General features: G+C 61.6%; 314 protein-coding genes, 1 tRNA gene and 6 pseudogenes. 147 read left to right on the top strand and 174 right to left on the bottom strand.

The features are described from left to right. Window positions 1–207, top strand: a pseudogene (locus tag B9Z01_RS22460) (TRAP transporter substrate-binding protein); the annotation flags it as partial. A gap of 149 nt (window positions 208–356) precedes the next feature. Here the strand turns inward: B9Z01_RS22460 and B9Z01_RS22455 are convergent. The 3 genes from B9Z01_RS22455 to B9Z01_RS22445 all read right to left on the bottom strand — a co-directional run bounded on the left by B9Z01_RS22455 (window position 357) and on the right by B9Z01_RS22445 (window position 4774). After that, window positions 357–1445, bottom strand: coding sequence for an acyltransferase family protein (locus B9Z01_RS22455; RefSeq protein ID WP_085487095.1), 1089 nt, complete (start codon window positions 1443–1445; stop codon window positions 357–359). Window positions 1446–1830: 385 nt separating this feature from the next. Further along, entirely contained in the window at window positions 1831–3693 is a 1863-nt protein-coding gene (ilvD, locus tag B9Z01_RS22450; RefSeq protein WP_085487093.1) for a dihydroxy-acid dehydratase, read from the bottom strand. Window positions 3694–3952: 259 nt separating this feature from the next. After that, a complete protein-coding gene (locus tag B9Z01_RS22445) occupies window positions 3953–4774 on the bottom strand; it encodes an alpha/beta hydrolase (RefSeq protein WP_085487091.1) in 822 nt (273 codons plus the stop codon). Window positions 4775–5333: 559 nt separating this feature from the next. Between B9Z01_RS22445 and B9Z01_RS22440 the strand changes: the two genes are divergently transcribed. Continuing rightward, window positions 5334–6725 carry a TIGR00366 family protein gene (locus B9Z01_RS22440; RefSeq protein WP_085487089.1) on the top strand — a complete coding sequence of 464 codons (1392 nt, stop codon included), beginning with the start codon at window positions 5334–5336 and terminating at the stop codon, window positions 6723–6725. 127 nt (window positions 6726–6852) lie between these two features. Here B9Z01_RS22440 and B9Z01_RS22435 read toward each other — a convergent pair whose 3' ends face one another. From B9Z01_RS22435 to B9Z01_RS22405, 7 genes are all read right to left on the bottom strand, one after another. Next, entirely contained in the window at window positions 6853–7998 is a 1146-nt protein-coding gene (locus tag B9Z01_RS22435; RefSeq protein WP_085487087.1) for a branched-chain amino acid ABC transporter substrate-binding protein, read from the bottom strand. Between the two features lie 223 nt (window positions 7999–8221). Beyond that, on the bottom strand, window positions 8222–8986 hold the full coding sequence (locus B9Z01_RS22430) for an amino acid ABC transporter ATP-binding protein (protein WP_085487163.1): 765 nt from the start codon (window positions 8984–8986) through the stop codon (window positions 8222–8224). A gap of 50 nt (window positions 8987–9036) precedes the next feature. Continuing rightward, window positions 9037–10005: an amino acid ABC transporter permease gene (locus B9Z01_RS22425; protein WP_085487085.1), complete on the bottom strand. Its 969-nt coding sequence runs from the start codon at window positions 10003–10005 to the stop codon at window positions 9037–9039. A 40-nt stretch (window positions 10006–10045) separates the two neighbouring features. After that, window positions 10046–11356, bottom strand: a complete 1311-nt coding sequence (locus B9Z01_RS22420; protein WP_338047401.1) for an NAD(P)/FAD-dependent oxidoreductase — start codon at window positions 11354–11356, stop codon at window positions 10046–10048. After that, window positions 11353–12192 carry a transporter substrate-binding domain-containing protein gene (locus tag B9Z01_RS22415; protein WP_085487081.1) on the bottom strand — a complete coding sequence of 280 codons (840 nt, stop codon included), beginning with the start codon at window positions 12190–12192 and terminating at the stop codon, window positions 11353–11355. The genes B9Z01_RS22420 and B9Z01_RS22415 overlap by 4 nt, the downstream gene beginning before the upstream one ends. Before the next feature lie 389 nt (window positions 12193–12581). Beyond that, a complete protein-coding gene (locus B9Z01_RS22410) occupies window positions 12582–13562 on the bottom strand; it encodes a substrate-binding domain-containing protein (RefSeq protein ID WP_085487079.1) in 981 nt (326 codons plus the stop codon). Between the two features lie 94 nt (window positions 13563–13656). Further along, window positions 13657–15033, bottom strand: a complete 1377-nt coding sequence (locus B9Z01_RS22405) for a leucine-rich repeat-containing protein kinase family protein (RefSeq protein WP_085487077.1) — start codon at window positions 15031–15033, stop codon at window positions 13657–13659. Between the two features lie 282 nt (window positions 15034–15315). Between B9Z01_RS22405 and B9Z01_RS22400 the strand changes: the two genes are divergently transcribed. Next, entirely contained in the window at window positions 15316–15948 is a 633-nt protein-coding gene (locus B9Z01_RS22400) for a methylated-DNA--[protein]-cysteine S-methyltransferase (RefSeq protein WP_085487075.1), read from the top strand. A gap of 112 nt (window positions 15949–16060) precedes the next feature. Here B9Z01_RS22400 and B9Z01_RS22395 read toward each other — a convergent pair whose 3' ends face one another. From B9Z01_RS22395 to B9Z01_RS22375, 5 genes are all read right to left on the bottom strand, one after another. Further along, complete coding sequence (locus B9Z01_RS22395) at window positions 16061–17335, bottom strand: NAD(P)/FAD-dependent oxidoreductase (RefSeq protein WP_244196123.1); 1275 nt, start codon at window positions 17333–17335, stop codon at window positions 16061–16063. A gap of 29 nt (window positions 17336–17364) precedes the next feature. Then, window positions 17365–18660 (bottom strand): NAD(P)/FAD-dependent oxidoreductase, encoded by a 1296-nt coding sequence (locus tag B9Z01_RS22390; protein ID WP_085487073.1) that lies wholly within the window; start codon window positions 18658–18660, stop codon window positions 17365–17367. Continuing rightward, window positions 18657–19400 carry an amino acid ABC transporter ATP-binding protein gene (locus B9Z01_RS22385; protein WP_085487071.1) on the bottom strand — a complete coding sequence of 248 codons (744 nt, stop codon included), beginning with the start codon at window positions 19398–19400 and terminating at the stop codon, window positions 18657–18659. The genes B9Z01_RS22390 and B9Z01_RS22385 overlap by 4 nt, the downstream gene beginning before the upstream one ends. Beyond that, window positions 19397–20008 (bottom strand): amino acid ABC transporter permease, encoded by a 612-nt coding sequence (locus B9Z01_RS22380; RefSeq protein ID WP_244196122.1) that lies wholly within the window; start codon window positions 20006–20008, stop codon window positions 19397–19399. Before B9Z01_RS22380 ends, B9Z01_RS22385 begins: the two co-directional genes overlap by 4 nt. 83 nt (window positions 20009–20091) lie before the next feature. Beyond that, window positions 20092–20850 (bottom strand): substrate-binding periplasmic protein, encoded by a 759-nt coding sequence (locus B9Z01_RS22375; protein ID WP_085487067.1) that lies wholly within the window; start codon window positions 20848–20850, stop codon window positions 20092–20094. Window positions 20851–21148: 298 nt separating this feature from the next. On the opposite strand from B9Z01_RS22375, the gene B9Z01_RS22370 reads away from it, so the two are divergent. Continuing rightward, window positions 21149–22000, top strand: coding sequence for an IclR family transcriptional regulator (locus tag B9Z01_RS22370; RefSeq protein ID WP_085487065.1), 852 nt, complete (start codon window positions 21149–21151; stop codon window positions 21998–22000). Window positions 22001–22132: 132 nt separating this feature from the next. On the opposite strand, the gene B9Z01_RS22365 is transcribed toward B9Z01_RS22370, so the two are convergent. From B9Z01_RS22365 to B9Z01_RS22350, 4 genes are all read right to left on the bottom strand, one after another. After that, window positions 22133–23386, bottom strand: coding sequence for a Zn-dependent hydrolase (locus B9Z01_RS22365; RefSeq protein ID WP_085487159.1), 1254 nt, complete (start codon window positions 23384–23386; stop codon window positions 22133–22135). Window positions 23387–23417: 31 nt separating this feature from the next. After that, on the bottom strand, window positions 23418–24125 hold the full coding sequence (locus B9Z01_RS22360) for a dienelactone hydrolase family protein (protein WP_085487063.1): 708 nt from the start codon (window positions 24123–24125) through the stop codon (window positions 23418–23420). Between the two features lie 151 nt (window positions 24126–24276). Further along, window positions 24277–25110: an IclR family transcriptional regulator gene (locus B9Z01_RS22355; RefSeq protein ID WP_085487061.1), complete on the bottom strand. Its 834-nt coding sequence runs from the start codon at window positions 25108–25110 to the stop codon at window positions 24277–24279. A 35-nt stretch (window positions 25111–25145) separates the two neighbouring features. Further along, window positions 25146–26489, bottom strand: a complete 1344-nt coding sequence (locus B9Z01_RS22350) for an MFS transporter (RefSeq protein WP_085487157.1) — start codon at window positions 26487–26489, stop codon at window positions 25146–25148. A 300-nt stretch (window positions 26490–26789) separates the two neighbouring features. Between B9Z01_RS22350 and B9Z01_RS22345 the strand changes: the two genes are divergently transcribed. Next, a complete protein-coding gene (locus B9Z01_RS22345; protein WP_143809029.1) occupies window positions 26790–27866 on the top strand; it encodes a porin in 1077 nt (358 codons plus the stop codon). Window positions 27867–28107: 241 nt separating this feature from the next. Here B9Z01_RS22345 and B9Z01_RS22340 read toward each other — a convergent pair whose 3' ends face one another. Together B9Z01_RS22340 and B9Z01_RS22335 are read right to left on the bottom strand one after the other, a co-directional pair. After that, complete coding sequence (locus B9Z01_RS22340; protein ID WP_420814711.1) at window positions 28108–29118, bottom strand: porin; 1011 nt, start codon at window positions 29116–29118, stop codon at window positions 28108–28110. A 318-nt stretch (window positions 29119–29436) separates the two neighbouring features. Continuing rightward, window positions 29437–29814, bottom strand: a complete 378-nt coding sequence (locus tag B9Z01_RS22335) for a DUF1493 family protein (RefSeq protein WP_085487057.1) — start codon at window positions 29812–29814, stop codon at window positions 29437–29439. Window positions 29815–30305: 491 nt separating this feature from the next. Between B9Z01_RS22335 and B9Z01_RS22330 the strand changes: the two genes are divergently transcribed. Next, window positions 30306–31814, top strand: a complete 1509-nt coding sequence (locus B9Z01_RS22330) for an MFS transporter (protein ID WP_085487152.1) — start codon at window positions 30306–30308, stop codon at window positions 31812–31814. Between the two features lie 89 nt (window positions 31815–31903). Here B9Z01_RS22330 and gudD read toward each other — a convergent pair whose 3' ends face one another. Together gudD and B9Z01_RS22320 are read right to left on the bottom strand one after the other, a co-directional pair. After that, window positions 31904–33253 (bottom strand): glucarate dehydratase, encoded by a 1350-nt coding sequence (gudD, locus tag B9Z01_RS22325; RefSeq protein WP_085487055.1) that lies wholly within the window; start codon window positions 33251–33253, stop codon window positions 31904–31906. A gap of 136 nt (window positions 33254–33389) precedes the next feature. Further along, the gene (locus tag B9Z01_RS22320) at window positions 33390–34721 is read right to left on the bottom strand and encodes an MFS transporter (RefSeq protein ID WP_085487053.1); all 1332 of its coding nucleotides are present in this window, start codon (window positions 34719–34721) and stop codon (window positions 33390–33392) included. 388 nt (window positions 34722–35109) lie between these two features. Between B9Z01_RS22320 and B9Z01_RS22315 the strand changes: the two genes are divergently transcribed. Beyond that, a complete protein-coding gene (locus tag B9Z01_RS22315; RefSeq protein WP_085487051.1) occupies window positions 35110–35820 on the top strand; it encodes a FadR/GntR family transcriptional regulator in 711 nt (236 codons plus the stop codon). 24 nt (window positions 35821–35844) lie between these two features. Here the strand turns inward: B9Z01_RS22315 and B9Z01_RS22310 are convergent, their stop codons facing one another. The 3 genes from B9Z01_RS22310 to B9Z01_RS22300 are packed head-to-tail and all read right to left on the bottom strand — an operon-like array spanning window position 35845 to window position 38840. After that, window positions 35845–36150, bottom strand: a complete 306-nt coding sequence (locus B9Z01_RS22310; RefSeq protein ID WP_085487049.1) for an AtuA-related protein — start codon at window positions 36148–36150, stop codon at window positions 35845–35847. Between the two features lies 1 nt (window position 36151). After that, complete coding sequence (locus B9Z01_RS22305) at window positions 36152–37510, bottom strand: acyclic terpene utilization AtuA family protein (protein ID WP_085487047.1); 1359 nt, start codon at window positions 37508–37510, stop codon at window positions 36152–36154. A 25-nt stretch (window positions 37511–37535) separates the two neighbouring features. Next, the gene (locus B9Z01_RS22300; RefSeq protein WP_085487045.1) at window positions 37536–38840 is read right to left on the bottom strand and encodes a CitMHS family transporter; all 1305 of its coding nucleotides are present in this window, start codon (window positions 38838–38840) and stop codon (window positions 37536–37538) included. Between the two features lie 98 nt (window positions 38841–38938). Here B9Z01_RS22300 and B9Z01_RS22295 point away from each other — a divergent pair, with 98 nt between their 5' ends. Genes B9Z01_RS22295 through B9Z01_RS22285 form a run of 3 tightly spaced genes read left to right on the top strand, consistent with a single transcriptional unit; the run spans window position 38939 to window position 42251 of the window. Next, the gene (locus tag B9Z01_RS22295; protein ID WP_085487043.1) at window positions 38939–39862 is read left to right on the top strand and encodes a LysR family transcriptional regulator; all 924 of its coding nucleotides are present in this window, start codon (window positions 38939–38941) and stop codon (window positions 39860–39862) included. A 42-nt stretch (window positions 39863–39904) separates the two neighbouring features. Then, window positions 39905–41416 carry a DASS family sodium-coupled anion symporter gene (locus tag B9Z01_RS22290; protein ID WP_085487041.1) on the top strand — a complete coding sequence of 504 codons (1512 nt, stop codon included), beginning with the start codon at window positions 39905–39907 and terminating at the stop codon, window positions 41414–41416. Window positions 41417–41432: 16 nt separating this feature from the next. Beyond that, window positions 41433–42251, top strand: a complete 819-nt coding sequence (locus tag B9Z01_RS22285; protein ID WP_085487039.1) for an alpha/beta fold hydrolase — start codon at window positions 41433–41435, stop codon at window positions 42249–42251. Window positions 42252–42286: 35 nt separating this feature from the next. Here the strand turns inward: B9Z01_RS22285 and B9Z01_RS22280 are convergent, their stop codons facing one another. Then, window positions 42287–43882, bottom strand: a complete 1596-nt coding sequence (locus tag B9Z01_RS22280; RefSeq protein ID WP_420814710.1) for an MFS transporter — start codon at window positions 43880–43882, stop codon at window positions 42287–42289. A 150-nt stretch (window positions 43883–44032) separates the two neighbouring features. Here B9Z01_RS22280 and B9Z01_RS22275 point away from each other — a divergent pair, with 150 nt between their 5' ends. Further along, window positions 44033–44923 carry a LysR family transcriptional regulator gene (locus tag B9Z01_RS22275; protein WP_085487035.1) on the top strand — a complete coding sequence of 297 codons (891 nt, stop codon included), beginning with the start codon at window positions 44033–44035 and terminating at the stop codon, window positions 44921–44923. A gap of 25 nt (window positions 44924–44948) precedes the next feature. Here B9Z01_RS22275 and B9Z01_RS22270 read toward each other — a convergent pair whose 3' ends face one another. After that, a complete protein-coding gene (locus B9Z01_RS22270) occupies window positions 44949–45710 on the bottom strand; it encodes an SDR family oxidoreductase (protein ID WP_085487033.1) in 762 nt (253 codons plus the stop codon). A 95-nt stretch (window positions 45711–45805) separates the two neighbouring features. Then, on the bottom strand, window positions 45806–46648 hold the full coding sequence (locus B9Z01_RS22265; protein WP_085487031.1) for a DMT family transporter: 843 nt from the start codon (window positions 46646–46648) through the stop codon (window positions 45806–45808). 123 nt (window positions 46649–46771) lie between these two features. Here B9Z01_RS22265 and B9Z01_RS22260 point away from each other — a divergent pair, with 123 nt between their 5' ends. After that, complete coding sequence (locus tag B9Z01_RS22260; RefSeq protein WP_085487029.1) at window positions 46772–47662, top strand: LysR substrate-binding domain-containing protein; 891 nt, start codon at window positions 46772–46774, stop codon at window positions 47660–47662. Window positions 47663–47758: 96 nt separating this feature from the next. On the opposite strand, the gene B9Z01_RS22255 is transcribed toward B9Z01_RS22260, so the two are convergent. Continuing rightward, window positions 47759–48232 (bottom strand): hypothetical protein, encoded by a 474-nt coding sequence (locus B9Z01_RS22255; RefSeq protein WP_085487027.1) that lies wholly within the window; start codon window positions 48230–48232, stop codon window positions 47759–47761. A gap of 274 nt (window positions 48233–48506) precedes the next feature. Here B9Z01_RS22255 and B9Z01_RS22250 point away from each other — a divergent pair, with 274 nt between their 5' ends. Then, window positions 48507–49634, top strand: a complete 1128-nt coding sequence (locus B9Z01_RS22250) for an aminotransferase class V-fold PLP-dependent enzyme (protein WP_085487025.1) — start codon at window positions 48507–48509, stop codon at window positions 49632–49634. A 119-nt stretch (window positions 49635–49753) separates the two neighbouring features. On the opposite strand, the gene B9Z01_RS22245 is transcribed toward B9Z01_RS22250, so the two are convergent. The 8 genes from B9Z01_RS22245 to B9Z01_RS22210 all read right to left on the bottom strand — a co-directional run bounded on the left by B9Z01_RS22245 (window position 49754) and on the right by B9Z01_RS22210 (window position 57446). Continuing rightward, window positions 49754–50665, bottom strand: coding sequence for a LysR family transcriptional regulator (locus B9Z01_RS22245; RefSeq protein WP_085487023.1), 912 nt, complete (start codon window positions 50663–50665; stop codon window positions 49754–49756). A 34-nt stretch (window positions 50666–50699) separates the two neighbouring features. Further along, entirely contained in the window at window positions 50700–51476 is a 777-nt protein-coding gene (locus B9Z01_RS22240; protein WP_085487150.1) for an amino acid ABC transporter ATP-binding protein, read from the bottom strand. Window positions 51477–51538: 62 nt separating this feature from the next. Beyond that, complete coding sequence (locus B9Z01_RS22235) at window positions 51539–52264, bottom strand: aspartate/glutamate racemase family protein (RefSeq protein WP_208626132.1); 726 nt, start codon at window positions 52262–52264, stop codon at window positions 51539–51541. Between the two features lie 19 nt (window positions 52265–52283). Then, entirely contained in the window at window positions 52284–53186 is a 903-nt protein-coding gene (gene dapA / locus B9Z01_RS22230) for a 4-hydroxy-tetrahydrodipicolinate synthase (RefSeq protein ID WP_085487021.1), read from the bottom strand. Between the two features lie 100 nt (window positions 53187–53286). After that, window positions 53287–54657, bottom strand: coding sequence for an aldehyde dehydrogenase family protein (locus B9Z01_RS22225; protein ID WP_085487019.1), 1371 nt, complete (start codon window positions 54655–54657; stop codon window positions 53287–53289). Window positions 54658–54669: 12 nt separating this feature from the next. Beyond that, window positions 54670–55971, bottom strand: a complete 1302-nt coding sequence (locus tag B9Z01_RS22220) for an FAD-dependent oxidoreductase (protein ID WP_167387551.1) — start codon at window positions 55969–55971, stop codon at window positions 54670–54672. 9 nt (window positions 55972–55980) lie between these two features. After that, window positions 55981–56223 carry a 2Fe-2S iron-sulfur cluster-binding protein gene (locus B9Z01_RS36935; protein ID WP_085487015.1) on the bottom strand — a complete coding sequence of 81 codons (243 nt, stop codon included), beginning with the start codon at window positions 56221–56223 and terminating at the stop codon, window positions 55981–55983. After that, entirely contained in the window at window positions 56223–57446 is a 1224-nt protein-coding gene (locus B9Z01_RS22210) for an NAD(P)/FAD-dependent oxidoreductase (RefSeq protein ID WP_085487013.1), read from the bottom strand. The genes B9Z01_RS36935 and B9Z01_RS22210 overlap by 1 nt, the downstream gene beginning before the upstream one ends. Window positions 57447–57528: 82 nt before the next feature. Between B9Z01_RS22210 and dapB the strand changes: the two genes are divergently transcribed. Next, entirely contained in the window at window positions 57529–58413 is an 885-nt protein-coding gene (gene dapB, locus B9Z01_RS22205; protein ID WP_085487011.1) for a 4-hydroxy-tetrahydrodipicolinate reductase, read from the top strand. A 42-nt stretch (window positions 58414–58455) separates the two neighbouring features. Here dapB and B9Z01_RS22200 read toward each other — a convergent pair. The 3 genes and pseudogenes from B9Z01_RS22200 to B9Z01_RS22190 all read right to left on the bottom strand — a co-directional run bounded on the left by B9Z01_RS22200 (window position 58456) and on the right by B9Z01_RS22190 (window position 61172). Beyond that, a pseudogene (locus B9Z01_RS22200) lies at window positions 58456–59544 on the bottom strand (porin). 109 nt (window positions 59545–59653) lie between these two features. Beyond that, a complete protein-coding gene (locus B9Z01_RS22195; RefSeq protein WP_085487007.1) occupies window positions 59654–60316 on the bottom strand; it encodes an amino acid ABC transporter permease in 663 nt (220 codons plus the stop codon). 16 nt (window positions 60317–60332) lie between these two features. Further along, window positions 60333–61172, bottom strand: a complete 840-nt coding sequence (locus B9Z01_RS22190; protein WP_085487005.1) for a transporter substrate-binding domain-containing protein — start codon at window positions 61170–61172, stop codon at window positions 60333–60335. A 375-nt stretch (window positions 61173–61547) separates the two neighbouring features. Between B9Z01_RS22190 and B9Z01_RS22185 the strand changes: the two genes are divergently transcribed. Then, window positions 61548–62252 (top strand): SDR family oxidoreductase, encoded by a 705-nt coding sequence (locus B9Z01_RS22185; RefSeq protein ID WP_085487003.1) that lies wholly within the window; start codon window positions 61548–61550, stop codon window positions 62250–62252. A gap of 147 nt (window positions 62253–62399) precedes the next feature. On the opposite strand, the gene B9Z01_RS22180 is transcribed toward B9Z01_RS22185, so the two are convergent. The 6 genes from B9Z01_RS22180 to B9Z01_RS22155 form a co-directional block, all read right to left on the bottom strand. Then, entirely contained in the window at window positions 62400–63740 is a 1341-nt protein-coding gene (locus tag B9Z01_RS22180; RefSeq protein WP_167387547.1) for a c-type cytochrome, read from the bottom strand. 10 nt (window positions 63741–63750) lie between these two features. Further along, window positions 63751–65352, bottom strand: a complete 1602-nt coding sequence (locus tag B9Z01_RS22175) for a GMC family oxidoreductase (RefSeq protein WP_085487001.1) — start codon at window positions 65350–65352, stop codon at window positions 63751–63753. A 13-nt stretch (window positions 65353–65365) separates the two neighbouring features. Then, window positions 65366–65914, bottom strand: coding sequence for a sugar dehydrogenase complex small subunit (locus tag B9Z01_RS22170; protein WP_085486999.1), 549 nt, complete (start codon window positions 65912–65914; stop codon window positions 65366–65368). Window positions 65915–66220: 306 nt separating this feature from the next. Then, on the bottom strand, window positions 66221–67405 hold the full coding sequence (locus tag B9Z01_RS22165; protein ID WP_085486997.1) for a porin: 1185 nt from the start codon (window positions 67403–67405) through the stop codon (window positions 66221–66223). A 142-nt stretch (window positions 67406–67547) separates the two neighbouring features. After that, a complete protein-coding gene (locus B9Z01_RS22160; protein WP_085486995.1) occupies window positions 67548–68336 on the bottom strand; it encodes an ABC transporter substrate-binding protein in 789 nt (262 codons plus the stop codon). 52 nt (window positions 68337–68388) lie between these two features. Beyond that, a complete protein-coding gene (locus B9Z01_RS22155; RefSeq protein ID WP_420814709.1) occupies window positions 68389–69558 on the bottom strand; it encodes a M20 aminoacylase family protein in 1170 nt (389 codons plus the stop codon). A gap of 162 nt (window positions 69559–69720) precedes the next feature. On the opposite strand from B9Z01_RS22155, the gene B9Z01_RS22150 reads away from it, so the two are divergent. Then, window positions 69721–70674, top strand: coding sequence for a LysR substrate-binding domain-containing protein (locus tag B9Z01_RS22150; protein ID WP_085486991.1), 954 nt, complete (start codon window positions 69721–69723; stop codon window positions 70672–70674). 124 nt (window positions 70675–70798) lie between these two features. Here the strand turns inward: B9Z01_RS22150 and B9Z01_RS22145 are convergent, their stop codons facing one another. Further along, complete coding sequence (locus B9Z01_RS22145; protein ID WP_085487144.1) at window positions 70799–71713, bottom strand: LysR family transcriptional regulator; 915 nt, start codon at window positions 71711–71713, stop codon at window positions 70799–70801. A 160-nt stretch (window positions 71714–71873) separates the two neighbouring features. Here B9Z01_RS22145 and B9Z01_RS22140 point away from each other — a divergent pair, with 160 nt between their 5' ends. From B9Z01_RS22140 to B9Z01_RS22130, 3 genes are all read left to right on the top strand, one after another. Continuing rightward, window positions 71874–72215, top strand: a complete 342-nt coding sequence (locus B9Z01_RS22140) for a DUF4148 domain-containing protein (RefSeq protein ID WP_085486989.1) — start codon at window positions 71874–71876, stop codon at window positions 72213–72215. A gap of 40 nt (window positions 72216–72255) precedes the next feature. After that, window positions 72256–73122, top strand: a complete 867-nt coding sequence (locus tag B9Z01_RS22135) for an NmrA family NAD(P)-binding protein (RefSeq protein ID WP_085486987.1) — start codon at window positions 72256–72258, stop codon at window positions 73120–73122. 193 nt (window positions 73123–73315) lie between these two features. Continuing rightward, complete coding sequence (locus tag B9Z01_RS22130) at window positions 73316–75025, top strand: FAD-dependent oxidoreductase (RefSeq protein ID WP_085486985.1); 1710 nt, start codon at window positions 73316–73318, stop codon at window positions 75023–75025. 242 nt (window positions 75026–75267) lie between these two features. On the opposite strand, the gene B9Z01_RS22125 is transcribed toward B9Z01_RS22130, so the two are convergent. After that, window positions 75268–75846, bottom strand: coding sequence for a TetR/AcrR family transcriptional regulator (locus B9Z01_RS22125; protein WP_085486983.1), 579 nt, complete (start codon window positions 75844–75846; stop codon window positions 75268–75270). Window positions 75847–75974: 128 nt separating this feature from the next. Here B9Z01_RS22125 and B9Z01_RS22120 point away from each other — a divergent pair, with 128 nt between their 5' ends. The 3 genes from B9Z01_RS22120 to B9Z01_RS22110 all read left to right on the top strand — a co-directional run bounded on the left by B9Z01_RS22120 (window position 75975) and on the right by B9Z01_RS22110 (window position 77872). Next, complete coding sequence (locus B9Z01_RS22120) at window positions 75975–76709, top strand: SDR family NAD(P)-dependent oxidoreductase (RefSeq protein WP_085486981.1); 735 nt, start codon at window positions 75975–75977, stop codon at window positions 76707–76709. Window positions 76710–76812: 103 nt separating this feature from the next. Further along, window positions 76813–77412, top strand: coding sequence for an NADPH-dependent F420 reductase (locus tag B9Z01_RS22115; protein ID WP_085486980.1), 600 nt, complete (start codon window positions 76813–76815; stop codon window positions 77410–77412). 259 nt (window positions 77413–77671) lie between these two features. Continuing rightward, a complete protein-coding gene (locus B9Z01_RS22110; RefSeq protein ID WP_085486979.1) occupies window positions 77672–77872 on the top strand; it encodes a hypothetical protein in 201 nt (66 codons plus the stop codon). Between the two features lie 353 nt (window positions 77873–78225). Here the strand turns inward: B9Z01_RS22110 and B9Z01_RS22105 are convergent, their stop codons facing one another. Next, complete coding sequence (locus tag B9Z01_RS22105) at window positions 78226–79404, bottom strand: TIGR03118 family protein (RefSeq protein WP_085486977.1); 1179 nt, start codon at window positions 79402–79404, stop codon at window positions 78226–78228. 942 nt (window positions 79405–80346) lie between these two features. Here B9Z01_RS22105 and B9Z01_RS22100 point away from each other — a divergent pair. The 3 genes from B9Z01_RS22100 (at window position 80347) to B9Z01_RS22090 (ending at window position 82210) form a co-directional block, all read left to right on the top strand. After that, window positions 80347–80760 (top strand): hypothetical protein, encoded by a 414-nt coding sequence (locus B9Z01_RS22100; protein WP_143809025.1) that lies wholly within the window; start codon window positions 80347–80349, stop codon window positions 80758–80760. A 324-nt stretch (window positions 80761–81084) separates the two neighbouring features. Next, window positions 81085–81624, top strand: a complete 540-nt coding sequence (locus B9Z01_RS22095; RefSeq protein WP_085487142.1) for a hypothetical protein — start codon at window positions 81085–81087, stop codon at window positions 81622–81624. Window positions 81625–81982: 358 nt separating this feature from the next. Beyond that, a complete protein-coding gene (locus tag B9Z01_RS22090) occupies window positions 81983–82210 on the top strand; it encodes a hypothetical protein (protein ID WP_085486974.1) in 228 nt (75 codons plus the stop codon). A gap of 209 nt (window positions 82211–82419) precedes the next feature. Here B9Z01_RS22090 and B9Z01_RS22085 read toward each other — a convergent pair whose 3' ends face one another. The 5 genes from B9Z01_RS22085 to B9Z01_RS22065 all read right to left on the bottom strand — a co-directional run bounded on the left by B9Z01_RS22085 (window position 82420) and on the right by B9Z01_RS22065 (window position 89897). Next, window positions 82420–84648 (bottom strand): NADP-dependent isocitrate dehydrogenase, encoded by a 2229-nt coding sequence (locus B9Z01_RS22085; protein WP_085486972.1) that lies wholly within the window; start codon window positions 84646–84648, stop codon window positions 82420–82422. Window positions 84649–85087: 439 nt separating this feature from the next. Next, window positions 85088–86284: a porin gene (locus B9Z01_RS22080; protein WP_244196120.1), complete on the bottom strand. Its 1197-nt coding sequence runs from the start codon at window positions 86282–86284 to the stop codon at window positions 85088–85090. A 203-nt stretch (window positions 86285–86487) separates the two neighbouring features. Further along, the gene (locus tag B9Z01_RS22075; RefSeq protein ID WP_085486968.1) at window positions 86488–87798 is read right to left on the bottom strand and encodes an MFS transporter; all 1311 of its coding nucleotides are present in this window, start codon (window positions 87796–87798) and stop codon (window positions 86488–86490) included. 34 nt (window positions 87799–87832) lie between these two features. Next, window positions 87833–88990, bottom strand: coding sequence for an alginate lyase family protein (locus B9Z01_RS22070; protein WP_085486966.1), 1158 nt, complete (start codon window positions 88988–88990; stop codon window positions 87833–87835). A 154-nt stretch (window positions 88991–89144) separates the two neighbouring features. Beyond that, the gene (locus tag B9Z01_RS22065; RefSeq protein WP_167387546.1) at window positions 89145–89897 is read right to left on the bottom strand and encodes an SDR family NAD(P)-dependent oxidoreductase; all 753 of its coding nucleotides are present in this window, start codon (window positions 89895–89897) and stop codon (window positions 89145–89147) included. A gap of 291 nt (window positions 89898–90188) precedes the next feature. Here B9Z01_RS22065 and B9Z01_RS22060 point away from each other — a divergent pair, with 291 nt between their 5' ends. The 3 genes from B9Z01_RS22060 (at window position 90189) to B9Z01_RS22050 (ending at window position 93606) form a co-directional block, all read left to right on the top strand. After that, a complete protein-coding gene (locus B9Z01_RS22060; RefSeq protein ID WP_085486962.1) occupies window positions 90189–91460 on the top strand; it encodes a glucarate dehydratase family protein in 1272 nt (423 codons plus the stop codon). Window positions 91461–91498: 38 nt separating this feature from the next. Further along, window positions 91499–92419, top strand: a complete 921-nt coding sequence (locus tag B9Z01_RS22055; protein ID WP_085486961.1) for an aldose epimerase family protein — start codon at window positions 91499–91501, stop codon at window positions 92417–92419. 140 nt (window positions 92420–92559) lie between these two features. After that, a complete protein-coding gene (locus tag B9Z01_RS22050) occupies window positions 92560–93606 on the top strand; it encodes a LacI family DNA-binding transcriptional regulator (RefSeq protein WP_085486959.1) in 1047 nt (348 codons plus the stop codon). Between the two features lie 138 nt (window positions 93607–93744). On the opposite strand, the gene B9Z01_RS22045 is transcribed toward B9Z01_RS22050, so the two are convergent. The 6 genes from B9Z01_RS22045 to B9Z01_RS22020 all read right to left on the bottom strand — a co-directional run bounded on the left by B9Z01_RS22045 (window position 93745) and on the right by B9Z01_RS22020 (window position 100558). Next, a complete protein-coding gene (locus B9Z01_RS22045; RefSeq protein ID WP_085486957.1) occupies window positions 93745–94872 on the bottom strand; it encodes a porin in 1128 nt (375 codons plus the stop codon). 200 nt (window positions 94873–95072) lie between these two features. Next, complete coding sequence (locus tag B9Z01_RS22040) at window positions 95073–95768, bottom strand: response regulator transcription factor (protein WP_085486955.1); 696 nt, start codon at window positions 95766–95768, stop codon at window positions 95073–95075. A 34-nt stretch (window positions 95769–95802) separates the two neighbouring features. Continuing rightward, window positions 95803–97185, bottom strand: coding sequence for a sensor histidine kinase (locus B9Z01_RS22035; protein ID WP_085486953.1), 1383 nt, complete (start codon window positions 97183–97185; stop codon window positions 95803–95805). Between the two features lie 92 nt (window positions 97186–97277). Further along, on the bottom strand, window positions 97278–98318 hold the full coding sequence (locus tag B9Z01_RS22030; RefSeq protein WP_085486951.1) for an ABC transporter substrate-binding protein: 1041 nt from the start codon (window positions 98316–98318) through the stop codon (window positions 97278–97280). Window positions 98319–98498: 180 nt separating this feature from the next. Continuing rightward, the gene (locus B9Z01_RS22025; protein ID WP_085486949.1) at window positions 98499–99878 is read right to left on the bottom strand and encodes a sensor histidine kinase; all 1380 of its coding nucleotides are present in this window, start codon (window positions 99876–99878) and stop codon (window positions 98499–98501) included. A gap of 2 nt (window positions 99879–99880) precedes the next feature. Further along, entirely contained in the window at window positions 99881–100558 is a 678-nt protein-coding gene (locus tag B9Z01_RS22020) for a response regulator (protein WP_085486947.1), read from the bottom strand. Between the two features lie 310 nt (window positions 100559–100868). Between B9Z01_RS22020 and B9Z01_RS22015 the strand changes: the two genes are divergently transcribed. The 6 genes from B9Z01_RS22015 (at window position 100869) to B9Z01_RS21990 (ending at window position 107649) form a co-directional block, all read left to right on the top strand. After that, complete coding sequence (locus B9Z01_RS22015) at window positions 100869–101888, top strand: ABC transporter substrate-binding protein (RefSeq protein ID WP_085486945.1); 1020 nt, start codon at window positions 100869–100871, stop codon at window positions 101886–101888. Between the two features lie 39 nt (window positions 101889–101927). Continuing rightward, the gene (locus tag B9Z01_RS22010; protein WP_085486943.1) at window positions 101928–102722 is read left to right on the top strand and encodes an ABC transporter ATP-binding protein; all 795 of its coding nucleotides are present in this window, start codon (window positions 101928–101930) and stop codon (window positions 102720–102722) included. A 16-nt stretch (window positions 102723–102738) separates the two neighbouring features. After that, window positions 102739–103602 (top strand): ABC transporter permease, encoded by an 864-nt coding sequence (locus tag B9Z01_RS22005; protein ID WP_085486941.1) that lies wholly within the window; start codon window positions 102739–102741, stop codon window positions 103600–103602. Between the two features lie 349 nt (window positions 103603–103951). Next, window positions 103952–105424 carry a tetratricopeptide repeat protein gene (locus B9Z01_RS22000; protein WP_085486940.1) on the top strand — a complete coding sequence of 491 codons (1473 nt, stop codon included), beginning with the start codon at window positions 103952–103954 and terminating at the stop codon, window positions 105422–105424. Between the two features lie 135 nt (window positions 105425–105559). Beyond that, the gene (locus B9Z01_RS21995) at window positions 105560–107107 is read left to right on the top strand and encodes an alkaline phosphatase family protein (RefSeq protein WP_085487140.1); all 1548 of its coding nucleotides are present in this window, start codon (window positions 105560–105562) and stop codon (window positions 107105–107107) included. Window positions 107108–107331: 224 nt separating this feature from the next. Continuing rightward, the gene (locus B9Z01_RS21990) at window positions 107332–107649 is read left to right on the top strand and encodes a DUF4148 domain-containing protein (protein WP_085486938.1); all 318 of its coding nucleotides are present in this window, start codon (window positions 107332–107334) and stop codon (window positions 107647–107649) included. A 316-nt stretch (window positions 107650–107965) separates the two neighbouring features. Here B9Z01_RS21990 and B9Z01_RS21985 read toward each other — a convergent pair whose 3' ends face one another. The 5 genes from B9Z01_RS21985 to B9Z01_RS21965 form a co-directional block, all read right to left on the bottom strand. After that, a complete protein-coding gene (locus B9Z01_RS21985; protein WP_085486936.1) occupies window positions 107966–108214 on the bottom strand; it encodes a hypothetical protein in 249 nt (82 codons plus the stop codon). Between the two features lie 126 nt (window positions 108215–108340). Beyond that, window positions 108341–109387, bottom strand: coding sequence for a phytoene/squalene synthase family protein (locus tag B9Z01_RS21980; RefSeq protein WP_085486934.1), 1047 nt, complete (start codon window positions 109385–109387; stop codon window positions 108341–108343). Between the two features lie 210 nt (window positions 109388–109597). Then, window positions 109598–110092 carry a DUF3828 domain-containing protein gene (locus B9Z01_RS21975; RefSeq protein WP_085486932.1) on the bottom strand — a complete coding sequence of 165 codons (495 nt, stop codon included), beginning with the start codon at window positions 110090–110092 and terminating at the stop codon, window positions 109598–109600. A 2-nt stretch (window positions 110093–110094) separates the two neighbouring features. Further along, entirely contained in the window at window positions 110095–110457 is a 363-nt protein-coding gene (locus B9Z01_RS21970; RefSeq protein ID WP_085486930.1) for a CHAP domain-containing protein, read from the bottom strand. A gap of 284 nt (window positions 110458–110741) precedes the next feature. Continuing rightward, entirely contained in the window at window positions 110742–111233 is a 492-nt protein-coding gene (locus B9Z01_RS21965; RefSeq protein ID WP_085486928.1) for a DUF4126 family protein, read from the bottom strand. Window positions 111234–111823: 590 nt separating this feature from the next. Here B9Z01_RS21965 and B9Z01_RS21960 point away from each other — a divergent pair. After that, window positions 111824–112702, top strand: coding sequence for a LysR family transcriptional regulator (locus tag B9Z01_RS21960; RefSeq protein WP_085486926.1), 879 nt, complete (start codon window positions 111824–111826; stop codon window positions 112700–112702). Here the strand turns inward: B9Z01_RS21960 and B9Z01_RS21955 are convergent. Together B9Z01_RS21955 and B9Z01_RS21950 are read right to left on the bottom strand one after the other, a co-directional pair. Next, a complete protein-coding gene (locus B9Z01_RS21955; protein ID WP_085486925.1) occupies window positions 112699–112950 on the bottom strand; it encodes a hypothetical protein in 252 nt (83 codons plus the stop codon). The genes B9Z01_RS21960 and B9Z01_RS21955 overlap by 4 nt on opposite strands. A gap of 54 nt (window positions 112951–113004) precedes the next feature. Next, window positions 113005–113562 carry a lecithin retinol acyltransferase family protein gene (locus tag B9Z01_RS21950; RefSeq protein WP_085486923.1) on the bottom strand — a complete coding sequence of 186 codons (558 nt, stop codon included), beginning with the start codon at window positions 113560–113562 and terminating at the stop codon, window positions 113005–113007. A gap of 459 nt (window positions 113563–114021) precedes the next feature. Between B9Z01_RS21950 and B9Z01_RS21945 the strand changes: the two genes are divergently transcribed. Beyond that, complete coding sequence (locus B9Z01_RS21945; protein WP_085486921.1) at window positions 114022–114309, top strand: hypothetical protein; 288 nt, start codon at window positions 114022–114024, stop codon at window positions 114307–114309. 5 nt (window positions 114310–114314) lie between these two features. Next, window positions 114315–115085, top strand: a complete 771-nt coding sequence (locus B9Z01_RS21940; protein ID WP_085486919.1) for a PP2C family protein-serine/threonine phosphatase — start codon at window positions 114315–114317, stop codon at window positions 115083–115085. A gap of 61 nt (window positions 115086–115146) precedes the next feature. On the opposite strand, the gene B9Z01_RS21935 is transcribed toward B9Z01_RS21940, so the two are convergent. The 9 genes from B9Z01_RS21935 to B9Z01_RS21895 form a co-directional block, all read right to left on the bottom strand. Then, on the bottom strand, window positions 115147–116505 hold the full coding sequence (locus tag B9Z01_RS21935; protein ID WP_085486917.1) for a sigma-54 interaction domain-containing protein: 1359 nt from the start codon (window positions 116503–116505) through the stop codon (window positions 115147–115149). Next, window positions 116502–119561: a peptidase domain-containing ABC transporter gene (locus B9Z01_RS21930; protein WP_085486915.1), complete on the bottom strand. Its 3060-nt coding sequence runs from the start codon at window positions 119559–119561 to the stop codon at window positions 116502–116504. The genes B9Z01_RS21935 and B9Z01_RS21930 overlap by 4 nt, the downstream gene beginning before the upstream one ends. 23 nt (window positions 119562–119584) lie before the next feature. Next, a complete protein-coding gene (locus tag B9Z01_RS21925; protein WP_085486913.1) occupies window positions 119585–120337 on the bottom strand; it encodes a peptidylprolyl isomerase in 753 nt (250 codons plus the stop codon). Window positions 120338–120374: 37 nt separating this feature from the next. After that, window positions 120375–121748 (bottom strand): beta-barrel domain-containing protein, encoded by a 1374-nt coding sequence (locus B9Z01_RS21920; RefSeq protein WP_085486911.1) that lies wholly within the window; start codon window positions 121746–121748, stop codon window positions 120375–120377. After that, window positions 121726–124320 carry an FHA domain-containing protein gene (locus tag B9Z01_RS21915; protein WP_085486909.1) on the bottom strand — a complete coding sequence of 865 codons (2595 nt, stop codon included), beginning with the start codon at window positions 124318–124320 and terminating at the stop codon, window positions 121726–121728. The genes B9Z01_RS21920 and B9Z01_RS21915 overlap by 23 nt, the downstream gene beginning before the upstream one ends. Window positions 124321–124570: 250 nt before the next feature. Beyond that, window positions 124571–125983 (bottom strand): efflux transporter outer membrane subunit, encoded by a 1413-nt coding sequence (locus tag B9Z01_RS21910; RefSeq protein WP_085487138.1) that lies wholly within the window; start codon window positions 125981–125983, stop codon window positions 124571–124573. A 333-nt stretch (window positions 125984–126316) separates the two neighbouring features. Then, a complete protein-coding gene (locus tag B9Z01_RS21905) occupies window positions 126317–126601 on the bottom strand; it encodes a hypothetical protein (RefSeq protein ID WP_085486907.1) in 285 nt (94 codons plus the stop codon). Between the two features lie 292 nt (window positions 126602–126893). After that, window positions 126894–127337, bottom strand: a complete 444-nt coding sequence (locus tag B9Z01_RS21900) for a DUF4399 domain-containing protein (protein ID WP_085486906.1) — start codon at window positions 127335–127337, stop codon at window positions 126894–126896. A 45-nt stretch (window positions 127338–127382) separates the two neighbouring features. After that, complete coding sequence (locus B9Z01_RS21895) at window positions 127383–127883, bottom strand: DUF4399 domain-containing protein (RefSeq protein WP_085486904.1); 501 nt, start codon at window positions 127881–127883, stop codon at window positions 127383–127385. 365 nt (window positions 127884–128248) lie between these two features. On the opposite strand from B9Z01_RS21895, the gene B9Z01_RS21890 reads away from it, so the two are divergent. Beyond that, window positions 128249–130351 (top strand): SUMF1/EgtB/PvdO family nonheme iron enzyme, encoded by a 2103-nt coding sequence (locus B9Z01_RS21890; protein ID WP_085487136.1) that lies wholly within the window; start codon window positions 128249–128251, stop codon window positions 130349–130351. 90 nt (window positions 130352–130441) lie between these two features. On the opposite strand, the gene B9Z01_RS21885 is transcribed toward B9Z01_RS21890, so the two are convergent. After that, window positions 130442–132601, bottom strand: a complete 2160-nt coding sequence (locus B9Z01_RS21885) for a serine/threonine protein kinase (RefSeq protein WP_085486902.1) — start codon at window positions 132599–132601, stop codon at window positions 130442–130444. Between the two features lie 424 nt (window positions 132602–133025). On the opposite strand from B9Z01_RS21885, the gene B9Z01_RS21880 reads away from it, so the two are divergent. The 5 genes from B9Z01_RS21880 (at window position 133026) to B9Z01_RS21860 (ending at window position 135193) form a co-directional block, all read left to right on the top strand. Then, complete coding sequence (locus B9Z01_RS21880; protein ID WP_085486900.1) at window positions 133026–133295, top strand: hypothetical protein; 270 nt, start codon at window positions 133026–133028, stop codon at window positions 133293–133295. An 88-nt stretch (window positions 133296–133383) separates the two neighbouring features. Then, window positions 133384–133665, top strand: a complete 282-nt coding sequence (locus tag B9Z01_RS21875; RefSeq protein ID WP_085486898.1) for a hypothetical protein — start codon at window positions 133384–133386, stop codon at window positions 133663–133665. A 261-nt stretch (window positions 133666–133926) separates the two neighbouring features. After that, a complete protein-coding gene (locus tag B9Z01_RS21870; RefSeq protein ID WP_085486896.1) occupies window positions 133927–134145 on the top strand; it encodes a hypothetical protein in 219 nt (72 codons plus the stop codon). A gap of 346 nt (window positions 134146–134491) precedes the next feature. Beyond that, the gene (locus tag B9Z01_RS21865; RefSeq protein WP_085486894.1) at window positions 134492–134698 is read left to right on the top strand and encodes a hypothetical protein; all 207 of its coding nucleotides are present in this window, start codon (window positions 134492–134494) and stop codon (window positions 134696–134698) included. Window positions 134699–134899: 201 nt separating this feature from the next. After that, a complete protein-coding gene (locus tag B9Z01_RS21860) occupies window positions 134900–135193 on the top strand; it encodes a DUF3303 domain-containing protein (protein WP_085486892.1) in 294 nt (97 codons plus the stop codon). Window positions 135194–135229: 36 nt separating this feature from the next. Here the strand turns inward: B9Z01_RS21860 and B9Z01_RS21855 are convergent, their stop codons facing one another. The 5 genes from B9Z01_RS21855 to B9Z01_RS21835 form a co-directional block, all read right to left on the bottom strand. Continuing rightward, a complete protein-coding gene (locus B9Z01_RS21855) occupies window positions 135230–136711 on the bottom strand; it encodes a four-carbon acid sugar kinase family protein (RefSeq protein ID WP_244196119.1) in 1482 nt (493 codons plus the stop codon). 5 nt (window positions 136712–136716) lie between these two features. Further along, window positions 136717–138015: a ribulose-bisphosphate carboxylase large subunit family protein gene (locus B9Z01_RS21850; RefSeq protein WP_085486890.1), complete on the bottom strand. Its 1299-nt coding sequence runs from the start codon at window positions 138013–138015 to the stop codon at window positions 136717–136719. After that, window positions 138012–138551 carry a VOC family protein gene (locus B9Z01_RS21845; RefSeq protein WP_085486888.1) on the bottom strand — a complete coding sequence of 180 codons (540 nt, stop codon included), beginning with the start codon at window positions 138549–138551 and terminating at the stop codon, window positions 138012–138014. The genes B9Z01_RS21850 and B9Z01_RS21845 overlap by 4 nt, the downstream gene beginning before the upstream one ends. Before the next feature lie 92 nt (window positions 138552–138643). Then, window positions 138644–140530 (bottom strand): TRAP transporter large permease, encoded by a 1887-nt coding sequence (locus B9Z01_RS21840; RefSeq protein WP_085486886.1) that lies wholly within the window; start codon window positions 140528–140530, stop codon window positions 138644–138646. Window positions 140531–140592: 62 nt separating this feature from the next. Then, window positions 140593–141618 carry a TRAP transporter substrate-binding protein gene (locus B9Z01_RS21835; RefSeq protein WP_085486884.1) on the bottom strand — a complete coding sequence of 342 codons (1026 nt, stop codon included), beginning with the start codon at window positions 141616–141618 and terminating at the stop codon, window positions 140593–140595. Window positions 141619–141868: 250 nt separating this feature from the next. Between B9Z01_RS21835 and B9Z01_RS21830 the strand changes: the two genes are divergently transcribed. Together B9Z01_RS21830 and B9Z01_RS21825 are read left to right on the top strand one after the other, a co-directional pair. Continuing rightward, window positions 141869–142936 (top strand): LacI family DNA-binding transcriptional regulator, encoded by a 1068-nt coding sequence (locus B9Z01_RS21830; protein WP_085486882.1) that lies wholly within the window; start codon window positions 141869–141871, stop codon window positions 142934–142936. 392 nt (window positions 142937–143328) lie between these two features. Next, entirely contained in the window at window positions 143329–143802 is a 474-nt protein-coding gene (locus tag B9Z01_RS21825; protein ID WP_085486880.1) for an Lrp/AsnC family transcriptional regulator, read from the top strand. 117 nt (window positions 143803–143919) lie between these two features. Here the strand turns inward: B9Z01_RS21825 and B9Z01_RS21820 are convergent, their stop codons facing one another. Together B9Z01_RS21820 and B9Z01_RS21815 are read right to left on the bottom strand one after the other, a co-directional pair. Further along, the gene (locus tag B9Z01_RS21820) at window positions 143920–144261 is read right to left on the bottom strand and encodes a DUF4148 domain-containing protein (RefSeq protein WP_085486878.1); all 342 of its coding nucleotides are present in this window, start codon (window positions 144259–144261) and stop codon (window positions 143920–143922) included. A gap of 341 nt (window positions 144262–144602) precedes the next feature. Beyond that, window positions 144603–145646 (bottom strand): alpha/beta fold hydrolase, encoded by a 1044-nt coding sequence (locus B9Z01_RS21815; protein ID WP_085486876.1) that lies wholly within the window; start codon window positions 145644–145646, stop codon window positions 144603–144605. Between the two features lie 631 nt (window positions 145647–146277). Here B9Z01_RS21815 and B9Z01_RS21810 point away from each other — a divergent pair. The 6 genes and pseudogenes from B9Z01_RS21810 to B9Z01_RS21785 all read left to right on the top strand — a co-directional run. Next, window positions 146278–146433 (top strand): annotated as a pseudogene (locus B9Z01_RS21810) (type VI secretion system tube protein Hcp); the annotation flags it as partial. Window positions 146434–146447: 14 nt separating this feature from the next. Continuing rightward, entirely contained in the window at window positions 146448–146879 is a 432-nt protein-coding gene (locus B9Z01_RS21805; RefSeq protein WP_085486872.1) for an STM2901 family protein, read from the top strand. Next, the gene (locus tag B9Z01_RS21800; RefSeq protein WP_085486870.1) at window positions 146879–147238 is read left to right on the top strand and encodes a DUF1493 family protein; all 360 of its coding nucleotides are present in this window, start codon (window positions 146879–146881) and stop codon (window positions 147236–147238) included. The genes B9Z01_RS21805 and B9Z01_RS21800 overlap by 1 nt, the downstream gene beginning before the upstream one ends. Before the next feature lie 650 nt (window positions 147239–147888). After that, a complete protein-coding gene (locus tag B9Z01_RS21795) occupies window positions 147889–148860 on the top strand; it encodes a LysR family transcriptional regulator (protein ID WP_085486868.1) in 972 nt (323 codons plus the stop codon). Between the two features lie 198 nt (window positions 148861–149058). Next, on the top strand, window positions 149059–149775 hold the full coding sequence (locus tag B9Z01_RS21790; protein ID WP_085486866.1) for a cytochrome c biogenesis CcdA family protein: 717 nt from the start codon (window positions 149059–149061) through the stop codon (window positions 149773–149775). Window position 149776: 1 nt separating this feature from the next. Further along, window positions 149777–150328 carry a thioredoxin family protein gene (locus tag B9Z01_RS21785; protein ID WP_085486864.1) on the top strand — a complete coding sequence of 184 codons (552 nt, stop codon included), beginning with the start codon at window positions 149777–149779 and terminating at the stop codon, window positions 150326–150328. 140 nt (window positions 150329–150468) lie between these two features. On the opposite strand, the gene B9Z01_RS21780 is transcribed toward B9Z01_RS21785, so the two are convergent. Continuing rightward, the gene (locus B9Z01_RS21780; protein ID WP_143809023.1) at window positions 150469–151539 is read right to left on the bottom strand and encodes a MipA/OmpV family protein; all 1071 of its coding nucleotides are present in this window, start codon (window positions 151537–151539) and stop codon (window positions 150469–150471) included. Between the two features lie 569 nt (window positions 151540–152108). Between B9Z01_RS21780 and B9Z01_RS21775 the strand changes: the two genes are divergently transcribed. Next, window positions 152109–153431, top strand: a complete 1323-nt coding sequence (locus tag B9Z01_RS21775; protein WP_085487132.1) for a metal-dependent hydrolase family protein — start codon at window positions 152109–152111, stop codon at window positions 153429–153431. Window positions 153432–153606: 175 nt separating this feature from the next. Here the strand turns inward: B9Z01_RS21775 and B9Z01_RS21770 are convergent, their stop codons facing one another. Both B9Z01_RS21770 and B9Z01_RS21765 read right to left on the bottom strand, forming a co-directional pair. Then, complete coding sequence (locus tag B9Z01_RS21770) at window positions 153607–155823, bottom strand: beta-glucosidase (RefSeq protein WP_085486860.1); 2217 nt, start codon at window positions 155821–155823, stop codon at window positions 153607–153609. Between the two features lie 388 nt (window positions 155824–156211). Next, a complete protein-coding gene (locus tag B9Z01_RS21765; protein WP_143809022.1) occupies window positions 156212–156478 on the bottom strand; it encodes a hypothetical protein in 267 nt (88 codons plus the stop codon). Window positions 156479–156514: 36 nt separating this feature from the next. Between B9Z01_RS21765 and B9Z01_RS21760 the strand changes: the two genes are divergently transcribed. The 5 genes from B9Z01_RS21760 (at window position 156515) to B9Z01_RS21740 (ending at window position 160177) form a co-directional block, all read left to right on the top strand. Beyond that, window positions 156515–157102: a helix-turn-helix domain-containing protein gene (locus tag B9Z01_RS21760; RefSeq protein WP_085486856.1), complete on the top strand. Its 588-nt coding sequence runs from the start codon at window positions 156515–156517 to the stop codon at window positions 157100–157102. Then, a complete protein-coding gene (locus B9Z01_RS21755) occupies window positions 157099–157626 on the top strand; it encodes a GNAT family N-acetyltransferase (protein WP_085486854.1) in 528 nt (175 codons plus the stop codon). Before B9Z01_RS21760 ends, B9Z01_RS21755 begins: the two co-directional genes overlap by 4 nt. Window positions 157627–157754: 128 nt before the next feature. After that, window positions 157755–158204, top strand: coding sequence for a MarR family winged helix-turn-helix transcriptional regulator (locus tag B9Z01_RS21750; RefSeq protein WP_085486852.1), 450 nt, complete (start codon window positions 157755–157757; stop codon window positions 158202–158204). Window positions 158205–158267: 63 nt separating this feature from the next. Further along, on the top strand, window positions 158268–159536 hold the full coding sequence (locus B9Z01_RS21745) for a M20 family metallopeptidase (protein WP_085486850.1): 1269 nt from the start codon (window positions 158268–158270) through the stop codon (window positions 159534–159536). Next, entirely contained in the window at window positions 159533–160177 is a 645-nt protein-coding gene (locus B9Z01_RS21740) for a trimeric intracellular cation channel family protein (RefSeq protein ID WP_085486848.1), read from the top strand. The genes B9Z01_RS21745 and B9Z01_RS21740 overlap by 4 nt, the downstream gene beginning before the upstream one ends. Before the next feature lie 23 nt (window positions 160178–160200). Here B9Z01_RS21740 and B9Z01_RS21735 read toward each other — a convergent pair whose 3' ends face one another. Continuing rightward, complete coding sequence (locus B9Z01_RS21735; protein WP_085486846.1) at window positions 160201–161436, bottom strand: YbfB/YjiJ family MFS transporter; 1236 nt, start codon at window positions 161434–161436, stop codon at window positions 160201–160203. A 198-nt stretch (window positions 161437–161634) separates the two neighbouring features. Between B9Z01_RS21735 and B9Z01_RS35655 the strand changes: the two genes are divergently transcribed. Next, the gene (locus B9Z01_RS35655) at window positions 161635–161802 is read left to right on the top strand and encodes a hypothetical protein (protein WP_167387545.1); all 168 of its coding nucleotides are present in this window, start codon (window positions 161635–161637) and stop codon (window positions 161800–161802) included. Next, complete coding sequence (locus B9Z01_RS21730; protein ID WP_085486844.1) at window positions 161799–162278, top strand: hypothetical protein; 480 nt, start codon at window positions 161799–161801, stop codon at window positions 162276–162278. Before B9Z01_RS35655 ends, B9Z01_RS21730 begins: the two co-directional genes overlap by 4 nt. A gap of 61 nt (window positions 162279–162339) precedes the next feature. Here B9Z01_RS21730 and B9Z01_RS21725 read toward each other — a convergent pair whose 3' ends face one another. The 3 genes from B9Z01_RS21725 to B9Z01_RS21715 all read right to left on the bottom strand — a co-directional run bounded on the left by B9Z01_RS21725 (window position 162340) and on the right by B9Z01_RS21715 (window position 165406). Then, the gene (locus B9Z01_RS21725) at window positions 162340–162540 is read right to left on the bottom strand and encodes a DUF2783 domain-containing protein (protein WP_085486842.1); all 201 of its coding nucleotides are present in this window, start codon (window positions 162538–162540) and stop codon (window positions 162340–162342) included. Between the two features lie 21 nt (window positions 162541–162561). Then, window positions 162562–164361 (bottom strand): FAD-dependent oxidoreductase, encoded by a 1800-nt coding sequence (locus B9Z01_RS21720; RefSeq protein ID WP_085486840.1) that lies wholly within the window; start codon window positions 164359–164361, stop codon window positions 162562–162564. A gap of 85 nt (window positions 164362–164446) precedes the next feature. After that, the gene (locus B9Z01_RS21715) at window positions 164447–165406 is read right to left on the bottom strand and encodes an MBL fold metallo-hydrolase (RefSeq protein WP_085486838.1); all 960 of its coding nucleotides are present in this window, start codon (window positions 165404–165406) and stop codon (window positions 164447–164449) included. A gap of 300 nt (window positions 165407–165706) precedes the next feature. On the opposite strand from B9Z01_RS21715, the gene B9Z01_RS21710 reads away from it, so the two are divergent. Together B9Z01_RS21710 and B9Z01_RS21705 are read left to right on the top strand one after the other, a co-directional pair. Further along, window positions 165707–166606, top strand: a complete 900-nt coding sequence (locus B9Z01_RS21710; protein ID WP_085487130.1) for an IclR family transcriptional regulator — start codon at window positions 165707–165709, stop codon at window positions 166604–166606. Between the two features lie 12 nt (window positions 166607–166618). Continuing rightward, on the top strand, window positions 166619–167461 hold the full coding sequence (locus tag B9Z01_RS21705; RefSeq protein WP_085486836.1) for an IclR family transcriptional regulator: 843 nt from the start codon (window positions 166619–166621) through the stop codon (window positions 167459–167461). A 98-nt stretch (window positions 167462–167559) separates the two neighbouring features. Here the strand turns inward: B9Z01_RS21705 and B9Z01_RS21700 are convergent, their stop codons facing one another. The 3 genes from B9Z01_RS21700 to B9Z01_RS21690 form a co-directional block, all read right to left on the bottom strand. Further along, a complete protein-coding gene (locus B9Z01_RS21700) occupies window positions 167560–168423 on the bottom strand; it encodes a MurR/RpiR family transcriptional regulator (RefSeq protein WP_085486834.1) in 864 nt (287 codons plus the stop codon). A gap of 116 nt (window positions 168424–168539) precedes the next feature. Beyond that, window positions 168540–169628, bottom strand: coding sequence for an ABC transporter ATP-binding protein (locus tag B9Z01_RS21695; RefSeq protein ID WP_085486832.1), 1089 nt, complete (start codon window positions 169626–169628; stop codon window positions 168540–168542). A gap of 54 nt (window positions 169629–169682) precedes the next feature. Next, entirely contained in the window at window positions 169683–170456 is a 774-nt protein-coding gene (locus B9Z01_RS21690) for an SDR family oxidoreductase (protein ID WP_085486830.1), read from the bottom strand. A gap of 381 nt (window positions 170457–170837) precedes the next feature. Between B9Z01_RS21690 and B9Z01_RS21685 the strand changes: the two genes are divergently transcribed. The 3 genes from B9Z01_RS21685 to B9Z01_RS21675 all read left to right on the top strand — a co-directional run bounded on the left by B9Z01_RS21685 (window position 170838) and on the right by B9Z01_RS21675 (window position 174017). Beyond that, entirely contained in the window at window positions 170838–172070 is a 1233-nt protein-coding gene (locus B9Z01_RS21685) for an ABC transporter substrate-binding protein (RefSeq protein WP_085486828.1), read from the top strand. 208 nt (window positions 172071–172278) lie between these two features. After that, on the top strand, window positions 172279–173169 hold the full coding sequence (locus B9Z01_RS21680; RefSeq protein ID WP_085486826.1) for a carbohydrate ABC transporter permease: 891 nt from the start codon (window positions 172279–172281) through the stop codon (window positions 173167–173169). Then, window positions 173166–174017, top strand: coding sequence for a carbohydrate ABC transporter permease (locus B9Z01_RS21675; protein ID WP_085486824.1), 852 nt, complete (start codon window positions 173166–173168; stop codon window positions 174015–174017). Before B9Z01_RS21680 ends, B9Z01_RS21675 begins: the two co-directional genes overlap by 4 nt. A 118-nt stretch (window positions 174018–174135) precedes the next feature. Here B9Z01_RS21675 and B9Z01_RS21670 read toward each other — a convergent pair whose 3' ends face one another. Then, entirely contained in the window at window positions 174136–174429 is a 294-nt protein-coding gene (locus B9Z01_RS21670; protein ID WP_085486822.1) for a DUF1330 domain-containing protein, read from the bottom strand. Between the two features lie 173 nt (window positions 174430–174602). On the opposite strand from B9Z01_RS21670, the gene B9Z01_RS21665 reads away from it, so the two are divergent. Then, window positions 174603–175751, top strand: a complete 1149-nt coding sequence (locus B9Z01_RS21665) for a peptidyl-alpha-hydroxyglycine alpha-amidating lyase family protein (RefSeq protein ID WP_085486820.1) — start codon at window positions 174603–174605, stop codon at window positions 175749–175751. A gap of 97 nt (window positions 175752–175848) precedes the next feature. Here the strand turns inward: B9Z01_RS21665 and B9Z01_RS21660 are convergent, their stop codons facing one another. From B9Z01_RS21660 to B9Z01_RS21620, 10 genes are all read right to left on the bottom strand, one after another. Further along, complete coding sequence (locus B9Z01_RS21660; protein ID WP_085486818.1) at window positions 175849–176289, bottom strand: hypothetical protein; 441 nt, start codon at window positions 176287–176289, stop codon at window positions 175849–175851. Between the two features lie 154 nt (window positions 176290–176443). After that, window positions 176444–178150, bottom strand: coding sequence for a purple acid phosphatase family protein (locus tag B9Z01_RS21655; protein ID WP_085486816.1), 1707 nt, complete (start codon window positions 178148–178150; stop codon window positions 176444–176446). After that, window positions 178110–178361 (bottom strand): hypothetical protein, encoded by a 252-nt coding sequence (locus B9Z01_RS35040; protein ID WP_143809021.1) that lies wholly within the window; start codon window positions 178359–178361, stop codon window positions 178110–178112. Before B9Z01_RS35040 ends, B9Z01_RS21655 begins: the two co-directional genes overlap by 41 nt. A gap of 157 nt (window positions 178362–178518) precedes the next feature. Next, complete coding sequence (locus B9Z01_RS21650) at window positions 178519–178743, bottom strand: hypothetical protein (protein ID WP_085486814.1); 225 nt, start codon at window positions 178741–178743, stop codon at window positions 178519–178521. A gap of 111 nt (window positions 178744–178854) precedes the next feature. Beyond that, window positions 178855–179274 (bottom strand): hypothetical protein, encoded by a 420-nt coding sequence (locus tag B9Z01_RS21645; protein WP_085486812.1) that lies wholly within the window; start codon window positions 179272–179274, stop codon window positions 178855–178857. A gap of 21 nt (window positions 179275–179295) precedes the next feature. Further along, the gene (locus B9Z01_RS21640) at window positions 179296–181257 is read right to left on the bottom strand and encodes a putative bifunctional diguanylate cyclase/phosphodiesterase (protein ID WP_085486810.1); all 1962 of its coding nucleotides are present in this window, start codon (window positions 181255–181257) and stop codon (window positions 179296–179298) included. A gap of 320 nt (window positions 181258–181577) precedes the next feature. Further along, window positions 181578–182519, bottom strand: a complete 942-nt coding sequence (locus tag B9Z01_RS21635; RefSeq protein ID WP_085486808.1) for an ABC transporter substrate-binding protein — start codon at window positions 182517–182519, stop codon at window positions 181578–181580. A gap of 178 nt (window positions 182520–182697) precedes the next feature. Further along, complete coding sequence (locus tag B9Z01_RS21630; RefSeq protein ID WP_085486806.1) at window positions 182698–183726, bottom strand: ABC transporter permease; 1029 nt, start codon at window positions 183724–183726, stop codon at window positions 182698–182700. 13 nt (window positions 183727–183739) lie between these two features. After that, window positions 183740–185257 carry a sugar ABC transporter ATP-binding protein gene (locus tag B9Z01_RS21625; protein ID WP_085486804.1) on the bottom strand — a complete coding sequence of 506 codons (1518 nt, stop codon included), beginning with the start codon at window positions 185255–185257 and terminating at the stop codon, window positions 183740–183742. 91 nt (window positions 185258–185348) lie between these two features. Continuing rightward, window positions 185349–186110 carry a GntR family transcriptional regulator gene (locus B9Z01_RS21620; protein WP_085486802.1) on the bottom strand — a complete coding sequence of 254 codons (762 nt, stop codon included), beginning with the start codon at window positions 186108–186110 and terminating at the stop codon, window positions 185349–185351. A gap of 192 nt (window positions 186111–186302) precedes the next feature. Here B9Z01_RS21620 and B9Z01_RS21615 point away from each other — a divergent pair, with 192 nt between their 5' ends. After that, window positions 186303–187598 (top strand): L-fuconate dehydratase, encoded by a 1296-nt coding sequence (locus B9Z01_RS21615; protein WP_085486800.1) that lies wholly within the window; start codon window positions 186303–186305, stop codon window positions 187596–187598. 530 nt (window positions 187599–188128) lie between these two features. Here B9Z01_RS21615 and B9Z01_RS21610 read toward each other — a convergent pair. From B9Z01_RS21610 to B9Z01_RS21590, 4 genes are all read right to left on the bottom strand, one after another. Continuing rightward, a complete protein-coding gene (locus B9Z01_RS21610) occupies window positions 188129–189409 on the bottom strand; it encodes an MFS transporter (RefSeq protein WP_085486798.1) in 1281 nt (426 codons plus the stop codon). Between the two features lie 871 nt (window positions 189410–190280). Further along, window positions 190281–191327 (bottom strand): FAS1-like dehydratase domain-containing protein, encoded by a 1047-nt coding sequence (locus B9Z01_RS21600; RefSeq protein WP_085486796.1) that lies wholly within the window; start codon window positions 191325–191327, stop codon window positions 190281–190283. A gap of 43 nt (window positions 191328–191370) precedes the next feature. Beyond that, the gene (locus B9Z01_RS21595; protein WP_085486794.1) at window positions 191371–193491 is read right to left on the bottom strand and encodes an acetate--CoA ligase family protein; all 2121 of its coding nucleotides are present in this window, start codon (window positions 193489–193491) and stop codon (window positions 191371–191373) included. A 58-nt stretch (window positions 193492–193549) separates the two neighbouring features. After that, window positions 193550–194605 carry a porin gene (locus B9Z01_RS21590; protein WP_085486792.1) on the bottom strand — a complete coding sequence of 352 codons (1056 nt, stop codon included), beginning with the start codon at window positions 194603–194605 and terminating at the stop codon, window positions 193550–193552. Window positions 194606–194821: 216 nt separating this feature from the next. Between B9Z01_RS21590 and B9Z01_RS21585 the strand changes: the two genes are divergently transcribed. Next, the gene (locus tag B9Z01_RS21585) at window positions 194822–195766 is read left to right on the top strand and encodes a LysR substrate-binding domain-containing protein (RefSeq protein ID WP_244196117.1); all 945 of its coding nucleotides are present in this window, start codon (window positions 194822–194824) and stop codon (window positions 195764–195766) included. A 1361-nt stretch (window positions 195767–197127) separates the two neighbouring features. Here the strand turns inward: B9Z01_RS21585 and B9Z01_RS21580 are convergent. Continuing rightward, a tRNA-Leu gene (locus B9Z01_RS21580) sits at window positions 197128–197212 on the bottom strand. Window positions 197213–197406: 194 nt separating this feature from the next. On the opposite strand from B9Z01_RS21580, the gene yfcF reads away from it, so the two are divergent. The 3 genes from yfcF (at window position 197407) to B9Z01_RS21565 (ending at window position 199753) form a co-directional block, all read left to right on the top strand. Further along, window positions 197407–198039 carry a glutathione transferase gene (gene yfcF / locus B9Z01_RS21575; protein ID WP_085486790.1) on the top strand — a complete coding sequence of 211 codons (633 nt, stop codon included), beginning with the start codon at window positions 197407–197409 and terminating at the stop codon, window positions 198037–198039. Between the two features lie 479 nt (window positions 198040–198518). Next, entirely contained in the window at window positions 198519–199244 is a 726-nt protein-coding gene (locus tag B9Z01_RS21570) for a cytochrome c oxidase assembly protein (protein ID WP_208626129.1), read from the top strand. Beyond that, window positions 199241–199753: a CopD family protein gene (locus tag B9Z01_RS21565; protein ID WP_085486788.1), complete on the top strand. Its 513-nt coding sequence runs from the start codon at window positions 199241–199243 to the stop codon at window positions 199751–199753. Before B9Z01_RS21570 ends, B9Z01_RS21565 begins: the two co-directional genes overlap by 4 nt. Here the strand turns inward: B9Z01_RS21565 and B9Z01_RS21560 are convergent. Further along, window positions 199717–200229: a DUF2231 domain-containing protein gene (locus B9Z01_RS21560; RefSeq protein WP_085486786.1), complete on the bottom strand. Its 513-nt coding sequence runs from the start codon at window positions 200227–200229 to the stop codon at window positions 199717–199719. The genes B9Z01_RS21565 and B9Z01_RS21560 overlap by 37 nt on opposite strands. Window positions 200230–200280: 51 nt before the next feature. Between B9Z01_RS21560 and coxB the strand changes: the two genes are divergently transcribed. The 13 genes from coxB (at window position 200281) to B9Z01_RS21495 (ending at window position 217127) form a co-directional block, all read left to right on the top strand. Continuing rightward, the gene (coxB, locus tag B9Z01_RS21555) at window positions 200281–200967 is read left to right on the top strand and encodes a cytochrome c oxidase subunit II (protein WP_085486784.1); all 687 of its coding nucleotides are present in this window, start codon (window positions 200281–200283) and stop codon (window positions 200965–200967) included. Next, entirely contained in the window at window positions 200964–203501 is a 2538-nt protein-coding gene (ctaD, locus tag B9Z01_RS21550) for a cytochrome c oxidase subunit I (protein WP_085486782.1), read from the top strand. The genes coxB and ctaD overlap by 4 nt, the downstream gene beginning before the upstream one ends. Then, window positions 203498–203836: a hypothetical protein gene (locus tag B9Z01_RS21545; RefSeq protein WP_085486780.1), complete on the top strand. Its 339-nt coding sequence runs from the start codon at window positions 203498–203500 to the stop codon at window positions 203834–203836. The genes ctaD and B9Z01_RS21545 overlap by 4 nt, the downstream gene beginning before the upstream one ends. Window positions 203837–203898: 62 nt before the next feature. Then, on the top strand, window positions 203899–205224 hold the full coding sequence (locus B9Z01_RS21540) for a ferredoxin reductase family protein (protein ID WP_085486778.1): 1326 nt from the start codon (window positions 203899–203901) through the stop codon (window positions 205222–205224). 223 nt (window positions 205225–205447) lie between these two features. Further along, on the top strand, window positions 205448–206218 hold the full coding sequence (locus B9Z01_RS21535) for a tetratricopeptide repeat protein (protein ID WP_085486776.1): 771 nt from the start codon (window positions 205448–205450) through the stop codon (window positions 206216–206218). A gap of 56 nt (window positions 206219–206274) precedes the next feature. Beyond that, a complete protein-coding gene (locus B9Z01_RS21530) occupies window positions 206275–206934 on the top strand; it encodes a hypothetical protein (RefSeq protein WP_244196116.1) in 660 nt (219 codons plus the stop codon). Window positions 206935–207464: 530 nt separating this feature from the next. After that, window positions 207465–209501, top strand: coding sequence for an arabinofuranosidase catalytic domain-containing protein (locus tag B9Z01_RS21525; RefSeq protein ID WP_085486772.1), 2037 nt, complete (start codon window positions 207465–207467; stop codon window positions 209499–209501). 247 nt (window positions 209502–209748) lie between these two features. Next, on the top strand, window positions 209749–210111 hold the full coding sequence (locus B9Z01_RS21520) for a hypothetical protein (protein ID WP_085486770.1): 363 nt from the start codon (window positions 209749–209751) through the stop codon (window positions 210109–210111). A gap of 92 nt (window positions 210112–210203) precedes the next feature. After that, the gene (locus B9Z01_RS21515; protein WP_085486768.1) at window positions 210204–211499 is read left to right on the top strand and encodes a TolC family protein; all 1296 of its coding nucleotides are present in this window, start codon (window positions 210204–210206) and stop codon (window positions 211497–211499) included. Window positions 211500–211510: 11 nt separating this feature from the next. Next, window positions 211511–213037, top strand: coding sequence for an efflux RND transporter periplasmic adaptor subunit (locus B9Z01_RS21510; RefSeq protein WP_085486766.1), 1527 nt, complete (start codon window positions 211511–211513; stop codon window positions 213035–213037). Continuing rightward, on the top strand, window positions 213034–216240 hold the full coding sequence (locus tag B9Z01_RS21505; RefSeq protein ID WP_085486764.1) for an efflux RND transporter permease subunit: 3207 nt from the start codon (window positions 213034–213036) through the stop codon (window positions 216238–216240). The genes B9Z01_RS21510 and B9Z01_RS21505 overlap by 4 nt, the downstream gene beginning before the upstream one ends. After that, window positions 216237–216587 carry a copper-binding protein gene (locus B9Z01_RS21500; protein ID WP_085486762.1) on the top strand — a complete coding sequence of 117 codons (351 nt, stop codon included), beginning with the start codon at window positions 216237–216239 and terminating at the stop codon, window positions 216585–216587. Before B9Z01_RS21505 ends, B9Z01_RS21500 begins: the two co-directional genes overlap by 4 nt. 156 nt (window positions 216588–216743) lie before the next feature. After that, window positions 216744–217127 (top strand): YunG family protein, encoded by a 384-nt coding sequence (locus B9Z01_RS21495; protein WP_085486760.1) that lies wholly within the window; start codon window positions 216744–216746, stop codon window positions 217125–217127. 14 nt (window positions 217128–217141) lie between these two features. On the opposite strand, the gene B9Z01_RS21490 is transcribed toward B9Z01_RS21495, so the two are convergent. The 6 genes from B9Z01_RS21490 to B9Z01_RS21465 all read right to left on the bottom strand — a co-directional run bounded on the left by B9Z01_RS21490 (window position 217142) and on the right by B9Z01_RS21465 (window position 228101). Then, on the bottom strand, window positions 217142–217687 hold the full coding sequence (locus B9Z01_RS21490; RefSeq protein ID WP_085486758.1) for a chromate transporter: 546 nt from the start codon (window positions 217685–217687) through the stop codon (window positions 217142–217144). A 49-nt stretch (window positions 217688–217736) separates the two neighbouring features. Then, a complete protein-coding gene (locus B9Z01_RS21485) occupies window positions 217737–218294 on the bottom strand; it encodes a chromate transporter (protein WP_143809031.1) in 558 nt (185 codons plus the stop codon). Between the two features lie 257 nt (window positions 218295–218551). Next, on the bottom strand, window positions 218552–220135 hold the full coding sequence (locus tag B9Z01_RS21480) for an efflux transporter outer membrane subunit (protein WP_244196125.1): 1584 nt from the start codon (window positions 220133–220135) through the stop codon (window positions 218552–218554). A gap of 194 nt (window positions 220136–220329) precedes the next feature. After that, window positions 220330–223641, bottom strand: a complete 3312-nt coding sequence (locus B9Z01_RS21475) for an efflux RND transporter permease subunit (RefSeq protein WP_085486754.1) — start codon at window positions 223639–223641, stop codon at window positions 220330–220332. Beyond that, window positions 223638–226781, bottom strand: a complete 3144-nt coding sequence (locus tag B9Z01_RS21470) for an efflux RND transporter permease subunit (protein ID WP_085486752.1) — start codon at window positions 226779–226781, stop codon at window positions 223638–223640. The genes B9Z01_RS21475 and B9Z01_RS21470 overlap by 4 nt, the downstream gene beginning before the upstream one ends. A 15-nt stretch (window positions 226782–226796) precedes the next feature. Further along, window positions 226797–228101 (bottom strand): efflux RND transporter periplasmic adaptor subunit, encoded by a 1305-nt coding sequence (locus tag B9Z01_RS21465; protein WP_085486750.1) that lies wholly within the window; start codon window positions 228099–228101, stop codon window positions 226797–226799. 548 nt (window positions 228102–228649) lie between these two features. Between B9Z01_RS21465 and B9Z01_RS21460 the strand changes: the two genes are divergently transcribed. Then, window positions 228650–229540 (top strand): 2OG-Fe(II) oxygenase, encoded by an 891-nt coding sequence (locus tag B9Z01_RS21460; RefSeq protein ID WP_085486748.1) that lies wholly within the window; start codon window positions 228650–228652, stop codon window positions 229538–229540. 20 nt (window positions 229541–229560) lie between these two features. Here the strand turns inward: B9Z01_RS21460 and B9Z01_RS21455 are convergent, their stop codons facing one another. The 3 genes from B9Z01_RS21455 to B9Z01_RS21445 form a co-directional block, all read right to left on the bottom strand. Further along, window positions 229561–230232, bottom strand: coding sequence for a hypothetical protein (locus B9Z01_RS21455; RefSeq protein ID WP_085486746.1), 672 nt, complete (start codon window positions 230230–230232; stop codon window positions 229561–229563). A 37-nt stretch (window positions 230233–230269) separates the two neighbouring features. Continuing rightward, on the bottom strand, window positions 230270–231760 hold the full coding sequence (locus tag B9Z01_RS21450) for a cytochrome-c peroxidase (protein ID WP_085486744.1): 1491 nt from the start codon (window positions 231758–231760) through the stop codon (window positions 230270–230272). Between the two features lie 247 nt (window positions 231761–232007). Further along, a complete protein-coding gene (locus B9Z01_RS21445) occupies window positions 232008–234203 on the bottom strand; it encodes an alkaline phosphatase family protein (protein WP_244196115.1) in 2196 nt (731 codons plus the stop codon). Between B9Z01_RS21445 and B9Z01_RS36350 the strand changes: the two genes are divergently transcribed. Beyond that, entirely contained in the window at window positions 234172–234471 is a 300-nt protein-coding gene (locus B9Z01_RS36350) for a hypothetical protein (protein WP_244196114.1), read from the top strand. The two genes, B9Z01_RS21445 and B9Z01_RS36350, sit on opposite strands and share 32 nt — an antisense overlap. Window positions 234472–234906: 435 nt before the next feature. Here the strand turns inward: B9Z01_RS36350 and B9Z01_RS21440 are convergent, their stop codons facing one another. Beyond that, complete coding sequence (locus tag B9Z01_RS21440) at window positions 234907–235935, bottom strand: DMT family transporter (RefSeq protein WP_085487120.1); 1029 nt, start codon at window positions 235933–235935, stop codon at window positions 234907–234909. Between the two features lie 590 nt (window positions 235936–236525). Between B9Z01_RS21440 and B9Z01_RS21435 the strand changes: the two genes are divergently transcribed. Then, complete coding sequence (locus B9Z01_RS21435) at window positions 236526–236852, top strand: hypothetical protein (protein ID WP_244196113.1); 327 nt, start codon at window positions 236526–236528, stop codon at window positions 236850–236852. A gap of 262 nt (window positions 236853–237114) precedes the next feature. On the opposite strand, the gene B9Z01_RS21430 is transcribed toward B9Z01_RS21435, so the two are convergent. From B9Z01_RS21430 to B9Z01_RS21420, 3 genes are all read right to left on the bottom strand, one after another. After that, window positions 237115–237435, bottom strand: a complete 321-nt coding sequence (locus B9Z01_RS21430) for a helix-turn-helix domain-containing protein (RefSeq protein WP_085486738.1) — start codon at window positions 237433–237435, stop codon at window positions 237115–237117. Between the two features lie 156 nt (window positions 237436–237591). After that, complete coding sequence (locus B9Z01_RS35035; protein ID WP_143809020.1) at window positions 237592–238053, bottom strand: hypothetical protein; 462 nt, start codon at window positions 238051–238053, stop codon at window positions 237592–237594. A gap of 10 nt (window positions 238054–238063) precedes the next feature. Next, window positions 238064–238768 carry a M35 family metalloendopeptidase gene (locus B9Z01_RS21420; protein ID WP_085486734.1) on the bottom strand — a complete coding sequence of 235 codons (705 nt, stop codon included), beginning with the start codon at window positions 238766–238768 and terminating at the stop codon, window positions 238064–238066. Window positions 238769–239793: 1025 nt separating this feature from the next. Between B9Z01_RS21420 and B9Z01_RS21410 the strand changes: the two genes are divergently transcribed. The 11 genes from B9Z01_RS21410 to B9Z01_RS21360 all read left to right on the top strand — a co-directional run bounded on the left by B9Z01_RS21410 (window position 239794) and on the right by B9Z01_RS21360 (window position 252438). Next, entirely contained in the window at window positions 239794–242166 is a 2373-nt protein-coding gene (locus tag B9Z01_RS21410) for a bifunctional salicylyl-CoA 5-hydroxylase/oxidoreductase (RefSeq protein WP_085486730.1), read from the top strand. Then, entirely contained in the window at window positions 242163–242936 is a 774-nt protein-coding gene (locus tag B9Z01_RS21405) for an SDR family NAD(P)-dependent oxidoreductase (RefSeq protein ID WP_085486729.1), read from the top strand. Before B9Z01_RS21410 ends, B9Z01_RS21405 begins: the two co-directional genes overlap by 4 nt. Next, window positions 242933–243505 carry a MarR family winged helix-turn-helix transcriptional regulator gene (locus B9Z01_RS21400; protein WP_085486727.1) on the top strand — a complete coding sequence of 191 codons (573 nt, stop codon included), beginning with the start codon at window positions 242933–242935 and terminating at the stop codon, window positions 243503–243505. The genes B9Z01_RS21405 and B9Z01_RS21400 overlap by 4 nt, the downstream gene beginning before the upstream one ends. 82 nt (window positions 243506–243587) lie before the next feature. Then, window positions 243588–244439 carry an enoyl-CoA hydratase family protein gene (locus tag B9Z01_RS21395; protein WP_085486725.1) on the top strand — a complete coding sequence of 284 codons (852 nt, stop codon included), beginning with the start codon at window positions 243588–243590 and terminating at the stop codon, window positions 244437–244439. A gap of 1 nt (window position 244440) precedes the next feature. Continuing rightward, window positions 244441–245652 carry an acyl-CoA dehydrogenase family protein gene (locus B9Z01_RS21390; protein ID WP_085486723.1) on the top strand — a complete coding sequence of 404 codons (1212 nt, stop codon included), beginning with the start codon at window positions 244441–244443 and terminating at the stop codon, window positions 245650–245652. Next, window positions 245649–246092, top strand: a complete 444-nt coding sequence (locus B9Z01_RS21385; RefSeq protein ID WP_085486721.1) for an acyl-CoA thioesterase — start codon at window positions 245649–245651, stop codon at window positions 246090–246092. The genes B9Z01_RS21390 and B9Z01_RS21385 overlap by 4 nt, the downstream gene beginning before the upstream one ends. Next, entirely contained in the window at window positions 246089–246487 is a 399-nt protein-coding gene (locus B9Z01_RS21380) for a RidA family protein (RefSeq protein ID WP_085486719.1), read from the top strand. Before B9Z01_RS21385 ends, B9Z01_RS21380 begins: the two co-directional genes overlap by 4 nt. 104 nt (window positions 246488–246591) lie before the next feature. Beyond that, on the top strand, window positions 246592–248232 hold the full coding sequence (locus B9Z01_RS21375) for an AMP-binding protein (protein WP_085487118.1): 1641 nt from the start codon (window positions 246592–246594) through the stop codon (window positions 248230–248232). A gap of 127 nt (window positions 248233–248359) precedes the next feature. Continuing rightward, window positions 248360–249583: a dienelactone hydrolase family protein gene (locus tag B9Z01_RS21370; RefSeq protein ID WP_085486717.1), complete on the top strand. Its 1224-nt coding sequence runs from the start codon at window positions 248360–248362 to the stop codon at window positions 249581–249583. Window positions 249584–249966: 383 nt separating this feature from the next. Continuing rightward, the gene (locus B9Z01_RS21365) at window positions 249967–251490 is read left to right on the top strand and encodes a DHA2 family efflux MFS transporter permease subunit (protein WP_085486715.1); all 1524 of its coding nucleotides are present in this window, start codon (window positions 249967–249969) and stop codon (window positions 251488–251490) included. 114 nt (window positions 251491–251604) lie between these two features. Continuing rightward, complete coding sequence (locus B9Z01_RS21360) at window positions 251605–252438, top strand: AraC family transcriptional regulator (RefSeq protein WP_085487116.1); 834 nt, start codon at window positions 251605–251607, stop codon at window positions 252436–252438. Between the two features lie 46 nt (window positions 252439–252484). On the opposite strand, the gene B9Z01_RS21355 is transcribed toward B9Z01_RS21360, so the two are convergent. Together B9Z01_RS21355 and B9Z01_RS21350 are read right to left on the bottom strand one after the other, a co-directional pair. Beyond that, entirely contained in the window at window positions 252485–253318 is an 834-nt protein-coding gene (locus B9Z01_RS21355) for a class II glutamine amidotransferase (RefSeq protein WP_085486713.1), read from the bottom strand. A gap of 85 nt (window positions 253319–253403) precedes the next feature. Then, window positions 253404–254102: a GntR family transcriptional regulator gene (locus tag B9Z01_RS21350; RefSeq protein WP_085486711.1), complete on the bottom strand. Its 699-nt coding sequence runs from the start codon at window positions 254100–254102 to the stop codon at window positions 253404–253406. Between the two features lie 228 nt (window positions 254103–254330). On the opposite strand from B9Z01_RS21350, the gene B9Z01_RS21345 reads away from it, so the two are divergent. The 4 genes from B9Z01_RS21345 to B9Z01_RS21330 are packed head-to-tail and all read left to right on the top strand — an operon-like array spanning window position 254331 to window position 258585. Then, on the top strand, window positions 254331–255626 hold the full coding sequence (locus tag B9Z01_RS21345) for an MFS transporter (protein WP_143809030.1): 1296 nt from the start codon (window positions 254331–254333) through the stop codon (window positions 255624–255626). A gap of 43 nt (window positions 255627–255669) precedes the next feature. Then, on the top strand, window positions 255670–256398 hold the full coding sequence (locus tag B9Z01_RS21340) for a maleate cis-trans isomerase family protein (protein ID WP_085486707.1): 729 nt from the start codon (window positions 255670–255672) through the stop codon (window positions 256396–256398). Window positions 256399–256408: 10 nt separating this feature from the next. Then, complete coding sequence (gene hydA / locus B9Z01_RS21335) at window positions 256409–257824, top strand: dihydropyrimidinase (RefSeq protein ID WP_085486705.1); 1416 nt, start codon at window positions 256409–256411, stop codon at window positions 257822–257824. A 14-nt stretch (window positions 257825–257838) separates the two neighbouring features. Further along, the gene (locus B9Z01_RS21330) at window positions 257839–258585 is read left to right on the top strand and encodes an aspartate/glutamate racemase family protein (RefSeq protein WP_085486703.1); all 747 of its coding nucleotides are present in this window, start codon (window positions 257839–257841) and stop codon (window positions 258583–258585) included. 138 nt (window positions 258586–258723) lie between these two features. Here the strand turns inward: B9Z01_RS21330 and B9Z01_RS21325 are convergent, their stop codons facing one another. Beyond that, the gene (locus tag B9Z01_RS21325; RefSeq protein ID WP_208626126.1) at window positions 258724–259704 is read right to left on the bottom strand and encodes an NAD-dependent epimerase/dehydratase family protein; all 981 of its coding nucleotides are present in this window, start codon (window positions 259702–259704) and stop codon (window positions 258724–258726) included. A 25-nt stretch (window positions 259705–259729) separates the two neighbouring features. Next, window positions 259730–260146: a cupin domain-containing protein gene (locus B9Z01_RS21320; RefSeq protein ID WP_085486701.1), complete on the bottom strand. Its 417-nt coding sequence runs from the start codon at window positions 260144–260146 to the stop codon at window positions 259730–259732. A 78-nt stretch (window positions 260147–260224) separates the two neighbouring features. Between B9Z01_RS21320 and pdxR (B9Z01_RS21315) the strand changes: the two genes are divergently transcribed. Then, entirely contained in the window at window positions 260225–261646 is a 1422-nt protein-coding gene (pdxR, locus tag B9Z01_RS21315; protein ID WP_338047397.1) for a MocR-like pyridoxine biosynthesis transcription factor PdxR, read from the top strand. Window positions 261647–261730: 84 nt separating this feature from the next. On the opposite strand, the gene B9Z01_RS21310 is transcribed toward pdxR (B9Z01_RS21315), so the two are convergent. The 3 genes from B9Z01_RS21310 to B9Z01_RS21300 form a co-directional block, all read right to left on the bottom strand. Beyond that, entirely contained in the window at window positions 261731–262882 is a 1152-nt protein-coding gene (locus tag B9Z01_RS21310; RefSeq protein WP_085486699.1) for a branched-chain amino acid ABC transporter substrate-binding protein, read from the bottom strand. Window positions 262883–263026: 144 nt separating this feature from the next. After that, entirely contained in the window at window positions 263027–264256 is a 1230-nt protein-coding gene (locus tag B9Z01_RS21305) for an NAD(P)/FAD-dependent oxidoreductase (RefSeq protein ID WP_085486697.1), read from the bottom strand. After that, window positions 264256–265701 carry an amino acid permease gene (locus B9Z01_RS21300; protein WP_085486695.1) on the bottom strand — a complete coding sequence of 482 codons (1446 nt, stop codon included), beginning with the start codon at window positions 265699–265701 and terminating at the stop codon, window positions 264256–264258. The genes B9Z01_RS21305 and B9Z01_RS21300 overlap by 1 nt, the downstream gene beginning before the upstream one ends. A gap of 293 nt (window positions 265702–265994) precedes the next feature. Between B9Z01_RS21300 and B9Z01_RS21295 the strand changes: the two genes are divergently transcribed. The 3 genes from B9Z01_RS21295 (at window position 265995) to B9Z01_RS21285 (ending at window position 269437) form a co-directional block, all read left to right on the top strand. Continuing rightward, window positions 265995–267398 carry an aminotransferase-like domain-containing protein gene (locus tag B9Z01_RS21295; RefSeq protein ID WP_085486693.1) on the top strand — a complete coding sequence of 468 codons (1404 nt, stop codon included), beginning with the start codon at window positions 265995–265997 and terminating at the stop codon, window positions 267396–267398. A gap of 415 nt (window positions 267399–267813) precedes the next feature. Next, entirely contained in the window at window positions 267814–268506 is a 693-nt protein-coding gene (locus B9Z01_RS21290) for a phosphatase PAP2 family protein (protein ID WP_085486691.1), read from the top strand. A 226-nt stretch (window positions 268507–268732) separates the two neighbouring features. After that, on the top strand, window positions 268733–269437 hold the full coding sequence (locus B9Z01_RS21285) for an SDR family NAD(P)-dependent oxidoreductase (RefSeq protein WP_085486689.1): 705 nt from the start codon (window positions 268733–268735) through the stop codon (window positions 269435–269437). Window positions 269438–269444: 7 nt separating this feature from the next. On the opposite strand, the gene B9Z01_RS21280 is transcribed toward B9Z01_RS21285, so the two are convergent. Further along, window positions 269445–270266: an META and DUF4377 domain-containing protein gene (locus B9Z01_RS21280; protein WP_085486687.1), complete on the bottom strand. Its 822-nt coding sequence runs from the start codon at window positions 270264–270266 to the stop codon at window positions 269445–269447. Window positions 270267–270750: 484 nt separating this feature from the next. Between B9Z01_RS21280 and B9Z01_RS21275 the strand changes: the two genes are divergently transcribed. The 4 genes from B9Z01_RS21275 to B9Z01_RS21260 all read left to right on the top strand — a co-directional run bounded on the left by B9Z01_RS21275 (window position 270751) and on the right by B9Z01_RS21260 (window position 273489). Then, entirely contained in the window at window positions 270751–271788 is a 1038-nt protein-coding gene (locus B9Z01_RS21275) for a hypothetical protein (protein WP_085486685.1), read from the top strand. After that, window positions 271763–272353: a hypothetical protein gene (locus B9Z01_RS21270; RefSeq protein WP_244196112.1), complete on the top strand. Its 591-nt coding sequence runs from the start codon at window positions 271763–271765 to the stop codon at window positions 272351–272353. Before B9Z01_RS21275 ends, B9Z01_RS21270 begins: the two co-directional genes overlap by 26 nt. 105 nt (window positions 272354–272458) lie before the next feature. Then, the gene (locus tag B9Z01_RS21265; RefSeq protein ID WP_085486681.1) at window positions 272459–272833 is read left to right on the top strand and encodes a hypothetical protein; all 375 of its coding nucleotides are present in this window, start codon (window positions 272459–272461) and stop codon (window positions 272831–272833) included. Window positions 272834–272886: 53 nt separating this feature from the next. Then, a complete protein-coding gene (locus B9Z01_RS21260) occupies window positions 272887–273489 on the top strand; it encodes a hypothetical protein (RefSeq protein ID WP_244196111.1) in 603 nt (200 codons plus the stop codon). A 93-nt stretch (window positions 273490–273582) separates the two neighbouring features. Here the strand turns inward: B9Z01_RS21260 and B9Z01_RS21255 are convergent, their stop codons facing one another. Next, window positions 273583–274455: an AraC family transcriptional regulator gene (locus B9Z01_RS21255; protein ID WP_085486679.1), complete on the bottom strand. Its 873-nt coding sequence runs from the start codon at window positions 274453–274455 to the stop codon at window positions 273583–273585. Between the two features lie 149 nt (window positions 274456–274604). Here B9Z01_RS21255 and B9Z01_RS21250 point away from each other — a divergent pair, with 149 nt between their 5' ends. Beyond that, entirely contained in the window at window positions 274605–274988 is a 384-nt protein-coding gene (locus B9Z01_RS21250) for a hypothetical protein (RefSeq protein WP_085486677.1), read from the top strand. Window positions 274989–275204: 216 nt separating this feature from the next. On the opposite strand, the gene B9Z01_RS21245 is transcribed toward B9Z01_RS21250, so the two are convergent. Then, window positions 275205–275762: a sugar O-acetyltransferase gene (locus tag B9Z01_RS21245; RefSeq protein WP_085486675.1), complete on the bottom strand. Its 558-nt coding sequence runs from the start codon at window positions 275760–275762 to the stop codon at window positions 275205–275207. Between the two features lie 211 nt (window positions 275763–275973). On the opposite strand from B9Z01_RS21245, the gene B9Z01_RS21240 reads away from it, so the two are divergent. The 3 genes from B9Z01_RS21240 (at window position 275974) to B9Z01_RS21230 (ending at window position 277772) form a co-directional block, all read left to right on the top strand. Next, window positions 275974–276471: a hypothetical protein gene (locus B9Z01_RS21240; protein ID WP_244196110.1), complete on the top strand. Its 498-nt coding sequence runs from the start codon at window positions 275974–275976 to the stop codon at window positions 276469–276471. Window positions 276472–276509: 38 nt separating this feature from the next. Continuing rightward, entirely contained in the window at window positions 276510–277082 is a 573-nt protein-coding gene (locus tag B9Z01_RS21235; protein WP_244196109.1) for an OmpA family protein, read from the top strand. Window positions 277083–277259: 177 nt separating this feature from the next. Next, the gene (locus B9Z01_RS21230) at window positions 277260–277772 is read left to right on the top strand and encodes a GNAT family N-acetyltransferase (protein WP_085486671.1); all 513 of its coding nucleotides are present in this window, start codon (window positions 277260–277262) and stop codon (window positions 277770–277772) included. 163 nt (window positions 277773–277935) lie between these two features. On the opposite strand, the gene B9Z01_RS21225 is transcribed toward B9Z01_RS21230, so the two are convergent. The 3 genes from B9Z01_RS21225 to pdxR (B9Z01_RS21215) form a co-directional block, all read right to left on the bottom strand. Further along, window positions 277936–278520 carry a flavin reductase family protein gene (locus tag B9Z01_RS21225; RefSeq protein ID WP_085486669.1) on the bottom strand — a complete coding sequence of 195 codons (585 nt, stop codon included), beginning with the start codon at window positions 278518–278520 and terminating at the stop codon, window positions 277936–277938. 127 nt (window positions 278521–278647) lie between these two features. After that, window positions 278648–278980, bottom strand: coding sequence for a hypothetical protein (locus B9Z01_RS21220; RefSeq protein ID WP_085487107.1), 333 nt, complete (start codon window positions 278978–278980; stop codon window positions 278648–278650). Window positions 278981–279209: 229 nt separating this feature from the next. Continuing rightward, complete coding sequence (gene pdxR, locus B9Z01_RS21215; RefSeq protein WP_085486667.1) at window positions 279210–280895, bottom strand: MocR-like pyridoxine biosynthesis transcription factor PdxR; 1686 nt, start codon at window positions 280893–280895, stop codon at window positions 279210–279212. Between the two features lie 110 nt (window positions 280896–281005). On the opposite strand from pdxR (B9Z01_RS21215), the gene B9Z01_RS21210 reads away from it, so the two are divergent. Then, window positions 281006–281743 (top strand): GNAT family N-acetyltransferase, encoded by a 738-nt coding sequence (locus tag B9Z01_RS21210; protein ID WP_085486665.1) that lies wholly within the window; start codon window positions 281006–281008, stop codon window positions 281741–281743. A gap of 15 nt (window positions 281744–281758) precedes the next feature. Here B9Z01_RS21210 and B9Z01_RS21205 read toward each other — a convergent pair whose 3' ends face one another. Beyond that, window positions 281759–282625, bottom strand: coding sequence for a LysR family transcriptional regulator (locus B9Z01_RS21205; RefSeq protein WP_085486663.1), 867 nt, complete (start codon window positions 282623–282625; stop codon window positions 281759–281761). 163 nt (window positions 282626–282788) lie between these two features. Between B9Z01_RS21205 and B9Z01_RS21200 the strand changes: the two genes are divergently transcribed. Both B9Z01_RS21200 and B9Z01_RS21195 read left to right on the top strand, forming a co-directional pair. Then, window positions 282789–283733, top strand: coding sequence for an AEC family transporter (locus tag B9Z01_RS21200; protein ID WP_085486661.1), 945 nt, complete (start codon window positions 282789–282791; stop codon window positions 283731–283733). 333 nt (window positions 283734–284066) lie between these two features. Then, on the top strand, window positions 284067–284750 hold the full coding sequence (locus tag B9Z01_RS21195; RefSeq protein ID WP_244196108.1) for an AraC family transcriptional regulator: 684 nt from the start codon (window positions 284067–284069) through the stop codon (window positions 284748–284750). A 10-nt stretch (window positions 284751–284760) separates the two neighbouring features. Here B9Z01_RS21195 and B9Z01_RS21190 read toward each other — a convergent pair whose 3' ends face one another. From B9Z01_RS21190 to B9Z01_RS35030, 3 genes are all read right to left on the bottom strand, one after another. After that, the gene (locus B9Z01_RS21190) at window positions 284761–285594 is read right to left on the bottom strand and encodes an AraC family transcriptional regulator (RefSeq protein WP_085486660.1); all 834 of its coding nucleotides are present in this window, start codon (window positions 285592–285594) and stop codon (window positions 284761–284763) included. Window positions 285595–285704: 110 nt separating this feature from the next. Further along, window positions 285705–286157, bottom strand: coding sequence for a DUF2000 domain-containing protein (locus tag B9Z01_RS21185; RefSeq protein WP_085486658.1), 453 nt, complete (start codon window positions 286155–286157; stop codon window positions 285705–285707). A 192-nt stretch (window positions 286158–286349) separates the two neighbouring features. After that, window positions 286350–286583, bottom strand: a complete 234-nt coding sequence (locus tag B9Z01_RS35030; RefSeq protein ID WP_143809019.1) for a hypothetical protein — start codon at window positions 286581–286583, stop codon at window positions 286350–286352. Between the two features lie 317 nt (window positions 286584–286900). Here B9Z01_RS35030 and B9Z01_RS21180 point away from each other — a divergent pair, with 317 nt between their 5' ends. The 5 genes from B9Z01_RS21180 to B9Z01_RS21160 all read left to right on the top strand — a co-directional run bounded on the left by B9Z01_RS21180 (window position 286901) and on the right by B9Z01_RS21160 (window position 294144). Then, window positions 286901–288739: a S10 family serine carboxypeptidase-like protein gene (locus B9Z01_RS21180; RefSeq protein WP_085486656.1), complete on the top strand. Its 1839-nt coding sequence runs from the start codon at window positions 286901–286903 to the stop codon at window positions 288737–288739. A gap of 57 nt (window positions 288740–288796) precedes the next feature. Continuing rightward, window positions 288797–289192: a 2-oxoglutarate dehydrogenase gene (locus tag B9Z01_RS21175; RefSeq protein ID WP_085486654.1), complete on the top strand. Its 396-nt coding sequence runs from the start codon at window positions 288797–288799 to the stop codon at window positions 289190–289192. A 495-nt stretch (window positions 289193–289687) separates the two neighbouring features. Beyond that, window positions 289688–292828: a hypothetical protein gene (locus tag B9Z01_RS21170; protein WP_143809018.1), complete on the top strand. Its 3141-nt coding sequence runs from the start codon at window positions 289688–289690 to the stop codon at window positions 292826–292828. Then, window positions 292806–293750 (top strand): hypothetical protein, encoded by a 945-nt coding sequence (locus tag B9Z01_RS21165; RefSeq protein WP_143809017.1) that lies wholly within the window; start codon window positions 292806–292808, stop codon window positions 293748–293750. Before B9Z01_RS21170 ends, B9Z01_RS21165 begins: the two co-directional genes overlap by 23 nt. After that, the gene (locus B9Z01_RS21160; RefSeq protein WP_085486648.1) at window positions 293716–294144 is read left to right on the top strand and encodes a hypothetical protein; all 429 of its coding nucleotides are present in this window, start codon (window positions 293716–293718) and stop codon (window positions 294142–294144) included. Before B9Z01_RS21165 ends, B9Z01_RS21160 begins: the two co-directional genes overlap by 35 nt. A gap of 56 nt (window positions 294145–294200) precedes the next feature. Here B9Z01_RS21160 and B9Z01_RS21155 read toward each other — a convergent pair whose 3' ends face one another. The 4 genes from B9Z01_RS21155 to B9Z01_RS21140 are packed head-to-tail and all read right to left on the bottom strand — an operon-like array spanning window position 294201 to window position 298677. Beyond that, window positions 294201–295352, bottom strand: a complete 1152-nt coding sequence (locus B9Z01_RS21155) for an ABC transporter ATP-binding protein (RefSeq protein WP_085486646.1) — start codon at window positions 295350–295352, stop codon at window positions 294201–294203. An 8-nt stretch (window positions 295353–295360) separates the two neighbouring features. Beyond that, window positions 295361–296677, bottom strand: a complete 1317-nt coding sequence (locus B9Z01_RS21150) for an ABC transporter substrate-binding protein (RefSeq protein ID WP_244196107.1) — start codon at window positions 296675–296677, stop codon at window positions 295361–295363. A gap of 54 nt (window positions 296678–296731) precedes the next feature. Then, window positions 296732–297652, bottom strand: a complete 921-nt coding sequence (locus tag B9Z01_RS21145; protein ID WP_085486642.1) for a carbohydrate ABC transporter permease — start codon at window positions 297650–297652, stop codon at window positions 296732–296734. A gap of 41 nt (window positions 297653–297693) precedes the next feature. After that, on the bottom strand, window positions 297694–298677 hold the full coding sequence (locus B9Z01_RS21140; RefSeq protein WP_085486640.1) for a carbohydrate ABC transporter permease: 984 nt from the start codon (window positions 298675–298677) through the stop codon (window positions 297694–297696). Window positions 298678–298930: 253 nt separating this feature from the next. Between B9Z01_RS21140 and melA the strand changes: the two genes are divergently transcribed. The 10 genes and pseudogenes from melA (at window position 298931) to B9Z01_RS21090 (ending at window position 312500) form a co-directional block, all read left to right on the top strand. Continuing rightward, a complete protein-coding gene (melA, locus tag B9Z01_RS21135) occupies window positions 298931–300346 on the top strand; it encodes an alpha-glucosidase/alpha-galactosidase (protein ID WP_085486638.1) in 1416 nt (471 codons plus the stop codon). Between the two features lie 10 nt (window positions 300347–300356). Then, the gene (locus B9Z01_RS21130; RefSeq protein ID WP_167387543.1) at window positions 300357–301433 is read left to right on the top strand and encodes a LacI family DNA-binding transcriptional regulator; all 1077 of its coding nucleotides are present in this window, start codon (window positions 300357–300359) and stop codon (window positions 301431–301433) included. Window positions 301434–301666: 233 nt separating this feature from the next. Then, window positions 301667–303214, top strand: a complete 1548-nt coding sequence (locus B9Z01_RS21125) for an efflux transporter outer membrane subunit (protein WP_085486634.1) — start codon at window positions 301667–301669, stop codon at window positions 303212–303214. 109 nt (window positions 303215–303323) lie between these two features. Then, entirely contained in the window at window positions 303324–304487 is a 1164-nt protein-coding gene (locus B9Z01_RS21120) for an efflux RND transporter periplasmic adaptor subunit (RefSeq protein ID WP_085486632.1), read from the top strand. A 16-nt stretch (window positions 304488–304503) separates the two neighbouring features. Beyond that, window positions 304504–307572 carry an efflux RND transporter permease subunit gene (locus B9Z01_RS21115; RefSeq protein ID WP_275937512.1) on the top strand — a complete coding sequence of 1023 codons (3069 nt, stop codon included), beginning with the start codon at window positions 304504–304506 and terminating at the stop codon, window positions 307570–307572. A 240-nt stretch (window positions 307573–307812) separates the two neighbouring features. After that, window positions 307813–308781 (top strand): quinone oxidoreductase family protein, encoded by a 969-nt coding sequence (locus B9Z01_RS21110; RefSeq protein ID WP_085486628.1) that lies wholly within the window; start codon window positions 307813–307815, stop codon window positions 308779–308781. A gap of 37 nt (window positions 308782–308818) precedes the next feature. Next, on the top strand, window positions 308819–308995 hold the full coding sequence (locus B9Z01_RS21105; protein WP_085486626.1) for a DUF1427 family protein: 177 nt from the start codon (window positions 308819–308821) through the stop codon (window positions 308993–308995). Window positions 308996–309143: 148 nt separating this feature from the next. After that, entirely contained in the window at window positions 309144–309761 is a 618-nt protein-coding gene (locus B9Z01_RS21100) for a LysE family translocator (protein ID WP_085486624.1), read from the top strand. 159 nt (window positions 309762–309920) lie between these two features. Continuing rightward, entirely contained in the window at window positions 309921–311288 is a 1368-nt protein-coding gene (locus B9Z01_RS21095) for an MFS transporter (RefSeq protein ID WP_085486622.1), read from the top strand. Window positions 311289–311343: 55 nt separating this feature from the next. Then, window positions 311344–312500 (top strand): annotated as a pseudogene (locus B9Z01_RS21090) (metal-dependent hydrolase family protein). 52 nt (window positions 312501–312552) lie between these two features. Here the strand turns inward: B9Z01_RS21090 and B9Z01_RS21085 are convergent. From B9Z01_RS21085 to B9Z01_RS21070, 4 genes are all read right to left on the bottom strand, one after another. After that, window positions 312553–313827 (bottom strand): RNA polymerase sigma factor, encoded by a 1275-nt coding sequence (locus B9Z01_RS21085; protein ID WP_085486620.1) that lies wholly within the window; start codon window positions 313825–313827, stop codon window positions 312553–312555. 4 nt (window positions 313828–313831) lie between these two features. Beyond that, the gene (locus B9Z01_RS21080) at window positions 313832–314251 is read right to left on the bottom strand and encodes a VOC family protein (RefSeq protein ID WP_085486618.1); all 420 of its coding nucleotides are present in this window, start codon (window positions 314249–314251) and stop codon (window positions 313832–313834) included. A gap of 33 nt (window positions 314252–314284) precedes the next feature. Beyond that, window positions 314285–314698 carry a YciI family protein gene (locus B9Z01_RS21075; protein WP_085486616.1) on the bottom strand — a complete coding sequence of 138 codons (414 nt, stop codon included), beginning with the start codon at window positions 314696–314698 and terminating at the stop codon, window positions 314285–314287. A gap of 208 nt (window positions 314699–314906) precedes the next feature. Then, window positions 314907–315260, bottom strand: a complete 354-nt coding sequence (locus tag B9Z01_RS21070) for a YciI family protein (RefSeq protein WP_085487105.1) — start codon at window positions 315258–315260, stop codon at window positions 314907–314909. 737 nt (window positions 315261–315997) lie between these two features. On the opposite strand from B9Z01_RS21070, the gene B9Z01_RS21065 reads away from it, so the two are divergent. Next, window positions 315998–316483: a GNAT family N-acetyltransferase gene (locus tag B9Z01_RS21065; protein WP_085486614.1), complete on the top strand. Its 486-nt coding sequence runs from the start codon at window positions 315998–316000 to the stop codon at window positions 316481–316483. A 34-nt stretch (window positions 316484–316517) separates the two neighbouring features. Continuing rightward, the gene (locus B9Z01_RS21060; RefSeq protein ID WP_085486612.1) at window positions 316518–316880 is read left to right on the top strand and encodes a DOPA 4,5-dioxygenase family protein; all 363 of its coding nucleotides are present in this window, start codon (window positions 316518–316520) and stop codon (window positions 316878–316880) included. 47 nt (window positions 316881–316927) lie between these two features. Here the strand turns inward: B9Z01_RS21060 and B9Z01_RS21055 are convergent, their stop codons facing one another. The 5 genes from B9Z01_RS21055 to B9Z01_RS21035 all read right to left on the bottom strand — a co-directional run bounded on the left by B9Z01_RS21055 (window position 316928) and on the right by B9Z01_RS21035 (window position 322705). Beyond that, window positions 316928–317245 carry a high-potential iron-sulfur protein gene (locus tag B9Z01_RS21055; protein ID WP_085487103.1) on the bottom strand — a complete coding sequence of 106 codons (318 nt, stop codon included), beginning with the start codon at window positions 317243–317245 and terminating at the stop codon, window positions 316928–316930. A gap of 267 nt (window positions 317246–317512) precedes the next feature. Beyond that, on the bottom strand, window positions 317513–318280 hold the full coding sequence (locus tag B9Z01_RS21050) for an SDR family NAD(P)-dependent oxidoreductase (RefSeq protein ID WP_085486610.1): 768 nt from the start codon (window positions 318278–318280) through the stop codon (window positions 317513–317515). A 150-nt stretch (window positions 318281–318430) separates the two neighbouring features. Beyond that, window positions 318431–319708 carry an FAD-dependent oxidoreductase gene (locus tag B9Z01_RS21045; RefSeq protein WP_085486608.1) on the bottom strand — a complete coding sequence of 426 codons (1278 nt, stop codon included), beginning with the start codon at window positions 319706–319708 and terminating at the stop codon, window positions 318431–318433. Window positions 319709–319775: 67 nt separating this feature from the next. Next, window positions 319776–321227: an N-acyl-D-amino-acid deacylase family protein gene (locus B9Z01_RS21040; protein WP_085486606.1), complete on the bottom strand. Its 1452-nt coding sequence runs from the start codon at window positions 321225–321227 to the stop codon at window positions 319776–319778. Between the two features lie 32 nt (window positions 321228–321259). Beyond that, complete coding sequence (locus tag B9Z01_RS21035) at window positions 321260–322705, bottom strand: MFS transporter (protein ID WP_085486604.1); 1446 nt, start codon at window positions 322703–322705, stop codon at window positions 321260–321262. Window positions 322706–322722: 17 nt separating this feature from the next. Here B9Z01_RS21035 and B9Z01_RS21030 point away from each other — a divergent pair, with 17 nt between their 5' ends. Then, window positions 322723–323631 carry a LysR substrate-binding domain-containing protein gene (locus B9Z01_RS21030; RefSeq protein ID WP_085486602.1) on the top strand — a complete coding sequence of 303 codons (909 nt, stop codon included), beginning with the start codon at window positions 322723–322725 and terminating at the stop codon, window positions 323629–323631. 239 nt (window positions 323632–323870) lie between these two features. Here the strand turns inward: B9Z01_RS21030 and B9Z01_RS36800 are convergent, their stop codons facing one another. The 3 genes and pseudogenes from B9Z01_RS36800 to B9Z01_RS21015 form a co-directional block, all read right to left on the bottom strand. Next, a complete protein-coding gene (locus tag B9Z01_RS36800) occupies window positions 323871–326156 on the bottom strand; it encodes an autotransporter outer membrane beta-barrel domain-containing protein (RefSeq protein WP_338047396.1) in 2286 nt (761 codons plus the stop codon). Between the two features lie 552 nt (window positions 326157–326708). Continuing rightward, window positions 326709–326976 (bottom strand): annotated as a pseudogene (locus B9Z01_RS21020) (IS3 family transposase); the annotation flags it as partial. Between the two features lie 110 nt (window positions 326977–327086). Continuing rightward, the gene (locus tag B9Z01_RS21015) at window positions 327087–327845 is read right to left on the bottom strand and encodes a carbonic anhydrase family protein (protein ID WP_085486600.1); all 759 of its coding nucleotides are present in this window, start codon (window positions 327843–327845) and stop codon (window positions 327087–327089) included. 195 nt (window positions 327846–328040) lie between these two features. Here B9Z01_RS21015 and B9Z01_RS37065 point away from each other — a divergent pair. Further along, a pseudogene (locus B9Z01_RS37065) lies at window positions 328041–328151 on the top strand (VF_A0006 family four-cysteine protein); the annotation flags it as partial. 77 nt (window positions 328152–328228) lie between these two features. Here the strand turns inward: B9Z01_RS37065 and B9Z01_RS21010 are convergent. Further along, window positions 328229–329155 carry a LysR family transcriptional regulator gene (locus tag B9Z01_RS21010; RefSeq protein WP_085486598.1) on the bottom strand — a complete coding sequence of 309 codons (927 nt, stop codon included), beginning with the start codon at window positions 329153–329155 and terminating at the stop codon, window positions 328229–328231. Between the two features lie 131 nt (window positions 329156–329286). Between B9Z01_RS21010 and B9Z01_RS21005 the strand changes: the two genes are divergently transcribed. Then, window positions 329287–330681: an MFS transporter gene (locus B9Z01_RS21005; protein WP_085486596.1), complete on the top strand. Its 1395-nt coding sequence runs from the start codon at window positions 329287–329289 to the stop codon at window positions 330679–330681. Between the two features lie 192 nt (window positions 330682–330873). Here the strand turns inward: B9Z01_RS21005 and B9Z01_RS21000 are convergent, their stop codons facing one another. Continuing rightward, window positions 330874–331443 (bottom strand): CGNR zinc finger domain-containing protein, encoded by a 570-nt coding sequence (locus B9Z01_RS21000; RefSeq protein WP_085486594.1) that lies wholly within the window; start codon window positions 331441–331443, stop codon window positions 330874–330876. Window positions 331444–331515: 72 nt separating this feature from the next. Between B9Z01_RS21000 and B9Z01_RS20995 the strand changes: the two genes are divergently transcribed. Then, the gene (locus tag B9Z01_RS20995; RefSeq protein WP_085486592.1) at window positions 331516–332703 is read left to right on the top strand and encodes an MFS transporter; all 1188 of its coding nucleotides are present in this window, start codon (window positions 331516–331518) and stop codon (window positions 332701–332703) included. Window positions 332704–332907: 204 nt separating this feature from the next. Here B9Z01_RS20995 and B9Z01_RS20990 read toward each other — a convergent pair whose 3' ends face one another. After that, entirely contained in the window at window positions 332908–333363 is a 456-nt protein-coding gene (locus B9Z01_RS20990; protein ID WP_085486590.1) for an RrF2 family transcriptional regulator, read from the bottom strand. 102 nt (window positions 333364–333465) lie between these two features. Here B9Z01_RS20990 and B9Z01_RS20985 point away from each other — a divergent pair, with 102 nt between their 5' ends. The 4 genes from B9Z01_RS20985 (at window position 333466) to hpnJ (ending at window position 338056) form a co-directional block, all read left to right on the top strand. Then, the gene (locus B9Z01_RS20985) at window positions 333466–334371 is read left to right on the top strand and encodes an NAD(P)/FAD-dependent oxidoreductase (protein ID WP_085486588.1); all 906 of its coding nucleotides are present in this window, start codon (window positions 333466–333468) and stop codon (window positions 334369–334371) included. Between the two features lie 313 nt (window positions 334372–334684). Further along, window positions 334685–335413, top strand: coding sequence for a class I SAM-dependent methyltransferase (locus B9Z01_RS20980; RefSeq protein ID WP_085486586.1), 729 nt, complete (start codon window positions 334685–334687; stop codon window positions 335411–335413). 393 nt (window positions 335414–335806) lie between these two features. Then, entirely contained in the window at window positions 335807–336004 is a 198-nt protein-coding gene (locus B9Z01_RS35645; RefSeq protein ID WP_167387542.1) for a hypothetical protein, read from the top strand. Between the two features lie 630 nt (window positions 336005–336634). After that, complete coding sequence (gene hpnJ / locus B9Z01_RS20970) at window positions 336635–338056, top strand: hopanoid biosynthesis associated radical SAM protein HpnJ (protein ID WP_085487099.1); 1422 nt, start codon at window positions 336635–336637, stop codon at window positions 338054–338056. 136 nt (window positions 338057–338192) lie between these two features. Here the strand turns inward: hpnJ and B9Z01_RS20965 are convergent, their stop codons facing one another. From B9Z01_RS20965 to B9Z01_RS20950, 4 genes are all read right to left on the bottom strand, one after another. Then, window positions 338193–338807: an APH(3') family aminoglycoside O-phosphotransferase gene (locus B9Z01_RS20965; protein ID WP_085486582.1), complete on the bottom strand. Its 615-nt coding sequence runs from the start codon at window positions 338805–338807 to the stop codon at window positions 338193–338195. A gap of 157 nt (window positions 338808–338964) precedes the next feature. Next, window positions 338965–339984: a serine hydrolase domain-containing protein gene (locus tag B9Z01_RS20960; protein ID WP_085486580.1), complete on the bottom strand. Its 1020-nt coding sequence runs from the start codon at window positions 339982–339984 to the stop codon at window positions 338965–338967. Between the two features lie 229 nt (window positions 339985–340213). Then, window positions 340214–340783, bottom strand: a complete 570-nt coding sequence (locus B9Z01_RS20955) for a YdeI/OmpD-associated family protein (protein WP_085486578.1) — start codon at window positions 340781–340783, stop codon at window positions 340214–340216. Between the two features lie 146 nt (window positions 340784–340929). Further along, window positions 340930–341703 carry an SDR family oxidoreductase gene (locus tag B9Z01_RS20950; RefSeq protein WP_085486576.1) on the bottom strand — a complete coding sequence of 258 codons (774 nt, stop codon included), beginning with the start codon at window positions 341701–341703 and terminating at the stop codon, window positions 340930–340932. Window positions 341704–341952: 249 nt separating this feature from the next. Here B9Z01_RS20950 and B9Z01_RS20945 point away from each other — a divergent pair, with 249 nt between their 5' ends. Continuing rightward, window positions 341953–342873: a LysR family transcriptional regulator gene (locus B9Z01_RS20945; RefSeq protein WP_085487097.1), complete on the top strand. Its 921-nt coding sequence runs from the start codon at window positions 341953–341955 to the stop codon at window positions 342871–342873. A 319-nt stretch (window positions 342874–343192) separates the two neighbouring features. Here the strand turns inward: B9Z01_RS20945 and B9Z01_RS20940 are convergent, their stop codons facing one another. The 3 genes from B9Z01_RS20940 to B9Z01_RS20930 form a co-directional block, all read right to left on the bottom strand. Next, a complete protein-coding gene (locus B9Z01_RS20940) occupies window positions 343193–345856 on the bottom strand; it encodes a GH92 family glycosyl hydrolase (protein WP_085486574.1) in 2664 nt (887 codons plus the stop codon). A 1052-nt stretch (window positions 345857–346908) separates the two neighbouring features. Further along, a complete protein-coding gene (locus B9Z01_RS20935; RefSeq protein ID WP_085486573.1) occupies window positions 346909–347694 on the bottom strand; it encodes a 1,6-dihydroxycyclohexa-2,4-diene-1-carboxylate dehydrogenase in 786 nt (261 codons plus the stop codon). A gap of 19 nt (window positions 347695–347713) precedes the next feature. Further along, the gene (locus B9Z01_RS20930) at window positions 347714–349051 is read right to left on the bottom strand and encodes an MFS transporter (RefSeq protein ID WP_085486571.1); all 1338 of its coding nucleotides are present in this window, start codon (window positions 349049–349051) and stop codon (window positions 347714–347716) included. 256 nt (window positions 349052–349307) lie between these two features. Here B9Z01_RS20930 and B9Z01_RS20925 point away from each other — a divergent pair, with 256 nt between their 5' ends. The 5 genes from B9Z01_RS20925 to B9Z01_RS35640 all read left to right on the top strand — a co-directional run bounded on the left by B9Z01_RS20925 (window position 349308) and on the right by B9Z01_RS35640 (window position 352655). After that, a complete protein-coding gene (locus B9Z01_RS20925; RefSeq protein WP_085486569.1) occupies window positions 349308–350150 on the top strand; it encodes a helix-turn-helix domain-containing protein in 843 nt (280 codons plus the stop codon). An 82-nt stretch (window positions 350151–350232) separates the two neighbouring features. Further along, complete coding sequence (locus B9Z01_RS20920) at window positions 350233–350610, top strand: cupin domain-containing protein (protein ID WP_085486567.1); 378 nt, start codon at window positions 350233–350235, stop codon at window positions 350608–350610. 286 nt (window positions 350611–350896) lie between these two features. Further along, a complete protein-coding gene (locus B9Z01_RS20915) occupies window positions 350897–351670 on the top strand; it encodes a helix-turn-helix transcriptional regulator (protein ID WP_275937514.1) in 774 nt (257 codons plus the stop codon). Window positions 351671–351783: 113 nt separating this feature from the next. After that, the gene (locus tag B9Z01_RS20910) at window positions 351784–352509 is read left to right on the top strand and encodes an alanyl-tRNA editing protein (RefSeq protein ID WP_085486563.1); all 726 of its coding nucleotides are present in this window, start codon (window positions 351784–351786) and stop codon (window positions 352507–352509) included. Between the two features lie 8 nt (window positions 352510–352517). Beyond that, the gene (locus B9Z01_RS35640; RefSeq protein WP_167387539.1) at window positions 352518–352655 is read left to right on the top strand and encodes a hypothetical protein; all 138 of its coding nucleotides are present in this window, start codon (window positions 352518–352520) and stop codon (window positions 352653–352655) included. Window positions 352656–353014: 359 nt separating this feature from the next. Here the strand turns inward: B9Z01_RS35640 and B9Z01_RS20905 are convergent, their stop codons facing one another. From B9Z01_RS20905 to B9Z01_RS20885, 6 genes are all read right to left on the bottom strand, one after another. Beyond that, window positions 353015–353932: a LysR family transcriptional regulator gene (locus B9Z01_RS20905; RefSeq protein ID WP_085486561.1), complete on the bottom strand. Its 918-nt coding sequence runs from the start codon at window positions 353930–353932 to the stop codon at window positions 353015–353017. A gap of 213 nt (window positions 353933–354145) precedes the next feature. After that, the gene (locus B9Z01_RS20900; protein ID WP_085486559.1) at window positions 354146–355051 is read right to left on the bottom strand and encodes a hypothetical protein; all 906 of its coding nucleotides are present in this window, start codon (window positions 355049–355051) and stop codon (window positions 354146–354148) included. Window positions 355052–355212: 161 nt separating this feature from the next. Next, window positions 355213–355419 (bottom strand): hypothetical protein, encoded by a 207-nt coding sequence (locus tag B9Z01_RS36795; RefSeq protein ID WP_338047402.1) that lies wholly within the window; start codon window positions 355417–355419, stop codon window positions 355213–355215. A 199-nt stretch (window positions 355420–355618) separates the two neighbouring features. Further along, window positions 355619–356446: a hypothetical protein gene (locus tag B9Z01_RS20895; protein WP_085486557.1), complete on the bottom strand. Its 828-nt coding sequence runs from the start codon at window positions 356444–356446 to the stop codon at window positions 355619–355621. Between the two features lie 28 nt (window positions 356447–356474). Then, window positions 356475–357707 (bottom strand): hypothetical protein, encoded by a 1233-nt coding sequence (locus B9Z01_RS20890; protein WP_085486555.1) that lies wholly within the window; start codon window positions 357705–357707, stop codon window positions 356475–356477. Continuing rightward, window positions 357704–358309 (bottom strand): DUF2345 domain-containing protein (locus B9Z01_RS20885; RefSeq protein WP_143809012.1); only part of this gene is annotated, 606 nt, incomplete at its 5' end. The genes B9Z01_RS20890 and B9Z01_RS20885, both read right to left, overlap by 4 nt.

The following is a 358309-nucleotide window of genomic DNA, read 5'->3' as shown; positions in this document are numbered from 1 at the left end:
GCCGACTCGGTGCCGTACTACCAGAAGCTGTGGACCGCGCGTGAAGCCGAGGCGCAGAAGACGGTCACGAAGGGCGGCGCGACGATCGTCACGGCGTCGCAGATCGACCGTCCCGCTTTCGTGAAGGCAATGCAGCCGGTGTGGGCCAAGTACGAAAAGACCCCGCAAATGAAGCAGATCGCCGACGAGATCCAGGCGGTCAAATAAGTTCGGACGTCACGCGGCGGCAAAAGACCTGGCGGAACATCTGCAGGCTTTTACCGTCGCGGGATTCGAGACTGTTCGGCTTGCTCATTCAGCCTGCTCATTCAGCCTGCTCATTCAGCCTGCTCATTCAGTCTGCTCATTCAGTCTGCTCATTCAGTCTGATAAGCAGCCGCAACCGCGCGTCCAGCCGCCTTGCCGCGAGCGCGACCCGACATGATCATGCGTTTTTCGAGCAGGACCCAACTGAGACTCGAATACGCGAGCGTCAGTGCAAGCGCGAACCCTATCGCAAGGAACCGGTTCATCGGCAGATTCAGCATGACACTGAGTGCTGTCGTGTGAATCAGATAGAACGAATAGCTGATGGTGCCGATATAGACCAGCACCGGATGGCGCAGCACCTTCTGAACGATCCCCTGGCTTTGCATCGCGAGAATCACGATGGAAGCGCTCACGACGAGTGTGCCGCTATAGAGCAACGCGTTGCCCCACGGCAGATTGAGCCAGCGGAAGCGCGGAATCGCGAGGTTCACATAGCCGAGCACGCCAAGCGCGACAACGATGCCGACGATCGCCGGCACGGCAAGGCGCTTGATGACAGCCGGGTCACGCCGCACCAGCACCGCCAGCAATGCACCGGCGCACAACGTGTCCATGCGAAACGGCGTCAGCATATAAATGGGCTCGAAGCTGCCGAACCAGGGCGTCGCGATGAAACGCAGCAAGGGCGCGACGAAAAGCGCCGCACCGGCAATCCACATGAGCGCACGTTCGCTGGCAAGCAGCACGACGAACGGCCACAGCAGATAGAACTGCTCTTCGACGGAGAGCGACCACAGAATGCTGAGGCTCTCATGCCCCATCTGCCCGAACGTCGCGCCGATATTCACGGCGAAAAATGCATACCACGGCCAGTGCGCGATCCAGCCCACGCCAAACAGTAGCGACGACACCACGAGCAACAGCACGAAAGGCGGCAGAATACGCCGCACCCTGCGCGCATAGAAATACGTGAAGTACGACTGCCCGCGCGCTTTACGCTCGAGCAGGATGCCGGTAATCAGAAAGCCGCTGATGACGAAGAAAAGATCGACGCCCCAAAAGAACGGCGCATGCAGCGAGTGATGCAGAAAAACCATCAGCACGGCAACGGCGCGCAGCCCGTCGAGCGCCACGATTCTCGTCGGACGGTCGGTATGCAGGGCCGGGTTCCCCGTATGGCTGGCGGCGTGAGTCATTGCGGTTATCACGTTGGACTTGTGCCCAGAGTCTGCCAGCCCTTGCCCGATCGTTATGTACGGCAGAGCACCATTCCCGAAGTGCGCAAGGAGCGAAAAATCGACGCAGTGAAATGGCTGGTGCGCATGTCGCGCGTGACGTGAGGCCCGATTACATCGCAATGCAAATTATCTTTCTGTCGATGTATTGCGCGTTGCCTGCCGGTGGCTCGGTTTGAGCTATTGAGTGCAGCGTTTCGCTGCGAAGCTGAAGAACGACAACCGGTACGCGACGCTCGCATACCGGTTGGTCATCGGCGCCAACGCGGCCCCGACCGCGCCACCGCGCCGGAGCCGTTGCGCTTCGTTAGTGCCTGTTAGTGCCTGTTAGTGCCTGACTAGCGTCTTACTTGCGCTTCAGTTGCGAGATATCGCGCACCGCGCCGCGATCCGCCGAAGTCGCGAGCGCCGCATACGCCTGCAGCGCCTGCGACACGACGCGTTCGCGGTTCGCCGGCATCCACGCCTTGTCGCCGCGTGCTTCCATCGCTGCGCGACGGCGCGCGAGTTCCTCGTCCGACACCGCGAGATGCATCTTGCGCTGCGGGATGTCGATCTCGATCGTGTCGCCGTCTTCGACCAGACCGATCGTGCCGCCTTCGGCTGCTTCCGGCGAAGCGTGGCCGATCACGAGGCCCGACGAACCACCCGAGAAACGGCCATCGGTAAACAGCGCGCAGGTCTTGCCGAGACCCTTCGACTTCAGATACGACGTCGGGTACAGCATTTCCTGCATGCCGGGGCCGCCCTTCGGACCTTCGTAGCGAATCACAACCACGTCGCCTGCGACAACCTGGTCGCCGAGAATCGCGTCGACCGCGTCGTCCTGGCTTTCGAATACGCGCGCGCGTCCGGAGAAGACCCACTGCGATTCGTCGACACCCGCAGTCTTGACGATGCAGCCGTTCTGCGCGAGGTTGCCGTACAGCACGGCGAGGCCGCCGTCCTTCGAATACGCGTCCGCCTTGCTGCGGATACAGCCCGACTTGCGGTCCGTATCGAGCGACGCGAAGGTGGCTTCCTGGCTGAACGCAACGGTGGTCGGAATGCCGCCCGGCGCCGCGCGGAAGAACTTCTGCGCTTCCTCGCCCGCGCCGCCGTTCACGTCCCACTTCGCAATCGCGTTGCCGAGCGTGCCGCTATGCACGTTGCCGCACGACAGATCGAGCAGATCCGCGCGCGCAAGCTCGCCGAGAATACCGATGATGCCGCCCGCGCGATGCACGTCTTCGATATGGTATTTGTCGGTCGCGGGCGCAGCCTTGCACAGGCACGGCACCTTGCGCGAGATGCGGTCGATGTCGGACATCGTGAAGTCGACGCCGGCTTCCTGCGCCGCGGCCAGCAAATGCAGCACGGTATTGGTCGAGCCGCCCATCGCCACGTCGAGCGCCATGGCGTTCTCGAACGCTTTCTTCGTCGCGATGCTGCGCGGCAGAACCGAGGCGTCGTCTTCCTGATAGTAGCGGCGGCACAGATCGACGACCAGGCGGCCGGCCTGCTCGAACAGCCCCTTGCGCCATGCGTGCGTCGCGACGATCGTGCCGTTGCCCGGCAAGGCGAGGCCGATCGCCTCGGTCAGACAGTTCATCGAGTTCGCGGTGAACATGCCCGAGCACGAGCCGCAGGTCGGGCACGCGCTGCGCTCGACTTCGGCGACTTCGGCGTCGCTGATCTTCGGGTCGGCGGCTTTGATCATCGCGTCGATCAGGTCGATCTTCGCGATCACCTGGCCATCCGCCGGCGACTTGACCTTGCCCGCTTCCATCGGACCGCCCGAGACGAACACGACCGGAATGTTGAGGCGCATCGCGGCCATCAGCATGCCCGGGGTGATCTTGTCGCAGTTGGAGATGCAAACCATCGCGTCGGCACAATGCGCGTTGACCATGTACTCGACCGAGTCCGCGATCAGTTCGCGCGACGGCAACGAATACAGCATGCCGCCGTGGCCCATCGCGATGCCGTCGTCGACGGCGATCGTGTTGAATTCCTTCGCCACGCCGCCAGCCGCTTCGATCTGCTTCGCGACCAGCGCGCCGAGGTCGCGCAGATGCACATGGCCCGGCACGAACTGGGTGAACGAGTTCACCACCGCGATAATGGGCTTGCCGAAATCGTCGTCTTTCATTCCGGTGGCGCGCCACAAAGCGCGGGCGCCGGCCATGTTGCGGCCATGCGTCGAGGTGCGTGAGCGATAGTGGGGCATCTGTGTCCTCTGGTATTGCTGTTATCAGGTTGGAATCGCGCGCGTGCCAGCCAGCGTGCCGTAGCGGGCGGCGCTGGCATGCCGATGACGCGCGGGCGGTGGGGGTCGCCGGGGGGTGCTGCTTGCGTTGGGAACGAATAGTGCAGGAGCGCCGGTAAGACGTCCAATATATTTTTTCGGCGCTATTAGGTTGAAAAAAATATTAATGGATGGCGAGCGAAGCTGGGCTCCGCGCGCCGATGCGCCGATGCACTGATGCTTAAACGAGCCGTTCGAGCGCACTCAGCAGAATCCCGTCCGGTCGAGCGAGATCGTCGAGCGTCGAGAAATGGGTACACCCCGGCAGATGAACGCGCGCGACTTTCTCGCCGGCGGCCTCGCACGCCGCCGCGTACTCGTCGGACTGGCGCACGAGTTCGGGCAATTCCGCGGCGCCCACCGCGACGACGGTCGGCACGCCCTTGCCGATGTGATGCAGCGGGCTGTATGCGGCGATTTCGTCCTTGCTCAATTGCAGTTTGTCGTTGAGCCATGACAGGCTGATCGGCTCGAGGTCGACCAGCGCGCTGATCGGCAACGCACTCGTGACGAGCGGATGCGCGCGATACATCACCGTCAGATGACCGCCGGCCGAGTGGCCGCTCAAACATACAGGCTGGCCTGCTGTGCCGAGCCCGTCAGGATCCGCTTTCAGATGGTCGAGCAGCCGGCCGATTTCGCCGACGATCTGCGTCATCGAGGCTTCCGGCGCGAGCGTATATTCGGCCAGCACGACATTGAAGCCTTTGGCGAGCGGGCCATCGGTGATGAATGCGAAGTCCTCCTTCACGCAGTTCTGCCAGTAGCCGCCGTGAATGAAGATAAACGTGGGCGCACCGGCTTTGCCGCAGGAGAGCCAGTCGAAACGCTCCCGAGCGCGCTCGCCGTAACGCAGATCGCGCCGGCCCGGCACCCGTTCATACAGTTTCGCGCTACGCGCCTGAAAATCCGCGAGCACTTCAGGAAAGTTCGGGATGGCCTCGGTGTTCTTGTAGGCGGCATCGAGTGTCGGCCGATCCATGCCGCGATAAACAGTTGCCATAGTCTGGGGCCTCGTCCGGTGAAATTCAGTGGGAAAGGCGCGCGTATTGCGAGAAGCTCGGCGGCGAGATGCTTATCGCCTTCGGCGGGCTCACACCCACGCTTACATTCACGCCGCAGTGTGTCACAGGATGATGGATCGAAGCCGTGAAGCCGGGCGTATATTCGATCATGCGCATACGGATTTGACCGTTTCGACTCCTGCAATCGCAACCGGATGCTCGATCGCGGCGAATCGCAAACCTGATAGTCTGAGATTGGAACGCTCGCCTCGAATGCCTCTTTTCTTGACAGTGCGAACGCATCGGCAGAATAATGGCTTGTTCGTTTATCGAAACATCGTTCATTGTAAGAACATTGAAAAGGAAACAGAGGTCTTCCACGCGCCTCAGCGCGTTTGAGACCCGCCGCGCCGAATCCCTGGTTCATGCCCGGGAAATCCCCGCCAATCCTTCTCACCCAACCCAGGTAAGGCAAAGCTTGCCATCGGCACGCGCCCCCCACCCGGCACGCCGCGCACCGCTCCTGTCCGCTGCCGGGCATTATCCAGAGTCACACACATGACGCGAGACACCTCCCCTCACGCTGCCGCCCAGCCTGCCGCTTCACGCGGCGTCGTCGGAGGCCTGGTTTATGTTTTCGAGCAGGTCATGCCCGACCCGTTCGTGCTGTCGATCTGCCTGACGTTCTTCGTCGCCGCGCTCGCGCTGCTGATCGCGCCGACCGGCACGCTGCCGACGCTGCTCGACTCCTGGTACACCGGCACGTTCGGCATTCTGGGCTTCGCGCTGCAGATGATCCTGATCCTCGCGACTGGCTACGCGATTGCGGAAGCGCCCGTCGTGCAGCGCGGACTGCGCGCGCTCGCGGCCCATGCGCACACGCCGACGCGCGCCGCGCTGCTCGTGTTTCCGGTCGTCGCGGTTGCGGCGTGGCTCAACTGGGGGCTGGGTCTGATCGTCGGTGCGCTGCTGTCGCGGGAAATCGCGCGGCGCGTCGATGTCGATTTCGCGTGGCTCGTCGCGGGCAGCTATTCGGCCTGGTCGATCTGCAACAGCGGGTTGTCGAGTTCGATCGCGCTTTCGCAGGCGTCGCACGGCAACGCGTTGAATCTCGTCGAGAAAGCGACCGGCCATGTGGTGCCTCTCAGTGAGACCATCTTCGCGCCGTTCGTGTTCGTTCCGACTGTGCTCGTCGTGGTCGTGATGACCGCGATCTTCATCAGGATGCATCCGAAAGCGGAGAACGTCGTCGCGTTTCGTCAGAGCGGCGAGGCAGCCGCCGACGCCCCGAGCGACGATCCGCATGCCCGCGCGAGCGGTGCATCATCGCTCGCGGCGCGCCTCGAACAATCGATGCTCGGCACGCTGCTGCTGCTCGTGCTCGGCATCGGCTATCTCGCGATGACGTGGCACAAGGAAGGCTTCGATCTCGACATCAACAACACGATCCTGATCTTCCTGATGATCGGACTCGCGCTGCAGCGCACGCCGATCGCCTACGCGAATTCGATCCGCCGCGCCGCGCGTCAGACCGGCTCGATGCTGCTGCAATATCCGATGTACGGCGGGATCATGGGCATCATGAAGGGAACGGGTCTCGCGTCGATGATCGCGAAGGCGTTCGTGACGATTGCCTCGCCGGTCACGCTGCCGCTGTGGAGCTATCTGAGCTCGCTCATCATCACGCTGCTCGTGCCGAGCGCCGGCGGCCACTGGGCGGTGCAGGGTCCGTTCGTGCTGCCCGCGGCAATCAGCCTGCACGCGTCGGTGCCGCGCACGGCGATGGGCGTGGCGATGGCCGAAAACGTGTCGAACATGCTGCAGCCGTTCTGGGCCGTGCCGATCGTCGCGATTGCGGGCATCCGCATTCAACGCGTGATGGGCTACACGGCGGTGACTTTCGCGGTGTCGCTCGTGATTTACGCCGTGGCGCTGTGGCTCGTGCCGTAAGTGGCACAAGTGGCGCAGGCGCTGTAAGCGCAATGGCCTGGGTTGATCCACACCAGTTCCGTTGAAGAAAAAGGCCGATGAAGCAGTGCTTCATCGGCCTTTCGTGCTTTTACCGCCTTTATCGCTCTTACATCTTCACGACGTCGAGCAGCGTCTTCTTGCCGTCCTTGTAGTCGTACAGCGAGATGACGCCGTGCTGCAGGTCACCCTTCGCATCGAACTTCGTTTCGCCGGTCACACCCTTGTAGTCGGTGCCCGCAACCTTCGCGAGAACCTTTGCCGGATCGGTCGAGTTCGCGCGCTTCATTGCGTCGACGACGATATACACCGCATCGTACGTGAACGGTGCGTCGAATTCGATCGGATGGCCGAAGCGCTTCGCGTACTTCGCCGCGAATTCCGCGCCGCCGTTCATGCGCTCGACCGCCATGCCTGCCTGCGAGCACACCACGTTGCCCGCGGCCGGGCCTGCGAGGTCGGCGAGGCTTTCGGTGCAAACGCCGTCGCCCGACAGCATCTTCGCGCGCAGACCCAGTTGACGCGCCTGCTTGGCGAACGGACCGCCGGTGGCATCCATGCCGCCGTACATGATCGCGTCGGGATTCTCGCCCTTGATCTTCGTCAGAATCGCGCGGAAGTCGACCGCCTTGTCGTTGGTCGCGTCGTGCGAAACGACCTTCAGGCCGAGCGCCTTCGCGGTCTTTTCGAATTCGTTCGCGAGACCCTGGCCGTATGCGGTCGAATCGTCGACCACCGCAACGGTCTTCACATTCAGGCTCTTCGCGGCGTATGTCGCGAGTGCCGGGCCTTGCTGCGCGTCGGTCGCAACGACGCGGTAGGTCGTCTTGAAGCCCTGCTGCGTATACGCCGGGTTCGTCGACGAGGGCGAAATCTGCACGATGCCCGCATCGCTATAGATCTTCGATGCCGGAATCGACGCGCCCGAATTCAGATGGCCGACCACCGCAACGACCTTGTCGTCGACGAGTTTCTGCGCAACCTGGGTCGCCTGGCGCGGATCGCCGGCGTCGTCCTGCGCGTCGAGCACGAGTGTGACCTTCTGACCGCCGATCACGAGGCCCTTCGCATTGATTTCCTCGATCGCGAGGCGCGCGCCGTTTTCGTTGTCCTTGCCGAGGTGGGCGGAGCCGCCCGTCAGCGGGCCGACGTGACCGATCTTGACGGTCTGATCCGCATTCGCGACGCCAACCATACCTGCGAATGCAACAACCGCGGCACTAACCGGCAACAGCTTGTGAAACATGAACGACATACAACACATCTCCTCTTTGCTGACCAACCGACTGGCTGGGGTTCCTGATTCATGATTTTCCGTGCAGCACAATAACGCAAAACTGACAGAAGTGACAGACTGCCCATGCAATCGGCTTTCATCCGATACGATCACGGCAGCCTCAGGGGGCCCTTTTCAGCTCGGCTTGCCGAATCATCACGATCGGCAAATCGTCACGAACGGTCGCGAACAGAGCGGCAACTCAATCCGCCCTCACGACCTGACAGAGGAACTGCTTCAAGCGTGCGCTGCGCGGCTGATCGAATACTTCCTTCGGCGTACCGGTCTCGATGATCTCTCCGCGATCCATAAACACCACGCGGTCGGCGACCTGCCTCGCAAAGCCCATTTCGTGGGTCACGCAAATCATCGTCATGCCGGAGTCGGCGAGACCGATCATCGTTTCGAGTACTTCCTTGATCATCTCGGGATCGAGCGCTGAAGTCGGCTCGTCGAACAGCATGATCTCGGGCTCCATGCACAGCGCGCGGGCGATCGCCACGCGCTGCTGCTGGCCGCCCGACAGTTGAGTCGGATATTTATGGGCCTGTTCGGGAATGCGCACGCGCTCGATGTAGTGCATCGCGAGCGCCTGCGCATCGGCCTTGCTGATGCGCCGCACGTGCGTCGACGCGAGCATGCAGTTCTCGAGCACGGTCAGGTGAGGAAACAGATTGAACGACTGAAACACCATGCCTACTTTCCGGCGGATCGCATGCAGCGTGCGCACGTCGTCCGTGACTTCGACGTTATCGACGAGAATGCGCCCCTGCTGATGACGCTCGAGCCGATTGATGCAGCGAATCAGCGTCGACTTACCCGAACCCGATGGCCCGAGAATGACGACTCGCTCGCCTGGTGCGACGTTCATGCTGACGTCGCGCAGCACCTGGATCGAGCCGTACCATTTGTTCACGCGCTCCAGCGCGACAGCCGGCCGACTCGCGGCAAGCACCGGCTTCTCCATGCTCACGGTGGCTTCCATCGTGCTATTTCCGTAGGTGTCGGCGAATGAAGTCATCGCGTGGATTTCCTGAAGCGGCGCTCGATCCGCGACTGGATCACTTCGAGCACCATGGACAGCAGCCAGTAAATCACCGACGCGCTAATCAGCATTTCCATGTGGCGGAATTCGCGCTGCCCTTCCGTGGTCGCGACGTAGGTCAACTCCCACACGCCGACGACCGAGACCAGCGAGCTATCTTTCAGCATCGCAATGAACTGGTTGCCGGTGGGCGGAATGATGACCCGCAATGCCTGCGGCAGAATCACGAGCCGCATCATCATGCTGTGACTGAGACCGAGCGCGCGAGCCGCATCCCACTGTCCTTTAGGAATGCTTTGAATGCCGGCGCGAAAAATTTCCGTCATATACGCGCCATAGCAGAGCGAGAGCGCTGCCACGCCCGCCGGAATCGGATTGACGATATAGCCGAGCTGCGGCAGGCCGAGATACAGAATGAAGATCTGCATCAGAAGCGGCAGGCCGCGAAACAGCGACGTATAGAACGTCGCAATGCCGATTGCGATGCCGTTCGACGAGAGCTTCGCCAAGGCGCCGATCAATGCGAGCACGAACGCAAGCGCTATCGAAATCGCCGAGATGTACAGCGTCGTGGTCGCGCCCTGCAGAATCAGGTAGCCGATCTTGCGCTCGATGAATTCGAAGCTCAGATTGAACGTTGAGAAAAAGAGCACGACGAGCAGCGCGAGTTCGCACCACACGACGGTAATCTGCAAACGCAACGACAACCGCAGCAGCAGATAGCAATTGGCAACCAGTGCCGCGATCACCACCGCGCCGCCCAGCAGCTTTTGCAGCAACGTCGAATCGATACCAAGTGCAGGCACACCCTGCGTGACGCCGGCGACCCATTGCGGCGCGTACTGCACCGCGAAGTATCCGCCGATCAGCAACGCGCCCAGCAATACGAGAATCGGGCCCGGGTTGCGTTTTTCGACGCCGTCAGCATCTTCTGCAAACATGTGTTCCTCCGTAGTTCCACCGCACGCGCGATGCGCGGTTTCATGCTGCGCGTTCGCGCATGAAATCCATTAGCTGGTAGTACCAGTAGGTCAGTTGAACGGCCGCCGTGCCCGCGGGCCCGCCATTCCATTCGAGCCCGAATGGCGCGAACAGACGATAGCGGTCGGTCTCGTTCGTGATGCCCTGCGCGATCAGGCGGCCGCCAACCGCGGTCGTGTTCATGCCGTGACCGCCGAAGCCCATGCAGTACCACACGCCCGTGTGCAACCGGCCGATCAGCGGCATCAGATGCCGTGCATACGACATGCGTCCCGACCATGCGAGCGCCACCTTCAGCTCGCTCAATTGCGGATAGGTATCGACCATGCGCTGGCGCAGCAATTCGGCGAGCCGGTCCGGCTCGGACTTGCGCGTCGTTATCATGCCGCCCCACAGAATGCGCTCGCCGCCGTCGACGAGGCGGTAATAGTCGCTCGCGCGCCGGCTGTCGCCCACCGATGCGCGCGTGCGAATCGCGGTTGCGATCAGACCGGGAGCCGGTTCGGTGACGAGCATGTAGGTGGAAATCGGCAGATAGCTGCGCGCGAGCTGCGGCACCACGCTGCCGGTGTAGCCGCCGCAGGTGAACACCACGTCGCGCGCGCTGACGCTGCCGCGCGCGGTCTTCAGCCGCTTGACGGCGGACGAGCAATCGAGCGACAACACTTCGGAGTCCTCGAATACCTGCCCGCCCAGACGCTCGATTTCCGCGACCAGTGCCCGTGCGTAATTCAACGGATGGAAATGGAAAGCGCTTTCGTTATAGAGCGCATGACGGTACTTGTCCGACACGAGCCACTCGCGAATCTCCTCGTGCGTCCTGAAGCTGACGTCGTATTGAAACTCGTTGGCGAGCCACGCCTGTTGCGCCTGCATTTCAGCGGTGTTCTCATGACGCGACACACGCAGCACGCCGCGCACGGGCTGCGCTTCCTCGATGTCGAGCTCGCGGATATTGTCGGCGACGATATCGACGCCTTCTATCGACATCCGGTAGATCGACTTCGCGTCGTCGACGCCCACGCGTTGCGCAATGCGCTCGAAGCTCGTCGAATAGCCGGGGCTGACCACGCCGCCGTTGCGGCCCGACGCGCCCCACGAGACGCGCTGCGCTTCGAGAAGAACCACCGAGCGGCCGCGGCGCAGCAATTCGAGCGCCGTCGTGATGCCGGCCATGCCGGCGCCGACCACGCAGACGTCGGCTTGCACGGCGCCGTTTAGCGCCGCTCTCGGCTCGACCGTGCGCAGCGTTCGGGTGTAATACGTATCGAGGTAGGAAGCCATCTCGTGACGGGTGCCGGTGTGCGTCACTTCGTATAGTCGTTGCCGAACCACTTCATGCTGAGTTTGGTCAGCGTGCCGTCCTGCTTCATCTGCTGCACGATGCCGCCGACTTTCTTGTCCCATTCCGGGTCGCCTTTGTCGGCGACGATCGCGAGCGGCTCGCGGAACGCGTAATCGCCCGGAATGATCTTCACCGGGTAGCCGTTCTTGATCGCGTTGAGCGCGGTTTGCACCGGCGTGACGATGCCGTCGAGACGCTTGCCGTCGCCGAGGCGCAGATCGTCATAGGGGAGCATCGAGTCCGCGTAGGTCTTGATTTCCTTCGGCGGCTGCGTCATGTACTGGAACGGCGGCACGTCCGGGCCCGCGATATTGAGGCGGTCACGTACATAGTCTTCCGACGTGGTGCCCGCCTCGACGCCGATCACCTTGCCGTTCAGATCGGCACGCGTCTTCGCCTTCGAGTCCTTGTTCACGACGAACACATACGGGCTGTAGTAATAGATCGCCGGAAAATCGAGCAATTCAGCGCGCGGTTTGGTCGGCGTCACGGACAGCACGGACAGATCCCAGCGTCCGTGCCAGTGCCCGCCGGTCATCAGGCTGAATTGCGGTGTATCGAATGTGACCTTCACACCGAGGCGGCGCGCGATTTCCTTGGCGACGTCGATATCGAAGCCGTCGAATTCATGCTTGTCGTTCAGAAACGCCTGCGGCGGCCATTTGCCGCTCGTCGCGACCATCATGGTGCCGTTCTTCATGACGCGGTCGAGCGTGGCGCCTGCGTGCGCGCTGAAGGCGGTCAGCGCAATGCCTGCACCCAGCGTGAAGCCGAGCAGGCGGTTCAGAATGGACTTGGCCATATCGCGTGTCTCCTAATGTTTGTTTTTGCGTGCGAACCGCGACGAAAGCCCGTCACGGCCTGTCCACGTTGGCGCGATATTAAGTCACCACAGAAACGCGTGCCATTGACAATTCGGCACCAGGTCATTCCGAAAGCGCATCAAGTAGGCGGGGCCAAGGGGCGCCGCGAGGAGAGGCCGGTTTGCCGCCTGGGAACGCCGTGTGCCGACGCTTTTCCATGTATGCAAGCGTCTTTCCGGCGAACCGTTGCGCAGGGGCTGGGCGTGCGTCGCACGCTCGTCGAAGAACCGGCTCAAGAGGATCTGAACGGCAGGATCGGCGGCACCCACGACGCGATCATCGCGCCGGATCACGGCCCTTTAGCGAAACGAAGTGCCGCGTGCCACGCCTAACGTTTTGTCGCGGTCACCAGTTGCAGCGGTGTCTCGATCAGCTTCGACAAGTCCCGCTGCTTGCGCCGCTCGGTCACCGCCTTCAGCGCAAAGTCGATGCCGAATACGGCCTGCCGGTCAGCGAACTGGTTCATCGTCGCGAGCACACGGCCGTCGGCGAGCAACGGCTTGATCGCATCGATCGCGTTGTAGCCGGTCACGTAGACGCCGCCGCTTCTGCCCGCGTCGCGAATCGCGTCGACCGCGCCCATCGCCATGTTGTCGTTGCCGCATAATAGCGCGCGAATCTGCGGATAGTCGTTGAGCATTTTCGCGGCCACGTCCCGGCCCTTGCCGTAATCCCAGTCGCCGGGCTCCACCGCGACGACCTTCACGCTCGCCGCCTCCATCGCGTCACGGCTGCCGGCGGTGCGCTGCTGCGAGTTGCTGCTGACCGCAATGCCTTCGATGATCCCAACCTCGTCACCGGGCTTCAGGCGCGCGGCGAGATATTCACCGACCTGCTTCGCGCCGTTGCGATTGTTCGGCCCGACGAACGGCACGGAGATGCCGGCGGCCGCCTGCGCCGCATCGTCGAGCGGATTGTCGATCGTAATCACGATGATGCCGGCCTTGATGCCGCGCGCGACGACCGCGGTCAGCGCCTTCGAGTCGGTCGGCGCGAGCACGATCGCGTTCATCTTCGCCTTGATCATCTCCTCGACCATGCGGATCTGCGCGGCGGTGTCGGTCTCCTTGACAGTGCCGCGAATGGTCAGGCTGAATTGCGACGCGAAGTGCTGCTGGTAATTGCGCGCGGCGTTGACCATCGCGACCGTGAACGGGTCCGACATCGCCTTCAGCACGAGCGCGATCTTCTGCTTCGTGCCGGGCAGCGTTTCGGCGCGCGCCTTGTCCGCAAAGATGGAAACAGCGGGAAGCCCCGCCACGGCCAGCGCGCCGGCGAGCAGCACACGGCGGCGCATGTTCTGCGTCATCAGTTATCTCCTTCGCAGCCGCACCGGCGGATCGCCGCGCCGCGTATCGATATGAACCGCCCGGGCCGTCGGCCTCGCCGGTATCGTTGCGTGCTCATGACTCGTCCTTCAGTGCCGCGAGGTGTGCGGCGATTTCATCGAACAGCGGCCGGCTGTCGATCTCTTCACTCAGGCAACGCGCCTTCAACGTGGCGAGTTGCGCAGCGACTTGTCCAGCGAGTTGTCCAGCAAAGCGCGGCTGCGCATCGAGCGCATCGCATCGTTCGAGCAGTTCTTCGAGCAGGCAGCCATAGGCGCGCACTTCGAGCCGCTGCAAAGCAATGCCGAGGCCGCGATCGCCGGCTGCATGGAACGACGCCGCGCCGAAGTCGCCGAGCAGCGCGCGCCCCGCGCCGCCATGCAGGATATTGTGCGCGTATAGATCGCCATGCATGACGCCACGCCGGTGCAGATGACTCGCGACATCCGCGATGCCGCTCGCGATTCCCAGCACGGCAGCGAGGTGGAAACGCGTGCCGTCGCGATAGACGTCACGCGTACAGGACGTCAAACTCGGCGGTCCCGCAAGATTGACGAAGCGCGGGTCGATCAGTTCCATGACAAGACCATGCGCGCCCGCCGGATGACCGGCCACCTTGCCGAGCACCGGGATCAGGTTCGCATGGTCGCCGCCGTGCAGGCAAGCGGCCATCTCGCAGTCGGGCAAACCGTCGCTCGTCACCGCGCCCTTGAACAGCTTGACGGCGACCGCGCGCGGCTCGCGCTCTTGCGCACCGTGCCGATCCGCGCGCAGCGTCGCGCGATAGATCACGCCCGATGCGCCCTCGCCCAATTGCTGTTCGAGCCTCAACGCGTCCCAGCGGATCTCGCGGATCGGCGCAGCGCTGAATGCCGCATCTTCGAGCGCCGCGCTGAACGGATTGCCCGCATACGCGAGCCACGCGAGTCGCGGCAGACGCAGCAGCCAGCGCGGCAGTTCATCGAAGCGGTTCGCCGCGAGCCGCAGCAGTTCGAGCCGCGAGCATGCGATCAGTTCCTCGGGCAACGCGCGCAGCCGGTTGCCGGCCAGCATCAGCTTCTGCAATTGCGTGCAGCGGCCAAGCTCCGCGGGCAGGCATTCGATCTCGTTGTCGGTCAGGATCAGCCAGCGCAACTGCGGCGGCAGCGCGCGGCCCGGCACTTCGCGGATGCGATTCGCCTTGAAGCCGATCATGCTCAATTGCGCGCATTCGCCGAGCACTTCGGGCAGCCTCGTGAACGGATTGTTGGACGCGAAGAGGATACGCAGGTTGCGCAGGCGCGGCAAATCGGCGGGCAACGCCGAAAGCGCGTTGCCCGAGAGGTCGAGCACTTCGAGCGTATCTGCGAGATCGAAAATCTCGCGCGGAAATTCGCTCAGGCCGCACGCCAGTTTGAGCTGACGCGCGCCCGCCAGTTGCCCGGCTCGCAGTTGTTCTAAAGTCGTGGTCACAGTCGTGGGGAAGAGATACGGGTAGCGCCGCGCGTCGTGCCGAAGGTGTCAATTCTACTGAGTCGCGGGCCGTCTGCGGTACAGTGACATGATCGCCGTGTTCCGCGCGGCCATCATGAACGCGAATCAGATAGCAATATCTGGAGCGTCTTCGGAGAACGCGAAGGGCACACTGCCTGATAGCAGCGCAGTTTTCTGTGCTGATTCGCGAAGCCGGCTTGCCAATTCACGCAGCCCCGCCTCGCGGCCCGAATACCTCCAACCCGTCAGGAGCCAGGCAAAATGACGTACGCATACAAGTTGATCGATTCGCCCGTCGGCCAATTGAAGCTCGTAGCCAAGGGCGAATGTCTCGCCGCGATTCTGTGGGAGAACGACAAGCCGAACCGGGTGCGCCTCGGCGAGATGAGCGAAGCGGGCGAGCATCCGGTGCTCGTCGAAACTGAGCGGCAATTGCGCGAGTATTTCGCGGGCACGCGCGACACCTTCGATCTGCCGCTCGACTTTCAGGGCACCGAGTTCCAGAAGAAAGTCTGGCACGCGCTGCTAACGATCCCGTTCGGCCAGACGCGCAGCTACACGGAAATCGCGCAGCAAATCGGCAACGTCAACGCGGTGCGCGCGGTGGGCGCGGCCAACGGCAAGAATCCGATTTCGATTATCGCGCCGTGTCATCGGGTGATCGGTGCATCGGGCGAGTTGACCGGATTCGCCGGCGGACTCGCGAACAAGATGCTGCTGCTCTCGCTCGAAGCGGGGCAAACTTCACTGGAAGCGGCGGCGGATACGGCCGCCGGTACACAAGTGCAAACGCCCGTGCAGGAGTCGGCGCAAGCAGCCAAAGACAGCGCGCACGCGAAACCTGCACGTCATGCGCCGAGCCGTGGAACGCAGGCGTCGCTGTTTGGAAACTGAGCGTACCTATGGGGAGCGGGCGGCCGGTCGTCTCCGGGTTTGCGAAGGGTTGCTGCCGGAGCCGCCCAACCTGAGCCGCCCGCGCCGACCGATACGCCGCGCCGCCTGAAACTCAGGCGAACCGGGATAAGCTGAACGCGGCCAGATCGACCGGCGAGCGGCCGCCACGCAGAAGCGCGGCCACGCATTCACCGACCGCCGGACCGATTCCGAATCCGTGACCGGAAAATCCCGAAGCGAGGAACAGTCCGGGATTATCAGGAAGCGCAGCGATGACGGGCATCGCATCGGGCGTCACGTCGATATAGCCGCCCCACGACTGAGCGATGCGCGCTCCCTTGAACACCGGAAAACTCTCCTGCAAACGCGTCCACGCCTGATCGATACCCTTCGCATAAGGAAGCGGATCCAGTACGCGGCAGCGTTCGAACGGCGATTCGCTGTGCGTGGCGAATCGTGTTGGAATCTTCCATTCGTCGATGAAGCGATCGCTGAGTCGAACCCGCACGATCGAACGATTTGCTATCCAGGGCCGGATGAATTTCCGCATCAGCCGGAAACTGTCCGGAACGAGTTCGGCTACCGAAGCGGAAAATTGCGAGACCGTGTATCCGCCGTCCGCGCGCTTGCGGCAAGTGAAGTCCTTGCCATTGATCGAAAGCGACAGGTTCGCGTCGAAGGGTTCGGTGCGCAGCACCGAGCCTCGCACCTTGAGTTGCGGAAACTCGATTCCATGGTTTCCGCAAAACAGTCTCGACCACGCGCCGGCAGCCACCAGCACATTCTGCGCGCGCACGAGCCCGCGCTCGGTGACGACACCGCTGACGTGGCCCGCGCTGCGCTCGATGCCACGCACCGCGCAATGCTCCAGCAGCGTGGCGCCCGCGTCTCGCGCAAGCGCGGCGATGCCCACCGTCGCCAGTTGCGGCTCGGCAACGCCGTCACTTGCGCTATACATCGCGCCGGTCCATGCCCGGCCCGATTCGGGAAGGCGTTGCCGCACCTCGCGCTGACTCAGGAATTCGGCACGCGCGCCGTATGACTTCGCGTTTTCGAGCCATCGCGTGTGCTCGAGCGCGTCCCGATCGTTTTCCTGCAGATAGAGCAAACCGTTCTGGCGATAGCCCACATCGACTTGCTGTTGAATCTCCTGCCAGCGGCGATTGGCGAGAAGCGCGAGCGGGACTTCGGGCAAGTCGCGCGAAAGCGTGCGCACCCATCCCCAGTTGCGCGACGACTGTTCACAGGCGAGCGTCCCTTTCTCGAACAGCGCGGTGCGCACGCCCGCCCTAGCCAGCCAGTAAGCCGTGCTCACGCCGATGATGCCGCCGCCCACGATGGCGACATCGACTGAATCAGGCGCACCCGCCATGGTTCTCATGATCATGTTTGTCTTGTAGCGATATCCGCCGAGGTTCAGGCGGGATGACCCAACGCGTCGCGCAGCCTATACCAGTTGATTGCCAGCGCCGCACCCACCTGACGCGCCGGAAAGAAAGGGATGCGCCGCAGCGGGGTGACCGGGAAGTCGAGGCTTTGGGCGGGCACGCCATTGACTGCGTCGGCCAGCACGCGGCCGAGCGCGGTCGCCATCGCCACGCCTCGGCCGCAGTAGCCGTAGGCGGTCCAGATGCCCGGCGCGAGTTCGTGAACACGCGGCAAATCGTCGATCGTCATGCCGACGCGACACGCCCAGCGATGCTCCCAGCGAACGCCCTCCAGTTGCGGAAAGCGTGCGAGGGCAGCCGTGCGTAACTGCTGCTCCGTCGCGGGATCGATGTGATCGGCGGCGCGGCCTCGTCCTCCGATCACGAAACGGCCGTCCGGATCGAGCCGGCAGTAGTAGGTGATCTTCCTCGTTTCCGAAATGCCGGCCCGGCGCGACATCAACGATTGCTGCAGCGACTCGGGCAGCGGTTCGGTGGCGATCTGCGCGCTCGCGACAGTCACATACGACTGAGCAACCGATGGCCAAAGCTGTCCCGTGTAGGCGTCGGTCGCCACGATCACGCGCGCGGCGCGCACGACATGATTGCCGACGCGCAGAATCGTTGCGCCGCGCTCTTCACTGATGCCGCTCACCGGCGAGTGCTCGTAGAACGCCACGCCGCGCCCGGCTGCCGCGTGCGCCAGTCCGCGCGTGAACGCGAGCGGATGAACGGCGCCCGCGCGGCGCTCCAGCAAGCCCGCCTGCCAGAACCGCGAGCCCGTGGCGGCAAACATGGCTTCGCCCGACAGATACTCGACATCGCCGCCATGCGCATTGATCTCGCGCGCCCTGTGTTCGAGGTACGTCACCGAAGCGGGCGAGAACGCGCCCTGAATCCAGCCTTGCCGCGTCGCCGCGCAGTCGATCCGAAGCTCCGAGACGAGATCGAACAGATAATCCGCGTTGCCGTAGCCGAAGCGGATCATGCGCCGGCCAACCTCATCGCCGAAGCGCTGGATCAATTTCGTAGGCGTCGGCTTGAACCCCGGCACGACCTGTCCGCCGTTGCGTCCGGACGCGCGGTGGCCGACTTCGAATGCCTCGAACAACGCCACCTGCCGGCCCGATTGAGCGAGATGGAGCGCCGACGACAAACCCGTGAAGCCGCCGCCGATGACGGCCACCTCGACGTCGATGGATTCATTGAGTGTCTGCGCGGGACTGCGCGCCACGGTCGTGCTGGACCACAAGGTCCCTGCCGGATCGAATGAATCGCGTTTCATGATGAAAGGGACTCGGTGTGAGTCACACGTTTGAGAAAGTCCCGCACGCGGTCGTTGCTCGGCTGTGTCAGCACGATGCGCGATGGACCTTGTTCCGCGATGCGCCCGCCGTCGAGGAACAGCACGCGATCCGATACGCTGCGCGCAAAGTCCATCTCATGTGTGACGACAACCATCGTCATGCCCTTGTCGGCAAGCGTGCGCATGACGGAGAGCACTTCGCCGACCAGTTCGGGGTCGAGCGCCGAAGTCGGCTCATCGAACAGGATGGCCTCCGGCTCCATGGCGAGCGCGCGCGCGATCGCCACGCGTTGCTGCTGGCCGCCCGACAGTTGCCTCGGGTAATGCTGCGTCTTCTCGGCGAGACCAACCGATGCAAGCAACTCCTTCGCGCGCGCCGATGCGCTCCGAACGTCGACACCCTTGACGTGCACCGGCCCCTCCATCACGTTTTCGAGCGCGGTGCGGTGTGGAAAGAGATTGAATCGCTGGAAAACCATCGAAACGCGTTGGCGTATCGTGTTGATCTGGCGGCTTCGCGCGTCGACGGGCACGCCGTCGATCGTGATGCGGCCGCCATCGTACTGCTCCAATCCGTTGATGCAGCGCAGGAGCGTCGATTTGCCGGAGCCGGACGGTCCGATGAGGCACACGACTTCGCCCTTGTTAATCTCCGCGTTGATGTCACGCAGCACGCAATGCTCGCCGAACGACTTGCTGAGATTTTCGATCTTGATCATTTTCCCTTCCCGAGACGTCGTTCCAATCTTCCGATGCCGTACATCATGGGCAAGCTCATCGCCAGGTAGATCAGCGCCACCAGGGTGAAGATCGTCGCGCTCTTGAATGTCGCCGCCGCGATCAGCTTGCTCTGCATGGACAGCTCGACCACGGTAATCACGGCCGTCTGGGACGAGTCCTTCAGCATCATGACGACGTTGTTGCCGTAGGGCGGCAACGCGATGCGGAGAGCTTGCGGCAACACCACGCGGCGCATCAGCTTCAGACGCGACATGCCCAGCGACTGCGCGGCCTCGTATTGCCCGCTATCCACGGCCTCGATGCCCGCGCGAAATACCTCGGCCATATACGAGGAATACGCGATCCCCAAGCCCAGTGCGCCCGCCTGAAACGCCGTCAGGCTCACACCGAACTCCGGCATGACGAAGTACATGTAGAACAGGATGACGATGATCGGCACGCCGCGCAGCAGATTGGTCAGCAGACGGCTGGCGTGCGCGCAGGCCGCGACGCCGCTGACTCGCAACAGCGCCCAGAACAGGCCGAGCAACGTGGCGATCACGAGCGCGGCGGCGGTAATGGCGATGGTGGTCAGCACGCCCTGCATGAGCACGGGCGCGAATTCGATTGCATCGCTTGTGAATGATTCGAACATCGGTATATCCCGCTTCGGAAGTCAGAGGATGTCGGTCAGTGCGTCACGTTCCACTTTTTCAGAATCGAATCGATCGTGCCGTCGGCCTTGAGCTTCGTGATCGCACTATCGAGCTGCGCGCGGCGGGCGTCATCGCCCTTGCGCACCGCAAGCGCGATATTGGTCGGCAAGGACGACTTGTAGCTGTCGACGTAGCGCACACCGCTCGCACCCGACGAATGCACCTGATAAGCGATGACCGGACCGTCTCCAATGGCTGCGTCGAGGCGATGCAGCGATACGTCGCGCACGAGATCGGCCATGGTGTCGTACATCTTCACGTCCTTGATGCCGGGCACGGCCTTCAGCGGATCGACATACAGCGTGCCGATCTGCACGCCTACCGTCTTGCCCTTCAGGTCGGACAGGCTTTTGTAGTCGGTCTTGTCGTCCGACGGCACGATCAGGGCTTCGCCGTATTCGATGACGATCTGCGTGAAGTCCACGACCTGCGCGCGTTGCGGCGTCTTCGCGAACGCAGACGAGATCAGATCGATCTTGTTGGTCTGAAGGGAGGGCACGAGCGACGCGAAGGGAATGGGCGTGACGTCCGTCTTGTAGCCGGCCTCCTTGCCGACGGCCTCGGCCACGTCGATCATCGCGCCGCGCAAGGTGTTGGTTTTCGGATCGAGGAAATTGAAGGGAACAGCCGTGGGCGTCGCGCCGACCCGCAAGGGTGCCGGCTCCGCGTGCGCGATCGAGAACGAAGTGGCGCACAGGATGCCCACCATCAACACATTCAGCCTTTTCAACATGGAAATCCCCTTTTTGGATATCGGCAAAGCGGCTTGAAGAACTCGGCAGCGGGTACGAAGCGAAGTGCTTATCGCTCCAAGTTGTATCGTATAGCGATACTATCGTATCGGCGAGTAATTGTTATAACTGGCTATTTTTTTGACGTCAATCTGATATTGACACCAAGTTACGCGGAGTTATAGGGGTTTACCCGCTAATTTTCGCTCAAGACGTTCCCGTTGCAGATGAAATCATCGCGCTAATTGTCGTATTGTGATTCAATAGCCAAATATCGAATTCAAATACGCTCTCACGATCATGAACACGAGCCGAGGCCAGCAATCGGCGAATACGCCGCCGGAAGACTCTTCGCTTTATGTGCAGTCCCTCGCGACCGGTATCTCGGTGCTTAGCGTGTTCGGTCCGGAAAATCGCGCGCTGAATCTTCCGGAGATCGCCGCGCTCGCGGGCATCTCCAAAAGCGCGACGCAACGCTTTGCATTCACGCTGGAAGCACTCGGACTGCTCGAGAAAGATCCGCTGACGAAGCGCTATTCGTTGTCGTCGCGCACGCTGGAAGTCGGCTGTCGCTATCTGGAGTCGCACCCATTGTTGAGCCGTGCGAATCCATTCCTGCTGGAGCTGAATCGCCATTCAGGGGAGACGGTCAACCTCGCTGAGCCCGCGGGCGCGGACATGATCTACATCGGGCGCTTTCCCAGTCCGATGCGTTTATTGGCGCACATGCCCGTCGGGCGGCGCATTCCTATGTACTGTTCGTCGGCGGGCCGCGCTTACCTGTCCGCACTCGGCGAGGAGGAGGCGCGCGATTACCTGCTCGCTTGCGATCGCGTCAAATACACGCCGACCACCATCACGGACATCGACGCGTTGATGGACGACATACGCCTGTCGCGTGAGCGGGGCTACGCGCACTGCAACGAAGAATACTTTCGTGGCGATCTCGCCCTTGCCGTTCCGATCTTCGATTCGAGTAATAAGGTCGTCGCCGCTTTGCAGATGTCCGTGCTCGTTGGCAAGTGGACGTTCAAGCGCGCGGTTACCCGTCTCATTCCGATGATGCAGGAGACCGCGCGCCTGATATCGACTGCCGCGCCGACGCCTCAGGCGCTCGCGCCGTTCACGAATATTCCGAAACAGAAGGGATAGACCGTTTCACCGGGGCTTCGGCGCTGAGCGATGGCCCGTGCTCTCGCACGTCGAATGACGGGTGAACGGCGGCGCGCGATTCATCTTGCGGCGTTGGCGGCGAATCCATCGCGCCGTCAACGCCGCGCGCCATCACGAACGCTTCGCCGACGCCTCCAGCAGCATCGAAGCCGCGGCCGTCGCCGCGACCTGGCAGCCGAGCACGATATGCTCCTCGGCCGTGTCTTCGATAAAGTCGTGGCTCACGCCGCCGATGCTCGGCACGAACATCATGCAGGCCGGCATGCAACGCGCGATCACCTGCGCGTCGTGCGCGGCGCCGCTCGGCATGCGCAGCCATTGCCCCGGCGCGAGCGCCTCGGCGGCTCGCGCAATATGTTCGGCGAGCGTGGCGTCCATGCTGACCGGTTCGATCGGCTCGTCGATCGTCTGCAATTCGACACTCACCGCGTTTTGCGCCGCGTTTTGCACATTGAAGTCGCGCACCAGTTCAGCCAGCCGCTGGTCCATCGCCTGCAGACGCGCGGTGTTCGCGTCGCGGAATTGCAGATACATGTCGGCTGCGCCCGGCACGACGCTCATCGAGCCCGGGTCGAGATTGATGCGGCCGACCGTCCAGACCGTGTCGGCGTCCGCAAGCTGTTTGAATGCATCGTTCATCCGCGCGATGAACGCGACGAGCGCCGCGCCCGCGTCGCGGCGAATCGCCATCGGCGTCGTGCCTGCATGATTGCGCTGGCCCGTGAAGCGCAGACGCGCTTCACGCAGCCCGACGATCGTCGTCACGACGCCGATCGATTTGCCGATCGCTTCGAGCCGGCCGCCCTGTTCGATATGCGGCTCGAGATAGGCGACCTGCCGCCCCGCTTCGAAACGTGCGCGTGGCCGGCCCGCGAGTCCGGCGGCTTTGAGCACGTCTTCGAGGCGCTCACCCTGGCGGTTCGTCGCGCCGCGAATCGATTCATCGACCGCATCGCCGACGAAGCTGCGGCTGCCGAGCAAGCCGGAGAAGGTGCCCTCTTCGTCGATCCACGACGCGACGTCCACCGCCAGGTGACGCGTGGCGTCGTTCTCCGCGAGTGCACGGGCGATCTCGAGCCCGTACATCACGCCCATCGCGCCGTCGAGCCAGCCGCCGGTCGGCTGGGTATCGGTATGCGAGCCGATCAGCAGCGCGGGGCCGCTGTTGCGCGAGCGCCCGAACACGGTCCCCACGCCGTCGATGCGCGCGTCGAGCCCCGCTTCGGTCATCCGCGCGGCCAGCCATTCGCGCGCCGCCAGATCCACCGGCGACAGCGAAAGCCGCACCACGCCAGGACCGGTCGCGCCGAAACTGCGCAGCCGTTTGAGGTCGCCCATCAGACGGTTCGGGTCGATCTTCACCACGTTGTTGTCTCCCGCAATCAATTTAGACAGCTTATTTCCAAAGCGTACGGCCGAAGAAGGTCAGCGTGCGATCCCACGCCTGCTGCGCCCACACCGGATCGTATTGCGTCTTCGCGATGCGGCCCGGCCCGACCGCCGTTTCGTTCGCGAACGAATGATGCGCGAGATAGCGATGGAACTCGACGTCGACCTTCGCATCGCCAAGCTTCTTCTCCAGCGCGTCGACCGTTTCGGCCGCGAAGAATTCGTCCTGCAAACCCCAGTGGCCCAGCACCGGCACCTTGATCTTCGATGCGTCGATATAGTCGAGCGGCGGGAAGCCATACCAGACGGCACCGGCTGCCAGTTCGGGCACATTGCACAACGCGAGCAGCGTGAGCGCGCCGCCCATGCAAAAGCCGGTCACGGCTACTTTCGCCGCGTGCTGCTTCAGATACTGGACCGCACCGCGCACGTCCTGCGTGGCGGCGTCGCCGAAATCGAGGCCGCTCATCAGATGGTGAGCTTCTTCCTCTTCCACCGTCGACTTGCCTCGATAAAGATCGGGCACGAGCGCGAGATAACCGGCCTGCGCAAGACGGTCGGCGACACCGCGAATCTGGTCGTTCAAGCCCCACCATTCCTGGATCACGACGATGGCGGGCGCGCCCTCCAGTTTCCGCGGCCTGGCAAGATAACCCTGGAGCTGCTGGCCGTCAGGGCGGCTGAAAGTAATCATCGAACCTGCTGGCTGTTTCATCGGTTGCTCCTCGAGTAGACGAAACCGCTAGCATAGCGCTGCCGTGAATTCTGTTCTATCGAGCACGCGCGGCGCTCACGCAACACGTTTCAGCAACACGCTTCAAGCTGGATTCATCAGGCGAATGCGCAATAACCGTGTTAATGAGGCGTCAACGTTTATCCCTGGCGCCGTCTTCTTCGCCGTAGTAGCACAGGCGCTCCGAGAGATCTCTCGCCGCCGCCTTCACACGTCCTACGAGGTCCTGGTCGACCATGGTCTTTTCGAGGAACGGACGCGCCACGGTCAGTGTGACGGCGGCCACGATCTGGCCGCCGCTGTCGCGCACCGGCGCGCTGATCACCGAAATACCCTGCTCGAACGACGACTCGCTGATCGCGCAGCCCTCGGCCGCATACGTCTGTGCGCGCTCGTAGATTTCCTTCGCGTTGCGCGGCGTATGCGGCGTATAGGTCGGCAGCATGGGCTCGGGAAAAAGCTCCGCGATATGCTGCTCGTCCAGATCGCCGAGCAGCACGTGGCCGTGTACCGACGCGTGCGCCGGAATACGCGTGCCCACATTCACCTTGATCGTGCTGAGTGTGTTGTCGTGCGTCCACGCCTTCGCGACGAAAACCACTTCTCTCCCATCGCGCACCACGAGATGGCTCGCGAAGCCCGTTTCGTCACGCAGACGCTCGATCACCGGCGTACCGACGTCGGTGATCGCGAGAGAGTTCAGGTATTCGAAGCCGAGCTTCATCACGCGCGGGCCGAGCCGGAAATCGCGGTCGCGATTTGCGCGTTCCAGGTAGCCGAGGGACTGCAGCGTCTGCACGAGGCGAATTGCCGTCGTACGTGGCAGGTTCAGACGCTGCGCGATGACATTGGGCGTGAGTACCGGGTCCTGATGGCAGAACAGTTCGAGAATACGCAGCCCTCGTTCAAGCGCGGGCACGAGATAGGTCTCGTCTGCGTCGGTGGCGGTCTCGTGGAGATCGGACATAAACCTGTCTAGTAGGAAGGCGGCGAATATGCGGCTCAGTCCTGTGTGGACCGCGCATCCTCGCGGCTGTGTGCGTCAAGCGCGGGCGATCGTACGGCGCGAGCCGATGCGTCGAGCGGCTCATCGTCGATTTCGATGCGCTTCACCTCGCCGAGCAGGAACGTATAAGCGAGCGCGCCGAGCACCGCAAACAGGCTGATAAGCCCAAGCGCCCAGCCGAACGAACCCGTTTCGCGCAGGATGAAGCCGATCGCAATCGGCGTAACGATACCAGAGAGGTTACCCGCGAAGTTCACCGCGCCACCCGTGATGCCGATCATGCTCTTCGGTGCGATGTCGCCGATCAGGGACCATGATGCCGATGCCACGCCCTGCGCAAAGAACGCGAACGACATGATGGCGATGACAACCGTATTGCTGTCGGTCAGAAGCGAAAGCGTCATGGTCGGCACGAGCAGCAAGCCCGTGATGATCGGCGTCTTGCGTGCGGCGCCGACGCTCGCGCCGCGGCGCAGCAGCCAGTCGGACAGCAAGCCGCCCGCCACCACGCCGATCGACGCCGCGACGAACGGGACCGCCGTCACGCCGCCCGCCTTGAGCACCGTCATGTGACGCTCGCTGATCAGGTAGCTGGGAAACCAGGTCAGGAAAAAATAAAGCGACGAAAGCGATGCGAACTTGCCCATGCAGATCGCGATGATCTGCCGGTTCGAGAACACCGTCGCAAGCTTGCGCCACGGAAATTTCTGCTTCTGCGCGCCGCTCGCCACCCGATGGGAACCGACGAGCGCGCCGCCTTCGCGAATGTACGCGAGTTCCGCCTCGCTCACCCATGAGCAAGCCTCGGGATCGCGGTAGAGCAAATACCACACACCAGACCAGATGATGCCGATTACGCCCGTCGCCCAGAAGATCGCGCGCCATCCGAAACTGTGCGCGATCCAGAACAACATCGGCGTGAACGCTGCCATGCCGATGTACTGCCCGACCAGATAAACGCTCGTCGCTGTGCCGCGCTCGCGCTGTGTGAACCAGATCGAGACGACGCGGTTGTTGACCGGAAAGGTCGGTGCCTCCGCTACGCCAACGCCCAGCCGCAGCCCGAAGATCGTCGCAAAGCGGCCGGCAAAGCCCTGAGCGACCGTGAATCCCGACCAGATCAGCACGGCGAGCGCGTACATCACGCGCGAGCCAAAGCGATCGACGACCCAGCCGCCAGGAATATTCGCGATCACGTACGTCCACGCGTAAGCGGAAAACAGCACGCCGATTTCCACAGGTCCGAGCCCGAATTCGTGCTTCAGCAAGGGGGCGGCCACGGAAAGATTCGCTCGGTCCACGTAGTTAATGACGGTTCCGACAAACACGAGGAACAGCATCAGGAATCGCACGCGGGTGGTTCGGACTGCGGGCACGGTGTCTCCTCCATGCAGGGAGTATCGAAAATTTGGTGATGTTTTGACCATATATGGTCACTAATTCCATGTGCGGCGATGCTAGAACGACAAACCGCTGTCGTCAAGCCACAACAGACAAATGTCTTTCTTGATTTGAAGTAAATGCCACCATTATTATTAACCCAATGTCGTCCACTGGACAACAAAAAAACCATATATGGTCAATTTCACTGGCTCGATAGCATGATGCGGCCTTTTTGTTCACGCCTCCACAATCAAAACATGAAGAGACAACTTCTTATCGCCGCTTGCGGCTTGCTGAGCATATCGCTGGCGCACGCGCAGAGTTCCGTCACGCTCTGGGGACAGGTCGATTCCGGCCTCACCTACATCAACAACAAGAAGGGAGGTTCATCCTTCGGCACCGCGTCGGGCATCGGCTCGCCCACGCGCTGGGGCTTCACGGGCAAGGAGAATCTCGGCAACGGCTACGCAGCCATCTTCACGCTCGAGAGCGGCTTCAACATCAACACCGGCAATCTCATCAAATCGAACACGCTATTCGACCGTAACGCCTACGTGGGTGTGGAAAGCCCGTACGGCACTCTCACGCTGGGGCGTCAGGCGGATTTGATGGACGATGTGGCGATCCGCTATTCGAACGCGTTCTGGAATCGCAACCTTTACGCGTTCCACGCAGGGAATCTCGACAGCCTCACCAACGGCTATCAGATTGAAAACGCCGTGAAATACCGAAGCCCGGACTTTTATGGCTTTCACGTGGGGGGCATGTACGGCTTCGCGGGCTCCGACGCAACCGGCCATACGGCGGGAGGCTACGCGACCTACGACAATGGTCCGCTTTCGGCCGGCGTTACATACATGACGACCAAGGGACGTGTGCTCGACATGTACACGTACTTCGGCTTCACGAGTTTCCTCGGCCAATCGCTTTCCTCGACGAAGACGTTCCAGTCGAACGAGGTGAACAACCTGGGCATCGGCGCGACGTGGAAGTTCAGCGACGCGCTGCTGGGCAACGCGCTTTATACGCGCACCGAGATCAAAGGCGCGAGCGCATCGACGTATATGCAGAACCAGGACGTTGGCCTGCTTTATCGTTTTACCGCCGCCGAGGCGGTCACGCTCAACTACACGTATTCAAAGATGGGCGGCGATCACTGGAACATGGTCGAAGTCGGCAATCTGTATTCGCTGTCGAAGCGCACGCAGGTTCAGGTGACGCTTACGTACCAGAAAGCGTCAGGCGAAGACGCGACGGCGACAACCTACCCGAACGGCAATTCGTCGACGCAAACGCAGGTGCTGGCCCATGTGGGGATCACTCACTCGTTCTGAGCGTGCCATATGCCTTATCCGCGCACAGAGTTCTGGGCAGCCAGGCGCGCAATCAGGCACTAGCTCGGCACCCGATTCATGCGTGTCGTGGTTACATTATTTGCCTATGAGGATTGCAACGCGTCCGGCTGACGTTGATGTGGCGATGGTCTTGTTACGTCGAAGCGCTAGCGTCATGCCGGAAGCGGGAAAGACATGGGCGAGGGTTGTGGTGATTCCGACCGTGTTACCAATAAGCGTGTCAGAACCGTTCGAGCACGCCGAATTGCACGCCCGCAACCGGCGCACCCGGATAGGCGACCGGCAGTCCAGTCACGTTGACGCCGCGCAGCGTGAAGCTCGCGTCGTCGTGGTTCGCGAGATAGGCGGCGCTGAAGTAAAGCAGCAGCGTACGCGACATGTTGTATTCGAACGCGGCGCTGAACTGGTCCGCGCTCGCGCCAGCGGTCGTGTAGTCGCGCACGTGCGCATAGCCGAGTGAAGCGCGCGCGTCGGCGGAAAAACTGTATTGAGCGGAGAGCGACCCACCCGCGCCGTGATAGACCGGCGTACCGCCGTCGCCATTGAAAAACGCGAGCCACACGCGCAGCTTGCCGAAGCCGTAGCTCGCGCCGCCGAGATTCGCGCGTAACGCGCCGGCGCCGTGTGTCTGCTGATGCGCGTACAGCAGATGCAGTTGGTCGAGCCGATAGGACGCCGTGACGTAGTAGCCGTCGATGCCGTTGCCGTCATCCTCGGACGGATCGCGCGTCGCCATCATGACGGTCGCGCTGAGGCCGGCGATTTGCGGCGACAGATACGTGAGCGCATTGTTCGCGTACGGCGTGATCTTCGACAGATTGTTGAGCCCCGATGCGATCGTACCGGCGCCGAATGCATCGAGATCGCCCTTGAACGGAATGTAGATCGGCGAGTACTGGCGGCCCATTCTTACTTCGCCCCACGCGCCGCTCGCGCCGATCCACGCCTGCCGGTTGAACATCGAGCCGGGCACCTGCAACGAGCCGTCGGTCGAGCCGAAGCCGTTTTCGAGCGTGAACACGATGGCGGTGCCGTCGCCGATCGGCTCCGCGCCATGCAAGCCCACGCGCGAGCCGCGATACGCGCCCGAATCCATGCGCGGCGTCCAGCCGGAGCCCGGGTCGGTGATTTCGATGCTGGTGTCGAAGACGCCGTATAGCGAGACGAAGCCCGCGTTCATGTCGGCGGCGGCCGCGTTGTGTGCGCATAGCAGCAGCGCGGTGGTGCTCATGAGCGCGATCGTGCTCATGCTCGCGATCGCGCGGCAAAGCCCCGCGGCCTCCCGTTGGCGCGACGGGATTGCAGAAGTCTTACGGGCTTTCTTGAGCAATGAAGCCGGAACGTGGTGCAGGATGAGGTCCTCCGCGGACACATCGATCGGGTGTACCGCGAGCGAACTTACCACGTTCGATCCGGCTCGGCAGCACGTGCATGCCCTGTGCTTCGTGAGCAGCCGCCGCGTGCGAGATTGCGGAGTGACCCGTTTGCGAGGCCTCGGCGCGATGTGGCTGGGTTCGTTGAAGCACGCGTTACCGGTGGGTTTTTCCAGTCACTCCTTGTTACGTTGATTTTCCCGGTCTCGTAAGCGTTGGCTATCCCATACACCGAGGTCTATTGCATGTTGAAGCATGGCGATGGTCAGCGATTCTCGCGCACACTCCTCTTTAACTCTGCGAAATACAATCCGAACTATCGCGGAAAAAGGATCAAATACTCCTTCCCCCTCAAAATATCTATCGCAATCAAAATCCCCTGGCATCACATTAAATTTCTCAAAAAATGCGATCATAAAAACTAGGGAGTCGTCACCTGCCACGCCAAGATCATCCTCAACGCGAGTGTTCAGACTTATCGGAAGCCTGGCAGGATACAAGAATTTCTTTCTGATAAATTCCACAAGTTCTGCAGAAATCTCTGGATCATCCATATTTAACTCGCTTGCGCATTAAACTTGAAAATATGATTTCTCACCTGATGATTCCCTCCGCAGTGCCTTCAACTCTAACCATATCCCCACAGCCATTCCAAAGAATCGCGAACAGTATTGATATCGGAGAACTCCGAAAGAACGATCACTCCGGGAAAGGTGGGACGCCAATATGACGTGATGTGAGCAGGCGATTCCAGGGTCGTGACACCGCGCCTGAAGGTACTGATCCGATGCCCCGCCCCAAAGCCAAGCCTTACCGTGCACGGCTTTTTTGCAGCTTCCGTGTCTCTTTTTCGCGCAACGAATAGTTTCGAATAAGGGCAAACCCGTATAATCGCCGAAGACGTCAGACAACTTGCGTTGCGCGAAGCCGCGAAAAAACCGCCCCGCGATCCGCCGCGCAGCGCCCACCCGAACCGCCTTCTGCCCGATCCGTGAATTCCACCGCCGCTGCTTCCGCCCTGCCGTTTCGCAACGCCCTCCTCGCGATGCTCGGCATCGGCCTCGTCAATATGCTGGTCGCGCTCGACCAGACCGTCGTCAGCACCGCACTGCCCTCCATCGTCGCCGAGCTGCATGGCTTCGAATATTTCGCGTGGATCGCAAGCGCGTACCTGCTCGCGTCGGTGGTGACGGTGCCGGTGTTCGGACGGCTCGGCGACTACTTCGGCCGCAAGCGCTTCGTGATCGCCGCGGTCATCACGTTCACGATCGCCTCGGTGCTCTGCGGGCTCGCCAACGACATGCTGTTTCTCGTCATCGCGCGCGGGCTGCAAGGCATCGGCGGCGGGATGATGGTCGGCACCGCGTTCGCGTCGATCCCCGATCTGTTCCCCGATCCGCGCACCCGCGTTCGCTGGCAGGTCGTGCTGGCCGCCGCGTACGGCATCGGCACGGCAGCGGGGCCATCGCTCGGCGGCTGGATGAGCGAACACCTCGGCTGGCGCTCCACGTTTCTCGTCAACCTGCCGGTCGGCGCGGCGGCGCTCTATTTCATCTGGGCGCATCTGCCTAGCTTCCGGCGTGCGCAGCAGGACGAAGTGAAAATCGACTGGCTCGGCGCGGCGCTCGTCGCGGGTGTGCTCGGCGGCTTGCAGGCCTTCATCGAAGCGGTGCCGAAGAGCGGTCTGAGCGCGGGAAATCTGGTGCTCGGCGCCTGCGTGATCGCCGGCGCCATTGCGCTGCTGATCTGCGAGAAACGCGCGACGCATCCGATCATTCCGCTCGATCTGTTCAAGGACGCGCAGCTCGTCACACTGTTCACGCTCGGCATGCTGTCCGGCTTCGTGATGTTCTCGCTGATCTTCTTCGCGCCGCTGCTGCTGCAAGGCGGCTTCGGGCTGTCGCCGCAACAGGCCGGCCTGCTCGCGACGCCGATCGCCGCGTGCATCGCGCTCGGCAGTCTGCTGAACACGCGCATCGTGATTCACATGAAGAAGCCCACGCGAATTCTCTCGATCGGTTTCGCACTGCTGATGTTCGCGTCGATCGCGCTGGCGTTCGCGAATCCCGATACGCCGCACGTGCGGATCGTCCTGCCGATGGCGGCGGTCGGCATCGGGCTCGGTTTCATCCTCAACAATCTGAACGTGTTCGCCCAGGAGATTGCCGGGCGCGAACGCTTCGGCATCACGACGGCGCTGCTGCAATCGACGCGCATGGTCGGCGGCATGCTCGGCACGAGCATCGTCGCGACCGTGGTCTCGCATCACTACCGCAACGTCGTCACGCGCACGATGAGCGTGCTCGGCGAACCAGCCGCATCGCAATGGCGGCCGCGCTTCGTCGATCTGCGCATTCTGATCGACGAGGCATCGCGCACCCGGTTGATCGCGGATATGAAATCGTCGGGGCTCGACACGCTTGCGCTGATCGACACGGCGCGCGATGCGCTCGTGCAGTCGATTCATCTCGGCGTGTGGCTGACGGCGGTGGCCTCGCTCGCGGCCGCGCTGCTCGTTCAGCGGATTTCGCACGTGGTGTTCCGGCGCGGTTGAGTGCGGAAAGTGCGAGCGGCTGCGCGGTTTCCCGCGCAGCCGCTCTTTTTACATCTTCAAACTCTGCGTCGAGTTCGGCTCGACCCAACTCAGCGCACGAGGCACGGGCGCTTGTTATCGAACTTCCAGTTCGGAATCAGATACTGCATCGCCACGCCGTCGTCGCGCGCGCCGAGGCCGTGCTGCTGGTACAGCGCATGCGCCTTGTCGAGTTCATCCATGTCCAGCTCGACGCCGAGGCCGGGCTTTTGCGGCACCTTGACCTTGCCGCCGACGATCTGCAACGGCTCGCGCGTCAGGTACTGACCGTCCTGCCAGATCCAGTGCGTGTCGATCGCGGTGATCTTGCCGGGCGCCGCTGCCGCGACGTGCGTGAACATCGCGAGCGAAATGTCGAAGTGGTTGTTCGAATGCGAGCCCCACGTGAGGCCCCAGTCGTTGCACATCTGCGCGACGCGCACTGAGCCCTGCATGGTCCAGAAATGCGGATCGGCAAGCGGAATGTCGACCGACTGCAACTGGATCGCGTGACCCATCTGGCGCCAGTCGGTCGCGATCATGTTGGTCGCCGTCGGCAGGCCGGTCGCGCGGCGGAATTCGGCCATCACTTCGCGGCCCGAGTAGCCGTTTTCCGCGCCGCACGGATCTTCCGCGTAGGCAAGCACATCATGCTTGTCGCGGCACAGGCGCACCGCTTCCGCGAGCGACCACGCGCCGTTCGGATCGAGCGTCACGCGCGCCGCGGGGAAGCGCTCGGCAAGCGCGGTCACCGCTTCGATTTCGGCATCGCCTTGCAGCACGCCGCCCTTCAGCTTGAAGTCGTTGAAGCCGTAGCGCGCGTGCGCGGCCTCGGCGAGACGCACGACCGCTTCCGGCGTCATCGCCTCTTCGGTGCGCAGGCGCTCCCAGTCGTCACGGCCATCGGCGCCGCTCGCGTACGGCAAGTCCGTCCTGTTGCGATCGCCGATATAGAACAGGTAGCCGAGCATTTCCACTTCGTCGCGCTGCTGGCCTTCGCCGAGCAGCGCCGCAACCGGCACGCCGAGATGCTGGCCGAGCAGATCGAGCAGCGCCGCTTCGAGCGCGGTCACCGCGTGAATCGTGGTGCGCAGATCGAAGGTCTGCAGACCGCGCCCGCCCGCGTCGCGATCGGCGAACTGCGTGCGCACCTTGTTCAGAATCGCCTGCAGATTGCCGATCGACTGACCGACGACGAACGGCCGCGCGTCGTCGATGGTCTTGCGGATGTTCTCGCCGCCCGGCACTTCGCCGACGCCGGTATGCCCCGAGCTGTCGCGCAGAATCACGACGTTGCGCGTGAAGAACGGACCATGCGCGCCGCTCAGATTCATCAGCATGCTGTCGCGGCCGGCGACGGGCACGACGCGCAGCTCGGTGACGACCGGCGTGGCGTTCGATTCAGAAGGTTTCGTGGACATGGGAAAAGCACCTGTTTGATGAAATGAGCCGGCCCGTGGAGGGCATCGCGAACTGCGCGTGCGTTCGAGCGGGCCGGATGAAAATGGATTGAATGCGTGGCCAGGCGCGCGACGGCCGGCATGCGCGTCAGTGTAGTCACTGTACGTCACGGTGCAACGGCTCCGGCAACGGCTCGCGGCTGCCGGGCTTGTTGCGCGTGAAGAAACCCGCCGCCGCCGCGAGCAGCGACGCGACGCCGAGACCATAGAGGCCGCCCGTGATCGACCCGGTATGCTGCTGCAGATAACCGAACGTGGCCGGCGCGAAGAAGCCGCCGAGATTGCCGATCGAGTTGATCAAGGCAAGCACGCCAGCGGCGACGCGCGCGTCGAGGTAGCCCTGCGGAATCGGCCAGAACAGCGACGACGCGGCCTTGAAGCCGATCGCCGAAAAGCAGATCGCAACGAACGAGAACACCGCATTGCCCGAGGTCGACGCAAACAACCCCGCCGCCGCGATTACCAGCGCGACCGCGAGCCAGCCCTGCTGGAAGCGCCATTTCGCCGACACCACCGCGAAGCCGTACATCGCGACCATCGAGATCAGCCACGGAATCGCGTTGAACATGCCGACCTCGAAATCGGAGAGGCCGCCCATCTTGCGGATGATGGTCGGCAGCCAGAACGTGGCCGCGTAGATCGTCAACTGGATCGCGAAGTAGAGGAAGCAGAACAGCACGATCTGCGGATCCTTCAGCAGCTTCATGGCCGGCAGATGCGCGCCGCCCTGCGCTTCGCGCTCGGCCTGCTCCGCCGCGATCGACTTTGCGAGCACGCTCTGCTCTTCAGCGGTGAGCCAGTGCGCGTCGCGAATGTGCGACTTCAGCATCATCCAGCTCACGCCGCACAGCACGATCGAAAACGCGCCTTCGATGAGGAACATCCACTGCCAGCCTTGCAGGCCAAAGCCACGAATCGACAGCAGCGAACCGGTGATCGGACCGGACAGCACCGACGCGAGCGCCGAGCCGGACAAAAAGATCGCCACTGCCTTGCCGCGCTCTTTCTGCGGCAGCCATTGCGTGAAGTAATAGACGACGCCGGGGAAGAAGCCCGCTTCGGCGACGCCGAGCAGGAAACGCAGCACGTAGAACGACGTGTCGTTCCACACGAACGCCATCGCGCCCGCGACGAGCCCCCACGTGCCCATGATGCGCGTGAGCCATGCGCGCGCGCCGTACTTCTGCATCAGCACGTTCGACGGCACTTCGAAGAGCGCATAGCCGATGAAGAACAGACCGCTGCCGAGCCCGTAAGCCGCGGCGCCGATGCCGAGATCCGTCTTCATGTGCGCGTTGACGAAGCCGATGTTCACGCGGTCGATATAGTTCGCGATGAACATGATCAGAAAGAGCGGCAGCACGTTCCGCTTGACTTTCGAAACCGCCGATTCCAGCGGATCAAGCGCAGTGGTGAGAGCAGATGCCAAAATTGTCTCCAGGGCCGGCCGAGGTGGCCTGATCGAACGCAACGCGGCGTATCGAGGCGGGGTGCATGGCCTCACGGCGCACGCGGTATGTTGTACGACGACAGTCTACTCTTGTATTTTTGAGAAATCCAATCGGGTGTTTACCCTGAATTATCCCGCAGAATATAGACCTCACTGACACGCAGCAGAGATCAAAAGAGCCAATTTCATTTGAACTAGGACGTCTGATGACTATAATTCTTCGTGGATGAAGCGAGCAAATGACCGGCACGGCAGCAGCCCATTCCATAACCAGAAGCAGTCCAGCGCACCGGCGCCAACGAACGCACGAGAATCGAGTAAAGTCCTGTGCAATACTTTGCTGAAAATCAGTCGACAAGCCACAAAAATGAGCAGCCTAACTGAGAAGGTGGTGGCCACCCTTTCCGATGAAATCCGTCGCGGCGCCCTGAGGCCCGGCGATCGCATTCCCACCGAAGTCGCGATGATGAAGCAGCTCTCCGTCAGCCGCTCCGTGGTTCGCGAAGCGATTTCGCGTCTGCAGGCGGCCAGGGTCGTCGAGACGCGGCACGGTATCGGCACGTTCGTGCTCGCGCAGGCCGCCGAAAAGCCGATGCAGTTGCCCGCCGCCGACCTCTCCAGCATGCTGGACGTGATGGCGATCATCGAATTCCGTATCGACGTGGAAGCCGCCGCGGCCGCGCTCGCCGCGTCGCGACGCACCGAGCAGCATCTCAAGCAGATTCGCACCGCGCTCGGCCGCTTCGAGTCCGAACTCGAACGCGGCAGTACCGACACGCTCGCGCACGACATCGAGTTCCATCTGCAGATCGCGCGCGCGAGCGGCAACCGCTATTTCTTCGACGTGCTGAGCCAGCTCGGCCGCTCGGTCAGTCCGCGCACGCGGCTCGGTTCCGCCGAGATCGCGGAGCTCGACCATATCGAGGTGTTGCGTAACGTGCTCAGCGAGCACCTGATGATCTATCGCGCGATCGAGCGTCAGGATGCCGACGACGCGCGCGCCGCGATGCGCATGCATCTGAGCAATAGCCGCGAGCGGCTGCGCCGCGCGCATGAGCTGACGAAGGCGGGAGCCTGACGAGGTTCGCGGCGGATCGTTCGCTCACTCCCCCACATCCAGGTCCATCAACGCCGAACTCAGCGATTTGCCGTGCGCGTCGAGCGCGAGCGAACGCGTGACGCCGCCGCCGAGCGCATCGCCGAGCACGAAGTTGAACGCGGCAAGGCCGGGCAACTCATGGCGCACGACGTCGCCGCGCACCACGTCGCGCAGATGCGCCTTGACCCGCTCGGGCGTCAGCACATCACGCAGCCGCTCGTAATGCCGCGCGTCATGGCAAATCACCGAGATATTGAGCGTGTTGCCCTTGTCACCGGTGCGCGAATGAGCCAGTTCACGTAGTTTCATCTCATACCTCCACGAGCGAAAAAGCCGGCGTCGCATGCTCGCGCGGCAACAGCACCGACTGCACCGCGACCACCTCGCGCGCCGACTTCGTCACGCCGCCGCCGCCCGCCGGTCCATTCGTGTACAGCGTCTCGACCTCGTTGCCGATGCGCACCGCCTCCGCCAGCGATGCCGTACGCCCCGCCACGCGTGCGCGCACTTCGTACGGTTCGCCGTAAGCGGCCGCCACCGTGTCGCCATGCAGCGCATTGACGCCGATCAGATCGAAGCGCAGCTCGCGCGTTTGCACGCCGGTCAGCGCGAGCCGTTCGCGCACGATGTCGAGCGCGAGCCGCGCACGCGCAAGCGCGCCGGGTCCGCCGTACGAAATCTGCCCTTCGCCGATAAAGCCGTCGAAATACGCAACCGATACCTTCAGCGTCCCCGTGCGCTCGGCGCCGCTGCCGCCCGTGATGCGCACGCGATCGGGCGCCTGCTGCTCGACGCGCACCTGCGAGAAATCGGCGACCACGTCCGGCTGCAGATAGCGCCGCGGATCGTGAATCTCGTACAGCAACTGCTCCTTGCAGGTCGCCTCGGTCACGAGCCCGCCGCTTTGCGTGAGCTTCGTGATGACCACCGTGCCGTCCTGCCCGACCTCGGCGATCGGAAAGCCGAGCCGCGCGAGATTCGGCACGTCCTTGAAGCCGGGGTCCGCGAAATAGCCGCCGGTGATCTGCCCCGCGCATTCGAGCAGATGGCCGATCACCGTCGCCTGGCCGAGCATCGGCCAGTCGTCCATGCGCCAGCCGAATTCGTGCACGAGCGGCGCGACGAACAGCGACGGATCGGCGACGCGCCCGGTCAGCACGATCTGCGCGCCAGCCGCGAGCGCATCGACGATGCCGCTCGCGCCGAGATAGGCGTTCGCCGAGATCAGCCGGTCCTTGTAGACGGAAACCGCCTCGCCCGATTCGACGAAGTGGAAATCGCCCGCGCGCACGACATCGAGCACATCGTCGCCGGTCACCGCGGCGATCTTCAGGTTGCCGAGGCCCAGCTCGCGCGCGATCTGCGCGGTCCTGCGCGCCGCCGCGAGCGGATTGGCCGCGCCCATGTTCGACACGATGCGCACGCCGTTGCGCGCCGCTGCCGGCAACACCGCGCGCATGCGCGCTTCGAGCAGCGGGTCGTAGCCGAGCTCCGGGTCCTTGCTGCGCGCCTGCTGCGCGATCGCGATCGTGCGCTCGGCGAGGCATTCGAACACGAGGTAGTCGAGTTTGCCGCGCTCCGCGAGTTCGAGCGCCGGTTCGATGCGGTCGCCCGAATAGCCCGCGCCCGCGCCGATGCGCACGACACGTTGTGGTTCAGTGGCTGTCATGCTGGTCAGATCCGTTCAGTGAGGCTCAGAGAGGAAAGATCCCGAGTGCGACGCAGGCGATCGTCATCACGATCGACGCGCCGAACAGCAAGGGGAACGTGAATTTCTGATGATCGGCGAGATCGATCCCGCACAGGCCGACCACGAGGAACGTCGCGGGCGTGAGCGGGCTGACCGGAAAGCCCGTGGTCATCTGCCCAAGTAATGCAGCCTGGCCGACGTGCACCGCGGGCACGCCGAGTTGCCCCGCCACTTCGGCGATCACCGGCAGCACGCCGAAATAGAACGAGTCGGGATCGAACAGCATGCTGAGCGGCATCGACAGCACGCCGAGCACGACCGGAATATGGCTCGCCATCGCGGGCGGCACGAAACCGACCGCGGCCTGCGCCATCGCCTTCAGCATGCCGCTGCCCTGCATCACGCCCGTGAATACGCCGGCCGCGAGCAGGATGCCGGCCATCATCAGCGCGGCGCGCGCATGCGCATCGATCCGTTTGCGCTGCATGTCGACGTTCGGATAGTTGACCATCAACGCGATGCACAGACCCACCATGAACATGATCGCGGGCGGAATCTTCTCGCCCATCACGACCATCGTGCCGAGCACGACGAGCGTGAGCACGATGTTGAACCAGAAGTTCTGCGGGCGGCGCAGCGCCTGTTCCTCGGGTGTCAGTTCGCGTTGCGGCATCGGCACGGAACCGCCCGCTGCGGTGAGGCCGAGACGTTTTTCCTCACGCCGTCCGAGCCAGTACGCCATCGAGAACACGAACACGAGGCCGATCGCCTGCACTGGAATCAGCGGATTGAACAGCGCCGAAATCGGTAGATGCAGCGACGCGGACGCGCGGATCATCGGCCCCGTCCACGGCAGGAAGTTGATGCCGGCCGCCATCGACACCGCCGCCGCAAGCACACGCCGGTCCATTTTCAGACGATCGTAGAGCGGTAGCATCGCCGGAATCGTGACGAGAAAGCAGACCGCGCCGGAGCCATCGAGGTGAATCAGCAAAGCGAGCAGCGTGGTGCCCATGACGATGCGCGTGGGCCGCGTGCCGACCGCGCGCAGGATGCGCTCGATGATCGGATCGAGCGTGCCCGCATCGGTGATCGTGCCGAAGTACAGAATCGCGAACACAAACATGCAGACGACGGGCGCGAGACTCTTGAGCCCGTCGACGACGAACTTGCTCGTCTGCAAGCCGAAGCCGCCGATGAGCGACGCCGCGAGCGGCACGATGATGAGCGCCACGAGCGGCGACATCCGTTTCGACAGGATCGCGCCCAGCAGCACGACGATGGTAGCCAGCCCCAGCAATGGCAGCATGTGCTTGTCTCCAGGTTGTTTTTTAGTGTGATCGAGCGTAAGTTCGGTGCAGCAATAAAGCAATTGAAATGAATTGATTGCAGCAATCACAAATCATCATGGATCTGAATCTGCGGGACATCCGCGCGTTTATCGCGGTCGCGCAAACGGGCAGCTTCACGCGCGCGGCGGCGCGGCTGCATCTGTCGCAACCGGCGTTGACGGTGCAGATTCGCCGGCTCGAGGAAACGGTCGGCCTGCGCCTGTTCGACCGCAATAGCCGCAACGTCGCGCTCACGCCGACCGGCCGCGAGCTGCTGCCCGTCTTGCAGAAATCGCTGTACGACATGGAGCACGTGCTGCTCGATGCGCGCGCGCTCGGCGAAGGCGCGAGCGGCACGGTGCGCATCGCGTGTCTGCCGACGTTCGCGGCGAGCGTGTTGCCCGAACTCGTGCAGAAGCTGAAGAAGGCGGTGCCGCGCGTCGGCTTCGAGGTGCGCGACGTCGTCGCGAGCATGGTCAATACGCTCGTGCGCAATGAGGAGGCCGATATCGGGCTCACGGGCGGCGAGCTGAACGACAGCGGGCTCGAGGTGCTGCATGCGGGCCTCGACAGGCTCGTCGTAGTGCTGCCGAAGCAGCATGCGCTCGCGCGGCGGCGCCGGCGCATCACGCTCGCCGATCTCGCCGCCGAGCCGCTCGTGCTGACCGCGCAGGGCACGAGCGTGCGCGCGGTCGTCGACAGCGCCTTCGCCAACGTGCAATGCGTGCCGCAGGTCGCCTGCGAGCCGACCTACATGATGAGCGCCGTCGCGATGGTGCGCGCCGGGCTCGGCGTGACGATCCTTCCAGAGTCGGCGCGCGAGGTGCGCGCGGAGCCCGAGCTGGTCGCGCGGCCGATCGACGACCCCGCGTTCACGCGGCCGATCGCGCTCATCAGAAAGCGCGGCAGGACCTTGCCGCCGGTCACGGAAACGTTCGTCGCGATGCTGCTCGAGCGGCTCGGCGCCGATGCCGCCTTCGAACGGAAACCGATGGCGTGATACAACAGCGGTTGCGACATTCCCTGGCAAGGAGCGACAAGCATGAGCGTATCGAAACCCGAAGCTCAACCCAGCCCCGGCTCCACGGGCTCCGCGCCCGTCAGGCACGGTGTGCCGATCGGCCTGATCGCGAGCGTCGTCGCGCTGATCGTGGTTCTGCTGCTGCCGCTGCCCGCCACGTTGCCGCCCGCCGGGCATCGCATGCTCGCGATTCTCGCGTTCGCGGTGGTGGTCTGGCTGACCGAGGGCGTGTCGTACGAAGCGAGCGCGATCATCATCACGTCGCTGATTGCGTTTCTGATCGGCACCGCGCCGACCATCAAGGACCCGAGCGTCACGTACGGCACCTCGGCCGCGATCAGCATGGGGCTCGCCGGGTTCTCGAATTCGGCGCTCGCGCTCGTCGCGGGCGCGCTGTTCATCTCCGCGGCAATGACGATCACCGGCCTCGACAAACGCATCGCGCTCGTCACGCTGTCGCTGATCGGCACGACCACGCGGCGCATCCTGATCGGCTCGATTGCGGTGACGATCGTGCTGTCGCTCGTCGTGCCGAGCGCGACCGCGCGCAGCGCCTGCGTCGTGCCGATCATGATCGGCGTGATCTCGGCGTTCGGCGTCGACAAACGCTCGAATATCGCGGCCGGCATCATGATCGTGGTCGCGCAGGCGACCAGCATCTGGAACGTCGGCATTCTCACCGCCGCCGCGCAGAATCTGCTGACGGTCGGCTTCATGGACAAGATGCTCGGCGCGCGCATCACGTGGCTCGATTGGCTGATCGCGGGCGCGCCGTGGGCGATCGCGATGTCGGCGGCGCTGCTCTTCATCGTGCTGAAGATGCTGCCGCCCGAAACCGACCAGATCGCCGGCGGCAAGGAAGCCGTGGCGCGCTCGCTGCGCGAACTCGGGCCGATGACCGGTCCGCAGAAGCGCCTGCTCGGCGTCGCCATCGGCCTGCTGTTCTTCTGGGCGACCGAAGGCAAGCTGCATCCGTTCGATACCACGTCGGTCACCTACATTGGCCTCGTGATCCTGATGCTGCCGCGCATCGGCGTGATGGACTGGAAGACCGTGCAAAGCCGCATTCCGTGGGGCACGGTGATCGTGTTCGGCGTCGGCATCAGCCTCGGCACCGCGCTGCTCACGACGACAGCCGGCCAGTGGCTCGGCGACCTCGTCGCGCATCACACCGGGCTCGATCGCGCGAGCGCGTTCACCGCGTTCGCGATCCTGTCCGCGTTCCTGATCGTGATTCACCTCGGTTTCGCGAGCGCGACAGCGCTGACCTCGGCCATGCTGCCGATCCTGATCGCGGTGCTGCAATCGATGCAGGGCGACTTCAGCCGGCTCGGCATGACGATGCTGCTCGGCTACGTCGTGAGCTTCGGCTTCGTGCTGCCGATCAACGCGCCGCAAAACATGGTGTGCCTCGCCACGGATACCTTCAACGCGCGCCAGTTCGCGCGCGTCGGCATCGTGCTGACGATCGTCGGGTATGGGCTGCTTCTGCTGTTTGCGGCGACGTGGTGGCACTGGCTCGGCTGGCTATGAAATTTCGGAGACCACGATGAACCCCACTCCCCAGCAGCACGACGACACCCTCGAACACTTCGCCTCGCACGGCGCCGCGCCGCTTCCGGCTGCGAACGAAAGCGGCCACGTCGAGCATGACGGCGCGCGCATCTGGTATGCGTCGTATGGCTCGGGCGCGCCCGTGATCCTGCTGCACGGTGGTTTGGGGCATAGCGGCAACTGGGGTTATCAGGTGCCCGCGCTGACTGGCGCCGGACATCGCGTCGTCGTGATCGATAGCCGCGGCCACGGCCGCAGCACACGCAATGCGCGACCCTATCGCTACGAGCTGATGGCGTCGGACGTGCTCGCCGTGATGGACGCGCTGCGGCTCGACAAAGCGGCGCTGGTTGGCTGGAGCGACGGCGCGTGCGTCTCGCTCGTGCTGGCGTCGCTCGCACCCGAGCGCGTGGCAGGCGTGTTTTTCTTCGGCTGCAACATGGACCCGAGCGGCACGAAGCCGTTTGTGCCGACGCCGGTGATCGACCGCTGCTTCGGCCGCCATTCGAAGGACTACGCGAGCCTCTCGGCGACGCCGAGCGACTTCGACGCGTTCGTCGCCGCGGTCAGCGAGATGATGCGCACGCAGCCCAACTATTCGGCGGCGGATCTTGCCCGCATCCGCGTGCCGGTCGAGGTCGTGCAGAGCGAGCACGACGAGTTCATCAAGCCCGAACACGCCGACTATCTCGCGCGCAGCATTCCCGGCGCGCAACTGGTGATGCTGCCGGGTGTCAGCCATTTCGCGCCGCTGCAACGGCCGGCGCAGTTCAATCGCGTGGTGCTCGAGTTTCTGCGGCGGATCGCTGGTTGAAGTGCTGGCGAACTAGCTACAGAACCAGCAGATTATCAACGCCTATCAACAAGCCCGTCGACACAAACTGTTGATAAAGAGCGGGCCGCGTGCGCGTCATCCGACTTCGCGACGACGGGTTCGTCTTGCGCGCGGACCCGGCTCAGGAACGCGAACGCCGCGAGCGCAGCAAGCAAGGTGATGACCGTGAGCCCGTCGATCAGCCGGCCGAACGCCGCATGATAGGAGGCCTGGAGAGTCGCTTGCGCAACCTCCGGCAGCCTCGCGGCGGCGTGCGCGAGGTCTCCTGTTGCGAGCCGCGCGGCCGCCTCGGCGAGAGCAGCTGGCGCCGCGGCTGGCGCCGCCGCGTGCAGGTTGCCCTGCGCGAGAGCGGCGAGCAGCGCGCTCACGACCGCAAGCGCGACGCCTTCGCCCGCGACTCGCGTGGTGCTGAAGATACCCGTTGCCATTCCGGCACGCGACTTCGGCACGACGCTTACCGATAGTCCGTCCATTAGCCCCCACGGCAGCCCCGCGCCGACGCCGATTACGAGCATCGGCACGATCGCGCTCGACCCAGTGCCGATGCGCAGCGCGCTGCCGAGCGCGTGCAGCCCCGCGGCCGCGATGACAAGCCCGAGCCCCGAGATCGCGCCCGCCGACATCCAGCGGGTCAGCGTGGCTGCGACGAACGGCACAACCAGCATCGGCGACGACAACGCAAGCATCAGCCAGCCGGCATGAATCTCGTCGAATCCGTCAATCCCGATGAAGCGCAGCGGCAGCAGGACGAGCAGCACGATGTAGCAGTAGCAGGTTGCGATCGGCAATACCTGCACGCCGATGAAGCGCGGGTAACGGAATAGCGAGAGGTCCAGCATGGGTCTCTCGGTGTGCGTCTCGATGACGACGAACGCAATCGCGAACGCGACGCAAGCAGTTAGCAGCGCGACGACAGGCAGCGACGTCCAGTTACGCGATGGTGCTTCGATCACCCCCCACGTGAAGCACGCGAGCGCGGCGGTGAACGTGGCCGCGCCCGCCCAGTCGAGTCGACGTGCATTCGGGTCGCGTGACTCGCGCATCTGCGGCACGCCGAATATGAATGACAGCACACCCGCAAGCGCGCCTGTCGCGAAGATCGCGCGCCAGCCGAACTGCGCGATCAGCCAACCGGCAAGCACCGGTCCGAATGCAAGACCGATCCCAAACGTCGTACCCAGCACGCTGAATGCGCGGGTCCGCGCATGGCCGTCGAATTCCTGCGCGAGCGCTGCCGTGCCCCCCGCGAGCGCCGCGGCGGCCGCGACGCCCTGCGCCGCGCGTAGCAGATCGACGACGACTATCGACGGCGCAAAACCAAGCGCGAGAGAACTCAGTGCAAAGGCCGCGACGCCATACATGAAAAGCCGTTTGCGGCCGAACCGGTCCGCGAGCGTGCCCGCCGCCATCAGCAGACTGCCGAACGCGAGCATGAACGCGTTTGTGATCCAGCTCATCGCCGCAGGACCGCCACCGAGATCGCGACCGATCGCCGGCGTCGCGACCGCCCCAGCAGAGAACGAAAGCGGCAGCGCGAGCGCGGCCACGCAGACGGCGGCGAGCACGGCGAGCCGCCGGGTCGAGCCGGAAGAATTCGTAGTGTCCATCATTGCTCCTGGAATACCGGCGCGCCGTGACGAAGCGCGCCAGATAGAGCGACAGACGATAATCTGGATTCAATCTACGAAAAAGTCCTTATCATTCCGCAAATAACGGATTTACATTCCGCAATAGATCGGATCAGCGAGGATGGAAACGGCATGGATAACCTGAACGGCATCGTGGCATTCGTGCGCACCGCGGAGGCACTCAGCTTCGTCGCAGCCGGACGCAAGCTCGGCGTCTCCGCATCGGCGGTTGGCAAGACGATCGCAAAGCTCGAGCACTCCCTCGGCGTACGGCTGTTTCACAGAACCACACGTCGCGTGACGCTGACGGAAGAAGGGCGGCACTTCCACGAGCGCTGCCAGCGAATCCTCGAAGAACTGCAAGACGCGGAGATGATGTTGTCGAAGGCTGCTCAAACTCCGCGTGGCCGGCTGCGCGTGAGCCTGCCCGTGATCGGCTATCGTTTCCTGCTGCCGGTGCTGCCGGCATTCGGCGCGCGCTATCCGGACGTCGAGCTCGACCTCGATTTCAACGATCGTCTCGTCGATGTCGTTGAGGGCAGTTTCGACGCGGTGATCCGCAGTGGCACGCTCACCGATTCGAGTCTGATGTCGCGTCGGCTTGGTCCGTTCCGGTTCGTGCTGTGCGCGTCGCCCGACTATGTGGCGCGCGCCGGCCTGCCGCGCACGATCGCCGAGTTGGCCGCACACGGTTGCGTGCGCTACCGGTTCCCGACCACCGGCAAGCTGCAGCCGTGGACGCTCGCGGACGACGGCAGCGAGCCGCCGAACCTGCGCACTGCGATGACCTGCAATAACATGGAAGCGCTGCGTGGTGTAGTCATCGCAGGGTTCGGGATTGGTTTCATGCCGGACTTCCTCGCGCGTGACGCGCTTGCAAGCGGTACGCTCGTCACCGTGCTCGAGAATCACACCATCCCGCCCGGCCAGTTCTCGATCCTGTGGCCGTCGAGCCGCCAACTGTCGCCCAGGTTGCGCGTTTTCGTCGACTTCATGTGCGAGCACCTGTTTTCGGAACCATGACGCAAGACGCCGCAAAAAAAACCGCTCACTTGCCGCCCGTGACATCGAGGAACGTGCCGGTAATGAACGAAGCCTCGGCGCTTGCCAGCCATAGGATCGCCCGCGCAACCTCTTCAGGCTGACCGCCTCTTCCCATGGGAATCGAGTCCTTGACGCGATCCACCCGTCCAGGCTCTCCGCCGCTCGCATGCATGTCAGTGTAGATGTGCCCAGGGCGAACGCAGTTGACGCGTATGCCATCCCGCGCGACTTCTTTTGCAAAGCCGGTAGTGAATGTTTCAACGGCGCCTTTCGATGCGGCGTAGTCGACATATTCGTTTGGACTGCCGAGCCGGGCCGACGCCGATGAGATGTTGATCACGGCGCCGCCCCGCCCATTGTGACGCCAGGACATCCGCTTCACCGCTTGCTGTGCACAGAGGATAGGGCCTATCGAGTTGACCGCGAAGATACGTTGCATCCGCTCGAATTCGAGATCCTCCAGCCGGGACTGCTGCGCAATTATCGCGGCGTTATTCACCAGCACATCGATCCGGCCGAACTCCCGGTCGATCGCGGCGAATAGCTGAGCGACCTGCCCTGGATCCGCGCTATCCGCGCGCACGGGTAACGCCCGGCGCCCCATCGCCTCTACATCGGCTGCCACCGCAAGGGCGGCTGATTCGTTGGAGACGAAGCTCATCGCTACGTCGTAGCCTTGTGCGGCAGCAAGACGCGCAGTCGCCGCGCCTACACCACGACCTCCACCCGTTATCAGAATTAGCGGAGCCTGCGGGACGGTATTCATTTAGCGAACCTTCATGTGGTGACGGGACAATAATTTAGGGCTGCGATCGATTGAACGATGACGCACGAGAAACGAATGATGCGCTTCAGGGCATGTCAAAGCCCCAGACAAACCGCTCCGGCCGCGACGACCACGCAGGCGAGCCAGCGCGCTCCACTCACCGCTTCGCGCAGAAACACCCGTCCGATCACTACCGCGCACACCACGCTGGTCTCGCGCAACGCCGATACCGCACCCATCGCGCCCGACTGCAGCGCCCAGATCACAATGCCATACGCCGCGATCGACACTAGCCCGCCGGCCAGCGACGAGGCGATCGACAGCGGCTCGGCGCGTACCGGCGTCCATAGCGGCGCGAGCCCACGCAGCGCGACGAATAGCACCGGCATCAGCCAATAGAACAGGAACATCCATGCGGTGTAGCTAAGCGGCTGGCCGTCGGACAACCGCACGCCTATGCCGTCGATCACGGTATAGAGCGCGATCGTTGCACCGGTCGTCAGCGCAGCCAACGCACCCGCGCGCGACACATGACGACCCTGCAGCGCGATCGCGATGATCCCGCCCGATACCATCACGATCCCGAGAGCGTGCAGAACGCCGATCGCTTCATGCGCGAAGAGCGCCGCGCCGAGCGTGACAAGCAGCGGCGATGAGCCTCGCGCGATCGGGTACGCCAGCGCCAGGTCATTGCGGCGATACGACCGCACGAGGCTCACGTTGTAGAAGATATGCACGAGCCCCGACGCGACGATGTAAGGCCACGCGGCGCTAGCCGGCAAGGGAGTGGACAGGACAACGAACGTGGCAACCACCGCGATGGCGATGCTCATCCACGTCATGGACAAAAACCGGTCGCGGTTGCCGTGCAGCATCGCGTTCCAGCTCGCGTGGAGCAGCGCGGCGAAGAGCACGGTACCGCCGGTATGACTGAGCATGGGGATTGCGGGCCGGAAAGGGAGCGGGAGATTTCATTGATGACGCAGCAGGAAGAATATCTATCTTGAGACTCGCCGACAAACCAGATAAATTGAGAGATCACGTTAGAAAAACTCTTTCCAATGAAACGGCTATTGCCCCCGCTCAATGCCTTGCGAGCCTTCGAGGCTGCCGGTCGGCTCGGCAGCTTCAAGGAAGCCGCCGCGGAGCTGCACGTGACTCCAGGTGCGGTGAGCCAGCACGTGCGCCTGCTGGAGGAATGGCTCGGCGCAGCGTTGTTTGAACGGCAAAACCGGCGCGTGAAGCCGACGCCGGCGGCGAAGGCCTATCTGGAGGAAATCGGCCCCTTGTTCGAACGGCTTTCGCAGGCAACCGCGAGATACGGTGTGCCCGAAACGGTCGCCCGGACACTGTCCGTGAACGCGCCCGCGACCTTCACGTTGCGCTGGCTGGTGCCGAGGCTGGCGAAATTCCGCGCTGAGCATCCCGACGTGGAGGTCAAGGTGGAGACGTCGAACGGGCCGTTGGAGAGCCTGAAAGAAAACTACGACATCATCATCCGGGGTGGTCCGGACACGTTCTACGGCTACTCGATGCGGCCTTTCCTCTCCGAGGAAAGGCTTCCGGTCTGTAGCCCGGCGCTTCTGCAGCGCTTGCCGCTTCGATCGCCGGGCGATATGCGACAACACACGTTGCTGCATACCTCGAGCCTTCCGCGGCTGTGGCCCGACTGGCTGGCGAGCGCGCAGATTCCTGCCCTGAGGCCGGCTGCGGCGTTGACCTTCGACCACTTCTACCTGACCTTGCAGGCTGCCATCGACGGAATCGGCATCGCAATGGGGCCGACTGCGCTGGTATCCGACGATCTCGCCGCTGGCCGGCTTGTCGCACCGTTCGCCGGTCCTCGTCTGCCATCGCGCAGCTATTGCACCTACGTTCCGGATGAAAAGTTTGGCGATGAACTGGTCGTGCTGTTCGGTTCATGGCTCGAACGCGAGGGCACGTGTTCATGAATGGAATAACGCGACTGCGCACGGTCGCGCTTTCGTCAGATTCTGTCTTCGCATTCCGTCAGGCACCGGGTTTTCAGCCGGCGCATTCGGCCACCGCTAGTCGATAATCACTTCGATGGCGTTGAAGCCTAAGGTGGTGCCTTTCTTGTACCAGACGATTATTTGTCCGTCTTTTGAGTTTTTCGCATTAGCCGCGGAATATTTCGGGTCGGCCCTCTGTGTGACGACCCCCGTGGCCGACACATCGAGGTTCCAGTTCGTGACGGCCGCGTAGTGCGTGTCGGTGTCGTCGGTAACGTCAGTCCTCGACCCATCCGCACCGACGAGGTCGACCTTCAGCTGTGCCGTACCACCGGGCAGCAGGTGAATGGAGTTCTGCCTGAGAAACTCCATTGCCGCAGCCGAATCGGGGGAGCCAGTCGCTTCATATTCCGCCTGGCCTTTGTAGACAGTCCCGTTCACGCTTACCTCCAGGACAGCATTCGGCGTGTCCTGAGCAATGGCATCTGCGCTTGTCAGCGCAGCGAAAAGGGCGAGGGCAACCAGCGCGATGTGCTTTCCAGAGTTCATGGCTCACCTCTCAACAGGAAGATTGTGTGACTGGCGGTAGCCCACGCACTGGGACCGCAGGTTGTCGCGCAGATATTGGACCACTTCGGAGGCGACGGTTCATAATCGTGCCGATCGTTGCCACTGGAGCATTCACAACCGGTGTGACTCGACGGCCGGTCCATGCCGAAGCTTGCTGGATGGGTAACGGCGGCGTCTCGGCCGAAGCCGTTGCAGGTGGCTTTCGTTAGAATCTGTTTTCGATTCTCTTATTCGTCTATTACAGGAGGCGAGCGTGCCAGGTTTACTTCCCAATGTCGACCGCGAGGGGCTCCTCGAATATTCAGTCGTTTACACCGACCGATCAATCAATCATATGTCGCAGCTCTTTCAAGGAGTCGTACGCGATATTTCCGACGCCCTGAAAAAAGTCTACAACGCGAAGGCGGCCGTGATCGTCCCGGGCAGCGGGACTTTCGGCATGGAAGCCGTCGCCCGGCAGTTCGCGACGAACAGGAAGTGTCTGGTCATCCGCAATGGCTGGTTCAGTTTCCGCTGGTCGCAGATTTTCGACATGGGCAGCATTCCGTCCGAATCGATCGTGTTGAAGGCGCGCCCGGTCGAACCAGGAAGGCAGGCGGCCTATGCACCGCCACCTATCGAAGACGTGGTGGCTGCGATCAAGGAAAACAAGCCGGATCTGGTCTTTGCGCCGCATGTCGAAACCGCATCCGGGATGATGCTGCCGGACGCTTATTTGCGCGCGGTGGCCGACGCTGTGCATGCCGTCGGCGGTATGTTTGTACTGGATTGCATTGCCTCCGGCACGGTCTGGGTCGACATGCAGGCGAGCGGCGTCGACGTCCTGATCAGCGCACCGCAAAAGGGATGGAGCGCGTCACCCTGCTGCGCACTGGTCATGCTCAGCCCTCTCGCCCGCGAAAGAATCGACGCAACAACCAGCACCAGTTTCGCTTGCGATCTTCGCAAATGGCTGCAGATCATGGAAGCCTACGAGAACGGCGGGTTCGCGTACCACGCCACGATGCCCACGGACAGTCTCGCGACGCTGCGTGATGTCATGAAGGAAACCGAGGCATACGGCTTCGACAAAGTGAGAGCGGAGCAGCTTGAACTCGGCAAGCGCATTCGCTCACTCCTGAGTAGCAAAGGTTTCAGAAGCGTGGCGGCTGAAGGTTTTCAGGCGCCGGGCGTCGTGGTCTGCTACACGGACGATGACGGCATACGATCCGGCCAGAAATTCGCCGATGCCGGCTTGCAGATTGCGCCCGGCGTTCCCCTTCAATGCGACGAGCCTGAAGATTTCAGGACCTTCCGCATAGGATTGTTCGGCCTGGACAAACTGCATGACGTCGAAGGCGCGGTCGCCAGATTCGCCAAGGCGTTGGACAGTATTCTTTAGAGCGTTTTCTTTCGAAGCATGTGCGCATGGCTCGCCTTTGCAACCGCCTTGGCAAGAGGACTCCGGAACCTGCCGGAGAAGCTATGCGCACGATTCGGCACTGCCGCTTACATTCAGCATCACGAGGGCGATCCCGTCAACTCCGCAATCCGCCCGAGAATCGCTTCAGCGCACAATTTGTGTAGTGACCGCACGTACGGATTCGTCCTGAGGAAGAGCGCCTCCCCAAAGTAGATCGGTACCTTCGGCGCTGATGGCAAACGGAACATCCTGACTAGGCTATTTCCTTCGGAAAAACACCAGCTCGGAATTATCGAGAACCCGATTCCCTCCTCGACGCAGCGCATGACACTCGAGCTGCCTGAGGTTGATATCGTGACTTCCGGCGGACCTTCGTCAGTCGTGAGGATGTCGGTAGCGATGTTCCGTAGCAGTTGCCCAGGTTCATGAGTAACGAAGGGACGTTTGCTGGACCATCCAGACACACTGTCTTCATCGGACGGCCCGTCCCAGTCAGCCGGATAAACCAGAGCGGGTTCGTAGCTACAGATCACATGCTGTGGCACAACCTGATCGCCGAAGTATCGCTCTGACACGCACGCGTCCAGCTTGCCTTGCTTGATCAGATCAACGAGAGCAGTGTCCCGTTCATAACAAATCACCTCGACAGTCGGATGAAGCGCATTGAACGCTTTGAGAACCGAGGGCATCAAGTAATAGAAAATCGCCTGCGGCATACCCACTCGCAGCACCGGCCGCTCTTTGTCGATCAAACTGCCGAGGCGAGCCAGAACAACTTCAAACTCCGGCTCAAGAAGCTGATAGAGACTATTGCCACGCGCAGTCAGTTGGATCGTCTTCACCCCTCGCTGAGCGATAACCAGCCGCTCACCGACCATCTGTTCGAGTCGGCGAACATGATTGGCCACGGACTGATACGAGATGTTCAGCAGCCGCGCTGCAGCGGAATAGGTACCTTCACGGGCAACCAGAAAAAATGTCTGGGTTAAGCTGAGGCTGACTTCTCGCATACCGGACCTGCCACTATTGCTGAAATTCGTATGACTATGCCATAACAGGTTGGCCAGACTTCACAAATCGCGACAGAAATGCGCGAGTAGCTTCTTCCGCTGGATTGTCGATCACGGCCGACGGTTTGCCCGTCTCAACGACCACACCATCGCGCATGAATGTGATGGTATCGGACACCTCGCGGGCAAATCCGATTTCGTGAGTCACCAGAACCATTGTCATACCGGTTTCGGCCAATGTTCGAATAACGGTCAGGACTTCTCCAACGAGCTCTGGATCGAGCGCGGATGTGGCCTCGTCCAGAAGAAGCACTTCAGGCTTCATGGCTAGTGCCCGGGCGATGGCAACACGCTGTTTCTGCCCGCCGGAAAGACTGCCCGGATATTGATTGGCCTGGCTGGACAGCCCCACCCTCTCGAGCAATTCCATCGCTCTCACGCTTGCCACCGCCTTGGACTCTTTCCGGACAGTAACGAGCCCCTCCATGACGTTCTGCGCTGCCGTCATATGCGGGAACAGGTTGAAATGCTGGAATACCATGCCGGTACACGAGCGAAAATTCGCGGTCTCCTTCGCTCGAATCCGTTTCGACCTGTCGAAATCCACCGCCCGTCCGTTGATTGCGATCGAACCACCGTCCGGCGTTTCAAGGAGGTTCATGCAACGCAAGAGCGTCGACTTACCCGAACCCGATGGACCAAGCAGCGTAGTCACGCTGCCCTTTTCGATGGTAAGCGATACATCGCGAAGAACATTGTGTTGACCAAAAGACTTGCGCAGATTGGAAACCTGGATCATCGGTTGTGACATTTGAAGCTCCTTGATCTCTATTTCACCGTCGACAGACATGGATGCCGGCCGATTCGGGTGAACTAGTCCTGTTGCTGTATTGCCGAAACGAACCAGCGGATCATGCCCACGACGTCAAACACGGGAAGCCCTGTCGCTTCGCGAATAACCTTCGCGAATGGCGGCATGTTGGTGCATTCACAGAGGATTGCTCCAACGTCCGGATTCTCGCTGAGGAGTCGACGCGCGGCATCTGCCATCTCAGCTTCAAGCATGCCGAAATCCGCCTCCGACGGAAGTGCCTTGTCGGAGAACACTCTGCGAAAGAGGCTGCGCTCGCTCATTCCGACGATGGGAAGATCCGAACTCACTCCAACCGCGCGAAGATGTCGTTCCGTCAGCGCTTCCTTGTTGAAGGTCAGAATGCCGACCCGCTTGCCCTGAGGAAGCATCGTCTGGATTGACGGGATCTGCAGCAATGCGCTTGTTGCAACCGGGACCGGCAGCGCCTGCGCCATCTCACGCTGAAACAGCGCGAGAAAGCCACAACTGGTGGTGATTCCCCGCACGCCCAGGTCGATGAGTTCATGTGCTGCCTCGAGAAAAGGTTCGAGCAGACCCTTCCCCTCGTCGTCGACCACCCGCGTGGGTGTGGCACCGCGAACAATCTTGAACTGGAGCGGCACAGGCCACGTCATACCGTTCCCGATTTCACCCGGGAAGCGGGGGAATCTGGTGTCGAGCATCAGAACCCCTAGCGTCAGGTCGTTGACCACTGGACGGAGCAGCGGCTGCTTTAAAGTATTCATCCTGGCCGCATCCGTCTCGTTAGCCGACGATCTCAGCGTGGAGTTTCAGACAACGCGTCAGGGCGAGTTCGGATTCGTGGCGCAACTTCGCCAACGGCCGACGGACGTCGGGTTGCATGTGACCCGCACTAGCGAGAGCCGCTTTGACCGGCACAGGGTTGCTTTCGATGAAGAGGTGTTTGACCAGATCGAAGACGTTGTTGTGAAGTTCCAGTGCACGCGAGTAGTCGCCTTGTCGCCACGCACCGTACATCTCCAGCAACTCGTGGGGAATGAGGTTCGATGCCACGCTCGTCAGCCCGTCGGCCCCCAACGCGTAGAACGGGAGCGCGAGGCCGTCGTCACCACAATGGATCACGAAATCATCTCCGCATGCAAGGCGTAGCTCCGTGACGCGTTCAGCCTTGCCGCCGGCTTCCTTGATACCAACGATATTCTTGTAATCACGGGCAAGACGCGCTGCTGTGTCGGCCGCAAGCTCCACACCAGTACGGCCAGGAACGCTGTACAACATAATCGGAAGCTTCACCTCGCCCGCGATCGCAGCGAAATGGTCGAACAAGCCCGCCTGAGTAGGCTTGTTGTAGTACGGCGTGACGACGAGAAGGCCATCAACGCCTTGCTCCGCAGCCTGCCTCGCTTTCTGGATCGCAACAGCCGTGTCGTTCGCCCCTGCACCGGCAAGCACAAATGCACGACCGCGTGCGCGTTCCACAGTCACACGAATCACGTCCGCTGTCTCGGAAGCATTCAATGTCGCGGCCTCACCCGTGGTTCCCACCGGCACGAGACCGTGCACGCCCAGATCGAGCTGACGCTCGACATGACGTTCCAACGCTGCCAGATCTACCTTTCCGTCCTTGAATGGCGTTACGAGAGCGGTGAAAACGCCAGCGAGTTTGTCCTTCCACTTTTGTTCCATTTTGCAATCCTTATCTATCGAAGCTTATCTGGCTATCAGAAGCCAACCTGGTTACGGGAGTTCGGGGCAGCCGATCGGGAAATCGAACGGAATTCTCGGGTCAGTCGATTACGACTTTGGTTTCGCTCATTTCGCGAAGCGTGACATGGACTCCCTCACGGCCAAGCCCGCTGGATTTGATACCTCCGAAGGGAACGTTCTCCGCACGGAAATCTGGACCTTCGTTGATCATCACGCCACCAACGCGAAGCTCCCGGGAAAAACGCTTGATGAGGCCGTGATCATTGGTGAACACGCCAGCTTGCAGGCCGTATTCACTTTCGTTTACCTCATCGATCACCATATCGATCGCCTCGAAAGGACGGATGGCGATGACAGGCCCGAAGGTCTCAGACTTCACCAGGTCCGTGTTCGGCGGGACGCAATCAAGCAACGTTGGCTGGAACAGAGCAGCCTGTCGCTCGCCACCCGAGATCAGACGGGCGCCGTCGTGAATGGCCAGCTTCACACGTCGCTCGACCTCCTGCGCTGCCACTTCATCGATCACGGTACCCATATCAGTCTCCATTTGGGTGGGGTATCCGGTCCTGATATTTGCCACGCGAGCTTCCAGCAAAGCGAGCATTTCTTCACGGATTTCTCGATGCAGATATAACTTCTTTACCGCTGCGCAGCTTTGGCCTGCGATCTCGAAGCGATGGCCGATCACGACATCGGCAGCCTTGCCCAGATCGGCGTCAGGCATCACGACCATTGGATCGTTGCCGCCCAGTTCCATCAGGCAACGAACCAAACCCGCCGCGTTCTTCAGCGCCAGCCCCGCAGCCGGGCCGCCGGTAAAGCTAAGCAGCGAAATCGGACTGTGTGCGAGAGCCATCGCAACATCCGCGCCACCGTGAACCATCTGGAACAGCCCCGGCGGGAATCCCGCTTCGCGCGCCAGGCGACAGAGCATGTCCGCTGTCAGAGGCGCCTTGGGAGAGGGCTTGGCCACCACTGCGTTGCCGGCTGCAATGGCTGGACCCAATTTGTGACAGAGGAGATTGACCGGGTAATTGAACGGCGTGATCGCACCCAGAACACCTGTTGGTTCATACGTGATGGTCGCCTGCTTGTCAGGCGAGCCTTCTGCAACCGCACAGGGCAATACCTCGCCGTGGAGGACCATACCGGCATCCGCGGAGAGCTTCAGCGTATTTTGCGCGCGACGAATCTCATTCGTAGCTTCACGCAACGTCTTGCCCATTTCCAGACTCACAGTGCGAGCCATCGCATCGGCATTTTTTCGAATCTGCTCCGCGAGCGCATAGAGAAGCGTTTTGCGCTCGAATGGTGTGGAGTAACGAAACTCCTTCCATGCCTCGAAAGCGTTCGCAACGGCCTTTTGAACATCCTCCCCGGTGGACACAACCAGATTTCCAACTACGGATTTGTTAAAGGGATTGCGAATCTCGAGATATTTTTTGCTCATCACTGTACCTTCCTAAATTTGACTCGCCTTCGCTAAGGCTGCTACCGACACCGGCCGGATCGGCCATCTACTACCGGACTCGTCCATCTCGTTCCTGGCGACCAGATGCGCTTCTTCAAGGGCAATCGCTGCTGCGGCTTTCTCACAGAAGCGCCCCTGACAGGCACCCATGCCCACTCGATTGATGAGTTTCAACTCTCGTGCCGAGCACAACGAAGCAGGCTGGATATCTCTCCTGCGTACCCCTTCGCATCGGCACACTACTGCGTCTCCCTGAATTGGCTGCGTTGGCCGTTCGAATAGCAATGACATGCTTCGCTGAAATACCTTCGCTTTCAGCAACTGCAGGCTGATCCGTTTTTCCGGAGTCGAGAACAGTCGATCCAGAATCAACTTCCCAACCCGTCGTCCATCGACTATGGCTGCATCAGCGCCCAACACTTCACTGCAATCTCCAGCGCGCTCGACAATCAGCGCACCTATATCGGACTTCGGCAAGCCACTACTGTTGGAAGCCAATCCGTCGTGAAGAATAACCAGATCTGCTTCATAGACTTTTGCCTGACCCGACTCATTCGCGACTACGCGCAAACCGTCTCTGTCCTTCGAAATCTCCTCGACGGTTGCGCCAACCTTGTAGCGGGTTCGAGCGGATAGCAGAGTTGCCGCGTAGCGAAATCCTTCAGCAAGTTGCGCGCTTCCTGCAAGCAATCCCAGGCTTGCGGACGGGTGGCAGATCAATTTTCTGATCGGATCAGCCGGCTCGAGAATCGCAACCGGAGCATTGCCGAGCTTTGCCAGTTGGGCGCTCAGCGCCAACGGCAGTGGCCCACTTCCGGCAACCAGGATTCGGCCAACCGGTGCAATGCCTGTTTCCTTAATTTGCACCTGCAAACCGCCGGCAGTCACAACGCCCGGCAGATTCCAGCCTTCGGCGTGAAACAGCTGTTCGCTTGCTCCGACTGCGAAAAGAACCGCTTTGGGGCGAACGAGCTTGACCTCTTGAGCACGGCGGTGATCGATCACACAGTAGCCATCACCGTCGATCCCAAGAAACACCGCCTCAGTCATCAAACGAATCTGCGAGGACAGCGCATTCATGCGTTCTTTGAGGCGAGTCCAGTTTCGCTTGTGACGAGCGGGCATGAACACCGGGCTCAATGTTCCGTCGTATCGGCTTCGGTGAATGGCGCCTCCGATTGTCGAACGTTGTTCAACAAGCAATACCATGGCGCCGCCGGCTGCCATTTCGATCGCAGCGCTTACACCCGCTGGTCCAGCACCGACTACGAGCACGTCAAAAGTGATATGCACCACTACTCCTCAAAATGCCCCGGGCGTTACCTGCGAGTTCTGCAACGCGGGAGTCAGGCATGACTCGACGGGTGCGCCGCCGTTGATCGACACCACACAGCCCTGACACTGGCCAATACCGCAAAAGTAGCGACCCATTTCACCACTCGCTGACCGGCCGAGATTCCGGATTGAGTATCTCGCCAGTGCCGAAGCGACGGTTTCGCCATCAAAGAACTCGACAATCGTTCCTTTCCAGAAAAATATATTCATCACGCACCGGTCGTTGCCGCGTTGATGGTCTCATCTGCCGCGGCGGTAGGTTGAGGTTCATCTGTGCCTTCGCGGCTCACAAACCGGGACGGAGAAAGGGAAGCAATATCCAGATCCACCTGCTTGCCCGTCATGAGACTCGCCGAGGTTTTGCCAATCAAAGGTCCAAGGCAAATTCCATCTCCTTCGAAGCCTGTTGCCACGAAGACATTGGTTATTGCTGGATGAAATCCGACGACAGGCAAGCCGTCGACGGTCGCCGTGCGCACACCCGAGAAAGTCCGGATGACGCGTCTGCGACCCATTGCCGGGTAGATGTCCATAGCCTGCCGAAGAATTTCAGAAACGTAATGAGCGGTCGTTGTCCTGCTATCAACCCCTTCCTCCCGCGTTCCGCCGATAAGGAACTGTCCGGTGCGCAACGGATCGATCACAAGACTGATCGGATTCTTTCTGGATGCCTCGAAGTTGCGCTTTGCCGCCAGATAAGCAGCAGACATGAGGGGGCCTTCGAGCGCCGGCTCGTTGTCTTTTTCCCGGTCAGTGATGATGATTTGCCCCTTGCGTGGGCAGATAAAGTTGCCCAGACCCACCAGGTCGGCAGAGCCGAGCCCAGCTGCGACCAGAACTGCATCACCGCAAAAAAAGCCGGAGTCGGTTTCCACACCAACAGCTTTGCCGTTTTCAACCCGCACGCGTTTCGCGCGGGCGTGACGAACAACGGTCACATCCGACAACTTCAGCAGATGGGCAACAATCTGATATCCAAGAGCATGACCGTCGCCCGGCACTGCCAGAACAGAGACGACGTTCCGGCTGACTCCCGGAATGCGCCGAGCGAACTCGGAGACAGTAAGCTCGTCGACCTGTACGTCCGCTTTTGCAAGATCGGCACCATGTGCTGCGAGAACGTTGGCCTCAAGCTCGTTGCGCGCGAACATGAACGTAGGGCGCCGATGAAACAGATCTCGCAGCAATCCGTCGGCCTCAAGCTGTACGTAAAAATCGCGCGCTGCTTTCGCCAGTACCATCATGACGCCCGGCTTTTTGCTGGCGACGGATACCGCTCCGTCCGAGGCACCGGTCGCTCCTGCCATCGGTGTATCCGCGTCCAGAACCGTAACGCTATGACCTGCCGATCGGAGGAAATACGCGGCCGCCATTCCGACGATGCCGGCGCCAATGACGATGACGTTCGCGCCTCTCTTTTCCGATCTCTTCATTTCGATCACGCCAGTGCGTTCCGGATGAGTTACTTAATCAATGACCGAAGCTTATCCAGACACAAACACGACGCCGACATAAATGATTCGCGCTGACTTACAAGACATCTTATGTTTCGACGCGAAACCTTTGATGCTAGCCTCATGTCCGTCTTCGCGCGTGCGAGACGCAACTACCAACTTTCAACAGGACACGACAGGGATGGGTTCACGCATAGCCGTCGCAGGGGCGACAGGCCAGATGGGTAAGATGGTCATCAAGGTTCTTCGCGAAAGTGAGGATTTGCGGCTATCTGGGGCTCTTGTAAGGCACGGTTCACCATTTGTTGGACAGTCGGCAACCGACTTTCTTGGATGGGAAACGGAGGTGCTTTTCGAAGATGACGTAGATCGCGTTTTGAGCGATGCCGACTGTCTGATTGAATTGTCTTCACCGGGTGCGGTAGGAGGTCACGTCAGTGCGTGCATGCGACATGGAGTCCCGGTTGTAATCGGAACCACTGGCCTGAGTCAGCAATTGCAGGCGGTGATCGAAGACGCGGCAACGCGCATCGCCATAGTGCAGTCGGCCAATCTGAGCCCAGCGATGACAGCCGTAAATGAATTTCTCGCAAAAGCCGCAGCGCTATTTCCAGAATATGACGTGCACATTGCCGAGGCGCATCACAGGCACAAGAAAGATGCGCCATCAGGAACGGCATTGTGGATGGCCGAATCAGTAAAGCGGGCTCGTCTCGAAAGCGGTTGTGGTGCAGATAGTCACATTAGTTTTACGTCAATCCGTGGTGGAAACATTGTCAGCGAGCACACAGCGATGCTCTTCGGCGACGTCGAGCAGCTTGAGATCAAGCACGTATGTACTGACCGTGAGGTTTATGCGAGCGGCAGTCTTCACGCGGCCCGCTTCGCCATTGGCCAGACTCCCGGGCTTTACAGCATGAAAGAAGTCGTAGCCGCTCGGCGCTAGCCACCAGAAAGAAAATCGCCGCGTTGATCACGGCGACTGAGGTCAGAATTTCTTGCGAATAGCGAAATGGATGTTCGCCTGATGGTTATTCGATGAGGCGAATGCATAGCCGATCTGCGCAACGGCACCAGGACCGATAGCACGCTGATACGAAGCCCACATGTAGACATCCGTGAGTTTGGAAAGGAAATAGTCGGCGACAAGGTTGATCTGCCGGTAGTCGCGTGGTGCACCTGTCGCTTCGACATTACCCTGATCGACCTGTCCCATGACCGTCATGCGAAACGTCGGAGTGAACCAGTAATCGCCTTGAAGCTGGTACAGGTTGAATCGAACGTTCTGACCGAGATACGAGTTTTCGAGTACGTTGTGAGTCATGCCGGCCCGGACAGCAAACGGGCCGGACGTATAAGAAGCGCCACCACCAAGAATCGTCAGTTTCTTCGCGTTGGGCAGATACGCACCGTATGCTGCGATCGACGACGCTCCTGTGTTGTCGTACCACGCCTCATACGGATTGTTGACCGCGGTATACGCAACACCAAAGCGCAGCGGACCATATTCATATCCGGCTCCGGCGCTTACGACGCTGTCGCGACTGAACTGGCCTACCACACCGCCAAATCCATACATTGCACCAACCTGAAAGCCTTGTGTTTTTTTCGAAATGATCTTTATCGAGTTGTTGGTGCGGAAGTCGTTTCCGGTGTTATCGAGATCGTACAAGGGAAGATTTCCTCGTCCGTTGGAAAAAATCGGCCCGAGAAAGTCTACGATGGGATCGTACTGACGGCCCACCGTCACCGTAGCAAGCGGCCCCTCAATACCTACATACGCCTGGCGTCCGAAAAGTCTGCCGTTCTGTCCCAACGTGCCATTCAGGATGCTGAAGCCGTTTTCCAGACGAAAAATGGTTTTGTAGCCCCCGCCGAGGTCTTCCACCCCCAGAAGCCCAAAGCGTGAGCCATCTCAAACGCCGCTTCGAAGAAGAAATGTCGAGCTACCGTTTACGTTGCTCAGATAGGAGATACCGACATCCGCCACACCATATAACGTAACGCTGCTTTGTGCATGCGCCAGACCAGCGCCAAAAAACAGGCCACCCAGTATCAATACTCTGGTTTTTTTCATTTGCATTCCTTATTGTTATCAATAAAATGATTTTTATAGTCGTGGTTTAGCCTCCCGAGTGACCGGGTAGGCTAACGCTTGCGAAAGTGAAGACGAGGGGGTTTTTTGTTCAGTTAGCGAAAGCGGCACCGCGTTCGAGCTTTCTCGACATGAACGTCGCGGGTAACAGAATGATCAGATAGATAAGCGCTATGACCGTATAGCACTCAAGGGGTCGGTAGGTCTCGTGCGCGATAGATTGCCCCTGATAGACCAGATCTGGGACCGCCAGAACCGACAGCAACGAAGTGTTCTTCAATTGCATTATCGACTGGTTCATCAACGGCGCAACCATGCGTCGCATAGCCTGCGGCAGCACGATACGACGCATGATCTGGCCGGCTCGCATGCCGAGAGCCTGCCCTGCCTCTGTTTGCCCGCGGTCTATCGAGGTAATACCGCCGCGGATGATTTCGGAGTAAAAGGCTCCTCCATAGAGCGACAAGGCGAGTACGGAAGCAAGTTCAGGAGAAATATTGACGCCGAGGAGCACTGGCAGCGCGTAGTAGAACCAGATCAACTGAACCAGTACTGGGGTGCAACGAAACGCTTCGACGTAGGCGTTTGCCAGGCCCGATAAAACCCGGCGTCCCGTGAGACGTGAAAGGGCTGCAACCATACCAACGGCAAGCCCCAATGCGACGCATAGGATCGTGTATTTGATAGTGAACCACGCTCCGGATATCAGGAGGTTCTTCTGTGAAAGCAGGAAATCAAAGTTCCATTGATACACCTGAGACCTCCGCCAGTTAAAAAGTGACGATCGACGGGATATCAGATGGCTTTACACCCATCAGACGATCGAGATTCGAAAGGACGATTTGCCGCGTGACGTCACTCTTATGCAAGTTCGCGAGCCAGCCGTTCAGATAGTTCAGCCATTCCTTATCTGCCTCCTTGCGCACGCCAGCGCACGAGGATGTCTGCTTGAATGGCTCGGGAACGACGAGTTTGCCGACCGAGGGGTTTTTCTTGATAATGCCGGCCGCGAGTGTAATCACAAGCGGTTGAACATCAGCACGCTTTGTTTGCACGGCAAGCGTCGCGGCGTTGGACGTTTCAAAACGCTGAATCCTTGCGTTCGGACAAATATGGGTAATGAGATTGTCGTATGACGAGCCAACGTCGACAGCGATGGTGACATCCGGTTTATTCAGATCGTCCCACGTCTTTCCGCGGAAATTCTCGGTCGTGATCAGGCTGAACACGTTGTTGTACAGCGGCGTTGTGAAATCGATCACGGCCTGCCGCTGCGGCGTCGGATTCAAGCCGAGGAACAGGTCGATCTTGTTCGACTGCAGGTCCATGATGGCGTTACCCCACGTCGTCTCACTCAAAGCCAACTTCGCGTTCAACGAACCAGCGAGATCGTCGGCAAAGTCGATGAGAATTCCGCTCCACTGGCCTGTCGCCGAATCCTTATGGTAGTTGGGTTCCCCGCCTGCGACGACGCCAAGCTTAAGGGTTTTCGTCTGGCGAATCCGACTCAACGTCGAATCTCCCTGCGCATTCCCCGATATAGGCATCAAACCAGCGGCCGCCAAGGCCGCTGACGCACCGATGAACTCACGTCTCGTCAAATTCTTCATGTCCAGATCCTTTCTGAAAAGTCCAGGTCAGCATGCCCAATCGCGCCATTGCTGTGACTGGGGCAATTGGAACCGGACGAAATATCAAAGAACATGCAAGATGAGGCCGCTCTATTGTTTAAATTTTTATATGTATCGAACGGATGACGCTGTCCGGCGTCGGTAAGCGCCATGTGTTCAGATGATCTGGGCCCGCTCCCAGCGGACTTCCGACGCGATATCTACCGCCCTCGCTAGCAGCTGGCGCCGAATAAGAAGTGCCCCTTTCCCGCAACGACGAGAATTACCGGCCAGTTGCCAGGGAAATACGTCGTCAACGAGAATTGCCGCGTTGAATCCTGTTCATACTGCATCTACTTAATAGGAGGAGCCGGGATGAGCGCATTGAGAGTGGCGGCGATAATTGGCGGAGGGTCCGGAATGGGTGCAGCTAGCGCCCGACGGTTGCGCGCAGCGGGTTTTGAGATCGCCATTCTTTCGTCTTCCGGTAAAGGGGTGGATCTGGCGATAGAGCTTGGGGGTTGGGGTGTTCAAGGGAGCAACCAGTCCGATCAGGATCTGCATTCACTCGTCGATGGGTGTGTCAGCCGCTGGGGGCGTTTAGATGCGCTCGTCAACAGCGCTGGCCACGGGCCTAAAGGTGATCTGCTCGCGCTGACGGACGAGGATTGGATATCCGGTTTCCAGATGTACTGCCTGAACGTTGTCAGAAGTGTTCGTGCGGTTACCCAGCAGATGGCTTCACAAGGCGGCGGAGCCATCGTCAACATTTCATCATTTTCAGCGGTTGAGCCGGACGGCCTCTTTCCGACTTCGAGCGTCGCCCGCGCGGGTCTCGCAGCGTTCACCAAGCTGTACGCAGATACCTACGCAAAAGCCGGAATACGCATGAACAATGTGCTACCCGGCTTCATCGATAGTCTTCTCGAGAAACCGGAGCGAGTTCAGCGCATTCCGATGAATCGCTATGGCAAGGCGGCGGAAGTGGCTGAATTGGTCGCCTACCTTGCCTCGGATAAGTCGGCGTATGTGACCGGGCAGAATATCCGTATTGACGGCGCTCTTACCCGATCAGTTTGAAAATTTCCGCAGACCAGTCTACGGACGTCATCTGGCCGGGAGTACGCACTGCGCGATGCCACCTCAAAGCTGCCGTTGGCGGCGGGAATGTCTTCGAGCGGCAGCTTACGGTGACACGTGCCGAGCGGGTACAGTCGGCCAATAAAACTACCGCATTTTCCCAACCTTGTCCGCAGTGATCGTCGCTGACGGATTGCCGAACTGCGTGGTGACGAAATTCACGAGCGTTGCGATTTCACTGTCGCTCAACTCGCCCGCGAAGGCGGGCATCGCCATATGACCGGTGTTAGTCTGACGACTCACGCCGTGCAGCACCACCATGGTGAGGTTGTCGGCGTTCGATGCGCCCACGCTCGTGTTATGCAGCAGCGAAGGATACGCGCCCGAGTCTTTCCCGCCCACGCCCGTGCCTTGCCAGCCGTGGCAACTCGCACAATTGGCGTTGAAGAGCGTGCGGCCGTCGGCGACTCCGCCCGCGCCCAGCACGGTCAGCGGTTGATTGCGCAGCGCCGTGACGCTCTGGATCGGTGAGCCCCACGCATAGCGCGGCCGGTTCGCGCCGTTCGCCCCGATGCTCTGCGCGGGCACCGTGCGCAGATACGTCGCCATCGCCTCCAGATCCCGATCCGAGAGAAAGCGCGTACTGTTCTCGACGACTTCGGCCATCGGGCCCGCCGCGTTCGCCTTACCCGGCGCCACGCCGTCGCGCAGATACGCGATCAGTTCGGCGTCGCTCCAGCCGCCGATGCCGGCAATCCGATCCGGCGTGATGTTATACGCCGTCCAGTTGCCGAGCTGCGCGCCCGCTAGCGACTTGTCCGACAGACCCTGCATGAAGTTGCGCGGCGTGTGGCATTCCTGGCAGTGCGCGAGCGCGCCCACGAGATACGCCCCGCGATTCCATTCGGCGCTCTTCGCGGGATCGGGCTCGAAGCGGCCCGAGTCGAAGTTGAAGAGATTCCAGAACACCATTGCCCAGCGCTGGTTGAACGGAAAGCCGAGCGTATTCGCGGGCGCCGCCTTCGCGACCGGCGCGATCGTGCGCAGATAGGCGCGAATCGCAAGGATGTCGTCGTCGGTGAGCTGCGTGTACGACGTGTAAGGCATCGCCGGATAAAGGCGCTTGCCGTCTTTCGACTTGCCCTCGCGCACTGCGCTGATGAAGTCCGCGTCGCTCAGGTTGCCAATGCCATAGGTTTTGTCCGGCGTGATATTCGTCGAATAGATCGTGCCGAAGGGCAGATCGAACGGCACACCGCCCGCATAAGGCTGCGCCTTGTTCGACGTATGGCAGGCGATGCAATCCGCCGCGCGCGCGAGATATTCGCCGCGCTTGACGAGCGCGGCATCGGCGCTGTCACCGGCTGCGTAGGCGAGCGTGCCGGCGAACAGGCCGCTCAAGGCGAGCGCGCTCGCGGGCAGCCATTTACGCAGCGCGCCGAAGCGTTGACGTTGGCGTTGGCGTGTCGTGGTGTTGTTCGTTTTCATCGCGAGCGCCTCACGCATGCTTCATTTCGTCGATCAGCCTGTCGGCGAGGCGCATCGACAACGCACAGAGCGTAAGTGTGCAGTTGACCGTGCCCGCGCTCGCCATCGTTCCGCTCGACGCGATGAAGAGGTTCTCGTGATCGTGCGACCGCAGATCTTTATCGACGACCGAATTGCGCGGATCGTCGCCCATGATGAGCGTGCCCATGATGTGGTTGTTGTTGAAGTACGAGTCGTCGAAACGCACTTCGGTGCCGCCAAACAGATTGGCGATGTTGGCGTAGTGGCCGCGCGCGACCTTCGCCGCCCTGTTGATGTAGTCGTCGATGCGGTAGTGCACTTCAGGACGCGCAATGCCCATCTTGTCCTTGAACTCGGTACTCGCCGTGATGCGGTTTTCCGGGTCCGGCAGGATGTCGAAAAAGCTGTTCACGACGACCCAGCGCGAAGCGTATTCACGAATTTTCTCATCGAGTTCCGTGCCGTACACCCCCTTCGAAATCAGGTAGTCGGTGACGGCGCGCATTGGCGAATAATTGCCGACGTTGAGTTTCATCGCCGAATATTCGGAGCGGAATGCACCGTCGCGCAGATTGTTGATGCACGAGAGGCGCATCGGGCCGCGGCCCGGCCACATCGGCTCGGCGGACAGAAACGTGACGGTCGTGCCCGGGTGATCCATCAGGTTGCGGCCCACCTGGTCCGAGCTGTTGCCGATACCGCTCTGGAACTTGTCGCTCTTCGAGATCAGCATGAGCTTGGGCGTCTCGATCGCGTTCGAGGCCAGCACGAAGATCTTGCCGGTCACACGCTGCGAGTTGCCGTTCGGGTCCTTGTAGTGGACCGCGACGATGCGCGCGTGCTCGTCGTGCTCGATGCGATAGACCACGGCGTTGGGCAACAGACGCGCCTTCGCAGCCTCAGCCTTGCGAATCGCGGTTTCGCCCGTGTATTGCGCCTCGATCGGGCAGATCGGCATGCAGTTGCTGTTGCCGCAGCACGCGGGACGGCCGTCGAATGGCGCGGTGTTGCGCGCGGCCGGTTCGGTCACATGCTTGTAGCCTGCCTTCTCCACGACGTCCTTGAACTTCTGGTCGAAGTCCGAAAGCGGCAGCGGCGGATGCGGATAAGGCTTCGAGCGCGGCGAGCCGAGATCTTCGGGGCCACCCACGCCCATTTCGACTTCGGCTTCGTAGTAATACGGTTCGAGGTCGTCATAGCTGATCGGCCAGTCGCGGCCCACGCCATAGAGCGTCTTCAGCTTCATGTCGCTGGGCAGCAGGCGCCACGACTGCGCGGACCAGTGCCACGTCGTGCCGCCGACCATACGCAGATAGCCGGCCTTGTACTGCTCCGGACCGCGCTGCACCAGATAGTCGTTGTTGGGCGAATACTGCGGATGCGGCGCGTGCTCCGTGGGCGGATACGGCGACTGGAAATCCGACTTAAATGGACTATTCCGGTAATTTTCGACCACGCGCCAGCGCTCGATGCGCGGGCCTGCTTCGAGCATGAGGACGTCGATGCCCGCCTTGGCGAGCTTCTGCGCGATCTGACCAGATGCGATACCGGCGCCGACTATCACGACGTCGGCGGATTGATTCGTTGCCATGGGAGTATGGGGATCAGGAGTGGGACAGCACCGGGGGCGTGGCCCAGTAGCCGGGCACGCCGCGCGCGTAGCTCGGCATGACGATGACGTCTGCGATCGGCGGATACATGAGCGCCTGTTCGTAGGCGACGGTGCGCGCGTTCTTGCCCGTGCCGACGACGCCCAGATACCACGCCGTCACCACTTTCTTCGGCAGCTTCGCGAGCGCCGGTTGCGAGGCATCGAGCACCGATTGCAGCATGTTTGCAGGGGTATTCGTGCGTGCGACGAACGCGTTGAGTTGCGCGATCGTGGCGCTCGTGCTGGCGTCGTCGCCTTGCAGCCCCGTGAGAATCGCACGGCCGATTTCGATATCGAGAGCGGTCTTGCCGGTCAGGTATTTCGAAAGTTCAATGAAAGCATCGAAGTCCGCGTCCGTACTCGCGGAGGCCGCCTGCGCGTGTGCGGCGCTGAGCGCGCCGAGGCCCACCACGCTCAATGTCGCGAGCACGCTGGTGGCAACGAGGAATTGTCGGCGCGATGGCGCGAACGGCGAAGACGGCGGTCGTTGTGAAGACGTCATGTCGTTTCCATTTTTTGCACGCGGGTCGCTCTGCGATGCACCGCTCAAGTTGGCAAAATATGAACTAATTGGTTAAAAATGACATGAGTGTACCCGATGCGACGAATCGGCGCATCGGCACGCGCAAGAACGGACATTCGTCCGGCCGATTGAGCCCCCAACCCGCCATTCATGCCGATGGCTGGACCTGCCAGAAGTTTTACGAAACTGCGCCGGACTCCGACGCAGGAGCGCATCCGCCGGTGGATTGGACGATGTGTTCGAAATGCGCACCAACCGCGCGAAGCAAGTTGGCGCGCCCCGACATCAGAACGTATGGCGAAGCGCCGCGCGTACGACCAGTTGCCGCGACGTCGACGAAAGGTCCTGCGCGCCGGGCACGTACGCGCGATCGAGTGACGAACCCGTCTCGTCGCCGGTCACCAGCTGATACACCCCCTGCAGGTAGACGTCCGTCCGTTTCGAGAGGTTGTAGTCAGCCATCAGACCGATCGTGTGGATGCCCGGCTTTGCCGTGCCCGTGGTCGCCTCGTAATGTTCCAGCGTGTAGGCGTATTCCGCACCAACGAAGAAGCTCGGCGTGAACTGGTATTTGCCGTTGAGCTCGAAATTCTGATACTTCAGCGCGTTGAGCGTACCTCCCGCGAGGGGGCCGGTGACGGGCTGAATCGTTTCCGTGCTGCCCAGATAGCCGACATTCGCCGTGGGATGATCGATTTGCGTGTTCGTATAGGCGAAACCGATGGTCGCTAAACCAAATGTGTAGTTGACGCCCGCACCGAAGATCTGCAGCGTAGACGAAACAAAATTGCCGTCGGGGCCGAGCGATCCGCCTGCGCTGGCGACGGCGCCGCCCGAGGTCATGGCCGGGTTGTTGGCCCGCAGGTAGGCTGCTGCGAAGAGCCAGTCTCCAACCGAATATTGCGCGCCAGCGCTCATCGCCCGGTTATTCGCGAAGCCGGTATCGTTGCTGAAACTGTACGTACCGCCAAACGAGAAGCCACCGAGCGTCGGACTCGCGTATTTGACCGTGTTGTTCAGGCGAAACGTGTTGTCCGTATTGTCGTTGTCATAGGGGTGCGAGAACAGATAGCCACCCCAGTTTCCGTTCGCCGTGGTCTGCGCGAGATAGTCGACCACGGAATCGTACTGCCGGCCCAATGTGAGCGTGCCGTAACGCTCGCTAGCAAGACCCGCGAACGCCTGGCGACCGAACATGCGCCCACCCTGCGCAAGCGTGCCATTGCCGGCGTTGAAACCGTTTTCGAGCTGAAAGACGGCGCTCAACCCGCCTCCCAGATCTTCCGTGCCCTTCAGGCCCCAACGGCTTCCTTGCGCGTAGCCACTCGTCATTTCATAGACCTGGTGGCCGCCTGCGTTGTTGGTGAAATCGATCCCCTCGTCGATCACGCCATACAGCGTCACCGTGCTCTGCGCGAATGCAGGAATGGTCACGCCGCACAGCAAGGCAGCCGAAAAAATCTTTTTCATGTGATTTCCATTTTTTAGGTTTACTAAATACATAACTGATGATTCCGCCGGATTGCATTCACCGCCGTCTGCTCCTTCACCACCGCGAACGCGTTTCGCCCCGTTACTTCGCCCCGTTACTTCGCCCCGTTACTTCGCCCCGTTACTTCGCGCCGTAAATGTCGAAGTCGAAATATTTCCTGTTGATGCTGGCGTAGGTGCCGTTCGCGAGAATCTCAGCGAGCGCCTGATTGAATGCGTCTCGCAGTGCCACGTCCTGTTTGCGCAGACCGAGACCGTCGCCCTGGCCGAAGTACTTCGGGTCGTCCATTGCCGGCCCCGCGAACTCGAAGTCCTTGCCTTCGGGCTTCTTCAGAAAACCGTCGCTGGCTTCAATGGATGCCTGAAACGCCGCATCGAGCCGCCCGGAGACCAGATCGGCGTAGACCTGCTCCTGGTTCTGGTAGGCGACGACTTCCACGCCGGCCGGCTGCCACATGGCGCGTGCGTAGTCCTCCTGACTCGTGCCCTGCTCGACACCCACGCGCTTGCCCTTGAGCGAAGTCGCGTCGGGCAGCAGCGAGGAGCCGCGGCGCACCACGAGGCGCGCGGGCGCATTCGAAATCCTGTTCGTGAACGCGATCTGCTCCTTACGCTTCGGCGTGATCGTCATGGACGACGAGATCACGTCGAACTTGCGCGCAAGGAGGCCCGGAATCATGCCGTCGAAACTGGTCTCCACCCACACGCACTTCGCATGCATCTGCGCACATAGCGCATTCGCGATGTCGACGCCAAATCCCGTCAGCTTGCCGTCGGGCGTCTTGTACTCGAGCGGCGGGTAGGTCGGGTCGACCGCGAGCCTGATTTCCTTGCCGCCAAAATCCGCCGCCTGTGCGCAAGCCGACATGGCCACGCAGGCCAGCGACCATGCGATTGTCCACTTCTTCATCGATGTCTCTCCTGTTGTTGATGTAATGCCGTGATCAAACCTTGTATGACGTTCATTGCAGAGCGCGCTGCGCAAGCCTGACCCAAAAGCTCGCGCCGATCGCAAGAATGTCGTCGTTGAAATCGTATTCGGGGTGATGAAGCGCACAGCCGCCCCTGCTGTCGCCGTTGCCGATCGACAGATAGCTTCCCGGGCAACGTTCCAGCATGTACGCGAAGTCCTCGCTTGCCATGAGCGGGTGCAGGTTCTCGATCAGCGCTTGCGCGCCGCCGTAGTCCAGCGCCACCTGGTGCGCGAATTCAGTCTCACCAGCGTGATTGACGAGCACGGGATAATCGTGCCGGTAGTCGATCTCCACTTGCGCACCGTAGCTGGCCGCCTGCCCTCGCGCGATCTCGCAAATGCGCTTTTCCAGCAACGCGCGGACTCCAGGTGAGAGCGCACGTACGCTCAAAAGCAGATCCGCGTGGGGCGGAATCACGTTGGATGCGGTGCCTGCGTGAATGGCGCCGACAGTGACAACCGCGAGATCCCGGGGATCGACGTTGCGCGCGACGATGCTCTGCAACGCCATGACGATCGACGCACAGACGACGACCGGGTCGGTCGTGTGCTGCGGCGACGCTCCATGGCCACCCCGTCCAACCACGCGAATCGTTACCTCGTCGGCGGACGCCATGAAAGGCCCGCTATGGAAGCCCAGGCGCCCGGCGGGAAATCCGGGCACATTGTGCATGGCAAACACGGCATCGCACGGAAAGCGCTCGAAGAGGCCGTCCTCGATCATTTTGCGTGCGCCGCCCAATCCCTCTTCGGCGGGCTGGAAAATCAGGTTCAGCGTCCCCTTCCAGTCCGTGCGTTGCGCGAAGCATCGCGCCGCCGCGAGCAGCATCGCCGTGTGGCCGTCGTGCCCGCACGCGTGCATGACCCCTTCAGTTCGGCTGGCATATGGCCGTTGCGTGCACTCCTGGATCGGCAGCGCATCCATGTCGGCGCGTAAGCCCAGGCGGCGGCCGCGACCGCGCTCGAGCGTGCCGACCACCCCCGTTCCTCCTACGCCGCGCGTCACGTGGTAGCCCCATCCGGCGAGCAGGCTCGCGACAAGCTCACTGGTCGCATGCTCTTCAAAACCGAGCTCCGGATGCGCATGCAGCCGACGGCGGATTTCGATCATTTCGTCTTCGATCGCCGCGATTTCCGGTAGTACCTCTCTTTCCTTCACTGCAGTCCCCTGACGTTCAGACAATCTCGGCGTCGTGCCCGTTCGGTACGGGTCACGACCGCAACGAACCGTGATGCGGATCGTATGCAGCGAAAAAGCCGGGGAACAGCCGCGCGTTTGTTATGATGACAACCATTCGTTGTCACCCATCACTGTCGGGCTATGAAGCTCCATCAACTGGAAGCGCTTGTGGCGAGCGCGGACGCAGGCAGCATCCGCGGCGCGGCCCGCACACTCGGTCTTTCCCAGGCGGCCATCACGCGGGCACTTCGCGAACTGGAAGAAGCCGAACGGCTGCCGCTCCTGGTCCGTGCTCCCGAGGGCATCAGCTTTACGGAGCACGGCAAGGTCTTGCTCACGCATGCGCGACTCGTCCTCAACCAGCTGGCGCATGCGCACAGTGACCTCGAACGGCTGCGCGGCCGCGTGGAAGGACGGCTCATGGTTGGCGTGACGCCGTGGGTGACGCTCACGTTCCTTGCCGAAACCGTCCTGCTCTTTCGCAAGCTGATGCCGGAGATCCGTCTCGAACTGCTCGAGGGTCTGATGTCGGTGGCCCAACCGCATCTGCGCGACGGCAGCATGGATTTCGCGATCGGGCAATGGCAGGCAGCAGCCGGTGTGCAGGAGTTCGTCTGCGAGCCGGTGTTGACCTACGAGTCGTCGGTAATGGTACGCACCGGCCACCCTCTCGCACAGGCACGCTCGATACACGAACTCCTCGATAGCGATTGGGTGCTCAACTTCGCGCCCGACGGTCAGGCTGGTTTGATCGACTACCTCTTTACTCGAAACGGCGTGCAGATCGACGAGCGCCGGATCGTACGCGCGCAATCGGTCGCGATGCTGCAGACGATGGTCGAGCAGGCCGACATGTGCACCTGGAGCCCAACGGTTCTATGCCGGGTCCCGCCGTTGCGCGGGCGGCTGCTTCCGCTCGCGCTGCGTGAACGATTCGAACCCCGACAACTGAGCGTCGTCAGCCGGCGCAACAGCACCCTGAGCAATGCCGCCGTATGTTTCGTCGAGTGTCTGCTGAAGGTGATCCGCCGGCACGCGCGCTCAGCGAAGAAAGATGATCTCGCGTTGTTCGAGACATTGAAGATGCTGATTTGATGTGGGAGCGAGTGCCGATCGTTTTAACGCTCGTCCAGAGCGGCTCCTTGGATCAGAAAGCTGAGTCCGCCCCCCTTGGGTGGTGAATGGCCAGAGCGGATCGAAACCAGCCTATTCCGACTCGCTAACTCGTACCCGTCAAAGCGACGATAAAGTCGAGAAATACTCTTGTCCTGGCCGGCGTGTGGTACCGCGATGGATGGTACGCATAGAGCGGGAAACGCTCATCCGGCCAGTCTGGAAACAGATTGACGAGCCGCCCCTCCCGAATCAGAGGTTCCGCTCCGAGCAGTAGCATCTGCGCGACGCCGGAGCCGGCCAGACACGCGTTGAGGAGCGCGCTCGGATCATTCACCGTAAGCCTTCCATTCGTCTCGACAACAAGCCTTTTGCGCTTGCGATGAAACTCCCACGGATACGGCTTGCCGGTTTCCGGGTTCCTGAATTCGAGGCACTTGTGCACCCCGCGCCCCAACTCTTGAGGCTCCGCTGGCCGCCCCCGGCGAGCGAGGTACGACGGTGCTGCGACTGTGACCACTGCGGTGTCCAGAAGCTTTCGCGCAATCAGACTGGATGAGCGGGGTTCGCCAAATCGCAAGGCCAGATCGAAGCCGTCCATGATGAGGTCGCCGAGTTGATCTCGCGCAATGAACTCCAGTTCAAGTTCAGGATGCGCATCCATGAATTCGTCGAGCTTCGGGCTCAGAACGGTTCGCAAAAAAGCCGGATCAAGATTGATTCGCAGCTTCCCGCGTACTGTCGCGGCGCCTCCCGCCGCGGCTGCGGCCGCTTCCTCCATTCCCCTCAAGTGCGGCATGACCTGCTCGTAGAACCGTCGGCCCTCTTCGGTCAGGGAAACGGCGCGGGTCGTCCGATTGAAGAGCCGTATTTTCAGCCGCTTTTCGAGTCGGGCGATGGCCCGGCTCACCCCGGGTGGCGACATACCCATCAATTCGGACGCCGCTGCGAACGTCCCCGCATCGACAACGGCAGCAAATACGCTGATACCGCTAGAAAGATTCTCGCTGGACGATCTCACAGGCGCGCCCCGCACAGTGCGTCAAAAATCGCACTATGACGCATTAGTAACTATCCGTCATCTCACAAGTGTCATTCGTGTCATTTAGTTTCGCGTCGCGTTTACCCACAATGCATCCCAACGACACGTTTCAACCTCAACGATCCAAAGGAGCATTGCCATGAGTACCCGTCATTTCGCACTGGCCATCGCAACCGCCATCGCCTTCCCCGCCGCTGGATACGCTCAGGAATCCGGCTCGGCCGTCACTCGTGCGCAGGTGCGCGCGGAGCTCGTACAACTGGAAGGCGCGGGCTACCGGCCCGGCCGCGCCAATGATCCGTATTACCCCGCCGACATTCAGGCCGCCGAAGCGGCTGTGGCCTCGCAGAAGGACGGCGGGTCGAACGTCGACAGCAGCGTGGGCGGTACGCGCATCGGTTCGTCCGCTTCGGGCATTCGCGTCGCCGCTGGAGTGTCCCTCGCGAATGCAGCGTTCGCCTCGCTTTACGCACATCACTGATCTGACCGGAACACATCTATATACGCACGGAGAAACTGCAATGTATGCAATCACAGGGATAACAGGAAAGGTCGGCGGTGCGGTGGCGCACACGTTGCTCGCAGCGGGCCAGCCGGTACGCGCGGTGGTACGCGATGCCGCCCGCGCACGTTCGTGGGCTGAGCGCGGGTGTGAAGTAGTGACAGCCGACATGGACGATGCTGCGTCACTTACGGCCGCTTTCGAGGGCGCGCAAGGCGTCTTCATTCTGCCGCCGTCCGACTTCGACCCGTCGCCGGGCTTTTCCGAGGCACGTGTTGTCATCGACGCCGTGCGCGCTGCGCTTCAGTCAACGGCACCGGGCAAGGTGGTTTGCCTGTCGACGATCGGCGCGCAGGCCACCGAGACCAATCTGCTCACGCAACGCACGCTGATGGAACAGGCGCTGAGCACGCTGCCCATGCCGGTCACGTTTCTGCGACCCGGCTGGTTCATGGAAAACGCAGCATGGGATGTGGCTCCGGCCCGCGATACGGGGACTATTGCCAGCTTTTTGCAACCGTTCGACAAGCCCGTACCGATGGTCGCCACGGCAGACGTGGGCCGTATCGCCGCACAACTGCTTCTGGAGGTCTGGCGTGGTGTGCGTGTCGTCGAGCTGGAGGGGCCGCAGCGTGTCACTCCAATCGATATCGCGGACACGTTCGCCAGAATTCTTGGCCACGCAGTAGTCGCGGAGGTCGTTCAACGTGACACGTGGGAGGCGCTGTTCCGGTCCCAAGGCATGAAGGAGCCGTTGCCGCGTATGCGCATGCTCGACGGGTTCAATGAAGGCTGGATCATCTTCGAAGGAGAGGACACTGACATCGTCAAGGGTGAAGTGGAACTGGAAACCGTTCTGCGAGACCTCGTCTCACAGGCGGACTAGCGCGGGCGCACCCGGTGAGCCTCGGCACACGCACCGAGGCTCATCTCGCAGACAACCTGAGCACACAGCGGGTGGTTCTTTAGGGCACGCGGAGAGACCGGCTCAATCGCGTGTCGCAACCAGAGGTAACATATCCACACTGGATGCAGCAGTTCCACGACTAGGATCGCATCCTGACTTGATGGAGCCCGCCATGAGCAACGACTCTTCAGGCAACCCCGATCCCGACGAACTGTCGTCAGGCGGCAGCCGCTACCATCAGGTCTATCCCACGCTGAACGAAACGGAGCTGGCGATATTGGAGCGATACGGCGAGCGGCGCAAGCTGAAAGCCGACGACATCCTCTATTCCGAAGGCGACCGCCACACGGGCATGTTCGCCATTCTTTCCGGAACGATCGAGGCAACCAGAGCGTCCGTTCAGGGCCCTCGATTGCTTGGCACACATGGCCCCGGCAGTTTCACCGGCGAGGTTGGCACACTCGCCGGCCGCGCTGCGGTGGCCACGACACGCGCCGTGTGCGATTGCGAAGTCATCGTCATCGATGAGGAATCTCTGCATGCGCTCGTGATTGCTGAAGCAGAGTTGAGCGAAACCATCATGCGCGCCTATATCCTGCGCCGGGTCGCTTTCATCAAAGGTCGACAAGTCGGATTGGTGGTGATCGGTAGTACGTCCTCCGCCCCTACGCTACGCCTGCGCCACTTCCTGAGCCGCAACGGTCAACCCTCGGCCTACTTCGATATTGTTGAGCATGCCGAAGCAAAAGATCTCCTGAGACGTTATGGCGTCACGGAAGCCGACATCCCGATTGTGGTCACGATGCAAGGCATCGTGCTGAAGCAACCCAGCCACAGGGCCGTCGCAGATGCAATCGGCCTGAGTCCGGACCGGCTCGATGGCGAGCACTTCGACCTCGTTGTGGTGGGTGCGGGACCCGCTGGGCTCGCAGCGGCGGTGTACGCCTCATCAGAAGGCTTGAAGGTGGCGGTTCTCGATGCCAAGGCCCCGGGAGGTCAGGCCGGCACCAGTTCGAAGATCGAAAACTACTTTGGTTTTCCGACCGGCATATCCGGGCAGGCGCTAGCCGGTCGCGGCCTGTCTCAGTGCCGCAAGTTCGGCGCCGAGGTCGGCGTGCCCATCGAGGCACTGACGATCGACTGCACAGACACCCAATCGTTTCGCATTGGGCTCGATCATGACGAGCGCGTTTACGCTCGCGCTGTCGTCATTGCCACTGGTGCGCGCTATCGGAAGCCGGACCTTCCCCGTCTCGAGCATTTTGAAGGCCGCGGCGTTTACTACAGTGCGACATTCATGGAGGCTGGGTTCTGCAACGGCGAAGAGTTGATCGTGGTGGGCGGCGGGAATTCGGCGGGACAAGCTGCGGTATTCCTGGCGAGGTTCGCGCGTCATGTCCACGTCGTCGTTCGCGGCGAGGGACTCAGTGCAAGCATGTCGGCGTATCTGATCAGACGGATCAACGCGGCAGCCAACATAACGGTTCACACGAGGACACAGATCGTCGAGCTATGCGGCGAGTCGAGACTCGAGGCAATGCGGTGGGACCGGCAAGGACGGATCGAACACAAGCCCATTCGGCACGTTTTCCTTTTCCTTGGAGCGCAGCCCAATACCCGGTGGCTCGGCGATTGCGTCGCCCTGGACAAAAATGGGTTTGTGCTGACCGGCGCCGCTACCGGCGACAAGTGGAAAGCAGTTCGGCCGCCGCATGACCTCGAGACGAGCCGGCCCGGTATCTTTGCCGCCGGCGACGTGCGCAGTGGCTCCGTCAAGAGAGTAGCGGCTGCCGTGGGAGAGGGAGCAGGCGCCATTCAGGCCATCCACCAATATCTTGGCCTGTCGAGCGTTACCCCACTCGTCCGCGATGGAGAGGGGTGAGTGTCCCCCGTGGATCTACCGGCATTTGCATTTTTCGGTGGCGGCTATTTGCATCGAGGGATTTGCACCGACTCAGACATTCGCTGATCCCGGCCGAAACGCCAAGTCGGGTCGCGTGCTGCCGATCGCAGCCGTCCGAAGACAAAACAGGTATGCCAATCGTGCGAGGCGGCACCCGGCCATGTGCGCTCGCTGGGTAGTGCGCTAGCTCAGCCGCCCCAACCTCTCATCGCCGATCTGACTCAACACGTTGCCTTCTCGACATCGTTGCTCGACCGATTTGTCAGGATGGCGCCCGTAATAACGTGAAAGAGATGATCGGCCCGTGGCGCGAATGAGGGTTGGTCGACGAGCCAACCGAGCGCCGACATCAGGGCGAACAGGTCGACCCCATCCATATCGGCGCGCGCCGTTCCCTCGGCCTGAGCACGCAGCAGTAGTCGCGCGCCCGCTGAGTGCACCGCTGAGCATGAAGCGTGAAGCGCGGACTCCGGGTCCGCGTGGGCGCTCGCCATCAAGGCGACGACGCCGCTATAGCTATGAACGAATGCCACCCCTTCGCGAAACCAGGACACGAGCGCTTCGTCAGGTGGATTCGACGATTCGAGCTCGCTTGCCTTCTGTGTCAGCGCGTCCAGATTCGAACGCAGCAACGCTTCGAACAAGGCTTCTCGCGTCGGGAAATGGCGAAACAGTGTGGCCAACCCGACCTCGGCCCGGCGGGCGATATCTCGCATGGACGCATCGGCACCATGCTCGGTGACGACCTCACGCGCGACTGCAAGCAGGTGGCTGTAATTTTTTCTGGCGTCGGCTCGCACGGGTTTCCTTGACAATCGGATCAGTGATCCGTATATTGAATTCACATCTGGATCAGTGATCCACAAGATACAGCACCTTTGTGCAAATGGGAACCGGAGCGCTGTCCGACACCACGAAAGGAGCAGTCATGGGAAAGCTTGAGGATAAGGTTGCAGTCATCACAGGCGGATCGAGCGGCATGGCGCTGGCGAGCGCCAAGCGGTTCGTTGAAGAAGGCGCCTATGTTTTCATCACAGGCCGGAGGCAGGAGGCGCTCGACGAGGCCGTCAAACTGATTGGCCGGAACGTAACCGGCGTGCGCGGCGACGCGGCCAATCTTGACGACCTCGACCGTCTGTTCGATACGGTCAAGCGGGAAAAGGGCAAGATCGACATCCTGTTCGCGAGCGCTGGCACGGGCGAAGCCGTCCCTCTGGGAGAGATTACCGAGCAGCACTTCGATGCGACCTTCGATCTGAATACGCGCGGAACGCTGTTTGCGGTTCAGAAGGCGTTGCCGCTGTTCAACGATGGCGGATCGATCTTCATGACCGGGTCAGTTGCTTCGGTGAAAGGTTTTCCTGGTTACGGCGTGTATTCGGCGAGCAAGGCGGCGTTGCGCTCATTCGCACGCGCCTGGCTTAACGAACTGAAGGGCAGGAATATCCGGGTGAACGTGCTGAGCCCGGGGCCGATCGCCACACCGATGCAGGACCAGGTTCTCACCGAGGAGGCGAAGCAGATGTTCGAATCCCTGATCCCGCGGGGAAAGATGGGTCGTCCGGAGGAAATTGCGACGGTCGCGCTGTTTCTTGCTTCAGACGATTCGAGCTTCGTGAATGGGGTGGAGTTGTCTGTCGACGGCGGCTTCTCGGCCATCTGAAATCGCGCCGAAAAGCGTGCAGGGGACCTGTCAACTTGACGAAGATGATCCGGATTGTTCCGATAAATATGGAATCCTGATCAATACTGGATGGAGAGTTCGCATGAGCTATTCAATTATTGGCTTTGGCGCGGTAGGCCAGGCGCTCGCCCGAGCGTTTGCAAGAAAGAACATCGATGTGATCGTCGCCAGCCGGCGCGCTCCCGAGACGTTGATGCAGCAGGCACGAGCGATCGGCCCCACCGTTGTCCCCAGGACGCTACGGGATGCGATCGCCTCAGACACGATCTTCCTGGCGGTTCCGTTTTGGGAACATCGCGAAGTCGCGAAGCAGATCACAACCTGGCAGGGCAAGACGATCATCGACACGACAAATGCTTTCGGTGTTCCCGTTGAAGACCTGCAAGGTCAGCCGTCGTCCGCAGTTGTCGCCAAAGCGTTTACCGGCGCCAGGTTCGTAAAGGGCTTCAACCATCTGCCCGCTGCCGTTCTGGCCGCTGATCCGAACGTGAACGGCGGCAGCCGCGTCGTGTTTTTGTCGAGCGATGACAAAGATGCGGTGGCGCCGGTCGCGGTTCTGGCCGAACAACTCGGCTTCGCGCCGATTGCGCTAGGACCGCTCAAGGATGGCGGCTCGCTCGTCCAGGCCAGGGGCAACACCTGGGCTGAACTGATCTTCAAGGATCTCGTCAAGTTCAAATAGCCGCGCAGACGCGAGAGCGTGCGGCAATAGTCGTCACAACCGATACCCGCTGGCGCAACGCAACGCAGGCGGCCACCTGTCAGTTGTTTGCCGACATCGCGTGCCCGCTTGACGGCCGCAGCCCAACTCGTGTCGTCGCGCATCGCGCTGCGAAGGCCTTTGTGCGAACCAAACCAGGATGGCATGACACCTGCAAGGTGTACCGCAAGCGACCGGCCGCTTGACACCTCTGCAACCATCCTGCTCAAGGAGACACATCATGAACACGTTGAACATCCACGATCTCGACCAATTCGTGGAACTCGATCACGAAAAGATGGCCGAGATTCAAGGCGGCCGAATGAAACTCCCCGGCGTGTCCGGTGGTTCGATACTCACGTCCGCCGACGGCGACCCCGTCGGCGTGTATGTCGACGGGGTGCTGCAAAACTCCGTGGCCGACGGCTACTACCACGGCTGATAGCAAGGGTCGCACAATCCTGTGCGCCCCTTGCATTGACCAACGCCGCCAGGCACGTGCAAGCGCTGCACCATTTTGCAGTCAGGCCCCATCAGCGCGAACGAGGCGACAACTGCCCAGTTCGTGACATGGGGATTGATGACGTTTGCGCGTAGCGCCGGATGTTTGGGTGCAAAAAATAGTGAAGCAACCGACGAGGTGGATCGTTGAAATCAAGTAAACATCGTTATCCATTGCCGAAGCATTGACTCGTATCCTGTCCACTGGTGCAGCTAAATAATTGATTCGATAACATTGCCGTTATCTCGGATCGGCGATCTGCTTAACCGGCTTCGCGAGAGTCCAGGGTCTGTTTACATACCCATGCTCGTCCCTCCGCTCGTGCCTGTGCCCGTGCTCGAACCCGTGTTCGTGCCTGAGCTCGGCATCGTATTCAGATCGATTCTTCCATAGACGCCATTGGCTTCGTTGTTCGGCCCAGCCGCGAAGAACAGCGTATTGGAAGGCTGATTGCTAAGGTCGTTGCCGAACGCAATGCCCCACACGCCGTGCTCAATGATCGGACTGCCGTTCACCTCATCGAGCGGCCCCATCGACAGGCCGCTCGATGCATTGAACGCGTTGATCGTGCCGTCGCCGAAATTTCCAATCAGTATCGCGCCGCTCATCGAGCCGAAGTTACCGGGCGCTTGCGCAATGCCCCAGGGCGCGTTTAGCGGGCCGCCCGTCGCGAAGTGCTGCTTCAGGTTGCCCGCCGTGTCGTACACATCGACCATGCCGAGTCCCGCGCCCGCGACATCGTCGTGCCTGGCTGCATCCTGCATCGCGTAAGTGACGAACAGATTCGAGCCGATCGCCTGAATGCCGAACGGTGCGAAGCCAGCCGGGATCGCCGGGTCTGTGAAGCTGCCAGACATCGCGACCTTGGCGAAGCTGGTATTGAAAACGTCGATCTTGTTGTTATGGAAGTCGGTTGCGTAAAGGAAGTTGTTGCCGTTCATCGTGGCGAGCGCGAGACCCTTGTACACGGCACCGCCCGTGCCATCGTCGTACATAACGAACGCGTTGGTCGGCCCGACGGTGGGCGCCCAGGCCGTGATGGTGCCGCCTTCGCCAGTGAAGATGAATGCAGCGACGCCGGACTTGCCGTTTTCCGTAACGGTGAAGCTTTGTGTGCCGTTGAAGACAATGCCAGTAGGCGACGCTGAACCGTTCTTGCCGTCGGGTATTGTGACGACCAGCGATTGCGGCACACCGTTGCCGTCATAGAGCGTCGCGACATTGGTGCCGTTGTCCGCGACCCAGGCGAAGCCTTGCGGATTGAAGGCGACACCCCAAGGGTTCTTCAGATTCGCGTCGGTGTGCGCGGCGGACACCGCGCCATCCGACACGAGCGGCGTCGCAGCGAACGACGACTGGACAGGCGAGTTTGAATTGTTCGAACTGGAACTGGAGCCGCCGCCGCATGACACGAGAGTCGCGATGACCGCTTCGCATGCTACGACACCGAATACGTCGAGTAGAGACTTCATGACTGCACTCCTCGTTCTGTCCAAAGGACGTAACGGTTTTGGAACGAGGAGGATGCGAGGTTTATTCCGGCGACGAACGGCTTATTTCGCGTACGATTTCGTGCAGTTGCGATAGCTGAACTGGCATGAGGGTTTTACGCACTCAATGCTCTGGAATAAAGCAGACGTCGCGAGCGTTTATTGGTCAGGGATCGCATGCAAGGCCGTAGCGGCATCCGCCGCTGGCGTTGCGCGATTGGCTCATTCAATGCATCGCTGCGTCGCTCCTGGCGTGGCTCGTTCGGGAGGATTCGTCATGAAAGTTTCCAGATTGATATCGGCCGTATTCGCAATTGTCGCGCTAGGTTTTGCGTCACTGTCGTTTAGTGCGGATAAGTCCAACAATGACATGAATTCATCGGGCGCGAGCAGCTCGAGCAGCAACTCGAACGGAAGTGGCGGTGGCTATTGATGCGCTCGCTTGCTTGACGGCCTGCGCCACATGAAGTTCAAAGCGGAAGCGATCTCGTAACGTCCACGTCTGCGACGCTACGCAAGTGCGCTGAATGGGATTGCGACCCGACTGCGATCGACGCGCGTGACCGCGCATGATCGTGCGTCACCTTTGCGTCGACCAATCGCGCGTGCGCGACGAAGTCGACACACTGGTATGCGCGACGTACCGCGCGCTTTGGTGTCTGCTTACGGGCACCAGATGTCTGGAATGCCCTGGTTCAGACTGATCTGGACCAGGGAGTTGAGCGATATCGGCCAGTTGCCCCTTGAAGCGTAAGCCGTTGCTCGCGCAGGGGCGAAGAGAACGTATGGAGCTTGAGGATTCTGGCGATCTCGTCATGTCACACGCGGTAGAGAATTCCCCCTGTACCGCCCTCGGACACGCAAGCCCAGCCAAGGCCCAAATCTCTAACGGAGCTGTTCCGCCGCATTAGATGAGGTCTTATCATGCAGCACATGATCTTGCCCCCTTTGACAGGGGTATTTGCAGCCGCGATGCTGGCCGCCTGTACCACGGCGCCTTACGACACATCGATGAATTCCTGTGATCAGGAGTACGTGATGACCAATCCTGCAGGTGCCGAATATTACTGCGGCGCCAGCTATGAGTATCTTTACGGAGGAGGCTTTGTCGATATCGACCGCTTTCGCGATCATCACCATGATCATGACCATGACCATGACTTCGCTTTTCATCGCGACCATGACCAGGGCTTTCATCATGGCGGTGCCATGGCAGCCGGCGGGCACGGTGCAGCGCATGGCGAAGGCCACGGCGGTGGGCACGACTCAAGCGGTTTCGGCAGTGACTTTCAGTCGTCGGGAGCGAGCGGATCGCACGGGGGCGGTGCGCACAAATAAGCGGAATCACACAACGGACAGTACCTTCACAATCATCCACGTGCACGCCAGGCCTTTGGGGGCGATCAGGTGAATGGTAGGGGCTGGCGCCGCAAGTCCGCGCCTCGCCCCGATCGTGAACACCTCCCTTCACACCGGCCCACGTCAACGCACGGCGCGGGAACAAACCGGTGAGTTCCATCGTTTACTCATCAGGCGATCACGTCCCGAGCGGCAAGCCACTTCGGGGCCCCAGGGGCGTGATTCAGAGCAAGCACACCGACGTGCTGAGTGACGCCGCTGACACGACGTCGAAAATGTCGGAAATTCATGTGGCCGTACATCATGGACAATCTGCTTCGTTTCAGGACATTGCTCGTCTGTCTCAGCTTTGCTGCGCCCGCACTCGCGCTCGCGCAGACATACGACGAGTCATCCGTGCCCGACAGCGGCACGAATTGCCGCGCGGTTGTCGGGGACGCGGAAATCGATGGCACGATGCAGCAAATCGTCGGACGGGCGTGCCTGCAGAGTGACGGAACCTGGCAGATCGTGCAAAACCCGGACGGTAGCGTGCTTTGGTACCCGGTTACGGCCTATCCCTATCCCGACCCCTGGTGGTGGGGGCCGCCGTTTTTCATCGGCGCGGGGGTGAGCTTGATCTTTGTCGATCACTTTCATCACTTCCATCACTTTCATCATTTCCATCAGTTCGATCACGGTCATTTCGGTGCGCCAATCGGAGCGGGCTTTCACCACGGCCCGTTTCCCGGCGCCGGTATGCGTGGATTCAGTGGAATGAGAGGAGTGGATGGAACGAGGGGAGTGGGTGGAATGAGGGGATTCGGCGGCATGCATGAGTTCGGCGGAACGCATCGGCGTTAGCCCGGCTGCTCGACATTTCACGCATCGCGCGGCCCCCAATTTTCACGATACGAAACAATGCCTTGCTTCGTAAAAAGTCGTGGTGCGTGGCACAAATTCGTCATTTCGCAATGTCGCCCAACGTTGCACATCGCAAAATTAAGATCATAATTCATTGTTTTTAAACAACAATTTTTAATGCAAAGAACCGTTTGACGCCTGCTTGCCCGATTGCCCGCTGACGTAGACTCTTTCACAAGAGCACGCGCTTCATGCAGTCGGATTTGAGGGGGCAGAGAAACACGGCCCGCCCAAATCCCACAGATTGCGAAGAAGCCGTCACGAACCGCGGTTTTTTATTGGCAACTGGGAGACAAAAATGAAAGGCTTTCGCTTTGGTTCGACGCAGGGAGCGTTCTACATTCTGCCGGGACAGGACGGCTGGGAGGCCACCTACGGCAACGAAACGCTCGGTGAATTTCCGAGCCCGCAACAGGCAGCCGACGACCTCGCGCGCGGCTTGAATTGCGAGCATCTGTCCGAACTCGACACGTCGATGCTCGAATTCCCGGAAAAGCTCGCCGATTGGGAAATCGTTCACGTGTAAGGACAGGTATGGCCGATGGCGACGTAGCAGTGACAGCAGAAACGACAATGGCGCTCGAAAGCGCCATTGTCGTACTTGCTGCCCTGTTTGCGGCCGGGCCGCGTGCTCGCGTGCTTACCGCGCGGCTTTGACGGCCATCGGAGCGGCCACCGCGGTTGCCACCGCAGCGCTCACCACCTCAGCCATCAAACGCCCGCGCTAACGCAGCCTCAGGCGACCGAATCGACGATCGCGTTCAGCGTCGCGCTCGGGCGCATCGCCTTGCTCGTCAGACCGACGTTCGGACGGTAGTAGCCGCCGATATCCACCGGCTTGCCCTGCGCCGCGCCCAACTCAGCGACGATCTTCGCCTCGTTGTCGGCCATCGCCTTCGCGACGCCCGCGAACTGCGCCTGCAGCGCCGCGTCTTCGGTTTGCGCGGCCAGTGCTTCGGCCCAGTACATCGCGAGATAGAAGTGGCTGCCGCGATTGTCGATACCGCCCACCTTGCGCGCCGGCGACTTGTCGTTGTCGAGGAACTTGCCGGTCGCCTGGTCGAGCGTCTTCGCGAGAATCTGCGCCTTCGGGTTGTGATACGCGGTGCTCAAATGTTCGAGCGACGCAGCCAGCGCGAGGAACTCGCCGAGCGAGTCCCAACGCAGGAAGCCTTCTTCGACCAGTTGCTGCACGTGCTTCGGCGCCGAACCGCCCGCGCCGGTTTCGAACATGCCGCCGCCTGCCATCAGCGGAACGATGGAGAGCATCTTCGCGCTCGTGCCCAGTTCCATGATCGGGAACAGGTCGGTCAGGTAGTCGCGCAGCACGTTGCCGGTGACCGAGATCGTGTCCTTGCCCGCGCGGATGCGCTCGACCGAGAACTTCGCCGCTTCGACCGGCGTCATCACGCGGATGTCCAGACCGTTCGTGTCGTGGTCCTTCAGGTACTGCTCGACCTTCTTGATGATCTGCGCGTCGTGCGCGCGCGCCGCGTCGAGCCAGAACACGGCCGGCGTGTTGGACGCGCGGGCGCGGTTCACCGCGAGCTTGACCCAGTCGCGAACCGGCGCGTCCTTGGTCTGGCACATACGGAAAATGTCGCCCTGCTCCACCGGCTGCTCGAGCAGCACCGCGCCGGCTTCGTCGGTCACGCGGACCACGCCGTTCGCCGGGATCTGGAACGTCTTGTCGTGTGAACCGTATTCCTCGGCGGCTTGCGCCATCAGGCCGACGTTGGGCACCGTGCCCATCGTGACCGGGTCGAACGCGCCGTGCTTCTTGCAGTCTTCGATCACCGCCTGGTAGATGCCGGCGTAGCAGCGGTCCGGAATCACGGCCTTCGCGTCGTGCAGCGCGCCGTCGGCGCCCCACATCTTGCCCGACTCGCGGATCATGGCCGGCATCGATGCGTCGACGATCACGTCGCTCGGCACGTGCAGGCTCGTGATGCCCTTGTCCGAGTTGACCATCGCGAGCGGCGGACGCTGTTCGTATTGCGCCTTGATGTCGGCTTCGATCGCCGCGGCGGTTTCAGCCGGCAGGTCCTTCAGGCGCGCGTACAGGTCGCCGATACCGTTGTTCGGGTTGAAGCCGATCTTCGCGAGCGCGTCGGCGTGCTTCGCGAGCACGTCCTTGTAGAACACCGACACCACGTGACCGAAGATGATCGGGTCGGAGACCTTCATCATCGTGGCCTTCAGGTGCACCGAGAACAGTACGCCCTTCGCCTTCGCATCGGCGATTTCCGCCTCGATGAAGCTGCGCAGCGCGTTCTTGCTCAGCACCGACGCGTCGATGATTTCGCCCGCCTGCACCGGCGTCTTTTCCTTCAGGACCGTCTTCGTGCCGTCGGCCGCCGTCAGCTCGATCTTCACGCTGCCGGCCTGCGCGACCAGCGCCGACTTTTCGCTACCGTAGAAATCGCCGCCGCTCATGTGCGCGACGTGCGACTTCGAATCCGCGCTCCATGCGCCCATCTTGTGCGGATGCTTGCGCGCGTAGTTCTTCACCGACAGCGGCGCGCGGCGGTCCGAGTTGCCTTCGCGCAGCACCGGGTTGACCGCGCTGCCCTTGATCTTGTCGTAGCGGGCCTTGACGTCCTTCTCGGCGTCGGTCGTCGCAACGTCCGGGTAAGCCGGCAGCTTGTAGCCCTGGTCGCGCAACTCGGTGATCGCGGCCTTGAGCTGCGGCACCGACGCGCTGATGTTCGGCAGCTTGACGATGTTCGCTTCCGGGCGCGTGGTGAGTCCACCGAGCTCCGCCAGATCGTCGGAAGCCTTCTGTTCCGCGGTCAGGTAGTCCGGAAATGCGGCAATGATCCGGCCGGCGAGCGAGATGTCGCGCGTTTCAACGAGCACGTCGGACGAGCGCGTGAACGCCTTGACGATCGGCAGCAGCGAATATGTCGCCAGAGCAGGCGCTTCGTCGGTCAGGGTGTAGATGATCTTCGGCGATGTGGACATGATTGATGCTTTGCTAAGAGGTGATAGACAGAGCGTTGGCAATGCGGAGCCAGCGCGATCGCGGCGCGGCGGCTACGGCGCAGTGCGGCACGACGCAACCCGCGGCCCTCGTGTTGCAGCCAGACCGTGAGTATATGCGTGTTTTCCTCTATCCGCTTGCAAAACAAACAGGTCCCCAGACCCTGCCAAAAGAGGTCAATCCCCGCCAGATAAGGCTTTGCGGCCGATTACCTATGTCTTAAGACAGATATCTTATAGATGACTTCGAGCGTATACCGGATTCCATCCGGGCAGGATGACCGCCGCCCGATCGGGTGTTGACCGGTTTGGCCAGGAATTGCCATAAAAAACGCCGGAGGTCGAAGATCCATGCGCCCGGCCATGAACGGCGATGGATCTCTGCTCCGGCGCTTTACAAGGCCATGCCCATGCCGGCGGGTTAAAACGTATGCTGAATCCCCGCCACGATGGTGAACTGATTGCGTCCCGAGGACGGCGTGCTGTTTTGTCCATCACCGATGGTCGCCACCGCGTCCTGAATGACAGGCACGGCAGGGGTGCCCGTCGAAACCGCTGGCGCATACAAGGTTTGCCCGCCAGCCCGCTGATAGGCCTGGAGGAAATACAACCTCGTCCGCTTTGAGACCGAATAGAGTTGCCCGAGGGTAATCTGGTTGTAGTTGGCGGCGTCCTTGATGCCATTTGCCTCTGTGGCGCGGGTATAAGCATAGCCCGCGCCCAAAAGCAGATTACCCAGTTTATAGGCGGTGAATACCGCCGCGGTATTGAATATCGCCTTGTCCGTAAATAGCGACTCGGCGCCCGGCGTATAGCTGACGTTGGAACCGCTCACGCCCACCATCAGTTTGCCGAACGCGTAGCGGGCCGACAGGCCGATCACCCGCGCGTCTTGCGCGGACATATAGCCGCTGTTCACCGCGCTGCTCGCGAAATTGCCCAACGTCGGGCTTGCCAGCAGATTCTTGCCGCTGTTGTTTATCTGGTTGAAACCAACGGCGCCTTCGAACGGACCATTGCTGTACATCAAGGACGCACCGTACACGTGATCCGCCGATATATCGCCCGCGACGCCGCCAAGCGCATACATGGCTCTGGCCTGAAAACCTCTTATGTCAGGCGATGTATACATGACGGAATTATTGATTCTAAGCCCCGTATCCATGCCGTCGATGTCACCAGGATGCGCGCCCGCCCAGCCCGTGAGCGGGCTGCCGCCGCCCAGTCCCGACAACGCGCCTACCGTATAAAAATAAGGCGTGTATTGACGGCCTGCCGTGAGCGTTCCGTAGGTCTCGTTGGCTACCCCCACGAACGCCTGGCGATTGAACATATATCCCGTTGCGCCCTGCGCTCCGGTAATGCTATTGAAGCCCCCTTCCAAGGTGAAGATGGCCTGGGTTCCGCCACCCAGGTCTTCCTGCCCCGTGAATCCGAACCGGCTGCCATTCTTGACGCCTTGCACCATCTCCAGATTCGAATTTCCCTTCTGATTACTGACATAGGCAATGCCAGTATCGATCAGCCCATACATGGTGACGCTGGACTGCGCCATCGCCGTTGACGAAATCGCGCCTGCGGCACACAGCAGGCAAGCTCCAATAACCTTTTGCTTCATCATTTTTTTCCTTATTAGACTCCAACCCGATTCATGGTCTGCTGCATCTCGCTCATCGATTCAGGTGATCCTGAATTTAGTATTGCGAAATATATTGTTCTCATTGCGTCTCCTGCATGTGAGTTACTCCGATAACGGCGCGCGGCGTGCGTTGTGTCTGTTGTGTTTATCGGCAGCCGCGCGCCACCTGCGTCACCTGCGGTTCAGGCCCGTGCCTGCCGCGCCGAAGCTTCCGGTTGCGGGGTTTCGTTGCGGCGCACGAGCGTCCAGAGGATCGTCGCGCCGATCAGATCGCCGAAGCCGAGCGCGACGAAGAACGGCGCGTAGCCCACGCGGCCCACGAACCAGCCCATCGTCATCGTGAACGCAAAGTTGCCGAGCCCCGCCACCAGCGCGGCGAGCCCCGTGACGGTGCCGACTTCGCGGCGCGGAAACAGATCGGCGGACATCGAGATCACGGTAATCGACAACGTTTGATGCGCGAAGCCGCCGAGGCATAGCAGGAACACCGCCATCGCCGGGCTGTGCACGAAGCCGACGCCGGCCATCCCCGTCATCAGGCAGGCGGCCATCGTGAACGCGATCCGCTTGCCGTTGACGAGCGGCACGTCGAAACGGCGCTTCAACCACGCCGACAACGGACCACCGACCATGCAGCCGAGATCGGCGGCGACGAACGGCAGCCACGCCGTGAGCGCGATCGCCTTCAGGTCGAAACCGCGCGCCTGATAGAGATAGAGCGGCATCCAGTAGCCGAGCGTGCCCCACACCGGATCGGCGCAGAAACGCGGCAGTGCGATGCCCCAGAAATTGCGTTGCTTCAGGATCTCGAAGAGCTTCGGCGGCTGGCCCTCGCCGGCGTGGGCGGCCCGACTGGGGCTCCCGGCCTGCTCCTGGGTCGCGTCGATATAGGCCGCCTCCTCTTTCGACAACGCCGGATGGCGGTCCGGATGACGGTACAACAACAGCCACAAAACGGCCCATGCCAACCCAAACGCACCGACGATCATGAACGCGATGTGCCAGTCGTAGTGCAGGATCGACCACGCGATCAGCGGCGGCGCGAGAATCGCGCCCGTCGACGTGCCGAGGTTGAACACGCCGGCGGCCGTGCCCCGTTCCTGTGCCGGGAACCAGTATGTCGCGGCGCGCATGCCGCCCGGGATGAAGGCCGCCTCCACGAGACCGAGCGCACCGCGCAGGAGGAGCAGGCCCACCCAGCCCTCGGCGAATCCGTGCGCCATGCAGATCAGCGACCACAGGACGCCGCACAGCAGAAACCCCATGCGCAGGCCGATGCGATCCATCAGATAGCCGGTCAGCGGTGCGCCGATCGGATACATGATGAGAAACGCCCCCGTGATCCACCCGTACTGTTGCGTCGAAATATTCAGGTGATGCATCACCGTGGGAGCGGCGACGCTCAGCGAACTGCGCGCGAGATAGTTGGTGATCGTGCCGAGCGTGAGCAGCCCGATCATCCACCAGCGCAGCCCTTTTACCTTGATAGTCATGTCCTTACCTCGTGTCTCCGTGCGTCGCGCCGGTTCAGGCGAAGAGCGCGCGCGTCGTTAATTGTGGGTCGAGCATAGCGGCCAGCGGCGCGAAGCGCGCGTCGAGCCGGGCGGCCATCCAGTAGAGGTCCGCTGCCTCGCCGCGCCGCCACGGCCCCGCATAGCCTTCGACGTGCGCCGCCGCCCGCCGGGCGTCGAAACGCACGCTGCTGTGCACGAATTCTTCGTGCGGCAGTTTGCCCGCCGCGTACGGTTCGAGCCAGTGCAACGCGGCGGCGAGCCGGCCCTGCGCCTGCGGTGCGCCGTACCAGTCCTCGCCGTGAGCCGCCGCAATCGACGCCGCGACGATCAGCGGCTGCAGATCGTAGACGACGTAATGCATCGCGTCGCGCTGACCGAAATCGTAAGTCACGCCGTTCGCGTCGATGTTGCGGATCACGTGCGCGAAGAAGACTTCACGCGCAGTTGCGATCAGTGCGGCGTCGCCCGCGAGAAACGCACCGGCCGTTGCGAGCTTCACGCGATGGCTCTGCCAGTTGTTGAGCCCCGTGCTCGGATCACCGACGCGCCGTTCGCCGAGATAGCCCTGCGCCATCCGCCGGCCGAGCGCGCGCGCCTCGCCGAGCGTCACGGCAGGCAGGCGCGCCTGCACGAGGTCGAAGCCGAACAGCAGGTCGACCAGTTCGGCTTCGTCGACGGGATTCGACGACGACGCGTAGATGGGCAGCCATGCTTCGAGATAGGCCACCGCCTTGTCCGCGTGAACCTCCGTGTGACCCGCGTCTGCGCTCACCGTGAACGCGAGCGCCTGCAGCAGCGTGTCGTGCCAGTCCTCCCGCGCGAGCAGGCTCGCATCGTGATCCTGCTCGTGCGGCAGCAAGCCTTGCGTGTGAACGACGGCGCGCGGCCGCGGCGCACGCGAGAGAGTCGCTTGTGCCTTGCTGCGCAGCGCCGCCGCGAGATCGGCCGGCACGCGTTCGCGGATCTGCGCCGCACGCTCCGCAGACGACAGCACGAAGGTAGCGGAATGACGCGAATCCGCTTGCGAACCGGCACCCGCGCTCTGCGCATATGCCCGGTTCAGCGGCGCGAGCGCCCCTGCCGCACTCAACGCGCAGAACGCCGGCCACGCTGCAAGCGCACCGAACAAACGGCGGCGCGATGCCAAAGGTAGATTGCTTGCGTCATTCATACCGAGTCGTTCATACCGAGTCGTTCAAACCAGTCCCGAACACCAGCATCAGAAGATTGGAAGCAGCAACGAATGCCAACGCTCACATCCACACCCAACGGCGAAACTCCTCTACGCGACCGGTTCCGATGCAGGCCAACCCGCTGACGAAACCTCAGGCCACCGTGCGCAATTGCGCGAGCAGCCCGCCGTCGACAGGCAGCACGTGCCCGGTGATGAACGACGCCGCATCCGATGCGAGAAACAGCACGGGCGCCGCCGCTTCGTCGGGGTCGGCGTGACGCGGCAGCGGCAGTCCGCGCGCGGCCGCGGGATCGACTTCGCGCACGTGCGAATGCGGAATCTGCGCAGGCGCGATCGCGTTGACGCGAATGCCGTGGCGGCCGAAATCGGTAGCGAGGCAACGCGTGAGCGCGTCGATGCCGCCCTTCGTCATGTCGTAGATCGCGTTGTTGCGATGCGCGCGCTGCGCGCCCGGCGACGACACGTTGACGATCACGCCCCGGTGCTCGCGCGCGATCCAGCCGCGGATCGCGTCGAGACTCAACGCCCACGTCGCGCGCAGGTTCACGTCGAAGATGCGGTCGAAATCGTCGAGGCTGGTTTCGAGCGACGGCACCTTTGTCTGCGTCATGCCGGCGTTGTTGATCAGAATGTCGAGGCCGCCGCGCCGTTGCGCGCGCGCGGCGATGTCCTGCCGATGCTCCTCGCGCGCGAGATCGCCGGCCACGATCTCGCAGCGCTCGCCGAGCTGCGCCGCGAGCGTCTCGAGCGCGTCCGCGCGCCGCCCCGCCGCGATCACGTGCGCCCCGGCACGATGGAAGTGCCGGGCGATCGCCATGCCGATGGCGCCGCTCGCGCCGGTCACCACCACGACCTTCCCACCGAAATCGAATTGAATCTGCATCGTTCCTGTCCGTTGAATTATCGCTTGGAAGCCCATATCAGGGAAAACGTTTTCCTTAACTTTATGGACAATATCGTGACAAGTCAAACGGTTTCCCTATTTTTCAGGATCAGGATAAATACCGATAAAGGCCTAAAATACCAGTTTTACGCGTAGACATCGGGAAAGTCACGGCGCTTGCTATGCTCGACTGTATTTACTCGCGCTTTTTCGTTGGCTAGAATAGGAAATCGTTATCCTTGCGTCGGGCGAAAGCGCCTGCGCCGTCCATCGATGAAGGAATCCGCACCCATGAAGATCGTTTCCGTCCGCGTCACACCCATCGCCATCAGCGACCCGCCGCTTCTCAATGCGAGCGGCGTGCATGAACCGTTCGCGCTGCGCTCGATCATCGAGATCGAAGCCGACAACGGCCTCATCGGCCTTGGCGAAACGTATGGCGACAAGCCTGTGCTCGACGGCCTGCTGCAGGTCAAGGACCGCCTGCGCGGACTCAGTCCGTTCGATCTGAACGGCGCGGCGCGGCAGGTGCACGCGGCGCTGTCGGCCGGCGCGCCACAAACCAACGCCGTCGAGATCGATCTTGCGCCCGGCTCGCAACTGGACAAGGCGGAGCAGAAAATCTTCGGCGCGTTCGAAGTCGCGCTGCTCGATCTGCAGGCGCGCTCGCTCGGCTTGCCGCTGCATGAGTTGCTAGGTGGCGCGGTGCGCCGCCAGGTGCCGTTTTCGGCGTACCTGTTCTTCAAGCTCGCGAGCGACGTCGATCCTTCGTACCGGCCCGATAGCTGGGGCGAGGCGCTCACCCCCGAGCAGATCGTCGAGCAGGCGCGCACGATGATCGAGCGCCATGGTTTCGGCAGCATCAAGCTCAAGGCCGGCGCGCTCGACCCGGAGATCGAGGTCGCCAGCCTGAAGGCGCTCAAGCGCGCGTTTCCGGATCATCCGCTGCGAATCGACCCGAACGCGAACTGGTCGCTCGAAACGTCGATCCGCATCGCCAAACTGCTCGAAGGCGATCTCGAGTATTACGAGGATCCGACGCCGGGCCTCGAGGGCATGGCGCAACTGCATCGCGCAACGGGTCTGCCGCTCGCCACCAACATGGTCGTCACGAGCATGGATGAATTCCGCCGCAACATCGCGCTCAACGGCGTGCAGATCGTGCTGTCGGATCATCACTACTGGGGCGGCCTGCGCGCGACGCAAACGCTCGCGACGATGTGCGACACGTTCGGCCTCGGCCTGTCGATGCATTCGAACTCGCACCTCGGCATCAGCCTGATGGCGATGTCGCATCTCGCCGCGGCGGTGCCCAACCTCACCTACGCGTGCGACACGCACTATCCGTGGCAGGAGGACGAGATTCTCAAAGGCGGCAAGATCGCGATCGAGGGCGGCTGCGTGATGCTCACCGATGCGCCGGGGCTCGGCGTCGAACTCGACCGCGACGCGTTGCGCGCGCTGCACGAGCGCTATCTGGAATGCGGCATTACGCAGCGCAACGACGCCGCGCAAATGCGCAAGCTGCGTCCCGAATGGATCGCGAAAAAGCCGCGTTATTGATGTTGCGCCCGCACGCAATCCGTCAAGCCGCGTGACACATGCCGCACGGTTCTTCAATCGGCCACGGCGGTGGTAGCGGCACGGACGGTGCACGCGTGATGCTCGCTTGCGGCGCGCTCGAAGCGCAACTGCATCCGTCGCTCGGCGCGCGGCTCGGCTGTCTGCGCCATCACGGCGCTCACGGTGCGCCGTTCGACTATCTCGTTCCGGTCGAGCCGTGCGGCTTCGAGCCCGATCGCTGGCAACGCGCGGGCTGCTTTTCGATGCTGCCGTTCGCCAACAAATTCCCGCGCAATACCCTCACGTGGAACGATGCGGCCATCGAAGTCGCCGCGCCCGATGCGTCCGCGTGGCTGCACGGTTGGGGCTTGCGCTGCATGTGGCAGGTTGAAAGCGCATCGGCGACACGCTGCGTCATGACGCATGCGTTCGCCGCGACTGCCGCATGGCCGTGGAGCTATCGCGCGCAACTCACGGTGGAACTCGACACTCAAGGCATCTCGCTGCACCTTGCCGTGCTCAACGAGTCCGCCGGGCCGATGCCGCTAGGCTGCGGCTTTCATCCCTACTTCGCGCTCAACGGCGCGGTTCACGCAACGGCGCAGGTCACGGCAAGATGGCATGCAAGCGAAAGCAGCAAAGGACTTCCAGCGCGACGTGAACCTGTCGCGAGCCCGCTGCTCGTCGACTTGCAACCCGACGCGTTGCCGCGCGAAACCTTCACATGGTTCTGCGAAACCGGCGCAGCCGCGCACGCGGTGATCGACTATCCCGACACCGGCCGGCGCGTCACGCTGACAAGCCCGCAAGCGCGCCATCTCGTCGTGCATCACCGCGCCGGCGAGCGCTTTCTTTGCGTCGAACCTTGCACTCACCTCGCGGGCCGGCTCGATCCGGCTCATCACGTCGCGCGGCCACACGTGCCGGCGACATTCGACATGCGCCTGCAATTGCAGTAATCGCAATGGCAAGCGTAGCGACCACGACAGCAAATGCCGCGGCGGCTCCGCAGCAGCGTTTTCGCGCGCGGCGCTCGCCTTTACGCTGCCGGGGATTGCCGCTATGATCAGGACATTACTGGAAAACGTTACCCCATCCGATGAAGAAGGGTGCCACCATTCGCGACGTCGCGGCAGCAGCAGGCGTGTCGGTCGCGACCGTGTCGAAGTACATGAATGGCACACAGCGTTTTACTCCGGTCGTCGAAGCGCGGCTCAAGGAGGCGATCGAACAGCTCGGCTATCGGTCGAACCCGCTCGCCCGCTCGATGATTACCGGCAAGACCCGCACCATCGGCCTCGCGATTCTCGACATCCGCAATCCGCATTTCACGAACATCGTGAAGGGCGCCAACCGCGTGGCCCTGCAACACGATTACACGCTGCTGCTCGTCGATACCGAAGAAAGCCAGGAGCGTGAAAAAACGCTGATCGAATCGCTCGCGCAACGCGTCGACGGCATGATCGTCAGCTCGCGCATGCCCGACGATTCCGTGCAATGGCTGCTCGATCTCGGCAAGCCCGTCGTGCTGTTCGGCCGCAGCCTGCGCTTTCCGATCTCGAGCGTCGGCACCGACGGCAATCTCGCGGGCTACATACTCGCGAACCACCTGGTCAAGCTCGGCCACCGGCATATCGCCTATCTCGGCTTTGGCCGCTCGCGCTGGAACGACGAGCGGATTCGCGGCATCCGCACCTGTCTCGACGAATACGGCCTGCCGCTCGATATCCACGACGCGCAGAGTCCGTCGGCCCCAGCGGGCGAGCGTGCGTGCTCGGGCCTCATGCTCGGTCCGAAACGCCCGGATGCCGTGATCTGCTACAACGACCTGATCGCGCTAGGATTCATCAAGGAAGCGCGTGAACTGGGCTTCCAGTTGCCGCAAGACGTGTCGGTCGCGGGGTTCGACAATGTGCCGTATGGCGAGTACGCGTCGCCGGCGCTCACCTCGGTGGATTTCCAGAGCGAGAAGATGGGCGAGCTCGCGATGACGAAGCTGCTCGGCGAACTGCGAGGCGAGGCCGACGAAAACACCGGCTATGCGATGCTCGATCCGCACCTGGTCGTGCGCGAATCGACGATCAAGCGCGGTGCGCCGGTGGCGGCGGGTTCCACCGCCGCGAAGGACGTCCGTCAGGAATCCTGAAGCACGCAAAGGCGCGCCTCAGGTGTCCAGTACTGAATGATCCGGCTCGATCCAAATCGTCCGCGGCCGGTCGACCGCGGACGATTGTCGGCTTCCGAAGCCTTCAGCGCCCGCAACTCCCGCAACCTGTTGCGAAACTCAGAACCGCGTGCGAATGCCCGTCGTCAATTCCAACTGGTTCTTCGCGCCATACGTCGTCGCGACTACGTAGCCGTCATGCAACTTCATATAGTCGCCCGCCACATATAGCTCGGTGCGCTTCGAGAGGTGATAGAACATCGACGCGTACAGGGTTTCCTTATAACCACTTGCCGTGCCGGTGTCAGGATTGAATGCCAGATTGGCGTTGGCGGTGCCGCCGGTGTCGTCGAACGCCGCATTCGACGCATGCATCTGCTGGTAGCCGATTGCATAGTCGAACGGGCCTTTCGGCGAGAGTTTGAGCGACACGGTCCACGCATTGTCGTGACGTTGACCCAGCGCCCCCTGGTCGCCCGAGTAGTGGAAATAGCCGGCGTTCAGGCGAACGATGCTGTACGTGTAGTTGCCGCCGATCGAATACGATTTGTTCGTGAAGCCGTTATTGTTCACGTGGTTGAAGAATGCAGACACGTTGAACGGTCCGCCGTTATAGCCGAGCGCGCCGGTATAGGTCGCGTCGGTACCGAAGCTCGTGTGATTGCCGAACGCGTAACCTGCCGCGGCGTATAAACCATTGTTGAAAAGCTTCTTCCACACCACGCTGTTTTCATAACGCGTGCCGGTCGCGCTGCCTGCGTAGAAAATCAGCTGCTTGAAGTTGTTCTGGTTGGTCCAGCCGCCCTCTTCGGTGGTCAGTGCGGCGCTGCCGTACGGATCGCCATAAATCGCGGCGGCATCACGCGCCACGGTATTCTGGAAACCGGCGGTGACCTTACCGAACGTGTCGCTGTCGAAACCCACCCACGCATCGCGGTCGAAAATCTGCCCCGGGTCTTCCATGCCGCCGTCGCTCACGCGGTATTCCGCTTCGAGCCGGAAGATCGCCTTCAATCCGCCGCCAAGATCTTCCGCGCCTTTCATGCCGAAGCGGCTGCCGCTGAACCACGGCTCACCATTGATGCCCATCGAAATCACGTGGTTGCCACTGGCATTCGCATTGGTCTGGTACGACACCGCGCTCAGATCCATCAAGCCGTACAGCTGCACGCTCGACTGCGCGTGAGCGCCGCTCATCGCCAACGCACTGCCGCCCGCCACCAGCAACAACCTGGTATTTTTTCCCATCTTCTCCTCCGATCCCGCTGTGTTGAATTGATCCGACGTACGCTTGCATAGCGAAGCCAAGAATAGTCAGAGCAACCCTTCACGCCTCTTTCGCGAAAGAGCCGCGGAACTCGGTGAAAACACTAAAGCGGGACTTTATTGAAAAAAACAGGCGAGCAGATGAGATGCGTTTTTACTGCGCTGCGTCACGTCATGTCACGTCATGCCGTGGCAAATGCCTCCTGCGGTTCTTCTTCGCGCAGAATGTAGCCGAGCCCGCGCAAGGTCATGATCTTCGCGCTCGACGCCGCGAGATGCTTGCGCAGACGGTGAATATAGATATCGATTGCGTCGGCGCTCGGCTCTTCGTCGAGCGTGAAGATCTTGTCCATCAGCGTCGCTTTGGAAACCGTCCTGCCCTGCTTCAGCATTAGCGTTTCGAGAATCGCGTGTTCGCGGCGGCGCAGTGGCAGACGCTCGTTTTGCAGCACGAATTCGCGCGAATCGAACAGATAGCGCAGATCGCCGCACTCGATCGACTGGCCTTTGTCGCCCGCCGCCTGACGTCGAATCAGCGCCTTGATACGCGCCACGAGTTCGCGTGCGTCGAAGGGCTTGACGACATAATCGTCGGCGCCGGCGGAAAAGCAGGCCACCTTGTCGTCGGTCGAACCGTTCGCGGTCAGCATCAGCACCGGCACGTTATCGCGCTTGCGGCGCAAACGCGCAAGCACGTCCTTGCCGCTGATGCCCGGCAGGCGCAGATCGAGCAGCACCGCGTCATAGCATTGCAGGCCGAGCAGCGCCTCGGCGCATTCGCCGTTCTGCGCCCAGTCAATCGCGAATTGCTCGACCTGCATCAGGTTCATCACCCAGCGCGCGAGGTCCGCGTCGTCTTCCACGAGCAGCAGTTTCATCGTTCCCCCTTCCTTTTGCGGATCGCGTGACGTCTCAGTTTGCAGCCATCCATAAACGCATCTCGACCGTCGCGACGAGTCCCGCGCCGCCGTCATTCGATTCGAGCCGGACGGTGCCGCCCTGGCGGTGTGCGATCTCGCGCACGATCGGCAAACCGAGGCCGGTTCCTTCCACATGACCCGAGGCGCGATAGAAGCGCTCGAACACGCGTTCGCGCGCTTCGGCCCTGATGCCGGGCCCGTTGTCGATCACGCGGACGATCGCCATGTCGCCGCGCCGCTGCGTGTGCACGGTGACGTGGCCGCCCGCTTGCGTATAGCGCAGCGCGTTGTCGACGAGATTGGTCACGAGCGCAGCGGTCAATGCTTCGTCGCCGGTCACGTATAAGCCGTCTTCCAGTTCCGCGCCCAGGTCGATTTCACGCGACTGCGCAAATGCGATCAACTCCTCGAGCACGCCCGCAATCAGTGCGCTCAGGTCGATCCGTTCCCGCGCATTCGACGGCGCGGCCGATTCGGCTTGCGCGAGCAGCAATAGCTTGTTGGTCAGCGTGGTCAGCTTGCGGCTGCTCTTGTGCATCCCCGCGAGCGCTTCGGCGAGCGAGGCATCGCGGTTGTCGCGCTGCCGCGCGAACTGGATCTGCGCGGCCAGCAACGCGAGCGGCGTGCGCAACTGATGCGCCGCATCGGAGATGAATTGCCGCTGCGTCGCGGCCTGCTGGCCCATCCGCGCGATGCACTGGTTGATCGCCTCGACGATCGGCCGCAGTTCGACGTGCAGGCGCGCCACGCGAATCGGTTCGAGTTGCGACGCATTGCGATCGGCGACGTCGTCCTTCACCTTCATGAGCGGCAGCAATTCGAAGGTCAGGCCGAGGTAGACGAACACCATCGCGAGTACCAACGTCAGTACTTCGCTGGATAACTGCGGGCGCAACAGGCGCCACACCATCGCGTCCCGCGAGCCTTCCGTCTTCGCGACCGCCACGATCACTTCCTCGGTGCGCCCCGAATCGTAGAGTTGCCGCACGTAGGCCACCGCGCGCGCCTCCCGGCCATCGCCGAGACGGGTGGAATAAAGCGTGGGGCGGTCGCTCACATGCGTGGGCAGCGTCAAGTCGGGACTGCCCGCAAGCAGACGATGACCGCTTGCCTCGACACGATAGAAAACACTGTCCTGTTCCGGCGATTCGAACAGTTCGAGCGCGGCCGGCGGAATCTGGATCGACACCGAGCCGTTGTCCCAATCGATATCCTCGCCGATGATCCGCATCGACGAAAGCAGCGCATTGTCCTGCATCACATCCGCCGTGGTCTGCGCGAAGCGATACGAAATCACGGCGGAAATAGACACGAATGCGGCGAGCGGCAACAGCAGCCACCACAGCAAACGTCCGCGCAAACTGCCTGAAAACACGATACGTCAATCCTTTTTTGCTCGAAGCGATATACGCGCCCCAATCGCGGGCCGCGAACGCAGACTCAACAGGAAACGCGTGCAGCCCGCTCTCAAGGCTTCACGTCGTCGACAAACCGATTGGTGAACGTTCGCGACAGATCGATATGCCGCCCCTTCACCGCCGGATTGAAAGCGGACAGTACCTTGAGCACTGTCTGCGGACCGTCGGCGGGCATCCTGCCGTCTACCGTGTACATCGGCAGCGAAGCCCGCAGGGCGCTCACATAAAGCGCCCTGTCGATGCCGATATCTTCTTTCGGCATCTGCGCGGCAATTTCTTCCGCGCTATGCGTATGCATGTAGCGCAACGTTTTCACGAATGCGCGCGCGAGTTTCGCCGCTTCCTGCGGATGCGCATCGAGCCACGTGCTTTGCACGTACAGGCTCGACGCGGGGTACGTACCGCCGAGCGCCGCTCGCGTGCCGTCGACATTGCGCATGTCCACGAGCACCGTGGCATCGCCCGATTTCAGCAATTGCGTGACGGTCGGCTCCGTGGTCATGCCCGCGTGAATGCGTCCTTGCCGGATCGCCGTGATGAAGCTGTTGCCCGCGCCGACCGGCAGCAGCGTGTATTGCGAAGCCGGCACGCCCGCGCGCTGCGCGAGGTATTGTGTGAGAAAGCTCGTCGACGAACCGAGCCCGGTCACGCCGAGCGTCTTGCCGCGCACGTCGGCCATGCTTCTGATCGAATCGGCCGATTTCGCCGCAACCATCTGCACCTCGCCGGGCACCTGGCCGAGCACGACGATCGTCTTGACTTCCTTGCCGCGCGCCTGCAGATCGATCGTGTGATCGTAGAAGCCGACGACGCCTTGCACCGCACCCGCGAGCATTTCGTTTTCGCCGTCGATTCCGGTCGGCTCCGACAGCAGTTCGACGTCGAGCCCTTCTGCCTCGAAATAGCCGAGTTGTTCCGCGAGACGCGCGGGCAGATAAATGAGCTTGTTGATGCCGCCCACCATGATGACGAACTTCTCCGGCGCGGCGGCGCGCGCGGGCGTCGCGAGCTTCGCGGCCGCGCAGAACGCGAGCGACGCCACGAGCGTGACGTAGAGCGCGCGCGACGAACGCGTCAGGGGAAGCTTCATTGAGGGTGTCTCCGTTATAGGCCGCATCGGCGCTGTGCGCCTGCCCGTGATTCTGAAGGTGCAAACCCTTCCCGATGCTTTCACGAATGCGTATTTCGGGTTGACTCCGGGTTTGTCCCGAGTCGTTCGAAGCCGCGATTCCAGGTCATGGCCTCGCGAGCCGTTCCAGACCATGTCAGGTCATTTCTCCGTGGCACGCGAAAACGTTACGGCGATATGCACGCCTTTGCCGCCTTCGCCCGCCTTCAGCGTGATTTCACCGTGATGGGCGTCCGCGATTTCCCGCACGATCGCGAGTCCGAGCCCCGTGCCATCCGTGTCGCTCGAGGCCCGGAAAAACGGCTCGAACACGCGGCTGCGCGACTCGGCCGGGATGCCGGGACCATTGTCGAGCACACTCACCGTGACCGTATCGGCGTCGGCATTGACGGCGACCGTGACATGACCGCCGCTGCCGGTATAGCGGATCGCGTTCTCCGCGAGATTCGCGATCAGCGCCTGCAGCAGTCCGCGATGCCCTGATACCAATGCCACGCCGTGCAATTCGGCGCCAAGGTCGATTTCACGCGCCTGCGCGAGCAACGCGAGATCTTCGACGACCTCCATGGCGAGCGGCACGAGATCGACGTTTTCCATCGCCAGTTGCGTGTTGTCGGCGGCTTCGGCCTGCGCGAGCAGCAATAGCTTGTTGGTGAGCCCGACCATCGACCGGTTGCTTCGATGCATCGCGGCCAGCGCTTCGTCGAGCGCGGGATTCAGGCCCTCCTGCTGGCGCGCGAACTGCAACTGCGTGCCGAGCAAGGTGAGCGGCGTGCGCAACTGATGCGCGGCATCGGCGATAAAGCGGCGTTGCGCGGCCACCTGCACGCCAAGCCGCGCGATGCACTGGTTGATCGCATCGACGATGGGCCGCAACTCCGTGTGCAGACGCTCCACGCGAATCGGCTCGAGCTGCATCGGATCGCGGTCGGCCACCTCGTCCTTCACCTTCATCAACGGCCGCAATTCGAACGTGAGCCCGATGCACACCAGCGCGACCGCGAGCGCGATCATTTCGAGTTGCCGCACGAGTTGCGGCCGCCAAAGCTGTTGCGTCATCGCATCGCGCGAGCGCACGGTCTTGCCGACCGTCACGCGCACGCGGCGCGTGACGCCGTTGTCGTACATGAGCCGCACGATGTCGACCGCGCGCACCGTCTGGCCGTGCAATCCGGTGTAGTACTGGTCCGGCACGTCGGGAGCCGGCAATGCGCGCGCCGGGAAATCAGGCGTGCCCGCGAGCAGTTGCCCGTCGTCGACACGCACGCTGTAGAACACCTGGTCGCGATACGGCGATACGAAAATTTCGAGCGCGGCGGGCGGCACGTCCACGCGCAGAAAGCCGTCGCGCCATTCCACTTCGCCGGCGATCATGCGCGCCGACGCAATGAGCTGATTGTCCTGCACGAGATTCGCGGTGCGCCGCGCGTTGTCGTATTCGGTCTTGCCGGTCACGAACACATAGAGGGCGAGCGGCACGAGCAGCCACCACAGCAGGCGTATGCGCAGGCTATTGGCCATCGTTAGTGGTCGTCTTCTTTCTTGCGCAGCAGATAGCCGAGCCCGCGCAGCGTGACGATCGCCGCCGAGCTGCCGTCGAGCTTCTTGCGCAGACGCGAAATGTAGATCTCCACCGCGTCCTCGCTCGGCTCGTCCGCGAGCGTGAAGATCGCGTCGACGAGCGCGGGCTTGGTCACGGTCTTGCCGAGGCGCAGGATCAACGCCTCGAGCACCGAGCGCTCGCGCGGCGTCACGTTCAGCGGCGCGCCCTTCAACGTGAACTGGCGCGTGTCGATGTCGAACGAGAGATCTCCGCACACCACCTCACCCGCCTTCGACGGCGACTGCCGGCGAATCGCGACCTTGATGCGCGCAATCAGCTCGCGCACCTCGAACGGCTTCACGAGGTAGTCATCCGCGCCCGCGCCGAGCAGTTCCACTTTTTCGTCGATCGAGCCGCTCGCCGTCAGGATGAGCACCGGCGTCGCGTCGCCGCGCTGACGCAGCCGGCGCAGCACGTTCTTGCCCGAGAGCTTCGGCAGGTTCAGGTCGAGCAGGATCACGTCGTAGTGATTGGTGCGCAGCAGACGGTCGGCCTCGTCGCCGTCCTGCACGGCGTCGAGTGCGAACGCCTCCTGCTCCAGCATTTTCGCGAGCCAGTGCGCAAGCGTGGGATTGTCTTCTATGAGCAGCAGCTTCATGGCGGCAACGGCAAAAGTCAGGCCGTCGATTGTGCCGTAAAACAAAGGGTTTGCGCGCACCCTGTGTGGTTTGCGGCATACGTTCCCCACCGGCGGGGTCGCGCCGATCCTGCGCCGTTCTCGCAGCGCTCTCGCGGAGTTCTCATAGCGACAGCGCGACGACATCGAGCCCCGGTTCCGGGTTAACACCCATGTTTCGCCTTCCACGCCGAAAGCTGGCAGAAGGTTTCGCGTTTCTATAATCGCCGCCATTCACCCAGAAAAGCGCCGCCTGCAACACTGCGGCGACCCAACCTAAGGAGACTGCTTCATGCGTACCTTGCGCCAGATTGCCGCTGTGTCAGGTGTTGCGTTCGCCCTCGCCGCCGCTTCGGCTGCGGCTCACGCCGAAAAGATCACGATCATGGTCGGCGGCGCCACCAAGATCATCTATCTGCCGGCCAAGCTGACCGAACAGCTCGGCTATTTCAAGGACGAAGGACTCGACGTCGAGATCCTCTCGCAACCGGCCGGCGTCGATGCGGAGAACGAACTGCTGGCGGGCGCCGTGCAAGGCGTCGTCGGCTTCTACGACCACACGATCGATCTGCAAAGCAAGGGCAAGGAAGTGCAGGCCCTCGTCGTGTTCGGCCAGGTGCCCGGCGAAGTGGAGATGGTCTCGACCAAAGCAGCCGACACGCTCAAGAGCATGGCCGACGTAAAAGGCAAGACGCTCGGCGTGACCGGGCTCGGCTCGTCGACGAGCTTTCTCACGCAATACCTCGCACAGCGCGCGGGCGTGCCGTCCACTCAATACTCGCTGCTGCCGGTCGGCGCGGACAACAGCTTCATCGCGGCAATCAAGCAGAACCGGATCGATGCCGGCATGACCACCGAGCCGACCGTTTCGCAACTGCTCAAGACCGGCGACGCGAAGGTGCTCGTCGACATGCGCACGCTCGAAGGCACGCGCGCCGCGCTCGGCGGCACGTACCCCGCTTCGAGCTTCTACGTGCAGCGCGCGTGGGCCGAATCGCACAAGGACGACGCCGCCAAGCTCTCGCACGCCTTTGCCAGGACGCTGAACTTCATCTCGACGCATAACGCGGAAGAGATCGCCGCGAAGATGCCCAAGGACTACTACGGAAACAACAAGGATCTGTACGTGAACGCGCTGCAGGCTTCGCTGCCGATGTTCACGAAGGACGGCAAGATGCCCGCCGACGGCCCCGACACGGTGCTGAAGGTGCTGTCGGCATTCAACCCCTCGGTGAAGGGCAAGCACATCGACCTCGCCAAGACCTACACCAACGAGTACGTGTCGGCGCCGGTCAAGACTGCGTCCAAGTAACGCTCTTTCAATACCCAGAGAACTGCGAGGCACCCGCTGATGAATCAACCCATGTCACGAGAGACGCCAGCGATCGAACTGCGCAACGTGTCGTGCCGTTTCATTTCCCCGGACGGCAAGGCAACCATCGCGTTGCGCGACTTCAGCATGTCGGTGGCGCGCGGCGAATTCGTCGCGGTAGTCGGCCCGACAGGCTGCGGCAAGTCCACCACGCTCAGCATGATTACCGGCTTGCTGAAGCCCACCACCGGTGAAGTACGCGTGATGGGCGCGCCGGTGGACGGCATCGATCCGCGCATCGGTTTCGTGTTCCAGGCCGATGCCGTGTTTCCGTGGCGCTCGGTGCTCGACAACGTGGCGGCGGGCCCGCTCTATCGTGGCCGCTCGAAATCCGCCGCCTACGACGAAGCGAACGAATGGCTGCGCCGCGTGGGCCTCGACAAGTTCGGCAAGCACTATCCGCATCAACTGTCCGGCGGCATGCGCAAGCGCGTCGCGCTTGCGCAGACCTTCATCAACAAGCCGGAAATCCTGCTGATGGACGAGCCCTTCTCGGCGCTCGACATGCAGACGCGCACGCTGATGCAGGACGAGCTGCTGCAATTGTGGGGCGGCGCCGGCTCGGTCGTGTTCGTCACGCACGATCTCGAAGAAGCGATTGCGCTCGCTGACCGCGTGTTCGTTCTGACCGCGCGCCCCGCGACGCTGAAGAAAGTGTACGAAATCGATCTGCCGCGTCCTCGCGTCACTTCGGAGATTCGCTACGACCCGCGTTTCATCGAAATCTCGCGCGACATCTGGCACGACCTGCGCGAAGAAGTGCAGATCGGTTAATCAAGGAACGGCAAATATGTCTACCCCCTCTCAACAGATGATGCCTTCGGGCATCGACGCAGCGTCGCTCGCTCAGGTCGAGCGCATCGCGCAGAAAAAGATCCGCCAACGCCAGGTGCTCGTCGTTTCGCTACGCATTCTCGTGCTCGTGGTCGTGCTCGGCGGCTGGGAACTGTCCGCGCGGCTCAAATGGATCGACCCGTTCTTCTTCTCGATGCCGAGCGCGATTTTCGAGCAGATCGTCGACTGGTTCGTGAACGGCACGTCGCAAGGTCCGCTGCTCACGCAGGTGTGGGTCACGCTCGAGGAGACCGGGCTCGGCTTCATTATCGGCTCGGTCGCGGGCATCTTCTGCGGCATCGTGCTCGGGCGCAACAAGCTGCTCTCGGACGTGTTCAGCCTCTACATCAAGATCGCCAACTCGATTCCGCGCGTCGTGCTCGGCTCCGTGTTCGTGATCGCGCTGGGGCTCGGCATGGCGTCGAAGGTCGCGCTCGCCGTGGTGATGGTGTTCTTCGTCGTGTTCGCCAACGCGTTCCAGGGCGTGCGTGAAGCGGACCGCTACATGATCGCGAATGCGCAGATTCTCGGCGCGTCGCGCCGTCAGGTGACGACCTCGGTCGTGATTCCGTCCGCGCTGAGCTGGATTCTCGCCAGCCTGCACGTGAGCTTCGGCTTCGCGCTGGTCGGTGCGGTGGTTGGCGAGTTTCTGGGCTCGAAGCAGGGCATCGGTTTGCTGATCTCGACCGCGCAGGGCGCGTTCAATGCAGCCGGCGTGTTCGCGGCGATGATCGTGCTGGCCGTGGTTGCGCTTGCCGCCGACTATCTGTTGACCGCGCTCGAGCATCGTCTGCTGAAGTGGCGGCCGAGTTCGGTTTAAGTGGGGCGTAGTATCCGCGCTGCCTGACATGTGACGCGGGGCGCGCGGCGCAGCCCGTACTCTCCTGATGACGAATGCCGTTCAGTCCGTGACTGAGCGGCATTTTCATTTCCGCCGCGCGATAAGCGGATTTTTCAGGCATTTCCGCGGCTCGCCTTCGGGCGCCGTGTCTTCCACCGGCAAACTGTTGCTCTCCAGACGTCGGCCGGCGCGCAACACTTCCCTGTCTTTCCCGGTTCGCACCGGGCCGAAACCCCGCCGCCATCGCTCTCCGTGCGCAATGGCACGTTCAATGCTCTACCCCGCACGAGTCGGTCTGTTGCCAACATCGATCGAAACGAGGTGGGCCATGTCGAGTGTACAGAGTCAACGTCGGCCAATGAGCGCGCGAAGCCGCGCGTTCATGCGCAGCAGCGCCGCGAGCCGTCGCGATCGCCATCATTCGAGCGAATTCGTGCTGTTCGGGCTGCGTGCCGCGAGCTTCATCGGCAGAGGCCCGAAGCAACTGTGGCCGTACGTATTGCCGTGGGTGTTCGCGTTGCTCACGATCGTCTTTTTCTGCCTCGTCGTGCGCGGCGTGCTGACGCGGCAGTTGCTGGTACCGCCGGTCGAAACGCCGCAGACGCTCACCGAACGCGGCTACACATCGGTCTTTCTCGCCGAGCGGATCATGTCGGCGATGAAGGAAATCGGTCAGGACTCCGACTCCATTCCGCACGACACGATGACCGACAACGACGCGCAACCGGATATCCAGATTCCCGGCCAGGACATGTCGTATGCGTCGACGGTGCGTTTCATCAAGGGCGTCATCAAGCGTGCGGACGTGGTCGTGCATGTCGGCATCACCAGGACGAACGACGGCGTGGACTCATACGTCGCGCACGTGCAGATAGAAGGCGGTCCGTTCAACGCCCGCGAAAGCACGGTACCCTTCGAAGGGCGCGACCTCGAGAAGTTCGTGCACGACATTGCCGTGCAGGCCATGCGGCTTGCCGAGCCGAACATCCTCGCGAGCCATCTGTTCACGCAGGTGCAGAAAACCCGATGCTCGCTCGCGCATTGCAACTACCGCGAGATCGTCTCGATCTATGACGAAGTGCTCGCGCTGCCCGCCTCCGAGCAAGCCGAATGGGCGCTCGCGGGCAAAGCGTGGCTGCTCGCGAATCAGGGCCTCTCGAGAGAAGCGGAACAGCAGACCCGCGAAGCGCTGACCACATATACGCACTCGGCCGTGCTGCGCGCGAGTCTCGGCATTGCGCTCGAACAGCAGCACCGTATCGACGAAGCGCTCGAAGCACTGCGCGCCGGTGCGCACGAAAAATCACACACGGCGGAAAACCTGCGTCTTCTCGGCGATGTGTTGTTGCACGCGCATCGCTATGGCGAAGCACTCCACGCATTCAGGCAGGCCGCCGAGATGAAACCCGATTCCGTCGACGCGCTGCACGACTGGGGCGAGGCGCTCGTCAGCGTGGGCCGCTACGACGAAGCAATCGACAAGCTCTCGCACGCCGTCGCGTTGCGTCCCGACCTCGCGCCCTCGTACGCGGAGTGGGGCCGCGCGCTCGACCGCAAGGGCGATCTGCGCGGCGCCTCGCGCAAATTCGCGCAGGCATGGCAACTCGACCCCGGCACGCTATCGGCGCGGGAAAGCGATCTGGCGCGCTTCGCCAGCGCGGTACAGGACGAAAACGGCGCCCCCGCACCGGCGCCCGACGCGCGAATCCGGCCCGTTTCGAATCCACCGATGGCGTACCCGCTTCATGCATCGCTCGAAGCACCACGCGAGGCTGGAAAAAGTGCGATGTCTTTGGCCTGAAGCGGACGCATCCGGTTTCATAAAAGCTCTTTCGCGACCGCACGTTTTGCGCTAAGTTTGCAACGCCAAGCTGCATCGGACGATGCCGGCCAGGCGGCACGCACGATCCATCCAGTCCCGAACAGAGAGATGAAAATGAGTGACGTCCAGCACAGCGCACAGCATGATCCAATCGAACACGTCGTCCTGCTGCTGATGGAGAATCACTCGTTCGATCAGATGCTCGGTTGCCTCGACGCCGTGCATGAAGGACTGGACGGCATACGCAACGCCGCCACGAAATCGAACTCCGACGGCCAGGGTCATACGTTCCGCCCTTGCGCCACCCACGAGCGGCAAATGAGGCACGATCCGAATCACGAGCACGAAGCCGTGATGAAGCAGATCGACGCGGACAACAGCGGCTTCGTCCGCTCCTTCGTGCAGGACTTTCCGAAGAGCAGTCTCGCCGCGCGCCAGGACGTGATGGGGTATTACCCGCTCGGCTTTCTGCCTGCGCTCCATACGCTCGGCAAGCAATTCACCGTGTGCGACCGGTGGTTTTCATCATTGCCGGGCCCCACCTGGCCGAACCGCTTCTTCGCGTTGACAGGCACGTCGATGGGGCAGGTCGACATGCCGTCAGGACTCAACGCGCTTAGTCCACACTGGTACACCGAGCAGAGCCAGGACACGATTTTCGATCGCCTGAACGCCGCACGAAAAACATGGAAGGTCTATTTCTACGACTTTCCCGCGTCACTGCTCCTGAAGAACCAGCGGCGCGCCGAGAATCTCGCGAACTATCATTTTTTCGACACATTCTTTCACGACGCGGCCGGCCCCGCCGACGCGTTCCCGCAATTCGTGCTCATCGAGCCGAAGTACTTCGGCGAGGCGCAGAACGACGATCATCCGCCGCACAACATCATGAAGGCGGAGAAGCTGATCGCGGATACCTACAATGCGCTGCGCTCGAACCAGGCGCTGTGGGAGCGCACGTTGTTAGTGGTCCTGTACGACGAGCATGGTGGCTTCTACGACCACGTATCGCCGCCTGCCGACGCCGCCGCGCCGGACGACCATACCGCGAGCTTCGATTTCACCCGGCTCGGCGTGCGCGTGCCCGCCATCCTGGTGTCGCCGTGGTGCAAGGCCGGCGTCTGTCATGCGCGATTCGACCATTGCAGCCTGCTGAAATACCTGTGTGAAAAGTGGCAGCTCGAACCGCTTGGCAGGCGCGTGCAGCAAAAGGAAACGGCGAGCGTCGGCGAGGCGATTCTCGGCACCGGTGCCGCGCGGACCGATACGCCGGCCTTTATCCGCGTGACCAATCAGTCGCTGATTGCCGAGCACGTGGAACTGGAGCGCAAGTCTTCGAACGGCAATCAGCACGGACTGCATCATTTCGCGGACTATCTGCACGAGGAGCTGGACCAGCTCGCCGCACACGCGGTCGAATCGGCGGCGCAACTGACGCGCACCAACAATGCGTGGACGCGCGTTACGAGCGCCCTGGGCTCGCTGATGGTGAGTTTCGGCCAGTGGCTCAACAAGGACTTCTACGAAGCGCGGGACCAGCGCGACGCGCGCACGAGCCAGGCGTTCACGCGCCTCGCGCAATCGGTCCACAAAACGACGGGGGCGCAGCCGAAAGATGCGGCTGCAACGATGCGCCAAACCAGCTCCGTTTCGCCGAAGTAGCAACGGCCGGGAACGCCCGATCATGGCCGTTCTGGCCCAAAGCCTGCGGAGGCCAGGAGATTAAGCGTTAACCCTTAAAGTTCCGCCTCTTTATATCAAATTTCGCAACAAACATTCACCAAGACACGTATTACTCTCTCCAGTTATCGAAATTACAATGCAATTACTGACTACGAACCAACACGTTCGAAGCACGATAAACCCGAAAACTGGAGGTAAATATCATGAAATCGCTCATTCAAGCCGTTGTTATCGCTGCCGCAATCGCCGCTCCTGTCGCTTCGTTTGCGCAAGCCAACCAGCCCGTGACCCGCGCTCAAGTGCGCGCCGAACTGGTTCAACTGGAAAAGGCCGGCTACCAACCGGGCCACGCCGACCCGCACTACCCGGCTGACATCCAGGCCGCTCAAGCTCGCGTCGACGCGCAAAACGGTGTCGGCCAACCCGCGGCAAGCAGCTTCGGTGGTGTGACCAGCGGTTCGTCGCAATCGGGCCACGCGGCTGCGACGACTGGCGCGAAGTCGATCTACTTCGGTCAGTAAGCAATAAAACGCAGTAGAGCAGGCGTAGTAAAGCGCGGTTCGAGAGGAAATAGCTTCAGGTGTCGCCGTCCCGGCAAGTGGCGCGGTGACCCGAACCGCCAGCGCATCCGCAGCACGCGCCGTTTCGATTGACGCACCTTCGATTCAAATGAACTGGCCCGCGGCTCGGGTATCCCCGAGCGCGGGCCAGTTTCGTATTGCACACGTATTTGTTACCTCCGTCATCGGGCTCCCGATGACTTCGCCCAGGCCTTCATGGTCTGGGCGCTTTTTCGCGGCGCTTCCCGTGCGCCGCGCCGAATACTCGACAGCAGGGTCAGTCGCGCGCGATCAGACCATCCACCTGACCGCGTCCGGTTACGAGGCAGCTCGACAGGAAACTCTCGCTCTGCGCACCGGCGCCGGCCTCTCCAAAGCCCTTCTTCATCGCGTCCGATTTGACGAGCGCCGCGCCCTGGTGGCACGTAATGGTCCCGACCTCACCGGCCTGAGCACGCATCAATGCCCTATCCGCCATCAGATAGCCAAGCAAAAGCACCAAGACAATATAGAACGCCTGCCGCATGGATCGTCTCCTCTTTGGGAAGAGACTAACGCGAAGCGCGAACGCACGGTCCTGGGGCTTTCCCGATTGCCCGCTATTTCATGATGCGGATCAAGCGTGACCCGCGCGTGACCGTATGTGAAACGTTTACAGTCGCGCTTCGATCTTTCTGATGCGCTTCTCGATCGCGTTGCGCACCAGCGCATTCGACGGCACCAGCAGCAGCGACGACGCGATGATCCCATACACCGTATTGCGCGTGACTTTCGACACGCGGCCCGGATCGAGCCACGCGCCGTTATCCGCGAGCAGCACCAGTGTTTCGAGGCCGATCAGAATCGGCCACAAACACGCGAGACGCAAACGCACCGAACCAGCGGGAATCGCCAGCGTGTAGTCGAGCGCCACGCGGAAATGATCGAGCGTCTTGCGCAGAAGCTCGACGAGCAACGGCCGTGCGCGCAGTGAATTGGCCGGTTGCAGCAGATCCTGCGCGCTCAGGCCATGCTGATTCAGCATGGCCTGCGGCAGATAGCAGCGGCCGATGCGCAAATCCTTGCCGCAATCGCGCAGCACGTTGGTCATCTGCAGCGCCTTGCCGAAACGCACGCCGCGAAGCGTCATCGTGCCGGGTGGCTCTTTCAGTGTGCCCGGCATATGCGCGTAAGTCATCGTCGTCCAGAATTCACCGACGCAACCGGCGACGAGGTACGTATAGCGATCGAGTTCGTCGTATTCGCGCAGCGCCGTGATCTCGCCGGAACGTTCGTCGGGGAACGTGCGCAGATCGAACTCCATACCCTCGGTCAGCGTCGAGACGATTCCGCGCACGGCCTTGCGGTCGGATTCGCTCAGTTGCGACAGCACGTCGAGCGCAGGGCTCAGCGATTCGAGCAGCACCTTTTCATCCGATTGCACCTGGTGGCTCGCCACTTCGGCAGCGATGCGCTGGAGCGACGCGCTATCGGCGGCCACGCCATTCACCTGGTCGCGCAGCGCGAGCAGCAATGCGAGACGTTGTTCAGGCGGGATCAGCGAGGTATCGGCAATCGTGTCGGCCGCGCGCGCGAGCAGATACGCGAGACCGATCGGGTCGCGCATGCCGGCGGGCAGCACGCGCAGCGTCAGATAGAAGGAGCGTGAAACGCCTTTCAGGAGCGGGCCGAGAAGGATGGCCCGGGTCGGAGTCGGCATGGGTTGGATCGGGTCGCGGTACAAGGCGTAATGGCAAAAATACGGGCAGATGCGTTGGCAAACCAGCCGCAAAAATCAGGCGCTGCCGCATTGTATACGCCCGCGCGTCCATGCCGCGCCCAAGCCGTGCTCATGCCGTTCTGATCTCACGTTAGTTCGCGGCGGCGATTGAAGCCATGCGTGAGCGCGCGCAACACCCGCGCAACACGATTAGTCTGCCGGATCGTACTGGTGATAGCCGAGGTAGCCGTTATGGGTGTCCTCTACCTTGGTGACCCGCCAGTGCCCGTTTTCCCTGGCGACGAACACCACGAGGTTTTGCCTGTCCTGCGGCTTCACACCGAAGGTCACTGGTACGACAGCCACGCCGTCGAGCATGATCGCCGGATGCACGGTCATGGTTTCAAGCCATACCCGCGGGTCGAGATCCTGCACTCGCGTGAAGTAGTCGGTATCTCCGGGCAAACGGTTGTGCTTGTAATCGTCTCTCAGCGTATCTACCGTGTTTTTCGACACATAGCGGTAAATGGTGTTGTCCGTTAGCTGAAAGTAGTGGGCGTCGCGTGCGTCCTGTTTTCCGATGTACCAGGCGTAAAACTCCCTGACTGTGGCTTCGGGAGTATCAGCCGCCGCGGCGGGCTGCACCATGCCCAGGCTCAGTGCGATGGACAGCGAAGCAAAAATGCGTAAAAGAAAGTTCTTCATCGTTAGTCGTGCCGATATATTTTGTAGGCAGGCCGATGAATCCGATATTCCGGACCAGGGTAAAAGCCATGCAGTTGCCTGAAGTCACTGATCCAGATTTGCCCATCGAACATCGCCATATGTCCTGCCGTGTGCGCGCCGGTTGCCTGGATGACCACCACGTCACCGGGTTGCGGGTCGCCGTGCACCTCATAGAACCCGGCACCAACAAGCGATGAACCATAATCCTTGGCCAGCCCAGTGCGCATAAGGTGGATGCCGCCTGCCTGAACAGCCTCACGCGTGTACTGAGCGCACGAACTGATGCTGGCTGGCCGTGCATGGGTCTGCAAATACCGTATTGCCGTCTGTTTATTCCACATCATTTGCCACCATTCCGTAATAGAAATTGGAAATTTATCTGCATTACCAAATAAATCCCATTTTCAAGACGAAACTTGGTAGCGTTTGACTGTCGTACTGTGGAGTCCTGACGAATCACACAGTAGAAAAAAGGCGCGCCAAGTGGCAACGATGGGCCATACTCCGCCTGATGAATCAGGCGGCAGGCGTTTGCAATGAATCATTGCCAAAGGTTACGCTGCTTCGATCTTCGACGAGAGCGAGCTCAGCAGGACGCACAAAGCGTCCCGCCGTCAGCACCCCTCCCTCAGAAGCCGTGCAGCGACACGACGATCAGCGCAGCACCGACAATCGCTACCACGTCCTCGATCAGCGCCGCCGGCGCATCCCGCCCGAACATGCTCGCCAGCGAACTACGCGCCTTCGCCCCGCCGAGCGTACCGATGATCGCACCGACCGCGCCGACCACCGCACCGAGCACGCCGACAATCGAGCCCCCCGCCAGACCACCGTGCGCGCCGCTGATCGCCGCACCGCTCAAGGCACCGAGCACGATGCGCGCACCGAATTGCAACGGCACCTTGCGGCTCGGCGTTTCGGGCAATTGATCCGTAATCAGTTCGACGACCGCCAGCACGGTGAAGATATACGGCGTAGCAGCAAAACCGAAGAACGCGAGCGGCGTGCCTTGCAGCGGCAACCATCCAAAACGCGCGGCCCAACTGACGGCAGTAGGCGCGATCATGGCGCGAAGGCCGGCGACGACGCCGATGAGCAAGGCCAGAACATACACGGACATAGCGGGCTCCCAATCGAGGGCAATGATGCACGGTTGAACAAGCCGACGGCTCACCTGGACGAACGTCGGCAGAACATGTCGATCATTCCATCTGGACAGTCAACTTCTCACCACATACATCGAGGCAATCGCCGTGGCCGCATACTGCCACTCACTCGTTACCGCCCGATCATCGCCGCGCCGGCGCTCGGCCCCTTCGATGTGACCCTAGTGTCGCACAATTCGACTGGAGATAACGAGGCCGATGAGCAGATGGGCGCCGCGCTCACTGGGCGCATCTATTGTTCTGTCTCGTTCTGTCCTGTTTCATTTCTACCGGCCTGGTTGTTTGCTCGAAGCGCTCGCGCTGCCTGCCGCAAATCCAGCCGGGGGTCAGAGGTGTGGATCGAAGCTGCGGGTTAAAGCCTCGAGTCAAAGCCGGGAGTCAAAGCCGAAACCCCAGCTATCGAAACGCCCGGCATCACGCCCGCGAGCATTCTTCTCCAGATCACCGCCATTACTCATCAGAACCGGCCCCTGGCGTTTTTTCCCGCCTCGCCGGCAAACGGTGATAAGTTAGTCAACTCACAATAAAATCTAATGTCTTCGTCATGAGACCGTATCTTCCGCTGAACGCGCTGCGCGCGTTCGAATCGTCCGCGCGGCATCTGAGCTTCACGCGCGCCGCGCTCGAACTGAACGTCACCCAGGCCGCCGTCAGCCAGCAGGTCCGCTCGCTCGAGGAACGGCTCGGCACCGCGCTATTCAAGCGTCTGCCGCGCGGCCTCGCGATGACCGACGAAGGTCTCGCGCTGCGCCCGGTGCTGTCCGACGCGTTCGATCGCATCGAGACAGTACTCAAGCAGTTCGACGGCGGCCACTTTCACGAGGTGCTGACGGTCGGTGTGGTCGGCACGTTTGCGGTCGGCTGGCTCATGCCGCGCCTCAAATCGTTTCGCGAGGCGCATCCATTCGTCGAATTGCGGCTGCTGACGAACAACAACCTCGTCGATCTCGCAACCGAAGGTCTCGATTTCGCAATTCGTTTCGGCGACGGTACATGGCCCGGCTCGCTCGCCACGCGGCTGCTCGACGCGCCGCTCGCGCTGCTCTGCACGCCGGAGATCGCCGCGCGCCTCACGCGAGCCGACGATCTCGCCAACGAAACACTACTGCGCTCGTATCGCGTCGACGACTGGATGAACTGGTTCGCGGCCGCGGGCATCGCTCCACGGCCGGTGCGCGGGCCGGTGTTCGATTCGTCGCGGCTGATGGTGGAAGCGGCGATGCAGGGGGCGGGCATCGCGCTCGCGCCCACGCTGATGTTCGAACACGAGATCAACACGGGGCGCCTCGTGCGCCCGTTCGCGGTGGAAGTGCACGCGGGCAGCTACTGGCTGACCTGCCTCAAGGGCAAGCCGATGACACCGGCGATGGTGTTGTTCAGTCAATGGATCGTGAAGGAAGCGGGTGCGTCCGCCCAAGGTTAATACACGGCTGCCGCGAGGCGATGTCCGTTCATCGCGGGCCGCCTGGCTTGCGGCGGAAACACGTTCCACGAGCCATCGCCGTGGCGGAAGAAGAAGATCGACAGCAGCCCCTCGGGCTTGAGTGCCTCCACGCAAACGTAGCGCTGCGAGGTACGATGGCAGAACCGCACGACGCGCGCGGGCATCGACGGGGTGGGCGCGAGCCATTTGTCGACGGCCCAGTGCAAGGTTTTTTCCGCGGCGGCCATGATGCTCTCCTCGAATCCTCTCGCGCTTCGCGCGCGGCATTCATTGCGATACGTTCACGCGATCTGCGCGATCTGCGCGGCACACTCGCCGCTTTGCGCACCGCGTTCCCTACGATTACCCGCTCCATTCCTCGCGCCGCTTTCGACGAACGCCTTCACCAGACACATGAGCGCGCGCACGCCCGCGCGCGGATGACGCAGGCAGCCATGCACCTGTTCGCTGCGGCTTTCGCCGAGCAGGCACCATGCGCAAAAGTGTTCGCAGTTGTTGGTCAGCAGGCGGTAGCGGTTTTCACCGAGGCGCGAGCGAGCGCGACGCACCGCTTCGGCGCCGGCGTAGCGCGCACTCGGTGTCCTGCGGATCGACAACGGATGACCGGCGGCAAAGCATGCGAGCTCCACTTCCTCGACCGGGCCGCGATGCGCCGAACTCGCAAAGCCCGCGTAATGGACCACACGGCCGTTGCCGACATAGATGCCGTGATGCTCGTAGCCGTTTCGTTGAGTGACGAGATGCGCCCCGATCGGCAGATCGATCGTCGACGATGCGGCGCAGCCTGCGGCGCCGGATTGCCGGTCTTCGTTGCCTGCGTCGAGCGTGTGGGTGTTCATGACTGGCCTCGTTCGGATTTCCAACACGGTTGCGAGAGCTTTTGCATCATCCGGGCCATGCGCGGAAAAGCCCCTGTTTACCGGGTTTTCGGCTCGCGAAGGATTTTCTGAAGGGGGTGAATGTCGGCGGTAAGCCAACAGCATTCGCGCCGATGTGTCGGTGCGCGGCGCTCGCCTGAAGGCCGCGTCATGCGGTTTGCCCGCGAATGAGGAACGCCCGCGCGCCCGATCGATGTGTTGGGTCACACACCGGTTTCAATACGCGCTTGTTGGCTGCGAGCCAACCTCTCGTGCCGCACCCGGCTCCACCCATCAGGCGCACGTGCGCGCAATCGCCCGGCAGTCAACGCGCGACGGGAAATGGGCAAGTTGCGCCGCCAATTGGCATGGCACTTGCACCATTAGCCGCAGCATCGCTTCAACCGCGCGCGTTGCACACGCGGCCTACCGGAGAACGCCATGTCTTGCCTCACAGTCAACGACCTCTCGCTGAACCTTGCGCTCGACCGCAAGGCGATGGCGGCGATTCGCGGCGGCGGTGGCGCGCCGTGGGTATATGGCTGGATCCAGCCCTACGTGCCCCAGACGCCGAGCATTGGACCCGTCGTCAATCTGTACGAGGTGTCCAACAACTTCTACGCTAACCAGATGATCAACCAGTTCCAGTCGGTCGACGTGCGCAACACCGGCGCGAACTCGAACATCAACGTCTCTCCCGACGCACGCAACAGAAACGATATGGTGTAGCCGTTGTGACCTGTGCGAGCCAATTTCGCTGGACGTCGTCCGCGCGTTCCGACGCGGGACGTGTACGCGAAATCAACGAAGACGCCTGCCTCGACCAGCCCGAAGCCGGCCGCTGGGCGGTCGCCGACGGCATGGGCGGGCACGCGGTCGGCGAACTGGCAAGCCGCACGGTGATCGACGCGTTGGGTCGTCTCGCAGCGCCGCTCAGCATCAGGACGCTGATCGCCGATACGCGCGCGCGGTTGCAAAGCGCGAACCGCCAATTGCGCGACGAAGCCGCGCGCCGCCAGGTGCAGCGCATTGGCAGCACGGTGGTCGTGCTGCTCGCGTGCGACCGTTTCTGCGGCTATGTCTGGGCCGGCGACAGCCGCATCTATCTGTACCGCGCAGGACAGTTGCGGCAACTCACACGCGACCACAGCCAGGTCGAGGAGTTGCGCTCGCTTGGCGTCATCACCGAAGAAGAGGCGCGTCACCATCCCGCACAGCATATGATTACGCGCGCGGTCGGCGCGACGGACGTGCTCGAACTCGATGACGATGCGATCGAAGTCGCCGATGGCGACGTGTTCCTGCTTTGCAGCGACGGCCTCAGCAACGAACTGAGCGACGACGAAATAGCCGGCGTGCTGACTTCGGCGGAGCGGGAGAACGCCTGCGGCGACCTCGTCGAACTCGCGCTCGCGCGGGGCGGACGCGACAATATCACGGCGGTGGTTGTCGAAGCGCAGGACCCGAATGCGTCGGATAAAACATTGTTGAATCCTGCGCCGTGAGATGACTTTTACGCAGGCTCGGCATCAAGGTCGCGGTTGAATCGCGGCTATGCTCGCGCCCTCAGGCTTCGCCGTCCTCTTCGTCGCGCTCGTTCGCACCGTTCTGCTTCGCGACCGGCCCATTGCGGTTGCGAAAATCCTTCGAATGCAGCCCATGCTTTTTTAGCAGCATCTGCAGATGCGAGCGGTTCATATCGATCCGCCTCGCGAGTTCGGCCACCGTGCCGCTCACCTCGCGCAGTCCGCGCTCCAGAAACGCTTTTTCGGCATCGTCGCTGGCGGCCCGCTTTGCGTCGCTCAACGACATCAGATTCGCGACGCTGATCGGCTGCTCGCCGCTCGTGTGCGCGCCGTCCGTCGAAGCCGCGGTGGAGCCAGCCGAGGCCGGCCGCATATCGAGCGGCAAATGCTCGACGTCCGCCATATCGCCCGCGAGACATGAAATGCGGTACATCATGTTGCGCAACTCGCGGATATTGCCCGGATACGCGTAACCCAGCAGAAAGTCCCGCAAACGCGGCGTCAATCTGACGGGCCTGCGCTTCAACGTGCCGGCCGCTTCGTCGCCGAACCATGCAATCAGCAGCGGTATTTCATCGCGCCGCTCGCGCAGCGGCGGCAGCGTCACGTGAATCACGCTGAGCCGATAGAACAGATCTTCGCGAAACTTGCCCGCTTCGCTCAGTTTGCGCAGATTGCGATTGGTCGCCGCGACGATACGCGTATCGACCGCAATCGTTTCGTCGGACCCCACGCGCTGAATCTCGTGCGATTCGAGCACACGCAGCAGTTTCACCTGCCCTGCCAGCGGCAATTCGCCGATCTCGTCGAGAAAGATCGTCCCTGTATGCGCGCTTTCGAATTTGCCTTTGCGGTCGTTCGACGCCCCGGTGAACGCACCCTTGCGATGCCCGAACAATTCCGATTCGAGCAGATTGTCCGGAATGGCTCCGCAATTCACGGAAATAAACGGCTTGTCCGCGCGCGCGCCGTTCGCGTGAATCACTTTCGCCATCAATTCCTTGCCGGTGCCGCTTTCGCCGTCGATCAACACCGGCAAATCGGTCGGCGCCGCCTTCTCGGCGATTTCCAGCGATTCGAGCAAGCGCGGATTGTCGCCGAACGTCCCTTCGAAAATGAAGCTGCGTTCCAGCAGCGCCTTGCGGCGCGCGCCGCGCGATTGACCGGCGGCTTCCTGCGGTTCCGCTGCCACTGCCGCCTGCACGAAGCGCTCCTTGTGCGAAAGCTGCATCACCTCGTCGCGCAGCGACGTGGCTTGTCTGAGCAGTTTGTCGATATCCGCGCGTTCGAGTCGCGACGACCAGCGCAACGTGGAGCGCAAAATCTCGATCCGCTCGATCAGCCCCGCATACGAGATCGCCGGACTGGCCTCTTCAGTCTGATCGAGTATCTTCATCATGATGTACTCAACTGTTTCTGCACGAGCTGGTAGTACATGCCGCCACGTTGAATCAGCTCATCGTGACGACCCTGTTCGACGATCGCGCCTTCGTACAGCACGAGAATCTTGTCCGCGCGCATGATCGTGCTGAGCCGGTGCGCGATGATTACCGCAGTGCGGCCTTTCAGAATGTCGTGCATATTGCCGAGAATATTGCTTTCCGACTGCGAGTCGAGCGCCGACGTCGCCTCGTCGAATACGAGCAGACGCGGATCGTGATAAAGCGCGCGCGCAATGCACAAGCGCTGGATCTGCCCGCCCGACAAACCAATGCCCCGTTCACCGACAATCTGCTCGTAGCCGAGCGGCATCTTGCTGATAAAGCCATGCGCGTCGGCCATCTTCGCGACTTCCTCGATGCGGCGGCGCTCGGGCGCGTCGTCGCCGCTCGCGATGTTCTCCGCGATCGTGCCAGAGAAGAGCAGATTGCTTTGCATCACATAGCCGATCTGCGCGCGGAAATACGTCTTGTCGATCACACCGGCATCGTAGCCATCGATCGTCATCTTGCCCTCGCTCGGCTGATAAAAACCAACCAGCAGCTTCGCGAGCGTCGTCTTGCCCGAACCGCTGCGCCCGACGATGGCAACCAGCTCGCCGGGCTTGATCTCGAAGCTGATGTTCTCCAGCACATAAGCCGAATCGTCGTCGCCGTAGCGGAAATACACGCCGCTTAGGCTGATTTCGCCTTGCAGTTCCGGCAGCATGACTCGCGACGGCAAGTCCTGCGGCTTCTGTTCGGGCTCGATGTCGAGCACGTCGCCGAGCCGCTCCATCGCCACACCCGCATCGTTGAGCATGCTCCACAGGCCGACGAGCCCCATCAACGGGCTCAATACGCTGCCCATGAATGCATTGAACGCAATCAACTGACCAATCGACATTTCATGCGCGAGCACCAGATTCGCGCCGACCCAGAGAATCGCAATCGTCGTCGCGGCATTGAGCAACTGACTGCCGAAGCTGACCATGATATTGAACGCATGCGCGCGATACTGCAGTTCGAGCGCCTTCGCGTACTTCTTCTCCCACCGCAGCCGCACAGGCCGCTCGATACCCATGCCCTTGACGGTCTCGACGCCGGAAAGCGCTTCCATCAGAAACGACTTCGCCTCGGTCGAGGCGGTGAACACTTCGCGCGCATAAGCCTTGATTTTCGGTGTCGCGATCGCGGTCAGCGCCATGATCGGAATCACGAACGCGATCAATACGAGTGTCATCTTCACGTTATAGACGAACATGATCGTGAAGTAGATGAAGATCATCAACAGATTCAATGCAGTGGTTACCGTGGATTCGGTCAGAAACGCGCGAATGGTCTGGTTCTCCTGAAAGCGCGCAAAAATGTCGCCGGTCTTGCGCTTCGCGAAGAACGAGAATGGCAGCGACAACGTGTGCTTGAAGAACTGCGACATCATCGCGAAGTCCATATTGCGCACCATGAAATTCGCGAGATACGCGCGAATCGTCGACATCAACTGCGAGAACACATTGGAAATAATCAGCCCGCCTATGAGCAGATGCAGCAGACCGACGTTCTGATGCACGATCACACCGTCGAGAATGTTCTGAATAATCAGCGGCGGAATCACGCCCAACACCTGAATCACGAATGTCGCCAGAAACAGATGGCCGAGTATCTTGCGGTACGGCTTCAGATAACCGACAAAACGTATCCACGGAGAACGCGCGGCCGATATCTGCAATAGATGCGGGCCGCCGGTAAACAGCAGGCACGTGCCGCTCCAGCCGCGCTCGAAATCCTCGACGGCCAGTTTTCTGAAACCGAGTGCCGGGTCCGCCATCCACACATAGTCTTTCGAGAGCCCGTACACGACGACGTAGTGATAACCCTCCCAATGCACGATGAACGGCAGCTCGAAGCCGCGCAACGAATCGAACGTGCATTGCACGCCGCGCGCCGTGAAGCCGAGCGATTCGCCCGCTCGCGCAAGACTGTCGAGCGTCGCGCCCTGCGTCGTGACGTTCGCGAGTTCACGCAGCTTGCCGAGCGTCATCGGAATGCCGTAGTGGCGGCATATCATCGCGAGACACGCTGCGCCGCAATCCATCTCCTCGGCCTGCTCGACCAGCGCAAAGCGCTTGATGATCTTCTCGCCGAATTCCGGCTTGCTCTGCAAGTCGAGCATCAACGGCAGCTTGCGCCGCTGCTCCAGCCGTTTTTGCCGCTGCAATTCGCGGTCGCCATAGCGGATACGTTCGTCGAGCACCTCGCGCAGCTTCGGATTGCGTTCGAGAATGAAATGAACCGTACGCTCGGGAATCACGAGCAGGCGCGTGTCGGTGGCAGCGACCGCCGAGGCCTGCTGCTCCTGACGCATCAGGCATGCCTTTTCGCCGAATATCTCGCCTTCGCCGAGCGTCGCCAGCGTGTAGTCGCGCCCTTCCTCATGCCGGACGATGCGCACCTCGCCTTGCCGCACCACATAGAGGCGGCGGTCGTCGCGGCTGTCCTGCCGGAGAATTTCCTTGCCCTCCGGCACCCGCTTTACACCGACACTGCGCACGTACTCTTCGAGTTCCGCCTTGTCGAGTTTGCCTCGCAGATCGAACAGTTGCGCGACAAACCCGCCTGCCGAATTGATCGCGACATAGCTCGCGACAAATGCCAACGCGGCCTGATTGCCGGCCATCACTGGTTCAAGCGCGGCGCGCGGGATGAACAGCAATTCGGTTTTCGCCGACGCACGCACTGACGCTTCGTGGACATAGGTACGCAGCATCGCGATGTCGGCGAAAATCTCGCCCGACTTGCGTACCCCCATGCTGGTTTCCTTGCCATGTTCCTCGGTAAAGATGCGCACGGAGCCCGAACGGATCACGTACAGACCATCGGCGACTTCACCCGCCGAGCAGACTGTTTCGCCGAATGTATAGAAGCGTGCTTGCGCATATTCAGCGAGACGCTCGATCTCGTCGCGCGAAAACGGCGACAGAATTTCCACCGAGGCGAGAAACTCGGCGGCGGAAGGCGCGGTCTGGGGAGCGTCCATATGCGTCGAATGGAGCGGGCACGCTAGTGCGCTTCAATCACGTGTTCCTGCGCGCGCGCAATCAGCCAGCTTTCGCGCAGCAGGCGCCGGATTTCGGTGGCCACGTCGGCGTCGAGCGTGGCCGGATATTTGGCCGTCACCGCGAAAATCTCGAAGCACGAGCGATCTGCCGATGGAAACGGCCCGAGCAGATCGCCTACCGCCGCATTGAAGATCTTCGCTTCGATATCGGGCTTCAACGAACCACGCAGTACCTTGCCTATCACGCCGCCCGATTCGCGCGTATCGGCAATCGAATGTTCGCGCGCCATCTCCGCGAAACTGTCGGGATCGTCGTGCAGGTAAGAAATCATTTCCTTCGCCTTGCCCTCGCTGTCCAGCACGATATGACTCACCTCGATCGCATCGAACTTCGGCGAATTGAGCGCAAAGTAATCGCGAATCGCGGAATCGTTACCGACTTCGTCGAGCATCTTCTCCTGATACAGGCCATCGGTAATGAACGCCTCGAATTCATCGAGACTCACGTGCAATGCGTCGAGATAATGGTTCATGTCCGCCGCGCGATGCAGCCCGCGCACACGGCGAAACTGGTCGGCGCGTTGCTGGATCTCGTCTGCGGTCACGGCAACGCCCTGCTTTTTCGCTGCATGCACGGTGAGCTTGTCGCGCACGATCTGCTCGATCAGGCTCTCGAACTGGCCGGTCAGTTTCAGAAGACGAATGAACTCGTCCACGTCCACGACTTCGTCATCGATACGCACTATCGCGGTCATTTCATCCGCTCCTTTGATTGACGTGTAATCGGCGCGCTCAACCCGCCACCTGCCTGAACGGATCGAGACCCAGGTCGATCAAGCGCCGCTCGCGCACGACGATTTCCGCATTGGCCGTCATGCCGTAGCGCAGCGGGTAACGTGTACCGGCAACCTGGTAATAGTCCTTGTCGAGCGTGACCCGGCCTTCGTAGACCGGCTGCTTGTCCTGCGCCGACGGCTTCGTTGCAGGCGAGATATACGCGAGCGTGCCGCTGATGAGCCCGTAGCGCTGATACGGAAACGCGTTGAACTTCATCCTGACCTGCTGGCCTTCATGCAGAAAAGCGCGATCGTGTTCGGCGATTTCTATCTTCAGAACGGGACGCGCATCTTTCGGCGCAATGCCACCGAGCGGCGCGTTCGCCTGAATTTTGTCGCCGCGCTGTGTCGACGTGACATCGGTAATGACGCCGGAAACCGGCGCGAGAATCAGCAGGAAGTTGTCTTTATCGATGTTCTCGAAGCGGACTCGTGCGGCGGCATCGGCCTCCAGACGCGCGCTTTGCAATTGCACGCGCAGCTTGTCTTCCGCGTCGGTAATGTCGCGCACCGCCGAATCGTATTGCAGTTGAAGATCGGTGGTCTGCTGTCCACTGGTTGCGAGTTGCGCGTTCGCCTGCGCGTATTCGTGGCTCAGGCGGAAATCGAGCTCCGCGAGCTTCGATTGCGCGACGCGATAGGCGTTATCCGCTTCGAGCGCCGCCGTGCGCTTCTGCTCGACCTGCAATTCGGCGATGCCGCCGCCACCCGGCTGCGCAAATAGCCGCGAATAGCGATCCAGTTCCTGACGCGCCGCCTCGCGCGCGCGACGCGCGTTGTCGAGCGTGCTGCGTGCTTCGTCGAGTTCGGCCTTCTGTCCTTCGGCCAGCTTCGTCGTGCCTTCGGAGATGCGGTTTTCGTGCAACCGCTCCTCGACGTCCAGTTGCGCTTTCAATGCGGCAGCCTTTCGTTCGAGCAATGCCTTCTTCTCCGGAAACTGCTTCCACTCACGCTCAGCGTCTTCGAGTTTGAGTTGCGCCTGCAACGCATTGCTCGCGGCTTCGATCGCGCCGCGCGCATTGAGCCGCGCGAGTACGTCGCCTTTCGATACTGGCTGCCCCTCGGCGATATAGAGGTCCGCGAGTTCGCCGTCGATCGGTGCATAGATGCGCCGCACTTCCGACTCCGGCGACAAGGTTCCCGGCGCGCTGACGATCACATCCGCCCGGCCGACGAGCGACCACAGCAAGCCCGCCACCACCAGCCCGACCATCGTCCAGATCAACGCGTGCGCGATCCGCACCGGCTCCGAGGTCAGAATCGCGATGCCCTCGACGCTGTGATCTTCGAGCGCCTCCGACAACGGCCTAGGGTGCGGGTCGCGTTTCACTCTGATCGCCTCCAATCAACGAGAGCTTCGCTTTCAGGAGCCCGGGGTCGAGCACCATGCGCAATTCGGTCAATGACCGGCGCTGCAAACTCGCTTCGGCTTCGATATCCGCGAGCAGGCGGTCGAAGTCGGCGGGATGGTCGGCCTTCAGTTGCGTGTAGATGCGCATGCCCTGTTGCGCCGCCGTTTGCGCATCGGAAAGCAGGCGCGCCTCATTGCGAAATCCCGGCGAAATACCCGCTTCGAGCCGCTCCGTACCGCCAATCGGGCCGCTCGCGCGGTACTCCTGCCACAGGCTCTGCGCGCGCAGCAGCAGATCCTGCGCGCGTGCGAGTGCTTTGTCGTGCAATGCGGCGACGTCCTGCTGGATCGACTGCACGAACCACGCGTCCGTTTTCGGATCGAGACTCGCGTAGAACGACAGCAGACGCTGGTCGTAATCCTTGCCGCCGCGCGTTTTCCGCAGATCGGTGTATTGATCGAACAATGCCTTCTTGTGCGCCGCTTCGACTGCGAGCACGTCGGACCATGGGCTTGCCGGCATCGACTGCAAACCGGCCAGCGCCTGTTGCGCGTCGCCGCGCTGCCATGCGGCATCGACCGAGTTCTGCCGTTGAACGATCTCCGGCGATGGCAGACGCGTGGCCGCCAGTTGCTGAAACTGCGCCTGAAAAGGCAGCGTGCTGAAGTGAGCCGCTTCCATCATCGCGAGCAATGACGTCAACTGACGGCTGAGCGCGGCGTTGAGCAACGCGGTGTATTGGCGTAAATCGTCGCGTACGCGGTCGAGGCCGGCAAGCCGCGGATAACGCTGCGCGTAATCGTCGAGTACCGGCGGCAGGGCGTCGGGTTTGTCGCGCGCCAATTCGGTGCGAATCACGCCGTTCAGCCGCTCGATTGCAGCGACATAGACCGAATCGTCGCTTTCCAGCTTGCGCAGATGACTCAACACCTGCGCATAGGGCTCCACGAATGCAGGCACGTAGCTCGCAATCCGGTCGAGTGCGCGCTGATGACTTCTCGCGTCATCGTCCCAGCGCCGCAACAGATTGTTGATCGTCGACTCGTCCGCGTACATGCGGATCGGTGCGTCGACGCCGCCGCGCGCCGCAACGAAGCGCTCCAGATCGCCGGCCCATTGCAATTCGCCCACCAGCGAAACCGCATCCGCGTTATTCGCGCTCGACGACTTCATGTCCTTGAGCAGAACGTCGGCCTGATCGAACTGCGCCTTTTCCAGCGCGTTGAGCCAGTCTGGGAGTTTTGCCTTCAACAGTGCTTCGCTTGCGAGCGCGCTGATTTTCGCGTCCGCTGGATGATTGGCGAGATAGTCTTGAGCAACCGTAACCGCACTCGTGTAATCGCCGCTTGCGAGAAGGTTCTTCAGTTCGCGCTCCGACGAGCCGTGCAGATAAAGCGCCACGCCAAGCGCCATCAGCACGGCGACACCCGCGCCGCCCCACGCCGCAATGCGGCGGACGTTCGCGCGCTCGCCGTCCGCGAAAGCCTTGCCGAGTTCACCGGCAAGCAGGCGCCAGCGGCGCGGCTTGCTTCTGGCGGCATTCTTTGCAGTACTTTTTGCGTTTGCGCCGCTATCATTGCCGGCGCCATTCGCGCCCGGTGCGCCATTGACCGCGCCGCTGCTTCCATCGCGCCTTGCCTGCGCGCATGCCGTTTGCGCCGCTTCGTTCGTCTCGTCCTCGCGCTGTAACGCCGGGTCGACACAAAAGATGTCGAGGAACGAATGCGCGGCACCCACGAACGTGGTCTTGTCCAGATCGACCGCACTGTCTGCGGCGGGGTTCAGGGAGAGCTGGGTCACGGTCGGCTCGACTTCAGGCTGTTTCTGTAGCGACACCCTGTAGACGAAGTGATCGCCGCCAAATGCAACGACGTCGCCCTCCCCGAGCGGCAACGCGGACTCGTCGAGCCGCTTTCCGTTCACAAACGTGCCGTTGGTGCTGCCGAGATCTTCGACGAACAGCTCGCTGCCCTTCAGAAAAAGATGTGCATGGCGCCGCGAAATGTAATTAACCTGATGCGGGTAGCGCTCCTTGTAGCGCGAGAAAACGTCATCCGCCTTGCTGACGAGAAACGGAAATGCCTGTACTTCGACCGGCTGCAGGCCGAGGTCGTCGCGCTGCGGCACCAGCAGCAGATGCGGTGCAGGTGAGGCGGCGGCGCCCGCCACGATGCGCGCGCGCGGCTCGACGCCGACGCGATAGCAAAGCTCGCCGCCGAAGCACAATTCATCGCCTGCGCGTACGCGCGCCGGGGTTTGCCGCACCGCGACGCCGTTGATGGTCGTGCCGTTCTTGCTGCCGAGGTCGGCCACGTAGACCGCGCCGTGCTCAGTGAAAATGCGCGCGTGGCGGCGCGACAGACTCGCGGTCCACTGTGCGGGATAGTCGTTGAAGGGTGCTTCGCTGCGGCCGACCGCGAAGAGATTATCGACAATGCGGATAGCGTCGAATGTCGGGCGTTGCGCGGACGCAACCGGCGACAACACCACGTCGAAGGCGGTGTGCACTGCCGCGCGCATCTCAGCAATCGGGGCTTCGCCGGCGGCCATTTTATCTGGATCACTAAGCGTTTACCCGCCGCGGCGAGAACGCGGCAAGGACGCGATGGAACTGCGACGAAGAACCACGGCGCAACGATGTTGTCGTGAAGAGCGGCGCGAACACTGTCTCCACAAGGATTGTAAGTCACGCATGACGAGTGTCAATTTCCATATCGTTGTTGAGAAGACAACCGGCGCGTCGTTGGCAGACGAAATACCCCCGCACGAACGCCACCTGCCGGATTAGCTCAATGTTCCGTTACTTCTCTTTCGCTTGCGCCTCCACATCGACGCTCGGCCAGCCGCCGCCAAGCGCCTTGTAAAGCGTTACCGTGTCGGACAGGATCAGTTGGTGGTTCTCGAGTAGTGCTTGCTGCGCATCCAGTAGAGTTCGCTCGGTTTCGAAAACCTCCAGTTGCGACACCACGCCAAGCCGCAATTGCGCCTGAATCTGATCCGCTACGATCTGCAGGCGCGACACCTGCTGTTGCAATTCCGTGCGCTGCTGCTTGTGCGCGCTCAGATTGACCAGCGCGTTTTCCACTTCCTCGAATGCCCCCATCACAGCCACGCGGTATTGCTGCTCGGCGACTTTCGACTGCGCCTCGGTCACTTTCACATGCGCGCGCACGCCCGGGTCGAGCAATGGAATATTGATGCTCGGCATGAGCCCGAACGTAAACGACTTCAGCAGATCATTCAGCGCGAAACTTGCCGTGCCGCCTTGCGCGGTCAGGCCAATGCTCGGCAATTGCGCGAGCTTCGCCTCGCCCACGAGGTTATAGGCTTCCAGCACCCTGAATTCGGCAGCCACGATGTCGGGGCGCCGCGAAAGCAATTGCGCGGGCAACCCGTCGGGTACGACGGGCAATTTCACGCGCTCCTGCAAATGGCCACGCGGCAGCTCGAATTCCCCGGCCGGCACACCAATCAGCGTGCAGAGCGCGTTATTGGCGAGCGCACGCGAGCGGCGTAATTCGTATAAATCGTTCGTCAGCCGGTTGATTTCGGCCTGCTGGCGCAATACCTGAGTTTGCGGCACGAGGCCGTTACGCGCCTGGCCCTCGTAGATCGTCAGAATCTGCCGGTTCGTAGCGAGCGTTTTCTGCTGCTGCTCGATCTGGTCGTCGAATTGCAGGATCTGGAAATAGGTGCTGGAAACGTTCGCGACCAGTTCGAGATAACCGGCACGCCAGTCCGCCTCGGTCGCGTGAAACTCCGCCTTCTGCGCGCGCACGCCTTTTTCGACTTTGCCCCAGATGTCGATGTCCCAGTTCACCTGCGTCGCGAGGTTGTACTGCCTCACAAAGGGCTGGCCGGTGCTCTTTTCAAACTGGGCACCGGCGCCCAAGTCCACGGTCGGCAACGCGCCTGCCTTCGCTTCGCCGATCTGCGTGCGAGCGACATCGATCCGCGCGGCCAGCACCTGAATATCGAAGTTGCCCGCGATCGCCTGGTCGATCAGTGTGTCGAGATACGGATCCTGGAAGCCCTTCCACCAGTCGCGCTCGATGGTCGCGGCAGCCGACACGGGCGCGCCCTTCTGATCGGACCACGCCGTCTTGGTAGGCGTGCCGGGACGCTGATAAACCGGCATGCTGATATCGATGCATGCGCAGAGCGACAGCGCACACACCGTTGCCGCGCAAGCACCGCGCAGTGCACTGCCAATGCGGCGCAGCGCGAGAATCGCGGGAAGCCGGCGCTGACGGATCAATGTGTCGAGCAACGACGACTCGAACAACCTTGAACCAGACAACGATGAACCAGGCAACGCTGACACGATTGTCTCCAGTGGCACCCGTTTTCCGCGAGAAGTGCGGTGCTTCAGGCCGAGCCGGGACCATGCGGTTTCGTCGGGGAAGCCGCAGCCATATCGGCACGGGGAAACGGACGGGAACGCGAGAGTTGCGTCAAAAGGACGATTGGATAAGTGATCTTTTTGAGCGGCGCGCCTGCGGGACGCGCACGCGCTAACCGGGGAGCCGCGCGTGCGCCGCGTCGCTCAGGAAACGAAGATGTTGTTGCTCGAACTCACACGCGGATCGATCTGCGTCGTGGTGCCCGTGACGAGCGCCGAGTTATTGCCGTTCGCGCTTTCGATATTCATCGTCGTGCTGATCAGTTGTGTCGCGTTGACGGTCTTGCTGTTGTTCGGCGCATACACGGGCGCGAAGCTGTAATACGACGACCACGGAACGTAGTAGCCGGTGCCGCCGCGCACGGCGCTCATTGCCTTGCTGTCGAGTTGCTCGGTAATGGACAGGTCATGGATCATCAGCGTGTTCATGGTAGATCTCCTGAAAGGGGAAAGCACATAGTCCTGCGTTGGGATTCGAGCAACTTGTCTGCTCGGCCGCTATTCACGCATGGGCTATGCCAGCATGGCTTTTCCTTTCTCATTGACACCGTGAACGTCCACACGCAAGGGACTTCGGCACATGGAGATCATTTTTCGCACGACGCTGGCAATGGAACGCCCAACCGCGAATGGTGGATTGCAGCCAACAGCGCGTTCGAAATGGTTGGCTGCATCGTGACAGTAGATCGAACCTCATTCAACGCGCCATTCACCACACTCCTCACCGCGCAATGACCGTGATCTTCTTCGAGTACACCGGCGGGTTGTGCGGCATATGCATGTCGTCACCCATCAGCAATTGCAGCGTGTGCTTGCCGGGCGGCAACTGAATCATCGTTTCCGTTTCGCCCGCGCCGAAATGCAGGTGGTTGCGGTCCGATGGAATTTCCTGATCCATCGGCGGCAGGTCGGTGTCGATCAGAAGATGATGGTGGCCGGTATTCGGGTATTTGACGCCTTTCGGCGCAACGCCCATGAAACGCAGGCCGAACCATACGCGAAAGGGTTTGTTGGCCGGCACCACCTGGCCGTCGTTCGGATAGCCGATATACGCATGTGCGCCGGGTGGCGCCGGCGTCGAGCCGGCGAGTGCCGCGTCCGGCACGGCCCATGCAGCCAATGCCGCGGATGCCATCAGCGCCGCGGCCGCAATGATCTTGTACATGAAGTCTCTCCGATACCGCCGATCCGCCTCTACGAACGGATCGCGCTAGTCTTTTTGCACGGTGATGGTGATCTTCTTCGAATACACAGGCGGCACGTGCGGCACGTGGTTGTGGTCGCCGAGAATCAGCTGCAACGTGTGCTTGCCGGGCGGCAACTCGATGCGCGCGTCGGTTTCGCCCGCGCCGAAATGCAGATGCTGGCGATCCGAAGGAATTTCCTGGTCGAGCGGCGGCAGATCCGTGTCGATCAGAAGATGATGGTGGCCGGTATTCGGAATCGCGACGCCCTTCGGGCACACACCCATATTGCGCAAGCCCATGCGCACCCAGAGCTTGCCGCCATGAATCACTGCGCCATCCGGCGGCCAGATGATGTACTCCTCGGCGCCCGGCGGCGACGGTGTCTGCTCCGCGCGCGCGATGCCCGCTAGCCCGATGCTCGCGAATACCGCAACGAGCGTCGCGCACAAGATCACACGCAGCGCGCCGGCAAGCGGTTTCGCCGCAAGCCTGCTGGAAAGAAAGGGAATACGGGTTCTTCGCATCGCGCACTCTCCCGAAGAGGGGTCATGGCCGGCCCGGCTGCGTATGACCCGCCGGGCGTTCCAGCGGAATGTCGTGGATGTGAATTCCCGGACAGCCGCGTAGTTAAAACGACCGTGCAGCGTGACTTTGTGAATCGGCTTAGGACTTAACTTGCCAAAAAGATACGCGATGCTCGTTAACCGTATGACGCGTTGAGGACTCCCGGACAGTTTTGATGTGCAAAGCGCGCACTATCGTTAGCGACAGGCCGCGGATAAATGGCCGTGAGTGGCATCGACATTTCTCCCGCGGTATTTCAGCAAATACTACGGTCGACACGGTCCTCGAATGCCTAAATTCTGTCCGGAACAAACGGGATATGAAGATGTGGCGAAAATTCCTGCTGGTATGCATGGCTGGGGCAATCCAGACCCAGTCGGGCAGCGCTGTTGCCGCGACTCAACGCGCAAGCGTCGCACCAGGTGCGATTGCCGTGACGAGTACTGTGACGCGTATTTCGGCGAGCAATTCGGCGGAGATGGAAAAGACTCTCTCATTGTTCTCGCCATTTACTCCATCCCACGGACACGAGCACTCTCGACGCGTTGCGCTCGTCATCGGCAACGGCGCGTACGGCAATCCGGAAGACCCGCTGAGCGGAAATGCACCGCGCGACGCCGAAGCGATGCGCGATACGCTGCTCGCTCGCGGGTTCGACGTCATCTTTCGCACGGATGCGACGCCGCTGCAAATGCGGCAGGCCATCGGCGAATTCGGGCAACGTTTGCAAACGGGCAGCATCGGGCTTTTCTATTTCGCTGGACATGGAATGCAAATAGGCCAGCAAACGCTGCTTATTCCGGCTGGACTCGATACAAAACCGGATACTCGCGCGCCCGCTTCTCTCCTCAGCAATGGTGTCGATCTGAATACGGTATTGCACGCGATGCAAACCGCGCGCACCGGCCGGCTCAATCTCGTGATTCTCGATACGTGCCTGAATAATCCCTTTACGCCTGACGCAACCTCCTTCAATACACTGGCGCTACCTGCGCACACGGTCATTGCCTATGCCGCCGCGCGAGGCGGGTTTGCGGCGGACGGCCCTCGTCACGGCGTCTATACCGGTGCGCTGCTGCGCGCGCTGCATGACGCGCCGTCGCAACCACTGGCCGCGCTGCTTCGACGCGTTGCCGCCGAGGTTCGCGACGCAACGCAGGGAGCGCAACAACCTTGGACCACGGTCGCGCTTTCTTCCATCGAGCCCGAAAACGGAGCCGCCGCACTCTCGTCAGACGTGCCCGGCAATCGCGCCATCGCGCTGCGCAGCCGGGGCATTCTGCCGCAAGACAGCAACGAGCAGTACGAAATCACGTTCTGGAATTCGATCAAGGACAGCAATTACCCCGCCGATTACGAGGCCTATCTGAAGGCCTATCCGAATGGCCGTTTCGTCCCGCTCGCGCATGCGCGCATCGACCGGTTGCGCGCGGCGGCGGCATCGAATACGGCGGCAGGTACAACGCCGGCCGCGCCGCCGGTTGCACCTGCGGCGCAAAACAGCCAGAGCGGACGGGTCATGCCAGCGGCACCCGCCGCTCGCCCCGCCGCGCAGGCAAGTGCGGCAACTCAGGCACCCGCGCATACGCCATCAACGGCTTCCGCATCGACCGTGCCGCCGCCCGCGACAGCCACGACTGCCACAGCTGCCACGACCGCCGCCGCAAGCACCGCCCCACTCGCGCAAAAGGCCGCCGCTCATCCACCGGGCACCACCGAAATACGCGACTGCGCGACCTGCCCGATCATGATCGCCGTACCTCCGGGATCGTTCGCGATGGGCAGCAGCACCGACGATCCTTCCGAAAAACCGGTTCATCATGTGAGCATCGATGCACCGTTCGCGATCGGCAAATACGCGGTGACGGTCGAGCAATGGAACGCGTGCGTCGCCGCCAACGCGTGTCAGAAGCTCACACCCGAAAGCAACACCAACAAAGCCGCGCCCGCGCGCGATCTCAGTTGGGACGACGCGCAGCAGTACGTCAAATGGCTCGCCAAAATCACGGGCAAACCCTACCGCTTGCCCACCGAGGCCGAATGGGAATACGCAGACCGCGCCGGCACCACGACCGCATACTGGTGGGGTGAGCAGATGCGCAGGGGCGCCGCCAATTGCAAGGATTGCGGCGACCCGTGGCACAAGGAAGGACCGGAGAGCGTCGGTTCTTTCCCGCCGAATCCGCTCGGTCTGTACGACATGAACGGCGGCGTCTGGGAATGGACCGCCGACTGCTGGCACAACTCCTACCAGGGCGCACCCGCCGACGGTCGCGTGTGGGACAGCCCCGGCTGCGAGATGCGCGTGATTCGCGGCGGCTCCTGGCGCGAAGGCGGCAACTACATGCTGAGCGCGACGCGCTTCAAATACAGCGCGGGCGTGCGTCAATCGCAGGATGGCTTTCGCGTGGTCAAGGATTTGCACTAATGCGGGCGGCCGCATCGCGAACCGGTTTGCGGTCTTGCGATTGCGCCTGATTGCGGTTCTTGCCGCAACTCTGCCGATGCGCTTTCAGGGTCAGCGCGGCCTCGTCGTAATCGGTGCGAAATCCGCGACGATATGATCCCGCCCATACTTGCCGCCAATTTGTGCGAGCCGCGTATCGAGCGCGCGCAGATAGTCCGAGCGCGATTCGCTTTCCGGACGCGGCTTGTCGAATAGCTGCACCGGTGTAATCAGCAGCACCACCATTTCCGCCCCGAATGGCTTCGAGATGATCCAGTCACCCGCACTGCCAATCGTGGCCGCGTAATTCGGCGGCGCCTGATTGTCCTTCGCGCGCGGGCTCGGCACCATGTGCACGACGCTGCCGTCGAGCTGATAGTAGTCGACGTTCACATACGAATCGAAGCCGGGCGTGCTCACGTCGACCACGAGCGCGTCACCCTCGGTCAACTGGCCGCCCGGCGGCCGCACGTGCAGCGACGCAACGCGGCCGGCCTGCCAGTTGTGAACCCAATACGGTGCGAGCGTCTTGACGGTGTCGCATTTGTCGTCGGCGAGCGGCTGGACGTCGAGCATCAACGTATCGACGCCCGGCAACGCCGCCAACGTGTCTTTCAGATGCGCGACGCCGTCACGCTGCGAAACGAAACCGCGCACCGTCAGCATGTGATCCTCGACGCTGGCCGACAGCGCCGAGCACGGCACCTGAGCGAGCACGGGTGCAATTGCGGCGAGCGTCAATGCGGGCTTTGGCGTGAGCTTCGGCGCGGGCGGTGCAGGTAACGCAAGTGCCAACGAGGCTGCCGGCGGCGAACCCGCGCTTGCCGAGGCATTGCCCGCGTCATTTGCGGCTGCGGAAGATGGCGGCATCTGCGCCGCAGTCGTTGAAGGCGCGCCCGCCGACGCACCGCCTGCCCGATCCATCTGATCCGTCCGTGCCCCTTCCTGGCGGCCCGGCCCCGAGCGCAGCGCGAATACGCCGACCGCCGCCGCGCACACCACGGCGAGACTCGCGAGCCCGGCCTTCGCAAGCGTGCCCGACTTCTCCGCACGCGCCTCATTGTCGAACTCGGCGATGAAGCGCGTGACGCTCGGCATCCGCGTATTGCGGTCGAACGACAACGCGGCGCGCAACGCGCGCCACTGCCGCGTGTCCAGATTCGGCGGACGCTGTGCCTTGAAATCGGCATTGCGCGCCTGCGTCGCGGAAAGCCGATCGAAGGGATGATGGCCCGTCAGCAGTTCGTACGTAATACAACCGAGCGCATAGATGTCGTCGCGCGGATCGGGCTCGCGATGCTCGATCATCTCCGGGCTCGCATACGCGGGCGTCAACGCGCCGAGGCTGCCCGGATCGAACACCGTCGCGTCGCTTTCCTCTTCCGGCCGCTGGAATACGCGGGCAATGCCGAAGTCGATGACTTTCACTTCGGCGTTCGTGGTCAGAAACACATTGGCAGGCTTGAAGTCGCAATGGACAAAGCCGCGCTCGTGCGCATAGGCCAGCGCCGCGCACATGCCGCGCACGATCGGCAGCGCGGCACGCACCGGCATGCCCTGATAACCGGGCGTGCGCAGCAACTGGCTGAGCGGCTTGCCGCTCAGGTACTCCATCGTCAGATAAACGATCGGTCCGTCGCGGTCGAAGTCGTACACCGTGATGATGTTGCGATGCGCGAGCACCTGCGCCTTGCGCGCCTCGCGCTGCAACGCGACGAGCGAGTTCGGATTGCCGCGAAACTGGACGTTGAGCACCTTGATCGCGAGATACGGCTTGCGGTCCGATGCTTCGAGCTTGCGCAGATCGAGCGCCTTGTACACGGTGCCCATGCCGCCGACGCCGAGGCATTCCTCGAGCACGAAACGGTTGTTCAGTGTATCGCCGATGCCCTTGATCGGGTCGTGCGCGGAGGAGTTGCCTGAAGCACCCGAAGCACCCGCGCCGTCCGCGCTCGCGGAGCGCAGCGACGGCATCTCCACCGTCGTCTGGATACCGGTTTCCTCGCCGCCTGCCGCGACGTTCGACACGCGCAGTTGCTCGATGCGCCGCCGCACTTCCAGATAGAGATCGTCAGGCAACGGCGTTTGACGATGCGCGGCGCCGAGCATCTCCAGCAGTTGCGCCGGATCGGATTGCCCGGTCGCCAGCGTACTGTCGAGTCGAGCGACGAACTCGTCACGAGACAGCTCGCCGTTCTGGAAGTCGTGAATCACACGCGCAAGGCTAGCCATTTGTGCGAAGCACCGCCATTGCCGCTGGACCGTGTCGCATGCGACCGAAGCCACGCGGGCCGATAGGAAACCTGTCGTAACCAGTTACATGTGCCGTTTCGATACTAGCTCCCGGTCCACGCTTTCGCAAACCAGGAATGGCCCGCGCGATGCAGTGCACGCGCGGCGCGCCGATGTCGTGCGAGAACCAACAGAACGTGCCCATCTGTCGGAGCGACGCCACCGCTCGCCGCTCGATAAACTGCTTCGGCAGGTCATGCGTCTGCTTCGATTCAGCCCGGAAGCCCTTATACGTCAAGGATTGTTCAACTTCATCAGGATGCTTGAATAAATCTGGCACAACCTGTGCGTTAGTGATGTCCGAGCAAACAAGTTGCTCGAAACCACTCGCAAGACTGCGATACCTTCCTTCAGGAGACTCACCATGAACACGCTGACGATCAAAGACCTGCCTGTCACCGAACAACTCGACAGCAACGCCATGCGCTCCGTGCGCGGCGGCTTCGGCCCGAGCCTGTACTACAACTTCAGCCCGGTCATCGCGCCGAACAACAGCAAGAACGTCAACGCCACGCAACTGATCAACAACGAGTTGAACCTGGAAAACGCCAACGGCAACAACGTTGCGTTCGCCGGCGGCATCACCTCGACGCTCGATCCGTTCAACACGTCGAGCAACAACATCCACATGTAATGCGCGACGCGGCGAAGCATCCGCTCCCGTCGGACGCTTCGCCGCACGCCGTTCATCTCCGCCTTTCGCGCACCTTTGGAGAAACGCCATGTCATCCCTCATGATTCGCGATCTGTCCGGCACTCGCGAGCTCGATCGCCGGGCCATGTCCGCGCTCGCCGGCGGTACCGGCAGCAACGTTCCCGGCTTGCCGCTGAGCGGTCTTGCCGGCATTGCCAACGTCAACGTCACGGTGAACCAGAATCTCGTTCAGCAACAAAACGTGAACGTTGCCGCACTCAACAACATCGGCGTGATCGGCGCGGGTTTCGTGCCGCTCAAGCTGAACGTCGACCCGTCGCTGTGGGGCGCCAACTACGCCGTCGTGTGAGCGCGTGCAGCAGCGCGGGACCGGGGGTTCCCTCACTGCCGCAGCGGCGTCACTCGCGATGCCGCCATCCACGGTGCCGTTCCCAGCGTCAACCTCAATGCCGACATGAATGCCCACCACCTCGGGCAAACCGCACACCGATTTCCTATACTGATAGTGCGTCGAGACCTCAGTACTTCGAACGACATAACGAACACCCTGCAAGCGCGGCGGCCGGACTCCGGATAGACCCCGCCACCCGGTTGCTTTTCTGGAGCCGCCATGACAAAGCTCGTCATCAAGGATCTGACCGAGAGCGTCGAGCTCGACCGTGAAGCAATGGCCGCAGTCGTCGGTGGCGCACGCGTCGGTGCGCGCTCGAGTATTGCGGTGGCACTGGTGCCGGCCGCGACGCGCGTCGTCGAATATCCGCCGGGCTTTCCCGCGGCGCATCAGCGTATCGCCAGCGACGCTCTGCAGCGCGGACGGCAACGCCGCTAGAGCTGCAACGCTTTCCTCATCACAACGGCACGCGCGAACCGCGCGTGCCGTTTCTATTTGGGCCTGCTTTTGCAGCGTCCATTTTTCTTCTATCCGCTTCACGCGAAGCTGCGCCGCAATCCAACCATTCGCGCGCAATGCGTCGGGTTCGTGCGAACATCTTCGTTCTCGCGGGCCCTCTCCGCCCGTGCGATCCGGCCGGGCTGTCACGCAGCGCCTTGCCTGGATTCGCATGGCGGCCGAGGCCGGATGTCCCGCGCCGCGTCCGCGCACATTGGCATATACCTTGCGGAAATCGAAGCGGGCACGGCACCGTGCTCGCCTCTTCCCCTCAAGGAGTACTGCCATGAAAGCCACTGTCATCATCAAAGACCTGCCGCGTTGCGCCGGCGACGCATCTCACGAAAAAACGCTCACCGTCGAACAGATGAAGACGCTGCGCGGCGGCCGCTCGGTGGTCGTCACGGTGGACGGCAACGGCACGGGTCATGTCGACGATTGGGACATCAACACCGCCATCTTCGAAGGCCGTATCAGCGGAACTTATCTATAGGACGCGCGAGGTGTCCGCAATTGGAAAGACGGAGCCCTGCCCGCGTTTTCGCGAGAAGGGCGCCGGTCCGATTCACCTGGCGAATGTCCGCATACGGCGAGCGTGGGCGCTGCTCACTCGCCTATGATGATCAGGATGTCGTATGGTTTTTCCAGCTGCCGCCAGTCCCGGCGCCCAACTCATTCCAATTGGAGACGCGCAATGAAATTCATCGTGCAATGGAGCGGTCTCCCGACCGCCGAGAATGCTGTCATTGAGCGCTTCATGAAAACGGGCGGCCAGGTGCCGGAGGGTGTCACGCTGCTGGGGCGCTGGCACGCGATCGGCGGATTGCATGGTTTCGCGATCGTCGAAGCGGACGACATCCGCAGCATAGCGGCGCTCGCGCTCGATTGGGGCGACCTGCTGACCATGAGCGTTTTCCCCGCCATGACCGACGAAGACCTCGGCGCCGCGCTCGGCAAACATCAGACTACGCGTCGCCAGCAGGGATGAGCCCTGCCGCGGATCATGCCGGCAATGGCCAAATAGCTAACGATTCGCACACGGCTCCGCTGCAAAGCCGTCGATCAATTGCTCGAACAGATCGGCGTCGCCCATCTGGCCGCCTTTGAGCATGATCTCCACGCCGTCGAGCTCCGCCCGGTCGGAATGCAGACGGCACACAGTCACGCCTGCGGAAAGCGGCGCGAGATAAGACAGCCCCCACGCGTCGAGCGCGCGCACCGCAAAACTCGACGTATCGCCGCCCGCAATGCCGATGCGTTGCAATCTCACCGCGCCGAGCACGTTCTTCAACAGCGTCGCGCACGCACCGGCGAGCCGCGATGGCGGCGCGCTTCCATCGCCTCGATGCACGGCGTTTTCTTCATTTATCGCACGAAACGTTTGCGTACCATGCGATACATTTCGCGCCGTATACGCGAGCACGTTCCGCCCATCGCGCAACGGCCCGGCAATCGCCGCAACGCGGTCCGCGAGATAGGTTGATGCCGCGTCACCCGTCATCCGCCGTGGGTCCAGTTCCACCCGCAAATACGAATGCGCGGCGCCGATCTGGACTTCGGTCAATGGCGAAAGACTGCCGGCCAGCACGAAAACGGGACCACGTGCGCGAGCCAGTAACGCGGGCGCATCGTTCACTGCCTCAGATTCAGCACGTGCTCCCCGCGCATAGGCATACGCCTGCGCCACGCTGCTTGCACCAACGGCAAGCAAGGGTGACGACTGCGACGCGTAATGCGTCATGACCCGGCCAATAGCGTGCAAATGCGTATCGTCGAGTACGTCGAACAGCAACGCGCCGGGTTTTGCGTCGGGTTTTGCGCCGGGTTTTGCATTGTGCTTCGCATTGGACTTCGCATCCAGCCTGCGCCGCACCTCGGACTGCAATGCGGCCTCGCCCGCCGCGTAACACGGCCAGTCGATCGACTGTACGTGCTCGACACCCTGGCGTTGCAGATGCACACGCAGATCCGCTTCGTTCATCGGCGTCACGGGATGACGGCTCATCGTCGGATGACGGTCGATCCGGTAGATCGACCGTTGCTCATCATCCGCTCCAGCAGCGGCGAATAGCTGGCCGAACACACAATAGCGCCGCAGATTCGGTTGGCCGCCGACGATCGCAACGAGTTCGTTCGCGCAGTATTCGCGCAACGCGCGAATCGCTACGCCGATGCTGCCGGTGTGCGGCGCACTATCGAACGTCGAACACACTTTGTAGTGCATCACGCGCACACCCAGCGCGGCGAATGCAGCGCCGACGCGCGCGAGTTCCTGTCGCTGCGCATGCGGCGCCATCGTACGCGCGGCGCCCGCGACGCCAATCGCGTCGAGCTGGCCGAGCATCGAAAGACGCGCCGCATCGGGCGGCGTGAAAAACAGCATCGTGCGCAGGCCCGCGCGCGCGAGGTGCGCGAGCGTGTCGGTCGCGCCGGTGAAGTCGTCGCCATAGAACGCGTAGGCGGGCCCCGTATCGCGCATCCGCTTCATCTCGCCGCTGCCTGGCATCGCGCTCAACTCCGGCCGCCGAAAAACGTCAGCGCCCGTCGCAACTCCGGCACGTTCTCCGCGTGGATCGCGAGCGGTGTGCCGGCCTGCACGGCCGCCCACGCCTCGCGCACACTCGTGACGCCCGCCGCCGGACCGTCCGGGTGCGCGAGAATCCCGCCGCCGCACATGAAGAGCAGATCGGTCGAATGCACGGCATCGAAAGTCGCCGGCGCCGTACCCGCCCATTGACCCGATGAAAACGCGGGCAGAACGCTGTCGTTGCAACCCGGTGCGAGCGGCGCTGCGCAGTCGCGCGCGGACTCGATCACCTCGGCATCGCTCTGCGCGAATTTGCCCGCGAGACCGTGCACGTGCATATGATCGACACCGGCGAGACGCCAGAGCGTCTGATACGCCTGAAACGACATGCCGAGCGCCGGATCGCGCGACATCATCCCGTAGCCGTTGCGATGCGCATGCAGCACGAGCGGCGTTGCGCGGCGCAGCGTCTGGATTGCCGAGAAGCCGCACCAGTTGATGCTCGCCATCACGCAACTGCCGCCTTCACGCTCGACGAGTTCGGCATGACGACGCATCGCGTCGATATCGTCGGTGATATTGAAGGCGACCATGACGGGCCGGCCGCTGCGCTCGCGATAGGCGCGCACCTCGGACATCACTGCCCGCACGCGTTCGGTAAGCGGTGCGTGCGCGGGGTTCGCGCACACTTCGTCATCCTTGATAAAGTCGACGCCCGCCTCGCACAGCTCGCGCACGAGCGCGGCCGTTTCCATCGCGCTCAGGCCGACGTTCGGCTTGATGATCGTGCCTATCATCGGCCGGCCGCTCACCTGCGTGAGCGCGCGCGTGCCCGCCACGCCATGCCGCGGCAATTCGAAACGCGCGCGATAGACCGCGGGCAAACGCAGCGACAACAGGCGCATGCCGGTCACTTCCCCGAGGTCGTACAGATTGCCTGCGACGGTCGCGGCGAGCGTCGGCAAATTCGCGCCGATGTTGGCAAGCGGAAACGACAACGTGACGCGGGCGCGCCGCCACGGCCCCGGCATGCGCTGCCGTGTCAGCCAGGCGCTCAGCAGACTCGGTTGCGCGGCGGCTTCGAGTTCTTCGATCCGCAGCACGTTCGCGCGGCTGCGCGCGCGCAACGCATCGGATTCGTTCGCGACCCGCACGAACGTACCACTCGATTGCTCGCCTGCCATCACGTCCGCGACACGCGCGAGTTCGAGTGGCGTTTCGATCAGATAGTCGGCTTCGAGCGTATCGCTATCGATTGGCCGCCGCGCCTGCATGCCGTTCATAGCGTGCCCAGATCGGGAAACGGACGCACCGGCTCGCGGCCATTCCAGTCGCGCGACGCCGCGTAGATCATGTCGAACAGTTTGCCCTTCGGCCCCGCGATTTCCGACAGTTCGATCACGGTGCCCGGATGGTCTTCGGTATCGAAGTAGACGAAGCGGCCGTTACGCCCCACCTCGCCGCTCATCGCCACCTTGAAGCCCTGCTCCTGCAGACGCGCGAGATCCGCGTCGAACGACGTGGTCCAGTACGCGTTGTGCTGCAAGCCGGTATGGCCGGCGGCGAGAAAGTCGCGATACATCGAGGGCGCATCGTTGCGCGTCTGGATCAGTTCGACCTGCAACGGCCCCGAGTTCGCGAGCGCCACCGAGTTATGCACTTCATAGCGCTGCCCGCGATACGTGTAGTTTTCGATTGGCACGCGCTCGTTGTAAAACCACGGACCCACGCCGAGCACACGGCTCCAGTAGTCCATCGCGGCCTCGATGTCGCGCACCACGTAGCCGGCCTGCCGGATTTCACCAAAGAAACGACTCATGAAACTCTCCCGTTGCTGCGGGGTTTGAGGACGAGCGGCGCCCCGGCGCGGTGCGAACGCAGCGCCCGAATGCCCGCAAAGTGAAGAACTGTCTAGAGGAATCCGATCGATATCCACGGAATCGCTGCGACGAGCAGCAGACCGAAGATCAGTGCGCCCATATAACCGATGATCGGACGAATCCCCGCATCGGGATTGACCTTGCTGATCGCGCACGCCGAGTAGTAACCCACTCCGAACGGCGGAGAGAAAAGGCCGACACCCATCGAGAGAATCACAACGATCGCGTAATGCACTTCGTGAACACCGGCGAGCCGCGCGATCGGAAACAGCAATGGCCCGAACAGCACGATGGCGGGAATCCCTTCGAGCACGCTGCCGAGCATCACGAACACGACGATCGATACCGCGAGAAAACCGTACGCACCGCCCGGCATCGAGCCCATCAGTTGCGCGAGATCCTGCGAGAAGCCGGATTGCGTGAGCGCCCAGGCCATCGCGGTCGCGCAGCCGATGATGAACAGGATCGCGCCCGACAGCGTCGCGGCATCGACGAGCATGCGGCCGAGCCGCCGCCATTCGAAGCGCCGGTAAATCAGCAGCCCGACCAGCATCGAATACACAATGCCGATCGTCGACACCTCGGTCGCCGTCGCGACGCCTTCGACCACCGCCATGCGAATCACGAACGGCAACGCAAGCGCAGGCAGCGAGACGACGAACATCCGGCCAATCTGCCTGCGCGTGAAGCGTTGCGCGCCGCTCAGGTCTTCCTTGCGATAGCGCCACCACACGACGACGCACAAAATCAACGCGAGCACCGCGGCCGGCAACATGCCGGCGGTGAAGAGCGCGGAGATCGACAGCCCCGTCACCGAGCCGATCGTAATCAGCACGATGCTCGGAGGAATGGTCTCGCTTTGCGCGCCGGTCGTCGCAAGCAGCGCGACCAGATCGCCTTCGGACGCGCCGCGCTTTTTCATCTCGGGAAACAGCACCGGCGCGATGGCCGCCATGTCCGCGACTTTCGAGCCGGAGATGCCCGACACGAGATACATCGCGCCGATCAGCACGAACGACAACCCGCCGCGCACATGACCGACGAGGCTCGCGAGAAACTCGATCATCGCGCGCGCCATGCCGGTCATCTCGATCAGCAGACCGAGAAACACGAAGAGCGGCACGGCCAGCAGTACCAGATGCGACATGCCCTCATCCATGCGGCCGACCACGACTTCGAGCGGCGTATAGGTCGACAGGCCGAGATAGCCGAACGTCGCAAGCGCAAACGAAAACCCGATCGGCACACCGGAGAAAATGCCGACCGCGACCACGCCGACGAAAAAGATCACGAGGTTGAGCTTGCCGAGCGTCTGAAACCACGGTCCCGCGAAAACGGCCACTGCGCCAAGCAGCGCGGCAATCGCCAGCACGACGAGCACGTCGCTCACGCGGCTCACCTGCGCGAGACGGATCAAGCCAACCAGCAGCATCAACGCCGCGCCGATCGGCAACGCGAGCGCGCGCCATGCGTTGCTGATCTGCAAGGCGGGCGTGACGATCGCCGCTTCGCCCGACGCGTAATCGTAGGCCGGCGCGATCAGCAGCGCGAGCAAGGCGATCGACGCGACTATCGCGAGCGTATCGACGAAAGCACGCGCCCGCGGCGACAAACGGCTGACGAGCGCGGTCATACGCATGTGCTCGCCGCGCCTCAATGCAAGCACTGCGCCGAGCATCGCGAGCCACAGAAACAGAATGCCGGCCAGTTCATCAGACCACACGAGCGGCTGATGCAACACATAGCGCGACACGACGCCCGCGAGCATCACGACGATTTCGATCGCCAGCAGCGCCGCCGCGCACACTTCGACGAGCGCAATCAGCCCGCGATCGAAGCTGCGCAGCCAGCGGCGCGGCAGACTCGCCGCGTGCAACGGCACGGCCGCTTCCACCGGATTCAATGCGTGATTCGACATCCTGCTGTCTCCTTGCGGCCGCGCGCCGCGCGTCGTCTGATGCTCGCCGGACTGCGGTGCACTCACGCGAGCTTGCCGACCGATTGCTCGAGCAGATCCCACGCCTCGTTGCCGAAGCGGCCCTGCCATTGGCTATAGAAGCCGGCTTGACGCAATGCGGTACGAAACGTATCGGGCGACGGGCGATTGATCGCGAGGCCCTTGCCTTGCAGATCGGCGACGGCCGCGTCGTTCAGCTTGCGCACGTCGTCGCGCTGTTTGATCGCCGCCTGATTGAACGCGTCGCTCGCAATCGCCTGCAGATCTTTCGGCAAGCGCTGCCACGCGCGCTGGTTCAGCACGAACCAGTAGCCGTCCCACATGTGATTGGTCAGCGAGCAGTACTTCTGCACTTCATAGAGCTTCGCGACCTGCACGATCGGCAGCGGATTTTCCTGCGCATCGACAATGTGCGTCTGCAACGACGAATACACTTCACTGAATTGCAGGCTCGTCGGCGCGGCACCGAGCCCCTTGAACATGTCGATGCTGAGCGGACTCACCGGCACGCGAATCTTCAGACCGCGCATGTTCTGCGCGTTCACGATCGGCGCGGTACTCGTCGTGGTCTGACGAAAGCCGTTGTCCCACATCTTCTCGAACGATTCGAGCCCGGCCTTCTGCATCGCCGCGCGCACGTATGCGCCGAGCTTGCCGTCCATCGCGCGCCACACCTGGTCGTAATCGGCGAATGCGAAACCGACCGCATTGATCGCGACCGATGGCGCGAGCGTCGACACCACGAGCGCCGACGGCGTGAACATTTCGATGCCGCCGCTGCGCACCTGCGCGAGCATGTCGGTGTCGCCGCCCAACTGGTTGTTGGGGAATATCCGGATCTCCATGCGCCCCCTGGACGCCTCGCGGACCTGATTCGCCGCCTCCTGCGAGCGCACGTTCAGCGGATGCGTGAGCGGCAGGTTGTTGCCGTACTTGAACACGAACTCCGGGCCGGATGCCGCGCGCACGATAGCTGGAAAGCCTAGCGCACTCGCCACCGGCACGGCGGCCGCGGCACGCAGCAGACTGCGTCTCGCGAGGTTGGTCATGAGCGTCTCCTTGTCGACCGGGGTCGGTGCTTCGACGCCGACTCCGATCCCATGCAGGTTGATTGCTGCTTATAATTGATGTGACTGTCGGATCCATCAAAATCCATCATCACCTGTTGCAACGCTCTGATTTCCACGTCATCGGCGTTGAGGCGCGGTGCGATAGCTGCAAGACTAGGCGTGCGCGGCAATCGCTGTCAAACCGCGAATCTGATGTTTTTTGATGGACTTCACTCCGTTGAGGACTGCCATGTCCGAACCGCTTCATCTCACCGGGGCCGCGCGTCTCAACGCTCCCGCGCGCATTCCCGACATTGCGCGCGCGGCCGGCGTGTCGACCGCCACTGTCGATCGCGTGCTCAACGGCCGCGAAGGCGTGCGGGCCGTCACCGCGCAACGCGTGCTGCAGGCGGCCGCGCAACTCGGCTATCTGCTCACGCCGAATCCGCCCGCCGTACCGGCGTCGAAGCCGATGCGCATCGCGTTTCTCCTGCCGGCCGGCACCAATCGTTATCTGCACATGCTCGGCGACTACATCGAATTCGCGCACGAGCAGTGGAGCGCGTTGGACATGAAGTGCCGCGTGCACTACGTCGAGAGCTTCAACCCGAACGAACTCGCGGACCGTCTGCTGCATTACGGACAGCGCGCGGATGGCGTCGTGTTCATGGCGCTCGAACATCCGGTCGTGCGCGATGCGGTCAATACGCTCGCGGACCAGGGCGTACCTGCGATTACGCTGATTTCGGACCTGTCGAATGCGCGGCGTCTCGCGTATGTCGGCATCGACAACCGTGCGGCGGGGCGCACGGCGGCATTGCTGTTAGGCCGCTTCATGGGCCCGCGGCCGAGCGGCAAGATCGCGATGCTCGCGGGCAGCCTCAACTATCGCGGGCACGAGGAGCGCGAAATCGGCTTTCTGCATCTGATCGAATCGACGTTTCCACAGGTGCGCGTGATCGGACTGCGCGAAGGGCACGACGACAGCGAGCGCAACTATATGCAGACGCGCAAGCTGCTCGAAGAGCATCCCGATCTCGCGGGTATTTATAACAGCGGTGGCGGTTCGGATGGCGTCGCGCGCGCGATCGTCGAAGCGCGTGCGGAGCAGAAGATCCTGTTTGTCGGGCATGGCTTGACGCCCGATACGCGCGCATTGCTGATAGACGGAACGATGGATGCGCTGATTACGCAAACGCCGCAAGCGATGGTGGGCAACTGTCTGCGGATTTTCCGCAACGTGCGCGAGAAACGCGACGCGCTGAGCGACGTGAAGCCGGTGCAGTTCAGCATCGTGTTGCGGGAGAATTTGCCCTGATTCAAGGGCGTTTTCCGGTGCGGTTCGTGAGGTCGTATTCGTATGGCTCGTGCGTTTTCGACGCGAACCGCGAACCGCGAGCGTGCGGACTTTATACGGCAACATGCGTTCATGCCCGGCGAGCGCGCCTTGCGGCGCGGGTAGCGCCGGAAATCACCCGCGTGCCGCCTTCCTGTGTGAAAGCGGCGAGACACCGGAGCGCGGCTTGTGGCCGCAAAAGCCGCTGGGCGCGAAACCCGCGGCCCGGACGGTTGTCCCGGGCATGAATGCATCTGGAAAATATACCGGGAGCCCCGCTGGATAGGCTTCTTAAAGATCTAGCGTTCCTGCATCGCTTCGGGATAATCTACGCCTATAATCAGTTTTCAACGAATATTCTTCCGATCACTTTCATGACTGCCCGAAACCGCCCGCTCGACCAACTCGATCGCAAGATCATGCGCGAGCTGCAAAAGAACGCCCGGCTCAGCAACGCGGAACTCGCCGAACTGGTCGGCATGTCGACCACCGCGTGCTGGAACCGTACGCGCCAACTCGAAAACGAAGGGTATATCCGCGGCTATGTCGCGTTGCTCGATCAGCAGAAGCTCGGCTTCGCGGACGTCGTGCTGCTCGAAGTGACGCTAGACCGGCACGACGACGACGCGCTCGCACGCTTCGGCGCCGAACTTGCCACGCTCAGCGAAGTACTCGAGGCGTATCTGGTCTCGGGCGATTACGACTATCTGGTCAAGGTCGCGGTGGATGGCACTGCCGGCTACGAGCGCTTTCTGCGCGAAAAGCTCTACAAGATCGCGGGCATTCGCCATAGCCGTTCGATGTTCGCGCTGCGATGCATGAAGAGCATTCCGTCGATTGCAATCTGATTCGTCGGCAGCGTCGGATAAACGGCCGAGTTCTTCGGCAATTCGTCCGCCCACGCCGGAATGTATCGAATACGCCGCCCGCGTGAAGATACGCAGGCGGTCTGCGCGTCGCCTCGTTCAGGAATGCGCGTAGATCGAGCCGAAGCTCATGGCGTTCGAGCCAACCGCCGCCGCGCGATTCATCGGCGCGCGCGAGCCGGAGTCCGAGGTGCCTTTCGCGACGCCGCCATATGCGGACACGGCGGCGTTGTCGCCAGCACTGATACGCGCTTCCGCAGCCTCGATGTTCCGCGGATATTGCGTGTTGTCGCTCGCGGGGCTGTAGCCGGCCTTCTGCAACTGGACCAGTTCCGCGCGCACTTCGGCGCGCGTGAGCGCATGCTGCGGTTGCGCTTGCGCGAACGAAGCGACGGGCACGGCAACAAGGGCGGCAACGATAAGCGATTGAACGAGTTTCATGAGGTTTCTCCAGATATCAAAACACACAGGGATCAAGGGTTGAGCGGAACACGCGGCAGTCGTGGCAGATATGCCGTCATGTCCCGCCTGATTCACGCAACGTCGTGAATCAACCTTGCGTGACGACATTTGAACGCGCCAACGTATCTGGAATGTTTTCGTCTGCGCCCTTTTGTGCAAGCGAGTTTGTCTGTGCACGCCACAGATACATTGCGATACAAAAAGGCGGTTCTGCGTATTCCGTGCATCCCGCTCAAGAAAAAAACCTCAGGAGCCGAACGTCGGCTCCTGGGGTTCCGGTGCGCAAATCGGAGAAAGAAACCGGCACTCGCCGGCCCGCCTCACGCCATGCGCGTCACGTCGATAATGGCTTGCGCAAATGCTTTGGGCGCTTCCTGCGGCAGGTTATGGCCGATGCCGCCGCTAAGGTTGCGGTGCTGATATTTGCCGGTAAACTTCTTCGCGTACGCGGCCGGCTCGGGATGCGCGGCGCCGTTGGCGTCGCCCTCGAGCGTGATGGTCGGCACCGAGATGGCCGGCCCCGTCGCCAGACGCTTTTCGAGTTCGTCGTATTGCGGTTCGCCCTGGACCAGCCCCAGACGCCAGCGGTAGTTGTGAATCACCACCGCAACATGGTCGGGGTTGTTGAACGAGGCGGCGGTGCGCTCGAACGTCGCGTCGTCGAAATCCCATTTCGGTGAGGCCGTATGCCAGATCAGCCTGTTGAAGTCATGACGGTTCGCTTCATAACCCGCACGGCCGCGCTCGGTGGCGAAATAGAACTGATACCACCAGGCCAGTTCGGCCTTCGGCGGCAACGGCGCGCGGTTCGCTTCCTGACTGCCGATCAGATAGCCGCTCACCGAGACCATCGCCGTGCAGCGTTGCGGCCACAGCGCCGCAATGATGTTCACCGTGCGCGCGCCCCAATCGAAGCCGCCGAGCACGGCCTTGTCGATTTTCAGCGCATCCATCAGGTTGATGATGTCGACCGCGACCACGGCCTGCTGACCGTTGCGCGGCGTATCGGAGGAAAGGAAGCGCGTCGGGCCGTAGCCGCGCAGATAAGGAACGATGACGCGATAGCCGGCGGCCGCGAGCAGTGGCGTCACCTCGGCGAAGCTGTAGATGTCATAGGGCCAGCCATGCAGCAGAATCACTACCGGTCCATTTTGCGGACCCGCTTCCGCATAACTGATGTTGAGCGTGCCAGCGTTGATCGAGCGAATGTTCTCGAACGAAGCGGCGCGCCCGCTCGCCTTCGCATTGCCGGACGTGTCGGCCAACTGCGCATGTGCGAGTCCGCTCAGTCCCAATTCAAGCAGGCTGATGCCCGCAACGGCAGTCCCGAGAAAACGACGACGACTATTGATCTGATCCGACATGATTATTCTCCTCAAATCACGATAGCTATGCGGAATTAATCTGATCCGTTCTGCACGCATCCTGCGCCACGCGATAAAGCCGAAACCGCGTGTCGCCGCGTTCAACCGCTGTACGAACAGAACGGACACAAAGGGCAATTGAATGAAATGGGTGATGCGAATATGAAACGCGCGAATATAAAAAGCACGAACCTGAAACGCGGAGTGCTTCGACGACAGAACCACCGGTTTGCGGCTTCACCGCTGTCGTAATGCTTGAGTTGAATAGTGACAGCACGAGCCATTGACAGCAAGAGCAACTAAGTTCACATATCGTTGCTTTATGCGCAACGGACTAACCGTAGCTCGACGTAAAGGGCGTTCCGAACCGGCGAATCACGCCCGGCGATACGGCAGATCTGCTCGCTGACGTGGCGCGAAACGCGCTTCAACACGCCACTCTCAAGCTCAGGGGCCGTTGGACAGCGCTCTCCCAGTTAAATATTTGATTCACGGCCAGGATTGGGCGCAAGCCCATTGCGATCAAGAATGAGCTCCGGTAAAAAATGAGGCGTTCGCACATCGCGTATCTCATCGAGTGAGGTTCGCAGTTATGCAACTGTTCATAAATTTACCAACGGAGAATTTGGAGATGGCAATTCCAGCATACATGTGGCTCAAGGATGATGATGGCGCAGATATCAAAGGTCCATCAATGGTCCAGGGGCGTGAAGGCAGTATCGAGGTTATTGGCTTCAATCACGCCATAAGCCTGCCGGTAGACAGTCACAACGGCAAGATCATGGGAAGAGCGCTAGACCAATGAGCCATACGTACAATTACGGATCCCATAGCAATCTAACCCCTGCCGAATTGTTCCTGTTTATCGTCGTCGATGAAACATGCTCGCAGCTTGAGATTGATGACGTTGAAGCTGTGTTGCTCATCCTGTCAGGGCTTCCGCTCCTGCCCACGAGAGCCAAACCGCTGGGAGCTACACGAGGAACATCCGTTGCATCGGTCATGTCCCGGTCACTGTTCAGGTACGAACTCAAACACAAGGTATTGCCAACCTTCACCTGGCAGAGCATGAAACAGTTCAGATGGATCCTGACGCACCGGTTAAGTGTCTTTGTCGGCCGAACCATTCCCGGCGCTGGCTGGGTGCTGCTGGCAAACGACGCCTACCAGATTACGCACAACACAGTTCTGAAATACGATCGGATCGTCGGATCCGAGGACAGGGTGTTTTGATGGAAGATCGTGCCTGGGAAAGTCTGGAGTTGTTCGTCAGGCAGGAAGCTCGCCTGCCAGCAAAGAAGCCGGTCACACCAGACATGTCCGTCGAAAACGATCTGGGCCAGCAAGGCGACGATGCCGATATTTTCATGCAACGGTTCTTCGAGTCTTTCGGCATAGACCGTGGAGACTACGACTTCCATCGATATTTCCTGATGGAAGGAGAAGGCCTCCTGTACCACTTCCTCACCCGCCACGTGCTGAGACGGCAGCACTCCCTGAAACGGGAGCCGCTAACCGTCAGGATGCTCCACAAAGCCCTGCTTTCAGGCAAGTGGGATTCTGGAGCGCTGCACAACGATTGCCCCGCCTGAAAAGCCATAGGCCCCGCTTCTTCATCGCGTCGCTCTGCGGCGCGCTGGAGGGCGAATATTCCGAACTCGCCCGCGCGGTCGCCGCGGCTGCCGGCATGCCCGGACTCTGTCCGGCAGAGATTCAATCGTGAGCCTCTGCTGCGCACCTCTGTCAACCTCGACGGACACGGGAGAATGCGATGAACGCACGTGAAGCATGGCTCGAAGGGCGTGCCGAATCGGCAACTCACGCCTCGCGATACGGCAGACCCTCTCGCTGACGCGGCGCGAAGCGTGAATGACAAACTTGCTGCGGCGAATGCTTCCGCGACAAAGCACTGACTGGCTTCGATCTCAGCAACAGCCCGTGCGTGCCGCAGAATCTCGGCAACACACAGGCGTTCGAGTATTCTGACGTCTCGACAGGCGGAGATGTGACGGTCCTTGCCGCACGCGGCGTCGGCAAACAACAGGAGATCGCGTGCAAGATGCTGTCGCAAACATACGGTGGCGATTTGAGAACTCGCCTTGCGTGCGAACAACGTGCTTTTGAAACATGCAACCAGTGTAGAGGCTATTGATGGTCCGAGATCTTGCTGTCGTCTTTATCTACGATGACGACACGAATACGCTCAAGATGAGCAACACACCAACCACGCCCGGGTCATGACATGCGAGAGATCAATCAGCAACGCCTTCGGTATTTCAACGAGGTGCTGACGCACGGCACCATTCGCGGTGCTGCGGAAAGCATCAATACATCGCCGTCCGTGATTACACGGCAGATCAAGCTGCTCGAAGACGAATTAGGTACCGTGCTGTTCGAACGTCAGCCGCGCGGCGTCAAACCAACCGAAGCAGCCACGCATCTGCTCGAATTCTGGCGCGGCTATCGCTCGCAGCAGGAGAAGCTCGAAGATCAGTTGCACGCGCTAAAAGGCCTTCAGCGAGGGCAGATCCGGCTCGCCATCAGCGAAGGTTTTGTCGATACGCTCGTCGACGATGTACTCGCGCCATTCTGTGCCCAGTATCCCGAACTGGAAATCGGCATGGACATGCTCGCGGTCGATTCGATTCAGGAGGAAGTCGCGGAAAGCCGCGCACATATCGGGCTCGCGTACAATCCGCCGCCTCATCCGCGCATCGAATATCGTGCGAGTTCGCTTCAGCCCGTCGTGCTGCTGTTGAGAAGCGATCATCCGCTCGCCAGGCGGAAAAGACCCGCCAGTCTCGACGATCTGAGCGCATACCCGCTGGCGCTGATGCCCTCGACATTTGGCATTGGTCATGTCGTCAAGATGACGGAATTGGCGGAGAACGTTTCGATCCGCGCGACGCTGACGACCAATTCGCTGAGCGGCCTGAAGCGATTCGTAGCCGCTGAGAACTTCATGACGCTAATCGGCGAATTTGCCGCTTACCGCGAAATCGCGAGCGGCGAATTGACGACAGTACCGATCGCACATCCGCTCTTTTCCGGCGCGCAAGCTCGCGTGCTGGTCAAAACCGGCCGGCCGCTCGCGCCAGGCCCGCTCGAGTTGCTGCGGTGGATTCAGGAGCGCATGCCGATGTTCTCGTCGCCTGAAGCGAAGCGAGCGGCAAACGCCTCTGCAAATGCAGCAAAAAAGCGCAGGACGCGCTAGTCGCAGTAGTCGCACTAATCGCGCGCTCCGGCAACGCCGCTTCCGCAAGCCCGTACGCCAGCGCACCCGGTGAATTGTGTCGCAATGTATCTGTGCAGTGCGCAGATACAAAACATTGCACGCACCTCGTATTGCCGACATAAACCAGATACCTGCGGGCGTTCCAATACGGCCATACCAGCCAACGGAACGCCCATCATGCACAGCACGCTCGAAACGCCGCTCGCCCTGCTCGCCGGGTTGCTCACGATTGCATCGCCTTGCGTCCTGCCGGTCATGCCGATCCTGCTCGGCACCTCCGTCGAACAACCGAGCCGTACACGACCGCTCTTTATCGTCGCCGGCTTCATTCTGACTTTCGCATCGTTTGCATTGCTGCTGGGCGCGGTGTCGAGCACCGTCCATGTCGCGCAGCAGGTGCTGAGAAACACGGGCATCGCGCTGCTCGCGTTGTCCGGTCTCATGCGCGTATGGCCGCGTCCTTACGACTGGCTCGTCGCGCAGGTACAGGGGCCGCTCGAGCGCATCGGCGCGGCCATTTCACCCGGCGGACAACCCGGCAGCGGCAACGCCGGCGGCTTCGTGCTCGGCATGTCGCTCGGCGCGGTGTGGACACCCTGTGCGGGCCCCGTGCTGGCCTCGATCCTCGTGCTCGTGGTCAAGGCGCAGGATCTCGGCTGGTCAGCGCTGCTGCTCACGCTGTATGCGATCGGCGCCGCGATTCCAATGCTCGCGATCATCTACGGCGGACATTACGTGACCCGTCACGTACGCGTCGTGTCGCGCCATGCGCATCGTCTGCAACAGGTATTCGGCGCACTGGTGATGCTGACCGCACTCGCCATCTATCTGCAATACGACGTGCTGCTGTACGCCCGGCTCGCCGCGTTTTTCCCCTCCCTCAAAGGACTCTGACATGAACGCCCGACTCAAGACTCTCGCTCTCGCCACGGCTTTTGCCGCGTTCGCCGCATTCGCCGCAACGGCAGCCACCCATGCCACCACAATTGGCGCGCAGCAGGAAAGCGCTTCGCCCGCGCCCGAATTCACGGGCATTACGCAGTGGCTCAATAGCGAACCGCTCAAACTGCAGCAATTGCGCGGCAAGGTCGTGCTGGTCGACTTCTGGACCTATAGCTGTATCAATTGCGCCAATACGCTGCCCTACGTGAAAAGCTGGAATCAGAAGTACAAGGATCAGGGGCTGACGGTCATCGGCGTTCACACGCCCGAGTATCCGTTCGAACGCGACACCGGTAACGTGAAGACCGCCATCAAGCGGCTCGGCATCAGCTATCCAGTCGCGCAGGACAATCAGTACGCGACGTGGAATGCCTATAACAACCAGTACTGGCCCGCGTTCTATCTGATCGACAAGAAAGGGCAGATTGTCTACTCGCACTTCGGAGAAGGCGACTATGCGCAGACTGAAGCGAAGATTCAGGCGCTGCTCGCGCAGAAGAGTTGACGCGGTGCTGGCGAAGAACCGGCGCGAGTCACTGGACGGAACGTGTCTTGTGACCCATTCAATGGAACAAGCCCACGTGCCCCTGAGCAATCAGGTTCACGTGGGCTTGCGTTTGAAGGTTTGAGGATTCGAGGAACTGACTAGAACAGATAATTGGCGAAAAGGCCGTACGTTATCTGGCTCGTTTTCTCGGTAATCGGGCTGTCGCTTGCATCGCCGCGCAGCCATGCGAGCGAAACGCTGGCACCGACGTTCCAGTGCGTCGCAATCCGGTAAGCGCCGTTTATCGAAAAACGCAACTGGTTCAAACCGGAGCCAGCCGAAAAGGTTGGCAATCCCGAACGAGCGCTCTGCTCCGACGTCACGCCGAAGTAGGTTTCGTTGTACTTGCTGCTTGCCCACGTCAAACCCGGCCCTGCGGTAAGCGTCAATTGGGGGATCGGCTGGTAGCGCCCCATCAGATCGAAGGTTGCAACCGTACCGCGGTCATTGCCGGCGATGTCGGTCAATACGCTCGCGCGCGCCGAGATGAACTGATAGGTATAAACACCGAACAGTTCGGCATGCGCCGTACGCTTGACGTCGCCGAGACCTCGCAGCCGTGAATCGTCGGACTCGCTGCGCGGTTGGATGAAATCGTAGGTCACAGCCGCGCCGATGCGCCAGTTACTGTCGCGGTACAGATAAGCACCCAGCGACAGCAGCGAAGCGGCATCCGGATTTGCGCCGATAAAGAAGCGGTCGTAACTCGCACTCACCGTCGGCACCGCTTCCCATTTCGTACCGCTCGAACCGGGAAATTTCGGCATGTTCACCACGCCACCACCGACAGAAAAGTGCCACGGGCTCGCGTTGGCGGCAGGCGCCTGGGTGATTTCCGGCGCACCGATCGAATACAGACTTTCCGACAAACCCAGCGTATCGTCCGCCATCGCGGCAACTGCAAACATCGACAACGCGGAGCCCGCCACCACCTTCATCACGAGTGGCTTCGACACATCAATCATTTCGCTTTCTCCGTGGAAAAAATGGACAGGATGACCGCAACGCCGCCTGTCCTGACGTTTATGGCGTAGTGCTGATGCTGTAATGCAGTTGATTTCCGCGGGAATGGCCTTTGTTATTGAAAAGCCGGACCGCGCGTACCGGTTCGCGGTAGTGCGGTAAATGCCACGTTGCCGCGGTGCGGACCGCCTGATTTTCCGCAGCAAGCGTTGACAATAGTGATAAAGGCGCCGCCATTACCCGACGAAACAGTTCTACTGGGACATTCCTCTGACCCATCTCGCTTCCCCAACAGAGTTGAGTGTTGCGCTTTCTTCCAGGAGACTCACTATAGTAGTGAGTGGCATGAGCATAGCCCGTTTTTTTCAGGCGTCGCAAGCAGATTCTTTTAAATTACCCGCTAAAGTTGGTACAAACAGACACTTGCGACCGAAAGTTCACAATTCGGCGCTCATATCGTCACTTCCCTGCGAATGAATTCCACATGGCAAACCCACCGTCCATTTAGTCTGCACGGAATTTGCCAACCTTCGCCGCAAACGATACTCTTTCCCTCGCTTGGCGTTCTTCGCCGCGATTTATTGTTATGCGGCGGCTTTCGATGCACGATGATCCACGTTATGGGTGAGTTATGTCTTCAGGAAAGTACATCGGCAATAAAATAGTCAGCCCGTCGCTTTCATGTCTTTGCGACAAGTCACAAGTGCAGTATGCCAATCGCCGCATCAGCGCCGACCTGTCGCGCCGCGGCTTCGTCACGGGTATGGCGGCGTCGATGCTGAGCCTGGTTCTGCCCGGACTCAGCCAGGCTCAAAGCACCCTGCCGCCCAATGCGCCCGCCAAGCCGGTGCTGTTCACGAACTTCCGCCTGTTCGACGGCAAATCGCCCAAGCTGCGCGATGGGCTGTATATGGTCGTGGAAGGCAACACGATCAGCCAGATCGGTCAGGGGCAGCCTGCTTCGAGCGAAGGCAAGACAGTCGTCGATTGCGGCGGCAAGGTCATCATGCCCGGCATGATCGACATGCACTGGCATATGCTGCTCGCGTCGCTTCCCATTCAGGTCGTTCTGCAAAGCGACATAACGTTCGTGCATCTTGCGGCCAGCGCCGAAGCCGAGCGCACGCTGTTGCGCGGCTTCACCACCGTACGCGACGCGGGCGGCCCGACGTTCGCGCTGAAGCAGGCGATCGACAGCGGCATGCTGTCAGGGCCGCGCATCTATCCTTCCGGTGCAATGATCACGACGACCGGAGGCCACGGCGATTTTCGTCCGCTGACCGATCTGCCGCGCGAAGGCGGGCATCTCAGCCAGCCGGAACGTGATGGCGCTGTTGCGATTGCAGATACCGAAGATGAAGTCCGCCTGCGCGTGCGCGAGCAGTTCATTCAGGGAGCGACGCAAATCAAACTCATGGGATCCGGTGGCGTATCAACGCCGCGCAGCCCGCTGGACATGCTCACGTTCACGGAGAGGCAGTTGCGCGCAGCGGTCGAAACGGCCGCGGACTGGGGCACATATGTACTCGTACACACTTACACGCCCGAGTCGGTTCAGCGCTCTGTCGCGGCGGGCGTAGGTTGCATCGAGCACGCTCATCTGATGGACGACAAAACCGCCGCGATGATGGCGAAAAGCGGCGCGTGGCTCAGCACACAACCGTTCCTCAGCACAGCCGACGTTGCGCCGCTCGCCGGACCGGCCGTCGAAAAATTCGCAGAGGTCACCGCGGGCACGGACAACATGTACAAGCTCGCGCGCAAGCACGGCCTCAAGGTCGCATTCGGCACCGACATACTCTTTTCGCGGGAACTCACCACGCGGCAGGGCAAGATGCTCACGCACCTGAAGCGCTGGTACAGTCCAGCCGAAGCCTTGGAAATGGCAACCAGTACCAATGGGCAATTGCTTGCGCTCTCCGGCGAACGCAACCCTTATCCGCGAAAACTCGGTGTGCTCGAGCAAGGCGCATACGCCGACCTGCTGCTCGTGGACGGCAATCCGCTCGAGAATCTCGACCTCCTCGCGAACCCTGAGCAAAACCTGCGCATCGTGATGAAAGACGGGAAGTTCTACAAGAACACGCTCAAGGCATGACGGGCGATTAAACCGAATGCGTGCCGGAAAAACCATCGGCACGCACCCGGCCTGAAAATCCATCGGTCTGCTTCGGTTAGCGAACTGGCGAAGCTATTTCATCGGCCGGCGGGCGCGCAACATCTCGCGCCCGCCTTCGCGGCCTGGTACCTAACGCATTAGAGCAGCGCGCCCTTTAGTTGCCACCCTGCAGACGGATGTCGCGCGACGATGCGCCGACGTACACCCTGCTGCCCGGCACATACTGCCAGCGGTTGTTGGTCGTATCCCACACGCTCTGCATGCGCGGCGTCACCATCACGTGCACGCGACGCGATTCGCCGGGATTCAGGCCGACCTTGTCCCAGCCCACCAGACGGCGCGGCGGCTCACCCTGATACGGCACGCCGAGATACACCTGCGGCACTTCCGCACCGGCGACGCGGCCATCGTTGCGCACGTTGAACGATACGTCGATCAAACCACCCGGCAGACGCGCAACCGACAGACCCGAGTACGCGAAGTGCGTGTACGACAGACCGTAGCCGAACTCGAACATCGGCGTGATGTTCTGCGAGTCATACCAGCGATAGCCCATGTCGAGCTTCTCGGAGTACACCGGGTCTGCTGCAAATGCACCGTTCGTGCCCCACGTCGGCGTATCCTGGTCGCGCACCGGGAACGTGACAGGCAGCTTGCCGGAAGGATTGACCTTGCCGAACAGCACGTCCGCGATCGCCTTGCCGCCGGCTTCGCCCGGATACCACGCTTCGACGATGGCCGACACGCTGTCCTTCCACGGCATCAGCACCGGGTTACCGCTTTCGACCACGACGATCGTGTGCGGATTGGCCTGCGCGACCGCTTCGACGAGCGCATCCTGGTTGCTCGGATTCGCGAGGCTCAGGCTCGTCAGATCGCCGATGTCCTCACCGGCCGGTTGCGCGACGACGACGACCGCGACGTCGGAGTTAGCCGCGAGCGTCGCCGCCTGGCTGATCTCCTGCTGCGTGTACGCGCGGAACGGCGACTGCTGATCGCTGTTGCCGGCGAAGGTCACCTTGGCCTGCGGCGCGAGCGCCTGGATCGCCGAAACGATCGGCACGTTCAGCTTCAGCCACGGATTGGTCCACCAGCTGCAGCCCGTCTCCGTGCCGAACGTGAGGCCGCCGCAACCCGCGAACGAGCCCGTCACCGGGTCGCGCGTATTGCCCGAGCCGCCGCCCGTCAGCACCGCCGCGTCGGCATGCCCGCCGATCACCGCGATGCGCGACAGCGAACCGCCGGCAAGCGGCAACTGGTTGTTGGCATTCTTCAGGAGTACCATCGATTGCTCGGCGACCGATTGCGTGAACGCATTCGCGGCAGCGAAGTCGATCGTCGCGCCACCCTTCGGCGGATCGTCCATCACGCCCGTGCGAATCATCACGTAGAGCTTGCGCTCCACCATGTCGTTCAGACGCGCGGTCGAAACCGAGCCGTTCGCGATCGCCTGCTTGACCGCATCCGGCGTCAGATAAACGGTCGGCCCGACATCCTCTTCCTCATCGAGACCGGCGTTGATCGCGGGCGCCGTGCTTTGGGCCGCGCCCCAGTCAGACTGCACCTGCCCCTGGAATTGCCAGTCGTTCTTCAGCACGTCGTTGAGGATATGCGAGTTCTCGCACGCATAGGTGCCGTTGACGCGGTTGTAGCTGCACATCACGCTGCCGGGCTGCGCACGGCGCGCGGCGATTTCGAACGGCAGCAGATACAGTTCGCGCATCGTGCGCTCGTCGATCTGGCTGTTGCCGCCATTGCGGTTGTGCTCCTGCTCGTTGCCCATGTAGTGCTTGATCGTCGCGATCACCTTCTGGCTCTGCGTACCGTCGGTGCGCCAGGCCAGCATTTCGCCGGCGAGCACCGGGTCTTCGCCGAGATACTCGAAGAGACGGCCGCCGCGCGGTTCACGCGCGAGATTCGTGCCGCCGCCGAGCCCCATCGCGAAACCTTGCTGGCGCAGTTGAATTGCGATCTGCTTGCCGAAGTCGGACGATAGACGACGGTCCCAGCTTGCCGCTACCGCAATCGTCGCGGGGAAGGTCGTGCTCGGCTGCACAGTGCTGCCCGAGCCCGTAGCGGAGTCAACCATGTTGATATCGGGAATGCCCAGGCGCGGCACACCCTGAATGTAGCCCCCGCCGCCGCCCGGCACGGCAGACATTTGGTACTCCGAGTGAATGAGCTGCAGCTTTTCGTCGAGCGTCATCTTGTTGACGAGCGTCTCGGCACGCCGATGAGCGGCCGCCGACGCGAATACGTTCAACGTACTCGGGGTGGGAGGGAAATCGAGCGACAGGTTGGGAATTTCCGCGTGCGCAGCAGCGCTCACGGTCGCCGCTAACGCGACGGCCGGCCATAGTTTCTTTTGCATGTTTGTCTCTCCGAAATTGTGCTTTTCGTGGGGGGCAGCGGAGCGCGTCGGTTGGGTGCACAGTGGACGCGAAACAGGCGATGCAGCGGTAACTGCAAACGTTTGCCTGCCGGAAGAAGATTCGGCGCAACCGGATTGGCTGTAGCGACTCTCCGTGGAAGGTAATGTAAGAATGTAGTCTGACTACAGCATCAGTAGTTTTACTAATACGAGTGTTTTAATATGTAACTGGTCGTAAGAATTTTCTAACAGATTCAATTCAACGAAAGCTAATTGAAATTAAATGCAGAGTGGAAATTCCTTGATGTGAATTGTGAATTTTGAAAAATATGCGTATTAGCTAGAATTACGTCCTAAAGCGTAATTCCATCGTATTCGGCCATCCCGATCACGCGGTCTCACGGCCGCTCGGCGTGCTCTGCACTCGCTCAAGCACGGGCTTGAGGAAGCCGCCTTCATAGCTCAAAACACCGAATATTTGCATTGCATACGCGAATACCTTCTGGCATTCGTCATCATTCTGCAATTCGAGGTAATACGCTCTGCATATAGCGAAATTCTGAAGAAAATCAATGCGAACGCGACAGTTAATCATGGTGGCCGCCATCGCAAAAACGCGTATGCCTTCCACTATTGACAACAAAAATGGCGCCATCTAGTTTACTGGATACATCATCCCTTAAACTGGAAAATGGACATCAACGCTCTCATCGCGCGCCGCGTCAAGGAACTGCGCGACGCCCAGCACTGGTCCCTCGAAGCGCTTGCCGAGCGCAGCAAAGTCAGCCGCTCCAATATCTCGCTGATCGAACGGGGACAAAGCAGCCCGACCGCCGCCGTGCTCGACAAACTCGCCACCGCGTTGAATGTGCCGCTCGCGTCGCTGTTCGAGCAGGACGGCGTGCCGGCTGTCGAACCCTCGCCCGTGAGCCGCGCTGCCGAACAGGTCGTGTGGACCGATCCGGCCTCGGGTTATGTGCGGCGCCATCTTTCGCCAACCGCGCGCTCGGCGATCCAGTTGGTGGAAGTCGACTTTCCCGCCGGTCAGCGCGTCAGCTACGAGACCGGCGCGCGCGACGCGGAAATCCATCAGCAGGTCTGGATGCTCGAAGGCGCGATGGAGATCACGGTCGGCGACAGTAGCTGGCGGATCAAAACGGGCGACTGTCTCGCGATGCGTCTCGATCGTCCAACTGTCTTCAGGAATCCTACCCGCAAGCGCGCGCGCTACCTGGTGGCGCTCACCACCTTTCCCGTCACCGAAAGGAGAAACGGATGATCGATAACGTGACCGTACGACGCCTCGGCCCCAATGAAGCGTCGGCCTGCGTCGAGGCGCTCGCGGAGGTGCTGATCGACTGCGTGGAAGGCGGAGCATCGGTCAGCTTCATGCTGCCGATCTCGCGGGAAAAAGCGCTAGCGTTCTGGCGCACCGTCGCCAACGGCGTTGCACTCGGCGAGCGCACGCTGCTGATCGCCGAAGACGGCAACGGAGAAATCGTCGGCACAGTGCAGTTGATTACCGCACAGCCGGAAAACCAGCCGCATCGCGCGGATGTCGCGAAGATGCTCGTGCACAGAAAAGCGCGGCGGCGCGGCATCGCGCAGCATCTGATGCGCGAAGTCGATCGCATTGCGCGGGAAGAAAAGAAGTCGGTTCTCGTCCTCGATACGGTCACCGGCGGAGATGCCGAGCGGCTATATCAACGCGCCGGCTGGCAACGCGTGGGGGACGTGCCGAATTACGCGCTGATGCCCGACGGCGCGTTCTGCGGCACGACCTTTTATTGCAAGCAGCTCTGATCGAAAGCGGCGCTCGTTCGCTCACCATAAGAACTCCGCCGTCCGCATATAGTTGAAAATTTCAACTATATGCCTATAATGACCTGCGTGCCTGCACCGGGTATGACAGTCGACATGCGGAGCCCTTCTTGTACTCTGACTTCCTGACTTTCAGGCTCGATCTGACAAGCGCGCTGCTGATCAACCGCGCGAACCTGGTTTATCGCGAGCGCTGGGATCTCGACGTTCGCGCGTTGCGCGTGCTGCGCCTCGTATGCGCCGAACCCGGCATCACGCCCAAAACGGTATCGCAGCGCGCGCTGATCGAAAAAACGCTGCTCTCCAAAGTACTCACCGAGCTTGAAACGCGTGGCCTCATCAAGCGGAACACGCATTCGTCGGACCGCCGCAGCGTCGCGTTGCGCGCCACGGCAAGCGGTCTGGAAATCGCTCAGGCGTCGGAAGCGTTAGGATCGACGCTGGAGGTCGAGCTCGCCAAAGCGCTGAGCGGCAGCGAGCGCACAATGCTCGCACGGCTGCTCGGCAAGCTTTCGAACAGCCTGCTCGCAAGCGAGTCCGATGACGCGCCGCCTCGATGACCTTCGCCGGCAATTCGCATTTCGCGGCCTTTTTGTAATGCATACGGTAACAAGGAGTCTTCCATGCCGAAGCTGATCGAAACGATGTCGACCGCGATCGACGCGCTTCTGCCCGAACTCGAGACAATCTACAAAGATCTGCACCAGCATCCCGAGCTGTCGATGCAGGAGGTGCGCACCGCGGGAATCGTCGCGGATTACGTCGAAAAGCTCGGCTACGACGTAACGCGCAAGGTGGGCGTGACGGGCGTCGTTGCGCTGCTGCACAACGGCGACGGCCCCACGGTCATGCTGCGCGCCGACATGGACGCGCTGCCGATGGCGGAGGCAACCGGCCTGCCCTACGCGAGCACGGTGAAGGCGAAAGACGAAGACGGCTTCGAGGTCGGCGTCGCGCATTCGTGCGGTCACGACCTGCACGTCACGTGGCTGCTCGGCGTGGCGCGCCTGATGGCCGAACATCGCGACGCATGGCGCGGCACGCTGATGGCCGTGTTCCAGCCCGGCGAGGAAGTCGGGCGCGGCGCGCGCAGCATGCTCGACGAGGGCATGACCACGCGCTTTCCGAAGCCCGACGTGATTCTCGGCCAGCACGTGATGGTCGGCGCAGCGGGCACGATCGGCTATCGCAGCGGCACGATTCTCTCGGCGGGCGACAGCCTCAAGGTCAAGCTGTTCGGGCGCGGCTCGCACGGCTCGCAACCGCAGACCTCGATCGATCCGGTCATCATGGCGGCCTCCACCACGCTGCGTCTGCAAACCATCGTGTCGCGCGAAATCTCGCCGCGCGACAGCGCCGTGCTCACGATCGGCTCGCTGCAGGCAGGCACGAAAGAGAACATCATCCCCGACGACGCGACGCTCAAACTCAACATGCGCACTTACGACGAAGACGTGCGCGAGTACATGCTCGGCGCGATCCGCCGCATCTGCTGCGCCGAATGCGCGGCATCGAACGCGCCGCGGGAACCCGAATTCACCACGCTGTCGAGCTATCCGCTCACGGTCAACGACACCGCCGTCACCGAGCGTCTGCGCGATGCATTCGAAACGCAGTTCGGTGAGCGCGCATACGAAACGCAACCGGCCGCGGCCAGCGAAGACTTCAGCCTGTTCGGCCGCGAATGGGACGTGCCGTACTCGTTCTGGTTTATCGGCAGCACCGATCCCGAGACTTTCCGCAACGCGCTCGCCGCGAAAAAACTCAACGAGATTCCGAGCAACCACTCGCCGAAATTCGCCCCGGTGCTCGACCCCACGCTGCGCACCGGTCTCGAAGCGATGCTGTGCGCAGCCGGCGTCTGGCTCGACCAACACGACAAATCACTGTGAATTCGCACACGGTCTATACCATTCTCGATCTGATCGGCACGTTCGCGTTTGCGATCAGCGGCGCGGTGGCCGCGCGCCAACGCCGGCTCGACCTCTTCGGCATCGCCGTGATCGCCTTCATGGTCGCGTGCGGCGGCGGCATCGTGCGCGACATCTGCATTGGCGCAATTCCACCCGCGGGCCTCTCGAACTGGCGCTATCTGGCAACCGCGCTGGCCGCGTCGACGGTCACGATCATCGCGTATCCGCAAGTGCGCCGGTTGCGTCAGCCGGTGCTGTTCTTCGACGCGATCGGGCTCGGCCTGTTCGCCGTGTCGGGCGCGCAAAAGGCGCTCATATACGGCCACAACGCCGAACTCGCGATTCTGCTCGGCATCGTCAGCGCGGTGGGCGGCGGCGTGATGCGCGACGTCGTGCTCTCGCGCGTACCCGCGATTCTCGAACGCGAAGTCTACGCATCGGCCGCGCTGCTCGGTGCGGCGGTGCAGGTCGGCTTTTCGTACGCGGGCTGGACCGACTGGTGGACACCGTGGTTCGCAACGCTCGCCTGCGTCATAGTGCGGCTCGCGTCGCTGCGTTACGGCTGGCGCCTGCCGATATTTCATGGAAGGCGCACGGCCGAAACACGCGACAACCCGTAAGACGCGCCCGGCACACCATTCGCTCACACGCTACGCAACGCCTTCTGACACGCGGCGAGCACCGCACCCGCCGCGAGCAGCAACGCCGAATAGACGAGCCCGCGCGCGAGCCCCGCGCCGTCCGACACCCAGCCGATCACCACCGGCCCGACGATCTGCCCGAACGCGAACACGATCGTGAACGCACTGATGCCCTTCGCCCAATGACTCGCGGGCAGATTGTGGCGCACGAACGCGGTCGTCGACGCGACAGCGGACAGGAACGTCGCGCCGAACAGCATCCCCGATACGAACGCGACCCACGGCTGCGCGAAGAGCGCGGGCAGCAGCGTCGCAACCGCGAGCAACGCATTGAGCACCGCGAGCGCCTGACCGCCGCGCATGCGGTCGAGCAGCCGCGACCAGATCCGCGCGGACACCACGGTCGCGACGCCGAGCAGCAGATAGAAGCTCGTCACGACGGCCGCGCTCATGCCCGCGTTGCGCAACAGCGCAACGATGAACGTCATGTAGCCGATATAGCCGACGCCGAATAACCCGTAGCCCGCGAGCGCCGCGCCAAAGCGCGGCCAGCGCGGCGCGTCGGCGGCCTGCCTTGCGCGAGACACCGGCGCGGCGGCCGCAGATGCGCCCTCGATCCGGCGCGCCGCGACTATCGCGACCGTCGCGAACAGCGCGCACGCGGCCGCCAGCGCGAACCACGCGAACTGCCAGCCGTGCGCGGCGTCGAGAATCGTCAGCGGCACCAGCACCGACGAGGCGACGATTCCCCATCCCGTGCCGCCGTAGTACAGGCCGAGAATCAAGCCCGCATCGTGCGGCCGCGCCGACGCGAGCCGCGCGGCAAGCACGCCGCCGCTGATGAAGATCGCAGCGCTGCTCGCGCCCGTGACCACGCGCAGCACGAGCAGCGAATGCGTGTCGGCGAGCAGGCCGCTGCCCGCCATCAGCAGCGCCGTGATCGCGCAGCCGCCCGCGAACAATGCAGCGGCCGTCCAACGGCGCGCGAGCCGCGGAAAGACCAGCGCGCCGAGCAGATAGCCGAGCGCATTGGCGGTGTTCATCGCACCGGCCTGCGCAAAGCTCCAGCCAAGATCGAGCTTCATCGCCGGCAGCAGGAGCGCGTAAGCGAAGCGCGCAAAACCGAGCGCGATTGCGCTGCCGAGCGATAGCGCGGCGGCGAGCATCAAAGTCGGCATGCGCTGCGCGGAGTCGGTTGAGGGGGAATTCGGCGCGGTGTCGAGCGAGTTGAGGGACATGGGCGGACGTAGGGTGGGCAAGAACGCTGCAAGCCGGTTCTGGTGAGGTGGTTTTGATCCGGCAGATCGCCATCATAGCCGGGAGCGCGGCCCCGAGATTGACCGTTAGTTGCGTTAATTACCAACTCGACGGCCCAGTAACAGTGCGAGCTCATCCTTTTAAATGAGAATGATTTGCATTAACAAGGAATTTGCCCCATGATTCAGCGCATGGCCATGCGACCGACACCCAACCCGATGAAGCCCGGCGCACGCGCTGCGTCGTCGCCGAATCACTGCCTGCGTGATGCGCTGGCCTGCGACGCGGCACCGTTCAAGCAGGCCCGCGCGACTTTCCGGACTGTGTCCATTCAGGAGCATCGATGAACTTCCGCTCTCAACACGGCAGCCGCCCCGAACTGATCGACGATCATCCGGCCGAGACCGCCGATGCCCCCGATCGCACCGTGCTCAGCGCCGTGCGCACGTGGCTGCGGCCGGCCTGCGAGACTGCGCGCGGCAACCTGCATTGGCGCGACATTCTGAGCGACGCGGGCTTGCGTCAGGACGGCATCGAGCATTTCGATCTGTTGATGCGCTCGCTGATGCGCGTGTCCTATCGTCCTCTCGACATGCGCTGCCGCTGCGCGACCGAGCTTGGCAAAGACGAGGCCGTGATCCTGCAAACGATCGCGCTGCTGCAGAAGACCCATAGCGGCGCCGCGTTGCGCATGCTGAGCGAGTGGCTGCCCGCGCCCGCGGTCAGCGGCGTGCTGAAGCTGATCCGCTGGTTCGCGATCGACCTGCTCGACGCCGGCGTCGAACTCAGCGCACAGGCACGCCGCGTCACGTATATGCATTGAGGATTCCTGCTTACCTCACTGGAACCGGACCTCGCTGTGGCCGCGTGATACGCATGATGCGTCAGCCTTCGAGCGCTCCTTCGCGCGCGCGGCGCATCGCTTCGAGCAACGTCGCTTCATTGCCGATATGATTCGCGAGCAGCAGAATCAGCTGCGCGTTGGCCGACTGGCTCTGCGCATCGTCGAGACCGCGATGCATGTCGATCAGCGCCTCGTAGAAATCGTCGGGGCGTGTGAGATTCGGTTGCGTGTTCAGTGCCATGTCTGTCTCCTGCCCTCTTCCTCAATGCGCCGCCGGTGCGGTGCTCGCACCCGAGTGCGCACTCGCGTCCAGATTCGCGGCCGCGCCCTCGACGCACAACGCCCGCTTTAGCGCATGCTCGACGGCATCCGCGTCGAGTTGCCGCCAGCGCGCGCATACGTGCTGATCCGGCCGGATCAGATAGAACGTGCCGGGCTTCGCGTCATAGCGTGTGCTGGCAAGCCCTTCGGTATCGTGCACCGCACGGATGTTCGCGGGCAGGTGCGCGAGCGCGGATGCATCGTCCCGCGCTTCGCCTTGCCTCACGATGACGAGCTTCAGCGGAATCGGCGCCGCACGCAATGCGTTCAACGCGGCCCGCGCGGCCTCGCCGACGCCTCGCTCATCGCAGAACAGCACGCCGGTGAATTGCTCGCCGAGTTGCCGCAGCAGCCACGCCGGTTCGTCATCCATGTGCACCGGCGCATCGACGCACGCGGCGCCCGGCACCATCGCGCCGTCGAAGCACTCGCGGTCCGGCGTATTGAGCGGCGAATCGCGCAACACCGCGGGCACCGACAATCGCCCGCTGTTCGTCAACTGACGCGCGAATGGATAGTGCCGCGACAGCTTCAGCACGGCATCGCGAAAGACGCGGCTCACCGGTGTCTTCGGCGTGATGAAATCGGTGGAGCGCGTCGAGTTGCGGATGTTTTCGTCGGCGGCGAATTCGCGTTCGCTCGCATACGTGTCGAGCAGCGCATCGGGCGCCTTGCCGTCGAGCACCATCGCGAGTTTCCACGCGAGATTTTCCGCGTCCTGCACGCCGCTATTCGCGCCGCGCGCGCCGAACGGCGAGACGCCGTGCGCGGAGTCGCCCGCGAACAACACGTTGCCGTGGCGAAAACGCTCCATGCGCGTACATGAAAACGTGTAGACGCTGACCCATTCGAGTTCGAACTTCACATCCGCGCCGAGCAAGGCGCGCACGCGCGGCATCACACGTTCGGGCGTTTTTTCGAGCGCGGGATCGGCGTCCCAGCCAAGCTGGAAATCGATCCGCCATACGTTGTCCGGCTGACGATGCAGCAGCACCGACTGATTTGGATGAAATGGCGGATCAAACCAGAACCAGCGCTCGATCGGAAATTCCGCTTCCATTTTCACGTCGGCGATCAGGAAGCGATCCCTGAACGTGACGCCCTTGCTGTCGAGCCCCATCATGTTGCGCATCGGACTGCGCGAGCCGTCGGCGGCCACCACGTAGCGGCCGCGCAGCGCATACGTGCCGTCCGGCGTTTCGACGGCGAGCGTAACGCTCGCGTCGCGCGCGCCCGGCGTGCCGTGCTGCTGCACGCCGACCACCTTGCTTTTCCAGCGGATCTCGAGATTCGACATTTCCTGCGCGCGTTCGAGCAGAAAACCCTCGACGTAGTACTGCTGCAGGTTGATGAACGCAGGCCGGTGGTGCCCCGCTTCCGGTTGCAGATTGAACGTGTAGACGAGATCGTTCTTGAGGAACACCTTGCCGACATTCCAGCTGATGCCCTTATCCACCATTCGCTGCCCGCAGCCGAGGCGGTCGAAAATATCGAGCGAGCGCTTCGAGAAACAGATCGCCCGCGATCCTGTGGATAACGAACAATCGTCGTCGAGAAGCACGACCGGCACACCCTGCTGCGCGAGATCGATCGCGGTGGCGAGGCCCACCGGCCCCGCGCCGACCACGATCACCGGATAGGCCGCCGGCTCCTTTTCACGCGGCACGCCCTCTTCGCGCTGCGCTCGCTGTTCGCGGCACGGCCGGTACTCGAACGACAGCGCCTGGTAGTTGATGCTCATCTAATGTCTCCGTCCCGCCGCGCTCCTCGGCGCGGCGTCTCCGTGTACTGCTGCGTCAGCTTCTACGTTCTGTTTTGCGGCGCGTTCAGGCTTGCAGCGCGTCCCACATCTCCTTGTCGCGTTGCGCGGTCCAGATGCGCGGATGCGTGATGCCGCTCGCTTCGTCGAACGCGCGCGACACGTCGAACGGCAGGCAATGCTCGTAGATGAACACGTGACCGAACTTCGGGTCCATCGCCACGCGCGTGTGCGCCATCGCGGCTTTCAGATCGAGCTTCTGCGCCACGGCTTCGCGGCCCGTCTGCAGGAGCGTGGTGACGAAATCCCTCGTGTAGTCGAGACCCTTGTCGACGTCGGCCGGCGTGGTCAGCGCGGGGCCGCGGCCCGGCACCAGCTTGTCGGCCTTCAGCGCGCGCAACGCTTCGAGCGTGGCGGGCCACTGTTCGAGCTGCGCGTCGCCGCAATAGCAGGCCGCTTCGTATTCGACGAGGTCGCCGGAGAACAGCACCTTCTGCGACGGCAGCCACACGATCGTGTCGCCCTTCGTGTGACCCGCGCCCAGATGCGCGATGCGCACTTCGAGCTTGCCGAGAAAGAGCGTAATTTCCTTCTCGAACACGAGCGTCGGCCAGGTGAGGCCCGGCACCGTTTCGACACCGGCAAAGAGACGCGGGAAACGTTCGATCTCCGACTTCATGTCCGCTTCGCCGCGCTCGACGATCATCTCGTACGTGCCGCGGCTCGCGATGATCTGCTGCGCGCCCTCGGCGAAATACGCGGACGCGCCGAGCACGCGCACCGCGTGGTAGTGCGACAGCACGACGTATTTGATCGGCTTGTCGGTGACGCTGCGAATCTTCTCGATGAGGTCCTGCGCCATGGCCGGTGTCGCGGTCGTGTCGACGATCAGCACGCCGTCGTCGCCGATGATGACGCCCGAGTTCGGATCGCCCTCGGCGGTGTACGCGTACGCGTTCTCGGATAGCTGGGTCCACGTGACCTTCTTCGCTTCGAGGTCCGCCTGCGATGCAAATGCCTTTGCCATGTTTGTCTCCGTCAGAAGTGGGACGTGAGGCGAGACGGCCTGGCGCGGCAGAAAGACCGGAAAGGCCAGTGGTATTGAAGGGTTGTCTCGCCCCGCTTTGTGTTCGGTCGTTGCGCCGGTGTGTCGGGGTAAGTGCATGGTACGGCCGTCTCATTTTATTTGTCAATAGCGAAAACTATCGCTATACACAAATTTCCGAGCGCCTAAGATGAAGGCAGGCCGCACCAGTTATTCGGCTAACATGAACCCCTTTTACGGACGAGCTCGGTTGTGAGCAAAGCAGCGAAATCGGCGGCAGGCATGAGCGGCAGCAAGGTTGCGGGCAAGGCAAGAGGCAAAAGCTCGGGCAGCGAAGGCGCTAATAACGGCGGCACGGTAGAAAGCGGCAAACCGCAGCGCGGCATTCAAAGCGTCGAGGTGAGCGGCCGCGTACTGCTCGCGCTCGCCGGCGCACGCGTTCCGCTCGCGCTGTCCGACCTCGCGAATGCCGCGCAGATCGCGCCGGGCCAGGCGCATGCGTATCTCGTGAGCCTGAGCCGCCTCGGCCTCATCAAGCGCGACGAACTGTCGGGCCGTTACGAGCCGGGGCCGCTCGCGCTGCGGCTCGGTCTGCTGCGCCTCGAAAATCAACCCGCGTTTCGCGCCGCCGTGCCGCGCGTCGCGGCCCTCGCGGAAGCGATCGGCTTTAGCGTCGCGATCTGCATTGCCGGGCCGCAAGGGCCGACCATCGTCCGCTACGAGCATGCGGGCTTTCCGCTGCACGTGAATCTGCATGTGGGCACGGTGATGTCGTTGCCGGCCACCTCGACGGGACGCGTGTTTTGCGCGTATCTGCCGCGCGAGGCGCTCGACGCAACGTGGGCGAATCAGTGGGGCACCGCCGAGCGTGCGATGACCGCGCCCGCCGAACGCGCCGCGTTCGAGAAGACGCTCGAGCGCATTCGCGCGCGCGGGCTCGAAAGCAGCGTCGATGCGCCGAGTCCGGGCATCAGCAGCCTGAGCGCGCCGGTGCTCGACAGTGAAGGCCGCCTCATGCTCGCGCTGACCGTCATCGGCTCGACCGGCGCGATCGACGTTGCCGCCGGTGGGCCAACGGCGCGCGCGCTGCTCGCCACGGCGCGCGAAATCGGCGCGCAACTGGCTACTTCGGCGTCTTCATTCGCGGCATCCGCAACGTCGACACTCGCGTCGTCCCTATAGCCTGTTTCCATCGTGACCGATTCTGCCCCTCTCTCTCCCGATTCCGCCGACGCGAAACCGCAGCGCGGCATTCAATCGCTCGACAACACCGGCGAATTGCTGAACGCGCTCGTCACGGCCGCGCGGCCGCTGAGCCTGCGCGATCTGGCGGCCGCTGCCGGCATGCCGCCCGCGAAGGCGTTTCCGCATCTCGTGAGCCTGCTGAAAATCGGCCTGCTGGGCCGCGATGCATCGGGTTGTTTCGAGGCAGGTCCGCTTGCACTCGAATTGGGTTTGATCGGCTTGCAGCGCCTCTCGCCAACGCGCGAGGCCGAGCCCGAAGTCGTCGACCTCGCGGCATCGAGCGGCATGAGCGTCGCGCTCGCGGTGCTCGGGCCGCTCGGGCCGACCGTCGTGCGCCTCGAAGAATCGGCGCGGCCGCAGCATGTGAGCTTGCGAGTCGGCACGGTGCTGTCGCTCGTCAATACCGCGATCGGCCGCGTGTTCGCCGCGCACGTTGCCGACGACGTGCGCGCGGGGCTGCTCGCGCAGGATCATCTGCGGCTCGCGGGTGCGAGCGCCAGCGAGATCACCGCGCAGAAAACCGCGTATGCGCGGCGTCTCGCGCAGATTCGCGCGGACGGCATCGACACCGCCTTGAGCCGGCCCGTGCCCGGCATCAGCACGCTCGCCGCGCCCGTGTTCGATCACACCGGCAGCATCTGCGTCGTGCTCGCGTTGATGGGGCCGAGCGGCAGCTTCGATAGCGAACCGGCAGGCCAGCCCGCGCAGACGCTGCGCGCGGCGACGCTGCGCTTGTCGCGGCGGTTTGGGTGGATGGCGGCGCCGGGCGGCGCGGAAAACGGCGCAACGTAAGCGCTTTTTTTGAAGCTCGGAGGCTCTGAAGCTCCGAGGTGCTGAAGCCCTGGCGGCAAACTCACGGCGAACCCGCGCGGCAACGGCGCAAACGGCACCTACCCGCCCGCGCCTTCCGGCTCATGCGACGCAAGCCGCGCCTTCGCGTGCCGCATCTTTTCGAGCGTCTGCGGGCCGGCCTTGAGCGCCACGCCGATAGCGAGCGCGTCCATGATGCACAACTGCACGAGCCGCGACACGCCCGGCGTATTCGGATCGATCGGGCTCGGCACGCGCAGCAGCAACGGAATATCGACGAGCCATGCGAGCCGCGAGCCGACATTGGTCATCGCGATCGTCGTGGCGCCGCGCTCCTTTGCGATCTGGATGCTCTCGTTCACTTCGACGCTACGCCCCGAGTGCGAGATCGCGAAGGCGACGTCGCCCGGCTCCATCAGGCCCGCGTAAAGCCGCTGCAAATGACCGTCGGTAAACGCGGCCGCCGCGATGTCGATGCGCAGAAAGCGCAGCGCCGCATCCTGCGCGACGAGCCCCGAGCCCGAGCCCACGCCGAAGAAAAACACGCGCCGCGCGCTGGAAAGCGCCGCAATCGCGCTCTCGACCACGGCAGGATCGAGCGCGCCGCGCGCATGCGTGATGCCGTCGATCGCCGCTTCGCCGACCTTGTCCATCAAGGTTTGCATGTCGTCGTCGTGCGCGACCGCGGTCGATGCATACGGCAGGCCACCCGCCACGCTTTGCGCGAGCTGCATCTTGAAGTCGCGCAGACCATGCGCGCCGATCGCGCGGCAAAAGCGCGTGACGGAAGGCTCGGACACGTCGGCGCGCTGCGCGAGTTCGGTGATGCTCGCGCGCATCGCGAAGTCGACGTCGGCGAGCACCATGTCGGCGACCTTGCGCTCGGCGGGCCGCAGACTCGCGAGTGCGCTGCGGATATGGGGAATCAAGTTCGGTGCGGACACCCGGTGTTCCTTAGGGTCTGTTTACGTATGGATCCGCGTCGCTCGCAGCTTCTTCGGCTTCAATCAGCTTCAGTCGGCTTCAGTGATTGAGTGTGCCTCGAGCGGCAACACGCGGTTCAGACCAGCCTGCGCCCACTCTCCGTATCGAACAGGTGAATGTGTTCCGCCGGCAAACGCAGCGCGACACGCTGACCGGGCTCGATCCGCGAGCGCTCGCGCGTCGTCACGCACCACGTGGTGCCGCCTATTTTCCCGTACAAGTGCGTCTCGGCGCCAGTCGGCTCGACTACTTCGACATCGAGCGCGGTATCCGGAATCTGTGCCGTGACCTCGACGTGCTCGGGCCGCACACCGAGCGCGACCTTCGCGCCGACTACCGCCGACGCGGGCGCGCGTTCGAGCGCAACCTCGCTGCCGTCGGTGAGTTTCAGTGCGAGGCCCTGGGTTTGTCCCTGCGAGCGATTCACGATCACGCCCTCGGCGAAATTCATCGACGGCGAGCCGAGAAAGCTCGCGACGAACAGATTCGCCGGGTGGTCGTACAGTTCGAGCGGCCGGCCGATCTGTTCGATGCGTCCCGCGTTCATCACGACGATGCGGTCAGCCATCGTCATCGCCTCGATCTGATCGTGCGTGACGTAGATCACCGTATTCTTCAGACGTTGATGCAGCGCCTTGATTTCGGTGCGCATCTGCACGCGCAGCTTCGCGTCGAGATTCGAGAGCGGTTCGTCGAACAAGAACAGCGACGGTTCGCGCACCACCGCGCGGCCCATCGCCACACGTTGCCGCTGGCCGCCCGAGAGCGCGCGCGGCAGCCGGTCCAGGTAGCCGCTCAGGTTCAGCATCTTCGCGGCGGCGTCGATGCGCGGCTTGAAGCTCGACGAGGATTCCTTACGAATCCGCGGGCCGAACGCGATGTTTTCGTACACCGACAGATGCGGATAAAGCGCGTAGCTCTGGAACACCATCGAGATATTGCGCTGCTGCGGCGCAAGCGTGTTCGCGCGCGTGCCGCCGATCATCAGATCGCCGCCGCTGATCTCTTCGAGTCCGGCCACCATTCGCATCAGCGTGCTCTTGCCGCAGCCCGACGGACCGACGAGCACGACGAACTCGCCGTCGTCGATGTCGAGGTCGATGCCGTGCACGACCTGCGTGTCGCCATAGCGTTTGAAGATGCCGCTCAGTTGCACTGCTGCCATGCTGTCCTCATTGTCGTGCTGCGTGTTGTATTGAACGCGGTGTTGAGCGCGAACTCAAAGCGATTCGAGCGTCAGCTCCTCGGCCATCAGGCGGTTGCCCGCCATCAACCCGCCGTCCACCGGCAGCGCGACGCCGGTAATCACGCGCGCCATCGGCGAGGCGAGAAACAGCACCGCGTCGGCGATATCGTCGGGCGTGGCGAAGTCGCGCAGCGGATACCACTTCTTCAGATCCTCGAACACCTGCGGGTTTTTATCGACACGCGCCTGCCACGCCTGCGTCTTCACCGTGCCCGGACACACGATGTTCGCGCGAATGCCATAGCGGCCCAGCTCGATTGCAAGCGCCTTCGTATAACTGACGAGGCCCGCCTTCGCCGCGCTATACGCCGGATGACCGAGCGCGGCGAGTCCGTTCACCGAACCGATCAGCACGAGCGCGCCGCGCTGCCGTTCGATCATCGAGGCGCGCACCGCCTCCACCGTGTGATACGTGCCGTTCAGATTCAGATGGACGTCGCGCTGCCAGCTCGCGGCGTCGGTCGTCGCGAGCGTCGTGCCGAGCGCCGCGCCCGCATTCGCGACCAGCACGTCGACCGGCCCGCGCGCCGCAACCGCCGCAGCCACCGCCTGCTGCACCGCAGCGGCATCGCCGAGATCGACCGCGACCGGCGTCACCTTGTCCGCGCCGAGTTGTGCGCTCAGCGATTGCAGCGCGGCCGCGTCGATGTCGAGCGCGAGCACGGTGTCGCCCTCTTCCACGAAGCGCCTGCACAACACGCTGCCGATGCCGCCGCACGCGCCCGTTACCAGCACCACACGATTCATGTCAGCTTCGCTCCTTCGCCTGATTGTTCTGCCTGGTCTGCCGCTCTTGCCTGCTTTCTGTCTGCTGCTGGCCGACCGCTTTTTCATCGCCGCTTGCGGGACCTTCCGCGCCGCCGCGCCTACCCGCGCCGCCCGGACCAGCCTGTAAATTTCCTACAAATCTGACATCCGGCGCCGCCCGGCGATCCCGAAGAGTGGGTTTCCCCACCCTCGTGCAGCACAGAATACCTCATGCTTTACAGCATCTTATGCACAAAACCAGCCGGAAAGAAATATCGCAGACCCTACGTGACAAGCTATTTTTCGTCATGTAGGATTTTTTCAAACAATTTACCCAAGGCGGCCGGCGACGGCAGCAAACCACCCACAGGAGAGAGAAAAATGTCGTTGCATGCCCGTGCTTCCCTCGCGCTAGGCAAAGTCGCCGTGGCGCTCGCGTTTGCAGGTATCGCCGTGGCGGCCCACGCCGACACGGTCCGCGTCACCGTCGCCCACTACAGCGATGCCACCGCGCCGTACTTCGAAAAAATGGCCCGCAACTTCGAGAAGGCCAACCCCGGCACGACCATCAAGATCGAAGACGTGAACTGGGACACGCTGCAACAGAAACTGCAAACGGACATCTCCGGCGGCGCCAACGCCGACCTCGCGATCGTCGGCACGCGCTGGCTGCTCGACTTCGTGAAGGACGACGTCGCCGAGCCGCTCGACGGCTACATGGACGCGGACTTCAAGAACCGCTTCATCGGTCCGTTCCTCGCACCTGGCCAGATCAACGGCAAGACCTACGGCCTGCCGATTGCAGCTTCCGCGCGCGCGCTCTACTACAACAAGGACATGCTCGCGAAGGTCGGCTATCCCGACGGTCCGAAGACCTGGAACGACGTGATCGACGCGTCGAAGAAACTGAAGGCGCAAGGCATTGCCGGCTTCGGTCTGCAAGGCAAGGAAATCGAAACCGACGTCTACTATTACTACGCGCTGTGGACCGAGGGCGGCGACGTGGTCGGCAAGGACGGCAAGGCTGCGTTCAATTCGCCGGCCGGCATCAAGGCCGCCACGCTGTACAAGACGATGATCGACCAGGGGCTCACGCAACCGGGCGTGACCGGCTATAGCCGTGAAGACGTGCAGAACCTCTTCAAGCAGGGCCGTGTCGCCATGATGATTTCGGCGCCATTCCTCGCGAAACAGATCAAGAAGGAAGCACCGAACCTGAAGTACGGCATCGACCCGATTCCGATGGGCACGACGCACGCCACCTACGCGGTCACGGATTCGATCGTGATGTTCAAGAACTCGAAAGTGAAAAAGACCGCATGGAAGTTCCTCGACTATCTGTTCACGAAGGACCCGCGCGTCGAGTTCACGAAGACCGAGGGCTTCCTGCCGACCACGAAGGCCGAAGCTTCGGACCCGGCGTTCAACGATCCGGACACCAAAGCATTCGTCGCGTTGCTGCCGACGGCTCACTTCGCGCCGACCGTGACGGGCTGGGAAGACACCGCGAAGGCCGTGACCGACGCCATGCAGTCGGTCTACCTCGGCAAGGCGCAACCGGCTGACGCGCTGAACGCAGCGGCCGCGCAGGCGAACAAGTCGCTCGGTCACTGATGCATCGTTGTTCAAGGTGATTCCGCGGTGACTGGCTGAACAGGAAACGCGCGCCGCCGTCGCTACCACGGCGCGCGGTGCGCGTTCCGCTTCGCCATGGTGTCGCGCGTTGCACCCCAGGCATCCGACGCACATTGACTGATGCACACTCCGGCCCATTCCGTCGCGCTCGCCGTTTAACGCGGGCGCGTCTTACGATCGAGCACGCATGAGCCGTTCCGCTTCCCCGCGCCTCAACGCGCCCTGGCTGCTGATTGCGCCGAGCCTCGTCCTCGCGCTGTTCATCATCAGCTATCCGATTTTCAACATCGTGTGGCAATCGCTGCACGAGGTGTCGCGCTTCGGCGCGATTCGCGACTTCACCGGTCTGCAGAATTTCATCAACGTGTTCGAGGACCCGGTGTTTCTCGCTTCAGTGCGGCGCACGATCATCTGGACCGTGTGCGTGGTGGGCGGCACCGTCGCCATCTCGGTACCTGTCGCGCTGATTCTGAATCAGGACTTTCATGGCCGCGGCATTGCACGCACGATCGTCATGCTGCCGTGGTCCGTCTCGCTCACGATGACCGCCGTGGTCTGGCGCTGGTCGTTCAACGACGACTACGGCATGGTCAACGTCACGTTGCAGCGGCTCGGCCTGATCGGCGGGCCGATTCATTGGCTCGCGACGCCCGAACTCGCGTTCCCCGTCGAAATCGCGGTCGGCATTCTCGTGTCGATTCCGTTCACGGTAACGATTTTCCTCGGCGGCCTCTCCTCGGTGCCGGGCGATATCTACGAAGCGGCGCGCATCGACGGCGCGAGCGCATGGCAGCAGTTCCGCCAATTGACGATGCCGCTGCTGCGTCCGTTCATCAACATGGCGATTCTGCTGAACGTGATCTACGTGTTCAACTCGTTTCCGATCATCTGGGTCATGACGCAAGGCGGCCCCGATAACAGCACGCACATTCTCGTCACGTATCTGTACGAACTCGGCTTCCGGCTCGGGCGCCCCGGCGAAGCCGCAGCCGTTTCGCTCATCATGCTCGTCATGCTGTTCGTGTTTTCGATTGCCTATCTGCGTCTGCAACGCGCGAAAGAAGGAGCCCCGTCATGAGTCTCAGCGCCAGAACGAAGCGCTCGCTGTGGTGCTGGCTCGCGCTCTCGCCGCTCGTGATCGTCGTGCTGTTTCCGTTCGCGGTGATGTTCTTCACCGCGCTGAAGCCGGCTTCCGAGATCTTCGTCTATCCGGCGCGCTGGCTGCCGGTGCACTGGCAGTGGAGCAATTTCGTCGACATGTGGGAAGCGGCCAACTTCGGCGTCGCGCTGCGCAACAGCACGATCATCAGCCTGCTCTCGACGCTGCTCGCGCTCGCGGTGAGCCTGCCCGCCGCGTATGCGCTCGCGCGCTTTCCGTTTCGCGGACGCGGCCTGTATCGCCAGTTCCTGCTCGTCACGCAGATGCTCTCGCCGATTCTGCTCGTGGTCGGCCTGTTCCGGCTCGCCGCGATGATTCCGTTCGGCGACGGCAATCTGGTCGACTCGAAGATCGGCGTGATCGTCTCGTATGCCGCCTTCAATATCGCGTTCGCGGTATGGATGCTGTCCTCGTACTTTCAGACCGTGCCGCAGGATCTCGAAGAGTCGGCGTGGCTCGAAGGATGCGGGCGCGCGCGGGCGGTGTTCAAGGTGTTCCTGCCGCTCGCGGTGCCGGCCATCGTCGTCACCGCGATCTTCACGTTCATCAACGCGTGGAACGAGTTTGCCGTGGTCTATACGCTGATCCGCTCACCCGAGAACAAGACGCTTACCGTGCAGGTGACCGACATGGTTGCAGGCAAGTACGTCGTCGAATGGCATCTCGTGATGGCGGCCACGTTGTGCGCGACACTGCCGGTTTCGGTCGTGTTCGCGTGGTTGCAGCGGTATATGGTGAAGGGACTTGCGCTGGGGGCGGTGAAGTAAATTCACGCGGGTTTCGCGCGGTGCACGGGTGTCTTCCGACACCGGCTACGCCGCGCCGCCGCACGCGTTGCATCGCAGGCAACGGGCGCGGCTCATGTTTGCCATCAAGCGTGGCGCATCATTCAGTGCCGCGCACGATGCGCAAGTCGCGCTCGACACCATCGCCCAGCGCGGCCAGCGCTTTCTTGTAGGCTTCGCTGTCATACGCGGCAACGGCCTCTTCGTAAGTCGGAAACTCGATCACGACGGTGCGCTCCTTCTGGCCCTGCTCGCGCACCTCATCGGCCACGCCGCGCACGATGAACTTGCCGCCCGCTGCCGCCACGGCCGGCGCGGCGAGTTGCGCATAGGCGGCGAGCTTCTGCGCGTCGTTCGTCTTGCGATAGGACGTCACCCAATAACCCTTGCTCATTCGAATCTCCTTGTTTGATGGTTCAAAGCAGTCGCGTCCGACATAGTAGCAAAGAGGACTCGCAAGGCATCGCAAGACGGCTTAGCCATTAAGCGTTTTGTGCACTACGATTGCCTTTGCACATTCCGGGTGCGAGCCGGTCGACACCGGAAGAACTATCAAGGAGACAGCGAATGAGCGAGCAATATGGAATGTTCTGTCCATGCTGCGGCAGCGCGGAGCATCGGGCGATGAGCCGCCGGACTTTCATGAACCTGATTGCGGGCAGCGCCGCCGGACTCGCCATGCCATCGGCATTCGCGGACACGCCGACAGTCCCTTCCATTGCTTACGACTCGATTGCGAATCCCGTGCGTTTGCCGACCAACACGTATTTCGGCGAATGCTCCGGCGTCGCGCTCAATTCGCATGGGCACATCTTCGTGCTGTCGCGCGGCAATAGCACCGGTCCCGCCTATGGCGCGGCCGCCGCGCAATTGCTCGAGTTCGCACCCGATGGACGCTTCGTTCGCGAGATCGGCCACAACCTCTATGCGTGGTCGTTCGCGCATACGGTCAAGGTCGACCGGCACGACAACATCTGGGTGACGGACAAGGGTTCCGACATGGTCATCAAGTTCACGCCGGATGGACGCGTCGCGATGGTGTTCGGCCGCAAGCAGGAAGCGTCGGACGAGGACACCGCCCCGCTCAAGCATCCGAATCCGCCGCTGCCCTCCGAGCCCGGGCGCTTTCGCCAGGTGACCGACGTCGCGTGGGACAAGGCGGGCAACACGTACATCAGCGACGGCTATATCAACTCGCGCGTCGCCAAGGTGGATCGCGACGGCAACTGGCTCAAGTCGTGGGGTGATCGCGGCACGGGCCCCGGGCAATTTCATACGCCGCACAGCATCGCGGTCGATGCGAACGACCACGTCTATGTCGCGGATCGCAGCAACCGGCGCATCCAGGTGTTCGATACCGAAGGCACCTTCCTGCGGCAATTCACGATCGACGTGCCGGTGCCGCCGGACGCGCGCCCTGCCATCGGCAACATGCCGAGCGAAGCCGACATCGCCGCGGGCACGTTCGCACCGGGCTCGCCGTGGGCCATCTGTATTTCACCGGGACCGAACCAGGTGCTCTATAGCTCCGATGCTTTTCCGGGCCGCATCTACAAGATGACGCTCGACGGCAAGGTGCTCGGCGTGCTCGGCAAAACGGGCAAGCAGCCGAAACAGTTCGGCTGGATTCATCAGATGGCGTGTCCCGAGAAGAACGTGCTGTTCGTCGCGGAGCTATTGAACTGGCGCATTCAGAAGCTGGTTCTGCATGCGTGATTCGCAGGCGTTGGCGTTGGCCTCGGGTTGGCGTTGCGTTGGCGTTGACGTTGCGCCGATTTTCGCAACGTCAACGCCAAACGGCCCGCGCACCGTGTCAGTCGTAATGACGATGCTTGTGATGGTGCTTGCCCGAACGGTAACCGCGCGAGTAATCGTTCGCGTAGGAGTTCGAGCGCGAGATGTTGCCGCCGAGCGCTGAGCCCGCGCCGCCACCCACCGCCGCGCCGATCAGACCGCCGCCACGGCCGCCCATCGCGTTGCCGGCCGCCGTGCCCGCGCCGCCGCCGAGTGCGCCGCCGATGATTGCGCCCGTGCGTTCCCGGCGATTCGACGTCACGGCGCCACCTGCACCGCCGCCGACCGCTCCGCCGATCACCGCGCCCGTGCTGCCGCCCACCGCGCCGCCCACTGCGGCACCCGCCACGCCGCCCAGCGCGCCGCCGAGCATGTTGTTCATATCGCCGGCCATTGCCGGCAACGACGCCGCAGCGGTCAACGCAGCCACGGCAACGATCTGGATGATTTTCTTCGACATATCGGCTCTTTTGTTTTAATGAGACGGAGCCGAGTATAGCGAGGCTTTAGAAAGGTTTCTGTAACCACGCCCATCCGCGTCGGTAAGACGTGTAACAAAATGAATTCGCGCTTCGGGAAGAATTACCGGGCGCCATGCACGCTGTTACACGCTCTTATCCGCGCCGTTTCTTTTTCAGCTCGATCGTTTCGAACAGCTCGTAGTCCGACGTCGGCGTCTGATCCGCGCCGGGAGCGTGGTAGTAGTTCATCGTGATCGTCGTTTCGCCGCCGCGTTGCCCCGGATCGTAGTCGAACACCGCGATGCCGTAACCCGTGCCGGTGTCGCGTTGCGCGGACCAGATCGCGTCTTCGACCGCATCGGCGTTCGCGCGCACGAACGTGCCTGCCGTCGTCGACGGAACCGGGCGATTGGGTTTCGTGAAAATACGCGCCTGCGGCAGGCCCGTGCCGGCATCCACGCCATACACGTCGAGCGGCGCACTCGTGCCGCCGCCGCCGAGAATCAGGTGGATCGTGCCGTGGCTCGTATCGAACGTCGACGCACCGGCCGACACCGCCGACATGACCGGCTTCGGCTGCAAGGTATCGACCGGGCGGCCCGTCGCGATGTCGGTGCCCTTGTTGTGATTGCAACCGCGTACCGGATAGCTGCGTTCATAGTCGTGATCGTGACCGCACAGCACGAGGTCCACGCCATAGCGATCGAAGAGCGGCAGCCACGCCTCGCGAATGCCCTTGTCCGAACCGTTGCCCGTCTTCGACGAACTGAGCGCGTCCTGATGCATCTGCACGATGATCCAGTCCACGTCTTCGTCATGCGCGGCGCGCTGCAATACGTTTTCGAGCCAGCGCGTCTGCTCGCCGTTGCTATAGCCGCGCACGTAGAGCGAAGTGCCCGGCGGGATCGGCGCATGGCCGGTGCTCGCGACCGGCGTCAGCGGCGCGGGACCGGCGACGAACGCGGCGGCGTCCTGATAGACGACATCGTCCGCATCGAGCGAAACGAACAGTACCGAGCCGACGCGAAAGCTGTACCAGCGGCCCGGAAACCGCGTGTGATTGTCCGGCAGCGTATAGCGCGACAGATATGACGCGAGCCCCTGCTCGCCGTTGTTGAATTCGAGTTCGTGGTTACCGGGGCACGGCATCCACGGCCGTTGCGATGCCGACGTCTGCGCGTTGTTGCCGAAATCGCGCCACACCTCGGGCTGCTGCGTCGGATTCAGATTCGCGTAGCAGAGGTCGCCGTTGAGCAGATGGAACAGCGGCTGAAAGCGCTCGACCGCCTGCACCGCGAAGCGGCTTTGCGGCGACGACAGCACCCAGTTCGTATTCGGCGTCGCGAGGTCGCCATAGCTCGTCCAGCGAAACGGCGCGCGGCCGTGCGGCGCCGTGCGGAAACTCGCGGTGAAAGGCTGCGACGCGTTGCTGTCGTTGTCGGCCGTCACTTCGTACTGGTAGTTCGTGCCGGCCTTCAGGCCGCGCAAGCGCGCGTGATAATTGAACACGACTTCGCCGTTGATGCCGTCGGTGTAGGTGCTCTGCACCGCGTGAACCGTGTGCCGTTCTCTCGCCGAGCCGTCGATGCCGCTCACGCGCACCTGCGGATTCGCCGCAGCCGCGGGCGAGGACCACGACACCGTGACTTCGCTCGTCGGGTCGTTGCCCCAGGTCAGGTGAATCTGCTCAGGCGTGCCGTCGGGTGCGCCGCCGTTTGCGCCGCGCGCGGTGGATGAGAGCGCGCCCGCGGCTGTCGCGAGGCTCGATGCGCCAGCGAACTTCAGAAACCCTCGGCGCGAGACGATGGATGCGCCATGCTCATCGGCGGGCGTTGCCTTGATGGTTTTTCTGTTCGACATGTCCGGTGTTGTTCTTGAGGTGGTGGAAGAACGCCAGCGCAAAACAACGCGCCGTGGCGCGAGCGCGCACGGATGTGCCGAGCGATCGTAGCCGGGCAGCGATGACAGCCAGATGAAAACATCGGATGAACAGAAAGCGGATTGATGTGCCCGTCACGCGGCGATCATGAAAGGCAAATGAATGAAAACAGATCGAGGCGGATCGAAGCATCGGATACCGAAACGAAAGCTCGCTTCGATAAACATGAAGGCATTATGAAAAATTCGTAACGGCGCAGCCGTTGAATGAAGCCGCCGGAAACAGTGCAAAGTTGCCGGCGCACGATGCGATCAGGTCTCACGCATGCAGCCGGCAACCCTGGATCCACTCAGGTTTGCGAACTCGTATCGTCAGCGGCTTGAGCGTTATCGGCGTCGTCCTGCTTGTCTTCTTCTTTCTTTTCGACCAACGACTCCAGCTTGCCCGCGCCTTCGAAACCGGCAATGGCGGCGACGCCTTTCGTCAGAAGACCTGCTTCCGGATCGACTTTTTCCGCTGTTTCAACGGCCGCAACCGCACCTGCAATTTTGCCCACTTCGTCCAGCAGTCCCATATCGCCTCCCACAAAGATAAGTGAAATTGCATCCTCTCACGAAGCGGGCGCCGTGTCGCCAAATGTTAAGCGACTTGACGGTGGCGCGGCGGGACCGGTGTAACTCATTCGTTAGCTTGCGGGCGGCTGCGGATTGTTGGCCGGATTCGTATCGAAGCGCGAAACGCGGACGATTCCATTCGCGCCGACCAGTTTCGACAGCCCGATCTCCAGCGCATCCGCGACGTCCTTGTCGTACACCTCGTCGCCGTTCACATAGACCGTGAACGATTGCAGATACTTCGCCTTCTTTTCCGGGTTCTCGATCGTTTGCCGCGTCCACTGGTAAAGCGGATAGTTCTCGGTGCCCTGTCTTTCTGCTTCGCTCACGTAGTCCGCGAACGCATCGAACTGACACTTGAGCGCAGCGTTGTGGGTGCGCAGAATTTCACGCAGCGCCGCATATGACGCGCAGGAAGGATCCGCGCGCAACGTCTGCGCCAATTCGCGCGACGCCGTGATTCTGAGCTGGAATTGCAATGGAGAAGACATGTCAGTCTCCGGTGGCGAATTTCAGGAGCCGGCGCTCTCGGTCTTGTCGGTCACCGGCGCGGTGATACGCGTGTCGGGCGCTGCCTCGCTCTGGTCGATTTCATCGCTACGCACCGGCTTGCCGAGCAGATAGCCCTGCGCGTGCGTGCATCCGCATACGCGCACGAAATCCAGTTGCTCCTGGGTTTCGATGCCTTCGGCTGTGGTCGGCATGCCGATCTCGCGCGCGAGCGCGACGATGCCGCGCACCACGGCCGCCGATTCGCGCCCATGTACGGACTCCTTGACGAACGAACTGTCGATCTTGAGCTTGTCGAACGAGAAGCGCACGAGTGTCGACATCGTCGAGAAGCCGGTGCCGAAATCGTCGAGAGCAAGCCCGATGCCGAGCGTGCGCAGCTTGGCAATATTGCGGCGGGTCACCGCATCGTCGTTCAACAAGGCCGTTTCCGTGACTTCGAGATTGAGCCGCGCCGGCGGCAGCTTCGTTTTGCGGAGTACGCTCGATACCGTCGACGCAAACGATTCCTCGCGCAATTGCACCGGCGACACGTTGACCGCGACGATCACCTTGTCGCGCCAGGTCGCGGCTTCCGTGCACGATTGCAGCAGCACCCATTCGCCCAGTGCGAGGATGAGCCCGGTGCGCTCGGCGGTCGGAATGAACGCTGACGGAGACAACTCGCCGCGCGTCGGATGCGTCCAGCGAATCAGCGCCTCGCGGCCGGTCACCGCGCCGGTGCCCAGATCGACGATCGGCTGATACTCCATGCGCAAACCACTAAGCGATCTCAACGCGCCTTCGAGGTCGCTGCGCAGCAGGCTCAGACTTTCGTCGGGAACGTGCTGCTCCTTATTGAAGATCGTGAATGCGCTCTTGCCGCTGCGCTTGACCGCATACAACGCGCGGTCGGCGCAAATCAGCAGTTGCGGTCCCGTTTTCGCGTGCTCGGGATAGAGCGCAATGCCGACGCTCGCGCCGATATGCACGAGCGCGTCGCTCAACGTGAACGGCCGCGCCAGCGTTCTGACGATACGATCGGCCAGCACGTGCAGGTCGCGAATCTGCGCGGCGCCGTCCGCAATCACAACGAACTCGTCGCCCGAGAGCCGGCCGACCTGGTCGCCGTCCGGCAGCAGATCGCGCAGGCGGGTCGCCGCTTCCTGAAGAATCTGGTCGCCCGCCGCGTGGCCGAGACTATCGTTGATCGCCTTGAAGCCGTCCAGGTCGATCAACAGAACCGCAAACGCCTGGTCCTGGCGCGGCGAGCCCTTGCCGGTGCGCTCGAGCAGCAGTTCGCTGAGGCGCGCGCGATTGGGCAAGCCGGTAAGGCTGTCCTGGCGGGCGAGGCGATGGCTGTTTTCACGCGCAAGCAGCAACGCGACGGTGTCGCGGTTGCTGCGCAACGCCACCGTGAAAAAGCCGGCCGCGCAAAACGGCACCTGAAACAGCAGCACGAGCTTGCCGTTGCCCGGCGAGAGCGCCGCGCCCAGACTCAGGAAGCCGAGAATAAAGACGATCTGCAATAGCGCGAGGCGCGGCGTACCGGCATTGCGGCCAGCCAATCCGCCGATCACACCGACCGCGCAAACATTGCCGAGCAGAAAAAGCGTGGAATTTCCGCTGATATTGCACAGCAACGTGCCGATGCCGAACAGCATGCTCCACAGCAGACTCGCGAGCAGAAACGCGGAAGTCGGCGTGGGCTCGCCTTGCGCGCTGCGCGTGCGGCACAGCCAGATCAGCACGAGCCGCGCGATCAGCAAGGCAACGACGGCAATGCCCCAGGCAGCGTAGAGAGGAATCGGATAAAGATAGTACGCGGTGGCGCAAACGCTGATTTCGCAGACCGACGCGAATATGATCGAAGCGGTTCGCGTAAACAGATTGGCAAGCAAGATTTGCCGGTTGTCTGGGCTCAGGTTTTGAGCGGAAGACACGACCCACTTGAAAAATGGAGACCTTGGTTCGGTAAAAGCCATGACCTGCGCATCTGTTAGGGGGTCTGCACAACCGTGCGGTGCGGTAATTACACAAACGTAAAATATCAGATTAATTCGGGAAATGGCGGGGAAATGACTGGCATGAGCGCAGATTTAAAGCGCCGCACAATCGGCCCGCCTGCGCAGTGACTCGATGCGAGACACGAGCGCTCGCGCAAACGTTTGGCGCGGCGCAACAGGATTTGCGCGAGACGCGATACGGACATGACGAATGACGGACATGGCGAGCGCCAAATAAAAAGAGGAAGAGCATCGCTCTTCCTCTTGCACGAATTGCACGACTTCGCCGGCTACGTCGCTCAATCGTACAGCACGGCCGCAATCTTCGGATCGTTCATGTTGGTCTTGTCGTACCAGTAAAAACCCGTGTCGATTCTCTTCGGCAGCTTTTCGCCATGCAGCGCCTTCACTGCCGAATCGACCACGCATTTGCCGATGCCGACCGGGTTCTGCGTAATGGCGCCCGCCATCAGGCCCGACATGATGTTGTCTTTCTGCTCCTTGCCGGAGTCGAAGCCGACCAGCACGAGTTTCTTGCCCGACTCCCTGACGCCGATCGCGGCGCCTTCCGCCGAACCTTCATTCGCGCCGAAAATGCCTTTCAGGTTCGGATTCGCCTGAATCATCGCCTTGGCGATTTCCGCGGACTTCAGGTGATCGCCAGCGCCGTATTGCACGGAGACGATCTTGATGTTCGGATGCTTCGACTTGATCTGGTTCACAAAACCATCACGTCGATCGACACCGGTGCGGCTCGTCTGGTCGTGCACGATCACGCCGACCTCTCCTGCATTGCCGATCAGATCGGCCATCTTGTCGGCGGCGAGCGCTGCGGCGGCGATGTTGTCGGTTGCGCAAGTGGTGAGCGGAATATCGCTGTCGACGCCTGAGTCGAATGCGATCACCGGAATCTTCTCGTTCTGCGCGCGCTTGAGCAGCGGGATCGCGGCCTTGCTGTCGAGCGCCGCAATCCCGAGCGCCTGCGGCTTCTTCGCGAGCGCGGCCGAGAGCATGTCGATCTGCTTGTCGACCATCGCTTCCGTTTCCGGTCCCTCGAACGTGATCCTGACGTTGTTCGCTTTCGCGGACTGCTCCGCGCCCGATTTCACGGCTTGCCAGAACTGGTGCTGAAAGCCCTTCGAGATGAGCGGAATATAAGGCTCTTCCGCATACGCGAGACAGCTTCCACCGACGAGCGTGCCGACACCGACCACGATACCGATTAGTTTTCTCTTCAACATGGGGCCTCCTCCTAAGGATGGGCTATCAACCTGCCACCGTTGAGGGAGCCTCCGTGAGCTTCCCTCTCTCCTGCTCCTGCGTTTTTTGCTTCTGCCTTTTTTGCTTCTGCGTTTTTGCTCCTTGCTTACTGCCTCTATGTTTCTTCTGCGTTTCTTCCGCGTTTCGTCTATCTGCGCCTCAGCTTCTCCTGCTGCGCCGCAGGATGTCCGCATAGACCGCGAGAATAATGATGAGGCCCGTCACGACGATCTGCCATTCCTGCGCGACCGACATGATGCGCAGCCCGTTGGTCAGCACGCTCATGATGAAAGCGCCGATGATCGTGCCGAGAATCGTGCCCGAGCCGCCGCTCAGCGAAGTGCCGCCGATCACGACCGCGGCGATCGCATCGAGCTCATAACCCTGGCCGAGCGCCGGCTGCGCCGAATTGAGACGCGACGCGATCAGCAAGCCCGCAATGCCGCAAATCGCGCCGCCCACGCCATAAATCGCGATCTTCCATCGGTCGACGTTGACGCCGGAAAGCCTCACCGCCTCTTCATTGCTGCCGAGTGCGAACGTATAGCGGCCGAGTGCCGTGCGATTGAGCGTGATCGAACTCACAATTGCAAGTAAGAACAGAATCAGCACGGCATTCGGAATCGGCACGCTCGGCAACAGATAGCCGATCAGCGAATCCTGCGAAATACGATAGAAGTTCTCCGTGTCGGTGAAATAGATCGGCTTGTCCGCCGACACGACGAGCGAAAGTCCTTTCAACAGCATCATCATGCCGAGCGTTGCGATGAACGGCGGGATCTTCATTTTTGCGACCAGCGTGCCCGAAACGGTGCCGCAGACCGCGCCGGCGGCAATGGCCGCGAGTACGCCGGTCCACATCGGCAGGTGCCAATAGGTGAGAAACACGCCACAAATGACGGCTGTGAAAGTCATCAACGTGCCGACCGAAAGATCGATGCCGCCCGTGATAATCACGAACGTGGCGGCAATCGCCAGTACGCCGTTCACCGCGGTTGCCTGCAGAATGCCGAGGATGTTGTCCATCTGCATGAAAGCGGGCGACGCGAAGCTGAAGAAAACCAGCAGCAGAATCAGGCTCGCGAACGCGAGCAGCTTTTGCATCGCGGTCGGCGCGAAGATGCGGGTTCTCAGGCTGGAAACACGGCTTTCGTTATCCAGCGCCGCGGTATCCGTTCGCAATGTCATGTCGTGGACCTCTTCAGGCTTGTGCCGCTTTCAGGGTTTCGCGCTGCGTCGCGAGATGCATGATGCGCTCCTGCGTCGCTTCGCTCGCGGAGAGCTCGCCGGTAATGCGGCCTTCGCACATCACGACGATGCGATCGCTCATGCGCAGGATTTCAGGCAATTCCGACGAGATCATCACGATCGCCTTGCCCTGCGCGGCCAGCGAGCGCAGCAGCTTGTAGATTTCGCTTTTCGCGCCGACGTCGATGCCGCGCGTCGGCTCGTCGAAGAACAACACGTCGCAGTCGCGTTCGAGCCATTTCGCAATCACGATCTTCTGCTGATTGCCGCCTGACAGAAGCCGCACCTGCTGCGTCGCGGAGGGCGTGCGAATCGCGAGCAGGCTGATGAAATGCTGTGCCCGTTTGCGTATCTGGGCGCGGCGCAGAAACATATTGAATGACAGGAACTTGCCGAGATCGGACATCACGATGTTCGATTCGACGTCCATGCCGGTGGCGAGGCCAAAGCGCTTGCGGTCTTCCGACAGATAACCGATGCCGCGCTTTACGGCATCGCTCGGCTTTTTGATCGACGCTTTCACGCCTTTCACGAGAATCTCGCCCGATTCGACCGGATCGGCGCCGAACACCGCGCGCGCGACTTCCGTGCGGCCCGCGCCCATCAAACCGGCAAAGCCGAGTATTTCGCCCTGGCGCAACTCGAAACTCACGTCGCGCACGAGCGGACCCGCGACGAGATTTCTCACTTCGAGCGCGACGCCGCCCCTCGCCGGAGCATGCCCGATGGGCGTTATGTCGCTCAGCGTTCGCCCAACCATCATGCCGATGATCGTTTCGACGCTCGTGCCTTCGGTCGGAACGGTCGCCACATATTCGCCGTCGCGCATCACGGTGACGCGATCGGTGATCTGCTTCAACTCATCCATCTTGTGCGAGATGTAGACGATGCCGACACCGCGCTCCCTCAATTGCCGGATGATGCGGAACAGCTCGGCGATCTCGGCATCGTTGAGCGCGGACGTGGGCTCGTCCATGATGAGCACGCGCGAATCGAAAGACAGTGCCTTCGCAATCTCGACCATCTGCTGGCTCGCCACGGTCAGCGTGCCGACCATCGTGCGCGGATCGAGCTTCACGTGCATGCGCGCAAGGATCTCGCGTGCCTGCGCGTTGAGTTTGTCTTCGTCGAGAAAGAGGCCGAGATGCTTGCGCGGCTCGCGGCCAATGAAAATGTTTTGCGCGACGCTCAGATGATTCATCAGTTGCAGTTCCTGATGAATGATGCCGATGCCCACCGCCTGCGCGTCGCGCGGACTCTGAAAGTCGACCGGCTGGCCGTCGTAGAGAATTTCACCCGAGTCGCGCGTATAGACCCCGGCGAGAATTTTCATCAGCGTCGACTTGCCCGCGCCGTTCTCGCCCATCAATGCATGGACCTCGCCGGCCATGAGTTCGAAGCGAACGTCATGAAGCGCTCTTACGCCGGGAAAACTTTTGCAGAGCTTGTTGACGGAAATGAGTGGGTTCATGGTGCGGATCTGCCAACAGCGGCCTGTATCACCAGCGCTTTCGTTGCGGCCCTCAAGATGGCCTTCAAAACGGCTTTCACTGTGGCTTTCATTACGGCTCGAAAAGATCCGGCCTTGCTTTCGCGGACCGATGCAACTCCGCGACCACCTGATCGAGATGATCGTGCATCGCTTTCGCAGCCGCATCGCCGTTGCCGGCGCTAATGGCCTTGAAGATCTTTTCGTGCTCCTCCAGCGTATGCACGAGCCGCTCGGGACTCGCCAGCAATTGCCGCGCGCGGTCCAATGCATTGCGCGACACCGCGACGATTTCCTTCACACGCGGCAGCTTCACCGCATCGAGCAGGATTTCATGAAAAGCCAAGTCGAGTACATGAAACGCAAGACGTTCGCCGTTTCCAGCCAGACTGCGCTGCTTGTCGAGATTGACTGCCAATGCATCGAGCGTTGCCCGATCCCGCATCAGTGCGACGCCGCGCACCGTTTCGACTTCCAGTGCGCTGCGGATAAACAGATGCTGGCGAATGTCGTCGAGCGCGATCGGCTTGACGCGCGTGCCGCGCTGCGGCAACACCTCGACGAGGCCCGCATGCGCAAGCCTCGCCAACGCGGACGAAACGGGAAAGCGCGAAACGCCCATCCGTTCGCAGACCGCCATCTTGTCGATCATCATGCCGGGTTCCAACGCCAACGTCAGAATCGCTTCTCTCAACGCCGCTTCCACCGCGTCGGTCAGGCTGCCGCGCTCGCCGCCTCTGATCTTTTGCAGTGCGACATAAGGATTAACGGCGGCAATCTCTGGATCGGCTGAGGAATTCACGACGCCCTTGATTTCGATAGGACATGCTAGCATGCTAGGAAGTGAATCACGCGTTGTCAACGCGTACAAATGCCTGGCACCCCCGGCCTGACCAACCCGGCCCGGCACATCTGCCGTCATGCATCCGTACGCGTATGAGTAGTGCGCGCGCCGACCTGCGCAAGAAGCCGATCAGTCTGCGCTTGCAGGCAAAGCCGATAGCCATCGCTCCCGGAGGGTGCTCAGATGACCACGATCACAAGGCTGTCCGTTCGGGACATCCGGTTTCCCACTTCACGTTCACTGGACGGCTCCGACGCGATGAATGCCGCGCCGGACTACTCCGCCACTTACGTCACGCTCGAAACCGACTCGCCGGGTCTCGCGGGTCACGGCCTCACGTTTACGATTGGGCGCGGCAACGAAATCTGCGTGACGGCGGTCAATGCGTTGACGCCGCTCATCGTCGGCAAGAGGCTCGAAGATATCGCCGCGAATATGGGCGCTTTCTGGCGCGCGTTTACGTCCGATAGCCAATTGCGCTGGATCGGCCCCGATAAAGGCGCGATTCATCTGGCTACCGCGGCGGTCGTGAATGCCGTGTGGGACCTGTGGGCGAAAGCTGCCGGTAAGCCCGTGTGGAAGCTGCTCGTCGACATGAGTCCGGAAGAACTCGTGCGCTGTCTCGACTTTCGCTACGTGACGGATGCGATCACGCCTTATGAAGCACTCGCCATGCTGCACCGCCACGCAAAAACCAAAGGCGAGCGCGAAAAGGAAATGGTCGCGCACGGCTACCCCGCATACACGACTTCCGCCGGCTGGCTCGGTTACGACGACGAAAAGATCCGCCGCCTCGCACGTGAAGGCGTTGCGCAGGGCTGGACGCATTTCAAGCAGAAGGTCGGCGGCGATCTCGACGAAGATGTACGGCGCGCACGCATTCTGCGCGAAGAAATCGGCGAGAACCTCAAGCTGATGATGGACGCGAACCAGGTATGGGACGTCGACGAAGCGGTCGCGAACATGCGGCGCCTCGCGGAATTCGACCCGTGGTGGATCGAAGAGCCCACGAGTCCCGACGACATTCTCGGCCACGCGGCCATTCGCAGGCGGCTCGGCTCGATCGGCGTCGCGACGGGCGAGCACTGCCACAACCGCGTGATGTTCAAGCAGCTATTGCAAGCGGAAGCGATCGACTTCTGCCAGGTCGACAGTTGCCGGCTCGGCGGACTCAACGAAGTGATCGTCGTGCTGCTGATGGCCGCGAAGTTCGGCGTGCCCGTGTGTCCGCATGCGGGCGGCGTCGGATTGTGCGAGTACGTGCAGCATATTTCGCTGTTCGACTATATCTGCGTGTCGGGATCGCTCGAGAATCGCGTGCTCGAATACGTCGATCATCTACACGAGCATTTCGTCGATCCGGTGGTGATCCGCAATGGCCGTTATATGCCGCCGCAAAGACCTGGGTATAGCATCGAGATGTTTGCGGAGTCGCTTGAGAAACATGCGTTTCCGGATGGGGACGCGTGGAGAGGGTGATGCCTGAGGCGGCGCTCATTGCCTGGGTGGCAGGAAGTCATTTCTTCGGTGTACCGGACGGCGTGAAACCGTCCGGGTGTGGTGGTGGATGCTACTTGCTCAGGAGGCACTTCAGTTCGTCAAGAAACGAGGCTGTAGTGTGTCCCCACGGCTTAGGTGAAAACTCACGTCCAAATTTCTTATGGAACGCGACAGCTTGCCGTCGCAGCGATGGCATCGATTGCCCTGTTGTGTGCTCCCAACTGCCGTCGTTCTCGTAACCACAATTCGTCGTCGATGAGTTCTTTAAGCATCGCTTCCTGTTGGAAAAAACAAGACACGAAGTCAACACCAAGTCGGAAAGTAAGCAGGCCTAGAACTTAATTTCGCCGCAGCTTCTAGGATATGTGATCCAACAGTGATCAGGCCGCGTGATTCTCACTTCAAGTAACCCTCCACCGTCATCCGTGTCTTTTCTATCTAAAGAAGATTTAAAACGGCGATGGCGAGCGTTGATATGGCGCTCGCGAATGCATCACAACGTGATTCCATTAACATCGCTTGTCCGCCGTTTCCGTGAGCCATAGCAGCGGAATAGTCGAAATCAGCGTAGCGACGATCAAGTACCACGCGGGCGCGATATGACTGCCTGTGGCGCTGATGAGCCATGTCGCGACGACTTGGGCGGTTCCGCCGAAAACCGCGACTCCAAGTCCAAAGACGATCGAAAGCGACGTCGCTCGGATTCGGCTCGGGAACATCTCCGTGATCATCACAAACACTGGCACCGCCTGCAACACGACCAGGAACGACAACGCCGCGACCACGCAGATCAATGCGGCCGGGGAACGATACGCTTCCAACAGCATGAAGCCCGGGAGGACCGATATCGCGAGGGCAAATCGTGACCACAGGACGGTCCGCTTGCGGCCAATCCGATCCGATAAAATCCCCGCATAGGTTGACGTCGCTACGCTTACGGCCGAGGCAGTGACGCCTGCCCAAAGCGCGACCGACAGCGGCATTTCAAGAAATTGGGTGGCGTACGTGGGAAGGTAGAAGACGACTACGTAGGTGGTTATCGTACTGCCGCCCATCAGCAACAAACACGACCAGACCAGTTCACCGTTCGCCTTGAACACCTCTGCGAGGGTAGCCATATTGCTCGAATTCCGCGCCTTCGGCATCAGCGTCTCATTGAGATGACGTCGAATGTAGATTCCGAGCGGGACCATTGCTACGCCGATGGCGAACGGAATACGCCAACCCCAAGCGTAGAGTTGGTCGTGCGAAAGTGCGTTGGTCAACAATACCGCAACGCCGGCGCCTGCAAGCGCACTCAACCCTTGGCTGAAAAGCTGCCAACTTCCGTAGTAGCCGCGATCTCGGTCACCAGCATACTCAAGCAAGAGTGAGGTCGAGGCGCCCACCTCGCCACCGAGTGCAAAACCCTGCAATAGTCGTGCGCAGACGAGCCAGATAGGTGCGAACACTCCAATCTGTGCATAGGTAGGCGCCAGCGCCACTCCCAAGGACCCGCCCGCCATCGACAGAAGGGTTAATGTCATGGCCGGTTTGCGACCGGCACGGTCAGCGTATAGACCAAGAATGACCCCACCGATAGGACGCGCCACAAATGCGATTCCGTAGCTGCCCACAGCCAGCATCAAGCTTACAACGGGATCTTTCGCAGGGAAAAACGAACTACCAATAAGTACTGCAAAAAATGAATAGACAGTAAAATCGAAGAACTCTAGGCCATTGCCTACCGTGATTGCTGCAATCGTAGTAAATGTTGGCGTACGGCGCTCCGCGTCAGCGACAGTGGTCATAAATTTCCTTTGAACTGGGGGTGGCATCTTGGCGTTGTCGCTTCCGATCAAGCCACTATTTCACATCCGACCGCGCGCGAGCGGCGATGGGCAAGCTAATACCGCACTGCGTCTGGATCACTTCCTCCAACCTGTTAAAACAATCAATTCTTTTCGCGAGGTGATTGCCCATTTACCCTGCATAAGACTCTTAACCACTTTATCAGGTAACCATTTCAATGGCAGACCCCCAATGCTACTGGACGTCCAGAAGGGTACGAACGACATGAAGGGCAAATGACTGCACAACAGCCAGACCTACCGTGACTACGGACCCGGTCTGTTGAAGCGAAAATTCCCCGTCGATGCGTCAGGCGCTCTGCAGCAGTCCCAAGCTGGAGAGTTCGAAATTCGTTGACGTATCCGGTTTCCGCCTTGTGCACAGTCACCGCTACCGGGTCATGTAACACCGCGCTCTAGTAAGCATGCATCGCCAGGCGTTCTGTCTCCGGTGGGAATACGCACCATCTGCCGTTGCCGTGTCGGAAAAAAAAGATTCCTACCCAGCCTGCAGTCCGTAATACTTCGACACGCACGTAGCGGCTCTGATTCAAGCGCATGCGACCGAACCGGATTACCCGAACCGGTGTTGAAGCAGTTGGTACAAGCCATTTCTCGACCTGCAATCGCAATGACCTTTCTGCGATACTCATCTTCGCTCTCTCCAATGCCATTTACGTTGAGTCGGCACCAGCTCTATTGCATTTGCCCCGGCGCTGCTTCCGCGCCGGGGAGTCCCATTTTGCGTGACGCGCACTGACAGCGGTCCGGCGCCCAACCTTGTTCAAAATCACGCACGTTTGGTTGAGAATTTCCAACTCAGGAAGCCAGGTTACCGGCTATGTCTAAGCGGCAGGACTACTCGCGCGGTCCCGACGTTCGTTACAAAGCCGAGTTCGCAATCGCACGTGAGATCAATGTCGATCCAAGCTTCGCCGTCCGTCATCCCTTTTGCCTTAACAACCCCGGCACAGGACGCCCTAAAGCCGATCAATAACCACTGGCGGTTACGCTGCGTGAGCTGATGAATCCACGAATTTGGGCCGGCCCAGTTCAATATCAGGCGTGCGAACCAAGAGATTCGCAGATGACCGAAGACATACGCATCCGGCATGCCATCATGTTCGCCCCCCACCTCGTCCACCCCAGTCCCGATTGTCGCCGCGTTGAATCGACCAAGATTCTGAAGCATCACAGGAGGAATTTCGAGGACAGGCAGCTCATCTCCCACATTGACGTCTTCGTAATATCGTTGCGAATCCCGACGGGCCGCAGGCAAGGAAAACGTACCTGGAAAGCGTGTCGGCTGAATCACGTTTCGCGTTCCACCATCAGGAAGTGGTGGATAGGGAGACTGATTTATTGGTCCTCCACGCGAAGAGTTCATGAGGAAATACTGTCCTCCGCGAGTCGCTATTTTTTCTCCATATTGGTCGAAGAAAACTGTCTCAAGGCGGAGGAGAACGCTAGTTCCCATCTTGCGACCTGACTTCAGGTCAGCACTAGCCAACCTGCTGCTAGATCGAATGAAATTCCCAGGCCGAGCCGGTTTGAGGAAGGTCCAGTCGTCGGCAGCGTGAGCAAAGAGGTTGAGCTCCCCGCCTTCTGGATCCTGAAGCTTCGGGAGTCTCGGGATGATCCAAGCGGAATGGCCGTGACTCATTAGATACCCTGGGGGCGCAATGATTCCCTTCCACTTTGTGCTCGATGCGAAGTCAGCGTCTAGATAGAGTGCGTTGTAATCGTCGACTGAATGGGCGAAGTGACGAATGCTGTCTCGTGTTACCTCGTAGTTAAACTGCTCAGGCTGTTCAAGCTCCTTGCCAATGACGTCCAGGTACGGACTCAAATCAAGAGTCGGTTCGCGTCGATTTTCCATGTCCCAGTTCACTCCGTTTCAACGAAAAATTATTCGATGTGCGCTATTTTTTCTGAGCGTGCGTTTCGATCAGCACATCCAAAAGTCTGACGCCGTCTCCTTTGGGAAGCACCGCGACAGGATTGATATCGATCGCGTCGATCACATGTCCATACGCACGACCAATCTCCGAGAGCTTGAGTGCTACGTCTATCAGAGCATCCTGGTCAGCCGGCGGCGCTCCGCGAAAGCCTTTTAGCAGCTTTGCAACGCGAGTTTGGCCCAATTTCTCGACGATGGTCGCACGCGAGCACGGCAACAGCATAAGTCGTACATCGTTCTGGATTTCCACTTGGGTGCCACCCCATCCAATTGCCAAAGCAAGACCAAAGGGCTCCTGCCGACTAAGGCCGACCAGTACCTCCACACCGGAGGACACCATTTCCTGGACAACCACTCCATTGATCTTCGCATCGGGACAGTTGTGTTTTACGGTCGCGAGCATATCCTCGAAAGCAATGGAAACCTCAGCGGCGGATGTCAGATTCAGTACAACGCCTCCGACTTCTGTTTTATGTGCTATATCCGGCGATTCGATCTTGATAGCGACAGGGAAACCAATTTCGGCGGCTAGTTCGGCGCATTGTTTTGCATTTTCTGCGAATGCCTCCTTCATGACCGGCAGACCGCATTCGGCGAGAAATTCCTTCGCTTCCCGTTCAGTCGGTGGCATTGGGAGTTGAAAACGCTGAATCCAGCGCGGATTCGCCTGAAGTTGAGGACGGTTCGACGTCGTCGTGGCAATGGAACGATCGGCCATCTGCATGAGCTTGCTGATTGCGAGCAGACCGTTTCTTGCACCCAGCAAGATTGGAACTCCGGATTCTCGAAGAGGTGCGGCAATCAATGGATGAACATTTTCTTTGGTGTTGTTGTAAAACACGATAGGCTTTTGGATTTTATCTAGAGCCGATGTGAGCGCGCGTGCGACGCCGGCGTATGTCCGAACCTGGTTATCGCTTAGCGTATGGGAACTATCCTGGCCTACTGCCACCAGAGCAACTTCCGGATCGGACGCGAGTACACAGAGTAGTTGCTCGTAGACATCGGAGGAACCTGTTCGGGCATCGAGTGGATTTGATGCGTATGCAAAGTTCGGCATCAAGCGCTCGATTTCCATCTTGGTTTCATGCGTCAAATCGGAGAGTCTCAATCCGACGTCTTCCGCGAGATCGCAGGCCATCGCCATCTCGCCGCCACTGATACCGATGACCGCGACTCCGGTGCCGATCGGATGACGCGAGAGTTGCTCGAGTAGCACGGTCGACTCGACGAGTTCGTCCAGATCAGCCACAGTGATAACCCCGCATTCACGGAAAAATTCTTCATACGCTTCATGAGGACCAGCAATCGCACCGGTGTGTGCTATGGTCGCCGCAGCACCTTTGGTTGAACGGCCGTTCTTGAGTGCGACGATGCGTTTTCCGGCGCGGGCCATCTTTTCAGCGGCCACGTTGAACGCTGAGGGGTTGCGCAACGTTTCAACCACCATGGCAACGACGCGGGTTTCCGAATCTTCCGCAAGGAAATTAAGGTAGTCAGCCATATCCAGCACAGAACCGTTGCCTACGGAGGCCATACGACTCACACCAAACCTTCCGGCATTACCGAGAACCACGCAGCCGGAACCGGAATGAGAGAGAATTGCCACGCTGCCGCGATGAGCGATTTCAGGCCAGGATCCACTGTATGCGGAGAACCCCGAATAGAAGTCAACGAGCCCCATGCAATTTGGACCGCAGAGTTGAATATCGAAACGTTTCGCGGTTTCCACCAGTTCGGCCTCGCGCCGCTGTCCGTTCTGGTTCGACTCCGCGAATCCACTCGCGTAGACTACTGCTGCTCGGACTCCCATACGTCCGGCCACTTCAAGTTGTTCAAGTGCCTTCTCTGCAGAAATTGCCAGAACAACGCATTCCGGAACCTGTGGCAGAGCGTCGAGCGAAGCGTAGACCTTCTCGCCTTCAAACAGACTGGCGGTCGGGTGGACTAGATAAATCGAACCTTCGAAACGGCCTTTATGCAGATTTAGTAAGGTCGACTGGCCGTGCGAACGTTGAGGAGAAATGCCGAGGATCGCGACCGACTTGGGCGAAAAAAGATAGGCAAGCGGGTTTGGTGTCATATTAAGGAATGTTATCTATTTGTCAGTTGTCTTCGACGCTTAATCAATTCGTTGCCGTCTAGAAGCGTGTCACCATTCCGGCTGCTACGCCGGTCGAAGCGCTAGCGCCAGGGCGTAAATTGAAGGTTAGAACGTTGGCTGGATCGGTCTTATACGCGCCAGAAAACCCGTTTCGATCAACTTCTGCGTATAGTTCGGTCCGCTTCGAAAGAAAATATTCGGCAATCGCATAAGACGTAGCCTTACGCCCGCTCGCACCGGCGACGTTGCCAAGATTGCTCGCCACATCGTTGTAAAATGCTGCTGTTAGCGCGACCGCCGGCGTCGGCATATACACCAGGCCGACTGTCGGGATTTTGCTTCTGCGCTGAGGGGACGTCGCCGACGCCCCGGTCACGGCTAGCGACAAGTAATTTGCATAAAGCCGGACTGGACCCAGTTGGGCCGTTCCGCCAATTTGGGCTGTCTGTGCCCATTGAGACGCGTCGGCGTTGTACGTCCGTCCGTAAGCCGCGCCGCCCGAAAAAATTCCGCCTTGATACACTGCGGAGGCCGAGTAATTTGAGCCCGCCCGAGTGTTGCCTGCGACGCCTCCGAACGAATAGCTGGTTCGAAATACAAGTCCGCCGATCTGCACCCGGTATTTCACTGTATTGTTGAACCAGTCATCCCCGGTGAAGTAATTACCAACCAGAAATGCGCCAGGGACGGTCGGAGCGCTTCCGCGCGCGCTGCTTGGGTCCATCTGGATATAGAAATCTTCAAACGCGCTGAATTGCCTGCCAAACGTCAGTTGGCCGTATTGGGTGGACAAGCCTATGGTGGCAGTCGAAGAAAAAAGCACCGCAGGGTTAAACACCCCACCGGTGCCCGGATCGAAAGTGTTACGAAGGTAGAACGTCACCTCCGTCCCTCCGCCAAGATCCTCCTTTCCCTGGAGAATGAACGCGCTCAGCGCGATGTCATTTGCTGCGAAAGCCAGCTTCGAACCGCCTGCCGTGCCGTTTTGCCACCTCAGTCCGCCCCCCACTACACCGGCCAGCGTCACAGTTGATTGCGCACAAGCCGTACTAGCCACTAATGCAAGCCCAATAGCGCCTATAACCTTCTTCATTTCGGCTCCCCTGTCTTTGTCGAACAATTCGCTTGGACATATCTGGTCTCTCTGCTGGAGTCGGCGCTGGCGCGGTGATACTCCGGCTCTAGGCGCCGCTGGTGTTCTTGGGCCGCCGCTTTCGAAGACTGGGGGGCAGTATAGAAAGGCAGGCGCATGCAAAATAGTGATAAACTTCTATCCCTATAATCGATGCTTATACCGCCGAGGCCTGTCGTGCCGCTGAAATTGCATCAACTCCGTGCGTTGGTCGCAATTGCCGATTTAGGCAGCATCAACAGCGCTGCCAAATTTCTCTGCCTGAGTCAGCCGGCGATAACGCAAGCGATCCGCGATCTTGAAGCCGGTGTAGGTGTCGCGTTGTTAGCGCGAACCAATAGCGGCGTGACTGTCACGCAGCGCGGCAAGTCGCTGCTGCGTCACGCAAGACTGATCGTTTCTGAATTGGAGAGGGCCGAAGAGCACATGCTCCAGGAAAGTGGCTCCCTCGAAGGCAAAATTGCCGTAGGCCTGATGCCCCTCGCTGCAGTGACGATACTGCCGAAGGCGCATGTCCGATTTCGCAAAGAAATGCCAAGAATTCGCGTTGAATTCATTGAGTTGCCGGTTGCCGGGTTATTAAACGGTTTACGCAGCGGCACACTCGATATTGCGATCGCATCTCCTGTGGCTTCTTTCCTCGACGCGTCGATTAATCACATCGATCTGACATCTGTCCCAGCGACCCTGGCTGTTCGGCGCGACAGCCCGCTTGCCAAAGCAAAGACGTTGGCGGAATTGGTCGACGCTGAATGGCTCTACTCGGATACGACGGATTCTTATGCGAAACATATCGTAGCGTTGTTCCAAGATCACGGGCTGGAGCCCCCGAGACGGATGACGCGTTGCACTTCCCAGGCGCTTCTCTACAATCTCGTGTTGTCAATGGACGCAGTGATAACGGCTTGGGCGTGGCAAACGGCTGGGGCGCTCAATATAACGGACAAACTTGTTACCCTCGATTTTGTACCTGCGCGGCCTCCAATGGCTCTGCAGCTTTTACAAAGTCAGAGCGCAATCCAAACCCCGGCTTCGGAGTGTTTCATACGTTGCATCTTCGAAGTAGTGCGGGAAGATTTTTCATTCGAGCAGCGTTGCCCGGAGCCGAATTCGCTACCGTGAACCCGATTTCGTGGATGGATGTCGACTGAGGGGCTGCCGGGATAGAGCATCCTGTGCTCAGCGAGCAGGGGCGGGAATACAACGTAGGCCCGTGGATAACTTTTCGCCGTCGACTCCCCCACACCCCCTCTTGCCAAAAAGAGACATTGGCAAAATGAATGTCAAAACCAAAGAAGTGCCGCAAATACCCGCTACGCGGGCATTTTCAGGAAGGAAAAGCACTACCCACAATTTGCTACTTCGAGCCAGTTTTGCTCGGAAAATTCGCTTCTAGCTACATGTACCAACATTGCTTGAGGATGTGATGTCATGATAGAGACGAATTTATCTGCAATCCTTAATATGCCAACACTTTTTAGTGTGGATAACCGTTCTAGGTTTCATATTTCAGAATGAGGCGGACGGTACTCATTTCTACCAGTTTGCCAGTTTCTCTATATATTCCGTAACCGACATTCCTTCCTACGTTCGATGTATGCAGCGACGATTGCCTGGTTGCCCTTCACGATCAAGCGGCTTGCTCGAGCAGATCGAGCTTGTTGCGCACTGAACGCTCGGACATAGACGCCGCACACGCGGACGCTCAGTCATGAGCACCCTCTCCAGGTCGAGGGATTTCCTCCCACGAGAATCCGGAGGGCGCATCTTCGACTGCAGATCCTCGGTCATCGGAGCCCCCGGCGATCAATCAATAGTTCCCGTGAGGACATTACTACAACTGCAGCGAAGTGGCCGCAAAGTAAGCACTCTCCCGCGGACGGAAACCGAATCGAAGCGAACAGAGGGGACGCAATGATCCGTTTCGTGACGCTCAAGAAGTTCTGTGAGCTGGCCTGCATGACGGCCACTGCCGTCTATACATGAAAGTGCAAGGACATCTAACTAGAAGGAACTGTGTGGCGCTACGCGCCAGGCTCAAAAACAAATTCACGCGGAACGAGCCTCCGCGTGATGCCGACCGTACGGATCCGCTTGATGCCGTCGAGCAGGCGGCTGTGATTGCGTGCGCATGTGATGCTCAACTCGCGAATCTCTGGCAGCTTATGTTCTGGACAGGTGCAAAAACGCGCGAGTGTCCGTCACCGCAATCCATATCGGACACGCCACACGTATGCGTCGATGACGCTTTCGGCGGGTGAGCGAGAAATGTGGATTGCAAATCAGATGGGGCACTCGGATACAACGTCGATCAGACGCAATTACGGCCGATGGATTTCGAGTTCTGATCCAGATGCAGGATGGAAAGCCGTCGCTTTGTTCGCAACAGGAAATGCTGTCAAAAAAGCTGGCGAATCGGCGAGTAAATAGACTAGATTTCTGCCACTGCCGAAAATGAGCATCTATAGAAATCAGATACTTATTGGTGCCCAGGGCGGGATTTGAACCCACACGCCTTTCGGCGCTACCCCCTCAAGATAGTGCGTCTACCAATTTCGCCACCTGGGCAGAGGGGCGCCATTTTAGCAGCTAAATTATTTTTTTGAAGCCCCCCGTGTTTAGAATTTTCGAAGGCCGGCTGGGAAGCCTCCCGGGCGTACCAGCGTCGACATCGATGCATTCATGGCATGCTGGCCGGACGATCGCGAATAACCTGAGCCGGAACTGATCCGGGAAAAAACACCTCGACGACGGAGAGTACTTTGCAACAGCCACATCTGCATCTCTATACGGATGCTCAATTTGCGAGCCCGTACGCCATGTCCGTTTTCGTGACGCTTCGCGAGAAGCGCCTGCCATTCGATCTCTCAACCGTCGATCTCGCGCATGGAGCGAATCACGAAACGGACTACGCAGCCAGATCATTGACGCGGCGCGTTCCAACGCTAATGCATGAAGATTTCGCGTTATCGGAATCGTCTGCGATTACCGAATACCTCGACGAGACTTTTCCGGAAATACCGGTCTATCCGCGAGATCGGCATCTGCGCGCACGGGCGCGCCAGGTGCAGGCGTGGTTACGCAGCGACCTGCTGCCCATCCGGCAGGAGCGCTCCACCGAGGTTGTCTTCTATGGATCGCGCGGCGCGCCGCTTTCCGCTGCTGCGGAGGAAGCCGCGCAAAAGCTGTTCTCCGCAGCAGAGGCGTTGCTTCCAGCCGGTTCGCCGAATCTCTTCGGCGAGTGGTGCATTGCCGACACGGACCTCGCTTTGATGTTGAATCGACTCGTATTGAATGGCGATCCGGTGCCGCAAAGATTGAAAGACTACGCCGGGCGTCAATGGCAAAGGCCCGCCGTGCAGCAATGGGTCCAACTGGAGCGCCCTCCGCTATAAAGAACCGGCAGGCGCACTCTACTGGTTCATTCCGGCATTCGCTCGATTGCGCGCCCGCTCCCTTCGCCGCCGCGCGCGAACGACGCTGACGACAATCAGCACGATAGCGAGCAACGTCAATTCGATAATCGCCGGAATCTGAATGGGATCATGAAACATGGTGGACCTCCGCCACATGATTGGGCCATATTACGCCGGATACGATAAACGCAGAACTATTGCGCCGCAGCATCAGGATGCATATCGGCGTCATCGCATAGAACCCGGTCACCGGCAATCGATGCCGCTTGTGACAATTCACAATCTTTTGTCACCCTGAAAGGCTGTGACGCCCAGATAGCCGACCCCGAACAGATTATTTGAGCTACAGTACACGAGCAATCCATAAGATCATCAGTTGTCCCCGACAATTCTCCAGCTTCTTCTTACGTGCGGCCAATGCAAGGTACTGAATCTGGACTAGCTGAAGATATCGCGCCATGCCGTATTTTCTAGTCGCCTACTGTGGTCCCGCGGCCGTTCCCGGCAGCCTGTGGCTACGCTGGAATACAGATCCGCTGTTGCTCGCTGCGCTTGCGGCCCTCGCATTCGTGGTCGCGAGCGGCCGCTCGAACAATGCGCGAGCGGGCTGGGCAGCCATTGCGCTAATGGCCGTCGTATTCGTCTCGCCGCTGTGCGCGCTGTCGTCGGCCTTGTTCTCGGCGCGCGTGACTCACCACATCATTCTGATCGCGGCTGTCGCGCCGCTGCTTGCCCTTGCATTTCCATTACCGCGCTTCGTGCATCCGCCGCTCGTGCCCGTAGTCGCCGCGCATGCGGTCATCGTCTGGTTCTGGCACGCGCCGGGTCCCTATGCGTGGGGACTCTCCACGGTGCCGGCTTACTGGCTGATGCAACTCACGTTGCTCGGAAGTGCATGGCTCATGTGGCGCAGCATCTTCTCGCCGTCGGTGCCGACTGGCGCCGCACTGATGGCGCTCGTCGCGACGATCGGGCACATGGGTCTGCTCGGCGCGTTGATCGTGTTCGCGCCGGTGCCGCTCTACGTCGCGCATTTCGCGACCACGGCTGCGTGGGGACTCACGCCGCTCGCCGACCAGCAACTCGCCGGGCTGTTGATGTGGGTGCTCGCGATGATCCCTTACCTCGTGGCGGGACTCCGGCTCGCCTGGTCCGGCCTGCATGTCAGAGAGCCCGCACTGTGACGACCCTTCTGAAATTCATTCATCTCGCCGCGATCGCGCTCTGGTCGGGCGGCCTGATCGTCTTGCCGTTCCTGTTCTGGCAGCGCGGCACGCAGACGGCCGGCGCCGAACTCGACCGCCTGCACCGCATCACGCGGATGGTCTACGTGGAGCTGACCTCGCCCGCCGCTTTCGTGGCGATTGCAAGCGGCACGGCGCTGATCTTCCTGCAGGCCACCTTCGTGGAATGGTTTTCGCTGAAGATGGTGCTGGTCGGCATCATGGCGATGCTGCACGTCGTGGCCGGACTCGTGCTGCATGAACTGTTTCTGCCCGACGGCCGTTTCAGCCGGGTGTCATTGATCGTGCTGAGCGCCGCGTATATCGTCGTGATCGTCGCGATCATCTGGATCGTGCTGGCCAAGCCGCACATCGACTCGAACCTGATTGCCCCGCATCTGTTCGAGCCCGGCGGACTCGGCCGCTGGCTGCATCATTCCTTCGGCGAAACGAGAATGCCCACGCCATGATCGAACACGAGCTTGCCCCCATGCCAGCCGGCGAAGCCCGTCATCACCGAGGCGAGCGCCGACAATGCGAGACCATGCGGCAGGATCTGATCGGGGTAGAGAAGCCGCACGCCCCAGTTCGCGCCTGCAATCGCGACGAGCGTCATCGCGGCGACCGCATGGGACCAGCTCGCTTCCCTGAGGCGGATGCCGCGCACGAGCAGCAGCTCGGCCGTGCCGACGCAGCTCGCGGCCACGCCGCTCCAGAACGCGAAGCCGGCCGCCCACAGGCCGGCGCGCACCCAGAACGGGTCGCCCGACCACCAGTAGATCACGTCGACACCCAACGTCGCGACGACGAACGCAATCGGGAAATGCACCATCATCACGTGAATCGGATGGCCGACGAACGCAACGGCCGAACCCGCATCGAGCCGCAGCAGTTCCAGCAGCACTTCGCTTCTGCCTTCGGATCCGGAATTGCCTTTCTTTGCCATGGTGAAAGTTCCTCGCGCCAAATGCGTGATCGTGCAAACCATCATAGCTGCTTGCGTGTAGCGCTCCAAGCGGGATTGCTCGCGGCATTGTCCGGCTGCGCCGGACCGCTGTCGACGCTCGAGCCGTCCGGGCCCGCGGCGGCGTCGATCGCCGGGCTGTGGTGGGTCATGCTCGCCGGCTCCGCAGTGCTGTTCGCGATGGTGCTCGTGCTGTTCTACATGGTGATCCGCCATCCGGGCTGGGGCTCGCGCGTGTCGCCCGCGCGCTGGATCGTGCTCGGCGGCCTCGTGCTGCCCGCCGTGATCCTGATCCCGCTGATCTGCTATGCGCTCTATGCGGGTGAACTGCTGCTGCCGCTGCGCGCGCACGCGCCCGCGCGCATCGAGGCGATCGCGCAGCAATGGCGCTGGACCTTCCGCTATCCGGACGAGGGCAACGTCGAAACAGAAAACGTGCTGCATCTGCCCGCGGGCACGCCCGTCGATATCGTCGTAACCAGCAAGGACGTCGTGCACGCGTTCTGGATTCCGCGCTTTGCCGGCAAGATCGACGCGCTGCCCGGTCATGAGAACCGTCTGCGCATCGAGGCCGATCAACCGGGCGAATACGCTGGGCAATGCAACGAGTTTTGCGGCATCGGCCACGCGGGGATGCATTTCACCGTGATCGTCGATCGTCCCGAAGACTTTTCCGCCGCCGTCAGAAACGCCGCCGCCACCGGGGAGGTGAAGAAATGAGTGTGCCCGTCGAGCCGCAGTCACAGGGCATGAGCGCATTACGGCTGCATCGCCAGCTCGCCGCGATCTGGGCCACCGGGCCGGGCGTGCAGAAGCTCGCCGCCGTGAACCATAGCGTGCTCGGCATGCGCATGATGATTACCTCGTTCGTGTTCTTCGCGATCGCGGGGATTCTCGGCATGCTCACACGCGTGCAACTTGCGACGCCGCACGCCGCCTTCATGGACGTCGAGACCTACAACCAGGTCTTCACGATGCATGGGTCGATGATGCTGTTCCTGTTCGCGATTCCGATGGTGGAGAGCTTCGCGGTCTACCTCACGCCGAAAATTCTCGGCACGCGCGACTTCGCGTTTCCACGGCTCACGGCGTACGGCTACTGGTGCTATCTGTTCGGCGGCACGATCCTGACCGTCTCGCTCATCTTGCGCAGCGCGCCGGACGGCGGCTGGTTCATGTACACGCCGCTCAGCTCGAACGTCTACACACCGGGAATCAATGCCGACGTGTGGCTGCTCGGCATCACGTTCGTCGAGATTTCCGCGCTCTCGCTCGCGATGGAGATCGTCGTCTCGATCCTCAAGATGCGCGCGCCGGGCATGTCGCTCGACCGCATGCCGATCTTCGCGTGGTACATCCTCGTGACCGCGATGATGATGATCGTCGCGTTTCCGCCGCTGATTCTCGGCTCGATCCTGCTCGAAGTGGAGCGCGCGTTCAACCTGCCGTTCTTCGACCCGACCCGCGGCGGCGACCCGCTGCTCTGGCAGCATCTGTTCTGGCTGTTCGGCCACCCGGACGTCTACATCATCTTCCTGCCGATGGCGGGCGTGCTCTCGACGATGATCCCGGTCTTCGCGAGAAGGCGGCTCGTCGGCTACAAGGCTATTGTCGTCGCGATCATCGCGCTCGCGTTCCTGAGCTTCGGCATCTGGGTCCACCATATGTTCACGGTGGGCATTCCGCATCTCGCGCTCGCGTTCTTCTCGGCGGGCTCCGCGATCGTCGCGGTGCCCACGGCGATCCAGTTCTTCGCGTGGCTCGCCACGCTGTCGCACGGACGGCCGCGCTGGGACGTGCCGATGCTGTACATCTTCGGCTTCTTCTTCGTGTTCACGGCGGGCGGGCTGACCGGCGTGATGCTCGCGATGGTGCCGTTCGACTGGCAAGCACACGACACCTACTTCGTCGTCGCGCACATGCATTACGTGGTGGCCGGCGCGCTCGCGTTTCCGATGCTTGCCTCGTTCTATTACTGGCTGCCGCTGCTGACCGGCCGCACCGCCGTGCATAAGCTCTCGGTGCCGGCGTTCTGGCTCGTGTTCATCGGCTTCAACATGACCTTCTTCATGATGCACCTGACCGGCCTGCTCGGCATGCCGCGGCGCATCTTCACCTATAGCGGCGACGAAGGCTGGAACTGGCTCAATCTGCTGTCGTCGGTGGGCAGCTTCGTGATGACGATCGGCTTCGCGCTCGTCGCCATCGACATTCTCGTGCAACTGCGGTTCGGCCGGCGCGTGCGGCGCAATCCGTGGGAATCGACCACGCTCGAATGGGCGATGCCGATTCCGCCCGCGCCGTATGCGTTCGCGTCGATCCCGCGCATCGACGCCGAAACCGAAAACGTCCCGCCGGACCAGCTCGCGGCCTCGCTCGCGCGCGGCGAAGGCTATCTCGGCTTCACGCGCAACGGCTGGCAGGAAACGCTCGGCGTGCATATGACCTCGGGCGAGCCGGAGCAGTTGATCGTGCTGCCGCGCGCGACCTATCTGCCGCTCATTACCGCGATCGTCACCTGCGCGGCGGTGCTGGCGATGCTGTTCAAGTTCTACCTGCCGTCGCTCGCGTTCGCGTTCGTGACGTTCGGCCTCTTCATCTACGCGGGCCAAAGCGCCGGCCATGCGCGCGATTACGGCGCGCTGCCGGTCGGCCGCGGCGTCAGCGTGCCGCCGCATACCGAGGTGGCCGGCGCGCCGTCGTGGCTCGCGCTGATCTGCACGCTGGTCGCGAACGGCACGCTGTTCACCTCGCTCATCTTCGGCACGTTCTACTTGTGGATCGCCGCGCCGAACTGGCCGGCCGCCGTGACGCCGCAGCCGAGCCGTCTGCTCGCGCTCGTCACGATCGTCGCGCTCGCAGTCGCGGCGGCAGCGGCGCGCGGCTCGCTGCGCGCCGCCTCGGCGGAGCGCAAGCCGCACGGCACGATCGGGCTCACGGTCCTCGCGCTGGTCGTCGCGCTCGTCGCCGATGTCATGCTCATCAACGGCGTCACGCCGAATCCGCGTGAACACGCGCTCGGTGCGACGGCGGCGGCGCTGCTCACCTATGTCGCGATCCATGCGGGCATCGGGCTGCTGTTCCTCGTCAGCAACGCGCTGCGCCTCGGCGCCGGCTTCATTTCCGCGCGACGGCTGACCGACCTGCGCCTCACGCGCCTGTGGCTCGATTACACACTCGCGACCGGCATCATCGCGCTAGGCCTCGTGCTCGCGCTGCCCAGCCTCGTCGCCATGCTCGGAGCGAAGCCATGAACGGGCGTCCGCTTTCGCCGCGGCGTTTGTGGTGGCTCGCCGTCGGCTTCACGATCTGGTGCCTCGCTTTCGTGATTCTCTACGCGCTGCATGCGATCGGCTGCGCGTTCGCGTGGCCGAGCGGACCGTTGCGCGTGAGCCTCGCGGTCGTGCTGTTGCTGCATCTGATCGCGATCGGCTGGCTATGGCGTTATCGTGCCGCCGCGATCCGCGATCCAGGACCCGAGCACATCAGCTCGTTCATGCACACCGTCGTCATCTGGACGTTGATCGCCGCACTCGTTGCGACCGTCATTACCTTCGGACCCGCGCTTCTGCTCACTACATGCGTCTGACGCGATGCGAATGACGCTCGGGCGCCGTCCGCCTGTTTCGCCGCTCGAATAAAGAGGCATCCATGCAGTCTCACGATCTTGCGCGCAAGGCCGTCTGGTCCGCGATCTATCTGCTGTTCATTCTCGCCCCGCTGTTCGCGCTGCTCGCCGGCACGCTGCCGCCCGCGCGCAACTTCGGCACCGAGTTCTCGGTGGCGCTCGGCTACTCGGGCCTCGCGATGATGGGCCTGCAATTCGGCCTCACCGCGCGCTTTCGTCACGTGACCGAGCCCTGGGGCGAGGACGTCATCTACCATTTCCATCGCCGCGTCTCGCTGCTCGCGGTCGGCCTCGTCGTCGTGCATCCGTTGATTCTGTTCGCGATCCGCTCCGACAAGCTCGCAATGCCCGAGTCGCTGCGCGACGTTCCGTGGGGCGCGTGGTTCGCATTCCTGTCGATCGGCTCGGTGATCGTGCTGGTGATAACGGCGCTGTGGCGCAAGCAGTTGAAAATCCCCTACGAGCTCTGGCATCTGTCGCACATCGTGCTCGCGTTGGCTGCGATCTTCGGCGGCGTGCTGCACATGATCGGCTGGGGCTTCTATCTGGCCGATCCTCTCAAGCGCACGCTGTGGATCTGCATGACGATCTTCTGGATCGCACTGCTGCTCTACGTGCGGCTCTTCAAGCCGCTTTTCATGTTGAGGCGGCCTTATCGCATCGCCGAGGTGCGCAGCGAGCGCGGCGACACCACGACGCTCGTCATGCAGCCCGACGGCCACGCGGGCTTCCACTTCAAGCCGGGGCAATTCGGTTGGCTCACCGTGTGGGGCAGTCCATTCAGGATTACCGGCCATCCTTTCTCGTTCTCGTCGAGCGCCGAGGCCGCGAATGGCCGCGTCGAAATGACGATCCGCAATCTCGGCGATTTCACGAGCAAGGTGAGCACCATAGCGGCCGGACAACGCGTGTATCTCGACGGCCCCTACGGCGCATTCACGATCGGCCATCCGACCGACATGCACGTGCTGATCGCGGGCGGTATCGGCATTACGCCGATGATGAGCATGATCCGCACGCTCGCCGATCGCGGCGATGCACGTCCGCTCGTGCTGCTATATGGCGGCAAGAACTGGGACTCGCTGACCTTCCGCGAGGAACTGGATGCGCTCAAGGCGCGGCTCGATCTGCGCATCGTCTACGTGCTGTCGGAGCCGCCCGAGGGCTGGAGCGGCGAAACCGGGCGCATCGACGCCGACATGTTCCGCCGCCATCTGCCTCCTGGCTACGCCGATCACGAGTACTTCATCTGCGGGCCCGACCCGATGATGGACGCGATTGAAACGGCGCTCGGTGAAATGCACGTGCCGCGTACCCGCTATCATTCCGAACGCTACAGCTTCGTTTAGGAGAGTCGCGATGCGTCGACTATTGGCGAATCACCTTGTCGTAGCGACGGGCGTCATCGTCGTGGCGCTGTCGTTGCTGTTCGCGTATCTGCGCACGGGTTAGCCGCATTAGCCGGATTGCCCGCAGGGAGTACGCGTGAGCCGCGCTGTAATACACTGCCCGGTAAAATCAGCGCGGCCATGTGCGGCTCACGCTCCCTCACGCTCGAAGGTTGAAATCGATATGCCCTATTTTTTTGGAATTGGTCTTCACGTCATCATTGCGATTTTTTTCGCCGTACACGCGATGCGCAATGGACAAGGCATTTACTGGCTTTTCATTCTGTTTGCTTTTCCGATGCTCGGCAGCATCGTCTATTTCTTTGCGATCTATCTGCCGAGTCTGCGGCAATCGCGCGGTGCGCGCGTCGCCACGCAGGCTATTACGCAATTCGTCGATCCGAATCGCGCGCTGCGTGAAGCCCGTGCCGCTTTCGATCGCGCGCCGACCGTGCAGCATCGTATGCGGCTCGGCGATGCGTTGCTCGCCGCAGGCAATGCGCGCGAAGCGCTCGAACATTTTCAGGCCGCGGCAAACGGTCCCTTCGCGAACGATCCGGCTTTGCTGCTCGGCCTCGCGCGCTCGCAGTTTGCGCTGAGCGACTACACAGCCGCCGATGCGACGTTGGCGAATCTGTTCTCGGTCAATCCGCAGGCGCGCAATCAGGGCGAGCCGGCGCTTCTGTACGCGCGCACGCTGGCCGCGCTCGGTGCGCCGGGCACGCGCGCGGCCTTCGAGCAGGCGCTCACCTGTGCAAGCGACGTCGCGCCGCGCTGTCTGTTCGCCGACTGGCTGGCCGTGCAACCCGACGACGCGGACCGCCAGCACGCCGAGAGCCTGTACGCGGAAATCGTTCAGGATGCACGACACTGGCCGCGCCACGCGCGGGAACATAACCGCGAGTGGTTGCAGCGGGCACAGACCGCGCTGGCGAGCGGTGCAACACGGCGGTGAACGACACGAGGAGAACTTCGATGAAATGCGCGAGCAGATCGTTTCCTGCAGCCGCCATGCTGACGGCGGTCGTGGCGATCGCTTTGAGCTGCAACAGTTCTTCCGCGAGCGCGGCGGCGGACTCGAAGCATTTTGCGTGGCCTTCGTCATTCGTGGTTCTCGGCGACGGCTATCCACATGCGGGAGATGCGTGCCGAAGACTCGGCGAGTCGTCCGCCACCGCGAACTATCTCGACCATACGGCGATGCTCGTCGGCTGTCCGGGTCCGCGTCATAGCGACGACGCGCGCGCGATTCTCGATCATCGGCGCGCGCACGTGGTGGGCGAAGCGGATGGCGTGACGCTGATTTCGATTTCAACCGAAGGCCTGTCCGCTTCCGATGATCGAAGCGGCCATGCGTCGATGCAGGACACGCATTTCAGTGCGACCGGCACGCTGCCCTGCGAGCGCGGCGCCGGGCAGACGAAAACCATGTGCAAGTTCGGAGTCGTGCGTCATGGCGATCGATCGGCGACTGTCGTTGTCTACTGGCCCGATGGCAATACGCGCGCAATCCTCTTTGGCGCAAACGGCCGCGTGCTTGGCGCGGCTATGAAAGCGGGCGATCGGCCCATGCCGGGAAACACGCTGACTCAAAAGAACGCTGGTATCAACCTGATCTCGATCGGCAACGAGCGGTATGAAGTAGAGGATGCCGTTGTTTCCGGCCATTGAATTGAGTTGGCTTGAACTGAATTGAATCGAAGTACTCCCTGTGCGGAAAGAGCGGCGAATTGAAACGCCGCCTGCGTACTCCGTGGCGCTGGCCCTGCCCTGCACCGAATCCGCCACCCGCGGCAATTCATGAAATCATCATATTAGTAATAAATTTGAAAAGTCCCGCGCGGACGCATCTCGCGTGGTGACATGCATCCAGCCCAGCGTCAATCCCCGCCTCAACCCCGCCTCAATCCCACTAAGTACGCATACGGGATTACCCCAAGCCGTAAAATCAATATTATTGACTAATATTATTACCTGCCAAACGTTTGCTTCCTCACAAGGGACAGCGCTTCCTGGCTACGAGGCACATCCGTGCTGCATCGCAATGGACCGGCGGCGGCCCCACCCCAGCCGCGCACTCTCTAACCCGCCGCACACAAGCGGCCACTCCAGGGAACACCCGTTCGACCCGCAACGATTCTTTATCACGATCTGCATAACTAAGTATTCAAACCTGATCAGCGGCTTCATAGGAGGAGTTCATGATGTCCAGAAGAATGGGATTAATTGCTGTCTGGTTGGCGATGACCGCCGGGCTTGCCGCGTGCAACGGCGACAATAGCGGCACGTCGGCATCTCCGGTCGCCAATGCGGCGAGCGTGGATTCGTCAGCGGCGACGGCCGCGGCGGCGGCCCAGTCGAATGCCAGCACACCGGTCGACGACTCGGCGAGCACGACCGTGCTGCCCTGCGACGCCGCCGCGACCGCCAACACGCCCTGCTCGGCGGCTCATAGCGTGACCCGCCTGCTGACGAAGAACTACAAGGGTCCGCTGTTCCAGATTCAACGGGCGTCCGACAACACGACGCTGAACGTTTACCCCTATACGTCGGCCACACTGCCGCACAGCGCCGATCGTTCGCTGATCGGTTCGGCCAACGTCAACAGCACGAGCCCGTTCTGCAACAACACGACCTGCTCCGTCACGTACATCTACGATCAGATCGATCTGGTTGCACCGCTCAAGGGCGGCGCATTCGGCAACGTGCCCGCGACGCTCACGCTCAATTCGGACGGCACGCAATCGCTGAACATATCGAACGGCGGCAAGACGACCACGGTTCCGGTTCTCAACGGCTTCGCGACGATCACGCTGCCCGGCACGTCCGGAACGCTGACCGTGCAACTGCTTCAGCCGCCGACCGCGCTGACCGCGCAAGCGCCGACGCTGCAACTGTCGGTCGGCAACGACCTGCCCGCGCTGCCGGGTACGTCGGCCAAGCTCGCTTTCGTGCCGCTGCACGGCGTGCAGATTCCGGCGCTGGGCACATTGGCGGGACAAGCGTATCGCAACCGGTTCGGCACGGTGAACCAGTCCATCGGCGATAGCGAAATCGCCGAATACATGGTGGCCGGTGCGCACTACAGCCAATCGTCCACGTGCTGCGGCACTTACGGCAACATGGAAAGCAGCGCGAACCCGAGCACCTATGCGCATGGCGAAGTGGAAGGCGAAATGTTCGCGCTCGCATTCTCGAATGGCAACGCGGCGGTGTTCGGCTATTGCGACGGCGATTCGAGCCAGGCGCCGAACGTAAAAGACCCTGTATGCAATGCGCTCGATACCAACTGGCCCGGCGTCGACGCGGAAGCAGGCGTTTATCTGTACGGTCCGCAACAGCCGCCGAAAGAGAAGTTCGTCACGGTACTTTCGAAGTACTCGCCCGTGACCGCGTCGAATCTCTTCGTGGTCAAAGGCGGCTCCGCTTCGCAGACCGTGCTCACATCGGTCTACGATCAGGCGCCGCCGGAAGCACTGATCTTCGGCAGCGATGCGGGTCACGCATTCAACGGGCAATGGCAAGGCGGACTGTCGCTCGGCGAAGGCGGCGACGGCAGCGGCGCGCCGATCCAGTTCTTCGAAGGCGCAATCATCACGAAGGCCACCTCCGATACAACCGACACCGCGATCCAGACGAGCATCGCAGATTTCTATGGTCCGCCCGCCGACAAGGTCACGGCCGCCTGCTATGCGAACAACCTGGTCAACTCGCCGCTGAATCTCGCGACGCCGGACGCATGGTCGCAATCGAATGGCGGCACCGCCGTGCCCGCCACCGATATCTCGGGCGTGAACCGTGGCGCCGCAACCGTCACGAGCACGAATGGCTCGGCTGTGTCTAACATCCACGAAGTGATCCGGGTTCAGGGCGGACAGTCCTATACGTTCACCGACTACGTTCTCGCAACCAGCAACGCAACGGTCTTCCCTGGCGGCTCGATCCAGACCGACGACCCGAGCGGCACCGAATTCGGCTGGGTGCTGAATACGAACACGGGCGCGATCGTGCGCGGAACATGGGGCGCCGGACAGGCCACGTCGCTCTCCGCGGTGAAAATGGGCAACTGGTGGAAGGTGACCATGACGCTGACGGCTCCGGCGGGATCGAACAACGCGCAGGTCTTTATCGATCCGCCCACGTCCAGCGCCGCGGGAGTCCGCGCGCAGCAGGCGGCGTATCTGAGCGCGACGCACTACTGCCCGGGTCTCGCGATTCTGGGTGCGCCGAAAACGTAAGCGAAAACCTGAGCGCCGGGCACACGACATGCCGGCGCTCATGATTCGTTGACGCGTTGCTCGCTTGAAGGCAGATCCGTCGGCGATGCAAGCCCCCATGTCCGTCACGGCTGCGACTCATCATCATGCGCATGTCCGTGAGGGATTGCCGTTGGGGGCGTGCATACGCCAGACGAAAGTCCGCTATAACGCGGACGCGACAAAACAAATGCAAACACGATAGAATCGGCCGGCTACGATCACTGCCATGAAGATTCTCCGGACCATTCTCGTCTTGATGCTGTGCGCCATGCTGCCCCTGAGCGGGCTGGCAGCCAGTGGCTTGGCGGGCGAATGTCCGGTACAGCAGTCGATGCCGGCGCACAACGACGGCTCAGTGTCCGTCGATATGCCCGCGTGTGACATGATGAAGTCATCGACGGCGGGCAAGCCCAAGGGCGTCTTCTGCAAGGCCACGGCCCAGTGCCAGTTCGCCAGTATCTACTACCCTCCCGCGCAGGCGACCGTCAGCCATCCCATGGCTGTCACCAATCAGGTCGTCTTCCACTACGCCGAGTCGTTCGCCGGTCACGTGCCGGCAGGCCTCTGGCGACCTCCCAGAGCAATCTAACCCTCGTTTGACTGGTTCGCCGCGTTTGCGGCGAGGTCGTCCTGCGTTCAGGACGTGGAGTCCTATGGGAACTCCACCGTTGGGGTTAGAACATGCCTTTACCTATTGGCACGCCGCCATGCCGGCGTGCATCCCTGTGCGCGCCCTTGCTTTGCGCCGCACTGATACTGATGGGTGCCGCCGCGCACGCTCAGGAAGCACCCCTCACACTTGACGCGGCGTTGCAGGCCGCAACCGACCGCTCCGCGGCCATGCAGGCCGCGCAAGCGTCGGTACGCGCGAGTTCCGAAGCCGCTGTCCGGGCTGGCCAGTTACCGGACCCGGTGCTTGCAGCCGGCGTCGACAACCTCCCGATAAATGGGCAGCAGCGATTCACCATCGGTCAGGACTTCATGACGATGCGGCGCGTCGGCATCGAGCAGGAATGGGTGTCGCGGGAAAAGCGACGTCTTCGTTCCGACCTCGCGAGCGAGGTCGTGAACCGCGAGCAGGCCGGCTATCTCGCGCAACTCGCCAACGTTCGCCAGCAGACCGCCACCGCGTGGCTTAACGCCATCTATGCAAAGAAGGCTCTGACGCTCCAGCAGGAGCTACTGGGCCATATGAATCACGAACTCGCCGCAACGAAGGCGTCGTACCGGGGAGCAAGGGCGACGGCCGCCGATGTCGTGCAAGCCCAGGGAATGCTGGCGCAGACGCAGGACCAGGTGCTCAAGGCGCAGCAAACCTACCAGACCGCTCTCATTGGTCTCTCGCGCTGGACGGCGACCCCTGCGCCCGATGTCACCGGCGAGCCGCCCGCGCCGGAGTCGTACGTCTCGTCTTTGCCGCCGGATGAACTCCGGCTGGTGCAGCCGGCACTCGTCGCAGCGTCCAATGACATCGCCGTCGCTGACGCCAACACCGCTGTCGCCAGCAGCGAGCGCAGCCCCAACTGGAGCTGGGAAGTTTCGTACCAGCAGCGCGGCGGAGCGTACTCGAACATGGTGTCGGTCGGTGTCCGTATTCCTTTGCCCATCAACCGGAAGGACCGCGAGGACCGTGACGTATCGGAGAAGGCCGAGCTCGCGACCAAGGCCCATCTGATGTACGAAGACGCGCTCCGGCAGGTGCAGGCCGATATTCGCACCGAGTCGGCAACGCTCGCCAGCGGCCGCGAACGCATCGCGAATCTCACCCAGTCCCTGTTGCCAGCCGCCGACCAGCGCGTCGAACTCGCCGTCGCCGCTTACAAGGCTGGCACCGGGTCGCTTGCCGATACGTTTGCGGCACGCCGGGCACAACTGGACGCCCAGATTCAGGTTCTCGACCTGAAACGTGAGGTTTCGCAGACCTGGGCACAACTCGAATACCAGGTTGTGCCAACGACGATGACCGCCGCCCAATGAAGGAGAAAACAATGACTCAAAAACCTTTGGTGCGCGCGATACCGGCGGTGTTTGCCGCCGCAGCCCTTCTCGGCACCGGATATTTCGCCGGCACGCGACACGCGTCGACATCGGGTGAAAACGCCGTCGCCGCGTCAGGTTCCGGCAACCTGATTGACCCGAAAACCGGCAGGAAGGTGCTTTACTGGCACGACCCGATGGTGCCGAACCAGCACTTCGACAAGCCCGGCAAGTCGCCGTTCATGGACATGCAGCTTGAGCCCGTGTATGCGGATGAAGGCGGTGGTTCGACGGGTATCGCAATCAACCCGGGCCTTCAGCAGAACCTGGGTATTCGCTACGCAACCGTGCGGCGTGAGGAAACGACGGAAGGGTTCGATGCCGTCGGCACAACGCAATTCGATGAATCGCATGCCGATGTCGTGCAGACCCGCGTTACGGGCTACATCGACCGCCTGTATGCAAGCGCGCCGATGCAACGGATTGCGAAAGGCGCACCGATTGCTTCGCTCTTCGTCCCTGACTGGCTCGCGCCGCAGGAGGAATACCTCGCGCTCAAGCACGGTGGGATGGACAACAGTTTGCTGGAAGCGTCGCGTGCGCGTATGCGCGCGCTGTCGATTCCCGATGGCGTCATTGCCAGTCTCGACCGGACCGGCAAGGCGCAGACACACATCGTCCTCGCCTCACCGGAAACCGGTGTCGTGAGCGAACTGAATGTCCGCGACGGCGCGCAGGTCACGCCCGGCCAGACGCTTGCGAAGGTCGCAGGTCTGTCGAAGCTTTGGCTTATCGTCGAAATTCCCGAGAGCCTGGCTCTGAGCGTGCAACCCGGCATGAGCGTTGACGCGACGTTCAGCGGCGACCCGGCACAGCACTTCAAGGGGCAGATTCGCGAAATCCTGCCCGGCATCAGCGCCACGAGTCGCACACTTCAGGCGCGGCTCGAAATCGATAACGCCGCGTTGAGACTCACGCCCGGCATGCTGATGCGGGTGCGCGTCGGTGCGCAGAAACCTGTCTCGCGACTTCTCGTGCCGTCCGAAGCGGTCATCACGACCGGCAAGCGATCGGTCGTGATCGTCAGAAAGCCGGACGGCCGCCTGCAACCCGCGGACGTCACGCTCGGCAACGATGCCGGCAACGAGACCGAAGTCATCAGCGGCTTGAGCGATGGCGAGACGGTCGTTGCGTCCGGCCAGTTCCTGATCGACTCGGAAGCCAGTCTGAAATCGGTCCTGCCGAGACTCGAAGGCGCTGCAGGCGCTAGCGCGGCCATGCCGGCGTCCACCCCGAGCGCCGCCGCCCAGACTTACGAGACCACCGGCAAGGTCGAAAAGGTGAGCGCCGACGACATCACGTTCTCGCATCAACCGGTTCCGGCACTGGGCTGGGGTGCGATGACGATGTCGTTCAACAAGCCCGCGCCCAACGCATTTCCCGGCGTCAAACCCGGCCAGACAGTCCACTTCGTTTTCAGACAGTCGGACGACGGATACCAGCTGACGAAGGTCGAACCAGTGGGAGATGCCAAATGATTGCGCGTCTTATCCGCTGGTCCATTCACAACCGGTTCCTGGTTTTGCTGGCGACTGTGCTTGTCACGGCATGGGGCGTCTACTCGCTCAAGGAGACACCACTCGACGCGTTGCCGGACCTGTCCGACACCCAGGTCATCATCAAGGCGTCGTATCCGGGCAAGGCACCCCAGGTCGTTGAAGACCAGGTGACGTATCCGCTCACGACGACATTGCTCGGTGTTCCAGGAGCGAAGACCATCCGGGCGTACTCGTCGTTCGGCGACGCGTTCGTCTATGTGCTATTCGATGACAAGACCGACCAATACTGGGCCCGCTCGCGTGTACTCGAATACCTGAACCAGGTTCAGAGCCGTCTTCCGCAAGGCGCGACGGTTTCGCTCGGACCCGACGCGACCGGCGTGGGCTGGGTCTACGAGTACGCGCTGGTCGACCGCACGGGGCAGCACGACCTGGGCGACCTGCGCGCGCTCAACGACTGGTTCCTGAAGTTCGAACTCAAGTCCGTGCCGGACGTGTCGGAAGTGGCAAGCATCGGCGGGATGGTGCGCCAGTATCAGGTCGTGCTCGACCCGGACAAACTGCGCGCGTACGGCATCACCGAGGCCATGGTAGCGGATGCCTTGAGCAAGGCGAACCAGGAGTCCGGCGGCTCGGTGATCGAACTGGCCGAATCGGAATACATGGTCCGCTCGTCGGGCTATCTGCGTTCGCTCGACGATTTTCGCCGTGTCGTTCTCCGCACTAACGACGCCGGCACACCCGTGCTGCTCGGCGACGTCGCCCGCATCCAGATCGGACCGGAGATGCGCCGGGGGATTGCCGAGCTGAATGGCGAAGGCGAAGTCGCGGGCGGTGTCATCGTGATGCGCTCCGGCAAGAACGCACTGACGACCATCGACGCGGTGAAGGCAAAGCTCGCTGACCTGAAGCGGTCGCTGCCTGCGGGAGTCGAGGTCGTCACGACCTACGACCGCTCCCAACTCATCGAGCGAGCGGTGGACAATCTGAAGGACAAGCTCATCGAAGAGTTCATCATCGTTGGGCTCGTCTGTGCGGTGTTTCTCTTTCACTTGCGCAGCGCGTTCGTCGCCATCCTGTCGTTGCCGCTCGGTGTGCTGGCCGCTTTCATCGTCATGCGCTATCAGGGTGTGAACGCGAATCTGATGTCGCTGGGTGGTATTGCCATTGCCATCGGCGCGATGATCGATGCGGCCATCGTGATGATAGAGAACGCCCACAAGCATCTCGAGGCGTACGAGCATGAACATCCCGGCACGCCCATAACGACCGCGCAGCGTTGGGAACTCATCGCGACATCGGCGGCGGAAGTGGGACCGACACTGTTCTTCTCGCTGCTCATCATCACGCTGTCGTTCATTCCGGTTTTTTCGCTGGAGGGGCAGGAAGGCAAGCTCTTTTCTCCTCTCGCCTTCACGAAGACTTACACCATTGCCGCCGCAGCCGGTCTCTCGGTGACGCTGGTGCCGGTTCTAATGGGCTATCTGATTCGCGGGCGCATCCCGCATGAAAGTTCAAACCCCATTAATCGCGCACTCATTCGACTGTACCGGCCGATGCTCGAAGCCACATTGCGCCGCCCGTGGTTTGCCATTGGGCTTGCCGTGGTTGCGCTCCTGCTGACGGCGATTCCGCTGTCACGTCTTGGTGGCGAATTCATGCCGCCGCTCGACGAGGGGGACCTGTTGTACATGCCGACCGCGCTTCCTGGCATTTCGGCAGACAAAGCATCCGAGCTTCTGCAGCAAACCGACAGGCTCATCAAGACAGTACCGGAGGTCGCAACCGTGTTCGGCAAGTCGGGCCGCGCCGACACAGCGACGGACCCGGCACCGCTCGAGATGTTCGAAACCACCATCCAGTTCAAGCCGCGCAGCCAGTGGCGTCCCGGCATGACGCCGGAGAAGCTGGTCGATGAACTCGATAAGACCGTGAAGGTGCCGGGACTGTCGAACGTCTGGGTGCCGCCCATCCGCAACCGCCTCGACATGCTGTCCACGGGCATCAAGACGCCGGTCGGCGTGAAGATTTCCGGACCGGCCCTGACACAGATCGACCGGATTGCGACGCAGGTCGAGGCGGCGGTGAAGGATGTGCCGGGAGTGACCTCGGCGCTCGCGGAGCGCCTGAACGGCGGCCGATACATCGACGTCGACATCAACCGGCAGGCCGCCGCGCGTTATGGCCTGTCCGTCGGGGATATCCAGTCGGTGGTTTCCACGGCCGTGGGCGGCGACAACGTAGGCGAAGTGATCGCGGGACGCGAGCGCTTTCCTATCAACATCCGCTATCCGCGTGAGGTCCGCGATTCGCTGGAGAAGCTGCGGCAGTTGCCAGTCTTGACCGACCGTGGCGCGCAAATCCAGCTTGGTGACGTGGCGGACATCCGGATCGCCGACGGGCCGCCAATGATTCGCAGCGAAAACGCGCGGCTCTCCGGCTACGTCTATGTCGATATCCGGAACGTGGACCTGGAATCGGCGGTTAAGGCAATGCAACGCGCCGTCGCGGAGAAGGTACACCTGCCGCCTGGTTATTCCATTGCGTGGTCGGGGCAGTTCGAGTACCTCGAACGTGCAGCAGCGAAGTTGCGCACTGTCATTCCGGTGACGCTCGTCGTCATCTTCGTGTTGCTGTTTTTGACCTTTAACTCGGCAGTCGACGCGCTTCTGCTCATGTCGACGGTGCCATTCGCTCTGGTCGGCGGCTTCTGGCTCATCTGGATACTGGGCCACGCTGTATCCGTTGCAACGTCGGTCGGATTCATTGCGCTTGCCGGCGTTGCAGCCGAGTTCGGCGTCGTCATGCTGCTGTACCTGAAAAGCGCACTCAACCGGCGACTCGAGTCTGGAGAGCCCATGACCGAGGCCACGCTGCTCGACGCAATCCGCGAAGGCGCGGTCTTGCGTGTGCGGCCGAAGGCCATGACGGTTGCGGTGGTCCTTGCCGGTCTGATTCCGATCATGGTCGGTCACGGTGCCGGCTCGGAAGTCATGCAGCGCATCGCCGCTCCGATGGTCGGCGGTATGGTCACCGCGCCCATTCTCTCGATGTTCGTCATTCCCGCAGCCTGGTTCCTCCTGCAGCGTCGCCGTGTGAGACAACGAAGTGATGTTCGCTTTCCTCATTCGGCACCTTCCGGCACGCAAGTGCTTTCTACCCAAACCAAGGAAACTCAATGAAAAAGATGATTATTGCTGTCGCCGCTCTTGCTATCGTTGTAGCGGAGCCTGCATTTGCTGGTGATGATATGGCGGGCATGAACATGTCCGCGACACCGTCGGCCACGAAAGCCGCATCGAATTCTGCGCTGACGGATGCCGAGGTGAAGAAGATCGATGTTGCTACGGGAATGGTCACCCTGAAGCACGGCGCGCTGGAGAATGTCGGCATGCCGCCGATGACCATGGCGTTCAAGGCGAAGGACACGGCCATGGTCAAGCGGATTCACGAAGGCGACAAGGTCAAGGTGCGTGTCGAAAACGTCGACGGCACGCTGACCATTGTGAAACTCGAAAAACAGTCGTAACGAGTTGCTGATTCAGCCTGACCGTTGGCGGTCAGGCTGGCCTGCCTCGCGAACAGTCGCGATATGTCGAGTGGCGCTCTTGCGCTTTGTTTTGCATGACTTTTCAGACCACAGACTTTCAGACTCTACCCCGCCATCGAACCAAGGATTTCCACCATGACACAGGAAGATCAGACGCCTCCCGCATTGAAGACCTTCGCCACCCCCCTCGATCTGTACCGGGCACTTGTGCGCGCATGGTCGGCGGACACGTCGAGCCCCACCAACGCCTGGTCACCGTCGACACCGGCGCGGAATCATTGCAGCATCACGTCGCTCGTCGTTCATGATTATTTCGGCGGCGAGATTCTGACGACGCGCACATCGGGCGGCACGCATTTCTACAATCTGATCGACGGCAAACGCTGGGATCTGACCATCAGCCAGTTCGCCGAGCCGATACCGTTCGACGACACCCCCTCCACTCGCGCAGCGGCATTGGCGGATACGTCGCGAGAAAAGTACGAACGACTGAAGTCGAGGCTGCGGGAGATCGGCTAGATCACAATCGAGGCTTACAGCAACCCGGGCAGCCCCGCGAAATGCCCGAGCACGAACACCACCGCGCCGCCCGCAATCAGCACCAGTGCGTTGATGCGCGTCTTCATCACGAGCACCGTGGCGATCGCGGCGGTGAGCCACGCAATCCAGCCGCCTTCGAGTTGCTCCATCAGCACGTAGACGGCCGCGAGGATCAGGCCCGCCGCGACGGGCCGCAAACCCGCCTGCAACGCGTTGAGCCAGCGCGCGCCTTCATGCCGGTTCCACACGTGCACGACCGCGTACATCAGAAACGCGGTCGGCCCGAACAACGCGAGCGTCGCGACAATCGCGCCGCTCAGCCCGCCGACCTGCCAGCCGATCAACGTCGCGAGCAACGAGCCCGGACCGGGCGCGAGCCGTGCAATCGCGAAGTCGCTGAGGAACTGCGCATGCGTCATCCAGTGATGCACGTCGACGACCTGCCGCTGGACCTCGGCGATGATCCCCTGGCCGCCGCCGACAGTCACGATCGACAGCGGCGCAAAAACCGAAAACAGTGCGATGAGCGTTCTGGACACGTGATGAGTTTTTCTGAAATTCGACTGGCCGAATGAAGGCTAACGCCACTCACAGTTCATCGTTCGTGGCTCGTGATTCGCGCGGCGCGCGCACGTATTCGTAGCCGACGCTGAGCGCGCCGCCGATCAGCACCGTCCACACGAGCGACACGCGAAACAGCGCGGCGGCCGCGAACGTCGCGATCAGCACGAGATATGGGAACACACGGCGCGGCAGCCTGCGCGCGGCGGTAATCGCCATCGACAGCGACAGGCCGATCGCACCGGCCGCCGCGCCGGCGAGCGCGATATGCGTGAGCGAAAACGAGGCGATCGCGGAGAAGAACACGCCGAGCAGAACGATCACCACGGCCGGCGGAAAAATGATGCCGCAGAAACCCACCACCGCACCGCGCCAGCCAAGCAGCCGATAGCCGATCCAGATCGCCAGGTTCTTCACGTTGACGCCGGGCAGCGCCTGCGACAACGCGAGGCCGTTGAGGAATTCGTCCTCGCTGATCCAATGGCGGTCGTGCACGAATTCGCGCATGAACCAGCCGCTCAGTCCGCCGCCGAAACTCGTCAGACCGATGCGCGCGAAAATCAGGAACAGCCCGAGCGTGGTCACTTCGCCCGACGGCGGCTCGCTGTGTTGCGCAAGCTCTTCGTGCGCCGGAAGCGGGCCGCCGGCTTCGAACCCGTTGGTGCCTTTCACCGCTGCTCCTCCTTTGCGATTTCGAGTGGGTGGCCGCTGTACAGTCCAGAAGATCGCTACGCTGCCATCCGCGATGAACCCCGCGACGAGCCCCGCATGCTATCCGCAACGGCGCGGAGCCTTTTGCTGGTTTTACCCGCAAACGCGCAAAGCCGCCAATAGATTCGTCGTCATTGCAGCTTCTCTGCGCTATTGCGAGCGGAACCCGAGGTGGACGCGGAAGTGCTCGCAGCCGTATTGCCGGTTTGCGCGGCCGCGGGCGCTACGGTGGGCACCGAGGTAGGTGCCGCAGTAGGCGCCGAAGTCGGCTCCGCCGCGGACGCCGCATTGGCCGCCCCGGCACGCGCCGCCGCGCGCGCACTCGCACTGCGCGGATCATGCAACTCGTCCGCCGACCAGCCGCCGCCGAGATCGCCGAACAGCGATGCCGCATCCAGCAGACGCGACTCCTGCACGGAGAGCGCAGTCTGCCGCGTGCTCAGTGCCGTGGCCTGCGCGGTCGCGACGGTCGTGTAGTCGACGGTGCCGGCCAGGTATTCGTTGAACGCAATCTCCGCGCCGCGATCCGCGTCGCGCACCGCCGTCTCGAGCACGTCCGCCTGCTCGGCGAGAATGCGCAAACCGGACAGATCGTCCTCGACGTTCTGGAACGCCGTCAGCACCGTGCCGCGATAACTGGCGACGGCCGAGTCGTAGGCCGCCTTCGCCGCATCGACATCGGCGCTGCGCAGGCCGCCGTCGAACAGCGTCTGGGTGGCGCTGCCGCCGAGCGACCAGACATAGTTCGCCACCTTGAGCAGACCGGACAGCGGCGATTGCGTGAAGCCGGCCGCGCCGGAGAGCGAAATCTGCGGGTAATACGCCGACACCTCGACGCCGATCGCCGCGTTCTGCGCGGCCATCTTGCGCTCGGCGGCGGCGATGTCGGGGCGGCGTTCGAGCAGCGTCGACGGCACGCCTACCGGCATCGACGGCAGCACCGGCATCGCGGTGCTATGCGTGACCGACAGCTCTTCCGGATTCTTGCCGACCAGCACCGCAATCGCGTGCGCATATTGAGCGCGCGCGACGCCGAGCGCGATCAGATCGGACTTCGCGGTGTTGAGCTGCGTGCGCGCGGTAATCACGTCGCTCGGCGCAATCGTGCCCGCCTTGTCCTGTTCCGTGACGACGTCGAGAAAGTGCTGATATGCAACGACCGTTTGCTGCAACAGGTCGATGTTCGCGTCGCTCGTGCGCAGTTCGATGATCGCGGTCGCGAGCGCCACCTGCTCGGAGAGCGTCGCATAGGCGAGCGTCGCTTCGGTGGACTGCGCGGTCGCAGCGTTTTCCTCGACCGTGCGTCGCACCTGGCCCCAGATGTCGGGCGCCCAACTGACGTCGCCTTCGAGCGAACCCGCGTTGGCGATGTTCGCCGCGTTGCTCAACGTGCCGCTCGACGCGCGCTCGCGCGTGGCCGAGCCCGTCGCGCTGATCGTCGGAAACAGGCTCGCGTGCGCGGCCCGCACTTCCGCGAGCGCCTGCTGATAGTTCGCATAGTCCGCCCGCACGGTCTGGTTCGACACCGCCACGAGCGGCTCGAGTTCGTTGATGAGCGGATCGTTGAACGCCGTCCACCACGTGCCCTTCGGTCCGCTCGCGTTGGGCTCGGCCTCGGTCCAGCCCGCCAGCTCCGAGAAGGTCGCGGGCACGCGCACCTGCGGGCGGTGATAGTCGGGGCCGACCATGCAGCCGGCGTTCAGCAGCGCGAGCATCGCGACGGCGAGCGTCGCGGCGGCGGGCGGCCGGAATGAACCGGCGCGGCCCACATGGCGAACGGCGCCGCGAACCATATCGCGAATCACGTCGCCGACGACATCGCCAACAATATCGCCAACAGCGCGCCGCACGCCGCCGGCCCGGCTCGCCCAACCGCGCGGCGTCAAACGTCTCATGGAAGTCTTCATCGTCATGCCTTCGTATCCGGTTGCCCCGGCTTCACGTCGCGGTTCCAGCGCAGGCCCGCGGACCATCCCGCGAGCTTCGCGCGCAGGCGGTCGAGATACAGATAGATCACCGGCGTCGTGTACAGCGTAAAGACCTGGCTCAGGATCAGCCCGCCCATCACCGTGATACCGAGCGGCTGACGCAGCGACGCGCCCTGGCCGATGCCGATCGCGAGCGGCATCGCGCCGAGCACGGCCGCGAACGTCGTCATCATGATCGGCCGCAGGCGGATCACCGCGGCGGCATGAATCGCGTCGCGCGCCGGCATGCGCTCCTGGCGCTGCAACTGGATCGCGACGTCGACCATCATGATGCCGTTCTTCTTGACGATGCCGATCAGCAGAATGATGCCGATCAGCGCGATCACCGAAAACGGCGTGCCGAAGATCAGCAATGCGAGCGTTGCGCCGATGCCCGCCGAGGGCAGCGTCGAGAGAATCGTGAGCGGATGGATCGCGCTTTCGTACAGCACGCCGAGCACGATATACACGACACCGAGTGCCGCGATCACGAGCAGCGGCACCGTGCCGACCGACTGCGAATAGGCCGCCGCCGCGCCCGCGAACGCGCCGTGAATGCTCGCGGGCATGCCGATCTCGCGGATCGTGCTGTCGATCGTCTGGCCCGCCTGGCTCAGCGACCCGCCGCGCGGCAAATTGAACGAAATCGTCGCGGCCACGAGGCCGCTCTGGTGGTTCACCTGCGTCGACGTATGGCTGTTCGAATACGACGCCATGACCGCGAGCGGCACCATCGTTTCGGCCGCCGTGCTGTCCGCGCTGCCGGTCGAACTACCGCCCTTGCTGTTGGAGATGCTGTTGTTCGTCGCGTTCGACTGCGCATTCGCGTTGAGCGCATTCGTATTCGCGTTCGACGATACGGTCGTGCTTTGGGCGCCCGACACCGTGCTGCCCGGCATCTGCGTGGCCTCGGTGCCGGTCGGATTGCCCGCGGCCGTGCTCAGGTAGATCTGGTTGAGCGTCTGCGGATACTGCCAGTATTCCGGCGCGACTTCCATCACGACGAAGTACTGATTGAGCGGGTTGTAGATCGTCGACACGGTACGCTGGCCGAACGCGTCGTACAGCACGTTGTCGACCTGGTTCGGCGCGAAGCCGTAGCGCTGCGCCGTCGCGCGATTGATGTTCACGTAAGTCTGCAGACCGTTCTGCTGAAGATCGGAGTTCACGTCGAGCAGGCTGCCGTGTTCCTTCGCGAGCGCGGCGACGAGCTTCGGCGTCCACTTGAAGAGCGCGGCGGAATCGTCGCTCGTGAGCGTGTACTGGTACTCGGCCGCCGACTGCCGCCCGCCGATGCGCAAGTCCTGCTGCGCCTGCAGGAAGAGCCGCGCGCCCGACACCTGGTTGAGCTTGGGCCGCAAGCGGTTCACGACCTCGGTAGCCGTCGCGTGACGCTCGGCGAGCGGCTTCAGCTCGATGAACACGTTCGCGGTATTGAGCGCGCGCCCGCCGGTGAAGCCCGCCACCGACTGCACCGCCGGGTCTTCCTGCACGATCGACTGCAACTGCGCGAGCTTCTTCTGCATCGCGGTGAACGAGATGCTCTGGTCGGCCATGATCTGGCCGATCAGAATGCCCGTGTCCTGTTCCGGAAAAAACGTGGACGGCACCAGCTTGAACAGGAACACGTTGCCGACGAGCAACCCGATGAGCAGCAGGATCACGAGCAGCGAATGGTCGAGCACGGCCGCAAGCGAGCGCGCATAGACGCCCTTGAAGCGCTCGAACTGCCGCTCGATCCACGTCGCCCAGCGCGCGCTCGAATGCCCGGCATTCTTGCGGCTCAGCACATAGGCGCACATCGCGGGCGTGACCGTGAGCGAGATCACGAGCGAAATGAGGATCGCGATCGACAGCGTGATCGCGAACTCATGGAACAGCAGACCGACGACGCCCGGCATCAGGATGATCGGCAGAAACACCGCGATCAGCGAAAGGCTCATCGAGATCACCGTGAAGCCGACCTCGCCCGCGCCCTTCAACGCAGCCTCTTTCGGACTCAGCCCCTGCTCCATATGACGCACGATGTTTTCGAGCACCACGACCGCGTCGTCGACGACGAAGCCGGTGCCGATCGTGAGCGCCATCAGCGAGAGATTGTCGATGCTATAGCCGAGCAGATACATCGGCCCGAAGCTGCCGACGATCGACAGCGGCAGCGCAACGGCCGGCACGAGCGTCGCGCGCGGCGACTGCAGGAAGATGAACACGACGCCGACCACGAGCAGCACGGCGATGAACAGCGTGCGCTCCGTGTCGCCGACCGACGACCTGACCGACTCCGAGCGGTCGATCGCGACGTTCACATGCACGCTGCTCGGCAGCGTCGCCTCGATCGACGGCAGCACGTTGCGGATCTGCTGCACCGTGCTCACGACATTGCTGCCCGGCATCGGATAGACGATCACGAGAATCGCCGACTTGCCGTTGAAAAGCCCGGCATTGCGGATGTTTTCGTTCGAGTCGCGCACCTCGGCCACGTCGCGCAACTGAACCGGCGCGCCATCGCGGTAGGCGACGACGAGATCGCGATACGGCGCCGCGTGCGTGATCTGATCGTTGGACGTGACCACGTAGCGCCGGTCGCCGACGTCGAGATGGCCCTTCGCGCTGTCGGCGTTGGCCGCGCTGATCGCCGCGCGCACGTCTTCCATGCCGACGCCGTAGCTGTTGAGCTTGCCCGGCTGCAACTCGACGCGCACCGACGGCAGCGCGCCGCCGCCGAGCGTGATCTGCCCGACGCCCTTGACCTGCGAAAGCTGCTGCTGGATCACCGAATCGGCGGAGTCGTAGAGCTGCGCCTTGGTGAGCGTGTCGGAGGTGAGCGAGAGCACCATGATCGGCGCGTCGGCCGGGTTGTACTGGCGATAGGTCGGATTGCTGCGCAAGGTGGTCGGCAGATCGGCGCGCGCCGCCTGGATCGCCGCTTCGACATCGCGCGCGGCGCCGTTGATGTCGCGCTTGAGCCCGAACTCGATGATGATGAGCGACGAGCCGACGTAGCTGATCGACGTCAGTTCCTCGACATCGGCGATCGTCCCGAGCCGCCGCTCGAGCGGCTCGGCCACCGTCGAGGCCATGATGTCCGGGCTCGCGCCCGCCATATTCGCCTGCACGACGATCACCGGAAACGCGATGTTCGGCAACGGCGCGACCGGCAAGCGGAAATACGCGAGCGTGCCCGAAATCAGGATCGCGATGGCGAGCAGCGTAGTCGCCACCGGCCGCCGGATGAAGAGCGCCGGGATGTTCACGGCGCCCCCTCGGCCCCGCCTTCGGGCGGACCCGCCGGCGCGTTGCGCTCGTTGCGCTCATCGCGCCAGCGCTTCACGCGCGCGGCCATGCGGTCGAAGAACAGGTAGATCACCGGCGTCGTGAACAGCGTGAGCATCTGGCTCAGCGTGAGACCGCCGATGATCGCAAGACCGAGCGGCCGGCGCAGTTCCGAACCCGTGCCGGTGCCGAGCAGCATCGGCAGCGCGCCGAGCATGGCGGCGAGCGTCGTCATCAGGATCGGGCGGAAGCGCAGCAGCGAGGCCTGGAAGATCGCGTCGCGCGGCGCCTTGCCATGATTGCGTTCGGCGTCGAGCGCGAAGTCCACCATCATGATCGCGTTCTTCTTGACGATGCCGATCAGCAGCACGATGCCGATGATGCCGATCACGTCGAGATCGCTGCCGGCGAGCATCAGCGCGAGCAAGGCGCCGATGCCGGCCGAGGGCAGCGTCGAGAGAATCGTGACCGGATGGATGAAGCTCTCGTACAGCACGCCGAGCACGATGTACACGGCCACGAGCGCCGCGATCAGCAAATAGACTTCGCTCGAGAGCGAATCCTCGAATGCGGCGCTCGCACCTTGCAGCGAGGACGTGATCGACGGCGGCAGATTCACCGCCTGCTCGGCCGCGTGAATCTCGTTGACCGCCGTGCTCAGCGACGCGCCCTTCGCGAGATTGAACGACACCGTCACCGACGGGAACTGCGCGAGGTGGCTGATGACGAGCGGCGACTTTTTGATCTCGATCTTCGCGATGCCCGACAGCGGCACCTGGCCCGTGCTGCTGGTCTGGCTCGGCAGATAGAGATTGCCGAGCGACTGCACGCTCGGCAGCGTTTCCGGCTTGGCGACGAGAATCACGCGGTACTGGTTCGACTGCTCGAAGATCGTCGACACGATGCGCTGGCCGAGCGCGTCGTAGAGCGCGTTGTCGATCGTCGCGGGCGTGATGCCGAAGCGCGCGGCCAGTTGCCGGTTCACTTCGACGTTCACGCTCAGGCCGTCGGTGTTGAGGTCGCTTTGCACGTCCGAGAGCGACGGAATCTGCTTCAGGCGCGCGACGAGTTCCGGCACGTACTTCTGGAACGCCTGCTGGCTCGGTCCGCGCAACACGAAGCTGTACTGGTTCGGCGAGACCGTGGTGTCGAGCGTCAGGTCCTGCTCGGGCTGCATGTAGAGCTTCACGCCGGGCACGTGCGCGACTTCCTGCGCGAGCCGCCGCGCGATTTCCTGCGCGGTGTCGGAGCGCTTCTCGCGATCGCGCAGATTGATCAGGAAGCGGCCGTTGTTGAGCGTCGCATTGGTGCCGTCGATGCCGACGTAAGACGTGAGCGAGACCACGTCCGGATCTTTCAGGATCGCATCGGCGAGCGCGCCCTGGCGCTGCACCATCGCCTCGTACGACACCGAGTTGTCGGCCACGCTGATCCCCTGGATCACGCCGACGTCCTGCACCGGGAAAAGGCCCTTCGGAATCACGACGTAAAGGATGCCGGTGAGCACGACCGTGCCGATCGCGACCATGAGCGTCAGCGTCTGATGATCGAGCACCCACGCAAGGCCGCGCTCGTAGGCGGCGAGCGTCTTGTCGAACAGGCCCTCGCTGATGCGCTCGAAGCGGCTCGGATGCCGCTCGGCCTGCGCGCGCAGCATGCGCGCGCACAGCATCGGCACGACCGTCAGCGAGACGATCGCCGAGATCACGATCGTAACCGCGAGCGTCACCGCGAACTCGCTGAACAGACGCCCGATCACGCCGCCCATGAAAAGCAGCGGAATCAGCACCGCGATCAGCGAGATGGTCAGCGACAGAATCGTGAAGCCGATCTGCCCCGCGCCTTCGAGCGCCGCTTCGAGCGGCGTCATGCCCTCTTCCAGATAGCGCACGATGTTCTCGATCATCACGATCGAGTCGTCGACCACGAAGCCGGTCGCGATGATGAGCGCCATCAGCGAGAGGTTGTCGATCGAGTAATTCAGCTGATACATGACCGCGAGCGTGCCGATCAGCGAGACCGGCACCGAGATGCTCGGAATCAGCGTGGCGGGCACGTTGCGCAGGAACACGAAGATCACCGCGACCACCAGCACGATCGCGAGAATCAGCTCGAAGGCGGCGTCCGCGACCGACGCGCGGATCACACCGGTGCTGTCCGACACCACGGTCACCTTCATGCCGGCCGGCAGCGTCGATTCGAGCTGCGGCAGCTCCTTCATGATCTGGTTGACGGTCGCGATCACGTTCGCGCCCGGCTGCCGCTGCACGTTCAGCACGATCGCGGGCGAGCCGTTGTACCACGCGCCGCGCTCGACGTCCTGCGCGGCCTGGCTCACGCGCGCGACGTCGCGCAGGAACACCGGCGCGCCGTTCTGATACGCGATCACCGTGTTGAGATAGTCCTTCGGATCGCTGATCTGGTCGTTGCCGTTGATCGTGTAGTCGAGATCGGGGCCGTCGAAATTGCCCTTCGGCTGGCTCACGTTGACGTAGCTGAGCAGCGTGCGCAGATCGTCGATGTTCAGACCATAGGCGGCGAGCTTGTGCGGATCCGCCTCGACTCGGATCGCGGGCACGTTGCCGCCGCTCGTCGTCACGACGCCGACGCCCGAGACTTCCGAAATCTTCGTGCCGAGGCGGTTGTTCGCGACGTCTTCCAGTTGCGTGAGCGACATCGACTTCGACGTGACCGCGAGCGTCAGGATCGGCTGGTCGGCCGGATTGACCTTCGCGTAGGTCGGCGGCGCGGGCAGGCCCGTGGGCAGATAGCTGTTCGACGCGTTGATCGCCTGCTGCACGTTCTGCTCGGCGATGTCGAGATTCAGCGAGAGATCGAACTGCAGCGTGATGACCGATGCGCCGTCCGAGCTATACGAAGTCATCTGCTGCAAGCCGGGAATCTCGCCGAGCTGCACTTCGAGCGGCGCGGTGACCGTGGTCGCCATCACGTCCGGGCTCGCGCCCGGATAGAAGGTCTGCACCTGGATCGTCGGATAATCGACGTTCGGCAGTGACGAGACCGGCAGCACGCGCATCGCGACGAGCCCGACGAGCACGAGCGCGATCATCAGCAGCAGCGTCGCGACCGGCCGGAGAATGAACAGACGGGAAATATTCATCGGCGCTGCGGTCCGTTACGACGAAGCCGCGGCGGACGGGGCCGCCGCGGCGGGCTGCGAGGCTGGCCCGGAAGCATGGTGAAAAACACGCTGAAAGATATGCTGGAAAGCGTGCTGCGAAGCCGCTCCCGAAGCCGCCGCCGGCTTCGCCGCCGCGCCGCTCGCGCCGGCGGGGGCCTTTGCACTCGCCGGCCGGATCGCCGCGCCGTCGTTGAGCCGGTCCGTGCCGTCCGTGACCACCTGATTGCCCGCCGACAGGCCGGACAGGATCACCGTGTTCTTGCCGTCGCTCGGACCGAGCTTCACCTTGTGCACGGAAACCGTGTTGTTCGGATTGACCAGATACACGAAGTCGCCCGGCGCGCCGGTCTGCACCGCGGCGGTCGGCACGAGCACGGCGTTCTGCATCGTATCGACGAGCAGCTTCACGTTGACGAACTCGTTCGGGAACAGCGCTTCGTCGTCGTTGGGGAAGGTGGCCCGCAAGGTCACGGTGCCGGTCGCGGTCGCCATCTGGTTGCTGAGCGCGTACAGCGTGCCGGTCGCGATCTCGTGCGAGTTATCGCTCGAATAGGCGACGACCGGCAATTTCGCGCCGCTGCTCATGCGCTGCACGATCGAGGCGAGCGAGTCTTGCGGCACCGTAAATTGCACCGTGGTGGGCTTGATCGTCGTGATGACGACGATCCCCGTCGTCGATGACGCCGTCACATAGTTGCCCGGATCGACGAGGCGCAAGCCGACCTTGCCCGCGACCGGCGCGGTGATGCGGCAATAGGCGAGGTCGAGATCGAATTGGGCGATGTTGGCGATATCGGACTTCACCGCCGCCTCGTCCTGCTGCACGAGGAACTGCTGATCCGTGAAGGTCTGCTGCGCGATCGACTTGCGCTCGTTCAACTGCGTATAGCGCTCGAGGTCGGAGCGCGCCTGGGCGAGCGAGGCACGGTCTTTGGCGAGCGTCGCCTCGGCCTGCTGCTTGCTGATCTGATACTGGCGCGGATCGATCTGCGCGAGGAACTGGCCTTTCTGCACCTCGTCGCCTTCGTGGTACCCGACCTCGGTGAGGTAGCCGCTCAGTTGCGGCAGCACGGTCACGGTGGCGGTCGGCGTGACGGTGCCGAGTTCGCTCAGCGTGACCGGCATCGAGCCCAGCGTCGCCTTCGCGACCGTGACGACGATGGCCGCGTTCTCGCGCGCGGGCTTCTTGCGCGTCAGCAGATGAAGCGCGACCAGCGCGATCAGCGCGAGCACGATCGCCGCGAAGATGATGAGCCCGCGTCGGGAGCGCTTGGGCGGCTGAGGCACGGTTTCGCTCATAGGGATCTCCCGGAACGGATAGGTATGTTGACGGCTGTCCTCTGACGGGACTGCGCAAAAGTGCCACGGTTCGCGCGCGTTGTCATCAGTCGAAGCATTCTGGACGCGTTGTTAGGAATACGTAAGGAAACAGGGCCGTGGATCGGGATGCAGGCATGGCGCCAATGTAACCGGCTTACAAAGGGTCTGAGTTACAGGGGTGCAACAAGTTAGCGGAAGGAAGGATCTGGCGCTCAAAGCCGCGGCCGGAGTGGCGCGCTGAAAGCGCGAATGGGCGGGGTTATTGGCAGGGCGGCTGTTGCAATATGCTGTAACACGTTAGTCGCCGCCACTCCGGCGTACCGGACCCGCTGGACACTGCTGGACCCCGCTTGATCCGTTATCTGGTCAGGCCGATACGCCACCCGGTACGCCATCCTTTACCGGCAAATCGCCCCATTGTCTGAAGGACGTAACAATCGCACGTCACAATCGCCCGCTATCATGCGCGCCCGGCGTCCTGCTTCGCGGCGCGACACAACCCACGAGGCCGCGCGCCTGTCACCCCGATGTCCATAACAGTCAATTTCCCCGCCGAAGTGCGCGACTGGATCGCTTCCAATCTCACGCGCGGCGTCGCGCCGCAAGCGCTCGTCAATGAACTGGTCAGCCGCAACAACGCGGTCGAACTCGCGTCGGCGATGGTCAATGCGGTCTCATCGGCGTTCCTCTACGGCACGCCGATGCCGGGCGAGAAGCTCGAAGTCGGCGCCGCGCCGCTCGCTTACGAGCCTGAGCCGCTGCGGGTGCGCAACGGCGCGCTGCTCCAGCTCGGCGAACGCAAGGTGCGCGTGCTGTCGCGTCTGCAGCGGCCCGCCGCGGTGCACCTCGCGGATTTTCTGAGCGCCGGCGAATGCGAGCAGTTGATCGCGCTCGCGCGGCCGCGCCTCGATCGTTCGACCGTCGTCGATCCGGTGACGGGCCGCAACGTCGTGGCCGGTCACCGCAGCAGTCACGGCATGTTTTTCCGTCTCGGCGAAACGCCGCTGATCGCGCGCCTCGAAGCGCGCATCGCCGAACTCACGGGTCTGCCGGTCGAGAACGGCGAAGGGCTGCAAATGCTGAACTACGAGACAGGCGCCGAATCGACGCCGCACGTGGACTATCTGATCGCGGGCAACGACGCGAATCGCGAATCGATCGCGCGCAGCGGCCAGCGCGTCGGCACGCTGCTGATGTACCTGAACGACGTGGAAGACGGCGGGGAAACGGTGTTCCCGCAGCTTGGGTGGTCGGTGGTGCCGCAGCGCGGCCACGCGCTCTACTTCGAATACGGCAACCGTTTCGGCCTTGCCGATCCGGGTTCGCTGCATGCGAGCACGCCGTTGCGCTCAGGCGAGAAGTGGGTCGCCACCAAATGGATTCGCGCGCGCCGCTTCGTGCCGCGCAAGCAGGCCTGATTGCGCGGAGTGGCCTGATTTCAGCGCTGGAAGATCTCGTCGGCGACCCAGCCGTTCGAGGTCAGATGCACGCCCTCACGCAGTTGCATCGTGCCCGCGCCTTCGATCACGCGCTTGACCATCGGGAACACGCGCTGCGCGTCCGGATCCTTCGCCCACGCCGCCGGCTCGACCTTGTACGTGTAGACCACCGAGGTGACGGTCTTGCCGTCGAGTTGCATCGGCCGCTCCCAGCCCACCACCTTGTCGAGCGTCAATGTGGCCGCGCAGAGGTCGGCAGGATGCGTGACGTGCGAAGTGCCGGTCGCGACGACTTCCGGAATGTGCAGGTAGTACTTCTGTCCTTCGGAGGTCAACTGGTACTGGCGCGCAGCCGCCGTGATCTTCTTGCCGTCCGCGTCGACGCGCTCGACCATCATGTCGTTGCCCTTCACGAGGCCGAGCTTCTCGAGCACCGGCATTTGCACCGCGTCGCGCGCGCCCGAGGCGCGATCGTCCGTCGTCGTGTAGACCGGCCAGTCGTATTTGGCGAGACACAGGTGACCGCGCTGGCCGAGAAAGTCGTTGATGGCGGCCGTGAAGTTTTCCTGATTGGCGTCCTGACTCCTGTTATGACAGCCGGCGATGAGCGTCAGGGCAATCAGGGAAAGCGCGCCGCCGGCGAGGCGGGCAGCGGTGGAACGTCGCGTCATGGTGTTGTTGCTCAGGTTGAATGGCTTATTGAATGGGTCAGTTCACGCAGGCGCCACTCGTCGGCGCCTGCGCAGGCGGTTGATAGCCGTCCGTCAGCGTGTTCAGGAAGCAGACCAGATCCTGAATGTTCTGCTGCGTGAGTTGCGGCGTCGAGTGAACGGCGCGCGGCTTGGCGCCGTCCGCCGCCGTCGTGCCGCCCGCGTCGGTCTGGCCCTGGCCCATCGGCAGTTCTTCGTCGATGTTGCCCTGGTACGCGACAGGCAGATCGTTGTACGGCGTCGCCGTCGCACCCGATGCGGCGCTCGGGAACAGGGCGAACGACGGGTTCTGGACCACGTTGCTCGCGTCGCCGCCCGTGCTCGGATACCAGTATTCCGGGTTGGTGTCGCGCGTGTTGTAGAAATTCAGCACCTGCACGAGCGAATGGAACACACCGTTGTGGAAGAACGCGGTGCGCGTCGCGACGTTGCGCAGCGTCGGCACCTTGAAGCGGCCGCAATACGGATCAGGCACGTTGACGCCGGTGAACGAGTCCGGAGCCGCGCCGCTGTTCGCGGTGCCGGGCGGGTGAAGATCGTTCAGCGGACCGCACAGACCCATGTCGTAGTACGAGGCCGTGGCGTTGCTCGGGATCGGATCGGGGTTATCGGGAATCTGCGTGTCGTTGCGCGGTGCGCCGATTGCCTGATAGGTGAAGTCCGTCATGAGACCGACCGAGCCGTTGAAGTTCGCGCCCGCGTAGTGACAAGCCACGCAGCCCGCGCCCTTGTCGGTGTCGTTGAAGAGTTGGAGACCGCGCAGCTCGGCCGCCGTCAACGCACCGCCCACCTTGTTCGCTTCGAACAGGTCGAACTTGCTCGAGTACGGCGCGAAGCTCGGGTCTTCCTGCTGGTACGCCTGCAGCGCGAGACCGATGTCGGCGAAGGCCGTGTCCGTGCTGGAGAACACGCCCGCGCCGAACGCCTGCTGGAACAGCGGCGCATACGACGCAGCCTGCACGGCCTTGACCACGTTCGCGGCCGACGCGTTGTTCATTTCAAGCGGATTGAGCAGCGGCAAGGACACTTGGGTCGCGAGCGTCGTCGCGCGGCCGTCCCACATGAAGCCGCCGCCCGGCGCATTCTGCGTGATGCCGTCGGGGTTGTCGGCGATGTCGTTGTAGGGCGGCGTCATCGACTTGTAGCGCAGCGAAGGCACCGCGCGCTGACCCGCCAGCGAAGGATCCGAGCCGAGCTGCACCGACAGGCTGTTCGGCGGCCCGTATGCGTACTGCGGGCTATGGCAGCTCGCGCAGGACATGTTCTTGCCGCCCGACAGATTCTGGTCGAAGAACAACTGCTTGCCGACTTGTGCCGCGGCGCTCAGCGTGACCGTGGCGGGCGGCGCAACGCTGCTCGCGCCGCCGCTGCCGCTGCCGCCCGATGACGACGATGTCTGGGTCGAGCCGCCGCTATCGCTGCCCCCGCCGCCGCAGGCGGTCAATAACAGGGAAAGCGCGCAAAGCACGCCGAGGGAAAGTTTTCGCATGTCGATGTCTTGTTGCTGATCGTGTTGCCTGATCGTTGTTGCCCGAGTCCGATTGCCGGGCGGTCCTGGCTGGGTCCTGAACAGGTCCTGGCTGGATGCGGGTACGGCTAAGGCCGCGCGGCAATGAGACGAGGGGAATGGAAACTGCCGGACCACATGATCCGTGGTCCGGCAGCAAGCGCTGATCTGATGCACAGGGCCGTTGGGCAAGACGGCGAACCGCCTTGCCCCGAACGCGCCTGGCCGGTTACTTCGCCGGCTTGAGCGCCCAGATGTTGGTCTGGGTCGCGTCGGGACCGGGGCCGCGCGAAGCCAGCGACGTGCTCGTCACGTCGACCGGGTTCAGCTTCTGCGTGTAGGTTGCCGGCGTGATGTACGCATGGTTCATCGGACGGACCGCGTCGAAGTGCGTATCCGCGCTGCCCGCGAGTTCCGGCAGGTTCAGGATGTTCGACGCGATGAACGACTCCGTGTACTTCGCGCGGGCGAGGTACGTCGACGGCTGGGCCGGGTCGCCGATCTGGAACATGTCCTGCAGCGTGCGCACGAACGAGAAGTGGCTGTACTCGTCGCTGTCGACCACGTTCGGGTTCGCCTGGTTCGTCGCTACGCCGAACACCGAGTTGCCGTGACCGTGGTTGCCCTGGTTGTACACCGTGGTCGTCACCGGCGCGTACTTGCCGTTCGAGAACGTGAGCGGCGCCTGGTTGACGTTCGAGGTCACCGGGTTCCAGCCGCAGCACGAGGTCGAGCTGCCTTCGCCTTCGTCGAACATCACGACGATCGCCACCTTGCGTTGCGGGTTGTTCCAGATCGGTGAAGCCTGGATCTTCGTCACCACCTGGCGCACGTAGTCGTCGCCGCGCTGCACGATCGCCGTGCTGCCGCCCGAGCAGGACGGATCGGAGCCGGTGCCGTGCATGTCGTCGCACTGGTCGGGCATGATGAAGTTCACGTTACCCACGTCGCCGTTCGCGAGGTCGGTGCTGAACTGGTCATAGTTGTAGTTGGCCGGGATCGGGTAATCCTTCGAATTCGCCAGAGCAGCGGCCGGGTATTGCGTACCGAAGATCGTACGATTGTTGGCGAAGAACTCGGGCAGATTACGTGCCTGCTGATACGGCATGGCCGGGCTGTGCTTGGTCTTGTACAGCGCGGCCGGCATCGTATAGGCCGTGCCGTTCGCGCCCGGACCCGCGTAGGCAGCCGAAATCGTCGGCTCGGCAATGCTGTCCGCGCGCGGATCCTGGCCCGGGTTCATCGACTCGCTGTAGGTGCGCCACGTCATGCCGGCCTGCGAGAGCAGCGTGAAGAGGTTCGGCGCCTGGACGTTGTGGTTCGCGCTCGAACCAGCCGTCGTACAGGCCGTGCTCGTCAGGCCCGTCAGGTGCGACGTGTCTTGCGGCGGCAATGCGCCCGTCGCGACGAGCGGCTGGCCGTCCGACGCGGTGCCGCCGGCGAACGCCTTGTCGGTCGGTGCGTTGGCGCCGCTCGTGCCCGCGCCGCAGCCCCACCAGTTGTCGTCGACGATACCCCAGTCGTCCGCGCCGCCGAGTGCCGTGTAGTTCGGCTCGCTCGGGTTGCCGGTCGAGTAGTAGGTCGTGAACTGGTTGTTGCCGGTCAGGAACTGGTTGATGTACGGCGCGTTCGTCGAGCCGAGAATACCCGGCGTACCCGGAACCGGGCCCACGCTGTGGTTCTCGAGCATGATGACGAACACGTTGTCGTAACGCGGAATGCCTTCGACGTTGAACGCGGCCTGCTGCGCCTGCGCGTACGTGATCTTCGCCTGCTGCTGGGCCGGCTTGACGGCGGTGGCCGTGCTCACGCCCGCGACGCCGATGATCGACGGATCGCCGCCTGCCATCGCGAGGTTGTCCGGGTACATATCGCCGCGATCGAGCTTGGTCGTCGCGTACGTGTAGCGGTTCACGAGCTGGTTGTCTTCGAACAGCATGGCCTGCTGCTCGGCGCCCGAGAGCGTGTTGACGTCGCCGAGCACGTCCGTTGCGCTCACCGTCACCGACGAAGCGCCAAGCACCGGGCTGCTCATGCGCGACACCAGGTTGGCCTTCTCGGTGGCGTAGTCGGTGCCGTTCGCTTCGACGAGACGCTGAACTTCGCTCGACATCGGGCTGATTACGACGTTGGCCGCGCCCTGATCGGCGATTTGCGCAGCCGAGGCGCGCAGGATCAGGTGGCTCGGAACGGCTGCGCCGCTCGCCGTATTGGTCGCCTTGGTGCTGACGTCGGCAATCAGTTGACCGGTCGCGGTCGTCTTCAGCGTGAAATGGCCTTTGCTGTCAGTCGTCGTACTTGCTTCCGACGAATCGCAAGCGCCGTTGCCGTTCGCATCGACACACACCGTCGCGCCCGAATAGTAGCCGGCGGCGATGGTCGGATTACCCGACGTGTTGCCCGGCGTGAAGGCCGAGGCGGTCACGACGCCGGAGAACGTCGTCGGCTGTGTCGTGTTCGTACCCGTGGCGCCGGTACTGGTCGTGCTCGAAGAATTGTCGTTGCCGCCGCAGGCAGCCAGTGCGCAGGCTGCCGCGATTGAGGTTAAAAGAAGAGTGGTGCGTGATGTTGGACTGACCGGCATTGTGGGACCCCTGTTGGTTTGCATGTACAACTTTTTTCCGCCCGAATGGAACAAATCCGTGTTTTTTTACGCAGCAAAATTATCGAGTGGATATGTTCTTTTTTTATGACAGGGAACTTTTAATGAACTCTTCTTTCCTGAAGTTTTATTGATTGGAAGAGAAGCATTTCATTGAATTGAAATACTGACCTGATAACCGCGCGCGACGCGAGCGATCGCGCGGCGGAGTGGAGTCAACCGGTGGATGCAGCGCGCAATGAGCGCGTGAATGGAAGGCGTGTTGCTGGGGAAGCAGAGATGCTGGATTCTATTGCGCAAGGATTCGCTGCTTTATCCGAGTGGGCGCGGATACTTCCGCGAATGCTCCCGCGGATACTCTCATGCACACCGGCATGCTGCGCCCTGAAGAAACGCGCATGCGGGAAGGCTGGACGCAAGCCGGACCGGCTGGCAAAGCACTGGTACTGGAACGGGCTGGCGACGGGTTCGGGCAGGTTCTACAGCCCGGTGCGCAGCCCGTGAATACTCGATCAACGAGGCAATCTCAACCCTGACTCTGACGACACTCCTGAGCACTCGCCACAGTACGAGCCGGTTTCGAGTAACCCGAGCGCACTTGCGGCGAACGGGTGACCAACCATATTCCACTGCAAACAAGAACGAGTGCGACCAGATTCTTCAACTCCATGATGTTTTCGTTCAAACATATCGCGGATAACGCAGTGCCGAACACGGGCACCAGGAAGTTGAAAACGGTCACCTTGCCGACCTGGTTATATTTGAGGAGCAAACTCCATAACGTAAAGGCCACAGCGGAAAGAAGCGCCAGGTAGCCCAGCAACGCCGCCGATCCCGCCGTGAATCCGCTCAGCGTCCCGCCAGTGGCATAACCCGCCGCTACCAGAACAGCACCGCCAAACCCGAGTTGGTAGCCCGTCATGACCATGACGTCCATACCCTGTGAAATGCGCTTTCCGTAAATCGACGCGGCGGAGAGAACAAACGCGGCGATAACGATGAAGCCTTCGCCAAGCAAGGTGAATGCAAATTCAAACGAGCCGTCGCCGAAATTGACCACCATGACGCCCACGAATCCCAGCAGGCAACCAACAGCCTTGCGCGGCGAGACTTTATCGTTCTTGTAGATGAAATGGGCGAGCAGCACGCTGAAGAAGGTCGTCGTCGAGTTCAATATCGAACCGCGAACCCCTGTGGTGTAGGCGAGACCGATATAGAAGAAAACATACTGGATAGCCGTTTGCGTGAAGCCCAATAGCATCAGTTGCCCAGCGTTGCGCCGGGAGAAATTGAAAAGGGGCTTCTTCGACAGTGCGGCGAGTATCAGCAGGAACAGGCCGGCGAAAACGAATCTGTACCCCGCGAAGACCAGTTTCGAAGGAATGTCACCTTGCGTAATGCCCAGCAAAGCGTAGCCGATCTTGATTGCCGGATACGAGCTGCCCCAAAGCAGGCAGCATACGGTCGCCAGAATGACGAGTACCTGGGGTTGTGTCAGAAACCGTGCGGAATCGCGCGGCCCGGTCGTTCCGGTCGTTTTTATAGGTTGGGTCATATTTTGAATAATCTTGTCATTGCGCGTTTTGTGGACTTGCCACAAGAGTGCTTTCTTATTGCCTGGCCGTTTTGCCTTGCATCTATGGGATGCCGTGATAACCCGCCGGTCTACTGCCGCGTTATCGCAAGGGCGAGGCAAATCGATCGCTGCAGACGGGAATACCTCGGAAGAGGCAAAACCATGCATCGCGCCCGGCACCCACCGGATTGGCCCATTTCCCTGCGCCAGTCCCACGTAAGCAAGATGAAATTATAGCCCGATACAGGTACGATGTCAGGTAACTTGTCCAGCAAGGACGGCGAGCGCTGCAGATCGATCAGTCTCTGCGATGCCGGAACGGCGCTGCAAAGCGGACCATTGCGGGCGACCACGGCAACGCAGCCGCATCCGTCCAATACCCTGAAACATCGCTCGCCGCGCGAGTTTCACCGGCAAGCAGATTTACCTGGCCAGGCATCAGCGTGACCGCTCATGCAGACGCGAGCCCGGCAGACGCAGGAGTTTTCGACATTTGACGCGCCGCTTTTGGCACAATCGATTGACCGCTGTGGGCCGGACCGTGTCTCCTGCGTTTCGCGGAGCCGGCCATGTACCATGGACGAATTCGTCGTCCGCCATATCGTCAAAATAATGTTGCCGGAGTCCATGCCATCATGAAGTCCCTTTGCTTCGCAGCGGCCCTCGTCGTACTGACTGCCGGTTGCAGTTCGACATCGTCGTCCGCGAATAGCCTGGCCGCCAGTTCGGGGCCGGCCAACAACAACGCCTACATTCTGCACACTCCCGACGGGCTGAAGCCCGGTGACTCCACATCCAGGCCACAGAGGCTCACGGTCGGCACCAGCTATTCCGATACGCAACTGATTCTGCCGTGGTTCCTCAATGACATCATTGACTTTGTGAACTATCGCTAGGGCCTGTTCACACAAATTGCGAAGTTGCGCGAGCTCTATCCAGCCCTCGCGCGCCGCATGAGCAAGTCCCCGGTCAGTACGCTGCTGGCCGCGGCGGACAACAGCGCACTGGCCGTGAGAACCGGTTGTGCAAGTGCGCCTGTGGTTCTGTTAGCGCTCACACGCACCAATAAGTCGGCCGAGCACACCACGCCCGGCGTGATACGGACGCAGAGAGGCCGGTCATAGCCTCCATGCAAGGTGCGCGGGTTCCGCACCATCGTCAACCAAAGATCTCCAGTCCGTTCTTCTGCACAAGCTGAAGCATGCGAGCCGCAATGCCGCTCGGCTTTTTGTCGCCCTGCTCCCATTGACGAACGGTGGAGGCGGTGGTGTTCAGATACACAGCGAACACGCCTTGACTGACCTTCACACCCTTCCGGATGCGGGCGATCTCTTGAGGGTTGAACTCAGGGGCCTTCTCGATGCACAGATCGTCGTACTCACGCATCGTTTTCTTGTCGATGACCTTCGCACGATGCAGACCGGAAGCCGCGCTATGGATCGCCTCTGATGCATCGCTTCTGAAGCGGGGCTTAGCCATTGCAAATCTCCGTGAGTTCCTTCAACGCCAACATCCTCTCGAGGTCGGCATTCTTCGCCCGATTGACGTGCCTCGCCTCGTGGCGCTTGAGCCTCCGTTTGCGCTTTCCGCTCGTCGTCCGGCGGACCGCTGGATGGTTTGCCCCCGCCCCGCGCATTACCTCGTAGCTGGCACCCCTTGAACTTTTGGGGTATTACACAAGTAATCGCATCCCGTAGGTGGGCACTTCGGAGCAAACTCGATACCAATCTGCCACTTGTCATCTGGATTGATCTTTCCGTTGTTCAGCTTGATGATTCGCTCACTAACGTAGATATCATTTTTGTCCAGGCCCAACTGCATCAGGAACGTCTTGAGATTTTTCGCTCGCACAGCAGCAAGTTGTCCAGGATTGCGCTCAAACTCAAACGCCGCCACATCGACCTCTACGCTCGCTCCTTCTGCTGTCCACTCCCGTGCCGTTAAATAGTGGCGAGCTATAGCGAGACGGTCACTATTGCTTATCTCCACAGAATTAGTTGGGAGTTGTATAGTGTCCTGAAGAAAAACCGAACAGGCATGCGATTGTAACGATATTGCGATCGCGACTGCGCCCAAATAATTCGGGATAAATTTCATAATTAAACTGTTAGTAGCGTGCTAAAACGTACCACGCAATACTATCCGCGTTGGTTATTGTGTGTTCGGGGTGATCTCTGGCGAGCCAGGTGCAAGCCGTGTATCCATATCCCCCCGGATAATCAACAGACCCGAATGTATCTACGAAATGTGTGCATTCGTGAACAATCGTCAGTTGCATTGAAGATAGTTTAGACTCGGATTTTCCGGGCAAATAACAAAAATTCCGATTAATCGCGATCGTACGCGTAGCCGCGTCAGGAGCACACACGTGTGCAACCTCCCCGTCAAGATTTTTCATACCGGGTACACAGCCCGTAGCCTTGTCTCGCCATGAGTCAACACGAACGAAATTTCTCGCTGCAAGTCCATTCATAACAGCTACAACTGCCGCCAGGCCACTCTTGAGTTTAGTTCGGGTATTTTCGTCGGACTTTCCGAACCATTTTTTTACTCTCTCTTGCTCACCTGCATTCCAGTCAGATAACTCCTGAATTCTGACTTTTATCGCGTTGACTGCGTCGTCTCGCAACATTAGAACGGTCTTTCGAAATTCTTGATCGCTCATGTTATCGCAGATCGGCGTGGTATCAATTGTTACATAGACCATTGATCCTGGATTCGTGTTTGTCACTGCCCCGGAATGAACCTCGAACCATTCTTCATTTTCCTTGATCTGGAAACCATATTCATTTATCTCGCCAGAATCATTCATTCACAACTACTCCTCAAGTGCAAAATTTCAAATTCGATGCAGTGCGGCTCATTACACACTACCTCCTTCCTGCTGCGTCCGTTGCACCACCAATAATCTTCCCGTCGCCGGTGTCGATCCGGTAACGGACGTTTGAGAGTGCGCGTCCGTTGCGGTCCTGAAGTGTGAACTGTTCATCGAAACGCATCTGTGATGCGTCCGCGACAATTGGACGCCCATGCAATACCCTAGGCTTCGGTCATTTCGCGACCGGATGAAAGCGAGCGGACCTTATCAAGTGGAAAGAACTCGCCGGTCTCGACATTCATGACCATTGCGGACGACACCGCCGGAAAGCGAGTAAATATCGACTGTGTCACGCGGCAAAGATGACAGCCCCCGTCGTCCCGCTCCCGAAGCGCTTCTGATTCAGTTGCCCCATTGGACCTCTTATAAGTTTTCAGGCGATGCCCAACGAATTAATCATCGAAGCAGGTCATGGTCAACAGCTTTAAATCGAGATAAAGCCGTTTTAACAAACCTTTACAGTGATTTCGGGCATCTCATTCCTGCTGCATATTTCTGCGTGCGCCGGATTAAAAAAACGGCATTGAATCGCCTTCGCCATCATGGATTGAAGCGGTTGGTGCTTTGTCCATGAAGCGCCCATAGCCGCCAGTTTCTCGTTCACGCCTTGCCTAGCGGCAGCGAGAATTGCTGCTGCGCCCTCCAGTGTCAGTTGGCGGTTGAGAAGCCCTTTGGCATCGATACCGAAGCGCGAGCCTCGCCGCCCGGCTCCGGGCCGCATCGAAACGTCTACCGAATGACCTGCCGCCCCTCCCCTGGCACGCCGCCGAACACCCACATTCTCCGCAGACGCCCAGCCAGTGGGGCCGTCGCGCGCCGCTGCAGCTTGCCGCCCAACTCCGGCACCTTCAAACCTCCCATCAGATGTCCCCACCAGCCTCCCCCACAAATTTACTTGACATCTAAACTATCAAAGCCTAAATTAATCTCACAGCACACTCCACTTTTGGGGAACCAGCATGCGCATTGTCTGTATCGGTGGCGGTCCGGCCGGACTGTACTTCGGTCTGTTGATGAAAAAACGCAACCCCGGCTATGAAGTCACGGTCGTCGAGCGCAACCGCCCCTACGACACGTTCGGCTGGGGCGTCGTGTTCTCCGACCAGACGCTCGGCAATCTGCGCATGGCCGACGCCCCGAGCGCCGACGCGATTCTCGACGCGTTCAATCACTGGGACGACATCGAGATCCACTTCCGCGGCCGGACGGTTCGCTCGTCGGGTCACGGCTTCTGCGGTATCGGCCGCAAACGTCTGCTCAATATCCTGCAGGCGCGCTGCGAAGAACTCGGTGTGAAGCTCGTGTTCGAAACCCAGGTGAAGGACGACGCCACCTACGACGCCGACCTCATCATCGCGTGCGACGGTCTGAACAGCATCGTGCGCCAGAAGTACGCGGCCACCTATCAACCGGACATCGACGTGCGCGACTGCCGCTTCGTCTGGCTCGGTACGAAGAAGCTCTTCGACGCGTTCACGTTCGCGTTCGAAAAAACCGAATTCGGCTGGTTCCAGGCACACGCCTATCGCTTCGACGATCAAACCTCGACCTTCATCGTCGAGACGCCCGAGCGCGTGTGGCGCGCCGCCGGCCTCGACGAAATGAGCAAGGAAGACAGCATCGCGTTCTGCGAAAAGCTGTTCGCGAAGTACCTCGACGGCAATGCGTTGATGTCGAACGCGGCGCACTTGCGCGGCTCCTCGCAGTGGATCCGCTTTCCACGCGTCGTCAACAAGGAGTGGGTGCATTGGCGCGCGAACGCGAACGGCACGCAAACGCCGGTCGTGCTCATGGGCGACGCCGCGCACACCGCGCACTTCTCGATCGGCTCGGGCACCAAGCTTGCGCTCGAAGACGCGATCGAACTCGCCAACAGCATGAGCGCGCATCCGGGCGACCTCGCAGGCGCGCTCCAGCACTACACCGAAGTGCGCAGCGTCGACGTGCTGCGCATCCAGAACGCCGCGCGCAATTCAACCGAATGGTTCGAGAACGTCGATCGCTATACGTCGTTCGAGCCGGAACAGTTCGCGTATTCGCTGCTCACGCGCTCGCAGCGCATTTCGCACGAGAACCTGCGCGAGCGCGACGCGCGCTATCTTTCAGGCTTCGAAGACTGGCTCGCGAAACGCTCCGGCGTCGAGCGCGCGCCGGAGAAGCATTCCGTTCCGCCGATGTTCACGCCCTTCACGGTACGCGGCGTCACGCTGAAAAACCGCGTCGTGGTCTCGCCGATGGCGCAGTACTCGGCCGTCGACGGCGTGCCCGGCGACTATCACCTCATGCACCTCGGCGCCCGCGCCATGGGCGGCGCAGCGCTCGTCATGACGGAAATGACCTGCGTGTCGCCGAAAGCGCGCATCACGCCGGCGTGCCCCGGCATGTACTCCTCCGAGCATCTCGCCGCGTGGAAACGCATCGTCGATCTCGTGCATCGTCAGTCGGATGCGAAGATCGGCATCCAGCTCGGTCACTCGGGCGCCAAGGGTTCGACGCGCGTCGCTTGGGAAGGCATCGACCAGCCGCTCACCGAAGGCAACTGGCCGCTCGTTTCCGCTTCGCCGCAACAGTATTTGCGTGGCCTCAGCCAGCATTCGCGCGAAGCCACGCATGAAGAACTGCGCGAGATCGAGGCGCAATTCGTCGAAGCGACGCGCATGTCGGTTGAAGCCGGGTTCGACTGGCTCGAACTGCATTGCGCACACGGCTATCTGCTGTCGAGCTTCCTCTCGCCGCTCACCAATCAGCGCACCGACGAATACGGCGGCTCGCTCGAAAACCGTCTGCGCTATCCGCTGCGCGTGTTCAAGGCGATCCGCGCCGTGTGGCCGCAAGAGAAGCCGATTTCGGTGCGCATTTCCGCGCACGACTGGGTCGAAGGCGGCAATACGCCCGACGACGCCGTGAAGATCGCCGAGGCCTTCAAGGCGGCTGGCGCGGACATGATCGACGTGTCGTCGGGGCAGGTCAGCAAGGAAGAAAAGCCCGTGTACGGCCGCATGTTCCAGACGCCGTTCGCCGACCGCGTGCGCAACGAAGCCGGTATCGCGACGATCGCGGTCGGCGCGATTTCGGAAGCCGACCACGTGAACAGCATCATCGCGGCGGGCCGCGCGGACCTCTGCGCGATCGCGCGTCCGCATCTCGCGAATCCGGCGTGGACCTTGAACGAAGCGGCGAAGATCGGCTATCTCGACGTCGCATGGCCGAAGCCCTACACCGCCGCGAAGGTCCAGCTCGAACGCAACCTCGAACGCGAGCGCGCACAGGCCATCGCCAACGCGGGCCTCACGGCGCAGCAGCGTGCACAACGCGCGGAAGGAACCACGTGAATACGCCAACGTCATTGCTCAACGGGCAGCATGCCGTCGTAACGGGCGGCGGCAGCGGCATCGGCGCGGCCGTAGCGCAAGCGCTGCTGCGCGCGGGCGCGCGCGTCACGCTGATGGGCCGCAACGCACAGCGGCTCGAGGCGCAGCGCGCACAATGCGCGGCGCTCGGCGAAGTGTCCTGCATCAGCGTGGACGTGACGCACGAAGAGGCGGTAGCACGTGCATTCAGCGAGGCAGGCGCGGTCGATATCCTCGTCAACAACGCGGGTCAGGCACAAGCCGCGCCGTTCACGCACACCGACATGACGCTCTGGCAGCGCATGCTCGACGTGAACCTCACCGGCGTCTTTCTCGGCACGCGCGCGGTGCTGCCCGGCATGCTCGAACGCGGGCACGGGCGCATCGTCAACGTGGCGAGTACGGCGGGGCAGATCGGTTACGCGTACGTGGCGGCCTATTGCGCGGCGAAACACGGCGTGATTGGCCTCACGCGCTCGCTTGCGCTCGAAGTCGCGACGCGAGGCATCACGGTCAACGCGGTGTGTCCGGGCTATACGGAAACCGAACTGCTGCACGCATCGCTCGAACAGATCACGAGCAAGACCTCGCGCACCGAAGAGCAGGCACGCGAGGCGCTGCTGCGCACGAACCCGCAGCGCCGCTTCGTGAGCCCGGAACAGGTCGCCGATGCGGTGCTCTGGCTGTGCCAGCCCGGCTCGGACGCGATCACCGGCCAGTCCATTTCCATCTCGGGTGGAGAAGTAATGTGAGCAAGTCGACCCATACCGGAAGGTCCGCGGCGGGCAGCACTCCGGCCAGCGGAACGAAGCCGCCGCGCAAAGGCGTCGCTCAACCTGCGGAGAACGTCGTGGACCTCGAAATGAGTACCGGCGCGGACAGCCACATGGGTCTGCGTCTGTGGTTGCGAATGCTGACCACGACCAACCTCGTGCAGGCCGAGTTGCGCAAACGTCTGCGCAACGAATTCGACACGACGCTGCCGCGTTTCGATCTGATGGCGCAGCTCGAGCGTCACCCCGAAGGCCTGAAGATGACTGAACTGTCACGCCGCATGATGGTGACGGGCGGCAACGTGACCGGCATTACCGATCAGCTCGAAAAGGAAGGGCTCGTGTCGCGCAGCGCCGATCCGAACGACCGCCGCTCGATCAGCGTGTGCCTCACGCCGGCCGGCCGCAAGGCGTTCGACAGCATGGCGGCCGGGCACGAGCAATGGGTCGTCGAAATGTTCGGCGGCCTGAGTCTCGACGAAAAAATGCGCACGCACGAACGCCTCGGCAAACTCAAGCAACATCTGCTCGACAGTCTCAAGGACTGAATCACATCGAACCGCCGCAACCCACCTTGCATGGGATCGGAGTAGGCGCTAAAGCGCCAACTCCGATCGACAGGAGACACACATGACACGATCCAACGCCGACGCCCTGCTGGCCGGCAACCGCCTCACGCTCGCCGGCTACGAGGCCAGGCACTTCGGCTGGTCAGTCGCGGCCAAAGTCGGGACCATCACGCTGAACCGCCCCGAGCGCAAAAACCCGCTCACGTTCGAGTCATATGCGGAACTGCGAGACCTGTTCCGCCAGCTCGCCTACGCAACCGACGTGAAAACGGTCGTGATTCACGGCGCGGGCGAGAACTTCTGTTCCGGCGGCGACGTGCACGACATCATCGCGCCGCTGATCGATCTGCCGATGCCTGAACTGCTGCTCTTCACGCGCATGACCGGCGATCTCGTCAAGGCGATGCGCCACTGCCCACAGCCGATCATCGCGGCCGTCGACGGCGTCTGCGCGGGCGCGGGCGCGATTCTCGCGATGGCCTCCGACATGCGCCTCGCCACCGCGCGCAGCAAGCTCGCGTTCCTGTTTACGCGCGTCGGTCTCGCGGGCTGCGACATGGGCGCGTGCGCGATGCTGCCGCGCATCATCGGCCAGGGCCGCGCCGCCGAACTGCTGTTCACGGGCCGCTCGGCAAGCGGTGAAGAAGGTCACGCATGGGGCTTCTACAACCGCCTCTGCGAACCGGCTGCCCTGCTCGATGAAGCGCACAAGCTCGCCGCCGATCTCGCGGCCGGCCCGACCTTCGCGCACGGCATCACCAAGAAGATGCTGCACCAGGAATGGAGCATGAGCATCGACGAGGCGATCGAATCGGAAGCGCAGGCGCAGGCCATCTGCATGGGCACGCGCGATTTCGAGCGCGCGTACAACGCGTTCGCGGCGAAGTCACGCCCTGTGTTCGAAGGAGATTGAGTTGAGCGCCAACACTCTGGACACCCCGATCGATCCGCACAGCCCGCTTGCGTGGCCGTTTTTCGAATCGCGTCATCGCGAACTGGCCGCTGGCATCGAAGCATGGTGCAGCGCGAATCTCGAGCATGACGATCATCAGGATACCGATGCGACCTGCCGCCGCCTCGTGCGTGAACTCGGCGCAGCGGGCTGGCTGAAATACGGCGTGGGCGGCGTCGCATACGGCGGTCACGGCGACACGATCGACACGCGCGCCGTCTGCCTGCTGCGCGAAACGCTCGCGAAGCATTCAGGCCTCGCGGACTTCGCGCTCGCGATGCAAGGCCTCGGCTCGGGCGCAATCTCACTCGGCGGCACGCATGAGCAGAAGTCGCGCTATCTGCCGCGCGTCGCGAACGGCACGGCGATCGCAGCGTTTGCGTTGTCGGAACCGCAAGCCGGCTCGGACGTCGCCGCAATGGCGCTCGCCGCTCGCGAAGACGGCGACGCCTATGTGCTCGACGGCGAAAAGACGTGGATCTCGAACGGCGGCATCGCGGACTTCTACGTGGTGTTCGCGAGAACCGGCGAAGCGCCGGGCGCACGCGGCATCAGCGCGTTCGTGGTCGACGCGGATACGCCGGGGCTCGACATCGCCGAGCGCATCGACGTGATCGCGCCGCATCCGCTCGCGCGCCTGCGCTTCACGAATGCGCGCGTGCCGAAAAGCCAGATGCTCGGCGCACCGGGCGAAGGCTTCAAGCTCGCGATGCGCACACTCGACATTTTCCGCACGTCGGTGGCGGCCGCGTCGCTCGGCTTTGCGCGTCATGCGATGGCCGAGGGCCTCGCGCGCGCTTCATCGCGCAAGATGTTCGGCCAGACACTCGGCGATTTCCAGTTGACGCAAGCGAAGCTCGCGCAGATGGCGCTGACCATCGACAGCAGTGCCCTGCTCGTCTACCGCGCCGCGTGGCTGCGCGATCAGGGCGAGAACGTCACGCGCGAAGCCGCGCTCGCGAAGTGGCATGCCAGCGAGGGCGCGCAGCAGGTGATCGACGCCGCCGTGCAGCTATACGGCGGCATGGGCGTGCAAAGCGGCACCGCGGTCGAGATGCTGTACCGCGAGATTCGCGCTCTGCGCATCTACGAAGGCGCGACCGAAGTGCAGCAGTTGATCGTCGGCCGCGATCTGCTGAAGGCGCACGCTGCCGCCGGAGAGCACGCCAAATGAGCGCGTCGTTCGAAAGACCCGTACGCATCCGCTTTTCGCACTGCGATCCGGCGGGCATCGTGTTCTTTCCGCAATACCTCGTGATGACCAACGCGCTCGTCGAAGACTGGTTCAACGAAGGCCTGCGCGTCGACTACGCGCACATGATCGGCCAGCGCCGCATCGGCCTGCCGATCGTCAAGCTCGACTGTGAGTTCTCGCGGCCGAGCCAGATGGGCGAGACGATCACGCTCACGCTGAACGTCACCACGATCGGCCGCAGTTCGATCGGTCTCGACATCGTCGGTCATTGCAACGGCGAGACGCGCTTTCGCGCGAAACAGGTGCTCGTGACCATGTCGTTCGATACCGGCAAGTCCATCGAAATTCCTGGCGACATCGCGAGCGCACTCGCGGCGTACGCTCCATCGTCCCCCTCCATCGAGGCGCAACGCTCATGAAAAAAGCTCTCCTTCCCGCCGGCTGGATCAAACCGCGCGGCTACGCGAACGGCGTCGCGGCGACCGGCACGCAGGTGTTCATCGCCGGCCAGATCGGCTGGGACGAACAGGCGCAGTTCCATACCGACGACTTCGCCGCGCAAGCCGTGCAGGCGATCAGGAACCTGCTCGCGGTGCTGCACGAAGCGGGCGGCAAGCCCGAGCACCTCGTGCGCATGACGTGGTACGTCACCGACAAGCGCGAGTACCTCGCGGCGCTCAAGGACATCGGCCGCGCGTTTCGCGAGTTGATCGGCGATTACGACATCGCGATGAGCGCGGTGCAGGTTGTCGCGCTGATCGAAGATCGGGCCAAGGTCGAGATCGAGGCCACGGCGGTGATCCCGCCACGGTGATTGCTCATTCGACACCGCAGGCCTGAAACACCGGGCAACCCCACACGCCAACCACCACGCAAAACGAAGTGCATTTGCCGGCTCAACGCCACCGGGAGACCATGATGGAACCGTCAGCACACGTCGATACTTTCGCGCGCGACAATCTTCCGCCGCAGGATCAATGGCCCGTTTTTCTGCTCGACAACCCGGACGTGGCCTATCCGCCGCGGCTGAACTGCGCGACGGAACTGCTCGAGCGGACCATCGAGGAGGGCCATCGCGACCGGCCGGCCATCTGGTCCGAAGTGGATGGCGAGCCGCATGCGACGACGTACGGCGAGCTGCTCGCGCTCGTGAACCGCAGCGCGCATGTGCTGGTCGACGAGATGGGTCTGCAGCCCGGCAATCGCGTGCTGCTACGCGGGCCGAACACGTTGCAGATGGCGGTGACCGCGCTCGCGGCGCTGAAGGCCGGGCTCGTGCTGGTGCCGACCATGCCGTTGCTGCGCGCGAAGGAGTTGAAGCAGATCATCGTGAAAGCGCAGATCAGCGCGGCGCTATGCGACGCGCGCCTGATCGGCGAACTCGCGCGCTGCACCGATCCCGCCGACGAGTTCTATTGCCCAATACTCAAGCAAACGCGCCGCTTTCACGACGACTCCGCCGATTCGCTCGAAACGCTCGCGGTCAACAAACCCGACCACTTCCCCGCGTGCGATACCGCCGCCGACGACGTCTGCCTGATCGCATTCACGAGCGGCACGACCGGCGCGCCGAAGGGGTGCATGCATTTCCATCGCGACGTGATCGCCATGTGCGATCTGTTCCCGCGCCATGTGCTGAAACCCTCTTCGAGCGACATCTTCTGCGGCACGCCGCCGCTCGCGTTTACGTTCGGCCTCGGCGGACTGCTGTGCTTTCCGCTGCGCGTAGGCGCCTCGACGGTGCTCGTCGAAAAGCTCACGCCCGAGACGTTGCTCGTGCTCGTCGAGCGTTTCGGCGCGACCGTCATGTTCACCGCGCCGACTTTTTATCGGCAGATGGCGCCGCTCGTCGCGCAGCATGATGTGTCGTCACTGAGGAAAACGGTATCGGCCGGCGAAGCGTTGCCCGATTCGACGCGGCACCTATGGCGCGACGCGACCGGTATCGACATGATCGACGGCATCGGCGGCACCGAGCTGATCCATATTTTCATTTCGTCGCAAGGCAACGAGATTCGCCCGAACGCGATTGGCCGCGCGGTGCCCGGCTATGTCGTGCAAGCCGTCGATGACGACATGCGGCCCGTGCCGCCCGGCACGATCGGCAAACTCGCGGTGCGCGGCCCGACCGGCTGCCGCTATCTCGCCGACGATCGGCAACTGCGTTTCGTGCGCGACGGCTGGAACCTGCCCGGCGATTCGGTCTATCTCGATGCGGACGGCTACGTGTTCTACCAGGCGCGCGCCGACGACATGATCGTCTCGGCCGGCTACAACATCTCCGGTCCCGAAGTGGAAAGCGTGTTGCTGCAACACGAGGCGGTGGCTGAATGCGGTGTGATCGGCGTGGCCGACGAAACGCGCGGACAGATCGTGAAGGCGTTCGTCGTGCTCAACCCCGGTTATACGGCGGATGATAAAACGGTCGCGCTACTGCAGGATTTCGTGAAGAATAGCGTGGCGCCTTATAAATACCCCCGCGTCATCACGTTCGTCAGCGCGCTGCCGCGCACCGAAACCGGCAAGCTCAAACGTTTCGAGTTGCGCACGATGACCTAATCCACTTTCTGCAGCACGTATGCTGCATTGGGTCGGAGTCGATGCTTTGTGTGGGACCGACGTAGTGCTAAAGCGCTAACTCCGGATCGGCACGCTAAAGCGCTAACTCCGATCGACAGGAGACTACATGGCCGGCTCGTTCATCGAAGTCGCCGCCCAGGACGGCGGCCGTTTCAACGCTTACGTCGCGCGCCCCGCACAGGGCTCGGGCCCGGGACTCGTGCTGCTGCAGGAAATCTTCGGCGTCAACGATTCAATGAAGGCGACCGCCGAGCGCTATGCGGAAGAAGGCTACGTCGTGCTCGTGCCGGATCTGTTCTGGCGCATCAAGCCGGGCATCGATCTCGGCTACGGCGAAGCCGACATGAAAGAAGCGCTCGGCTATCTGGGCCGGTTCGACGCCGAGCTCGCCGTCAAAGACATCGCCGCCACCATCGCAACCTTGCGCGCACTGCCCGAGCAGGCCGGCAAGGTCGGCATCGTGGGCTATTGCCTCGGCGGCAAACTCGCATTCCTGAGCGCCGCGCGCACCGACGTCGATTGCGCGGTCAGCTATTACGGCGTTGGCCTGGAAGCGCATCTGAACGAAGTGCCGTCGATCCGCTGCCCGATGGTGTTCCACTTCCCCGAGAACGACGCGCACTGTCCGCCGCAGACGCGCGAGCGCATCGGCGCCGCGTTGCGCGCGCAGCCGCACATCGAGCAATACGTGTACCCCGGTTGCGATCATGCGTTTGCGGCGCCCGCACGCAAGCAATACGACAAACCCGCCGCGATGATGGCGTACTCGCGCACGCTCGCGCTGCTGCGCAAGGTGCTGGGCCCCGTCTACGATCTCAACGCGCTGTGGGAAGCGCATTGCTATCACGAGTTCGCGACACGCGACGTCGATGCGGTCATGCCGACCATGGTCGCGCAACCGTACGTCAACCACGTGCCGACGATGACGGGCGGCGTCGGTCACGACAATCTCAAGCGCTTCTATACGCATCACTTCGTCAACTCGAATCCGCCCGATACGAAGCTGATTCCGATTTCGCGCACGATCGGCGCAGACCGCATCGTCGACGAATTCATTTTCAGTTGCACGCATAGCTGCGAGATCGACTGGCTGCTGCCGGGCGTCGCGCCGACCGGCAAGTACTTCGAGGTGCCGATGCTCGCGGTGGTGTGCTTCCGCGGCGACAAGCTCTATAACGAGCACATCTATTGGGATCAGGCTTCGGTGCTCGTGCAGGTGGGGCTGCTCGATCCCGAAGGGCTGCCGGTGGCGGGAATTGAAAGCGCGCGGAAGTTGCTGGATGAGACGTTGCCTTCGAATCAGTTGATGGGTGGGAAATCGAAGGTGTGAGCGGGGTGCTGCCGTCGCCGTTTGTCATCCGGGCGAATCACGCTCGCGGCACGGCACGCACGTTTGCTTCGGGCACCGGAAGGTTCGAAAGCTATTGATGAAAGACCATTGGGGTTGCGTTCTTTAAAACCAGATCGAAGATCGACCCAACACCCGCCCCACCGCGCCGCCCAGGATTTCGTAGTTGTGGCGCGCCGCTCACGGGGCTAGACTCGGCCATCCCCTTGTATTCAATGAATGGCCGGTGAATTGCACCGGACCACCGTCGCCGGCACGTGGTCGCCGGCTCGCGGCATTGCCCGGCAATGGGCCAGCAACCGGCCAGCTCTCGCCGATCCGGTCCGATCCCGCCCCCCGATCTCTCGCGCCACAGGAGCGCCCGCATGACCCATTCCATCCACGGCAGGCAACGCTGGCTCGCGCTGATCGTTCTGTGCCTCGGCGTGCTCATGATCGTTCTGGACACCACCATCGTGAACGTCGCGCTGCCCTCCATCGCGGCCGATCTCGGGTTTAGCGAAACCTCGCTCGTGTGGGTCGTCAACGCGTATATGCTCACGTTCGGCGGCTGCCTGCTGCTCGGCGGCCGTCTCGGCGATCTGTACGGGCACCGCAAGCTGTTTCTCTGCGGCATTACGCTCTTCACCATCGCTTCACTCGCATGCGGCATGGCGAACTCGCAGGTGCTGCTGGTCGCCGCGCGCGCCGTGCAAGGTCTGGGCGGTGCGATCGTTTCCGCAGTGTCGCTGTCGCTCATCATGAATCTGTTCACCGAACCCGGCGAGCGCGCGAAAGCGATGGGCGTGTACGGCTTCGTCTGCGCGGGCGGCGGCAGCATCGGCGTGCTGCTCGGCGGCCTGCTCACCAACCTGCTGAGCTGGCATTGGATCTTCCTCGTCAATCTGCCCATCGGCATCGCGGTATATGCGCTGTGCCTCGCGCTGCTGCCGCCCGCGCGCGGGCACGCGCACGGCGAACGGCTCGACGTGGCCGGCGCGGTCACGGTCACCGCGTCGCTGATGCTCGCCGTCTACGCGGTCGTCAACGGCAACGAGGCGGGCTGGACCTCGGCGCAAACGCTCGGCTTGCTGGGCGCAGCGCTCGTGCTGCTCGCCGCGTTCCTGACGATCGAAGCAAGAGTCGAGCATCCGTTGATGCCGCTTGGTCTCTTTCGTCTGCGCAATGTCGCGACTGCGAACGTGGTCGGCGTGCTGTGGGCAGCGGCGATGTTCGCGTGGTTCTTCATCTCCGCGCTGTACCTGCAACGCGTGCTCGGCTACCGGCCGTTGCAGGTCGGGCTCGCGTTTCTGCCCGCGAACCTGATCATGGGGTTCTTTTCGCTGGGGTTGTCGGCGCGCGTGGTGATGCGCTTCGGGCTGCGTCGGCCGCTCGCGGTGGGACTGCTCGTCGCCGCGTGCGGCCTTGCGCTGTTCGCCCGCGCGCCCGTCGACGGCAGCTTCGTGCTCGACGTGCTGCCCGGCATGATGCTGCTCGGTTTCGGCGCGGGCATCGCGTTCAATCCGATGCTGCTCGCGGCGATGAGCGACGTCGATCCGGCCGATTCCGGCCTCGCGTCGGGCATCGTCAACACGTCGTTCATGATGGGCGGAGCGCTTGGGCTCGCGGTGCTTGCGAGTCTTGCAGCGGCGCGTAGCGAGGCGATGCAGGCCTCGGCGAATGCTACGGCCGCTCTCAATAGCGGGTATCACGTCGCGTTTCTGTTCGGCGCGATTTTTGCGGCGGCGGCTGGTGTGTTGGGCGGATTGCTGTTGCGGCCGGGACAGGCGGGCGGTGCGGGTGCGCATGGTGAAGCGGGAACGGCTTTGGCGTCTGAGCCTGCTTCGGCCTCGTCCTCTGCGGAACATTCACGTGGCGCGAGCAACAGGACGGCAACGGAGGACTACTGAGTTATCCATCCGTCGTTCGACAAGTCTCCGCACGCGATCGCAAAACCGCAAAGACGATCAAGCACAAGGAACTGTCGCTGGCTATGCTGGCTTCATGCTGACATGAAAGCCGATATGAATCCGGTTGGAAAAGCGCTCTGGTTTATCGAAAGCCACTTTGGCGGCACGTTGACGCTCGACGACATCGCCCGCTGCGCATGCGTATCGCGCTTTCATCTCGCGCGCGCGTTCGAAGCGGCGACCGGGCTTTCGGTGATGCGCTACGTGCGCGCGCGTCGTTTGAGCGAAGCCGCGCGGCGTCTCGCCGGCGGCGCGCCCGACATTCTGGCGCTCGCCATCGATACCGGTTACGGCTCTCACGAAGCATTCACGCGCGCGTTTCGCGAGCAGTTCGGGCTCACGCCCGAGGCGCTGCGCGCGCGTGGTCATCTCGACAATCTAGCCATCGTGGAGCCGATCAAAATGGACGAAACCCTTCTCCCCCATCTGGAGTCGCCACGCTTCGAAGACGGCAAGCCGTTTCTCGTCGCGGGCCTGAGCGAACGCTATACGTGCGAGACCAGCAAGGCGATTCCGTCGCAATGGCAGCGCTTTGGCGCGTTGATCGGCAAGGTGCCCGGGCAAGTCGGCAATGTCGCCTACGGCGTGTGCTACAACGCTGACGACGCCGGCAATTTCGACTACCTGTGCGGTGTCGAAGTCAGCGACTTCTCGGCGCTGCCGGTGGAGTTGAGCCGAGTGCGCATCGCCGCGCAACGGTATGCGGTGTTCAGCCATCGCGAGCATATTTCAGCGATTCGCCGCACGCTGAATACGATCTGGAATCAATGGCTGCCAGCGTCGGGACATGTGCCCGCCGACGCGCCGAATTTCGAGCGGTATGGCGAGCAGTTCGATGCAGTGACGGGGATGGGTGGCGTGGAGATATGGTTGCCGTTGAGGGGGTGATTGACGCGCGTCAATGCATCACACCGTGAGATTCCGCTCAAGCCGCTCAAGCCGCCTGAGGCTCGAACGGAAACTGCTCGATCTCACCACCACGCGCCACCACCACCGTGCTCTCCGGAATCTCCTCCCACCAGTCCGGTAAATCGGAGAGCGGCTCCGACAGCACCAGAAACGCGTCCTCCCCGGCCATCGCGATGCGCGGATCGTCGGGATACAACTCGTGCAGATGATGGAACGACGTGTTGTGAAACAGCGAGCGTGACTGCCTTTCGCTCGAATAGCGCACCGCGACGATCTGCTCGCCGTCGGTTGCGCAAACGGTCATGTTCAGCGGTTCATCCACGCCGTGGCGGCGGCCGGTTTCCTCGACGAACGCCACCATCCGTTTGAGCGCGGTGACGGGCGCCAGTTCGAGACCGAACGTGAGCGCGAGGAAGAACAGCACTTCGGAATCGGTCGATCCCTCGATCGACGGGAACAGTTCGGGCTCGATCGCGACCATCAGATCGCGACGCATCGCCAGATAGTTGCGCACGAGGCCGTTGTGCATGAACATCCACCGGCCGTGGCGAAACGGATGACAGTTGGTTTCCTGCGACGGCGTATCGGTCGCCGAACGTATGTGCGCGACGAACAGCGGCGCGTGGATCGCACGCGCGGCTTCACGTAGATTGCGATCGCTCCACGCCGGTTGAATGCAGCGATAGCGGAACGGAATGTCGGTCGGGTGTCCATACCAGCCGATCCCGAAGCCGTCACCGTTGGTAGTCGTGTGGCCGAGCCGCGAATGCAGGCTCTGATCGATCAGCGAATGCTTCGCGTTGAACAGCACTGTTTCGAGCTGAAGCGGTTTGCCGGAATAAGCGAGCCAGCGGCACATGAGATGTCTCCTGTCGAATTTCAGCTTTGCTCACGTTGGGTCCGCGACTAGTCGCCCCGGACAATGCGGGTTTCGCAGGCCCTCGCTAATTCCCGTTCGTGGCCTGCAGCACTTTCATGACTTCCGCTGCCGTGTGCTCGGAATGCTCGCGCAGTAAGCGGGCGAGGCATGCTCCATCGCGCCGCGACAGCGCGCTCAGTATTTCGCCGTGCTCGCCGAGCGACTCGGCCCAGCGGAGCACATCGGCGTTGGCCGACCCTCTCGCACGATGGATCTTGCTCATCAACGAAGCGTACAGGTCGGATAGCACCGGATTGCTGGCGACATCGACGATCTGCTGATGCACTTTCTGATTCGCGCGGTAGTAGGCCGTGCGCTTGCCGTCACGGTGATAGGTTTCCATCGCGCGATGGCGCTCCAGCAATACCTTCATCTGCTTGTCGTCGATACGCTGCGCGGCAAGCCGTCCGGCGGTTTCCTCCAGTCCATGCAGCACTTCAAAGATCGCAGCGATCTCGTCCCTGTCGATCGGTGCGACCTGAAAGCCCATGTGCTGCCGGTGGGTGACGTGCCCTTCGGTCACCAGCGTTTTGAGCGCCTCGCGCAAAGGCGTTCTGGAGATGTCGAACTGCTCGCACAGCGCCTTCTCGTCGATACGCGCTCCGGGCGCCAATTCACCGTCGAGAATCATCTCGCGCAATCGCTCCGCGATCGCCGCGTACATACCCGTGCCGCGCAGGCTGATCCGCTTGCGTGTGTCAGCCGGTAGTGACTTCGTGTCCATGTCGCCTGTTTCCGTTTGTATCTTCCGCATTTGCTTAATTGTCTTACATGTTTGACAGACTATCTACAAAAATAAAATACGTTAAAAATCAATGAAGTGCAGCGCTTGTAATTCATAATTAGGCATCATATACTGCGCTGGCGCTGGCGGCGCACCGGGCCGGAAGCGGTCCGGGTCACAGACATGAAACCCGAAGGCCATGACAGCCGAACGGAGGAGACATAGATGATGCGAACCGTAAATGCGGCCGTGCAGGCCGAGGCCAGGACCGGCGTACGCTGGCGAATCTTTCTGATCATGTTGATGCTGATCTCGATCAACTATGTGGACCGGGCCTCGCTGTCCGTGGCCATGCCGCTGATCGCGAAGGAGTTTCACATCGCCCCCGCGGTGCAGGGACTGATTCTCAGCTCGTTCTTCTGGACTTACGCGCTCATGCAGATTCCGGGCGGCATGCTGGCTGACCGTTTCAAGCCACGCATCGTGATCGCGTGCGCCACGTTGTTCTGGGGCTTCTTCCAGGGCATTGCCGCCGTCTGCACGACGGCCACTGCGCTGATTCTTACCCGTCTGGGCCTGGGCGCCGCGGAAGCGCCGATCTACCCGGCGGGCGGCAAGCTCAACGCCATGTGGATGACGCGGCACGAACGTGGCCGCGGCGCGACGCTGCTCGACGGCGGCGCCCCGCTGGGAGCGGCACTCGGTGCGGTGATCATCTCCGGGTTGATCAGCGAGTTCGGATCCTGGCGCACTTCCTTCGTGGTGGCGGGTGTGGGCACCATGCTTGCCGGCCTGCTTGCCTGGTACTACATCCGCAACAACCCGCGCGAGCATCCGGCCGTGAATCAGGCGGAAGCGGACTATCTCGAAGCGGCCCTGCAGGAAGAACACCGCAGCGAGCCGGTTCATGCCAGCGGCCGCAGCCTGGATTTTTTCCGCTATCGCTCGGTGTGGGGCATGTTCTTCGGCTGGATGTGCTTCAACTCGCTGTTCTACGGCCTGCTCACCTGGATGCCGAACTATCTGAACAAGGTTCACGGCTTCAATATCCAGCAGATGGGCGGAGCCAGTTTCGCGATCTTCTTCAGCGGTTTCGTGGGTGAACTGATCGGCGGATGGATTGCCGACAAGTGGAAGGCGGCGGGCGGTGCGCCTAATCGCGTGATGCGCACGCTGTTCGGTATCGCCGCGGTGGCGGCCACAGTGTCGATTTTCTCGGTCGCCTATGTCGGGAATGCGACGACGACGGTGGTGTTGCTCGCCTCCACGCTGTTTTTCCTGCGCTGGTGCGGTCTGTACTGGTGCCTGCCTTCCATCCTCGGTACACGCAACAAGGTCGGCTTTCTTGGCGGTCTGATGAACCTGGGCGGCAATATCGGCGGAGTGCTCGTGCCGATCATCGTTGGCCTCATCGTGCAAACTACCGGCTCTTACTTTCTGGCTCTGATGTTTTTCGCTGCCGCGGGCGTAGGCCTCTTCGTCTGTTCGACGCTGATCGACTACGAACGCAAGCTGCCCGTCTGAGCCTGGCTTTCTTCACCTTTAATCACTGGTTGCTGACTTCATTATGAGCAAACGCGTCCTGCTCGGCATGCTTACCCCTTCATCCAATACCGCGCTCGAACCGATTACGAGCGCGATGGTGGCCCAATTGCCCGGTGTCAGTGCTCATTTCTCGCGCTTCACGGTCACTGAAATCTCGCTGTCCGACAGCGCGCTCGGGCAATTCGACACGACCAACATCATTCAGGCCGCGAGGCTGCTGGCCGACGCCAAGGTCGACGTGATCGCATGGAATGGCACTTCATCCGGCTGGCTCGGTTTCGAGACCGACCGCCGTCTGTGCCGCGAAATCGAAGAGGCGACGGGCATCCCTGCGACCACATCGGTGCTGGCGTTGAACGAGATTCTGGAGAAGACCCGGGTGAAGAAATTCGGCCTGGTCACGCCTTACCTCAAGGAGGTCCAGCAGAAGATCGTTGCCAACTACCGTGAGCACGGCATCGACTGTTCTTGCGAAAACCATCTCGGCCTGAAGGTGAACTTCCAGTTCTCCGAAGTAACCGAAGACACGCTGCTCGCACAGATTCGCGAAGTCGCGACGCAGGGCCCGGAGGCGATCGTCACCTTCTGCACCAACCTGCATGCCGCGCATCTGGCCTCGGAAGTTGAGCGGCATCACGGCATCCCGCTTTACGACACCATCTCTACCGTGGTGTGGAAGTCGCTGAAGCTCGCCGGCTACGACACGACCCGGCTCGCGGGTTGGGGCAGCCTGTTTTCCGAAGTTGTCTGAGAGACCTGCCATGACAACCGAATACGACCTGGTGATCCGCAATGCGGACGTGGTAACCGCGTCCGAGCGTTTCAACTGCGATATTGGCGTGAAGGACGGCATCGTCGTCGCGCTCGGCCGCGAGCTTGACGCGGGCAAGCGCGAGATCGACGCGACCGGCCTGCTGGCGTTGCCCGGCGGTATCGACGCGCACTGCCATCTCGATCAGCCCATGCCTGACGGGCTAAGGATGGCGGACGACTTCCTGAGTGGCACACGCGCCGCCGTGTGCGGCGGCACCACGACGGTGATCCCGTTCGCCGCGCAGGCAAAGGGACAATCGCTCAAAGCCGCAGTGGCCGACTACCATCGCCGCGCCGACGGTCGCGCGGTCACTGACTACGCGTTCCATCTCATCGTCTCCGATCCGACACCCGAGGTGCTGGAGCGCGAACTGCCGGAACTGATCGCGGCCGGTTACACGTCTTTCAAGATCTACATGACGTACGACGATCTCAAGCTCAGCGACCGCGAGATCCTCGAGGTGATGGACGTGGCACGCCGCAACCAGGCTTTGGTCATGGTGCATGCCGAGAATTCGGACTGCATTGCGTGGCTGACCGACAGGCTCACCGAAGCCGGAAAACACGCGCCGATGTATCACGCGCTTTCGCGCCCGGCCGTGGTCGAGCGCGAAGCGACACACCGTGCGATTGCCTTCTCCGAACTCGTCGACGTGCCGATCCTGATCGTTCATGTGTCGGGCCAGGATGCGATCGAGCAGATCGAATGGGCGCAGCAACGCGGCCTCAATATCTACGCCGAAACCTGCCCGCAGTACCTTTACCTGACCGCCGAAGACCTCGGCCATGAGGACGGCTATCACGGCGCCAGGTGCGTTTGCAGTCCGCCGCCGCGCGACACGTCCAACCAGAAGGCAGTGTGGAGCGCGCTGAAGCGTGGCGCATTCAGCGTGTTCTCGTCCGACCACGCGCCGTTCTCATTCGACGATCCGCAGGGCAAGAAGCCCGGCGGCAAGGAAGTCTCGTTTGAACACATCCCGAACGGCATCCCGGGCATCGAGACCCGGCTCGCGCTGCTGTTCGATGGCGTGAGCCGCGGCAAGCTGTCGCTGCACAAGTTCGTCGAACTGACGTCCCTGAATCCCGCGAAGCTGTACGGCCTTTATCCTCGCAAGGGAACGATCGCGGTCGGTGCCGACGCCGACATCGTGCTGTGGGATCCGCTAAGGCAGGTTGCCATCACGAACGACGCGCTGCATCACAACGTGGACTACACGCCGTACGAAGGCCGAACCGTCCAGGGTTGGCCGAAGCACTGTCTGTCACGCGGTGAACTGCTCGTCGAGAGCGGCCGCTATCTCGAACCGGAAGCGGGCCGGGGCCGGTTTCTCGCTGCCGGCAAGCCGCAGTACATCGACCTCTGATATCGGAGAGCAGCATGAAGATCCTGGTCATCAACCCCAACATCTCCGAAAGTGTCTCGGCGCTGATTCAGGCAGAGGCGCAACGCAGCGCTTCGCCCGGGACCGAGATCGTGGTCGCGACCGCGCCGTTCGGCGTGGCGTACATAGAAACTCGCTTCGAAGCGCTGGTCGGCGCGTACGCGACCGCGTGCGTGGCGGCCGAACGCCACGGCACCTACGACGGTGTCGTGGTCGCCGCGTTCGGCGACCCGGGCCTGCAGGGCATCAAGGAGCTGATCGACGTGCCGGTAGTCGGGCTGACCGAGTCCTCGCTCATGACTGCGGCGACGCTCGGGCAGCGCTTCTCGATCATCGCGATCTCGCCGCGAATCAAGGCGTGGTATCGCGAGACTGTCGAGCGCAGCCATCTGGCGAGCCGGCTCGCCAGCATTCGCGCGCTCGAGGAACCGTTGCGCGATATCGGCAGCGTGCAGCAGGACTACGCTGGACGACTGAAGGCACTGTGTAACGAAGTGGTCGAGGATGACGGGGCCGACGTCATCATCATCGCCGGCGCGCCTCTCGCGGGGCTCGCGCGTGAGATCCGTGCCGAACTGCCGGTGCCGGTGGTCGATGGCGTGTCGAGCGCGATTACCCAGCTTGAGAGCCTGATCCGGCTAGGTCCGAAAAAGGCCACGAAAGGCAGTTTCGCCCAGCCGCCGGTCAAGCCGAATCGCGGCCTGCCTGAATCGCTCGAACGGCTGCTGGGCAGTAAGCCATAAAAACGGTAGCAGTCCTGTTGATTCAAGCAGTGAGAATTGCTGGAGAGGCGTGCGCGCTTGCGGATATCCGATCGGGATGCCGCCGTAAATCGCACTCCCCTCTCCTTTGCCCCGCTGGTGCTCACATGTCATCGCTGCCTAGCTTGCGCCACTCTTCCACAGAAGCGGCCTGGGCGCGAATCCGAGCTTCGCTTTGGCCCGCTCATTCGAAGCGCCGGTCAGCCGCGTATGGTAAAAAACCGCTTCCTCGCCAGCCAGATTCAGCGCGTCGTTCACGCTGACGCCCGGCGGTGTCGGTGCGCCGACCCAGCGTGCGAACGCCGGCAGCCATTCGGCGACAGGCAGGGGATCGTCGTCGACGACGTTGTACACACCGGGCTCGGACGTCAGCGCGGCGACGGTTGCCGCGATGGCGTCGTCGATATGGACGAACGACCAGACGGCATTGCCTGCTCCGATGATCGACGACTCGCCGTTGCGCACCTGCTCCGCAATCGCGCCGTCGGGGCGGTACCAGGTGCCGGGACCATAGAAGAAGCCGTAGCGCATGACGACACCGTCGAGTGACGCAGAGGCAAGCACCTTGTCCTCATACTCGCCGATGGCACGCACGCTGTCGCCAATTTCGCCCGGAGCGTCGTACCTGAGCCTGGCTGTTTCGTCGGCGAGTTGTCCCGCCGGAGCATCCAGGTAAAATCCGCGAGATTGCACGATATAGCGGCTCACACCCAACTCCCTGGCCGCGGCGAGCAGGTTGGCGCCTCCCTCACGATGAAGGCGCGTGTCGTTGGGCATCGACTTGATAATGTCGGCGGGGTTGGCGGGAAGCCAGGTCAACTGGTCGATGACGACGTCCGGCGACGCGGCCTCGATCGCGGAACGCACGGCAGCGGCGTCGAAAGCGTCGGCGCATGACGGCACCGCGCCGAGCTCGCGCAGACGATCCACGCCCGCGCCTGCGCGAGTCATGCCGGTCACCTGATGACCGAGCGTGCACAGCACGCGCACGAGTGGCAATCCCACGGCGCCTGTCGCGCCGGCAATGAAAATCTTCATGAAGTTCTCCTGTTGGCGGCGTGTCGATTCAAGCATCTGGTTGTAGTCGAGACGCTTGCTCATATGTTTGCTCCTCGATGTGCCTGATTTACTTGACCGGTGTGGTCAGGGCTTTGTCGTCGGAATCAACCACGAACACCGCCAGCAATTTCGCGGGCCTGGTCTTGCTCGCATTGCGGCTCACGCGGTGAAGCGAACCCGGCTCCTCGAAGAAGCTTTCACCGGCGTGATAGACCCGCTTCGGGCCGTCGTTCACTTGCGACTCGATGGCGCCCGACACGACATAGGCATAGATAAAGGCCGACTTTGCGTGCTCGTGTGGGGGCGACGCTCCGCCGGGGGCATAGTCGACGACGACGGCGGTCAACGACTTGCCGGGAATGTTGGGGATGGCATGCTCGAAGTTGGGCGTGACGGTTTCACCGGTCCCATGCGCGGCAGCAGGCATTGCGGCGGTGACGGCAACGGCTGCGCAGGCAGCGGCGAGGACAGATCGGATGTTCATCAAGATGTTTCTCCTTAGGGCCCTTGCATTGTGTCTGCGCGCTGGGCCACGAGTAAGAACCAGGAATGAACATTTTTTATGTACCATGAACGCATGACCCAGCCGCTGCAAATACATCTCGATCGGTCGGCGAAAACGCCATTGGCCGAGCAGATCCGCAACGCAATCGGCACCGCGATAGAGCGCGGCGTGCTTGCGCCGGGCGCGCGTCTGCCATCATGGCTGGACCTCGCGGCGCAACTCGGCGTCGCCCGTGGCACGGTGCGCCTCGCCTACGACAGGCTTGCCGACGCTCAACTCATCATTGCTTCCCGGGCGGCCGGAACCCGGGTGGCGGATCGGCCGCCCGCTCCCGTTCAGGTGGAGGAACGGCCTGATCCGGGCTCGTTCATGGAGATGTACGAGGAACTCACCGCCGGGCCGGCCATGTTCCAGATGGGTGTGCCCGCACAGGAAACGCTACCCGCCAAACTGTTCACAAAAGTCCGCTCATTCGCTTTGCGCGCGGAATCGAGCGCTTCGGTCGTGTATCCCGATCCTCGGGGCGAACTGGCACTGCGGCGCGAAATAGCGGCCTATCTCGCCATTGCGCGCGGCATCGTGTGCTCGCCCGCCCAGATCGTCATTACGAGCGGATTTAGCGCCGGGCTCGGACTGACGCTACGCGTACTGGGCCTCGAGGGTAAAAGAGCCTGGGTGGAGAACCCGGGTTTTCCGTTCACTCGACACGGGTTGGAACTCGCGAATATGTCGCTTGCGCCGATACCGGTAGATGCGGAAGGGCTCGATATCGATTACGGCTTCCAGCATGAGCCGAATGCCGATCTGGTTGTCGTCACCCCCGGGCAGCAGGCACCGCTCGGTCCTACGCTCTCGCTCACGAGGCGTTTGCGCCTTCTCGACTGGGCTGCAAAAGAGGGCGTCTGGGTCATTGAAGACGACTACCTGAGCGAGCTGCAACTGACGGCACGCGCCGCACCGGCGCTCGCGTCGCTCGATCGCGGCCAGCGCGTCATTCATATTGGTTCGTTTAGCAAAACGATCAGTCCCGCACTGCGATTGGGATTCGTTGTCGCTCCCTTGCCGCTCGTATCCCGGTTCGCGGAAGTGGCAGCGTGCCTCGCTCCGGCACCTTGGCTGTCTGTGCAACTCGCGACGGCGCAGTTCATGCACGACGGACACTACATGCGCCATCTTCGACGCATGAAGCGCCTTTATGCCGCTCAACGCGCCGCATTACTCCAATGCCTCGAGCAGCGTGCTTTCGAGACGACGACTGCCGGTTTGTCCGTACTCGTGCGGTTGCCCGACGGCGTCTCGGACATTTCCGTTGCGAGAGCATTGTTAGCGTTCGGATTGGGTCCCGCATCGCTGTCACCCTGGTATACGTCGCCGGAATCTGCGAGATCAGGGCTTCTGCTGAGTGTCGCGACCTCGCCGGAGAGAAGCCTCGCCAGATCCTGCGACCGGCTGTATGAGGTGATAAGGAGTTATGTGTGAGCCCGGCCACGCGCACTATTTCCCCTGCCCCGCCCGCACCTTGCGCGCAGGCTGAGCGAGGCAAGAGCCGCGTGCCAGCGGCGGCTACGCGCCGCTGCCCCCCACGGTTCTCAGGCTTTTCCATTGCCCCTGCTGAACCTGAAACAACGTGTACGGCGGTTTGATCAGGTCACCATACGGATCGAAGCTGATCTTGCCGGTCACACCGATGACCGTCACTTTCGGCAGGCTCTCGACGATCTTCGTGCGATCGAGCGAATTCGCGTCGTGAATCGCCTTGATCATCGCGAGCGCCGCGTCATACGCAAACGGCGCGTACAGTTCGACATTCTGATTGAAACGTGCCTTGTAACGCTGACCGAACGCCTGCGCGGCAGGCAATTTATCGAGCGCCGGGCCGGGCTCCAGGTCCTGCGTGCCGTCACCCGCCGTGCCCGCGATCTGCAGAAACGCATTGCTCTTGAGCGCGCCCGCACCGAACAACTGCGCAGGCATGCCCAGCGAGCGCATCTGCTTGACCAGCATCGCGCCCTGTTCATCCAGCCCGCCGAAGAAAATCAGGTCGACGTTCTTGCTTTTCAGCGTCGTCAGAATTGCGCGGAAATCGACGGCTTTGTCGTTGGTGAACTCGCGATCCACCACGTTGCCATTCGCTTCCTTCACGCCTTTTTCAAAGGCATCCGCGAGACCTTGTCCGAATGCGGTGCGATCGTCGATGATGCCGATGCGCTTCGCCTTCATCTGCTCGACCACGAAATGGCCCGCCACCACGCCGCCGACACCGTCGTGCCCCATCGTGCGAAACACGTTCTTGAAGCCCTGTTTGGTCAGTTGCGGATTGGTCGACCCAGGCGTAATCATCGCGACATTCGCCTGATGGTAGACAGCCGAGGCCGGAATGCTGCACCCCGAGTTGTAGTGGCCGATTACGCCCACCACGCCGTCGTCGACCAGTTTCTGCGCGACCTGTATCGCCACGCGCGGGTCGGCCTGATCGTCCTGCACATCGAGCACGAATTTGACCGGCTTGCCGTTCACCGTCGGATGCCTCGCGTTTTCTTCGTCGAGCGCCAACTGCGCGCCGTACTGCAAGTCCTTGCCGACGCGTGCCACCGGACCCGTCAACGGTCCGACAAAACCAATCTTGACCTCTTCCGGGTCGGCCGCCCAGGAAGACTGTATTTGCGCACCGAGTGCGCAAACGGCCAGACTCAAAAGCCAATAGCGGCGATTCATGATGTGCTCCTTCCGGGATGTCATGTCGCGCTCGTTGTGTCGAACAGCCGGTTCGATGCGCGACGCCTCGAAGCCGCCCTGCAGTGCTTGCTACGAATCCTGAAACCGCTGCCGGCAAAAATCCACAAAAAGCCCCGGCGAAATCTAGAAACGCGTGGCCGCATACGGCGCGAGATCGAGCGGCGGTGCACGCTTCGCAACCAGGTCGGCGACGATGCGCCCGCTCACGCCGGCCAGCGTCAGCCCGAGATGCTGATGGCCGAACGCATAAATCACCCGTTCGCTCGCGCTCGAACGTCCGAGCACGGGCACGCCGTCCGGCAAGGTCGGGCGAAAACCTAGCCAACTGTTGTCGGGTTTGTCGAGCGCGGGCAACGCGCGCTTCGATGAAAACGTCAGCAGGTCGATCAGCGAGGCGTTGCGCGCATTGCCGAACCCGGCCAGTTCGACGGTGCCGGCGACGCGAATGCCGTCGCTCATCGGTGTCATGTAAAAACCCCGCTCCGCCCAGCCGACCGGCCGCGATATCAGTTGCTGTGCGCCCGGATAGCGCACGTGATAACCACGCTCGGTATCGAGCGGCACCGCGTCGCCGCATTGCGTGGCGAATTGCGCGGAACGCGCGCCGGTGGCGATCACCACATGGCTGAAACGCTGCGCGGCCCCGTCGACCATCACGCTTGCCCCGTCCGCCGACGGCTGCACCGCGCTCACCGTGGAGCGCTGAAGCGACAGCCCTTGCGCCGCGAGCTGTTCATACAGTTTCTGCAGGAAACCGGGCGGATCGGAGAAGTGCCAACTGTCGCTGAACAGCACACCTCGCTCGAAGATCGGCGCGAGCGACGGTTCGAGTGCGCGAATGTCGCCACCCGTTAGCACGTCGAACGAAACACCCAGCTTCCTGCGCAGATCGAGTGCGGGACTCGCGGCATCGAAGGAAGCGGTATTCGAATACAGATAAAGGCACTCGCGCGCGCGGACGAAACGCGCCAGTTCCGGGTCCGCCAGCAACGGCGCGTAACCGTCCTGCGCGCGTCCGAGTAACGCGGCAAGCGCGCCGGCGCTCGCTTCATAACGACGCGGCAGCGAGCTCATCATGAAGCGCGCGAGCCACGGCGTGAGATGCGGCAGATAGCCCCAGCGCAGCCTGAACGGACTGTCACCCGACAACAGGAAACGCGGCAGATCGCGGAACACCGACGGGTTGTTCACGGGAATACAAGCGTAGTGCGCGAACGTCCCGGCGTTGCCGAACGACGCGCCCTGCCCGACGCCCGAGGGATCGAATAGCGTGACACGATGACCGTCGCGCATGAGCGACGCAGCGCTCGCGAGGCCGATGAATCCCGCTCCGATGATGGCGATATCCGACATTACTCGCGCCCTTCCATCGCTTGCTGGCCGATCGGCGATACATAGCCGGTGGCGGTTCCATCACCGTGCTGGTGGCGCTTCGTCATCAGCAGGTAAGCCGCCGAGGCCACCGCGAGACTCGCGAGGCTCGCCATCAGCTGCGGCCGCAGTTCCGCATCGGCGCCCATTGCGAGCAGCACGCCGACAATCGCCACCACCACCGCATACGACAGCCACGGAAACAGCCACATCTTCAGCGTCAGCCGTTCCGGCTCGGTGGCTTCGATGCGCCGGCGAATGCGGATCTGCGCCAGCGCCGTCGCGAGATAAACGAACAGCATCACCGCGCCGGACGCGTTCACGAGAAACAGGAACACTCCCCGCGGCGACACGATGGCCGCAATGATCGCGACGTAGCCGACCACGCTGCTCAACAGTACCGCGAGCCGCGGGACTTTGTGTGGCGTCAGCTTCAGCAGCGACTTCGGCGCGTCGTCGCGCTCGGCGAGCCGGAACAGAATCCGCGACGACACATACAAACCCGAATTCAGCGCGGACAGCACGGCGACCAGTACGATCGCGTTCATGATGTCGGCGGCGCCGGGAATCCGCATGGTTTCGAGTGCGGCGACGAACGGCGAATGGCCGGTGACGATGCTGCCCCACGGCACGATGCACGCAATCAGGAACATCGAGCCGACGTAGAACGTAATGATCCGCAGGATCACCGAGCGCGTCATGGCCGCGACGCTTTTGCCCGGATCATCCGATTCGGCCGCGGCGATCGTCGCGATTTCCGCGCCGCCGACCGCGAAAATCACCGTCGGCACCGCCGCGAAAATGGACATCGCGCCGAACGGCATGAAGCCATGATCACCCGTCAGATTCGCCAGCGCACTGCCGGTATGGCCGAAACCGAACACATAGGCCGCGCCGATTGCGATGAACACGATGATCGCGGCGACCTTGATCGACGCGAACCAGAACTCGAATTCACCGTACGACTTCACCGACAGCAGATTGATCAGCGTCAGCGCCGACAGCAGCACGAGACCGATCACCCATACCGGCGCGGGAATCCAGCGTTGCAGGATCGCCGCGCCCGCCACCGCTTCGACCGCGACGACGATCACCCAGAAATACCAGTAGAGCCAGCCGCTGGTGAAACCGGCCCAGTTACCGAGGCCGATGCGCGCGTATTCGGTGAACGAGCCGATGCCCGGCACCGCCAGCGCCATTTCGCCGAGCATCCGCATCACCATCAACACGACGATCCCGGCCACCAGATAGGACACGCAGGCGGCCGGACCGACCGTTGTAAGCGTCGCGCTGCTGCCGACAAAAAGACCCGCGCCGATGATGCCGCCGAGCGCGATCATCGTGACGTGCCGCTGCCGTAGGGCGGCGCCCAGCTTCGGCGCGGCGTTGGATTCGGCATTGGATGCAGAGGATTGTGGAGCACTCATCGTCAACTCCTGCTAACGGATTCGGGACACTGCCGGGCGGCGTCTTCGACCTGCGCCACCAGACAAACTCTTGCACCTAGAATCACACAACATTTTTTTGTGTGCAATTAAAACGCACATTGTGTGGCTTTAGCATTTTCCCTGGGTGGTGCCTGGCGCGCTCCTTGCCGCTTGGCCCAAACCCTGTGAATGGCTTGCCGAAGAGCGTTGCAGCAGGGCTTCTCTGGTATAGAATCGGCAAAACTCCGCACAATCGCGGACAAAGCTGGTTTTGTATGGAGATGCGTGATCTTATGGCTTCTGCTAAAGACACAGCCCGCCCCACCAACGGCGCGCCGGACCAGGCGAAGCGGTCCACCTATATCGAGGTGTCGAGTTCGATCGAGCGCGAGATCCGCAGCGGCATTTATCCGCCGGGCAGCCGGCTTCCGCCGCAACGGCAACTGGCGACCGAACTCGGCATCAACGTGTCGACGGTGTCGCGCGCGTACAAGGAATTGCAGCTGCGCGGGCTGGTGATCGGCAGCAAGCGGCGCGGCTCGCTGGTCACGGGCGGTGCGATGCCGAGTGTCGAACCGGTGCATCCCGCGACCAATGCGGCGATCGATCTGACCGTGAACCGGCCCGCTACCGGCGAATTTCTGAGCTGCCTCGCGCGCACGCTGGCGGAATTACCGCGCGATCCGCGTTATGCGGAGGTGCAGGAATATCAGCTGCCGCAAGGACCGTCATGGGCGCGCGCCGCCGGCGCGCGCTGGATGGCCGCGCCGGGCTTCACGCCGGCGCCCGAGCATGTGGTCGTGACGAGCGGCGCGCAGCACGGCCTATACGCGGTGCTGAACAGCCTGATCGGCACCGAGGGAGTGATCCTCGCCGATCGACTCACCTACTACGGCCTGAAAGCGCTCGCGCCGGTCTTTCAGTTCGAGATCGTCGGCATTCCAAGCGACCGGGACGGCCTGTTGACCGACGAGGTTGAACTCGCGTGCCGCCGTATGCCGGTGAAGGCAATTTTCACGGTGCCGAATCTGCAGAATCCGACCGTGACGACGATGAGTCTCGCGCGCCGGATGGCGCTCGCCGATATTGCGCGCCGGCATCGGGTAACGATCATCGAGGACGATGTTTATGGGCCGCTGGTCTCGCAGCGTCTGCCGACGCTCGCGAGTCTGTGCCCCGAGTTGACGTTCCATATCGCAGCGACCTCGAAAATCCTCGCACCCGGCTTGCGGTTGGGTTATCTGCTGAGCCCCCCGGACAGCTCGGCACTGTGCGCGGAAGCCGTGCGAACCACAGCATGGATGCCCGCGCCGATGTCGATGCTGATCGCCTCGATCTGGATCGAGGACGGCACCGCGCGTCACATCATGGATGCGCAGCTCACCGAGATTCGGGCACGCCAGGATCTCGCTCGCGAGTTGCTGCCGCAGGAGTTGCTGCAGACCGATCCCGCATGCATGTTCGTGTGGCTCAAGTTGCCGCAACCCTGGCGCGCCGATGATTTTGCCGCTAATGCGAAGGCACGCGGCGTGGTGGTAATGCCTTCGTCGGCTTTTGCCGTGGACCGCTCGGAGATCGAGCATGGTGTGCGGATCAACCTCGCCTGCGCGACAAGCCGCGATCAGTTGGTGAGCGCGCTACGGCTGCTGACCGGGACGCTCAAAGACCGTCCGAGAGCGCTATTCGGGACGATCTGATGCGACGAGGCCTGTAATTTGTGAAAGGCGGCGCTGAGTCGAGTGATGGCCGCTCGCCACTTCCGTGTGAATGGCACTAAGTGGCCGCACAGCGCCTCATTTAAGGCTTATTCGATATCTGCCCTCATTCATAGATCGGCGAGCGCGCACTGCCGTGTGTGTGCAGGCGTTGAACTGAGCGATTCTAAGCTGTGCTCACATTTCGTCAGCCAAGCTCGCCGGCCCCACTCATGCATCCGAAGCCACAACCGATCAGCAGGAAACCCTCTGCTGAATGCATCGAATCGTTACATAAAGATACAGACGTCACCGATGTATCGCGCGAATAATGCATATCGACCACAAGATGCCGACTGAAACCTGCACGCACAACTAGCACCGTTGCTGATCGGTCGTGCAGGAACAGCGATAATCCATGCAAAGCTTCGACACGAATATCGAGACATTTTTTGCGCACTTGCACCTTGGGACCTTCTCCAACCTCGTTCTGAGAGCCTTTACGGAGATGTACACGTTCAGAGGGTTGGTGCTGATCCTGGTCTTATGGTGGATTTGGTTCGAACCCGCTGAGCGTCGGGAATGGCGGCGCGAAATAGTAATCGCGACTTTTGTAAGCGGCTTGTTGGCGCTCGCTGCGGGAAGGCTGCTCGCCGCATTCCTGCCGTTTCGCGAGCGGCCCGCGTTCAATCATGATTTGAATCTGCACTTTGCAGCGAGTTCGCTAAACGACGCCATGCTGTCGCGATGGAGTTCGTTTCCGAGCGACCATGCGATGCTGTGGATGGCAATCGCAACAGGCATCTTCATCGTCTGGCGCACGGGTGGCGTGCTCGCTTTTCTCTATACCGCCGTCGTCATTTGCATACCGCGAGCTTATTTCGGCTTTCACTACCCGACGGATCTGATCGCCGGGGCCGCGATCGGCGTTGTCATCGCCATTCTTCTGACGCGCACTCCGATCAGAATCCGCTATGCAACGCCAACCTTGCATTGGATCGAACGCTACCCAGGGCTGTCTTCCGTGCTGGCATTCGTTCTTTCTTTTGAACTCGTGACCCAGTTCGACGAACTACGGAGACTGGCGAGCGCCGCATCGAAATTCCTGTGAGACGCTGGAGCAGCCGCGAAATTCTTTCTGTTCGTTTTGCATGCCGAACTATCTAGCGGAAAATAGTTTCGACCAGAATTTGCGCAGCAACCGGCTCGGCCGCGCAAATGTGCAACCAGGAAAAGTTGCCGGAATGATGCCGATGTGACGGTAATAGAGAACGATGTTCGTGCTCATCCGTACATTCGTGTAGAGCTTCATGCAGGACTTTCACAGGGTGCCAGCCATGCAAGACTCATCTGCGCAAAAAACAGTTCTCCTCATCGGTGCATCTCGCGGCCTCGGCTTCGCCATGGCCGAGGAATACCTCGCGCGCGGCTGGCGAGTGATTGCCACCGGCAGAGAGGGCTCTGTCGAAAAACTTCGTCAGGTCGCGAAAACCTCGGGTGGAGCATTTGAAGTCGAAACGGTCGACATCACGATGCCAGAACAGGTCGCCGCTTTGCGCGGCCGTCTTGAAGGACGACACGTGGATCTGCTTTTCGTGAATGCAGGCGTCAAGAATGACGATCGCGAAACGATTGCTGATGTTTCGACCGACGAATTCGTGCGTGTCATGGTGACGAACTCGTTGAGTCCGATGAGAGTCATCGAGACGCTCGTGGATCTCGTACAGCCGCGAGGAACGATCGGCGTCATGTCGTCCGGCCAGGGCAGCGTCACGAACAATGAAAACGGAAACTACGAGGTTTACCGGGGCAGCAAAGCCGCGCTCAACATGTTCATGCGCAGCTTTGCCGCACGCCACCGGGACGACGCGAGAACCCTGTTACTGATGGCGCCCGGATGGGTGCGAACGGACATGGGCGGCCCTGAAGCGCGTCTGAGTATCGAAGAAAGCATTCCGAATCTGATCGACACAATCAGCGCTTACGAAGGCCGCTCCGGTTTGCATTATCTGGACTACCTCGGAAGAGTCGTTCCGTGGTGAGCACCCCTCATTGCCCGACCTTTTCCGATTCGACCACGAGGTCCAGCACGTATGCGACCGACGACCCATCGGCGGGCGGGTTCTTGACGGTATAGCGCTTCACGCGCAGCACGTTGCGGATGCCCGGCGTGTGCGTATAGCCCTCGATATCCTGGTTCAGCGGTTGCCATTCGCCAGGCGTACCGGTAGCCAGACCATGTTCGTCGAAGTGACGTTCGCGCACCAGCAAACATTGCTTGCCCGGAATCAGCGGATGGTTGCACGGCACGGTCTGCGCGGCCACCTCGAGGAACGCCGTTGTACCGGGGCCGCCAAAACGCGTCTCGGCAGTGGGTACGCCGGTAAAGCTCAACGTGTCGCCGCTATCGGTGACCAGTTGCAGGCTCGGCGCATTGCCGCGGGCCAGCAGGTTCACGCTGACGCTGCCGCGCAGGCGCCGCGCAATGGCATCGTCGAGCGCGGTGAGGCTGGGGTCGGGGCAGGCCATCATCGTGCTCACCATCGGGCCGATCTGCATACGTCCTTTATTGATGCTGTAGCCAGCGCCCATGTTGTTGCAGCTATTGACCACGTTGAGCCGGTTAGCGCTGAAATCCAGTTGCACCGGCTGGTCCGGTCTGACGAACAGCGCGTCGATGCGCGTGCCTTTGCTGTCGATCGCGTTATTGAGTTGCCAGTGGTACTGGCTGAGGAGGCCCGCGCCGCTCGTCGGCGCCGCGCTGGCGGTGGCCGTGGTGGACGCAGCCGATGACGAAGCCGGGCTCGTCGCATCAGGTGTGTGCGCGCAAGCGGCAAGGGCAAGCGGCAGCAATAGCGTGCGGTATTTCACGTCGTTACCTCCGTTAGTTTGATGGATGTTCCTGGCGGCTGGCCGCGTTAAAGGCGGACGGATTGGAAAATCAAGTCGCTCACACGAATCCAGGAAACCGGTGAATGGTACGACCCGGCGGCACTGCGCTGGGGTCCCTCACTGGTTTCGTCTTGACGGTATGCGTCGACTCGATGTTCGACAGGATAACGCAGATGGGTTGTATATCCACAGATGCCGGGCTCTTTTGCTGACGGAATTGCGGCCGTGCCGAGATAACAAAGCGGTCATATCCGTCAGCAGATTTTTAAATCTCCGGATTCCGAATTGAATTTTTTAAGCAATGGCCGGTATCTGATACGCATCAGTGTACGTCGTCGAAGATGGGGTGATAGTTAGGAAAGTTTAAGTTTTGTGAAGACACATCCGCGAATTGCTCCACGGTTACCTGTGAACTGCTACGATCTGCGCTTCGTCTGCAACAGGAATAAACAGTGGATTCCTAATGATTTTCAGCCACATGATTTTCCGCACAGAGGAAAAGCGGAAATTCTCCTTTGACCTCTGGTGGGACTGGGGCAACAAGCAATTCACACGCGAGGAACAGGATGATGTAAAGGAAGTATTGAAGGTTGCGCATGAGGACTTCGTGAGATGGGCGAGGCATGCATCGTGGACTTCGAGTAATTCGGACATGCATAGCCTGCGGCATCTTTTGAGGCGCACTGACTATACGTTGCGTATCAATATGATGAGCGATCGTGAGGTCGTTCGGGCGATATCCGAGAAACTCGAAAGTGGCGAGTTGATTTTTGTTCCGTCAAGAGTAGAGGTTAGGTGGTACATCGAGGAAGTGCGAAGGAAGCGTAGCCTGGTGACGAAAATGGGTGAGGCCGTGATGTTGGATGAGCGCACTCGTGCTCTCTCCGTCTCGCGGGCTGGCACAGCCGACCGTAATGTCTCGCACGGCCCGGCGGCACCCTCCCCTGTGGCTGATTTTGTGGCTAACGAAGTGGGAGAAGATGTTGGCCGGCTTGTCGGCAAGTCACCCGGTTTGCAGGCTGATTTGAAGAAACTGGAGGATGCTGGTTGGCAAATCGAGTATGGTGGGGTGGGCAACGGCTCCGAAACTGATCGCTTACATAAAATCATTAAGCTCGACAGCAACTTCCAAAACAATCCCCTGACGCTTACGGAAATCCTGTCCCATGAAGTTGGACATGCGGCATATCCGTACGAGCCGGATTACTCATCAAAAACTGCTTACGTGAACGGAACACTGGGAGACGAGGCAGCGGCGACAATGAGCAACATCCGAACAGAGCGTGAAGTCCTTGAACACGGCGGACCAGACATTGGTGTACTTGGCGTCAACCATGCTGCCTACAATCGGGTCTACGACCAATTCATAAAGGACGGCAATACTACTGCCTGCCGGGAGGCAATCGGATTGGCCTTTGGCAATGAAATCACCTCGAACACAGGACAGACTTACGCCGACTACTACGGAACCTGGTATGAAAAGTCTTACCCGTCCAGATAATCTCTTTCGGACACTCGCAATACTCAGTCTGGCAATTGGACTCGCCGGATGCGGAAAAACGGCTGGAGAATATAGAAGGGATTCGCAAATGATGCAACCATCCATGACGTTATGGCAGGCTGTCGATGCACTAGCGCAGCAAATTCCATTCACGAGGGGCAATGTTGAAAGCGTGCTTTCGACTCATCTTGTGGAAAAAGATACCAGCAAGAACCCCATTCAGAACACCACATTCAAGTTCTATACGAGCGGACCTGTCAGGCTGTCAGATGGCGTGGTAATCAGCAACGTGGATTTGCGTGTCAGGTATAAAGCAGGACATCCCGGCTTCCTCGTGCTTAACCTCGAGGGTAGTTGTATTGGAATCGAGCAGGTACGTTCGCACTACAGTGACCTCAAATTAACATATCCCCCTCGTCCAGACTCGAAGGATGCCTTCACTGGATACTCGACCTTTCCATCGTGGGGAAAGTTGTCATTTAGTTTTCTGGAGAAAAACCCAGGTTGTCTTTCATCCTTGGTCTTTGATCCCAAGCCAGTCGAAGCAGATAATGCAACAAAGTGATAGAAATCTCCCTTTGACTAACACCGGAGACGCTTGCCCCAGAGTTGAAAAAGTCGAAGCCGACACACCAAAATTGGCTTCGATACTTCCATAGGACAAGGCTTCATGACAATCGCAAACACACTGGAACAATTCGGCAGTTTCCATGACTGGTACATCGACATGCTCGCTACCAGCAAAGAAGGCAACGCCAGTACACCAAATACACTAACGCTCGGATTACACGATCAAAACCGACGAGCTATCTTGACCTTTCGGGGAGTGACGCGCGCAAGCATCGTTGACGGTGGCTTGCTAAATATCGTCAATGCAATTGAGGTATTGAAGCCTGACAACGAGGCATATCCCACCGCAATGGCGATGCTGAAAAAATCGGCGCATTTCGGAAAGCACCATACCGAATACGTTGTGTACGTCTTCTCAACAGTTGGACTGGAGATTGCCGTTGAATTCGACGAACTCAGCGTGGAGTCCGTCTGAGTCCAACGCTGCACGTGGCGTTGCGTAACCGCGGTAGGAAACTCACTTTCTGAATGAAAACTGGCATCGTTAACTTCATCCGCCCCGGCAATCTGCTCAAGACACTTGCAGCGCTTGGTCTGGCAGCATGGCTCGTTGGATGTGCTCAAGCTGTTGAACCACTCCGAACGAATTCACAGAGGACGCAACCATCGATAACGCTGTGGCAAGCTATTGATGTCTTAGCGCAGCAGATTCCATTTAGCAGGAGCGATGTCGAAAACGTGCTTTCGACCCACCTTGTCGAGAAAGATACCAGCCGAAGCCCTATTCAGAACACGGCATTCCAATTCTACACAGGTGGTCCGATCAAATTGTCCGATGACGTCGTAATCAGCAACGTGGATTTACGTATCCGGAACAGGGCAACGCATCCCGGCTTTCTCGTGCTCAATCTCGATGGAAGTTGCATTACTCTCGACATGGTGCGGGCGCATTACAGCAACCTCAAAGTTACAGATCGTCCGCGCGGTAGGTCGCTCGATGAAGTCACGTCACATACAACGGCACTTCAATGGGGGGAACTGTCTTTCAGTTTCAAGGAACGCAATCCGAATTGTCTTTCCTCCTTGGCTTTTGATCCCAAGTCAGTCGAAACAGACAATGTAGCGAAGTAATAGAAATTTCTCTTGGAGTAGCACCGGATCTGCTTGCCTGAAATTCGGAAAAAGTCGAAGCCGACACGCCAAAATCGGCTTCGATACTTCCCCTCACACCAACGGAACATAAATATCCGTCTGCCACTGATCCAACGCCGTCTCCGGATAAACACTCAAGTACTGGAAAAACAGCGGATGATCCCGCAGTTCTTCCCCGCTCGAAGGAAGCCAGTCGCGATAAATCGGATAGATCGTCTCGCTAATGTGGTCCGTCGAACCCGTATGCCGAACCACCGCGCACCGGCCGCCAGGAATGAGAAGTTCGCGCACGCCATGGACGTTCGATGCAACCGGCTCGTCAATCTCTCCACAGATATCGAAGCGGAATTCCTCCGCCGGAGTCGTATCCGGGTTATTGCGCGGGATGCCGAAGGTCTTGCTCGACGACACCGGAGATTGTCCGCTTTGCATACGCCACTCGATGAACCTGCGCACACTCTCGTTGACAAGTCCAGGCGGACCGCAATGTTCGAGCGCGGCAACGCGGGTTTCAGAAAAATCGACGATTTGCACTTGCATGGTCAGTTTCCTCGAAAGATAGGGGACAACGAAATTCGCACCCCAGATCTGCCATTTCGGATGCCGCCGAAACGCGCTCGGCGATGCGCCGAACGCACGCTTGAACGCGCGACTGAAGGCTTCGGGACTGTCGAAGCCCGCGTCGAGCGCGGCATCGAGCACCGAGCAGGACGCTTGCGAAGCCAGGCTGCGGGCCGCTCGACGCAAGCGCAGCAGTTGCACGTAGCGAGCGACCGGCACGCCGACATACGCGGCAAACTGTCGATGGAAATGAAACTTCGAGAAGTTTGCGATGCGGCTCAGCGCATCGACGGATAGATCGCCTTCGAGGTTCGCGTCGATATAGGCGAGTACGGCGTCGAAGCGCTTCGTATAGGCGGTGGTGGCGTCGGTGTGAGCTTGCATGGTCTGGATTGTGCGGGTTCCTGTATGGTCGCCGAGGTGGGGCACATCATACCTAGCCGCTCTTGCTCGATCGTCGATCGGCGGCGCTGCCGAGCCCGGCGAATTTATGTAAGCTTGCCTTTGCCTCCGCCGCCAGGAACTTCCCGCCGATGCCCTCCTCGATCAGCAATTCGCTTCTCTGGATCTTCGACGCGTTCGAGCGCGATCCGACCTATGTCCGCAAGCGAATGTTCGGCTCCGACGCCGCTTATATCGACGGTCTGTTGTGCCTGATCGCCGCCGATCGCGACAAACCGTGGAATGGCCTGCTGGTCTGCACGTCGCACGAGCGCCACGCCGCGCTCATTGCCGATGTGCCTGCGTTGCGGCCTCATCCGGTGCTTGGGAAATGGCTTTATGTGCCGCAGGATGATCCCGCGTTTGAAAGCACAGTGGACGAGATGACGGCGCTCGTGCTGGCCCGCGATCCGCGCGTGGGAGTGGAGCCGAAGCCGCGCAAGCGGCGGAGTAAATCGGCGCTGCCGGATGATTGAAGCGGCAAAGCGGGGCTTCAGTGTGAACCTTCGACGTGAGCTTCACGTGCGGCCTGTTGCACGACGACGCACGGACACTCGCATCGTTAGGCGCCTGCACGACTTGCCAGCATAGGTGCCCGCATGCGCGGAGCCGATAGTAGCGACTACGGCGATCGGCTCCGGTGACTATTGAAGAATCGCTCTGCCAGCCGGTAAGAGATTGCGAACGTTCCGTCAATCAGCAATCGAACGAATGACTCGCGCCGGATTTCCACCGACAAGCGTATTCGGCGGAACGTCCCTGGTGACTACCGATCCCGCCGCGACAACCGAGTTCTCGCCTACCGTTACGCCGCCAATAATGGTCGCACCGGCTGCGATCCAGACGTTTCTCTCAATCACGATGGGCTTTGCGATTACGCCGTTGCGCCGCTGCGAAGGCTCAATGGGATGACCCGATGTGATGATGCTCACGTTCGGCCCGATCATCACATCGTCGGCAATGTCGAGCCCGCCGAGGTCATAGAAAGTGCAGTTCTGATTGATGAAGACATTGCGCCCGATGCGGATATCGACTCCGCCGGTTGTGTAGAACGGCGGTATCAATACAACGCTGTCATCCACCTTCTTGCCGATGAGATCGCTGAACAGAGCCCGGACTTTATCCACATCGTTGAATGTCAACTGGTTGATCGTAGCGGTGATAGCCATCGCTCGTTTGACGCTTTCCGACATGGCCGCTGATTCCGGCGTTCTCCGGAGAATGATCCTGGTGCGGTCGTCATTTGCCATTCGTTATTTCTCTCCCGTCATCGTTGTGCGCCACATGTGAAGCGAATGTGAAGTTCATGGGTTGCCTTACCTTGCAATGGCCTGATATTCTTCTTACAAAATACTGAATTTGAGCATACGAGTAGATCTTCCCGAATAAGCAGCCGCATGAGAACTCGTTTGGTAATTGATGCGCACTACCAATAATCTTGATCAACAGAGGATTGCTATCGTGACTCCGATTAGAACCGCAGCGAGCGTCTGCACCGTGCTGGGTGCACTGCTGGCAACCATAGGGTTGGTTGATATCACGTCGGCCCAGGCTCAGACGGCGGCCACTACCGCCACGCCACTGGCTGTCGGTATCACCGCGGGTGGTGCGGCCGAGGCCCAAGTAGTCGAGGCGGTGCGCAACAACGATATCCTGACCATCAAGCTGCGCTTCAAGCCCCTCGCGAGCAAGACAGAATCGCTCTATGGCGCGATTAGCAAAAGTGATTATGAAAACAGCTTCTATGTCCTTGCCGGCAATAAGAAATACCTGCTGCTGACGGATAGCAATAACCAGCCGCTGACCAATCCTCGCGTCATCATCAGTGCATCAAAAGATTCTCCCATTGCCGGGACATGGTACGGAAGATTTCCAGCGCCACCGAAGAACATCACCACGGTGTCGCTAACAATCCCCAATGTCGAGACCCTCGACGCCATCAAAATCACCGATCGATAGCGATGACTGGAGCGATCAAATCTACTCTCGCAGTGCTGATGTCGATGGCGGCTACGGGTGGGGTTCTCGCGCAGGAGCCGCCCTACAATCGCGACATCCGCGATCTCAAGTTCACGATTCTGGACCTGAAGGGCCTCTCATCCGATGCGAACAGCGTCAGTCTGGATCTGTCGGCCCAGGTCGCCGGACTTGCCGCACAGCACAGCGGTCTGTCCGTGCGGCAAGACAAAACGGCCGTCAGGGTGTCGATGATGGGCGATGTCCTGTTCGATTTCGACAAAGCGAGCATCCAGCCATCCGCCGAGCCGACACTCCAGGACATTCTGCGGCTCGTCAAGTCCATCCCCGCCGGCACCATCGTTATCGAAGGACATACCGATTCCAAAGGTTCTGCTGCCTATAACCGGGATCTCTCCTTTAGACGGGCAAATGCCGTGGCCGAATGGCTCACGGCACACGGCGCGGAAAAATCGCGACTGTCAGTCAAGGGCCTGGGTGACAGCCGTCCGGTCGCGCCCAACGTGCTGAAAAACGGTGCGGACAATCCGGATGGACGAAGACAGAACCGGCGCGTCGAGTTCGTCCTGCCGAACTCGCTCAGCGCGAAATAGTCGCGGTGAGAGGCCACTCATCCAATCGCAACGGCTGCGTTGCGAATCGATGGCATGGGTATAAGTGCGCAACCACGCACAACGCTCGAATAAACGCTACGATGTACGTCCGATCCGAAGCCAGCGTGCTTGCACGCCCGGCTCCCGATCCGCCATACAACCCATCGAGCACCAATCTTGACTATCCACATCCGCCCCGCCACCGCCTCCGACGCCGCCCTGATTCTTCGCTTCATCACTGAACTCGCGGTGTATGAGAAGGCCGAGCACGAAGTCGTCGCCACCGCTAAAGACATCGAAGCGAGCCTGTTTTGCGCCGGCTCGCCGGCCAAAGCGCTCATCTGCGAAATGAACGGCGAGCCCGTCGGCTTTTGCGTGTACTTCTTTTCGTATTCGACATGGCTCGGCAAGCAGGGGCTTTATCTCGAAGACCTCTACGTGTCGCCGGCATCGCGCGGCAGCGGCGCGGGCAAACAGATGCTGCGTCATCTCGCGCAGATCGCCTGCGACACCGGCTGCGGCCGCTTCGAATGGAGCGTGCTCGACTGGAACGAGCCGGCCATCGGCTTCTACAAGTCGATCGGCGCGAATCCGCAAAGCGAATGGGTGCGTTACCGTCTCGCGGGCGATGCGCTCAAGGCATTCGCCGAAGGCAACGCCGAAACGAACCCATCCGCCGCGCGCGCCTGAACCGCAAAAAACTGGTGTGGCTCGGCATTCCCGATAGCCACGTGTAACCACGCGTTCATGCAGCCCGAACTCGTCGCACTGCTCGAACAGAAGGCGGGGAAGTTCCCGAGCCCGAAATAGCCGGGCTCACATCAGGGAGCCGCCTCGCGCACTCACGCTCACGTCACTGCTCCGGCGCTGCGCTCACCGGCGTCACTTCGAACGCATCGCCGGTCGCGAAGAACGTGCCGCCCGCCACGTAATGGCAGGTGCGCAAGTCGGGATCGTCGCCGAAATGCCAGCGGTTGTGCGAATACACGCGGCTGTCCGCGTACGCGGCCACCACTTCGCCGATGATGAGATCGTGCCGTTGGCTATCGTCGGGAATCACCTTGCATTCCATCCACGTGATGCAGCCGGCCAGCATCGGCACGTCGATTTTTTGCGCGGGGAAGGTTTCGAGATCGAACGCGGAGAACTTGTCGAGTTCGGCGCCGGCGTTGGTGCCGACAGCGAGCGTTTGCGCGGCGAAACCGCGGCTCGGCAGTTGCAGGCCGAACACGCCGCTCGCTTCGATCAATTGACGCGTGAGCGTGCGGCTGTCCACCACGACCACGACCTTCGGCGGATTGAAGTCGAGCGGCATCGCCCACGACGCCGCCATCACGTTCGAGCGGCCGCCGTGCGCGCTCGTGATGATCGTGACGGGTCCATGATTCAGCAATTGCGTGGCGCGCGCCAAGTCCACGGGGTTTCGGCTGGAATTCATACGTCCTTGGGTATGCGTCGGGAGAGATGCAGGGGATTGTAGCGGGGTGACGCGGCGCGGGTGCGTGCGACACCCCGCGCCACCAGCCGCCACCGCCGCCGCAAACACTCTTTCGAGGCACACGCGCTCAATGTGTCGCCTTCCCGTTAGGCAACGCATTGAGCGGCTTATGCTGCTCTTCACCTAGCCCGGGGAAGAACGCATTCCACGCAGCGCGCACGCCTTCGGCCGCGGCAGCCTCCGCGCTGATCGATTCAGTTGCGCCCTCGGCGGCTTTCGCGGGGTCGGCGGACAGTCCGCGCCAGTGCGTGAATACGAGCAACGGCTTCTCGGTCCAGACGCCATTGCCGAATTTGGCAAACGCCGTGTCGCCGCTCGTCAACTGCACCTCGTACCAGCCGTCACGGACGGGGGTATGGTCGGCAAGCTCAAACCACGGGGTCGGTTCGATTTCCTTCATGTCGCCTCCGGTCGAATAGATCGTCACAGGTAACCACAACCACGGCATTCTTCATGCCCAGGCCCATAGCGGCTCGCGAGATGCGGCGCGCGCCGTCGGTCATGCGATGTTGCGGCGCGGCAGGCCGCGAGCCCGGCGTGGCATGAGGGGCGGGAACATCGGCGCTGCGGAATCGCCGCACATAAGCCACACGATAGCGCGACATGGACCACGCGGACAAACGTAAAACTTACGGGCGCTGCGTGGTAGCCGTTCGGGCTTTGGGCTTGGCTTCGGCCCCAGCTTTCACACGCGATTTCAACGCGCCTCCCGCCGCGCTTTTCCCCACACTTCGCGAGGCTTCCCTTGGCTCGCCAGCAACCGCCTCGCCTTCAATCTCCCGCGCCAACGCGGCAAGCACCCGAATCGCCGGTGCCAACTGCTCGGCCGGCGTATTGCCATACCCAATCACGATCCCATTCGTCTCCCCGGACGCACGCAACGCAAACCCCGACAACGCACGCGGATTGAGCCCTTCGGCGTGCGCCCGCTCGACGAGCGTTCGATCGCAAAGCCACGCCGGCAGCCGCAGCGTCAGATGCATGCCGCAATCACCGCCGAGAATCTGCGGCGGCGCGGCATGCAACCCGGCATGCGACGTAACATGCGACGCAAAACGAGCTGTAAAAAGCGACACGAAGTGCTCGGCGAGCGCATCGCGCAACGCCTGCTGGCGCTCGCGATACAAACGCCGCATGCGTCCGAGATGCCGCCCGAACTCCCCGCCTTCGATGAAGTGCGCAAGCGCCAACTGCTCCAGCCGATGCCCGCCGCGCAGCATCTCCTGCAACGCGACGGCGGCCTGTTCGGCGATCGCGCGCGGCAGCACCACGAAGCCGATTCTCAGCGCGGGAAACATCGTCTTGCTGAACGAGCCGACGTACAGCACCGGCGCGTCGTCGACGAGGCCCTGCATGCTCGCGATCGGCTCGCCGGTGTGGCGGAATTCGCCGTCGTAGTCGTCCTCGATGATCCACGCGCCGCAGCGCCGCGCTTGCGCGATCAGTTCCAGGCGCCGCGCCACCGACAGCACCGCCCCGGTCGGATACTGATGCGCGGGCGAGGTGTAGATGAGCTTCGGCGGATGCGCGCGCCAGGCGGCGGCGGGCACGTCCATGCCTTCGCTATCGACGGGAATCGGCACCGTGCTCAGATCGCCGAGATTGAAAGCGGCCTTCGCGCCACGATAGCCGGGGTCCTCGGCCCACGCGACATCGCCGGGATTCGAGAGGAGGTGCACGCACAGGTTCAGCGCCTCCTGCGCGCCCTCGGTAATCACGATTTGCGCGCCGTCACAGCGCACGCCGCGCGCCACGCGCAGATGCGCGGCAATCGCGTCGCGCAGCGCCGGTTCGCCGGCCGGCGTGCCGTAGCCGAGCGCGAGCGGCAACGCGCGTTCCATCGCACGCTCCAGCGCGCGCCGCCACGCGGCGAGCGGAAAGCGGTCCAGCGCGGGCGTGCCGGGCGTCAGCGCGTAGAGGTTCTCAGTGTGGGTGCGCGTCGCTTCGAACTGGCTGACGCGCGACGCGTAAGCGATCTCGGGCGCAGCGGATGGCGCCCGCGGCGTGCCGCGCGCAGCGGGGCTCGACAGCGTGCTCACGCGCGTGCCCTTGCGATCGGCGAACACGTAGCCGACCGCAGCTAGATGCTCGTAGGCAATCACGACCGTATTGCGCGACACGCCCATTTCCGTCGCGAGCAAACGCGACGAGGGCAGCAGCGACCCGGCTGGCAAACGGCCGGTGAGGATCGCCTGCTGCAGACGCTCGATCAGCTGCTTTTGCAGCGGCGCGGGTTTGGCGGCGCTGGCGTCGGCGGCCGGCGTCGCGGTTGTGCCAGCCGTCGCATGGACAAGCGGACCTATGATCTCGATCATCGTTGGACTGGACCTATCGAATACGCGCTTCGTGGATCTTTTGAACATACCACGTTTGCCGTATCGTACTCCATCATCGACGACTCATTTCAACCGACAGGAGAGCAGACATGGAACCGAGACGTAACGCGTTCGAGCAGCCGATCGGCGCGCCCGTGCCCGGCTGGAAAGGCGCGCAGCCGCCCGGCCGCGAACCGCTGACGGGCCGCTATTGCCGCGTCGAGCCGGTCGACGTGGAGCGTCACGCCGCGGACCTGTTCGACGCCTACAGCTCGGCCGCCGATGGCCGCGACTGGACCTATCTCGCGGTCGGTCCGTTCGAGAGTCCCGCCGCGTATCGCGAGCACCTGACGCGTATGGCGGCATCCACCGACCCGCTGCATTACGCGCTGATCGATCTCGCGACCGGCAAGGCCGTCGGCACGTTCGCGCTGATGCGCATCGATCCGGCGAATGGCGTGATCGAGGTTGGACACGTCGCGTATTCACCGCGTGTGAAGCGCACGCGCGTCGCCACCGAGGCGATGTTCCTGCTGATGAGCGAAGTGTTCGGCAAGCTCGGCTACCGGCGCTTCGAATGGAAATGCGATTCGCTGAACGAACCATCGCGCGCCGCCGCGTTGCGGTACGGCTTTACGTTCGAGGGAATTTTCAGGCAGGCGATCGTGTATCGGAAACGCAATCGCGATACGGCGTGGTTTTCGACTATCGACAAGGAATGGGCCGGGTTGCGCGCGTGCTATACGCGCTGGCTCGATGCGGAGAACTTCGATGCGCAGGGCCGGCAGGTTGAGCGGCTTGCGGATCTGATCGCGCGGCAGAGGGTGGTGGAGGGAAAGAGCGCTTAAAGGTCGCCTCTCTTCTCACACCATCTCAAGAAACCGCCCCAAACAGGGATTACGATTCGCCGGCGACCACGCAAGCACCTGCTCGATCAAGGGCGCCTCGACGAGTGGCCTGAACACCACGCCCGCGAGCTGCGCCTTGCGCATCGACGACGGCACGAGCGCAACGCCCACGCCTTCGTCGACGAGACTCAGCACCGTCTGCTGCAACTGCACTTCGAACCGGATATCCGGTTCGAAGCCGCCCGAGCGGCAATGCTCGAGAATCGTTGCGCGCAGACTCGGCGCGACTTCCTCCGATGCGAGCACGAACGGCTCGCCCGCAAGCTGCCCGATCTTCAGCCGCCGCGCACGAGCACGCGGATGGCTGCGCGAGAGCGCCACGCACAACGGCTCGCTCAGAATCGTGCGCGTTTCGAGTCCCTTATCAGGCACGTTCGGAAACATGATGGCCGCGTCGATCTGGCCGGCGAGCAGTTGCGCGGCCAGATCGTTCGACACGACTTCGCGCAGCTTCAGCCCGACCTCGGGATACGCGGCGCCGAACGCCCGCGCATAGCCGGGCACGACGCTGTACGCCGAGCACATCGTGAAGCCGATCGCGAGCTTGCCGGCCTCGCCGTGCGCGGCGGCTTGCGCGTTGCTGACCGCCTGCTCCACGGACGCGAGAATCGCTAGCGCATCGGCATAAAAACGCTCGCCGGCGGCGGTCAGCGTGACGCTGCGCGGATTGCGCTCGACCAGCGTGACGCCGAGGCTCGCTTCGAGCGCCGCCAGCTGCCGGCTCAGCGGCGGCTGCGACAGATTCAATCGCGCCGCGGCGCGGCCGAAATGGCGCGTCTCGGCGAGCGTCACGAAGTAGCGCAGCGGTTTGATATCGATCACGACAGCCCCACGGGTTGACGATGCAAAAAAGGTATCGTTCAGAAGATAAAACAGTATTGGATTGTATCAACGCAAACTACTACGCTGGCGGGTCACCTCGTTTTTCCAGCCGCTCGCGCAGCACTTTTCGTACACCTGCACACCCGCACACCTTTTAGCTTCGATGTTAGCCACCCTCGAGATTCTGCTCCCCGTCTTCGGTCTGATTTTCGCGGGCTTCGCGTGCCGCCGGCGCGGCGTGCTCGGACCGAACGCCGCTTCAGAGCTGAATCGCTTCGTGGTCTGGCTCGCGCTGCCGGCACTGCTCTTCAACACGATGGCGCATGCGACCTGGCAGCAGCTTTATCAGCCGGCCTTCGTCGCGACGTTTTCGATCGCATGCGCAAGCGTGTTCCTGCTGATTCTCGCAACGCGTTTGCTGAGCGGGCGGCATCTCGCCGATGCGAGTGTCGATGCGATCGCGGCCTCGTATCCGAACACCGGCTATATCGGCTTTCCGCTCGGCGTGATCGCGTTCGGCCAGGCAAGCCTCACGCCGACCACGATAGCGACAATCCTCGTCGCCTGCGTGCTGTTCGCGTTTGCGATCGTGCTGATCGAGATCGGCCTGCAAACCGAGCGCACGCCGCACAAGCTCGGCCTCAAGGTGCTGCGCTCGCTCGCGCGCAATCCGCTGATCGTCTCGCCGATCGCGGGCGTGTTGTTCGCGAGCCTGCATGTCGCGATGCCCGCGAGCGCGGAGACGTTTCTGAAGCTGCTGGCCGGTGCGGCGAGTCCGTGCGCGCTCGTGAGCCTCGGGCTGTTTCTCGCGGAGAAGCGTCCATCCAATGCCGAAGCGGGCGGCGTCTCACTGTGGCTGACCGGCGTCAAGCTGCTGGCGCAACCCGCGCTCACGTGGTGGCTCGCGGCGCGCGTTTTCGGGCTTGCGCCGATGCTCGTCGAAATGGCAGTCGTGCTCGCCGCGCTGCCGACCGGCACCGGCCCGTTCATGCTCGCCGAGTTCTACGAGCGTGAGGCGCACATCACGTCGCGCACGATTCTGCTTTCGACGGTGGGCTCCGTGGTTACGCTATCGTTGCTGCTGATGTTGATGGGGCATCGCACCTGAGCGGAGCTTCTGGCCTCGCGTGGTTCCAGCAGTGCGCGGGACCGGCGCATCGCTGACGGGCCACGTCCGGCGTACCCTTGCCGAGCCGCAGCGAGCCGATACCGTCAATACCGGTGAATCCCCCACCACGCGCGCCTCGTCGCGCTATGCTTCGCATCAGGACCGCGGACCGCCGGGGTCCGCCATCCCGAAGCTCATAGCGCGCCCAACCACCGTGCCCCAAGCCCGCCCACCCGAACTCCACGACGACGCCGATGCTCGCTCGCGCGGCACTATCCGCGCGGGCTGCGCATCGATCCGCATTCGCACACGTGGGCGCAGGTACTGTATGCGGTGTCGGGCGTGATGTGGGTCGAAACCGGCCGCGAGGCACTCGTCGTGCCGCCGCAGCGCGCGGTGTGGCTGCCGCCCGGCACGTCTCACTCGATCCACATGATGAGCGACGTGGACATGCGCAACCTCTATCTGCACGAGCGCAACGTCGGCCATCTGAGCCGGCGCGCCGATGTATTCGAGGTCAACGGTCTGCTGCGCGAACTGATCACATCGATCGCCGGACACGAGCACACCCACGCTCGCGATCAAACCTATCTCGATGCCGCCTACCGCCTTACGATGCTCGAACTCGCGCATGCGCCGCGCTCATCGCTGCGCATTGCGTTGCCCGACGCGTCGGATCGCAGGCTCGAAGCGCTGTGCCGGGCTGTGATCGACAATCCATCGATCGCGCTCAGCTTCGAGCAACATGCGGCGTCGGTCGGCGCGAGTGTGCGCACGCTTGCGCGGCTCTTCACGCGTGAACTCGGTGTCGGCTTTGCGGAATGGCGGCGCCAGGTGCAATTGGCGGTGGCTTTGTCGGGACTCGCAGAAGGACGGCCGGTGAGCAGCATCGCGCGGGAGCTTGGGTTTCAGCCGAGCAGTTTCAGCGATATGTTCCGGCGGGAATTGGGCGCGCCGCCGACTGCGTTCGATCCGGGCGCGACGTTGAGTGTGGGCGCAGAGGGATCGCAGGCGTAAAGCGGGAACATCATGCAAAAGCCGCTTGATAAACCTTCGGCGTCACGCCGGTTTGCTGCTTGAACACACGCGTGAAATGCGACTGGTCGGAAAAGCCGCTGCATGCGCCAACCTCCGCGATGGGCCGGCCCTCACGAAGCAAAGGCATGGCATTGCGTATGCGCTCCTGCTGCTGAAAGGCATGCGGACTCAATCCCGCTTCGCGCACGAACGCACGTAGCAGGACGAACGGCGTCACGCCAAACTCATTCGCGAGCGTCGACAAGGTGAGACGCGCGTGCAGGTCTTCGCCGAGACGACGCTTTACCGCCCGCACGAGATCGGCTTCGCGACGCACCACCGGCAAGCCGGCAGAGCGGCTCGCGTGGCGCGCATACAGAGCGGCGACGGCGCACGCCAGCACCTCGCTGCGCTTGAAGCGGTCGTTGTCCCACTCGGAACACCAGTTCACGCCGTAAAGATGCTGCGATAGTTCAGCATCGGCGATGAACGGGCTCGTCACTTCGAAGCGTTCGCGGCGCGCTATCCCGAGCTTTTCGCAGTACGCAGCGAGCGCCGCTGGCTGCACGTGCTCGACGCGCATCTTCCATTGGCCGTCGTCCGCCGCGAAGCCCGCATGCACGACGTCGGCATCGATCACGATAACGTCGCCACGACGGCATATGCGCCGCTCCTGACCGACTTCGACCGCGAGCGCACCACCGGTGACGACCGCGAGACAGTGCGTGTCGTGCGCATGAGGCGGATAGCGATGGCCGACGAACTGCCCCTTGAGCATGATGGCGTCCATGACGTCCGGCGCGTGCCAGACCTTGACCGAACGGGTGGGCTCAGCGGCTTTCATGACGAAGCGGTTCGTGGAAAAGATCGGAAAGCATCATGATATTCCGAGGCCTTGTATCGGGCACTGACATCGAGTGCTGACATCGGGCACTGACGTGATGCACCGCACGCTCACGCAAACAGCGCGAGACCGCTGACCAGCTTGCCGATCCTGTTTCTCGGCCCAACCAGGCCCACTGCGAGGTATTGCAGCGAATCGCCGGAAAGCGCATTGACGGCGCTCAGAAACGCGTCGTAATCGGTCGTGGCCTGCCCTTGCGCGGGAAAGTCCACGACGTCGCAATGCGCGAGCGATTTCTGGCGAAGTTCGCTCAACTGATCGGCCGTGGCCTTGAGCACCGGAATACCGATCGGAATGAGGCCGGGGTGCGTCGTACCACCCTGCTCCCGCAACGGTGCGCCGACGAGGTGGCTGTGCCGCTGACCCAGCGTGAACGCCACCACTGCGGCCGCGTTCGACGCCTTGCCGGGCGACAGCGCTTCGTCCACGACGATGACGCAGCGCTCGGGTTTGCGCGGTGCGTCCGTGTCGCTCGAGGATTGGGTGTCGAGTGGCAATAGCAATGCATCTCTCCTGCAAAAGTAGGCTCGCAGAGAACATGCTAGGGAAACGGCCGGCAAAAGTATTGGACGATTTTGCAGCGGGGCGTGATGCAACACAGCGGCAACACAGCGGCAACACAGCGAAACGATCGGGTCGCCGGGATGCGCGGCACCGACCGTGAGACCTTGCGAAACCGGCCCTGAATTCACAAATCATGCGAATTGTTTACGGTTAAAATTACCATTCAATTCAATTAAAATTGCGAAAATAATACCGCCTTCCATATCGATATAAAAACCGTAGACCGGTTGCCGGATTAACGCACAGCAAATAAATGAAGCGCCGGGCAATTTGCTCCTGTCCGGACGCCATTCTCCAGCCATGCTGCAACGCAAGGCCGCCCACCGGGGCACGCTTCGCGATCCGCCACCGAATCGCATATTCATCCAGCCATCCTTGACAAGACCTCCATTCACCGCCTATTTTCATTTTTGCTGTAAGCATCGGAAAGATTCAATTCTTAAATTTATCTTGAAATGTCGACATAAATCGACAGGGAATTGCTTTGCCAATTCAATCCGCATTTTCCGAAAGCATATAGAAATATTAATGCAAGTATTTTGAATTACGAGATTTAAAAAGAGTAGTCAATGCAACCGCTGCGTGCCCCTGAGTGCGATGCGAGTTGTTCGATCTCCAGCGCGCGCGACCGGCGAAAAGCGGCCTTTGTGTGGCGGTATCCAACCAATCACCAAGGAATGAGATGAAACCAGACAGAAACAGTACTGGCGACGGCCACGTCCGTCGCCAAAGCCGCGAGAGCCGGCTAATCGCCCTGGGCGCGTTGACTGTGGGCATCGTATTGCTCGCGGGATGCGGTGGCAGCGACGGCGGCTCTTCCGCCTCGGCAGTGCCGACCAGCATGGCGCAGGTCGCCAACAAGGCGCAGTCGCCGAATCAGCCGTCGACGGCCAATCAACCCTATACCGATCTCGTCGCCTATTCGGCGAATGCGTCCGACGGTCTCGCCGCCTCGCAAGTGTCGGAGAAAGCGGCGATCATGCATTACCAGTGGACCTCCAGCAACACCACGGTCAACTACACGACGACGACCGGCCATTTGACCGCGATGGATCTGAAGAGCGGTGCGCCTGAAGCCACGATGTCCTATGTCGCGTACACCGCGCCGAGCACGAACGGCACGCCGCGGCCCGTGACGTTCGTCTATAACGGCGGACCGGGCTCCGCGTCGATCTGGCTGCGCCTCGGCTCGTTCGCGCCGACACGCGTCGCCACGACCGATCCGCTGCTGGACGGCACGAGCTGGCCGAATTACCCGCTCGTGAACAACACCGAGAGCCTGATCGACACGACGGACCTCGTGTTCATCGATCCGCCGGGGACCGGTCTCTCCGAAGCAATCCTGCCGAACACGAACCAGACCTACTGGAGCACCGATGCGGACGCGAACATCATGCGCGACTTCATCATGCGCTACCTCACGGTCAATTCGCGCAGCAGCTCGCCGATCTATCTGTACGGCGAATCGTATGGCACGCCTCGCACCGACATCCTCGCGCTCGCGCTCGAATCGGCCGGGGTGCATCTGACGGGGATCACGCTGCAGTCCTCGATACTCAACTACTTCGCCGATGCGGTCGAAGCGGTCGCGATCACGGGATCGACCGATCAACTCGCGCTGGAAACCGATACGCTGAGCGGCTACCTGCCGGGCTATGCCGAAGTAGCGGCCTACTACAAACAGGTGTCGCCACCGCCCGTGAACCAGGCGCTTTACGCGCTGCGCAGCGAGGCGTTCGTGACGGCCAACTACAACCTGTTCAAGAACTATTCGTTGTACTGGACTTTGAGCCAGCTCGGCGCTCCCACTTTCGCGGGACCACCGAACTTCCCGCCCACGTGGCTTGAGCAGCTTTGGGACATCGAATCCGGGCTCACGTTGCAGGCGATGCAGGGCTACTTCAACGTGAATCCGTACAACATCACGCTGGTGCCGGGATCGACGATCGGCCGCTACGATGGACGCGTGTCGCTGCCCAACTCGGACCCGCGGCTGCAGTCCGACGGCGACCCTTCGGATATCCTGATCTCCCAGCCGTTCACGAATGCGTTGGCCACGCAAATGCCGGATTACCTCGGCTATACGGCGCCGAACGCGACGTACATGCCGTTGAACGACGCGATCATCCAGGTCTGGGATTTCTCGCACGGCGGCCAGCCCTTGCCCGACACGATTCCCGATCTGCTCGGCGCGCTCCAGTTGAATCCGCAGTTGAAGGTGCTGTCGGAAAACGGCTTCCACGATCTCGCGACGCCGTTCTTCAACACCGAGAAGCAACTCGCGCGGCTGAAGACCGTACAAGGTCTCAACCCGAATCTGCAAGTGAACTTCTTCCAGGGCGGGCATATGATTTATCTGGATGACGTTGCACGCCCGCAGATGAAAGTGGACCTCGCGAACTTCTACCGTGGCGCGTCGATACCCGGCGCACTCACGCTCGCCACGCTGCCGCAGCCGTGGGCGGACGAAGCCCCGGCCGGCACGCCGACGAGCGAAGCGGTAGCCGCAACCGCGCCCTGATTCAGGCTGGTTTCGCTTGCGCTTCACGCGAAACCCTCTAACTACTTTTTATGGCGAATGATCATGTCTCCAATCGATATATTGCGACGTGCGCTTCCGTTGATCGTCCTTGGCGCCGTCATCGGCAGTGCGCACGCATTGCCGCCGCAGCAGGTGGCCCCCGTGACGCTACCCAACGGCGGACACGGCGTGGACGGTCCGTTCTTTCCTCGTAACCGCGCCGCGGCTGTCGCGCCGACGACCGGCACGACGCTGCAACAGCAGGCCCAGCAGCGAACGGAAGCCCGGCTCGGCGCAAACTCGGCGTTGAGCAACGGCTCGGCGATTACGAAGGCGCAGGCGCAAAGCGATGGGCTCGGCTATATCGCGAAGCATTTTGATGAGATCGACACCGCGCATTCAGGGAGGGTAACGTTGAACGACGTCAGGCAGTATTTGCAGCAGCATCAGTAGTGTGATCCGTTGATTCGGCATGGCGGCCGATGGTGTGTTGCGATGGTGCGATGCGCTGTCGGCTGCATGTCGGGTCGGCGTCAGCAACCCGCCAGCTTTCAGTCAGCCAACGCCGTTCCGGGCAGAAAGACCGTCCCCATCGAATGGCCATCCTTACGCCGTGTAAAGCGCGTTTCGTGAAAGCACCGAGCTAACCCGCTTGGTTCGGTGGCGCACGTATGACGACACTATTCCATCCGGATAGCGGGCGCCTTCGTCTATTTTTCTCCTATGCGGATTGATCGTTCGTTGGACTTCTCCGAACCATCATCCACAGGATGATTTCCAGAGGATAACGAATCGTTCAAGGTGGACTTCCAAGAAATAGTCGAAGATCCCAGTCTGTATCCACCTTCCGGTTAAAAAACGCCCCTCCACGTCGTTCTCGACACGACGATACGACGACACGCCAGAAGTAGCCCATCTCCGTAGTCCCTTACCGCGGATGGAGGCGTTATGCGCTCCGACAGTCAACACGACATGGCGGCCGCCCCGGCCGAATCTGGATTGGGTTCGCGGCGCGCTGCGGGACGAGGTTGCCCGTCCCTCGCCGTGCGCTCGCTCCTGCTTTACCTTGCGGCGCTTCTAGGCTTCCTGCTCGTACCCGCCGCGTGGGCGGATGCGCACAAGTCTCAGAACGACTGGGTACGCTTTCGAGCGACTTATCCGCTCAACATGCAGGTCATTGCCCTATCCGAACCCGGCGGGGATGGTCACAGGACACTCGTGATCTCGGAACCGCCGCCGGATGTCACGCTGGAAGATCTGAAGCAGATTTCGCCGCTGCTCAGTGCGATCTCGCTGCAGAAATCACGGATCGGCTACAACGGTGTTCTGATCGATGCGGTCGTCGATCTGCCGCCTGCCTCGCAAGCGCAAGTCGATTCGCTCGTCGCGATGCTCTCGACCCGGCTCTACGGCACATCGTATAAGGCGTACGCGCTGCCGATCGCCGACACCCCGCCGCCCTCCCGTCTGAGCGGCCTCGACGTCACCCTGACCTCGAAGCAGATCTGGAAGTGGTTCATAGGCGATAACCGTGAGCGCCGCGCGGGTACGTGGACCCTGCAAAACGGCACGATCGCGCTGCTGACGATCCTGATCGGCGCGGTGTTGGTCTATCAGGCAATTCGCCGCCGGCGCTTTATCCTGACTCTGATCCTCCTGGGCGTCGGTGTATCGATCGTACTCAATGCCGCGCCCGATAGCGAAATTCCACCGTCCGCGGGTGTTCTTCGTCTGCAGTCGCTGCAAGGCGGCCCCGCCATGACGCTGCAGCAGATTCTGGATCGCGGCGCACGGGGCGTATACGCATCCACGGAGCGCGGCTTCATAGTGTGGTGCATCGCGGCGAACAAGGACCTGGCGAGCTCCCGCGCCGAGGCGCGCGAGTTCGCACTCGATACCGATCTCGTACTGGGCGGCGTGGGTGCCGCCAACGGCTACGTGGTGATCATTGGGCGTGAGCGCATCAACCGTGTCGACACATTGCCGCCGTTGCGCGTCGAAACCGTCATGCTGCTCGCCTCGGCCGACCGGGACGAGCTATCGCAAAGCTATGAGAGAACATTCGCTTTCGCGGGCCGCATCGACGACACGCGAAAACTCGACTGGGCGCCGATCTATCTGAGCGATCAGCTCATTGACACCGAGTACGGCAGTTTGCTGAACGTCACCGATCAGATGCTCAAGTCCTGGTCGATGGGGGGCAAGGTTCACTACGTCAATTTCCGCTATCCCGACCCACCTTCGTTTTCGCCCTCCTCGCCGTTGCTGACGAAAGAAACGATAGAAGGCGGCTCGGTGACTTTCAACTGGAACACCAAGGGCGCGGGCTACGCCGTTCAGCAAGGTGACTTCGATGTGTATGCGCTGCACCGCACGGGTGCGCTGCCCATCGACTATCTCGCCGGTGACAACTCGAACGTGCGCGCAGCCGAAGACGCTTCGTATGACTGGTTCGGCACGCTCGGCGACGCCAACCTCGCACGTGTCGTGCAATATGCGGCGCTATACCAGTTATTCGTGCACTTCGACATTCATGCCGCCGCCGAACCCGTGCGAGCCGCGCCGCGCTTCGACGGCGCGCACGAGACCACGGCGCAGGTACTGGACAACTTCCTGTCCGCGGGTCTATCCGCGCCCGATCTGGAGGCTGCTCATCCCGAACTCACCAAAATGCTGGACGACGCGCGCAAGGCGCAAAGCGAGTTGCGCGCCTACCTCGACACCGCCACGGACGCGCAGCGCGAAGCGCTGATCGACGCAATCGCCGACCCCGTTGCGTTTCGCGTCGCAACGGCCAAAAGCGACGCGCAGACCCACGCCATGCTCAAGGTCGTGGTTCACGTTGCGGACGCGCTTCAGAATCTGTCCCGCGACAACAGCGTGAGAATCGCCGTTGCGAAATCCTATGTCGAGCAGTGGAACAAACGGCCCACGTCTGGATGGATTCGCACGCCTTCGGTGGTGATATCGTCCGCCAGCGTTCCCGGCGCCGACGTGCAGGGCGGACACAACCTCTCTTCGGCCATTCTCGACTATCAGGCCGATTCGAGCGTGGCACGCGGCACGGTGAAAGTGGTCGATCAGAACGGCCACCCTGTCGTGCTGTACAACCACGCGGATGCGGACGGACTGCCGGCAGTCGAGCGCATCGTCGGCCGCGATGCCGGCAGCCGCGATCCCGCTCTGATCGAGCAGGACGTCCAAAGCGCGTTCAGGCAGGCGAAACTGGACATGCGCAACGTCAGCGAAACGCTGCATCTTCCGGCCGATATCGCGCAAGGCGCGGGACGCGGCATGGGCGGCGGCGGCATTCCACCGGGAGGCTACCGTTCGGGCTGGCGCTTTGCGCCGGAACCGGGCGGCGGTTCGGACGGGCAACTGCTCGCCGCCTTCGCAACCACGCAGAAAGATCATGGCTTGTCCGTGCCGCTCATCATCACGCGCGACGCGAACATGCAATTCTCCGTTCATGGTCCAGACGGGCTGTTCGTCGAGGCCACCAATCCGCCCGCGGCCGTCGACGCACTGCGCCAGCTGGCCGCCCAGCACTCCGACGCAGTCGTGCACCTTCATTTTCACAACATGGACGAAAGATCCGCACGTTCCCTGTTGAACTCCGTGAAGCTGCAGGACTCGTCGCAAGACGTGCGGCTGATCGCCACGAGCGACGGCACGATGGAACCGCAGGCGCTCAAGGCGGTACTCGACGCTCGCTACGACTGGGCCAAGGCAGCCGAGTCGGTGCGCGTTTCCGAGCCCATTCAGGCTGGAGACCGGATCGCAATCGACCTCGAGATGAAAGTGGACGCGATCGGAAGCGGCCCGTCGCTGCTCGTGAGAATACGGCTCTTCTTCGATACGCTCAGCGACGCGCTCAAGGTCAAGCTGGCCGACATCCAGGCCATGCTGCACAACATTCAGAGTCCCGACGTCGCGCTTGCGTCGATCAAGCTGCGCCATGATCTGCACGTGGCCTACGGTTCGTTCGACGATACGTCCTTTCAGTTCGTCGACAAGCAGAACAAGGACTTCTACGTGGTCAGCCGCCCGAGCCCGGATACGTCCGATGAAAACGATCGTCTCGCCTAGCGATTGCGCAATGGCCGTGGGCGTGCCGCTCACCCGTGACCGGTTCGTACAGCGCTTTCTGGTCCGCGAGGAAGGCTCCTTTATCTTCGAAGGCGTTCTGCGCGGCAATTCGCGCGAACGCGATCCGGACGCCGCATGGTGCCGTTGGAGCAACGAGGCGGAGCAGATCGAAAAGAGGCTCAGGCAACTCGAACGCAAAGGCGTGACGGTGCAGCGCGACGCGGTACTGGATGATCTTCTCGCACTGATGGAGCGGTTCGAAGTCGTGACGGTATTTTCACACTGGCGCAGTGCGCTTTTTCGCGCAAGCGACCTGCGCGACCCGGAGGCGCTTGGCGCTGCGCTCGGCGATCCCGCCCATGCGCTTCATCGCGCGGTGCAGGCGTTGACTGGCGTTCCACCGCGCGCGGAGAACGGGCTCGCCGAATTGAACAGGGCGCTCTTCAGCAGCGCCGGCGATGTACCGCTTCGAGATGACGCGGACGCGGCGCCGGGCCGGCCAAGCACGTTGCAGACGCATTGGCACGAGCGGCGCTTGCTTCTCGAGTCGTGTGCGCCGCATTTCTTCCGGGGGGGAGCCTCGGTAGAGTTCGCAAACGGTTTTGAAACCGTCGAAACGGTTGTCGCGAGCGTTCCGCCTACGTTCGACCGGATGCTCGATCTGACCATCTGCACATGCGTGCTGATGGCGACGCGCATCAAGCAACGCGCGCCGGGTTGCTACGTCGCCTGTAACGAGCATTGGACTTATCCGCTGCCACGCCTGTTGATCTATCAGCGTGTGATAGATCTGCTCTCGGCGACGCCAGCACCCTTCGAAGATGCTGTTTTCAAAGTTCGCGCACTCATTCAGTCGGAGATCGACCGTGAAAGAAATAAGAAAAGTGTTGGAAAGCTTTCTGGGCAGCGCGCACTTCGGTGAAGACCCGACGTCCATCGCGGGCGTTCCCACCGATCGCGCCGGGGAAGAGGAGACGAAGCGCGAGCGCCGCGCCGCTCAGGAGCGACTCGTCGCGGACCTCGCCTTGGTCCAGTCTCGCAGCGACAAGTACTTCCAACTGTGCGTCGCGATGGTGGCGATCATGTTTCTCGGCGGTTGTCTGCTGGTGTTCCTCTACCGCGACAACGTGCCGGCAATCACAGCGCTGTTTGCCGCGACCGGCGTGACTCTGAGCGCACTGGCCTCGCTCGTTTTCAAGTTCTGGAAAGGCAAGGTGTTTTCCGGAACGATCCTCGTATTGGTGCGCAATTTGCCGCCCGAGGATCTTCGCGAGGTGATCGGCGTCTTTGCCGGACGCCTGGGTGAAATCGGCTGAGACGCCTCACCGGTCCGCGGTCTTCTCGTGACGTGCGAGGTCTCGGGGTTTCAGCTTTACGCGGCCTGCGGCAGCGGCATATCGGAAGTGGTGACGCGCCGGGTAAGCGCCTTCCCTTCACCGTCGAACAGATGCAACGCATCGGCCGGCAGCGACAAGGCGACTCGCTGCCCCGGTGTCGCATGCATATTGCCCGGTGCCTTCACGACCAGCGGCTTGTTAGCCACTCCGCTATCGACGTAGAGATAGGTCGACTCCCCGAGTCGTTCCTGCCAGTGCACCTCGCGAACGAGATGCTGCGACACCGTGCCGAGTTGCGCGTGTTCCGGACGCAAGCCGACCGTCACGGGCGCCCCGGGCTTCAACGCGCTTGCGTCGACCAGCGCTTCAATCGTCTCTCCTGTTACGAGTTTCACTCTGGCGCGATCGGTGTAGCCCTCGATCAGGAGGCCCGGCAGGAAGTTCATTTTGGGCGAGCCGATGAAACCCGCAACGAACATGTTGCGAGGCTGATGATAGAGCTCGAGCGGCGAGCCGCATTGCGCGACGCTACCGTCGCGTGCCACCGCGTCGCCGCTGTTGAGCAACAGGATGCGATCGGCGAGCGTCATCGCCTCGACCTGGTCATGCGTGACATAGATGGTGCTCGCGCGGCCGAAGTCGCGGTGAATCTTTGCGATCTCGAAGCGGGTTTGCACACGCAACGCGGCATCGAGATTGGACAGCGGTTCGTCGAACAGGAAAACGCCGGGTTCACGCACGATCGCCCGCCCGATCGCGACGCGCTGCCGCTGTCCGCCGGAAAGCTGCTTCGGCTTTCTGTCGAGCAGGTGTTCGAGCTGAAGCAGGCGGGCCGCCGCCGTCACCTTTTCGCGGATCACAGCCTTGCTGATTCTGGCGAGCGTCATGCCGAAGGCCATGTTGTCGTAGACGCTCAAATGCGGAAACAGCGCGTAGCTCTGAAATACCATCGCGATGCCGCGCCGCGATGGCGGCGTCTCGTTCATCCGCACCGAATCGATCAGCAGATTTCCCGCGCTGATGTCTTCGAGACCCGCGATCATCCGCAGCAGTGTCGATTTCCCGCACCCGGAAGGGCCGACGAACACGCAGAACTCGCCCTCCCGGATCGACAGATCGACATCGCGAATCACCGGGGATTGATCGCCATAAGCCTTGAAGACTGATTGCAGTTCAATACTTGCCATGATGACCCTCAGTCTTTCACGAGCTGGTTCGCTTTGGCATTCGCCGTCTTCATTGCGTCGGCAGCGCCAGCCTTGCCGATCAGGACCGATTCAACCGCATTGGTGATGACCTCGTTGACCTCCGCGCCGTTGTCGCCGATCGGGGGAAGAAAAGTTCTCGATTTCGCCATGGTCAGGAAGGCGCTGGAGTCGATGCCTCTGGCTTTCTGTGCTTCCACCGCTTTCTGGGCCATGCCCTTGATTGCCGGGAACACCACGCCGCGCGCGGCGACCACGCTCTGGCAATCGCTCGATCCCAGATATTTGACCCACTTCCACGCCTGGTCCTTGACTTTCGAACCCGTCCAGATCGAATCTCCCAGGCCGTTGAACATCGTGGCGCGCGAACCGCTCGGCCCGACGGGCAGCGGCACCCATGCCGTATCGAAGTGCGCGTTCTGCTTGAAGTAATTGATCATCCAGGAACCCTCGGTGACGATGGCGACGCGGCGGGCGGCGAACATCGCATCCACGCCCAGCGCCTTCGCGTCTTCGTAGCTCGCCGATACACCCTGGCGAGGCAAACTCGCCATCCAGTTCAGCGTCTCCGCGAGTTTCGGATCGTCGTAGTAATAGCGGGGAGCCCACGGTTTATCCTGGAACCTGAAGCCATCCGACACCGCGAAGAAGCTCCACTGAGTCTGACCGGACATGTCGCCGTTGCTCGCATTCTGATATCCGTACATCGCGACCTTGGACTTGTCGAACTTCGGATCCAGTGCGTTGGCGCCGTGCGTATCGACCGTCAGCTTCTTGATGATTTGCTCGAAACTGCCACCGTCGCGCGGGTTCCACGTCATCGATTGCAAGTCGGCGAGACTGACTCCTGCTTTCTTTGCTGCGTCGAGGTTCACGATCATCGCAATCGTGTCCCAGTCCTTGGGCATACCGTACTGCTTGCCGTCACGTCCCCAGATCTCGTACAGATTCGGCTCGAACGCGGCGCTATCGAAGCCATCGCGTTTGACATATGGCGCGAGGTCGACAATCTGACCGCTCTTCGCGAACTCCGTGAACTTGCTCAGGTGATCCGTAAAAACGTCGGGGGCCGTGCCGGAGACGAAACCCGTCGACAGTGTCGACCAGTAGTCGGCCCAGCCCACCTGGGAGATCTTGATGTCGATGTCCGGGTTCTTCTTGTGGAAGTCCACCGCGCATTGCTGGTACGCCGGCATCTGATTCGCATCCCACAGCACATAGCGGACGTCGACCGCCGACGCGCTCGCCGAGGCCAAAACCGCTACAGCCATCATGGCGGAGGTGAGCACCACTCTCTTTTTCAACATCAATCGTCTCCTTTTCTGAATTTCAGATGTCACTGCATCGTGTCCCGATGTCGCTCATTTACCGCCGCTGAACTGCACCGACTCGACCACGCGTCGTCCCAATGCAAGCAGCAGAACAATCGTTGGCAGGATGGAAATCGCGGTAGCGGCCATCAACCCGGTCCAGTCAGGCTGGCCTTGCGGCGTTTGAGACTTGAAGGCCTGCAACGCGACCGGAATGACCTGATGCAATTCGTCCTTGCCCACCAGATATGGCCAGAAGAACTCGTTCCACATGTTGATGCCGGTGAGCACCGCAATCGTGGCAAGCGGCGTCAGACTGAGCGGCAACACGATGCGTACGAAAATGTAGAGATGCGTGGCGCCATCGAGCAAGGCAGCCTCTTCGAGGTCCCGTGGAATCGACAGGAAGAACTGGCGCAGAAAGAAAACCGAAAAGCCCTGCATCAGGCAAAACGGCGCCACCATGCCCGGCATCGTGTTGAGCCAGCCAAGCTGCTTCATCAAAATGAAGTTCGGAATGAATGTCACCACGGTCGGCACCATCATCGAGCCGACGAACAGTCCGAACAGCAGCCGCCTGCCTGGAAAGCGCAGTCGCGCGAAAGCGTACGCCGCCATCGCACCGCAGGTGATCTGCATCACCACGATGATCGAGGTGAACAGCATCGAATTGCCGAGCGCGCGCAGGAAATCGATGTTCGCGCCGGAGCCGCCCTCTGCGAGACTCTCGTCGGCGCTCAGCAAACCCAGTACGCGCTTGAAATTGACGAGCGTCGGATTGCCCGGAAGCAGTTGCGTCGATTGCAGATAAAGATCGTCGGAATGGGTCAACGCCGTCTTCAGCACTATCCAGAGCGGCGTCAGGGTCGTCGCCAGCATCACGGCCAGCGCGGCCCACGCCAGCACCCTGCCCGGCGTCAGTTTCAGCGCGCGGCGCCGGGGCACGAAGCCGGCCGTTGCGATTCGGTTCATGTCGAAGCTCTCCCTCGGCAAAGCGATGTCAGGACCGGCATTTACGCCAGATCGTTTTCGGACGCGTGCATCACGCGCATCTGGATCACCGTGTACAGCAACATCAGCACGCACAAGGTCACCGACATCGCCGAGGCATATCCCATCTTGTAGAAGCTGAATGCGTTCTCGACGATGTAGTAGACGAGCACCCGGGTCGAATCCAGCGGACCGCCCTTGGTCGTCACGGCAATCGTGTCGAAAATCTGGAACGAGCCGGTGACGCTCGTGACCAGCACGAACACCATGACCGGCCGCAACAATGGCAGCGTGATGCGCCGAAACATCTGCCATTCGCCGGCGCCTTCGAGCGTGGCCGCCTCGTAGAGCGTGCGCGGGATGTTCTGCAAACCGGCCAGAAAGAGCATCGCGACGAGTCCCGTATAGCGCCAGATGTTGACGGCCGCCACGGTGATGAGCGCCTGGTCGACGCCGCCAAAAAAGGGCTGGCGGTCGATGCCGACTCCACCAAGAACGAAGTTGACCCAGCCGAGCAGCGGGTCGAGCATCCACAGCCACATCATCGCGACGAGCACGTTGGAGAGCAGGTACGGCAACAGGACCACCGACTTGATGAACAGCGACCGCGACAAGCGGTCCATCGCCACGGCGAGAAAGAGTCCGAGCACCGTTTGCAGCGGAATATTCAGTGCAACGTAATAAGCCGAGAGCTTCATGGCCTGCCAGAACTGGCCGTCCTGCAGCATCGCACGATAGTTGTCGAAGCCGACGAATTGCGGCGGACGCAGCAGATTCCAGTCGGTAAAGCTGATTTCGATCGCTCGCAGCATGGGCCAGCCGTAGAAGACGGTGAAGCCGACCAGTGCCGGCAGGACCAGCGCCCAGGCGGTGAGGGTTTCTGCACGGCGGCTACGCCCCAGCGCCCATGTCCTCGCCGCGACCCAGCGCTCCGGCTGAGCCGGTGCAGGGGCGGCGGACACCGGCTTGGCAGGCTGTCCGACGAGGCCTGGTGACACCTGATCCATCCTTTGTCTCCTCAGATTCCGGGCCTGGCGAGTCCTGCAAGGCAGAAAGGCCCCGCAGAATTGGCTAACCCGCGTTAGATTCGCTACTTTGCTTGCTTCGACCCGCTTTGAACAGTACGTGAAAACCCTCGGCTAACACGCTTTAGTTTTTTGATTTTCCGCTTTAGAATGCGACCGATTCGTGCCCCGTCGTCCCGCCGGCCGGCAGACGTAGCGACGCGCTCTCCCACACCGTTCATCGTCGAGATTCCCCATGACTTCATCCCGCATCAAGATCGCGCTCATTGGAGCCGGCAGCATCGTGTTCACGCGCAACCTGCTGGGCGACATCCTTTCGTATGCCGAACTGTCCGACTGCGAGATCGCGCTGCACGACATCGACGAGCACCGTCTGCGGCTCGCGGAAAAGGTCGCCCAGCGCATCGCGAGCCGGCTCGGCGTGAAGCCGGCGATTACGGCCTCGATCGATCGCCGCCGTGCGCTCGACGGCGCGCGTTTCGTGATCAATACGATTCAGGTGGGTGGTTATCGGCCCGCTACCGTCACCGATTTCGAAATCCCGAGGAAATTCGGTCTTGAGCAGACGATCGGCGACACCCTGGGGATCGGCGGGATCATGCGTGGCTTGCGTACGATTCCCGTGCAGCTGGAGATGCTGCGCGACATGGAGGCAGTGTGCGCGGACGGCGCGGTTCACCTGAACTACGTCAACCCGATGGCGATGATCACGTGGGCGCTCAATCGCTCCGCCAGGCGCGTGCCGACCGTCGGGCTATGCCATAGCGTGCAGCACACGGCCCAGGAACTCGCCAACGATCTGCGGATTCCCGTCGACGAGATCGACTACCGCTGTGCGGGCATCAATCACATGGCGTTTTATCTGAAGTTCGAACACCGGGGCGAAGACCTGCTGCCGCGACTGAAGGCGATCCAGCGCGCCGGCACCATGCCCGAATGGAACCGGGTGCGGTATGAAATGCTTCGTCAGCTCGGTTATTTCCCGACCGAATCGAGCGAGCATTTCAGCGAGTACGTGCCGTGGTTCATCAAGCAAGGCCGCGAAGAACTGCTGCATAAGTACAACATCCCGCTGGACGAATATCCGGGCCGTTGCCAGGTCTTCGAGCACGCCTGGCCGTATATCGAACGCGAACTGGAAAATCCCGGCTCTCAGGACGTGAGTACGCTCGAGGCTGAACTTGCCGCCGCGCAGATTCACGTGATGCCGCGCGAACTTGCCAACGCGGCACGCCTGCTCGAGGGGCTCGATACCATCAAGCGCTCGGTCGAGTACGGCAGCACCATTATTCATTCGATGGTGACCGGCAAGCCCAGCGTGATTTATGGCAACGTCCTCAATCACCATCTGATCGACAATCTGCCGCAAGGCTGCGCGGTCGAGGTGCCCTGCGTGGTCGACGCGAACGGCGTACAGCCCACGCGCGTCGGCGCCCTGCCTGTTCAACTGGCGGCGCTGATGCGCACCAACGTCAACGTGCAGGAACTCGTTGTCGAGGCGGTTCTAAACCAGAATCGGGAGCATGTGTATCATGCAGCCATGCTCGATCCGCATACAGCGGCCACGCTCGATCTCGAACAGATCCGCGCGATGGTCGACGAGTTACTGCATGCTCATGCGGCGTACCTGCCGGAGTATTTGCATTCCTGACAGCCCACCGATGTCCTCGAACAAAAAGAGTCGCCCCACCAGCATCCAGGTTGCACGCCGCGCCGGCGTGTCGCGCACCGCGGTGTCCTTTGTCCTGAACAATGTGACGGACCAGGGCATCAGCGCCGCGACGCGCGAGCGTGTCTTGCAGGCCGCACGCGAATTAGGCTACGAGCCCAACGCCGCCGCCCGGATGCTGGCAACCGGCACGACCGGCACGGTTGCCATCGTGATTCCGAGCGCATCCCATCTCTACGCGGATTCGTTTCTCGCGCAACTGTTCGCGAGCGTCAATGAAGTGTGCCGGCAGCAGGGACTGAAACTGCTGGTCGAATCGACCGAGGACGAGGGTCAGGAAGCGGGCGGATTCGTCAACCTGGTGCGCAGCCGCAGCATCGACGGGCTGATCGTGGTCAACCTGCGCACCACCGAGCACGAGCATCTGCAGCGGCTTCACGACGCGGGCGTGCCCATGGTGCTGTTCGGCCGCAACGCGACGAATGTGGAGGGCATTTACTCGATGGGGGTCGACACTATCCGCTCCGCGCGCATCGCCACCGAACATCTGATGAACCTCGGGCACGAGCGCATCGCCTATGTCAGTTTCGCGAAGCGTGAATATCATTCGGTCAGCGAGCGCGAGCGCGGCTGGCGCGAAGCGCTCGAGGCACGCGGCATCGAGGTGGATCCGGCGTGGGCCGAGTATGCGGACATCGACGCGAAAAGCGGCTACCTGGCGACCCAGCGTCTGATCGAGCGTCGCGTGAAATTCACCGCCCTGTTCGCCGGCAATGACACGATCGCCTTTGGAGCAATCAAGGCGTTGACGGAAGCAGGCATGCGCATTCCACAGGACGTCGCGCTCATCGGCTACGACGATATCCCGCTCGCCGCGTTCGCTACGCCATCGTTGACTACGATGCGCACCGATCCCATCGGCGGGGGACGAGACGCCATGCAGGCGCTACTGGCCCAGATGCAAGGCAAAACCCCGGAAAAAAGCCTGCTGGTCCAGCGAATCGCCGAGTTGGTGATCCGCGACTCCTGCGGCGCCAGGCTCGCCACCCAAGCGAAGGCGCGGCGGTAGCCTGCCGGCGGCGCCTCGCGAAGCCTGAAACCTCGCGCGATGCACGCGCTCGAAGCCCCTCCTACGTGATCTCGTACTCACCTCCGCCAGCCGGCCATGGCAGGCTACGTGCAGCGCGCGCCGCGCATGGTAAATTCGAGTGTCAGCGAGGCGACGCCAAAACGTTCGGGTGAGCTGAACATCCCCGTCCGCTCCTCTCGCTGGGTCAAACACTGGCGATACAAGGTGGATCGATGATCGACGTTAGTCAGCGTATTGTCGGACGACGCCTGTATGCCGCGCTTTGCGGCTGCGTCGCGCTGGCCGGCTGCATGGTCGGCCCCGACTACCGCACGCCGCCCGCGCCGCCCACCGACACCTACACCGCGACGCCGCTGCCCGCGCAGACGGCCTCCACGCCCGGCCCCGCCGGCCTGCCGCAGCGCTTCGTGCCCGGCGAGGACATCCCCGCTCAGTGGTGGACACTGTTTCACTGCGAACCGCTCGATGCGCTGATCAGTGAGGCGATCGCCAATAGTCCGAACATCGTCGCGGCGCAAGCCGCCTTGCGCCAGGCGCGCGAAAACTTCTCGGCGCAAGCGGGCGGCACCCTGCTGCCGAGCGTCGACGCGCAACTGAACGCCACGCGCGAAAAGCTGAACGGCATCACGTTCGGCCAACCCGGCCTCGTCGACGAATTCAATCTCTACAACGCGTCGGTGAACGTGTCGTACAAGCTCGACGTGTTCGGCGGCGCGCGGCGCGAACTCGAAGCGCTGCACGCGCAGATCGACTATCAGAGCTTCCAGTTGCAGGCGGCCTATCTCGCGATGTCGGCCAACATCGTGACGGCGGCCGTCAAGGAAGCGTCGGTGCGCGCGCAGATCGACGCAACCGAGCGGATCGCCGCCGAGGAAGACGAGCAACTGACCGTGCTCGCCAGGCAATTCGAACTCGGCGGCGTGAGCCGCACGGCCGTGCTCGCGCAGCAGACGCTGCTCGCGCAGACCCGCGCGACGCTGCCGCCGCTGCGCCAGCAGCTCGATCAGGCGCGCCACCTGCTTGCGGTGCTCGCCGGCAAGCTGCCGAGCGACGCCACGCTGCCCGAATTCACGCTCGAGATGTTCTCGCTGCCCGAGACGCTGCCCGTGAGCCTGCCATCGTCGCTCGTGCGCCAGCGCCCCGACATCCTCGCCGCCGATGCCGTGCTGCATCAAGCGAGCGCGCAGGTCGGCGTCGCGACCGCGGCGATGTATCCGCAGATCACGCTCTCCGCGAGCTACGGCGCCGAAGCGCTGACGCCGGCGCAAGTCCTGCGGGCCGGCAGCACGATCTGGAGCGTTGGCGCGGGTCTGCTGCAACCGGTCTTTCACGGCGGACAGTTGAGCGCGCAAAAGCGCGCCGCCGAAGCCGCGTACGAGCAGGCCGGCGCGCAATATCGCGAAACGGTGCTGCTCGCGTTCCAGAATGTCGCGGATTCGCTGCGCGCGCTCGAACACGACGCGTCGAGCGTGCAAGCGCAGACCGACGCGTCGCGCTCCGCGAGCGATTCGCTCGAACTCACGCGCGGACAGTATCGCGTCGGCGGCGTGAGCTATCTCGCGCTGCTCGATGCGCAACGCCAGTATCAGCAAACGGTGGTCAGCCTCGCGCAGGCCCAGGCATCGCGCTACGCCGACACCGCGGCGCTGTTCCAAGCGCTCGGCGGCGGCTGGTGGAACGCTGCGGCGGCCGCCGCAGCCGGGCCGTCGTCATCATCTTCAGCAGCAGGAGCGACAGCAGACACAGCAGCGGCGCATTGACCTTGCCCTCGCGACACGCACGGTCAAGCGCCAACGATCACGCAGCAGGTCGAAAAACGAATGCACGCAAAGCCCGGCAGCTCGTCCCGCGCCGGACAAGGACACCACGATGATCGAAAGAAAACCGATGACGAAGCGAATGACGAAGCGGATGCTGATCATGCTGATCTGCGTCGGCCTGCTGCTCGCCGCGCTCGTCGGCTTCAACCTGTTCCGCGCGCATATGTTCGCGAAGTTCATGGCGGCCAATACCGCGCCGCCCGCCACGGTGTCGGCGGTGGTCGTCCACTATCAGACGTGGCAGCCGCAGCTCGCGGCGGTCGGCAGCCTGCGCGCGGTGCGCGGCGTCGACGTGACGACCGAAGTCGCGGGCCTCGTGCGCGAGGTCGCGTTCGCCTCGGGGCAGGAAGCGAAAGCCGGGCAGATCCTCGTGAGACTCAACGCCGATAGCGACATCGCGCTGCTGCAGTCGCTCCAGGCCGCGGCCGAACTCGCGCAGACGGTCTACGACCGCGACCGCGCGCAGTACGACATCAAGGCGATCGCCAAGGCGCAGCTCGACGCGGACGCGGCCGATCTCAAAGGCAAGAAGGCGCAGGTCGCGCAGCAGGCCGCGCTCGTCGACAAGAAAACGATACGCGCGCCGTTCGCGGGGCGCCTCGGCATTACGACGGTCAATCCGGGGCAGTACCTCAACCCGGGCGACGCGATCGTCACGCTGCAAGCGATCGATCCGATCTACGCCGACTTCTCCGTGCCGCAGCAGCAGCTCGGCCAGCTCGCGATCGGCGCGACCGTCGCCGTCGACACCAACGCCTACAGCGGGCAAACCTTCACCGGCAAGATCCAGTCGGTGAGCCCGAAGGTCGACAGCGCGACACGCAACGTGCAGATCGAGGCGAGCGTCGACAATCACGAGCGCAAGCTGCTGCCCGGCATGTACGCGAACGTGAAGATCGACTCGGGCGCCGAGCAGCGCTACCTGACGCTGCCGCAAACGGCAATCACCTACAACCCGTACGGCGCGACCGTGTTCGTCGTGAAGCCCGGCACGCAGCCGAACGCGCAGGGCAAGACGCTGCCGGTCGCACAGCAGGTGTTCGTGACGCCGGGCCCGACGCGCGGCGACCAGGTGGCGATTCTCAAAGGCGTCGGCGACGGCACCCAGGTCGTGACGAGCGGCCAGATCAAGCTCAAGAACGGCACGCCGCTCATCATCAACAACAGCGTGCAGCCGGCGGACAGTCCGAACCCGACGCCGCAGGAACAGTGAGAGAGGCCGCGCGATCATGTTCACCGACATCTTCATCCGCCGGCCCGTACTCGCTTCGGTCGTGAGCCTGCTGATTCTCGTGCTCGGGCTGCGCGCGCTCGCGGTGCTCAAGGTGAGCCAGTATCCGCAGACCGAAAACGCGGTCGTGACGATCACCACGGCCTACTATGGCGCGAACGCGGACACCATCGCCGGCTTCATCACGCAGCCGCTCGAAGCGGCGATCGCCCAGGCGCAAGGCATCGACTACATGTCCTCGACGAGCATCACGGGCGTGTCGACGATCATCGCGACGCTGCGCCTGAACTACGACGCGAACCGCGCGCTCACCGAGATCAACACGCAGATCGGCTCGGTGCGCAACCAGTTGCCGCCGCAAGCGCAGCAGCCGGTGCTCACGGTGCAGACTGGGCAGACCACCGACGCGATGTACATGGGCTTCTACAGCAGCGTGCTGCCGAGCAACAACGTCACCGATTATCTGCTGCGCGTGGTCAAGCCGAAGCTCGATTCGATCGAGGGCGTGCAAACCGCCGAAGTGCTCGGCGGCCGGCAGTTCGCGATGCGCGCATGGCTCGATTCGGCGCGGCTCGCCGCGCACGGCGTGAGCGCGACCGACGTGTTCACGGCGCTCGGCAACAACAACTATCTCGCGACGCTCGGCACGACGAAGGGGCAGATGGTCAGTGTCGACCTGAACGCGGGCACGGACCTGCATACGGTCGACGATTTCAAGCAGCTCGTCGTCAAGCAGAAGAACGGCTCGATCGTGCGTCTAGACGACGTCGCGGATGTCGTGCTCGGCGCCGACAGCTACGACTTCAACGTCGCGTTCAGCGGCAAGCGTTCGGTGTTCATCGGCATCAAGGTCGCGCCGGATGCGAACATTCTCGACGTGGCGAAGCGCGTGAAGGCGATCTTCCCCGATCTGCAGAAGCAGTTCCCGACCGGCATGACCGGCGACATCGTGTACGACGCGACCGACTTCGTGAACACCGCAATCACAGAAGTCATCAAGACGCTCGTCGAAGCGCTCGTGATCGTGACCATCGTGATCTTCCTGTTTCTCGGCAGCTTCCGCGCGGTGATCGTGCCGTTGATCGCGATGCCGTTGTCGCTGATCGGCACGTTCTTCGTGATGCAGGTGCTCGGCTACTCGATCAATCTGCTCACGCTGCTCGCGCTCGTGCTCGCGATCGGACTCGTGGTGGACGACGCGATCATCGTGGTCGAGAACGTCGACCGCCATATGAAGCACGAAGGCAAGACACCGTTCGACGCCGCGCTGATCGCCGCGCGCGAACTCGGCGGCCCGATCCTCGCGATGACCGTCGTGCTGATCGCCGTGTATGCGCCGATCGGCTTTCAGGGCGGTCTGACGGGCGCGCTCTTCACCGAGTTCGCGTTCACGCTCGCGGGCGCGGTGACGGTATCGGGCGTGATCGCGCTCACGTTGTCGCCGATGATGTGCTCGCGCTTCTTCCGCGCCGAGCAGGAGTCGGGGCGCTTCGCGCGTTTCGTCGACCGGCAGTTCGAGCGCGTGCATCGCGGTTATAGCCGCGTGCTGCACTCGACGCTCGACACGTGGCCCGTGTTCGTCCTGATGGGCGTGCTGCTGCTGTGCGGCACGGTGTATCTGTTCATGACCTCGCAATCGGAGCTTGCGCCGCAGGAAGACCAGGGCGTCGTGCTCTCGCAGATTCTCGGCCCGCCGAACGCGACGATCCAGCAGATGCAGACCTACGCGGACCAGGTGTTCGACGCGTCGAAAACGCTGCCCGAATACTCGCAGATGTTCCAGCTCACGGGTTCGCCGACGCTGAACCAGGGCATCGGCGGCGTGCTGTTCAAGACCTGGGATCAGCGCAGCAAGAACGCGACCGTCCTGCAGCAGGAATTGCAGCAGAAGTGGAATCAGATTGCGGGCGCGCGCGTCGCGGCGTTCCAGTTTCCGCCGCTGCCGGGCTCGCAGGGCTTGCCGGTGCAGTTCGTCATCAGCACGACGGAGCCGTTCGAAAACCTCAACGAGGTGTCGCAGGCGGTGCTGGAAAAAGCGCGCGAGAGCGGCATGTTCTTCTTCGTCGATAGCGATCTCAAGATCGACAAGCCGGAAGCGACGCTCGTGGTCGATCGCGACAAGGTCGCCTCGCTCGGGCTCTCGCAGAGCGACGTCGGCCAGGCGCTCGGCTCGGCGCTCGGTGGCGGCTACGTCAACTACTTCGCGATTGCCGGGCGCTCGTACAAGGTGATTCCGCAGGTGCTGCAAACCGACCGCCTCAACCCCTCGCAGGTGCTCGACTACTATCTGCGCACGCCGGACGGCAGCGTGATGCCGGCTTCGACGGTCGCGCATCTCGAGCGCAGCGTCGTGCCCGAATCGATCAATCACTTCCAGCAACTGAACTCGGCGACGATCTCCGGCGTGACCGTGCCGGGCGTGTCGCAAGGCCAGGTGCTCGATTTTCTGCGCAAGGCGACCGCGCAGGCCGCGCCAGCGGGCTATTCGGCCGACTACTCAGGCGCGTCGCGGCAGTTCGTGCAGGAATCGGGCGGCTTCGTCCTCACGCTGATGTTCGCGACGATCATCGTGTTCCTCGCGCTCGCGGCGCAATTCGAGAGCTTCCGCGATCCGATCGTGATCCTGATCTCGGTGCCGATGGCGCTGTTCGGCGCGCTCATCTTCATCAACATCGGCCTGACGACGCTGAACATCTACACGCAGGTCGGGCTCGTCACGCTGATGGGGCTCGTCAGCAAGCATGGCATTCTGATCGTGCAGTTCGCCAACGAGTTGCAGCGCGCGGGCCGCTCGAAGCGCGAAGCGGTCGAGGAAGCCGCGAGCGTGCGGCTGCGCCCGATCCTCATGACGACGGCCGCGATGGTGCTCGGCGTGCTGCCGCTCGTGATCGCGTCGGGCGCGGGTGCGGCGGGCCGCAATGCGATGGGGCTCGTGATCTTCACGGGGATGTCGATCGGCACGCTGTTCACGTTGTTCGTCGTGCCGGCGATGTATATGTTTCTGGCGGCGGATCATCAGCGGCGTGCTCAGGCGGCGCAGCCGGATGAAGCGGGGCAGCCGGGTTAGCGGTTCAGGGTTAGCGGCCCGGGTTCGCGTTTCCGGGTTCGCGGCTCCGGCTGGGCGCTCAGGCGCGGCATTCGCCCGGCGCGCCGCGCGCTGCGGCGGCACCGTGACTGTGCAGCGCGCCGCAAAACCCGCGTCTTGTCCGAAATTCGAAAGCCCTTGTCCTGATGCCTTTGCATGCGTCACCTAGACTACGGTCCATCCGCTGCACGATGCGGCGCAAAACAACCGGAGCAAGGCACGATGAAAGCGATCCAGTTCAAATCCTTTGGCAACCCCGAAGTGCTCGAATACGTCGAGCTGCCGACGCCGCAAGCCGACGCGCAACACGCCGTCGTGCGCGTCGTCGCGGCCTCGGTCAATCCGAGCGACGTCAAGAACGTGTCCGGGCATTTCGAACACACGGTCCTGCCGCGCACGCCGGGGCGCGACTTCAGCGGCGTGGTGGTGGACGGTCCGCAAGCCTGGCTGAACGCCGAAGTGTGGGGCACCGGCGGCGACATCGGCTTCACGCGCGACGGCACGCATGCCGAGTTCCTCAAGGTGCCGCTCGCGGCGTTGTCGCGCAAGCCTTCCACGCTGACTCACGCACAGGCGTCCGCAATCGGCGTGAACTTCGTGGTCGCCTGGCTCGGCACCGTCGAATACGCGAAGTTGCAGGCCGGCGAAACCATCGCGGTGATCGGCGCGGGCGGCGGCGTCGGCGGCGCGGTCGTGCAGATCGCGAAAGCACGCGGCGCGCGCGTGATCGCGGTCGACCGCCGTCCGCTCGATGCGGACACGCCTGCCGGCCGCCTCATCGATGCCTACGTGCCGTTCGACGAACACGTCGCCGAACGCCTGCGCGAACTGACCGGCGGCGCGGGCGCGGAGGTGGTCTACGACACGGTCGGCGGCGTCGCGTTCGAGACCGCGCTGAGTCTCGCGAAACGGCGCGGCCGCGTGCTCGAGATCAGCAGCACGGGCAAACGCCGCGTCGAATTCGATCTGATCGACTTCTATCACAACGAGACTCAACTGCTCGGCGTGGACAGCGCGAAGCTCGGCGTCGCGGAATCGGCGCCGTTGATGACGGCGCTCGTCGAAGGCTTCGAGAGCGGCAAGCTGAGCGCCCCGGCAATCGCGCAGGAGTTCCCGCTCGAACGCGCGCGCGAAGCGTACGAGGCGGTCGCCGCGGGCACGCGCGGACGCGTCGTCGTGCGGATGCAATAGCCCGCACCGTTGCCCTCTTCAAACAGGTAACAGGACCATGAAAGCGTATTTGATTTCGCTCGCCGCCGGCGTGCTGGTCGGGCTGCTCTACAGCGTGATGGACGTGAAATCTCCCGCGCCGCCGACGGTCGCGCTGGTCGGACTGCTCGGCATGCTTGGCGGCGAACATGTGATTCCGCTGGTGCGAACGTGGCTCGCGGCGGGCCTGCATTGAGTCGGCGCACCGTGCGCGACGTGGCTGCGCAATCTGTCATACTTCATCGCGGCGGCGGGCGTCGTGGCCGCCGGCATCGCGTTTTTCAGGCTATGAGCGCGATGCTTTCGTTGCCGCTCGTCCCCGGTGTCCAGACAAGGAGTGTGTTGTGATCGATGGCTCCGCCGTTCTCGGCGTTTTCTCCGTGTATATCGCGGGCGTGATGAGCCCCGGTCCGAACTTCGTCGCGGTTGCGCACAAGGCCGCGTCGGCCACGCGCATCGAGGCGCTCGCGATGGTCGCCGGCATCGTGCTCGTCAATCTGTTCTGGGCAAGCTGCGCGATTCTCGGCGTCGGCATCGTGTTTGCCGCATTCCCATGGCTCGCGCTCGTGGTCAGGATCGCGGGCGCCGCCTATCTGCTGTGGTTCGGCGGACGGCTGATCTTCAACGCGTCGGCGGCCAAACAGGCCGTCACGATCAAGGCGCCGGCGGGCGGCTTTCGCCAGGCGTTCGCGCAGGGTTTCGCGACCAACATCGCGAATCCGAAGTCGATGGCGTTTTTCGCGGCGGTGTTCTCGTCGGCGGCGCCCGCGCATGTGAGCACCGGCACGTTTGCGGCGATGCTCGGCGTGGTGCTCGTCGTCGCGAGCAGCTGGTATGGGTTCGTCGCGCTCGCGTTGTCGCATGCGCGGATCGCGACGGCCTATCGGCGCGGCAAGGCTTGGGTCGATCGCGTGTGCGGCGGGTTGATCGTCGCGCTGGGGGTCCGGCAGTTGATTCGCTGAAGCGACGGCTGCGCCGATACGCGTGTCGCGGCACGCTGCGCCGATATGCCGGAATCCGCATGTCCGATGCGGTTTCCATCCAAGCCCCGTCTATTTCGGCTCCCTATACTCGTTCGACGATTCCCGGCGCCACGGCGCTCCCCTTTCTGGAAGCAAGCTATGTCGACGATTCCCGCTCGCATAGAGCGCCTGCCGTACTCGAGCTTTCATCGGAAACTGCTGTGGCTGGGAGGACTGGGCTACGTCTTCGATGCGATGGATGCCGCCGTGCTGGCCTTCATGCTGCCAGTGCTGCGCGACCAGTGGCATCTAAGCAGCGTGCAGACCGGCGTGCTCGGCAGCGGCACCTTCATCGGCTACTTCTTCGGCGCCGCGCTCGCCGGCATCCTCGGCGATTTGATCGGCCGGCGCAAAGTCATGGTGTGGGCACTGATCATCTACTGCATCGCGTCGCTCATCAGCGCCACCGCGCAGGATTGGCCTTTCTTCATGGCGATGCGCATCATCGCCGGGGTCGGCACCGGCGCCGAAAGCGCGATCGTCGCGCCATTTCTCTCGGAGTTCTGCGCGCGCAAGTATCGCGGCACATTCACCGGCAGTCTGGCGGCATTCTTCTCGTTCGGCTTCGTCGCCGCCGCGATACTCGGTTATCTGGTCATACCGCTGGCGCCCGACGCCTGGCGTATCGTCTCCGTAATCACCGCGCTGCCGATCGTCATGCTGCTGTGGTGGCGGCGCGCGTTGCCCGAATCACCGCGCTGGCTCGACAATCGCGGCAGAAGCGCCGAAGCCTCGGTGATCGTCGACCAGATGGAAGCGGTGGTGCACGCCGCCGGCTTGCCACTCTTGCCGGAGCAGGCGATCGAGGCGAGCGTCCCGGCTCCCGTCGCGCGCGGCACGCCACTGGGAAACCTCAAGGCGCTCTGGTCGCGCCCGCTGGCGAGCATCACCGCGATGGCCTGGCTGATGTGGCTGTCGATCACGTTCAGTTACTACGCGTTCTTTACGTGGATTCCCGGTCTCCTCGTGCAAAGCGGCATGACGATCACGCGCAGCTTTTCGTATTCACTGGTCATGTACCTCGCGCAGATTCCCGGCTACTTCTCGGGCGCGTGGCTCAATGAAAAGATCGGCCGCCGCGCGACCATCGTGACGTACATGGCGCTGGGCGGGTTCTCCGCGTTAGGGCTCGCGCTCACGCACAGCGATGCCCAAATTCTGACGTCGGGCTTTTTGCTGTCGTTCTTCATGAACGGGACTTATGCCGGCGTCTACGCTTACACGCCCGAAGTGTTCCCCACCGAAGTGCGCGCGACCGGCATGGGCGTCTCTTCGGCAATCGGACGCCTCGGCGCGATCACCGCGCCGATCCTGGTCGGCTATCTCTACCCGCGTTTGGGCTTCGGCGGGGTTTTCGGCGGCACGACGCTGGTGCTGATCATCGGCGCGCTCGCCGTGCTGATCATGGGCGTGCCCACCCGCGGCCGGTCGCTGGAAGAAATTGCCGCGCTGAGCCTGAAACGCTGAACCGCCCGCAGCCGGCGCATCGCGCGCTCGCACCCTGCAACCCGAGGAAGAACATATGGACCGCATCCTGTTCAAGAACGGCGCTTTGCTCGATCCGCTGCAACACGCATTGCAGCCGGGCCACAATCTGCTGGTCGAAGGCGGCACGATCAAGGAAGTATCGCAGCAGCCGATCGAGGCGCACGGCGCACAGGTCATCGATCTCAAAGGCAAGACCATCATGCCGGGCCTGATCGACTTGCACGCGCACATGATCGCGACGCAGTTCGATTTGCCGAGCCAGGTGAGCATGCCCAACGTGTTCGTCACCCTCAAGGCGCTGCCGATCATGCGCGGTATCCTGCGGCGCGGCTTCACGGCCGCGCGCTCAGTCAAACCGGCGGCCACGGCGACGGGCGCGCACGCACGGACTTCATGCCCGGCGACGCGCCTTGCAACTGCTGCGTGCGTGTCGGTGCGTTGAGCCGGGTCGTCGACGGCGTCGACGCGTTGCGCCGCGCCGTGCGCGAAGAACTGCAGATGGGCGCCGACCAGATCAAGATCATGGCTTCCGGCGGCGTTGCGTCGCCGACCGATCCGGTCGGCGCGCTCGGCTACTCGGAGGACGAGATCCGCGCGGTCGTCGCCGAAGCCGAGGCGCGCGGCACCTACGTGATGGCACACGCGTATACGGCTGAGTCAATGCAGCGCGCAGTGCGCTGCGGCGTGCGCACCATCGAGCACGGCAATCTGATCGATGCGCCGACCGCCGATCTGATGGCCGGGCGCGGCGCCTACGTGGTGCCCACGCTGGTGGCTTACGAGGCATTGCATATCGAGGGCGTGCGCTTCGGCTTGTCGGCCGAGAGCGCGGCCAAGATCGACATCGTGCGTGAAGCCGGCTTGAAGTCGCTGGAGATTTTCAAGCGCGCCGGGGTCAAGATGGGCTTCGGCAGCGATCTGCTCGGGCCGGGCCATCGTATGCAAAGCGACGAGTTTGCGATCCGCGCGCAAGTGCTGACCCCCGCCGAGATAATCGGCAGCGCCACCACCATCGGCGCCGAAATTCTCGGCATGACGGGTAAGCTGGGACGCCTCGCACCGGGCGCTTATGCCGACGTGCTGGTGGTCGACGGCGATCCATTCCGCGACTTGAGCTGCCTGAGCGGCCAGGGCGAGCACATCCCTCTGGTGATGAAGGGCGGGCGCGTCGAGTTCAACGAATTGCATTAAACGGGCACGCCAGCCATTCGTTGCGCGCGTCAACGCAAGCTTCACACGAACCTCAATGCGCCAACCCGCGCGCACGTTCGAGCAACAATTCACGCTCGCGCGCATTGCGCGTCATCGCGGCCGCGCGTTCGAACTCGGCACGCGCTTCGTCGATGCGGCCGAGCTTGACGAGCAGATCGCCGCGCACGCTCGGCAGCCAGTGGTAATTCGCGAGCGCCGCATCGGCGGCGAGCGCATCGACTATCTCGAGGCCGGCCGTCGGTCCGAACGCCATCCCCACCGCAACGGCGCGGTTCAGCTCGACCACCGGCGACGGCGCGACCTGCGCCAGCGCGTCGTATAACGCGACGATCTGCGCCCAGTCGGTCTCCTCCGCACGGTGGGCCCGCGCATGACACGCCGCGAGCGCGGCCTGCAACGCGTACTGCCCGCTCGCGCCGCCGAGCGCATGCGCGTTCTCCAAAGCAGCGAGCCCGCGCCGAATCAGCAGCGGGTCCCAGCGGCTGCGGTCCTGATCGAGCAGCAGCACAGGGCGCCCCTCCCCGTCGGTGCGCGCATGCGTGCGCGACGCCTGAATCTCCATCAGCGCGACGAGGCCGTGCACCTCGCTTTCGCCGGGCACGAGTCCGCTGAGCACGCGCCCGAGCCGCAGCGCTTCCTCGCAGAGCGCTGGGCGCATCCAGTCGTCGCCGGCCGTGGCCGAATAGCCTTCGTTGAAAATCAGATAGATCACCTGCAGCACCGATGCGAGGCGCGGCGCGCGCGCATCCGCCTGCGGCACCTCGAACGGCACGCGCGCCGCCGACAGCGTGCGCTTCGCGCGCACGATCCGCTGCGCGACGGTCGGCTCCGGCACGAAGAACGCGCGCGCGATTTCGTCGGTCGTGAGGCCGCCGAGCAGGCGTAGCGTGAGCGCGACGCGCGCATCGGTCGACAACACCGGATGGCACGCGGTGAAGATGAGCCGCAGCAGATCGTCGCCGATGTCGTCGGCACGCGCGGCGTCGAGCGCATCGACGAAATCGGGCACGAGGTGGGCCTCGAACGCGTCGAGATCGTGACCGAGCTCCTCGCGCTTGCGCGCATGCAGCGCTTCCTGGCGCAGGCGGTCGAGCGCGCGGTTTTTCGCGGCCGTCATCAGCCACGCTCCGGGGTTCTCGGGCACGCCCGCCTCGGGCCAATGCTCGAGCGCGGCCACCAGCGCGTCCTGCGCGAGTTCCTCAGCGAGCCCCACGTCGCGCACGATCCGCGCGACGTGAGCGATGACCTTCGCAGATTCGATCCGCCAGACAGCCTCGATCGCACGATGAGTGGCCTGCGTCGTCACGGCGTTAGCCTTGGTCTGCTGCTGGCGGCTGCGCGTTCGGGTCCATGTACACGAGCTCCCGGATATGGCCATCGAGATCCTCGAAGCCGTGCCCGTACATGAAACCGTGGTCCTGCGGCGCGCGCGGCGCACTGCCGCCCGCCGCCAGTGCCTTTGCGACGAGCGCGTCTACTTCCTCGCGGCTCTCGCACGACAGACACAGCAGCACCTCAGTGCTTTCCTTCGGATCGGCGAGGAGCTTGTGCGTGAAAGTCTTGAACATGTCTTTGACGAGCAGCATCGCGTAGAGGTTTTCGCCGAGGATCAGACTCGCGGCCCGCTCGTTGGAAAAGCGCGGCTCGAAGCTCAAGCCGAGCGCGCTGAAAAATGCCTTCGACCGTTCGAGGTTGTCGACGGCGAGATTGACGTAGATCTGCTTGTGCATGATGAACTCCGGTGAGCGTCGTGAATTGCGAATTCAGCGCCGCTGCGCTTCCAGTTTGCGCAGGCTCTCCACTTCCGGGCCCGGCTCGAAGTCGTCGAGTTCGAAGAGTTGCCGCACTTCGATTTCGCCGTCCGCGTGCTCGCCGAACGGCGCGGGAAAACGCCGCGCCCACTCCATCGCTTCCTCGCGCGAGCGCACCTGGATCAGCGTGTAACCGGCGATCAGTTCCTTGGTTTCCGCAAACGGCCCGTCGACGAACGTCCGCTTGCCGCCGCTGTAGCGGATGCGCCAGCCTTTCGAGGTGGGCTGCAAGCCGGTCGCGTCGAGCAGCACGCCGGCCTGGGCCAGTTGTTCGTGGTACGCGCCCATCGCGGCGATCAGGGACGCTTCGGGCATCTCACCCGCTTCGCTCGCCGCCGTTGCCTTGACCAGGATCATGAATCGCATCGTCGTTGCTCCATTTTTGTCAGTGGATGTTGGGCATGGGTAAGCGGTGGCGGCGGGAAAGCCGCGCCGCTCGCTCCTTATCCACACGACGAGCCATGCGCGAGCCGATCGACATTCGCGACGACGCCCCAGGGAAAGTACCGAGAAGATGCGCGTGCAGGCGGCGCGCACGCGGCTATCCGGACGCTTTCACACACCTCGCGCACCGCTACATGAAACACGGCCCGAGCTTGCGGACTTCGACCGTGCACCACGACGACGCCGGGCAAGCCTGCGCGATGGCGACAGCCTCTTCGCGTGTTTCGCAGTTGAGCAGAAAGAAGCCGCCGATCATTTCCTTCGCCTCGGCGAACGGACCGTCGACGAGCTTCGGCTGGCCGTTGCGGACCTGCACGCGCACGGCGTCGCGCTGCGACGTCAGCGATTCGACCGCGAGCAGCTTGCCGCGCTCCTTGAGGCCAGTGGCGAACCGCACCATCTGGTCGTAGACCTCGCGGCCCGCGGCTTCGCCGCGTTCGACACGTTGATTCGGGGGTTCGACGATGAGCAGCATGTAGGACATGGTGTCTCCGATTGTCTCCAGGTGTTTCCGGCCGCCTCTCCGGTTGATTGCGCCGCGCGCGGCGGCGCTGGCGCTGACGCGCGCATCCGGCGGCGAATGCGACGGCGCAATCAACCGGAGAGGCGGCAAACAGGCGAAGCCAGTCTAGCAAGCAGGAATGACAGCGGCAAACGCGCCCGGGATCTTGCATAGCCGCCCAGCGCGCCTTTTCGGCGGGATTTACGGACACTCGTAGGCGGCGCGCGCCAGCGAAAAAAGGCCCTGTTCCGCGAGGAACAGGGCCGCCAGGATGGAACAGTCGTACATGCGCGTGGATGCCTGCCGACCTAGAGCCACCGAATCTGCAAAGTTGTTGTTCGTTTATTTTTACTGCTACTGCATGCAGCCCGGTCCTTCGTTTTTAACCACGCCCGGCCGCAACCCCTGCTGGTCCGCACTTGCCTTTGTACGGCTTGCGCGTTGTGTGCGTTGCTTCTATCAACGGTACGGTTCAAACACGACGCGAGGGGAAGATCGCGCCGATGGGCTCGGTGATTTGTCGCTCCATGGAAAACAGTGTAGGCGCGCAGGCGCACATGCAATTGCGCGAAGCGAGGGGCATTGGCGCGCTAATTTGGCGGATCGATGTAACAGCGGGTCTTGTCAGATGTAAGCGAGCGTTGCCTGAAAAACCGTGCGGCGCGACAATTCACGATAATTCTTCATACCCGCTCTCCGCGCGCCGGAACATTGCCGACATGTCCGCTCAACTCTCTGCCTCACGACCCGCCCTGATTTTGCGTCCCGCGCAGCCCGACGACGAAGCGTTTCTGCTCGGACTGCGCAAGGCCACGATGACCGAGCACCTCGCGCGCGCCGGCGAACCGACCGACGACGCCGCTCATCGCGCGCGCCTGCTGCATCGCTATGAGGTGGCGCAGGTGATCTGCATCGATGGCGCGCCAGCCGGTCTGCTCAAGGCGTACCGCGGCGACGCCGAATGGTTCGTCGAGCAATTGCAGATTGCGCCGGCGTTGCAGGGACGTGGCATCGGCGAGCAGGCGCTGCGCACGATCCTGCGCGCCGCGGCAGCCGACGCGCTGCCGGTCGCGCTGCACGTGTTGAAGGGCAATCCCGCGAAACGGCTGTACGATCGCCTCGGCTTCGAGACCGTCGGCGAGGATGAAGCACAGTTCCACATGCGCCTCGCACCACGCGCGTCGGCGGAAAGCGAAGCAGAATGAAGCCGGATAAAGACTGATACTTGATGGACCTACGATGAACTCTGATACGACCTTTCGCGATTCGTCAGCCATCGAAAGCTGGCACGCGCATATCTATTTCGATGCGGCAAGCCGCGACGCCGCGTGGACTTTTCGTGAGCAGATCGCGGCGCGCTGGGGCGACGAACTGCAGATCGGCCGCTTTCACGAACGGCCGGTCGGCCCGCATCCGATGTGGTCGTATCAGCTTGCGTTCACGCAGGCACAGTTCGCCGACGTGGTCGGCTGGCTCACGCTGAATCACGGCGAGTTCGATGTCTTCCTGCATCCGAATACCGGTGACGCACTGCGCGATCATCGCGACGCGGCAGTGTGGATCGGGCGGTCGTATGAGCTGGTGTTGAAGGCGCTGATGTAACCGGCGAGGCGGCCGCAAGCAGCGCATCACCGCGACGCCGCGCCCGCTCACATATTCGAGTACGCGCTGCACCAGCCACGCGACGCGACCTGCTTGTCGCCGAACAGCGTGCAGCCGCCGTAGGCATCCGAGGCCTTACCCTGGAACAGCGAGCAGTTCGCGCACGATTGCCCAGCAGCGAAGTTCGGGAATTTGGCTTTGTCGACCTTCGACGCATCTTCGGTATAGCCGACCGCCTTTGCCTTCGGATCGGATTCGCTCAGCGCATTGGGAACGGTGGCCGCAAAAGCGGCGCGGGACAACGCGAGCGATGAACCGACGCCCACGCTCAGCAAAAGAAAATGACGGCGCGATGTTTTTTTCATTTTCATGTGGCTCCGGATGTGGACTGACAAGGCCGTGCTCAATCGAGAAACCGCGCTCGGTGCTCAGCGCCTCGAGCGGCGCGCTTTCGTCGGTGTAGCAAGAGATAGGCCGATTATCGCACCACGTCAGGTTTGCATCTCGCATTCTCCGATTGCATATCCAGCCATCGTGATGAAAGAGCTGCGAGCGCGTGTGTTCGACTACGCTCAACTGGCGCTGTGCAGATGCTACCTCCATCCGCACAGCGCCTCGGCACGCGGGCGGCGTCAGGCGATCCAGCCGCCGTCGACGGTCAGGCTCTCGCCGGTTGTGTAGCCCGCTTCGGGGCTCGCGAGATAAGCCACGGCGGCCGCGATTTCTTCCGGCTTGCCGAAGCGGCCCACGCTTGCCAGCTTCGTCATCGCTTCGTAGTCTTCCGTGCCGGGCCGCGGAGAAAGTTCGGTATCGATTGGACCAGGCTGCACGGCATTGACGGTCACGCCATACTTGCCGAGCTCGCGCGACAGGCCGCGCGTGAAGCCGCGAATGGCGAACTTCGATGCGATGTAGAGCGTCACGCCGGGCAGCGGCGCCGCTTCACCAAAGGCCGAGCCCACGTTGATGATGCGACCCCAGCCCGCCGCGACCATCCGCGCTGCCGCGTCCTTCGCCAGTTCGATCGGGGCGCGCACGTTCAGGTTGAAGTGCGTGTCGTATGAAGTCTCCGACGAATCGAGGAACGGTCCGTATTCGACCGTGCCCGCGTTGTTGACGAGGATGTCGAGCCGCCCTTCGAAGCGGCCGCCGAACGCGCCGTTGAGCGAATCGATGAGCGTCTTCACACCTTCGGGCTGCGCCAGATTCGCGCCGACGGCTTCGGCCTCGCCGCCGGCATCGCGGATCGCCTTGACCACGGCTTCCGCGCGCGCCGGGCTGGACGCATAGTGAACGATGATGGATGCACCGTCACGCGCGAGACGCGCCGCGATAGCGGCGCCGATGCCACGGGAAGCGCCGGTCACGAGTGCAACTTTGCCTTTGAGAGCTTGAGTCATGATTAACCTCGACAGTGAGTTTCGATAGCTCCGCCGGCTCACGGAGCCTGTAGCGGAGTGCTGCATCTGCGCCAATGTGTTTGTGCACTGGTTGATGCGTATCGTCTGCCTGAGTGGGACCGGGCGGTAGCCGTTGGCGGGGAATAGTGCTTATTCCTGGTGTGGCTGGTCACCCGTCTGCATCGAATGGAACCTGTCGCACCGGTAAGGAGCGAGGTCGATTTTCGGCGTGCGCTTGCCGATGAGGTCGGCGAGAATTTGCGCGCAGCCGCTCGACATGGTCCAGCCCATCGCACCATGACCGCAGTTCAGCCAAAGATTGGCGTGACGCCCCTGTCCGAGAAACGGCAGGTTGTCGGGCGTCATCGGGCGCTGCCCTATCCACAGATAAGGCTCGAATTTCCGAACTTCGGGTAGCACACTCGCCGCGAACCGGGTCAGCGCGTCGAAGCGCTTCGCGCTGCGGGCGTGCCCCGGCATACCAATGTCCGCAAACCCGGTGAACCGAACGCGGTTCTCACCGAACGCGGTCCATGCGATCTTGTGCGGAATGGAGACAGCACCGACTCGAGGAAGGCAACTGAAGTCCCCTTCATAACTCGCGGAGTAGCCGGTGACAGCCTGAATAGGCAAGTCGTAACCGATGCCGGCGAGCAGCTCACGGGATGCGAGGCCCGTTGCGATCACCACTGCGTCGGTCTCATACCGGTTCCTGTTCGATCGTACCGCGGTAATCCGAGTGCCGGACTGTTCAAAGCTGTGCACGGGCTCCGACAGATGTAACTGCGCGCCGAGCGTCATAGCTTTCGTTAGCGCGGCCGCAGCGTATCGTGCTGCATCGCCCGTTCCATCGTTCGGGCTGTAGGTGGCCTTGTCGAAACGAATCGTCGCCAACTGCAACGCAGGTTCGCGCGTAAGCAGCCTGTCGGAATCGAGACTCTCGAACGCCTCGCCAGCGTCGCTCAGCAATTGCGCATCGTGATCGCCCGGCGCATCGTTGGCTCCGTAGAGGTAGAGGATGCCCGTGTGCTTGCCGTCATAGGCATCGAGTGAAATCGGGTCGGCGCCGAACTGGACATCCCGCGAATAGGCCGACAACGCCAGCGCGGCGCGGGAATTGGCGAGCCATCTCAGATGGGTGCTCTGGCGGTTGAATTGCAAGCCCCATCGTATCAACGACGGACGCCACGGCTGGCAAATACCGATGCCGTCACCCAGACCGATCGCTGCCTTGACCGCCATCCTCATGACGCCAGGCTCGGCCCAACTGAAGCAGTGTCCCGGTGAGATCAAGCCCGCATTGGCATGGCTCGCGCCGCGAGCCACCTCGGCTGCACCTTCGAGGATATGTACTTCGTGCCCCTCTCGCGACAAGGCTAGAGCCGTCACCGCCCCTGCGATACCTGCCCCGACGACCACCACTCTCATCTCGAACAACTCCCGTCAAAACGACCGAATGCGCAAAAACATGGTGTCAACGCTCGTAAAAGAGCGGCTATTCGCTAGCTTCGGCTGTCCGCGTCAATACCCGTCCGGGATGGCAGTTCGTATGCTCGCCGTTCTGCCAGATCACACTGCCGTTCGCGATAACGATATCGATACCCGACGACCTGAGTGTGGGGTTCTGGTAGTCGGCTCTATCATTGACAGTGTCGTAATCGAAAACGACGATGTCCGCGAAGGAACCCGCTTTCAGGACACCTCGATCGACGAGACCGAAATTTTTCGCCGTCAGCCCCGTCATCTTCCAGACAGCGGTTTCCAGCGGAAACAATCCGAGGTCACGACAGTAGCGGCCAAGCACTCGCGGAAACGTACCCCACAGCCGTGGGTGCGGCTTTTCCGTGCCTGGCAGGCCGTCAGAGCCAACCATCGTGTGCGGAAAGCGCAAGATGTCCCGCACATCGGTCTCCGAAAGCAGGAAGTAGATGGCCGAGCCCGGCTGCAATCGTCGTGCAGCTTCGACTTTACCGACGCCCCAGTCGCTCGCGATGTCGTCGAGGTCGCGGCCGGCGCATTCAGGGTGTGCTTCACTGGAGATAATCAGCACTCGCCCGTCGAGCATGTTTGGGTCCGTGCTTATCATCGTCGACCCGGCATCGTAGGGGTAGCAGTCCAGGCACACGGACTGTTTTTCCATCGCCGACGTTATGTAGGGAAGTGTGCGCGACGTCGCTCCGAAATTTCTGCGGTTGCCAATTTTGTGGTGAGATACCACGACGGAAACGCCAAGCTCGCGCCCGATCTCAAACGTCTCCGATAGCGAGTCCATCACGTTGTCCGACTCGTTTCGCATGTGCGAGACATACAGGCCGCCGGATTTCGTCAGTGGCCGACCGACCTCGATCACTTCTGCCGTCGGTGCATTAATCGCGGTCGGGTACGCCAGTCCGGTCGACAATCCGAACGCTCCGGCGTCGAGTGCATCCGATAACAGATCGCGCATCGATGCTATCTCTGCCTCACTGGCCGCCCTGCTCAAATCATCCATGGTGCACGCGCGCAAGCTGGAGTGTCCCACTAGCGCGATGACATTCACAGACAGCGGCGAATCGCGCAGGTGATCCAGGTAGTCGCGAAATGTTGCGAACCGTAAGTCCTGGCGCCCCAGAAGACTCAATGGCATCGGCAACACATGCGTATCAGGAAGCGGCGCCGCGCTAATGCCGCAATTGCCGGTAACGACCGTCGTAACGCCTTGAGAAACCTTGGCTGTCATCGCCGGGTCGTATATGACAGCCTGATCGTCGTGCGTATGCACGTCGATGAAACCCGGGGCGACGATGCGACCCGTCGCGTCGATCGTTTGGTTTCTACTGGCCGACGACATGTCTCCGATAGCCACGACCCGGTCTCCCACGATGCCGACATCGGCGTCGAATCTCAATCCTCTCGAACCGTCTACGACGGTTCCGCCAGAGATAACGATATCAAACGGTTTCGACATTCACTTTCTCGACTCAGATGGATGACGGGCGCTCAAATCGGCTGCCTGGTTTTATCGCGAATGAACAGAAGCGATAGTGTGGAGACCGCTACGCAGATCATCGTGTAATACGCTGGGGCCAGCGTCGATCCAGTCACATGGATCAGCCAGACGGCACTCGTCTGTGCAAAACCACCGAATACCGATACGCCAACGCTATAGACAACAGACATACCGCTCGCGCGAAGGCTCCTGGGGAACATCTCTGGAATCATCGTGATGCTGGGTGCTGTCGTAAGAGCGGAGAACGTGCTCAGTACGGCGACGGCGACCATCAGGTTGACGGGAGTCGGATCGAGGGAGATCCAGCGGAAGGCAGGATACAAAGCCACGATCAGCCCGATTCGGGCGTAGAGGATTACCGTCTTCCGACCAAACCTGTCGGATAGAATCCCCGCGCCAATCGACGCAACGCACACAACCACGCCTGAGACGATCGCGGCAGCCAGCGCATTCGACGGCGCCATATGAAGCACGCTTATCGCATACGTCGGCATGTAGAACGTCACGATATTGGCGCAGACCGTGCTCCCGATGATGAGCAGTACTCCGAAGCAAATCGAAGGAAAGTGGTGCTTGAACGCGTCAAGTACCGGGCTTCGTGCCGTTGCGGTCGCGTTCGTGAGCACGCCGGAGTCATGATGCGGCTGACCTTCGGCCTCAGCCATTCTGGTCCGGAGAGCAAGGGCCACGAAGGCAATGCAAACACCGCAGTAGAACGGCACCCGCCATCCCCACGACTCGATTTCACTGTTCGACAGATTGTGATTGATGGCAAATGCGACCAATCCGCCCATGACTACGCCGAGTCCCTGACTGGCGAACGAGAGGCTGCCCAGCAGTCCGCGCCGGTTAGGCGAGGCCGACTCGACCAGAATCGTGGTCGCCGTGCCCACTTCACCGCCGGCCGACAGCCCCTGTAGCGCGCGTCCGACGACGATTATCAGCGGGGCGAATCCGCCTACCTGGGCGTAGGTCGGCGCGAAGCCGATCACGGCGCATCCCGCCGCCATGAGCAGAACCGTTGCGGTCATGGCTTTCTTGCGCCCATACGTGTCGGCAATCGAGCCGAATATCAGCCCACCGACCGGACGGATCACATACCCGACTCCATAAGTCGTGACCGACATCAGCAACTGCATGTACGGCGATAGCGACGGAAAGAACAACTTCCCGATGACGATGGCGAAAAAGCTATACGCGGTGAAATCGAAGAACTCCAGCGCGCTACCGATCGTCGCGGCAATCACCAACGTGCGTGTGCTCGCGGCCTTCCGGGCATCCGGCACCTCAATAGCCAAGCTCATATGTTTCACGTCCGCGTCCTTCGCCGAGAAATTAAAGTTCGTTTTCCATTTGTCAGGAAGAAGTGTGCTAACGTCAAAAAATAACGAAAAGACAAAAAACGAGAATTTTTTGTACAAAAAGTTGTCACCCATCTTCGGGAAAGTGACGCATGAAATCTCAGCACCTCAACTTCTTTCTGGCCATGGCCGAGCACGGCAGCATCCGCGGCGCGGCTCGGGCGCTTGGCCTGACGCAACCTGCGGTGACGAAGACGGTCAGGACGCTTGAAAAGGAAATCGGTCTGCCGTTGATTCAACGGAGCATCAGCGGCGTGGTGTTGACCGAGCATGGTCAAGCGCTGCTCAAGCACGCACAACGCATCGACAACGAGATGCGCCGCGCCAATGAGGCAATGGCCGCGAGGAAGGATGGCCATGGAGGCGTAGTACGTGCGGCGGTGAGTGCGTCCGCCGCCATCACCTTGATCCCGGCGGCGCTGGAAGAATTCACGAAGCGTCTGCCGCGTGCCCGGCTTTCGTTGATCGAGTCTTCTGTAAAAAGCGCGCTGAACGGACTGTTCGACGGCAGTCTGGATCTGGCCGTGCTACAACTGGGCCCCGGCGATTTTCCCCCGCACATCCAGACTGTCCCGCTCTTTGACGTCGAGCAACGGATTGTCGTTAGAAAGGGGCATGCTCACCAGCACGCAACATCGTTCGGTGAACTGATCGATTGCAAATGGGTGGTGCCGCAACACCCGGACTGGCGCGGAGTTTTTACTTCCCCGAGCTTCTGGCCGGAGTCGCTACTGCTCCCGGCGACACTGGTCGAGTGCACATCACTAACCATCGCGCAGTCTCTGGTTCGGGATTCCAACTTCGTCAGTATCTTTCCTGAGCCTTCCGTTCGTGTCGCGGGATTGGCGGCGAATATCATTCCGGTCAATGTCATCGAGCCGCTCCCGACGTTGCGAATGTCGATTATTTACAACGCGGAGACCACAGCTACCGATGCGTCGGATGTTTTCATGACATGCGTGAAGGCGGCCGCCAGCCCCGCTCATATTCTTGTGACTTGATCCCGCGTGCGGGATCTGGCCATGTTTAATCTCGCCATCGACAGCAAGCTTCGGGCAGACGCAAAAAGCTCCGGTCATCTCAACCATGAATTGCGTCCGCAGCGTGTGCAGCGGACGCAATGCCGGACCTTCTCAAACGCGCAAGCCAGGTATAAAAACGCTAGCGCTTACGCATATCGGCGTATAGACATGCTGATGAAGTGGCGATCGTGAATACCGACTCCGGTGTCCGCATCGGCTCAAGTATCAGGATTCGCTGCGACGAAGCTCTGGAACGCACTGTAGGTCGGCTGGATCGGTACCAGGCTGTCCGTGACGATGCCGTACGTGTTGTCACCGCTGTCCAACTCGTAGTACATCACCGACTGAATCGCATCGGTCTTGCGTGCCGCATAGAATTCGCCGAGTTGCTGCGTGACGTAGCTCGCGCGGAACGTTTCGGTATTCTCGGGGCTGGCGTTCCACTCGGAGATGATGAACGGCACCCCATAGCGCGCCTTGCAATAGACCGGCAGGTTGAAGCCGGGACGGGCACCGTCCGTGCCCAGATCGAAGATATCGCCGTAAGGCTGATAGTTGTGCCACGTCGTGATGTCCCAGCGCACCCGAGGGTAACCGCTCGTTCCATCCGGCTGCAGGCCATCCCAGAGCATGTCGGAAGCGCCGATATCAGCCACGCAGAAGTTGATGCCGCACCTGGCGTTCGGCTGCACGGACTTGATGCCATCGATCATGCCGCGCATCGCGCCGCGCATGATCGGCCAGTTCGCGTTGTTGAAGTCACCGCTGCCTGTTCCGGCCGTTGCCGAATTCAGGATGATCGCTTCGTCGCGGGTCAGTTCATTGCCACATTCGTACATCGTGACGCCATACGGCGCCAGCGCCGTGGCAATCGCGGCAGCTCCTGCGAATGAAGCCTGATAGGCCGCCGATTCACTCGTGTACAGGTTGTTGTTTGCGTCACGGAGCCCGTACTCGACGAGGGGGAAAAGCGTCAGTCCGGCGGATTTGAAAGCGCTCGCCAAGGCCACCAGCGAGTTCAACTGAGTTGGCGTGTTGACACAGCCGACGCGATACGTCGTGCACCCTAGCGCGCGCACGGCGCCGACGGTCTGAGCGGGCGTAAACGGATAATTGTAGTGCCCGTTGATGCCGTAGAACCCACCCGGCGTCGCCGCCGCGGCGATACGCGGATCCGTACACGGTAACCAGTTGCCGTTGCAGGTCAGGACAGAGAACTGCCCACCCGTGCCCGACTGGAAGATCATGCCGCCATACCACAACAGCAGGCTCACGTTGGAGGAGTCCGGATCCTTGACCTTGTTCTTGTAGATATAGCCGTTCGAAAGCGTCCAGATGTTGCTGGATTTGTCGATGATGTAGGCGGCAGGCGAAATCGTCGTGCCGTCTGCCGAAGTGCCTCCGAGGCGCGGATCGATACACGATGTCCACCCCGACCCAAGCCACTGATAGAAATCCCCGCCCGTGTTTTCCTGGTACACGCTGCCGTTGTACCACAGCAGCATCGCGACGTTGTACGAGCCGGGATCTTGCGTCCCATTCTTGTAGATATACCCGTTGGAAGTCGTCCACACATTGCCTGCGGCGTCGACGATGGACGTCGCCGGAGGGGTTGTCGTGCCGTTGGCCGAAATATTACCCCCGAGGCGAGGATCGACAGAGTTCGTCCACCCCGTCCCAATCCACTTATAGAAATCCCCGCTCGTGTTCTGCTGGTAGACGCTGCCGTTGTACCACAGCAGCAGCGCAACGTTGTACGAGCCGGAGTCTTTGAGCCCGTTCCTGTAGATATATCCGCTGGAGGTCATCCACAGACTGCCGTCGGCGTCGACAATGGAGGTCGCAGGCGGGGTTGTCGTGCCGTTGGGCGAAGTGCCCCCGAGGCAGGGATTGGAAGATCCCGTCCATCCCGACCCAATCCACTGATAGAAATCCCCGCTGGTGTTCCGCTGGTAGACGCTGCCGTTGTACCACAGCAGCATCGTAACGTTGTACGAGCCGGGGTCTTTTGTTCCGTTCTTGTAGATATACCCGTTGGAGGTCGTCCACACACCTCCGGAGGCATCGACAATGGCGGACGCCGGCGGGGTTGTCGTGCCGTTAGCCGAAGTCGTGCCGTTGGCCGAAGTGAGGCGCGGATCGACAGACTGGTTCCACCCCGACCCAAACCACTGAAAAAACTGCCCGCTCGTGTTTTCCTGGTAGATGCTGCCGTTGTACCACAGCAGCATCGTGACGTTATACGAGCCGGAGTCTTTTGTTCCGTTCCTGTAGATATACCCGTTGGAGGTCGTCCACACAGTGCCGCCGGCATCGACAATGGACGCTGCCGGTGGGGTTGTCGTGCCGTTAGCTGAGGAGGACAGGCTGGTCTTTGCCTTGGCCGCACTGCTGTTGCTGCCAGGCGTAGTGGCGTCGCTGTTGCTACCGCCACCGCACGCCACCAGTACATAGCTGCTTGCAGCTGCCGTCAGGCAGCCGAGGAATCGTCGTCGATTAATCACAGAAATAATCCGCGCCGGAAGACCCGGCCAAATTCAGTTGGGAAGCACTCGAGTCAAACGGGTCTCACGTGCGCTACAAGTTCATCTTTAGTTAGGCTTACTTATTAATTAAGCGACAATACGATATCGCGGCGGCTCCCAGACGTTTATCAAGGCGCCGCGTTTTCTATCGAACTGCTTGTCGGAGGAAATCCGATTACGGGAGCGATACTCGCTTGACCTGTCCTTCCGCAGTAAGCGAGCAAATCCGCAAGAAGAATAAGCGAGACGGCAATAATTACCTTTTTGCCGTCTCGACAGGCAAGAGATACTACTTGGATGTCGGCAGGAAGTGGGTTTGAGCTTAGAGCTCAGCTGAAAATAGGACTATTCTTCCGATAAAAACGCGGCCGCAGGTTACTTTTTCCCGGTCGCCCGGTCTGAAGAGACGAACACCCGAAGAGTTGCTGTCCGCGTACGTAGAGAACGAAGTTTGGAGCGTACGTGGGCTCGATATGGGCAAGCGGCTGTCGCGCTCGACCGTGGGTGTGGTTAGCTGATGCGAGAAGCTGCCGCCTGCCTTGAATTTGCGCTTCTGTCGGCAGTGCAGCCCAAACTTTCTGCGCGGTCGTTTTATGCGGTGCACGCCAACTCGCACACCGTGCTCGTCGAGATATTTCTGCAAACGCTCGGGGCCAAAACTCTCACCTGTTCACTGATGCGCGGCGAGCACTTCGGCTTCCAGGCGCGGTCCCTGTCGTGCCCGCAACGACAGCGTCCACTTGCGCCACGCGTAATAGCCGCTCACCGAAACACCCCGCAGCCGACACAGCGGCGGGACCCGACTGGCGCGTCGCCTTCAGATCTCAGTGAGAAGTACTTTGCCAACTTGAAAACGGTTCAATGAACGGCTTGATTTGCCTCGCGGGCGACGCAGGGTACCAGCCTTGGTCAGGACATGAATTCGACCTTGCCGGTGTTCAGGTGATACATCGCACCCACGATTTTTATCTTCCCGTCCTTCTGCATCGAGGCCAGGATTTCGCTCTGCTTGCGCAGGTCGTCGATGGTGTTCTGCACATTGGTTCTCGCGACCATATCGACGAACTCGGGGTTGCTGCCGGTTCGTACGCCGTCGTATTTTGTTGCGTCTACAGCGGGTTTGATTCTGGCCAGGAGTCCAGTCAGATTGCCAAGCGTGACGTTGTCGATAGCGCCCTTGATCGCGCCGCAGCTGGTATGGCCCATGACGAGCACGACCTTCGCGCCGGCTGCGGCGCAGGCGAACTCAAGGCTTCCAGCCAGATCCTCGTTGGTGACATTTCCCGCTATCCGCGCGTTGAAGGTCTCGCCAATCCCGGTGTCGAGAATCAGCTCGGCGGGCGCGCGCGAGTCAATGCAACTGAGGATAACGGCAGCCGGAAACTGTCCCGCCGCGCTCGCGCGCTTCTGGGCCAAATAGTCATGTGCATGGGCTTTGCCCGAACGGAAGCGCTCGTTGCCGTGCTTCAACCCTTCGATGATCTGATCGGGAGTCAGGCTATCGCGCTCCTGCTTCGTCATCGCAGCGGCCATGGCAACACTAGGCGCGGAGAATCCAGCGGTACCGGCTGCCCCCGCCAACGCGATACCAAGACCTGTTTTTAAGACTGAACGCCGGTTCGTTATCAGAGAGTCCGAGCAACCACATTGGCCAGTTTTACAATTCATATTCGTTCCCCGACAAGTGAGATGGACAAGTCGTACAGTCTATGTCGATTTTTGCAAGAATCCCAAGGTCTGTTTCTGAGTCGTTGTATCGATCGGGCGGGAAGCGTATGCCGTTCATGCATTCGTTTCATGGTATTCCATGAAAACGTAGTGAGTTTCGGTTTCTCAAACAATGGTGTTTGTATTGACGCCTCACCTCGCGAAAAAACGTATCACGTGTGTGTCTTGCAGAATGTGCCGGGCGTGAGAGACGCATTCGCGGTTGATGAGATCCTGCACGCGTGTCGACGTCGGAATCAAATGTGAACTTCCACTAATGAGCGCCTCCACATGTCCCATGTAGGGCGATGTTCCGGGTCCGATACTGGGCGGGTACTTCTTTTTCAATCACCGTCATGCGTTGACGCGTCACCACCAAAGCGCTCGACCATAAATTCGATAAAGCTCCGAAGCTTCGGCGATATTTGTCGCTCACGCAGATACAGCAGATTCAGCGGCCGCTCAGGGGCGGCAAACTTCGGCAGCACTTCGATCAACCGCTTTGCACGCAGATCGCCGGCGACCAGAATCGCGGGCAGCATCACGATGCCGAGACCGCGCAACGCTGCCCGTCGCAACGCTTCCGAATTATCGATCTTCAATCTGCCGTCGACGGGTACGCTTATTCGTCCTTCCGGACCTTGCAGGATCCATTCGGGCTGCGCCGCGTGCCATTCCGAGCGCGGTGGATACGCGTACGTCAGGCACTGGTGCGACCGCAGCGCTTCGGGCGATGACGGCATACCGTGCGCTGCCAGATACGCACGTGACGCACACAGCACAAGCCGGTAAGGCCTGAGACGCCGCGCCACGAGATCCGGATTGCCCAGCGCACCGATGCGAACCGCCGCCTCGAAGCCGTCGTCGATCAGATCCGATAGCGCGTCAGAGACGACGATATCGAGCTCCACCTCGGGATAGCGCTCGCAGTAATCCGCGATCACCGGAATCAGGCATTCGTTGCTGAAGACGACGGGCGCGGTTACGCGCAGGCGTCCGCGCGGCGTTGCGAGATGATCGAGCGCGAGCCGTTCCGAATCGTCGATCAGGCCGAGGATCTCGACACATCGTTCGTAGTAAGCCTGGCCGAAAGCGCTGATCTTCTGCCTGCGCGTCGTGCGATGGATGAGCCGCGCGCCAAGCCGCGTTTCCAGCGCCTGAAGATGATTGCCGACCATCGTCGGCGACAGTTCGCACGCCATCGCGGCCGCCGTCAGGCTGCCGGTTTCGACTACACGCACGAAGACGGTCATCGCTTTGAGAAGGTCCATTCCCCCATAATAATTGGTTCTGTTGTCATTCAGCGGCCGTTTATCCAGTTGCGGTTGCGAAATACAGTCCACTGCATGCGACGAGCGCGGCCCATCCCGGTCCGCATCGCTCCACTTCATGCACGCGGATCATGCGCAGACACCTCGTTCCACCGGCTCGATCATCAAATCTTGCCTTGCTCGCGACGAGCCTCGGCTTCGTCATCATCTGTCTCGATGTCACGGTCGTGAATGTCGCGCTCGCGCGAATACGCGAGGGCCTCGCCATCGATTCGACGGCGCTGGAGTGGGTCGTCAACGCGTACACGCTTGCGTTCGCAAGTCTGCTTCTGTCCGCTGGTGCGCTGGCCGACCGGTTCGGCGCACGGCGCGTGTTCGTCGCGGGCTTCGCAGTGTTCACCTGCGCGTCGGTCGCGTGCGGGCTGTCGGGCGGCGCGACAATGCTGATTGTGTCGCGCCTGTTGCAAGGCGTCGGCGCAGCGCTATGCGTGCCGTCGTCACTGGCGCTGCTCGGCGCCGCGTTTCCGGAGCCGCACGCGCGGGCGAAGGCCGTCAGCATCTGGGCGGGCACGGCGGCGCTCGCGCTGGGCGCGGGCCCGCTGGTCGGCGGCGTGCTGGTCGACTGCTTCGGCTGGCCGGCGATTTTTCTGATCAACATGCCGATCGGCATTGCCGGCATCTGGCTCACGCTCGCCCATGCGCCCGACACTGTGCGTCACGCCGCGCGTCGCATCGATCTGGCCGGGCAGACGCTTGCCATCATTACCCTGGCCGCGCTGACATATGCGGTTGTCGAGAGCGGCACGCGAGGATGGACGAGCGTGACCGTGATGACGGGACTCGCCGCGGCGGTCGCGACGGGCGCTGTGTTTGTCACAGTCGAGGCACGACATACGCAGCCACTGTTGCCTCTCACGCTGTTCCGCAATGCCGCGGTGAACGTGAGCGCGATAACGGGGCTGTCGCTGAATTTCGGCTATTACGGACTTATGTTCGCCATGAGTCTGTTCTTTCAGAACGCGCGCCACGACACGCCGCTCGAAACCGGCCTTGCGTTTTTGCCTATGACGGCAGTGGTGACCGTCGCGAACATTGCGTCCGGCACGCTCACTGCCCGTTTCGGTTATCGCCTGCCGATGGCCTTCGGTCAGGCGCTAGCGGCGCTTGGCTATTTTTCGCTGGTGTTCGTGCATGCGCAGAGCAGTGCTCTGGCGGTGGCGTTGCCGTTACTGGCGGTCGGCGTCGGGGTGGCGCTTGCGGTGCCATCGATCAATACAGCGGTACTGACGCACGTCGACCCGTCGTGTATCGGCATTGCGTCGGGCGTACTGAATACAGCGCGCCAGATCGGTGGCGTGGTGGGAGTGGGCGTGTTCGGGTCGCTTGTGCGACCGGAGCTCAACGATCTTGCGGAAGGGTTACATGTCGCTGCGATCCCTGCCGTTGTTGTGTCGCTTTCGAGCCTCCTGACTATAGTCCTCGGCTTGAAGACATCCGGATCATTGGTCACGGACGGCGCTGGCTAAATATGGCCGCTGATTGGTGCTCACCGATCGTTCGCGAACGGCGGGAGGGGAACGACCGCTACCGACTTCGGCGAACGCGTACTATCGACTCACAAGGGACGGTCAACTTGCCGCAAAGCCGACGTTCAAATTGATTGAGGTGGTCAGCCAGACGAGGGACATAGTTACAACCATCGGCCGAAAAGCATTGCATCAGGTAACGCGGGCCTTCATTGCTTCACGAGCGCGATACGCTGTGACTTTCGCGATGGTACCGCACGCCCGACCGTCCGGACCTCCTTTTGTCATTCCGCACCAGCGTTTGCCGCCATTGCGCGTGTGATCGTAGAAAGCCCACTGGCAATCGGGACACGTCTTCAGACGCGCCCACTCGCCTGACGCGATGGCATTTGCCACTATGGCCACGATATAACCAACGAAGCTTGCTTCCGACGATTCGATAGTCAACTTCGCGGCGCCACCTATCCATCGGGTTTTCACACTCAGTGCAGCGCTGTCGAACCACTTATTCAGTGCGTCTTCACTGGAGCTGTCTCCTTGACATGCGCTGCGCAGATCAGCACGCAGCCGCAGTAGTCTGCCCAGAGCGTCATTTCTCGATCGCGATTGGTGCGGGAACTCCTTGCGCCACACTTCGCGCGTGCGTGCCAATTCGGGCAGTGCATCTGTTTTTTCACGCGTGTCGTTCGGAATCGACCAGGTGTTGATGAACCGCCGCACGACTTCAAGCTCTCCCGGCGCAGTCTGATTGTGATCCGGCATGGTGTCTCCGTGTTGCAAAGGCGCGAAGTTTACGTAACCATTAAAATACTACGATGGTTACAAGGACACAAGATGTTCGCCAAGACCCATGCAACCAGTCCAGCTTTTTCACGTGACATCCGGGTGTTGTTGCGCATGCAGGGTGTGATGAACGCTTCGCACTTCATGACCGTTCCGCTTCTCGCGTTGTACATGTCGATGACGCTGCGTTTCAGCCCGGTGGCGCTTGCAAGCGTAATGTCGGCGAACCTGCTCTCCGCCCAGGTGTTGCCGCTGATTGCCGGCGCGGTCGCGGACCGCTTCGGCTCCCGGCGAATGATGGCGTTGGGGCTTTGGTTGAGAGGGCTGGGATTTCTCGGATTCGGCGTCACGAACAACGTAGCTGCCTGGGTGTGTTTTGCCTTCGCGGCTGGTTCGGGCGTTGCGTGCTATGAGGCCGGTCTGTATGGAATTTTCGGTCGCCAACCGAAGGCATCGCTTTCCGCCCTGTTCGCCGCCAACAACCAGATGCTGAACATGGGGGTCGCGGTTGGCCCGATAATCGGCGGACTAATGGGCCTGGTCGATGCCCGTTTCGCGTTCGCCGGAAGCACCTTTTTATTCGGCTTGCTTGGCGCAACCGTCTTTCGACTAAAGGTCGAACTTTCCGAAACATCGGATCGCCGTCCCGTTCTGTCCAGTCTCCGCGCGGCGACGACCAACCGGAATCTATGGCGCTTGATCGTAGCTGCTTTTCCGTGGTTCTTTTTGTTCCCGCAGCTTTACGTTGCGTTTCCACTGTATGCCGGACGCCTGGCAGGTCCGCACGCGGCATCCGCAGTCTATGTGGTGAACGGGGTAATCGGACTGGTTTTCATGCTGGCGGCAAAACGCTGGCTCATCCGGATAGACCCCGTCACCTCAACCATGTATGCCTACCTGGCCGCCGCAATTGCTTTCACCAGTGTGGCTGCATTCGACGGCCTCGGTTGGTTCCTTTTATTCATCGCCGGATACACGATCATCGAAACAATCATGCTCCCGGCGTTGGAGACTTTGACAGCATCGTTGGCTATTGACGGAAGCCAGGGGACGTTCTTTGGCACACTGAGTGCCGCAGGGGCACTGGGTGGTGCCGCTGGCTACTACTCCGGTAGCTGGCTCATTCTGAACGGAACTACGCTTGAAACCTGGGTGATATTTGGCAGCGTCGGAGCAATCGGCTTCGCCGTATCTGCACTGATACTTCCGGCGATTCCGCGCCAGATGTCTCTTGAGTAGGCCAGTGGGAACAGTACAGTGGATTCCAATAGAAGCTAGCGGCGAACGCTCATTCGAGTGGCAAGCTTGAATGTCTCTTCATGCTCGAACTGAGTCGGCCGACATGTAGCTCAGTACGGCCCAGCCTGCCCCGCAACTTCCATTGCGCAGCACAAGTACGGTTTCCACACAGGCTCGGCCAGGAAGCGACGCTCGGTCGATGTCTCAAGTTCGAGTTGTCGATCGAGATAACTTCGACCGAGACGCCGGAGCCTCGAATTCGCGCGCCAACATCGCGATGGTGACCTTCCCGAATTTTTCCAGCACGACGGCCTCAGCTTCGACAAGCGTCGCCGAAAGATGCTTGTTCACCACTTGTTCGACCAGACATTCCGGGTGGTCCTGGGAAACAAGGTCCGAGAAAAGCGGAGGTTCGCCGACCGCGCGGTAGACGTCCAATAGCGTGATGGTCTCGAGCGGTATGGCCAGCACCCAACCGCCTCCGTGCCCCTTCTCCGACGCGACGTAACCCATCTCGCGCAGACCGCTGAACAAGCGCCTCACAACAACGGCGTTCGTGCAAAGCATCTCGCCGAGCGCTTCGGAAGTAAGCGGGCCATCCGCATGCTTCATGTGAATCAACGCGTGCAGGACGCGAGATATGCGGCTATCGGTTCTCATGCTGGGGGAGCATCTCACGAAACTTTTTAAGTTGCATAAAAGTGTAGCACGACGCTATCATGCAACTTATTACGTTACGTGATATGTGAGGAGTGAAGCCGTATGGATACGCACTACGATGTCATCGTGATCGGCGGCAGCTTCGCCGGTCTTTCAGCCGCAATGCAACTGGCGCGCGCGAGACGGCGTGTGCTCGTGCTCGACGGAAGACGCCCACGCAATCGATTCGCACCACACTCGCATGGATTCCTCGGACAGGACGGCAAGGCGCCGAGCGAGATCATCGGCGAGGCGACGGCACAACTCGCGGCGTATCCGACGGCTCGCGTCGTGACGAGCGAGGCATGCTTGGCGAAGCGCGTTGATGATCGATTCTTCGTCACGCAAAGCGATGGGAAAACGTCAAGCGCGAATCGATTGATCCTTGCGACGGGCGTTCGCGACGAACTGCCGTCGCTGCCCGGTCTCGAAGAACGCTGGGGTGTATCCGTGCTGCATTGCCCGTATTGCCATGGTTATGAAGTCGCGGACAAACGGCTCGGCGTCCTGGCGACGCATTCATTGTCGATTCATCAAGCGATGCTTGTTCCCGATTGGGGACCGACGACCTGGTTCACGCAAGGTATCGTCGAGCCGACACCCGAAGAGGCCGTGTTGCTCGATACTCGCAACGTGCTGATTGAACGGGTACCCGTTGTCGAAGTGCTCGGCGATGCCCCCAACATGACGGGGTTGCGTCTCGCCGATGACCGCGTCGTCGATATCGATGCGCTCTTCGTGGGGCCGCGTACGCAAATGACAAGCCTGCTGGCCGGGCAGCTCGGCTGCGCGTTCGACGAAGGCCCACTGGGCCCGATCATTCAGGTCGACGATTGGAAACAGACAAGCGTTCCGGGCGTGTTCGCCGCCGGCGATGCGTCGACCATGTGGACTAACGCGACGTTCGCATCGGCCGCGGGCGTTGCGGCGGGCGTTGCAGCGCATCGCTCGCTCATCTTTGGCTTGTAGGTCGCGGCGCTGGATCGCGGTCACGGCAGCCTCCAACGCGTTGGGTGCGCTACACGACCATCCGCTGCCCACGTTCGTCGAACGTTTCTGGAGGCAGTGCGGTGGCTCACTCCGGAGCTACCCATTCTTCGCCAGCCTGTTTGCGGGCTATGGTGATCAACAGGAGAATGACAGTTGTGCCGGGAAAAGAGGCGTATAACCAGTTGGATACGGAACGGCGACCACACTCATCGCCACCTTTGGCTTCGCCCCTCTCGGACGCGGTCTGCCTACTTGCCCGCGAGCCTCGTCCCTTATCACCTCGGAGCAATACATGGCGCAAAACATCTACGACAATCCGGATTTCTTCTCGGGCTACAGCCAAATCCCCCGCCAGGTGCATGGGCTGGACGGCGCTCCCGAATGGCACGCGATCCGAGCCTTGCTGCCCGATCTGGAAGGCAAACGTGTCGTCGATCTGGGATGTGGCTTTGGCTGGGCCTCGCGCTGGATGCGCGACCAAGGCGCGACATCGGTTCTTGGACTCGATCTGTCGCAGAATATGATTGAGCAAGCCGAGGCGAAAACAGTGGACGCCGCCATTAAGTATCGCATCGCCGATCTCGACACGCTGGAGCTGCCCGAGAAGGCGTTCGACCTCGCTTACAGCGCGCTGACCTTTCACTATATTGAGGATTTTGGGCGCCTCGTGCGCGTAATTCACCAGGCACTCGTTCCAGATGGGCGTTTCGTTTTTACGATCGAACATCCGATCTTCATGGCAGCAGCGCATGCGCACTGGACCAGAGATGAAGATGGCCGCAAAACCTGGCCGGTCAATGGATATTCAGTCGAGGGCGAACGTCGGACGCACTGGTTTGCTGAGGGCGTTCTGAAATACCACAGAACGCTTAGTACAACACTGAACGCGCTAATTGACGCGGGCTTTGAAATTCGACAGCTCGATGAGTTTGCTCCGACACCCGAGCAGATAGAGCAGATGCCGCAATTGGCCGAAGAACTGGAACGCCCCATGATTCTGATTGTGTCTGCATCCACATAGATGGCGGGTATTGTTCGAGTTGGTCAACCGCCGTCAGGCAGCGATCGGCCACGATCAGACATTCGATGTCGAAGCCTGAATCGTCGACAATCCGGACTGCGAAGCGCGTATATTCACGCCCAGATCGTCACAGGTAGAAAACTGCTGCGCCGCCCCTTGCACACGGACACCGCAAATCCAGAAACCGAATTCCAGACACGAAGAACGAGCTTCCTCGACGCGGACGTTCGTCGACGACTACGTTGAAGGGCCCAGCTCCAGCGTTACGCCAGCACCGCGGATCACTTGCATGAAAGCGACCGTATCGCCGACAGCAGCGGTAGCCTGCTCTGCAAGCTCCCATACGTGCGTGGACTTTTCGGCGCTCGCCATCATTGATTCGAGAGCGTCCGAATGAGCGAACCCGTGAGCTACCGCCACCCCGAGAACGGCATCCAGAACGCGTCGGGCCGCCGCCCGGGCATCGACCGGCGCCAGATGCGCCCGGTTTGCAAGAAAGCCTGCCATCAGCAGAAATTCGGCTGGGCTGATGTGCCGTCCATTGCCAACAGGCACCCCGGCGGTATTGCCGTGATCTGGCCTCATACATAGCCTCCCGCTTTGGAGCACTGAGCGCTGTGAACGCGCGGATCCGTATCGTTGCTGCCGATGGCCGTTCCGCAAGGGTTTCCCCGGCGGCCGGGTTGCTGTGTGCGGCACCGCACGCCGCTCGATGTCAGGAGCAATGTGTCGGCGAGGCATCTGAACGCTGCGACTCCCTCACCAGAACGAACTGGGACGGACGATGTGTGAAGTGGAGCCCTGCAGCGCGTCTGCGCGCTCGTATGTGGATTCACCGCAATATAGTACAGAAAGAATCACTAGCGCCGACTCGCAGCCTCTGTGCATCTCGCTGTAACGACCGACATTTGAAGGTGCGAATTTTTTTACCGTGTCACGATTGCAGGCTGTAGTATCCTTGATCGGCTCCTGCTCCCATCTAATGGCCACAGCTTTGCTGCTTCACGTCAACTGCCGCCCGCTTCCGAAAGGATGACAATGCATCGAGACCAGGCCTGTTTGTCCCGCTGGACCCGCAGGAGGGAACGGCGTCTATAGCAGCCATCCAGCAAGTATCAGGTTTTTGAAGGCATTGCAACAATTCGCGAGCATCGCCGATGCCTGGCGAGTCCCTTTGGAGTGCTGATCTCGGTCGAGCGGACCATTTTTTCGAGGGTATTCATGAGAACGCTGTTTCTGCAGGCACCTTCATTTGACGGCTTCGATGGCGGGGCGGGCTCACGTTTCCAAACGAAGCGCGAGATCCGGTCATTCTGGTATCCGACGTGGCTCGCCCAGCCCGCGGCGCTGGTCGAGGATAGCCGCCTCGTGGATGCTCCCGCAGATGGTTTATCGCTGGACACAACTCTCGACATTGCCCAGGAATATGAACTGGTCATCATTCATACGAGCTCTCCATCGTTCGCAAGCGACGTTCAATTCGCGGAGCATTTAAAACGGCGTAAGTCCTCGATCCTCATCGGTATGGTCGGCGCAAAGGTAGCCGTCGATCCTCACGGCTCACTGACCGCGAGCGATGCTCTCGATTTTGTATGCCGCGAAGAATTCGACTTCACGTGTCGTGATATCGCGCAGGGGCTTCCGTTCGAGTCGATTCTCGGCCTCAGCTACCGTCTGCCCGACGGTGCAATCACGCACAACGAAACCCGGCCGATTCTTGAAGACATGGACCAACTTCCGTTCGTTGCGCCCGTCTATAAGCAACACCTGACAAGCAAGAACTACTTCAGCGGCTATCTCAAGCATCCCTATGTATCGCTCTACACGGGCCGAGGCTGCAAATCCAGATGCACCTTTTGTCTCTGGCCACACACGGTCGGGGGTCATCGTTATCGCACACGCTCGGTCGAGAACGTCATCGAGGAAGTGAAATGGATCAGGGACAACATGCCCGAGATCAAGGAGATCATGTTCGACGACGATACCTTCACCGACCTCAGACCGAGAGCCGAAGAGATTGCTCGCGGCCTGGGCAAGCTGGGAGTGACATGGTCGTGCAACGCGAAAGCGAATGTGCCTTATTCAACCCTCAAAGTGATGAAGGACAACGGGCTGCGGCTCTTGCTCGTCGGCTACGAGTCCGGTGACGACCAGATCCTCGTGAATGTCAAAAAGGGGCTACGGACCGATATGGCGCGCCAGTTCAGTGACGATTGCCGCAAGCTTGGCATCAAGATCCACGGCACGTTCATTCTGGGGCTTCCCGGCGAGACGCACGAAACGATCGAGAAGACGATCCGGTACGCGAAAGAGATCAACCCCCACACGATCCAGGTGTCGCTTGCGGCGCCCTATCCGGGTACGGTCCTTCATAAGCAAGCGGTCGAGAATGGATGGCTTAATGACGGTAAGGTCATCACCCTCATTAATGACGCCGGCACCCAGGCTGCCGCTATCGGCTATCCGCACCTCTCACGCGAAGAGATCTATCGTGGCGTGGAGGAGTTCTACAAGCGTTTTTATTTCAGACCATCGAAGGTCTGGGAAATCGTTCGCGAGATGCTAATGAGTTGGGAGATGATGAAACGGCGCCTGCAAGAGGGGGTGGAGTTCTTCAGATTTCTCCGGGCGCGCAAGGCATGACGAGCAGGACCAGGACGAGGCTCGCCAGGCAGGCCGAGGAACTGTCTGCGTCGATTACCCGCCCAGCGCAATGATTGCCGTCATCAGCAGAACGCCCAGCGCGGTCAGTGCAAGATCTTGATAGCGGTCCTAACGCCTAGCGACCGCAGTCGATGAAGCCAGTGAAGTTACTTCCGTTGGCCATGAAATTCGGCAGGCAAGCGTCGCCGTGGATCACTACAAGGTCATACGTCTCCGGGAGCGTCGACAGCAGATCAGCGAGCACATCCGTAGCGGTCTGTCCTTGCCGTTCATTGTCGAAGTCTGCCTCGTCAATGAGCCCGACGTTGACACGATTCTTGGCGGCTGCGATATGCTCCTCCAGGCGATGCTCGAAAGGGCATACTGCGATCGGCACCTCGTGGAGGATACGTAGTGCCATCGCCAACATTCCCACGATTTGAGGGGAAGACAAGTCGTTGGCATTGGCCAGATCGAGCCCGGGAACGGCCGTCATCAGGAGCCAGTGGCGGCCATCTTCTGTCGCATCACCAGGCACAGCCCGTCCAGGCACATCTAGCCGTTTCATCCACCGAAGGCGTTCAACCTCGCCAGCAAGCTCACTTGGCAAGCCAGTGGGTTCGGACTTTAGAAATAGCTCTTCCCCGCCGTCGCAACGGATGCGAAAAACTTCCGCTCCCGATTCTCCAATAACTTGTCGTTCGATAAGTGCCCCAGCGAATCTTTCATGCCACTTGATCGGGATTTGCATGTCGTCATTACATGGGTTCCTAGCGGAGCTTACATAAGTGCATCGGCAAGCTTGTGGACGATCCAGAAATATGCATCGAGTGCGAGCACGAGCGAACGGCTGCTTTGGAGCGGGTCGATTGACTGCTCCGAGTCGACTTTAGTCACCCGCGAATACATCAAAGGCTACCGATCCGAAGCCATCCGACGGCGGGATGCTCGCCGGGAACCGCTTCTGGCAAGACCTTATGGACCAGTCTCATGCCACGGTCTGAATTGGCGAACCAGACCACCGCATCCTGCGTTGCACGATTGGCGAAAACAAGCGCCCGGAATCCCGGGTTGTTGCCCCAGTGAAAGAAGCAACCTTGAGACGGTTCGAGACCCCAACCCAATCCCCAAGCAACGTTCAGGTCAGGCGAACTTTGACCGATGAGGTCTTCGGCGTCGTCGCCTTGCCGCGTATTGACTCGTGGCACGAACCATTGATCGTAGCTCGCGGCCGTCAAGCCTCCGCGGGCCAGTATATGCTGGACGAAGCTGATGTAGTCGGATGCCGTCGTTAGAAGCGACCACGAGGCTTGCGCCGTTTGTACTCGACGCTTAGGCACCGGCTGGCCGTCCCACTCATGGCCTTGCGCATGATTGACCGCAAAGCGCTCCTGCCACTCCAGGCTCGAATGACGCATGGCCAATGGGTCGAATATACGCTCTCGCGCCAACATTTCCAGCGGGCTTGCGCTTACTGCCTCCATCGCGCGCTGAAGCCATGCAAATGCGGTGCTGCCGTAACTGAACCGCTCGCCGGGATTGAAATACGTGCGAAGCGGAGTTTTGTCTCGGACAATATTCGGGAGGCCGCTCGTGTGTGTCAGCACATGAAACGCCGTTATCCGCCGAGAAATCGAGTCGCCTGGAATGAACTCGCCACAGATGTCGAACAGGGGTTTTTGCAGATCTAATAGCCCTTCTTCGGAAAGCTGGAGTGCGATGTGGGCGACGAGCGGTTTTGTGAGAGACGCAGCCTCAAAGACGGTTGCCGCATCGACACTGGAACGGTCGTGCACACCGCGAACGCCGCAATAATGCTCGGCAATTCTCGTCCCCACACGAAGGGCGGCAAACGATACGCCAGGAATTTTGCCGCTCGCGGTGGTTTCCACCAGAAATCGGTTGAGGTCGATCATCGGTTCAGGCATCGACAGGCTGATTGCCGGATTGTACCGGCTGCGACGCCGGGAAAGCTTCCGGCGCGGTTCGTCTCACCTCGGCCAAAATCCGACACTCCGCCAAATTTTCGTAACGGCAGGTCACGCTCGAACAGCGGCCAGTGAGATAAATAAACCGAAAGCCAGCATCGATCGACGCTCGCCAGCGTTGAGGTGTGGCAAGCGCTGCGGGTTGCCCACCCTGAGCGCCGCACCCGGTCTAGGGATAAACGGTTTCGCCGCGATTCAGCATGCCGATGAACTCCTCGATCTTGCGCACCCGTGTCGCGGGTTTTTTGGCATTCTGGATCCGAAACAGGATGGCGTAGCGGTTTCGGCCGTTCAGTGTCGCAAAGAACGCGCTGGCTTTGGGATTGGCATCCAGTGCGGCCTGCAGATCGTCCGGCACAACCGAGTTGCTGGCGGACGTATAGGCAGCCTCCCAGCGGCCGTCCTCCCTGGCTTTCCTGATCTCTTGCATGCCCGATGGAAGCATTCTGCCTGCGGCGATCAGCGCTTCGGCTCTGTCTTTGTTGAGCTTGGACCAGATACTTTTTGCGGAGCGTCGAGTGAAGCGTTGCAACCAGTACTCTTCACTTTCAGTCTGTTTTTGACCGTCGATCCAGCCATGACAAAGAGCACTTTCCAGCGCCTGTTCGTAAGTCAAGGTTGGCTGCCCGGCGCCCTTTTTGGCGAGGCGCAGCCATATCCCGCTGGAGGTATCGCCGTTTTGATTCAACCAGTTTTCCCATTCATTCTGGTCAAAAAATGTCAGACGAGGTTCAGTCATGGCATGGTCCGAATGTTTGCATTCAGTCAGCGAGGCTTTTTTCGTTCACTGAGAACTCGCAGATTACCGATTTGCACGGATTTGGGAATACCCATCCCCGAGGATCGACACTTCTCTCCTCCAGAAGAGAGATTTCGTTCGCGCGCTTACTTGGTCGTATAACCGCCGTTTATCAGAATGGTTTGCCCCGTAATCCACCATCCGTCGCTGACCAGATGGCGAATGAAGGGCACCACATCCTTGATGTCAGTCAAACCCGTCGTAGAGAACGGCGAGAGCGCGGCGGCGGTCTTGTGGTAAGCCACTGCTTCCGCGCCTTCGGCGGGATAGAAGAATGGCGTGTCCATAGGCCCGGGGCCGACGGCCGTGACGGAGACGCCGCGCGCGCCGAATTCCTTGGCCGCTGCCCGTGTGAAATGCTCGACCGGAGCCTTGGTGCCCGCATAGGCAGCATAAAACGGCGTGAACGCGCCAAGTAGCGACGTGACGAGCGTGACGATCTTGCCATTGTCGTTGACGTGCTTGCCTGCTTCTTTGAGAAAGAAGAACGCAGACTTGGAATTCACCGCCGTCATCTCATCGTATTCAGCCTCGGTGATGTCGACGAACGGCTTCTTCAACACCTTACCTACCGTATTGATCGCAATATCGGGGCGGCCGACGGCGGCGACGACATCCGAAAACAGTTTCTCGACCGCCCCGGCCGAGGTCAGATCGGCCTGGAAAGCGACTGCGGTGGCACCTGCCGACTCGATCGCCGCAAGTGTCTCGTCCGCTGCGGCCTTTGAGCTCGCGCTGTTGTAGTGAATCGCCACAGCCGTGGCGCCCTGTGCAGCAAGATCCCGTGCAATCAGCCCGCCAAGATTTTTCGCCCCGCCCGCAATGACGATGATTTTGCCTTTGATGCTGTGGTTTGCCATGTTTCATCCCCCAGTGCTGAAGCCGCCCTATGCAGCCTCTCATCCTGTGGATGATATATTCCAGAAAAACCGTTTAAATCTGCTTTTTCTGACATCACTGGTCAGAAAAGTCGAACAGTAAAAAGGCGTGCCTGGGCATGGCTGCGAACGAGACTGGTTGTGCGTGCGCGTGCCGAAGCGATGGACTGCATTCCGCGCAGAAACCTCGACACGCCGTCGAGCTGCGCGCTCACGAAGGCGGTGGCAAACGTGGATCGTATTGACCTGTTTCGCGTCTTCGCACGCGTTGTCGAATGCACCAATTTCACGCGAGCGGCGGACACACTCGGCTTGCCTCGTTCGTCGGTATCCGCGGCGATTCAGGAGCTGGAAGGACGGATCGGCGCCCGGTTGCTGCATCGGACAACGCGTAAGGTGTCGCCGACGCAGGACGGCATCGCGCTCTATGAGCGCTGCCTGCGCCTGATTGCAGATGTCGAGGAGACCGAGAACCTGTTCCGGCAGACATCGGTAGGACCGGGCGGCATGCTGCGCGTCGACGTGCCGGGCCGTATAGGCCGGCTGATCATCGCACCCGCACTGCCGGGATTCCTCGCGTCCTATCCGAAAATCGATATTGCGCTCGGCCTGACCGATCGCGCGATCGACCTTGTCGAAGAACGCGTCGACTGCGTGCTGCGCGTAGGTAAGCCGCAGGATTCCGGCATGATCGCGCGTCCCATTGGCAATCTGGCACTAATCAACGTTGCGAGCCCCCTCTATTTGTCCCGTCACGGTACGCCTTGCACGCCAGGCGACATGGAAACCCACCAGGTCGTTCAGTACGCGTCCCCGTCGAACGGACGTATCGGGCCTTGGGAATGGCTGGACGGTGAGACCGCAAGGACGTTGACAACGCAAGGCCGCGTAACGGTCAACAGCGCGGAGGCATATATCGCATGTTGCCTTGCAGGACTAGGCTTGATCCAGATTCCTGCCTATGACGTGCAGCAGCATCTGCGTGCGGGCGAACTGATCGAGGTGATGCCCGCATACCGGGCTGCGCCCATGCCGATGAACCTGCTCTATCCGCATCGGCAACACCTGTCACGCAGGGTTCAGGTATTCGCCGACTGGCTCGATGCGCTGTTGAAAGAGCAACTCATTTGCGATTTGGGCGGAAGAGAATGAAGCCGGCCGATCAGGGCGTCGATTCTTCCTCGCATAGCGGCGAACATTTTTGACAGCGGTGGGTTACCTCAGTCACCAACATAACCACCGGCGCCACTGACCTGTCGTTCCCCGCCAGAGGCGGGACGGAGACCCTTACCGCGCGAGCGGTTTAGTCCTGTCGGCCTTTGCTGACATTCACGCATCGCCATTCGAACGGCGGCTTCCGGTTATTTTTCCGTCGTTTGAGGCTTCGCGAACGTCGTTGCATATCGACAATCGCCAACGCACAGGCTCGCAAAAGAGCCTCCCCGGCAGCAAAGCCGGGGAGGCATTAGCACTATTTAGCCGACGTCGCCCCAGAAGAATCGGGGAGAGCAGCAACACTTCTGGTGTAATCCGCATTGGGTCCCGAAGGCGGCGTGAGATCTGCAGACGTGCCCCAGGTAGTCGGTGCGGTAGACAGCTTATAGGAGAGCGTGCCCCCATTGGCGATCTGGGCGACCGGCAGCCACGAGCCGTTATAGGTTTGACCGTTCAGCTTGAGTTCCTTGATATAAGGAACGTCATCCAGCATCGCCTGCCGATCGGTCTCGATACGCAGCTTCTTGCCGTTGCCGAGCCATACGGTTATTCCGGAAAACTGCGGCGTCGAAATCGCCATGCCCGGTGCGGAAGGAACCACCGGATAAAGTCCCAGCGCTGCCCAGACATACCACGTGGATGTCGCACCCAGATCGTCATTGCCAGGCAGGCCTCCGGGAGAAACGAGAAAAGTCTGCTGCATGATCTGCGGAATGATGTATTGCGCCGATTGCGGCGACCCAGTCCAGTTATAAGCCCACGGCTCGACAAGCCCGGGTTCGTTGCCGATATAAAACTGGTTGCTGTTCATGCCGCCGTTCAAAGCACTGGTCGGCGGCGCGGACGACGGCGGAAAGCCTGCGCTTCTATCGATGCCAAACAGGTTGTCGAGGCGTGCGGTAGCGACGCTATTACCGCCGATTGCCGCAATCAGCGCCGTATAGTCATGGCCGATGTTCCAGAAGTACTGCGGCTCTGTACCTTCGTGAAACAGCGTGCCAGGACATGCAGAGTTACAACCTTCATCGGCGTTGGTCGTGAAGCTGCCCGTCGAATTCAGAGCCTGAAGCGTCTTCGTTTGCGAGTTAAGGATATTTTTCCAGTTCCCGGCCCGCTGGAAGAAGCCATTGATCGCCGTCTGGTCCGAACTCGCGGTGGGCAGGGAAGACAGAAACGCGCCGACCGAACGATCGGCCGTGGTCATTTCAATCGTCACGGAAGAGGTGTGGAACGGACTGCTCGAAGGAGTGGCCGTTGCGATATATCCCTTATCCAACCAGTTAGGTATGACGCTCGCGTCATTGCTGGTCGACACGCGCCCGACGCTCAGCATATTGTTGCAACTGCTGACCGGATCCGTCTGACTCCTGATCATATAGGTTCGCGCCGTTGCCGTATCGAAGTTCCGCGCGCCAAACGCATAGGCGCCCGCAACGAGGCTCGGCGCGTGATTGCCCTCCATCGGCTTCGTATCATCGCTGCCATCGACCCAATGAGGAAGCGCGCCGCACTGCTTCGCATCGGCAACCAGCGATTGCACCGTGTCGCTGGAAATGCCGGGAAAGAGCAGCGCCTGCAGTTGTGTGAGAGAACGGTAAGTGTCCCAGATCGAAAAGCCGGAATAGTGCGCCGCGGGCACGACAGTCTTGCCATTGCCGTCCTGGAACGCGTCATCATTTGCGATGTTCGCCGTGGCTCTGGCTGGGAATGAATTGCCGTCATTCTCGCTCAGAGCTGTCTGCTTCATGCTGCGATAGTCGCCATTCACGTCGCTGTAGATCGTCGGTCCGCTAAAGGAACGATAGAAGGCCGAATAAAACAGCGTCAGATTTTTTTGGGCGGCGACTTGTTGTGATGAGCCTAGCCCGGCAAACTTCTGCGGATCGGCGAGATCCACCTGAATGGCGTTCAAACTGTTTTCCCACGTCTTGTCCGCAGCGGCCTTCACCGCGTCGAAATCCCACCCGGAATTTTCGGCGGTGAGATTGGCTTTGGCATTGGCCACGCTGACGGAAGAGATGCCGACTTTATACAGAACAGAGTTCGTTTTGCTTGCCGACAGATCGAATTGCAGAATCGCCACACCGTTCTTGCCCGACGATGCCGAAGTCAAGGGCGTATCGAATTGCGCGTAGAAATAGACGGGCTTGTTCCATGTGCCGCCACAAAACGCGCCGACGATGCTCGTGCCGGAGATGGTCCGATGGGTGGCGTCCAGCGTGATCGAGCCCGGTCGGGTTCCGCTGCTGTGCTGGTCGGTGGACACCGTCGCATCGACGACGAGCACGGCATTGGATCTGGCGCTGGCAGGATAGGTGAATCGCGCCATGCCGGTTCGAGTCGTGGCCGTCAGTTCGCTCGTGACGCCGGTGTTGCTCGTGACCTTGTAATAGCCGGGTTGGGCGGATTCGTTCGCATGATCGAAGTCGCCGGAGCCGTCACCTATGACAATATTCTTGCCCTGATTAGCCGGATCGGTCTGAGCGGACGAAATGGACGGGAGCAGGCCACCGCCGCCGCCTTGACCGCCGCATCCCGGGCCGCTCAGGTGGGTCAGGCTGAAGAAGCTGATCGTCGAGTCGTTGTAGGCATATCCGCCCGGCGGCCCCGATGCCGTGTCGGGACCGAAGCTGACCATGCCGAACGGCGTCTGCGCGCCGGGCGTCGTGTTGCCCGAAAATCCGCCGCCTGTCGTCGCCACTTGCGTGCCGATGAAAACATTGACGTAGCGCGTGAGCGGCAAGTTCACGCGCTGCTCGACCACTGGCGGCGTTGCGCCGGGCGTACCGGTATCGCCCGCCGGCGTAGTGGCTGTGTCACCTCCCGCATGCGGGCTTTGCGATGGGTGATCGTCGCCACCACAGCCCGCGAGCGCCGCGACGCTCGTCAAGACCACGGCGAGCTTCAGCAGATTCTTCATGCGTATCTCCTTCTTTTTTATCGAATGCATCACGCGATGCCATCATGAAACCTGGACTGCAACCATCGGGCTCCTCTTCATCCCGACGGCACGCTTTACAACGAACCCGCAGGTGTCCGAAAGGACGGCGGCGCGTTCGAGGCTTGTGTCCCCACGTGGAAGGCGCGGCTCCCATGGTGAAATTCATCGCCGCGCCGTTCGCCAGCGCATCGAACTGTTTTCACTGCCTTCGTCTCCCGTGCATGCAACATTGCGGGTGCGTCAGTGCGCTCCGTGATCAATGCCGCTTAGGGTGAATTCAGTGACGGGCTTCGATGCAAAACGCGCGTCATGTCGCATCCGATTACCCAGGATGGAAATGAGAACGGCATATATGGCGCATATTTACAACTGGTTTGATTTAACGCATGTCAGTTTTTTTATCGAAATTGTTTAGCAAATATCCTAAACATTTGTTATGAATTTTCGGTAAGTTCCACGATGTGTGGGGAGTCTAGACGGATGAAATATCCTGTGTCAACGATATCGCGTCGCTCGATTATGTTTATTCAATATGGTAAACAATTAAGTTATGCAAATTTTATTGATTTTATGAATTGAGAATTTGGCAAATGTTATTTGTAAATATGTTTTAATTTAGTTGACTTTTTATGAGTTCCGATGCCGTTGTTGTGTGGAAGTTTTTCGGATCGGGGTATTGCGGGGCGGATACGGTTTGGGGGTGGGCGAATAGACAGCCGGCAGCCTTCCAGACCATCGGATCGCTTTGAATTTCCCTTGCCATTTATCCAGCCAGACTGTCGGCTGCTAACGGACGAGAGCGAGTGTGTTAGCGGAGGGAGCGCTGTGCGCAGTATGAGCGGCAGCAGCGAACGTGTATTGCCTCATCTATCGTATGGAGCGATACGAGATGATGGATTTCGTTCGTACATTCTCTTTCAATTTTCCTCAGCGGTCGGGATCACCTGAACGGATACTGCCGCGACCTACGGGCTATCCGCTACTGCGGCACCTCGGGATATATCGACGAAGCGCTGGATAGAACCTTCGCGCTAGCCCTGATCGCCGCCGCCGACCGGCAGCACCGTACCCGTGATATACGACGCTTCCTCTGAAGCCAGGAACAGAATCGCGCTCACCTGTTCGCCGATTGTTCCATAGCGATGCATCAGGCTGGACGCGATCGTCTGGTCGACGATGCCTTGATACCATCCGGCCTCCTGGTCGCTTTGTCTTTCGGCATTGCGTGGTACTTTGCGCGGCGGCGCTTCAGTGCCGCCTGTAGCGACGGCGTTCACGCGAATGCGATCCTGTGCATGCTCGAATGCGAGACTCGCGGTCAATGCGTTGACACCTCCCTTGGATGCGGCGTACGGCACACGATAGATGCTGCGCGTCGCAATCGACGATACATTGACGATCGCACCACGCTGCTGCGCGATCATGGTGGGCAAGACGGCACGGCAACACCACAGCGTTGGAAAGAGCGAACGTCGAACTTCCGCCTCAATCTGTTCTTCCTCGTAGTGCTCGTACGGCTTGGTCCAGATCGTGCCACCAACGTTGTTCACCAGGACATCGATGCGACCGTAAGCGTCAAGCGCCGCCTGCATCAACCGGCTCGCACCCGCGTAGGTTTCGAGGTCCGCGACAACGGGCAGGCACAGTACTCCTCGCGCGGAGACTTCCGCGGCGACCTCATGCACGAGTTCCGAACGATCGCAGAGCACGACCGTAGCACCTTCTTCCGCGGCAGCGAGCGCAACGCCGCGCCCAATCCCCTGGGCCGCCCCTGTCACGACGACGACTTTGTCCTGAAATCGATGGCTCTTGGTCATAGTTATCATCAGCGATAGATCAATGCGCGACGGCAAGTTCGCCGTCGGCCACGCGCCCCGTCGTACGAATCGCGATGACGGCGAGCATCGCTGCCGCAAGAGGCACGGCCAACGCCAGATAGAATCCGCTCGGACCTCCGTACGCAAGGACCGTACCGCCTACAGCAGAACCCGCAATCGCGCCCACCCGGCCCATTCCGATTGCCCACCCGGTCGCCGTTGCTCGCAGGGTCGTCGGATAGGCGCCCACCACCAGATAGTTCAACGCGATCTGCTGTCCGCCGATACCCAGCCCTGCCGCGCCCACCAGCGCAAACACCAGGCCCCACGTAGTGCCGGCATATGCAAGCCCGGCGGAGATCGCAATGCCGAGTCCAAGCAACGCTATCAGCAAGCGACGGGTGTTCACTTTGGGAAGAAGCATCGAGAGGGGAATCGCGCAAACGATGAACACGGCATTGACGATGACCGTACCCATCGGCGCTTGCGAAACCGGCAGGCCCGCGGCCTTCAGCACGGTAGGCAGCCACGAAAGGAACATGAACCACGCCACCCAGTTGCACAGATACACTGCCCAGATAGCAACGGTGTTACGCGCATTGCCATTGCTGAACAGCGCGGACACACTGGCGCGAGTGGCTGTCCCGGGGACCTGAAACGTCGCGTCTGCCGGCAGCGCGACGGTCACGATGCGACGCAGTGTGTTGCGCACACGCTGTGCGCTGCCGTTGCCAGACCGGCTAGCCAGATATTGCAGAGACTCCGGCAACGCAAAATACAGCACGACGAGAAACAGTAGCGGCGCGCCTCCGCCGACAACGAACACGCCCTGCCATCCGATCACCGGCATCATGCGCGCCGCCAGCAGTCCACCCAGCATCGCTCCCGCCGGCAGGCCCAGCAGGACCCCCGTCATGATCGCCCCTCTGTGACGTGCCGAACCGTACTCCGCGGCAAGGGCAAGCAGAACCGGTGTACAGCCGCCCATGCCGAGTCCAGCGATGAATCGCAACGCCAGAATCTGCACGGTGCTACTCGCGCAGGCCGTAAGCAGCGACGCAATGCTGAACACAGCGACACCAACGAGCAGCGCCGGACGTCGGCCTACCCTGTCGCCGATCAGGCCCAACGTCATCGCGCCGATCGTCATGCCGAGTGTGCCGGCAATCAAGATGGGCGCAAGATCGCCGGGACGCAAACCGAATGTTGCGACAATCGCCGGGCCCGTAAAAGCAATGGCTTGCGTGTCGAAACCGTCGAACACGGCGGTTGCAAAGCAAAGAAGAAAGATGCCCCACTGATAGAGGCGAAGCGGTTCGCGGTCAATGAGCGATGCGATGTCGAGAGGCTTGTTCAAGAGGTCTCCGTGCGTGGGCGATGGCGTCGCTTTTGATTTATATCGGTCGATAAAGGGCCCCAGACTATACGAACCCGTATTGCTCCGCCAATACTGATTGGGTCTGCCTCCATGCCGTCAGGGTATGGAGGCGCTGGGGATCAGGATTGGTATCGCCTGATGTTCCGGACGGCTGAGATTTAACTCATAACCGCCCTTCAAACGATTCCATAGACGCGAGTAAAATCGACTGCAACGTCTCTTTGGGAGCAGTCCCATGCTTAGAACACTTGAGGCGGGTGACTACTTCGGCACCACCACCCTGCAATACGGCGACGACGGACTCTCGATCGTGGAGACCCACTTCGCAACTGATCTGGTCATTCCACAGCACGAACACGTCAACCCCTTTTTCTGTTTTGTGCTGGACGGCCGCGGCACACGGACCTGGCCGACACGCCACGGCAAAGACGGGCCCATGTCACTCACACTTTTCCCCGCAGGCACGCCACATGCAAATTGCTGGTACGGCGCGGGCGGCAAGGCACTCCATCTAGAATTTTCGCCTTTGTGGCTACAACGGCTTGATGGTCGGACCCGGGTTCTCGATCGCCCGGACGACTTTGCCGACGGGGCTCCGGTGTCGTTGATGCGGCGTCTGGTCCGCGAGTGCCGCGAACAGGATTCGGCTACGCCGCTCGCGATTGAAGGACTGGTACTGGAACTTCTCGCCGCCTGCAAGCGATCTGTGTTGCGCGATGCAACGCCGGGCGGTTCACGCCGATGGCTCGGTCGCGTGGAAGCGTTACTGCACGATCGCTTTAGTGAGTCGCTGACGCTGGATGAAATCGCTTCAGATAGCCATGTTTCCGCCGACCATCTCGCGCGTGAATTCCGTAAGCACTTTGGCCTTAGTGTCGGTGAGTACGTGCGCCAGCTTCGGCTCGATTTCGCATGCACCCAATTGGCTAGTGGACGCCATTCGCTCGCAGCCATCGCGGAGGCAGCCGGTTTCACAGACCAAAGCCACTTCACGCGCGTCTTTCGGCGGAGGATGGGTTTGACGCCAGGCGCGTATCGCGCGAAGTTGCTTGAAAATCGCCTCCGTACCAAAGATTGACGGTCTGGTACAAGACCAACGGGCCGTTACGTTTTAGAGTTACTCGCATGTTCAACACGAACTGACATTCACGGAGATCGATGTGAGCACCGACGCGTTTCCCTATCTGACCCGCCTTGACGTTCTCCACACCGTCGGCGAAATCATCGACGTTCCTGCTCTGGTGGCGGCGAACACCCATCCCTGGTACAACCAGACGCTATGCCAGGTTAACCAGTCGGTAGTCCGGCTCGGTGTCGTGCAGGGCGAATATCATTGGCACAAGCATGATGCAGAGGACGAATTCTTTTATGTTGTCAGCGGACATTTCCTGATCGAGCTTGAAGACCGAGTCGTGGATTTGACGCCGGGGCAGGCGTTCGTCGTGCCGAAAGGTCTGCTGCATCGCCCTCGAGCGCCTGAGAAAACGGTGATCCTGATGGTAGAGGCAGCGGGAATCGTTCCGACCGGCGACGCGTGACGCGCTCGCACTGGTCACTCGTTGTGCGATCGTCTGCAACCACGTGCGGACACTCATGGTTTTCGGGAGAATGATGCTTACCAGGAAAATCAGCTACATTCGCTAACTGCATCACCAGGGACGCGAAAAGAGGCTTGCAGGACTGCTTGCAATCGATGCCAACGGTGATGCATTTGAAGAAAATCCGGGCTTTATCAGCGCAATGTGAGAATTAACCGTGGCACGTAGCGATCCGAAGAACCTGTCGCGCTATTGGTGGGATCGGCATACGCCGGGCTTGAGCCTCATGTGTGCCGACTTTACAACCCAGCAGTATGCGCCGCATACGCACGACGGCTTCGTGATCGCCGTCACCGAGACCGGCGGAGCGGTGATCAAGAGCCGCGGCGTGGTCGAGGAGGCGCGCGCATCGAAGCTGTTCGTTTTCAATCCGGTCGAGGCGCATTCGGGCTGGATGGGGTGCAGCGAGCGTTGGCGCTACCGGTCGTTCTACCTCACGCAGTCGGCGATCCATGCCGTGGCGCGAGGCCTCGGGATCGAGGATGTTCCGTATTTCACGAGCAACATGTTCGGCGACGCCGATCTTGTTGAAGGCTTCCTGACGCTGCATCGGGCGCTCCAGGACGGACACGATCTCTTCCGCGAGCGGGAATTGCTGTTTTCGACGTTCGGGCGCCTGTATCAGCGGCATGGCAGCGGCGGTGGCCGCATCGACCCGCCGCCGCGGGACGAGGCGCTTCTCGCGATCGTGACCGATCTGATCAACGACCGGCACGCCGAGGACTTGCACCTCGAAGACCTCAGTGCCGCCGTCGGGCTCACGCCTTTTCAGTTGATCGGGCTGTTCAAGCGCTGCCTCGGCCTGACCCCGCACACGTACCTGACCCAGGCGCGCCTGAGGCGGGCATGCCATTTTCTGCGCCGCGGCATGCCGATCGCGCACGTGGCCGCCGCGACGGGCTTTTACGACCAGAGCGCGCTCACGCGGCAGTTCAAGCGATGCTACGGCATCACGCCGCTGCAGTTTGCCAAGGCAGCGGCCGGCGCAGCTGCGCATTAGCTTCCCCTTTCCACCGCAACGCCGCCTCAATTCCGCCGCAATTTTTACCAATACGCGCGCGATGCGTGGCGCCGATACTGCCGTCATCTGTGTAACCAGTATGGGAGGCAAGCATGCCCGCACGAGCGTTCTATCACGCGAATCCCGAGACACTCGTCATCGAAACGCAGGTGGTCGATGCAAGGCCGGGGCGCGTACTTCTCGCCGAATCGCCGTTCTATCCGGGCGGTGGCGGCCAGTTGGCCGACCGCGGCGTGCTCCGTCACAACGGAGGGGAAGCCGCGGTGACGGGCTTCGAAACGGTGGACGGCCGGCTCTGGACGCTTCTCACCGATCCCGCGGCCGAGCTGGCCGGAACCGTTCAAGCCGCCGTCGACCCGTCGTTCCGGCAGATGATGCGGGAGCTTCATACGGGGACTCACGTGCTCAATGCGTTCGTCTTCGCGGCTTTCGACGGTGCGCTCGTTACCGGCGTGCAGATGAATGACGACGGCACCGCGCGCATGGATTTCGACGTGCCGGACGCCGACAACGATCGCTTGCGCGCGCTGGAGGGGCCGATCAACGACGTCATCAGGCAGAGTCTGCCGGTCCGGGACATCTATGTGCCGTTGGCCGACGCGCGCGGCGAACACGGACTGATTCGCTCGAGGTCGGTGGCTCCGCCGCCCACCGGCGACGGCCAGATCCGCATCGTCGAGATCGTCGGTCTCGACCGCCAGGCGTGCGGCGGCACGCATCTCGCGGAAACCGGGGCGTCCCGTCCCATCCGTATTCTGAAAATCGACAACAAAGGCCGCCATAACCGCCGCGTGCGTATCGGTCTCGTGAATGCATGAGCACGGAGATGAGCGAGGAAAACGCGCTGCACACCCGGGCACGATTGCGTCGCGCGCTGGCCGCATCGGCTGCGCCGCTGACCGATGCTGCGCGGGCATTTCTCGGCCTCGTCGGCAACCGTATGGTGGCTGCGGTCGCCGTGTGACGATCGCGGCCTTGCTCGCTGCGTATGTTGGGAAGGGTAGCGGCTATGAAGCCGCCGGAAACGCGACACGAACGTTTTCGTCGCTGTAGTCGCCGTCCGCGTCGATGCGGTCAAGACGGGCCGAACCGGTCGGTGTCGTCGCTATAGAACGGCGAGCCAGAGATCGCGCAGCAAAAGCACTGTTCGGCAAGCTTCGCCATTGTGGGCGTGTGCGGGGTGCCTCATAGGCCGAACAGGCGGGCGAGAAAACCGCGCCTCAGGATGCGCGCAGCGCGGTCGGCACTCGCACAAGGCTTGTTCACACTAACAACAGGCTTGCGCCGGCCGCAGCCCATTGTTTTCAAATCAGGAAAACAAACCTATTCGGCAACGAGGTTTTCCCCGAGCTCACGCTCGTTGAGGACATGCTCGACGAAGGCAACGAAAGCGCGCGCTTTCGTCGTTGCCATGCGTCCGGATGGGAAAACGGCCCACAGGTCGATCGGCGGCAACGTCCAGTCGGTCAGAACGGCCTGGACGGCGCCACTGGCGAGTTCGGGCGTGAACATCCATTCCGAAGCGACGGCGAGGCCCATGTGTCCCAGCACCGTCGTGCGCATGCCCTCGGCGGCGTTCACGTATATGCGGCCGGACAGGACCACGGCCGAATCGGCGCCGTCGTCGCGACTGAACAACCAGGATTCGCCGCCGCCTCGCACCGAATAGACGACCGCCTGGTGCCTGCTCAGATCTTCCGGCGTTCGCGGAATGCCGAACTGCGCAAAATAGGCCGGCGTGCCGACGACCAGCCGCCGCCCGCTCTTGATGCGCCGCGCCGTCATCGTCGAATCGTCCAGCGTGCCCATGCGCAAGGCGACGTCGACGCCCTCTTCGAGCAGATCGATGGACCGGTCGTCGAGAATGATGTCGATGTTCAGCTTCGGATGTTGGTCGAGGAAGGACTTGAGCGCCGGCAGCACATGCAGTCGGGCAAAAGTAACGGCAGCACCGATGCGCAAGCGCCCCGACAAACCATCCGACGACTCGCGTACTGCCTGCTCGGCCTGGTTCGCCGCATCGATTGCCCGCAGAACGTGCTCGTAGAACCGCTGGCCGGCGTCCGTTGGCGTCAGACCGCGCGTCGATCGCAGCAGCAGACGCGCGCCCAGTTGCTCCTCCAGTTGTGCGATCGTCTTGGAGACGGCCGGCTGGCCTAGTCTCAGACGGCGCGCGGCGGCGGAAAACGAACCCGTATCGACCACCGTCACGAATGTCTCCATCGCCGTCATGCGGTCCATGCTCGTCTCTCCATGCGGGTGTCGGTGTGCGAAGAAAGTCCAGTTTAGCGAAAGGGCGAATCGCTCGGGTTCAATGTGCGGCTGAGTCCGTGTTGAGAACGGCGAGGCGTGGGTTGCAGGTCCTTTCGAATTGCCAGTGCAGTGATGGCGCTTCGGCGCAGATAGTCTGGAGATTGAAGCGAAGAAAAGGCGGATCGCCTTGTGTGAGCAGAATCAAGCCAGCCGTCCCAGGTCGTATTCACTGGACCACATCCAGCGCGCATCCGTGGATGGTGCACCTGGCTGCTGAGCTTGCCTGAACCTGTCACCGGCCCGTACGAGTGCGTTGCCAATCGGTCCGGCTTGCGTCCAGCTTTCCCACATGCCTGTTTCAGGACACACCATGCCGGTGCGCAGGTCCATCATTCCGTACTTCTGGCGCTTGGCCTGGCGGCGCTGTTCCAATTCTTCGGGTGTCAGGTAGCGGCGGCTAATCTCGACCTCGCGCAGATCAACAGACTTAAGGAGGCTTTTCAATTCGGGCCAATGGTCGTGGGGGTCAAGTTGTCCGAGGTAGTCAAAACCCACGTACACATCGAATGGTGAATCATCGGGCAACGGCAACCGATACGTAACTGAAATCCTGTTTATGTCCCCCCCAGGCATGCTGCCGTACCAAAAGAGGAAATCGCCGATCTCCTTGCGTGCTCCATCGATTAGCTCGTCTCGAGAAATGCGATGCAGCGCCAGGCTCTCAAACCTTTCCTTTGGGAGGTTTGTTTGAATACCATCGATCACTTTAAGCCTGAAAGAATAGACGCTTGGCTTTCCTTCAACGAGATTGAGTTTGTCAAAGATAAAGTCGACCGTCATGTCCTTCATAAAATAGCTGTAGTCAATTTTTCCGACTCCGGCTGCATTTGGGATTGACTCTGGCTGCCCGAGAACCTGCGTTACTGTGTCGAGCGATATTTTCTCCGCAGTCCACCTAAGTCCCAATTCAACAATGGACATGAGTTGCGCCTGCTGGTCTGAGGCCATCTGTCGTTCGATCGTAATGCCGTGCATTTCATTGGTCCTCGGGGTAGTCGGGATAATCGTTGCCTTGGCGGACTGGATCGGAGTTGAAACGATAAGCATGACTGCACCAGTTCGAAGAATATGTTTTAAGTGCAAGTCCGGAATTCGCTTTCCAGTAAGCAGTCTCCATGTCGCCGCAGACAAACGCATCGTTTTCCCACGGCCGGCTGCTGTATGCGACGAGTGTGCATTGCGGCATCTCTTGCACCATTGCATCAACATCAATTGGTGTGCCTCCCATTCCAACGTTTTGCAAGAGGTTGATCGCTGTCGCACGTACTCATCGCGAGTTCGGTCTCTCCACGCTCGTTGCTCCTGCCTTCAATGCCGTCCAGGTCCTTCGCGAGCGCGCCCGCACCGTTGTGCGCCTCGGTGGCAATCAGCATGCCCCGGCCGGTCCGTGCCACGCCCCATGCACAGGTCGCCAGTTCTCAGCCTTCGTCGCACGCTTCCAGGCGGCCCGCCTCACGCACGATGCGCGTGTTCAATGTGCGGCTGAGTCCGTGGCCGGAGCGACGAGGCGCGGGCCGCGGATCCCTTCGAATTCCTTGGACAGTGTTGATACTTCTGCGCGGATAGTCTGGAGATCGAAGCAAGGAAAAAGTAGATCGCATCGTGTGAGCAGAATCAGGTCCGCCGGTTCGGGTCGTATTCACTGGACCACATCCAGCGCGCATCCGTGGATGGTGCGCCTGGCTGCCGAGCTTGCCTGAACCTGTCGCCGGCCCGTACGAGTGCCTTGCCAATCGGTCCAGCTTGCGTCCAGCTTTCCCACATGCCTGTTTCAGGACACACCATGCCGGTGCGCAGGTCCATCATTCCGTACTTCTGGCGCTTGGCCTGGCGGCGCTGTTCCAATTCTTCGGGTGTTAGGTAATGGCGGCTGATTACCAGATTGCGCAAGTCAACCGCGACCCGCAGGTTATTTAAATTGGCTCCGCTTTCCCCGGTCGGCCTCGCCCACTCACCGAGATAGTAGAAGCTTGCGTAGACATCAAAGAGGGAATCGGGCGGCAATGGTAGCCGGTAGCCAAAAGAAACGTAATTGTCTGGATAGAACCCTGACGGATCAGTTATACCGTTCGGCGAGAAGAAATCGCTGTTCTCGGTACGTACACCATCGATTGACTCTCCATGCGCAATGCGATGAAGCCCAAGACTGTCAAAGCTTTCTAGCGGAATGTCCGTATGGACGTTATGAACAAGGTCCTCCACTTTGACACGGAAATCGCTGATGCGCGGCTTGCCATGAATAGTGTGAAGTTTATCGAGCGAGAACGTAACCAGCATCACCTTCTCGTGGTAATACGTGTAGTCGATTGTTTGATCCGATTCATAGCGACGCAATGGCTGCCCAAGTATTTGCGTCACATCATCGAACGACATCTGTCCCGCTATCCACTTCAGGCCAATTCTGGTGAAGTGCAGTAGTTGAGCCTGTTGTTCGAATGTCATCTGCTGTTCCATCGTCGTGTCATGCACGTCACTGGCTCCCGTCTGTTCCCGGTCTGCCAGTGCGGCTATTGGAGTCGCGAGGGTGAAGCAGAGTAGCCAGCCTATTATCCTTGTCGGCATTTTCATACGCTCGACTACATTGATCTGCCTGATAGGTTTTGAGCGCCATGTTTGGATTGACATCCACCACCCAATATGCGCTAGCCGTTTCGCCACAGAAAAAAGCATCATTTTCCCAAGGCCGGCTCGTGTAGTCGCAATAGCATTTGCCTGGCTCCGCCACCATTGCATCAACATCAACTGAGGTGCCCCCTATGCCGACACATTGCAACAAGTCAATCGCCACGGCACGTGTTCGCAGCACTTCTTCATTCAACGCGTTCGCATTAGGCGCAAACGCCGGGTAATAGCCCGTGTTGAGCCAGATATTCTGCGTGTAGAGATACTGACCGACGGCCATGCGCTTGAGACTGATTAGCGCGGCCGGATCGGCGGGAACCGACTGCTTTGCGGTTAGCTCCGCAATCACGAGAGACTGTGGCTGTCTTCCATCCAGAAGCGATCTCGGCCATCGTGCGATATTGGGAATGGCCGAGAAATTGTCAGGATGTCGTTGCACTAGCGCGAAAATCCAGAACCATTGCTGACAATGGCGAGCTTCGTGATAAAGCGTATCGGCGAATACTTTTAATGGTCCGAGTTGATCGTTGCGCTCCGATCCGTTAGACACCGGCGCAACTTCATTCGCTTTGATACGAAACATGGCTTCCAGCATGCTAGCGTTCAGAAACATGCTCCAGCTATTAGGAGTAAAGGCTCCTTGTTCACCACGAGAGCGATGAGAGGACGGCATGTACAGGCCCATCGCAGTTGGCACGGCCTCGGGAGGAATGCCAAAGCCTGCTGTGGGGCTGGTCAGCGCTTGACTGATAATCGGGTTTATCAGCCGAAATAGTGCGATGCTCGACGTATCGCTTAATGGCCACTGGAGCCTCAGTATTGGTGTATTTCCCGTCAGCGCAAAATACGCTTCACCCCACTGTACCTGCGTGGTCAGCGCCTGAAGAATTGCCTTCACGTAATCACGAGCGACGGGATACGCGAGCGTGCCCTTTTCCTCGTCCGAGTAACGCAGCCCCCACCGATCCGGCGAACATATTGCGTAAAGCGGCGCCCGGTTCTCGCTGGTCGGCTGAATCTGGTTGACGTTCATGGTGTATGGGCCAACCTTGTGAGTTCGCGTCTTGCCCGCTGTTGTCATACCTGGTCTTCCTGCGCTAAATGAAAAGTCGCTTTCGCGTCCTGCGTCAGGATAGGTTGGTAAAGCGAGAGTACTGATCCGTCGCTGCGCAATAACGCGAGAGTTGCAATCTGCATTTGCTTACTCATCGCCAGTGACGTTTCGCCCTGTTGATTACTTGTACCTTCGATAACCTGCCCATCATTCAACGTAATCCGATAACGCTGCTGCGGCAGTGCCAAACCCATACCCTCATCCGTCAACACGAAATGCTCAGCCACCCTCGCCTGCGCAATATCCGTCATGGGCATAACGACCGGCATCGCGAGTGGCTCGTCAGTCTGATGACTCCCCGCATGAACCCGATGCTCCCCATCCGTATAGACCCGGTACCCTTGCGCATCGATCACCACCTTCGTGCTGCCCGCATGGAACACGATCTCCCGGCTCGCCATCAGATTGATCGAGTCGCTCCTGCTGATGATGCTCACCACACGCTGTGCAATCACCTCGACGTCATCGCCCTGCGCCTCGATCTGCACCTTGCCCGAGGCCGCCCTGAGCCGGATGCCGAGATGCTGCGCGAATACCCGCACCCCATTGACCGCCGACGCCAGCAGCGC

The organism is Paraburkholderia susongensis, assembly GCF_900177725.1.
Taxonomy (GTDB): Bacteria; Pseudomonadota; Gammaproteobacteria; order Burkholderiales; family Burkholderiaceae; genus Paraburkholderia; species Paraburkholderia susongensis.
This window is presented reverse-complemented; position numbering and strand designations above follow the sequence as displayed.

Bases quoted from the DNA above. Each gene is read 5' to 3' on its own strand.
- B9Z01_RS21630 (WP_085486806.1), bottom strand. From the start codon at position 183,726: ATGACATTGCGAACGGATACCGCGGCGCTGGATAACGAAAGCCGTGTT.
- B9Z01_RS21250 (WP_085486677.1), top strand. From the start codon at position 274,605: ATGCCCTCCTCGATCAGCAATTCGCTTCTCTGGATCTTCGACGCGTTC.
- B9Z01_RS22310 (WP_085487049.1), bottom strand. From the start codon at position 36,150: ATGAAACTACGTGAACTGGCTCATTCGCGCACCGGTGACAAGGGCAAC.
- B9Z01_RS22190 (WP_085487005.1), bottom strand. From the start codon at position 61,172: ATGAAGAATTTGACGAGACGTGAGTTCATCGGTGCGTCAGCGGCCTTG.
- B9Z01_RS22305 (WP_085487047.1), bottom strand. From the start codon at position 37,510: ATGACAGCCACTGAACCACAACGTGTCGTGCGCATCGGCGCGGGCGCG.
- B9Z01_RS21915 (WP_085486909.1), bottom strand. From the start codon at position 124,320: ATGGCCGCCGGCGAAGCCCCGATTGCTGAGATGCGCGCGGCAGTGCAC.
- B9Z01_RS21365 (WP_085486715.1), top strand. From the start codon at position 249,967: ATGACCCATTCCATCCACGGCAGGCAACGCTGGCTCGCGCTGATCGTT.
- B9Z01_RS21590 (WP_085486792.1), bottom strand. From the start codon at position 194,605: ATGAAGAAGGTTATAGGCGCTATTGGGCTTGCATTAGTGGCTAGTACG.
- B9Z01_RS22380 (WP_244196122.1), bottom strand. From the start codon at position 20,008: ATGCAGGGCGTGCTGACCACCATCGCCATTACCGCCGCCGCGCTCGTG.
- B9Z01_RS21660 (WP_085486818.1), bottom strand. From the start codon at position 176,289: ATGTCGAAGAAAATCATCCAGATCGTTGCCGTGGCTGCGTTGACCGCT.
- B9Z01_RS22075 (WP_085486968.1), bottom strand. From the start codon at position 87,798: ATGACTATCAAGGTAAAAGGGCTGCGCTGGTGGATGATCGGGCTGCTC.
- B9Z01_RS22120 (WP_085486981.1), top strand. From the start codon at position 75,975: ATGGGAAAGCTTGAGGATAAGGTTGCAGTCATCACAGGCGGATCGAGC.
- B9Z01_RS22130 (WP_085486985.1), top strand. From the start codon at position 73,316: ATGAGCAACGACTCTTCAGGCAACCCCGATCCCGACGAACTGTCGTCA.
- B9Z01_RS21465 (WP_085486750.1), bottom strand. From the start codon at position 228,101: ATGAGCGAAACCGTGCCTCAGCCGCCCAAGCGCTCCCGACGCGGGCTC.
- B9Z01_RS22210 (WP_085487013.1), bottom strand. From the start codon at position 57,446: ATGAAGAGATCGGAAAAGAGAGGCGCGAACGTCATCGTCATTGGCGCC.
- B9Z01_RS21330 (WP_085486703.1), top strand. From the start codon at position 257,839: ATGAAGATCCTGGTCATCAACCCCAACATCTCCGAAAGTGTCTCGGCG.
- B9Z01_RS21235 (WP_244196109.1), top strand. From the start codon at position 276,510: ATGTCGATGGCGGCTACGGGTGGGGTTCTCGCGCAGGAGCCGCCCTAC.
- B9Z01_RS20985 (WP_085486588.1), top strand. From the start codon at position 333,466: ATGGATACGCACTACGATGTCATCGTGATCGGCGGCAGCTTCGCCGGT.
- B9Z01_RS21320 (WP_085486701.1), bottom strand. From the start codon at position 260,146: ATGAACATCCGATCTGTCCTCGCCGCTGCCTGCGCAGCCGTTGCCGTC.
- B9Z01_RS21360 (WP_085487116.1), top strand. From the start codon at position 251,605: ATGAATCCGGTTGGAAAAGCGCTCTGGTTTATCGAAAGCCACTTTGGC.
- B9Z01_RS22140 (WP_085486989.1), top strand. From the start codon at position 71,874: ATGAGTACCCGTCATTTCGCACTGGCCATCGCAACCGCCATCGCCTTC.
- B9Z01_RS21695 (WP_085486832.1), bottom strand. From the start codon at position 169,628: ATGGCAGCAGTGCAACTGAGCGGCATCTTCAAACGCTATGGCGACACG.
- B9Z01_RS21850 (WP_085486890.1), bottom strand. From the start codon at position 138,015: ATGAACGGCATGCAGGCGCGGCGGCCAATCGATAGCGATACGCTCGAA.
- B9Z01_RS22020 (WP_085486947.1), bottom strand. From the start codon at position 100,558: ATGAAGCTGCTGCTCATAGAAGACAATCCCACGCTTGCGCACTGGCTC.
- B9Z01_RS21075 (WP_085486616.1), bottom strand. From the start codon at position 314,698: ATGCGATTCATGATCCTGGTCAAGGCAACGGCGGCGAGCGAAGCGGGT.
- B9Z01_RS21845 (WP_085486888.1), bottom strand. From the start codon at position 138,551: ATGAGTCGTTTCTTTGGTGAAATCCGGCAGGCCGGCTACGTGGTGCGC.
- B9Z01_RS22055 (WP_085486961.1), top strand. From the start codon at position 91,499: ATGCCGCACGGTTCTTCAATCGGCCACGGCGGTGGTAGCGGCACGGAC.
- B9Z01_RS22010 (WP_085486943.1), top strand. From the start codon at position 101,928: ATGAATCAACCCATGTCACGAGAGACGCCAGCGATCGAACTGCGCAAC.
- B9Z01_RS22080 (WP_244196120.1), bottom strand. From the start codon at position 86,284: ATGAAGCAAAAGGTTATTGGAGCTTGCCTGCTGTGTGCCGCAGGCGCG.
- B9Z01_RS21765 (WP_143809022.1), bottom strand. From the start codon at position 156,478: ATGGCGCCATTTTTGTTGTCAATAGTGGAAGGCATACGCGTTTTTGCG.
- B9Z01_RS21080 (WP_085486618.1), bottom strand. From the start codon at position 314,251: ATGCACAAGCAGATCTACGTCAATCTCGCCGTCGACAACCTCGAACGG.
- B9Z01_RS22280 (WP_420814710.1), bottom strand. From the start codon at position 43,882: ATGATGGACACTACGAATTCTTCCGGCTCGACCCGGCGGCTCGCCGTG.
- B9Z01_RS22410 (WP_085487079.1), bottom strand. From the start codon at position 13,562: ATGACGCAGAACATGCGCCGCCGTGTGCTGCTCGCCGGCGCGCTGGCC.
- B9Z01_RS22265 (WP_085487031.1), bottom strand. From the start codon at position 46,648: ATGCTCAGTCATACCGGCGGTACCGTGCTCTTCGCCGCGCTGCTCCAC.
- B9Z01_RS21325 (WP_208626126.1), bottom strand. From the start codon at position 259,704: ATGAGCAAGCGTCTCGACTACAACCAGATGCTTGAATCGACACGCCGC.
- B9Z01_RS35640 (WP_167387539.1), top strand. From the start codon at position 352,518: ATGAGCGAGGAAAACGCGCTGCACACCCGGGCACGATTGCGTCGCGCG.
- B9Z01_RS21685 (WP_085486828.1), top strand. From the start codon at position 170,838: ATGTCGTTGCATGCCCGTGCTTCCCTCGCGCTAGGCAAAGTCGCCGTG.
- B9Z01_RS21975 (WP_085486932.1), bottom strand. From the start codon at position 110,092: ATGAAGAACTTTCTTTTACGCATTTTTGCTTCGCTGTCCATCGCACTG.
- B9Z01_RS21305 (WP_085486697.1), bottom strand. From the start codon at position 264,256: ATGTCGGATATCGCCATCATCGGAGCGGGATTCATCGGCCTCGCGAGC.
- B9Z01_RS21035 (WP_085486604.1), bottom strand. From the start codon at position 322,705: ATGGGTGACAACTTTTTGTACAAAAAATTCTCGTTTTTTGTCTTTTCG.
- B9Z01_RS35030 (WP_143809019.1), bottom strand. From the start codon at position 286,583: ATGAATATGCGATTCGGTGGCGGATCGCGAAGCGTGCCCCGGTGGGCG.
- B9Z01_RS21835 (WP_085486884.1), bottom strand. From the start codon at position 141,618: ATGACCAACCTCGCGAGACGCAGTCTGCTGCGTGCCGCGGCCGCCGTG.
- B9Z01_RS21155 (WP_085486646.1), bottom strand. From the start codon at position 295,352: ATGGCAAGTATTGAACTGCAATCAGTCTTCAAGGCTTATGGCGATCAA.
- B9Z01_RS20915 (WP_275937514.1), top strand. From the start codon at position 350,897: ATGTGTGCCGACTTTACAACCCAGCAGTATGCGCCGCATACGCACGAC.
- B9Z01_RS22160 (WP_085486995.1), bottom strand. From the start codon at position 68,336: ATGAAGAAGTGGACAATCGCATGGTCGCTGGCCTGCGTGGCCATGTCG.
- B9Z01_RS21815 (WP_085486876.1), bottom strand. From the start codon at position 145,646: ATGTCGGATCAGATCAATAGTCGTCGTCGTTTTCTCGGGACTGCCGTT.
- B9Z01_RS22060 (WP_085486962.1), top strand. From the start codon at position 90,189: ATGAAGATCGTTTCCGTCCGCGTCACACCCATCGCCATCAGCGACCCG.
- B9Z01_RS21715 (WP_085486838.1), bottom strand. From the start codon at position 165,406: ATGGCAAAGGCATTTGCATCGCAGGCGGACCTCGAAGCGAAGAAGGTC.
- B9Z01_RS22385 (WP_085487071.1), bottom strand. From the start codon at position 19,400: ATGATCAAGATCGAAAATCTCAGCAAGTCGTTCGGCGAGCATTGCGTG.
- B9Z01_RS21355 (WP_085486713.1), bottom strand. From the start codon at position 253,318: ATGTGCCGCTGGCTCGCTTATTCCGGCAAACCGCTTCAGCTCGAAACA.
- B9Z01_RS22440 (WP_085487089.1), top strand. From the start codon at position 5,334: ATGACGCGAGACACCTCCCCTCACGCTGCCGCCCAGCCTGCCGCTTCA.
- B9Z01_RS21120 (WP_085486632.1), top strand. From the start codon at position 303,324: ATGATCGAAAGAAAACCGATGACGAAGCGAATGACGAAGCGGATGCTG.
- B9Z01_RS21710 (WP_085487130.1), top strand. From the start codon at position 165,707: ATGAGCGGCAGCAAGGTTGCGGGCAAGGCAAGAGGCAAAAGCTCGGGC.
- B9Z01_RS21635 (WP_085486808.1), bottom strand. From the start codon at position 182,519: ATGTTGAAGAGAAAACTAATCGGTATCGTGGTCGGTGTCGGCACGCTC.
- B9Z01_RS21640 (WP_085486810.1), bottom strand. From the start codon at position 181,257: ATGGCTTTTACCGAACCAAGGTCTCCATTTTTCAAGTGGGTCGTGTCT.
- B9Z01_RS20965 (WP_085486582.1), bottom strand. From the start codon at position 338,807: ATGCAAATCCCGATCAAGTGGCATGAAAGATTCGCTGGGGCACTTATC.
- B9Z01_RS21015 (WP_085486600.1), bottom strand. From the start codon at position 327,845: ATGAATTGTAAAACTGGCCAATGTGGTTGCTCGGACTCTCTGATAACG.
- B9Z01_RS21410 (WP_085486730.1), top strand. From the start codon at position 239,794: ATGCGCATTGTCTGTATCGGTGGCGGTCCGGCCGGACTGTACTTCGGT.
- B9Z01_RS21545 (WP_085486780.1), top strand. From the start codon at position 203,498: ATGAACGGGCGTCCGCTTTCGCCGCGGCGTTTGTGGTGGCTCGCCGTC.
- B9Z01_RS21990 (WP_085486938.1), top strand. From the start codon at position 107,332: ATGAAATCGCTCATTCAAGCCGTTGTTATCGCTGCCGCAATCGCCGCT.
- B9Z01_RS20995 (WP_085486592.1), top strand. From the start codon at position 331,516: ATGTTCGCCAAGACCCATGCAACCAGTCCAGCTTTTTCACGTGACATC.
- B9Z01_RS20935 (WP_085486573.1), bottom strand. From the start codon at position 347,694: ATGACCAAGAGCCATCGATTTCAGGACAAAGTCGTCGTCGTGACAGGG.
- B9Z01_RS21265 (WP_085486681.1), top strand. From the start codon at position 272,459: ATGACAATCGCAAACACACTGGAACAATTCGGCAGTTTCCATGACTGG.
- B9Z01_RS21745 (WP_085486850.1), top strand. From the start codon at position 158,268: ATGCCGAAGCTGATCGAAACGATGTCGACCGCGATCGACGCGCTTCTG.
- B9Z01_RS21895 (WP_085486904.1), bottom strand. From the start codon at position 127,883: ATGCGAAGAACCCGTATTCCCTTTCTTTCCAGCAGGCTTGCGGCGAAA.
- B9Z01_RS21200 (WP_085486661.1), top strand. From the start codon at position 282,789: ATGTTAGCCACCCTCGAGATTCTGCTCCCCGTCTTCGGTCTGATTTTC.
- B9Z01_RS21995 (WP_085487140.1), top strand. From the start codon at position 105,560: ATGAGTGACGTCCAGCACAGCGCACAGCATGATCCAATCGAACACGTC.
- B9Z01_RS35035 (WP_143809020.1), bottom strand. From the start codon at position 238,053: ATGAAATTTATCCCGAATTATTTGGGCGCAGTCGCGATCGCAATATCG.
- B9Z01_RS20990 (WP_085486590.1), bottom strand. From the start codon at position 333,363: ATGAGAACCGATAGCCGCATATCTCGCGTCCTGCACGCGTTGATTCAC.
- B9Z01_RS22105 (WP_085486977.1), bottom strand. From the start codon at position 79,404: ATGAAGTCTCTACTCGACGTATTCGGTGTCGTAGCATGCGAAGCGGTC.
- B9Z01_RS22005 (WP_085486941.1), top strand. From the start codon at position 102,739: ATGTCTACCCCCTCTCAACAGATGATGCCTTCGGGCATCGACGCAGCG.
- B9Z01_RS21480 (WP_244196125.1), bottom strand. From the start codon at position 220,135: ATGCTCGCGCTGCTGAACGCCGGCTGCATGGTCGGCCCCGACTATCAC.
- B9Z01_RS21650 (WP_085486814.1), bottom strand. From the start codon at position 178,743: ATGGGACTGCTGGACGAAGTGGGCAAAATTGCAGGTGCGGTTGCGGCC.
- B9Z01_RS21180 (WP_085486656.1), top strand. From the start codon at position 286,901: ATGAAACCAGACAGAAACAGTACTGGCGACGGCCACGTCCGTCGCCAA.
- ilvD (WP_085487093.1), bottom strand. From the start codon at position 3,693: ATGCCCCACTATCGCTCACGCACCTCGACGCATGGCCGCAACATGGCC.
- B9Z01_RS21065 (WP_085486614.1), top strand. From the start codon at position 315,998: ATGTCCGCTCAACTCTCTGCCTCACGACCCGCCCTGATTTTGCGTCCC.
- B9Z01_RS21145 (WP_085486642.1), bottom strand. From the start codon at position 297,652: ATGAACCGAATCGCAACGGCCGGCTTCGTGCCCCGGCGCCGCGCGCTG.
- B9Z01_RS20890 (WP_085486555.1), bottom strand. From the start codon at position 357,707: ATGACAACAGCGGGCAAGACGCGAACTCACAAGGTTGGCCCATACACC.
- B9Z01_RS21540 (WP_085486778.1), top strand. From the start codon at position 203,899: ATGCAGTCTCACGATCTTGCGCGCAAGGCCGTCTGGTCCGCGATCTAT.
- B9Z01_RS21960 (WP_085486926.1), top strand. From the start codon at position 111,824: ATGAGACCGTATCTTCCGCTGAACGCGCTGCGCGCGTTCGAATCGTCC.
- B9Z01_RS20960 (WP_085486580.1), bottom strand. From the start codon at position 339,984: ATGCCTGAACCGATGATCGACCTCAACCGATTTCTGGTGGAAACCACC.
- B9Z01_RS21985 (WP_085486936.1), bottom strand. From the start codon at position 108,214: ATGCGGCAGGCGTTCTATATTGTCTTGGTGCTTTTGCTTGGCTATCTG.
- B9Z01_RS20900 (WP_085486559.1), bottom strand. From the start codon at position 355,051: ATGCTTATCGTTTCAACTCCGATCCAGTCCGCCAAGGCAACGATTATC.
- B9Z01_RS21290 (WP_085486691.1), top strand. From the start codon at position 267,814: ATGCAAAGCTTCGACACGAATATCGAGACATTTTTTGCGCACTTGCAC.
- B9Z01_RS22400 (WP_085487075.1), top strand. From the start codon at position 15,316: ATGACGTACGCATACAAGTTGATCGATTCGCCCGTCGGCCAATTGAAG.
- B9Z01_RS21450 (WP_085486744.1), bottom strand. From the start codon at position 231,760: ATGCGAAAACTTTCCCTCGGCGTGCTTTGCGCGCTTTCCCTGTTATTG.
- B9Z01_RS21925 (WP_085486913.1), bottom strand. From the start codon at position 120,337: ATGACCGCGATAGTGCGTATCGATGACGAAGTCGTGGACGTGGACGAG.
- dapB (WP_085487011.1), top strand. From the start codon at position 57,529: ATGATTCGCGCTGACTTACAAGACATCTTATGTTTCGACGCGAAACCT.
- B9Z01_RS22445 (WP_085487091.1), bottom strand. From the start codon at position 4,774: ATGGCAACTGTTTATCGCGGCATGGATCGGCCGACACTCGATGCCGCC.
- B9Z01_RS21755 (WP_085486854.1), top strand. From the start codon at position 157,099: ATGATCGATAACGTGACCGTACGACGCCTCGGCCCCAATGAAGCGTCG.
- B9Z01_RS22330 (WP_085487152.1), top strand. From the start codon at position 30,306: ATGCTCGGCATCGGCCTCGTCAATATGCTGGTCGCGCTCGACCAGACC.
- B9Z01_RS21725 (WP_085486842.1), bottom strand. From the start codon at position 162,540: ATGGCACTGAACACGCAACCGAATCTCACACGCCCCGACGATTTCTAC.
- B9Z01_RS21435 (WP_244196113.1), top strand. From the start codon at position 236,526: ATGTACCATGGACGAATTCGTCGTCCGCCATATCGTCAAAATAATGTT.
- B9Z01_RS21460 (WP_085486748.1), top strand. From the start codon at position 228,650: ATGTCCATAACAGTCAATTTCCCCGCCGAAGTGCGCGACTGGATCGCT.
- pdxR (WP_338047397.1), top strand. From the start codon at position 260,225: ATGTACCATGAACGCATGACCCAGCCGCTGCAAATACATCTCGATCGG.
- B9Z01_RS22165 (WP_085486997.1), bottom strand. From the start codon at position 67,405: ATGAAAAAGATTTTTTCGGCTGCCTTGCTGTGCGGCGTGACCATTCCT.
- B9Z01_RS21505 (WP_085486764.1), top strand. From the start codon at position 213,034: ATGATTGCGCGTCTTATCCGCTGGTCCATTCACAACCGGTTCCTGGTT.
- B9Z01_RS21260 (WP_244196111.1), top strand. From the start codon at position 272,887: ATGAAAACTGGCATCGTTAACTTCATCCGCCCCGGCAATCTGCTCAAG.
- B9Z01_RS22255 (WP_085487027.1), bottom strand. From the start codon at position 48,232: ATGAACTCTGGAAAGCACATCGCGCTGGTTGCCCTCGCCCTTTTCGCT.
- B9Z01_RS21170 (WP_143809018.1), top strand. From the start codon at position 289,688: ATGCGCTCCGACAGTCAACACGACATGGCGGCCGCCCCGGCCGAATCT.
- B9Z01_RS21885 (WP_085486902.1), bottom strand. From the start codon at position 132,601: ATGGCTAGCCTTGCGCGTGTGATTCACGACTTCCAGAACGGCGAGCTG.
- B9Z01_RS21805 (WP_085486872.1), top strand. From the start codon at position 146,448: ATGAGCCATACGTACAATTACGGATCCCATAGCAATCTAACCCCTGCC.
- melA (WP_085486638.1), top strand. From the start codon at position 298,931: ATGACTTCATCCCGCATCAAGATCGCGCTCATTGGAGCCGGCAGCATC.
- B9Z01_RS21340 (WP_085486707.1), top strand. From the start codon at position 255,670: ATGAGCAAACGCGTCCTGCTCGGCATGCTTACCCCTTCATCCAATACC.
- B9Z01_RS21150 (WP_244196107.1), bottom strand. From the start codon at position 296,677: ATGTTGAAAAAGAGAGTGGTGCTCACCTCCGCCATGATGGCTGTAGCG.
- B9Z01_RS22185 (WP_085487003.1), top strand. From the start codon at position 61,548: ATGAGCGCATTGAGAGTGGCGGCGATAATTGGCGGAGGGTCCGGAATG.
- B9Z01_RS21950 (WP_085486923.1), bottom strand. From the start codon at position 113,562: ATGAACACCCACACGCTCGACGCAGGCAACGAAGACCGGCAATCCGGC.
- B9Z01_RS22300 (WP_085487045.1), bottom strand. From the start codon at position 38,840: ATGCTGCCATTGCTGGGGCTGGCTACCATCGTCGTGCTGCTGGGCGCG.
- B9Z01_RS21855 (WP_244196119.1), bottom strand. From the start codon at position 136,711: ATGCCAGGCAGCGGCGAGATGAAGCGGATGCGCGATACGGGGCCCGCC.
- B9Z01_RS21225 (WP_085486669.1), bottom strand. From the start codon at position 278,520: ATGAATTCCAGCCGAAACCCCGTGGACTTGGCGCGCGCCACGCAATTG.
- B9Z01_RS22135 (WP_085486987.1), top strand. From the start codon at position 72,256: ATGTATGCAATCACAGGGATAACAGGAAAGGTCGGCGGTGCGGTGGCG.
- B9Z01_RS21670 (WP_085486822.1), bottom strand. From the start codon at position 174,429: ATGAGCAAGGGTTATTGGGTGACGTCCTATCGCAAGACGAACGACGCG.
- B9Z01_RS21955 (WP_085486925.1), bottom strand. From the start codon at position 112,950: ATGGCCGCCGCGGAAAAAACCTTGCACTGGGCCGTCGACAAATGGCTC.
- B9Z01_RS21105 (WP_085486626.1), top strand. From the start codon at position 308,819: ATGAAAGCGTATTTGATTTCGCTCGCCGCCGGCGTGCTGGTCGGGCTG.
- B9Z01_RS21890 (WP_085487136.1), top strand. From the start codon at position 128,249: ATGTGGCGAAAATTCCTGCTGGTATGCATGGCTGGGGCAATCCAGACC.
- B9Z01_RS22340 (WP_420814711.1), bottom strand. From the start codon at position 29,118: ATGAGCACCACCGCGCTGCTGCTATGCGCACACAACGCGGCCGCCGCC.
- B9Z01_RS21570 (WP_208626129.1), top strand. From the start codon at position 198,519: ATGCCGTATTTTCTAGTCGCCTACTGTGGTCCCGCGGCCGTTCCCGGC.
- B9Z01_RS22040 (WP_085486955.1), bottom strand. From the start codon at position 95,768: ATGAAACTGCTGCTCGTGGAAGACGACGCGGACCTCGCGCGCTGGGTG.
- B9Z01_RS22415 (WP_085487081.1), bottom strand. From the start codon at position 12,192: ATGGCCAAGTCCATTCTGAACCGCCTGCTCGGCTTCACGCTGGGTGCA.
- B9Z01_RS22355 (WP_085487061.1), bottom strand. From the start codon at position 25,110: ATGTCCGATCTCCACGAGACCGCCACCGACGCAGACGAGACCTATCTC.
- B9Z01_RS22045 (WP_085486957.1), bottom strand. From the start codon at position 94,872: ATGGGAAAAAATACCAGGTTGTTGCTGGTGGCGGGCGGCAGTGCGTTG.
- B9Z01_RS21470 (WP_085486752.1), bottom strand. From the start codon at position 226,781: ATGAATATTTCCCGTCTGTTCATTCTCCGGCCGGTCGCGACGCTGCTG.
- B9Z01_RS35040 (WP_143809021.1), bottom strand. From the start codon at position 178,361: ATGCTTCGATCCGCCTCGATCTGTTTTCATTCATTTGCCTTTCATGAT.
- B9Z01_RS21825 (WP_085486880.1), top strand. From the start codon at position 143,329: ATGACTGCCCGAAACCGCCCGCTCGACCAACTCGATCGCAAGATCATG.
- B9Z01_RS21140 (WP_085486640.1), bottom strand. From the start codon at position 298,677: ATGGATCAGGTGTCACCAGGCCTCGTCGGACAGCCTGCCAAGCCGGTG.
- B9Z01_RS22025 (WP_085486949.1), bottom strand. From the start codon at position 99,878: ATGGCCAATAGCCTGCGCATACGCCTGCTGTGGTGGCTGCTCGTGCCG.
- B9Z01_RS22270 (WP_085487033.1), bottom strand. From the start codon at position 45,710: ATGAATACCGTCCCGCAGGCTCCGCTAATTCTGATAACGGGTGGAGGT.
- B9Z01_RS22375 (WP_085487067.1), bottom strand. From the start codon at position 20,850: ATGTTGAAAAGGCTGAATGTGTTGATGGTGGGCATCCTGTGCGCCACT.
- B9Z01_RS21600 (WP_085486796.1), bottom strand. From the start codon at position 191,327: ATGGAAAATCGACGCGAACCGACTCTTGATTTGAGTCCGTACCTGGAC.
- B9Z01_RS21800 (WP_085486870.1), top strand. From the start codon at position 146,879: ATGGAAGATCGTGCCTGGGAAAGTCTGGAGTTGTTCGTCAGGCAGGAA.
- B9Z01_RS22335 (WP_085487057.1), bottom strand. From the start codon at position 29,814: ATGGATGATCCAGAGATTTCTGCAGAACTTGTGGAATTTATCAGAAAG.
- B9Z01_RS21830 (WP_085486882.1), top strand. From the start codon at position 141,869: ATGTCCGAACCGCTTCATCTCACCGGGGCCGCGCGTCTCAACGCTCCC.
- B9Z01_RS22175 (WP_085487001.1), bottom strand. From the start codon at position 65,352: ATGGCAACGAATCAATCCGCCGACGTCGTGATAGTCGGCGCCGGTATC.
- B9Z01_RS21270 (WP_244196112.1), top strand. From the start codon at position 271,763: ATGAAAAGTCTTACCCGTCCAGATAATCTCTTTCGGACACTCGCAATA.
- B9Z01_RS21060 (WP_085486612.1), top strand. From the start codon at position 316,518: ATGAACTCTGATACGACCTTTCGCGATTCGTCAGCCATCGAAAGCTGG.
- B9Z01_RS21560 (WP_085486786.1), bottom strand. From the start codon at position 200,229: ATGGCAAAGAAAGGCAATTCCGGATCCGAAGGCAGAAGCGAAGTGCTG.
- B9Z01_RS22170 (WP_085486999.1), bottom strand. From the start codon at position 65,914: ATGACGTCTTCACAACGACCGCCGTCTTCGCCGTTCGCGCCATCGCGC.
- B9Z01_RS21130 (WP_167387543.1), top strand. From the start codon at position 300,357: ATGTCCTCGAACAAAAAGAGTCGCCCCACCAGCATCCAGGTTGCACGC.
- B9Z01_RS22095 (WP_085487142.1), top strand. From the start codon at position 81,085: ATGGACAATCTGCTTCGTTTCAGGACATTGCTCGTCTGTCTCAGCTTT.
- dapA (WP_085487021.1), bottom strand. From the start codon at position 53,186: ATGGAACAAAAGTGGAAGGACAAACTCGCTGGCGTTTTCACCGCTCTC.
- B9Z01_RS21790 (WP_085486866.1), top strand. From the start codon at position 149,059: ATGCACAGCACGCTCGAAACGCCGCTCGCCCTGCTCGCCGGGTTGCTC.
- B9Z01_RS22435 (WP_085487087.1), bottom strand. From the start codon at position 7,998: ATGTCGTTCATGTTTCACAAGCTGTTGCCGGTTAGTGCCGCGGTTGTT.
- B9Z01_RS22180 (WP_167387547.1), bottom strand. From the start codon at position 63,740: ATGAAAACGAACAACACCACGACACGCCAACGCCAACGTCAACGCTTC.
- B9Z01_RS21620 (WP_085486802.1), bottom strand. From the start codon at position 186,110: ATGCTAGCATGTCCTATCGAAATCAAGGGCGTCGTGAATTCCTCAGCC.
- B9Z01_RS21000 (WP_085486594.1), bottom strand. From the start codon at position 331,443: ATGCCGGATCACAATCAGACTGCGCCGGGAGAGCTTGAAGTCGTGCGG.
- B9Z01_RS21220 (WP_085487107.1), bottom strand. From the start codon at position 278,980: ATGAAGGAAATCGAACCGACCCCGTGGTTTGAGCTTGCCGACCATACC.
- B9Z01_RS21190 (WP_085486660.1), bottom strand. From the start codon at position 285,594: ATGAAAGCCGCTGAGCCCACCCGTTCGGTCAAGGTCTGGCACGCGCCG.
- gudD (WP_085487055.1), bottom strand. From the start codon at position 33,253: ATGTCCACGAAACCTTCTGAATCGAACGCCACGCCGGTCGTCACCGAG.
- B9Z01_RS21110 (WP_085486628.1), top strand. From the start codon at position 307,813: ATGAAAGCGATCCAGTTCAAATCCTTTGGCAACCCCGAAGTGCTCGAA.
- B9Z01_RS22090 (WP_085486974.1), top strand. From the start codon at position 81,983: ATGAAAGGCTTTCGCTTTGGTTCGACGCAGGGAGCGTTCTACATTCTG.
- B9Z01_RS21645 (WP_085486812.1), bottom strand. From the start codon at position 179,274: ATGTCTTCTCCATTGCAATTCCAGCTCAGAATCACGGCGTCGCGCGAA.
- pdxR (WP_085486667.1), bottom strand. From the start codon at position 280,895: ATGATCGAGATCATAGGTCCGCTTGTCCATGCGACGGCTGGCACAACC.
- B9Z01_RS22240 (WP_085487150.1), bottom strand. From the start codon at position 51,476: ATGTCACAACCGATGATCCAGGTTTCCAATCTGCGCAAGTCTTTTGGT.
- B9Z01_RS21785 (WP_085486864.1), top strand. From the start codon at position 149,777: ATGAACGCCCGACTCAAGACTCTCGCTCTCGCCACGGCTTTTGCCGCG.
- B9Z01_RS21375 (WP_085487118.1), top strand. From the start codon at position 246,592: ATGGAACCGTCAGCACACGTCGATACTTTCGCGCGCGACAATCTTCCG.
- B9Z01_RS22110 (WP_085486979.1), top strand. From the start codon at position 77,672: ATGAACACGTTGAACATCCACGATCTCGACCAATTCGTGGAACTCGAT.
- B9Z01_RS21675 (WP_085486824.1), top strand. From the start codon at position 173,166: ATGAGTCTCAGCGCCAGAACGAAGCGCTCGCTGTGGTGCTGGCTCGCG.
- B9Z01_RS22275 (WP_085487035.1), top strand. From the start codon at position 44,033: ATGGATAACCTGAACGGCATCGTGGCATTCGTGCGCACCGCGGAGGCA.
- B9Z01_RS22390 (WP_085487073.1), bottom strand. From the start codon at position 18,660: ATGAAACGCGATTCATTCGATCCGGCAGGGACCTTGTGGTCCAGCACG.
- B9Z01_RS21420 (WP_085486734.1), bottom strand. From the start codon at position 238,768: ATGAATGATTCTGGCGAGATAAATGAATATGGTTTCCAGATCAAGGAA.
- B9Z01_RS21115 (WP_275937512.1), top strand. From the start codon at position 304,504: ATGTTCACCGACATCTTCATCCGCCGGCCCGTACTCGCTTCGGTCGTG.
- B9Z01_RS21680 (WP_085486826.1), top strand. From the start codon at position 172,279: ATGAGCCGTTCCGCTTCCCCGCGCCTCAACGCGCCCTGGCTGCTGATT.
- B9Z01_RS22000 (WP_085486940.1), top strand. From the start codon at position 103,952: ATGTCGAGTGTACAGAGTCAACGTCGGCCAATGAGCGCGCGAAGCCGC.
- B9Z01_RS20980 (WP_085486586.1), top strand. From the start codon at position 334,685: ATGGCGCAAAACATCTACGACAATCCGGATTTCTTCTCGGGCTACAGC.
- B9Z01_RS21625 (WP_085486804.1), bottom strand. From the start codon at position 185,257: ATGAACCCACTCATTTCCGTCAACAAGCTCTGCAAAAGTTTTCCCGGC.
- B9Z01_RS21345 (WP_143809030.1), top strand. From the start codon at position 254,331: ATGCGAACCGTAAATGCGGCCGTGCAGGCCGAGGCCAGGACCGGCGTA.
- B9Z01_RS21385 (WP_085486721.1), top strand. From the start codon at position 245,649: ATGAGCGCGTCGTTCGAAAGACCCGTACGCATCCGCTTTTCGCACTGC.
- B9Z01_RS22050 (WP_085486959.1), top strand. From the start codon at position 92,560: ATGAAGAAGGGTGCCACCATTCGCGACGTCGCGGCAGCAGCAGGCGTG.
- B9Z01_RS21370 (WP_085486717.1), top strand. From the start codon at position 248,360: ATGGCCGGCTCGTTCATCGAAGTCGCCGCCCAGGACGGCGGCCGTTTC.
- B9Z01_RS21820 (WP_085486878.1), bottom strand. From the start codon at position 144,261: ATGAAACTCGTTCAATCGCTTATCGTTGCCGCCCTTGTTGCCGTGCCC.
- B9Z01_RS21865 (WP_085486894.1), top strand. From the start codon at position 134,492: ATGAAAGCCACTGTCATCATCAAAGACCTGCCGCGTTGCGCCGGCGAC.
- B9Z01_RS20955 (WP_085486578.1), bottom strand. From the start codon at position 340,783: ATGACTGAACCTCGTCTGACATTTTTTGACCAGAATGAATGGGAAAAC.
- B9Z01_RS22260 (WP_085487029.1), top strand. From the start codon at position 46,772: ATGAAACGGCTATTGCCCCCGCTCAATGCCTTGCGAGCCTTCGAGGCT.
- B9Z01_RS21210 (WP_085486665.1), top strand. From the start codon at position 281,006: ATGGAACCGAGACGTAACGCGTTCGAGCAGCCGATCGGCGCGCCCGTG.
- B9Z01_RS21430 (WP_085486738.1), bottom strand. From the start codon at position 237,435: ATGGCTAAGCCCCGCTTCAGAAGCGATGCATCAGAGGCGATCCATAGC.
- B9Z01_RS22225 (WP_085487019.1), bottom strand. From the start codon at position 54,657: ATGAGCAAAAAATATCTCGAGATTCGCAATCCCTTTAACAAATCCGTA.
- B9Z01_RS22290 (WP_085487041.1), top strand. From the start codon at position 39,905: ATGAGCGTATCGAAACCCGAAGCTCAACCCAGCCCCGGCTCCACGGGC.
- B9Z01_RS21870 (WP_085486896.1), top strand. From the start codon at position 133,927: ATGACAAAGCTCGTCATCAAGGATCTGACCGAGAGCGTCGAGCTCGAC.
- B9Z01_RS22235 (WP_208626132.1), bottom strand. From the start codon at position 52,264: ATGAATACTTTAAAGCAGCCGCTGCTCCGTCCAGTGGTCAACGACCTG.
- B9Z01_RS20950 (WP_085486576.1), bottom strand. From the start codon at position 341,703: ATGGCAAACCACAGCATCAAAGGCAAAATCATCGTCATTGCGGGCGGG.
- B9Z01_RS20925 (WP_085486569.1), top strand. From the start codon at position 349,308: ATGCTTAGAACACTTGAGGCGGGTGACTACTTCGGCACCACCACCCTG.
- B9Z01_RS20940 (WP_085486574.1), bottom strand. From the start codon at position 345,856: ATGAAGAATCTGCTGAAGCTCGCCGTGGTCTTGACGAGCGTCGCGGCG.
- hydA (WP_085486705.1), top strand. From the start codon at position 256,409: ATGACAACCGAATACGACCTGGTGATCCGCAATGCGGACGTGGTAACC.
- B9Z01_RS21860 (WP_085486892.1), top strand. From the start codon at position 134,900: ATGAAATTCATCGTGCAATGGAGCGGTCTCCCGACCGCCGAGAATGCT.
- B9Z01_RS21310 (WP_085486699.1), bottom strand. From the start codon at position 262,882: ATGAATCGCCGCTATTGGCTTTTGAGTCTGGCCGTTTGCGCACTCGGT.
- B9Z01_RS21595 (WP_085486794.1), bottom strand. From the start codon at position 193,491: ATGACACCAAACCCGCTTGCCTATCTTTTTTCGCCCAAGTCGGTCGCG.
- B9Z01_RS35645 (WP_167387542.1), top strand. From the start codon at position 335,807: ATGAGCGAACCCGTGAGCTACCGCCACCCCGAGAACGGCATCCAGAAC.
- B9Z01_RS21095 (WP_085486622.1), top strand. From the start codon at position 309,921: ATGTCGACGATTCCCGCTCGCATAGAGCGCCTGCCGTACTCGAGCTTT.
- B9Z01_RS22360 (WP_085487063.1), bottom strand. From the start codon at position 24,125: ATGAAACAGCCAGCAGGTTCGATGATTACTTTCAGCCGCCCTGACGGC.
- B9Z01_RS21615 (WP_085486800.1), top strand. From the start codon at position 186,303: ATGACCACGATCACAAGGCTGTCCGTTCGGGACATCCGGTTTCCCACT.
- B9Z01_RS21275 (WP_085486685.1), top strand. From the start codon at position 270,751: ATGATTTTCAGCCACATGATTTTCCGCACAGAGGAAAAGCGGAAATTC.
- B9Z01_RS21295 (WP_085486693.1), top strand. From the start codon at position 265,995: ATGGCTTCTGCTAAAGACACAGCCCGCCCCACCAACGGCGCGCCGGAC.
- B9Z01_RS21535 (WP_085486776.1), top strand. From the start codon at position 205,448: ATGCCCTATTTTTTTGGAATTGGTCTTCACGTCATCATTGCGATTTTT.
- B9Z01_RS21875 (WP_085486898.1), top strand. From the start codon at position 133,384: ATGTCATCCCTCATGATTCGCGATCTGTCCGGCACTCGCGAGCTCGAT.
- hpnJ (WP_085487099.1), top strand. From the start codon at position 336,635: ATGAGAACGCTGTTTCTGCAGGCACCTTCATTTGACGGCTTCGATGGC.
- B9Z01_RS22295 (WP_085487043.1), top strand. From the start codon at position 38,939: ATGGATCTGAATCTGCGGGACATCCGCGCGTTTATCGCGGTCGCGCAA.
- B9Z01_RS35655 (WP_167387545.1), top strand. From the start codon at position 161,635: ATGATTCAGCGCATGGCCATGCGACCGACACCCAACCCGATGAAGCCC.
- B9Z01_RS36935 (WP_085487015.1), bottom strand. From the start codon at position 56,223: ATGAATATATTTTTCTGGAAAGGAACGATTGTCGAGTTCTTTGATGGC.
- B9Z01_RS21070 (WP_085487105.1), bottom strand. From the start codon at position 315,260: ATGTCCTACATGCTGCTCATCGTCGAACCCCCGAATCAACGTGTCGAA.
- B9Z01_RS21880 (WP_085486900.1), top strand. From the start codon at position 133,026: ATGAACACGCTGACGATCAAAGACCTGCCTGTCACCGAACAACTCGAC.
- B9Z01_RS21055 (WP_085487103.1), bottom strand. From the start codon at position 317,245: ATGAAAAAAACATCGCGCCGTCATTTTCTTTTGCTGAGCGTGGGCGTC.
- B9Z01_RS22065 (WP_167387546.1), bottom strand. From the start codon at position 89,897: ATGCAGATTCAATTCGATTTCGGTGGGAAGGTCGTGGTGGTGACCGGC.
- B9Z01_RS20895 (WP_085486557.1), bottom strand. From the start codon at position 356,446: ATGACATTCGAACAACAGGCTCAACTACTGCACTTCACCAGAATTGGC.
- B9Z01_RS21730 (WP_085486844.1), top strand. From the start codon at position 161,799: ATGAACTTCCGCTCTCAACACGGCAGCCGCCCCGAACTGATCGACGAT.
- B9Z01_RS21965 (WP_085486928.1), bottom strand. From the start codon at position 111,233: ATGTCCGTGTATGTTCTGGCCTTGCTCATCGGCGTCGTCGCCGGCCTT.
- B9Z01_RS22315 (WP_085487051.1), top strand. From the start codon at position 35,110: ATGAGCAGCCTAACTGAGAAGGTGGTGGCCACCCTTTCCGATGAAATC.
- B9Z01_RS22370 (WP_085487065.1), top strand. From the start codon at position 21,149: ATGAACACGAGCCGAGGCCAGCAATCGGCGAATACGCCGCCGGAAGAC.
- B9Z01_RS21900 (WP_085486906.1), bottom strand. From the start codon at position 127,337: ATGTACAAGATCATTGCGGCCGCGGCGCTGATGGCATCCGCGGCATTG.
- B9Z01_RS22245 (WP_085487023.1), bottom strand. From the start codon at position 50,665: ATGCGAGAAGTCAGCCTCAGCTTAACCCAGACATTTTTTCTGGTTGCC.
- B9Z01_RS21245 (WP_085486675.1), bottom strand. From the start codon at position 275,762: ATGGCAAATGACGACCGCACCAGGATCATTCTCCGGAGAACGCCGGAA.
- B9Z01_RS21980 (WP_085486934.1), bottom strand. From the start codon at position 109,387: ATGCCGACTCCGACCCGGGCCATCCTTCTCGGCCCGCTCCTGAAAGGC.
- B9Z01_RS21050 (WP_085486610.1), bottom strand. From the start codon at position 318,280: ATGACTCAAGCTCTCAAAGGCAAAGTTGCACTCGTGACCGGCGCTTCC.
- B9Z01_RS22015 (WP_085486945.1), top strand. From the start codon at position 100,869: ATGCGTACCTTGCGCCAGATTGCCGCTGTGTCAGGTGTTGCGTTCGCC.
- B9Z01_RS21520 (WP_085486770.1), top strand. From the start codon at position 209,749: ATGAAGATTCTCCGGACCATTCTCGTCTTGATGCTGTGCGCCATGCTG.
- B9Z01_RS21690 (WP_085486830.1), bottom strand. From the start codon at position 170,456: ATGAATCGTGTGGTGCTGGTAACGGGCGCGTGCGGCGGCATCGGCAGC.
- B9Z01_RS22350 (WP_085487157.1), bottom strand. From the start codon at position 26,489: ATGCTGTTCCTCGTGTTTGTCGGAACCGTCATTAACTACGTGGACCGA.
- B9Z01_RS21775 (WP_085487132.1), top strand. From the start codon at position 152,109: ATGCTGAGCCTGGTTCTGCCCGGACTCAGCCAGGCTCAAAGCACCCTG.
- B9Z01_RS21455 (WP_085486746.1), bottom strand. From the start codon at position 230,232: ATGACGCGACGTTCCACCGCTGCCCGCCTCGCCGGCGGCGCGCTTTCC.
- B9Z01_RS21045 (WP_085486608.1), bottom strand. From the start codon at position 319,708: ATGAGAGTGGTGGTCGTCGGGGCAGGTATCGCAGGGGCGGTGACGGCT.
- B9Z01_RS22085 (WP_085486972.1), bottom strand. From the start codon at position 84,648: ATGTCCACATCGCCGAAGATCATCTACACCCTGACCGACGAAGCGCCT.
- B9Z01_RS21945 (WP_085486921.1), top strand. From the start codon at position 114,022: ATGTCTTGCCTCACAGTCAACGACCTCTCGCTGAACCTTGCGCTCGAC.
- B9Z01_RS21350 (WP_085486711.1), bottom strand. From the start codon at position 254,102: ATGGACACGAAGTCACTACCGGCTGACACACGCAAGCGGATCAGCCTG.
- B9Z01_RS22395 (WP_244196123.1), bottom strand. From the start codon at position 17,335: ATGATCATGAGAACCATGGCGGGTGCGCCTGATTCAGTCGATGTCGCC.
- B9Z01_RS21930 (WP_085486915.1), bottom strand. From the start codon at position 119,561: ATGGACGCTCCCCAGACCGCGCCTTCCGCCGCCGAGTTTCTCGCCTCG.
- B9Z01_RS21255 (WP_085486679.1), bottom strand. From the start codon at position 274,455: ATGCAAGCTCACACCGACGCCACCACCGCCTATACGAAGCGCTTCGAC.
- B9Z01_RS21720 (WP_085486840.1), bottom strand. From the start codon at position 164,361: ATGAGCATCAACTACCAGGCGCTGTCGTTCGAGTACCGGCCGTGCCGC.
- B9Z01_RS21165 (WP_143809017.1), top strand. From the start codon at position 292,806: ATGAAAACGATCGTCTCGCCTAGCGATTGCGCAATGGCCGTGGGCGTG.
- B9Z01_RS21440 (WP_085487120.1), bottom strand. From the start codon at position 235,935: ATGACCCAACCTATAAAAACGACCGGAACGACCGGGCCGCGCGATTCC.
- B9Z01_RS22345 (WP_143809029.1), top strand. From the start codon at position 26,790: ATGAAGAGACAACTTCTTATCGCCGCTTGCGGCTTGCTGAGCATATCG.
- B9Z01_RS21610 (WP_085486798.1), bottom strand. From the start codon at position 189,409: ATGACCACTGTCGCTGACGCGGAGCGCCGTACGCCAACATTTACTACG.
- B9Z01_RS22425 (WP_085487085.1), bottom strand. From the start codon at position 10,005: ATGTTTGCAGAAGATGCTGACGGCGTCGAAAAACGCAACCCGGGCCCG.
- B9Z01_RS21010 (WP_085486598.1), bottom strand. From the start codon at position 329,155: ATGGACCTTCTCAAAGCGATGACCGTCTTCGTGCGTGTAGTCGAAACC.
- B9Z01_RS21380 (WP_085486719.1), top strand. From the start codon at position 246,089: ATGAAAAAAGCTCTCCTTCCCGCCGGCTGGATCAAACCGCGCGGCTAC.
- B9Z01_RS22150 (WP_085486991.1), top strand. From the start codon at position 69,721: ATGAAGCTCCATCAACTGGAAGCGCTTGTGGCGAGCGCGGACGCAGGC.
- B9Z01_RS21530 (WP_244196116.1), top strand. From the start codon at position 206,275: ATGCTGACGGCGGTCGTGGCGATCGCTTTGAGCTGCAACAGTTCTTCC.
- B9Z01_RS21125 (WP_085486634.1), top strand. From the start codon at position 301,667: ATGATCGACGTTAGTCAGCGTATTGTCGGACGACGCCTGTATGCCGCG.
- B9Z01_RS22430 (WP_085487163.1), bottom strand. From the start codon at position 8,986: ATGGAGAAGCCGGTGCTTGCCGCGAGTCGGCCGGCTGTCGCGCTGGAG.
- B9Z01_RS21040 (WP_085486606.1), bottom strand. From the start codon at position 321,227: ATGTCGAAACCGTTTGATATCGTTATCTCTGGCGGAACCGTCGTAGAC.
- B9Z01_RS21500 (WP_085486762.1), top strand. From the start codon at position 216,237: ATGAAAAAGATGATTATTGCTGTCGCCGCTCTTGCTATCGTTGTAGCG.
- B9Z01_RS21935 (WP_085486917.1), bottom strand. From the start codon at position 116,505: ATGATGAAGATACTCGATCAGACTGAAGAGGCCAGTCCGGCGATCTCG.
- B9Z01_RS21285 (WP_085486689.1), top strand. From the start codon at position 268,733: ATGCAAGACTCATCTGCGCAAAAAACAGTTCTCCTCATCGGTGCATCT.
- B9Z01_RS22455 (WP_085487095.1), bottom strand. From the start codon at position 1,445: ATGACTCACGCCGCCAGCCATACGGGGAACCCGGCCCTGCATACCGAC.
- B9Z01_RS21770 (WP_085486860.1), bottom strand. From the start codon at position 155,823: ATGCAAAAGAAACTATGGCCGGCCGTCGCGTTAGCGGCGACCGTGAGC.
- B9Z01_RS22070 (WP_085486966.1), bottom strand. From the start codon at position 88,990: ATGAATGACGCAAGCAATCTACCTTTGGCATCGCGCCGCCGTTTGTTC.
- B9Z01_RS21795 (WP_085486868.1), top strand. From the start codon at position 147,889: ATGCGAGAGATCAATCAGCAACGCCTTCGGTATTTCAACGAGGTGCTG.
- B9Z01_RS21760 (WP_085486856.1), top strand. From the start codon at position 156,515: ATGGACATCAACGCTCTCATCGCGCGCCGCGTCAAGGAACTGCGCGAC.
- B9Z01_RS22115 (WP_085486980.1), top strand. From the start codon at position 76,813: ATGAGCTATTCAATTATTGGCTTTGGCGCGGTAGGCCAGGCGCTCGCC.
- B9Z01_RS21735 (WP_085486846.1), bottom strand. From the start codon at position 161,436: ATGTCCCTCAACTCGCTCGACACCGCGCCGAATTCCCCCTCAACCGAC.
- B9Z01_RS21030 (WP_085486602.1), top strand. From the start codon at position 322,723: ATGAAATCTCAGCACCTCAACTTCTTTCTGGCCATGGCCGAGCACGGC.
- B9Z01_RS21005 (WP_085486596.1), top strand. From the start codon at position 329,287: ATGCGCAGACACCTCGTTCCACCGGCTCGATCATCAAATCTTGCCTTG.
- B9Z01_RS21300 (WP_085486695.1), bottom strand. From the start codon at position 265,701: ATGAGTGCTCCACAATCCTCTGCATCCAATGCCGAATCCAACGCCGCG.
- B9Z01_RS21655 (WP_085486816.1), bottom strand. From the start codon at position 178,150: ATGTCGAACAGAAAAACCATCAAGGCAACGCCCGCCGATGAGCATGGC.
- B9Z01_RS21175 (WP_085486654.1), top strand. From the start codon at position 288,797: ATGATCATGTCTCCAATCGATATATTGCGACGTGCGCTTCCGTTGATC.
- B9Z01_RS20910 (WP_085486563.1), top strand. From the start codon at position 351,784: ATGCCCGCACGAGCGTTCTATCACGCGAATCCCGAGACACTCGTCATC.
- B9Z01_RS22285 (WP_085487039.1), top strand. From the start codon at position 41,433: ATGAACCCCACTCCCCAGCAGCACGACGACACCCTCGAACACTTCGCC.
- B9Z01_RS21970 (WP_085486930.1), bottom strand. From the start codon at position 110,457: ATGATGTGGAATAAACAGACGGCAATACGGTATTTGCAGACCCATGCA.
- B9Z01_RS20905 (WP_085486561.1), bottom strand. From the start codon at position 353,932: ATGGACCGCATGACGGCGATGGAGACATTCGTGACGGTGGTCGATACG.
- B9Z01_RS21665 (WP_085486820.1), top strand. From the start codon at position 174,603: ATGAGCGAGCAATATGGAATGTTCTGTCCATGCTGCGGCAGCGCGGAG.
- B9Z01_RS21395 (WP_085486725.1), top strand. From the start codon at position 243,588: ATGACACGATCCAACGCCGACGCCCTGCTGGCCGGCAACCGCCTCACG.
- B9Z01_RS22100 (WP_143809025.1), top strand. From the start codon at position 80,347: ATGCAGCACATGATCTTGCCCCCTTTGACAGGGGTATTTGCAGCCGCG.
- B9Z01_RS22030 (WP_085486951.1), bottom strand. From the start codon at position 98,318: ATGAAGCTTCCCCTGACGCGTTCGTCGCGCGCGCTCTACGTCACGCTC.
- B9Z01_RS21495 (WP_085486760.1), top strand. From the start codon at position 216,744: ATGACACAGGAAGATCAGACGCCTCCCGCATTGAAGACCTTCGCCACC.
- ctaD (WP_085486782.1), top strand. From the start codon at position 200,964: ATGAGTGTGCCCGTCGAGCCGCAGTCACAGGGCATGAGCGCATTACGG.
- B9Z01_RS21515 (WP_085486768.1), top strand. From the start codon at position 210,204: ATGCCTTTACCTATTGGCACGCCGCCATGCCGGCGTGCATCCCTGTGC.
- B9Z01_RS21905 (WP_085486907.1), bottom strand. From the start codon at position 126,601: ATGAACACGCTGATGATCCATGACCTGTCCATTACCGAGCAACTCGAC.
- B9Z01_RS21510 (WP_085486766.1), top strand. From the start codon at position 211,511: ATGACTCAAAAACCTTTGGTGCGCGCGATACCGGCGGTGTTTGCCGCC.
- B9Z01_RS21525 (WP_085486772.1), top strand. From the start codon at position 207,465: ATGATGTCCAGAAGAATGGGATTAATTGCTGTCTGGTTGGCGATGACC.
- B9Z01_RS21840 (WP_085486886.1), bottom strand. From the start codon at position 140,530: ATGTCGAATCACGCATTGAATCCGGTGGAAGCGGCCGTGCCGTTGCAC.